The 461,373-nt window shown below is 44.2% G+C and carries 395 protein-coding genes, 9 tRNA genes and 2 pseudogenes (2 of these 406 running past the window's edge); 260 read left to right on the top strand and 146 right to left on the bottom strand.

Translation table 11 applies throughout. The annotated features are described in order from the left end of the window. On the top strand, positions 1-70 hold the 3' end of the coding sequence (locus FNC98_RS11010) for a hypothetical protein (RefSeq protein ID WP_143581288.1). Its footprint begins 614 nt before the window's first position; the window shows 70 of its 684 coding nt (coding positions 615-684); its start codon lies beyond the left edge, outside the window; its stop codon occupies positions 68-70. Positions 71-100: 30 nt separating this feature from the next. Here the strand turns inward: FNC98_RS11010 and FNC98_RS11005 are convergent, their stop codons facing one another. From FNC98_RS11005 to epd, 5 genes are all read right to left on the bottom strand, one after another. Beyond that, positions 101-1,036 carry a LysR family transcriptional regulator gene (locus tag FNC98_RS11005; protein WP_143581287.1) on the bottom strand — a complete coding sequence of 312 codons (936 nt, stop codon included), beginning with the start codon at positions 1,034-1,036 and terminating at the stop codon, positions 101-103. Positions 1,037-1,067: 31 nt separating this feature from the next. After that, on the bottom strand, positions 1,068-1,967 hold the full coding sequence (locus FNC98_RS11000; RefSeq protein WP_143581286.1) for a YdiY family protein: 900 nt from the start codon (positions 1,965-1,967) through the stop codon (positions 1,068-1,070). 144 nt (positions 1,968-2,111) lie between these two features. Further along, positions 2,112-3,176: a class II fructose-bisphosphate aldolase gene (gene fba / locus FNC98_RS10995; RefSeq protein ID WP_143581285.1), complete on the bottom strand. Its 1,065-nt coding sequence runs from the start codon at positions 3,174-3,176 to the stop codon at positions 2,112-2,114. 69 nt (positions 3,177-3,245) lie between these two features. Further along, on the bottom strand, positions 3,246-4,430 hold the full coding sequence (locus FNC98_RS10990; RefSeq protein ID WP_143581284.1) for a phosphoglycerate kinase: 1,185 nt from the start codon (positions 4,428-4,430) through the stop codon (positions 3,246-3,248). A 64-nt stretch (positions 4,431-4,494) separates the two neighbouring features. Further along, positions 4,495-5,511, bottom strand: coding sequence for an erythrose-4-phosphate dehydrogenase (gene epd, locus FNC98_RS10985; RefSeq protein WP_143581283.1), 1,017 nt, complete (start codon positions 5,509-5,511; stop codon positions 4,495-4,497). 396 nt (positions 5,512-5,907) lie between these two features. Here epd and FNC98_RS10980 point away from each other — a divergent pair, with 396 nt between their 5' ends. Further along, complete coding sequence (locus FNC98_RS10980; RefSeq protein ID WP_143581282.1) at positions 5,908-6,828, top strand: 2-hydroxyacid dehydrogenase; 921 nt, start codon at positions 5,908-5,910, stop codon at positions 6,826-6,828. Positions 6,829-7,711: 883 nt separating this feature from the next. After that, complete coding sequence (locus FNC98_RS10975; RefSeq protein ID WP_143581281.1) at positions 7,712-8,605, top strand: hypothetical protein; 894 nt, start codon at positions 7,712-7,714, stop codon at positions 8,603-8,605. A 317-nt stretch (positions 8,606-8,922) separates the two neighbouring features. On the opposite strand, the gene FNC98_RS10970 is transcribed toward FNC98_RS10975, so the two are convergent. Beyond that, on the bottom strand, positions 8,923-9,111 hold the full coding sequence (locus tag FNC98_RS10970; RefSeq protein WP_143581280.1) for a hypothetical protein: 189 nt from the start codon (positions 9,109-9,111) through the stop codon (positions 8,923-8,925). Between the two features lie 363 nt (positions 9,112-9,474). On the opposite strand from FNC98_RS10970, the gene FNC98_RS10965 reads away from it, so the two are divergent. After that, entirely contained in the window at positions 9,475-10,011 is a 537-nt protein-coding gene (locus tag FNC98_RS10965) for a hypothetical protein (RefSeq protein ID WP_143581279.1), read from the top strand. Between the two features lies 1 nt (position 10,012). Further along, positions 10,013-10,441: a hypothetical protein gene (locus tag FNC98_RS10960; RefSeq protein ID WP_143581278.1), complete on the top strand. Its 429-nt coding sequence runs from the start codon at positions 10,013-10,015 to the stop codon at positions 10,439-10,441. On the opposite strand, the gene FNC98_RS10955 is transcribed toward FNC98_RS10960, so the two are convergent. The 5 genes from FNC98_RS10955 to FNC98_RS10935 form a co-directional block, all read right to left on the bottom strand. Then, complete coding sequence (locus FNC98_RS10955) at positions 10,415-10,993, bottom strand: inovirus-type Gp2 protein (RefSeq protein ID WP_143581277.1); 579 nt, start codon at positions 10,991-10,993, stop codon at positions 10,415-10,417. The two genes, FNC98_RS10960 and FNC98_RS10955, sit on opposite strands and share 27 nt — an antisense overlap. 600 nt (positions 10,994-11,593) lie before the next feature. After that, on the bottom strand, positions 11,594-11,860 hold the full coding sequence (locus tag FNC98_RS10950; RefSeq protein ID WP_143581276.1) for a helix-turn-helix transcriptional regulator: 267 nt from the start codon (positions 11,858-11,860) through the stop codon (positions 11,594-11,596). Positions 11,861-11,940: 80 nt separating this feature from the next. Further along, positions 11,941-12,636 carry a hypothetical protein gene (locus tag FNC98_RS10945; protein WP_143581275.1) on the bottom strand — a complete coding sequence of 232 codons (696 nt, stop codon included), beginning with the start codon at positions 12,634-12,636 and terminating at the stop codon, positions 11,941-11,943. Then, a complete protein-coding gene (locus tag FNC98_RS10940) occupies positions 12,629-13,846 on the bottom strand; it encodes an integrase domain-containing protein (RefSeq protein WP_143581274.1) in 1,218 nt (405 codons plus the stop codon). Before FNC98_RS10940 ends, FNC98_RS10945 begins: the two co-directional genes overlap by 8 nt. A gap of 164 nt (positions 13,847-14,010) precedes the next feature. Then, positions 14,011-14,085, bottom strand: a tRNA-Arg gene (locus tag FNC98_RS10935). Between the two features lie 524 nt (positions 14,086-14,609). Between FNC98_RS10935 and FNC98_RS10930 the strand changes: the two genes are divergently transcribed. The 4 genes from FNC98_RS10930 to FNC98_RS10915 all read left to right on the top strand — a co-directional run bounded on the left by FNC98_RS10930 (position 14,610) and on the right by FNC98_RS10915 (position 18,794). Continuing rightward, a complete protein-coding gene (locus tag FNC98_RS10930; RefSeq protein WP_143581273.1) occupies positions 14,610-15,272 on the top strand; it encodes a flagellar hook assembly protein FlgD in 663 nt (220 codons plus the stop codon). 154 nt (positions 15,273-15,426) lie between these two features. Further along, positions 15,427-16,548, top strand: a complete 1,122-nt coding sequence (locus tag FNC98_RS10925; RefSeq protein ID WP_143581272.1) for a sensor histidine kinase — start codon at positions 15,427-15,429, stop codon at positions 16,546-16,548. 13 nt (positions 16,549-16,561) lie between these two features. Beyond that, positions 16,562-17,902 carry a sigma-54-dependent transcriptional regulator gene (locus tag FNC98_RS10920; protein WP_143581271.1) on the top strand — a complete coding sequence of 447 codons (1,341 nt, stop codon included), beginning with the start codon at positions 16,562-16,564 and terminating at the stop codon, positions 17,900-17,902. Positions 17,903-18,026: 124 nt separating this feature from the next. Beyond that, the gene (locus tag FNC98_RS10915; protein WP_143581270.1) at positions 18,027-18,794 is read left to right on the top strand and encodes a VacJ family lipoprotein; all 768 of its coding nucleotides are present in this window, start codon (positions 18,027-18,029) and stop codon (positions 18,792-18,794) included. 49 nt (positions 18,795-18,843) lie between these two features. Here FNC98_RS10915 and FNC98_RS10910 read toward each other — a convergent pair whose 3' ends face one another. Further along, a complete protein-coding gene (locus FNC98_RS10910; RefSeq protein WP_143581269.1) occupies positions 18,844-19,158 on the bottom strand; it encodes a DUF6170 family protein in 315 nt (104 codons plus the stop codon). 317 nt (positions 19,159-19,475) lie between these two features. Between FNC98_RS10910 and ribE the strand changes: the two genes are divergently transcribed. From ribE to FNC98_RS10890, 4 genes are read left to right on the top strand one after another with little or no spacing between them, the layout of a single operon-like run. Continuing rightward, on the top strand, positions 19,476-19,940 hold the full coding sequence (ribE, locus tag FNC98_RS10905) for a 6,7-dimethyl-8-ribityllumazine synthase (protein WP_143581268.1): 465 nt from the start codon (positions 19,476-19,478) through the stop codon (positions 19,938-19,940). Positions 19,941-19,951: 11 nt separating this feature from the next. Further along, complete coding sequence (nusB, locus tag FNC98_RS10900) at positions 19,952-20,359, top strand: transcription antitermination factor NusB (RefSeq protein WP_143581267.1); 408 nt, start codon at positions 19,952-19,954, stop codon at positions 20,357-20,359. 15 nt (positions 20,360-20,374) lie between these two features. Continuing rightward, entirely contained in the window at positions 20,375-21,334 is a 960-nt protein-coding gene (gene thiL / locus FNC98_RS10895) for a thiamine-phosphate kinase (protein ID WP_143581266.1), read from the top strand. Positions 21,335-21,336: 2 nt separating this feature from the next. Then, entirely contained in the window at positions 21,337-21,816 is a 480-nt protein-coding gene (locus FNC98_RS10890; RefSeq protein WP_143581265.1) for a phosphatidylglycerophosphatase A, read from the top strand. Positions 21,817-22,140: 324 nt separating this feature from the next. Here FNC98_RS10890 and FNC98_RS10885 read toward each other — a convergent pair whose 3' ends face one another. Next, positions 22,141-23,604: a peptide MFS transporter gene (locus FNC98_RS10885; RefSeq protein ID WP_143581264.1), complete on the bottom strand. Its 1,464-nt coding sequence runs from the start codon at positions 23,602-23,604 to the stop codon at positions 22,141-22,143. A gap of 757 nt (positions 23,605-24,361) precedes the next feature. Between FNC98_RS10885 and wecA the strand changes: the two genes are divergently transcribed. The 15 genes from wecA to galE all read left to right on the top strand — a co-directional run bounded on the left by wecA (position 24,362) and on the right by galE (position 40,104). Next, entirely contained in the window at positions 24,362-25,453 is a 1,092-nt protein-coding gene (wecA, locus tag FNC98_RS10880) for a UDP-N-acetylglucosamine--undecaprenyl-phosphate N-acetylglucosaminephosphotransferase (RefSeq protein ID WP_143581263.1), read from the top strand. A gap of 414 nt (positions 25,454-25,867) precedes the next feature. Continuing rightward, positions 25,868-26,869 (top strand): polysaccharide biosynthesis/export family protein, encoded by a 1,002-nt coding sequence (locus tag FNC98_RS10875; RefSeq protein ID WP_185967942.1) that lies wholly within the window; start codon positions 25,868-25,870, stop codon positions 26,867-26,869. Further along, complete coding sequence (locus tag FNC98_RS10870) at positions 26,862-27,647, top strand: ABC transporter permease (protein ID WP_143581261.1); 786 nt, start codon at positions 26,862-26,864, stop codon at positions 27,645-27,647. The genes FNC98_RS10875 and FNC98_RS10870 overlap by 8 nt, the downstream gene beginning before the upstream one ends. After that, positions 27,644-28,297 carry an ABC transporter ATP-binding protein gene (locus tag FNC98_RS10865; RefSeq protein ID WP_143581260.1) on the top strand — a complete coding sequence of 218 codons (654 nt, stop codon included), beginning with the start codon at positions 27,644-27,646 and terminating at the stop codon, positions 28,295-28,297. The genes FNC98_RS10870 and FNC98_RS10865 overlap by 4 nt, the downstream gene beginning before the upstream one ends. Next, positions 28,297-29,727, top strand: coding sequence for a hypothetical protein (locus FNC98_RS10860; RefSeq protein WP_143581259.1), 1,431 nt, complete (start codon positions 28,297-28,299; stop codon positions 29,725-29,727). The genes FNC98_RS10865 and FNC98_RS10860 overlap by 1 nt, the downstream gene beginning before the upstream one ends. A 101-nt stretch (positions 29,728-29,828) precedes the next feature. Then, positions 29,829-30,977 (top strand): hypothetical protein, encoded by a 1,149-nt coding sequence (locus tag FNC98_RS10855; protein ID WP_143581258.1) that lies wholly within the window; start codon positions 29,829-29,831, stop codon positions 30,975-30,977. Next, entirely contained in the window at positions 30,977-31,756 is a 780-nt protein-coding gene (locus FNC98_RS10850; RefSeq protein WP_143581257.1) for a hypothetical protein, read from the top strand. Before FNC98_RS10855 ends, FNC98_RS10850 begins: the two co-directional genes overlap by 1 nt. Before the next feature lie 11 nt (positions 31,757-31,767). Continuing rightward, positions 31,768-32,790 carry a glycosyltransferase family 2 protein gene (locus FNC98_RS10845; protein WP_143581256.1) on the top strand — a complete coding sequence of 341 codons (1,023 nt, stop codon included), beginning with the start codon at positions 31,768-31,770 and terminating at the stop codon, positions 32,788-32,790. After that, complete coding sequence (locus tag FNC98_RS10840) at positions 32,790-34,325, top strand: beta-1,6-N-acetylglucosaminyltransferase (protein WP_143581255.1); 1,536 nt, start codon at positions 32,790-32,792, stop codon at positions 34,323-34,325. Before FNC98_RS10845 ends, FNC98_RS10840 begins: the two co-directional genes overlap by 1 nt. 37 nt (positions 34,326-34,362) lie before the next feature. Then, positions 34,363-35,505 (top strand): glycosyltransferase family 2 protein, encoded by a 1,143-nt coding sequence (locus FNC98_RS10835; protein WP_143581254.1) that lies wholly within the window; start codon positions 34,363-34,365, stop codon positions 35,503-35,505. After that, positions 35,498-36,439, top strand: a complete 942-nt coding sequence (locus FNC98_RS10830) for a glycosyltransferase family 2 protein (RefSeq protein WP_143581253.1) — start codon at positions 35,498-35,500, stop codon at positions 36,437-36,439. The genes FNC98_RS10835 and FNC98_RS10830 overlap by 8 nt, the downstream gene beginning before the upstream one ends. A gap of 11 nt (positions 36,440-36,450) precedes the next feature. Continuing rightward, positions 36,451-37,260, top strand: a complete 810-nt coding sequence (locus FNC98_RS10825) for a glycosyltransferase family A protein (RefSeq protein WP_143581252.1) — start codon at positions 36,451-36,453, stop codon at positions 37,258-37,260. A gap of 86 nt (positions 37,261-37,346) precedes the next feature. Next, on the top strand, positions 37,347-38,075 hold the full coding sequence (locus FNC98_RS10820; protein WP_260680347.1) for a glycosyltransferase: 729 nt from the start codon (positions 37,347-37,349) through the stop codon (positions 38,073-38,075). A gap of 41 nt (positions 38,076-38,116) precedes the next feature. Then, entirely contained in the window at positions 38,117-39,073 is a 957-nt protein-coding gene (locus tag FNC98_RS10815) for a DHH family phosphoesterase (RefSeq protein ID WP_143581250.1), read from the top strand. Positions 39,074-39,093: 20 nt separating this feature from the next. Further along, a complete protein-coding gene (gene galE, locus FNC98_RS10810; RefSeq protein ID WP_143581249.1) occupies positions 39,094-40,104 on the top strand; it encodes a UDP-glucose 4-epimerase GalE in 1,011 nt (336 codons plus the stop codon). A gap of 73 nt (positions 40,105-40,177) precedes the next feature. Here galE and putP read toward each other — a convergent pair whose 3' ends face one another. The 9 genes from putP to FNC98_RS10765 form a co-directional block, all read right to left on the bottom strand. Further along, entirely contained in the window at positions 40,178-41,644 is a 1,467-nt protein-coding gene (gene putP, locus FNC98_RS10805; RefSeq protein WP_143581248.1) for a sodium/proline symporter PutP, read from the bottom strand. Between the two features lie 156 nt (positions 41,645-41,800). Continuing rightward, positions 41,801-42,514 carry a DUF3379 family protein gene (locus FNC98_RS10800; RefSeq protein ID WP_143581247.1) on the bottom strand — a complete coding sequence of 238 codons (714 nt, stop codon included), beginning with the start codon at positions 42,512-42,514 and terminating at the stop codon, positions 41,801-41,803. Further along, on the bottom strand, positions 42,507-43,073 hold the full coding sequence (locus FNC98_RS10795; RefSeq protein ID WP_185968111.1) for a sigma-70 family RNA polymerase sigma factor: 567 nt from the start codon (positions 43,071-43,073) through the stop codon (positions 42,507-42,509). Before FNC98_RS10795 ends, FNC98_RS10800 begins: the two co-directional genes overlap by 8 nt. A 163-nt stretch (positions 43,074-43,236) precedes the next feature. Further along, positions 43,237-44,880, bottom strand: a complete 1,644-nt coding sequence (locus FNC98_RS10790) for a BatD family protein (protein ID WP_143581245.1) — start codon at positions 44,878-44,880, stop codon at positions 43,237-43,239. Beyond that, positions 44,874-46,808, bottom strand: coding sequence for a vWA domain-containing protein (locus FNC98_RS10785; RefSeq protein ID WP_143581244.1), 1,935 nt, complete (start codon positions 46,806-46,808; stop codon positions 44,874-44,876). Before FNC98_RS10785 ends, FNC98_RS10790 begins: the two co-directional genes overlap by 7 nt. Next, complete coding sequence (locus FNC98_RS10780; protein ID WP_143581243.1) at positions 46,798-47,817, bottom strand: vWA domain-containing protein; 1,020 nt, start codon at positions 47,815-47,817, stop codon at positions 46,798-46,800. Before FNC98_RS10780 ends, FNC98_RS10785 begins: the two co-directional genes overlap by 11 nt. Then, positions 47,814-48,302 (bottom strand): DUF4381 domain-containing protein, encoded by a 489-nt coding sequence (locus tag FNC98_RS10775; RefSeq protein ID WP_185967941.1) that lies wholly within the window; start codon positions 48,300-48,302, stop codon positions 47,814-47,816. Before FNC98_RS10775 ends, FNC98_RS10780 begins: the two co-directional genes overlap by 4 nt. Continuing rightward, positions 48,290-49,276, bottom strand: coding sequence for a DUF58 domain-containing protein (locus FNC98_RS10770; protein WP_143581241.1), 987 nt, complete (start codon positions 49,274-49,276; stop codon positions 48,290-48,292). Before FNC98_RS10770 ends, FNC98_RS10775 begins: the two co-directional genes overlap by 13 nt. An 18-nt stretch (positions 49,277-49,294) precedes the next feature. Continuing rightward, positions 49,295-50,251 carry an AAA family ATPase gene (locus tag FNC98_RS10765; protein WP_143581240.1) on the bottom strand — a complete coding sequence of 319 codons (957 nt, stop codon included), beginning with the start codon at positions 50,249-50,251 and terminating at the stop codon, positions 49,295-49,297. Positions 50,252-50,444: 193 nt separating this feature from the next. Between FNC98_RS10765 and fadI the strand changes: the two genes are divergently transcribed. Then, positions 50,445-51,755, top strand: coding sequence for an acetyl-CoA C-acyltransferase FadI (gene fadI / locus FNC98_RS10760; RefSeq protein WP_143581239.1), 1,311 nt, complete (start codon positions 50,445-50,447; stop codon positions 51,753-51,755). A 5-nt stretch (positions 51,756-51,760) separates the two neighbouring features. Then, entirely contained in the window at positions 51,761-53,887 is a 2,127-nt protein-coding gene (fadJ, locus tag FNC98_RS10755) for a fatty acid oxidation complex subunit alpha FadJ (RefSeq protein WP_143581238.1), read from the top strand. Positions 53,888-54,661: 774 nt separating this feature from the next. On the opposite strand, the gene FNC98_RS10745 is transcribed toward fadJ, so the two are convergent. The 4 genes from FNC98_RS10745 to FNC98_RS10730 form a co-directional block, all read right to left on the bottom strand. Then, a complete protein-coding gene (locus FNC98_RS10745; protein WP_143581236.1) occupies positions 54,662-55,171 on the bottom strand; it encodes a hypothetical protein in 510 nt (169 codons plus the stop codon). Between the two features lie 178 nt (positions 55,172-55,349). Further along, positions 55,350-59,900, bottom strand: coding sequence for an EAL domain-containing protein (locus tag FNC98_RS10740; RefSeq protein ID WP_143581235.1), 4,551 nt, complete (start codon positions 59,898-59,900; stop codon positions 55,350-55,352). Positions 59,901-60,065: 165 nt separating this feature from the next. Then, positions 60,066-62,828, bottom strand: coding sequence for an insulinase family protein (locus FNC98_RS10735; RefSeq protein WP_185967940.1), 2,763 nt, complete (start codon positions 62,826-62,828; stop codon positions 60,066-60,068). Between the two features lie 152 nt (positions 62,829-62,980). Continuing rightward, on the bottom strand, positions 62,981-63,844 hold the full coding sequence (locus FNC98_RS10730) for a universal stress protein (RefSeq protein WP_143581233.1): 864 nt from the start codon (positions 63,842-63,844) through the stop codon (positions 62,981-62,983). Between the two features lie 348 nt (positions 63,845-64,192). Between FNC98_RS10730 and FNC98_RS10725 the strand changes: the two genes are divergently transcribed. Both FNC98_RS10725 and galU read left to right on the top strand, forming a co-directional pair. Continuing rightward, the gene (locus FNC98_RS10725; RefSeq protein ID WP_143581232.1) at positions 64,193-65,275 is read left to right on the top strand and encodes an NAD-dependent epimerase; all 1,083 of its coding nucleotides are present in this window, start codon (positions 64,193-64,195) and stop codon (positions 65,273-65,275) included. Positions 65,276-65,354: 79 nt separating this feature from the next. Beyond that, positions 65,355-66,266, top strand: coding sequence for a UTP--glucose-1-phosphate uridylyltransferase GalU (galU, locus tag FNC98_RS10720; RefSeq protein ID WP_143581231.1), 912 nt, complete (start codon positions 65,355-65,357; stop codon positions 66,264-66,266). 352 nt (positions 66,267-66,618) lie between these two features. Here galU and FNC98_RS10715 read toward each other — a convergent pair whose 3' ends face one another. From FNC98_RS10715 to FNC98_RS10680, 8 genes are all read right to left on the bottom strand, one after another. Then, positions 66,619-67,560 (bottom strand): alpha/beta fold hydrolase, encoded by a 942-nt coding sequence (locus FNC98_RS10715; protein ID WP_185967939.1) that lies wholly within the window; start codon positions 67,558-67,560, stop codon positions 66,619-66,621. Next, positions 67,550-68,407, bottom strand: a complete 858-nt coding sequence (locus tag FNC98_RS10710; RefSeq protein WP_143581229.1) for a D-amino acid aminotransferase — start codon at positions 68,405-68,407, stop codon at positions 67,550-67,552. The genes FNC98_RS10715 and FNC98_RS10710 overlap by 11 nt, the downstream gene beginning before the upstream one ends. Before the next feature lie 13 nt (positions 68,408-68,420). Further along, on the bottom strand, positions 68,421-69,278 hold the full coding sequence (locus tag FNC98_RS10705; RefSeq protein ID WP_260680346.1) for a DUF4392 domain-containing protein: 858 nt from the start codon (positions 69,276-69,278) through the stop codon (positions 68,421-68,423). Then, on the bottom strand, positions 69,278-70,222 hold the full coding sequence (locus FNC98_RS10700; protein WP_143581228.1) for a biotin-dependent carboxyltransferase family protein: 945 nt from the start codon (positions 70,220-70,222) through the stop codon (positions 69,278-69,280). The genes FNC98_RS10705 and FNC98_RS10700 overlap by 1 nt, the downstream gene beginning before the upstream one ends. Further along, the gene (gene pxpB / locus FNC98_RS10695; protein ID WP_143581227.1) at positions 70,222-70,977 is read right to left on the bottom strand and encodes a 5-oxoprolinase subunit PxpB; all 756 of its coding nucleotides are present in this window, start codon (positions 70,975-70,977) and stop codon (positions 70,222-70,224) included. Before pxpB ends, FNC98_RS10700 begins: the two co-directional genes overlap by 1 nt. Beyond that, positions 70,968-71,693 (bottom strand): 5-oxoprolinase subunit PxpA, encoded by a 726-nt coding sequence (locus tag FNC98_RS10690; RefSeq protein ID WP_143581226.1) that lies wholly within the window; start codon positions 71,691-71,693, stop codon positions 70,968-70,970. Before FNC98_RS10690 ends, pxpB begins: the two co-directional genes overlap by 10 nt. Positions 71,694-71,708: 15 nt before the next feature. Next, entirely contained in the window at positions 71,709-72,524 is an 816-nt protein-coding gene (locus tag FNC98_RS10685; RefSeq protein ID WP_143581225.1) for a putative hydro-lyase, read from the bottom strand. A 156-nt stretch (positions 72,525-72,680) separates the two neighbouring features. Continuing rightward, positions 72,681-73,202, bottom strand: a complete 522-nt coding sequence (locus tag FNC98_RS10680; RefSeq protein ID WP_143581224.1) for a gamma carbonic anhydrase family protein — start codon at positions 73,200-73,202, stop codon at positions 72,681-72,683. 122 nt (positions 73,203-73,324) lie between these two features. On the opposite strand from FNC98_RS10680, the gene FNC98_RS10675 reads away from it, so the two are divergent. The 4 genes from FNC98_RS10675 to rsuA all read left to right on the top strand — a co-directional run bounded on the left by FNC98_RS10675 (position 73,325) and on the right by rsuA (position 75,604). Continuing rightward, positions 73,325-73,630 carry a PilZ domain-containing protein gene (locus tag FNC98_RS10675; protein WP_143581223.1) on the top strand — a complete coding sequence of 102 codons (306 nt, stop codon included), beginning with the start codon at positions 73,325-73,327 and terminating at the stop codon, positions 73,628-73,630. Positions 73,631-73,690: 60 nt separating this feature from the next. Then, a complete protein-coding gene (locus FNC98_RS10670) occupies positions 73,691-74,359 on the top strand; it encodes an AAA family ATPase (RefSeq protein ID WP_143581222.1) in 669 nt (222 codons plus the stop codon). Continuing rightward, positions 74,346-74,699, top strand: coding sequence for a ribbon-helix-helix domain-containing protein (locus tag FNC98_RS10665; protein WP_143581221.1), 354 nt, complete (start codon positions 74,346-74,348; stop codon positions 74,697-74,699). The genes FNC98_RS10670 and FNC98_RS10665 overlap by 14 nt, the downstream gene beginning before the upstream one ends. Before the next feature lie 209 nt (positions 74,700-74,908). Then, positions 74,909-75,604 carry a 16S rRNA pseudouridine(516) synthase RsuA gene (rsuA, locus tag FNC98_RS10660; RefSeq protein ID WP_143581220.1) on the top strand — a complete coding sequence of 232 codons (696 nt, stop codon included), beginning with the start codon at positions 74,909-74,911 and terminating at the stop codon, positions 75,602-75,604. Between the two features lie 20 nt (positions 75,605-75,624). Here the strand turns inward: rsuA and FNC98_RS10655 are convergent, their stop codons facing one another. The 5 genes from FNC98_RS10655 to mfd form a co-directional block, all read right to left on the bottom strand. Continuing rightward, positions 75,625-77,730: a TonB-dependent receptor gene (locus FNC98_RS10655; protein ID WP_143581219.1), complete on the bottom strand. Its 2,106-nt coding sequence runs from the start codon at positions 77,728-77,730 to the stop codon at positions 75,625-75,627. Between the two features lie 79 nt (positions 77,731-77,809). Further along, complete coding sequence (locus FNC98_RS10650; protein ID WP_143581218.1) at positions 77,810-78,100, bottom strand: DUF1244 domain-containing protein; 291 nt, start codon at positions 78,098-78,100, stop codon at positions 77,810-77,812. A gap of 35 nt (positions 78,101-78,135) precedes the next feature. Continuing rightward, positions 78,136-78,687 carry a cob(I)yrinic acid a,c-diamide adenosyltransferase gene (locus tag FNC98_RS10645; RefSeq protein WP_143581217.1) on the bottom strand — a complete coding sequence of 184 codons (552 nt, stop codon included), beginning with the start codon at positions 78,685-78,687 and terminating at the stop codon, positions 78,136-78,138. Between the two features lie 68 nt (positions 78,688-78,755). Further along, entirely contained in the window at positions 78,756-79,997 is a 1,242-nt protein-coding gene (locus tag FNC98_RS10640; RefSeq protein ID WP_143581216.1) for a CsiV family protein, read from the bottom strand. Between the two features lie 11 nt (positions 79,998-80,008). After that, positions 80,009-83,497: a transcription-repair coupling factor gene (gene mfd, locus FNC98_RS10635; RefSeq protein ID WP_143581215.1), complete on the bottom strand. Its 3,489-nt coding sequence runs from the start codon at positions 83,495-83,497 to the stop codon at positions 80,009-80,011. Between the two features lie 244 nt (positions 83,498-83,741). Here mfd and FNC98_RS10630 point away from each other — a divergent pair, with 244 nt between their 5' ends. The 3 genes from FNC98_RS10630 to lolE are packed head-to-tail and all read left to right on the top strand — an operon-like array spanning position 83,742 to position 86,912. Next, positions 83,742-84,977: a lipoprotein-releasing ABC transporter permease subunit gene (locus FNC98_RS10630; protein WP_143581214.1), complete on the top strand. Its 1,236-nt coding sequence runs from the start codon at positions 83,742-83,744 to the stop codon at positions 84,975-84,977. Beyond that, a complete protein-coding gene (lolD, locus tag FNC98_RS10625) occupies positions 84,970-85,659 on the top strand; it encodes a lipoprotein-releasing ABC transporter ATP-binding protein LolD (RefSeq protein ID WP_143581213.1) in 690 nt (229 codons plus the stop codon). The genes FNC98_RS10630 and lolD overlap by 8 nt, the downstream gene beginning before the upstream one ends. Positions 85,660-85,661: 2 nt before the next feature. Next, entirely contained in the window at positions 85,662-86,912 is a 1,251-nt protein-coding gene (lolE, locus tag FNC98_RS10620; RefSeq protein WP_143581212.1) for a lipoprotein-releasing ABC transporter permease subunit LolE, read from the top strand. A 104-nt stretch (positions 86,913-87,016) separates the two neighbouring features. Here lolE and FNC98_RS10615 read toward each other — a convergent pair whose 3' ends face one another. Further along, positions 87,017-87,535: a DUF2062 domain-containing protein gene (locus FNC98_RS10615; RefSeq protein ID WP_143581211.1), complete on the bottom strand. Its 519-nt coding sequence runs from the start codon at positions 87,533-87,535 to the stop codon at positions 87,017-87,019. A gap of 62 nt (positions 87,536-87,597) precedes the next feature. Here FNC98_RS10615 and FNC98_RS10610 point away from each other — a divergent pair, with 62 nt between their 5' ends. The 7 genes from FNC98_RS10610 (at position 87,598) to FNC98_RS16970 (ending at position 94,297) form a co-directional block, all read left to right on the top strand. Next, on the top strand, positions 87,598-90,009 hold the full coding sequence (locus FNC98_RS10610; protein WP_185967938.1) for a DNA internalization-related competence protein ComEC/Rec2: 2,412 nt from the start codon (positions 87,598-87,600) through the stop codon (positions 90,007-90,009). Between the two features lie 52 nt (positions 90,010-90,061). Continuing rightward, a complete protein-coding gene (msbA, locus tag FNC98_RS10605) occupies positions 90,062-91,831 on the top strand; it encodes a lipid A export permease/ATP-binding protein MsbA (RefSeq protein ID WP_143581209.1) in 1,770 nt (589 codons plus the stop codon). A gap of 48 nt (positions 91,832-91,879) precedes the next feature. Next, positions 91,880-92,875 carry a tetraacyldisaccharide 4'-kinase gene (lpxK, locus tag FNC98_RS10600; protein ID WP_143581208.1) on the top strand — a complete coding sequence of 332 codons (996 nt, stop codon included), beginning with the start codon at positions 91,880-91,882 and terminating at the stop codon, positions 92,873-92,875. Continuing rightward, positions 92,875-93,054, top strand: a complete 180-nt coding sequence (locus FNC98_RS10595) for a Trm112 family protein (protein ID WP_143581207.1) — start codon at positions 92,875-92,877, stop codon at positions 93,052-93,054. Before lpxK ends, FNC98_RS10595 begins: the two co-directional genes overlap by 1 nt. 9 nt (positions 93,055-93,063) lie before the next feature. Then, the gene (gene kdsB / locus FNC98_RS10590) at positions 93,064-93,834 is read left to right on the top strand and encodes a 3-deoxy-manno-octulosonate cytidylyltransferase (protein ID WP_143581206.1); all 771 of its coding nucleotides are present in this window, start codon (positions 93,064-93,066) and stop codon (positions 93,832-93,834) included. 143 nt (positions 93,835-93,977) lie between these two features. After that, on the top strand, positions 93,978-94,163 hold the full coding sequence (locus tag FNC98_RS16975) for a hypothetical protein (RefSeq protein ID WP_260680345.1): 186 nt from the start codon (positions 93,978-93,980) through the stop codon (positions 94,161-94,163). 5 nt (positions 94,164-94,168) lie between these two features. Next, on the top strand, positions 94,169-94,297 hold the full coding sequence (locus FNC98_RS16970; RefSeq protein ID WP_260680344.1) for a hypothetical protein: 129 nt from the start codon (positions 94,169-94,171) through the stop codon (positions 94,295-94,297). Positions 94,298-94,320: 23 nt separating this feature from the next. Here the strand turns inward: FNC98_RS16970 and FNC98_RS10580 are convergent, their stop codons facing one another. From FNC98_RS10580 to map, 4 genes are read right to left on the bottom strand one after another with little or no spacing between them, the layout of a single operon-like run. After that, a complete protein-coding gene (locus tag FNC98_RS10580; protein WP_143581205.1) occupies positions 94,321-94,749 on the bottom strand; it encodes a hypothetical protein in 429 nt (142 codons plus the stop codon). A 56-nt stretch (positions 94,750-94,805) separates the two neighbouring features. Beyond that, positions 94,806-95,630, bottom strand: coding sequence for a 2,3,4,5-tetrahydropyridine-2,6-dicarboxylate N-succinyltransferase (gene dapD / locus FNC98_RS10575; RefSeq protein WP_143581204.1), 825 nt, complete (start codon positions 95,628-95,630; stop codon positions 94,806-94,808). Between the two features lie 10 nt (positions 95,631-95,640). Beyond that, the gene (glnD, locus tag FNC98_RS10570) at positions 95,641-98,289 is read right to left on the bottom strand and encodes a [protein-PII] uridylyltransferase (RefSeq protein ID WP_260680343.1); all 2,649 of its coding nucleotides are present in this window, start codon (positions 98,287-98,289) and stop codon (positions 95,641-95,643) included. 53 nt (positions 98,290-98,342) lie between these two features. Continuing rightward, positions 98,343-99,188 (bottom strand): type I methionyl aminopeptidase, encoded by an 846-nt coding sequence (map, locus tag FNC98_RS10565; RefSeq protein ID WP_143581203.1) that lies wholly within the window; start codon positions 99,186-99,188, stop codon positions 98,343-98,345. 462 nt (positions 99,189-99,650) lie between these two features. Here map and rpsB point away from each other — a divergent pair, with 462 nt between their 5' ends. The 27 genes from rpsB (at position 99,651) to rlmM (ending at position 128,545) form a co-directional block, all read left to right on the top strand. Further along, positions 99,651-100,379: a 30S ribosomal protein S2 gene (rpsB, locus tag FNC98_RS10560; RefSeq protein ID WP_143581202.1), complete on the top strand. Its 729-nt coding sequence runs from the start codon at positions 99,651-99,653 to the stop codon at positions 100,377-100,379. An 80-nt stretch (positions 100,380-100,459) separates the two neighbouring features. Further along, positions 100,460-101,299: a translation elongation factor Ts gene (gene tsf, locus FNC98_RS10555; protein ID WP_143581201.1), complete on the top strand. Its 840-nt coding sequence runs from the start codon at positions 100,460-100,462 to the stop codon at positions 101,297-101,299. A 139-nt stretch (positions 101,300-101,438) separates the two neighbouring features. Further along, a complete protein-coding gene (pyrH, locus tag FNC98_RS10550; RefSeq protein ID WP_143581200.1) occupies positions 101,439-102,179 on the top strand; it encodes a UMP kinase in 741 nt (246 codons plus the stop codon). A gap of 39 nt (positions 102,180-102,218) precedes the next feature. Then, positions 102,219-102,776: a ribosome recycling factor gene (frr, locus tag FNC98_RS10545; RefSeq protein ID WP_143581199.1), complete on the top strand. Its 558-nt coding sequence runs from the start codon at positions 102,219-102,221 to the stop codon at positions 102,774-102,776. A gap of 130 nt (positions 102,777-102,906) precedes the next feature. Beyond that, on the top strand, positions 102,907-103,626 hold the full coding sequence (gene uppS, locus FNC98_RS10540) for a polyprenyl diphosphate synthase (RefSeq protein ID WP_143581198.1): 720 nt from the start codon (positions 102,907-102,909) through the stop codon (positions 103,624-103,626). Positions 103,627-103,678: 52 nt separating this feature from the next. Further along, the gene (locus FNC98_RS10535) at positions 103,679-104,557 is read left to right on the top strand and encodes a phosphatidate cytidylyltransferase (protein WP_143581197.1); all 879 of its coding nucleotides are present in this window, start codon (positions 103,679-103,681) and stop codon (positions 104,555-104,557) included. A gap of 6 nt (positions 104,558-104,563) precedes the next feature. Further along, positions 104,564-105,787, top strand: a complete 1,224-nt coding sequence (gene ispC / locus FNC98_RS10530) for a 1-deoxy-D-xylulose-5-phosphate reductoisomerase (protein ID WP_143581196.1) — start codon at positions 104,564-104,566, stop codon at positions 105,785-105,787. Beyond that, entirely contained in the window at positions 105,780-107,144 is a 1,365-nt protein-coding gene (rseP, locus tag FNC98_RS10525; protein ID WP_143581195.1) for a sigma E protease regulator RseP, read from the top strand. The genes ispC and rseP overlap by 8 nt, the downstream gene beginning before the upstream one ends. A 24-nt stretch (positions 107,145-107,168) precedes the next feature. Next, positions 107,169-109,631, top strand: coding sequence for an outer membrane protein assembly factor BamA (gene bamA, locus FNC98_RS10520; protein WP_143581194.1), 2,463 nt, complete (start codon positions 107,169-107,171; stop codon positions 109,629-109,631). 51 nt (positions 109,632-109,682) lie between these two features. Next, positions 109,683-110,201: an OmpH family outer membrane protein gene (locus tag FNC98_RS10515; RefSeq protein WP_260680342.1), complete on the top strand. Its 519-nt coding sequence runs from the start codon at positions 109,683-109,685 to the stop codon at positions 110,199-110,201. 10 nt (positions 110,202-110,211) lie between these two features. After that, positions 110,212-111,252, top strand: a complete 1,041-nt coding sequence (gene lpxD / locus FNC98_RS10510) for a UDP-3-O-(3-hydroxymyristoyl)glucosamine N-acyltransferase (RefSeq protein ID WP_143581193.1) — start codon at positions 110,212-110,214, stop codon at positions 111,250-111,252. 15 nt (positions 111,253-111,267) lie between these two features. Further along, on the top strand, positions 111,268-111,720 hold the full coding sequence (gene fabZ / locus FNC98_RS10505; RefSeq protein ID WP_143581192.1) for a 3-hydroxyacyl-ACP dehydratase FabZ: 453 nt from the start codon (positions 111,268-111,270) through the stop codon (positions 111,718-111,720). A 3-nt stretch (positions 111,721-111,723) separates the two neighbouring features. Beyond that, positions 111,724-112,494 (top strand): acyl-ACP--UDP-N-acetylglucosamine O-acyltransferase, encoded by a 771-nt coding sequence (lpxA, locus tag FNC98_RS10500; RefSeq protein WP_143581191.1) that lies wholly within the window; start codon positions 111,724-111,726, stop codon positions 112,492-112,494. A 3-nt stretch (positions 112,495-112,497) separates the two neighbouring features. Beyond that, the gene (gene lpxB / locus FNC98_RS10495; protein WP_143581190.1) at positions 112,498-113,646 is read left to right on the top strand and encodes a lipid-A-disaccharide synthase; all 1,149 of its coding nucleotides are present in this window, start codon (positions 112,498-112,500) and stop codon (positions 113,644-113,646) included. A 30-nt stretch (positions 113,647-113,676) separates the two neighbouring features. Then, positions 113,677-114,279, top strand: coding sequence for a ribonuclease HII (rnhB, locus tag FNC98_RS10490; protein ID WP_185967937.1), 603 nt, complete (start codon positions 113,677-113,679; stop codon positions 114,277-114,279). An 8-nt stretch (positions 114,280-114,287) separates the two neighbouring features. Next, positions 114,288-117,773 carry a DNA polymerase III subunit alpha gene (gene dnaE, locus FNC98_RS10485; RefSeq protein ID WP_143581188.1) on the top strand — a complete coding sequence of 1,162 codons (3,486 nt, stop codon included), beginning with the start codon at positions 114,288-114,290 and terminating at the stop codon, positions 117,771-117,773. Between the two features lie 41 nt (positions 117,774-117,814). Beyond that, positions 117,815-118,771 carry an acetyl-CoA carboxylase carboxyl transferase subunit alpha gene (gene accA, locus FNC98_RS10480; protein ID WP_143581187.1) on the top strand — a complete coding sequence of 319 codons (957 nt, stop codon included), beginning with the start codon at positions 117,815-117,817 and terminating at the stop codon, positions 118,769-118,771. Positions 118,772-118,876: 105 nt separating this feature from the next. Continuing rightward, positions 118,877-120,292, top strand: coding sequence for a tRNA lysidine(34) synthetase TilS (gene tilS, locus FNC98_RS10475; protein WP_143581186.1), 1,416 nt, complete (start codon positions 118,877-118,879; stop codon positions 120,290-120,292). 53 nt (positions 120,293-120,345) lie between these two features. Further along, complete coding sequence (locus FNC98_RS10470) at positions 120,346-121,521, top strand: dicarboxylate/amino acid:cation symporter (protein WP_143581185.1); 1,176 nt, start codon at positions 120,346-120,348, stop codon at positions 121,519-121,521. 424 nt (positions 121,522-121,945) lie between these two features. Then, on the top strand, positions 121,946-122,317 hold the full coding sequence (locus FNC98_RS10465; protein WP_143581184.1) for a SirB2 family protein: 372 nt from the start codon (positions 121,946-121,948) through the stop codon (positions 122,315-122,317). 60 nt (positions 122,318-122,377) lie between these two features. After that, positions 122,378-123,178, top strand: a complete 801-nt coding sequence (locus FNC98_RS10460) for a tetratricopeptide repeat protein (protein ID WP_143581183.1) — start codon at positions 122,378-122,380, stop codon at positions 123,176-123,178. A gap of 67 nt (positions 123,179-123,245) precedes the next feature. Next, complete coding sequence (locus FNC98_RS10455; RefSeq protein WP_143581182.1) at positions 123,246-124,490, top strand: DUF819 domain-containing protein; 1,245 nt, start codon at positions 123,246-123,248, stop codon at positions 124,488-124,490. Between the two features lie 12 nt (positions 124,491-124,502). After that, complete coding sequence (kdsA, locus tag FNC98_RS10450) at positions 124,503-125,345, top strand: 3-deoxy-8-phosphooctulonate synthase (protein ID WP_143581181.1); 843 nt, start codon at positions 124,503-124,505, stop codon at positions 125,343-125,345. Positions 125,346-125,473: 128 nt separating this feature from the next. Further along, a complete protein-coding gene (locus FNC98_RS10445; protein ID WP_143581180.1) occupies positions 125,474-126,400 on the top strand; it encodes a transcriptional regulator GcvA in 927 nt (308 codons plus the stop codon). Further along, the gene (locus FNC98_RS10440) at positions 126,400-127,068 is read left to right on the top strand and encodes an alpha/beta family hydrolase (RefSeq protein WP_260680341.1); all 669 of its coding nucleotides are present in this window, start codon (positions 126,400-126,402) and stop codon (positions 127,066-127,068) included. Before FNC98_RS10445 ends, FNC98_RS10440 begins: the two co-directional genes overlap by 1 nt. A 2-nt stretch (positions 127,069-127,070) precedes the next feature. Beyond that, the gene (locus FNC98_RS10435; protein ID WP_143581179.1) at positions 127,071-127,460 is read left to right on the top strand and encodes a DUF423 domain-containing protein; all 390 of its coding nucleotides are present in this window, start codon (positions 127,071-127,073) and stop codon (positions 127,458-127,460) included. Beyond that, entirely contained in the window at positions 127,457-128,545 is a 1,089-nt protein-coding gene (rlmM, locus tag FNC98_RS10430; RefSeq protein WP_143581178.1) for a 23S rRNA (cytidine(2498)-2'-O)-methyltransferase RlmM, read from the top strand. Before FNC98_RS10435 ends, rlmM begins: the two co-directional genes overlap by 4 nt. Positions 128,546-128,672: 127 nt before the next feature. On the opposite strand, the gene FNC98_RS10425 is transcribed toward rlmM, so the two are convergent. The 6 genes from FNC98_RS10425 to queF form a co-directional block, all read right to left on the bottom strand. Beyond that, positions 128,673-129,539 (bottom strand): alpha/beta hydrolase, encoded by an 867-nt coding sequence (locus tag FNC98_RS10425; protein ID WP_143581177.1) that lies wholly within the window; start codon positions 129,537-129,539, stop codon positions 128,673-128,675. Positions 129,540-129,643: 104 nt separating this feature from the next. Next, entirely contained in the window at positions 129,644-130,651 is a 1,008-nt protein-coding gene (locus FNC98_RS10420) for an isocitrate dehydrogenase (protein ID WP_143581176.1), read from the bottom strand. 211 nt (positions 130,652-130,862) lie between these two features. Beyond that, positions 130,863-131,243 (bottom strand): DUF3192 domain-containing protein, encoded by a 381-nt coding sequence (locus tag FNC98_RS10415; RefSeq protein WP_143581175.1) that lies wholly within the window; start codon positions 131,241-131,243, stop codon positions 130,863-130,865. A 60-nt stretch (positions 131,244-131,303) separates the two neighbouring features. Then, positions 131,304-132,125, bottom strand: coding sequence for a flap endonuclease Xni (xni, locus tag FNC98_RS10410; RefSeq protein ID WP_143581174.1), 822 nt, complete (start codon positions 132,123-132,125; stop codon positions 131,304-131,306). Between the two features lie 3 nt (positions 132,126-132,128). After that, positions 132,129-133,487: a nucleotide 5'-monophosphate nucleosidase PpnN gene (ppnN, locus tag FNC98_RS10405; protein ID WP_143581173.1), complete on the bottom strand. Its 1,359-nt coding sequence runs from the start codon at positions 133,485-133,487 to the stop codon at positions 132,129-132,131. A gap of 113 nt (positions 133,488-133,600) precedes the next feature. Beyond that, positions 133,601-134,452, bottom strand: coding sequence for an NADPH-dependent 7-cyano-7-deazaguanine reductase QueF (queF, locus tag FNC98_RS10400; protein WP_143581172.1), 852 nt, complete (start codon positions 134,450-134,452; stop codon positions 133,601-133,603). A gap of 115 nt (positions 134,453-134,567) precedes the next feature. Between queF and syd the strand changes: the two genes are divergently transcribed. Beyond that, positions 134,568-135,140 (top strand): SecY-interacting protein, encoded by a 573-nt coding sequence (gene syd / locus FNC98_RS10395; RefSeq protein ID WP_143581171.1) that lies wholly within the window; start codon positions 134,568-134,570, stop codon positions 135,138-135,140. On the opposite strand, the gene FNC98_RS10390 is transcribed toward syd, so the two are convergent. Continuing rightward, entirely contained in the window at positions 135,133-135,459 is a 327-nt protein-coding gene (locus FNC98_RS10390; protein WP_143581170.1) for a hypothetical protein, read from the bottom strand. The genes syd and FNC98_RS10390 overlap by 8 nt on opposite strands. A 321-nt stretch (positions 135,460-135,780) precedes the next feature. Here FNC98_RS10390 and FNC98_RS10385 point away from each other — a divergent pair, with 321 nt between their 5' ends. Further along, positions 135,781-136,155 carry a DUF3192 domain-containing protein gene (locus tag FNC98_RS10385; RefSeq protein ID WP_143581169.1) on the top strand — a complete coding sequence of 125 codons (375 nt, stop codon included), beginning with the start codon at positions 135,781-135,783 and terminating at the stop codon, positions 136,153-136,155. 35 nt (positions 136,156-136,190) lie between these two features. On the opposite strand, the gene FNC98_RS10380 is transcribed toward FNC98_RS10385, so the two are convergent. After that, positions 136,191-136,421: a DUF2789 domain-containing protein gene (locus tag FNC98_RS10380; protein WP_143581168.1), complete on the bottom strand. Its 231-nt coding sequence runs from the start codon at positions 136,419-136,421 to the stop codon at positions 136,191-136,193. A gap of 279 nt (positions 136,422-136,700) precedes the next feature. Here FNC98_RS10380 and FNC98_RS10375 point away from each other — a divergent pair, with 279 nt between their 5' ends. Beyond that, positions 136,701-137,342 (top strand): GNAT family N-acetyltransferase, encoded by a 642-nt coding sequence (locus tag FNC98_RS10375; RefSeq protein WP_143581167.1) that lies wholly within the window; start codon positions 136,701-136,703, stop codon positions 137,340-137,342. Between the two features lie 17 nt (positions 137,343-137,359). Continuing rightward, positions 137,360-137,674 (top strand): DUF962 domain-containing protein, encoded by a 315-nt coding sequence (locus FNC98_RS10370; protein WP_143581166.1) that lies wholly within the window; start codon positions 137,360-137,362, stop codon positions 137,672-137,674. A gap of 125 nt (positions 137,675-137,799) precedes the next feature. Here FNC98_RS10370 and FNC98_RS10365 read toward each other — a convergent pair whose 3' ends face one another. Beyond that, positions 137,800-138,660 (bottom strand): sulfotransferase domain-containing protein, encoded by an 861-nt coding sequence (locus FNC98_RS10365; protein WP_143581165.1) that lies wholly within the window; start codon positions 138,658-138,660, stop codon positions 137,800-137,802. Between the two features lie 129 nt (positions 138,661-138,789). Between FNC98_RS10365 and FNC98_RS10360 the strand changes: the two genes are divergently transcribed. Continuing rightward, entirely contained in the window at positions 138,790-139,620 is an 831-nt protein-coding gene (locus tag FNC98_RS10360; protein ID WP_143581164.1) for a formyl transferase, read from the top strand. 1 nt (position 139,621) lies between these two features. After that, positions 139,622-140,080 (top strand): methyltransferase family protein, encoded by a 459-nt coding sequence (locus tag FNC98_RS10355; RefSeq protein WP_143581163.1) that lies wholly within the window; start codon positions 139,622-139,624, stop codon positions 140,078-140,080. A gap of 117 nt (positions 140,081-140,197) precedes the next feature. On the opposite strand, the gene FNC98_RS10350 is transcribed toward FNC98_RS10355, so the two are convergent. The 4 genes from FNC98_RS10350 to FNC98_RS10335 form a co-directional block, all read right to left on the bottom strand. Further along, on the bottom strand, positions 140,198-143,071 hold the full coding sequence (locus FNC98_RS10350; protein ID WP_313904102.1) for a TonB-dependent receptor domain-containing protein: 2,874 nt from the start codon (positions 143,069-143,071) through the stop codon (positions 140,198-140,200). A gap of 403 nt (positions 143,072-143,474) precedes the next feature. After that, positions 143,475-145,691: a transglutaminase domain-containing protein gene (locus tag FNC98_RS10345; protein ID WP_221932880.1), complete on the bottom strand. Its 2,217-nt coding sequence runs from the start codon at positions 145,689-145,691 to the stop codon at positions 143,475-143,477. A 21-nt stretch (positions 145,692-145,712) separates the two neighbouring features. Beyond that, on the bottom strand, positions 145,713-146,804 hold the full coding sequence (locus tag FNC98_RS10340) for a dipeptide epimerase (RefSeq protein ID WP_143581162.1): 1,092 nt from the start codon (positions 146,802-146,804) through the stop codon (positions 145,713-145,715). Position 146,805: 1 nt separating this feature from the next. Continuing rightward, positions 146,806-148,233 carry an SH3 domain-containing protein gene (locus FNC98_RS10335; protein ID WP_143581161.1) on the bottom strand — a complete coding sequence of 476 codons (1,428 nt, stop codon included), beginning with the start codon at positions 148,231-148,233 and terminating at the stop codon, positions 146,806-146,808. Between the two features lie 558 nt (positions 148,234-148,791). Here FNC98_RS10335 and FNC98_RS10330 point away from each other — a divergent pair. Together FNC98_RS10330 and FNC98_RS10325 are read left to right on the top strand one after the other, a co-directional pair. Next, complete coding sequence (locus FNC98_RS10330) at positions 148,792-150,138, top strand: Na+/H+ antiporter NhaC family protein (RefSeq protein ID WP_144035530.1); 1,347 nt, start codon at positions 148,792-148,794, stop codon at positions 150,136-150,138. 3 nt (positions 150,139-150,141) lie between these two features. Further along, complete coding sequence (locus FNC98_RS10325) at positions 150,142-150,840, top strand: M15 family metallopeptidase (RefSeq protein WP_143581160.1); 699 nt, start codon at positions 150,142-150,144, stop codon at positions 150,838-150,840. Between the two features lie 20 nt (positions 150,841-150,860). On the opposite strand, the gene FNC98_RS10320 is transcribed toward FNC98_RS10325, so the two are convergent. Beyond that, positions 150,861-151,469: a transposase gene (locus FNC98_RS10320; RefSeq protein ID WP_143581159.1), complete on the bottom strand. Its 609-nt coding sequence runs from the start codon at positions 151,467-151,469 to the stop codon at positions 150,861-150,863. Between the two features lie 831 nt (positions 151,470-152,300). Between FNC98_RS10320 and FNC98_RS10315 the strand changes: the two genes are divergently transcribed. The 7 genes from FNC98_RS10315 to FNC98_RS10285 all read left to right on the top strand — a co-directional run bounded on the left by FNC98_RS10315 (position 152,301) and on the right by FNC98_RS10285 (position 160,092). Beyond that, positions 152,301-152,633, top strand: coding sequence for a hypothetical protein (locus FNC98_RS10315; RefSeq protein WP_143581158.1), 333 nt, complete (start codon positions 152,301-152,303; stop codon positions 152,631-152,633). Between the two features lie 394 nt (positions 152,634-153,027). Then, positions 153,028-154,356, top strand: coding sequence for a ferric reductase-like transmembrane domain-containing protein (locus FNC98_RS10310; RefSeq protein ID WP_143581157.1), 1,329 nt, complete (start codon positions 153,028-153,030; stop codon positions 154,354-154,356). Positions 154,357-154,911: 555 nt separating this feature from the next. Then, positions 154,912-155,301 carry a response regulator gene (locus FNC98_RS10305; RefSeq protein WP_143581156.1) on the top strand — a complete coding sequence of 130 codons (390 nt, stop codon included), beginning with the start codon at positions 154,912-154,914 and terminating at the stop codon, positions 155,299-155,301. A gap of 99 nt (positions 155,302-155,400) precedes the next feature. Beyond that, positions 155,401-155,946, top strand: a complete 546-nt coding sequence (gene apt, locus FNC98_RS10300) for an adenine phosphoribosyltransferase (RefSeq protein ID WP_143581155.1) — start codon at positions 155,401-155,403, stop codon at positions 155,944-155,946. A gap of 8 nt (positions 155,947-155,954) precedes the next feature. Continuing rightward, positions 155,955-158,396 carry a DNA polymerase III subunit gamma/tau gene (gene dnaX, locus FNC98_RS10295; RefSeq protein WP_143581154.1) on the top strand — a complete coding sequence of 814 codons (2,442 nt, stop codon included), beginning with the start codon at positions 155,955-155,957 and terminating at the stop codon, positions 158,394-158,396. A 128-nt stretch (positions 158,397-158,524) separates the two neighbouring features. Further along, positions 158,525-158,851 (top strand): YbaB/EbfC family nucleoid-associated protein, encoded by a 327-nt coding sequence (locus tag FNC98_RS10290; RefSeq protein ID WP_143581153.1) that lies wholly within the window; start codon positions 158,525-158,527, stop codon positions 158,849-158,851. 266 nt (positions 158,852-159,117) lie between these two features. Further along, a complete protein-coding gene (locus FNC98_RS10285) occupies positions 159,118-160,092 on the top strand; it encodes a hypothetical protein (RefSeq protein WP_143581152.1) in 975 nt (324 codons plus the stop codon). Here the strand turns inward: FNC98_RS10285 and FNC98_RS10280 are convergent. The 4 genes from FNC98_RS10280 to FNC98_RS10265 are packed head-to-tail and all read right to left on the bottom strand — an operon-like array spanning position 160,048 to position 163,303. Then, positions 160,048-161,328: a sensor histidine kinase KdpD gene (locus FNC98_RS10280; protein ID WP_185967936.1), complete on the bottom strand. Its 1,281-nt coding sequence runs from the start codon at positions 161,326-161,328 to the stop codon at positions 160,048-160,050. The two genes, FNC98_RS10285 and FNC98_RS10280, sit on opposite strands and share 45 nt — an antisense overlap. Before the next feature lie 8 nt (positions 161,329-161,336). Then, positions 161,337-162,035 carry a response regulator transcription factor gene (locus FNC98_RS10275; RefSeq protein ID WP_143581150.1) on the bottom strand — a complete coding sequence of 233 codons (699 nt, stop codon included), beginning with the start codon at positions 162,033-162,035 and terminating at the stop codon, positions 161,337-161,339. Further along, positions 162,036-162,407 (bottom strand): DUF3019 domain-containing protein, encoded by a 372-nt coding sequence (locus tag FNC98_RS10270; RefSeq protein ID WP_143581149.1) that lies wholly within the window; start codon positions 162,405-162,407, stop codon positions 162,036-162,038. Continuing rightward, positions 162,407-163,303 carry a MipA/OmpV family protein gene (locus tag FNC98_RS10265; RefSeq protein ID WP_143581148.1) on the bottom strand — a complete coding sequence of 299 codons (897 nt, stop codon included), beginning with the start codon at positions 163,301-163,303 and terminating at the stop codon, positions 162,407-162,409. Before FNC98_RS10265 ends, FNC98_RS10270 begins: the two co-directional genes overlap by 1 nt. 268 nt (positions 163,304-163,571) lie before the next feature. On the opposite strand from FNC98_RS10265, the gene FNC98_RS10260 reads away from it, so the two are divergent. The 3 genes from FNC98_RS10260 to FNC98_RS10250 all read left to right on the top strand — a co-directional run bounded on the left by FNC98_RS10260 (position 163,572) and on the right by FNC98_RS10250 (position 171,668). Beyond that, a complete protein-coding gene (locus tag FNC98_RS10260; RefSeq protein ID WP_185967935.1) occupies positions 163,572-168,575 on the top strand; it encodes a S8 family serine peptidase in 5,004 nt (1,667 codons plus the stop codon). 185 nt (positions 168,576-168,760) lie between these two features. Further along, positions 168,761-170,953: a multiheme c-type cytochrome gene (locus tag FNC98_RS10255; RefSeq protein WP_143581145.1), complete on the top strand. Its 2,193-nt coding sequence runs from the start codon at positions 168,761-168,763 to the stop codon at positions 170,951-170,953. Between the two features lie 127 nt (positions 170,954-171,080). Beyond that, positions 171,081-171,668 carry a hypothetical protein gene (locus tag FNC98_RS10250; protein WP_143581144.1) on the top strand — a complete coding sequence of 196 codons (588 nt, stop codon included), beginning with the start codon at positions 171,081-171,083 and terminating at the stop codon, positions 171,666-171,668. A 550-nt stretch (positions 171,669-172,218) separates the two neighbouring features. Here the strand turns inward: FNC98_RS10250 and FNC98_RS10245 are convergent. After that, positions 172,219-172,638: a hypothetical protein gene (locus FNC98_RS10245; RefSeq protein WP_143581143.1), complete on the bottom strand. Its 420-nt coding sequence runs from the start codon at positions 172,636-172,638 to the stop codon at positions 172,219-172,221. A 576-nt stretch (positions 172,639-173,214) separates the two neighbouring features. Between FNC98_RS10245 and FNC98_RS10240 the strand changes: the two genes are divergently transcribed. From FNC98_RS10240 to FNC98_RS10225, 4 genes and pseudogenes are all read left to right on the top strand, one after another. Beyond that, positions 173,215-173,988, top strand: a complete 774-nt coding sequence (locus FNC98_RS10240; protein ID WP_143581142.1) for an IclR family transcriptional regulator — start codon at positions 173,215-173,217, stop codon at positions 173,986-173,988. A 137-nt stretch (positions 173,989-174,125) separates the two neighbouring features. Then, positions 174,126-174,392: pseudogene (locus tag FNC98_RS10235) on the top strand (glycoside hydrolase family 2); the annotation flags it as partial. 93 nt (positions 174,393-174,485) lie between these two features. Further along, on the top strand, positions 174,486-175,214 hold the full coding sequence (locus FNC98_RS10230; RefSeq protein ID WP_143581139.1) for a ThuA domain-containing protein: 729 nt from the start codon (positions 174,486-174,488) through the stop codon (positions 175,212-175,214). 246 nt (positions 175,215-175,460) lie between these two features. Next, positions 175,461-175,997: a protein tyrosine phosphatase family protein gene (locus FNC98_RS10225; RefSeq protein ID WP_143581138.1), complete on the top strand. Its 537-nt coding sequence runs from the start codon at positions 175,461-175,463 to the stop codon at positions 175,995-175,997. Between the two features lie 2 nt (positions 175,998-175,999). On the opposite strand, the gene FNC98_RS10220 is transcribed toward FNC98_RS10225, so the two are convergent. From FNC98_RS10220 to trmB, 4 genes are all read right to left on the bottom strand, one after another. Beyond that, positions 176,000-176,491: a hypothetical protein gene (locus FNC98_RS10220; protein ID WP_143581136.1), complete on the bottom strand. Its 492-nt coding sequence runs from the start codon at positions 176,489-176,491 to the stop codon at positions 176,000-176,002. Positions 176,492-177,348: 857 nt separating this feature from the next. After that, complete coding sequence (locus tag FNC98_RS10215) at positions 177,349-177,936, bottom strand: xanthine phosphoribosyltransferase (RefSeq protein WP_143581135.1); 588 nt, start codon at positions 177,934-177,936, stop codon at positions 177,349-177,351. A 226-nt stretch (positions 177,937-178,162) separates the two neighbouring features. After that, on the bottom strand, positions 178,163-179,755 hold the full coding sequence (locus FNC98_RS10210; RefSeq protein WP_143581134.1) for a Na/Pi cotransporter family protein: 1,593 nt from the start codon (positions 179,753-179,755) through the stop codon (positions 178,163-178,165). A 457-nt stretch (positions 179,756-180,212) separates the two neighbouring features. After that, positions 180,213-180,941, bottom strand: coding sequence for a tRNA (guanosine(46)-N7)-methyltransferase TrmB (gene trmB / locus FNC98_RS10205; protein ID WP_143581132.1), 729 nt, complete (start codon positions 180,939-180,941; stop codon positions 180,213-180,215). Positions 180,942-181,148: 207 nt separating this feature from the next. On the opposite strand from trmB, the gene mutY reads away from it, so the two are divergent. From mutY to FNC98_RS10185, 4 genes are all read left to right on the top strand, one after another. Beyond that, positions 181,149-182,198 (top strand): A/G-specific adenine glycosylase, encoded by a 1,050-nt coding sequence (gene mutY, locus FNC98_RS10200; protein WP_260680340.1) that lies wholly within the window; start codon positions 181,149-181,151, stop codon positions 182,196-182,198. Next, on the top strand, positions 182,198-182,467 hold the full coding sequence (locus FNC98_RS10195; RefSeq protein ID WP_143581130.1) for an oxidative damage protection protein: 270 nt from the start codon (positions 182,198-182,200) through the stop codon (positions 182,465-182,467). The genes mutY and FNC98_RS10195 overlap by 1 nt, the downstream gene beginning before the upstream one ends. Before the next feature lie 274 nt (positions 182,468-182,741). Next, positions 182,742-182,817, top strand: a tRNA-Phe gene (locus FNC98_RS10190). Between the two features lie 349 nt (positions 182,818-183,166). Next, positions 183,167-183,242, top strand: a tRNA-Thr gene (locus FNC98_RS10185). A gap of 236 nt (positions 183,243-183,478) precedes the next feature. Here the strand turns inward: FNC98_RS10185 and FNC98_RS10180 are convergent. Then, on the bottom strand, positions 183,479-183,781 hold the full coding sequence (locus FNC98_RS10180) for a DUF3301 domain-containing protein (protein ID WP_143581129.1): 303 nt from the start codon (positions 183,779-183,781) through the stop codon (positions 183,479-183,481). Between the two features lie 5 nt (positions 183,782-183,786). After that, positions 183,787-184,863 carry a DUF3549 family protein gene (locus tag FNC98_RS10175; protein ID WP_143581127.1) on the bottom strand — a complete coding sequence of 359 codons (1,077 nt, stop codon included), beginning with the start codon at positions 184,861-184,863 and terminating at the stop codon, positions 183,787-183,789. A gap of 122 nt (positions 184,864-184,985) precedes the next feature. On the opposite strand from FNC98_RS10175, the gene FNC98_RS10170 reads away from it, so the two are divergent. Next, positions 184,986-185,351 carry a YqcC family protein gene (locus FNC98_RS10170; RefSeq protein ID WP_143581124.1) on the top strand — a complete coding sequence of 122 codons (366 nt, stop codon included), beginning with the start codon at positions 184,986-184,988 and terminating at the stop codon, positions 185,349-185,351. After that, a complete protein-coding gene (truC, locus tag FNC98_RS10165; RefSeq protein ID WP_143581122.1) occupies positions 185,348-186,157 on the top strand; it encodes a tRNA pseudouridine(65) synthase TruC in 810 nt (269 codons plus the stop codon). Before FNC98_RS10170 ends, truC begins: the two co-directional genes overlap by 4 nt. Before the next feature lie 5 nt (positions 186,158-186,162). On the opposite strand, the gene FNC98_RS10160 is transcribed toward truC, so the two are convergent. Further along, positions 186,163-186,549 carry a hypothetical protein gene (locus tag FNC98_RS10160; RefSeq protein WP_143581121.1) on the bottom strand — a complete coding sequence of 129 codons (387 nt, stop codon included), beginning with the start codon at positions 186,547-186,549 and terminating at the stop codon, positions 186,163-186,165. Positions 186,550-187,032: 483 nt separating this feature from the next. Between FNC98_RS10160 and FNC98_RS10155 the strand changes: the two genes are divergently transcribed. Continuing rightward, entirely contained in the window at positions 187,033-187,242 is a 210-nt protein-coding gene (locus tag FNC98_RS10155) for a cold-shock protein (protein WP_143581120.1), read from the top strand. A 519-nt stretch (positions 187,243-187,761) separates the two neighbouring features. Here the strand turns inward: FNC98_RS10155 and FNC98_RS10150 are convergent. Then, the gene (locus tag FNC98_RS10150) at positions 187,762-188,172 is read right to left on the bottom strand and encodes a hypothetical protein (protein WP_143581119.1); all 411 of its coding nucleotides are present in this window, start codon (positions 188,170-188,172) and stop codon (positions 187,762-187,764) included. A gap of 263 nt (positions 188,173-188,435) precedes the next feature. Here FNC98_RS10150 and FNC98_RS10145 point away from each other — a divergent pair, with 263 nt between their 5' ends. Further along, entirely contained in the window at positions 188,436-190,091 is a 1,656-nt protein-coding gene (locus FNC98_RS10145; protein WP_143581118.1) for an AMP-binding protein, read from the top strand. A 13-nt stretch (positions 190,092-190,104) separates the two neighbouring features. Here FNC98_RS10145 and FNC98_RS10140 read toward each other — a convergent pair whose 3' ends face one another. From FNC98_RS10140 to lolB, 11 genes are all read right to left on the bottom strand, one after another. After that, complete coding sequence (locus FNC98_RS10140; RefSeq protein ID WP_260680339.1) at positions 190,105-191,163, bottom strand: HupE/UreJ family protein; 1,059 nt, start codon at positions 191,161-191,163, stop codon at positions 190,105-190,107. Beyond that, positions 191,160-192,017 (bottom strand): peptidyl-prolyl cis-trans isomerase, encoded by an 858-nt coding sequence (locus tag FNC98_RS10135; protein ID WP_185967932.1) that lies wholly within the window; start codon positions 192,015-192,017, stop codon positions 191,160-191,162. Before FNC98_RS10135 ends, FNC98_RS10140 begins: the two co-directional genes overlap by 4 nt. Positions 192,018-192,142: 125 nt before the next feature. After that, positions 192,143-193,972 carry a DUF3604 domain-containing protein gene (locus FNC98_RS10130; protein WP_143581116.1) on the bottom strand — a complete coding sequence of 610 codons (1,830 nt, stop codon included), beginning with the start codon at positions 193,970-193,972 and terminating at the stop codon, positions 192,143-192,145. A gap of 303 nt (positions 193,973-194,275) precedes the next feature. Further along, positions 194,276-196,417: a TonB-dependent receptor gene (locus tag FNC98_RS10125; RefSeq protein ID WP_260680338.1), complete on the bottom strand. Its 2,142-nt coding sequence runs from the start codon at positions 196,415-196,417 to the stop codon at positions 194,276-194,278. A 239-nt stretch (positions 196,418-196,656) separates the two neighbouring features. Then, positions 196,657-197,748 (bottom strand): redox-regulated ATPase YchF, encoded by a 1,092-nt coding sequence (gene ychF / locus FNC98_RS10120; protein ID WP_143581115.1) that lies wholly within the window; start codon positions 197,746-197,748, stop codon positions 196,657-196,659. Positions 197,749-197,767: 19 nt separating this feature from the next. Beyond that, the gene (gene pth / locus FNC98_RS10115) at positions 197,768-198,361 is read right to left on the bottom strand and encodes an aminoacyl-tRNA hydrolase (RefSeq protein WP_143581114.1); all 594 of its coding nucleotides are present in this window, start codon (positions 198,359-198,361) and stop codon (positions 197,768-197,770) included. Between the two features lie 16 nt (positions 198,362-198,377). After that, positions 198,378-199,010 (bottom strand): 50S ribosomal protein L25/general stress protein Ctc, encoded by a 633-nt coding sequence (locus FNC98_RS10110; protein WP_185967931.1) that lies wholly within the window; start codon positions 199,008-199,010, stop codon positions 198,378-198,380. 236 nt (positions 199,011-199,246) lie between these two features. Next, positions 199,247-200,194, bottom strand: coding sequence for a ribose-phosphate pyrophosphokinase (locus tag FNC98_RS10105; protein WP_143581112.1), 948 nt, complete (start codon positions 200,192-200,194; stop codon positions 199,247-199,249). A 138-nt stretch (positions 200,195-200,332) separates the two neighbouring features. Next, positions 200,333-200,407: transfer RNA gene (locus FNC98_RS10100), tRNA-Gln, on the bottom strand. 8 nt (positions 200,408-200,415) lie between these two features. Beyond that, positions 200,416-201,300, bottom strand: a complete 885-nt coding sequence (ispE, locus tag FNC98_RS10095) for a 4-(cytidine 5'-diphospho)-2-C-methyl-D-erythritol kinase (protein ID WP_143581111.1) — start codon at positions 201,298-201,300, stop codon at positions 200,416-200,418. Positions 201,301-201,325: 25 nt separating this feature from the next. Then, complete coding sequence (lolB, locus tag FNC98_RS10090; protein ID WP_185967930.1) at positions 201,326-202,027, bottom strand: lipoprotein insertase outer membrane protein LolB; 702 nt, start codon at positions 202,025-202,027, stop codon at positions 201,326-201,328. Between the two features lie 219 nt (positions 202,028-202,246). Between lolB and hemA the strand changes: the two genes are divergently transcribed. Genes hemA through prmC form a run of 3 tightly spaced genes read left to right on the top strand, consistent with a single transcriptional unit; the run spans position 202,247 to position 205,544 of the window. Further along, positions 202,247-203,518 carry a glutamyl-tRNA reductase gene (gene hemA, locus FNC98_RS10085; protein WP_143581109.1) on the top strand — a complete coding sequence of 424 codons (1,272 nt, stop codon included), beginning with the start codon at positions 202,247-202,249 and terminating at the stop codon, positions 203,516-203,518. Positions 203,519-203,544: 26 nt separating this feature from the next. Continuing rightward, positions 203,545-204,633, top strand: coding sequence for a peptide chain release factor 1 (gene prfA, locus FNC98_RS10080; RefSeq protein WP_143581108.1), 1,089 nt, complete (start codon positions 203,545-203,547; stop codon positions 204,631-204,633). A 17-nt stretch (positions 204,634-204,650) separates the two neighbouring features. Beyond that, positions 204,651-205,544 (top strand): peptide chain release factor N(5)-glutamine methyltransferase, encoded by an 894-nt coding sequence (gene prmC, locus FNC98_RS10075; protein ID WP_313904100.1) that lies wholly within the window; start codon positions 204,651-204,653, stop codon positions 205,542-205,544. A gap of 79 nt (positions 205,545-205,623) precedes the next feature. On the opposite strand, the gene FNC98_RS10070 is transcribed toward prmC, so the two are convergent. Next, complete coding sequence (locus FNC98_RS10070; protein ID WP_143581107.1) at positions 205,624-206,367, bottom strand: YciK family oxidoreductase; 744 nt, start codon at positions 206,365-206,367, stop codon at positions 205,624-205,626. A gap of 287 nt (positions 206,368-206,654) precedes the next feature. Between FNC98_RS10070 and FNC98_RS10065 the strand changes: the two genes are divergently transcribed. The 4 genes from FNC98_RS10065 to FNC98_RS10050 all read left to right on the top strand — a co-directional run bounded on the left by FNC98_RS10065 (position 206,655) and on the right by FNC98_RS10050 (position 211,196). After that, the gene (locus FNC98_RS10065; protein WP_185967929.1) at positions 206,655-209,027 is read left to right on the top strand and encodes a VolA/Pla-1 family phospholipase; all 2,373 of its coding nucleotides are present in this window, start codon (positions 206,655-206,657) and stop codon (positions 209,025-209,027) included. Between the two features lie 129 nt (positions 209,028-209,156). Continuing rightward, complete coding sequence (gene sohB / locus FNC98_RS10060; protein ID WP_143581105.1) at positions 209,157-210,194, top strand: protease SohB; 1,038 nt, start codon at positions 209,157-209,159, stop codon at positions 210,192-210,194. A gap of 82 nt (positions 210,195-210,276) precedes the next feature. Continuing rightward, complete coding sequence (locus FNC98_RS17095) at positions 210,277-210,498, top strand: hypothetical protein (protein WP_143581104.1); 222 nt, start codon at positions 210,277-210,279, stop codon at positions 210,496-210,498. Positions 210,499-210,716: 218 nt separating this feature from the next. Then, positions 210,717-211,196, top strand: coding sequence for a thiopurine S-methyltransferase (locus FNC98_RS10050; protein WP_143581103.1), 480 nt, complete (start codon positions 210,717-210,719; stop codon positions 211,194-211,196). A 268-nt stretch (positions 211,197-211,464) separates the two neighbouring features. On the opposite strand, the gene FNC98_RS10045 is transcribed toward FNC98_RS10050, so the two are convergent. Further along, a complete protein-coding gene (locus FNC98_RS10045; protein ID WP_143581102.1) occupies positions 211,465-212,814 on the bottom strand; it encodes a dicarboxylate/amino acid:cation symporter in 1,350 nt (449 codons plus the stop codon). 182 nt (positions 212,815-212,996) lie between these two features. On the opposite strand from FNC98_RS10045, the gene FNC98_RS10040 reads away from it, so the two are divergent. The 3 genes from FNC98_RS10040 to cysB all read left to right on the top strand — a co-directional run bounded on the left by FNC98_RS10040 (position 212,997) and on the right by cysB (position 219,890). Next, the gene (locus FNC98_RS10040) at positions 212,997-215,366 is read left to right on the top strand and encodes a hypothetical protein (protein WP_143581101.1); all 2,370 of its coding nucleotides are present in this window, start codon (positions 212,997-212,999) and stop codon (positions 215,364-215,366) included. A gap of 689 nt (positions 215,367-216,055) precedes the next feature. Further along, a complete protein-coding gene (topA, locus tag FNC98_RS10035; protein ID WP_143581100.1) occupies positions 216,056-218,716 on the top strand; it encodes a type I DNA topoisomerase in 2,661 nt (886 codons plus the stop codon). A gap of 199 nt (positions 218,717-218,915) precedes the next feature. Then, a complete protein-coding gene (gene cysB, locus FNC98_RS10030; RefSeq protein ID WP_143581099.1) occupies positions 218,916-219,890 on the top strand; it encodes an HTH-type transcriptional regulator CysB in 975 nt (324 codons plus the stop codon). A gap of 395 nt (positions 219,891-220,285) precedes the next feature. Here cysB and FNC98_RS10025 read toward each other — a convergent pair whose 3' ends face one another. The 3 genes from FNC98_RS10025 to pabB all read right to left on the bottom strand — a co-directional run bounded on the left by FNC98_RS10025 (position 220,286) and on the right by pabB (position 223,736). After that, a complete protein-coding gene (locus FNC98_RS10025) occupies positions 220,286-221,662 on the bottom strand; it encodes an L-serine ammonia-lyase (RefSeq protein WP_143581098.1) in 1,377 nt (458 codons plus the stop codon). A gap of 110 nt (positions 221,663-221,772) precedes the next feature. Then, positions 221,773-222,342, bottom strand: coding sequence for a CoA pyrophosphatase (locus FNC98_RS10020; RefSeq protein WP_143581097.1), 570 nt, complete (start codon positions 222,340-222,342; stop codon positions 221,773-221,775). A 20-nt stretch (positions 222,343-222,362) separates the two neighbouring features. Beyond that, entirely contained in the window at positions 222,363-223,736 is a 1,374-nt protein-coding gene (gene pabB / locus FNC98_RS10015; RefSeq protein WP_143581096.1) for an aminodeoxychorismate synthase component I, read from the bottom strand. Between the two features lie 311 nt (positions 223,737-224,047). On the opposite strand from pabB, the gene FNC98_RS10010 reads away from it, so the two are divergent. Next, positions 224,048-225,577 carry a fumarate hydratase gene (locus FNC98_RS10010; protein ID WP_143581095.1) on the top strand — a complete coding sequence of 510 codons (1,530 nt, stop codon included), beginning with the start codon at positions 224,048-224,050 and terminating at the stop codon, positions 225,575-225,577. Positions 225,578-225,733: 156 nt separating this feature from the next. Next, the gene (locus FNC98_RS10005) at positions 225,734-227,827 is read left to right on the top strand and encodes a prolyl oligopeptidase family serine peptidase (RefSeq protein WP_143581094.1); all 2,094 of its coding nucleotides are present in this window, start codon (positions 225,734-225,736) and stop codon (positions 227,825-227,827) included. A gap of 615 nt (positions 227,828-228,442) precedes the next feature. Here the strand turns inward: FNC98_RS10005 and FNC98_RS10000 are convergent. Further along, on the bottom strand, positions 228,443-229,141 hold the full coding sequence (locus FNC98_RS10000) for a hypothetical protein (protein ID WP_143581093.1): 699 nt from the start codon (positions 229,139-229,141) through the stop codon (positions 228,443-228,445). A 298-nt stretch (positions 229,142-229,439) separates the two neighbouring features. On the opposite strand from FNC98_RS10000, the gene FNC98_RS09995 reads away from it, so the two are divergent. Continuing rightward, on the top strand, positions 229,440-229,595 hold the full coding sequence (locus FNC98_RS09995) for a hypothetical protein (RefSeq protein WP_185967928.1): 156 nt from the start codon (positions 229,440-229,442) through the stop codon (positions 229,593-229,595). Positions 229,596-229,704: 109 nt separating this feature from the next. On the opposite strand, the gene FNC98_RS09990 is transcribed toward FNC98_RS09995, so the two are convergent. After that, positions 229,705-230,463 carry a hypothetical protein gene (locus FNC98_RS09990; protein WP_143581092.1) on the bottom strand — a complete coding sequence of 253 codons (759 nt, stop codon included), beginning with the start codon at positions 230,461-230,463 and terminating at the stop codon, positions 229,705-229,707. Between the two features lie 241 nt (positions 230,464-230,704). On the opposite strand from FNC98_RS09990, the gene FNC98_RS09985 reads away from it, so the two are divergent. The 18 genes and pseudogenes from FNC98_RS09985 to FNC98_RS09900 all read left to right on the top strand — a co-directional run bounded on the left by FNC98_RS09985 (position 230,705) and on the right by FNC98_RS09900 (position 257,377). Further along, positions 230,705-231,394, top strand: coding sequence for a hypothetical protein (locus FNC98_RS09985; protein ID WP_143581091.1), 690 nt, complete (start codon positions 230,705-230,707; stop codon positions 231,392-231,394). A 111-nt stretch (positions 231,395-231,505) separates the two neighbouring features. Next, positions 231,506-232,708, top strand: a complete 1,203-nt coding sequence (locus FNC98_RS09980; protein WP_143581090.1) for an exonuclease SbcCD subunit D — start codon at positions 231,506-231,508, stop codon at positions 232,706-232,708. After that, positions 232,705-235,785, top strand: a complete 3,081-nt coding sequence (locus FNC98_RS09975) for an AAA family ATPase (RefSeq protein WP_143581089.1) — start codon at positions 232,705-232,707, stop codon at positions 235,783-235,785. The genes FNC98_RS09980 and FNC98_RS09975 overlap by 4 nt, the downstream gene beginning before the upstream one ends. Positions 235,786-235,801: 16 nt before the next feature. Beyond that, on the top strand, positions 235,802-236,095 hold the full coding sequence (locus tag FNC98_RS09970) for a hypothetical protein (RefSeq protein WP_143581088.1): 294 nt from the start codon (positions 235,802-235,804) through the stop codon (positions 236,093-236,095). A 211-nt stretch (positions 236,096-236,306) separates the two neighbouring features. Then, positions 236,307-236,555, top strand: a pseudogene (locus FNC98_RS09965) (N-acetyltransferase family protein); the annotation flags it as partial. A gap of 398 nt (positions 236,556-236,953) precedes the next feature. Further along, positions 236,954-238,804, top strand: coding sequence for a DUF3300 domain-containing protein (locus FNC98_RS09960; RefSeq protein WP_185967927.1), 1,851 nt, complete (start codon positions 236,954-236,956; stop codon positions 238,802-238,804). Positions 238,805-238,837: 33 nt separating this feature from the next. Next, positions 238,838-239,272, top strand: coding sequence for a DUF3293 domain-containing protein (locus FNC98_RS09955; protein ID WP_143581086.1), 435 nt, complete (start codon positions 238,838-238,840; stop codon positions 239,270-239,272). 181 nt (positions 239,273-239,453) lie between these two features. Further along, positions 239,454-244,187, top strand: coding sequence for an alpha-2-macroglobulin family protein (locus FNC98_RS09950; protein ID WP_143581085.1), 4,734 nt, complete (start codon positions 239,454-239,456; stop codon positions 244,185-244,187). A gap of 23 nt (positions 244,188-244,210) precedes the next feature. Continuing rightward, on the top strand, positions 244,211-246,502 hold the full coding sequence (gene pbpC, locus FNC98_RS09945) for a penicillin-binding protein 1C (protein WP_143581084.1): 2,292 nt from the start codon (positions 244,211-244,213) through the stop codon (positions 246,500-246,502). A gap of 506 nt (positions 246,503-247,008) precedes the next feature. Then, positions 247,009-248,007 carry an AraC family transcriptional regulator gene (locus tag FNC98_RS09940; RefSeq protein WP_143581083.1) on the top strand — a complete coding sequence of 333 codons (999 nt, stop codon included), beginning with the start codon at positions 247,009-247,011 and terminating at the stop codon, positions 248,005-248,007. A 189-nt stretch (positions 248,008-248,196) separates the two neighbouring features. Further along, positions 248,197-249,114 carry a bile acid:sodium symporter family protein gene (locus FNC98_RS09935; RefSeq protein ID WP_143581082.1) on the top strand — a complete coding sequence of 306 codons (918 nt, stop codon included), beginning with the start codon at positions 248,197-248,199 and terminating at the stop codon, positions 249,112-249,114. Next, positions 249,114-250,073, top strand: coding sequence for an NAD-dependent epimerase/dehydratase family protein (locus tag FNC98_RS09930; RefSeq protein ID WP_143581081.1), 960 nt, complete (start codon positions 249,114-249,116; stop codon positions 250,071-250,073). The genes FNC98_RS09935 and FNC98_RS09930 overlap by 1 nt, the downstream gene beginning before the upstream one ends. A 3-nt stretch (positions 250,074-250,076) precedes the next feature. Next, positions 250,077-251,948, top strand: coding sequence for a hypothetical protein (locus tag FNC98_RS09925; protein WP_185967926.1), 1,872 nt, complete (start codon positions 250,077-250,079; stop codon positions 251,946-251,948). Continuing rightward, complete coding sequence (locus FNC98_RS09920; protein ID WP_143581080.1) at positions 251,941-253,233, top strand: MFS transporter; 1,293 nt, start codon at positions 251,941-251,943, stop codon at positions 253,231-253,233. The genes FNC98_RS09925 and FNC98_RS09920 overlap by 8 nt, the downstream gene beginning before the upstream one ends. After that, positions 253,214-254,011 (top strand): SDR family oxidoreductase, encoded by a 798-nt coding sequence (locus tag FNC98_RS09915; protein ID WP_185967925.1) that lies wholly within the window; start codon positions 253,214-253,216, stop codon positions 254,009-254,011. The genes FNC98_RS09920 and FNC98_RS09915 overlap by 20 nt, the downstream gene beginning before the upstream one ends. Positions 254,012-254,095: 84 nt before the next feature. Further along, entirely contained in the window at positions 254,096-254,362 is a 267-nt protein-coding gene (locus FNC98_RS09910; RefSeq protein WP_143581078.1) for a hypothetical protein, read from the top strand. A 99-nt stretch (positions 254,363-254,461) separates the two neighbouring features. Continuing rightward, positions 254,462-254,917: a DUF4174 domain-containing protein gene (locus FNC98_RS09905; protein WP_143581077.1), complete on the top strand. Its 456-nt coding sequence runs from the start codon at positions 254,462-254,464 to the stop codon at positions 254,915-254,917. A 54-nt stretch (positions 254,918-254,971) separates the two neighbouring features. Next, positions 254,972-257,377, top strand: a complete 2,406-nt coding sequence (locus tag FNC98_RS09900) for a patatin-like phospholipase family protein (RefSeq protein WP_143581076.1) — start codon at positions 254,972-254,974, stop codon at positions 257,375-257,377. A gap of 60 nt (positions 257,378-257,437) precedes the next feature. Here FNC98_RS09900 and FNC98_RS09895 read toward each other — a convergent pair whose 3' ends face one another. After that, positions 257,438-257,872, bottom strand: coding sequence for a hypothetical protein (locus FNC98_RS09895; RefSeq protein WP_221932877.1), 435 nt, complete (start codon positions 257,870-257,872; stop codon positions 257,438-257,440). Positions 257,873-258,142: 270 nt separating this feature from the next. On the opposite strand from FNC98_RS09895, the gene FNC98_RS09890 reads away from it, so the two are divergent. From FNC98_RS09890 to FNC98_RS09835, 12 genes are all read left to right on the top strand, one after another. Then, positions 258,143-258,841, top strand: a complete 699-nt coding sequence (locus tag FNC98_RS09890) for a spondin domain-containing protein (RefSeq protein ID WP_409574549.1) — start codon at positions 258,143-258,145, stop codon at positions 258,839-258,841. A 9-nt stretch (positions 258,842-258,850) separates the two neighbouring features. Then, positions 258,851-259,576 carry a spondin domain-containing protein gene (locus tag FNC98_RS09885; RefSeq protein WP_143581074.1) on the top strand — a complete coding sequence of 242 codons (726 nt, stop codon included), beginning with the start codon at positions 258,851-258,853 and terminating at the stop codon, positions 259,574-259,576. A gap of 77 nt (positions 259,577-259,653) precedes the next feature. Then, positions 259,654-260,403, top strand: a complete 750-nt coding sequence (locus FNC98_RS09880) for a response regulator transcription factor (protein WP_143581073.1) — start codon at positions 259,654-259,656, stop codon at positions 260,401-260,403. Positions 260,404-260,442: 39 nt separating this feature from the next. Continuing rightward, complete coding sequence (locus FNC98_RS09875; RefSeq protein ID WP_143581072.1) at positions 260,443-261,915, top strand: sensor histidine kinase; 1,473 nt, start codon at positions 260,443-260,445, stop codon at positions 261,913-261,915. A gap of 50 nt (positions 261,916-261,965) precedes the next feature. Continuing rightward, the gene (locus FNC98_RS09870; RefSeq protein WP_143581071.1) at positions 261,966-262,589 is read left to right on the top strand and encodes a PolC-type DNA polymerase III; all 624 of its coding nucleotides are present in this window, start codon (positions 261,966-261,968) and stop codon (positions 262,587-262,589) included. 283 nt (positions 262,590-262,872) lie between these two features. Next, positions 262,873-263,853 (top strand): DUF4382 domain-containing protein, encoded by a 981-nt coding sequence (locus tag FNC98_RS09865; protein WP_143581070.1) that lies wholly within the window; start codon positions 262,873-262,875, stop codon positions 263,851-263,853. A 558-nt stretch (positions 263,854-264,411) separates the two neighbouring features. Beyond that, entirely contained in the window at positions 264,412-265,215 is an 804-nt protein-coding gene (locus FNC98_RS09860) for a class D beta-lactamase (RefSeq protein WP_185967924.1), read from the top strand. A gap of 221 nt (positions 265,216-265,436) precedes the next feature. Continuing rightward, a complete protein-coding gene (locus FNC98_RS09855) occupies positions 265,437-269,120 on the top strand; it encodes an ATP-binding protein (protein WP_143581068.1) in 3,684 nt (1,227 codons plus the stop codon). Next, the gene (locus tag FNC98_RS09850; protein ID WP_143581067.1) at positions 269,117-269,752 is read left to right on the top strand and encodes a condensin complex protein MksE; all 636 of its coding nucleotides are present in this window, start codon (positions 269,117-269,119) and stop codon (positions 269,750-269,752) included. The genes FNC98_RS09855 and FNC98_RS09850 overlap by 4 nt, the downstream gene beginning before the upstream one ends. Beyond that, positions 269,749-270,969 carry a phosphoenolpyruvate carboxylase gene (locus tag FNC98_RS09845; RefSeq protein WP_143581066.1) on the top strand — a complete coding sequence of 407 codons (1,221 nt, stop codon included), beginning with the start codon at positions 269,749-269,751 and terminating at the stop codon, positions 270,967-270,969. Before FNC98_RS09850 ends, FNC98_RS09845 begins: the two co-directional genes overlap by 4 nt. Before the next feature lie 2 nt (positions 270,970-270,971). Continuing rightward, a complete protein-coding gene (locus FNC98_RS09840; RefSeq protein ID WP_143581065.1) occupies positions 270,972-271,442 on the top strand; it encodes an HNH endonuclease in 471 nt (156 codons plus the stop codon). A gap of 457 nt (positions 271,443-271,899) precedes the next feature. After that, positions 271,900-272,256, top strand: a complete 357-nt coding sequence (locus FNC98_RS09835) for a hypothetical protein (protein WP_143581064.1) — start codon at positions 271,900-271,902, stop codon at positions 272,254-272,256. Between the two features lie 97 nt (positions 272,257-272,353). Here the strand turns inward: FNC98_RS09835 and FNC98_RS09830 are convergent, their stop codons facing one another. Then, complete coding sequence (locus FNC98_RS09830; protein ID WP_143581063.1) at positions 272,354-272,623, bottom strand: CBU_0592 family membrane protein; 270 nt, start codon at positions 272,621-272,623, stop codon at positions 272,354-272,356. Positions 272,624-272,941: 318 nt separating this feature from the next. Between FNC98_RS09830 and FNC98_RS09825 the strand changes: the two genes are divergently transcribed. Then, positions 272,942-274,879 (top strand): S9 family peptidase, encoded by a 1,938-nt coding sequence (locus tag FNC98_RS09825; RefSeq protein WP_143581062.1) that lies wholly within the window; start codon positions 272,942-272,944, stop codon positions 274,877-274,879. A 122-nt stretch (positions 274,880-275,001) separates the two neighbouring features. On the opposite strand, the gene FNC98_RS09820 is transcribed toward FNC98_RS09825, so the two are convergent. The 3 genes from FNC98_RS09820 to FNC98_RS09810 all read right to left on the bottom strand — a co-directional run bounded on the left by FNC98_RS09820 (position 275,002) and on the right by FNC98_RS09810 (position 280,022). Beyond that, positions 275,002-277,086, bottom strand: coding sequence for a M13 family metallopeptidase (locus FNC98_RS09820; protein WP_143581061.1), 2,085 nt, complete (start codon positions 277,084-277,086; stop codon positions 275,002-275,004). 176 nt (positions 277,087-277,262) lie between these two features. Beyond that, on the bottom strand, positions 277,263-278,990 hold the full coding sequence (locus FNC98_RS09815; protein ID WP_143581060.1) for a CRTAC1 family protein: 1,728 nt from the start codon (positions 278,988-278,990) through the stop codon (positions 277,263-277,265). 306 nt (positions 278,991-279,296) lie between these two features. Then, entirely contained in the window at positions 279,297-280,022 is a 726-nt protein-coding gene (locus tag FNC98_RS09810; RefSeq protein ID WP_143581059.1) for an SIR2 family NAD-dependent protein deacylase, read from the bottom strand. A gap of 431 nt (positions 280,023-280,453) precedes the next feature. Between FNC98_RS09810 and FNC98_RS09805 the strand changes: the two genes are divergently transcribed. The 7 genes from FNC98_RS09805 to FNC98_RS09775 all read left to right on the top strand — a co-directional run bounded on the left by FNC98_RS09805 (position 280,454) and on the right by FNC98_RS09775 (position 287,601). Beyond that, complete coding sequence (locus FNC98_RS09805; protein WP_143581058.1) at positions 280,454-281,026, top strand: tRNA-(ms[2]io[6]A)-hydroxylase; 573 nt, start codon at positions 280,454-280,456, stop codon at positions 281,024-281,026. A 23-nt stretch (positions 281,027-281,049) separates the two neighbouring features. Continuing rightward, positions 281,050-282,276, top strand: a complete 1,227-nt coding sequence (locus tag FNC98_RS09800) for a hypothetical protein (RefSeq protein WP_143581057.1) — start codon at positions 281,050-281,052, stop codon at positions 282,274-282,276. Positions 282,277-282,717: 441 nt separating this feature from the next. Further along, entirely contained in the window at positions 282,718-282,930 is a 213-nt protein-coding gene (locus FNC98_RS09795; protein ID WP_143581056.1) for a hypothetical protein, read from the top strand. Between the two features lie 114 nt (positions 282,931-283,044). Then, on the top strand, positions 283,045-284,028 hold the full coding sequence (locus tag FNC98_RS09790; protein ID WP_143581055.1) for a glucosaminidase domain-containing protein: 984 nt from the start codon (positions 283,045-283,047) through the stop codon (positions 284,026-284,028). Positions 284,029-284,161: 133 nt separating this feature from the next. Continuing rightward, a complete protein-coding gene (locus tag FNC98_RS09785; RefSeq protein ID WP_143581054.1) occupies positions 284,162-284,593 on the top strand; it encodes a DoxX family protein in 432 nt (143 codons plus the stop codon). A 47-nt stretch (positions 284,594-284,640) separates the two neighbouring features. Next, a complete protein-coding gene (locus FNC98_RS09780; RefSeq protein ID WP_143581053.1) occupies positions 284,641-285,633 on the top strand; it encodes a glutathione S-transferase family protein in 993 nt (330 codons plus the stop codon). Between the two features lie 81 nt (positions 285,634-285,714). After that, positions 285,715-287,601 carry a DUF3604 domain-containing protein gene (locus FNC98_RS09775; RefSeq protein ID WP_143581052.1) on the top strand — a complete coding sequence of 629 codons (1,887 nt, stop codon included), beginning with the start codon at positions 285,715-285,717 and terminating at the stop codon, positions 287,599-287,601. Between the two features lie 93 nt (positions 287,602-287,694). Here the strand turns inward: FNC98_RS09775 and FNC98_RS09770 are convergent, their stop codons facing one another. Both FNC98_RS09770 and FNC98_RS09765 read right to left on the bottom strand, forming a co-directional pair. After that, complete coding sequence (locus tag FNC98_RS09770) at positions 287,695-288,351, bottom strand: 3-oxoacid CoA-transferase subunit B (RefSeq protein ID WP_143581051.1); 657 nt, start codon at positions 288,349-288,351, stop codon at positions 287,695-287,697. A 2-nt stretch (positions 288,352-288,353) separates the two neighbouring features. Continuing rightward, positions 288,354-289,076, bottom strand: coding sequence for a CoA transferase subunit A (locus FNC98_RS09765; protein WP_143581050.1), 723 nt, complete (start codon positions 289,074-289,076; stop codon positions 288,354-288,356). Between the two features lie 765 nt (positions 289,077-289,841). On the opposite strand from FNC98_RS09765, the gene FNC98_RS09760 reads away from it, so the two are divergent. Further along, positions 289,842-290,990, top strand: coding sequence for an acyl-CoA dehydrogenase family protein (locus tag FNC98_RS09760; RefSeq protein ID WP_143581049.1), 1,149 nt, complete (start codon positions 289,842-289,844; stop codon positions 290,988-290,990). 24 nt (positions 290,991-291,014) lie between these two features. Next, on the top strand, positions 291,015-291,497 hold the full coding sequence (locus FNC98_RS09755) for a GNAT family N-acetyltransferase (RefSeq protein WP_143581048.1): 483 nt from the start codon (positions 291,015-291,017) through the stop codon (positions 291,495-291,497). Positions 291,498-291,595: 98 nt separating this feature from the next. On the opposite strand, the gene FNC98_RS17090 is transcribed toward FNC98_RS09755, so the two are convergent. The 3 genes from FNC98_RS17090 to FNC98_RS09740 all read right to left on the bottom strand — a co-directional run bounded on the left by FNC98_RS17090 (position 291,596) and on the right by FNC98_RS09740 (position 293,135). Continuing rightward, positions 291,596-291,715: a DUF1272 domain-containing protein gene (locus tag FNC98_RS17090; RefSeq protein WP_144035525.1), complete on the bottom strand. Its 120-nt coding sequence runs from the start codon at positions 291,713-291,715 to the stop codon at positions 291,596-291,598. 398 nt (positions 291,716-292,113) lie between these two features. Then, on the bottom strand, positions 292,114-292,545 hold the full coding sequence (locus tag FNC98_RS09745) for an RNA-binding S4 domain-containing protein (RefSeq protein WP_260680337.1): 432 nt from the start codon (positions 292,543-292,545) through the stop codon (positions 292,114-292,116). 227 nt (positions 292,546-292,772) lie between these two features. Further along, a complete protein-coding gene (locus FNC98_RS09740; protein ID WP_185967923.1) occupies positions 292,773-293,135 on the bottom strand; it encodes a DUF3718 domain-containing protein in 363 nt (120 codons plus the stop codon). A 513-nt stretch (positions 293,136-293,648) separates the two neighbouring features. Here FNC98_RS09740 and FNC98_RS09735 point away from each other — a divergent pair. From FNC98_RS09735 to FNC98_RS09710, 6 genes are all read left to right on the top strand, one after another. Continuing rightward, a tRNA-Val gene (locus tag FNC98_RS09735) sits at positions 293,649-293,724 on the top strand. Between the two features lie 33 nt (positions 293,725-293,757). Next, positions 293,758-293,833: transfer RNA gene (locus FNC98_RS09730), tRNA-Val, on the top strand. Between the two features lie 43 nt (positions 293,834-293,876). After that, a tRNA-Val gene (locus FNC98_RS09725) sits at positions 293,877-293,952 on the top strand. 107 nt (positions 293,953-294,059) lie between these two features. Continuing rightward, positions 294,060-294,135: transfer RNA gene (locus FNC98_RS09720), tRNA-Val, on the top strand. 1,660 nt (positions 294,136-295,795) lie between these two features. Further along, positions 295,796-297,205, top strand: a complete 1,410-nt coding sequence (gene gltX / locus FNC98_RS09715; RefSeq protein ID WP_143581045.1) for a glutamate--tRNA ligase — start codon at positions 295,796-295,798, stop codon at positions 297,203-297,205. A gap of 102 nt (positions 297,206-297,307) precedes the next feature. Continuing rightward, positions 297,308-298,636: a DEAD/DEAH box helicase gene (locus FNC98_RS09710; RefSeq protein ID WP_143581044.1), complete on the top strand. Its 1,329-nt coding sequence runs from the start codon at positions 297,308-297,310 to the stop codon at positions 298,634-298,636. 116 nt (positions 298,637-298,752) lie between these two features. Here FNC98_RS09710 and hpf read toward each other — a convergent pair whose 3' ends face one another. From hpf to FNC98_RS09690, 4 genes are all read right to left on the bottom strand, one after another. Beyond that, a complete protein-coding gene (gene hpf / locus FNC98_RS09705) occupies positions 298,753-299,091 on the bottom strand; it encodes a ribosome hibernation-promoting factor, HPF/YfiA family (protein ID WP_143581043.1) in 339 nt (112 codons plus the stop codon). A 126-nt stretch (positions 299,092-299,217) separates the two neighbouring features. Next, positions 299,218-299,637 (bottom strand): DUF1801 domain-containing protein, encoded by a 420-nt coding sequence (locus FNC98_RS09700; RefSeq protein ID WP_143581042.1) that lies wholly within the window; start codon positions 299,635-299,637, stop codon positions 299,218-299,220. Positions 299,638-299,808: 171 nt separating this feature from the next. After that, positions 299,809-301,398 (bottom strand): ABC-F family ATPase, encoded by a 1,590-nt coding sequence (locus tag FNC98_RS09695; RefSeq protein ID WP_143581041.1) that lies wholly within the window; start codon positions 301,396-301,398, stop codon positions 299,809-299,811. Positions 301,399-301,554: 156 nt separating this feature from the next. Beyond that, positions 301,555-301,968: a VOC family protein gene (locus FNC98_RS09690; RefSeq protein ID WP_143581040.1), complete on the bottom strand. Its 414-nt coding sequence runs from the start codon at positions 301,966-301,968 to the stop codon at positions 301,555-301,557. A 337-nt stretch (positions 301,969-302,305) separates the two neighbouring features. On the opposite strand from FNC98_RS09690, the gene FNC98_RS09685 reads away from it, so the two are divergent. The 6 genes from FNC98_RS09685 (at position 302,306) to greA (ending at position 309,944) form a co-directional block, all read left to right on the top strand. Then, positions 302,306-303,142, top strand: a complete 837-nt coding sequence (locus FNC98_RS09685; RefSeq protein WP_143581039.1) for a M48 family metallopeptidase — start codon at positions 302,306-302,308, stop codon at positions 303,140-303,142. Between the two features lie 125 nt (positions 303,143-303,267). Next, positions 303,268-303,888 carry an FKBP-type peptidyl-prolyl cis-trans isomerase gene (locus FNC98_RS09680; RefSeq protein WP_143581038.1) on the top strand — a complete coding sequence of 207 codons (621 nt, stop codon included), beginning with the start codon at positions 303,268-303,270 and terminating at the stop codon, positions 303,886-303,888. Positions 303,889-304,064: 176 nt separating this feature from the next. Further along, the gene (gene dapB, locus FNC98_RS09675) at positions 304,065-304,868 is read left to right on the top strand and encodes a 4-hydroxy-tetrahydrodipicolinate reductase (protein ID WP_143581037.1); all 804 of its coding nucleotides are present in this window, start codon (positions 304,065-304,067) and stop codon (positions 304,866-304,868) included. Between the two features lie 215 nt (positions 304,869-305,083). Continuing rightward, complete coding sequence (gene carA, locus FNC98_RS09670; protein ID WP_143581036.1) at positions 305,084-306,217, top strand: glutamine-hydrolyzing carbamoyl-phosphate synthase small subunit; 1,134 nt, start codon at positions 305,084-305,086, stop codon at positions 306,215-306,217. Positions 306,218-306,249: 32 nt separating this feature from the next. Beyond that, the gene (gene carB, locus FNC98_RS09665) at positions 306,250-309,468 is read left to right on the top strand and encodes a carbamoyl-phosphate synthase large subunit (RefSeq protein ID WP_143581035.1); all 3,219 of its coding nucleotides are present in this window, start codon (positions 306,250-306,252) and stop codon (positions 309,466-309,468) included. Then, positions 309,468-309,944, top strand: a complete 477-nt coding sequence (greA, locus tag FNC98_RS09660; RefSeq protein WP_143581034.1) for a transcription elongation factor GreA — start codon at positions 309,468-309,470, stop codon at positions 309,942-309,944. The genes carB and greA overlap by 1 nt, the downstream gene beginning before the upstream one ends. A gap of 57 nt (positions 309,945-310,001) precedes the next feature. Here the strand turns inward: greA and FNC98_RS09655 are convergent, their stop codons facing one another. Together FNC98_RS09655 and yhbY are read right to left on the bottom strand one after the other, a co-directional pair. Continuing rightward, positions 310,002-310,859: an acetoacetate decarboxylase family protein gene (locus FNC98_RS09655; protein WP_143581033.1), complete on the bottom strand. Its 858-nt coding sequence runs from the start codon at positions 310,857-310,859 to the stop codon at positions 310,002-310,004. A 162-nt stretch (positions 310,860-311,021) separates the two neighbouring features. Next, positions 311,022-311,318 carry a ribosome assembly RNA-binding protein YhbY gene (gene yhbY, locus FNC98_RS09650; protein ID WP_143581032.1) on the bottom strand — a complete coding sequence of 99 codons (297 nt, stop codon included), beginning with the start codon at positions 311,316-311,318 and terminating at the stop codon, positions 311,022-311,024. A gap of 82 nt (positions 311,319-311,400) precedes the next feature. Here yhbY and rlmE point away from each other — a divergent pair, with 82 nt between their 5' ends. The 18 genes from rlmE (at position 311,401) to FNC98_RS09560 (ending at position 335,513) form a co-directional block, all read left to right on the top strand. Then, a complete protein-coding gene (gene rlmE / locus FNC98_RS09645; RefSeq protein ID WP_143581031.1) occupies positions 311,401-312,039 on the top strand; it encodes a 23S rRNA (uridine(2552)-2'-O)-methyltransferase RlmE in 639 nt (212 codons plus the stop codon). A 66-nt stretch (positions 312,040-312,105) separates the two neighbouring features. Continuing rightward, complete coding sequence (ftsH, locus tag FNC98_RS09640; RefSeq protein ID WP_143581030.1) at positions 312,106-314,022, top strand: ATP-dependent zinc metalloprotease FtsH; 1,917 nt, start codon at positions 312,106-312,108, stop codon at positions 314,020-314,022. A gap of 446 nt (positions 314,023-314,468) precedes the next feature. After that, positions 314,469-315,311 carry a dihydropteroate synthase gene (gene folP / locus FNC98_RS09635; protein WP_143581029.1) on the top strand — a complete coding sequence of 281 codons (843 nt, stop codon included), beginning with the start codon at positions 314,469-314,471 and terminating at the stop codon, positions 315,309-315,311. Next, positions 315,312-316,646 carry a phosphoglucosamine mutase gene (glmM, locus tag FNC98_RS09630; protein ID WP_143581028.1) on the top strand — a complete coding sequence of 445 codons (1,335 nt, stop codon included), beginning with the start codon at positions 315,312-315,314 and terminating at the stop codon, positions 316,644-316,646. It abuts the gene before it with no gap. A gap of 137 nt (positions 316,647-316,783) precedes the next feature. Next, positions 316,784-317,533 (top strand): triose-phosphate isomerase, encoded by a 750-nt coding sequence (gene tpiA / locus FNC98_RS09625; protein WP_143581027.1) that lies wholly within the window; start codon positions 316,784-316,786, stop codon positions 317,531-317,533. An 11-nt stretch (positions 317,534-317,544) separates the two neighbouring features. Further along, the gene (secG, locus tag FNC98_RS09620; protein WP_143581026.1) at positions 317,545-317,892 is read left to right on the top strand and encodes a preprotein translocase subunit SecG; all 348 of its coding nucleotides are present in this window, start codon (positions 317,545-317,547) and stop codon (positions 317,890-317,892) included. Between the two features lie 10 nt (positions 317,893-317,902). Then, positions 317,903-317,989: transfer RNA gene (locus FNC98_RS09615), tRNA-Leu, on the top strand. Between the two features lie 166 nt (positions 317,990-318,155). After that, complete coding sequence (locus tag FNC98_RS09610; protein WP_143581025.1) at positions 318,156-319,415, top strand: integrase domain-containing protein; 1,260 nt, start codon at positions 318,156-318,158, stop codon at positions 319,413-319,415. 47 nt (positions 319,416-319,462) lie between these two features. Then, positions 319,463-320,401 carry a hypothetical protein gene (locus FNC98_RS09605; RefSeq protein WP_143581024.1) on the top strand — a complete coding sequence of 313 codons (939 nt, stop codon included), beginning with the start codon at positions 319,463-319,465 and terminating at the stop codon, positions 320,399-320,401. A gap of 129 nt (positions 320,402-320,530) precedes the next feature. Next, entirely contained in the window at positions 320,531-320,740 is a 210-nt protein-coding gene (locus FNC98_RS09600) for an AlpA family transcriptional regulator (protein ID WP_143581023.1), read from the top strand. Then, positions 320,733-321,212 (top strand): helix-turn-helix domain-containing protein, encoded by a 480-nt coding sequence (locus tag FNC98_RS09595; protein WP_221932875.1) that lies wholly within the window; start codon positions 320,733-320,735, stop codon positions 321,210-321,212. Before FNC98_RS09600 ends, FNC98_RS09595 begins: the two co-directional genes overlap by 8 nt. Positions 321,213-321,215: 3 nt before the next feature. Further along, positions 321,216-322,325 carry a tyrosine-type recombinase/integrase gene (locus FNC98_RS09590; RefSeq protein ID WP_143581021.1) on the top strand — a complete coding sequence of 370 codons (1,110 nt, stop codon included), beginning with the start codon at positions 321,216-321,218 and terminating at the stop codon, positions 322,323-322,325. Positions 322,326-322,461: 136 nt separating this feature from the next. Next, positions 322,462-323,007 carry a recombinase family protein gene (locus FNC98_RS09585; protein ID WP_143581020.1) on the top strand — a complete coding sequence of 182 codons (546 nt, stop codon included), beginning with the start codon at positions 322,462-322,464 and terminating at the stop codon, positions 323,005-323,007. Positions 323,008-323,668: 661 nt separating this feature from the next. After that, positions 323,669-331,099, top strand: coding sequence for a polymorphic toxin type 50 domain-containing protein (locus FNC98_RS09580; RefSeq protein WP_143581019.1), 7,431 nt, complete (start codon positions 323,669-323,671; stop codon positions 331,097-331,099). Beyond that, entirely contained in the window at positions 331,096-331,395 is a 300-nt protein-coding gene (locus FNC98_RS09575) for a hypothetical protein (RefSeq protein ID WP_143581018.1), read from the top strand. Before FNC98_RS09580 ends, FNC98_RS09575 begins: the two co-directional genes overlap by 4 nt. Before the next feature lie 288 nt (positions 331,396-331,683). Continuing rightward, on the top strand, positions 331,684-332,568 hold the full coding sequence (locus tag FNC98_RS09570; protein WP_143581017.1) for an RHS repeat-associated core domain-containing protein: 885 nt from the start codon (positions 331,684-331,686) through the stop codon (positions 332,566-332,568). A gap of 23 nt (positions 332,569-332,591) precedes the next feature. After that, positions 332,592-332,987: a hypothetical protein gene (locus FNC98_RS09565; protein WP_143581016.1), complete on the top strand. Its 396-nt coding sequence runs from the start codon at positions 332,592-332,594 to the stop codon at positions 332,985-332,987. A 1,485-nt stretch (positions 332,988-334,472) separates the two neighbouring features. Next, positions 334,473-335,513 carry an IS481 family transposase gene (locus FNC98_RS09560; RefSeq protein WP_143581015.1) on the top strand — a complete coding sequence of 347 codons (1,041 nt, stop codon included), beginning with the start codon at positions 334,473-334,475 and terminating at the stop codon, positions 335,511-335,513. A gap of 130 nt (positions 335,514-335,643) precedes the next feature. Here FNC98_RS09560 and FNC98_RS09555 read toward each other — a convergent pair whose 3' ends face one another. Both FNC98_RS09555 and FNC98_RS16955 read right to left on the bottom strand, forming a co-directional pair. After that, positions 335,644-335,988, bottom strand: coding sequence for a hypothetical protein (locus tag FNC98_RS09555; RefSeq protein WP_143581014.1), 345 nt, complete (start codon positions 335,986-335,988; stop codon positions 335,644-335,646). Continuing rightward, positions 335,988-336,932, bottom strand: a complete 945-nt coding sequence (locus FNC98_RS16955) for an RHS repeat-associated core domain-containing protein (RefSeq protein WP_260680335.1) — start codon at positions 336,930-336,932, stop codon at positions 335,988-335,990. The genes FNC98_RS09555 and FNC98_RS16955 overlap by 1 nt, the downstream gene beginning before the upstream one ends. Positions 336,933-337,058: 126 nt before the next feature. On the opposite strand from FNC98_RS16955, the gene FNC98_RS09545 reads away from it, so the two are divergent. From FNC98_RS09545 to gdhA, 3 genes are all read left to right on the top strand, one after another. Beyond that, positions 337,059-337,592, top strand: coding sequence for a hypothetical protein (locus FNC98_RS09545; RefSeq protein ID WP_143581013.1), 534 nt, complete (start codon positions 337,059-337,061; stop codon positions 337,590-337,592). Beyond that, a complete protein-coding gene (locus FNC98_RS09540) occupies positions 337,582-338,523 on the top strand; it encodes a tyrosine-type recombinase/integrase (RefSeq protein ID WP_143581012.1) in 942 nt (313 codons plus the stop codon). Before FNC98_RS09545 ends, FNC98_RS09540 begins: the two co-directional genes overlap by 11 nt. Positions 338,524-339,595: 1,072 nt before the next feature. Next, positions 339,596-340,915, top strand: coding sequence for an NADP-specific glutamate dehydrogenase (gdhA, locus tag FNC98_RS09535; RefSeq protein ID WP_143581011.1), 1,320 nt, complete (start codon positions 339,596-339,598; stop codon positions 340,913-340,915). Between the two features lie 155 nt (positions 340,916-341,070). On the opposite strand, the gene FNC98_RS09530 is transcribed toward gdhA, so the two are convergent. The 6 genes from FNC98_RS09530 to rimK all read right to left on the bottom strand — a co-directional run bounded on the left by FNC98_RS09530 (position 341,071) and on the right by rimK (position 346,447). Further along, positions 341,071-341,358 (bottom strand): encapsulin-associated ferritin-like protein, encoded by a 288-nt coding sequence (locus FNC98_RS09530; RefSeq protein ID WP_143581010.1) that lies wholly within the window; start codon positions 341,356-341,358, stop codon positions 341,071-341,073. Positions 341,359-341,435: 77 nt separating this feature from the next. Beyond that, positions 341,436-342,815 carry a Na+/H+ antiporter NhaA gene (gene nhaA, locus FNC98_RS09525; protein ID WP_143581009.1) on the bottom strand — a complete coding sequence of 460 codons (1,380 nt, stop codon included), beginning with the start codon at positions 342,813-342,815 and terminating at the stop codon, positions 341,436-341,438. Positions 342,816-343,198: 383 nt separating this feature from the next. Further along, positions 343,199-344,056, bottom strand: coding sequence for a mechanosensitive ion channel family protein (locus FNC98_RS09520; RefSeq protein ID WP_143581008.1), 858 nt, complete (start codon positions 344,054-344,056; stop codon positions 343,199-343,201). Between the two features lie 10 nt (positions 344,057-344,066). Then, the gene (locus tag FNC98_RS09515; protein ID WP_143581007.1) at positions 344,067-344,507 is read right to left on the bottom strand and encodes an ATP-dependent zinc protease; all 441 of its coding nucleotides are present in this window, start codon (positions 344,505-344,507) and stop codon (positions 344,067-344,069) included. After that, on the bottom strand, positions 344,507-345,541 hold the full coding sequence (locus FNC98_RS09510) for a succinylglutamate desuccinylase/aspartoacylase family protein (protein ID WP_143581006.1): 1,035 nt from the start codon (positions 345,539-345,541) through the stop codon (positions 344,507-344,509). The genes FNC98_RS09515 and FNC98_RS09510 overlap by 1 nt, the downstream gene beginning before the upstream one ends. After that, on the bottom strand, positions 345,542-346,447 hold the full coding sequence (rimK, locus tag FNC98_RS09505) for a 30S ribosomal protein S6--L-glutamate ligase (RefSeq protein ID WP_143581005.1): 906 nt from the start codon (positions 346,445-346,447) through the stop codon (positions 345,542-345,544). 106 nt (positions 346,448-346,553) lie between these two features. Between rimK and FNC98_RS09500 the strand changes: the two genes are divergently transcribed. Further along, the gene (locus FNC98_RS09500) at positions 346,554-347,396 is read left to right on the top strand and encodes a LysR family transcriptional regulator (RefSeq protein ID WP_143581004.1); all 843 of its coding nucleotides are present in this window, start codon (positions 346,554-346,556) and stop codon (positions 347,394-347,396) included. Positions 347,397-347,460: 64 nt separating this feature from the next. On the opposite strand, the gene FNC98_RS09495 is transcribed toward FNC98_RS09500, so the two are convergent. Both FNC98_RS09495 and FNC98_RS09490 read right to left on the bottom strand, forming a co-directional pair. Further along, entirely contained in the window at positions 347,461-348,414 is a 954-nt protein-coding gene (locus FNC98_RS09495; protein WP_143581003.1) for a zinc transporter ZntB, read from the bottom strand. A gap of 61 nt (positions 348,415-348,475) precedes the next feature. Beyond that, positions 348,476-349,645, bottom strand: coding sequence for a flavohemoglobin expression-modulating QEGLA motif protein (locus FNC98_RS09490; protein ID WP_221932874.1), 1,170 nt, complete (start codon positions 349,643-349,645; stop codon positions 348,476-348,478). 269 nt (positions 349,646-349,914) lie between these two features. On the opposite strand from FNC98_RS09490, the gene FNC98_RS09485 reads away from it, so the two are divergent. Continuing rightward, positions 349,915-351,468 (top strand): AbgT family transporter, encoded by a 1,554-nt coding sequence (locus FNC98_RS09485; protein WP_143581002.1) that lies wholly within the window; start codon positions 349,915-349,917, stop codon positions 351,466-351,468. 126 nt (positions 351,469-351,594) lie between these two features. After that, positions 351,595-351,867 (top strand): DUF4242 domain-containing protein, encoded by a 273-nt coding sequence (locus FNC98_RS09480; RefSeq protein ID WP_143581001.1) that lies wholly within the window; start codon positions 351,595-351,597, stop codon positions 351,865-351,867. Positions 351,868-352,002: 135 nt separating this feature from the next. Here the strand turns inward: FNC98_RS09480 and FNC98_RS09475 are convergent, their stop codons facing one another. From FNC98_RS09475 to FNC98_RS09465, 3 genes are all read right to left on the bottom strand, one after another. Then, the gene (locus tag FNC98_RS09475) at positions 352,003-352,791 is read right to left on the bottom strand and encodes a hypothetical protein (RefSeq protein WP_143581000.1); all 789 of its coding nucleotides are present in this window, start codon (positions 352,789-352,791) and stop codon (positions 352,003-352,005) included. A gap of 237 nt (positions 352,792-353,028) precedes the next feature. Continuing rightward, on the bottom strand, positions 353,029-353,610 hold the full coding sequence (locus FNC98_RS09470; RefSeq protein ID WP_143580999.1) for a HutD family protein: 582 nt from the start codon (positions 353,608-353,610) through the stop codon (positions 353,029-353,031). Between the two features lie 196 nt (positions 353,611-353,806). After that, complete coding sequence (locus FNC98_RS09465) at positions 353,807-354,103, bottom strand: helix-turn-helix transcriptional regulator (protein WP_260680333.1); 297 nt, start codon at positions 354,101-354,103, stop codon at positions 353,807-353,809. Positions 354,104-354,299: 196 nt separating this feature from the next. Here FNC98_RS09465 and FNC98_RS09460 point away from each other — a divergent pair, with 196 nt between their 5' ends. Genes FNC98_RS09460 through FNC98_RS09445 form a run of 4 tightly spaced genes read left to right on the top strand, consistent with a single transcriptional unit; the run spans position 354,300 to position 359,326 of the window. Next, on the top strand, positions 354,300-356,822 hold the full coding sequence (locus FNC98_RS09460; RefSeq protein ID WP_221932873.1) for an efflux RND transporter permease subunit: 2,523 nt from the start codon (positions 354,300-354,302) through the stop codon (positions 356,820-356,822). A gap of 57 nt (positions 356,823-356,879) precedes the next feature. Beyond that, positions 356,880-357,671 carry an outer membrane lipoprotein-sorting protein gene (locus FNC98_RS09455; RefSeq protein ID WP_143580997.1) on the top strand — a complete coding sequence of 264 codons (792 nt, stop codon included), beginning with the start codon at positions 356,880-356,882 and terminating at the stop codon, positions 357,669-357,671. Between the two features lie 9 nt (positions 357,672-357,680). Beyond that, positions 357,681-359,093: a hypothetical protein gene (locus FNC98_RS09450; RefSeq protein ID WP_143580996.1), complete on the top strand. Its 1,413-nt coding sequence runs from the start codon at positions 357,681-357,683 to the stop codon at positions 359,091-359,093. A gap of 20 nt (positions 359,094-359,113) precedes the next feature. Next, positions 359,114-359,326, top strand: a complete 213-nt coding sequence (locus tag FNC98_RS09445; RefSeq protein ID WP_143580995.1) for a DUF2892 domain-containing protein — start codon at positions 359,114-359,116, stop codon at positions 359,324-359,326. A gap of 94 nt (positions 359,327-359,420) precedes the next feature. Here FNC98_RS09445 and FNC98_RS09440 read toward each other — a convergent pair whose 3' ends face one another. After that, complete coding sequence (locus FNC98_RS09440) at positions 359,421-360,050, bottom strand: hypothetical protein (protein WP_143580994.1); 630 nt, start codon at positions 360,048-360,050, stop codon at positions 359,421-359,423. A gap of 506 nt (positions 360,051-360,556) precedes the next feature. Between FNC98_RS09440 and FNC98_RS09435 the strand changes: the two genes are divergently transcribed. From FNC98_RS09435 to FNC98_RS09355, 17 genes are all read left to right on the top strand, one after another. After that, positions 360,557-361,951 (top strand): NfeD family protein, encoded by a 1,395-nt coding sequence (locus FNC98_RS09435; protein WP_260680332.1) that lies wholly within the window; start codon positions 360,557-360,559, stop codon positions 361,949-361,951. A 4-nt stretch (positions 361,952-361,955) separates the two neighbouring features. Further along, positions 361,956-362,726, top strand: a complete 771-nt coding sequence (locus FNC98_RS09430; protein ID WP_143580993.1) for a slipin family protein — start codon at positions 361,956-361,958, stop codon at positions 362,724-362,726. Between the two features lie 145 nt (positions 362,727-362,871). Further along, positions 362,872-364,245: an MFS transporter gene (locus FNC98_RS09425; RefSeq protein ID WP_143580992.1), complete on the top strand. Its 1,374-nt coding sequence runs from the start codon at positions 362,872-362,874 to the stop codon at positions 364,243-364,245. Next, the gene (locus FNC98_RS09420; protein ID WP_143580991.1) at positions 364,232-367,324 is read left to right on the top strand and encodes a gluconokinase, GntK/IdnK-type; all 3,093 of its coding nucleotides are present in this window, start codon (positions 364,232-364,234) and stop codon (positions 367,322-367,324) included. The genes FNC98_RS09425 and FNC98_RS09420 overlap by 14 nt, the downstream gene beginning before the upstream one ends. A 101-nt stretch (positions 367,325-367,425) precedes the next feature. Beyond that, complete coding sequence (locus FNC98_RS09415; protein ID WP_409574580.1) at positions 367,426-368,175, top strand: sugar-binding protein; 750 nt, start codon at positions 367,426-367,428, stop codon at positions 368,173-368,175. A 601-nt stretch (positions 368,176-368,776) separates the two neighbouring features. Then, the gene (rimP, locus tag FNC98_RS09410; protein WP_143580989.1) at positions 368,777-369,232 is read left to right on the top strand and encodes a ribosome maturation factor RimP; all 456 of its coding nucleotides are present in this window, start codon (positions 368,777-368,779) and stop codon (positions 369,230-369,232) included. Between the two features lie 30 nt (positions 369,233-369,262). Then, the gene (gene nusA / locus FNC98_RS09405) at positions 369,263-370,759 is read left to right on the top strand and encodes a transcription termination factor NusA (protein ID WP_143580988.1); all 1,497 of its coding nucleotides are present in this window, start codon (positions 369,263-369,265) and stop codon (positions 370,757-370,759) included. A gap of 26 nt (positions 370,760-370,785) precedes the next feature. Further along, positions 370,786-373,440: a translation initiation factor IF-2 gene (gene infB / locus FNC98_RS09400; RefSeq protein ID WP_143580987.1), complete on the top strand. Its 2,655-nt coding sequence runs from the start codon at positions 370,786-370,788 to the stop codon at positions 373,438-373,440. 111 nt (positions 373,441-373,551) lie between these two features. After that, positions 373,552-373,968, top strand: a complete 417-nt coding sequence (gene rbfA / locus FNC98_RS09395) for a 30S ribosome-binding factor RbfA (RefSeq protein WP_143580986.1) — start codon at positions 373,552-373,554, stop codon at positions 373,966-373,968. 3 nt (positions 373,969-373,971) lie between these two features. Continuing rightward, positions 373,972-374,922 carry a tRNA pseudouridine(55) synthase TruB gene (truB, locus tag FNC98_RS09390; protein ID WP_143580985.1) on the top strand — a complete coding sequence of 317 codons (951 nt, stop codon included), beginning with the start codon at positions 373,972-373,974 and terminating at the stop codon, positions 374,920-374,922. A 124-nt stretch (positions 374,923-375,046) separates the two neighbouring features. Continuing rightward, entirely contained in the window at positions 375,047-375,316 is a 270-nt protein-coding gene (gene rpsO / locus FNC98_RS09385) for a 30S ribosomal protein S15 (RefSeq protein WP_143580984.1), read from the top strand. A 232-nt stretch (positions 375,317-375,548) separates the two neighbouring features. After that, the gene (locus tag FNC98_RS09380) at positions 375,549-375,875 is read left to right on the top strand and encodes a hypothetical protein (protein ID WP_143580983.1); all 327 of its coding nucleotides are present in this window, start codon (positions 375,549-375,551) and stop codon (positions 375,873-375,875) included. Between the two features lie 60 nt (positions 375,876-375,935). After that, the gene (locus FNC98_RS09375) at positions 375,936-376,850 is read left to right on the top strand and encodes a dienelactone hydrolase family protein (RefSeq protein WP_143580982.1); all 915 of its coding nucleotides are present in this window, start codon (positions 375,936-375,938) and stop codon (positions 376,848-376,850) included. Positions 376,851-377,345: 495 nt separating this feature from the next. Then, entirely contained in the window at positions 377,346-379,466 is a 2,121-nt protein-coding gene (gene pnp / locus FNC98_RS09370; protein WP_221932872.1) for a polyribonucleotide nucleotidyltransferase, read from the top strand. Positions 379,467-379,564: 98 nt separating this feature from the next. Then, positions 379,565-380,488: a lipoprotein NlpI gene (nlpI, locus tag FNC98_RS09365; RefSeq protein WP_260680331.1), complete on the top strand. Its 924-nt coding sequence runs from the start codon at positions 379,565-379,567 to the stop codon at positions 380,486-380,488. A 96-nt stretch (positions 380,489-380,584) separates the two neighbouring features. After that, complete coding sequence (locus FNC98_RS09360; protein WP_143580980.1) at positions 380,585-381,394, top strand: hypothetical protein; 810 nt, start codon at positions 380,585-380,587, stop codon at positions 381,392-381,394. 89 nt (positions 381,395-381,483) lie between these two features. Beyond that, on the top strand, positions 381,484-382,002 hold the full coding sequence (locus tag FNC98_RS09355) for a hypothetical protein (protein ID WP_143580979.1): 519 nt from the start codon (positions 381,484-381,486) through the stop codon (positions 382,000-382,002). 22 nt (positions 382,003-382,024) lie between these two features. Here the strand turns inward: FNC98_RS09355 and FNC98_RS09350 are convergent, their stop codons facing one another. Continuing rightward, the gene (locus FNC98_RS09350) at positions 382,025-382,294 is read right to left on the bottom strand and encodes a hypothetical protein (protein WP_143580978.1); all 270 of its coding nucleotides are present in this window, start codon (positions 382,292-382,294) and stop codon (positions 382,025-382,027) included. A 157-nt stretch (positions 382,295-382,451) separates the two neighbouring features. Between FNC98_RS09350 and FNC98_RS09345 the strand changes: the two genes are divergently transcribed. Genes FNC98_RS09345 through FNC98_RS09335 form a run of 3 tightly spaced genes read left to right on the top strand, consistent with a single transcriptional unit; the run spans position 382,452 to position 385,252 of the window. Further along, on the top strand, positions 382,452-384,140 hold the full coding sequence (locus tag FNC98_RS09345) for a SufS family cysteine desulfurase (protein WP_143580977.1): 1,689 nt from the start codon (positions 382,452-382,454) through the stop codon (positions 384,138-384,140). Between the two features lie 19 nt (positions 384,141-384,159). Then, the gene (locus FNC98_RS09340; RefSeq protein ID WP_143580976.1) at positions 384,160-384,864 is read left to right on the top strand and encodes an aspartate/glutamate racemase family protein; all 705 of its coding nucleotides are present in this window, start codon (positions 384,160-384,162) and stop codon (positions 384,862-384,864) included. Positions 384,865-384,874: 10 nt separating this feature from the next. Next, complete coding sequence (locus tag FNC98_RS09335; protein ID WP_185967922.1) at positions 384,875-385,252, top strand: VOC family protein; 378 nt, start codon at positions 384,875-384,877, stop codon at positions 385,250-385,252. A 32-nt stretch (positions 385,253-385,284) separates the two neighbouring features. On the opposite strand, the gene FNC98_RS09330 is transcribed toward FNC98_RS09335, so the two are convergent. Continuing rightward, on the bottom strand, positions 385,285-386,214 hold the full coding sequence (locus FNC98_RS09330; protein WP_143580974.1) for an META domain-containing protein: 930 nt from the start codon (positions 386,212-386,214) through the stop codon (positions 385,285-385,287). 174 nt (positions 386,215-386,388) lie between these two features. Between FNC98_RS09330 and FNC98_RS09325 the strand changes: the two genes are divergently transcribed. The 5 genes from FNC98_RS09325 to FNC98_RS16805 all read left to right on the top strand — a co-directional run bounded on the left by FNC98_RS09325 (position 386,389) and on the right by FNC98_RS16805 (position 389,546). Next, on the top strand, positions 386,389-387,210 hold the full coding sequence (locus tag FNC98_RS09325; RefSeq protein WP_143580973.1) for an ABC transporter permease subunit: 822 nt from the start codon (positions 386,389-386,391) through the stop codon (positions 387,208-387,210). Between the two features lie 12 nt (positions 387,211-387,222). Next, a complete protein-coding gene (locus FNC98_RS09320; protein WP_143580972.1) occupies positions 387,223-388,176 on the top strand; it encodes an ABC transporter ATP-binding protein in 954 nt (317 codons plus the stop codon). A gap of 10 nt (positions 388,177-388,186) precedes the next feature. After that, positions 388,187-388,681, top strand: a complete 495-nt coding sequence (locus tag FNC98_RS09315) for a hypothetical protein (protein WP_143580971.1) — start codon at positions 388,187-388,189, stop codon at positions 388,679-388,681. A gap of 179 nt (positions 388,682-388,860) precedes the next feature. Beyond that, on the top strand, positions 388,861-389,403 hold the full coding sequence (locus FNC98_RS09310) for a protocatechuate 3,4-dioxygenase (RefSeq protein ID WP_143580970.1): 543 nt from the start codon (positions 388,861-388,863) through the stop codon (positions 389,401-389,403). Next, complete coding sequence (locus FNC98_RS16805; protein ID WP_185967921.1) at positions 389,400-389,546, top strand: hypothetical protein; 147 nt, start codon at positions 389,400-389,402, stop codon at positions 389,544-389,546. Before FNC98_RS09310 ends, FNC98_RS16805 begins: the two co-directional genes overlap by 4 nt. Positions 389,547-389,576: 30 nt before the next feature. Here the strand turns inward: FNC98_RS16805 and tcdA are convergent, their stop codons facing one another. The 5 genes from tcdA to FNC98_RS09290 form a co-directional block, all read right to left on the bottom strand. Then, positions 389,577-390,380: a tRNA cyclic N6-threonylcarbamoyladenosine(37) synthase TcdA gene (gene tcdA, locus FNC98_RS09305; protein WP_143580969.1), complete on the bottom strand. Its 804-nt coding sequence runs from the start codon at positions 390,378-390,380 to the stop codon at positions 389,577-389,579. Between the two features lie 380 nt (positions 390,381-390,760). Further along, positions 390,761-391,849: a hybrid sensor histidine kinase/response regulator gene (locus tag FNC98_RS09300; RefSeq protein ID WP_143580968.1), complete on the bottom strand. Its 1,089-nt coding sequence runs from the start codon at positions 391,847-391,849 to the stop codon at positions 390,761-390,763. 993 nt (positions 391,850-392,842) lie between these two features. Then, positions 392,843-392,983 carry a hypothetical protein gene (locus FNC98_RS16800; RefSeq protein ID WP_185967920.1) on the bottom strand — a complete coding sequence of 47 codons (141 nt, stop codon included), beginning with the start codon at positions 392,981-392,983 and terminating at the stop codon, positions 392,843-392,845. 283 nt (positions 392,984-393,266) lie between these two features. After that, positions 393,267-393,509, bottom strand: a complete 243-nt coding sequence (locus FNC98_RS09295; RefSeq protein ID WP_143580967.1) for a hypothetical protein — start codon at positions 393,507-393,509, stop codon at positions 393,267-393,269. A gap of 220 nt (positions 393,510-393,729) precedes the next feature. Next, complete coding sequence (locus tag FNC98_RS09290) at positions 393,730-395,019, bottom strand: citrate synthase (RefSeq protein ID WP_143580966.1); 1,290 nt, start codon at positions 395,017-395,019, stop codon at positions 393,730-393,732. Positions 395,020-395,503: 484 nt separating this feature from the next. Here FNC98_RS09290 and sdhC point away from each other — a divergent pair, with 484 nt between their 5' ends. From sdhC to sucD, 8 genes are all read left to right on the top strand, one after another. Beyond that, a complete protein-coding gene (sdhC, locus tag FNC98_RS09285; protein ID WP_143580965.1) occupies positions 395,504-395,878 on the top strand; it encodes a succinate dehydrogenase, cytochrome b556 subunit in 375 nt (124 codons plus the stop codon). Continuing rightward, a complete protein-coding gene (gene sdhD, locus FNC98_RS09280; protein ID WP_143580964.1) occupies positions 395,872-396,219 on the top strand; it encodes a succinate dehydrogenase, hydrophobic membrane anchor protein in 348 nt (115 codons plus the stop codon). The genes sdhC and sdhD overlap by 7 nt, the downstream gene beginning before the upstream one ends. Next, positions 396,220-397,986 carry a succinate dehydrogenase flavoprotein subunit gene (gene sdhA / locus FNC98_RS09275; RefSeq protein ID WP_143580963.1) on the top strand — a complete coding sequence of 589 codons (1,767 nt, stop codon included), beginning with the start codon at positions 396,220-396,222 and terminating at the stop codon, positions 397,984-397,986. Between the two features lie 13 nt (positions 397,987-397,999). Further along, positions 398,000-398,710 carry a succinate dehydrogenase iron-sulfur subunit gene (locus FNC98_RS09270; RefSeq protein WP_136736403.1) on the top strand — a complete coding sequence of 237 codons (711 nt, stop codon included), beginning with the start codon at positions 398,000-398,002 and terminating at the stop codon, positions 398,708-398,710. Positions 398,711-398,791: 81 nt separating this feature from the next. Next, the gene (locus FNC98_RS09265) at positions 398,792-401,590 is read left to right on the top strand and encodes a 2-oxoglutarate dehydrogenase E1 component (RefSeq protein ID WP_143580962.1); all 2,799 of its coding nucleotides are present in this window, start codon (positions 398,792-398,794) and stop codon (positions 401,588-401,590) included. 34 nt (positions 401,591-401,624) lie between these two features. Next, the gene (gene odhB, locus FNC98_RS09260; protein WP_143580961.1) at positions 401,625-403,151 is read left to right on the top strand and encodes a 2-oxoglutarate dehydrogenase complex dihydrolipoyllysine-residue succinyltransferase; all 1,527 of its coding nucleotides are present in this window, start codon (positions 401,625-401,627) and stop codon (positions 403,149-403,151) included. Between the two features lie 134 nt (positions 403,152-403,285). Beyond that, positions 403,286-404,452 carry an ADP-forming succinate--CoA ligase subunit beta gene (gene sucC, locus FNC98_RS09255; RefSeq protein ID WP_143580960.1) on the top strand — a complete coding sequence of 389 codons (1,167 nt, stop codon included), beginning with the start codon at positions 403,286-403,288 and terminating at the stop codon, positions 404,450-404,452. Continuing rightward, a complete protein-coding gene (gene sucD, locus FNC98_RS09250) occupies positions 404,452-405,324 on the top strand; it encodes a succinate--CoA ligase subunit alpha (protein ID WP_143580959.1) in 873 nt (290 codons plus the stop codon). Before sucC ends, sucD begins: the two co-directional genes overlap by 1 nt. A 1,183-nt stretch (positions 405,325-406,507) precedes the next feature. On the opposite strand, the gene FNC98_RS09245 is transcribed toward sucD, so the two are convergent. Continuing rightward, a complete protein-coding gene (locus tag FNC98_RS09245) occupies positions 406,508-407,503 on the bottom strand; it encodes a D-cysteine desulfhydrase (protein WP_185967919.1) in 996 nt (331 codons plus the stop codon). A 296-nt stretch (positions 407,504-407,799) separates the two neighbouring features. Between FNC98_RS09245 and FNC98_RS09240 the strand changes: the two genes are divergently transcribed. From FNC98_RS09240 to FNC98_RS09220, 5 genes are all read left to right on the top strand, one after another. Beyond that, complete coding sequence (locus FNC98_RS09240) at positions 407,800-408,153, top strand: hypothetical protein (protein ID WP_143580958.1); 354 nt, start codon at positions 407,800-407,802, stop codon at positions 408,151-408,153. A gap of 231 nt (positions 408,154-408,384) precedes the next feature. Further along, positions 408,385-408,609, top strand: a complete 225-nt coding sequence (locus FNC98_RS09235; RefSeq protein ID WP_143580957.1) for a hypothetical protein — start codon at positions 408,385-408,387, stop codon at positions 408,607-408,609. Between the two features lie 12 nt (positions 408,610-408,621). Further along, positions 408,622-409,056 (top strand): MotA/TolQ/ExbB proton channel family protein, encoded by a 435-nt coding sequence (locus FNC98_RS09230; RefSeq protein WP_143580956.1) that lies wholly within the window; start codon positions 408,622-408,624, stop codon positions 409,054-409,056. A 491-nt stretch (positions 409,057-409,547) separates the two neighbouring features. Further along, positions 409,548-410,942 carry a cyanophycinase gene (locus FNC98_RS09225; protein ID WP_143580955.1) on the top strand — a complete coding sequence of 465 codons (1,395 nt, stop codon included), beginning with the start codon at positions 409,548-409,550 and terminating at the stop codon, positions 410,940-410,942. A gap of 194 nt (positions 410,943-411,136) precedes the next feature. Then, positions 411,137-411,577 carry an SRPBCC family protein gene (locus FNC98_RS09220; RefSeq protein ID WP_143580954.1) on the top strand — a complete coding sequence of 147 codons (441 nt, stop codon included), beginning with the start codon at positions 411,137-411,139 and terminating at the stop codon, positions 411,575-411,577. Positions 411,578-411,690: 113 nt separating this feature from the next. Here the strand turns inward: FNC98_RS09220 and FNC98_RS09215 are convergent, their stop codons facing one another. Together FNC98_RS09215 and fadE are read right to left on the bottom strand one after the other, a co-directional pair. Beyond that, the gene (locus FNC98_RS09215; RefSeq protein ID WP_143580953.1) at positions 411,691-412,065 is read right to left on the bottom strand and encodes a hypothetical protein; all 375 of its coding nucleotides are present in this window, start codon (positions 412,063-412,065) and stop codon (positions 411,691-411,693) included. A gap of 151 nt (positions 412,066-412,216) precedes the next feature. Next, entirely contained in the window at positions 412,217-414,685 is a 2,469-nt protein-coding gene (fadE, locus tag FNC98_RS09210; protein WP_143580952.1) for an acyl-CoA dehydrogenase FadE, read from the bottom strand. A 186-nt stretch (positions 414,686-414,871) separates the two neighbouring features. Here fadE and FNC98_RS09205 point away from each other — a divergent pair, with 186 nt between their 5' ends. Both FNC98_RS09205 and FNC98_RS09200 read left to right on the top strand, forming a co-directional pair. Continuing rightward, positions 414,872-415,657, top strand: coding sequence for a class II glutamine amidotransferase (locus FNC98_RS09205; protein WP_143580951.1), 786 nt, complete (start codon positions 414,872-414,874; stop codon positions 415,655-415,657). A 127-nt stretch (positions 415,658-415,784) separates the two neighbouring features. Continuing rightward, positions 415,785-419,225: a hypothetical protein gene (locus tag FNC98_RS09200; protein WP_143580950.1), complete on the top strand. Its 3,441-nt coding sequence runs from the start codon at positions 415,785-415,787 to the stop codon at positions 419,223-419,225. A gap of 25 nt (positions 419,226-419,250) precedes the next feature. Here FNC98_RS09200 and FNC98_RS09195 read toward each other — a convergent pair whose 3' ends face one another. From FNC98_RS09195 to purM, 3 genes are all read right to left on the bottom strand, one after another. Then, positions 419,251-420,057, bottom strand: a complete 807-nt coding sequence (locus FNC98_RS09195) for a DUF3108 domain-containing protein (RefSeq protein ID WP_143580949.1) — start codon at positions 420,055-420,057, stop codon at positions 419,251-419,253. A 106-nt stretch (positions 420,058-420,163) separates the two neighbouring features. Beyond that, on the bottom strand, positions 420,164-420,814 hold the full coding sequence (purN, locus tag FNC98_RS09190) for a phosphoribosylglycinamide formyltransferase (protein WP_143580948.1): 651 nt from the start codon (positions 420,812-420,814) through the stop codon (positions 420,164-420,166). After that, complete coding sequence (purM, locus tag FNC98_RS09185; RefSeq protein WP_143580947.1) at positions 420,815-421,855, bottom strand: phosphoribosylformylglycinamidine cyclo-ligase; 1,041 nt, start codon at positions 421,853-421,855, stop codon at positions 420,815-420,817. It lies immediately after the preceding gene. A 350-nt stretch (positions 421,856-422,205) separates the two neighbouring features. Between purM and FNC98_RS09180 the strand changes: the two genes are divergently transcribed. Next, on the top strand, positions 422,206-423,300 hold the full coding sequence (locus tag FNC98_RS09180; RefSeq protein ID WP_143580946.1) for a DUF2066 domain-containing protein: 1,095 nt from the start codon (positions 422,206-422,208) through the stop codon (positions 423,298-423,300). Further along, positions 423,300-424,004 carry a DnaA regulatory inactivator Hda gene (gene hda / locus FNC98_RS09175; RefSeq protein WP_143580945.1) on the top strand — a complete coding sequence of 235 codons (705 nt, stop codon included), beginning with the start codon at positions 423,300-423,302 and terminating at the stop codon, positions 424,002-424,004. The genes FNC98_RS09180 and hda overlap by 1 nt, the downstream gene beginning before the upstream one ends. A 1,102-nt stretch (positions 424,005-425,106) precedes the next feature. Here hda and FNC98_RS09170 read toward each other — a convergent pair. The 4 genes from FNC98_RS09170 to FNC98_RS09155 are packed head-to-tail and all read right to left on the bottom strand — an operon-like array spanning position 425,107 to position 429,314. Next, entirely contained in the window at positions 425,107-427,011 is a 1,905-nt protein-coding gene (locus FNC98_RS09170; RefSeq protein WP_143580944.1) for a hypothetical protein, read from the bottom strand. A 13-nt stretch (positions 427,012-427,024) separates the two neighbouring features. Continuing rightward, positions 427,025-427,426, bottom strand: a complete 402-nt coding sequence (locus tag FNC98_RS09165) for a DUF2069 domain-containing protein (protein ID WP_143580943.1) — start codon at positions 427,424-427,426, stop codon at positions 427,025-427,027. 13 nt (positions 427,427-427,439) lie between these two features. Beyond that, on the bottom strand, positions 427,440-427,793 hold the full coding sequence (gene arsC, locus FNC98_RS09160; protein ID WP_143580942.1) for an arsenate reductase (glutaredoxin): 354 nt from the start codon (positions 427,791-427,793) through the stop codon (positions 427,440-427,442). A gap of 54 nt (positions 427,794-427,847) precedes the next feature. Continuing rightward, entirely contained in the window at positions 427,848-429,314 is a 1,467-nt protein-coding gene (locus FNC98_RS09155; RefSeq protein WP_143580941.1) for a M48 family metalloprotease, read from the bottom strand. 248 nt (positions 429,315-429,562) lie between these two features. Here FNC98_RS09155 and FNC98_RS09150 point away from each other — a divergent pair, with 248 nt between their 5' ends. Continuing rightward, a complete protein-coding gene (locus FNC98_RS09150) occupies positions 429,563-429,802 on the top strand; it encodes a sulfurtransferase TusA family protein (protein WP_143580940.1) in 240 nt (79 codons plus the stop codon). After that, positions 429,795-430,868 carry an AI-2E family transporter gene (locus FNC98_RS09145; RefSeq protein WP_143580939.1) on the top strand — a complete coding sequence of 358 codons (1,074 nt, stop codon included), beginning with the start codon at positions 429,795-429,797 and terminating at the stop codon, positions 430,866-430,868. Before FNC98_RS09150 ends, FNC98_RS09145 begins: the two co-directional genes overlap by 8 nt. A 69-nt stretch (positions 430,869-430,937) precedes the next feature. Here FNC98_RS09145 and bcp read toward each other — a convergent pair whose 3' ends face one another. Together bcp and FNC98_RS09135 are read right to left on the bottom strand one after the other, a co-directional pair. Continuing rightward, entirely contained in the window at positions 430,938-431,408 is a 471-nt protein-coding gene (gene bcp, locus FNC98_RS09140; RefSeq protein ID WP_143580938.1) for a thioredoxin-dependent thiol peroxidase, read from the bottom strand. Positions 431,409-431,439: 31 nt separating this feature from the next. Then, entirely contained in the window at positions 431,440-431,952 is a 513-nt protein-coding gene (locus FNC98_RS09135; RefSeq protein WP_143580937.1) for a glycine cleavage system protein R, read from the bottom strand. Between the two features lie 425 nt (positions 431,953-432,377). Here FNC98_RS09135 and bamC point away from each other — a divergent pair, with 425 nt between their 5' ends. After that, the gene (bamC, locus tag FNC98_RS09130; protein ID WP_143580936.1) at positions 432,378-433,439 is read left to right on the top strand and encodes an outer membrane protein assembly factor BamC; all 1,062 of its coding nucleotides are present in this window, start codon (positions 432,378-432,380) and stop codon (positions 433,437-433,439) included. Positions 433,440-433,519: 80 nt separating this feature from the next. Here bamC and FNC98_RS09125 read toward each other — a convergent pair whose 3' ends face one another. The 4 genes from FNC98_RS09125 to FNC98_RS09110 are packed head-to-tail and all read right to left on the bottom strand — an operon-like array spanning position 433,520 to position 435,886. After that, positions 433,520-433,702, bottom strand: a complete 183-nt coding sequence (locus tag FNC98_RS09125) for a DUF2897 family protein (RefSeq protein ID WP_143580935.1) — start codon at positions 433,700-433,702, stop codon at positions 433,520-433,522. Between the two features lie 31 nt (positions 433,703-433,733). After that, a complete protein-coding gene (locus FNC98_RS09120; protein WP_143580934.1) occupies positions 433,734-434,396 on the bottom strand; it encodes a M15 family metallopeptidase in 663 nt (220 codons plus the stop codon). Position 434,397: 1 nt separating this feature from the next. Next, complete coding sequence (dapE, locus tag FNC98_RS09115; protein WP_143580933.1) at positions 434,398-435,537, bottom strand: succinyl-diaminopimelate desuccinylase; 1,140 nt, start codon at positions 435,535-435,537, stop codon at positions 434,398-434,400. Further along, positions 435,530-435,886 (bottom strand): ArsC family reductase, encoded by a 357-nt coding sequence (locus FNC98_RS09110; protein ID WP_143580932.1) that lies wholly within the window; start codon positions 435,884-435,886, stop codon positions 435,530-435,532. The genes dapE and FNC98_RS09110 overlap by 8 nt, the downstream gene beginning before the upstream one ends. Before the next feature lie 239 nt (positions 435,887-436,125). Here FNC98_RS09110 and FNC98_RS09105 point away from each other — a divergent pair, with 239 nt between their 5' ends. Further along, positions 436,126-437,136, top strand: coding sequence for a hypothetical protein (locus FNC98_RS09105; RefSeq protein WP_143580931.1), 1,011 nt, complete (start codon positions 436,126-436,128; stop codon positions 437,134-437,136). Here the strand turns inward: FNC98_RS09105 and FNC98_RS09100 are convergent. Further along, positions 437,133-437,519: an ACT domain-containing protein gene (locus FNC98_RS09100; RefSeq protein WP_143580930.1), complete on the bottom strand. Its 387-nt coding sequence runs from the start codon at positions 437,517-437,519 to the stop codon at positions 437,133-437,135. The two genes, FNC98_RS09105 and FNC98_RS09100, sit on opposite strands and share 4 nt — an antisense overlap. Positions 437,520-437,942: 423 nt before the next feature. Between FNC98_RS09100 and yfbV the strand changes: the two genes are divergently transcribed. Then, on the top strand, positions 437,943-438,380 hold the full coding sequence (gene yfbV / locus FNC98_RS09095; protein WP_143580929.1) for a terminus macrodomain insulation protein YfbV: 438 nt from the start codon (positions 437,943-437,945) through the stop codon (positions 438,378-438,380). 48 nt (positions 438,381-438,428) lie between these two features. Here yfbV and rlmA read toward each other — a convergent pair whose 3' ends face one another. Together rlmA and xthA are read right to left on the bottom strand one after the other, a co-directional pair. Next, positions 438,429-439,247 carry a 23S rRNA (guanine(745)-N(1))-methyltransferase gene (gene rlmA, locus FNC98_RS09090; RefSeq protein WP_144035519.1) on the bottom strand — a complete coding sequence of 273 codons (819 nt, stop codon included), beginning with the start codon at positions 439,245-439,247 and terminating at the stop codon, positions 438,429-438,431. A 17-nt stretch (positions 439,248-439,264) separates the two neighbouring features. Continuing rightward, on the bottom strand, positions 439,265-440,074 hold the full coding sequence (gene xthA, locus FNC98_RS09085; protein ID WP_143580928.1) for an exodeoxyribonuclease III: 810 nt from the start codon (positions 440,072-440,074) through the stop codon (positions 439,265-439,267). Positions 440,075-440,324: 250 nt separating this feature from the next. Between xthA and FNC98_RS09080 the strand changes: the two genes are divergently transcribed. From FNC98_RS09080 to FNC98_RS09010, 15 genes are all read left to right on the top strand, one after another. Then, positions 440,325-441,953: a TldD/PmbA family protein gene (locus FNC98_RS09080; RefSeq protein WP_143580927.1), complete on the top strand. Its 1,629-nt coding sequence runs from the start codon at positions 440,325-440,327 to the stop codon at positions 441,951-441,953. A gap of 39 nt (positions 441,954-441,992) precedes the next feature. Next, positions 441,993-443,327 (top strand): TldD/PmbA family protein, encoded by a 1,335-nt coding sequence (locus tag FNC98_RS09075; protein ID WP_143580926.1) that lies wholly within the window; start codon positions 441,993-441,995, stop codon positions 443,325-443,327. Between the two features lie 112 nt (positions 443,328-443,439). Continuing rightward, entirely contained in the window at positions 443,440-444,096 is a 657-nt protein-coding gene (locus tag FNC98_RS09070) for a DUF4159 domain-containing protein (RefSeq protein ID WP_260680655.1), read from the top strand. A gap of 42 nt (positions 444,097-444,138) precedes the next feature. Further along, the gene (locus FNC98_RS09065) at positions 444,139-445,167 is read left to right on the top strand and encodes an AAA family ATPase (RefSeq protein ID WP_260680330.1); all 1,029 of its coding nucleotides are present in this window, start codon (positions 444,139-444,141) and stop codon (positions 445,165-445,167) included. Between the two features lie 18 nt (positions 445,168-445,185). After that, complete coding sequence (locus FNC98_RS09060; RefSeq protein ID WP_143580924.1) at positions 445,186-446,082, top strand: DUF58 domain-containing protein; 897 nt, start codon at positions 445,186-445,188, stop codon at positions 446,080-446,082. A gap of 6 nt (positions 446,083-446,088) precedes the next feature. Continuing rightward, positions 446,089-447,813, top strand: coding sequence for a BatA domain-containing protein (locus tag FNC98_RS09055; RefSeq protein WP_143580923.1), 1,725 nt, complete (start codon positions 446,089-446,091; stop codon positions 447,811-447,813). Beyond that, on the top strand, positions 447,800-450,418 hold the full coding sequence (locus FNC98_RS09050; protein ID WP_143580922.1) for a hypothetical protein: 2,619 nt from the start codon (positions 447,800-447,802) through the stop codon (positions 450,416-450,418). The genes FNC98_RS09055 and FNC98_RS09050 overlap by 14 nt, the downstream gene beginning before the upstream one ends. Then, positions 450,418-452,667: a hypothetical protein gene (locus tag FNC98_RS09045; protein WP_143580921.1), complete on the top strand. Its 2,250-nt coding sequence runs from the start codon at positions 450,418-450,420 to the stop codon at positions 452,665-452,667. Before FNC98_RS09050 ends, FNC98_RS09045 begins: the two co-directional genes overlap by 1 nt. A 98-nt stretch (positions 452,668-452,765) precedes the next feature. After that, entirely contained in the window at positions 452,766-453,482 is a 717-nt protein-coding gene (locus FNC98_RS09040) for a winged helix-turn-helix domain-containing protein (RefSeq protein ID WP_143580920.1), read from the top strand. A 3-nt stretch (positions 453,483-453,485) separates the two neighbouring features. Continuing rightward, entirely contained in the window at positions 453,486-454,802 is a 1,317-nt protein-coding gene (locus tag FNC98_RS09035; RefSeq protein ID WP_143580919.1) for an ATP-binding protein, read from the top strand. After that, positions 454,802-455,713 (top strand): lipid kinase YegS, encoded by a 912-nt coding sequence (gene yegS / locus FNC98_RS09030; RefSeq protein WP_185967917.1) that lies wholly within the window; start codon positions 454,802-454,804, stop codon positions 455,711-455,713. The genes FNC98_RS09035 and yegS overlap by 1 nt, the downstream gene beginning before the upstream one ends. A gap of 331 nt (positions 455,714-456,044) precedes the next feature. Beyond that, positions 456,045-456,995, top strand: coding sequence for an HlyD family secretion protein (locus tag FNC98_RS09025; protein WP_143580917.1), 951 nt, complete (start codon positions 456,045-456,047; stop codon positions 456,993-456,995). Beyond that, positions 456,992-457,939: an ATP-binding cassette domain-containing protein gene (locus tag FNC98_RS09020; protein WP_143580916.1), complete on the top strand. Its 948-nt coding sequence runs from the start codon at positions 456,992-456,994 to the stop codon at positions 457,937-457,939. Before FNC98_RS09025 ends, FNC98_RS09020 begins: the two co-directional genes overlap by 4 nt. After that, a complete protein-coding gene (locus FNC98_RS09015; protein WP_143580915.1) occupies positions 457,936-459,081 on the top strand; it encodes an ABC transporter permease in 1,146 nt (381 codons plus the stop codon). Before FNC98_RS09020 ends, FNC98_RS09015 begins: the two co-directional genes overlap by 4 nt. A 182-nt stretch (positions 459,082-459,263) precedes the next feature. After that, the gene (locus FNC98_RS09010; RefSeq protein WP_143580914.1) at positions 459,264-459,716 is read left to right on the top strand and encodes a hypothetical protein; all 453 of its coding nucleotides are present in this window, start codon (positions 459,264-459,266) and stop codon (positions 459,714-459,716) included. A 31-nt stretch (positions 459,717-459,747) separates the two neighbouring features. On the opposite strand, the gene FNC98_RS09005 is transcribed toward FNC98_RS09010, so the two are convergent. Beyond that, entirely contained in the window at positions 459,748-460,230 is a 483-nt protein-coding gene (locus tag FNC98_RS09005; RefSeq protein WP_143580913.1) for a YchJ family protein, read from the bottom strand. A 432-nt stretch (positions 460,231-460,662) separates the two neighbouring features. Between FNC98_RS09005 and FNC98_RS09000 the strand changes: the two genes are divergently transcribed. Beyond that, positions 460,663-461,151 carry a nuclear transport factor 2 family protein gene (locus FNC98_RS09000; protein WP_143580912.1) on the top strand — a complete coding sequence of 163 codons (489 nt, stop codon included), beginning with the start codon at positions 460,663-460,665 and terminating at the stop codon, positions 461,149-461,151. After that, positions 461,141-461,373 carry the 5' portion of an antibiotic biosynthesis monooxygenase family protein gene (locus FNC98_RS08995; RefSeq protein ID WP_143580911.1) on the top strand. 88 nt of this gene lie beyond the right edge of the window, so only the first 233 of its 321 coding nucleotides appear in the window; its start codon is at positions 461,141-461,143; the stop codon falls past the right edge of the window. The genes FNC98_RS09000 and FNC98_RS08995 overlap by 11 nt, the downstream gene beginning before the upstream one ends.

Below are 461,373 nucleotides of genomic sequence, written 5' to 3'. Positions count from 1 at the left end.
TCCGGAGCCGGGCAGTTTGTTCTTACTGGCCTGTGGAATAATATTGACCCTGAAACGTCGCTGGTTATAACGCGATTACATAAAACATTATTGTTTGTAGTTAAACTAGCTTTGCGGCTTCGATCACCTGTTGTCGAAGCCAGATGTGGCTGGGCTCATGATGAATTAATGGGCTCCAGATCATTTTAATCTCAATATCGGGGATAGCAAAGGGCGGCTTTTCTACTCTGTAATTTGGTCGATGAGCATAGATATTTGCGGCCTTACTAGGTAAGGTAGCAACCAAGTTGTCGTCGTGCGCAAGTTGCATGGCAACCTGATAGTTGCGGGTGAATAATTTTATATCGCGCTTTTGATCAATGCTCGCCAAAGCTTCGTCTACCCAACCAAGTTTTTGAACATCCTTTGGGTTCATGCCAACGCCAACACCGAATCCAGTTTTCGAAACCCAGACATGTTTGGCCCGCAGGTAACCTTCTAGTGTCAAAGGATTAGGCAGTGGGTTGTCACTATGGGTGAGGCAGGAAAAACTGTCTTGCCACAGCACTTTCTGGTGAAACGATTGTGGCAATTTCTCGAAGTGGTTAATGGCCATATCAATTTTTCCATTTTCAACATCGACAAAATCGACGTCGCTAGGGGTCATGATATCCAGAGTGATGCCCGGTGCTTGTTCATTAACTAATCGCAACAGAGGTGGAAGTAGCGTTGAAGCGGCATAATCGCTTGCCATGATTCGGAATAATCGATGGCTGGCTTGCGGGTTGAAGCTATCCACTTTTTGCAGGGCATCGGTTAAATCATGAAGGATTTTTTTTAATTTCGGAGCCAGCTTACGAGCTTTTTCGGTTGGCTGCATACCATCAGAGGTTCTTACCAATACCGGATCATGTAACAACAATCGTAGTCTTTTCAGGTTACTACTCATTGCCGGCTGGGTAATATTCAATTGCGCGGCTGCACGACTGACGTTTTTTTCACGTAAAAGCACGTCAAACGCTACGAGTAGATTGAGATCAATATTCGCTAGATTCATAGCTCTACCTTACTCGTAGGATGAGGAATTATTAAATACTGTATACCAGAGTCAGTGAGGTTTCAGTACGGGTTTTCTGAATGTTTCCTGTTACCTTACTGTTGTAGTCGACGGTAAAGGCAAATTTCAATGCCAGTGCATCCACTAGTTGTGTACTGAAAGCACTGATCGATTTGTATTTGCTACTTTCACCACTTTTGGGAGCAATTTCGGCACTAACAATTTGTTTAAACTGGATCGATTCGAATACCCGGGTTTCATAGGTAGCAGCGGTACGAACGATAAACGCTTTCTGGGTTTTGCTATCTCCTGGTTCTGGAGTGTTGAGCTCATCAATCTTATAACCCGGACCTATCTCAGCGTCGAAATAGGAAATGTCATCTTCGAACCAACGGCGACCCCAACCAGCAGCAACTGAACTTTGATATTCGTAACCATTAAACCTGTCATCTTCATATGAAGCGAAGCCAAACCCGTAGTTCTTACCACCTCTTTCGAAGGTGTAGTTACTTTGAATGGTCGAAGTCCATTTCTGATCTGTGGTTTCGTAATCGGATTCGTTGGTTTCTGAATCTTGCTGTTCGGTTTTGCGAATAAACAAATCAAGACGAACATTGGTACGTAGCTTGCCTCGTTCGTGATCTAAGTCTAGCCCTGTTTTTGCAAATGCTGAGTTACGAGAATCGGTTTTGAAAAATGCGCCGATCTCAAAAGCACCTGAATAAGATGAAGGGATGTTATTACACTCGGGAAGGGCAATATATTTTTCCGGTGGAATTTCATCGGTAAAGTTGTAGCAGGTGGGCTCTTTCTCATCATACAATGCGCGAACAAGTGCCTCATTTGCCTCAGAAATATCCTCTGCCTCCTGGGCAGCTAGCAATGGAAAAGAGAAGGCACAAAGGCCAACAAAGGTTATTATTCTGTTCATAGCCTTAACTGATGGTGTTGCATCAGCCTTGTTATTATTAGTGGGTTATGGGGCATTATACTGAAAAAAAAGGGGCCGTTGTCAATTAATTGACAACGACCCCGAGTTATTTTTAGCGAATATTGGTCAGAAGTTAATGTTTACTTACTTAACCAGAGCTTTCAGTTGCCCCTGGGCATATTTGACAGCCATATCATCGAGTGAAATTGGCTTAATCTTATCTGCCTGACCGGCGGTGTTAAACGCTTCATAACGAGCTTTACAGATTTCGTACATCGCCTGAGTACTTACCGTCAGGTATTTACGAGGATCGAATTCTGCCGGATTCTCTGCAAGAAAACGACGGATAGCGCCAGTGGAGGCAAGGCGTAAATCGGTATCGATATTTACCTTGCGTACACCGTTTTTGATACCTTCCTGAATTTGCTCAACCGGAACACCGTAAGTTTCAGGAATCGCACCACCAAATTCGTTAATTACCGCTAACCAGTCTTGAGGAACCGACGAGGAACCATGCATAACCAGGTGAGTGTTAGGGATGCGACGGTTTATTTCTTTAATTCGGTCGATCGCCAGAATGTCGCCTGTAGGCGGGCGAGTAAACTTATAGGCACCGTGTGAGGTACCACAGGCAATCGCTAATGCATCCACTTGCGTTTTGGCAACAAAGTCAGCCGCTTCTTCTGGGTCCGTCAGCAACTGATCGTGGCTTAAAACACCCTCGGCGCCAACACCGTCTTCTTCTCCAGCCATGCCAGTTTCTAAGGAACCAAGACAACCTAATTCACCTTCAACACTTACGCCACAGGCATGAGCCATAGCGACCGTTTCCTGAGTTACACGAAGGTTATATTCATAACTGGAAGGCGTTTTTCCATCATCCATCAGGGAACCGTCCATCATCACTGAAGAAAAGCCCAGTTGTATTGAACGCTGACAAACCGCTGGAGAAGTACCGTGATCCTGGTGCATAACCACTGGGATCTCTGGAAACTCTTCGATTGCCGCTTGAATTAAGTGACGAAGGAATGGGGCACCTGCGTATTTACGAGCACCTGCAGATGCTTGCAATATTGCCGGGCTGTTGGTGTCTTTTGCGGCCATCATGATGGCGCGAACCTGCTCCAGGTTGTTGACGTTAAACGCGGGGATACCGTAATCATGCTCAGCCGCATGATCCAGCATTTGCCGCATTGAAATTAAAGGCATTGAAATTCTCCTGCAATAATAAAGGGCGGCCAGACCGCCAGTAGTTTTTCTTTTGTTTTCGCCGCGCTGTTATTGTTGTTGTGATGCGCGTTCTTCAAGGATGGCAACTGCGGGTAACTTCTTACCTTCCAGGAATTCTAGAAAGGCACCACCACCGGTTGAAATATATGAAACTTTATCGGCGATACCATATTTGTCGACGGCAGCTAATGTGTCACCACCACCGGCTATGGAAAATGCCTTAGAGTTTGCGATTGCTTTGGCGACAACTTCAGTGCCGTTACCAAATTGATCAAATTCAAAAACGCCAACAGGACCATTCCAGACAATCGTGCCTGCATTTTCCAGGATGTTAGCTAAAGTATTGGCCGAATCCGGGCCAATATCAAAAATCATATCTTCGTTGTTTACATCAGAAACTGATTTGGTAATGGCAGTTGCTGATTCTGAGAATTCATTACCAACAACAACATCAGTTGGAATAGGAATATCACCGCCGGCTTGCTGTGCGGCATTTGATAAGCGTTTTGCTTCATCGATTAAGTCTTCTTCATATAACGACTTACCTACGCCATGGCCCTGTGAGGCAATGAAGGTGTTGGCGATACCGCCACCAACGATTAACTGATCAACGATACCTGACAACGAGTCAAGAACGGTTAGTTTTGTCGATACTTTAGAACCACCGACGATCGCTACCATCGGGCGGGCTGGGTTATCTAATGCCTGACTTAACGCCGATAATTCGTTAGCCAGAAGAGGACCTGCACACGCAACTGGTGCATATTCAGCGACACCGTATGTGCTGGCCTGCGCTCGGTGAGCCGTGCCGAAAGCATCCATGACAAATACATCACATAAGGCGGCTAACTGTTTGGCCAACTCTGGGGAGTTTTTCTTTTCGCCGCTATTAAAGCGTACATTTTCAAACAAAAGGACTTCATTATCCTGTTGTTCCACACCATTTAGATAATCGGAGATCAAACGCACCGGAGTGCCTAGAGCATCTTGCAGATATTCAGCAACGGGTTGCATTGAAAACTGTGCATCATACTCGCCTTCGACAGGACGGCCTAAGTGAGACATCACCATGACTTTTGCGCCTTTTTCAAGGGCTAGCTTTATTGTCGGCAGAGCGGCCTTTAATCGGGCATCGGAAGTAATTTGACCATCTTTGATCGGTACATTTAAATCTTCGCGGATCAATACCCGCTGGTTTGCTAAGTCAAGTTCAGTCATTTTGATGACAGACATGATTTTTCTCCATTAAGCTACAAATTTTGAAAGTACCGCTGACCAATCAAAAGATTTCACAGGATTAATCGGCAGTGTTGAATATCGCGAATGTGGTATCCAGCATTCGATTCGCAAACCCCCATTCGTTGTCACACCAAACCAGTAATTTAACCAATCGATTGTGACTTACACGGGTTTGATTGCCGTCGATGATGCAGGAATGAGGGTCATGATTGAAGTCCGATGACACCAAGGGTTCCGTGGTAAAACTCAGGATACCCTGCAATTTTCCGTGCTGAGCTTCTGACAATGCCTTATTTACCTTTTCGATATCTACATCTGTGGTTAAGGTCACGCTCAAATCCATGGCGGTAACATTAACCGTGGGTACACGCACTGCGATGGCTTCGAATCGGCCAGCAAATTTTGGCAAGATTCTTTCAATTCCTGCGGCCAACTTAGTATTGACGGGAATTATCGACTGGCTGGCGGCACGGGCAAGGCGCAAATCATCGTGGTAAGCATCGATAACCTGTTGGTCGTGCATCGATGAGTGGATGGTTGTTATGGTTCCTTTTTGAACGCCGAAGATATCGTCAAGCACCTGAATAACCGGAATAATACAGTTAGTGGTACAAGAGCCATTAGAGATAATCTGATCTTCACCAGTCAGGGTATCGTGGTTAATCCCATAGATAATGGTTTTATCGACATCATTATATGCAGGTTGGGAATAAAGAACCTTTTTGGCGCCCTGTTCAATGTGTTTTAGCGCTTCATGTTTGCCCTGATAAATACCCGTACAATCAAGCACAATGTCGACGTCTAGTTCACCCCATGGCAAGGATGAAATATCGGGTTGATGGATTAGGGCAATTGCGTCAGAGCCAACATTGAGGTATCCATGGGAAAGAGACACGTCATAGCCGAAGCGTCCGTGATTGGTATCGTATTTTAGTAGGTGGGCAATGCCTTCCGGTTTTGCCAGCTCGTTAATGGCGACAATGCGAAATTGGCCATTACGGCCCGATTCATATAAAGCCCGTAATATTGAACGTCCGATACGGCCGAAGCCATTGATAGCAATTTTTATTGTCATAATTTAAAGGCCTTGAAAAGACCTTTCGAGTTAAGAATGAAAACTTTATCTATTGGTGCTGCGATAGCATCCATGCAAATATTGATGAACTATAGACGAGCAAAATAATAATGCCTATTATCGCAACCAACTCTGACATTTAGATTTTAAATTCAGAGCCATTTGAAAAACCGGGGTATTTTCCCTTACCTTGGGGTCTGGTGCAATGAAATAATGTAGATTTTTTTCATCTATCCCTGACAGTTCTCGATATAGAGTCTCTGGTTAGTCCAGATTCTTTACGGGTTGGCTCAGGCTATTTAAGGGATATCAGTAAGTTAACTGGTTTTGTAGTTAATTTTGAAAGTTTTCGTTTTTTATGTGTAAGTAAAGGTGTTCGACCCGAGAGGAGGGTAAGTGGCTATAGCATTAATTATTCAGGGGCGAGATGTTGAAGCGCTCCGGTTGGGGTTGAGTCAGTGCTTGCCAGCAACAGACATAAGGATTTGGCCTGAACTTGGCGAACTTCAGGATATTGAATTTGTTGTCGCCTGGAAGTGTCCGGAAAACTTACTTTCGAAGTTACCAAACCTCAAGGCTGTTTGCTCTTTAGGGGCAGGTGTGGATGGATTGTTGGGGCTATCCGACTTACCGGATGTACCATTATGTCGAATTGTTGAAGATGATTTAGCCAGGCAGATGAGTGACTATGTCCTGGCACAGATTCTTAACTATCAATACCAATTTAATACTTACCAACAACAGCAATTTAATTGCTACTGGCAGGAGCAGGAAAGTGTAGCTGTTGAGCGGGTTTTGATTCTTGGGGTAGGCGAATTAGGGCACCGCGTGGCTAGGGATCTGTTAGCTCACGGCTATCAGGTAGAAGGCTGGAGTAGAACGCCCAAATCTAACAGGGACTATCCATGCTTTGCTGGTGAGAATGCTATGCTGCAATGCGTTACTCGTGCTGATTGTGTTGTCAGTTTGTTGCCGGCAACAAAAGCAACCAATGATTTGTTTGCTGCCGAGTTTTTCGCGGCAATGAAAAAACATGCGGTTTTTATCAATGTCGGGCGTGGAAATACGGTGGTAGAGAAAGATTTAATAACAGCGCTTGAAGCTGGGATAATTGGCGGTGCGTGTCTTGATGTATTTAAAACCGAACCGCTACCTCATGACCATCCATTTTGGCGAACTGATAAGCTGATTGTCACTCCTCATATTGCCGCGGTTACTAAGCAGGAAAATATCGTTGAGCAAATTGTCTGTCATTATGAAAATATCGCTAAAAACCAACCGCTTAAGTTTGTTGTCGATAAAGAAAAGGGCTACTAATATCGATGAAAATTTAATTGTTAAAAAGTGTAACTAGTAGAAAAAATTATTTTTGCAAACTTTTTTTGCAGTTTTATGACAATTGGCCTTGTATCCCATAGTTAAAAGCGATAAATTGAACGGGCTAATAAATAATTTATCGACTTTTGAAGGCAACAGATTATGAACAAATCGTCTTTAAGGGAAGTCAAGCTGAGTACTGTGTTTATCGCAGTATTGGTACTAGGGGTTTCTGCAATGTTTACCTCTTCGAATGCCTCTCAGAATACGGAAGTTAACCTTGTAACAGAACAACAATAAGAAATTTTAGTTAATTTCTCTGAACCTCGCTTTGCGAGGTTTTTTTTATACAGGGATGTATTTATCCTCCCGTACCATGGATGGTAGCAAGGGAGGGTTTGCACGAAGGCATCAACAATAAAGGGTTTGCACTTATACACTCCTGCTCTGTGGATAATAGCAAGGAAGGGGATGCACATGGTTTTACGTAAACCAAAAATCCACCAAAGCCTGGCTCGTACAGAGAAATAGTTAAATTAATTCGCTCTTAACATCAGAACGATAGAAACTTGATACCGGATGGCGTCCCCTACAGGAATCGTATTTATTCTTTAACTATTTGATTTGATTTGTTTTTGTGTGGGCGTGGGGTTGGTTGGTGTATCTAAAGGTGTACCTAACTGCGTTTAATGGGGTCGCAAATCAGTGTTAGGTTTTCTTTTTTATAGCGTCTAGATAACTCTTTTATAGCGTGCGGAAACACCCTTTTTAGTGGGGAATAATACCCTACTATGATTTTCAAATAATTAAAAGCGGATTGAATTGGCTTTCTACCTTCCTTAATATAGATTCGCATTTAACCAAAATTATCAAAGGAATATTAATGAATAAAGCATGGAAGAAATTCGTCCCCTCATTAAGTTGTCTGTTAACCCTGTTCGCCTGTGGTTCGGGCGGTGAGGCTAAAAAAGAATCTCCTGTTGTTGAACCTCCCGTTACCTCAACTCCTGAACCGGAAACAGTGCCAATTTATGGCTATTACCAGCTGGAAACTGAAAATCCGTCTCAGAATCGCTATTTGCTTTTGTCTGAGACTGAATCATATATCTGGGATGTTGCTAAGCAAGAGCCTTCACCAAGTGAATTGATGTGTAAAACTGGAGAAACTTTAGAGCACTTTTCTGAACAAACAACTAGGCAAACTTTGAATTTCAATTGTGTTGGAGAAAACTTCTCTTTATTAGATTTAGTAATAGAACTGGAGAATTCCAAAGTTACTTTTGAATTAAATCAGTCAGTAGTAGTCGATGGCATTACGTATCAAAAGCTGGCGGTTGAGAAAGACTTGTCAGAATTAACAGGGTTCGCTGAAGAATCTTTGTTTGATGCGCCGTCTGGTTATTATCTTAATGAAGTCAGGGATGATATTAATACGTCGAGGTATATGTATGCCAAACCTAGCAACCTTTTATTCGAAGTAAGTATTTATACACGCAACTGGGAAGATGATGGGGCATGTGTAGGTAGTGAACAATATGTATTGGAGGATTTTTCAGTAGTTGAGGATGGCGGGTATAAGCAAAAGGCTTTAATACCTTTCTCACTAACAACTAAAAGACTTGATCAAAGCGGACTCTGCGATGGAAAAACTTTGCCATTGCCATCGACACAAGAGCCAATTAATTTCACTTCATTTAGCCTAAATGACGATAGTTACGTAATTATCGCGGAACAACAAGATTTTATTACGATAGGTAAGGTCTCGCTTACTGAGTAAGGTCTCTAGTGGCCTATTGAGTCGCTTTACGCAACCCATGTAGGCCACTATACCCATTTCTTTGAAGCATTCGAAATAAACTCTTTCTAGTCCATTTATTGCCTGTACTGGAATAAACCCTGCTTTCATTCAATAAATCAATCATGAATTGATACGATTTAGGATGCCAGTATCCCAACATCGCTTCAATAATCATATTGATAACTTTCTTGTTATGTGCCGCTTGTTCAATTCGTCTCAAAATCAACCCCTTATGCCATTTAAAGCTATTATCTCAACTTTTCAGTAAGAAGGGGAGCGCTAAGCAATTAAACCGCTTAAATTGAATTTAGAAGCTGTCTGTTGTTTTCTGCTGTGATCGGATGGTGTATCCAATGTTCATCAAACAGGTGGTTATTGAACAATAAGCTATCAATCTCTTCTAGTGCCCTTAAATCTGACAATGAAAGTTGACTGGTTAGTTGTTTGGCTAATAGCTGGATGTAGTCCTTTTCTATGATTAACATTCCTTGTTACTTTATGGTTATCTAATCAAAATGATTGGAATTAGCAAAAATATCCATTAATTTAACTTGAAATAATTTTGACTATATAACAAGGAAGTTGAATATGTTCTCCACAATATTGTCTTTTTTTAAAAGCACAAATAATCCTAAAAACAGCAAATCACCAAAAAATGCTCAACGCTCGGGCACTAAAAAGCTCAAGGGTTTGTCTTCTTCCGAATTACTGAAGGAAGCTGCTCAATTAAAAAAGAAAAAAAGATAGAAGAAGCTATCGAAGTACTTGAGGTTGCGCTGGATTCATCAACAGAAGATTCTGAATTACTTTTCATTAAGGACTATTTGCGCCTGCCGATGTATCTACAGTTGGCAGGGCGTTCTGATGAGGGTTGGGTAAAGTTAAACAATTTAGAATTTGAATTTAGCGACGTTTTTTCGCAAGTGGATATAGCAAATCAACAAAGAGTTTTCTTACAAAAAGAAAAGAACTTTCGGAAAGCGTTGGTTTTTTCACTTTGGACAATTTGTAAAGAAGTCCAACGCGATCTTGATAATTGTGGGCATTCCAATGATATGGCCGACTTTTTAAGTGATGAAGGGATTGATTTTGGCAATTCTAATGTCCCAGTGTCGACCACGAGAAATGGAACTGAAAATTTTGATTCTGCTTACAATATATTTCAAGAAAGAATATTAGAAAGAAGCACAGTAACAGGTTTGGAAAAACTGCTGTTAAGAGATGTAAAAAAAGCCAAGATCGAACACGCTCTAACCGTTATATCAACTAACTTATGTCATTACATTAGGTCTAGCCAACAATATAAACTTAACGAAGTTAGAGATCTTTTAGAACAATCGATTAATGAAAGTTCAATTAGCAACCCAGTAAGTGAAACCGTATAGCATGAACGATTTGGATAGGCTGGCACTAGAGTTTTTTAAACTATTTTCAAGTTACGAAGCTTGGATGAAAGAAAATGGATATGTTTCCGAGGGAAGATGGCAAACAATTCGACTGGATTGGCAACGAACTATTGATGAAAAGCTCTGTCATATCTTTGCTATAGCTGAAGCAGAAATAGGTGAGTCGATAGCAATATTGATCCACCGCTCTCCGAAAAAGCAAGTTATTGTAAATAGAGTAATCAAATGGGAAGAAGTTACTTACGAATCAATCGATGCTAGAAATTTATTTGACTCTATAAGAAGAGTACGAAATAACTTATTTCATGGTGGGAAATACGCTGGGGAATGGAGGCGCCCTGATAGGGTTCGAGAGTTGCTGGCAAGCAGTGTTGAGGTTCTTTCATACTTTCAGCGAGGTCTGAGGTAACAGCTTGCTAGTACCATAGTTCTTAGTTTGTTTTGCTTTGTACCCTTTGCCTCTCGCTTTAGCTAAGTAAGATAAGCGCCATATTGCGGCCTGAATCGATTCATAATCGCCTCTTTTGATATTGTAATAGCAGTTGTCGGGAATAAACGCTGACGTGTCTATTTGGCTTGCTATAGCAAGTATTTTCTTGATTAGTTCTTGAGGGTAATTGATTTTGTGACCATTTAGGAAAAGGGCGAAATGATAATGCTGATTTTTGGCTGTTTCTAACTCTCTAGCCCAAGCATAGCCAACACGTTTCAATTCATATTTTCTCTTCAACCACTTTTTCAATCTTCGCAAAAAGACTTCAATTATTTTATTGTCATCGGTGTATTTGTATAACCGGAGATCAAATCTCAATACGTGGACTTTGCTATGGTGCGTCAGCATTACATCAAGCTGGTAAATCATCGAAACCAGCATAGGCTTGAATAGGCCAGACTTTTGGGAGTTAACCCACCAGGTCTTTCCATTGATTGTTAATGCTTTGTCTTTGGTTATGTATGTCATAGAAAGCGAGAGGATATTAATAAATACCTAGCCGAGAGTGAATAACCGCTAACCTTCCATAACCGACGCTACATCGACTCTTTAATGATGAACACTGTAGATTCTAGGGTCATAAACCTAAATATAGAGTCCAGTAAAAGTCAGGTGCTGATAAATGTCACTTTCAGGGTTCGTGGTTACTAACCTTGCTGGCGTATACAAGTCGCCAATAAAAGTTATAATGAAATGACTAGGGGCGGGTCGCCAAACTTCACCCCTAGTGCTTACAGGTTAGCCGCTAAGACTTATTTCTTGGCGGCTTTCTTTTTCCAATATTCGGCTCTGTGCTTAAACGACATGAAGCAGACGTCAACCAAATACTTAGGGGTTTCACCAGAAAAGGGACACCTAACTTGCCTATGTTCAACAATAAAGTTAATACCTTTTTTCTTTAAGTGAGAGATGATTGAGTGAAGGTTCCCTATGCCAATGTAGCGAGCATTTCGTGTATTAAACTTGTATCCATCGACTAGAACCCTCTCAACATACTCTGTTTGTTTTTCAAAGGACTTGGGAGTCGGTAGGCCTAACTCCGCACACTTGTCGGCGAAAATCATTGTCTTAAGCATCGTGATATCCTCCAAGCTTTGTACGGCTAGCTTCTTGCTTACGTATAAGTGAGCGAATTTCTTCATTGCTAAAGCCGTTTGCCATAGCTATTAATACTTCTTGGATTTCATGCTCGATGAAGCCGACCGCACGAAAACCCAAAGATATAGGTTTTGGTATAAGGCCCTCCTTTATTCTGTTGTAAATTGTTGATTTTGAGAGGCCGGTAAGAGCTATGACCTCATTGCGTCGAATGATTTTTGAAAATGTTTTGCTCATTGCTTAATCCTCCTTACTGGTTAGCAATGAGTGTTATTGTCCTCTGATGTTTTGGCATTAACGACCGTACATGCCAAAGTTTATTTGTTTTTTATTTTGGCGTACTTTTTGTCTAGAGTTCTGGGCGCAATTTCTTTACCGAAAGCTTTTGAACAAAATTTTGTGGTCAACTCCCACCTTTTCTGAGCGGTGTATTTGATTTCAGTGTCAGGATTTATTTTGTTTTCCTCAAAGTACCTAAAGCATTCCTGAAGCTCATGCTCTGTTAGCTTGGCGGGCTTCTTGAAGTTTTTTGAAGTATGCGTACCTTTGTTTAAGGTCGGCTCAAGAGTTGATATTAAAAAGTTAGAATAACTTTGTACCAACCTAAGTGCTTGAGTGGTAGCATTTTCATGTTTACCTTGCCTCAACGAATCTCTACAACAATGAATTTCAAATAAACACAATCCCGCCTGCCTCGCACCTATAATATGTTGGTATTTATTACGCAGTTGGAGAGAAAGGGTTATATCGTCTCCTGGGTTTTCTACCCATTCGGTAGGTATATTTTTCTCAGAACAAAATTCAAAAACTTTAGATTTGAATTGATCTAGCCAAGCGTCAGGATCATAAGTCTCATTTATTTCATTTATGGCTTGTTTAGTTTCGCGCGAAGTAGGGTCTAACTTTTTCTGTTCATGTAGGAATATAGACTTGTTTTTATAGCCGCTTCCATATCTATTTCTCGTCACAGTAATATCTTGATCGCTTTTAATTGAAAGCTTTCTTTTATCCATTAGCAGCGCACTCCAGTGAGCAAGAGTTACTTATGTGTGACGACCACCACTTCATCAACTGGCGTCTTCTTTCAATATATTCAGCTCGGTTGTATGCCTTGCGAACTTGATTCTTGTCTTGGTGTGCGAGTGCGGATTCTATTAAATCTGAATCAAATCCTTGTTCATTTAATATGGTGCTGGCGAGAGACCTTAAACCATGGGAGACTAGCCTTCCTTTAAACCCCATACGCTTCAAAGCCATATTCGCAGTTTCTGAATTTGTCGGCTTTCTAGGGTTTCCATGAGAAGGAAATATATGCTCTCTATGGCCGCTGATGGGCTTTAACCTTTCAAGTAGAAATAAGGTTTCATCGGTTAACGGAACAATATGCTCTTTCTTCATTTTCATTCTTTCGGCAGGTATCATCCAAAGCTTCTTGTTAAAATCAATTTCTTCCCACCTTGCGCCAGCAGCTTCACTAGGGCGACTCATGGTATGTAATTGCCACTCTATTAAACATCGAGTAACTATTTTTATGCTGGCGTAGCTAATGGCCTTCATTAGTTCGGGAAGCTCTTTGGGCTTTAAAGTTGGGTGGTGCTTCACCACTGGACTGTCAAATGCGGCTTTTATTCCTGTTAAGGGGTTGGCGTGTAGGTATCCCACATTAACCGCATAGTTCATTACTTCGTTCAGGCGTTGACATAGTCGCCTTGCTAATTCCGCACTAGATTTCGCCTGAACGGGTTTGATCGTTTCTATTGTTTTTGGAGCGGTTATTTTAGTAATTGGGTATTCACCGAGATCTGTAAGTATATGAGTCTCGATGGAGTTCCAGATTCTGGTAGCAGTAATAGGTGATACTTTTTTCTTTTTAACTTCAAACCATTCTTTAGCGACAGCACGCAAAGTGGTTAATAGGGCGTTTCTTTGAGATGCTTTTTCACTATCCCTATGTTCTTTTGGGTCAATATCCTGGGCTAGTAGCTCCTTGGCGGTCTGCCGCTTTTTTCTCGCTTCAGCTAGTGAGAGAGAAGGGTATTTGCCAAAGCTGATATTTGCTCGCTTGCGAGTGTAAGGGCGATAATAGTTGAATACCCAAAGTTTACTCCCTGTTGGTTTAACTCTCAGCAAAAGGCCTTCGCCATCAAATAAACAATATTCTTTTTCTTTGGATTTGGCGCTCTTTATCTCTGAATCTGTCAGGGGGGTTGTGATTTTTGCCATTTAGGTACACTGGTTTGCTTTTGTTGTTTCGGTGTATCTATAAATGTACTATAAAACTTGTCCGGCAAAAAGCGTTCTTGGCTTTTTTTGGAATATGAATATATTGTTTTTATTGGGTTTCGCTTGGTTTTCGGATGTTTGTAAAACCTTACTGAGCGTCAGGATGGCGTCCCCTACAGGAATCGAACCTGTATCTAAGACTTAGGAGGTCCTTGTTTTATCCATTAAACTAAGGGGACTCAACTATTGAATATATCAAAAAAAACAAAGGTGTAAATATATCCAGAGCAGCATGCAATGGTATATGGATTTCAACCCCTTTAGCTTTTATACCTCTCTCGCAATTTAATTCATCGTTTCATCTAATTTAAATCTTCAATGATTGTTCTAAGAATGATTGCTATCGATCCTCAATAAATTAGAGCGGCAAAAACGAGCGGCAGATTATTGCCGCTTGCTAATAGTTTGCTGTTATCTAGAGGTTTGAACCAACATTTTTGTCTTGTTTTGCATTAGTCCGCCAAGCCCGCACTTAGAGTATTTGTTTGATAATTGCTCGGTTTGGCGGTTTAGTGAGCTTTTGGAAGGTGGTTTGTCGCTATTTGGTTGTTTTTGGCACGTAAATTGTATGAAAAGTGCCGGTGGTTTTGATTTTAATCATTGTCAGTGATTGCCGGTCAACATGATGGCTTTTGAGTGGATAACAAGACATTAAATCATAACCGTTTTTAATCAATAACATGACAAGGCAGGATGCCAATAGATGGCGAGAATTGAACCTTCATACATTACATCGTTTACCCAGGTTGTCAGAATCGATGACCTGTTGGCACGTGTATTACCTTCTCCAAGAATAGAAGTAGAAGATGATCCTCTGGATCTAAAATCCGGCGTCGCCCAGATGCTGGCAGACACAGGTGGGCGCTTAAATGAAGTGCGCGGCTTGTCGGGTTCTGTTGCCGGATTAGGCGGGAAGAGATTTTCTTCATCCAATATGGCCTTGCAAGCCAGTGCCCTGATAGGACGATCGTTATTGGTCAAGCAGCACATCGTTGAACTCGAAAACGCCAAAGAAGTACAAGGCCACATCGAATTGCCATCGAAAGGGCGACACGTGTTGGTGTACGTGCAAAGTAAGCAGGGAGAAATTGTAAAGATTATTCCTTTGGGGGATATGCCAAAGGGCAATGCTTTTTTCCGTTGGCAGGGAGACAATCGACATGGGATGCCGGTAGCACCTGGTACCTACCGATTTATCGTTTCCGCGATATTAGGCTCTGGATTAGCATCTTTGCCTGTGAGTACCTTCTTAAAAATAGTCCGTGTTGCAACCGAACCTGAACAACAACAGCTAGAATTAGTACTCGAGAACGGCGCCAGAATTTCTTACTCACCAGGCTTATTGTTACTTGAAGAGAACGTCTAACTAAATCACCTAAAAATATATTTCTTTTGCTGCTGATATATTTACCCTATCATTGTAGGCTCAGTGCTGCGTAAAGCGATTTGAGTTTGCATCTGTTTGCATGAACTTTTATTCTTGAATCGTAAGATAATAATAAAGATAAGCAGGGGTACCTATGTCTGGTGCGAAGCCGGATTTACAGCAAGCCAATGGCCAACTAGATTCAACGAGCGTGAACACGGATAATACAGACCCTCTCGGTTCCGTGGATTTATCCGCGCTTTTGCTTGAATCAAATCAACTAAACCAATTGTTCGATATTATGCCTGCTGGCGTAGTGATCATTGACGGCGATGGTAAAGTGGTTAAGGCCAATAAAGCAGCCCTTGAATTGTTAAATTGTGAATTGGTAGCACGTAGCTGGATAGATGTTATTGCTACCGTATTTCAACCACGGGCAGACGATGGTCACGAAGTCTCGTTAAAAGACGGCCGTCGGGTAAAATTAGATATATCTTCATTTGACTCCCAGTCGGGACAACTTATTCAAATCACTGATCTGACTGAAACACGTGTTCTTCAGGAAAAAATTAGCCAAATGCAGCGACTGTCTTCACTCGGCAGAATGGTTTCCACGCTGGCGCATCAAATCCGCACACCACTATCATCGGCGATGCTGTATTGCGCGAACCTGAAATCGTCGAATATCACTCCAGCAAAACAGTCATTGTTTCAGGAAAAGTTACACGCCCGACTGCAAGAGTTGGAGCAACAGGTCAATGACATGCTTTTATATGCCAAGAGCGGCGGTAAGCAAGTTGTTGAAGTTGTTGAAGTGACCACCATAGTTGATGAAGCGATTGCTGGCGTAGAAGTTCAGCTCGAAGAAGCTGATGCCACCTGTGATATTCACTATGCGCCGCATCATGGAGAGCCATTAAAGATACTCGCCAATAAAAGTGCCCTGGAAGGAGCGCTACAAAACCTGGTTCAAAATGCCTTAGAAGTGATTGATGATGAACCACATATCGATATTCATATCGAAGCCCAGGGAGATTGGATTTTGCTGCGGGTGAAAGATAATGGCGATGGTATTGTTAGTGAAGATAGAGAAAAGATATTTGAGCCATTTTACACCTCAAAAATGCAGGGCACAGGCTTGGGGCTGGCGGTTGTTAAATCCGTAGCCAAGGCTCACCACGGTGATGTAGAGCTTAGCGCTAGTGAGCAGGGCGGTGCCGAATTTTGTCTGAAACTTCCTCAATTTAAGACAGAGCACGAACAAATAGAAAAGTAATTAAGGTAAGGAAATGACACAGAATCTGGTGTTAGTGGTAGAAGATGATCCCGGCCTGAGAGAGGCGGTTGTTGATACCCTAATGTTGTCCGATTATCTCTGCATTGAAGCCGATAGTGGTGAAGCTGCACTGCTTATGCTGAAGCAGCATAAAGTGGATATTGTGGTTACAGATGTTCAGATGGGCGGCATGTCTGGATTAGACTTATTGCGCAGCATAAAATTAAATTATCCCGAACTCCCTGTCCTCATAATGACCGCATATGCCACCATTGATGATGCGGTGCAGGCTATGAAGGATGGCGCCTGCAACTATATGGCCAAACCTTTCGCGCCAGAGGTATTGGTTAATTTGATTAGCCAGTATCTGCCGGTTCACCAACAATCAAAAGATCAACCGGTGGCTGAAGATGATAAAAGTGTAAAACTGTTATCTCTGGCAAGAAAAGTCGCGGCTTCTGACGCTTCGGTTATGGTATTGGGACCCAGTGGCTCAGGTAAAGAAGTACTATCACAATATATTCATAATCAGTCTGGCCGTTCTGAACAGCCTTTCATCGCCATTAATTGTGCCGCGATCCCAGAGAATATGCTTGAAGCTACCTTATTTGGCTATGAAAAAGGTGCCTTCACTGGGGCGGTTAACGCCTGCCCGGGTAAGTTTGAACAGGCGCAAAATGGTACCATTTTGCTTGATGAAATTACCGAGATGGATTTAGCTCTGCAGGCGAAGATTCTTCGGGTAATTCAGGAGCGCCAGGTAGAGCGTCTCGGTAGCAGGAAAACCATTAGCCTCGATGTTCGTGTTATTGCCACCTCAAACCGGGATTTAAAACAAGCGGTGAGTGAAGGGGTTTTTCGCGAGGATTTATATTACCGACTCAATGTTTTTCCTCTGACGTGGCCACCTCTATTCGAGCGCCCCAACGATATCATTCCTTTAACGGAACACCTGTTAGCGAAATATCATCCCCAGGAGCCGGTCGAAATCTCTGATTCGGCTCGACATAAGTTACTCGGGTACAATTGGCCCGGGAATGTCAGGGAACTGGATAATATCGTCCAGCGAGCCTTGATTTTAAATCAGGACAATATCATCAGAGCCGATGATTTGATGATCGAAGATCTGAGTGTCAATGACTCCTTCGAGGCCGGATTAATCGCCAATGATCTGCATCAGGCACCGAAAGCGGATTTAGAATCCGGGCTTAAACAACAGGAATTTCAAATAATCCTTGATGCTCTGGAAACCTGTAATGGTTCTCGCAAAGATGTCGCTGAGCGCTTGGGTGTCAGTGCTCGTACCTTACGTTATAAGCTGGCGAAAATGCGTGAGCATGGTATTGAGTTCTAACTCTTATCGTAATCGTTGACGTTTAATTTTGTAAGTTTTTTGCCGGAACTACTATCTAGCTAATCAAGAAGCGGGTTATAATTCGCCCCTAATAGAGTTTTTGTATGTATTTCAGGCGACTAGGATGAACTTCTCCTCATTACCTTTTTCCAGATTTATTGTCGTTATTGTTGCACTGGGTCTAAGTGCCTGTTCAACGACCAATTCTCAAGACGACGAGTATTCCGATCCTTTGGAGCCGGTCAACCGTGCAATATGGACGTTTAACTGGGATTATGCCGATAAATACGTGCTAAAACCCGCATCTCAGACATATGTCACCTATGTTCCGCAACCGATGCGCACCGGCGTCTACAATGCTGTCCTTAATATTAACGAGCCGTTTAGCGCCGTAAACAGTCTATTGCAGTTAAAAGTTAATCGAGCGGCTCAGACAACCGGTCGTTTTGTTCTCAACTCCACCATAGGCTTATTTGGTTTGTTTGACGTTGCTCAGTATGCAGGCTTAACCAGACAAGAAGAGCAGTTTGGTGAGGTACTCGGATATTACGGGGTTGAAGATGGACCGTTCCTGATGTTACCTCTGTTCGGACCAAGCTCGGTTCGCGATGGCACTGGGGACATCGTCGACAGCCTGTATTGGCCTATGGCGGTAATCGATTTTTGGCCAAACGTCGCTCGTTATATGATTATTGGCCTCGAGACTCGGGCGCAGCTCGAAGAGCAGGAAGTCCTGTTAGAAGATTCAGCGGATCCATATGAGTTTGTAAAACAGGTTTATTTCCAGAATATTACGTTCCGGTTATATGACGGCAACCCGCCTTTGGTTATTGACGAAGAAGAAGAAGCCGAACTGGATGAAGATCTGGAAGACTTGTTAGAAGAGTTTTAGAAATACTGGTGCCCTGCATTCAGTCGGGCCCATCTTTCATCCACTCACGTTATTCGTCTTCCTGCTGGCGTTTGAAATCTCTGATGGCTTTATCAATATACTGGTTTGCAAAGTATAAAGAGAAGGGCCTCAATACGATAAAATATCCCACCATGACAAATACCAAGGGCAAAATAAACATCCACGAATCTACCTTTGCTAGCATCATGAAAGGAGGGATCAGGATGGCAAGCTTGATCAGGTTAAGAACGAATTTTTGAGTCGGTTTAATCTTATTGCCAGCAATCTCGATGATTTGCTGGCGCTCGTGTAAATTAAACTCACTTAACGATTCAATTTGATGACTAGAAAAATAGAATTTCATAAGAACAATTAATCTTTATAGGTTGTCCGACCGACCACTGTGATTGCGTTTAGCTTGCCTTTTAACCAGTTTCGTTCATTTGCAACTGACATCATCATTAAAAAGCCAACATACTCAGTGCTTTGAGCTAGACTTTGGGTTGTTTCAGTATTGAAAAAGAAGGCCATTCTAGCAAATAAACCTGAGCTTTACTAAACGAGACAGCAATTTCATCCTCAATAACAGCTTTATTTCCGGGTATGCAAACAAATCGATACCTAATTGACAAAGCTTTTGCTAAAATTGCCGACAATTTTTTTACAGACAGGTTGATAAAAATGAACGTAATTGAAGGATCTTTTGCAGCGCAGGGTAAAAAATTCGCTATTGTTGTATCTCGCTTTAACAGTTTTATTGTTGAAAGCTTACTAGAAGGTGCTATTGATGCGTTGAAGCGTCAGGGTCAGGTAAATGATGATGACATTACCGTTGTTCGTGTACCTGGTGCTTACGAACTTCCGGTAGCCGCAAAACGTTTAGCGAAAAAAGGCGATTTTGATGCCATTATTGCCATCGGTGCTGTGATTCGTGGTGGTACACCACACTTCGATTTCGTTGCCGGCGAATGTAACAAAGGACTGGCTCAGGTAGCGATGGAATTCGATACTCCTGTAGCGTTTGGCGTTATCACCACAGATTCCATTGAGCAAGCCATCGAACGTGCTGGTACCAAAGCTGGTAATAAAGGCGCGGAAGCAGCCTTGAGCGCTATCGAAATGGTTAACGTTCTTGAACAACTATAGGCGGTACATTAGTGAAACCATCTCCACGACGTAAAGCCAGAGAGATTGCCGTACAGGCAGTATACTCCTGGCAGCTGACCAACAACGATATCAGTGAAATCGAAGCTAACTTTCTTGCCGATAATGCTAAACGTCGCTTAGATACCGACTATTTTTCTGCATTATTGCGCGGTGTAGCTGCGAACGTTTCTGAAATTGATGAAGCGATTCGACCTCATGTGGATCGTCCATTGGAAGATATCGACCATGTTGAAAAAGCCATTTTACGCGTAGCCGTATATGAATTAAGCCAGGGTGACGTGCCTTATAAGGTCGTGATCAATGAAGCGATTGAGCTGGCCAAGGCATTTGCTGCCGATGACAGCCATAAGTTCGTTAATGGTGTTTTAGATAAAGCGGTTAAAACCATCAGAGCATAAGGCAACTCTTATTCCATGAAAGAGTTTGAAGTAATTAAGGAATTCTTTACGGCTCAGCCTGTGAATCGTAAAGATGTAGCCATGGGGATCGGTGACGACTGTGCGCTGATCCAGGCTAACGACAACAAATATATTGCCATCACGACCGATACTCTGGTCAGTGGTGTGCATTTCCCAGACGATACCCCGGCGCGAGCTATTGGCCATAAAGCGGTTGCGGTAAATCTTAGCGATCTAGCCGCCATGGGTGCTGAACCCTGCTGGATCAGTGTCGCGGTTACCTTGCCTAAGGTTGATACCGAATGGTTGGCTGAATTTACGGCGGGTATGTTTGAGTTAACCGAATATTTTAATGTGCAGTTGATTGGTGGTGATACCACCAGTGGACCTCTGAGTATTACCATAACAGCGCAGGGAACCGTTCCTAAAGGTAAAGCATTATGCCGCAGCAGCGCTGCGAATGGCGATTGGGTGTATGTTACCGGGGAAGTGGGTGAGGCCGGATTAGCCTTACAAGCCATTCGAGAGCAGGTCTCGTTGTCGCCTCGGGAGTTTCAACATGCGATGGATGCGCTTAACTATCCCAAGCCGCAAGTGTTAGCCGGACAAATCATACGAGAGTATGCTTCTGCGGCGATTGATATCTCCGATGGTGTATTGGCGGATTTAACCCACCTATGCAAAGCGTCAGGCCTTGGCGTTAACCTGGATGTTAAGGATATTCCTATTGCTCCGGTCTTAGTCGACCGTCTTGGCGATGAGGGTGCTGCTCGCTTGGCGTTGACGGCTGGTGATGACTATCAACTGATCTTTACGGTATCTGATACTAACAGAGTGGCCTTAGAAACTGAGCTTAAGCATGCCAATATTAAGATTTCCTGTATTGGCCAAATGAACACCTCTCAGGAAATTAATATTACTCGCGGCAAAGATCCTTTGTCATTTTCAGAGTCTGGCTTCGAGCATTTCAGTTAATTATGTCCACCCAACCTTTGCCGGCACATCGCCTGTTTAAACTCTCCAATCCCATTCATCTCCTGGCGGTGGGCTTTGGCTCTGGCCTTGCCCCAAAAGCCCCGGGTACCTTTGGTACAGCGGTCGCAGTGCCTTTGTTTTTACTTTGCGCACAGTTACCGCTGAGCTATTTAATCGGTTTGACGATAATTATGGCACTAGCGGGTATTTATATTTGCGATAAAGCTGCAAAAGATGCCGGTGTTCATGACCATGGCGCTATCGTCTGGGATGAGATCGTTGGTTTTTTTATCTGCATGCTAGGTATTAGTGTCAATTGGATGACATTGCTTGTCGGCTTCATTCTGTTTCGTTTTTTCGACATCGTAAAACCCTGGCCTATCAGGCTTATTGATAGGAAAGTCCGTGGTGGCTTTGGTATTATGCTTGATGATGTCATTGCTGGCTTGATGGCGTTATTGATAATGCATTTAATTTTCTAACAGCAAATAATGATTGCAAGGGGCTATATCGGCCCTTTTATTTTTCTTCTCTGAACGCTTTTAATACCCTACCTCATACTATTCACTACGCTACCTGTCCCTAAGTTACTGTGCTTGTTTTTCTTCCACCGTTACAGCGAGCATCAGCCCTCTTGGAAAGGGGTATGTAATTTGACGTGTTGAAAGCTAACGTTTGGGTAACGCCTTATCAGAAGGCGAGACGGGGGCTTAGTGAATAGAGTTAACAGTGATGGCTTTAAGGATCAATGGAACTCAATAAAAAAGGCAGCCGTAGCTGCCTTTTATCATCAGTAAACTGAACGACTATTCTCTATCGTCTGCAATTTTCAACTCTTCTTCCACTTTTTCAGTGAAAGATTGCGGTTGTGAGTCTTCCGCACCATGCATCCAATCAACCAACTTATCACTGATAAACCACAAGATAATACCCGCGACGAATGCCATGATAGCTACCCCGGCGAATGCTTGTAGTGGACCTGTTTCACCAACCATCTGGCCAACCCAGGCAGCAAGGTAGTTACCCACACCTGAGAAGAAGAACCACATACCCATCAATAGTGATGTGTATTTAAGTGGTGCTAGTTTTGTCACCATAGATAATCCAATTGGTGATAAACAAAGTTCACCCATAGTGTGGAAAAGGTAAGCCAGCACCAGCCAGATCACATGGGCTTTTGCGGTGTCAGAGCCACCAATTTGTAAAGCAGCCATCACCATTGAGATGAAGCCGAGTCCCAGGAAGAACATCCCCAGGGCGAATTTTCTTGGCGAATTTGGTTCCGCATCTCCCATCTTAAGCCAGGTAGCGGCGAAGATAGGGGCAAGTATGATTACGAAAATTGGGTTAACGGTTTGCAACCAGGAAGCTGGCATTTCCCAACCAAAGAACACAAGGTCAGTTTTGTATTTAGCAAACAGGTTCATCGAGCCCGCAGCTTGCTCAAAACCCAACCAGAAAATGATGGTAAAGAAGCTCATGATCAGAACAACTTTCACGCGGTCACGCTCTTCAGGTGTAAGTGGCTTTTTCGAAGCTTCAGTTGAACCTTTATTTTGTTTTGCAGATGGCTCGACACCAACGTTACCAAGATATTTGTTAGACAGGGCAAGTTGTAACAAAACACCAAGCAACATACCAACACCAGCGGTTAGGAAACCATATTGGTAATTGATTTTTTCACCAATGGTACCTACTACCAGATAACCAAGGATAGACCCTAAGTTGATGCCCATATAGAAAATGGTGAATGCCGCATCACGGCGCTTGTCGCCTTCATCATATAGGTCGCCAACCATGGTGGAAATATTTGGCTTGAAAAAACCATTACCGATGATCAGGAAAGTAAGGCCAATCCAGAGAAAGGTAACTTCCATACCTTCGATCATTGCGTGCGGTGTACCTAGCGCAAATTGGCCAAGCATCATACTGATACCACCGACAATGATAGATTTACGCTGACCCCAAACATTATCGGCCATCCAACCACCGATAACCGGCGTTACGTATACGAAGAAGGCGTATATACCGAGGATTCCAAGAGCTTTAGACTGGATTGCGGTATTGAATAACTTTTCCGCATTGTCCGCATTTGGATCGATACCAAAATACGCCATATCCCAGCCAAAACTGCTGGCAAAGGCTACGAGGTATAGAACAAAAATACCACGCATCCCATAGTAGCTCATACGTTCCCACATCTCTGTACCAAACAGAAGGAACAAGCCTTTCGGATGACCTAATAAGGTATCCGTTTTTACATTAGACATCAAAACTTCCTTAAATTGCTGAATACCAATTCCACTAAGTGTTTTCCCACTCAGTGAGAATTTAAAGGCTTTTAGGCAAGGCTTTGATGGCGGAGAATGGTCTCTCCATTGTCAAAATCAATAACGCAGTATAACGCCTTTAAAACTCACCCGTAGGGAGTTTATCAGAAGCCCATTTCCGGCCCTATATTTCATTAATATAGAATGGCTATATCAATGAAATCTATGTTGTAACTGAACCTCTGCCCTAACTCTGAGTTGCGCAAAAATTTAATGGAATTGCTATGAGTTTATTTTTTTGCCATTCGTTTATACCTATCGCCCCTGCTAAATGCAAGATGTTCTGTTTTTATGCAGTTTACTTGGACAATTATTCACCGTAAATTCAGCCCCAAGTATAGAGCCTTACTGGCATTGAGGCAGTGTAATTGCGTCAATAATCCTGCGGCTTAAATTCGTCTGGTTGTTTTGTGTATAAAGAAAAGTCTGCGTAATGTTGATAACACTATGTTTATTCGAGAGTTGATCGATAGGTTGCTAATCTGATTGCCGCTTTGCTTAGAAAAAAGTCAGGCAATTTTTTTCTAATTTGTGGTTTGTTGAATATACTGAAGCGAGTTATGCAAAAAATTTGTTCAGATGTTAGCGATAGATGGAGCTTGCTTGGAGCTAGTTTCTGTCCATTTTGAATCCATCGTTAATACCCGGTGAGTGATCAGGACGCAGTCATCAGGTTAAAGAAGTTTGAGCGACATTTATGCCTGAGTGGTTGACCGTTAGTTTTCAGGTCCTGACATCATTTATCATTGCATTCGCTGCAATCAAGGTGCTGAATCCTGTTGCACAGGATATCGGCTTGGTTGACAGACCCAGCGCCCGTAAACTTCATCAGGGTAACATTCCTCTTATCGGTGGTTTGTCGGTCTTCACTGCGGTACTCTTCGCGGCCGTGATTTGGTTACCCAATACTCAAGAGCTTCGTCTGTACCTGATAGCATCGGCGATGACGGTGTTTATTGGTGTGCTCGATGATAAATATGACTTGAGTGTCAGAATTCGCTTGGTGGGGCAGGTCATTATTGCCAGCCTGATGATTTACGGTGTCGGTGCTTATATTAGCAACCTGGGCGATCTATTTTATCTCGGCGATATCGATATTGGCTGGCTCGGCATTCCATTTACCTACTTCGTAATCATTGTTGCTATCAATGCTTTTAACATGATTGATGGTATTGATGGTTTGATTGGTGCACTCAGTATCAACACCTTTACTGCCATCGCCATTCTGTTTTTGCTATCTGATCAGAGTAACTATCTGAGTGTAGCGTTGATCATGGCAACCGCGCTGCTGCCTTTTTTACTATTCAATTTAAAACTCGGTCGACACATGCAGTCGAAAATTTTTATGGGCGACTCGGGGAGTATGTTTATTGGTTTGAGTGTCGTGTGGTTGCTGGCATGTGGTACTCAAGGAGATGATAAGGCATTTAGTCCGGCCACTGCGCTGTGGTTAACCGCGTTACCACTGATGGATATGCTTTCCATTGTCATTCGACGCTTAAGACAGGGGTTGTCACCACTAAAACCGGACCGTGACCATATCCATCATATATTGATGCGACTGGGTAATAGCCCCCGTAAAACGTTAGCTATCATTACCGCAGCAGCAGTCTTCATGTCGATGATAGGTATCGCTGGAGAATTTCTGCAAATACCTCAAAGTATTATGTTTGCTCTGTTTATCGCTATTTTTGCGGCTTATCACTGGGCCCTGACAGATACCCTGGTGTTAAAACAGTTTTTACGCGACCCGCAACAGGACAAACCTCAATATCATGAGGAAATTTAACTCGAATTATCACAGAGCGTATTGACCGTTGCTAGCGGAACTTTGTTCAATAGAAGCCATTTATTGTAAAGTTATTGAAATCAACAGCACGGTAAATAAAACCTTGCTCAAAAAATTTTGTCTGGAACCATTTTCACTTCAACCCGAAGTGTGAGGTACATAGAAGTATTTTAAATATCGCAAACAATTCGCTGCAAAATTGACTTCGAAAGATCAACACGCTCTAGATGAACTAAAATAGAAAGTTAACTTGATATAAAAATCATAATTTCTAATAGGTTAATGTTGGCGAGCTACCAAAAATACCAAATCAGCGGTCACCACTTCATTTACTTGCTCAAAGGTAGAGTCCTTTGCAGGCTGGGTAATCTCAGGCTGTTTATTGTTAACTCCCTATTTATTTTGTCTTTTACTATGCCATTTACGGTGCAGGGTTCGACAGTTTGGAATGGTGCGTCATCATCGCCTGCGGTGGTTACAGAATTGGCAACAGAGGATGAATTCAGAAACTATCGGCAACGCACTTTCATCAACAGTCCGAAATTATCTGATACCGAGTTAGTTTTACCTTTCGGATATACCTTATTTCATCGTCAAAATGAGATTGAATCAAACTCCGCCATTCAGGAGCAGTATATTCTTCGCAGAGGTGATGTAATCAGTATTTGGATATGGGGAGCATTCGAGTATCAGCAACAACATAAAGTCGATTCCCAGGGACAAATTTTTATTGAGCAATTAGGGCCGGTGAAGGTGGCAGGTGTTTCCGTGGCGGATCTGAGCGGTTACCTGAAAACAAAGCTGAGTAAAGTTTACCATCGTGGTGTCGAAATCTATGCAAACCTGCAATCCGTAGCACCAATACCCTTGTTGGTGAGCGGCTACGTTAATGCGCCAGGTCAATATTTAGGCTCCAGTGGCGATGGACTCTTGTATTACCTGAGCCGCGCCAGGGGTATCGATATTCGTCAGGGTAGCTTCAGAAACATCCAGATACAGCGTTCGGGTAAAGTCATCGCCAGTATTGATTTATATCCCTTCCTTAAAACCGGAACTTTGCCAGATATACCATTAAAAGATTTTGATGTGATTTTTGTGCCGCAATCAAAAATAAAAGTTACCGCAATATTGCCGGGCAAATTACCATTAACCTATGAATTGCTTCGCCAGCCCTATACAGGCGGCGAGTTGCTGTCCCTGCTTAACGTTCCAAAGTACATTGTGCAGGTAAAACTAACCACCCAATCGTCATCCGGTACCGTCGAGCAAACCTATTCGCTGGAAGAATTTAATACCTTGACCCTTAAAGATGGAGATAATGTCAGGCTTTCGTCGAAAATGCAGACCTCACTAAGTAAAGCTGCCGAGCCTGTAACGCCATCAACCCCTCTCATTGCGGAGCGCAACGATGGCTGAGGTTAAAACACGCAGCACCTACCAAATCTGGTTAGATGTTGTATTCGCCATTTTTATCCGCGAAATTCGCAGCAAATTTGATGATAAAGTGGGGATTAGCTGGGCGGTTATTCAGCCTGTGTCTTTTATCTTTATTCTGTCATTCATTCGTGGTCGGATGGATGGTGGATTGACCCATACTATGCCCACATTTATGTTCATGATGTATGGCATGTTAATGATTCAGTTATTCCTGTCGACGTTATCATCAACGGCAAATTCGATACATCGAAATAAAGCCTTATTTTCTTTTCGTCAGGTACAGCCCCTAAGTGCCGTTGTTGCCAATGCCCTATTTGAAATCCTCGTAAAAGCGGCAGTGATATTTGTGCTTTGGCTGGCGGTATATTTCTTAGGGATAGAAATGCGCCTCGACGACCCATTAACGGTATTGCTGATGTTATTCAATGTCTGGATGATCGCCACCAGTCTCGGATTAATCATGGCGCTGGCGAAAGAGTTCATCGTTGAAGTCGACAAAATTCGCAACCTGATAACGAGACCGATGTTTTTTATTTCCGGGGTGTTCTTCAGCCTCAAAGATATATCAGAACAATATTGGCCTTTCTTAAACTGGAACCCATTATTGCACTGTATTGAATTATCCCGCCAGGCGGCATACACAGGTTATCAGGCAGAAGGGGTTTCCCTAACCTACGTAAACTTAACGACCCTGATATTGGTGTTTTCCGCACTTATTTTCTATCAACTCAGTTGGCGACAGGTGGTAAGCCGATGATTGAATTAGCCAACGTCAGTAAATATTACCCATCGAAGCTGGGGCGTCAGTATGTGTTTAATAATCTCAGCTTTACCATACCTGGGGGTCATAACATTGCATTACTGGGCAAAAATGGTGCCGGTAAATCTACGTTATTTCGCCTGTTGGCGGGAAGCGAGTACCCAAACCAGGGGCTGATCAGAACCTCTTATAATATTTCCTGGCCCGTAGCTTTAGCAACTGGCGTGCATCCGAAGATGACAGGACGTGAGAACACAAGGTTTATTGGTCGGGTTAATGGCGTTGAGGATTTACAGCGTTACGAAGAAAAAGTGAAGCGATTTGCTGAGCTTAGGCAAAAGTATGATCTACCGGTCAGAACTTACTCTTCAGGGATGCGCTCGCGCCTGGCTTTTGCCTGTTGTATCGCCATTGATTTTGATATTTACCTGATAGATGAAGCCATATCGGTTGGCGATCCAAAATTTCGGCGAAAAACCAAAGAGGCGTTATTACACAAGAGCAAAACGTCCAACGTCATCATGGTAAGTCACGAGTTAGAAGACGTCAGACTATTTTGTGATAGTGCAATATTGATCCATCAAGGCAAACTCAGTTTCTATAATGATCTTGAACAAGCCATTGATATTTATGAGGCGAATTACTAATGAGCCAAGAAGATATTGACAAATTAGAAGAGCGATTCAATGAGCTGGAAGCAAGTTGCTCTGAAGAGGAGTGGCAAGATGCGGATTTTCTGCGCGAGAAAGCCCTGGAGCTTGAAGAAAGCGACCTTGAACTTGCTTATCGGATCATGCAACGAGCTCATAATATTCGTCCCAGTGGTTGGCTCATAAAGTCCAAGTTGAAAGAATACCGAGAAGGTCTGTTGGAAGCGGGCTCGCCGATATTGATTTTATCCTCAGATGCATTGACCGCGAGTGATGAATTTGAGAGTTCTCTTGAAGAGCCGGTTTCCAGGGAACCGATGACCTTATATCAACGACTGAATTATTTTCTAAAACAGCCAATTACAGTATTTGTTGTTTTACCCTGGATTTTGATCGCCGTTTATTTTCTAGCCTGGGCTAGTCCAAGATTCGAGAGCCATGCTCAGGTAATTATCAGAAAACCGAATGTGCAAAGTGGCGAAGAGGGATCTTCGCCTTTGTTGGGTAATCGTCCGGGAAGCGCAGCTTCAGATACCCAACTTATCAGCGCATTTATTCTCTCCCGTGACATGTTAAACCATTTACAAAGTGAATTATCTCTATTTGAGCATTACACCTCAGATAAACGAGATGCAATTTCCAGACTTTCCTCAAGTGCCAGTAATGATGAGTTTCTTGCTTACTATCAAGGCCACATCGTTGTTGACGTGGATGAAACTTCATCGGTAGTCAGTATAAAAACCCAGGCATATAGCGGCGCTTATGCACAACATCTCAACCAGAAAATTATCGCTAAATCAGAGGATTACATTAATAGCATTGGTCAGTCCCTTGCCCGGAAACGGCTGACTTTTATTGAAGCGGAGCATCGACTAATTGAAGATAGATTGCGCAAGGCAAAAACCGATTTACTCAGGTTTCAGCAAAAATATCGGTTATTCGACCCACAGCAGGAAGCCCAGGCGGTACAGCAGATCTCTTTCAAGTTGGAAGAAGTGTTATCAGACAAGAAAACACAACTGTTAGCACTGCAGGAATATATGCAGGACTCTTCTCCGAAAATTCGCTCGTTGCAGCGAGAAATCAGCGCTTTAGAAAAACAATTAATGACAGAGAAGCAACGATTAATCTCGCAAAAAGGGCAACAGGATATTTCCTTCGGGGAGGTATTGGCACGATATTCAGCGTTTCAGATCAAAGTTGATTTGGCCATGCAGGCCTATACTTCTTCGCTGGTGTCTCTAGAAAGATCACGGATAGAAGCGTATCGGCAATTGCAATATATGGTCGTTGTTGAAAGTCCAACATTGCCGGAAGATAACAGTTATCCCAATAAACTTTATAATTTATCACTCTCTGCGGTGGTACTTATCATGTTGTTTGGTATAGGAAAAATTTTAATTGCTACGGTTAGGGAACTGGCGTAGCGGGTTCAGTTAAGCGAACAAGCGGATTTTTGCTAAGCTGATTAATATGGTGTGCCGATCGGGTATTACGGCCTGAACAAAAGTTTTGGTATAGCAGCTCGATGATAAATACCTTATACATTCATGCGGGATCCCATAAAACGGGATCCACGTCGATTCAACGTTTCCTCCGTATCAATCAGGATGCCCTTCACGATGATGGCATTGCCGTACCTGGATTAAAAGGGGTACTTAAGCCCACCGCCGATTTAACTGACTATGGTCTGTTTCCTAAAGCTTTTGAAAGCCTGTCCAGAGTTCGACAACCCATCGCCGTCATTTCAAGAGAAAACTTTTCCTGGGTCGATAGCATCGAAAAGCTGATGGAGCTACGCGATGTGTTATATAAACACGCCCATAAAGTGAAAGTGATCTTTTATCTGCGTCGACAGGACAGTCTGGCAATTTCGCAGAAACAGGAAGGCACCAAATGGTTTGATTGTTCGGTTGCTTATGGTCATGAACCAACCGCCTTGCCAAGCGAACTATCAGAGGTTGCAAGAAGGTACCTGGATTTCGAAGCAAAGATTTCCATGTGGGCAAAAGTTTTCGCCAAAGACAATATGATCATAAGGGTATTTGAGCCGCAGCATCTTGTCGAATGTGACGTCGTTAAAGACTTTTGCCATGTCTTAGGCTTAGAACCCGATTATTACCAGTTCCCGGAAAAAGCCAATGAATCATTAGGACGCATAAGCCAGTTATTTTTACATCAAAGTCACCCAGAATTTAAAGATGGTTCGATTGAGCGGCATCGATTAATCAGAGCGATTCGCGACTTTGATAGACGACAGGGAAGCGACGATAAGTTACTCCCTGACCGTCAACAGGCGCAAGATTTTTACCAGCAGTTCAAGGCGGCTAATAGGCGCTTGAATCAGGATTACAACCTTACCGACTCCGAACATTTATTCAACGATGACTTTTCCCAGTATCCTGATATTGGTAATGGCCGTGATTTGACATTAAGTGAAGTTAACCATGTCTACGCGGATTTATTTGCCGATTTTAGCTTTGTCGAACCTGATGAAGATCAGCAATGGAAACGTAAACAAAGCGCTCAGTTGCGTGATATCGCATTGAGTCTGCCGGTTGATTGCCGCGATCAAAAAATCCAGCTTCTGACTCTGGCGTTACAGTTAAATCCAAATGGTCATTTTATTCGTCAGCAATTATCTCAGCTCACAGCACAGACAATGGTGGAACAATAATGTTTTCAAATCTATTCAAACCCCAAATTGTTCAATGTGATGAAATTGAGCTTTTTGTGATTTTCGGTGCGATGCGTTCGGGGTCGAACTTATTGCAGGAAAAACTCAATTATTTTGATGATTTGTTGTGTTTAGGCGAGTTATACAACCCATCATTTGTCGGTGTTGACCGACCACATATTAATAAGTTCTCGTATGCCGGTTATGGGCGCAATGATCCAGATTCAAGAAAAAAGCGACAGCAGGACCCATTCTTGCTGATTCAGAAAGTGCAGGAACAGGCAAAGAAAGAAGGAAAAATTCCTGGATTTCGCTTGTTCGATGGTCATAACAAAGATGTGCGGCGGGTTTTACTCAACAATCCGAGGGTGCGAAAAGTCTTGCTGCAAAGAAACTTGGTAGATTCGTTTATTTCTCTGGAGCTTGCCAGGGAGTCGGGACAATGGGTAAAGCGTGATGAAAAGGCGCCTAAAGTTACCCAGGTACATTTTGATATTGATGAGTTTGAGCAATATGTTGCCAAAACACAGCGCTATTTTAGTGCCGTCAAACAGCGCTTAGATGAAACCAATCAACCTTATAAATTGATTGATTATCAGGACGTTTTGGATGATCAGAGTGTCGAGGATATTGCCCGGTTTGTCGGCTCGAAGCAGTCCATGCAACAACAACAGACAACGCTACGAAAACAAAACAAGGGCAGTATCGAGGACAAGGTCATCAATTTTGACCAGGTAAAGGATTATTTAAACAGCTTTAATAAATCCGCACTCGGTTAACAGGAGAGTCCATGCATCCTTTGCTGAATCAGTTATTGCGCCCCTGGCGTATGGTAAAACATGGTAGCCAACTGCTTTATTACTCAGTGATCGCCAGTCGGTTTTCGAGACAACTGGAGCTGGTTCAGGATAATACCGGAAACATAAAAAGCCAGGATATTTTGCTGTTTTGCACACTTCGCAATGAAGCGCACCGGATGGAATATTTCCTCGAATACTACCGGAACCTGGGTATCAATCATTTTATCTTTGTTGATAACGACTCAGATGATGGTTTTCGTTATTGGATTAAAGATCAATCCGATGTCAGTGTTTTTTTCACTCGCCACTCCTATAAAGACTCAAACTTTGGCATGCATTGGTTAAATTATCTGTTGCGCAGGTACGGCTCTGACCATTGGTGCATGACCTGCGATCCCGATGAATTCCTGGTATACCCCAAAATCGAAGACTTAAGCCTGCGGCAATTGTGTCAGTACCTTGATCAAACGCATCGCCCAAGTCTCTATACCAATATGATTGATATGTATGGCAAAGGCGCTCTCAAAGAATGTATTTACAAACCCGGTACCGATCCGTTGAGCAGTCACCCATATTTTGATCGCTGCGGTTATTTTTACCATGAAAATAAGGCCTACACCTCGTTATGGGTTCAGGGCGGTGTGCGCTTACGTACCCTGTTTAAAGAAAACCCGGTGCAGGCGCCAGCGCTCAATAAGACACCTTTGATTAAATGGCGATGGTATTACGCGTATGTTTCTTCAATGCATATGGCAATCCCACGAAAACTCAATAAAGGTTATCAGCAGGGGGTTACCGGAGCCTTGTTGCACTTTAAATTCATTGCCGATTTTGAAGAAAAAATCGTCGAAGAAATAGAGCGTCAGGAGCACTACGGTGATTCTCTTGAATACCATAAGTACCAGGATTTCCTGAAAAGCTCGATGCATTATGAACCACAAATGTCAGTGAAGTATCAAGGCTGGCAACAGTTGCAGCAGTTGGGGTTGTTAGTTAACCAGGAGTTAATTTAATGCGCCTGGCCTACGCAATACTCGCTCATGAACCGTTCGCGCAAATAAAACCTTTGCTCGAATGTCTGACGGCGAACGGCGATATCATCGTGTTACATTATGATAAGGCCACCGAGCACTGTCACGATATAGAGCTTATCACTCGCCACTTTCCTGAAATTATCATTGCCGATCGCGTCGAGGTGGAGTGGGGCGAATCATCCATCGTTATCGCCACCCTAAATTGCTTAAAAGCTTTGGCGAAAAGTGAAAAGTATCCAGATTATCTGACCTTATTAAGCGGAAGTTGTTTCCCGGTAAAACCCAGTCAAGCATTAAAGGTGTTCCTCGAGAAATCGCCAGAAACTCAGTACATAGAAGCCGTTAATGTCGAACATCACCGCTGGATCACTGAAGGCATTCAACAGCAACGTTGGCAACTGCCACACTATGTTAACTGGCGCAAACATCCGAAGTTATTCTCGTTGTCGATAAAAGTACTGTCATTGTTCGGGGTAAAGCGGCGATTCCCGATAAACTTTCCGGTTCATATGGGATCTCAATGGTGGACGTTAAGTTGGGGAATGATCGAGAAAATTCTTAAGCTGTGTGAACAGAAACCGCAATTGGTCGAGTTTTTAAATCATACCTGGATACCGGATGAATTTTTCTTTCAGACCCTGGTTGCCTATCTTATCGATGATAAATCGCATATCAAACCGCCATTAATGAACTACCAGTTCAATTGCAAAGGGATCCCCAAGATATTTTCTTTCAGTGATATTAATACGTTGAATTCGCTACCAGAAAATAAATTTTTTAGCCGTAAAATCCAAACCAATGACAGTAAATTTGTCTCACTATTGAGCCGTGTATACTTAAATGATACGAAACTTCCTGCGGAGGTAAAAATAATCAATAAGTCGAACTTACCGGATAATCTCAGGTGGTATAAACGCAGTCGCTTGTTTAGCGAGAATCTTGACGATTTGCCGGTTCCTTGTTCAATCATTATCTGGCATGCGGGAAACCCGCGGTGTGCGCAAACGTTGGCCGGTGAGATAAAAGCTAATTTTCCCGGATCCGGGGTGTACGGCAATGTGTTCGCCCCCGACAGCATTGATTATGGCACCGAAGCACCTCTTTTGGGTTACCAGATCGGGGACACACGTTTGCGAGACTATGATCGAATGGAATTCATCCAGCAGCTGTGTCTGAAGCACCCTCTGGGGGTGGTGTTCTTTTACCGGTTTAGTCCTCAGGATGAACTGTTAAAGATGCTTAGTAGCGCTCGGCAGGTGCAAATGCTGGAGGTGTTCGACATGGCGCAATGTGATGTCTCAGATCTGAATTTATTGATGGCTGAACAAGAGGAAAGCCGCTGGAAAAACAAAAAGGTACCGCAATTTGCCATTAATGATACCGCGCAATTGCTGGATGCAATATCGGTGCATCAGCATAACTCGCCGTTTCATCAAACACTGTCAGACAATAATTCAACAGGCGAATTAATCAGTAACTCGCCAATTGATGGCAATGTAAAACAATCACCCTGAAAAACATCATGTTATTGCGCTGAGGATTGATAACCCAATGCTTACACAGTTAAAAAGCTGGTTGTATGCTCCGGTTGTGTTGGTAGAGCAAATACGAGCTCGAAAAGCCGCCTCAGAGCACTATCAGCAATTAGACCTGGTTCAGGACAATCTTGATGCAATCGAGAAAAACGATATTCTCCTGTTTGCAACATTATTCAACGAAGCACACTTATTACCCTCGTTTCTAAAACACTATCGAAGCCTGGGTGTTAATCATTTTATTTTTATTGACAATAACTCCAGCGATCAGGGAACGGCGTTGGTGACTATGGATAACGATGTTAGTGTTTTTCATACAAAAGCCAGTTACAAGCAGGCAAATTTTGGTATGCATTGGGTTAACGGCTTGTTGCAGCACTACGGCTGCGAACACTGGTGCCTGACTTGCGATTTAGATGAACACCTGATTATCGGCGAACAAAGGGGAGGAGATGATTCATTTGAAAAACAAATCAGCCCTCTTGAAAGTCTCTGTAAGCGATTGGAGACTGAGCCACAAAAGGCGCTTTACGCCATGATGTTGGATATGTACCCTCGTCAATCCGACAATAATTTTGAAGGAAAAAAATATCCCCCAGAAAACGACCTTAAGGTAACGACTCCCTACTTTGATAAGTCTGGCTATCAATATCGCTTCAATAACAAGTATTTATCTCAGATGATAAGAGGAGGGGTTCGCCAACGCCTTTTTTATTCTGAACAACCCAACCAGGCTCCTGCATTACAGAAAATCCCCTTAGTGAAATGGCAATCCAGCTATGCTTACCTTTCTTCAATGCATACCTTAAGTCCACGACGTTTAAATCTGTGTTACCAGCAAAATGAAACCGCGGCTTTACTGCATTACAAATTTGCGCCGGGATTTGAGGTAAAAGTGCAACAGGAAGAAACCAGGCGTCAGCACTATGATAATTCCAGTGAATATAACCGTTATCAGCAAATGCAAAATCCTCAGGTATTGTTTGATGATGCGATTTCTCTATCCTTTAGTGGTGCGGAGCAACTTATCGGGCTTGGCCTGATTAAATCCCGGAACGATAGTTATCAGGGCAGTGACTTTAAGGAAAACCCAAGTGCTGGCAAGGATGCGGTAATAAAAACCGAAAACACCAAGACAAAGGTGATGAGGAATGGCTGACGTGGGATCTGCTTTTGAAAAATCACCGAAAATAAGCGTCGTGATGCCGGTATTTAATGGTGGGAAGTTTTTATCTGAAGCGGTTAATAGCGTTTTACAGCAATCCTATCGAGATTTTGAATTGCTGATAATTAATGACGGCTCAACGGATAGCAGTGCCAGGATTCTATCGGACTTTGCCAGCAAAGATAGTCGGGTAACAGTATTCAACCGCGAAAATCATGGCTTGATCGCTACCCTAAATTTTGCCATTGCACGGTGTAACGGAGAGTTTGTTGCCCGCATGGATGCAGATGATGTTTGCGAACCTGAGCGGTTAGCCAGACAAGTTGAGTTTTTTTCGAAGAACCCAAACGTGGCAGTTCTGGGAACCGGTTACTCTTACATTAACCAGGATGGAGATACCCAGGGTCATAGAAATATCCAGACTGATGATAGTAATATTCGCGCCGCTTTTTTCTTTGGTAACCCATTGGCACACCCTTCAATTATGTTCAATCTACAACAAATGCCCCCTGGCTGGCAGTACGATAATGCCTTTGAAGGTGCTGAAGATCTTGCCCTTTGGCTTGCATTAAGTTCACAGGTTAAATTTGCAAACCTTGCCGAGCCTTTGCTGGCATATCGCTTAACTGGTCAGTCGCTGTCAGACAAGAAAAGCCGGTTGCAGCGGCAAAGTGCCTGCAACGCTATCTATCTTCATAGTTACCTTAAAAAATACAAGTCTGGTATGCGGATCTGCGATGCCATTTACAATCGACGTGGCGGGCTTGCCGATTATCCAAAGTTTGTCTGGGGTTGTATACAACTAAATATCACCAATATGTTTGGCGGCGATACTCCGGCTTTGGCGTTATTAAAACGAACCCTGATAGCCCAGGTAACTTTCTTTAAATCGCCGCTAAGGCAACAACAGACAACAACCGGTATTTAAGGAAGGCCATCTTGAATAACCTTGTGCAGCAACAGCCGATATTAACCCTTGGTTTTTCAACCATGAAAGGGCGGAGTCAGGACATGATTGCACTTTTGCTCGAATTGGGGACGTTCGAACAGATAGAAATACTTGTCGTTATGCAAGGAGGAGAAGAGCCGCTTCCTCCTGCTCTTAACCACGTTAAGCTGATTGTTGATACAAAAATGGGAATTAGCCACAGCCGCAACCAAGTGATTACCAATAGCGCTGGATGCTTTATCTGGTTCTTAGATGATGATGTTTGGTTAGATAGAAACGACATTGAAAATTTACTGGCTAAGTTGTGTAAACCAGATTGCCCAGAAGTGTTGCGGGTGCAAATTGGTTGTATTGAAAACCATAGCAAGCGTTACAAAGCGTACGGCAACAATCATCAGTTGAGTCGATTGCAGCTGCTGCAGGTGAGCTCGATTGAGGTCATCGTCAATCGTGCTTTCATTTTAAAATATCAGATCAGATTTAATGAAAATTTTGGTTTAGGTACGGCGCTGCCGGCGACCGAGGAAGTCAATTTCTTACTCGATATCTACAGATACCAGGGGGTGGTGGTTAATCTCCCGAAAGTGTTTGTTTACCATAGTTGCTGCGAACAGGGCAGAATACTGGCAAACGAGGGGATCTTTCTGGCTCGTGGCGCTACGGCATCAAGGTTTGGCACCCTGGGATTGGCAATCATCTTTCGTTGGGCATGTCGTTATTTCATAAGATATAGGCAATTAAGTTATGTGAAGAGCCTGATCCAGGGCTATTATCAAGGGTACAGTGCGTTTACGGATTAATTCAAAAGGCGATAGCGGAAGTTGCTTAATGATAGGTTAATGAAGTTATCGAGATGGCCGAGAAATTTGATAAAGTTTCCATTATAATGTCGACCTTTAATTCACTGGCTTATGTTGGTGAGGCGATAGAAAGTGTGTTGTCACAGTCATACCCAAATTGGGAGCTGTTGATAACCGATGATGCGTCTACGGATAATACCTGGCAGTTGCTTTCGTTTTATGAGCAACGTTATAACAACATCCACATATTTAAAAATGAAAAAAACCTCGGAGCGGCGCGTTCTCGTAATTACGGTATAGAACGGGCGACGGGTCGATATCTGGCATTTTTGGATGCCGATGATAGCTGGCAAGCCAATAAGCTCTCTGAGCAGGTATCGTTTATGAAACGAAATCAGGTACCTGTGTCATGTACCAGTTATCAGGTGGTTGATGAACAAGGTAAAAACTTAGGCTTAGTTGACCGTTTACCACAGGGCGCGATTAGTTACGATGACCTGTTAAAAAAACGGGTAACGTTTGGTTGCTCTACCGTTATTGTTGATAAGAACAGAACGGGATATTTTATGATGCCAGACTTACGCACTGGCCAGGATTATGCAACCTGGTTAGGTATATTGAGACGGGTAGGGTATGCGCAACATTACCCTCAGCCATTGACCAATTACCGAATTACTCCTGGCTCTATTTCGCGTAATAAAGTGCGTAAAGCACAGCGTCAATGGCAAATTTATCGCCAACAGGAAAAGCTGGGGCTGGCGCGTTCAATGATTTGTTTTATCAATTATGCCTACCGGGCAACGTTTCGAAGATAACCGATACGTAGATTTAAAAGTTAAAAAAGGGAATAATAATAATGCATTATGATGTATTCAATGGTGATGCTGATGGGATTCTGGCGCTGTTACAATTGCGCCTTGCGGAGCCAAAACAATCTATTCTTATCACCGGTGTTAAACGTGACATCTCTTTGTTAAAGCAAGTCGAGACTGACAAAGCCTCTTCAGTTACTGTGCTGGATGTATCGATGGAGAAGAACATCGACGCTTTACCAGCATTGCTCGATAAGCAAGTACCAGTATTTTATGTTGACCATCACCGCGCCGGTGAGATTCCAGAAAGTCCTCACCTGACATCAATGATCAACACCTCTCCAGAGGTATGTACCAGTCTGCTGGTTAATGACCATTTACGAGGCAAATATCATCTGTGGGCGATTGCGGCAGCGTTTGGTGATAACCTAAAAGCGACAGCAAAGCGTCATGCCGAGATGCTGGGTTTATCGGCCACTCTTACTGAACAACTCGAGCAGTTGGGCGTATACATTAACTACAATGGTTATGGTCGCAGCACCGAAGATCTGCATTTCCACCCAGCCGAGTTGTTTAAACAATTACTGGCTTTTGAAAGTCCGGAACCATTATTTTCCGACAACGATTCGTTATTTTATCAACTGCAAGACGCTTACAATGAAGATATGAGCAAAGCCTCATCGGCAGACGTGTTGTTTGATGCGCCACACTGTAAGGTGGTTTGCCTGGAAGATGCGCCTTGGTCGAGAAGAGTCAGTGGTGTTTTTGGTAACGACCTGGCTAATCAGTCACCAGATAAAGCCCATGCCGTTTTCACAAAAAATGTCGATGATAGTTATACAATTTCAGTTAGAGCTCCGTTGAATAATAAGCAGGGCGCCGATGAAATCTGTATTCAGTTTCCAACCGGTGGTGGTCGCGCCGGAGCCGCAGGTGTCAATGCACTGCCTGCGTCGCAATTAGAGCAGTTTATTCAGGTTTTTTCAGATTACTATAAATAAAATTTCAAGAAGGAAGGGAAATGAGCTTATTAATTACAGGTGGCACCGGTTATATCGGTAGCCATACCGTTGTCGAGTTAATAAAAGCAGATAAAGAAGTGGTTATCGTTGATAACCTCAGCAATTCATCGACGTTAGTGCTCGACAGAATTGAACAGATCACCGGTGTAAAACCAACGTTCATTAAGGCCGATATCTGTGATGAGGCGGCGATGCGCCAAGTGTTCACCGATCATAATATTGACGGTGTCATTCACTTTGCTGGCCTGAAAGCGGTTGGTGAATCCAACGAAATCCCTCTTTCTTATTATCAGAATAATGTTGCAGGTACTTTGGTTTTGCTGCAAGTCATGGCTGAGTTTGATGTTAAGAACATGGTATTTAGCTCGTCTGCAACCGTATATGGTGAGCACAATGTTTCGCCATTACTGGAAACCATGCCGACTTCTGCAACCAATCCATATGGTCAAACCAAGCTTATGATCGAACATATCCTGTTTGATTTAGCGAAAAGCGATCCTGCCTGGTCGATTATCTCGCTTCGCTATTTTAATCCTATCGGTGCCCATGAAAGTGGTCTGATTGGCGAAAATCCAAATGGCATTCCGAATAATTTATTGCCATACGTAGCTCAGGTAGCGGTAGGGCGCTTGCAGCAGCTTCAGGTATTTGGTGATGACTATGATACGGTCGATGGAACTGGTGTTCGCGATTACATTCACGTTGTCGATCTGGCCCTTGGTCATTTAAAAGCGGTCGATGCGCTGGCTCAAAACCCGGGTTGTACGGCAATTAACTTAGGGACCGGAAATGGCACCTCAGTACTGCAGATTGTTGAACAGTTTAAAGCCATTTCTGGCGTAGACATTCCGTATCAAATCGTGGCTCGACGCCCGGGTGACATTGCTACCGTATTTGCCAACGCCAACCTTGCTGCTGAGAAGCTGCAGTGGCAGGCAGAGCGCGGTTTAAAAGAGATGATTCAGGATACCTGGAACTGGCAGTCAAAGAACCCGAATGGTTTCGAATAATTCTGATTGAAAACTCAATTGTAAGAGAGTAAAAAAGGGGCCTTAGCCCCTTTTTAGTTACCGGCGATTGCCGTTAAGACTGGTTCAGTTTATTGAACGTTTGCGTCTCTGGTAAATTATCCTGATAAGTTAGCTTAGAAACCACAAACCCTGCCAACAGAGCCAGAAGGAATCCTGGGATCATTTCATATAAGGCGAATATACCACCTAAATGTTTCATTTCTCCCCAAACGATGACCACGAGTGCACCTGTGATGATTGAAGCCATCGCCCCAAAGCGAGTGTAATGCTGCCAATATAATGCCAGGATTATGGTTGGTCCAAAGGCGCTACCAAATCCAGCCCAGGCATAGCTAACCAGACCAAGAACCGTGCTTTGCGGATTCAATGCAATCAAGGTGGCAAGAATGGCTATGGCCAGAAGCGAAAATCTGGTTAACCAAACCAGCTGATTTTCAGTTGCGGTTTTTTTACTGTATTTCTTGTAAAAGTCTTCAACGATTACCGAAGAGCAAACAATTAACTGTGAATCTATGGTACTCATTATCGCTGATAGGATAGCCGCGATGATGACGCCGGCAACCCAGGGGTTTAAGATCGCTTTGGCAAGAAAAATAAATACGGTCTCGCTGTTTTCCAGCGGCGAATCGGCATAATAAGCAATACCGACTAATCCTACCGCAAGGGCGCCAATCAGGGATAAAATCATCCATACCATGGCGATATTTCGTGAAGCAGGAATATCATCAACACTGCGGATTGCCATAAAACGAGAAAGGATATGAGGTTGACCGAAATAACCCAGTCCCCAGGCCATCAATGAGATAAACCCAATCCAGGAAAAGTTAGTAAACAACTCGGCATATTGTGGATTGACGGATGTCAGTATTTGTTCGGTCTGCTGCCAGCCACCAAGCTCCTGAATCGCCACGATGGGCAGGATAATCAGCGCCAGTAACATCAAACAACCCTGGAAAAAGTCGGTCCAGCTAACCGCCAGGAAACCACCCAAAAAAGTATAAGAGACAATAATCACGGCGCCAATGATTAGTGCTTGCAGGTAGTCCAGAGCGAACACTTTCTCAAATAAGATCGCACCACCAACCAGACCGGATGATACGTAAAAGGTAAAAAAGATTAAAATGGTAATGGCCGACGCCAGGCGCAAAATGCCGGACTTGTCTTCGAATCGGTTTTCAAAAAACTCTGGAATAGTCAGGGAGTTACCAGCTTTCTCAGTAAAGCCTCGAAGTCTGGGGGCGACAATGATCCAGTTAAAAAATGCACCAATAACTAAGCCAACACCTATCCATATTTCGCCAATACCGGACAGGTAAATAGCACCGGGAAGACCCAGTAATAACCAGCCACTCATGTCTGAGGCACCGACGCTTAATGCGGTAACTGCAGGGCCGAGTTGTCTGCCACCAAGGATATAGTCGCTAAGTGTATTGGTGGCTTTATAGGCGAAAAAGCCAATAAGTAAGGTTGTGAGCAGGTAACCGATAAAGGTTACTATTAGTGGGAGTTCCAATGTCATAGTTGTAATTGTAGTGTCGGAATAATGCTTTGCATCCTAACAAGTTATTTTATACCAATCCATACTAATTAGGATAGAACGACAATTGCAAACGTTATAAAAAAGCCCAGAGGCTTGCGCGTCTGGACTGATGTTTGATCCGGGGTTGCATTCTCGCTAGATTGACCACTCAATCGTTTCGTCGATTTTCTGTTGCCACTGCTCGAGCGATTCACGCTTATCGCCAAGAATGATCACTTCGCCTTGACGGTATTCCTGAGTCAACCCCTGAACTTGATTGTCCGCAAACTGTCTTGAAGAAGCCAAGTGCTGGACTTTCGGGATCACGAACACAGTGATGTTGTCGTACTTGCCTTCTAACACTAGGTGCACACTGTCCATGCCATCGAAGTAACAGTCTTTAACGGCAATGATTTTACCGATATCACTGCTGAACCTAGCGTTTACATCCTGCATCTTATCGTTCAGTGACGTCAATGTGAGTTTGCCATCAGCATGGTTATCAAACTTACCGTCTTCGTGATAATAGTGCGCTAGAGAGTAGTCGGCTACCGACGTATAAACGGGTGACGCGTTGAAATAGTTAACGCCAAGTCCCACTGCAAAAGCCACAGAAGCTGCAACAGCCAAATGCCAGCGACGTTGTTTACTCTCGCGACGGTGACTATCCAGGGTTTGACGCAAAATCAGGTTATTTGCCAGATTCTCAGGAACATCAACATTTAACGCACTATCGATGCGCGAGTCTAGCTGTTGGATTTCTTCGTAAAACCGAGCATTAGCCGGATTGTCTGCGGTACTCTTTTTAATATCAGCGCCATTGTCTTTTGGATTGGCATAGAGTCGACGCCGGAATTCTAATTCATCCATTACTTCGCCCCTTAATAGATTGTTCGGATTCAATTGCTTCTTTCAATTGATTTCTGGCACGGAATAACCGTGTCATTACCGTATTTTTATTTAGATTCAGCATGTTTGCTATCTCTTCACCGCTAAAACCGCCAATTACCTGTAGCACTAAAGGCTCTCGGTAGTCGGCAGGTAGTTTCGCAATTTTCTCTCGTAACCAATGATCTTCCAGTTGTTGTTCAGTAGTGGTACTGATGTGGTCAACAATACTGGGTTCTTCGTATTCGGACATATCCAGTTGTTTACGTTCGAATCGACGAGCATTTTCGCGTCGGAGAATTGTGATTAACCAAGACTTCGCGGCCTTCTCATCTTTCAACGAATCGAGGGCTCGCCAAGCCCGCAGGAAGGTTTCCTGAACCAGGTCTTCAGCCACATGCTGGTCGTGTACTAACCAAAAAGCATACCGGTACAGATCTGCGTGTAACGCATTTACCAGCGCTTCGTATCTTACTTGTTTACTCGCCATATCGTTAGAGACCTGAGGGTTAGCAGATTTCTTTCGAAAATTTTTCTGGATCATATGGTTAACACACTTTTTACATTCTATTAACGTAGGGAGTGTCAGCTAAAAACGCTAGTCTGACAGTAAGCATTACGTTACCAATGGCCTTTTTGATCTGCTTTTTAATTTCACTGTAAAAGATGCAAAGCAGGACTCACAAGACTGTCGAATGCCAAAATTAAGGATTCATCTGCATTTGTACTTTTACTTCTGGTTGTTTGCTATTTAACGACATCAGTTTTTGATACAAGGCTTTACCATCCCAGGAGGTATTTTGATTGCCGAAATAACAAGCCTGGAGCTCAGAAATCAATCTTTCCAGCTCATCGTCATTAAAGCTGTCAATGACCTGGCTAAGACTGGATATTGACGGTTCATTATTGGTTTGTGCTGCCCATTGAGGCAAAAGGGTTAGCACCAGTTGGCCGTCATTTTTCTTGCAAGCGGCGAGTAATTGCAAGTAGCTTGTGCTTGCAGCGCTATTAAATACCGATTTTGGATTACGGGACAGCTGCTTCAGAAATCCCCGCTGATAAAGCGAAGTTGCTAACCAGGCCAGGCTAGTTAAAATCCAACCCGCAAGGAAGAGCCATTGCAGGTTACTGCTTTTTTCGATAACAACGGGTGTTGCTGGCAGGTTGTCCTGACTTTCAGTCATTGGCGTTGCAACTGCTCCCTCGATGCTAAACGTGCGTTGTGGCAAGCTGGCATATTCGACGCGATTGGTTTTTGTATTCCACCAAGGGATCTGCACCTCAGGAATGGTATAGATACCAGGTTTACTGGGTACGATGGCGAAATCCTGAACCTTTTGCGAGATTAATAAACCGGCTTGCACATTCGATTGTGATTGTTGTTGGTCAGGGTATATCTTTATGCCGTCAGGGGTTTTGAAATTGATTTGCGGTAATTGTTCCTCAGATAGAGCTGCCGCGGTGATGGTAACGCGACGAGTAATCGGCTCTCCGAGGGGAAAACTATCAAGTTGGGGCCATTCATCTTCTATGGTAAGGATTTCACTGGGAAGCCAATCATCACCGACAAATTCAGCAGGCTTAGCTTTTACTTCGATATCGATGTCTTTACCTTCGACCCTGACTGGTTTTCCCTGATCAAAATTTGAAAATAGGGCACGGCGCTGACCAGATATTATCTCGCCTGCGAAAATAGGCGTATGCAGGGTAAAGTCGCCGCTGGTATTTGGTTTGACCGAATAGGAGCGTTCTATCGTTCGGTAACGAATACCGTTAATGATTTCCATCGACTCCTTGTCGTCACCGATTTGCTTGATCTCGGCACCAGTCATTTGTGGCTCGGTAAGGCTACCGGTTTTTAGCTCCTGTGCCAGGTGCAGCTTTACCTTTAAGGTAAATTGCTGTTGCACGTAAACTCGGGTATCGGAGACCTTGGTACTGATAAAAACATCTTGATTTTTTTTCGCGCGACTATCGTTAGCAGCGAGAATTTCCACTTCAATCGGCTTAGAGCTAGCCCCCTCAATGGTAAAGGCCGGGATGGTGTATTTTCCTGGCTTTTGCGGGACCAATACCGTTGTCCAACGAGTCATTCGCGTGGTTTTAAAGTTAACCATACTGGTTTGACTGCTCACTGACGTACGGCCAACGATGAAGTCTTTGTCTAAGGGCGAGGGATCAAAAGCGCTCGCATCCATGGAATCATTGGCAATTACCGTTAATACCAGAGATTCGTTAACCGTAGCCGGATTTTTATCGATACTGGCGGTTAAAGAATCAAGCGCCCAGCTGCTATGACAAACCAGCGTTAACAGGCTTAAGCTAAGTGTTAATAATCGTTTTACCACTTTTCTGTTACTCCAATACTACTTCGATTTTGGCGACGTTTACGGTATTCGAGTCGCATCTTGTTTCTAAGCAATAAATTCGGGTCATCGGTAACCTTTTTTAAAATCTGTTGATGTTTTTGTTGCTGTTCCAACTCTTGCTCAGTTAACTGTGCCTGAGATTCCTTCGCTTGCCCAGGCTCCTCAGATTTATCCTGTTGCTGGTCTTGCTCTGTCTGATTTGCACCCTGAGCTTCTTGTTCTCGTTGCTCAGAGTCAGGGTCTTCTTCACTTTGTTGCTGGTTTGGTGAATTTTGTTGATCCTGATTTTGTTGATCCTGATTTTGCTGTTGCTGGTCCTGGTCCTGTTGATTCTGGTCCTGTTGGTCCTGACTCTGCTGGTCCTGTTGGTCCTGATTCTGCTGGTCCTGGTTTTGTTGATCCTGGTTTTGTTGATCCGGGTTTGACTGATCTTGATTTTGTTGCTCTGAGTTTTGCTGGTTTTGGTTCTGTTGGTCCTGATTCTGTTGATCTTGGTTTTGCTGATTCTGATCTTGATTCTGATCTTGGTTTTGTTGTTCCTGTTGTTGCATCAACTGTTCAACAAGGGCTTTGTTCGCTAGCGCATCCTGGTGCTCCGGTTGCTGCGCCAGTACCTCATCGTAAGCGGTAATGGCATCTTCAAATCGTTGTAACTGGGCTAAAGTGTTGCCGCGGTTGTACACCGCATCGGTTCCTTCGAGAGCATTGAAAGCCTCTAAGGCCTGCTCATATTCTCCCGCTTTGTAAAGCGCAGAAGCTTTCCAGTTGGGTTGCTGAAATTGTTCGGCGGCACCTGAAAAGTCTTTTTCAGAAAATTTATCCTGCGCCTGCTGGTCGCTTCGTTTCCAAAGATCATCCCAAATTGAAGCCTGAACTGGCTCTGAGATGCATAAAGATGTGGTGAGTACTAACGGTACTGCCAATAATACGCCTTTGCGGCAATACAATAATAATACTGGTAAAGCGATTAGCAGTAGATAGGGCCCGAATTCCTGCCATTGGTCGCCCTGCATCTGCTGCTCCTGTTTTTCTGCAGCCGTTAAAACCCGATCATTATTGGCGAGGCGACTGATATCTTCATCATCATTCCGAATGGACTGGAAAATGCCGTCATTACGCTCACTAATTCCTGCGAGAAGGCGGGCGTTAAGTTTCGGGATAACGATATTACCACCGCGGTCCCGCATTAACTCACCATTTTCCAATGTGATGGGCGCCCCCTGTTCGGTGCCAATACCAAGAATATTGATACTATGCTCATTGTCCCGGCTAAATTCGTTAATGTCTTGCAGGTCGTCCCCGTCAATACCGTCGGTTAGCCAGTAAATATCGCCTTTGTTGTATCCTGCATTGGCCAACATGTCATTGGCCAAAATGAGAGCAGGGTAGGGGTTTGAGCCTAATTCCGGCATAATTTGCGGCGTTAGCGACGGAAGTAACAAGCGGATGTTGTTAATATCTTCGGTCAGCGGGCTGATAACAAATGCATCACCCGCATAAGCGATAAGGGCGACATCACCGTCTGACAATTTTTCGAGCAAATCGAGGGCTTTGAATCGGGCTCGGGTAAGGCGGTTGGGTTTAGTGTCGGTTGCCAACATGGAAAACGACATATCCATGACAATTACCGATGCTTTGTCAGTTTGATAAACCGGTTGGGGAAGCTTTTTCCAGGTCGGTCCGGCCATGGCGACGATCAACAGGCTACCAAGAACAACGATTGGCAATAAAGCTAATGGCTTGGCCTCACCATTCGTGGATAACAATACTTTATTTAAATGTTTTGGTACAACCCGCTGCCAGGCCGAGTTTGCAACTTTGAGCTTTTTAAGTTGCCATATCACGTACAGCAGTGCGAAAAATGCCAGTAACCACAAAGGGCGAAGGAAATGAAAGTTATCTAACATTATTAGCTCCTCGTGGTTGGCGGACTGCCTGATACAAAGCACTGAGTGTTGGCAGCAGACACAGTCCGATGATGATGATCATAATAAGCGCTAATGGGTAATAAAATAATGCGGTAAGAGGGCGCATTTGTTGCTGCTCTTGTTCTACCGGTTCAAGCTGGTCCAGCATCTGATAAATTCGACTCATTGACGCGCTATCGGTGGCACGAAAGTAGCTACCATCGGTTTGTTTGGCGATATGTTGTAAGCTGCCCTCGTCGAGATCTCTGGAAGGATTGACCTTACGGTTACCAAACAAGGAGCGCTCCATCATCACTTCCGCGCCTATGCCAATGGTGTAAATGGTTACATCATTGGCGACAGCTACTTCCAGAGCCTGATCTGGAGTCACTTTTCCGGATGTATTCTGCCCATCGGTTAGTAATACTAATACCCGATTCGAGTCTTCCTTGTTTAAAAAACGTTTTACTGACAAGGCAATAGCATCGCCGATAGCGGTTTTCTGCCCCACAAGGCCAATAACCGCCTCATCTAGCATTTGCTTAACGGTTTGTCGGTCATAGGTCATAGGTGTTTGCATATAGGCATCGTCAGCGAACAAGATCAGTCCAAGTCGATCACCCTGGCGGCGTTCAATAAAGTCACCAAGCAGAGTTTTGAGCATCTCCAGACGATTTATTTGCCGGCCATTGAGCTCCATATCTTCAATTTGCATACTGCCGGATAAATCAACGGCGATCATCATCTCTCGGCTTTCGCTTGCTATCGGCACTGGCTCGCCAAGCCATTGAGGACGAGTCAATGCCAGTACGAATAAACACCATAGGCTGATAAATATCGGTAGCGGCAGGTTACGGTTATTCGCCATGTAGTTACCACTGCGGACCTCCGGCAGAGTAAAGGGGACTTTTAACGCCGAGTTTGTCTGTGCCCGAGGTGGCAGAAGCTTAGCGATAATAAAAGGCAATGGCAGGCAAAGCGCTAACCACGGCCAGGCGAAGGTGATCATTGTTCACCTCCTTTTAAGTCATTGTTATTGTTGTTTGTTAAATCGGCATGCTGACAAAAAAGTATCGCTGCTTTGTGAATTTCAGGCGCATAGATATCGTGATCATTTTTGCGATAGTGTTCGACGATGGCATTTTGTGCCAGCACTCGGAATTTTGGCTGGATCTCGGTTGGAAGCTGTTTTAAAAAGAAGCGTAACAGGGATTCACCGTGTAAACTTGCCACCTTTTCTCGCTGAAAATAGTGCAGGCATACCCATTTTAACGTGGTTAATGACTGCTCACTACTGAGAGAGTCTGATGCCAACAAATAAGCAAGGCCCTGGCGCTTAACCTGCCAAAAACGTCTTTGCTTCAGATACCTTTGAGTGGCGTAAGCAATGGCCACGAGAATACAAATAATTAATATCCACCAACCTGGGGCCAGAGGCCAAATTGGGATAGCTTCAGGTAAATGGATATCCTTTAATTGCGCTAAGGGATCCAAGATACTACTCCTGATTTCAACTGTTGTTCTAAACTTTCTCCGGCTGAGAATGATATAAACCGGGCTCCTGCTTTGCGAAATAATGCCTGTAACTGGGAGATTCTTTTGTCAGCCTGCGACTGGTATCTGTGTGCAGTTTTCTTGTCACCCAATGTCAGTTGTAACTCATCCTCGCCATTGGTCAGAGCGACCGACGTTTTCTGATGAAAATCCGGCAGTTTCAATTCCATTGGATCGTGGATGTGACAAATGACCAGTTCACAATGTTGGCTGATCTGATTCAATGGCTTGATCGCCCGGCTGTCAAAATGATAACCATCGGTGATCAGGTATATCAGTGCTCCGGGTTTAGCTATTTGTTTCAAACGCAGGCAATTATCGTAAAAATATTGATTGTCGGTGTTCTCTGTCGATTGCAGCTGGTGTAATTCTTCCAGCGCGTGAAGATAGTGTAAAACCCCTTTCTGACGGCTTTTCGGTTTCAATTCCATATGACTGGTTTGATTAAATACCAAACCGCCTAAGCGGTCGCCGCGTTTGCTCGCATGCCAGGATAACAGCGCGGCAACGTGGGCCGCCTGAATCGACTTAAATAATAACCGAGAGCCAAAATACATGGAATTACCAAGATCGGTGGCAATAAGTACTGGTCGTTCAACTTCTTCACGAAATAGCTTGGTATGGGTCTTTCCTGTGCGCGCAGTTACTCGCCAGTCAATAGCCCTGATGTCGTCACCATTTTGATAATGACGGACTTCGTCGAATTCCATACCGCGGCCTTTGGTGCGCGCCAGATAGTTGCCGGCTAACTGACCATGGAGCGCTTTTGTGGGCGCTAAATCGATTAATGATACTTTGCCCTGATAATAGAGCAGCTCATTAATCGACAAGTGCACGCCATCACTGGCTAAAGCGGCCAGTTGCTGCTCGATATCGGCATGGTTAATGGAATCGTCTATCTTGTTAAACCACATGAGTTAGTAACTCCCAGGTTAACCGACAGCCACTAGGTTTAAGATGTGATCCAGTACTTTGTTGGTGCTAATGCCTTCCGCTTCGGCCTGGTACGTCAGCAAGAGACGATGTCTCAGGACGTTATGAAATACCGCCTGAATATCTTCCGGGCTGACAAAGTCGCGACCATTTAACCAGGCACGGGCACGGGCGCAACGATCTAAAGCGATAGTTGCACGAGGGCTGGCTCCATAGGCAAGCCAGTTAGCTAATTGTGCGTCGTACTTCTCTGGTTGGCGAGTGGCCATAATCAAATCAACGATGTATTGCTCTAATACCGGGGCTAAATAGATCTCCATTACTTCGCGACGAGCCGCGAATATGGTCTCCTGGGCAATAATGGTATTGGGTTCGGACTTTTGTTTAAGAGCCTCACCTCTGTTTAGGCGCAGGATATCCAGTTCACTGGCGGCATCAGGATAATCGATCTCCAAATGCATCAGGAATCGGTCTAGCTGGGCTTCAGGCAATGGATACGTACCTTCCTGCTCTAATGGATTTTGAGTTGCCATAACGAGAAAAAGGTCGGGCAATTGATAAGTGGTTTTACCTACCGTTACCTGTCCTTCAGCCATGGCTTCTAATAGAGCGGACTGGACCTTAGCCGGAGCACGGTTGATCTCGTCGGCGAGTATAAGGTTTTGGAACAGGGGACCTTGCTGAAACACAAAGCTGCCATCTTCTGGGCGATAGATATCGGTACCCGTCAAGTCGGCAGGTAATAAATCCGGAGTAAACTGGATACGATGGAACTCGGCATCAAGACCCTGAGCAAGGGCATTAACGGCGCGGGTTTTTGCGAGTCCCGGAGGACCTTCAACAATGAGATGACCATCTGCAAGCAGGGCTATCAGTAAGTTTTCAACGAGTTCTCGTTGGCCAATAATTTGTTCACTAAGATGTTCTTTTAAAGAGGAAAAGTATTCAACTGTCATAATAATAATTATTTTCCTGAACCTTGAAGTACCACGGCCTCAGCGCAAGTGTCTGGCTGGCGTGAAATGTTTCTATACTTAATTAACTGAATATATGGCTACAGGTATTTCGAAATCAAGACTTTTCATTTTTTTATTTAATAGATAGAATCAATTTATGATCAGGTCAGACCTCTTTGAATAAGGAATTATAATGACATCAATGCAAAGCCTGAAAACAGCAGGCGGAGACCGCGTCGCGATTGTCGCGGGTCTAAGAACGCCATTTGCAAAACAGGCAACCGCCTTTCATGGCGTTCCTGCCGTAGACCTAGGCAAGATGGTAGTAAACGAACTTATTGCTAAAAATGATTTGGATCCCGCGCTTGTTGAGCAATTGGTATTTGGTCAGGTAGTACAAATGCCTGAGGCACCAAATATTGCCCGTGAAATCGTACTTGGTACGCAAATGCAGGTAAATACCGATGCATACAGTGTATCGAGAGCCTGTGCTACCAGTTTTCAATCTACAGTAAATGTCGCTGAATCTATCCTGGTAGGTAATATTGATGTTGGTATTGCTGGCGGTGCGGATTCGACGTCGGTAAATCCAATTGGTGTTTCCAAAAAGTTTGCTCGCACGCTTCTTGATTTATCAAAGGCGAAAACCTTTTCGCAGCGAATGAAATTAATCTCCGGTCTGAAATTTAAAGATATTTTACCGGTACCTCCGGCGGTTGCCGAGTATTCGACAGGCTTGTCGATGGGACAGACGGCAGAACAAATGGCCAAGACCCATGAAATCAGTCGCCAGGCTCAGGATGAATTGGCACACCGCTCGCACACATTGGCCTCTAAGACCTGGGCGTCAGGCGTACTTGCCGATGAAGTCATGGCAGCGCACCCTGAACCTTTTAAAACCTTTATCGATAAAGATAACTGTTTCCGCGATAACTCTGAACTTTCAGGCTATGCGCGTTTACGCCCGGTGTTTGATCGCAAACACGGCTCGGTAACTGCTGCTAACTCTACGCCTTTAACTGACGGTGCCGCAGCGGTATTGCTGATGCGTGAAAGCCGCGCTAAAGAACTGGGTTATGACATTCTCGGGTTTATCCGCTCTTATGCGTTTACGGCAATAGATGTCTGGGAAGATATGCTAATGGGACCATCCTACGCAACACCTCTTGCTCTTAAACGTGCCGGGCTGACGCTTGCGGATTTAGACCTTATCGAGATGCATGAAGCGTTCGCAGCGCAGGCACTTGCCAATATGAAGATGTTCGGCAGCACTAAGTTTGCCCAGGAAAAGCTTGGGCAGGACAAAGCCATCGGTGAAATCGATATGGATAAGTTTAACGTTCTTGGTGGCTCTTTGGCCTATGGTCATCCGTTCGCCGCAACTGGCGCACGATTGATTACCCAAACCTTAAACGAGCTGAAACGTCGTGGCGGAGGTCTTGGTCTGACTACCGCCTGTGCGGCCGGTGGTTTAGGCGCCGCTATGATTCTGGAAGTGGAGTAATAACAATGGAAAATAATTCAACATTTACCCTAGAGCGCCAGGATAACGGCATAGCGTTTTTGAAAATGGACGTGGTCGGGGAGACCATGAATACATTGCGCGCCGAATTTGCCGATGAATTCTCCACCGTCCTTGAAAAAATTAAAAGTGATAATTCGATTAAAGGATTGGTGGTATACAGTGGCAAGGATAATTCCTTTATTGCTGGTGCAGACATCACTATGCTTGACGCCTGTGATACTGCAGAGCAGGCGACAGAAATTGCCGCTCAGGGGCAGGCAATCTTTGATCAGATTGAAGCACTATCCATCCCGGTAATCGCCGCCATTCATGGACCGTGCCTTGGTGGCGGTCTGGAGTTAGCGATGGCGTGTCATCAACGGGTCTGTAGTGATGACAACAAAACCGTTCTAGGTTTACCGGAAGTGCAACTTGGTTTGTTACCAGGTAGTGGCGGTACTCAACGCCTGCCAGCAATCGTTGGCTTGCAAAAAGCTTTAGATATGATGCTAACGGGGAAGCACCTGCGTCCGAAACAGGCGTTGAAAGCCGGTCTTGTCAGCGATATGGTGCCTCGTTCTGTCCTGTTGAAAGTGGCAGAAGAGTTAGCACTAAGTGGCAAGAAAGCGAAAAAGCGTAAAGCGCCATTTGTCGAAAAAGCCCTGGACTCAAATCCATGGGGTCGTAAATTAGTATTCGATCAGGCGACAAAAACGGTATTGTCTAAAACCAAAGGCAATTACCCAGCACCATTAAAAATTATTGATGCGATTCGCGTTGGTATTGAAAAGGGCCGTGCCAAAGGTTTGGCTCGTGAAGCCGAGCATTTTGGTCGTTTGGTTAAAACCAATGAATCAAAGCAGCTACGTAATCTGTTTTTCGCAACTACGGAAATGAAGAAAGAAACAGGCGTTGACGGCGTTGAACCAGCGGATGTAAATCACGTTGGCGTGCTAGGCGGCGGCTTAATGGGTGGTGGTATCGCTTATGTAACGGTAAATAATGCCAAGTTGCCAGTGCGTATAAAGGATATCAATCATACCGGTATCAGCAATGCGCTGAAGTACAGCTTTGACCTATTAAACAAGAAAGTTAAACGCCGCTTTATCAAGAAAAGTGTAATGCAAAAACAGCTGAACATGGTCAGCGGTTCTACCGATTACAGCGGTTTCAAACAAGCCGATGTTATTATTGAAGCGGTATTTGAAGATTTGGCGTTAAAACAGCAAATGGTTGCGGATATTGAAGCAAACTGCAAACCAGGGGTAATTTTCGCCTCAAATACATCATCATTACCGATTGGTCAGATTGCTGCCAATGCCAAGGCGCCGGAAAATGTCATTGGTCTGCATTACTTCTCGCCAGTGGATAAAATGCCGTTGGCTGAAATTATTGCCCACGATAAAACTTCTGATGAAACTATCTCAACCACTGTGGCGCTTGCTAAAAAACAAGGCAAGACACCAATTGTTGTGAAAGATAAAGCTGGTTTTTACGTTAACCGGATCCTCGCGCCCTATGTAAATGAAGCGGCGAATATCCTGTTATCCGGTGAGCCGATTGAAAAGATTGATCGCGCTTTAGTTAATTTTGGCTTCCCGGTCGGGCCTATCAAACTTCTTGATGAGGTTGGTATTGATATTGGCGCCAAGATCAGCCCAATCTTAGAAGCAGAGCTTGGCGAACGATTCCGCGCGCCAGAAGCTTTCAATAAACTAATTGATGACAACCGTAAGGGTAAGAAAACCAAAAAAGGTTTTTATCTTTATACCGGTAAAAAATCAAAGCAAGGCAAGGCGGTTGATGAGCAGGTGTATAGCCTGTTGAATGTGACGCCACAAGCTAAGTTTTCTGAACAGGAAATTAGCGAACGTTGTGTTTTGTTGATGGTTAACGAAGCCGTACGCTGTCTTGATGAAGGAATTATTCGCAATTGTCGTGATGGTGATATTGGTACCATTTTTGGTATCGGCTTCCCGCCATTCCTTGGCGGTCCATTCCGATATCTGGACAGCTTAGGGGCGAAAACTGTGGTTGAAAAACTTAATCAGTTCCAGAGCCAGTATGGTGAGCATTTTGCGCCGTGTGAAGCATTAGTCGCTATGGCAGATAATGATAAGACTTGTTATTAAATCAGGGCTTATTTAAGGGCGGAAATTAATTGCCGCCCGGTAAATACCAAGGGGCAAATGTTTGCCCCTTTTTTATTGGAGCAATTCTGGGCACTTTGGCCAGATGTTCAGTGAGCGGTCATCGAAGGATGTAATTATCGAACCTTTCCTTTAATAAGTTGCCACCTTTATATAGCGAAAAGTTACATTCTTTAACCAAATGTTAATAGTCCCGGCTGGTTGTTTTTGCTACAATTCAGCCCTCTTTTCAAAGGTGTTTCCAGTTTAGATATTAAAGGTGCGTTAAATGGTCCTCATGCTAATTGTTGTGTCACTACTAAGCGGATTGTTTTTTATTGTCAGGCAATCAAGTCAGGCTTAGGTTATAAGCGTTGGACTACTGCTGGCTTGATATTTGGCCCATTAGTCTGGCCAATGTTTAATATGGAAAAGCGACTGGTTGTATATCGACAGCACGGAACCTTTTACAGTTTGATCTACGTGTAACCCTGTATTCCAGGGCACACGCATCTCTATGCTTAGTCTTTTTTCAGCTTAATTCTCTGGTTATGACCACCAGTGATTCGCTGACATTTCCATCATTTCAATATTAGCCACGGTTGGCTTGCGTGAACTTGGGTTAAAAATCGATTTAATCATGTTAATCATGGCTCTACTCCTTATGACCACCAGTGGTTAGCTGGCATTTCCTTGATCTCAATTCCGGTAATAGCTTTTTTTGTTTGGCTTTTGTTGCTAAGTAGTGTTTTGATTTTAGCGATCATGGCCGTTTCCTCAGGCTTTAATGCGAATGCGAGTGTTAACTGTAGGCTTGATGCGAATACGAGTGTTAACTGTAGGCTTGATGCGAATACGAGTGTTAACTGTAGGCTTGATGCGAATACGAGTGTTAACTGTAGGCTTGATGCGAATACGAGTGTTAACTGTAGGCTTGATGCGAATACGAGTGTTAACTGTAGGCTTGATGCGAATACGAGTGTTTACCGTAGGCTTGATGCGAATACGAGTGTTTACCGTAGGCTTGATGCGAATACGAGTGTTAACTGTAGGCTTGATGCGAATACGAGTGTTAACTGTAGGCTTGATGCGAATACGAGTGTTTACCGTAGGCTTGATGCGAATACGAGTGTTTACCGTAGGCTTGATGCGAATACGAGTGTTAACTGTAGGCTTGATGCGAATACGGGTATTAACGGTATTTTTTGGAGTAAATACTTCCTGGTTTTCGATTGCAGGTAGAGTAGCCGCAGAGATAACTGCAGATAAAAGTAGTGAGCTAAGCATAGTAATTCCTAATTATTATTTTTAATAAATTTAAACTGCTCGAAATAATGCTAAAGCTGTGCCAACTTTTTAAATTTGTTGAAAAAACTTAAGTTTTATCTGATTTTTATGAAAAAATTTCAGAAAACAAAAAAGCGAGGCTAGAAGCCTCGCTTTTTTCTCTGAAATGAATCTTTTATTACTCAGTAGAGTAGGGGGTCGATTCCCGGGTGATAATGTGTGATAACAGATAGCGACTAAAATCTTCCTCAGATAGAGGTTTAGAATATAAATAACCCTGCAGCTGTTCACATTGTTTGGATTTTAAATAATCGAGCTGGTTTTGGTTTTCTACACCCTCGGCGACCACATCCAAGCCAAGGTTATGGGCGATGGTAATGATGGTTGCTACCATGTTTTTACCTTGCTCAGAAGCTTCAATGTCATCAACAAAGGCTTTGTCGATTTTAAGCGTATTCAGCGGGAACTTCTTCAGATAGGCGAGCGAAGAATAACCGGTGCCGAAATCATCAAGTGACAGGCTAATGCCCATGCTTCGCAAACGATGCATGGTATCAATCGCTTCCTGCGGCGAATTCATGACTGTGCCCTCGGTTATTTCTAACTCCAGATACTGAGCTGGCAAACGTGTTTCTGCCAGAATTGACTCAATCATCTTAACCAGGTTTGGCTGTCTGAATTGCACTGCGGAGAGATTCACCGCAATTCTGCCATTGAAAATGCCCTTATCAACCCATACTTTTGTCGCATGGCAGGCTTTTCGTAAAACGTTTTCGCCAATTTCGATGATTTGTCCGGTTTCTTCGGAAATCGGAATAAAGATATCTGGGCGAATAATGCCTTTGGCGCCGGCTTCAAATCTTACCAAAGCTTCCATACCGCTAACTTTACCGGTAGTGATATTGATCTTCGGTTGATAGAACACACTGAACAGATCTTCTTTTAAGCCGTGACGAATTAAGTTTTCCACTTGTAAACGTTTAACCGCCTGAGTGTTCATTGAATCATTAAAGAATTGATAGCAATCGCCGCCTTTGTCTTTCGCGTGATACATAGCCGTATCGGCATTCTTCAGCAATTCATGGGAATTCTTACCATCTTCCGGGAATAAGGCGATACCGATACTACAGGAAAGGGCAATTTCCTGGTTACGGATATTATATGGCTCGGCCACCGCCTTTAAGATTTCATCGGCAATGGTGGTGATTTCGTGTAGATCGTTGGTACCTTCGATGATTAAACTGAATTCATCTCCGCCTAATCGATAACAGGTATCTTTAAGGTTACCCACGGTTGCAATGCGTTCGGTAACTTTACACAGCAATACATCACCAATCTGATGACCTAATGAGTCATTGATTTTCTTAAAGTTGTCCAAATCAAACACAAGTAAAGCATGAACCGTATCCTGATTAACAAGAATGGTGTGGTTAGTCTGGAAGTAAGAACGATTTGGCAAACCGGTAAGGGTATCGGTATTGGCAAGTTTACGCAGTTCTTTTTCGGTTTCTTTACGTTTGGTAATGTCCGAGAACACGCCAACATAGTGCGTGATCTTCTGGTTTTCATCACGGATAACATCCATGGTGATATCAACAAGATAACGCTGCCCATTTAAGCGTTTGCTCTCGATTTCTCCCTGCCAGGAACCGTGATGAATCAGATTCTTTTTGAGGTTTTGCAAGAAACTGTGAGGGTACGATTTAAATTCTAACGGACTGCCGATTGCTTCTGAACGGGTTTGACCTGTAATTCGCTGGAAAGAAGGGTTACAGTCGACAGTGTTAAAGTCTTCATCATAAACCACAACCGCGTCGGAAATATTGGCAATACATTTTGCAAATAATTTCAGGCTTTCTTCGGTTTGTTTGATTTTAGAAATATCTTTAATCGTTCCCGTCATACGTGAAGGGGCATTATTGATATCTCTTTCGACCACTTTTCCTCGGTCTAATACCCAGGTCCATTTACCTTGATTATTTTTAACCCTGTAAGCAGCTTCAAAATGGTCGGTTTTTTCCATGAAGTGATCGTCAAGCGCCTGGTTAACACGGTTCGAATCCTGAGGATGAATGTTACCTTTATTGGACGCACCTTGTTTATTTCGCTGTCCATCCTGAGGGAAGTCAAGGATGCCCCAGATATTAGAGCGGAACATCTGACCGGTTTTAATGTTCCAGTCCCACATCTCATCACCAGAACCCCATAGGGCAAGCTTTAAGCGCTCTTCACTTTCTTTAATCTGGTAATTAACTAATTGCTTTTGCTGAGCCTGGCGATAGAAATAGAGCATTATCGACACCAGGATAAAGCCATAAGCCATCCAGGCCCAGGAGGTTAACCACCATGGCGGCAAAATGTTTACGGTCAATGTTGGAGAGCTTTTGTACTCTTGAGAATTAGAGCTGAATGCCTGGACATGGAACTCATAGCTACCCGGATTTAATTTGGTATACGTAGCCCTTTTGTTGGTGGAGTCGGTGTATACCCAAGCATCATCGATGCCTTCCATCTTGTAGCGGTATTTAACGGCACTTGAGAAGGTCGCATTCGGTGAAACAAATTCAAGGCTAAATGGTGATTGTCCATATTTTAAGGTGATGTCCTTAGATAGATATAATTGCTTATTGTTTGTTTGCTGATCAGGCGTGTTCAAAACATTTTGTAAATCGACCCTTTCATTGGCAATCAGTAAATGCATATTTCTTGGTGAATTAACCACTTCAGATTCTAACTTAATGTTGTATGGGAAAAAGCTATTAAAGCCATTCACACCGCCGAAATAAAATTTATTATCTGTGGCTTTTAAGTAGGAGAATGAAAAGAACTCATCAGCTTGCACACCTTGGTTGACATTAAAGTTTTCGGCTTTTTGAACGATCGGATTTAGACTCGATATTCCTTTGTTGGTACTTACCCAGGCTTTTCCGTTTTCGTCTATCAACATACCCGCTACTTTATTACTGGCAAGGCCATTAGCTTCGGTGAAATAGGTATATTGGTCAGTAGCCTTGTTTAAAGCCGCCACACCTTTGTCATCAAAGCCGAACCAGTAGTAGTCTGCCGATTCCTGAATCACTGTAATTGAGTCATCCAGGAAAAGATTGTTCTTCGGCAGTTTTAATGGTTGAAACTCTTTTTTATCGATATCAAAAAGAAAGATTTCCTGTTGTGAGGTATAGGTCCAGATATTGGCATTTTCGTCCACGTTAATCGCATACAAGTCATTCATTTTATCGGATGCTAGGGAAAAGCTTTGTAAACGTTTTTCCTGTGGCGAATATTTGAATAGCTTGGAAGCCGAAGAGCCAAACCAAAAAGCGCCTTTGGTGTAAATGTAATCAAGTCTGCCGTGCTGTTCTGTATAACCTTGCAGCCAATTCTCATGAACATTTAATTCAGAGGTATCGATGTTAAAGCTTAATAATCTTTCGCTGTTGGTAATTATCCAAAGGATATTAGCGTCTGCGTGAATTGAGGATATGGTTTCTTCTAAGTCAATATCCAACTTCTCAACAATCGTTGAGTTAACGGACTGAAAGTAAATGCCATTACTTTCAGAAGCGATCCAAATTTTGCCATCCGGCGTTTCGGTAAAAGCTTTGATATTTTTCTTATCGTTATAACTACCTGATAAATGGTGGGTGAATAATGATGATATAGAGTTATATCGACTCACTCCATCGTAGTAAGTTGCTAACCACAAGGAATTGGAGTTGTCTTTAAATATGGTAAAGATAAAGTCTTTGGTTACTTCATTTGTATTGAAAGCTGCAGACTCGAGAAAATAGATACGCTCATCTACTAAGTCCAGCTCCAGTAAACCAGCCTCTGTGCCAAGCCATAAAAACCGGTCATCGACTTGATGAATGCTACGCACTCGATTATTCCCAGGCTCCTGGGTGAAGTTCTGAGGCAAATAGTGCGCGGCGACGGTGATATCTTCATCGATTGCAAAAATACCGTTTTCTGTTGCCAGCCAGATCTTCTGGTTCAGCTCACTAATTTCCAGAATCGACTGAGCATCAATGTTTAATTTCCAGACATTTTTACCATTGGCCGGAGATACGAAATCTAAATCCTTGTTCATTACGAACAAACCGTTTTCGTATGTGCCTAACCAGTAATTACCTTTACTATCCTGGAAAATGCTTTTAATGGCTTTAACAACACTACTGTAACTTTTGAAATTAATAACGGTAAAATCTTCAGTGCTTTCGTTGTATTTATGTAATCCTGAGGCCGTCGATACCCAGAGGTTATTAGCTCTGTCCTCGTAAATGCTCCATATCGTGTTGTCGCGAAGAGAGTTGGCGTTGCCTTTTTCGTGGAAAAAATTGTCAAAGCGATTGTTATCTGCGTCATAACGGCTTAAGCCGTTGTCGGTGCCCACCCAAAGCACATTATTGCTGTCAACAAACACATTGCGAACAATATTATTAGCTAAGGAGAAGGGGTCGTCAGAGTGGTATTTAAAATGGGTAAATTCATATCCATCATAACGATTTAGACCATATTGGGTGGCCATCCAAATAAAGCCATCCTGATCCTGAGCTAAGGACATAACGGTACTTTGAGATAATCCCTGTTCTACCGAGATTTGTTGGAATTTAAGAGGCGGCTGTTCGGAATAGGCAACAACACTCAGACACAAGCCAAGAAACAGAATAAGGCGCTGGAGAAACGGCACATGCCTAGCATGCATTTTGTTATTGTTAGTAAAGTGCACAGGTAAACCCTAAAAGTTACAACTTAGTTATTAGTAACATTACATTAACCAAGGGATTTGTTATTGCTCGAATAAATTATTCAAGTTTTTTTTGACGTCAAAAATCATCTTAAAACAATTAGCGATCAATTTAAAGTTATGTGCACGTTGTTAAAGATTAACTCGTTAATATTTCAGTGAATAATGGTTGTGAAAGGACTTAATATTGGTGAACACCTGAGCAGGTGCTGAATCGCCCGCCGACGTGGTTCCCTTTTTATTGGTGGTAAGGATAACTGGCTGTAAACCTTTATCAGATGTTAATTGGTTATCAATAAAGTCGATCACCTGCTGTTTGTGCAGTTGTGAGACTTCCTTCTTTAAGATGCTGCGATTATTAAATTCGTAATCATGGTTGGTAATACTATGCCAGAATCGTTGACTTCGTATTCTCGGGCTAGTGTCTTTGGCATCTAATTGGTTGATGATGCCCTGCTGTATTTTGTCCCAGTTCTCCATTTCAGTATGGGTGGAAAAGCGTTGTAAAAAGGCAAATATTTCCTCCGCTAAAATTTCTGCGCTTATGTTCGGAGATTGCACAAAAAACGCGATTCCCGGGAAGCGATTCATCGGCATGTAATTTACACCGACAAGATAACCGAGTTGTCGGACCGTTCTCAGTTGATGAAAAAACATCGGAGCGATCATTTGACTGGTCAAAATTGCCAGTGCTTTACTTTGAAAATCATTAGATGGCATCGGAAAGTAAACTACGCAGGCGTTTTCATCTTCGGCAATGTCAATTACGAACCTTGCAGGAGCGGCGGAATTAAAATCGATGATTTCGGGATGTACCAGAGCGGTTGCCTTCATCGCGCCTCCTAAGTGGTTTTGAATTTTATCCGCCATATTTATGGCTTCTTTCTTAGGCCAGTTACCATATGCGAAAGCTTCAACGCTAAGTTGCGAAAATAAGATTGAGCAAAATTCGCGAAATTCATCAAAACCTGCGTCCTGCATTGCATCTGCTAGCTCTAATGCGTGCGGACTGTAGGGTTTAAATAGGGCATTGAGAAGACTAAATAACTGTGAAACAGGTTTACCTTTGGTCACATCACGCCAATTACTAATCAGCTGTTTTTTAAATAATTGAAAACGCTCGAGCGGTAAAGAGTGGTCACAAACCGCGTGCAGTAAGTTATCCAGCAACAAAGGCTGCTTCTCACTGATCCCGGAAATTTGTATGGTAATGCCACCTTGGTGAGAATAGACCTGGTAGTGGATACCCGCGAGCTCTGCCTGATAGTTCTGCTCTTGTACCGATTCACTAAATAACTCTACAAATAATCGTGTCATCGCAATCTGTTTTACCGATGCTATGGTGTAGGGAGATTCAAGGCTAACGAACACCTGTCCTTTTGGAGAGCGGAAGGTTTTATCTTGCTTAAACCAAAAATTAAATCCGGTACGCTGACGAACCTTCTCGGGGGTTGCTGTAGATTCACCCGAATAGATTGTCGGCTTTTCAACGATAAATGGATTGGCTTTGGGAAGTGTTAACTCATGGTAAACCTCGGCTTGTTGCCAACGCTGAAGTTTAAGAGGCGGGATTTGTTGCATTTGATACGGAGTCTGATACCAGCGACTGACGCGATCGGTATTTACTGATTTACGAATTTCCATCACCCGCATATTTTCGGCGGTAAAGTAGGCTAGAAATTTACGCAATAAATCGGGTTTAAACGCCTTTATTTTATAATCGCCATAAATATAATCCTGCTCCGGATAATGTTGCATATTAATGGCGAGCTGATTGACGTTTTCCAGAGGTTTACTGTTTTCTTTATAGTTAAAAGCGAATTCAGTGAGCGCTCTCTTTTCATTGAAATATAATTCCTGAATACCATCCTCGGTTAACATTCTTAGATATGAAAAAAGCAAGTCGATAATCTCTGTCTGGTGTTGCTCACCTTTTTCTGTAAGGGATATGCTGATATTAAAGTCTTTAAAATTGGAACCATTAACGCCACCACCTGAGGTTAAACTCATTGCCCACTGGCGTTTTTTGAGCAAGGAAAGAATGCTACCTGGCCCCTCGTGTCCAAGCAAATAGCTGAGATAGCTCACAGGTTTGTATTGATAGTAGGTATCGAGACCGGGTAAGGCAAAAGTAATGACCAGTTTTCTCTGAGATGTTTGTGGCGGTATAGCGAGTTGTATTGCAAGATTCTCAGGTAGATAAAGCGGTTGTATGATGGCTGGCTTTTCTTTAGGGCCAGATTTTATCTGATTAAATTCTTTACTTACTTGTTGCTGAACTTCACTAACAGCTAATGATGATTCAATCGCCAGTGTCATTCTGGGAGCGCAATAATAGTTATCAAAAAAGTCTTGTAGAACCTGACGCAAACTGCGTCCGGGTGCATCATTCAACGTTTCCAGGTTGCCAACAGAAAATTTACTGAAAGGATGCAGAGGGTTTACCGTCTCCTTCTGGACGTCATATATTCGCCGGGTATCTTCCTTGAGTTTCATTTGAAATTCGGCGTCAACATTATTTCGCTCGCTATTAATATGTTCGGCTTTGAGCAATGGCTCCGAAAAAAAACGACTAAACCTGGTTAAAGCCTGATAAAAAAACGGTTGCTCAATATCGAAGTAAAAGCAGGTATGCTCGGTTCCGGTCCAGGCATTATTGCTACCATTGTGTTGACTAATAAAGCTTTGGTATTCGCCGCTATCTGGGTAACTTTTAGTGCCGAGAAATAGCATATGTTCGAGAAAGTGAGCTAACCCCTGAGTATCATCCGGGTCATCAAAATGTCCTGCGTTTACTACCATGGAAGCTGCAGCGCGCTCGGTCTCTTTGTTCTCGACGATAACCACACGCAGACCGTTATCCAGAATTAGAGAATGATATTGCCTGGGGTCGTTAGGACTGGTCTTCAAAGGGTTCTCCGAACTCGATTTTACCTTATCACCGGTGGTGCAAGTGATATCGCTCAATGTTCAATAATATAGCTGATAAATAGCGAAGAGGTTTGCAGCGAAAGGGGCGAACAAGGTGATCCTTCATCTTGCTCTTTAGGTTGCTCTCTAGTTTAAGGTTTTAAGGTCAGGACGTTGGTTTTGAGTAAACTAAGAATTTCTTCGGCGGTATTGCCAAGCAATTTCCCGGTAATGCCTTTACGACCTATGGTGCCGACAACGACAAGCCCTGCCTGTAACTTAGCGGCAGTACTGGGAATGACTTTTTCTGGTTTCCCCGCTTTGATGTGAAAGTTTTCCGGTTCTATACCGTAAGTAATGGCGAGGGTATCTATTTTCTGTTGTATTTCTTCTCTGGCGTTGTCCTCTATTTCATCAAGGAACTGAACCCCGAAATCTCTTAGTACGTCGGATACCACAGGGGTGTAACAAACGTGCAAAGGAGCATCAAACACCGCTGCTAGATATTTGCTTGTGGCCAGAATTTTCTCATTAAGATGCTGTTTTTCTGGTTGTTCAGTTTGCAAGTCAACCGCAGCAAGAATACCGCTGCGTCGACGCCATTTATTTTCCGCAACAATAAGCACGGGAGCTGGACACTCTCGAATTAAGTGCCAATCTGTCGGGGTGTAAAACATGGTTTCGGAGCGGTGGCCGGTCTTGAGTACCATCGCCGGCTGATGTTTTTGCGCATAATCATTGACCCAGTGATGTAAGTGTTTTTCCCACACGATTTCACAGGTGTAAGGTATTTCATCGCTTAACAGCGATTCTAATTGTTGTTCGGCTTTTTCCTGCAAGCGAGCAATTAGTGAAGACTTCAGGGCGCTGCCTCGACTTCCCATGCCCCTCAGGTTCTCGTAATAAAAGTAAACAATGTGCAAGGTTATGCCGTCAGCAATGGATAGTCTTTTTGCCTGCTCAATTGCGGTTGTTGTTTTGAAATTGGGATCGGCGATCACCAGAACATTACGCATCAAATTCTCCAGACATTTGCTAGTGCTAATTTTAAGGATAATATTTTTCGAAAAATTTGCTTTGATTTAGATCAGTGATTTTCTTTAAAAATTAATAAGTAAGCTGCTCTTTTAAAGGGGGCAATCAAAGGCTGAGCTTGTTAATTTACCGGCAAAATTAAATTTTAGTTTTTTCTCCATGTTTTGTTATCTCGACTATATTTTGATGAGACGGCATCAAAAGACTAAATCACTTGTTAGTTATGTTTGTCGTTTGGAAGATTCAAGATAACTAGAGGTTTTGTGTCGGAGCAGGAAGTTTATCTGCACATAATCTTGCATAAGTAACGCTCAAAATAGGGACGAATTATGAAATACTTGGTTACTGGCGCCGCAGGGTTTATTGGTCATTTTGTTGCCACTCGCTTGTGTGAACAGGGGCATGAGGTGATAGGCTTGGACAACCTCAATGATTACTACGACGTAAACCTAAAATTATCCCGTCTTAAGAAACTACAGCGATTCTCGCAAAAACATCAGCAAGATACTTTAGTTGCCGGTTCTGATATCGTATCCCAGTCCAATTCTGCGGACGGTCAGTTTCGGTTTGTGAAGCTGGATTTGGAAGATCGTGAAGCGATTGCTGAATTGTTCGCGACAGAGAAATTTCAGCGTGTCATTCATCTTGCTGCCCAGGCTGGTGTTCGCTATTCGATTGATAACCCGATGGCTTATGCCGATGCCAATTTAATCGGTCATTTGGCTATCCTTGAAGGCTGCCGTCACAATGACGTTGAGCATCTTGTTTACGCTTCATCAAGCTCAGTATATGGCTTGAACAAACAAACACCGTTTGCAACCGCCGATAGTGTTGATCACCCAGTATCTTTATATGCAGCTACCAAAAAGGCTAATGAGTTGATGTCGCATTGTTACTCCCATTTATACAATGTGCCCACAACTGGCTTACGCTTTTTTACCGTTTACGGCCCATGGGGACGACCTGATATGGCGTTGTTTAAGTTTACCAAAGCCATGTTAGAAGGTAAGCCAATTGATGTTTATAACTACGGCGATATGAGCCGAGATTTTACTTACATTGATGATATTGTTGAGGGTATAATGCGCGTTCAAAATCATATTCCAATGATTGATTCAGGCTGGTCAGTAGAGTCGGGCTCAGCGGCGACAAGCTCGGCACCATATCGTGTGTTTAACATAGGTAATGGGAATCCGGTTAAGTTGATGGACTTTATCAAAGCACTGGAACAATCATTAGCAATCGAAGCAAAGAAAAACCTGTTGCCGATGCAACCAGGAGATGTTCAGAAAACCTTTGCTGAGGTCAATGATTTATACTCAGTTACCGGCTACCGCCCTCAAACGTCAGTCAATGAAGGGGTCGCAAATTTCGTTCGCTGGTACAAGGAATATTACCAACACGTGAATTAATTTAATCTGTGAATGTCATGAAACAGACTTAATTCCGTGATAAAAAGTAATCAGAAAGAAAAATAATTAAGGATGTACTATGTCTGTAAACGCAGGAAAAAGTATTCGTAAAGCGGTTATTCCTGTCGCGGGGTTGGGAACAAGGATGCTACCAGCTACCAAAGCTATTCCCAAAGAAATGTTACCTGTGGTTGATAAGCCTCTGATTCAATACATTGTCAATGAATGTATTGCCGCAGGAATTAAAGAAATTGTGCTTGTTACCCATTCTTCGAAAAATGCCATTGAAAACCACTTCGACAAGTCTTTCGAATTAGAAACCTCTCTTGAGAAGCGCGTAAAGCGTAAGCTTCTTGATGAAATTCAGGCAATTTGTCCGAAAGATGTGACCATCATGCATGTGCGTCAAGGCGAAGCTAAAGGCTTGGGGCACGCGGTTTTGAAAGCCTTACCTATTGTTGGTGAAGAACCATTTGCGGTGGTTCTGCCGGATGTATTGATTGATGACAGTACGTCTAATCCGAAAACGGAAAACCTGGCAGCAATGCTAAACCGTTATGAAGAAACGGGTAATAGCCAGATTATGGTAGAGCCAGTGCCAATGGAAAAAGTAAGTTCCTATGGTGTGGTTGATTGCAATGGCCATGATTTGCTTGAAGGCGATTCCGCGCCAATGACCGCCATCGTTGAAAAACCAGCCGTTGAAGATGCACCTTCGAATTTGGCCGTAGTGGGGCGCTATGTTTTATCAAAAGATATCTGGCATTTACTCGAGTTCACACCGCCGGGTGCTGGCGATGAAATTCAGTTAACGGATGCGATTGCTAGCTTGATGAAATTGGAAACAGTGGAGGCATTCCACATGACAGGTAAATCTCACGACTGTGGCTCGAAAATGGGCTATATGAAAGCCAATGTTGAGTATGGATTGCGTCATCCTGAACTAGCCGACGGCTTTAAAGAATATCTGCAATCAATAGTTTGCAAGTAATCTGAGCAACGCAATAAGCAATAAGCGAAAATCTAAAAGCCCTGAACTGAGTTTCAGGGCTTTTTTTACAGTTCACAAATGTAAGGCAAAGAACAGGCAGGGATTTAATTCCCGTCTTTCAGAGTAATACCAATCCCATTAAATTATTGCTCACTCAGTGAGAATTTAAAGGCCTTTAGACAAGGCTTTGATTGCAGAGAATGGTTATTCCATTGTCAAAATCAGTAACGCAGGATAAACGCCTTTAAAACTCACCCGTAGGGAGTTAGTGAGAGGCCCATTTACTGCCCTATATTTCATTAATATAGAATGACTATATCAATAAAATCTATGTTGTAACTGAACCTCGGCCCTAACTCTGAGTTGTGCACAAACTTAATGGGATTGGTATAATGCCAAGTGTCTGATATATTAGGAATAGATGTTTTAGAAATTGCTCAGGCGCTTCGGTATGGGGGTAGTGGCCAGTGTTTGCCATAGCTATCACAGTGTTCTCAGGTTTTATCGTTCGATAGCCCTGGATCATCAATTTACCGCTAATAGGATCATCTTCTCCGGCTATCAACCCTACCGGCACTGAGGTTGCCGCCAGGCCTCCCTCCCATCGGGCACGGTTCTGCTTTCGCTCTTTCATGTATTTTATCAATTTAGGAAATACCCGCTTGCCACGGTGAATATTGAGCAATTGCCAGTACTGCTCAGCCTGCGATTCTGGCATGGGTTTGGTCATAATTTTATCCATGGAGCGCTTGAAAAGTCGGAAATTGATTAGCGGTGTGATAAATTTACCAAGGCCTGATGCCAGCAGTTTTTGGATCAGTAAAGGTTGGTGGAATTCTGCAAATATCCCACCATTAGTAAGTACCAGTGATTGAACCTGCCCCTGTTTTTGCAAGCGAACCAATAATTCTATAGCCACTGTGTCACCAAAATCATGGGAAAGCAGGTGAAAATGTTTGATGTTAAGGTGCTCGAGTAATGCCTGGGTAATATCTGCCTGTTGAAATATTGAGTATTTCATCAGTGGTTTGTCACTCATTCCAAAACCGAGGAAATCTAATGTGACCACACGAAAGTGCTGGGTCAGAATTGGCCAGATAGCGGCATAATCCCAGCTACAGGTGGGGAAACCATGAAGCAGTACCAGAACCGGCTTCGCCGTCTTAAGATCTTTGTTATCGTTACGGATTTGATTGCTATCGCGGTAAAAAATTTGCAGGTCAGCATAGTTAAAGTACTGACCTTCTTTATACCAGTTGTCTGCCAGTAGGTAGTGATGGTTACTAATAGTCAAACTGATGCTCACTGAATAGTTTCTGGGCGATTTGCCAGACATCTCCCACTTGCCCATTACCGACTGGTTTGCCATCGATGGCAACAACCGGAGCTACTTGTTTTGTTGAACTGGTTATCCAGACTTCATCGGCATCATCAACTTCCTGTCTACTGACTGGCCTCTCTTTTACGGTTAATGATGAGTAGTTTTTTAATACATCTAATAAAATGAAACGAGTAATTCCCGGTAGTAACTGATTGTCCAACGGCGGTGTTATCACGCAATCGTCGCTTATGACAAATGCATTACAGGCTGCGGCCTCGGTAAGCATATCGTCATTATTGAAAAGCAACACTTCATCAAAGCCTTGTTTGTAACCGGCTTGAAAATGCATGACATTACCCAGTAGTGCTGTTGATTTGATATGGCATCGCTGCCAGCGAAGATCTGACAAGGTTTTGACCTTAAATGCTTTCGCTTTGTTCTTATCTGCCACAGGTGCTGGTGGAATTTCAAACGTATAGGCAAATACCGTCGGTGTGACATCTTCAGGGTAGGCATGGTAGCGAACCGGGCTGGTACCCCGTGAAACATGCAAATACACGCCTAGATTACCATTGCCATTTTTACGGACTAATTGGGCGCAGATATCACGCCATTTATCGACATCATAGTCCAGGTGTATTTCCACTTCGGCTAATCCTTGGTTCAGTCTTTCGATGTGGGGCTTAAAGCCAACGAACTGACCACCATAGCTAGGGATCACTTCATAGATGCCATCGCCAAATAAAAAGCCTCGATCCATCGGCGAAATACGAGCATGTTTAGCTGGCATGTATTCACCGTTTAGATATACCCAATTCATAGTCTGTTTTACCTTAATTCGCTGAGGAAGTGTGGCTCTCGCTCAGTACTTGCAATTGTTTAATAATGTCTACGCCAGCGCTAAAGCACAAGCTGTCTTCGGTTAACTGATTTTTACGGGTTACCCCATCAACACTGCCATTTGCCGATAAAAAGCTTATGGTTGCTTCGATATCAATCTCGGCCAGTAAATCTTGTTGGTACCAAATCCCAAGAAAGGTGATAAGGCCATAAGCTGCCCAGTTAGATACATCCGCAATGAGCAGTTCATCGCATTTTGTCACTGATGGAATGATATCCAGTGTTGCAATATGTTCGGCAATATTGCCCATGCCGATTTCATTTCCACCATCTCCAATTGCGATAGTGGGGCAATCCGCCAGAGCAATGAAATCGTCAAAACGTGCACAACGATGAGAGATATCTTCACCACGCATATTCCGGTAGGTATTGTCTGCGGTTAATCCAGGTCTCTCAATGGCAATGATTAACTCTGGTTGCAGCGTATCCACCACTCCTTGAATTTGTTTTTCCCGGCCTTTTCCTAATGGAATTTGTGCACATTGATAACGCTGGTGTAGGGCCTGGTAAAGTGGATTTCCGCATACCAATATCACGTTTTTCCCTAAGGCGAATAAGCAGGTGTACAATGCTAAGGCACCAATCGGGCCATCGGTTTCAAAGGTGTCAGAAACCGGAAAACCTGTGGCAATCACTATGTTGCCCTGGCACTGTTCAATACGTTTCGCCGCGCGCAGGTAATAGCCGGGCGTTAGAAATCTCTGTGCAAACTGCATTTGCCTCAGGTTTCGTTGTACCAGCAAAGATTCGATTGTCTGGCTTAACTGCAGCTCGCATTCGTCGTATTTCACTAAGCCACCGCCGTTTTAATAAATTCAACCTGTCTAAAACGAGATTGCGCCAGGTACAATTCGTTGTGAGCATTTTCAATATTGATGGGCTCGAATCGAACCTTTGCACCTTGTTGACATTGGCTTAATTGATAAGCATCAAGTGAAAATACTGAGCCGATTTTCGGGTAACCGCCAATGGTTTGTCGATCGTTCAATAGCACGATAGGCTGACCATCTGCTGGTATTTGCACTGCTCCAAAGGCAATGCCTTCGCTTAGCATGGCTTGCTGCGGAAACTTAATTGCCGGGCCCTGTAATCGGTAACCCATTCTGTCCCACTGACTGGAAACCTGATATTCGCTGCTAAAGAACCGTTGCCGTTGTTGGGGACTGAACTGCGAATATTGATAACCGGTAATTAACCTCAAGGTTAATGAATCCGAATAATGGGGGATGGCTTCCTCGGGCAAGGTATTGCGATAAGTGCATATCGAAGAAACGACAGGGAGAAAATCTCCTTTTTGCAGAGCCTTACCGTGTAAGCCACCGATTTTTTCCCTAACCACAGTCGCACAACTGCCAAACTGTTCTTTGATGGCAAATCCACCTTTGACTGACAAGTAGGCCTTTATGCCGTTGCGGCTAAAACCGATTTCAATGCAATCACCTTTATTAACCGGATGGCTTTGCCAATTACCGACGACTTCACCATTAATCTTGGTTTCTACGGCTGCACCGGTAATGGCTATGTTGGTTTGACAACTACTATGGAGCTTGACGCCGCCATAGGTAATTTCAACAGCTGCACAGCCCCTTGGGTTTTCAAGTAATCGATTTCCCCAATAAAACGCCATACGATCCGCTGGACCGCCAGTTGTCAGACCAAGATTTGCTTTACCAATACGACCAGCATCCTCAATAAGCGAGTGCATACCTGGATGTTCGACATAAAAACCCGACATTATAGCTGTCCCCCCAGAGCCAGAAACTGCTTCTTGCTGATGGCTTTAAACCTTACTTTGTCACCAACCGCAACGGGAATGGCCGGGTCGTTATCCGGAGAAAACATTTCTGTCGGGCAGCGGCCGATGATATTCCATCCACCGGGCGATGTTTGTGGGTATATTGCCGTTTGTTTATCGGCAATGGCTACCGAACCTTTAGCTACGGCCTTTCTGGGGGTAGCAAGTCTTGGCATGGCAATGGTGTCATTAACTTCCCCCAAGTAAGCAAATCCTGGCGCAAAGCCTATGGTATAGACGTAATAATCCTGCTGCAGATGCAATTGGATAACTTCATCGGTGGTAATCCCTGCATGGGATGCAATGCGCTCGAGATCGGGACCAACACTAGTATCATAATAAACCGGTAGGGTAATGGTTCGCGTCGATTGGGTATCTTCAAGGTTGAGGTCGATCAGAATTTTCTCAACTTGACTTTTGATATGAAAATGATCGGTTTGCCAGGAGTCATAGGTGATCAGTAATGACGCGTAAGAGGGCACCATATCGAGAATAATCGATTGCAGGGCTGATTTTAACTTCGCTTGGGCTTGATTTATTGCCATGCACAGCGCTGGTGTTACCGTTACCGCTTGTTGCGGACAGGTTTTACCAAAATAAACAATTAAAGAATTCTCTGAAGCCACCTCCAGGTAAAACGGTACCCCAGGTTCGTCAGATTTTATCTGCACATCGGATTCTGGTTTCACTGACATAGCGCTTTAATTTCCTTAACCAAAGCGACGGACTCATGGTTGTCACCATGAACGCATAAGGTGTCAGCTTTAAGGGAGAGTGGGGTTCCGGCATTGGTGATAACTTGTCCTTGGTTGACAAGCAGGGTTACCTGTTCCATGACTTGTTGTTTGTTGAGAATCGCCCCTTGTTCTGTTCTCGGTGTTAATCGCCCTTCAGGCGTGTACCGCCTGTCGGCGAAGGCTTCAAAAATTAACTCAACGGAATATTGTTCAGCAATTTTTTGATAATTGGCTGCATCGGCGGTAGCCAGAATCATTAACTTTAACGGTCGGTAAAACTGATGAATACTTTTTACGACCGCGGTAAATACTTCAGGTTTGGCCATCATGTCGTTGTACAGGGCTCCGTGCGGTTTGACATAGTGCACCATGGCACCCTGTGATTGCGCCATGCCATCGATGGCAGCAATTTGATAGTGCATCAGATTGATAATTTCCCGTTCACTATGTTTAATCGAGCGACGCCCGAAACCATGAAGATCCTGATAAGAAGGGTGGGCGCCGATCAAAACATTGTGCTCAATGGCGAGAGATAACGTTTTTTGCAACGTATCCGGGTCAGATGCATGGAAGCCGCAGGCGATATTCGCCATATCAATGTGCGGCATCACCTCTTCATCCAATCCCATTTTCCAGGCGGCAAAACTTTCACCTAAATCACAGTTTAATTTCATCAACGTATCCTTTTACTACAATACCGATAAATGACTATTGCGAATGTCGGTAATTAACATGCTTCCCGGACTGTGAGTGATACTGATTGCCGGTTTTGCGTTTTTGATAGCAATCTGCGGGGTTACTCCGCAGGCCCAAAACACCGGTACTTCGCCCGGTTTGATGGTTACCCGGTCGCCAAAATCCGGTTTATCGATATCTGCAATGCCAATCTCATTAGGGTCGCCAAAATGCACAGGAGCACCATGGACGCTGGGAAACCGGCTACAGATCTGAATTGCCCGGATGGCATCAGCGCTCTTCATTGGACGCATACTCACGACCATGTTGCCGTTAAACCTTCCAGCGCTTTTACAGGCAATACTGGTGTTATACATGGGGACATTAACCCCTTCAGAGATGTTGCGGATTTCAATACCGTCATCAATCAGAGCTTCTTCAAAAGAAAACGAACAGCCGAGTAGAAAACTAACGAAATTATCTTGCCAGATGTCAGCAATGTTAGTGGTTGCAGTATTAAATTCCCCGTCTAAGAATACTTTGTAGTTGGGAACATCACTGCGAATGTCGATATCGTCGCCAGCGCCACGAATGATTGGATTTCCCGGACTGTCAGATATTGCCACTAGCGGGCAGGGCTTTGGATTTTGCTGGCAGAATAATAAAAAGTCTGCGGCAAGATGTTGTTCAAGAATCACCAGGTTGCATTGCACAAAGCCCTTCGCAAATCCTGAGGTATGTGACCGATATTCGCCTTTTCGTATTGCCTGCCTTATTTCTGCAGGGCTCGATGTCGCGTCAAAGCTAGAACTGATAAGTGATTCTGACATAGGGTAAAAGTCGTATGTGGGCTATTGGCTAACTCTATATTTTAAAGAAGCTTTTCGCAAATTATGCTGATAGCGCAAAATATATCAGAATATTTTATTTGTTTAAAAGTAAATATTAGAATAATTTATCTTTTAAGATGGTTTTCGTTTTACCCGTCAGCTAATTTCAACCAGCCCTTGATTGTAACGTTTGGCATTATTGACGTAGTGCAGGGCTCCTGCCTTTATTTGTTGCTGCTGCTCTTCACTCAAAGTCTTGACGACTTTTGCTGGCGATCCAAGAACCAAAGAGCCATCCGGAATAATCATATTTTCGGTCACCAAAGCATTGGCACCAATTAAACAACCTTTTCCTATTTTTGCGCCATTGAGGACGACGGCGTTAATTCCGATCAGGCTGCCATCGCCGATATCACAACCGTGGAGCATGACTTTATGGCCTACGGTAACGTGTTTGCCAATGGTTAAAGGCATGCCTGGGTCAACATGAAGTACGCTGCCATCTTGAATATTACTTCCCGTCCCTATGCTTATCCTGTCATTATCGGCGCGGATCACCACATTAAACCAGACCGAGGCGTCTGTCTCCAACTGGGCCTGACCAATTACTGTTGCTGATTCGGCGATAAAACATGACGCTGCAATTTGCGGTATATAGTCATCAAGTTGATATATCATCGGTTATTCCTTAATTCTATTTTCTTGGTTAAAGCTTAGTTTTAGCATGTCAGGGGATGTTTGTAATTCAATTGTTAATTTTGTTATATTGACGTTACCTGATTTAGATAAAAGGAATAAAAATGTCTAACTCTGAGCAAAATGTTTCAGAACGCCGTCAATATTTCCGTATTGATATGGAATATGAAACCGTCGACTTGTTATGGCGCGATGAAGAAGGCCAAGCCCACAAAGTAAAATCCGTTTGTTTAGATTTTTCCCGTGGTGGGCTTCGCATCGAACATGAATTTGCCATTGCGGTTGATACTCAAGTCAGTATTTGTTTTCAGGCAGAACACCCTGAAAGTCAGACACTTGTCGCCAGAGTTGTGCGTTGTATCGAGTTAACGGGTAAGCGTTTCTCGATTGGCCTGCAAATGGTTGACTAACCCTCTATTTTTTAGCCCCCACTAAAAATATATTCTCTCAATAACAAGGAATTTAAACTCATGATTGTTCTGATTGGTGGTGAAAAGGGCGGCAGCGGTAAAAGCTGTCTGGCTCAAAATATAGGTGTTTATCTAGCCAAAGAAAAAAATGCCAGTGTATTGATCGCCGATTGCGATCCTCAAAGAACGACGTCTGATTGGATTCAGGCACGTAATAATGATCCGGATCTTGTCACAATTAACTGTATCCAGCTCTACGGTAAAATTCGTAACGATCTGTTGAGCCTGAATGAGCACTATGATTATGTTATCGTTGATTGTGGTGGTCAGGATAACCTGGCGCTACGTGCGGCAATGTCGGTAGCAGAGCATGTACTGATCCCATTGCGCCCTAAGCGTCGTGATATTAAAACGGCACCTCACATGGAAGACATGCTGAGCACCTGTAAAATGGTGAACCCGAAAATGATTGCATCGTTTGTTATTACTCAATGTCCATCATTGCCGAACCAGGCTGGACGCATTATCGAAGCTAAAGAAGTCTGTGCATCTTACGGTATTAATGTACTTGATTCAGTAACTTACGCCCGAAATATTTATGATGATTCAGAAGAAAAGGGCACCTCCGTATTTGAAGCGGAACCCAAAGGCAAAGCAGCGGAGGAAATTCGTGCCATTGCTAATGAGTTCTTATCTATCGAACAGGAATTAAGCTATGAGTTTGGCTGATCTGAAAAAGCAGGAAAAACCTAAGTCAAGAATGAGTTTTAGTGTCGACGATTTCATCGAAGATGCCAACAATTATGCTCAGGGGAAACCGCAAATTGTCAGCGCTGAAGCCAGCCAGCAGGCAGAGCTGTTTAGAAAACAGTTCGCCGAGGATAATCATTGTGAAGCGGGCAAGCCATTCAAGCATGCTACGTTTACCTTAAGTGACCACGCGATACAGCAATTAAATGAGTTATCTGAACAAACTCATATTCCCAAATCGCGTTTGCTTCGAATTATGGTAAACGACTTCTTTTATCATGAAAATCCGAACAAACTGTTCCTGTCTGACATTAAATAAGCGGCAGTATCTGCTTTAGTGTTAGCAAACAGGGTAAACAACTGGTGTTGTTCACCCTGTTGCTCTTCCAGTCGATTTTCCGAATCCCATTCCTAGGTAATTATTTGTTGCGCATCTTGATTTGTGCGGCCTCTGTATCGAGACTGTGCTAGAATCTCACCTATTTTTAAAACCCATCTACATGGACCATCCTGTCTACCTGGTAAGATATGCGCTTAGATAAATTCATTTGCCGATGCACCGAATTAACTCGCTCAGAAGCAAAAAAACTTCTCAAACAAGGAGAAGTAAGGGTTTCTGGAGAAGTTATCAAAGATCCCGGGTTTCAGGTTTACCCTGAATCTGAAGTGACATTATTTGATAATCGCCTTAGTTTTGAACAGGCGCGTTATTATATGCTTTACAAACCTCAGGATTGTATCTGCTCTAATATTGACGAGTTATATCCTTCGGTTTTGCATTTTCTTGACGTCGATAGGGCCTTTGACCTGCACATTGCTGGCAGGTTAGATGCCGATACTACCGGCTTAATTCTGATCACCGATGATGGCCAATGGTCACACCAAATTACCTCACCAAAGAAATCCTGTGATAAACGCTATCGGGTGCAAACGTCGAAAGATATTCCTGAATCAGCAATCCAGGCGTTTGCTGCAGGCGTGCAATTGCAAAATGAAAGTAAGCTTACCCGACCTGCGACGTTGCAAATATTAGCGCCAAGAGAGGCGTTGTTAACGATCAGTGAAGGAAAGTACCATCAGGTTAAGCGTATGTTTGCTGCTATCGGCAATCGGGTCGTTGGTCTGCACCGTGAACAAATAGGCGATATTGAATTAGATGCGGAGTTAGAGCCAGGACAATGGCGGCCACTAACCGGAGCTGAGATAGCCTCGGTTAATGCCTAAAGCGTAAAGCTTAGTGAGAACTAGAGAGCGTAACTAACACTCACGAAAAAGCGTCTGCCAAGTCCTGGGAAATATCGGTCTTGGGTAAACGCTGTGTAGTCAGCGCGTTCAGCGTAGTCGCGATCGAACAGGTTTAGTGCTTTTAAGCTAAGTTGCCATTTATCGCTCAATTGCGCTTGATAGTAACCATCGACCAAAACATGCCCCCCATAGCGATGCAAATTATCAATATCGGTGTAGTAATCGCCCATATGACTAACGCCCAGGCCCATATAGAGAGCATCGGAAGGTTGATAGTGTAATCGCCAACGGCCAAATTGTCGCGGTGCACTGTCGATATCGTTGCCGTCAATCTCACTAGCAACACCTTGCGGGTTATTGGTGTAGGTATGGCGGGCAAAGGTATATTCTAACTGACTTTCAATGGTATCCGTCAGACGGTAAGACCAGCTTACCTCAAAGCCTTTGTGCTCGGTTTCACCGCCATTTCGGGTAAATTGTTCGTTATCGCGAAAAATCACGTCTTGTTTGTCGTAGACATAACCGGACAAATCAAACTGATGTTGCTGCCAATCGCCGCGCCAGGATAATTCAACGCCCTGAATTTGCTCGGAATCAAGGTCGCTAATCAGCTGGTCGCGCTGTAATCGATACAGTTCCGTAACCTGAGGCGGGCGAAATCCTTTCGAGGCTCTGAATAACCATTGTTGCTGGTCATTAATCTGATAGATGATGCCAAGGTTGGCAGAAATATCAGTAAATGAATTTTCCGAATCTTCAGGGCGGGTGTAACGGCAACCGCCAAATCCGCAGGTGTTACCCGATTCATCGACACGACCACTATTCATTCGATTGTCATAATCATAGCGAGAGTACTCGATTCGTGCGCCGGCATTCAGTAGCCAACGCTGGCCAAGGTTTTTTTGCAGTTGCACGAATGCACCGCTGTTAACCGTATCTACCTGAAAATCATACTGTTTACCATCCGGGATGGTTGCCATCAAAAATGCCGAGCCTTGAGTTGGTGCGAACTGTTCCTGCACTAACTCGATATCGGCGATATCCAAATCGACGCCATAGGTCAAATTGCCCAGTATTTCGTTTTGCCATTGGTTTTGCCACTGCGTACCGACACTCACATGCTCATTGGTTTCCAGAGGTTTGCCCGGCAAAAAATGCATTAAAAATTCCATGTTAGATACGCGGGCGTATGGGCTTAATAGACCAAAATTAGCGAGCTGATACTGCTGGCTGAATCGGGCGGCGAAAATATCTCGATACGCTTCTGGATTTGGATTGCTGCGAGCAACGCTTTCGTCTTTGTAACTGTCTTTGCCGGTAATGTACCCAGCGGTATTTTGATTGAGATTTACCAGGGTCAGTAGGCTGTTATTCACAGCAAACTCTTTATTGCTTGTCGAATCGGCCTGATAGGAAAGACTGAATTTTTGCATGTCGACCTGAGAATCATCCCGATACCCATCTTCGTGAAACAAGGTGGTGGTCGATGACCAGTTTTCGCCGGCAGTTTTTAATCCAAGTCGACCATAGCCATATGCCCCTAACTGCAGCGACAACAAAGGTGTCTGGTTAACGCTGGCAGGGTTGATTACATTAATGGCGCCATGCACGGCATTACTGCCATAAAATCCATTACCAGGGCCTTTTTGTACTTCAATGAGTTCAGCCTGCTCGTGATGAGCTTCAATCAAGCCGTTAACGTTACAAAAGCTGGCAGGACGCAACGGGATATTGTTTTCTAATAATAATATTGCGCCACAGGCGCCGCTGCCGGTAAGTACTGGCGAGCGGATTGCTGATAAGTATTCCTGGCCGCTGCCGCGGTCGAGGTTTACACCGGCAATGCCGTTTAATACCTGCTGCACGTGAGCAATGTTTTCCCGTGCTATCGTGTCTTCATCAATACGGCCAACGGTGACATCATTGCTACCGACTGTGCTCACATTGCGCCCAGGGGTAACGACTATGGTATCTAACAACTTATCGGGATAAACCTCGTTGTCATTTTGTTCGTTGGTATTGTTTTGCTGCGCGTAGCCATAGGTTGAAATCAGCGCAACAGATAGGGCGGTTAAAGAAGCCTTGTACATTATTTTTATTGTCATGGTTTGTTGGAAAATACGGGAATAAAGGCCCTGATACGAGAAATATAGAGTTTCTGATCAGGGCATTTGTAATGGCAGCTTATTTAGAATTCTGTAATGCTGCGAATTTTGCTTTTTGTTCTTCCGTTGCTGGCAGCTGATGCTTGTCTTTCCATTCTTCGTAAGGCATGCCATAAACGGCCTGGCGTGCATCGTCTATATCCATTTCAACACCAAGCTCTTTTGCCTCGGCAACCATCCACTTGGAAAAGCAATTGCGGCAAAAGCCAGCAAGATTCATTAACTCAATATTTTGCACATCTTTGCGATTATCTAAATGTGCCAGTAAACGTCTGAATACTGCGGCTTGAATTTCTGTCGTTTTATCCATGATTAAACCTGTTATGTCTGAGTCGTGTAGGTCGCTCAGGTTGCGTGCGCAATCGTGTTATCACATACACCCTGGCGTTGGTTAATTCGTCTTGCCAGTACCAGAAAATAGTCGGACAAGCGGTTCAAATAAGCAAGGATCGCTGGCTCAAGATTGGATTGTCTGTGCAGGGCGACGGCGAAGCGTTCGGCTCTGCGGCTGATTGCCCGGCACACATGAGCATGGGCGGCAGTTTTATCACCACCGGGTAAAATTGCCCCTTGTTGTTCTGGCAGTAAGGCCAGCTTACCATCAATCCATTGTTCTAATTGCCGGGTATGGCTATCATCAAGCAAACTGTCGCCAGAAATGCTCATACCGATATCAAATAGCTGGCGCTGTATGGTTGCTACCTCACCAAGAGCCGGTGAATCCAGCGTTAATTTCGCCTTTAGCAGGCCCAGATATGCATTGAGCTCCTCAATCGTGCCGAGAAACTCAATAGCGGTATCGTCTTTGGCGACATTGGCTTTTGCATCGGTGGGTAATTTGGTTAACCCGGTATCGCCGTTGCCCGTATACAATGAATGTTTAACTGCATTATTCATCGCGTTCTTAACTCCCCATAGTTTTAACGATGTCAGTCTCTTATTGGACCGTTAATCGTTTGTTTGTTTTACTCCGGAGCGATTTCCTGTTCTGGTTTTAGCTCTGGTTCAGGCCTCTCATAGCGCCTTATCTGCACTAGCATGCCCATAAAAGGGTGGTCAAAATAATGCAGCTCGCCGGAAATAACCCGTCGATTTTGTTTGAAAGGTATTGATGTAACAATATTGTCGACCGAGGCCGTTTGCGTTTTTTGCGCGGCTTTTATGGTTTCTTCTTCAAGCGGTCGATAAACGTTAAACTCACTATTGATGAAAAGGTAGTGATTCAAGTGGACTTTGAAAAAGCCGTCAATAAACCAGTCTTGATCAGGGGTGGCGATAATTTGCGATAATTTTTCGGCTTTGACCTGCTGGTTAACCTGTTCCTGCTGCTCGGTTAACGTTGCCAGAATAGGCTGGACATCAATTTCATCGCCAGAGGCTTCTAATTGGGTGATGATGCGCTGCAAATTTGCCTGAATTTGTGCTTCGTCGTCTAATCCGGTTTCCACCTGCTCGACCTTCTCGGCGAGTAACAGCTCATTCAGGGTTTGTGCCTGTTCAGGGTATTGAAAATTAATGTTCTGACCGGCTTTTAATTTAACCGGAATCGCTTCTTCCTCGCTCAATACCGGTTGTCGCCAACCAAGGTGTAATAATGGGCGAAAATGCTTTGAACGAGCCAGACTTCGGTAGATGTGCGCCAGTTGCAGTGAATTTTGATTTAACAGGTAAGGCTCGGTGGCGTCGGGATATTCATGGCCACTAAAGTGTTCGGGAATATACGCAAGCTCGGTAATATCGCCTTGGGTAAGTTCATCAAACAATTTTGGCGGTTGAGCTGGTTTGCAGCCAAGTTCGATATCTACGTGTGGTAACGATTCCTCGACTAAGGTATCCCCTGATACGGCATAATTTAAGTAAGCCTTGTCACTGGCTCGGGCCATGTCCGTTTTCGAATAAGCGCACTCAGGCAAAGCATGCTGAAAATTCTTTAGTTCGTATAAATAGGGTTCAATTAATTCAATACTTTTGCCCTGGTAAGGAGAAACGATATTGGTATCGAATTGCTCACTACTCAGGTATTGGTTTTGAAGCTGCTGCACCAGAATCACTTCAATTTCAAACCAGCGTTGTTGCACTTCCTCGGGTTCAGCTGCTACGGGTAAAGCAAGTATGGAACCGGCAATGGTTGTTAAGCCCAGAGCTGAGCTTAGCCTTAATTTATTGAACATAAAGCGGATGCTAGAGGTTGTTTTTATTCGTGTCATATTACTTCCAATCACGCGGCACTGGCACTAAAGTCCGTCAATAGTTGTTGTACCAATTGAAAACGGGCTTTACTGTCTTCAGTGTCTTTCACAAATTTTAATTTATTGGCGCCATCCATTTTAAACACGGTTGGTTGTTTTTGGATAAGCCCAATTATGACCATAGGATCGATTTGCGTGTGTTCGGCAAATTCCAGTGAACCACCTTTGGGGCCCGCATCGATTCGGGTAATGCCTATAGTTTCTGCTTTTAAACGCAGTTTGGCAATATGAAATATGTTTTTTGCGCTTTGCGGTAACAAACCGAAACGATCGATCAGCTCAACCTGGATATCATCGAGCTCAGCATCGCTATCGCAACTGGCAATACGTTTGTAAAAAGACAAGCGGGTACTTACGTCGAAAATGTAATCGTCTGGCAGTAAGGCTGGTAACTTAAGATCCACCTCGGTTTGCTTGGCGTTTAAATCTTCCAGTGATGGTTGCTTACCATTTTTAAGGGCTTTGATTGCCTGATCCAACATTTCCATGTAGAGGGTAAAACCGACGCTGGCCATTTGTCCGCTCTGATCTTCACCCAGTAGCTCACCAGCACCGCGAATTTCCAAATCATGGGTCGCTAAGGCAAAACCAGCACCCAAATCCTCTAAGGATGCGATTGCTTCTAAGCGCTTATGCGCATCTTTAGTCATCCGTTTCGGGTGAGGGGTTAATAAGTACGCATAAGCCTGATGGTGCGAACGTCCCACCCGGCCACGCAGCTGATGTAATTGCGCCAAGCCTAAATGATCGGCTCTGTCCATGATAATCGTATTGGCGGTCGGTACGTCGATACCCGTCTCAATAATGGTGGTACAGACCAGTACATTGAAGCGTTGGTGATAGAAATCACTCATTATGCGCTCCAGTTCCCGCTCTCGCATTTGTCCATGGGCGGTAACGATTTTCGCTTCCGGTACCAGCTCCTGTATCTCATGGGCCGTTTTATCTATCGTCTGCACATTGTTATGAAGAAAATATACCTGACCACCACGAAGAATTTCTCGCAAAATGGATTCTCTTATTAAGGCTTCATCTCGCTGGCGGACAAAGGTCTTCACCGCCAATCGCTTTGCCGGCGCCGTTGCGATTATTGACAGGTCACGCATACCGCCCATGGCCATGTTCAGGGTCCTTGGAATTGGTGTCGCGGTCAGGGTTAAAATATCAACATTGGCGCGCAGCTTCTTGATTTTCTCTTTTTGCTTAACCCCAAACCTATGTTCTTCATCAACAATAAGCAGGCCTAAATCGTTAAATTTAATATCGTCTGATAACAATTTATGGGTACCAATTAAAATATCTATCTTACCGGCTTTGATGTTTTCGATAATTTGCTTTTGCTGTTTTGGCGTTTTAAAACGCGATAGCACTTCAATATTGATTGGCCAGTTGGCAAATCTGTCGCGAAAATTCTCATAGTGTTGTTGGGCCAGAAGGGTAGTTGGTACTAACACAACCACTTGTTTGTTGTCGTTGGCAGCCACGAACGCGGCGCGCATTGCTACCTCGGTTTTACCAAAGCCAACATCACCACAAACCAGGCGATCCATAGGTTTATCGTCAAGCATATCGGCAACGACGCTATGAATGGCCTGTTGCTGATCGTCCGTTTCTTCAAACCCAAAACTCTCGCTAAAATTCAGATACTCTTGTTTATCGCGTTTAAATGCATAACCTTCCGAGCTTTCCCGTTTTGCGTAAATGTCGAGCAGCTCCGCGGCAACGTCGCGAACTTTTTCCGCAGCTTTTTTCTTGGCTTTATTCCACGCATCATTGCCCAGACGATGCAGTGGCGTGTTTTCACTATCGCTACCACTGTATCGGGAAATCAGGTGTAACGATGCTACAGGCACATATAATTTTGCGTCATTGGCGTAAGCCAGAACTAAAAACTCGGTACTGATACCCGCATTTTCGATGGTTTGTAAGCCTTGATAACGACCGATACCATGCTCAATATGAACCACAGGTTGCCCTTGAGTGAGCTCAGTCAGGTTTTTAAAAATGGCTTCGCTATTAGTTTCCTGGCTTTTGTTGCGGCGGCGGCTTTGACGGACCCTGTCGGTGAATAAATCATCTTCACAAATGATCACCCAGGGCTGTTTGTTATCTTCAATGATAAAGCCGTTGGCAAGGCCATTTACGGTGACGGTAATGGCGTCTTTGCCGATGAATGCCTGATGAATGCTATCAACAACGGTAGGTTTAATGTTTTCCCGGGCAAGTAACTCGATAAGGGTTTCACGGCGACCCTGGCTTTCGGCAATAAATACAATATTGGCTTTGCGCTCACGCTGCTCACTAATGAGCTGGGTGAGCCTTTGTAAAGGGTGTTTGAGCTGATGATTGACGGCGACGTCCTGAAGCGCCGTTAGATTAAACAGACAATCGGCTGCAGATGCTTCATCGCTATTACTTTTACAAACAATTCTCGGATAAGTTTTGATATGAGAAAACAGCTCTTCTACCGGAACAAATACCTGATTTGGCGTTAATAACGGGCGCAGAGGATCATATCGTCGGTCTTCATAACGATACTGAATGTCTAACCAGAATTGTTGCAGATTTTCCTGTACGTTGCCGTGTAATACAACCTGCAGGGGGGTTGGTAAGTAGTCGAACAGGGTTTCTGTGGTTTGAAAAAATAGCGGCAGATAATATTCAATACCGGCGGGCATAATACCTTTGCTGACCTGGTGGTAAATAGAATCCTTTTCATTATTCCCTTTTAGAATATCGCGATATTGCTGGCGAAACAGGTTAATGGTTTCCTGATCCGATGGAAATTCATGGGCAGGCAATAATTCGATTTTGTCTAGTCGGTCACCACTGCGCTGGGTGTCAGGGTCAAATACCCGGATACTATCAATTTCATCATCAAAGAAATCAAGACGATAGGGAAGCTGACTGCCCATTGGGTAGAGATCAAGAATCGCCCCACGAGCAGAAAATTCGCCATGCTCCATTACCTGATCGACAGAACGATAACCACAGGATTCCAGTTCCTGTCGCAACTGATGCATGTCTTTTTGCTGGTTGTTTTCAATCAGAAGGCTATTGGCTTCCAGGTATTGTCTTGGTGCCAGGCGATGACTCAGGGTATGCGCTGGCACAATAACCAGGCCTTTATCCATTCTTGGTAGCCGATACAAGGTTGCCAGACGTTGCGAGATAATATCCTGATGCGGTGAAAAACTGTCATAAGGTAAGGTTTCCCAATCCGGAAACAAACAGATTTTAAGGGCATCGTCGTTAATGGATTGCAACTCGTGTTCAAGCTTTAATGCCGAAGCGGTGTCCTCACAAACGACTAAAAAAACCTGTTTGGCATTGCGGGCAGCCTGATAAATCGCCAGCGAATCACTACTTCCGGGGAGTGGTTTCCATATTTTTTTATCGGCCTTAGTTTTGTTCGATTTAGCCAGTATCGGTTTAAATATGCTGCAATCTTGGGTCATGATACCTTCTGTGTCGGTTGCCACGCTGGATAAATGGATGAATACGTATTTGAAGAGTGCGTGGATTTGCAAGTACTCTTTGCTGCTCAGATTGTAATTAGATCTCAATGGGATGCAAGTTTACGCAGAGCATTTTGCCTAGCGTTGCAAAGATTTTTATTTTACTTAATGACAGGGTTGTCGCTTGTACTTATGGCAACGACCTTTTATCATCAGTTCAATTCTCGCAAATTTATAAATATAAATGTTTCAACCGGTTAGTCTGTTTATTGGCCTGCGGTATTCTCGCAGCCAAAATCGTTCTGGATTTGTATCCTTTATTACCTTTTTTTCTATTGCCGGCATTTTGTTGGGGGTTACCGCGCTCATTACTGTTGTCTCAGTGATGAATGGCTTTGAGGGACAGCTTAAAGAGCGTATTCTCGGCCTGGTGCCGCATGCGGTTGTCAGCTCTGAAAAACCAATTAGTGACTGGCGGCAGATTTCCCAAATCCTGCAAGCACAAGAACATATCAGTAAAGCCACCCCCTATGTGGAGAGTGAATCTTTAGTGCAATCGGCTAGTCAGTTGAGTGGTGTATTGATGCAGGGAGTATTTCCTGAGTACGAATTACCAGACTCTATCATCGAGAAAAATATGCAGTTTGGTAGCATGACCGAGCTGGTGGCTGGCAAATATAATATTGTTATGGGAGCTTCTCTGGCAAGAGAACTTGATGTTCGCATTGGCGACAAAGTTCGTCTGCTGCTGCCAACCAAAACTATCTTCACACCAATGGGGCGGGTGCCGGTGCAGCGCACCTTTACGCTTGCGGGTATTTTCTACCTGGGCTCTCAGGTCGACAATCAGATGGTATTGATCAATGGCCAGGATGCGGCGCGGCTGCTGCGACGTTCCGAAGACGGGGTTAACAACATTCGCTTGTATCTTAATGATGCATTTATGGCGAAACAGGTGGTCAGTCAGTTGCAATTGCAACCAGCAATGCAGGAATTTCAATTCTCCACCTGGGATAAGACCCAGGGCAATTTGTTCGCGGCAGTCAAGGTCGAAAAGAATATGATGTGGCTGATGCTTTCTCTCATTATCGCGGTTGCGGCATTCAATATCGTTTCTGCCCTGGTAATGGTAGTCATTGATAAGCAGGGAGAGATTGGTATTTTGCAGACCCTGGGAATGTCACCGGACGGGGTGTTAAAAATATTTATGACCCAGGGCATGGTTAATGGTATTTGGGGCACCTTACTCGGCAGTATCGCTGGTGTTTTGGTGACGTTAAACCTCAATAGTATTTTGTCGTTATTTGGTGTCAATATTTTGGGTTCAGGATTCGTGATGCAACAATTACCGGTCGAACTTCGTTTCGAACAGGTGTTAGTTATCTTGGTCTCCGCGTTATTAATGAGTTTTCTGGCGACATTGTACCCGGCATACCGGGCATCCAAGACTCAGCCAGCAGAGGTATTAAGGAATGAGTAAGGTTTTACATTGTCAGGGACTGGTGAAAAAGTACCAACAGGGCCCGCAGACAACCGAAGTACTCAAAGGGTTAGATTTGAGCGTCGAGCAAGGCGAGCTTGTTGCTGTGGTTGGCAGCTCTGGTTGCGGTAAAAGTACGTTTTTGCATCTGGCTGGCGCGCTAGATACGCCAACTTCGGGTCAGGTAACCATTGATGGCGTTGACATCTATCAGCTATCGGCAAAAAAACGCGCTCGTTTTCGCAATGAAAAAATAGGTTTTATTTACCAGTTCCATCATTTGATGATGGAGTTTAGTGCCGTTGAAAATGTTGCCATGCCGTTATTGATCCGTGGCGATTCCCCAAAAAAGGCAAAGCAACAAGCCGAAGTGATGCTTGAAAAAGTTGGATTATCACATCGTTTAAGTCATCGGCCATCGCAATTGTCCGGTGGTGAACGCCAACGGGTGGCCATCGCCAGGGCTCTGGTTACCAAGCCATCCCTGGTCCTTGCCGATGAACCGACCGGTAATCTTGATTTTGACACTGCTGAGCAAATCTTTACTTTGATTCGCAAACTCAACGAATCGGAAGGAACTTCATTTGTTGTCGTTACCCATGATTTGACCCTGGCATCAAGAATGGACAGGCAGATGAATTTGGATCATGGCCAACTTGTCGCCATGGCAGATGCGGAGTAAACATGTTTAGACCACTTAGCATGTTTTTAGGTCTGCGGTACGTTCGAACCCGCCATGGACAGGGGTTTTCCTCATTTATTTCGGCATCCTCAACGTTAGGTATAGCGTTAGGGGTGATGGTGCTGATTATTGTGTTATCGGCCATGAATGGCTTTGAAAGAGAACTTGCGAAACGCCTGTTGTCGGTGATCCCCCATGGAGAATTCATTAGTGTCCTTGACCCGGTAGATAACTGGCAACAGGAAATGGCGATTGTCGACGAACACAAAGACGTTGTCGCATCTGCACCGGTTATTAAGATAACTGGCATGTTGCAAAAGGGCGATCGTATTAAAGCCCTGGAAGTTCGGGCGGTTGACATTGAACGTGAAACCAGGGTTTCCGATATCGCCGATTTTGTGAGTCAGGGCAATTGGCAACAACTTGCCGGGCAATCTCTGGTAATTGGCCAGGGAATTGCCAACAAGCTCGGGGTTGGCGTTGGTGATACCGTACAGCTGTTGATGCCAAGAGTGAGCGAAGGCCAGGGACTTAGTGGCCGCTTTTTAGCGCCGATCAAGAAAAACATGGTGATAGCCGGTATCTTTGACTTCGGTGGCACGATTGATGATTCGATGGCATTTATGCCGTTATCGACGGGTGCTGACTTTCTTGGTCTGGGTGATAAAGTCCATGGCATTCGGATTAAAGTCGACGACGTGTTCCGCGCGCCAATGGTGGTTTCGCAAATCGGTCAACGCCTCAATATCTATGTTTACATGCATGACTGGACGCGAACTCAAGGGCACCTTTTCAATGACATCCAATTAGTACGCACGGTGATGTTTGTGGTTATGCTGTTGGTCATCGCGGTTGCCAGCTTTAATATTGTTTCCAGCCTAATCATGGCGGTAAACGAAAAAAAAGGTGACATTGCGATTCTGAAAACCATGGGGGCCGAGCCGCAAACCATCATGCTGGCGTTTGTTTACCAGGGGTTAGTGAATGGAGTACTGGGATGTGCGTTAGGTGGCAGTATTGGTATCCTGTTATCTCAGCACCTGACAACCATTGTTCGCCAACTTGAACAATGGTTTGGGATAAGTTTCCTCTCCGGAGACATCTACTTTATCGACTTTTTACCGACGCAGTTACAGTCCTCTGATGTTGTAACGACCATTACAGCGGCGTTAATTCTCAGCCTGATGGCGACCTTATATCCGGCCTGGAGAGCAACCAAGGTTGAGCCTGCTCAGGTACTTGGACAAGTCTGATGTTATTGATTTAAGGTGTGTTAACGCTGGCACACCTTGGAGATAAAAACCACGCCCCAGCGTTCCAAACCACTAGAATCGCAGCCTCAAACAAAGGCTATGCTTTAACCGCGATGACGTTGCTGACGGCTGCGCCAGTTACGGGAAACGTTGAGCTTCCACAATGTGCTGATACCGATATAACCTAAAGTTGAAAAGAATACGGCACAGACAAGACAACCCAATAAAAAAGGCGCCCAAACGGCGGCCAGACTTTCACTGATCCAAGTCCAGCTTAACTGAAAACTAAAATCCTGTTGCGGGACGTTAAGTAATATTGTGCCAAGCTTATAGCAGCCATAAAAAATTGGTGGGATGGTTATCGGATTGCTGAGCCAGACTAAAGCTGCGGACAGGGGTAAGTTTGCATGCAACCAAATCGCAGCGCCCGCTGCTAATAACATTTGAAACGGCACGGGAACAAAGGCCATAAATAAACCAATGGCAAATGCTTTCGTTACGGAACGGCGATTCAAATGCCAGAGGTTTCCGTCATGTAAAAGGTCTCCGAAGACCTGTAAATGTTTGTGGCTTTTCAGAGTCTGATGATCTGGTAGCCAGCGTTTTATCAATTTTTTGGGCATACAACTTATTAAATAAGGACGACTTTAGTTAACTCAACAATTTTTTCAGGATGACTTTCACTATGGAACGGTGGCTGCTCTCATTTATCCTCGGAGCCATATTGTCGCTATTTTTGCCGACAGTACCAGAACTATTTTTAATTATTATTGTATTTATCACCGGGGCAATCACCCTTTTCGCCAATAAACTTCGAAATTTAAGTGGCTTGTTGTTAGGCGCAGGTTTTATCTGGTGGTGCGCTCATCATCACTTCGACGCTCTTAATATTAACGAGTTAACCCCCTCTGAAGTTTACCTTAAACCTGTTTCTGTTAAGGGTTCTATCATCTCACTGGTCAATAATGATGATATCGACAAGCGAATAACCCTGAAAATTTTATCGGTTTCGGGCCGGAGATTAAGTAAACCACTAAAGGTTAGATTAACCTGGTATAAAGCGCCCATTGACTTGTCCAACGGTGATAATCTTGATGTGCGGGTTCGTCTTAAGCCTAGCCAAAGTCTTGCTAATCCGGGCAGTTTTTCTTACCAAAGATGGTTGTTAAGCCGGGAAATTATTGCCAAGGGTTATATCAGTAATAACGATAACCCAAACCCACTCGTACAACCCAGCCCAACGATATCTCAGCGAATGCTTGATACACTCAAAACTCTGATACCTGATTCAGAGGTAAAACCATTGATGCTGGCGCTGACGCTAGGATATCGGCAGGAGTTCACTTCCCAACACTGGCAGGTTTTGCAAAATACCGGCACCGCACATTTAATGGCGATATCCGGATTGCACCTGGGTATTATCGCGGCTTTAGGATATTGGTTAGGTAGGGGAGCATTGATGTTATGTCCGGCTCACTGGTTTTATCGCTATCCTCTTTGGTTATTGCCAATCGTTACTAGCTGCGGTTTTGCTTTTGGTTATGCATTTATTTCCTCTTTTTCAACACCTACTCTCAGAGCCTTGATTATGGTGTTGCTATTTTGGTTGTTACGGATAGTTCATGGTCGGATGCATTTGCTACTCTGGTTTGCACTTGGTCTGGCACTGGTGATATTGGTTCGACCGTTTGCCCTGATCTCGTCTTCATTCTGGCTGTCGTTTCTGGCACTGCTGAGCATCCTTATCCTGATATTCTGGGGGAACTTTAAAGATGGCAAAGGAATTACCCAGAAACTTTGGTTGTTTATTAAACTGCAACTTTTTCTGTCGCTATTTTTATTGCCCATCAACCTATTATTGTTCGGGCAATCTTCTGTGTTGCCCTGGGCCGCTAATATCTGGATTTTGCCTTGGTTTAGTGCACTGTTGATGCCAATGTTGCTGTTAATGACCTTATTGAGTCTGTGGTTGCCAGCAACCAGTGCCTGGCTCGCGGATATCTGTCGTTGGCAGCTGGAGATTATCTGGCAACAGCTGCTGTGGCTCAATGAACTTGAATTTTCCCTGATTACAATATCCTCAATCACTTTAATGGTAGTTTTGAATATCGCGGTATGGGTTATTGCTCAACTTGTGCGCGTCACCCCGGCGGGTAAAGTGGTTCTTGGGAGCCTGTTAGCCTTGAATATACTCGCAGGCCTGGTAGTTTCAATAACCAATAAACCTGCAACCATAGATGTATCTAATTTGCCATGGAGTATCAGTGTTCTTGATGTCGGCCATGGATTAAGTGTGGTACTAGAGCGGGGCAATAAGGCATTGGTATATGACACCGGAGCCAGTTACGGCAAGGATCTGAGTATCGCCCAGTCGATCATTCATCCTTATTTGCGTCGCAGGTTTGTAAAAACGCCCGAGTACTTGTTTGTTAGCCATAGCGACAATGATCATGCTGGCGGATTGCCTTACGTTTTAGAACATCTGAAACCCACATGGGTTGTCGCCAATATTAACTCAGATGATTATCGAGATTGGCAAACGACAGCCGGTCACCTTGTAAACCCTCTGCAATCTTGTACCTCTAACCAAACCTGGAATTGGCAAGGGTTAACGATTAAAGCCTTATGGCCAATAGAGCCCAACTGGCAGGAAAATGAGGATTCCTGCGTTTTACTGGTTTCCGACGCAAAGCATCAATTATTGTTGACCGGAGATATCCCAGCATCGGTTGAAAAACGACTACTCGAAGACATATCGGCAACGAAAATCGATATATTAATCGTCCCGCACCATGGCTCTAAGTCATCCTCGTCTGCTGAATTTATCGAGTCCATTCAGCCAAAGCATGCGATTTTTAGCGCCGCTTACTTGAATCGCTGGAATATGCCCTCAGATACAGTGACGTCAAGGTACCAAAAAGTTGGTGCCAAACTATACAACACTGCAGATTCAGGGATGATCAGGCTCACCATTGGAGATACTGGGATCCATGCTGAGAAATATCGAACGGATATGGCGCCATTCTGGTTTTACAATCAGTTTGCTACACTTGCTGAGGATCAAACTAGCATCAAGCCGATGCCAAAGAGTTGGTAGATCAAGCAATTATCGTTAGAATAGCGCAGTATCGTTTTACTTGAGAGTGTAAATGCAAGCTACAAAGTCGTTAGAAGGAAAAGCCACAGAGAAGAGTCGTACCTGGCCCAATTTCCGTCGTTTATTTACCTACACCCGTGGCCTGAGAGCGGGGTTGCTGGTTTCTATTATTGGTATGCTTGGTTATGCGGGCATCGACACCCTGTTTTTTTCCCAGCTAAAGCCGCTTATTGATGAGGGCTTAACGCAATCCAATCCAAATATTTTAAAATATGCGCCAGTCTTTGTGCTGGTGGCATTTCTGTTTCGCGGTATTTTTCACTTTATTGGTACCTACTGCCTGGCCTGGGTCGGGAATCATGTGGTAATGAAACTGCGTCAGGAGTTATTTGAACATATCCTGGCAATGCCGGTTTCGTTTCACGATAAAGAGTCAACGGGTGCCCTTATTTCGAAATTAACCTACGACACCGAGCAGGTATTAAATACCACCTCAAAGGCGGTACTCACCCTGGTTCGGGAAGGCGCCTTTGTCCTCGGATTACTTGGTTTAATGTTTTATTACTCCTGGCAGTTATCATCAATTTTCCTGCTGATCACGCCGGTGATTTCGGTGATCGTTGTGGTTGTTTCGAAACGATTCCGGGCGGTGAGTAAACACATTCAGCAAGCGATGGGGGAAGTCACCGGCGCTGCAGAACAAAGTTTCAATGGTCATAAGGTTGTCGTAACCTTCGATGGCCAGACTCGAGAAAATGAACGCTTCGCAAAAATCAATAATCAAAATCGATTGCAAAGAATGAAAATGGTAGCAGCCAAAGCTATCAGTGTGCCGGTGATCCAGATTATTGCCTCATTTGCACTGGCATTCGTTTTATACATCGCCAGTATGGACAATATGATAGAAAACCTGACACCGGGTATTTTTACCACCGTGGTAACGTCAATGATCATGTTACTGAGACCTTTGAAGCTACTTACCACGGTTAATAGTGAGTTTCAAAAAGGCATGGCTGCCTGTACCAGTATTTTCGATGTTTTGGATCAACCGATAGAATCAGATACCGGAACGTTAGACCTGAAACGCAGCCGCGGCGATATCGAGTTTAAGCAGGTTAACTTTGCTTATGAAGGCACTGAAACCAATGCGTTAGATAACGTCAGCTTTAATGTTCCGCCGGGAACCACAACCGCGCTGGTTGGCCGTTCTGGTTCTGGAAAGTCGACGATTAGCTCCTTGCTGTTACGTTTTTATAATGCCAAATCTGGCGAAGTATTAATCGATGGCGAAAATATCGAAGATTATCGATTAAAACCACTGCGTAAGCAATTTGCTTATGTTTCGCAGCAGGTTGTGCTTTTTAACGATACGTTAGCGAACAATATTGCTTATGGTCGTCCCCAAGCCAGTGAACAGGAAATTATCGAAGCGGCTAAGCATGCCCATGTGCTTGAGTTCGCAGAAGACTTACCTGATGGTTTGCAAACGGTTATCGGGGAGAATGGTTCAATGCTAAGTGGTGGCCAGCGCCAGCGCGTGGCCATTGCCAGAGCGTTATTGTGTGACGCGCCAATTTTGATACTTGATGAGGCTACCAGTGCGCTGGATACGGAATCTGAACGTCATATCCAGGATGCATTGAAATTTCTACAGCAAAATCGTACCTGTATCGTCATTGCTCACAGATTATCCACCATAGAAAATGCCGACAACATCTTAGTTATGGAAAAAGGCAAATTAATTGAGCAGGGCGATCATCAGCAGCTATTGGCCAAAGAAGGCGCATATGCACAGCTGCATAAGTTTCAGTTTGGTGAGTAATGATTGATTAATGGCTGGGCAAACTAGCGTCAGGGGATGGGCTAACACATGCGATTGATTGAACAAGCTTGGTATCAGCAACATTGGCTTAAATGGATGTTGCTGCCGTTATCGCTATTGTTTTGGTTGCTCTCTTCGTTGCGAAAGTGGGCGTTTCGCCTGGGGTTGAAAAAGCAATTTAAGGTTTCCGTGCCGGTTATCATTGTCGGTAATATCGGTGTCGGTGGTAATGGCAAAACACCGGTGGTTATCTACCTGGTAAAATTACTACAACGACTAAATATTAACGTTGGGGTGACATCAAGAGGTTACGGCGGTAAGGCTGATAATTACCCTTTAACACTGGATAATGGCACGAGCGCTCAGCAGGCTGGCGATGAGCCGGTATTGATTTTTCAACGCTGTAATGTACCTGTGGTGGTTGGCCCTGACAGAGTCAAAAATTGTCAGCAACTCATTGAACTTGGTTGCCAGGTTATTATCAGTGATGATGGTTTGCAACATTATCGACTGCAACGAGATATGGAAATCGTTATCATCGATGGTCAGCGCCGGTTTGGTAATGGCTGGCTATTACCTGCAGGTCCGTTAAGGGAGCTTCCTTCACGTCTCAACAATGTCGATGTGGTGATTTGCAATGGCGGTCAGGCAAAGACAGGGGAGATGAGCCTGACATTATCGCCTGGCGCTTTAGTTCACATCAAATCGGGTACAAGTCTACCGTTAGAACAGTTCGTATCTAGTCACTCATCACAGGCGCAGGCGCTTGCCGGGATCGGTAATCCGCAGCGATTTTTCAACACCCTTACCGACCTGAATTTATCTCTGAGCAAGCAAGTCGAATTCGTTGATCATCATCAATTTTCTGCCGAAGATTTTCAGCAGTTCGATGACCAGCAGCCTTTACTGATGACCGAAAAAGATGCGGTAAAATGTCGTAATATATGTCCTGACAATGCTTGGTATTTGCCAGTAGATGGCGTATTGTCTGAGGCAGACGAGCAACACCTGCTACAACTAATCAACACAAGAGTACTTAACTAATGGCTTTTGATACAAAACTTATCGATATTCTGGCTTGCCCGATTTGCAAAGGCAAACTGGCATATGACAAAGAAAATCTGGAACTGATCTGTAAATTTGATCGCCTGGCGTACCCGATAGAAAAAGATATTCCGGTATTACTGGAAAATCAGGCTCGTAAGCTGGCATCAGAAGAATAAGAGGCAAATATGGGATTTACCGTAGTTATTCCAGCTCGATTTAATTCAAGTCGTTTGCCCGGAAAAGTTCTTGCTGATATAAATGGCAAGCCAATGATTGAGTGGGTTGTAGAGAAAGCTTTGGCGTCTGGCGCCAGTCGGGTCATTGTTGCCACCGACAATCAACAGGTAATGGATGCAATGGCAAGCTTACCCATAGAGGTTTGCGAGACCCGTTCGGACCATCAATCGGGTACTGAAAGACTGGCGGAAGTGGTCGAAAAATATCAGTTCAGCGACGATGAAATCATTGTTAATGTCCAAGGTGATGAACCTTTCATCCCGAGTGAAAATATTGCCCAGGTAGCGAATAATCTTGCTCAACAGTCTTTGGCGAGAATGGCAACCTTGGCGGTGGATATAAAGTCGTCTGACGAGGTGTTTAATCCGAATGTGGTAAAAGTGATTTGTGATAAAGAAGGCTATGCGCTTTATTTTTCTCGCTCCAGCATTCCATTTGACCGAGATGAGTTCTCGGCTAGCAATAGTGATGCGCGAAAACTTCGTTGCGACTATTTACGTCATATTGGCATTTATGCTTATCGTGCAGGGTTTATCAAAGACTACGTTTCCTGGCCGACCAGTGAGCTGGAAACCATTGAAGCCCTCGAGCAACTCAGGGTGCTTTATCAAGGTGAAAAAATTCATGTCGAAGTGGCAAAAAGCCATTTGCCGGTTGAAGGTGTCGATACGCCTGAAGATCTCGAAAAAGCCCGCGCATACGCCCGTCAGCTCCCCTGATCACGCTAATCTGCACCGTTCTGCCAATGGATGGTGCACTCTATCTTTTAATTTCCTTTTGTCCAACTCTCTAATTTGAGTGGTGATTTGTAATCCTGACTCCAACTGGTATGGTAAAGCTAGTTTAGTTGTGAGGATCGATTATGGAAAAACTATTCTTGGGCATCAGTGGCCACGTGGTGTGTTTAAACAAAAACCAGGGTGAGGAGCTTTGGAAAACCAAAATCAAAAGCTCTACCATCACTAATGTCGATAATTTGCCTATTCTGGCGGTCATTTATTTTGTCTGGATCCCGCCAATGGCGAGGTGCTGTGGGAGAACCCATTAAAAGGATTGGGGTACGGTACTTGTATCATCGCTTCAGAACATCAAAGCGCGGCGGTGATATCGCATCAGGTAGCTTCGCAACAGGCAAGTTCTGCTGGCGTTGCTGCGGTAGGTGCAGCTGGCGCTTCCAGTTAATCACCGATAAATGCGATACCGGTTTATTTTTGGTGATGGAAATCCAACGCAGAGAATAATTGCTGGCGTTGTTTTGCTGAAAATACCTGATAACCAAAAACGATGTTGTCCTGATTTTTTATCTTTAAGGTTATTTGGTAATTGGGAAACTTGGAAATCTTGTAACCATCGAAATCTGACCAGGCAATTTGCCTCTTTAACTGGTAATCGTGATACTCAAAACCATTTGCAGTGAAAACAATTTTTTTCGAAGGTTCTGGGTAGACAAACCATAAATACAAAGTCGTGAATACGGTGAGACACAGAGTTATCGTCAAAGAATGCCAGATGTCTATCTGCTCTGTCGTAAATGTCAAGAAGATTAGCGAAAAGAGAATAAACCAGCCAAAATCCAATAGCATTTGGGAGAATCGGGACAGTATATTTTGTCGTCGTGATTGAATGATTTCCATATTCAATATCCTTGATTCACGCCAGCTACCACGATATAACTGGCGTGATCATAAAATTACTCTACCGAGCGAAGTAATTCATTGATGCCGGTTTTTGCCAGTGTTTTTGCATCCACTTTCTTAACGATAATGGCAGCATATAACTGACAGGTGCCACAGCTTGAAGGCAATGTACCCGGTACAACAACCGAACCTGCAGGTACGCGACCATAGTGGACTTCACCGGTTTCACGATCAAAGATTTTCGTCGATTGACCGATGAAAACGCCCATAGAAATAACCGAGCCTTCTTCAACGATAACGCCTTCAACGATTTCCGAACGTGCACCGATAAAACAGTTGTCTTCGATAATGGTTGGGCCGGCCTGAAGTGGTTCTAATACACCACCAATACCAACACCACCGGAAAGGTGAACGTTTTTGCCGATCTGTGCACAAGAACCTACCGTTGCCCAGGTATCAACCATGCAGCCGTCATCGACGAACGCGCCAATGTTAACAAAAGAAGGCATAACTACTACGTTCTTACCGATAAAACTACCGGTACGGACACTAGCGCCAGGTACGACACGAACACCATCTCTATTAAAGTCGGCACGGCCATAACCTTCATATTTCAGTGGGACTTTGTCGAAATAGGTGCTTTCGCCAGCGTGCATCACTTCATTATCATTAATGCGGAATGATAATAGTACGGCTTTTTTCAACCATTGATTGACAACCCACTCACCGTTTATTTTTTCGGCTACACGGGCATGGCCTTTGTTCAGTAAATCCAAAGCCGCCAAAATTGAATTTTTGACTTCTGGGTCGACACTGCTTGGGCTGATGTTGGCTCTATCCTCAAAAGCCTGCTCAATAATTTGTTGGATCTCTTTCATCGATGTTTTCCTACTTATATTCGACGTTAGCTAAAGGTTGATTGGTTCGACACAACTGCGCTTCGAGCAGAGCCTGCTGCTCTTCGCTTAAGGCGCAATTATCGGCCGTAGAAATTAAAAACATATCTTCCGCGCGTTCACCGAAGGTGGTAATTTTCGCAGAATGTATGGCCAGTTCCTGCTCCTGGAAAACTTTACCAATTTCAGCGAGTAGTCCAGGGCGATCCAGGGCAACCAGTTCCATGGCGGTCACCTTGGTATTGTTATGCGGAATAAAGCTTACCTGAGTCGGGATCTCAAATTGCTTAAATTTGTGCGGCACCGGCTGTGGCACTATCGTAACCGGTTGATCCGAAGACAGCCAGTGTATTAATGAGTCTTTGATATCCTGCATATGATAATCGTCTTTCAGGGCATGGCCTTTGTGGTCAAGCACCACGAAAGTATTCAAGGTGTAACCATCTTTGCTGGTCAGGATTTTTGCATCATGAATCGACAGTTTTTTGGAACCTAAAACGGCAACAATGGTGGCAAATATATTGGCCTTGTCTTTGGTATAAACGAAAACCTCTGTGCCTCCTCGATAGGGCTGAGGGCTTACCAAGACTAAAGGTGACGACCTGTCATGGGCAAACACGGCTTTTGAATGCCAGCGGATTTGCTGTGGGCTATAGCGCAGAAAATAATCCGGCTTAAACTGTTTCCAAACCGGCTTAATCAGGTCTTTACTGATGTCATCCTGGTTTAATAACAACAGTGCATGTTGCTGGTTTTCTTTGATTTGTGCGCGATATTCGACGGGTTTTTCAAGACCACGGCGCAAGGCGCGTTTGGTGGAAAAATATAACTCTTCGAGCAAATTGCCTTTCCAGTTATTCCACAAACTTTCGTTGGTGGCGCGCATATCGGCAACTGTCAGGCAGTAAAGATAATCGAGATGCGCCTCATCGCGAACAATTTCACCAAATTCACGAATAACATTAGGATCGGAAATGTCGCGGCGCTGAGCGGTCACCGACATGAGCAGGTGGTATTTGACCAACCAGGAAATCATCTTGGTATCGTGTTTGGTCAGGCCATGCATTTCACCAAAAGTTAATGCGTCAACGGCGCCTAATTCACTATGGCTGCCGCCTCGGCCTTTGGCGATGTCGTGGAATATGCCGGCAAGATACAATAATTCTGGTTTACGAATGCGCTGGACGATTTTACTGCATAACGGAAATTCGTGATTGTGCTCAGGCAGTGAAAATCGGTATAGGTTTTTGATTAATCGATAACTATGTTCATCGACGGAATAAGCGTGGAACAAGTCAAACTGCATCTGGCCAACAATGTTTTGCCATTCCGGCAGATAATTGGCGAGGATTTCGTGATGATGCATGAGATTAAACGCGCGACCCAAACCTCTGGGGTGGCGCATCAATGCCATAAACAAACGGCGACATTCAGCATAATCAATCAGTTCTGAAATTAGTCGCCGGCGCGAGTTACGCAGTAATCGGATGGTATCGGAATGGATACCCTTAACCTGAGGGTTATCGGCGATAACCAAAAAGATCTTCAACATCATTTCCGGGCGCACAAATGCCCGGGAGTTTTTCACCTGTATCAGATTACCAATCATCATGAAGTCTTTATCAATATCGACTTCAGGTTGCTTTTCATCGTGATTTAACATGGCCTGCTGAAAATGCTGCAGCAACATTTCATTAAGCTCAGAAACGTAGTTGATGACCCGGAAGAAACGCTTCATCATCCGTTCAATGGCTTTCTTACCATCTTCACCAAACCCCATTAATCGCGCCACATCGCCCTGATAGTCAAACAACAAACGATTTTCGCTGCGACCGGCAATAATGTGTAGGGCAAAGCGCATCCGCCATAGATAATCCTGACATTCCATTAATTCATAAAATTCATTAAGGGTCAGGTAATCGTGTTGTACCAACTCGTAAAGACTGTCTTCGTGAAAATGGCGTTTCGCTACCCAGGAAATATTCTGAATGTCGCGAAGGCCACCCGGGTTTGCCTTAAGGTTTGGTTCCAGCGTGTAGGCGGCGCCTTTATATTGTTGGTGACGTTTTATCTGTTCATCACGTTTGGCGATAAAAAACTTTTCCGAAGGCCAGAATTTCTTTACCCAAAGTTGTGGCCATAATTCTTCTGCTAGCGCCTGATTACCGCAAATAAGCCGGGATTCAAGCAAGTTGGTGGCGATAGTGACATCCGTGCTGGCAAGCTTAATACATTCTTTAACACTTCGTACACTGTGACCAACGTCGAGGCGGATATCCCAAAGCTGGGTGATAAAGGCACCAATGTATTCTTCAAGTTCTTTGCTGATTTTTTTCTGAGTTAAGATCAGGATATCAACATCAGAGAAAGGGTGTAATTCGCCGCGGCCATATCCGCCAACCGCCATCAGCGCAATTTGATGTTCATCCAGGTGTTGTTGGCACCAGATTTTGTTGAGTACCCGATCCACGTATTCGGCACGGGCATGCACCAGGTCGGTAATTTCGTTATCGGCGAATGCATCCGCCAGCCATTGGTAAAATTCGTCGTTCTGCAGATGAAAATCCTGAAGTTCCATCACAGGTGCTGCCAGCGATAAGCGCTCTTGAAATCGCTGGGGTAAAATACTTTGTTCAACCACGGTACAAATACTTCCTTATCGACTGGCAGAAATACGCAGATTTTTATTGTTGTTTAATTAACTAGGACTCTCGGCAGGTCTTTTTCTTCGCTGCGATGGGTAAGGATCTCGCAGCCATTCTTGGTAACCAGGATGGTGTGTTCCCATTGTGCTGAGTTTTTACCATCGACAGTATAAGCTGTCCAGCCGTCATCTTTATCGAGGACGGTACCACCTTTACCAAGGTTTATCATCGGCTCAATGGTGAAGATCATGCCTTCTTTCATCACTCGGGCATCGCCGTTTTTGTAATGCAAGATTTGTGGCTCTTCGTGAAATACGGTACCAATGCCGTGACCACAGAAATCTTTAACGATGCCGAAACGGCCAGCTTTTTTGATGTGTTTTTGAATGGTGGCGCCGATTTCATTGAATTTTGCGCCTGGCTTAACCTTGCGAATCGCCTGATACAGACTTTCCTGAGTGATGCGACAAAGACGACGATTCTCTGGGGTTACATTGCCAATAAGAAACATTTTCGAGGTGTCGCCATGATAATAGGTTTTCTCATCTTCCGGCGTGTCGGCGCTATCGAAAGAAATTTTGCAGGTAATATCGATGTTGATGATGTCGCCATCCTGCAGGGTTTGCTCAGACGGGATACCGTGGCAAACAACATGGTTTACCGACGTACAAATAGACTTTGGAAATCCACCTTCACCATTAGCATCAGCGCCATAATTCAATGGTGCTGAAAGAGCATTGTTTTCTGCGGTGTACTGGGCGCAAATGCTATCCAGTTCATCGGTTGTTACCCCGGCTTTTACATGGGCTTCAATCATTTCTAAAACGCTCGCCGCTAATTTCCCGGCGGTGCGCATATGCTCGATGTCACTTTGGCTTTTAATGACAATACTCATTCGATTCCTCAAAGATTTGAAATAAATGGTCTGCAATAGATAGTCGAGACCTGACGTATAGAGCCGAAATAATAACCTAAAATAAGGGCTTATGCCACACAGAGACGAGTTACACTGGGGATTATTTGAGTAATTACGTCATAACTTATTAGCAGATTTTTGCCTACCACAAGTGAGAAAGTATTTTGTTGTTCGCAAAAGTGGTAGTTGTGTTGTTGATAACCTTGGTGAAAATAAAAGTTTTTCTCGCTATCGCTTTATTTTTGAACGTTTAAATGGTATAAAGCACCGCCCGTGAAAAAGCCATCGGCGAAATCATGGGTTCGCGTTCAATTATTGAACATATTAATTATTTAAAAACTCACATACATCGGCAAACGTATTCCGGGGTGCTGCCCTGACTTTTCAGTCGCAGTCGGTAATACGGGATGTATGGACGCTTAACCCCAAGAGGATTAAAAAATGCCAAACGTATCTATGCGCGATATGCTTAAGGCCGGCGTACACTTCGGTCACAAAACTCGTTACTGGAACCCGAAAATGAAGTCTTACATTTTTGGTGCACGTGACAAAGTTCATATCATCAACCTTGAGCAAACTGTTCCAATGTTCAACGACGCTCTAGCTTTCTTATCAGGTGTTTCATCTAAGAAAGGTAAAGTTCTTTTCGTTGGTACTAAACGCGCGGCAAGCGATGCTGTTAAAGAAGCAGCGCTAAAATGTGATCAATTCTACGTAAATCACCGCTGGTTAGGTGGTATGTTGACTAACTGGAAAACGGTTCGTCAATCTATCAAACGTTTGAAAGATCTTGAAACTCAAAGCACTGACGGTACTTTTGATGCTTTAACCAAAAAAGAAGCATTAATGCGTACTCGTGAAATGGAAAAGCTTGAGAAAAGCCTTGGTGGTATCAAAAACATGGGTGGCCTTCCAGACGCTATCTTCGTTATCGATGCTGACCATGAGCACATTGCAATCAAAGAAGCGAACAACTTAGGTATCCCAGTAATTTCTGTTGTTGATACTAACTCAAACCCAGATGGCATTGATTACATCATCCCAGGTAACGATGATGCGATCCGTGCAGTTAGCTTATACCTAGATTCAGCGGCTAACGCTGTAATCGAAGGTCGTGAGACTAACATCGCTGTGCAAGCAGAAAAAGATGGTTTTGTTGAAGCTGAATAATTCCATTATTTAGCGAAATGTATCTCGGCTGGCTGGTTCCCAGTCAGCCACAATTAATACTTATTTTGAGGAATTAACTCATGGCAATTACTGCTGCATTAGTTAAAGAATTACGTGATCGCACTGGCGCTGGCATGATGGATTGTAAGAAAGCCCTTCAGGAAGTGGATGGCGATATGGAGCTTGCAATCGAAAACATGCGTAAGTCTGGTCAGGCAAAAGCTGCTAAAAAGGCCGGTAACATCGCTGCTGAAGGTCAAATCATCATTAAAGATGGTACTTTGGTTGAAGTTAACTGTCAGACTGACTTCGTTGCTAAAGATGACAACTTCCTTGCGTTCGCAAACAAAGTAGCTGACGCTGCTGCTGCTTCTAAGCCTTCTATCGAAGAGCTACAGGCACAGTTTGAAGAAGAGCGTGTTGCTCTTGTTGCTAAAATTGGCGAAAACATCAACGTACGTCGTGTTGCTTACGTTGAAGGCGCTAACCTTGCTTCTTACAAGCACGGTGCAAAAATTGGTGTTGTAGTTGCAGGTGAAGGTGATGCAGAGTCACTTAAGCACGTAGCAATGCACGTTGCTGCTTCTAAGCCAGATTACATCAACCCTGAAGATGTACCTGCTGACGTAGTAGAGAAAGAAAAAGCTATTCAAATCGATATCGCGATGAACGAAGGCAAGCCTGCTGAAATCGCTGAGAAAATGGTTACTGGCCGTATGAAGAAGTTCACAGGTGAAATTTCTTTGACTGGTCAAGCTTTCATCATGGAACCAAAGCGTACTGTTGGTGACGTGTTAAAAGAGAAAGGCGTAACAGTTTCTAACTTTGTTCGTTTAGAAGTTGGTGAAGGTATCGAGAAGAAAGAAGAAGATTTCGCAGCTGAAGTTGAAGCGCAAATCGCTGCAGCTAAAGGCGAATAATCACCTACAGGCAAACTGCGTTGCAGTTTGTGGTGTTATTTTCTTTTAGGACTTTTTAAAGTCACATAAACGTATTAAAATAGCCGCGGTCAGAAATGTCCGTGGCTATTTTTTTACAACCTCAAGGAATGTTTATTTTATGAGCACCAATCCAAAACCAACATACCGTCGAATCTTACTCAAATTAAGTGGTGAAGCCCTGATGGGGGATGAGGGGTTTGGTATTGACCCAAAAATTCTCGACCGTATGGCTCATGAAATCAAAGAACTTATCGAAATGGGGGTTCAGGTAGGCCTGGTCATTGGTGGTGGCAACCTGTTTCGTGGTAAAGGTCTGGCTGAAGCCGGCATGAACCGAGTGGTTGGTGACCAGATGGGCATGCTGGCAACCGTGATGAATGGCCTGGCCATGCGTGATGCGCTTCATCGTGCATTCGTTAACGCTCGCTTAATGTCTGCAATTGATTTAACCGGTGTTTGTGATAGCTACAACTGGGCTGAAGCCATTAGCTTACTAAAATCCGGACGCGTTGTTATTTTCTCCGCAGGTACCGGTAACCCGTTCTTCACAACCGATTCCGCAGCTTGTTTGCGCGGCATTGAAATTGAGGCTGATGCGGTATTTAAAGGTACTAAGGTTGACGGTATCTACTCTGACGACCCGGTGAAAAATCCGGAAGCACAATTATACTCCCAACTATCCTATTCGGAAGTTTTGGATAAAGAATTAAAAGTAATGGATTTGGCGGCGTTTACGCTTGCCCGAGACCATTCAATGCCGATTCGCGTATTCAATATGAATCGAGAAGGCGCGTTAAAATCTATTATTCTTGGTGGTGACCAGGGTACGGTTATCGACCACGTTGAGAATTTGAATTAAACTCCTGTTAACACACAGGTTTACAGAAGGAAGAATATTTTGATTAACGAGATCAAACAAGATGCAAGAACCCGCATGGGAAAAAGCATTGACGCGTTAAAAACTAACCTGAATAAAATCCGTACCGGTCGCGCCCACGCGTCATTACTCGATAACATCACTGTTGAGTACTACGGCATGGACACGCCATTAAATCAGGTAGGTAATATTTCAACGCCAGACGCTCGCACAATCGCAGTTACAGTTTTCGATAAGGGCATGATCGGTGCCGTTGAAAAAGCTATCATGGCATCTGATTTGGGCTTAAACCCATCTTCGCAAGGCACGCTTATCCGCATTCCATTGCCACCGCTTACTGAAGAGCGCCGTCGCGATCTGGTAAAAGTCGTTGGTGGTGAAATCGAAAGTGGTAAAATTGCCATTCGTAATATTCGTCGTGACGCTAATTCAGACATTAAAAGCCTGAACAAAGAAAAAGAAATCAGTGATGATGAAGCACGCCAGAGTGAAGATGAAATTCAGAAAATTACTGATGAATTTATCAAGCAGTGCGATACGCTGGCTGCTGAAAAAGAAAAAGAATTGATGGAAATCTAAGGAATTCCAGAAACGACACGCCGTAATTTCTATCAGCAATGACACATCTGCGTGCTTTGCTTGGTATGTGTTACGGCATTTTTATATGATGTTAATTCATATTGATTTAATTGTGATTTAAAGGAATATCATGTCTGTACCGCAACATGTTGCGATTATCATGGATGGCAATGGGCGATGGGCCCAACAGCGCGGCAAAGGACGTGTAGCTGGCCATAGAGCGGGCGTGGAGACAGTTCGCTCTTCGGTTGTTACTGCCAGAGAGCTGGGCATAAAAGCACTGACTTTGTTTGCGTTCAGCAGTGAAAACTGGAAGCGACCGCAAGAAGAAGTGAGCGTGTTGATGGATTTGTTCATGTTTGTACTGACACGGGAAGTGAAGCGCTTGCATAAGAACAATATCCGTTTTCAGCTGATAGGCGATAAACACCGCTTTTCTGAAAAATTACAGGAAAAAATCACAGAGGCCGAGCATCTAACTAGAAATAATGACGCTATGGTATTGTCCATTGCTGCCAACTACGGTGGTCGATGGGATATTGCCCAAGCCTGTCAAAAAATCGCTCAACAGGCCGTGAATGGTGAGGTAAAACTCACCGATATAAACGAGCAGATGCTCGATAATCACATACAGTTGTCCAATCTGCCAGAGCTGGATTTGCTGATAAGAACCGGTGGTGATTACCGGATCAGCAACTTTTTATTGTGGCAAGCCGCATATGCCGAGTTCTTCTTTACCGAAAAACTATGGCCTGAGTTTGATGCGGATGCATTTAAAGAAGCTTTGCAGGCCTTTACTCATCGGGAAAGACGATTTGGTCAAACCGGCGAGCAGGTTAGGGGCATCTAGATAAGAACGACATTAACTTGTCGCTTATCCACTTTTTTAAAAGGAATAACGTTTGTTAAAACAACGTATTATTACTGCTGTTATTTTGGCGCCCCTTGCCATTGCAGCGATATTTTATCTTAGTCTGCCCTGGTTAGCGGCAGCGCTTTTAGGGGTAATGGCGATTGGTGCCTGGGAATGGGGACCATTAATGGGTTTTGATAACAAGCGCCGTCGGATAGCCTTTGTTGCCGGGATAACCGCTGCAATACTGGCTGTGTGGTACGTATTACCGCCAGCGCAAATCTGGCTGGCTGCTGATTCAGGCCAAACAACCTTGAACCCTATCGCAACGGCAGTGTTATCTATTGCTTCCATCTGGTGGTTATTTACCATTCTGTTAATCTTTAATTATCCCAATTTTTCAAATTTCTGGGCCAATCATCGTAGCGTCCGAGGCGTATTCGGGCTGTTTATTCTGGTTCCTACCTGGTTGGCATTTCTGGTATTGAGAAGTGCTGATTACCAGGCTGATGAGTTTCATGGTACTCGTCTGTTATTGCTGTTATTCGTACTCGTATGGAGTGCCGATATCGGCGCTTATTTCGCCGGTAAGCGTTTTGGTAAGCGCAAACTTATGCCGAATGTCAGTCCCGGTAAAACCCTTGAAGGTTTCTTTGGTGGTAATGTCAGTGCCGCTCTTGCCATGGTGGTCATGGGGCTTATTTTTGAGTGGCAGACTCAACAAATATTGATGGCGGTAGCACTGGCATTGTTAATCAGCACGGTTTCGGTATTGGGAGACTTAACTGAGAGTATGTTGAAACGTCAGGCTGGGGTGAAGGACAGTGGCTCTATTTTACCAGGCCATGGTGGCATTCTCGATCGTATTGATAGTCTGACGGCAACGGCTCCGGTATTCGCGCTTTGTTATGTCTTATTCGGCTGGTAAATAACCATGAATGAGCAACAAAGCCTGTGTATTTTAGGTTCAACCGGGTCAATCGGGCAAAGCACCTTAGATGTGGTTCGCCGCCATCCGCAAAAATACTGTATTCAATCACTTAGTGCTAATCAACGCGATGACATTATGCTTGAGCAATGTCGCGAGTTCGCACCAAAACGTGTGGTTATGGTATGTGCTCAAGCCGCTCAAAGGTTACGAGCCAAACTTGTCCAACAACAACTTGCTAACATAGACGTTCTTAGTGGTGAACAGGCATTAAAAACCATTGCCTCGGAACCGGATTCTACGGTTGTGATGGCAGCGATTGTTGGTGCCAGTGGCCTGTTACCGACACTTTCGGCGATCAAGGCCAATAAAAAAGTATTGCTTGCCAATAAAGAAGCTCTGGTTTGTTCCGGTCAAATATTTATTGATGCATTGCGACAGTCTCAAGCGCAGTTATTGCCAATCGACAGCGAACACAACGCCATTTTTCAGTGTTTGCCTGCGGCGATGCAATCGGACACCACAGCCTCTTCTATCTCAGAACATGGGGTAAAGAAAATTTTATTAACCGGTTCTGGTGGACCATTTCGGACGTTACCGATGGAACAGTTAACATCGGTAACCCCAGATCAAGCTTGTGCTCATCCAAACTGGGATATGGGACGAAAAATTTCAGTAGATTCGGCGACTATGATGAACAAAGGCCTGGAATTTATCGAAGCTAAATGGCTGTTTAACCTTGATGTCGGAGACATCCAGGTAGTATTGCATCCACAAAGTACCATTCATTCTATGGTTCAGTATAAAGATGGCTCGGTGTTAGCCCAACTCGGGAATCCCGATATGCGAACACCAATCGCTCATGCTTTGGCATATCCGGAACGCATTGATGCGGGTGTTAAAAATTTCGATTTTTTCAGTTGTCAGTCATTTGACTTTGCCGCACCTGACGGGCAACGATACCCTAATTTGCTGCTCGCTATTGAAGCTTGTAAGCTCGGGCAGGGGGCTTGCACTGCGCTTAATGCCGCCAATGAAGTGGCCGTGGCCGCCTTCTTGGATGAACACATTAAATTTACCGATATCGCTGTGGTTAACGAAAAAGTAATGAATCATTTTCGTGACCAGTCGATTACCACCCTCGATGACGTCGAGCTAGTGGATAACAAGGCACGGGAATTCGCCCAAACTATGGTGGTAACAATGACGGAAGGTACGTTGCATGTTTGAGTTTTTTTGGAATCTCGCCTCATTTATCGTTGCTCTGGGCTTATTAGTTACCGTTCATGAGTACGGTCACTTTTGGGTTGCCAGACGTTGCAATGTAAAAGTAGAGCGATTCTCCGTAGGCTTTGGCAAAACACTATTTAAAACTTACGATAAACATGGAACCGAATTTGTCATCGCATTAATCCCGCTTGGCGGTTACGTGAAAATGCTTGATGAGCGAGTTGATGAAGTCGCCAAGGAAGATTTACCCTATGCGTTTAACCGTAAAAGTGTCTTACAGCGCATCGCTATTGTTTCCGCCGGCCCGTTAGCTAACTTTATCTTCGCAATATTCGCATTTTATTGTCTATTACTGATTGGCAAAACTGATATCAAGCCGGTTATTGGTAATATCCAACCAGCGAGTATTGCCAGTCAAACCGCGATGAATTCTGGGCAGGAAATTGTCGCTGTGAACGGCGAAAAAACTGAGACCTGGCAGCAAATCCAGATGGCGTTGCTAGGTTCAATTGGTGAAGAGCAGGTGACTATTTCGACCCGTGACGAAAACAGTTCATTGGTTAACAAATTCGAGCTTGATACATCCGGTTTAAAGTACGAACCAAGCAAAATTTCGGCGATGGAAACTCTGGGGATAGAGCCATACCGTCCTAAAGTATTAACCCAAATCGCCGTTGTTACTGAAAACGGTGCCGCTGCACAGGCGGGCTTGTTACCCGGTGATCATATTCAGTCAATTGATGGCATTGATGTTAAAGATCAATGGCAATCTTTAGTCAATGAAGTAGAGCGCCGCCCAGGAGAAACTGCACAATTGACAATACTTCGTGACGGCCAATTGCAACAAATTACGATTACTCCGGGAACCAAAGAAACGGATGATGGTCGTAAGTTAGGGTTTATCGGGGTTTCTCCCAGAGGCGAACCTTGGCCAGAGAAATATGTAATTAACATCCAATACGGTCCGTTAGAGGCAATTGGCATGGCCATCGATGAAACCTGGAAGTTAATCAGTTTAAGTTTTAAGACTATTGGTAACCTGATTACCGGAGAAGTAAGTGTCAGCAATTTAAGTGGACCGATAGGAATTGCTCAGGGCGCAGGAGCCCATGCGAGCATCGGGATTGCTTATTTTCTAGGCTTTTTGGCTTTAATTAGCGTTAATTTAGGAATAATTAACCTTTTACCGCTACCAATACTTGATGGCGGCCACTTACTCTATTATGTTATAGAGCTTTTCAGCGGCAAACCGGTTCCTGAGAAGGTTCAGGAGATTGGTTTCAAGTTCGGAGCACTGGTTCTCTTGATGTTAATGAGTGTTGCACTCTTTAATGATTTCGCCCGGCTTGGACAATAGTTAGTAAATAAGTTGACAGATCGTATGATAATAAGAAAACTCGCCTTGGCAGTATTGTTAGGCAGCATTGGTTGTAATGTTCAGGCAGCTGATGAATTTGTAGTAGAAGACATTCAGATTAAAGGACTGCAACGGGTAGCGCTGGGAGCCGCATTAACTCACCTGCCGATTAGTGTAGGCGATGAGTTATCCGAATTCAGAATTTCACAATCCATTAAGTCACTATATGCGTCAGGTCATTTCCACGAGATAAGCGTATTCAGAGATGGCAACGCCATTATCTATCGTGTGAAAGAACGCGAGACGATATCTGGCATTACCTTTGAAGGTAATGATGATATTAAAGATGAACAACTTCAGGAAAGTCTCGATAACAGCGGTATTCGCGTTGGTGAAACCCTGGATCGTTCGGTATTGACCAATATCGAAGCCGGTCTTGAAGATTTTTATCACAGCGTTGGTAAATACAACGCGAAAGTAAGCACTGAAATCACCCATTTACCTCGAAATCGTATCAATCTTGTTTTTGATTTTGAAGAAGGTGATGCCGCGGCGATTGAGCAAATCAATATTGTTGGTAATGAATTATTTACCGACGCCCAGCTGCTAGAAAAAATTGAGCTGACCTATGATTCCCCTTGGTGGAACTTCATGGCGCAGGACAGATACCAGAAGCAAACCCTGCAAGGGGACATGGAAACCATTGAGAGTTATTATCTCGATCGTGGTTACCTGCGTTTTAACGTAGACTCAACTCAGGTATCGATGAGCCCGAACAAAGAGGGCGTTTACATTACCCTGAACGTAACCGAAGGTGAGCAATACACGGTTAGTGAAGTTGAATTTGTCGGCGATATGGCCGGTTATGAAGATACCATTAAACGCATTACTCCGTTACGTCCTGAACAACTATATTCCGGTGCTGAAGTTACCTATAGTGAAGAATTAATTTCTAACTTCCTCGGCCGTTTTGGTTATGCCTACCCGGAAGTAAAAACCATCCCAGAAATTAACGACGAAGATAAAACTGTTAAATTGGTGGTTTCCGTCGACCCAGGTAAACGTGTTTACGTAAACCGTATCAACTTCTCCGGTAACGATGTGACGTCAGAGACGGTTTTACGTCGTGAGATGCGTCAGATGGAAGGTTCCTGGTTGTCTAACTCATGGGTTGAATCTTCAAAAATGCGAATCCAGCGTTTGCCATATTTTGAGACCGTTGAGTTTGAAACAACACCAGTTCCAGGTGAAGAAGATTTAGTCGACGTTGATTTCACCGTCAAAGAGCAACCATCTGGTTCCTTTACCGCGGGTATTGGTTATGGTTCTTACTCAGGTTTGAGCTTGAATGCCGGTATTCAGCAAAATAACTTCTTAGGTACGGGTAACCGCTTAGGTTTCCAAATCAATACCAACCGTTACGCCCGCAATGCCAATATTTCCTACACCGACCCCTATTTCACTATTGATGGGATCTCATTAGGTGGAAATATTTTCTATTCCGAATTCGATGCAGGTTCTGCAAACCTTGTTAACTACAACCAGACCTCATACGGTACGGGTGTTAACTTTGGTTTCCCAATTAACGAATACGTACGATTGAACTTTGGTGCAGCATACAAAAGCAGTCAGATCTCTAGTCTGCAACAATACGAGCAGATTGAAGACTTCTACAGCATTTTCCGTGACCCGGATGATCCGGATGCGAAGTTAACGTTTGAGACGTTTGACTTAAACGGTACCATTTCACGTATTACCTTAAACCGCGGTACCTTCCCAACGGCCGGTTCGAGCATGTCTCTTTCGGGTAAGGTTACAACACCAAATTCCGATATTCAGTATTTTAAAGGGAAGTTTGATTCGAAATTCTATTTCCCGCTAAGTCGAGATCACAGCTGGACCTTCCTGACGCGTTTAGAAGCGGGTTACGGTAACGGCTATGGTGACATCAATGGCAATGATTACCTGTTACCATTTTGGGAAAACTTCCGCGCCGGCGGTTCTGACACCATGCGTGGTTTTGAGAACAACACCGTTGGTCCTCGTGCGATTTTCCGAAGCTCGTCAACGGTTCCTGGCTTACCGGGTGAAAATGAAATCCTTGGTCCGGATTCCGATACTATTATTATCGATAACCGCCGCAGTGTGGGTGGTAATGCAACGCTAATTGGTAGCGCGGAATTAATCTTCCCGACACCTTTCCTTGATGAAAGTTATGCAAACAGCGTTCGTACCAGTATTTTCGTTGATGTCGGTAACGTATGGGATACTGAGTTCGAATTATCCGATTATGAAGAGTTGGATCCGTTTTATTTTAATCAAATTGATGATTACTCAGATCCAACACGTTTTCGCGCGTCAACGGGTCTTTCGGTACAGTGGTTATCACCAATGGGGCCGATGATATTTAACTTTGCCAAGCGATTAAAGTCTCAAGAAGGTGATGATCATCAATTCTTTAGCTTTAATATTGGTAAAACATTTTAGTTTCAGGCAGGATAGGCTGATCAACATACAACAAGAACTAGGAGAAGTAAGTTGAACAAATTAATTAAATCTTTGGCATTTACTGCCGCTGCATCGACGATGTTATTTTCCGGTGCTTCTATGGCAGCGGATCAGAAAATCGGCACAGTAAATGTTCAGAAGGTGATTTCGCAATTGCCACAAATGGCTACGATTCAGCAAACCATCACCGCAGAATTCAAAGAGCCGATGGATGCGCTTAAAAAGCTTGAAGGCGATATCAAGTATAACCTTGAGAAGCGTAAGCGTGATGAAGCGATCATGAGCAAAAAAGAAATTGAAGAGCTGGACGGTAAGATTGAAGAGCTGACTAAAGAATACCAAGCGAAAGCCGCGCCACTTCAGCAATCTCTTAAGCGCCGTGAGCAAGAAGAACAACAGAAGATTCTGCAACTTGTGAAAACTGCCGTTGATAGCGTTGCTGATGCGGAAGGTTACGACTTGATTTTACAAAACTCGGCGATCGTTTTTGCTAAGCCAGAGCTTGATATTTCAGCTAAAGTTGTAGAACAAGCGTCAAAATCTAACTAAGAGCTGATTAATGATTACATTAGCGGAGCTGGCCGCCAAGCTAGGCGGCACCGTAAAGGGCGACGGTAATTGTGTCATCCATAAATTGGCTGCCTTAGAAGAGGCCGGGAAAGGCGATATCGCCTTTCTGGCTAACTCCAAATACCGACAACATTTACAGTCCAGTCAGGCATCTGTCGTTATCTTAAGCGAAGAAGATGCATCTTTTTGTCCCACCAACGCATTGATATTGGAAAATCCTTATTTAGGTTTTGCTAAGGTCGCGCAGCTTTTAGATACCACGCCAAACCCTAGCGAGGGTATTGCTGATAGTGCTGTTATCGCAGATGATGCCAAACTCGGCAACAATGTCAGCATTGGTGCCAATACCGTGATCGAATCTGGCGTTGTGCTAGGTGATGACGTAATTATCGGTGCCAATTGTTTTATTGGAAAGTGTGCTAAAATTGCCGCCAGAAGCAAATTATGGTCAAACATCAGTGTTTATCATGATGTGGTCATCGGTGAAGATTGCCTGGTTCAGGCAAATACAACCATAGGTTCTGACGGATTTGGCTATGCCAATGACAAAGGCCGATGGGAGAAAATTCCCCAACTGGGCTCGGTAGTCATCGGGAATTCGGTGGAGATCGGAGCCTGTACCACCATCGATCGTGGCGCCTTAAAAGATACGATTATTGGTAATAACTGCATTATTGATAATCAGGTACAGATTGCCCATAACGTGCATGTTGGTGAAGGTACTGCGATTGCCGGTTGTGCGGTTATTGCTGGTAGCACCACGATCGGTAAATATTGCGTTCTTGCTGGACAGACGGGAATTAATGGTCATATCACCATTGCCGATGGATGTGTTTTTACCGGACGTTCCATGGTAGCCAAATCGATCGAAAAAGCAGGGACTTATTCATCGGGTATGCCTGCGGTTGAAAATCGCGAATGGCGTCGAACCACCGCAAGATTGCGTCAATTAGACGACATGTACAAGCGATTAAGTAGATTAGAAAAACAGTTATCCAGTGCAAACCATAACGTAAAGGATAACGACTAAACAGAGGGATAGGTTTTGGAAATTAGCAAAAATGTCATAGATATCGAAGAAATAAAGGCGCTCATTCCGCATAGGTATCCATTTTTGTTGGTGGATCGGGTTCTTGATTTTGAACCGGGTAAGTCCATTCATGCCATCAAAAATGTTACGGTGAATGAGCCTGTATTTACGGGACATTTCCCAGGTTATTCGATTTTTCCAGGGGTATTAATCCTTGAAGCACTGGCTCAGGCCAGTGGTATTCTTGGTTTTAAAAGCGTGGAAAACCGCGCTGACGGCGAAATGTTTTTATTCGCTTCCATTGATAATGCGAAATTCAAACGTCCGGTTCATCCGGGGGATACCTTGCATTTGCATATTGAATTTCTCAAGGACAGACGAGGCATGTGGAAGTTTTATGGTGAAGCCAAAGTCGACGGGAAAGTCGTCTGTAGTGCGGACCTGATGTGTGCAAGAAGAGAGATGTAGTTAGTGATTCATCCACAAGCTATTATTGAGCCCGGAGCTCAACTTGGCAACAATGTTTCCGTAGGTCCCTGGACTTACATTGGTAATGATGTAGAAATTGGCGACGATTGCGTTATTGGCTCACATGTCGTCATTAAAGGTCCGACGAAAATCGGCAAAGGTAATCGCATTTTTCAGTTCGGTTCCATTGGCGAAGAATGTCAGGACAAAAAATACGCTGGTGAAGATACCCGTTTGATCATTGGTGACAATAATGTGTTTCGCGAATGTGTAACCATTCACCGCGGCACTATCCAGGATAATTCCCTGACTCAGATTGGCAGCAATAATTTATTTATGGCCTATGCCCATGTTGCTCACGATTGTATGATTGGAGATAACTGTATCTTTGCCAACAATGCCACCCTTGCCGGCCACGTCCATGTTGGTGACTGGGTGATTTTCGGTGGCATGTCCGGTGCTCATCAATTCTGTCATATTGGCTCGCATGCATTTATCGCCGGTGGTGCTATTGTTCTCAAAGATACCCCACCATTTGTCATGGCTTCTGGTTATCCAGTATCGCCGTTTGGGTTAAATACTGAAGGCCTTAAGCGCCGCGGTTTCGAGAAATCCGATATTCTGGCGATCCGTCGAGCTTACAAAGAAGTTTACCGTAAAGGGCAAACTCTGGCGGAAGCGATGCCAGCGCTCAACGAGCTTGCAAAAGAATCTGAGCATGTTCAATCTTTTGTTGATTTCATCAACAATTCTTCCCGTGGAATCATCCGCTAACCTATGACTGAATCCAATCCAAAAACCTTTGCCATCGTCGTTGGTGAGCACTCAGGGGATACTCTGGGTGCAGGGTTGGTTGCGGTATTAAAAGAACGCTATCCCGATGCTGAGTTTGTCGGGATTGGTGGACCGAAAATGCTGAAACAGGGGTTTAACAGTTTATTCGCGATGGAAGAGCTGGCGGTCATGGGCCTTGTAGAAGTGCTTGGTCGATTACGACGTTTAATGCACGTGCGCAAGTCTCTGGTTGGTTATTTCAGCGATAATCGCCCGGATGTATTTATCGGTATTGATGCCCCGGATTTCAATCTTGGATTGGAACAACGGTTAAAAAATAAAGGTATTAAAACTGTCCATTATGTCAGCCCGAGTGTCTGGGCCTGGCGGGAAAAACGTATTTTTAAAATCGATAAAGCTACCGATATGGTGTTAGCTTTGCTACCGTTTGAAAAGCAGTTCTATGACAAACACCAGGTAGCCTGCACGTTTGTCGGGCATCCTCTGGCTGATGACATTCCTATGCACAGCGACAAAACCGAGGCGAGAAATCAGCTCGGTTTAGATACTGAGGCTAAATATCTGGCGATTATGCCAGGTTCTCGTGGCGGTGAATTACAACGACTGCTACCGGATTTTTTTGCCACCGCTAAATTATTACAATCCACGCATCCTGATTTAAAGTTTGTTGCGCCTTTAATTAACGATCTTAGATTAGAGCAGTTTCAGCAAATAAAAGCAGAACATGCACCGGATCTCGAAGTCGCTACCATTGTTAATCAAACCCAGCAGGTGATGGCGGCCAGTGACTGTTTGTTAACAGCCTCTGGCACGGTTACTTTGGAAGGTGCCTTGGTAAAAAGACCTATGGTAGTTGCATATAAATTTCAGCAACTGACTTATTGGATTGGTCGACAACTGGTGAAACTTAAGTGGTTTTCTCTGCCTAATTTGCTGGCCAACAAAGCTCTGTTACCTGAATTATTGCAAAGTGAAGTCACACCTGAGAATCTGGCCAAGGAAGTTGAACCTTTGTTGTATCACGATCAACAGGCGCTAATCGACGAGTTTACGCAAATTCATCAGACCTTAAAGCAAGATGCCAGTGCTCGCGCCGCAGACGCGGTAGAGTTGGTGTTAAACCAGAAGTAATCCGCTAAACAGATAACAACAGAAGTCATTATGGAACCGTATATTCTTCCTGATGTGGCATTAATAGCCGGTGTAGATGAGGTAGGGCGAGGCCCACTTGTTGGCGCTGTCGTGACCGCCGCAGTCATTCTCGATCCAAATAATCCGATTGCAGGATTAATGGACTCAAAAAAGCTATCGGAAAAAAAACGCAAGGCGCTGGCTGAACAGATAAAAGAACATGCTCTGGCATGGTGTATTGGTCGTTGTGAAGCCTGGGAAATTGATCAGTTAAATATTCTTCAGGCGACCATGGTTGCTATGCAACGAGCGGTTCATGGTTTGAGTGTACAACCAGAATTCGTTGTTGTTGATGGTAATCGCTGTCCGGAATTACCGGTGCCGAGTGATAGTGTAGTCAAAGGTGATGCCCGGGTTGCGGCAATTAGCGCAGCATCTATTATTGCCAAAGTAGCTCGTGATCAGGAAATGCATGAACTACACGAGCAGTACCCTCATTACGGATTTGCCAATCATAAAGGTTACCCGACCAAAGCCCATTTGCAAATTATCCAGGAATATGGCGTACTGGACAATTATCGAAAATCATTTAAACCTGTAGCCGAAATTATCGCCCGCAATTCAGCAGAGTAAGGAATATTATGGCCGAGCCGAAGTTTGTACATTTAAGAGTCCACAGTGACTTTTCAATGTCCGATGGTTTGAATAAGGTTAAACCTATTATTGCCGCTGCCAGCGAGCAGAAAATGGCGGCCATAGCCCTTACTGATCAAACCAATCTATGTGGTTTGGTAAAATACTATGGTGCTGCGCATGGGGCCGGAATAAAGCCGATCATTGGCTGTGATTTTTGGGTAAAAAGCGAAGAGTTCGAAGACGAACTATTCCGACTGGTGTTAATCGCGATGAATAATACCGGCTATAAAAACCTTACCGAATTAATTTCTAAAGCGTATCTGCAAGGTCATATACAGGGCAAAGCAATTCTTGATAAGACCTGGCTCGTTGAACATGCCGACGGGTTGATTATCCTCTCCGGTGGTCGAGAGGGGGATATTGGTAAAGCCCTGTTAAAAGGGAATCAGGAACTGGTAGATACCTGTCTGGCATTTTACCAGCAACATTTTGCCGATCGTTTTTATCTGGAACTTATACGCACTACTCGCGAGCAGGAAGAAAACTATCTGCACATGGCCGTGGCCCTTGCCGCTGATCGCCAGGTGCCAGTGGTTGCTACCAATGAAGTGGTGTTTTTAAAGCCTGAAGATTTTGATGCCCATGAAATTCGGGTCGCGATTCATGATGGCTTTACCCTCGAAGATAAACGCCGTCCTAAACGTTATTCTAAAGAACAATACCTGCGCTCAGAAGCGGAAATGCAGGAATTATTTGCTGATATCCCTGAGGCCCTGGCCAATAGTGTCGAAATCGCCAAACGCTGTAACGTAACCGTGCGTTTAGGGGAGTATTTCTTACCGGACTTCCCAACGGAAGGCATGCACATTAATGATTACCTGATCAAGGTATCCGAAGACGGCCTGCAGGAGCGACTGGAATTCCTGTTCGATGTTAATTCGCCGGATTTTGCTGAAAAACGAAAAGAATATGATGAGCGTCTGAAAATTGAATTAGACGTTATCAACAACATGGGCTTCCCTGGGTATTTCCTTATCGTTATGGAATTTATCCAATGGTCCAAAGATAACAACATTCCGGTTGGCCCCGGGCGTGGTTCTGGTGCCGGTTCCCTGGTTGCCTATGCGTTAAAAATCACCGACCTGGATCCGCTGGAATTTGACCTGCTATTCGAGCGATTCCTGAACCCGGAACGTATCTCGATGCCGGATTTCGACGTTGATTTCTGTATGGACCGTCGTGATGAAGTTATCGATCACGTTGCGGATTTGTATGGGCGCGACGCGGTATCACAGATTATTACTTTTGGTACCATGGCCGCGAAAGCGGTAATCCGCGATGTTGGCCGGGTGCTTGGCCACCCATACGGTTTTGTCGATAGAATTTCCAAATTAATCCCTGGCGATCCGGGCATGACCTTGGCCAAAGCCTTTGAAGTGGAGCCGCGATTACCGGAAATTTACCAGCAGGACACCGAAGTTAAAGATCTGATTGATATGTGTCGGATCTTAGAAGGTACCACCCGAAATGCCGGTAAGCATGCCGGTGGTGTTGTAATATCGCCAACGGTAATTACCGATTTCGCGCCTTTGTATTGTGATGATGAAGGTAATAACCCGGTAACCCAGTTTGACAAGAACGACGTTGAAGAAGCAGGACTGGTTAAATTCGACTTCTTGGGTCTTAGAACTCTGACCATTTTGCAATGGGCCATTGAAATGGCCGATGAGAAATTATTGAAGGTCGGCAAAGAACCGATAGATATTGCCGCTATCCCCCTTGATGACGCGAAAAGCTATGATGTGTTGTTAAAGGCGGAAACCACCGCGGTATTCCAGCTTGAATCCCGTGGTATGAAGGATTTGATTAAGCGATTAAAACCCGATTGCTTTGAGGATATGATCGCTCTGGTAGCCCTGTTCCGACCGGGGCCATTGCAATCAGGCATGGTAGATAACTTTATCGACCGTAAGCTCGGACGAGAGGAAATATCGTATCCAGATGCCACCTGGCAGCATGAGTGGCTACAACCGATTCTAGAACCAACCTACGGCATTATCCTGTATCAGGAGCAGGTAATGCAGATTGCCCAGGTCCTTGCTGGTTATACCCTTGGTGGCGCTGACATGCTGCGTCGAGCCATGGGTAAGAAAAAGCCAGAAGAGATGGCCAAACAGCGTGGTGGTTTTAAAGAAGGTGCGGAAAAGCTTGGTGTAGACGGCGAGCTGGCGATGAAAATTTTCGATCTGGTAGAGAAATTTGCCGGTTACGGGTTTAACAAATCGCACTCCGCAGCTTACGCATTAGTTTCTTATCAAACGCTGTGGATGAAAGCACATCATCCGGCGCCATTTATGGCGGCAGTAATGTCAGCCGATATGGATAACACCGATAAAATCGTAACCCTGGTGGATGAATGCGCCAATATGGGGCTCGATTTGCTGCCGCCGGATGTTAATTCTGGTTTGTACAAATTTACCGTCAATAATGATGATCAAATTGTTTATGGTATCGGCGCCATAAAAGGCGTGGGCGAAGGCCCGATTGAAGCGATTATCGAAGCCCGGGAGCAGGGTGGGCCATTTAAGGATCTATTTGATTTCTGTGCCCGTCTCGATTTGAAAAAAATCAACAAACGTGTGCTTGAACGTCTTATTAAAGCCGGCGCTATGGATAACCTTGGGCCACATCGAGCGGCCATGTTTGAAAGCCTTAGCGAAGCAATTAAAGCCGCTGACCAGCATGCAAAAGCGCAGGCTTTGGGTCAGGAAGATTTATTCGGACTTATCAATGTTGAAGAGGAAGATACCCGTCAGTCGTTTAAAGAAGTGCCACGTTGGGCCGAAGATGTCTGGCTTGATGGCGAGCGGGAAACCCTTGGTTTATATCTGACCGGACATCCGATTGACCGATATCTGGCAGAAATTAAGCACTACAGCACTGGCCGTTTGGTAAATCTGCAACCAGCAGGTAAAGATCGAGTTCAGACTGCTGTAGGACTGGTAATCGGAGTCAGGGTGTTAGTGAATAAAAAGGGCCGTCGCTGGGCTCTGGTTACCCTTGATGATAAAAGTGCACGTATCGATGTTCGTCTGTTTCCTGACGATTTTGAGCGTTATCAGGATATCCTGGTAAAAGATGCTATTTTAGTCTGTAGTGGACAGGTCAGCTTTGATGATTACTCCGGTGGTATTACAATGACCGGTCGAGAGATCATGAGTATTGCCCAAGCGCGAGAAAATTATATAAAATCTCTTGATATACAATTGCATCGCACCCAAATCGGCGATAACTTTGTTACCGATTTTCATCGGGTACTGGAACCCTATAAAGAAGGGACCTGCCCGGTTCGAGTGTTTTATCAGCGACCAGAAGCCAGCGCGACTATTGAATTAGGAACGCAATGGCGGGTAACCCCCAGCGATGCTTTAGTACACGAATTAGGATTATTACTGGGCGCGGAAAACGTCGCCATGGCATTTAAAGAATAAGTCGTCGGGCCTTGGCCCGCATATATGATTAGGTAACCAATATGTCACTCAACTTTTTAGATTTTGAGCAACCCATTGCCGATTTAGAAGCAAAAATAGAAGAACTGCAATTGGTCAATCAAGGCCAGGACCTTGATTTGGATTTGGAAGAACAAATCGCTCAGCTGCGCAATAAAAGTGAAGAGTTAACTAAAAAAGTATTTTCTGATCTGGACCCATGGCAGGTATCTCGTATCGCTCGCCATCCTGGCCGTCCATACACCACAGATTACATCAAACGTATTTTCACCGATTTTGACGAATTGGCAGGTGATCGAGCTTATGCCGATGATGCTGCTATTGTTGCTGGTACTGCCCGTCTTGATGGCCGCCCAGTGATGGTGATCGGCCACCAGAAAGGTCGTGATACCACAGAAAAAGTACGTCGTAACTTTGCGATGCCACGCCCGGAAGGCTATCGTAAAGCCTTGCGTTTAATGGAAATGGCTGAGCGTTTCAATATGCCAATCATTACCTTTATTGACACTCCTGGCGCATATCCAGGTATCGGCGCTGAAGAGCGCGGTCAGAGTGAAGCCATTGCCCGAAACCTGAAAGTGATGTCTCGCCTGACCGTACCAATCGTTTGCACGGTCATTGGTGAAGGTGGTTCTGGTGGCGCATTAGCGATTGGCGTTGGTGACAAAGTCAATATGCTTCAGTATTCCACTTACTCGGTTATTTCCCCAGAAGGTTGTGCGTCTATCCTTTGGAAGACTGCTGAGAAAGCGGCAACCGCGGCGGAAGCCATGGGGGTAACCGCCGATCGCATCAAAGATTTAGAACTGATTGATAACATTATCGATGAGCCATTAGGTGGCGCTCATCGTGATTTCGATTTAATGGCTTCTAATCTGAAACAAGCGATTAAGGCCGACCTTGCGTCTTTAGATGAGCAGGAAAAAGACGAGTTGGTTGAAAACCGTTATCAGCGTCTTATGACCTATGGTTATTGTTAGTTAACAAATAACCTGTTGAAGTGATTTAAAATGTCCCAGATAGGGACATTTTTTGTTTGAGCAGGTATTATTTGAAAACTATCCCTAATTGATTGTTCTCAATTGATGAAACACTCCCAAAGCAGCCCGGTTTTTGATGCATTGTTAACGTTTTTGGCAAAGCCAGAACTGGCGCAAAAAACATTAGTGGTTGCCTACAGCGGTGGTCTTGACTCCCAGGTGCTATTGCACGCCCTGTCGATGCTGAAATCGAGCAATAAAATTAGCGCGGATATACGCGCCATCCATATCCATCATGGTTTGAGCGACAATGCTGATAGCTGGCAATCGTTTACCGGTGAGCAATGTGCAAAGCTCGACATTCCCTACCAGGCGATAAAAGTGGATTTAAGTGTTCAAGCGGGCGGTGGTATTGAGGAAAAAGCTCGTAATGCCCGCTATCAGGCGTTTGCTGAAAATACTGGAGTCCAGGATATTATTGTTACCGCCCATCATCAGGATGATCAGACCGAAACCTTCATGTTGGCGCTCAAACGGGGCGCCGGTGTATTGGGATTAGCAGCGATGCAAACGCTTCGCGATATGCCTGGCGTTGGATTACTTGGTCGGCCGTTATTAGGTATTAACCGCGAGCAACTGCAAACTTTTGCCGAGCAACACGGGTTAGAATGGGTTGAGGACGAATCGAATCAGGATACCCGGTTTGATAGAAACTTTTTAAGGCAGCAAGTGTTGCCGCTTTTGCAAAAGCGTTGGCCGTCTTTCAGCGCGAGTGTGAATAAATCGGCAGCGTTGATGGGGCAAACTCAGCAGTTGTTAGAAGAATTAGCGCAACTGGATCTCGGCGGCACGCAATTACACCAACCTATCCCTCTGGAAACCTTTAACCAATTAGCTGAGCATCGTCAGCTTAATGCCTTGAGGTATCGATTTAAGCAATTGCAATTGCGAATGCCGGAGCAGAAACCCTTATTGGAAGCTTTGCAGCAGCTGAGAATTGCCGCAGCCGATAAAAACCCTGAGATCAAATGTGCCGATGCTGTATTGAGGCGCTATCAACAAAAACTCTACATCACCCGGGATTATCAGGACATTCAGGACTGGTCCGCCACCATTGATGATTTAAGTACCCTAAGCTGTAACGCTTTGTGCATTGAGTTGCCCGATAATGCCGGAAAATTAGCGTTGCAGGAAGTGGTTATGAACGACATGATCGATGGCGAGAATCAAACACAGCCAGATGTTAACAATCAGCTTATTGTAGTGGCTGATTCATCGACGATAACTCTGAGCTGTCATCATCAAAACCCGGTCTGCAAGCCAGAGGGGCGTTCGAAAAGTCGAGCGCTGAAGAAGGTTTTGCAAGAGCGCAGTATCGCGCCCTGGATGCGACGCCGGCTGGTTTTTATCTACGTGGACAATATATTTGCCGGGGTAGTTGGACACTTTATCTGTGAAGACTTTACCTTGGCAGCAAACTTAGCGCACAATAAGCGCGTGATTAATATCAAACAAGAATAATACACACCGTTTCGTCTGGCAATTCCAGAGTTAAGGTGTCAAATGGAGTCTTTATGAACTTAATTTTGAAACTTATTGCGGGTATTGCTGCCGGCTTCGTTATCGGCATGTTTGCCCCAGAAGCGATCACTCGTACGTTACTAACGATCCAGACGTTAATCGGTCAGCTGATCACGTTTACCATTCCATTGATTATCCTGTTCTATATCGCCAGTGGCATCGCGACCCTGCCTCAGGGCTCGACCCGACTGCTAGGTAAAACCGTTGGTCTTGCCTATGGTTCAACCATAACCGCCGGTATTTTGGCATTTCTGGTAGCCAGCTCGTTATTGCCGGGTTTAATGGAAGGTTCAAAAATTTCCGCAATCGCAGAAGGCGAAGGGTTAAAATCGTTTATTGAGTTCAGTATCCCACCAATGTTCTCAGTAATGACGGCATTAGCCCTGGCCTTTGTGTTTGGCTTAGGTATCAGCGCCACCAATGCTAAGAACTTACGCGCGAATTTGATAGAAGGCCGTGACATTATCGAAATGTTGCTGGTCAAAGTGATTATTCCATTACTACCGGTATACATTGCCGGTGTATTTGCCGAAATGACAGTGGCGGGTACGGTATTCGCAACCTTAAAGACATTTGCTGTTGTGTTGGTTATGGCACTTGTTATGCACTGGTTGTGGATCACTACCATTTATGTGGTTAGTGGTTTAGCACTTGGTCGCTCACCATTAACCCTGCTTAAAAACATGCTGCCGGCTTACTTTACCGCTTTGGGTACTATGTCTAGCGCAGCAACCATTCCGGTATCACTAAATTGTTCAAAAGAAAACGGCGTCGATGAAGGCGTGGTTAATTTTACCATTCCATTGTGTGCGTCGATTCATTTAAGTGGCTCCACCATTACCATCGTAACCTGTGCAACGGCGGTTATGTTGCTAACGGAATCTTTAACCGTTCCAAGTCTTATGGGCATGATCCCATTTATTCTGGTGCTAGGCATTACTATGATTGCCGCTCCCGGTGCTCCAGGTGGCGCAGTAATGGCAGCCTTAGGCCTGTTAGCGAGCATGTTAGGCTTTAACGAAGCGGCGCTTGGTTTAATGATTGCTTTGTATCTGGCTCAGGATAGCTTCGGTACCGCCTGTAACGTTACTGGTGACGGTGTTATTGCCCTTTGGGTGAATCGTTTTGCTGGTGAAGAAGGTTTAACGGTTGCACAAGATAAAGAATAGTTAGCTTAGCCTAACCACAGGCCCAACTGGATCTGGATTGGATCTAAGTTGTCTGCAAGCCATGGTTTTATTCTCAATTAATGTGGATAAATCATGGTTTTTTTTTGCGCAAAAAGTTAATCACACAAACTGTGGATAACATTGTGCATTAGCTTGTGAGAGATGAATTCATCGCAGGAAAACAGGCTGTTTAGAGGGTTGGTTAAATTCTGCGCACTGAAAATCAATTGCATTTTCACTGACCGAAAGCTGATTAATTGTTAATTAGCTTATCGTCTTTTAAATACCGCGAAAATCATAGATCCTGTGGAGATTCCCCGGCGATCTTTGGCGGTTTATCAAGCTTTAGTGAGATAACTTAACTGATGGCAAGCAATGCCTTTTGTGCTATGCTACGCGCTAAATTTTTTGAAGCTGGAATAATATGGAACTGGTCAAAAGCGCACACTTTACTTTCGCAACGCTAAGCATCCTGATGTTTAGCTATCGTTTTGTATTGTTGATGCGAAAACCTGCACAGCTTGATAAAAAATGGTTGAAAGTATTTCCCCATGTGATCGACACCTTTTTGTTGCTAACCGGCGTTTATTTGATGGTTTCTTTTTCATTCTATCCAACCGAACACGATTGGATGCTGGAAAAGTTGCTGGCGCTTGTCGCGTATATTTTTACCGGGTTTTACACCTTGAAATGGGCCCGTACTGATGCAATGAAGTATCTCGGATATTTAGGGGCGCTAGGCTGGTTTATTCTAATCATCAAATTAGCCATAACCCATCAAACCATGTTTCTGTAACCCACCAGCATATTGAAGTGGGATACGCCAACCTATTGTGATGTACCAGTTGTAGATGTAATGAAAGAATTATTAATTTCCGAATTAATGACGGAAAAGGTGAATTTGCTGGATAGTCTGTGTTTGTTGGAACAAGAAATATTTAACCAGCAACCGCAGCAGATGGATCAGGTAAGACAAATGACTGATTCGCTGATTTCGCAGTTGACCAACATTGAAGAGCCGTTAGAACAGGCCGAAAAAGTTCTCGATGTATTGTTCGTAGAAAAGTTGATGACAGATACGCCAAAATCCTCATACGGAGTGGCGAATCATCGGCTGGATTATGGTCTGGATTTCCTTAACATGGCGCCAACGTTAAAAGTGATGGTGTTGTTGCATGTTATTCGCGAGACCGGCCTGAATGTCGATGTGGTGTTCGTGCCCGATGAGATGATGATCCGCATTACCTGTGATGACACCTATGCGGTGATTTTCGATTGTATCAGTGGTGAGCCGATTAACTGGCAGGAATTGGATCAGAGGTTGAATCAGGTTAGCCCGAATGATGCCCAGCTTCCCCTAAAAGGGGTTGAGGACAACAAGTTAATCAGTCAATATCTGACCTCGCTTAAAAATGCACTGATCCGTGAACAACAGTTTAGTCAGGCACTGACCTGTGTGGATATTTTACTGGCGCTGACCCCGGATGATCCCTATGAGCGACGCGATCGCGGATTTTTATTGCAGCAAATGGATTGCTATAAAGTCGCTTTTGACGACTATCGCTATTTTGTTGAGCGCTGTCCGCAAGACCCGGCTGCAAAGATTTTACAAATGCAATTAGACATGTTCGCGCAAACCGAAACGGTTTTGCACTAGTTTGGCGGCATGAATCTCAAGCCTTAAATGTGCTTGAGTAGAGAAAAAGAAATAACCAGGAGAAGTTATGGAAAATACGGCTTTGATCACCAACGATGCCACCATATTGGGCATTCTGGCCCTTATGCTGGGGGCAGTATTCTATACGGCGAATAGCCCTAAGCCCGGTTGGCAAAAATTTTATGCGGTAGTACCAGCGGTATTGCTGTGTTATTTCTTACCATCATTGTTAAATACGTTTGGCATTATTGACGCTAAAGAGTCGAACCTTTATTACGTCACGTCACGCTTTTTGTTGCCGACTTGTTTAGTGTTACTAACCCTGAGTGTTGATTTAAAAGCTATCGCTGGTTTGGGCTGGCGCGCGCCGTTCATGTTTGCTATTGGCACGGTAGGAATCGTTGTTGGCGGACCGGTAGCATTAATGTTAGTTGGTGCCATAAACCCTGATTTACTCGGTGGCCAAGGTCCGGATGCGGTATGGCGTGGCCTAACAACGGTTGCCGGTTCCTGGATCGGTGGCGGTGCTAACCAGGCGGCAATGAAAGAAATTTATGGTGTAGGCGATGATATCTTTTCAGCAATGATCACCGTTGATGTGATTGTTGCCAATCTTTGGATGGCGGTATTACTGATCATGTCTGCTAATGCCAAACAGCTCGATGCTAAAGCCGGAGCTGATACCCGTGCTATCGCCGAACTGCAGGAAAAAGTTGAGAGTTTTCAGGAAAAGCACACTAAGGTTCCTGCGTTGCCAGATGTGATGGTGATTCTAGCGGTTGGTCTTGGGGTAACCGGTTTTGCACATTTATTTGCTGATACCGTAACGCCATTTTTTGTTGAAAATTATCCCGACCTGGACCGATTGAGCTTCCACAGCAAATTCTTCTGGATGATTGTTTTTGCAACTTCCGTAGGTATCGCCTTGTCGTTTACTAAAGCCAGAAACCTCGAAGGGGTTGGTGCGTCGAAAGTCGGTTCAGCCATGTTGTATCTGTTGATTGCTTCAATTGGTATGAAAATGGATGTCACCATGATCACGGAAGCACCATGGTATTTTGCTGTCGGTGCAGTATGGATGCTAATCCATGCGTTATTGATGCTTTTAGTCGCTCGTTTAATCAAAGCGCCACTATTCTTTATGGCAGTAGGAAGCCAGGCAAACGTTGGTGGTGCGGCATCGGCACCAATTGTAGCATCGGCATTCCACCCATCATTAGCCCCTGTTGGCGTGTTGCTGGCGGTTCTGGGTTACACTGTAGGTACCTTTGCAGCCTGGCTGTGTGGTCAAATCCTGCAAACTATCGGTTAACTAGAGGTTTTTATGAGTCAGCAGACAATATCTGTCGCCAATTTAGAAGTCGCCAATGACAAGCCGTTTGTACTGTTTGGTGGTATGAATGTATTGGAATCACGAGACCTGGCAATGCAAATTGCCGAGCGCTATGTAGAAGTGACGACTGAGCTGGGTATTCCTTACGTATTTAAAGCCTCGTTCGACAAAGCCAATCGCTCGTCAATCAATTCTTATCGTGGTCCGGGCATGGATGAAGGTCTGAAAATCTTTGAAGAGATCAAAAATACCTTCAATATTCCGGTTATCACCGATGTCCACGAACCTTATCAGGCGCAACCTGTAGCGGAAGTGGTTGACGTGATTCAGTTACCGGCATTTTTGGCCCGGCAAACGGATTTGGTTATTGCGATGGCAAAAACCGATGCGGTGATTAATGTCAAGAAGCCGCAATTTTTGGCCGCCCATGAAATGCGTCATATCATCAAGAAGTTTTCCGAAGCCGGTAACGAAAAGGTTATTCTTTGTGAACGTGGTAGCTGCTATGGCTACAACAACCTGGTTGTTGATATGCTGGCAATGGATGAAATGAAAACCATGGCACCGGTTATTTTTGATGCCACCCACGCTTTACAAAAGCCTGGTGGACGTTCAGATTCTGCTGACGGTCGTCGTGCTCAGGCAGCACAACTTGCTCGTTCAGGTATGGCGCTCGGTATTGCAGGATTGTTTATTGAAGCCCATCCGGATCCGGATAATGCCAAATGCGATGGTCCATGTGCCTTGCCATTACACGCATTGAAACCTTATCTTGAGCAGATGCAGGCGGTTGATCAGTTAGTGAAATCTTTTCCAAAATTGATCACCGACTAATACAATCGTTGAGACGATTTGTGAGAAGCCGGCTAGATGCCGGCTTTTTTATGGGAAGTTCTTGTTGTAGCCTATTGGCAAGTAAGAGGATATAATTTTTCTTATATATTCATTAGAATTTCTAATCGATGGCGATACGTCTTCCCCCATTAAATGCATTAAAGGCCTTTGAAGCTTCAGCCAGGCACTTAAGTTTTACTAAGGCAGCTGATGAGCTGTTTGTCACTCAGGCAGCGGTTTCTCACCAAATTAAATCGTTAGAAAATCATCTCGGCATTAAACTGTTTATGCGCAAGAATCGGGCATTGTTGTTGACCGAGGAAGGGCAAAGTTATTATCTGGATATCAAAGACATATTTTCCTCATTGCAGGACGCTACACAGCGATTACTGGCGAGAAATTCAAAAGGGGCGATCAACGTTAGCATTCATACCAGTCTTGCCATTCAGTGGCTGGTTCCCAGGCTCAGTGATTTTAATCGTTTGTATCCGGATATTGATGTCAGGATCAGTGCAGATGACCGGGATGATGGTACGCTCACCGAAGATGTTGATATTGCGTTTTACTACGGGCGAGGCAACTGGCCTGGGATAATCGCCGATAAAATGATGACCGAATACCTGCAGCCGCTATGCTCGCCAACGCTACTCAATGATCTCAGCAAAGAAGGACAACTCGCTTCAATCAAAGACTTGTGCAGGCAAACCTTACTGCACGATACCTCTCGGCGTGATTGGAAACGTTTTTTCAAAAACATCTCACTAACCTCCCAAAACCTCGATTCAGGACCCATATTTTCCCATTCGGCACTGGTATTGCAGGCAGCGATACATGGTCAGGGAATTGCTCTGGGTAATAACTTGCTGGCAAAACCTGAAATAGAAGCTGGACGCTTAATTGCGCCGTTTTCGGAAATTCTGGTCAATAAAGACGCGTTTTATATTGTTTGTCGCTCGCCCCTGCAAGAGGGCGGGCGCATTGCTCAGTTTCGCGAATGGGTATTAGCCAGCGTCGCCGAAGAAGAACAAGCCATCGACGAGGATAAGATAAATTGATGTTTAATTTTTCTGAAATAGAAAGTTTCGACAGTGATAGCATCACCTTTGATAAAGCCGTAGGCAAACAAATCGCTACGTTGATTTTTGCCCATGGCGCTGGAGCCGATAAGGACAGTGAGTTTATTCGTAAGGTGATTGCGTTGTTAAACACCGGCGGTATCAATGTATTGAGCTTTAACTTTCCTTACATGCAACAACGTAAACTCGACGGCAAACGCCGCCCACCCAATCGCATGCCAGCTCTGCAGGAATCATTCACGTCGATGATTAGCGCCTATCAGGGCGATTTACCACTGATTATCGGTGGCAAATCGATGGGCTCAAGGGTTGCGATGACGCTGATTGGTAATGACAAAGTCAGTGGCGGCTACTGTTTCGGCTATCCTTTTCATCCTCAAAAACAGCCTGAGAAATTAAGGCTTGAGCCTCTACAGCAAAATGACAAAGCGGTTTTAATATTACAGGGTGACCGTGATGCACTTGGCAGTCAGGAGGAAGTAAACAGCTATGAGCTTGGTAAATCTGTAGAAGTAAAGTTTTACGTCGATGGCGATCATGATTTAAAGCCACGAGTAAAATCTGGTTATACCCATCAACAGCACATTGAACAAAGCTGTCATGATTTAATCGATTTTATCGAATCGCTAAGCACCGGGAATAATTAACGATGGCGAGACTCTTTCTTGGCTTTGCAGGGCTTAATGGTGCGCTATGGTTAATACTAAGTGCCTACATAGTGCATGGTATGGCAGATTTATCGACAAAAGACATTAGCTCATTGGCGATCGCCAGTGGCTTTGCATTGATCCACAGTTTGTTTTTGATGCAGCTAGGTCTGAATATTGGTTCAAGCGACGAAGAGGGGCGATTAAAACTGCCCAAAGCGGCTGGGTTATTGCTTATTTTCGGGATTTTGTTGTTTTGTTTTATTATTTTGTTCAAAGTCCTGTGGCCGGCAAGTATAATTGCCGCCCTGTCGCCATTGACACCCTTTGGCGGCATGGCGTTGATCAGCGCCTGGTTATTAATTGCTCTGCAAGGTTTTTATAGAAAATGACAGCTATCGTACTTTATTGCCGCCCGGGTTTTGAAAAAGAATGTGCCGCAGAAATCCAGGAAAAAGCCGCCTGGAATGAGGTGTACGGATTTATCAAACTCAAGAAAAATCAGGGGCTGGTAGAATTTCATCTCTACGATGCTGAGCAGGGCGATACTTTGCTGCAAAAGTTGCCATTAAAGCGTCTGATTTTTGCCCGCCAATGGTTTCTGACTTTAGGCGAGATCATTGACCTACCAGACTATCAGCGCGTAGAAGCCATAAGCGACGCCCTTGGCGATGAATTTCGTTACGAAGAGCTTAGGGTTGAAAACCTCGATACCAATGATGGTAAAGCGCTAAGTAAATTTACCCGTAAATTGTCGGTACCATTAAGACAAGCGTTAAGAAAATCTGGCGTTTTGGCACCGAAAGAGAGTGATGAATATGTCCAGGGCGCCGCAGTCTTGCATGCACTGTTTTACAGTGGTCAGCAAGTGCAATTGGGCTATTCATACGCCACGAATACCTCTCCACACCCGATGGGGATCCCAAGGTTAAAATTTCCAAATGCAGCACCGAGTCGTTCCACCTTAAAGCTTGATGAAGCGTTTTTACACTTCATCCCCAAAGCCGAAAGAGAAGAGCGCCTGACCTCAGGCTTAAATGCTACGGATTTAGGTTCAGCCCCTGGTGGTTGGACATATCAACTGGTGCGTCGTGGGATGATGGTTAAAGCGATTGATAATGGCCCTATGGCCGATTCGTTAATGGAAACCGGCCAGGTGAAGCACTACCAGCAGGATGGCTTTAAATTCCGCCCCAGTAAGAAAAACAATTACTGGCTGGTTTGTGACATGATTGAAAACCCAATCAAGGTTGCACGGTTAATGGCGAGCTGGGTAATTGATGGTGATTGCAAAGAAGCGATTTTTAACCTTAAGTTAATGCCCGGTAAAGGCCGCTACCAGCAGGTAGAAAAAGGTCTTAAGATCATCAAAGACATGCTTAGCGAACATGAAATCTGGTACGAAATGTATGCCAAGCATTTGTATTACGACCGTGAAGAAGTGACCGTGCATATTCGTGCTCTGGGCAAGCGATAAGCGCAGCGCTGCAGGTGGAAGGTGGAAGTGGAAGGAAAGCCACTTACTACCCGATAGATCCCTCTGGTATCATGGAGTCTTTGCTACAAACACCTTGGCAGCCTAAGCAGTTAGGATTTAACCGTCACTATTGCTCGATCGTTTCGAGTTCATATAACCAAATAATCGCCTCGGCAAATTCGCTGCGCCAAAATCCTTCGTTATGTTGGCCGGCTTTAACAACTTTCGCATGTACTTTTGAAGAGTCAGGTAGCGATGTTCGCAATAGCGCTGCCATTTTCTCCACATTCGGTACCATGCTTTCTCCTTCCTGACCGCCGACCAACAAATAGATTTGGCTGTTGTTGACTTTAGCGGCATGCTTTTGAGTATACGTCCATACCTTGTCGCTATACCAGTAAGAGGGCGAAAACAGGCCGGCCCGGGAAAAGGTATCCGGGTAGGTCAACATTGCATAGTGACTGATAAACGCACCCAGTGAGCTGCCAATGATAGCGGTGCTAGCTTTATCGCTGTTGGTACGGTAATGCCGGTCAATATAGGGTTTGACGGTCGAAACCAGGTCTGCTACAAACTTTTCCCCTTCGCCGTTACCATATTTTTCATGGGTCCAGGGACTGTATTCATTGATACGGTACTCAGGGTGATTATCGATGCCAACGACTATGATTTCTAATCCCCTGGTTTTTGCCAAGTTATCCAGGGTCTCATCGATACCCCATTCACCGGCGTATGAAGTGTCGTCGGCAAATAGATTTTGGGCATCGTGCATATATAGAACCTGATAGCGTTTAGCAGAATGGTGATATGACGGTGGCAGGTAGACTCTTAAGGTTCGGCTTCTGTCCAGGGATGGCAATATCACCGCATTTTGTTCAATAACCACATTGGCGTGAGCGGCCGCAGCTAAAATCGGATTTGGCAAGCATAGCCAGATAAACAGGGGAGCAAGTAAGGCTTTCAGATTCATAGATAACAACGTATTGTTTTGCATTGGATTATAGAACCGGAACTGATAAATCAAAAGGTCGGAACCGTGAATTTTATCAATAAAAAAAAGCGACCGGAGTCGCTTTTTTATCGAATGTTTTTACTTTCTTACAAACGCTCTAGTACCGCATCAGTAAAGTCAGTAGTACCGTGCTCACCGCCTAAGTCGCGAGTTGTACGGTCACCTGATTCGATAACTTCCTTAACCGCGTTACGGATGTTAGCGGCTTTGTCATTCATACCTAAGTACTCAAGCATCTGGATAGAAGCAAGGATAACAGAGCTTGGGTTTGCTAAGTTTTTACCCGCGATGTCCGGAGCACTACCGTGTACCGCTTCGAAGATTGCACAATCACTACCGATGTTCGCACCTGGAGCCATACCCAGACCACCCACAAGACCTGCACAAAGGTCAGAGATGATGTCACCGAAAAGGTTAGTGGTTACGATTACGTCGAATTGCTCAGGGTTCATTACCAGCTGCATACAACAGTTATCGACGATCATTTCCGCAGACTCGATATCCGGGTAACGCTCACCAACTTCACGAGCAACTTTCAGGAAAAGACCTGACGTTGACTTAAGGATGTTTGCTTTGTGAACCGCTGTAACTTTCTTACGGCCTTCTTTGCGAGCAGTCTCGTATGCGAACGTTACGATGCGCTCAGCGCCTTCGCGAGTGATCTGGCTCATTGCTTCTGCCACTGAACCGTCTTCAGATACGGTCTGACCTAAACCTGAGTACATACCTTCAGTATTTTCACGGATGGTCAGGATATCGATATTTTCGTAACGAGCACGAGTACCTTTGAAAGATAAAACTGGACGCAGGTTAGCGTACAGTTTGAATTGCTTGCGCAAGGTAACGTTGATAGAGGTAAAACCTTCGCCAACAGGAGTTGTCAGAGGGCCTTTTAAGGTGATTTTGTTTTTTTCGATTAGTTTTAAGGTTTCTTCAGGAACCAACTCACCGTGTTTTTCCAACGCCGCTAAACCGGCATCAGCAAACTCATATTCGAAATCACAACCTGCTTTATCTAGCACTTTTAAACATGAATCAATGATACTTGGACCGATACCGTCACCAGGGATGACCGTGATAGTTTGTTTAGTCATGGAAATAGCCTTAACAATAAAAAATGTACAAATACTGCCTGTTAAAGTATTACAAAAAGATGGAAAAAATTTTGAAAAACTTCACCAGAAATTTTAATGGCGGCTTTATACCACGACTGGTCAGATGATTCCAGTTTTATGCTTGTAAATAGGACTATTTTCGTAAGTTTCCTACAAAAACAGCCCGGACGTGGATAATTGAAGGAGGGGGTTAAAGTTCTTTGTAGTCCTGATAAGCGCTCTCGCCAATGCCGATAAGCACGCCATCTTTGAACAACAGGGCAGTACATTCATCCTGAGTAGTGATACCGTCACTGTGTCGGTGTTGTGTTCGATAAAACATCACCTGGTAATTATTTACGGTAACTTTCTTCGCTTCGGTTAGATCTGGATTACCTAATTCTTCTAAAATTTTATCTACGGACGTGCCATCTAACGTTAATTTAGCAATATACTGACGGTTGTATCCCTCACGATCATCCCAGCTCATGTCCTGAGGCTTGTCGTCTTCATGAAAATGTAAAACAGCTGCCGCGAATACCCCATATAAAACGACGGCAATTAAGATTCTCAAGGCGATGGTTTTGTTCATTGATTGAGTCCGGATTATGTTCGCTAATAAATTTGCTAATTTAACAGAATTTCCTATGGATTAAACAGCCTGTTGATCAATTTGTTTGTTCAGGCGTATGTCTTTGAGGTTAAAGCCCAGCGGAATGTCTTTTTTCAGAGTTAAAAGTTCCTGATAAAGCTGCATTTGCGGCTTATACTCCTGAAGTTTCTTGGCCAGCGTCTGTTTCAGATCCTGAGCATCAAGCACGCCCTTTAATGAATGATATTGCTGCAGTAACTGTGCTGCGGTAATTTGTCCTATACCAGGCACCCCTGGGATCTTGTTAGTCGAATCGCCGCTCAATGTCCAGAGGTCGATAAGCTGGGTGGATTTTACCTGAAACTTGTTCTGAACATAACTTTCGTCGAGCACTCGTTGATTAAAGTAATCAAATACCCGGATATGATCACATAATAACGGCAGAAAACCTTTATCGGTTGAGATAATGGTCACGTCCTGAGCCCTTAACGCCACTTTAATCGCCAGTGTTGCAATTAAATCATCTGCTTCGTCATCATCAGATATTAACGAGTCTACCTGCAATTCTAAAAGCGCATCCTGAATCGCCGTTAAGCTTGCTTGCAGATGCTCGGGCATTTTCTTCCGGCCTTTCTTGTAATCCGGGTAGAGTTCATAACGCCAACAAGGATTCTGGCTATCAAAAACCGCGAGAATATGGGTAGGTTGCTGAGTGTGGAGAATTTTACCGACAGCCTGAACCGTATGCACTATGGTATTATGAACGATTTGCTGTTTGGTGGTATCTGACAACGTGTCCATGTAGTGAAACGGGCGCTCCTGCACCGCGTACACTCGACGGATCAAATTCATCGCATCAATTAAAACTATATGTGCTGGCATGGTTTATTCGTTATCAGAGACTATTTCATAGCAGGGGACATAGTTTGTTCCCGGCAATTTCATTCGTTGTTGCTTTACAAACGATGATAACAGGTTATCCATATCTGTCATAATTTCTTTGTTACCAGATATTTGGTACGGCCCTTTTTCGCGAATATGTTTAACCCAGTCAGGTTTTACATTGCCAGCAACAATCCCGGAAAATATCCGCCTTAAGTTTGCCGCCAGCTCGCCAACCGGCATATCTTTTTCGATTTTCAGCGCCGCCATATTGTCATGCGTAGGCTCGAATGGTTGCTGAAATTCTTCTTCGATAAAAAGCGACCAGTTGTAGTGATAGGCGTCACCAACGGCTTTGCGGTAATTGATAACCGAAGCGATTTTACTTTGTAGATATTGGGCGACTTCCCGTTCGTCATCGATAATGATGGTGTATAAAGACTGTGCCTGAGGACCCAGGTTATTGCCAATAAAGGTGTCCAGGTCGCGAAAATACTGTTCGCTTTGTTTCGGCCCGGTTAACACTATCGGCAGTTTTTGCTGGCGATTGGCTGGGCTTAACATGATGCCAAGGATGTAAAGTAACTCTTCGGCCGTTCCGGCGCCACCGGGGAAGATTATTAACCCATGACTTAAGCGCACAAAAGCTTCAAGCCGCTTTTCTATGTCTGGCATAATCACCAGTTCATTAACGATTGGGTTGGGTGGTTCGGCAGCAATAATGCTCGGTTCCGTCAGGCCAATATATCTGCCTTGATAATTTCGCTGTTTGGCATGACCAAAGGTAGCGCCCTTCATCGGTCCTTTCATTGCGCCGGGTCCACAACCTGTGCATATATTGATACCGCGAAGGCCAAGCTGGTAACCCACCTCTTTGGTGTATTTGTATTCGATATCATTGATTGAGTGGCCACCCCAGCAAGTGATGAGATTTGGCTCAGCATCCGGTTTAATGACATTGGCGTTACGAATAATATCAAACACAATATGGGTGGCGAGATTACTCGATAGTGGCGGTGGCATGCACATATAGCGATTTGAGATGAATAAAATATCCCGCAACACTGCTGACAGCTGCTCGGCAATACCGCGAATAATTTTGCCATCGACGAAGGCATGTTTTGGGGGATTTATAAGATTGAGTTTTACCCCGCGTTCACGCTTTAACACTTCAATATCAAAATTTTCGTAGCGGCGATAAATGGCCTCAGCATCATCGGTGTCACTACCAACGTTGAGCACCGCTAACGAGCAGTTTCGGTAAAGTTGGTATAGTTCGCTGTTGGCGGTTTGTTGTAACTGGTCTACTTCAAGGGGCGAGAGCAGGCGCATCTCGCCGACGGGATTCAAATCATACTGCATACTAACCTCAATTTTGTTCTTTTTGTTTAACGCAAGCCCTTAACCTGAGTGTAGAACAGATTTAAACGTAATGTATGAGAATCCTTGTAACTTATTATTACAATTAGATATTTTTATTGGCGTATGGTTCTCAAATCCGGCGCAGGGGACGCGTTTGTCGAGCGATATGGGTTGATATCCAAGCCACCTCGCCTGGTGTACCTGGCATAAACGGTCAACTCTTGACACTGACAAAATTCCATTAAATCAACAAAGATGCGTTCCACGCATTGCTCGTGAAATTCATTATGCTGTCTGAAAGATATCAGGTATCGCAATAACTTTTGCTGATCAATTTTGCCGCCACGATAGTCGATATACAGGCTTGCCCAGTCCGGTTGGTTGGTTATCAGGCAATTGGATTTTAACAAATGGCTCACCAACTGTTCTGAAACGATCTCATCCTTGTTTGCTGCGCCTTCGAGCAGTTCACGGTCAAACTGGTAATTAGTAATTTCAATATCCTGATCATCAATGCGTTGATAGCTCTGCTGGCTGGCAATTTGCAAAGCCGGACAATGCTCGACGTCAAACAGGTTTACGATAGCCTGGCCATCACAGACAAGGGAAAGATCCTGACCAAGCTTTTCTTTTACCATATCCCAGCTTGAGAAACGGGTTTGATTAAAGCTATTTAAGTACAACTTAAAGGATTTGGATTCGACGATGTTGGTGCTGGTACAAGGAAAGCGAAATTCCGCAACTGCGACCTGGGGTAAGCCTTTAGCGTTTAGCCAGGACAGTTCAAACCCATACCAGACGTCTTCACCCAGAAATGGCAGGTTTACCTGATCAATGGCTAGTGAATCTCGATTTAAGCTTCGTGGTACGCCTTGAAGAAGGCTCGCATCATAGTCGCTTTTATATTCGGTTTCCTTACCCAGCAATAAGGCTTTTAATTCATCAGCGTTCTGGTAATTGCTCATAGGGTTTTAAATTTCACTCAACTGCTCGCTATAATAGGCGCTAATCATAGCAATTTTTTAGCTCTGAAGGTACTTTCGATACTCTTGAGAGCCCCAACAAGATGAGAATTTATTGATGGCAATTGAATTTACGCCAACGCAAGTCAGTTTGCAGCAGTTATTGAATCGATTTATCCAACAGTATCAGGATACACATGGCGATTTCCCTAAGGTTGAACACGACCAGCAATGGCCGTCAGATGCCGAGATGGATCAGGTTAAAGATGGTCAGCTTACGCGTTGGCAGCCGCATATTGTTGAGCAGCCGATTTCCTTTGCTAACGTTGAGAAAGCCCTGGATATGGAGTTGCACCCGAGTATTAAGGAATATTTCGCATTGGCATATAGCGACAGCATTGAGGCCGAGAGCGAACATGGAAAACTGTCGTTATTGTTTGCCTGGAATGAAGACGATTTTGAACGCCTGCAACAAAATATAATTGGCCACGTACTAATGAAACGTCGCCTGCGTCAACCAACCAGTATCTTTTTCGCGATTACTGACGAAGAGGATATTAACCTGGTAATAGATAATGATGATGGCAGCGTTTGGGTGGAACCCGTTGGATTGAAAGGCAGTAAAAAACTTGCAGACTCGTTATCGGAATTTCTCGATAGCCTGAGCCTGCGTTTACAACAAACTACTTAGCTTTCAGCTCGGCAATTATGTTTTTCAGCTCATCTATTTCCACTTTCATCGTCGCGACTTGTTGCCGTAACGAGGTTACTTGCTGATTAAGGGTTGCTATATCCGCCGATGCATTTGTGTCGGCCGGCGCTGCTGTTTCCGCCGGTTGTTCTGCTTTGGTTTCGCCAAGGGCCGGGTTTTTCTGCCATTGTTGTAATCCTTTGATGATAGCGGTAAGGGGCATCGAAACGGATAACTGACTCTTGATTAATGCAACACTCGGGGTTTTTCCTTGTTGTTTTAATTGATGGGCGATTTGATAGATTTCTTGCTGGCTCATTGGCAAACTGACCTTAATTGCTGAAATTTGCGACAAAGATTGGAAATTTTGCTAAATAATAGCGAAAGTCGCTAACGATGTCATGACGAGAATTAATGGAAATATTTATTTTCGATAAAAATCAACGAGTTATTGTTTTGGCAGGTTAATTGCTACCACTAAACTTGTAATTTGATTCTGGTCAATTTTCCTTAAATTGGGTGAAATAGCTGGAATAATACATTTGACAGGTATTGATCAGAACATTCTGCTCTGGCTCTATGCCTACAGGGAATTTACGTAAGCGAGACAGCTTGCATTTTAATTTAGAAAGGTAGAACAATGAAGAAAACGCTTGTTGCATTATTAGTTATGGCGCCACTGGCAACCACATTAACCGGTTGCGTAATTGCAGTTGATGGTAAAGGCGAATGGGATGCAAACACTATGCATTCTAGCCATGATACGGCTTATGAAAACCGTAAAAAGCTAGCGGAGCTGGAAGCTGAGATGAGCTTTGCAGACGTGAAAAAGAAAATGGGTGTGCCGGACTTCAATGAAACTTACGAAAAAAATGGTGAGAAGATCCAGGTACTTTACTACCGTACTAACCGCAAACATGCCGACAGCATGACCACCAAAGATGAGTGCACGCCTCTTATCTTCAAAGAAAACGTACTGGTAAGCTGGGGTGACAAAGCGCTAGCGCAAATTTAACTATCTGAACAGTGCTCGCTGCATTGCGAGCACTATTATCGCAGCATACTGTCTAAAACATCGACGATCTCACACCAATCGGAATCTTCGCTGATTGATTCCTCAAGAAAACTAGCCTGTGCAGGCGACCAAAAATTCGCTTGTTCTAATCGAATTTCCGAAGCCAGTCCTTTGTGTTGTTCAATAAACTGGTTAATGCTGTCTGGCTGATTATCTAAGCCCAATTGTGCAAACAATCCCTGCAGATTGTGATTCGACAGATCCATCCTAAGCCTCGCGACGTTGTGAAATGAACAGTACTCATTATAGATGGCTTACACCAATTCCAGGAACAAAAAGCACGGTAGTTTGCTAGTTCTCAGCATAAACCAATGTTATTGGTAATCCGCAATATCGAGTACATAATGTAACCAGTTGGTTTGACTATATTTAATTTTCCTTGATAAGGTGGATAGCAAGTCACCGGGAAAATACCAGGGCCTGCTTGCTCTTCACACGTCAGTGAAAATGCTTAGGTGGGCCCGTAATATAAGAGTGTAACTGTTATGAATGACGTAAAAGTAGCCACAGATAATGATATCCGAGCATCCTATTTGCCGGCGAGCGAGTTAAAAGTTGCCGCCTCGCTGTTGTTTCAGGCCTATCAGGATGATCCGATTTTTATGGATATCTTCGATGCCGACGACAGTGGTTATGAGCAACGTCTCAGGGCCGCAATTCGTGAAGAATTGGCAGCATTCTGGCAAGCGAAACAACCGATTTTAGGATTATATCTGGGTGAAGCTCTGGTTGGTGTCGCTTGTATCAACAGTCCGGGCCGAGGTCTTGGCAGTGATCGTTTTTGGCACTGGCGATTAAAAATGATGCTAAGCGCAGGCTATTTCAATACCCGGCAAATGATTGAAAAAGAGCAAATCATCGTCGATTCTGTACCGCTAGAGCAGTTCCATATGTTATCGTTTATCGCCATCCATCCATTGCATCAGCAACATGGGTTCGGTCACTATCTGGTGGCAGCGGTCAATACCGTGCTGGAGGACAGTCCGGAAAGTGAAGGTGTCGCGATTTATGTTACCAGTGATAAATACCGGGAATTTTTTAAAGAGTGTGATTATCAGGTGGTAAAGGAGGTTACCGTTGGTAAAGTAACCGGTCCTTTAATGATTCACTACCGCAATAAACGTTAATCAAGAAGTAGAACAAGATGACAGAGAAAAAATATCAGACGTTTCGAGAGTTTTATCCTTTCTATTTATCGCAACACCAGGATCCCGTGTGTCGGGCGCTACACTATATTGGTAGTCTTCTGGTCATTGCTTTAGTCATTTACATCATTGTCTCAGGTAAGGCTCTGTATTTGATTGCACTACCGGTACTTGGCTATGGTTTTGCCTGGGTGGGTCACTTTTTCTTTGAGAAAAACAGACCCGCAACCTTCATTTATCCGTGGTACAGCTTTCTCGGTGATTGGGTGATGTTGGCAGAGTTCTTAACCCGAAAGAAGTTAATCAATCGATAGTTGCTAACAAATACCTTGCTAGTGGTATTCAGCCTTTTTCAGGTTTTCGGGAAAAAAAGCGTACCACGCTCGCTTCCCGGCTTGCTGTTAGCGCCGTTGGCCGGCGCTTTCTTAACAATACCTCATCACCAATTAAATGCCTTTCCGGAAAACTCGTAAAAAGACTGATTTCTGTGGTTGAAATATTCCTGTAGATAGTTGTTAACATCCGGTGCGTCGTTAACTTTGAACTTAGGCAGCTTAAAGGTTTTGGTATCGACGACAAAATTATCAATCCCGAGGAACTGATAGATTTCGCTAAAGACTTTTTCCGGATTCTGGCAAAACTCTTCAATGCCCACTAGCAAGATTTTGTCACGGCCAAATAATTCCATGTAACGTGAGATTTGTTCTTTATAGTGACCGCGAGATTTGTAGGTGGCGTGAAGGAAAGTCCCGCTTTTGTAGTCTTTATTTTTCATCGTCCAGGCCAGACGTTTCTCTTCGATTTGCAAGGCATTGATCATTGGGAGATATTCATGATTCTGCCGTTTTGCGTCGTTATATTGGTGAATGGCACGCTGTACCGGGTCGCGCAGAACAAAAATGATTTTTACGTCTGGGATCAGGTCATGTAAGCGTTTTGCGGCTAACGGATGAAAACTGTAAAACGTTGACGCTTCGAATGCCAAATGGCCGGGCGCAAGTTCTTTGCGTTTGGGAAAATGGGCGCGGTACCATGACTCACCATTGAGGAAGTTATCTCGGTTTCTTGCTAGGCCACCGTCGAAATAATGGATTTGTGATTGAAACGTACCATGCAGTTTAGGGTGTTGATTGATAAGCTTTACCAGACTGGCTGTACCCGAATATCTGGCCCCGAGGATAAGGAAGTTTGGCAATACACGTTGTCGCGCCGTTAGAAGTCGATATTTGAATCGTATTTGTTTGTGCTTGCGATTAAACAGCCTGGCAAACCTGCTCTCAATGGCTGGCTCTATGTTCATGGTTGTTACTTGTGCTCTAATTATTATTCCCTTTGTTTCCAGTGTAGTTTAAATTTGGCTAAGTATGCAGCCTCGGTAGCGCTTTCGTTGAATAACGTGCACGGCGAGCGACATAAAAGGAATGACGACTTGAATATAACCATTTTAGCTAACCGTGATTTACCCGCTAACTTCGCGTTAAACCTGTTATTGCCGCAATTACAGCAACATAATGTGACCGTATTTTTGTCCCAACAGGTAGGTAAAGCCGACGATCATCAAGGGCTAATAAGCGAACTGTCTCACTTCGAATCTTCGATTGTTCTGCCGCTTATTGATGAAAAGGCTCTTGATAGCCAACTGTCCCGGCATACTGGCTTCAAAGGCTTTGTGCATCTGGAGCAGCATACCAGTGGACCTATTACCTTTCTCAATCATATTAATAGCCCAGCTGGCCTTGAAACTTTGGCCAATTCTCACCCGGACCTGATTATCAGTATTCGCTTTGGCAGGATATTACAGTCAGAGGCGATTCAGATCCCAAAATATGGGGTAATAAATTTACACTCTGGGTTATTGCCTCAATATCGTGGCGTCATGGCGACGTTCTGGGCAATGCTCAATGAAGAAAAAACCATTGGCACAACCTTGCACACCATTGATGACGCTGGCATTGATACCGGCAGAATTATTTCTACCGCGACTCTGGATATTGACCCCGAAAAATCTTATCTGTGGCACGTCCTTCATCTTTATCAAAGTGCGCCTGAGCAAATTTTAAATTATATAAACGCCTTAATAGAAAAATCACCGCTGCCAAAAATGGTTCAGTCAGGGGAGGGGAATTATTTTGGCTTTCCCGACGCTTCGGCGTTGAAAGATTTTGATGACAGGGGACTTAAAATCTACGATCACCATGAATTGGCAGAGTTTCTGTCGAGGTATTACCAGGTTACCATTGCCGATAAGGAGGCCAACTAATATGCGGTCATTAGAATTGAAAATACCTCCCTTGCTGTTATTGCTTGGTTTTATTGGCCTCGGTTGGGTATTGCGCAATCCGGCATATCCGCAACTGGGTTTTACTCCTCAAAACATTGTGGCGTTTATCGCTGTCACCCTGGGGTTTGTGGTTATCGGGTTTGGGGTTCTGGGATTTCGTCGCCAGCACACCACCGTTGATCCCAGGTTTCCTGAACAAACGTCAACACTTGTGGTTAGTGGTATATACAAATATTCCCGCAACCCTATGTATCTGGGCTTTAGTCTGATATTAACTGGTTGGAGCTTATTGCTTTTTTCGATATACACCGCAATCTTGGTTCCGGTTTTTATGGTTTACCTGACGCAGTGGCAAATTAAGCCAGAGGAGCGTTTATTGGAAGGAAAGTTTAAGCGGGACTATGTCGACTATAAGGCCAGTGTCAGGCGCTGGATTTGATGGTTGATTAAACGCAGAAGCAGGGCGCTTCCAGACCTTGATGTCGATTTTCCGATGCTGGTAAGTCAGACATAAAAAAGCGGCTTAGATAAGCCGCTTTTTATTCAACTCAACACATTAGAAAGTGTAGGTTGCATGAAGTGTGTAAGCCCGGCCACGAGGGTCTGCTACACGCGGGTCAAAGGCTGCACCTGGCGAGAAGTCATTCTGGTGAGCCGTAAATGGTGGCTCTTCGTCAAGAATGTTCTTAATACCAAAGGTGATACCGATGTTGTCCCAACCTGTGTACTGAACACTGGTGTTATATACCGTGTAACTATCAACTTCCGGATCCCAGTTTGGCGGATCGATTTCACCAGATTCAATACCCGGTGGTACTTCATCTTCGTAACTGTCACGGAATACCTGAGTTAAGTTTACGGTGAAATCTTCAATGGTGTAGTTGAACGCCAAGGTGTGTTTCCAGCGAAGCGGGATGTTACCACGAGAATGAGTACCTACCAGATTGTCACTAAACGGTGCGTTATCTAGCAGTTTCTTCTTATCTTCAATCAGGTAACTTCCGTTGAAGTTAACAGAAAGCTCACCAGGGCCGATATCAGCAGTGTACTTAGCACCAACTTCAACACCGCTGGTATTACGCTCACCGGCATTTACATAACGTTGGTCAATTGATACTAACTCTCCAGAGCTATCACGAATGAAGTTGTCGGTGAATACATCATAGTTTTCAACCAAATCATCGCGACCAGGAACCTGGATGGTACCTTCGATGATGATTTCCCACCAGTCGACGTTCATGCTGAACTCATCGGTAGGTGCCCAGACAAAACCTAAGCTGCTTTGCTCGGATTCTTCCGGACCTAGATCTGGCTTACCACCAAATAGGATGGTAGGTTGAATCGGCTGACAGTTTGGATCATCAATGTCGACGATACCACCTGGACACACTGCCGGGTCAGCAAAGTCGAGACCTGTATACGGCTCTTCAGTGATACCATTGAACAGCTGGTTAAAGGAAGGTACTCGGAAACCTGTGCTGTAGGCACCACGGAATAACACGCTATCGTGTGGCTTCCAGGTGAAACCGTATTTAGGATTCGTTGTACCACCAAAACCTGAGTAATCATCGTGACGTAACGCCAGGTTCAATTCAAATGATTCAACAACCGGGATCAAGGCTTCGACAAATACCGCCTGGATGGTGCGATGCACGTTATCTAACGCGTTGGCATCATCAAAAGGCGCGCCATAAATGTCTGGGCGAGTTTCTGCCGTACGGCGATCACCGTTGAATTTATATTCTTCACGGCGGATATCAACACCGGCAGCAACATAAATGGAATCACCACCTAAACCAAGTTCAAAACCCGTGTCACCGGTAATTGACGCATCAAACTGAGTCATTACGGTTTCACCACCGAACAGCACTACGCCCCGAGCAGATGCGGCTTCAATTGCTGCCATACCTTCGGGAGTTTGCGATTCGCCTGGTAATAAGAATGGGCTTACTAAGCCAGTACCGATAGCTTGTGCCAACATCTCGGTGTAGTGGTAACCGCCACCTAATTCAGATTCCGCTTCGTTAGAAGAGCGAGATAATCCGACTTTGTAATCCCAGTCATCCCATGAACCATCAAGACCTAACTGCAATTTATAGGCTTTGGTTGTGGTTTCGATTTCACGAGGACCACAATCCATACAACGCCAACGGTAAGCGATAGGAGCGCCTATGTTTAGTTGTTCAGCGCCGTAGTAACCAGATAGAGCATCGACGATATAGTCATAGGAAGCACCAGTGCTTGGATACCAGCCACCACCAAAGGTTTCCCAGTCACCATTACCAATTGACCAAGGGGTAATTTGGTTAGGTTCGAATAGTTTCTTACTGGTGACTTCTGAACCAATAAATTCCACAAAACCTTCCAGGTCTTCGGTAATTTTTAACGTACCACGAGTAACCAAATCGATACTTTCAACAGGTTGTTGTAGTACAGATGCACGTGGGTAATCCCAGGCACAACTTACGGTTTCGTTGGCGCGGTTCCACAACGCACCCGTATCGACATCTGTGTTTGGAAACGCATCACAACCAGGTTGACCAGGTAGCGCCAAAACGTTTAATACGCTGTTTTCTAAACCGGTTTCCGGGTTAATCAGACCACCACCAATAAGGTTGTAGTGGCTACTGGTTGGATCGTTTGGACTGCTCCAGCGATCATTGATTGAGGCAAATGGTGCACCACGGGTATCCGGAGACAAACCTCGGTCAGGCTGGAATGTGTTGGTAAAGTCACGATCGTCGCCGTTTAAGATTTTCACATCTTTATAAGACGCTGTGGCCATTACGTTAAAGCCATCATCGTTCAGATCACCGAAACCACCGACGAAAGTAAAACGATAAATATCGCCGCCGCCTTCTTCAGTAACGTCTGCAAGAGCGCCTAGCTCTGCACCTTGATAATTCTTTTTAAGAATAAAGTTAATAACACCACCGATCGCATCGGTACCATAAACTGCCGATGCACCGTCTCGAAGGACTTCAACGCGTTCAATGGCGGCAAATGGAATGGAGTTAAGATCAACGGAGCGACCTTTCAAACCATGGGTTGCAACACGGCGGCCGTTAAGTAGTACCAAGGTAGAACTTGCACCTTGCTGCCTTAAGTTAGCGCTGGACGCACCGTTATTACCACGTTCTTCACCACCGACGATACCGGCGTTACTCGCTAAATTATCGTTAGAGTTTGAGGCGATGTTCATTTGTAATAATAATTGATCCGCGGACGTGATACCGGCTGCATCAATCTCAGCTTTGCTGATTACGGTTACGGGTAAATCACCCTCAAGGTTAGTACGCTTGATACTCGAACCCGTGACTTCAATGCGCTCTATTTGTTCACCATCGGTCGCTTCTGCTTCTTCTTGAGCAAGAGCATGCGAAGACATACCAGATAGAGCGAGAACCATTGCTATCTTATTAAGTTGCACTGTGCTTTCTCCTGTTGTTGTTATTTTTAGCGAGTGATTCGCAACAGCATTAGGTCGAAGCTGCTCGAAATTTCGCCTGGTATTAAATTACCATATTTTTACGCTATGTAAATAATTTATTAACATTTATATTGAGTGCTGGGAATAATTTATGTCAATTTAATTTTCTTCATCTATGCAGTTGTTTGTTTCAACAGGTTACAAGCGATATCTCAGCAATATTCCGACAATAACTAACCTGTTAAGGATGTGGCTTTCTATGCGAAGCAGACAAAATATCAGATTGAGTTGAGTAAAGTAGTAGATATGTACAGGAGACTGAGGAAGTCACGTCTCAGAACTATTGATGGTTATAAATAAAGCGGCAGGTGCCGCTTTATCGAATGCATAAATGATTTGATTATTAATTAATTTCAGGCAGTTGCCATTGAGTTTTCAAAGACTGATATTGGTCTTTAGTCAAGGTCACCATCAATGGGTTTTTATCTTTATCTAACCAGGCTAAGAGTTTATCCATCGCCGCTTCTTCCATCGCGGTACATCCTGCCGTAGGGCTATTGTCCGAACGCCATAAATGCAGAAAGATACAACTTCCGCCGCCGGCGATATTGTCCGGATTGTGATGGACAAAAATCCCTTTCTTATACACCTTATCGTTTTTATGGATATCGCGACGCATCGGCTCGGAGTTACCTTCAAGGGCTTTTTCGCCAACCACCTGAGTGTCAGCTATCTGGTTATACAGTGGCGAGCTGGCAACATCCATACAAAAATGGGTAGCAGACATGGGTTCATAGTTTAAGCCCGTCGGTAAATCAGGCAGATAGCCAAATGCCGTGCCCAGTTCAAAAATCCCTGCAGGTGCTTTGCCATCGCCTTCTTGTTTTTGTTGCCCGGGTTGCACTGGGTGCAAACCTTTACCCCAGGCGATACCAGTTCTGCCTACAACAATGCTATTGCGGATATCGGTTTGCTGCCAGGTGATGTTTTGATTATTGTCAGTTTTCTTGTCGAACCCGACTAGCTCGCCCTGAATCGCATCTTCATCTTCAGTGACAACCAACACAAGCTGTTCGCTATCCAGTGCTTTTACTGAAAAGTTCTCGCTATCAACGGCTTTCTCGGGCGATTCCTGTGGCTCAAGTTCCGAGGAGATATCCTGCCATTGCATATCATAACTCCACTTGTCGAAGTACAGGTTACCACCTTGCCATTCCACTTCACCACGCTGCGAATCAACGGTTTCTGAACGGAAATGCTCTTTAGCGGGCTCAAATTCGCGCGAATAGTCGTCATTGAAGATCAATCGATAGGAATCGATGCCACTTAGGTAGAACCACTTTTCTGCCGGATTTGCGCTATCCAATACTCCATGAGTTACATCCATTGGCACCCAGCCATATGGGGCAAAATAGACCATACCCCAATCGTGCATGGTATCAAACGAGGTTGGCGAAAACTCCCAACCGGACTGCCATCTCGCCGGAATGCCGTTGTAACGCAGTAAAGTGATAAGCAACATGGTTTGCTGGCCACAATCGGCGTGACCTGCGGTCATTGCATATTCACTGATATTTGGAATGGTTGAATATTCGATCGCCGTTGCCCAGGGAATATTATCGACATAAGTAAACAGTTTTTGAGCAATTTTGTAAGGGTTAGTTTCCTCGCCCACGATACGTTTTGACAGGGCCTGAATTTCTGGCGTAAATACCACATGAGGCGGTCTTTGCTGCAGGAACTCTTTTAATTCTGAATCTGGCATTACCGGTGTTACTTTTTCCGGGTCAATCTTAACGCCGATACCATAGGTATCGAACTCATACTCCACCCAAAATTCGGTTGCGGTGTCTTTGACCGCCTGAGTTTCAAAATAAATGGTACGTTGCAGTGTATCCTCACCGGCAATCTGATGAACTTTCGGATTGGAATTTACATAGCGAATGTTTTCCTGGCGACCTTCGATTTCCCGGGGGTAGGGGATCCAGACTTTTAAAGTTTCACCGTCTGGAACCGCATTGGCATCAACGGTCAGGTTGTAGCGAATCTTAAAACGCTTTTGTTCCACCTGACGATGTTCTTCAGTGATTTTCGCAACGATGTCTTTGTGATGCTGATTTAACGCATACAGCGGTGCTCTGTCGGTAAATGGTTGGTAGCCTTTACGACGCGCCAACGCGTCTTCATCCAATTGAAACAGGTTATACCCGGCACTGCGAAAATACTTGGTTTTACCATCGATTATACGATTTTCAAGTAGCCCCTTGGCTTCCCAATCGGCTAACTCCTGATCAGTAACCGGACCAATGTGCTTTTCAATATAGTTTCGAATATCGACTAAATCGGCACTAAAATCCCGCTCGATTCGCTGCATCCGCTCAAGCTCGAAAGCCAGCTGTTGTCGTTGCTTATCTGACAGCTTTGATTGCTCGAGCAATTTTTCGATGTTGGCACGGGCTTGTTGGAATTTTCCTTCTTTGATCAGCTGTTGTTGATCGCTTACCTGGGAAGATTGTTGGGTCACTTCAGGTTTTGGCGCACTATCGCAAGCGGTAAGCTGCAATAACGCACTAAAAGCGGTGAATAGCATAACGGATTTTATATTTCTGCACTGCTGCATGGGAATGTCTTTGCTCCTTAACTACAGGTACGTTAATGATGGAATGGATTCAATTCCAAGGCCTGGAGATTGATTGAGTTTGATGTCGGCACGGTGAAATTGGACACCGCCGATAACCGGGTTAATTTGGCACAACGTCGCGGCATCTAAATCGATTTTGTCGATGGTCTGATATCGAGAAGCGGCGACATGGGCAGCGGCAGCGACGCCAATACTGCTTTCCAGCATACACCCCATCATACAGGGTGAACGGTAAACACTCGCCATATCAGCAATTGTCAGCGCTTTTGAAATGCCACCGGCTTTCATCAATTTGATATTGACGATATCACAACCTTGCTGTTGCATTAAGGCAACCGATTGCGCGAGTGAAAATGCACTTTCATCGGCCATAATCGCCGTATCCAGTTGCTCGGTACAGGTCTTCAGGCCAGCAATATCGTTTGCTGCAACGGGTTGCTCAACAAGTTCAAAGTCGATACCAGCCTGGTTCATCGCTTTTATCGCTTTAATACATTGTTTGGCATTCCAGCCCTGATTGGCATCAAGGCGCAGGGAAATATCTTTGCCCACAGCCTGGGAAATGGCGGAAATTCTTTCAATATCTAGTTGCAGATCTTTACCGACTTTTAGTTTTAAGGTGTCATAGCCTTGGCTGACAGCTTTTTTCGCGTCGCTAACCATCTCGGCCGGGGAGTTAACGCTGATCGTAATATCGGTCTTTAATGTATCGACACCGCCGCCAAGCGCCTGATATAAGGGCAAGCCCAGACTTTGTGCCCACAAGTCATAGATGGCAATTTCCATTGCCGCTTTGGCGGAACTATTGTGAAGCATGGCGCTATCGATGAAGCGACAAATATCGTTAAGGTCAGCGATATTCATCCCCGCAATGCGTGGCCAGATAAAATCGTTAATGGCGGCAATAATCGACGCATGGGTATCTCCGGTGATAACCGCGGTTGCTGGTGCTGAGCCATAGCCTGTCATGCCATTATCCAGAGTAAGCTCTACCACGACATCATCAACATGGTCGACAGTTCTCAAGGCCGTTTTAAACGGGGTAACCAGAGGGACCCTTAATCTGGCCAGGCGTATTTGGGACAATTTCATATCAGCGAATTCGTTTTATGTTGTAAAGAGATTTGATATAGCCTTTGAACGGCAGTAACGGGGTTACTGAAACGCCATTCAAAATGCCGGTAACTTGGTTGCCTTTATCGTCGACATAGCCGAGGCCATAGACATCGTGGATAATAAACGGCTTACCCTGGTCGTAACCTAAGAACATCGCAACATGGCCTGGTAAGTATAAAAGATCGCCCACTTGCAGGTTTTCCAAATCGGCAAGCTTCTGAGCAGGTTTGACGGATTTAGCAAAGCGGATATTTTCTCCATATACATCTTTGCCCTGTTGACCAGAATTACGTGGCATTAAAATGCCAAAAGTTTTATAAATTTCGCCGACAAAGCCAGTACAATCGCGACCATTGTAGTCATGCCCCCAACCATACCTCTCTCCAAGAAACTTAAATGCCTGGTTGATTACGTTTTCCTGAGTAAACGGTAAATAACCGATATTTACATCGGCTTTTCGTGGGATAAGTGTTGGTTCGAGCTTCAAGTTGCCATCGGCATTTCTTGTTGGTAGCAAGACGATATGGCCGGTGTATGGATTATGACCATGTAATTGATATTTACCATAATCACTGTGGCTGATTAAAGGCAGGGATACGCCCATATCAAGTTGCACTTCAGAGGTTTGCGGCATGCTGGGATTAAACGTGGTGAATACTTTGTCACCGGTGACGACCAGACGATTTTTGTCGGCAATGAAATCCTCGACCTGAGTACGTTCGGCAAAGGCAATATCTTTGTTCTGAACCCAGGCTCGGTAATTGTAGCTGCGGACAAAATGCCACTCACCGTCTGTTGATGTGTGGACAACCGCCAACGGTTCACCAGGAAATGCACCGGTTTCCTGAAAACGATCGAGATCCAAATCCATCTTTGCGTTAAATACCCGATCGAGCGTCGGGTAGGTGCGAAGGCTGGTACGCTTTACCACAATCGCAAAACGAACATCCTGATACCCTTTAAGAGAATCGAGGTTCATGCGCTTTTCGTAATCCTGATAATCCTGTTCTGACAGCTTTTTACCGTCTGCATAAAAACGTTCTGAACTGGCAGGCTTGCTGATCGCACGAATGAATTTAGCTATGGTATCCGCTGCCAGTTTATCAGGAAACGTTAGCGGCTTTTTCAGATAGGTGCCACGACTAAATTGCTGTTCATTGAACGCCTGGATCTGCTTGGAGTCCATCAACACGGCGCTGGCGTTTTTGCCATTTTGGGCAACGAGAGACTGTTGCCAGTACTCAGCCATCAGTTTTGCTTCATCAACATGAATGATATTGCTAGTAAAACCTGTCGATTTTGCCTGTACCGGGTTATTGATGAGGATAGTCAGGCAGACAAGCGATATCAGGGCACAAAAATTGTTGGTTATTTGGCTTAATGATTGTCCAGAAAAAAAGGTCATACGGATCCTGCTCTTTGTTGTTCTTATACATCCGCATCAGCGCTGTGCTGAGCCGATGAATTTGCGACGTTAAACGGGAATATTAATCGATGTATCGCCGACCAAGCCGGTCATTTTTGGCAATCCGCGGCGCTACTCATATATTCACTTTACATCATAGTCGGATGTTTTTTTATCGCTTTTAGTTGAATTGCCAAAAGTTGGTAGAGAATGTTAATGCACCGCTGCTGTCACGTTGCTATCTCAATATAAGTCGCTTTCTATGATTTAAGAATAATACTTTCTTGTTGCAAAATGCAATAGTAATAAATTATTCTCTACGGGTGAGGTGACCCTAATTTTTACCCAGGCCGAAGTGGAATTGGATAAAAGTATTTGTGGTAAGTTATTGCCAAGGATATCATTGGCAAATTGTCCCGGTGATTCGAATACAAAGTCTGAAAAGTCGATGTTCGACTAGGGTTGCTGGCTAAATTAATAACAAGTAATAACAAAAACGATTCAGGAGAAGTTGTGTCAGATTGGATTTCGGTGCTACCACCGCTAGTCGCCATTGTTATGGTGCTTTGGAAAAAAGAAGTAATTCTGGCATTACTGATGGCCATTGGCTGTTCAGAGTTGCTGATGTTGGTTTCGCAATCTGAGACCAGTGAGTCGTTACTAACCTTTGGCATCGCCTCTATCGAGCGCGCCGTTGAAGTGTTTCAATCGGAAGGTAATACCCGAATACTGGTGTTTTCGCTGCTTGTGGGGGCTTTATTAGCCTTTATGCGCGAATCTGGAGGGGTGACGGCAACGGTAAACTTTCTGATCCGCAAAGGCGTTAGTGGCAGTGCCAGACGCTCTCGTTTCCTGGCCTTCTTTACCGGTGTGGTCATTTTTATCGAATCGAACCTGAGCGTGTTAATGGCGGGGATTATCTCCCGCGGCCTGTTTGATAAATTTGAAATGAGTCGTGCTCGACTGGCCTACATCATTGACTCAACCTCAGCACCTATCTGTATTCTATTATTGATGAACGGTTGGGGAGCCTATGTATTAGGTTTACTGGGAACCTATGAATTAAATGAATCCTTAGTTGGCATCCTGATTGCGACGATACCGTTAAATTTTTATGCGCTTATTACGCTGGCGATAGTGGTATATACCTGTTGGACCGACAAGACCCACGGCCCATTGAAACAAGCCGAACTTGATCAACAGCGTACCCACAAACACTTAGATTTAGATGTTGAACCATCAAAACCTTCCTTTATGCTGGTGCCGTTACTGACCATGTCTTTTTCAATGGTGTTCTTTATGTTCTTTACCGGCGGCGGTGATTTCACCCAAGGGTCAGGGTCTAAATCCGTTTTGTATGCAACATCTCTGGCGTGTATCGTCGCCTATGTAATGATGGTTGGTTCGAAGCGTTTCAAACATGTGGAAATGACTAAGATTGGCTTTAATGGTATGTCAGAATTATTACCTCTGGTTTGCATAGTTCTGTTTTCTCTGGCACTTGGCGCAAGTCTTAAGGAGTTAGGAACCGGCGCCTTTATTTCTGGTCTGGTTGCTGAAAACTTACCATTATTCCTGGTCCCGGCGATGTTATTCATTGCGGGTGGACTGATGTCCTTTACTACGGGTACGTCATGGGGAACATTTGCGTTATTGATCCCAATTGGCATGCCACTAGTGATCAATTTGGATTTACCTGCACCTTTGTTACTTGCGGCAATTCTTGGTGGCGGCGTATTTGGTGATCACTGTTCACCCATCTCCGATACCACCGCGGTTAGTGCGGTAGCCTCTGGTTGTGACTTACTTGAACACGTGCGAACCCAGTTACCCTATGCCTTATTTGCCGGTGGTTTAACCGTAGCGGCATATATCGTAACCGGCCTGGTCGTAATTGGAGCTTAATAGATGCGTCGATGGAGCAAAACAAAACTGGTCGCCGGCTTACTTTGGGTAGTTGCAGCAACGACTCAGGCGCAACAAGCAGGTAAAGAAAATTTCGTCGATATCAAAACCAGGGTCAACAATGTCGAATACGATATTCGATATTTTGGTAGCAATAATTTTGTTGGTGATAAAGTCGATGGTTACCTGGCCAGTAAGTGTTATATCCACAAAGATGCCATTGCCGCCGTGCAGGCGATGGCAGCAGAGCTGGAACAACAAGGCCTTAAGCTTAAGTTATTTGATTGCTACCGCCCGGAAAAGGCGGTAGCCCATTTTATGCGCTGGGCGCAGGATTTAACGGACACCAAAACCAAGGCAGAATATTATCCTAACCTCCCGAAATCGGCATTGGTTGGCCCTTATATCGCTGAGCGCTCCGGTCACAGTCGTGGTTTCACCATGGATGTTACCTTGCTAAAGAAAGATACCAATGGACAATATCAAGAGCTAGATATGGGATCGGCATTTGATATGTTTGACCCTGTCTCCAATACCGATAACCCGAGTATTAGTGCTCAACAACGAGCCAATCGTATGATATTGAAAAACATCATGCATAAACATGGTTTTGCTGCCTACGACATGGAGTGGTGGCATTTTACCTATGCAGGTATGAGCGCAAAACAAAAGCAGCAGTATTATAATTTTGACGTCAAATAACGGTTTGCCGGCGTTAACATTTAAGTTCTGACCATCGGTGGCCGATCACTTAGCAGGGGCATCAGCCCATGACGGGTTCTCGGCACTATGGTTTTCTTGGATTGCAACATTTTGTGGTTTTTCACCGAACCTAGAAACTTATCATCTCCTATTGCCTGGTTTCTCGCCAAATTTGCCAAAATTAACGTATTAATGCAGGACACAGACAAATCCGATGCAGCTGACGTTTTTGCTTCACTAAATTGCCTTGGCAGAACCGGCGTTGATATAAAGTCATTTACGGCGTCAATATAGATACCATCCTGTATCGGGCTGGCTTTATGTCGGCCTTGCCATAATGATCCTGTGCGCAGATATTTGTCATTAATATAGCGACCATAAATGCTACAGGTATTCTGTAAAACCTTAGGCAGGCTGTGGCTGTTTGTCCCATTCAAAAGCAAGAAGAACTGATTGTTAAATAGTTTTTGTTGCAGTAATTTAGCCTGGTGTTGAGCACAGCTATCGAGCAATAACTGAGAGAAAAAGTCATAGTCCTCGTTTTCAAAAAAGCAGGGTTGGAAGTTATGACCAAATTGAAAAATCAGATAGGGGGTATTGGCAAAGTAATTACGTGATTTTCTGGGCATGAGATTTCCTTATCTTTGTCTGAGAATCTGAGCTGAAGGGTGATGCAGGAAAAGAGTCATAAGAGGCAATAATTATCGATTAATAAGAAAACCAAGGGTTTTCTTCCGGCATCCTTGCCAATAATTACTAAAGCACCTCTTAATCCTCCCTGAATAACAAGCATGCAATTCCATATGCATAGCGTCCTGCTATTTACGACATCTCACCATCCTTGAGAGCGGCCATCCTGGCCTATAACCCTTTGTTATATATTAACGAAAACAGTCAGTTATCAAGATGTTCCGAGTAATTAACAAAAAGTTACATTTTCACTTTAGTTTCTAAAATGTGAACATACAAAATGAAAATGCCTGAAAAATATTCACGCGACGAATCAGCTAACTCTTTTACTGGCTTTATCGCGTTAAGTGCTTGAAAATTATAATTTAAATTAGGTTTCGAGTTTCTCGGTTGATGTCAGTTTTACCTTTTGTATCCGGAGCAATAGTTAGTGACTTATCAACAAGGTCCGGCAGTGGCGTAGCTTTTGATTGCTCATTCCTTCCATTAATTCGCCAAAGATAATTGTTACTTTAACGTTTATTTCTTGATAATTTGCTGATCTAATGAAATTATTTAAGAACACCAGTGGTCTTAATCAACACCATTTGGGTGGGGTTTTTGCTCTTTCGAGGTTGCTGCGTTTAACCCTCATCTTGCTAAGGTAAGGGGAGAAAATTAAACGGCTATTGCTTGGTGAATCACCTATCATTAGCAAACCGATTAGCCTCGAGAGAATAACAACCCAACATTTCTAATTGGTTACGTTACAATAACTTAGGAAGATAGATATGAAATCGTTTAAGCAATATTTAGTTACTGCGCTGTTGGGTGCATTTGTACTTGGTTTTCTAGCAAGCGCTCCAGCCAAAGCGGAATCTAACCCATTTGTGGCACAGGATGTGGCTTTCTCTGCTGACTTTGATGCAGGTGAGAAAGAGAAAGGCAAGTGCGGCGAAGGTAAATGCGGCGAAGGCAAAAAAGGCAAGTGTGGCGAAGGTAAAAAAGAGAAATGCGGCGAAGGCAAATGCGGCGAGGGTAAAAAAGGCAAGTGTGGCGAAGGTAAATGCGGCGAAGGCAAAAAGAAAGAAAGCAAATGTGGTGAAGGTAAGTGTGGCGAATAATCGCTAGCTTCTTTCCAGTTTGTTAAAAAAAACCCTGGCTTGCCAGGGTTTTTTTTTTGCACATGGATGTGCTTAGTCGAGATATTGCCATCCATGATATCTCGATATTCAATACGTCCTTGTATCTTGTCGAGATATAACCATCCATGATATCTCGACATATCGTAAATCCCTTTACTAATCCTCCCGAACCATGGATGGTAGCAAGGGAGGGTTATTAAGTTCTCGCTAGTCTCACACCTCACATGATTTAAGCCCTGTGCGCGAGCAATCGATGATTCGTTTGCAGTACCAAGATTCTGTCCTACTATTAATCCCATCAAACCGGTACGGGTTGGTTTTATCAATTGCAGTTGTCAGGGAATTGACCGTATTAGTTGTTCTGGTGAGTCCCATGACAAGAATCAAAACCGTTTTCTGGCTAAGCCTGATACTAGTGGTTGGCTTGTGGGTCAGTGCCGAACAAATCTTTGCCGCGACCTACGACTTTTTCCCATTCAGAAAATCTATGATTTATTTCACCGGCGTTGTCGCTGTTTTCGCCATGGGATTCGGTATGTTATTGGCGTTGCGTCCGGCGTTCCTTTCACGCTACCTTGGCGGCCTAGACAAATCTTATCGATTGCATAAATGGTTAGGCATCTGTGCCCTGGTCTTTTCCATTGCCCATTATCTGTGGATCAAGGTTCCCCATTGGTTAATTGACGCCGGGGTTATGGTTAAACCCGATAAACCACCAAAGCCAGAAGCGAGTTCGGAAATCGAACAACTGTTTCGGGACTGGCATGGCCTTGCGGAAACGTTAGGGGAGTGGGGCTTTTACCTGGTTGTTATTTTAATTTTGATAGCACTGATAAAATGGTTTCCTTATCGAGTGTTTTTCAATACCCACCGTTTGCTGGCCGTATTGTTTTTAGTTCTGGTCTTTCATTCCGTTGTGCTGATGAAATTCGATTACTGGCAAACACCCTTGGCCTGGGTCGTTAGTGTGTTGATGACGATTGGTGCAGTCGCCGCATTATTCTCACTAGTTAGAAAAATCGGTAATCGTCGCACTGTCGTTGGGGTGGTGGAATCCGTCGATTACCATCACGATAATAAAGTTCTTGCGGTTGAGGTTCTTTTAAAAGATCGTTGGCCAGGGCATCAGGCTGGTCAGTTTGCATTTGTGCAATTTGACGACAAGGAAGGGCACCATCCCTTTACCATCAGCTCATCCTGGCAAGAAGACGGTAAATTACACTTTAATATTAAAGGCCTTGGTGATTACACCAGGGTATTACCAGAGCGCTTACGTAAAGGTGATTTAGCAACTATCGAAGGACCTTACGGTCAATTTACTTTTAAATCTCAGGCAAAGCGGCAAATCTGGATTGGCGCTGGCATTGGTATTACCCCGTTCATGGCGCGTATGGCGGATCTCGAACAACTCAGTGATGGTAAAGATATTGACCTGTTTTACTGCACCCGAATGCCAGATAAAGATTTCATTGATAAGATTCATGTTCTCGCCGATAAAGCCAATATTAACTTGTATGTTGTCGATGAAAATACCGATGGACTATTGAGCCTCGAAGACATTCAGCAACAAGTCGGTAATTTAAGTGATAGTGATTTCTGGTTCTGTGGACCTGGTCCTTTTGCAAAATCCCTGCAAAAATCGCTTAATCGCAATAAGGTGAAACTTCACGGTTTTCATCAGGAGCTATTTCAGCTTCGTTAAGCGTTAAATTCAATCAGTTACCCTGTGGCTTTGTCATTTTCCCAACCTATGAATTTCCTTGGGCGCTATGTCCTTGCCATACTTTAATCCTTGCAATATTGTCAGAAAGGAATATTTCTAGGCTAAAGCAATTAAATTAACTTAAAGCTTTAAATAACTTAGTTTTTGTCTATCTTTCTCATGCTTATCGCATAGCAAATTACTTGTGTACATTCATGTTGCATTTTTTAACATTTTTTTTACCTGACAATTCATGCTGTTAGCTTGTTTTTTGAATGATTTGCTGTCGATAATTGAACAAATGAGAAATTGATGAAAAAATGACTATTAAATAGACGAATCTTCAGGTATGATGCCCGCCGTTTTGATTAATGCGGAGCAGTAATTGCAATGTCTCACGATAATTCATTTAAAGAAAGTTCTTCTAAACGTCACTTGTTTTATGCTTTGGTGGCGTTATTTGGTATGCCGTTATTACCTATGCTAATGGGTTGGTTCACTTACCTTTAATAAAAACAATTCCACCTGCTTAATTTCATTAATTGGGGAAGCGCAATGGCCGAAAAAATCTTATTGGTCGAGGACAATAAGTCCGTTCAGGCTCAGTTAAAAGAGCTGTTAGAACAACAAGGACACCAGGTTGTTACTGCATGTAATGGTCTGGACGGGTACAACAAAGCGTTAGCCGAGAGCTTTGATCTGTGTATTGTTGACCACTTGATGCCGCTTATGGATGGCCCGCAACTTTTAAAAAACCTGAAAGGAATGGAAAATAATGCGCCTGGTGCCGTATTATTTCTGAGCACTCAGGATCCAAAAATGGTAAATAGCCTGGCAGAAGTTAAACTTGCCGATGCCTATTTATCAAAGCCTATTGAAAAGAATGCATTTTTAACAACCATGAGTGAGTTGTTGGAATCTGCAGACTGGGCTGCAGCAGGATAATATCAAACCGCACTTATCGGTGCGGATTGCTAATCCCTACTATAAATATCCGTCGTTTTCGATTATCCTGTTAGCAAATTACATTTATCATTGCTAATCATGACAGAAAGCGACATTTCCTATCTTAAAAATGTTATTCATGACGTGCCGGATTACCCAATCCCTGGCATTATGTTCCGCGATATCACCGGCATTTTAGATGATGCTAAGGCCTTTCAACTTTGTATTGATACTCTCAAAAAACGTTATCAGGACAAAGGCATAACCAAGGTTGTTGGTACCGAAGCCCGAGGCTTTTTATTTGGTGCACCGTTAGCTTTAGAGCTGGGTGTTGGTTTTGTCCCCGTTCGTAAACCCGGCAAATTACCCCGAGCGACTCATTCGCAAACCTATGATTTGGAATATGGTCAGGACACATTGGAAATTCATCAGGATGCGCTTACCGAAGATGATGTTGTGTTGATGGTTGATGACTTACTGGCTACCGGTGGTACCATTGAAGCGACCACCCACCTTATCCGAGCGATAGGAGCGTCGGTGTCGCACGCGGCATTTGTTATTGGTTTGCCGGGATTGAAAGGTCACGAAAGACTACATGCGTTAAATGTTGACGTGTTTTCCATGGTTGAATACGAAGGCGAATAAATCACATCATGAGTTATCAGGTTCTTGCAAGAAAATGGCGTCCTAAAAACTTCCAGGAATTAATGGGACAGGAGCACGTCGTAACTGTGTTGGTGAATGCATTGACGCAACAACGTCTGCATCATGCCTACTTGTTTACCGGTACTCGCGGGGTGGGTAAAACTACGATTGCGCGAATCTTTGCGAAGAGCCTGAACTGTGAACAGGGGATTACTGCCACGCCTTGTGGAACCTGTGATGCCTGTGTTGATATCGATGCCGGACGGTTTGTTGATTTACTGGAAATCGACGCCGCATCGCGCACCAAAGTTGATGATACCCGCGAAATTCTTGATAACGTTCAATATGCACCAAGCCGGGGTCGCTACAAGGTTTATCTGATTGACGAAGTGCATATGCTGTCAAAAAGCAGTTTTAATGCATTGTTGAAAACCCTGGAAGAACCCCCGGAACATGTGAAGTTTATTCTTGCCACCACAGATCCGCAAAAGCTTCCGGTTACGGTTTTGTCCCGTTGTCTGCAGTTCCATTTAAAGGCGTTAACGCCAAAACAAATCGAAACTAAATTAACCGAAATCCTCAATGCCGAGGAGGTTACCTTCGAAGACGGAACTTTAGGTCTGTTGTCGAAAGCCGCCCGCGGCAGTATGCGTGATTGCTTAAGCTTAACGGATCAGGCGATTGCCCAGGGGCAAGGACATCTCACCACAAGTAATTTGCAACAGATGTTAGGCGGTGTTGACCAGAACTGGGTGTATAAAATCTTAATTGCTTTGGTTAAGCAAGATTCTGAAGGGTTAATGAAGCTAACCCAAACCATCGCCAGTTATGCCCCGAATTATCAGCGTTTGCTGGCAGAATTATTGCAGTTGCTGCATCAGATTGCGATGTGGCAATTGTTGCCAGAGTCCGTGGATGTTGATAAACAGCGCCATAATTTACTGGAAAAATTCTCGCGAGCGATGAGCCCGGAAGATGTGCAGCTGTACTACCAGATTGTTTTAAACGGCCGCAAAGATTTACCGTTTGGTTATGATGAGCAGGCGGGTTTTGACATGGTTGTGCTGCGAATGTTGGCATTTAAGCCAACCCAAAGGCAATCATTGAAAGAGCAGAGTTTGGCCTCGGATAAAACAACCGCACAAATTGCTGAATTGGCAGATATTGAATTAGGCCCTGATGCAAAGCCTGATGACGCTGAGGCACCTGTTGAAGCTTTAGATTCCGTACACAACCCGTCTGAGCAAGCTCAAGCGGAGCCAGTTCAAGCACATCAAGATCCAGAGGAAAAGCAAGAGTCAGACCTAGAGCCGAAAGAGCAACCAGTGGCGACCCAGCCAGCTGTGCCGGAAACCGTTTCTCAACCGGTTATTGAGCAACCTGTTATGGAGCAGCCTGTAATGCAACCTGAACCGCAAGTGCAGGTCGAGCCGACCACTGTGGTTCCTCAAACGTCACCAGTGGCTGCCCAGGCTGATAAAGAGCCGAAGATGCTGGATATCGAACAGCAAGGTTTGGAAGCTCAGGCCAGAGATGAAGGCTTATGGCCGCAGCAGCCTCCAATTGCGGATGTAGCAAGCGATAATCAACCTCAAAATCATAGCGCAGCAGCGCCTGAAGAGCCGCAACCGCAATCCGATATGGTGGCAACGGCCGATAATGAAGAAGCGGTTTCAGAAACGTCCGTGCCCGTTATGGAAACCATTGCACCAGAAGCTCCTGCCAACTCAGGTGGCAATCAGGTAGATAGCGTTTTAGCTACAAGGAATATGTTGCGGAGCCGTAAAAAGCTCGTGGAGGGTAGGGCAAAAAAGCCCCAGACCGTTCCGGTAGCTAATACCCCTGCAGCGCAAGCGGCACAATCTATTGCCGAGCAAAACAATGAGCAGGTTTCACAAATCGAAGCCGATATTCCCGCGCGCCAGCTCGTTGAGCGAGCCAAACAACCCGTTCCGGAAAATGTTGAACCACAGATTCAGGCTGAGCCTGAAGATCGCATCGTTAATATCGATGCAGAGAATGGTTTTACCCCTGATCTTATCGACCCTACACAAATTCGCGATGCCAGTCAGATTGACTTGTGGGCCAATATGATTGATGCCATGGGACTTGGCGGCAGATTACGTCAATTAGCGCTAAATGCGATTCTTGGTGATAACACCAGTGACCAACAATTACATTTGATTTTAGATAGTGAGTTTGCGCACCTGCAAAGTCAGGCGGCTATCGATCATTTAACCAAGTGTTACTCGATGCTTAAGCAGCAACCTGCGGAATTGATTATTGATATTCAGGAAAATGTCGCGGATACACCACTGTCGATACAGCTGCAAATTAATGACAGCAGACTGCAATATGCGCAACAAGTGATTGGCGATGATGAGTTTATTCGCCAGTTACAACAAGAGTTTCAGGCCCAGGTGGCAATGAGTAGTATCCAGGCGCTGTAAACTACATACAAAATACCTAATCAGGTTTATTCTGGTATACTGGTTGCGTTTTGTTTTTTTGCCTCAATATAAATTTCAGAGGCTAAAGGCTGACTCGATTCAGCCCAACTAATTTTGGAGAATCCAGTATGATTAAAGGTGGCATGGGCAACTTGATGAAACAAGCCCAGCAAATGCAGGCCAAAATGGCGAAGGCTCAAGAAGAGATCGCTAATATGGAAGTTACCGGTGAAGCCGGTGCCGGCATGGTTAAAGTAACCATGACAGGTAACCATAATGTTCGTCGTGTTGAAATCGATGAAAGCATGATGGAAGACGACAAAGAAATGGTTGAAGACTTAGTAGCCGCCGCGTTTAATGACGCCGTGCGTCGCGTTGAAGAAACCACCAAAGATAAGATGGGCGCTTTGACCGGCGGCATGCAAATGCCTCCTGGTATGAAAATGCCATTCTAAATTGAACTCTTTAAAAATAGCGCTATTTACTTCTTGGCGGACATTGATCCGCCAAGAACATGGTTAATCAACCGCTCTTGCAAACCCACTTCAAAATAAACAACTATCCTAAATTTCTCGATATTTTTTAAATATGTCATACCCTTATATTTAGACCTGAGGATGAAACCTGCCAATCGACGTAAGTGCAACCTATAAACGAATACCTTTACAGTAAAAAATGGTCTGCCCAAAACTATTGTGCTTCTAAAAATAAGAGTGACACTATGCGCATAGAACAAATGTCTAATTTGAAGCGATTCGGCTTCAATGTCTTTAAAAGCTTGCTTGGCCATTATGGTTTCGCCCAGCAGCGCTCGCATTTCAAATTTCTGTTTACCAGTAGCAACGGTTTATTTTTGTTTGATCACGGCAGAATTCATAAACTGCTATCCGGTAACTATTTTGGCGTAACTCAACTTCCCGATGGCAGATATCTGGCCATTACGTATGTGCAAAATGGCACTAAGGATGAACGTAGTCTGGCATTAACGTTTGCTTTGCAGGGAAATAGAGCGACTGAGCAAAAATCCTTTCAGTTTATTAGCCCTGAAGGGGAAGTGAAAGTTCCAGTTCGGGTGCATCAGATCGTTTGTTTTAATAACAAACTTTGGGTTACCAATACGCGGCAAAATATTGTCTGGCGTTGCACGCTCGAAGGACGCATAGAAAAAGAGTTTATCTATTCACAACGCTTTGATTATCAACTGGGTAATTCCTCTACCGATTTTGTTCGTAAAACCGCTCGTAATAGCCCCGATTATCACCATTTCAATTCCATTTATATCGACAATAACTACTTGTATTTGCTTGCCCATAATTCCGCCGGCGCAGATAAAAGTCAGAACAGTTTTTATTTAAAACTCGATCACGATTTTAATGTCTTAGGGCGCACCAATGATGTCGGTAAGGCCTGTCATAATCTGGTGCCTTGTGAGCAGGGTTTTTATATTTGTGATTCGGCAAACGGACAGCTGGTACATCCGGAATTACCCAATATCCAACTGGGTTATTTTCTCAGGGGTTTAACCGTAATTGATAATCACCTTATCGCTGGCGGAACCATTTCCAGTGCTGATCCGGCATTACGTGGTAAAGGCGATAGTCGTTTGTTTTTCATTCCGGTTGGAAATGCCTTTCCAACATTCTCCCTGTCTTTAGGACGCACCGGAGATCTTCACGATATTCTCGCCATCCCATAAAGAGTAGTTATTGTCACTAACTGCGCCTGGAAGTCGAAATACCACTTTCAGGCCCTTCAGTGCCTGCGATTGCTCAATAATCAAATTACCCTGATGCCACTCACAAATGACCTTGGCAAATGCCAGCCCCAGCCCATAGCCATTACCCAGATCTGTAACGTCTTTACCACGAACATAGGCCTGAGTGACTTCTTTACAAGCACTATCACTTAACCCATTACCATCATCCTCGACGGTAATAACTAAGTCAGAATTGCTTACCTTTGCTTGCACCCGAATCTCGCTTTTGGCATAGATCAAGGCATTGGCAATGACGTTCTGCACTGCGCGCCTGAGGAAGTTTTCGTCAAATTGCCATGGCATTGAACAAGCGCTAACGAAATCGATGGGTTTGTCGTTTCCTATACGCATTTTACTGACCAGACTTGCGAGCATGGCATTTACATCATGAATTTGAATATTGAGATTCTCGTACTCCTCTTCGAGTTTGGAAAATTCAATAAACTCGTGGGTGAGCAAGTCTATCTCATCAATATCCTGTTGGATCGACGACTTCATTTCCGAGAAATTGTTTTGATTCATCACTTCCAGGCAAAAGTCGATGCGGGTTACCGGGGTGCGAATATCATGAGACAAGGTACTGGCAAGAAATCGCTGCAACGACATGTACCGCAACAGCTGACTAGCCATTTGGTTAAAGCTCTGCGCCACAGGGTAAACGCTTGATGAAGGCTTGATAATGACGGGGTTGAATTGCTTTTGCTTGCTAAACAGTTTGCTGGCCTGATTCAGTTGTTCCAAATCTCGGAACATCGGCCACACCCAAATAAACAAAAAGGCAGCAAAGCTGAGATAAAAAAGGATTACTATCGGCTCAATGGCATCATCTTGTGCCTGACTTTGAAAGGGCCCCATCTCCAAAACCAGATTTTCGTCTGAGTCATCGAGCCGGTAGTAATAAATCTCTGTACCATCTTTAAGGGAGACCACATCGCCCGACATTAACTTTCGGGTCATATCGTCTGGCCAATGCAAATTATTAACCTGCAGCAGATTAACGATCAGACCTTGAGTATTTGCTTCTATCGATGGCGAGACCTTGGCAAATACTTGTTGCACATCAATTTGATGGGCTTTAGATTGTGGTGATAATTGATAAAGCTTATCGGTGATAATGGCGACCAGGAACAAGGTCACAAATATCAGTAGAAACAACTTGATGAATTGTAAGCGCATAACCGTTTCTACCGCTCCGCAAACAAATAGCCTTTGCGCCATACGGTCTTGATTTCGTACGGGTTATTTTCTATTTGATTGAATTTTTTACGAATGCGACTCACGCGACCATCAATGATTCGATCCTGGCCATCGTATTCCCGCCCCACGGCTTTTTGAAACAATTGTTCGCGATTTAGAGTTTGATTACGGTTACTTATCAGGATCCACAATAAATCAAACTCTTCCGTGGCCAACATCAGTTTCTTATCGCATACCTGTATGCTTCTGGCGCTATTGTCTATGGTTAATTGCGGTAGCTGTACCCGCTGGGTATTTGTGTTTGAGTGGCGACTAACTGCACGAAGCAGGGCGTTAATCTTAGCCAGTAATATCGCAGGCCGGACGGGTTTGGCGATATAGGCATCGGCACCCAGATCTAAGCCTGAGATATGATCCAAATCTTCGGTTTTTGCGGTAAGAAACACGAACACACCATCGAAAGACTGGCGACATCGTCGACAGATATCAAAACCATTCAGGCCCGGTAAATTGATGTCGCATACAATCACATCGTATTTAGTTAACTCGGGCTGCGCTAAGAAACATTCTGCGGTTTCGAAATGACTCACCTGAAAACCATTATTGCTAAAAAATGTAGAGATTAATGCCGCCAGTTTGACATCATCTTCTATCAGGCAAAGCTGAGGTTGGGTTTTGATAGTCATCTACAATATGCTCCAGGCGTGACGTTTGCGCTTTCTCAGTGCATTATTTGGCACCATAACTTTTAAGGTGAACTGCTGAATTTGTAAGCCAGTTTTGCTGTCGACAACCATCAGCTGTTCGCTTTTGTTGTATTGCAATTGGATGGTGACTTGTCCGGACGTAGCGCCGTTATGACAATACAGATTGCTACTGTCACTTTCTTTAATCAGGCAGAAAGATGTGGGGTGTTCAAATTTCCAGGTTAGCGATATTGGCAGTTCACAGGTAAGTTGGGTGGTAACGCAATGCGTGGGCGACAGGTATACCGGATTGGCTTGTGCATTGCCAGCACAAGACAGCAGGGGAAGACTCAGGTACCACCAGGGTTTCATTAAAATTGCCCCCCGAAATGCCAGCTAACCCCAATAAAATAATAGTGGGTAGAGTTGTCTCCTACCAGCGGACTGAGAACGATTTGTTCGCTTAAATCCTGATACTGGTAGCGTCCAATAAGCGCAAATTTTTCGTAAAAGGGATAATTGAAATTTAACTCGTATTTTATGTTCCATCCCGCATCTGCCCGATAAGCAGGACTCCGGTAGCTTAACTCGCCATTTTCGACACCATAGTAATAATCATTTAGTGCCCGGCTTCGATATTGCGCACCCGTGCTGAGTTGATAGGTTAAGTCGCCAAACTGATTTTGATAGGCCAAGCCCAACCCGAGTTTCTGACCGTGATGCACTGCGGTGATATCGGTAAGTAAGTCAAAGCTTAATCGCCAGTTAGCATTTGGATAAAAATCAACGCCAACGCCACCCAGATATGACAAGGAGCGATCAATCTCTGCCGATTCTTGTTCTTCCTCAGGTAGTGGGAGTGGAAATAGTCCGGCACTGCCCGTGGTACTTAAAAACGCATCCAGTTTGTTGTTCTGAAAATAAATCCCGTCGGGATTTAACTCACCTTTGATATCAATCGACCAGAACTCATCTTCGATCAAGGTATAACCGGTCGTGGTATTTTCAATGTAGAACTTGTCGGCATAGACATAGAAAGAGGGGAGGAAAGCTATATGTCGTTCTTTGCCGTTTTGAAGAGGGCTGGAATATTTGCCGTAACCTAATGCTGCGCCCACTGCCCAACTGTTGCGTGCGACACAATCTCCTTCACACGCAATTAGCTCCTGCACCTCGGAAGATTCAGAAGTTTTTGGGTCGGATTGTTGAGCTGCAACTGCACTGGCCGACATTAGAGCGGCGAATATACAGGCTCGGGAATACTTCATTATTGTTAACTGCTTGTTATCGTTTTTTTGATACTGGGTTATTAGCGCATACGACAGTGGATACTAACCCTGTATATACCGTATTTAAAGGTTTGTGTACAATTTTGCACAATTTTTATTGCGACAATTTTAGACAGTTTTCTGTACACAATTTTGCACAATAATTGACGGGTATTTGCGCAGTAATGGTGTTTAACATGAGTGGTCCACCAGTAAGGGTGGGTCGAACAATCATAACAAAAAAATGATAACAATCATGGAGAACACGATGAAACTAAAATCTATCTCCCTGTGCATAGCCAGCGCTTGCTATGCCTTAGGAGTTGGGGCTGCTACATTGGCAGAGCCTTCATCAACAACACTAAGTAGTGGCAGTTTAAAACAACTGCCATTTAGCAAAGCGGAGCTCGAGCAAATGCAACAGCGCCGTGAGCAAAGCCGTACGCAAAACAACGTGTTAAAGCGTGCAGACAATGTTAACCAACATATTACCCGTGCCAATAGTGCCGAAAAGTTCAGTCCGGAAGATGGGCTTGAAGGTACCCATACCTACATCGTTCGTATGAAAGAAGCACCGGTTACTCAATATCATGGTGGCGTCCAGGGATTAAACGCGACGGCTTTGTCAAACACCAGCAATCAGGGCGTTCAGGGGAAATTTAACCTATTCGCGGGTGCTGGAAACAAGACAGATATCAATGCCTACCAAAATTATCTGAAAAACAAACAAAATCAGTTTATTGATAATTTAAGCTCTCTTGGGATGGCGATTGAGGCGAGAAAACAGTTTACCGTTGCCATCAATGGTTTCTCGGTAGAGCTAAACCAGCAACAGGCAAGAGAGTTGTCGCGTTTACCTCAGGTCACTGCCGTAACTCGTTCAACCTTACATGAGCTGCACACCGATATCGGTCCACAACTCATCGGTGCAGAGCAAGTGTGGCAATCGGCCGGTGAGGGCGCGCCAGCTATGCAAGGTGAAGGATTGATCGTTGGTGTCCTTGATACCGGTATCAATACTGATCACCCATCTTTTGCGGCCATTGGCGGCGATGGCTATCAACATATTAACCCGTTTGGTGACGGCAACTATGTTGGTGATTGTGGCAAAGACGAATTTGCCAGTCTTTGTAACGATAAGCTAATTGGTGTTCGCAGCTATGATGTCATTACTGATGTCTATAACGCCCCGGAATTTCAGGCACCGGATCATCCTGAGTGGATGGAAGGCGTACAAATTCGCCCGAAAAACGGTGAAGATTACAACGGTCATGGTACTCACACTGCCAGTACGGCTGCTGGTAACATCCTTCATGATGTTCCTTATGTAGTGCCGCAATTAGGTGACGGCGACGGTATCGACACTGGTTTGAATATGGGCACCATTTCTGGTGTTGCACCCCATGCAAACATCATCTCTTATCAGGTGTGTTATCCGGGTAATGCGGGCGATGCCTATGCCGGTTGTCCAACGGAAGCATTATTAGCGGGTATCGAAGATGCCATTGCTGATGGTGTTGACGTTATCAACTTCTCCATTGGTGGTAGTGAGCAGTTCCCTTGGGAAAACCCCGTTGAACTTGCTTTCCTATCTGCCCAGGAAGCGGGCATTGTCGTTGCCGCATCCGCAGGTAATAGCGGTACCGATGGTTTCCATGAATACATGTCTTCTGCAGATCATACGTCACCTTGGTTATTAACCGTTGGCGCAACAACTACTGGACGTACTATCGATATTACCGGTAAATCTTTAGGCACTTTTAGTGGCGGTGATACTCCGGCACCAGGTATGTTTGAAGGTAAAGGTATCTCTGGTGAATTTAGCGGTGAGATCGTATTAGCGGCAAACTATGGTGATGAGCTATGTCTTGAGCCTTTTGCAGCAGATACTTTTACCGAAAATCAAATCGTTGTTTGTAAGCGCGGTGATATTGCCCGTGTTGCTAAAGCTGACAATGTTGCAGCCGGTGGCGCTGGTGGTTTTGTTCTATACAACACTCAATATGGTGAATCATTAAATAATGACGTTTACTCAATTCCAGGTGTTCATATTAGCAGCGATGCCCAGTGGTCATTGATCCCTTGGTTACAATCCGGTAGCGGTCACATGGCTACCATTACTGCCAGTGAGATAAACCGCAATGTGAATCCAGAAAATGCCGATATGCTGGCAAATTTCTCGTCACGCGGACCGAGCCGAACCAACCCAGAGCATTTGATTCCGTCAATTTCTGCCCCTGGTGTTGATATTTACGCCGGTGCTGCCGATGAACATCCGTTCTCAGCAGTAAACTTATCGAGTAAATATGCGGTTTATAGCGGAACATCAATGGCATCACCACATATCAGTGGTGCAGCAGCGCTTATCCGTCAGGTAAATCCAGACTGGACAGCGACGCAAATTCAGTCGGCTATCATGATGACTGCTAACCGCAACGTTCGTTACGATTCAGGTTGGCCAAATGGTATTACCGAAGCTGGTATTTATCGTGCGGGTTCCGGTCGAGTTGATGTCGCATCAGCAGCGTCTGCGGGTCTTATCATGGACGAAACCTCAGAAAACTTCATGCTTGCTAACCCACAAAACGGTGGTGATGTAAAAGCATTGAACATGCCTGAGCTGGTTAACTTTAACTGTAAAGGCAGCTGTAGCTGGGTTCGTACTTTCGAGGCTACCCATGATGGTAGCTGGACCGTTGAGCCGAAAACCGGTGAATACTCGGTTCAGTTGACTTCATACCCTTCAAGCTTTTCACTGAAAAAAGGCCAGAAACAATCGGTTGTCTTTGAAGCGAAAATTCTGGATGCCCAATCTGCGATTGGTAACTCTGAAGTAGAAGTACATGGTAGCGTGGTTATCAAAGAGGATAACCAACAAAGTGCCGATAGCTATATGCCGGTAGCGTTGAAATACAATCACGGTACTTTACCTGAAAACATCACCATGTCGGCACATCGTAATAATGATGTATACACGTTACGCGGCCTGACAAGTGCAAACTTCAAAGATCTGAATATTACTAGCTATAAAGAGCAAAAAGCGAACCTGATGAGTTTTACTTTACCTCAGGCGCAAGAGTATGTTTCACCGTTTATCAGTGGCAATCTTGATGAATCTACCTACACGCACTGGGTTGATGTACCAGCAGGTAGCAAGCGTCTGATTGCCGAGGTGATCAGCTCTGATGATTCTACTGCAATCGAAGATTACATTCGTGGTGATCTAGATATCATCGTTGGTATCGATGCCAATGGCGATAACATGGTGCAAATGGATGAGGAAGCAATTTGTATTTCATTAAGCGATTTACGAAATGATTTCTGTAACATCAATAATCCGGATGGCGGTAAATATTGGGTCGTCTTCCACAACTGGAAAAAGTGGTGGGATGCCTCTCAGCCGATTCCTGTAGACACATACACAGTAGCTACTGCGGTCGTTGGTAATGATTTATCCGACAGCATCCAGGTAACTGGTCCGCAAAGCTATGATGGAGCATCTTCATTCGAATTAGACGTAGAATGGAATATGGACATGATGTCCGGCGATATCTATTACGGTGCAATGGAGCTAGGCTCTGATGGCAATAATATGGCCGACCTTGGCCTTATCCCTTATCGTTTAAATCGTGAAAAAGACGACACTCAAATCCAAACCAGTCAAACTATGGCTGCTGGCGGCGATGTTGTTGATGTCACCATTAACGTGATGGAAAACACCACAGGTAGTGATCGTAACTTTACCTTGACCACGGCATTGCCAGAAGGCATGAGCCTGGTTGCTGATTCGGTACAATTGCATAACTCTGGCGAAGAGCAGCTAATGGTTGATGGTCGTACGATTGTTGTTAGCGGTGTACAAGCCGATACATCAAACGTTGCCCCGGAATACCTGGTCACTACAAACTTGCAGGATGCCATGTGTCGTACTCCATCATTCGGTTTACCGAATCATGACGGTGGTTACATCGACTTACAAACCGCTGTTGGCTTTACGCCGGATTGGGGTGGCGTCTGGAATGAAAACCTATCCGTACCATTTGCTTGGTTATGGGGCGGCAATCCAACGTACTCCTTGTATCACAACTACGAGTATCAGTCTTATCCGCAGTTTACTATGAGTCCAATGGGTTACCTGCAGTTCGATGATCTGCCGTTATTCTTCCCATTCCACTTGCCATTCCCTATGGGAAGCTTCCCGGATGCGATGATTGCGCCTCTTTGGAAAGGTGAGTTCTTTGGACAAGCGTTTGGTACACCATATGAGCCAAACCTTTGGGATAGCGACTTAAACTCAGGTATTACCTTTGCTTACACTGAAGACCAGACCGTGATTGTTGAGTGGGATAATGTCCGTTCACAATCGTCATACTGGGATTGGATTTTGCAGGAAAACATTGTTGAGAATAATACCGATCGCTATGACTTCGAGGTTATTTTCAACTTAGGTCCATACCAGTTTGGTAAAGGTCAATATGAAGTGATCATGGCCTACGATAACCTCAACTTTGCAGGTCAAACCCTTGGTACCGTTGGTATCCATGGTTTCTCAGGCATCCAGACGACCTTTGGTCCACTGGAAGGTTATTCCGGTACTCAGTACGCGTATGACAATATCGATGAGAAACTGTCGGACGGTCTGGTACTTTGTTATGACTATGTTGGTCCGCAAATGAGTCAGTTTAAGGTGACTTTACAAGCTCGCGTTGATGAAGATGCGGCAGGTAAAGACCTGAACATTACCACGACTAGCGACGTTGAAGGTATCGCGACAGTTGAAGTTCAACAGGCAATTACCGTTAATGGTAACCTGACCATGGGTGTTTACCCTGACTTGACGGTTAACGAAAATGAATCGTTAGACGACTTGGTGATCTCCTATGCAGATGCTGATAATCGCAGCAATATCGTTACCGTGAACGGTGACAACGTTACGGCGGAAGTTCATAGCCATAAACCTGGTGGTACCTTCTCACTAATGCCAGAAGCAAACTTCCATGGTGAAACCATGGTAACTGTGATGGTTGCAGATGCGTCAAACCCAAGCGATATGGCAAGCGCAAGCTTCATGTTAACGGTTCTGTCTGATGGCATCGAATATGGTTGTACAGATTCGAATGCTAACAACTTCGATGAAAATGCGACGGACGATGACGGCAGCTGTATCTATCCAGAAGAAGAGAAGAAAGAGAAGAAAAAATCAGGTGGTGCTTTAGCGTGGCTCACCCTGCTTATGCTTCCTCTTGCACTAAGAAGACGTTCTTTACGATAATCGGTTAAATCAAAGACACTTCATTTAAGTTAAAATCCCGCTTCGGCGGGATTTTTTTTAACCGTAATACCGCGAAACCATAGGGCAATTTTAATAAACTGTGGTTTAATGAAGTACTTAACGTTTGGCCCGGGCGCTATGTCTGAATCACAACATTTGTCAGAATTATCCAGATAAAAACAATAATGAAGTTTTCCACGTATCTAATCAGTTTCTTACTTTTCTTTATCTCTATCTGTTTCTCTACCGGTGTCGCTCAGGCTAAATCTGCTGCGCCTGAGCAATGCACGAATTGCCATCAACAACAGGTTTCCGCCTGGCAGCAATCGGATCATGCCAAGGCCATGGCTGAAGCGAGTGATAAAACGGTATTAGGAAATTTTAATGGCGTAAGCGTTGAGCACTTCACCCAAACAGCTAAATTTTATCGTCAACAAAACAAGTTTTTAATGTCGTTAAAACATGGAGATAAGTCGGTAGAATATGAAGCAAAATTTGTCTTTGGGCATTATCCGTTGCAGCAATATCTAATCGAGGCTGAAGGTGGTCGTTTGCAGGTATTCCCATTTGCCTGGGATAGCCGCAGCAGTGAAGAGGGTGGTCAACGTTGGTATCCGATATACGCAGATGAAGATATAAAACCGGCGGATCGTTTGCATTGGCAGCAGCCAATGCAGAACTGGAATGGCATGTGCGCCGACTGCCACTCCGACGGCTTAAAGCGCAACTACGATGCAGCTAAAAACACTTTCTCTAGCCATTACGACAACATTAATGTTGGCTGTCAGTCTTGTCATGGCAACATGGAAGATCATCAATCACAGGGGGCAGATCCTTATTCTGCTCTTGTGGAAGCACCATCAGCTACCCGCTCAAACCAGGATATTGGCCAATGGTTGAGAATGGCTGGCGAAGATGTTGCCAGCTGGAAAGGTGAAAAACGCGACAATACCTTTATGGATTCTTGTTTTGCCTGTCACTCATTGCGCTCACCTCTGACCGATGGCATTGAACCGGGTACCGCATTTTTAGATCAGTTTTCACCGAGTATGCTGGCGCATCCGTTGTATTACAGTGATGGGCAAATTAAAGAAGAGGTGTATGTTTACGGCTCTTTCCTACAGAGCAAAATGTTCAACGCCGGGGTAAATTGCCTTGATTGTCACGACAAACATACGATGAAGATCAAGGTGGAAGGCAATGGCCTGTGCTTACAATGTCATAGCGCCGAAAAATACCAGCAAACCAAGCATACGGGACATCCGTTGGAGCAAGAAGGCGGCCAATGTGTTGACTGTCATATGCCAGAAACCACCTACATGGGCGTTGATGACAGGCGCGATCACAGTTTTAAAATCCCACGTCCTGATTTAAGTACTCGCATTGCCAGCCCTAATGCTTGTACCAAATGCCATGAAGACAAGTCCAATAGCTGGGCGAGTAGTGAGCTTCGTAAACTCCATGGTAAGCCAAGAACACTGAGCGTGGACGAGCAAAATTACCTGAATTTACAACACGGCAACCCGATAACCTTGCAACAACACCTTAGTGTTATCAATAGCGATGCTCTGAACGAAATACATCGCGCCAGTGCGCTGCGCTTACTTGCAAATAGCACCGAATCGATAAATGAATCCATGGCCAAAACCTGGATTCAATCCGAAGAACCACTAATTCGCCTTGCAATGGCGCATGTCGGCTTTTTGTTGCCAGCAGAGCAGCAGCAAGGTTTATATATGAGCCTTCTTGATGACGAGTATAAAGCGGTGAGAGTGGCTGCTGCCCAGCAGTTGATGAATCTTGGCGTACAGTTTTCGCCATCTTTAGCCAATGGCATTAAAGAGCTATTTGAGAGCAATGAGCTTAACCGTTGGCGAGGCGAGGGTGGTTTGAATCAGAGTATGTTGCATGTGGCGTTAGGAGAATATAACAAAGCCCAACAGGCGCTAGAACAGGCCATTATAGCTGACCCATATTTTGATCCTGCCTATGTCAATCTGGCGGATTTATACCGCGGATTAAATCAACTGGATAAAGAGCTTGAAACCTATCAGGCAGGTCTCAAGGCGGTGCCAAAATCTGCAATGCTGCACTATGGCTATGGCATGCACCTGGTTCGCGCTGGTGATAAGAAAACCGCGCTGCAATCTTTTGCCAAAGCGGCACAATTAGATATCGAAAACGTCCAGTATGTTTATGTATATCTTTTGAGCCTGGATAGTGTTGGCAATACCCGCGAGGCCCTGAATCGATTAAAACAGATCCTGCCAAGATATAACGACAATCCACAACTGGTCCGGTTGGGCTTAAACTTTTCACAAAAGCTTCAGGATATTAACTCCTATCAGTTCTTTATGTCGAAGCAGGGGCGTTACTAGGGGGAGTTGAGTTTTCAAGTTGGGAGTAAAACGCTGTCTCAACTTTTAAGCTAGCTGGATTTACCCATGAATTCACAATAGAAAATCACGCTTTTTTTTGAGGCGGCGGAATAATAAGGAAATAAAAATGACCAGGCTATTAGTTCTTTGCTTCGCATTTATTTCGGTAAATGTAATTGCCATCGATGTACCTGAAACAATTAATATCAAAGGATCTTTTCAGTTTGATATGCTCGATTCGTCAGGAAATCTGATGCTTGGTAACTATATCGAATCGGCTTCGGATATAACCTCAGCATCGGTTTGTCATTTATCCGTTTCTGCCTACGATGATTATTATTTTACTTACCCAGTTGATATAACACTGCAGAAAGACGGTGATATTTTGATCCCTTCTATTGCGCTGAAGGCCCTATACATTGATGAGAATAGTAATTACCGCATCAAGGACGTTAAAAATGTAAATTACAAGGTTGCTGATCTAGAGGTTAATGAATCAAATTGGGAAAAGTTAATCATCAAGAAAAACACTATTTTGTTTGATAAAACGGTTGAGCAAGGTTTGCTTGCTTATCACCATTTGACCTTAGGGCAACCTCTGCGCGTGGAATTAATCAAAGAAGAAAAGCCTTACTCTGTAACAATTGACGTCGCACCCTTATCTCAGAAAACGGCTAGATTAGCTCGAAAATGTTTAGAGCTTGTCGATTTGTAGAGAATAGAGCGAGATTTGGTTGATGGCTCAGAAGAGCGAGTTTGAGTCATTGAACCTTCCGCTATCTCCATAATGTCCACCGTCATCCCGCACTTGATGCGGGATCTCCTATCGCATGCTGTGATCCTATTTATTTCAACTTTTTAGCTTAAGAACTGAGTAAACAAGTCTCAGTAAAACGAAGGGAGGTCCCGTGTCGGAGCACGGGAAGACGGAGTAAATAAATGGAATAGCGTATGACTCTAGCTGGCACAATCGGCTGATTCAAGGTTGGCCAAGATTCCCTGTAGCATCAGGGAATGACTCAAGGTTGTTGCTTTTAATTCGGAGCGATGTTTTGTGTCGCATTTTCGGAACAGCGTGTGCTCTAAGCTGATGACATCAGCGTGCCAGGAGTGACATTTTATGTCGCGTGCTAGGAACAATCTTTGATTGTGTTCTAGCAGTGACGTTTATGTCACATGCTCGAAACTATCTCTGATTGTGTGCTTTATGTCACGTGCTAGGAGTATCGCTCGCGATACGTGCTCAGGGAGTTTCTACTCCTTGCTTAATCCTTTCCAGAAAGCAGGTTATCGAGCTTCTTCAGCTTATCTTTTAATTCATCTTCCGAGCCTTTAAGCTCTTTTTCCAGCCACTTTTCGCCTTTCTCAAGATTTTTTTCAATAGACTCTTTGGAAGCATCAATACCGCCTTCAAAATCGACTTGTGATAAATCAATTTGCTCTTCAAATGCCTGTTGCGCGGATTCGACTTTTTCCTCGAACTTAGCTTTTGACTCTTCAATCTTCTTTGCAACCCTTTCTTCAGCTTCCTGAATCGACTGCTCTAACTGGGCTTTTCTATCTTCGATGTCTTGTTCAAAGCTGGAAGAGTAGTCTGCTTGTTCGGTGGTTTGGGTATCAGCTTTTTGTGGTTCGCTGCAGGCGAAAAGGAAAAGGCTTAATGAAAGGGGAAACAAAAGTCTCATAAAGTGGCTCTCGTGTTAGATTAGGTATTGTTATGAGCGCCTACCTTAAAACATATTCGTAAAAAGAAAAAGAGCTGTTTAGTACCAGCCCTGTATCAAAATGTTAAATCAACTAATCCCAGTGCGGCTTATAGATTTTTTACATGTAGAAACTTACGTCGGTTTAATCGTTTTAGCCGTGTTAAAGCCATACTCTCATATGTTCGATAATCCACGCCAAGCAAGCTTGGCCTATAGACTTTTATGCAAAACGTAATTCCTAGTTAAGTTGATTTTTTGAACTGTTTATCTGCCAAATTAAGCGCAAAATATGGTTGGCATATCCGCATTTAAATTTTTAACTCCACTAGTTTTTGTTCGTAATAGCCTTTTAAAAGGTGCTAAATCTTGCAACGTATATGGAAAATATGTTCACTTAGAGCATTAGGAAGGGTTTATATATAACAACAAGTAATTAAGTGTGATTAGAGTTTGTAAACCGATAATCGACATTCTCTGTAAAATTATTACAATGAGCCCTTAACTGAGTAATTCACAGATAAATTTTTGACTTCAGTCGTCAAATAAGGGAAGCCCATGGTAGCCACTAATAAGAAATATTCAGCGCCAGCTCTGGAAAAAGGGTTGGATATCTTGGAACTACTATCTAAAGATTTAACGCCAATTACTGTCTCAGGGATAGCGGAAAAACTCAGTCGTTCGAATGCAGAGATATACCGAATGATATTGGTATTAGAACAGCGTGGTTATATCGAAAAAGATGGTGAAAGTGAAGGGTATCGTATAACACGAAAAATATTGCAGCTGGCGACAGAACAAGAGCCCATCAAGGATATTCTAGAGTTTGCATCCCCCATAATTCGTCAGCTTGCGGATAAAACCAGCATGTCTTGTCACATATCTGTCCAATCACACGAGCAAATTGTTGTCCTTAATCGCGCAGAACCAGCTGCTAACATGAGTTATTCGGTTCGAGTCGGTTTTCGCTGCCCATTAATTTGCTCTGCAGAAGGGCAATTGTTCTTCGCCTATCAAAGTGACTCGCAAAAAGAGGAAATGTTGGCGCAGCTATCCAACTTGCACGAAAAGGAAGACGTCAGTAAATTTTTAAGAGAGTGTAAAAAGGCGAGCAAACAGGGATATGTGAAGGTGCAAAGCTCATTTATGAAGGGCGTCACAGATATTTCTTTCCCTATTCTAGACGGGAATTTCATCGTCGCATCGATAACTATACCTTTCGTTCAGCGCTTACCAGAAAGTCTTTCCATTGATAGGGTTACAGAAGAATTACGGAAGGCTGCTGATGATATCTCTAAAGCGATCAGTTTTGGTTTCGTTCGACAGTTTTAGGCATCAAACATTAGTCATTGAGGTAAATCTTTTTCAGTTCTTGATAGTCAGTTGATTGCAGGAGTAATGCATGTCAAAGCACAACCTGAGCAACGTATAAGTGTTAAACAAAAGCCCGTTGATATGATGTTGCCTATTTAGTGCCCCTGGTTGTCGATAGTGCCGGCAATCCGGTTCGTCATCAAGAATATCAGTTGAGTTATGCCTTCGAAGGTGATATCAAGTTACTGGGTGTGGACAATGGTGCGTCGGATAATGTTCAACGACATCAAAGTGATACGTTGCAAACCAGCCAGGGTAGAGCACTGGCAATCGTACAAAGTAACCTCAATGCTGGCGACGTGAAAGTGATGGTCAGTGGCGATGGTCTAACGCCTATTGAACAAACAATAACAATTCAATAAATGGAATCTTATAATGAAAGCTGTTGTCGTTTTCTTACTATGCTTGACCGCCTTTACGGGACTTAGTGGCTGTCAGTCGAATCAAACTGATGTATCGAAAGGAAGTACAGACGGTGCCAAAAAGAGAATAAGAAAGAAATTGGTGCGACAACGGCAGCGCCAGCGCGCATCCTGGTATTCACTAAAACCCAGGGTTTTAGACACCAGTCTATAGGCGACGGCCAACAAGCGTTATTAAAACTTGGTGAAAAAAATAACTGGCAAGTTGCTTTTTCCGAAGACTCCAGGGCGTTTTCTCCTGAAAACCTTGGTCGTTACGCCGTGGTGGTATTTCTAAATACCACCGGTGACGTCCTCAATGAAGAGCAGCAATCTGCGTTTCAATCGTATATTGAAACCGGCGGCGGTTTTGTTGGCGTTCACTCTGCCAGTGATACCGAACATGGTTGGCTCTGGTATAGCCAATTAGTAGGCGCTTATTTTAAAAACCATCCAAAAGTGCAGTCGGCAACTCTAATTGTTGAAAAGGATGATACGGCTGCAACCAGTCATCTGGGAGATACCTGGGTGCATTCGGACGAGTGGTATAACTTTAATCGTAATCCAAGAGATAATGTTGAAGTCTTATTATCACTGGATGAGTCCAGCTATGATCCCGGGAATGGTGCCATGGGCGATCATCCAATTGCCTGGCAACGAGAGATGGGACAAGGCCGGACGTTTTATACTGGCTTAGGCCACACTATAGCAACGTATACAAATCCACTATTTCTTGAGCACCTAACCGGCGGGATCCGCTGGGCAGCGGGCATGGAAGATTAACGTTATAAATCTAGGGCAAAATCAATTATACGAAGTCTAAATTTAGTATAACTAATTGGGTAAGTTGGATTTCTTGATGGCTCTTCCCCTTTTGGGTATTCCTAAATCTCGCGATTGAAAGTCGGCAGAGATGAGCTGTGCTAATTATGTATTCTAATATTAAGCGGTATGAGTTTTATAACAACCTCTCCCGTTAACTTGCTGTAATTAATGAATTTTTAAATAGACCTCTTTGGGGTAAGTACGATGAAAGCTTTAAACCTCACACTATTGGTATTTTTCATATTTTTTTGTCGAGTACCGACAGCGTTCGCTGACGATGCAGACTTGCAGACAGCGCTATCTGAATTAAAAAATTATCAGGTAAACAACGAGAAAATGGTGAGCTCTGGTTTACCAAACGAAGCTCAGTTTGAAGTGTTAAAGGCTCTAGGGGTCACCAAAGTGATTGATTTGATCCCAGGGGATCGCACTGAAGAACAAGCATTTATGGCCAAGCTGGAACTCATCTACCACAATATTCCGGTCATTTGGGAAAACCCAAGGTTGGCAGATTTCGAGCAATATGTTGCTGTGATGCAGGAGCAAAAGGGGAGTGAGGGAATCACTCTGACCCATTGCAAACTGAACTGGCGCGGGGCGGTGTTTACATACCTTTATCGTGTCACTCAATTGGGTGAACCGGATGAAACCGCTAAGCGGGATTTATTGGCTATCTGGAAACCCGATGAAACCTGGCAGAGATTTATTGATGATGTGAAGCAGCAATATTCGGTAAATTAAATTTATTCTTTAAGTTGGCCGAATTCCAGTTCCGGGTGCAGTAAAATCGTCTGGAACAGGGTGACTTCTTGCTCTTCTTCCACTTCCAGAACCAGAATGTGTTTACCGGACTCTAACTCGTGTGTCAGACGTTGTCTGTTTAAGGTCAGGGAGTCTTTTCCGTCACTTGCACTCAATACCGTGGTCAAGGCGACAAAAACGATAATAATGGCGATTAGGGGTATCCAGCCGGCATCGGTATTAGTGAGACCAAGAACATAGCCAAGATATAACAAGAAGGCGGCAATGATATACCAAAAAATGGTATGGATTTCAGAGCGATATAAGTTTACGAACCAATAAAACCCGGTAGGGAAATAATCCTTTAACTGCTTTAGGCCCGGTTGGTCACTTAAAATTCGAAACTGTGGCGGCAAAAATCCTTTCTGCTCTAATTCTAATGAGAACAAATGTAAATGAGATAGGTTGTCGCTGATGCAAAAGTGTCTTTTCATTATTCTATTCCGACTAGCTTCAGGCGACAGACAAGCAGCCGATTTGTTGGATTTATTAATGGGTTCGGATGAAAGCCTAAAGCGTTAACATCTAGTCTAGTGCTGAATTTTCCGAAGTGCATAAAAAAAGGGGCGAAAAACGCCCCTTATATTCAAACTTAAGCATCCTGCTGCTTATGAGTTCTGTTTAAGCCATTAATGACGACTTGGTGAACTAGTGTCCTTTCATCCAATACTTCTGTTATTTTTGGTTTAAACCCGCTCAATGGATTACTTGTTCTTGTTAGGAGTCGAAACAATCAACGATTGATTCATCCATCCTTTAGCGAGCATTATTTTTAAGCTTGCGCTTAAAAAAGAATGATTGCTTCCCTGCCGGCTCGTCCTGAACCTCTCTGTCATCCTGACGATTTAATTATTGACCTGAGCCGTTCAGAAAAATAGCGATTATTTTCACTTTTTCCGCCGTCATTAAATTGTAATAAAACGACGATGTCGGGAAATACACTGAATTTAAAGGGCTGTGAGGAATTGCATGTAATCAGGAGGTGAGTAATTGCAGTGGATATCTTACTTGTTTGTGAGATATGTCTTACAAACTGATGGGATCATGGCTTAAAGGCCGGGATAGTGTGGATATTGCCATTAAGAATGAGATTCTCAGCCAATAAAGGTTAATAGGGAATAATTAGCGTCACTGTATTTGACGTGCTGAAAATTTGGATAGAGAAAATCGACATAGACAGGCATGTCTTGTTTAAACAACGCCGTAAAATGATGCTAGTGCTGCGGTATCTCGATGACTACTTAGGTTGCAATAGATATAACCCGTTAAGCCACCAATATTTAATTCCCACTCAGGACCGTAAACTTGCTTCTGAAACAAACTCAATCCCATTTTTCAGGCTTGCCAGTCTGGCCAGTGATAAAACATCAATGTCGGCGTCATCGAGGATTTTTCTACCCGGCTGAAATGACTTTTCGAGCAGAAAAGCGCAACCTGCTAACCGCGCATTGGCTTGTTTCAATATATCTATCACACCATTTACGGCATTACCAAAAGCAAGAACATCATCGACAAACAGTACTTTTTCGTCTGGGTGAATATGGCTGGCAAAGCAGCTAAGCTCGTACTCCGCTGCTTTAGTGAAGCTGTAGACTTTACTGATTAGCATATCGTCTGGGTCGAGGATGCTCCGCTGTTTTTTCATGACCACTAAAGGAACATGCAAGATGACGGACACCAGCATCGAAATAGCAATCCCACCACTTTCAATAGTGACAATTCGATCGATGTGTTTATCACTATAATATTTTGCTATTTTCTGTGCGCATTTCGCCATTAGGTTGCTATCAATTTGCCTGGTAATAAAACTACTGACATCAATAGCCGAATTGTTGACTACGATGCCATCTTTTAAGATACGTTCTTGAAAAATTTTCACGTCTGCTCCTTAGTTGTCGGATTACGCACAAATGCTGACGTAAGATAAAAACATAGGGTGAGAATTCTCATTACAAACCAATATTGGGTAATGTTGATAACTGGACTAATGACGGGGAAAGGATTCGTCGTGAAAAGAGCAAGAAGAATACCGAAGCGCAATCTTCAGGCTTTTTTGCCCATCAAGGTTGTCCCCCATCCGCAGTGCCAGAATAACCTTTAAATCGTCATACTTTTAACCTGTTTTCCGCCGAAAGTTGACTCATCCTCTCAGAGATTCGATGAAGATGATAGCATACTCGAGTGAGCCATCGGATCGCCTCCAGATACTCTGTCCCCTGCACAATGTTGAGTTGGCCCGAGCCTATATTTTCGGCCGTTTCCTCCCTTAACGTTAGCTGTAATTTCGCAACATGGGTTGACAGGCTTAATGTTTCTTCAGTGACGACTTTCCAGGTCACAGACTTTTTATTGTTAATGCAATCTCGCAGCTTATCGATACAGGTTATTAAATTAAGTCGTACAGCGGCAAGACCTCGCCAATTACTGGCAGTAACCGCGCGTTTGGCGTCCTCTTCACAGCGTTCATGAAGTCTTTGCTGGTGATCAATGATATGTATGGAATTTATTAACTGAGTCCATAGTTGTGTATTGGCCGGCGTAAGGTGGATTTCATCGATAAAACGGTGACATTCATCCAAACTGTTTTGCAATTGACTTAGAGAAATATTCGCAGGGCTCTGTTTTAATTGACTTTCCAGAACATCAAGCAACGCGGTTTGGTGGGACTTAAGTGATTTTTCAACAGCAATTAATGATACATCCGGACTGGCAAGTAACGCCCTGTCCAAAAAGCGATTGTGTGCATGCGGCTCACTCGGTATGAGTTTTTTCATGAACATGGCAAATTTTTGCGTAAATGGCAGAATAATGATCACCCCCAATAGATTAAATCCAGAGTGAAAAGCCACTAATGCCAGTTCCGGCTCATCGATTAACAATGCTGGAAACCAAAGGCTAGTGATATCGATAAAGGGCGTAATTAAAAAAAATGCCATTGTTGCCGTCAATAGGTTGTAAATCACATGGGAAAAGCCAGTTCTTTTCGCATTGACTGACCCGCCAATCGTCGCTAATGCGGCGGTTGCCGTTGTACCTATGTCCATCCCTATCGCCAACGCAGCAGCTTGCTCAAACACAATTAAATCTGCATTAAGAGCGGTTAACGTCGCAGCGATGCCTGCACTAGACGATTGGGTGACTATCGTAAAAAGGATGCCAAATGCGATAAGTTGCAGGCGACTGGACCAACTGTCACCGGGAAATTGATCAAATGTTAGTACGTCCTGCATCTGCGCCATGCCTTCTTGCATGTGGCCGATACCTAAAAATACCAGAGCAAAGCCGGCAATGACTAATCCTAACTGGGCCAGCTTTTTGTGAGACATGAGATTAAGAAGGGCGCCGGCAAAGAGCAATGGATAAACTAACGAACCGATTTTAAATTTAAATCCAAATAATGCGACTAACCAGCCGGTAATCGTGGTTCCAAGGTTGGCACCGATAATTATTCCTAAGCTACTGGTGAAGCTAATGATTTCTGCGGAGACAAAACTGACCGCGGCTATGGTTGTGGCAGAAGAAGACTGTAATAGTGCCGTACAAAAAGCACCAAAAGTCACGGCACTTAACGGCGAGCTTGTTAAGTCGGATAAAATTCTTTTAATCTGGTGACCAGCAATAGCCTTAAGAGCACGGGTCATAATCGCCATGCCGAGTAAAAAAAGCCCTAAGCCTCCAAGCGTGGTAAGTATCTCCATAAACTTAAAGATAACTCATTGTTTATTTGCGGTTTAGCAGTTAATAAAGGTTAGTTCAAATTAACGGCTTGTTGGATCAATGCTTAGCGATTTATTTTGAGTATTAAAGAGGGGGCTTAAATACCAGGGCGTTTTAATTTATTGACTTTAAATTGCCACATACTCGATATATCAAGCGTAATGGTTTGGAAAGCGGCTATGCAAAAAATATTAGCTGTTTTAATCGAACAACGGCGATAAAACCCCGTGTTCTTGAGTTGTGGGTAGTTCCTTGAGCTGCGCTGAATCGCAGTTTATCAAGGGCGATTAGGCTGAGTGGGATCGTGTAACTGGCTGTTGTTGCATCTTGGGGATTTGACGTTTTAGGTTAAAGACAGCTCTAAGCCTGTTATTCTCAGCTATGTTCATAAATTGCGAGAACCGCAAGGGAAATCTTACGGTTCTGAAGTTGAGAACGTTAGCTAATGCGTTTGAATTGTAAATCCCACACACCGTGGCCTAGCTTTTGTCCGCGGTTTTCAAACTTGGTCAATGGACGATTGTCAGGGCGAGGCACGTAGTCATTGGTCGTAGACAGGTTTTCAAAATGTTCAGCTTGGCGCATATCATCTAACATACACTCTGCATAGTTTTCCCAGTCGGTCGCCATATGAAACACACCATCCATTTTCAGTATTTGACGAATGCTTTCAATAAATTCCGGCTTTACGATACGACGTTTATGGTGACGGGCTTTGTGCCAGGGGTCAGGGAAAAACAATTGTACCGTATTGATAGATTGCTTTGGAATACAATCAGCAAGGATTTCGATAGCATCGTGCTCGTACACTTTTAAATTATTCACACCTTCGGCTTCGGCAAGCGCCAGGCAAGCACCAACGCCAGGGCGGTGTACTTCGATACCGATAAAGTTACGCTCGGGCGCGGCTTTGGCCATTTCAACCAAAGATTTACCCATACCAAAACCGATTTCCAGGGTGATCGGGTTGGTGTTACCAAACTCTTTTGCCATGTCCAGCATGCCATTGCTGTGGTCTAGTCCCATGGTGTCCCACAAAGTATCAAGTGCTTTTGCCTGACCCTTGGTTAAACGGCCTTCGCGTTTTACAAAGCTGCGAACTTTGCGGATGTACTTGCCTTCCGCTTCGGCCTGTTCTTTGGTTTTGTGGGTTCTGTCGTTACTCATCAAATGCACTCAGTTGATTGGTTGAATGATATTAGGCTTCACCTGAAAGATATGTTCGGAATGCTTCTCGAAGCCGTAATTCAGGCGCCGCGTATTATCTTCGTTTTACCTTAAAAACTCAAGTTTAGCAGGGCTAAGGTGTTGCTTCAGGCTTGGCGATAACCACGGATGTGGGTACAATGTCGCAAAAACAAATTCTTCATATATATGTCGTTTAGTTCACTCGTCTTGTCCTGGTTCGCCGAACAGGGCCGCAAACATTTCCCCTGGCAGCAAAATAAAACGCCTTACCGGGTGTGGATTTCTGAAATCATGCTGCAGCAAACCCAGGTCACCACCGTTATTCCTTACTACCAACGATTTATGGAATCCTTTCCGACGGTTGTTGATTTAGCCAATGCTGATGAGGACACGGTACTTCACCATTGGACTGGCCTGGGTTATTACGCCAGAGCCAGAAATCTACATAAAACCGCGAAAATTATTCGTGATGAATACAATGGTGAGTTCCCAGAAGATATTGAATCGGTTATCGCGTTGCCTGGTATTGGGCGCTCAACCGCAGGTGCGGTTTTGTCATTGTCGTTAAATCAATCGCACCCGATATTGGATGGCAATGTTAAACGAGTGCTAGCGCGATATTTTGCCGAACCTGGCTATCCCGGCCAAAGTAAGTTTGAAAAGGCGCTTTGGGCTTATAGTGAAGAGTTGACCCCTAAAGACGGAGCGGCGGATTACAACCAGGCAATGATGGATATTGGCGCCACGGTTTGTACCCGGGGAAAACCCACCTGTGAGTTATGCCCGGTTGCTTTAAATTGTAAAGCGCAACGAAGCGGTACTACGGACCAATACCCAGGTAAAAAGCCGAAAAAGGAAAAACCGGTTAAGCGCACTTTTATGTTGATGTTTACCGATGGTGAGCAGGTATTAATGTATAAGCGTCCGCAATCGGGTATTTGGGGCGGTTTGTGGAGCTTTTACGAAGCCGAAAGTGAAGAGCAAATCGAATCCGTTGCCACTGAGCTGGGGTTTGCTTTGCACGGCACTGAAATGCTTGATGGGTTTCGCCACACCTTTAGTCACTTTCATCTGGATATTGTCCCGGTTAAATTGCAAATCGAAGCGCAACCGACAATTATTAATGATCACCAGCCGCAGCTTTGGTACCATCTGCAACACGGTGCCGATATAGGGCTGGCCGCATCCAGTAAAACCTTATTAGCCAAATTAACAACCAGTAAAGAGAGTAAATAATGGGTCGTACGGTATTTTGCCAACACTTACAAAAAGAAGATGACGGTTTGGATTTTCAGTTTTATCCGGGAGAAGTGGGTAAACGTATCTTTGATAATATCGGTAAGACCGCCTGGGCACTTTGGCAGAAAAAACAAACCATGTTGATCAATGAGCACAAGCTTTCGATGATGAATGCCGAAGATCGTAAGTTTCTCGAAGAGACTATGGTGGCATTCCTGTTTGAAGGTAAAGAGCCGAAAATTGAAGGTTTTACCCCACAAAAGTAAATTCATTGTGAATTTCTGTTTATTAATAGCGCAGCTTGCTCTTTAATTAGCCGAACAGAAAAATTAGTGAAAAAAGGGGTTGACGGGGCGCACGAAAAAACGTTTAATAGCGCCCGTCCTCAAGGACAACAGGGGATTGCCCTTTAAATATTTGCCCAGATAGCTCAGTTGGGTGAGACAAGCGCTTTATATGAATCACTGATTCATGCGCCGTCGAACGAAACGGATTTATTCGTTTCCGGAATGAGCAGGGGATTGCCCTTTAAACATATTTGCCCAGATAGCTCAGTCGGTAGAGCAGGGGATTGAAAATCCCCGTGTCGGTGGTTCGATTCCGCCTCTGGGCACCATTTTACTATGTATGATGCCAGAGCCTCATCGAACAAGTTAGATTAATGAAATACTTCCATGTATTTCACCTAAAGGCAGCGAAGCTGTTTCTAATTTGTTCCGGACAAATTAGTCCGCCTCTGGGCACCATTTTAATATGTATGATGCCAGAGCCTCATCGAACAAGTTAGATTAATGAAATACTTCCATGTATTTCACCTAAAGGCAGCGAAGCTGTTTCTAATTTGTTCCGGACAAATTAGTCCGCCTCTGGGCACCATTTTAAAAAAGTGATTGTTTTCTAAAGTTAGTTAACAGTGGCTTGGTGCCAAGATAAAAGTTAACCTTTTATCGCACACAGTTTTGTGTGCCGACTTAGCTCAGTTGGTAGAGCAACTGACTTGTAATCAGTAGGTCGCCAGTTCGACTCCGGCAGTCGGCACCATTCATAAGAAAAGCCCAGCGCATGCTGGGCTTTTTTGCTTTCCGACTGCCGGAGTATCTCCGGCACGACTCCACGGATGGAGGAGGTAGAGTGAAGCATGACGCCCGAACCGAGTCGGCACCATTTATAAAGAAAGCCCAGCATACGCTGGGCTTTTTTGTCTTTGAAGCTTTTGGCTAGCAACCCTAGATTTTGAGTGCTCGAAACAACCTCGATGATGGAGTATCAGCGCAGTCTTAAGAAATGCTATACGGCGGCAGTTCCACTTTTTCTAATCGGTTACCGCGCATTTGCAAGGTACCCGTATAGCTGGAGGTGGTATCACCAGAAAACTCGAACTCAAACAAACTAACCAGGTGCAGTCCTTGTCGTTTATTTAGTGCCCAGCTCGATGAAGTCCGGGCAATGGATATAAATTGCAGGCCTTGTTGCGAACAATGTCTTTTAGCATATTGTCTGGCGGTTTCTGCGACTTTTCGTAGGAAAAACAAATACCAGATAATCAAAAATCCAATTAAACCAACGTAAATTTCAGTCATTAATTCTATCCCTGTTTTGGTGTTTGTCCCTGCATGGTGGTAAATAGCTCGCCAATTGCCTTTTCGAGAGCCGGAGTTCTGTCTTTTGCACGAATGACTTGCAGCAATACCGGGCGAATCATTGGTAAGGCGACCAAATCCTGAAATAGGGCGAAAAACGTTTGCTGATCAATAAACTCGACCACGGCCTCAAGGAATTTCTGCATACGAGAATAATCGGCCAACGCCATCCATCCTCGACCTGAAATTGCGACAAATATTTCTAATTTCTGACAACGGTTGTCACTAATTAATGTATCTGCCAATTCCAGAAATAATGGGTTTAACGCATTACCACTCATAGCTCTGACAATAGCGCTAAGATAATTGCTATCCGGCGAATCTTTTTCTAACTCAGATTTTGCCATTTGCGCTAATACCTCATTTAGGACCACCGGCAATTGCTGGTTTTCCAACGCTACACTCAGCGGCGTAAATACCTGCTCAGGCAGATGAGGAAGGGCATTGGCCAGAATGTCGGCATTGGCACCTTTATTAGTACCTTCGTTAATTCTTGCGGCAAAATCACACAAGCCCTGGACGCCAATTCCTTGCCAATTATCCCAGCCAAGCTCACCTGTGAAATACAAATGACAATGCTCGAAATATTGCGAAGCCGGCTGTTTGAATTCGAATTTAAGAGTCGAATTTAATGCCGCTAACTTATATTGAGATGGGGTGAAATTGTATGGGTTGGCTTTTAACAATTCTTCCTGTTTTTCCGTGGGATCGACAGTCAGGTCGTTACCAAGTGCTTCGATAATGATCGCAATAAAATGATTTCGCGCTGCCTGATTCAACAGCCCACGCTCGTCTAACGGTAATTTGATAAACCAGATATAAGGCGTTTCCGGACGTTTTTGCCAGAACACTACCGCCAAATGCGCGTGCCCTTGCAGCGGCGAAGGGTAAGGCATCATCGCCTGTTCAATGCGTTCAAAATTGGTTTTAGAAATCTTTTCGACTTTACGACCAAGATCAAAAACGCGGTAGCTGCTATTTGATAATTGCAGTAATTCGGACAGGGTATCAATTTGCGACATAAAAGAGGGTGTTACTTACCAATGAATTGGCAGCGATTATAGCAATTCCGATTGTTCAGTACACCTGTAAATCGGTGTTGCAGGCAGGTATAATTGCGACGCTTTTCAAAAATGAGATTCTCATGAATAAATCACAACAACTGAAAGACCTATTAGTGGCTCTGCAAAGCGAGCTGGAAGTCCTTGCTCTGTGGCAAACTGAGTTACCTTCAGCCGCACAACTGGCATCTACGCAACCGTTTTGTGTCGATACGCTCAGATTTGAGCAATGGCTACAGTTTATTTTTATTCCAAGAATTTCAGCGATGATGGATGCGAAACAGCCATTACCCAGCCAGATCAGTCTGTGCCCGATGGCCGAAGAATCCTTCAAAAGTCACGGTGAGAAAGCAGCAAAGCTGATTAATACCATTGCTGATATCGACGAGCTTTTATCTGGGCAGCGTCATCAAACCTTGTTCGTACAGCCTCAGGAATTTAGATTATGAGTGCTAATTCCGCCGATGTGAATGATGTTCAGGGTGACTTAAAGGGCGAAGTTGAGGTTGAAGAGCCGGCACCGGTATTGGATATCCTTTATCAAGATGAGTATCTGGTGGCGGTAAACAAACCATCTGGATTGTTTGTCCATCGTTCATATCTTGATCGTCATGAAAAGTATTTTGCCTTGCAACTGGTTCGCGATCAGGTAGGCCAGTATGTTTATCCTTTGCATCGCCTCGACAGGCCAACTTCCGGAGTTTTGTTATTTGCATTAACTCAGGATGTAGCGCGGTTAATGGGCGAGCAATTTACGGAAAATCGCATTCAGAAAACCTATCTGTCGATGTGTCGAGGCTTTACCCCGGATAGCGGTGAAATTGATTATCCATTAAAGGAAAAACTGGATAAGCTCGGAGATAAATATGTTAGTGAAGATAAACCCGCTCAGGAAGCGGTCAGCCATTTTCAGACATTAGCTCAGGCAAGTTTGCCAATCCCTGTTGGCAAGTTCCCTACGGTTCGTTATTCCTTGGTAAAGCTCAAACCAAAAACCGGCAGACGCCATCAGTTACGTCGTCATATGGCGCATTTACGTCATCCTATGCTTGGTGATATCAATTATGGTGACAACAAACAAAATCCTTTTTTTGGCGAGCATTTTGGCTTTCGACGTTTGATGCTGCACGCCTGGCAACTGGATTTTCAACATCCGATAACTGATAAGAAAGTAAATATCCGGGCACCATTGGATTCCCAGTGGCAACAGGTAATGCAATCCCTGCAATGGCAAAACCCGGATTCAAACGTTTAACAGCATCAGAAGGGGGGTAATCCACCTTCGTTAATAAGCCCCTGGCGCTTCAGCTCGGCGGTAATCGATGCATTGGTGCGCTCGAACTTACTGGCTAGGTCTTTCACCGACAAACCCTGTCGAAACTGCTCCGCCAGATTTTGTTTTAATGCTGGTGTCCAGGGCATGCCGCAATTCATTGGCAACCCCTTATCAATATTTTTCTGTTTGATTTGCTCCGGAGTCAAGCGAACACGTTTTGTTTGGTCATTGATAAAATCAACGCAGCTAAAAAGGTCGCGAATAATTTCCGGATGATTGTAAGGTGAATCTTTGGCAAACGCCTGCTTTGATATCGGGTCTACGCCCCGGGCAAGGCTGGCCAGGGTTTGCAGCGGTTTTTGAATATCCATATTCCTGTCTCCTGATTGTAAGTGGATAGGCAACGCCAAAAACCAGTCTCAGGCATTGCTTGATCCAAGTGTAGTGTAAATCGCGAAAAGCAGGCTTAATGGTAGGTGAGGGCAGTGTTTTCCTAGAGTTGCGAACTTTTTGGACCAATTCGGCCTACATTCAACCCTGCTAATCAGGAAAGCATGAATTTGTTTGAAAAAACAATCTGTAACACTTTTTATATAAGCCATAGTTATATGAAATAACTACGAGAGCTGAATAAAATCAATAATTTCACAAAAGATTCATGTTTGCATGCCTTGTGTACCTGATCAAAAGCTGTATACTGTTCGGGCAAGCTTGAAAATGCTATACGTTTTATCTCGATTTACCGTTCTAAGTAGTACAAACATCTCGACATATTAACAGATACATCGCAAAAGCTAGGAAGCTCCTAAGATGGAGCCAGTAACATTAATTTTTAAAAGTTTAGGAAATATACTATGTCTGATGTTCGCACAGGTTCAGTGAAATGGTTTAACGACGATAAAGGTTTTGGCTTTATCCAACAAGCTGAAGGTCCGGATGTTTTCGTTCACTTCCGTGCTATCCAGGGTACTGGTCGTAAGACTTTAGTTGAAGGCCAACAGGTTGAGTTTGAAGTTGTTCAAGGTCAAAAAGGTCCTCAAGCTGAAAACGTTAAAGCACTTTAAGTTTTAACTAACAGATTCGTAAAAAAGGCAGCTCAGGCTGCCTTTTTTGTTGCCTGCAGAAAATATCCGAGCCAAGCGTCAACACAGTCCATTCTATAAATAGCTTTATGCGGTTTTCTCTATCTATATATTTGTAACGCAGGATTGAACCTGCATCACCTCGATTCAGATGCTGTTTTCACCGAGTTTTCAACCCCAGGCGCCAAAACTTGAGCGTCTCGCGCCTTTATACCAATCACACTAAGTTTGTGCACAACTCAGAGTTAGGGCAGAGGTGCAGTCACAACATAGATTTTATTGATATAGTCATTCTATATATGAAATATAGAGCAGTAAATGGGCCTCTCACTAACTCCCTCCGGGTGAGTTTTAAAGGCCTTTATCCTGCGTTACTGATTTTGACAATGGAACTACCATTCTCTGCAATCAAAGCCTTGTCTAAAAGCCTTTAAATTCTCACTGAGTGAGCAATAATTTAATGTGATTGGTATTATTTGAATGAGTTTAGCAATCCAGATATCAAGCCCGATTTCGAACGGCAAGATATAAACCGGACAATGCTGCACCTGTTAAGAAACCTACAGGAGAGTAGAGTAGGGTCGCGCCGTAAACAAACATTACCCAGTAAAATCCGGCGATGGTCACGCTTTCGGCACCTTGAATAAACAAAAATTGAGTGTAGATCACGTAAATAATCAGAAACACATTGGCGAGAAAACATCCTATGAAACCGGATTGCCAGATAAATTCTTTGTTTTTGCCCGGTTTTTTATAAAGTAGCGCCAGGTAATTACTTGCCGCTAAAGGAATGATAGTAAGCACTGCTGAATAAGCAGCATCGAGGAAGTTAGGGTCTCGATAGGTAAAGCTTATCAACAAGATAACACATAGGATTTGGGTGCTGCGGGTGCAAAGGTCGGCCAGGGTCATGAAATACGAGATACATTAAAAAGAGTGCGACTCTCTCAAACTTAGCAGCAAGATGCAATTAATAAAGCCATCACCACCATAAATACCGATTCTACCGCGTCTTAACAATAACCTTTTCCTGTTGCCTTGCATGGGCATGTACTCCCAGTTTTCCAACGATGAGGTGCGCCAGACGCAATCATCCTCATCTTCTCTTGTCTAAGACCATGATTTAACGGTAATGTGTTTATATAATTAAAAAAATTTCACTTAAAGGAATGCCAATGGCTTATCAATCCTCCCTGCATCGGTTTTTACAGCATGCGCAGCAGCAACCGAATAAAACGTTTTTAAATCAACCGGTCGCGGGCAATTGGCAACAATACAGTTTTAACGATGTTGAACAGCAGGCTCGTAAAATGGCTGCAGCGATGCAAAGTCAGGGTCTGGCTGCGGGAGACCGGGTTGGCATTATTTCGAAAAACTGCGCCCATTGGTTTATCGCTGATTTGGCCATTATGATGGCTGGCATGGTTTCGGTACCTATCTATGCGACAGCAGGTGAGAAAACCATAGGCTATGTGATTGACCACAGTGACATGAAAGCCTTGTTTGTTGGTCGGCTTGATGATTATCAGCCACTTGAAAATGTTCTAAGTGCTGAACTTGTGACTATTTCTATGCCTTATCCCGATGTCAGTGGTTTTTCTGGCCCTAATAATCAGGTATGGGATGAGCTGATTCGTGCCAATGAACCTCTGCAAGATATCGCATCGCCTGAGCTTACCGACACCATGACCATTTGTTACACCTCAGGAACAACCGGTAACCCTAAAGGTGTGGTCATTACCTTTAAGAATATTGCGTCCGCCGCTCAAGGTGCCGTTGATATTATTGGCATTGGCAATGCCGGACCACAACGTGTGGTATCGTACTTGCCGTTGGCGCATATTACTGAGCGCGGTCTGATTGAAGGTATCGCCTACGAGTTACCCTTGGAAGTATTCTTTATCGACAACCTAGATACCTTTATTGATGACGTGCAACACGCTCGTCCAACCTTCTTCTTGTCTGTGCCAAGACTGTGGGTGAAATTCCAGGCGCAAATCCTCAAAGCCATGCCGCAGAAAAAGCTTAGCCTGTTATTGTCCCTGCCAATACTGGGCAATATTGTCGCCAAGAAAATTCGTACCAAGCTGGGATTGGATCAGGTTCAGGTATTTGGCTGCGGTTCAGCGCCGGTCTCAGAAGAGTTGTTACGTTGGTATCAAAAATTAGGTATGAATATCGGCGAAGGGTGGGGGATGACCGAAACCTCAGGCTTGTCCTGCGGTAATTTACCCTTTGATGAAAATCGCATCGGTACCATTGGCAAAGCGTTACCATGCGTTGAAATGAAGCTTTCTGAAGCCCAGGAAATCATGATCCGCGGAGATGCGGTTTTCGAGGACTACTATCTTGATCCGGAAAATACAGAGCAGGCCTTTACTGATGGTTGGTTCCATACTGGCGATAAGGGTGAATTGACAGCGGACGGTGATTTTAAAATTATCGGCCGAATTAAAGAGCAGTTTAAAACCGCCAAAGGCAAATATGTGGTGCCAGTACCGATTGAACGTTTATTGCTTAGCAATAGCGCGCTTGAGCAGGCCTGTGTCATCGGTTCAGGCATGAAGCAACCGATTGGTTTAGTGGTTCTCAGTGAAAATGCGCCGCAGGCACAAGCCGAGCAAACTGCTTTGCTAGAGCAATTGTTGTCGGAAGTTAATGGTCAGTTGGAAAGCCATCAGCGCCTGGATTATCTGCTGGTTTGTCAGCATTCCTGGAAACCTGAGAATGAGTTGTTAACGCCGACGCTAAAATTAAAGCGCAACGAAATTGAGCAGTATTATCTGGAAAAGCTACCAGAAACACCTCAACAAAAAATCATTTTCGAATAAAGAAAAGCCTTGCTTAAAATTGGGCCAGACGCTGCCAGAACCAAAAAGCAGCCAATGGCCCAATAAGATAAGCGGCGATAAGATAGTAATTTCTAACCGCTAAAACTTCCTCCACAGTAGAGCCAGCTGGTTTGTTTGTGGCAATTTTCTTACCTATCCAGACAAGTGCGAACAGTGCTGCGATAAACAATAATTGTCCCACTTCGATGCCGAGATTAAAGAACAGTAAGCTTATCAACCTGTCATTCTCAGGTAACCCAATGTCAGCCAGTACTGATGCAAATCCAAAGCCATGCAGCAAGCCGAAACTAATGGCAACAATGGCCGGGTAGCGCCAGGTGAGGGTGGTATTTTTTTCTCTTGTTAACTCGACGGCCAAAAACATGATAGACAGGGCAATGATAGCCTCAATGGGAAGGATGTTTACGCGAATAACATCAAGGCTTGCCAGCCCTAAGGTGACGGAATGGGCCAGGGTAAAACCTGTGATTGTCCAAAACAGCTTTTTCCAGCCTCTGGCAAAGAAAACCAGACAGCCGATAAATAGCAGGTGATCGATACCGAGCCAGATATGTTTAACGCCCAAGGTTCCATAGGCCAGCCAGGTCTTATCGGAAACATTGTCGTTAAATAACCCAAAGGATTGTTGTTCCGGTCCAAGAAGAATGGTTCGTTTTTCCTTATCGAGCAACTGCACGTCGATTAGCGTGCTTACCGATGGGTTGGCGATAGGATAGATAACGGAAAACTGGTGATCAGCAGTGAGCCCTTGGCAACGAATTGATACCTGCTTTATCCCAACCTGAATGGAGGATGATTTTGCAACGTTTGGTGTACAGACATCTGGTATTTGTATTTTCGGTTGATTATCCCAGGTAATGCTTAATGGGGTTCGCCAGGTAAGGGTATAGGTATTTGCCTCTTCCTGAATAATCTTTATATACAGCGGGCGCGATTCATGGGCAAAAGCCGGGTTACCTGTGCTAAACCAAAGTATCGAGATCACCAGCAAAAGCGAGCAAAATTGTTTGAAATATAACATCAGCTGCGCAATGTTTGTAAAGATTTTCACAGGTCGAGTTTAACCTCGTATTGCGCCACAACATCATTTAGAGATTGTTGTTTTTGTTGTTGCTGAATGTCGCGTAAATAGTCTTCTGCAACCTTATCTTTCACTTCGGTAAATTCCGGATACTTCGCTGGCTGGCGGTTATATACCTTTACCACGTGCCAGCCATAAGGTGATTCGAACGGGCCTTGCCATACAGCTTCATTGATTGTGGTTTGGGTAAACAATTGCTCTGCAAATGCATCCCCGAAGTGACTACTAATCAAAGATTGAGGGCGCTCGGCGTAATGACGGTTATAGAGAAATAAGTCTTGTTTGACAGCGGTTAAACCGGCATCACCATTGTTTAAATGATCCAGAGCTTGCAGCGCCCGTTGCTGCGCCGGTAATGAAACATCGGTGTTTTGGTGGGAGAAAAATTGATGGGAAAAGGTGATGTAATCCGGTTGCAGGTAGTTTTTCTGATTGCCATTGAAATAGTTGATGAGTACCTGTTCATCCTCGGGTAATGCTGGTGCTTCAAAGTTTTCGGAAATATATTCTACTTTTTGAATCAGGCGTTTTTTGATGATGTAATCATTTTTGTCCAGGTTCAGTGCTAATGCCTGGCGATACAAAGCTTCTTCACGCACATACTCATCAATTAAGCGTTGCAATTGGTCATCTGGAAGGTTGGCCAGGTTTTGTTCAGCCTGATTGGCATTGAAGGCCTGGTAGCGATACTGCATAAAAGTAAGCAGGTTACCTTTGTCGATAACAATGGTTTCGGAGTCATCTTCGCTAAACGCTGAGTAGGCCCAGTAAATGAGGCCTCCCAGTAACAGAAAATGGAATAGGGGTTCACGAAGTAGTCTCACTATCATCTGCCTTATTATTGTCTCGATGAATTCCAGGCCGGACCATGGTTTTGTCTATGTGTCCAGCAAGTGTGTGTGTCGTGCTTACAGCTTAAATAGCGATTACGTTAATTTAAATTTAGCGGTTATTCCGGGGTGTACCATATAGGCGAACTGTAAGCCCGTTCCTGAATAACCGCATCGTATTCCTCCGGGTGTTCTTTGCCCAGCGCGATAGAGTCATACAAGGTATGGCGCGGTGTTGGGATTTGTAGAACCCGGACATAGTAAAAAGCCCGCTCTTTAGGGTCGAAGTCTTTATCTTCCCAAACCGCCGTTAGTTGTTCGGTGCCAATATCATTGGTATACAAGCCAGTTTCCATATCGACCGTGTTACCCACCGCATCGATGCTGCCATCACTAGCCATTTTCCGGTCACCTGACCAGACAATGTTATACACCTTTTCCTGGGCTTTACCGGAGTCATCAACCCAGCCTTTTACCACCTGTACCCGATCAAGGTTGGCATCGACTGGATCTTTTACCGCTTGAATCAATAATTGCGGTTTGTCGCGCTTACCTGCTGGCGGTAAATCACTGCCCATGGGTACGCCTTTGTCATAGCCGATATTGGCAAGGTCGGCGGATTCTGCATCTTTGTCTTTAAACTCATACCCTGCAAAAACGCGAAGTTTTATGCGCGGCCCTGAGGTGCCATAAACTTCTTTACGTTTAAACGCATCAACAATGGCTTCACGGGTATTTTCTTTGGCCCAGACTGCAGCCAAGCCAGACGCTGACATATCCCAACCGGTAACACCGGGGGCACCTTCTAAATCCTTACCTTCAGGCTTTGAATCTAAGGAAAATTTACCCCAGAAGTTATCTTCTTCGGCACTGGCAAGGCCGGTATGGGCATCGGTTGAACCTACCACTCCGGCTTTGTATGGGTTAACACCAACTTTCTGCTCGATTTCCATTCCTCGCATTAAAGCGGTTCTCACATAATTGGCGGCTTCATCCATTTCGCCATGATCTTCTTCTTCGCCATCACCGGTTTTAATCAAATGCTCATAGGTTTCAAAATCGGCAAATTCATCGCCAGGAGATAACGTGCCTTTGGTTTCTGAATCGCCTTTGATTTGGGTAATTTCAATAACAGGCTCCCAGCGCATCCGGGTTTTCGCATATTCGGCCGTAATGGCATTGCCGTCACTGTCGACGTTCTGGAACATCAGACCGTTGGAGATATTCGAGCCATGGGGAATGGCAACGAAATTAGCGCCGGTTTCCTCAGCGGTTTTTTCCAGCCAATTCCATAAATCTTCGGGGCGATCACTTTCAAAGGCGCTGTATGGGGTAAATTGTCCTGCGACATCGCCGCCTTCAGGCATAAACACCACACGGTGGAGGTTGGCACCGTTTGGCAATGAACTCCATTCCCAGCCGATTAACGTAGTGAATTTTCCCGGTTCATTATGTTTTTCCGCAGCTTCGTATATCTGCTTCCAGACCGTATCCCTAACTCGCTGGCTGTGCAGCTCTTTATTTGGTTTCGATGCATTTACATCACCAATGAGCTCGAAGAAAACATCCGTGCCTTTACCGTTTTTGATCATTTCAATGTAGCGCGCACCGGTTTTGGTATTGGCCAGCTCCTCATCGCCATCCCAGAGCATCTTAGGTACTCCGGCATATTCGGCATGATCGGTAACGGCGAGAAAATCTAATGGCGTATGCAAGCGAACTTTTGCCCGGGTATCGTCTGACATTACGGGCATGCCCTTGGCAAAGCGATAGGCGGTATCCGGATCTACGTTGGTGTTTTTATTCACATACGCATCAGGGGATAAGTTGGTATGTAAATGGGTGTCGCCCCAGAGCAATACGGTGGGCCCATCTTGAGTTTCATCGGCTAAGGTATGCATCGATGTGGACAATGCGAGCAGGGCGAGGGTGGAAGTCAGTTTTTTCATAACGCACCAGATATTCAGTGGTTAAGTCGCGTAATCCTAAGAGCAACGTTTATCCCCATCATCCGGACTTTGGGAATCATAGATTTACCGCAAATTTTGTCAGTAATGGTGAAATTCACCGTTTATTAAAAAGTAATGCAACTGGCTGATTTTTCCAGTTTTCGGCTTAATTAAGTATTACGATTCTGGAGGGGCTGGGATTGATTTATAAACTATAAATTTGATCTGATTTTTAATAATTCACCCTTTTGCAGAATCTTTAAGATGACATGTATTGGAGTTCAATAGCCAAACGCAACGTTTCTACCATCTTAATTCAAGTGTTAGTCGCAGCGCTCTTGGCTCGATAGGGTGAAAATGGATATCTTCAACGCCATCGGTTTCCGACGCTAATCTTGATTCGTAGAAGTAGTCTATATCATGGTAATTGCTGTCTGCCAGATTCAATATATCGAGTGTTGCTCGCCAATCAGATCGTTGATAGCCGAGACGAAGATTAACAATGCTGGTTGCGTCCGATGTAACGGAGTCATCTTCTATCAGCGGGCGTTTACCGAAATATCGATACCGAAGGCTTGCAAACCAGGTATCGTTAAAATCGAGGTTCAGACCTGCTTGCACTACATCACGTACAGTGCCCGGGATACGATTGCCTTCAGGTTCATCACCCTGAAATTTGGCGTCCGTATTGGCATATTCAATGTCGACACTAACTATCTCGTTAAATTGATAGTATGCGGCTAACTCAATACCTATGCGTTCAGAAGGGCGGGAGGCTTCGGTATTACCGGCATCACCAACAAACAATAATTCACTATCAAGCTTTAAAGACCACAGTGCCGCTGACACATTCCATGTATTAGCGCTGAATCCTCGAATGCCAAATTCATAACCGGTCGAGCGAACCAATGGATCAACCCGGTCGGCGTCCTCCCCAGTTAATGGGTCTATGGTAATCGTCGTTCCCCTGGCATCGTTCGAATGAAACCCTTGCCCGGCTGACACATAAGCCTCCCAGGAATCATTAATCCAATAAACCAGATTACCTTTCAGTGACAGTAAATCATCATCAGCTTTTCCAGAGTTGTCGTTGAGATCTATACCAAAGCGATTGATACCTGCCAGATTATCTACATCAAAATCCAGGCTGTCGTAACGAGCGCCAATAACCGTGCTGATGCGGTCGCTCCATTCGATGCGATTTTCCCAATATGCGCTAATACTATGCTGAGTTACTTCATCGCTGCGGGTGACACCAAGGCGCTGGCGTTGCCGGGTTTGATAAAGACTTACTTCCTGAATGTCATCGACCCGAAACTCGAATCCTAAGCGATTATTCATTGCCATCTTAGCGAAGGAAGAGGCCAGTGAATATTGCAAATGGCCACCGTAGATATTGCGATTATCCACCTGTTCAAATTGATCGCCGTTTTGCTCATCATCGAGAAAATAGGTGAAATTGGACCAAAGATTTAACTGATAATCGATGACATAGGCTGAGGCTTGCCATGAGTCACTGTTAAAAGTTGCATTGATGCTGTAGCGACTCGATTCGCCACCAACATACTTATCAATGGAACCAAATTCACTGAGCAAACCTTGCGCAACCGCTCGTGATGGAATTTGGTCGGCACTGTTCCAGGCATTGTCATAGCCCATAACGGCAACACTGAACTGACCTTGTTCAACAGGTCGAGTATGTTTTAGTAGCAGGTTGGTTTTTCCCACATCTTCGTTTATATCATCCCAGGGTCCATCGTAGTGTTGACGCTCTGCAGCGAAAAGGGTACTGCCACCAACAAATTGTGCATCCATCATCAATAAGGCCCGTTGAAAGCCGTTTTCACCAAGACCGATACTGAGCAGATCATTTTCAAGACGCTCAGAGGTTTCGATAGCGACGCCTCCAGCACCACTAAAATCACCGATATCAGCATAGTAGGAACCTTTTCGATAACGCATTTTACCGACGGCTTCGGGGATCAGAAAGCTGAGGTCGGTATAACCCTGTCCATGCCCATGGCTGCGCATATTAACGGGCATGCCATCAACATAGGTGGCAAAATCGGTACCATGATCAAGGTTAAAGCCGCGAAGAAAATATTGATTCGCCTTACCACTGCCACTGTGTTGAGTAACGACCATACCGGGAATGAATTCCAATATCTCGCCAGTTCTGGAAATCGGTCTGATGCTAATTTCTGACTGTCCGATAACGCCCTCTGATGCGGAAAGGGCACCACCAATCAAATTCACCTGATTACCCTCAACAACGATTGTTTCCAGAGCCTTGCTTTCAAGAGCGCTGTTTTCGAGAGCAGCGGTTTCGATAGTAGCGGATTCAACCGCATTAGCTTCGCCTACATCTTCCTGGGCCAAGACCTGATTGGCGTAGATGGGTAACAATAGGCAGGTAAGTATTCGAAACATATCGTCCTTGATCATCAATATGTGCTAGGAGAATTAGATAAAAAGCTAATGTATTTATGTGCTTAGCTAAAACGATAGCACAGATTTAAAATTTACCATTCTTTCAGGAAGGAAAATGTTCAGGGAGTTTCGAGATTGGATCGAATAGGGAAAGGTTGGTGGTGCAGCGAATTTAACCGCTTGGTTTAATTTACAGATTAACGTTGAGATACAAAAAAGCGCCTTGTCGGCGCTTTTTCTAACAGTAATATGCTTTATACGTTAAAGCGGAAGTGAACGACATCGCCATCTTTAACGCGATAGTCTTTACCTTCCAGGCGCCATTTACCCGCTTCTTTTGCGCCGGCTTCGCCATTACATTCAACGTAGTCGTCGTAACCAACAACCTCAGCGCGGATAAAGCCTTTTTCAAAGTCAGTGTGAATAACACCGGCAGCTTGTGGCGCTGTAGCGTCAACTTTTACCGTCCAGGCACGCACTTCTTTAACACCTGCGGTGAAGTAGGTCTGAAGATGAAGTAAGCTATAACCCGAGTTAATTACTCGGTTAAGACCTGGCTCGGTTAAGCCCATTTCTGCCATGAATTCAACGCGGTCTTCTTCGTCCATCTCAGCCAATTCGCCTTCGATTTCCGCACAAACCGGAACCACAACCGCATCTTCTTTCTCGGCGATTTCGCGAACCTGATCAAGATAAGGATTGTTCTCAAAACCATCGTCATTAACGTTGGCAATGTACATGGTTGGTTTTGCAGTTAAGAAGTTAAGGTATTGAACGGCCGCTTTTTCTTCTTTGCTCAATTCTAATGAACGGATCATTTCACCCTGTTCAACGTGAGCAAGAATTTTTTCCAGTACCGGGATTTCAAACTTAGCGTCTTTATCACCGCCTTTCGCACGCTTTGCCTGGCGTTGAATCGCACGCTCAGCGGTTTCCATGTCGGCAAGGGCTAGTTCGGTATTGATAACATCAATATCTTCAGCAGGGTTTACTTTACCCGCTACGTGCACGATGTTGTCGTTTTCAAAACAACGAACTACGTGTCCAATTGCATCGGTTTCACGAATGTTAGCCAGGAACTTGTTACCCAGACCTTCACCTTTCGATGCACCGGCAACTAAACCGGCGATGTCCACGAACTCCATGGTGGTGGCAATAACACGCTCTGGACTCACGATTTCTGCAAGTTTGTCCAGACGAGGATCTGGAACCGGAACCACACCTGTGTTTGGTTCAATAGTACAAAACGGAAAGTTCGCAGCTTCGATGCCCGCTTTGGTTAGTGCGTTAAACAGGGTAGATTTACCGACGTTTGGTAATCCGACAATACCGCATTTAAATCCCATGATAAGTTCCTGTAGATAATCAGTTTGTTGCTTTGAACGTATGAAGTCGGTTCTGCGCTTTTTTCAAATCCAGCTCTTGCCAGATAGAAAAACAACGGCTGGCTTCGTCCACAGCCTGGTCTAACAGACCTTGTTCGCTTTGTGGAGCTTTGCCCAAAACAAAACCGGTAACCCGGTCTCTGTGGCCCGGATGACCAATGCCAATCCGTAACCGATAAAAATCTTTATTGTTCGCCATACGCGCAATAATATCGCGCAAGCCATTATGGCCGCCGTGTCCGCCACCTTTCTTAATTTTTACCACGCCAGGATCTAAGTCCAGTTCATCGTGCGCAACCAATATCTCTTCCACGGGAATTTTGAAAAAATTAGCCAGAGACGCGACGGATTGACCGCTACGATTCATAAATGTGGTTGGGATTAACAGGTGCACCAATTGATTGGCGATCATACCTTTGCCGTAAAGGCCAAAGTATTTAGTGTTCGGGGACAGGGTGATGTTGTGCATGCGGGCGAGTTCTTCGACGAACCAGACACCAGCATTATGGCGAGTCTTTGCGTATTCGGGGCCTGGATTACCCAGGCCCACAACCAATTGAATATTAGTCGTCAAGGAGATTCCTCAGCGATTATTCTTCAGTGGTTTCTTCGCTGTCTGCTTCTTCATCAGCAGCACCATTGTCATCGCTGCCGCCTTTAGGAGCGCTAGCAGTAACAACAGCCTGATCGTGGTCTTCACCTTTAGCCAACTCAACAGAAGTCACGCCTTTAGGAAGAGCGATGTCTGATAAGTGGATAGTTTGACCGATCTCAAGATCTTTGATGTCTACTTCGATGAACTCAGGAAGGTCAGCTGGTAAACAAGATACTTCGATTTCGTTTGCAGAGTGAGCGATTACCGCGCCAGTCTTAGCAGCAATTTCTTCGTTTAGGAAGTGAATTGGAACTAGAGTCTGAAGTTCTTTCTTGGCATCAACACGTAGGAAATCCATGTGCATGATTTGTGGCTTGAACGGGTGACGTTGCATGTCTTTGATTACAACTTCAACAGCTTCTTTACCAATGTTTAAAGTAAGAACGTGAGAGTAAAACGCTTCTTCTTCCTGTGCACGGAAAACTTTGTTGTGCGCAAGAGTGATAGATACTGGCTCTTGGCCTGCACCGTAAACGATAGCTGGAACTTTGTTCGCATGACGTAGGCGGCGGCTCGCACCTTTCCCCAGGTCAGTACGTACTTCAGCATCTAATGTGAATAAATCCATAGTAATGTACTCAATTTAAAGTAAAACTTAATTATTTTTCGCGACCAAAAAATAATCTCTAAACCCTTCGAAGAGGGATCTTTTTAACGCTGAGAACAACCCATTGCTAAAAAGGCGCGGCATAATAACACTTTGTTAAGTATTTTCACACCCTTAAAAATTAAAAAGTGCACGATTGTGCACTTTTTTCTGGCAATACTAAGCAAGCCGTCGAAATTAACGATTACTTACTTTGTTTAGGCTTTAAACATCGCCGAGATTGACTCTTCGTTACTTACGCGGCGAATGGCTTCCGAAAGCATGCCGGCAAGGCTTAACTGGCGAACTTTATCCAGTTTTTGAATCTCAGGTTTTAATGGAATAGAGTCGGTAACGATCATTTCATCAATTTCTGAATTAGCGATATTGTCAGCCGCATTACCCGATAGGATTGGGTGAGTAGCATAAGCAAATACGCGACGAGCGCCATGCTCTTTAAGGGCTGCAGCGGCTTTACATAAGGTACCACCGGTATCAATCATGTCATCAACGATGATACAGTCACGACCTTCAACGTCACCAATAATGTGCATGACCTGAGACACGTTGGCTTTTGGACGACGTTTATCAATGATGGCTAAGTCTGTGTCATCAAGAAGCTTAGCAACGGCGCGGGCACGAACGACACCACCGATATCCGGAGAAACCACAACTGGGTTTTCCAAATCTTTATTCAGCATATCTTCAAGCAGGATCGGTGAACCAAATACGTTATCTACTGGTACATCGAAGAAGCCCTGAATCTGTTCCGCGTGTAAATCAACGGTAAGAACACGGTCTACACCAACGCTGGAAAGGAAATCGGCAACCACTTTAGCGGTAATAGGAACACGGGCACTACGAACACGACGATCCTGACGAGCATAACCGAAGTAAGGCATTACAGCGGTGATACGGCCAGCGGAAGCTCGACGTAAGGCGTCAACCATTACGATAAGTTCCATCAAGTTGTTGTTGGTAGGGGCACAAGTAGATTGGATAATAAACACGTCCGCGCCACGAACGTTCTCGGTAATTTCAACGCTGATTTCGCCATCACTGAAACTGCCAACTTTTGCATCACCCAATCCGATATAAAGGCGATCTGCAATTTTCTTAGCCAGTTCAGGGGTGGCATTACCCGCAAAGATCTTCATGTCAGGCACTGTCTGTTCCTCAGAAACTTAGACATCATTAATGTTAGTACATTAAAATCAAGTTTTAATGTGGTATCACACCCAAGTAATTTTGAAAACAAAATTACCCGATGCGGTTATTTATCCAGACGCTATGTCTGGTAAATTTGGCTGGGGTACGAGGATTTGAACCTCGGAATGACGGGATCAAAACCCGCTGCCTTACCGCTTGGCTATACCCCAAAAATTCTCTACGTTACCCGTTCCAATTCAGCCAGAACCGGTGAACGATTTAACCCTTTGGCAATAAAAGACTGCACATTTTCGGGCAGTTTCGACTGTACCTGTTGTGCATCTTCCAAAGAGGTAAAATTGGAAAAAATACAACCACCTGTACCGGTCAGTCGAGACGGGGCGTATTCTAACAATCTCGTGATTAAGTTGGCAACCTCAGGATACAGGTTCGAAACTAAATTTTCGCAATCGTTGTGACAGGCCTGTAAATCCAGATTGACTCTATGTTGTTCACTCAGCTTTGCGGTATTTCTCGGTAAATCCGGATGCTGAAAAATCGTTGCCGTAGAAATATGACAAGAAGGTACAGTGATTAAAAACACCGGGCAATCGATATCCACCGGAGTAATAATTTCTCCTACACCTTCGGCAAACGCAGTATGTCCATGGATAAATATTGGTACATCGGCACCTAAGGCAAGGCCTATATCGGCAAGGGTTTGGGTATCGAGATTAAGTTTCCAGATTTTGTTTAATGCCAATAACGTTGTTGCTGCATTGGACGAACCACCGCCGAGGCCGCCGCCCATCGGCAGCTGCTTATCTAAGGTAATGTCCACACCTAAAGACGGTATGTCGATTAATTGCTTTTCGGCAAAACCTCTTAGGGCAATCGCGGCTTTGTAAATCAGATTTGATGTGAGTGGCACGCCTGGAATGTCAGGGGTCAGCGTAATGCTGTTATCGTCTCTTTTTGAAAAGCTAAGAGTATCTCCGTAATCTATGAACTGAAATACCGATTCCAGCTCATGATAGCCGTCAGAACGACGGTTGGTGATATGCAAAAAACGATTTATTTTTGCCGGGGAAGAAAATGAATAAGTCTTTATTTTTGAGTTCATTGTCATCGTTAACGTTAATCAGCTTTTACTGAAAGAAGCTGGAGCGCTCTAACGTCCAGTCGGAAATTGCCAGTTTGATGGTCAACTGACCATGTTTTAGGGTGAGCTTGCTTGGCATATAGTGCTCATCCACTTTCTCAAAAGCCTGATAGTCGATTTGCCAAAGCTCATTGCCTCTTCGGGCTTGGATACGAGCCGGAAGGCCGTTTTCGGAATTGAAGAATAACGCGTCTTGAGGCTGGGCTTTAATACCTTTGATCCAAAAAGTTAAATCTTCAACCGGCAGCTCGATACCCGAAATACCCGCCAGTAGTGCTTGTAAATTTGGCCCCGTGTAGCGTTTACCATCGATTTTTAATTCGTAACCATCGTCAATGGAATTCAGGTTAAGAATGTTGACGCCCAAAAAGGTGGTGAGATTCAATTTCACTGTGTCAGGTTCGTGGCGCCAGTATATATTGGCACTTTTACGCTCTGAGCCTTGCATAAACGCCATTTTGCCTTTTACCAGCCATTTATCGATATCCTGCATTTGTTCCTGACGCAGTTTTTGCGCAGCAACGCTTTGCGGTTCTGGTGGGCCACTGAACAGGGCACAGGCGCTTAAGGTGAAAGATAACAGCGCGGCTTGCGCAATAAGACGTCCTTGCTTTGCGCTTAGCAAAGAAGAGCGCAAAGAGTAGCGTAAAGAGGAACATAATGAGGACGGTGCCAGTGGGCGAGTCATAAAATAGTCGATTTCTGTAAAAGTGTGTATCAATAGTGGCCTATATTGCACCACATTTGTCAGGGTACTTTCAATCATCCGTTTAATTTCGTAAAATTAGCAACATTGAATGTTGTTGCGGTAATTGGTTGAAATCCAACCAGAGCCTGATATTGAATGATGTCAGCGAACGCGACACGGTAAACCTATTCTCGTTAACTAGACTGAAGCTACCAATATATGCCCATTTTTGCCGTTGGAATAAATCACAAAACAGCCCCTGTGTCTGTGCGTGAAAAAATAGCATTCAGTCCGGATAATCTTGCCCAGGCGCTGCAGGAGATGATTGGCGAATTGTCCTGCAAAGAAGCCGCTATCCTATCTACCTGTAACCGAACCGAGCTTTACTTTGTTCAGGACCAAAACGTCAATGAGGTGAAACAGCAGGTTACCCACTGGCTAGAACAATACCACCAGGTACCAGCGAGCATTATTTCTCCAACGTTATATTGGCATCACGACCAACAAGCGGTAAATCATATGATGCGTGTGGCCTGTGGCCTGGATTCGTTAATCCTGGGTGAGCCGCAAATTCTTGGACAAATGAAACAAGCTTACTCGCAGGCAAAAGCTGCGGGTTCGATGAAAATCATCATGGATCGTTTGTTTCAACGCACCTTCGGTGTTGCTAAGCAGGTCCGTACTGAAACGGAAATCGGCGCTAGTGCCGTATCCGTAGCATTCGCTGCAGTAAATCTTGCCAAACATATCTTTGGTCAGTTGCAAAAGACCAAAGTGCTATTAATCGGTGCAGGGGAAACCATCGAGCTGGTTGCCCGTCATTTGTACGATAACCAGGTTGGTAAAATCACGGTTGCTAACCGTACCGTGGCCCGCGCTGAGCAGATGGCGAAAAGCGTTGGCGCCGATGTTATAACTTTGGCGCAAATTCCGGAACACATTGGCGATGCCGATATTGTTATCTCATCAACGGGTTCAACCTTGCCGATTATTGGTAAAGGTATGATTGAAAAAGCCCTTGAGCGCCGTCGCCGTCGCCCAATCTTTATGGTGGATATCGCCGTTCCCAGGGATATCGAAGAGCAGGTTGCCGAGCTTGAGGATGTGTTCTTATATACGGTGGATGATTTACAAGGCATCGTCGCTCAGAATCTGGAAAACCGTCGCAAAGCGGCAGAGCAGGCGGAAACCATTGTTGGTAGTCAAAGTGATGATTTTATGGCTTGGTTAAGAGGGTTGAATACTCAGGATGCGGTAATCGCCTATCGTCAACAATGCATGGAGCGCCGTGATGCGTTGCTGGAAAAAGCAAAGCTGCAGCTGGCAAACAATAAAGACCCAGAACAGGTAATGCAGGAACTTGCTACCAAACTGACTAATAATTTAATGCACGCGCCGACGCGGGCAATTCAGAATGCTGCCCAGGGTGGCGAGCTGGATAAAATAATCTATCTTCACGATGTCTTTGATTTAGATAAAAAAGACTCTTAAATAACAAATTTGTGAATCCAAACTACATGAAACAATCTGTCTATCAAAAACTGGAAGTTCTGGTTGAACGCTTTGAAGAAGTTCAGGCCTTGTTGTCTGATCCGGACGTTATCTCGGATCAGGAAAAATTCCGTGCTTTATCTAAAGAGTTCTCGCAGTTAGAGGAAGTAACCAAAGTCTTTAACGATTTCAAACAGGCTCAGGATAATTTCGAAATGGCTCAGGAGATGCTAAAGGACGACGATCCGGATATGCGTGAAATGGCCCAGGAAGAATTCAAAGAAGCTAAAGAAGCCATTGAAAACCTGACCGAGCAATTACAAATCCTGTTACTGCCAAAAGATCCAAATGATGATAACAACTGTTTCGTTGAAATCCGCGCTGGTGCCGGTGGTGATGAGGCCGCGATTTTTGCCGGAGACTTGTACCGTATGTACACCCGTTATGCAGAAAAGCAGGGCTGGTCGACGGAAATTTTGAATATGAATGAAGGTGAGCACGGCGGCTATAAAGAAGTGATCGTGAAGTTCAACGGCGACAGCGTTTATGGGCAAATGAAATTTGAAAGCGGTGGTCACCGGGTGCAACGGGTTCCTGAAACCGAATCTCAGGGGCGTGTGCATACCTCAGCCTGTACTGTGGTGGTAATGCCGGAGATTCCGGAAGCCGAAGCGATTGAGATTAATAAAGCCGACTTGAAGGTGGATACCTTCCGCGCCTCTGGTGCCGGTGGTCAGCACGTTAACAAAACCGACTCTGCCATTCGTATTACTCACATTCCAACGGGTATCGTTGTCGAGTGTCAGGACCAACGTTCACAGCATAAGAACCGCGCTCAGGCAATGTCAGTGCTTCAGGCGCGTTTGCAACAGGCTGAAGATGAAAAACGTCGCAGTGAAGAGGAATCTTCCCGTCGTAACTTAGTAGCTAGTGGCGACCGTTCAGAGCGTATTCGTACCTATAACTATCCGCAGGGCCGAATGACGGATCACCGTATCAACCTTACCTTGTATCGCTTAAATGAAGTGATTGAAGGTAACCTGCAACTGGTATTAGAGCCTATCATGCAGGAAAACCAGGCGGATCAGTTAGCCGCACTTGCTGAACAAAACTAAACGGCTTTAGCAACCTTGTGAGCGCATTTCTAAAACAATTCGCTGACGCCTATCCTGCGTCAGCGTCTATTGCTCAACTTCTTAACTTCTCGCAGCAATATCTCATTTCCCAGCAGGTAAGCGATAGTGCAAAACTGGATTGCCAGTTATTGCTTGCGCATGCATTAGAAGTAAAACCAGGTTATCTGGTTACCTGGCCGGAAAAGCTGATCAGCGATTCACAGTTAAATCAATTTAGTGCCTTGATTGAACGCCGTGCTCAAGGTGAGCCAGTCGCCTTTATCCTCGGCGTTCAGGAATTCTGGTCACTACCTTTTAAAGTATCCCCCTGCACATTAATTCCAAGGCCGGATACCGAAGTGTTGGTAGAAACCGTGCTATCGGACTTTGAGAATGCGGCAGGTGTACGCATGCTGGATTTGGGTACCGGAACCGGCGCTATTGCACTTGCCATTGCCCATGAAAAGCCTAAGTGGACTATTGAGGCGGTCGATTTTAATCAAGCTGCGGTCGAACTGGCGAAATCTAATGCCGAATCGTTGAATTTGTCTCACGTTAATATTGGCCAAAGCGATTGGTTCTCTAACGTTGAAAAAGGCCAGGGATTTGAGCTAATTGTTTCTAACCCGCCTTATATTGCACCGGGCGATCCGCATTTAAGCGAAGGTGATATTCGCTTTGAGCCAGACTCGGCTTTAGTTGCCGATGAACAAGGGTTTAAAGATATTCGACATATTATTTCCACCAGTCGTGATTATCTGGCACCTGGTGGTTCTTTGTATATAGAACACGGGTTTGATCAGCAAGCGCAGATCCAGGCGATATATAAAGAGTTTGGTTACTCTGATGTTGAAACAGTACGGGATTACGGTGGTCAGCCAAGAATGACCAAAGGCAGATACCACGGCTAGCAGACGTTATAAACACAAAATGACGGATACAAAAAAGGCGCTGATATCAAAACAGCGCCTTTTTCTTTAGTTCAAAAAGTTACTTGGGCTGTGCGTCGATACGCTGGCCATTCACGTCTTTACTATCATCGCTCATCAGATAAACATAAGCTGGCATAATGTCTTCTACCGTCGCAATTTTGGTTTTATCTTCGGCTGGAAATGCCGTCTGACGCATCTTGGTATCGGTAGCACCTGGGTTAATGGCATTACAGCGAATGCTGCTATCGTCATACTCATCGGCGATTACCTGCATCATACCTTCGGTAGCAAACTTAGAAATGCTATAAGGCCCCCAATATGCCCGGCCTTTATTACCTACGCCTGAGGTAGTGAATAACAGCGAGCTTGACGCTGATTTTTGCAGGGCAGGGATCAGCGCTTGTGCCAGATAAAACTGCGCATTAAGGTTAACCTGCATCACATCATCCCAGATTTGCTTAGCGATATTTGCAAATGGTGTTAACTCGCCAAGAATTGAAGCGTTTAACAGAGCACCATCTAATTTGCCGAACTGGTCGATTATCGTGTTTGCCATATCCTGATAGTTTTGCTGTGTCGCACCCTTCATATCTAGCGGCACAATCGCTGGTTCCGGGTGACCCGCAGCAACAATCTCGTCATACACTTGTTCAAGTTTGGCCACGGTGCGGCCAAGTAGAATGACAGTGGCTCCGTATTTTGCGTAGTGAATGGATGCTTGTTTGCCGATACCATCACCCGCTCCGGTAACTAAAATGGTCTTATTGGCTAAACATTGCTCACTCGGTTGATAATCAAACATAAGAATATAGATATAGAAAACTGATAGGGGTATTCTACCTAGGCTAACTTTGGCTTTCGAGAATTTATTAATAATTTATAAAAGAAAAGCCGGTTTTGCTTTATTTTCTGCAAAAAAACGCTAGATTAGATAGCCATCTTGAGCTAAGTTAGAAAAAACTAACTGGTCTAACTAGTTATGTTCGTTCGTTTTTAATAACAGAAATGATGAACGGACACTTATACAACAACAATGATGTAAAGCAGAACAAAAGAAATAAAGACTTTACTGGCTTTTGGGGAGAATACATGAAAAAGCTCTTACTATGTCTGGCGGTTACCAGCGCCTTGGGCCTAAGTGGATGTGATTCTGAATCCATTGACGACGTTATCAATGATAATCCGGACCAGGCACTTACTCCGTCTTCAACGGTAGCCTTTGATCCTTCTAACGGGGTACTTTCTTTCCCCAACAATATCCTGTTTGCTGGCACAATGGATGGTACCTTGAACCTTCCCGTTGAAGACCCAACTAACTTATCTGATCCTTTAGTTGCAGCAAACGCCCTTGACGGTTGGTCTACTAACCAACCTTTCATTCAGTCATTTAATTTTGCCGAAGGCGTAGGCCTTGACCCGGTTGCTATTTTTGCCAGCGATGCGGTAAGCCTCTATGAAGTTGCGGCCGGCGGCGATGCCGAGTGTCCAGACTTTACCCGTGGCCTTGCTTGTGCACCGCGCGCCAAATTAGTAATGGGCGAAGATTTTATTGTTCAACCTGCTGGTAATGATCTAGCAATCGTGCCTCTTAAGCCTTTTAAAGCCAAGACAACTTATGTTCTGGCTCTCACGGATCGCCTGCTTGATACCGAAGGTATGTCAATTCAGCCTTCCTCGACTTACGAGTTATTACGTGTTGATATTTCTACACCACTAGCTGATCCTTCGCAGTTGGCTCTTCAGGCACAAATCAACAGCTTTGAAGACATCGTTGAAGGTTATGGTATCCAGCGCGATAGCATTACTTACACAGCAGCTTTCACTACCCAATCTATCGAAGATTCGGTAATGGTAACCAAAGAGTTACTCGCTGCCTCATTAAACCCGGCTACTCAGTTATTCCCAACGCCAGCCGTTGCGGTACAAAATACGGGTTTAACTGCAGCTCAGGCGTTAGGTCTGGCAGCTGATCCACAATTAGGGCCGTTGTTCTCAACCGCTAAGTTATATATGGGCCAGGTAACTCTACCTTATTACTTAGGTACTGGTTTAGAGTCGACCACTAAGCCATGGACTGCAATGTGTGATTCAGGTGCCGTTCTTGCGGCAATTGACCCATCTATCCTTCCGATGGAACCCGTATCGGCAACCGACGGTGCATGTATGCAGTTTGGTCTTCGTGATTTACCAGAATTTGGCTTAGACCCAGAGCGTAACATCACTAAGTTCAATCCAATTCCAAAGGTTATGGAGCTGCAAAATGTAGAAGTTCAAATGACCATTCCTGATCCAGCTGTTGCTAATGCGGTTCGTCCTTTACTTGGTTTTGAAGGCACCATTGCTGAGCCAGAAAATGGTTGGCCGGTAGTTATCCTGCAACACGGTATCACAGGTAATAAAGGCCAGATGCTGGCAATCTCTGGTATCTTATCAGCTGCAGGCTATGCAACGGTTGCAATCGATCACCCTCTACATGCTAGCCGTGGTGTTGATTTAACTGGCGATGGCAACAATGAGATTGATGCATCAACTAACCCGTTTGCCTACATGAACATTGCAAACCTGTTGAATGCTCGTGATAACTTACGTCAAAGTACAACGGATCTTATGGCGCTTCGCTTAGGCCTTAACTTTGCACAAGGTGCGAACATCGATGCTTCACAGACGCATTTCATCGGAGCATCTTTAGGTGGTATCGTTGGTTTGAACTTTATGGCAACAACCAATACGTCATTTAATACCGGTAGTGCTGAGCAGGATGCGGTCCTAAATTCTATGTTTGCGGTTAAAGCAAGTACGCTTTCTACGCCAGGCGGCGGTATTCCTAACTTCTTGCTTGAATCAGCAGCATTTGAAGATATTATCAAGGCTAATCTGGCATACAGTGCATCGCCTGAATTTAAGGCATTTGCAGACGCTACCTTAGGTGACGCAGCTGCTGACCCAGTTCAGCTAGCCTCTATTTGGCAGCCGTTTGTTGACGCGCTAACGCCAGCGCAGCAGGGCGCATTGAATTCTACTTTCTCAATGTTCGCGTTCGCTGCTCAATCTATCCTTGATGCTGGTGACCCGCTTAACTATGCGAAAATGGCAAGTGCAAACATGTCGCCAATTCACCTAATTGAAGTTGTTGGTAACGGCATGGACAACCTTCCGGATCAGGTTATCCCTAACACGGTTTCTGTGCATCCTTTAGCAGGTTCATCGCCGCTGATTGACACGATTGGTTTGCCAGTGGTTAGCCAGACTTCAGTTTCTGTAGATGGTATGCCTATCTCAGGCGCGGTTAAATTTGTATACGGGCATCACGGTTCACTACTTTCTCCATCTCCGACAGAAGGTTCTCCAAGCGCTGAATTCAGTGCTCGTGCAACCCAGGAAATGCAGAATCAGGCAGTGACTTACTTCCTGACCGGTGCAACTGTTATTCCTGTAACGGATACCGAAGTGGTCCTACAGTAATCGTTACTTACATTAAATTTTGTAAAAAGGAGGCTTAGCCTCCTTTTTTAATTTTAATGTTTCCCCATAATGAGATAACATCGAAATAATTATATTGATGTCTATCTAGCAATTCCCAGGAGAAAGAAATTGGAATTTCTTTATGAATATGGCTTGTTCTTCGCCAAGGTTATGACGTTTGTCATTGCAATTATCGCGATTATCGCCACCGCAGCAGGTGTCGCACAAAAACAAAAAGGACGTAAAGGCGAATTAGAATTAACCGATTTGACCCAACAGTTCAAAGACGTTGAAGAAGAACTTACCAACCATTTGCTAGATAAAGATGAGCTGAAGGCTCGTCACAAAGAGCAGAAGAAACAGGAAAAGGCCGAGCAAAAGGCCAAGAAAGACGACAAGTCCGAGCCTGAGAGCAAATCACGTTTATTCGTACTTGATTTTAAAGGCAGCATTGATGCCCGTGAAGTTGAAGGCTTGCGTGAAGAAGTTACTGCCGTGTTATCGGTTGCCACTGAACAAGACGAAGTTTTAGTTCGCCTTGAAAGTGGCGGTGGTATGGTTCACGGTTACGGCCTGGCATCTTCACAATTGGATCGTATTCGTCAAAATCAGATTCCGTTAACCGTTGCCGTTGATAAGGTAGCTGCCAGTGGTGGTTATATGATGGCATGTGTGGCTGATAAAATTATCTCTGCGCCGTTTGCAATTTTAGGTTCAATTGGTGTTCTAGCTCAGGTTCCCAACTTCAATAAACTATTGAAAAAGAACGATATTGAGTTTGAACAACTGACTGCTGGCGAATACAAGCGCACATTAACCATGTTCGGTGAGAATACCGATAAAGGTCGCGCTAAGTTTGTTGAAGAGCTGGAAGAGACTCACGATTTATTTAAGCAGTTTGTATCAGAGCACCGTCCTTCTCTGGATATCGATAAAGTTGCGACTGGTGAGCACTGGTTTGGCTTAAAGGCGAAAGAGTTAGGCTTGGTTGATGATATCAAAACCAGTGATGACTATTTGATGGCATCGGCAAAAGACAAGTCGGTGTTGGCGGTTAAATATTCCGTGAAGAAGGGCTTGGCTGAGAAGTTAGGCAAAGCGGCGTCAATATCTATTGAAAATGTTTTTATCAAGCTTTGGCAAAATAATCGTATTTTTCCAAGCTAAACTAAAATCGCTTAAAGCTTAAAAATACCGACGATACGTCGGTATTTTTGTATCTAAAACATAATATTTTGGAGTTAACACCATGGAGAAAGAGTTCTGGCAGCAATGCTGGGAAAATGATCATATCGGCTGGCATCAAGACGACATTCATCCGTGGTTAGCAGACTTACTACCATCAATCAGTCAAGCCGAGAATTGCCATATGCTTGTTCCTCTGTGCGGGAAGAGCATGGATATGCTTTACCTGGCGCAATTTGGCAGGGTTATACCAATCCCACTAAGTTTGTGCACAACTCAGAGTTAGGGCAGAGGTTCAGTTACAATATAGATTTTATTGATATAGTCATTCTATATTAATGAAATATAGGGCAGTAAATGGGCCTCACACTAACTCCCTACGGGTGAGTTTTAAAGGCATTTATTCTGCGTTATTGATTTTGACAATGGAATAACCATTCTCTGCAATCAAAGCCTTGTCTAAAAGCCTTTAAATTCTCACTGAGTGAGCAATAATTTAATGGGATTGGTATTACTGGTGTCGAGCTAAGCGAATTAGCCTGTGAACAGTTTTATCAGGAAAATAACCTTGAGGTATCGAAAGTGAAAACAGAGCAGGGGAGTTTGTATATTTCACCCAATCCACCTGTGAGTATCTATCAGGGGGATTTTTTCGCCGTTGAGCCTGAATTCACCGGTTCGATTGATTTCATTTATGACCGAGCCGCCCTTATCGCATTACCCGAAGCAATGCGTAAACGCTATGTTGAGCATTTAAAAAGGTTTATGGCTAACGGTACCAGAGTATTGTTATTTACTCTGGAATATCCACAACAAGAGCTACAAGGGCCTCCTTTTAGTGTGAGCAAGAGTGAGATCGAAGAATTGTTTGTCGATTTTCAAATTAACCAGCGCAAACAACGAGATTTAATCGGGAATAAATTCGCCAGACGTTCACTTAGTGTCAGTAGTTTGGTTGAAACGGCTTATTTGATAACTGCGTAGCACCCTAAATTGGAGATTTAGTTTCTAGCACACGAAATCAAAGATTTAGTTTCTAGCACACGAAATCAAAGATTTAGTTTCTAGCACACGATTGAAAATCGTTCCTAGCATGCAATCAAAGATTGCGCCTAGCCTCTAGCCTCTAGCCTTTAGCCGCTAGGAATGCAATGTGCTAGGAATGCAATGTGCTAGGAATGCAATGTGCTAGGAGTGCAACGTGCTTGCTAAAAAAAGCCCGCGGTCAATATAACGGCGGGCTTTCACTTAACTACTTATCTTTGAGATGATGAAAATCGACTTCATCTTCACTCTCTTGCACTTGGGTATCCGCATAAAAGACTTTCTCATCAAACTGGCCTTCAGATTTACCGACAATTACGGTAACCATTGAATCACCGGTGACGTTAACCGCAGTGCGGGCCATATCCAATAAACGATCGATACCAATAATCAGGGCGATACCTTCAACAGGCAAGCCAACCTGGGCAAGTACCATAGCGAGCATGATCATACCAACACCTGGTACACCGGCGGTGCCGATAGAAGCCAGAGTTGCCGTCAGGATTACCATCAGGAAATCCGTGATAGACAAGTCGATATTAAACACCTGAGCAATAAATACGGTTGCAACACCTTGCATAATGGCGGTGCCGTCCATATTTAATGTGGCCCCTAGAGGTACCGTGAATGATGCAATTGAGTTATCCACACCCATTTTTTTCGTCGTAGTATTTAACGTTGAAGGAATGGTTGCATTCGAGCTTGAAGTACTGAATGCAAATAGGGCAGTGGTTTCCATTTTCTTGATAAAAGTGACTGGATTCAACCCGGTCAGCAATTTCAATATCACCGGGTAAGTTACTAATCCATGGATAGCCAGCACAACTAACACCAAGCCAAAATATTTGGCTAAGCCCCAGATTGCTGAGATATCCAGGTCACTAAACAGTTTCACCATCAGGCAGAATACACCATAAGGCGCAAGATTCATCAAAATAATGACTAGTCGCATGACGACTTCATTCATGTCCTGAAAAAGGTTGGCGATACGCTGACCCGCATCACCAGCAAGTGCTACCGCAATACCGAACAACACCGCAAACACGATGACTTGTAACATGTTTCCTTCGGCAAACGCATTAAACGGGTTACTTGGGAACATATTAATGATGACCTGAGCTAACGAAGGAGCCTCTTTGGCAGCGTAAGTGGTTTCCGCAGTCATGTTGAAATCAGCACCTGGCTGGACAATAAGCGCAGCCATAATAGCTAATGAAATTGCAATGGCGGTGGTCATCAAGTACAAGCCAATAGCGCGGCCACCAATTCTTCCGAGTTTACTGGTATCGTTTAATGAAGTTACGCCACAAACTAATGATACAAATACCAGCGGCACAACCAGCATTTTTAAACTGGTGATAAATATCTGACCACCAACGTGGAAGATACCATCAACGAAAAAACCGCGAATGGAAAAGTCGAAGAAACCAAAGGGAATGAGAAGATCGCCATCTTCACCAAGGCTCAATAAGTATTTGAATACAAATCCCAGAGCGATACCTGAAATCATACCAATCACAATGCGAGTGGTCAGGCTTTGTGCAAATTGTTTATCCATAAAATTGTCTGTTTTTGAGGCGGGACGCCTTTTTTAGTTAGTGATCGCTATTGTTAACCATTTGGCAAAACACTGCCACTGAAATTTTTATGCCATGAAATGTAATCAAGTGTAACGCTTTTGTAAATAATCGGTTAATATGTGCGCCGCTAATAAAAACATGTTCAGGGAGAACGCTTTATATGAAGCTGTTTCAGCAAATTTTTTTCCTCTTATCTTTTACGCTATTAACCGCCTGTGGTGGCGATCCGTTGGGTGAAGGGGAGTCCTCTAATTCGTCTTCGGGTAGTGGCACCAGTACGGGGGGCGGATCATCCGGTGGCCCCGAAGAGAGTGATCTAACCTTTTCTCTATCAATCGATAACACCTCTATTTCTGCAGCTAATCCTGCCGTTGTAACTGCTACCGTTTTACAAAATGGAGATGCATTATCCGGGATTGTTGTAACTTTTAGCTCGGACCTCGGTGAGTTTGATGTCGAATCCGGAACCGCACTTACTAACAGTGATGGTATTGCCACCATAGGTTTGACTGCAGGTTCTGTTGCCGGTGCTTCAACCGTTCAGGCGAGCTTTGAGTTTGACGGCAGCAGTTATGACGATTCAATTGGTTTTGAAACGGCGGGTGATCAGGTTTCAAAAATAGTATTAGATCTTTCTGTTGTTGAACCTAATTCCACCAATGAAATTAATGTTATAAATACCAATTCCCCCGGCCAGATAGTTGCCAATGTAATCGGCGTTTCTGAACCTGTCATCGTATCTTTCAAAACCGATATCGGAGTCATTCCGGTAACGACCGCAATTACTGACGAAAACAATCAGGCGATTGTCGATATTTATGCCGGAGATAAGCTGGGAGCGGGGACTATCACGGCCTCTCTTAACACTGGCGAGCAAGGTCAGCAACTTATTGTCGTTGGCGCTACCAATCTATATATGGGGTCCGAAAATATTGATGTGAGCGTCGACCCTATGGTCGGAGTTGGTCAAGCACAATTGAGTATTGATCCTGCTGACCTCGACGCTGGTGCAACGATGAGTGTATCGGTGAAAATTGTCGATGAAAACAATGTGGTATATAGCCAGCCATTGGAAGTTAACTTCTCTTCGGATTGCAGCTCTTCAGGTGTGGCGCTGCTTAGCACGCCAGTAACAACTATTCATGGCGTTGCTACCAGCACTTATAGGGCTGATGGTTGTATTGGACCTGATACGATTATCGTTTCCGCTGATGTAGGCGGCGTAAGCCTTTCTGCGACGGCTGTTGTCAATGTCAAACCAGCGACAACTCATAGCATAGAGTTCATTTCGGCAAATCCTGAAAATGTATCTCTCAAGGGGGTTGGCGGAACTGAATTCTCTATTGTTAAATTTAAAGTTCTCGATATTAACGGTAATCCAGTACAAGGTGAAACGGTAAATTTCGCACTGAATACTGATGTTGGAGGAATAAATCTAGATCCTCTTGAAGCGAAAACTGATGCTCAAGGATTCGTACAAACCATCGTTAATGCGGGTAACATAGCAACAACAGTTCGGGTGACTGCATCTGTAGTAGATGCAAACATTAGCACCCAATCTAATTTGTTGGTTATTTCGACAGGTATTCCTGATCAGGACAGTGTCTCGATATCTTCGGAGAAATTTAACCTTGAAGGATGGAACCATGACGGCGAGGAAACAGCAATCACTGTGAGACTTGCTGACGCATTTAACAATCCTGTTCCAGATGGTACGGCAGTATCGTTCACCGCTGAAGGTGGAAGTATCGAACCGTCATGTACAACGGCTAAAGGGGCGTGTTCAGTTACCTTTACGTCGCAGAATCCGCGTCCAGATGATGGACGTATTAGTGTATTAGCGACTGCGATTGGTGAAGAATCGTTTGTTGACCTGAATGGTAACGGACGATACGACAATGATTCGGAAACGGCAGCGGAAGTTGTAAAGTTTAATGAAGAACTGGGTCGACGAGATATCGGTGAAGCGTTCCTTGATTTTGATGAGAATGGTGTTTACAACAGTTCAGCGAATGATGTGTTTATCGACTTCGACCTTAGTGGCGATTATACCCCGGGTGATGGCACTTACACAGGAAGCTTATGCGACTTTCCACAGGACAACCTTACTTGTTCTCATGCCCGCTCTCTTAACGTCAGGGGAAGTTTAGTTCTGGTTATGTCAAGTTCGGCAGTTGAATTCAGAACTATTAGGGTAAAAGATCAGTTCGTTGCAAGTGGCATCGATGATCCAAAGATAACGTTAACGGGTAAAGAAGTTGGAAATTTGACTGTCCAGATTTTTGACGAAAACCAGCAACAATTACCTGTCGGTACCAAAGTCAAATTTGCGGTAACCGAGGGGTCGATTCTGACTGAAGATGAGTTCACCTGGCCGAACAGCAACAGTACTGAACTGCGTGAATTTTCGGTCGAAATTCAGGGGGATGATGTTGCAGAAGACGTTAATGGCATCATAACTATTACCGTTACAACCCCGAAACAAAAACTATCAACGTACGATATTCCGATTACCATACTGTCTGAATAACCCAAATTATCGTTGATAAAATAGAAACCAATCGCTTTTTATTTGATTGGTTTCTTTGTTTGCGGAATTATACCAATCGCATTAAATTATTGCTCACTCAGTGAGAATTTAAAGGCTTTTAGACAAGGCTTTGATTGCAGAGAATGGTTACTCCATTGTCAAAATCAGTAACGCAGGATAAACGCCTTTAAAACTCACCCGTAGGGAGTTTACCAGAGGCTCATTTACGGCCCTATATTGCATTAATATAGAATGACTATATCAATAAAATCTATGTTGTAAATGAACCTCTGCCCTAACTCTGAGTTGTGCACAAACTTAATGTGATTGGTATTACCCTTTGGCTCAAAAAAACACCAATCGAAAGAATAAGTTAAAAAACTTCTTTTCCCTTACCGCTATCTTTGATTATGATGGCTGATCAATAGCCATCCAGATGGTGAAATTGCTATTTTTGTGCTGACCTCCTTTGATATAAGAACGAAATATTTGCTTGTCAGTGGCAAAAATTACATATATACCTAATAGCAATTCGCAATTTGAAAAAATAATTTAACGTTGAAACAATATATTAGGCCGTCACCCCTTTAAAAGCTCGTTGGGTGATCTTATATAGGCGTTATTCGTTACATATAGCAGGCAGTCAAAAAAACTGCGCAATGGGCCTGTCCACAGGAAAGTAAGAATTTATGGCAAAGTCTCTGGTCATAGTCGAGTCACCAGCGAAAGCAAAGACAATCAATAAATATCTAGGTAAGGATTTCATCGTTAAATCCAGTGTCGGCCACGTGCGCGACTTGCCCACCAGTGGAAGCGGCAAAAAAGCACCAACCAAATCACCGGCAGAAGTACGCAAAATGACGCCGGAGCAAAAAGCCATATATAAAGCGAAACGCGATAAAGTCGCACTGTTTAATCGAATGGGGATTAACCCAGAAAAAGATTGGGCGGCGAAATATGAAGTATTGCCTGGCAAAGAAAAAGTCGTAAACGAATTAAAAACTTTGGCCGATAAAGCCGATATGGTCTATCTCGCAACGGATTTGGATCGCGAGGGAGAAGCGATCGCCTGGCATTTAAAAGAGATCATTGGTGGCGATGACGATAAGTTCCGCCGCGTTGTTTTTAACGAGATTACACAATCGGCCATTCAGGAAGCGTTTAAGCAACCTGGCGAGCTGAATATGAATGGCGTAAATGCGCAACAGGCGCGGCGTTTTCTCGACCGTGTTGTAGGCTTTATGGTCAGCCCCTTGCTCTGGAAAAAAATCGCCCGCGGGTTATCAGCAGGGCGTGTACAGTCGGTGGCCGTTAAACTAGTCGTTGAGCGCGAGCGGGAGATCAAGGCGTTCGTTCCAGAAGAGTTCTGGGAAGTGCATGCGGATACCTTAACTGAGGCGCAGCAAGCGCTGCAGCTGCAGGTAACTCACCAGGACGGTAAAGCGTTTAAGCCAGTTAATGAAGCTCAGACGAATGCCGCATTGAGCGTTCTACAAAACGCCAGCTACCAGGTGAGTAAGCGTGAAGACAAACCTTCGAAGAGCTCACCTTCTGCACCATTTATTACTTCAACGTTGCAACAGGCGGCAAGCACACGCCTTGGTTTTGGCGTAAAACGTACAATGGGTCTTGCACAACGCTTATATGAAGCGGGTCACATTACTTATATGCGTACCGACTCAACCAACCTATCAAAAGATGCGGTTGATAGTTGTCGTCAGTACATCACCGATAATTTCGGTGCTAATTACCTACCGGAAAAACCGAAAGCCTACGGTGCCAAAGCTAATGCCCAAGAAGCGCACGAAGCGATTCGCCCTTCAAATGTTAAGGTTGAGTCTGCATTCCTGAATGATATGGAAGCGGATGCCCGTAGACTTTATGACTTAATCTGGCGTCAGTTTGTTGCCTGTCAAATGACAGCGGCTCGTTATGATGTATCGACAATCACGGTTTCAGCTGCAAACTTTGATTTAAAAGCCAAAGGACGTGTTATGCGTTTTGACGGTTGGACCAAAGTTCACGCGCATTTATCGAAAAGTGACAAAGATACGCATTTGCCTGATTTACAGGTTGGCGAACCGATTACCTTAAAGCATCTTGAACCAAGCCAGCATTTTACCAAACCTCCGGCACGTTTCGGTGAAGCTTCATTAGTTAAAGAGCTGGAAAAGCGCAGCATTGGTCGTCCATCGACCTATGCGTCAATCATTTCTACCATTCAGGATCGCGGATATGTGCGTCTTGAAGGTAAGCGATTCCATGCTGAGAAAATGGGTGAAATCGTTACTGATAGTTTATCCGGAAGCTTTGAAGATCTGATGAGTTATGACTTCACTGCGAAAATGGAAGATAGACTTGATGATATCGCTCACGATAAAGCCTACTGGAAACAGGTTCTGAGCCAGTTCTATGAGAACTTTACTGAACAGTTAGGAAAAGCAGATAAAACTGTCGAAGACGGCGGTATGCAACCTAATGAGCCAGTACTGACCGATATTGATTGTCCAAATTGCGGCCGTAAAATGGCAATTCGCACGGCATCAACAGGTGTGTTCTTAGGTTGTAGTGGCTATAACCTGCCACCAAAAGAGCGTTGTACCCAGACTATGAACCTGACTCCAGGTGAAGAAGCTGAAAACGTCATTGGTGAAGATCGTGAAACCGAAGCGTTAATGGCAATGCGTCGCTGTAAGAAATGCGGCACTGCCATGGATAGCTACCTGATTGACGAAAAACGCAAACTTCATGTTTGTGGTAACAACCCGACTTGTGATGGCTTTGAGGTTGAGAAGGGCGAGTTCAAGATTAAAGGTTATGATGGTCCGCTGATCGAATGTGACCGTTGTGGTTCTGATATGGAACTGAAAAATGGTCGTTTTGGTAAGTACTTTGATTGTACTAACAGCGATTGTAAAAACACCCGTAAATTGCTGAAGAATGGTGAAGTGGCGCCACCAAAAGAAGATCCGGTAGATTTACCTGAGCTTCGTTGTGAGAAATCCGATGCCTTCTTCAAGCTTCGTGATGGTGCGGCTGGGATATTCTTAGCAGCAAGTACTTTCCCGAAATCACGGGAAACGCGAGCACCGTTAGTGGCTGAGCTGGCGCGTTTCAGAGACAGAATTTCTCCGAAATTCTATTATCTGGCTGACGCACCACAGCAAGACCCAGACGGTAACCCATCAGTCGTTCGTTTCTCACGTAAAACCAAAGAGCAATACGTGATGACAGAACTGGATGGCAAGGCTACCGGCTGGATCGCTAAGTTTGTTGATGGCCAATGGGTCGAAGAGCAAACCAAGAAAAAAACCGCGAAAAAACCGGCTAAGAAAGCTGCGAAAAAATAACTCACAAAAAACCGCCTGACAGGCGGTTTTTTTTCATCTTTATTTAGCCACAGTATCTATACCTGCATTAAACTTTGCAAAAACATAGGATTAGTTTTCCATAAACAATGGTCGGACCCTATTTGCTCGATTTCCGGGTTGAATATGCACCACTATTCATATATGCTTTTCGTTATAAAAAACGCAGTGCTTATTCCATATGAAACTACAACAGCTAAAATACATTGTCGAAGTTCTGAACAATAACCTTAATGTATCGGCCACCGCCGAATCGCTTTTTACGTCACAGCCAGGTATTTCCAAGCAGGTAAGAATGCTGGAAGATGAGTTGGGCGTACAGATTTTTGGTCGCAGTGGTAAGCACCTGACCCACGTCACTCAAGCGGGTCAGGAAATCATTAAGATATCCGCCGATATTCTTTCCAAAGTTGAAGGCATCAAATCCGTTGCCCGTGAATACACCCAACCTGACGAGGGGCGCTTACGTATCGCAACGACTCATACTCAGGCCCGTTATGCATTACCAGACGTGATCCAGGGATTCGTGAAAAAGTTTGATAAAGTGTCATTGCACATGTATCAGGGGACACCGGCACAAATCAGTGATGCCGCGGCCAAAGGCGAAGCGGATTTTGCTATCGCAACCGAATCTTTGCATCTGTACAACGACTTAATTATGTTGCCTTGTTATCACTGGAATCGCAGCATCATTGTTCGTAAAGATCATCCATTGGCGAAAGTTAGCAAACTGACTATCGAAGATGTTGCAGCCCATCCATTGGTGACTTATGTGTTTGGTTTTACCGGCCGCTCAGTATTGGATAAGGCCTTCCAAAGTGCGGATTTAGAGCCGAAAATCGTATTTACAGCCACCGATGCCGATGTGATTAAAACCTATGTCCGTCTGGGCGTTGGTATTGGCGTTATCGCGACCATGGCAATCGATCCGGTTCAGGATAAAGATTTAGTGGTTATCGATGCTTCGCACCTATTTGAACCAAGTACCACCAAGATCGGCTTCAGACGCGGTACTTTCTTAAGAACTTATATGTTTGATTTCATCGAGCGTTTTGCGCCACATTTAAACAAAGATGTGGTTACTAAAGCGATGCTGTTGAAGAACAATGATGAGATTGAAGCTTTCTTGAGTGATGTGACGTTACCGATGCGGTAATGTCACCACTGGAGTGCACAGAATTCAGATTACAGACGGCAGAAGGCAGAAATTGGGTTAGCTAAAAACGCCCTTACTTCCACCTTCCACTTCCCACCTTAAAATCGAGTGATTATACCAATCACACTGAGTTTGTGCACAACTCAGAGTTAGGGCAAAGGTTCAGTTACAACAAAGATTTCATTGATATAGTCATTCTATATTACTGAAATATTGGGCCGTAAATGGGCCTCTGATAAACTCCCCACGGGTGAGTTTTAAAGGCGTTTATCCTGCATTCCTGATTTTGGCTTATTTTTACAATAGAGCGATCAATCTCTGCAATCAAAGCCTTGCCTGAAAGCCTTTAAATTCTCACTGAGTGAGCAGTAATTTAATGTGATTGGTATATTAGATTAACACTCGATTATGTTAACCGCTAAGCCACCCCGAGACGTCTCTTTGTACTTGGTCTTCATATCATTACCCGTTTCCCACATGGTTTTGATTACCTTGTCCAGAGAAACCTTTTGATTGCCAGTGCCTCGCATTGCCAGACGAGAAGCATTAATTGCTTTCACCGCGCCCATGGCATTGCGTTCGATACACGGCACCTGAACCAGGCCACCAACAGGATCACAGGTTAGGCCAAGATTGTGCTCCATGCCGATTTCTGCGGCATTCTCTACCTGTCTCGGATTACCGCCAATTATTTCTGTCAAAGCACCGGCCGCCATTGAGCAGGCAACGCCAACTTCACCCTGACAACCAACTTCCGCACCGGAAATCGAGGCATTGGTTTTATATAAAATTCCAATTGCTGCAGCGGTAAGTAAGTAGCGAATACAATCGTCTTCGGATAACGGTTTTACAAATTTATCGTAATAGCAAAGCACTGCCGGCAGGATACCAGCAGCGCCATTGGTAGGAGCGGTGACTACCTGAGAGCCAGCGGCGTTTTCTTCGTTAACCGCAAGGGCAAATAAGTTTACCCAGTCCATTGCCTGCAGCGGATCGGCATTCTTTTCTACCGATAACGAGCGAAACAGGCTCGGGGCGCGACGCACGACCTTGAGACCACCGGGCAATATGCCCTCGGTGCTCATTCCGCGCTCTACACAATCGGCCATTGCCTGCCAGATTTTCAGTAGTTCATCACGGATAAAACGCTCGTCATTCAGGCATTTTTCATTCGCCATCATAATCGAGCTGATACTAAGGCCTGTTTCCTGGCACAGTGTAAGAAGTTCATCGGCACTGGTAAAACGATAAGGACGCTCTACGTTCAGGTGTAGAGATAAGGCTTTATTTTTCTCCTTTTCAAAATCGCAATCTTCAACGATAAAACCACCGCCGATGGAATAGTAGGTTTTTTCCAGGATCACCTTGTCATTAGCATAGGCATAAATGGTCATCGCATTGGCATGAGCCGGCAGGGTTTTCTTGCGATGATAAATAATGGATTCATTTTTTGGGAAATCGATAAAGTGCTCGTTGTTAAGGTGCACTTTTTCGGTATTGACCGTAGTTTCCAGAATCTGGTCAATAACGCTGACATTAATCGTTTCCGGCGCTTCCCCGTGAAGGCCAAGGATCACGGCTTTGCCGGTGCCGTGACCAATACCTGTCTGGCCTAGAGAACCAAACAGTTCAACCTTGACGCGTTCAACTTTAGTAAATAGATCCTGTTCAAGCAGGGCATCGATAAATCGGTTTGCTGCACGCATTGGGCCGACCGTATGAGAACTGGAAGGACCAATACCGATTGAAAACATATCAAATACACTAATCATAGATAAACCTGAATTATTGTTTGTTGTAAGGGATGTTATTTGAATTATGTTCGGATTCTAGCGTAAAAATAGATAGAAACCCAGCTACTTTAGAGCTCGGCAGAACAAAATTATTTGAGGTGTTTTACCAAATCTTTGATGATCGCAGCCGTCGCTCCCCAGATATTATATGTCATGTAGGGCATAAAATAGATTTTGTGGGTCATCCCGCGGCGGGATACTTTGACTCGAAGGTGATTACTTTCGTCAAGAAAGTGAGACAAAGGCACTGAAAATACTTCTGCAACTTCATTGTCATCAATGATGAAAGGGTAATGGGGTGGAATAAAACCAATAATCGGGGTAATCAGGTAACCGGTAATGGTGTGATACTGGCGCAACTGGCCAAGGATCTCGACATCGTCCTGAATAATGCCAATTTCTTCATGAGATTCTCTTAAAGCGGTGTCGACAACACTGATATCGCTTTCTTCGCACTTTCCCCCGGGAAAGCTTACCTGGCCCGGATGGTGATATAGGTGGTCGGCACGGCGTGTAAGAATTACCTCAAGACCGGCTTCAGTTTCCTGTAGCGGGATCAGGACACTGGCATTTTTCAATGTGCCAGGGTATCGAAACTCCTGACAACTGGAATCAAGTGAAGCTAATGAAAAGCGTTGAATAAATTCCGATTTCTTCACGTCAATGATTTCCAATCCTTTTACAATTTCTCCAACACTGGCAGTATTTTATTCACTTTGTCGAACGTTTCCTGATATTCACTGTCGACTTGAGAATCTGCGACGACACCGCCACCTGCCCAGCAATAGAGAGTTTGTTCGTTGGCTATCAGAGTGCGAATGGTAATGCTGGTGTCCATTTTTCCGCACGCCGAAACGTAGCCGATAGAACCACAATAAACACTGCGCCGATTAGGTTCAAGCTCTTCAATGATTTCCATGGCGCGAATTTTCGGTGCACCGGTAATTGAACCACCGGGAAAACAGCCACGTAGCAGATCCATAGCACTGTTATCTTCAGCCAGTTCACCGACTACCGTACTCACTAAATGATGCACCGCTGGGAAGCTTTCAATGGCGAATAGCTTCGGTACTTTTACCGAACCGGGCACGCAGTTTTTACTGATATCATTGCGAAGCAAATCGACTATCATCAGGTTTTCCGCCTGATCTTTACTGGCGTGTTTTAACTCACTCGCGAGTTTCTCATCACTTTCAGTGGTTTTGCCTCGTGGCCTGGTGCCTTTTATCGGCTTAGTTTGCACCTTGCTATCTTGAAGTTGCAAAAAACGCTCCGGCGAAACACTGAGTATGCAGCCTTGCGGCAATCGGATGAACGCCGAAAAAGGCGCAAGGTTGCTTTCGCGAAGGGCGAGGTAGGCTTGATATTCGCTGCCTTTGTATTCTGCCTCGAATCGCTGGGTCAGATTTATCTGGTAACAATCGCCGCTTAGCAAGTATTCCTGCACCCTGGCAAACTTATCCCGATACTGCTGTGCATTCATATTCGCCTGCCAGCTCGAGGTTAGCTTAAACCCGTCTTGTTGTTCGACTGCTGGCAAATCTGGGAAGTATTGCGATTCTAGTTCCGCAAGATTATCGTCCTGACTGACCAGAGTGTAAGTTTTCAACGCCCGATCAAAGATAAGCGCATGGCGATAAATGCCAACTGCCATATCCGGTAAATCGATGTCACGTTTACTTGTCGCTGGCAGACGCTCAAAGTAGCGTCCTAAATCGTAACTGAAATAGCCAAGCACACCGCCAGAGAATGGAAGTTCTGACTCGTTTACAACGCTCTCACAATGGCTTTTCAAATAGTGGTCAACGAGTGTTAGTGGATCGGCAACCGAATATTGAACGTGTTCTGTGATTTTGTCGTGAACTTTGGTTTTACCTTGTGACGTCTCTAAAGTGATCACCGGTTCGATGGCAACAATATCGAAGCGACTGTCGACATGGTTTGTTGAATTAGAATCCAGCCAAATTGCATAGGGCAGGTGTTGCAATCTGGCAAATAACGTTTCGATTGCCAGCTGGCTTTTGTCAGTTAATGTTTTGGTAAATATCGACATCCGGGCTCAGTCAGATCGTGAAATATGGTGCTAACGAGGACAAATTTTTACTAAGTCTATCAAACTCCAACGGCTAACGAGTAATTCTGTTCAGAATTTGTGTCGCCGCTTGAAAGTGAGTCGAAGGTACTAGGTAATTTTCTGTAGTTTGTCTGGCTCATAATGATTTGGCGATGTATCATACGGGCAATCTTAAAAAATTCAATATAACTCAGAGAAATCATTGGCTAATCTTAATATCAAATGCACTGGTTTTTCAGTGGAGTTGATTGAACCTTAGTTCAATGAAAGTGAGAAACGACGAGAAGATTATGACTATCATTAAGCAACAGGATTTTATTGATAGCATTGAAGATGCTTTACAATATATCTCTTTCTACCACCCGTTAGATTTCATCCAGGCACTTGAAACTGCCTATCACAAAGAACAAAGCCAGGCGGCGAAAGACGCCATCGCGCAAATTCTTATCAATTCCCGTATGTCAGCAGAAGGCCATCGTCCAATCTGTCAGGATACCGGTATTGTTACCTGCTTTGTAAAAGTGGGTATGGATGTAAAGTGGGATAATACCAACCTTACGGTTCAGCAAATGGTAGATGAGGGTACTCGTCGTGCCTATAATAACCCGGATAACCCATTACGTGCATCGATTGTCGCTGACCCTGCTGGTGCTCGTAAAAACACCAAAGACAACACCCCAGCGGTTGTTCATATTGATTTGGTAGCGGGCTCCCAGGTTGAAGTTATGATTGCCGCAAAAGGCGGCGGCAGTGAAAACAAAACCAAAATGGTGATGTTAAATCCAAGTGATTCAATCGCTGACTGGGTTGTGAAAACCTTGCCAACTATGGGCGCGGGCTGGTGTCCACCGGGCATGCTAGGTATAGGTATTGGTGGTACCGCCGAAAAAGCCGGTGTTCTTGCGAAAGAAAGTTTAATGGATCCGGTAGATATTCAGGAATTGATTGATCGCGGTCCACAAAATGCCGAAGAAGAATTACGTTTAGAGATTTATGAGCGTGCCAATAAACTAGGTATTGGTGCTCAGGGTCTGGGCGGCTTAACTACTGTGGTTGACGTAAAAATCAAATCGGTACCAACCCATGCTGCATCTAAGCCTGTGGTTATGATCCCTAACTGTGCGGCGACTCGTCACGTACATTTCCATTTGGATGGTTCTGGTCCTGCCGTACTTACGCCTCCTAAGCTTGAAGAATGGCCGCAAGTTACCTGGGAAGTTGGTGATAACGTTCGTCGTGTAAATGTGGATAACCTGACTAAAACCGATATTGCCGAGTGGAAAACCGGTGAAACCGTATTGTTATCCGGTAAAATCCTTACCGGTCGTGACGCTGCTCACAAACGCATTCAGCAGCTGTTGGAATCTGGCGAAGGTCTTCCTGAAGGCGTTGATTTTACCAATAAGTTTATCTACTACGTGGGTCCTGTAGATGCGGTAGGTGATGAAGTAGTAGGTCCTGCGGGCCCGACTACAGCAACCCGTATGGATAAATTTACTGAGATGATGCTAGCTGATACTGGTTTGCTAGGGACTATCGGTAAAGCCGAGCGCGGTCCTGCAACCGTAGAGAGCATCAAAAACCACAAGTCGGTTTACCTGATGGCAGTTGGTGGTGCAGCTTACTTGGTATCGAAAGCAATCAAGAAATCTCGCGTAGTAGCCTTTGAAGAGCTGGGTATGGAAGCCATTTACGAATTTGAAGTGGAAGATATGCCAGTAACCGTAGCGGTAGATAGCTCTGGTGAATCTGCTCACGTGACCGGTCCTGCAATCTGGCAGGCGAAAATTGAAGAGTTGGACGAAAAGCTCAAAGCTTAATTTCGCTGCTATTATAAGCTTTCAATTACTGTGTTTTTTAAGCGCTCCTTGATGTTAAATCTCGGAGCGTTTTATTTTTAAGCGCTTTTATTTTTACGCGGTTTTATGGTTGAATACTCCGGTTATAACAAACTGTGAAAAAGCAGGAATCAATAAATGAATTCATTTTCAAAAATAACTTTAGGTACCATTGCCAGCGTTGCATTTGCTACGGTACCGGCACTTGCTGAACAGGCACAAGCGAATTCTGATGCAAATACGGGCAATGTTGCCTCGCAATCGGAAACGCTAACGGTTGAGCACCTGAATAACTTTCGCCAGCTATATGATGTGAAAGTATCTCCAGATGGCGGCGCTTTGGTATACGGCATAAAAAATGGCCAGGAAAAAGGCGCCAATCATTTATATCTGCGAGATTTATCTACTGAGAAGGTAAGTCAGCTAACCTCGAATAAAGCTTCTGAACATACAGTGCAATGGGCCAGCGACAGCAAAGGTATCTATTTCCTTTCCTCCCGCTCTGGTTCATCCCAGGTATGGTTTCTGTCTTTAGGTGGCGGAGAAGCGAAGCAATTAACGGATTTTCCAATGGATGTTGGTGGCTACAAAATGGCCGCCGATGGCAAAACCATGGCACTGGCATTTGATGTAAAACCCGGATGTGAAACCCTGCAATGTTCCGTTGAGGCAAAGCAACAATTAGCGGCGCAAAAGCACAATACCCGAGCCTATGATCAGTTAATGGTTCGTCATTGGGATCACTGGCTTGATACCTTTAATACCCATCTTTTTGTAGCGACGTTACCGGAAACAGGAAAGTTAACTGACGCGACGGATTTGATGCCTGAGTGGAATGCCGATATCGCTGGCATGTCCCAGGTGAGTTTTCATCCGGATGGCACTAAGCTGGCTTTTTCTGCGAAATCTCCAGATCGTGATCATGCCTGGACGACTAACTGGGATATCTTTGAAGTAGATTTGGCGACTAACGCCATGACCAATATCACCGAAGATAATAAGGCCTGGGATGCATTGCCGCATTATTCCAGCGATGGTCGTTACTTAGCCTGGAAGGCGATGAAAACCGAAGTTTATGAGTCGGATAAATTTAGTCTGAAAGTGAAAGACTTGCGCTCCAGCAAAGTCCAGGACGTGGCGCCATTATGGGATCGTTCAATCAGCGATTTCCATTTCAGTGACGATAACCGCTCGGTTATCGCATTGGCTCAGGATGTTGGCCAAAAAAGCATTTTCTCTATCAGCCTGCAATTTGGCGAAGTCACTCCGGTTTATCAAAATGGTTATGCTGGAGATGTAACCAGCGCTGGTAAAGCCATTTACTTTACTCGCCATACCTTAGACACGCCTGCGGATATCTACACCATCAATAAAGACGGTTATGGCTTTAAACAGCTAACGGATATCAACAAAGACACCATGGCTAAGTTGCAAATGGGCGAGTTCAAACAGTTTAGTTTTCCTGGCTGGAATGACGAAAAAGTGTATGGCTACTGGTTAAAGCCGGCTAACTTTGAAGAAGGTAAGAAATACCCAATCGCATTTTTAGTACACGGCGGCCCACAAGGTAGCTTTGGTAACATGTTCCATTACCGCTGGAATGCGCAACTTTGGGCGGCGCAAGGCTACGGTGTGGTAATGATCGACTTCCACGGTTCAACTGGCTACGGACAGAAATTTACCGATTCCATCAGCGGCGACTGGGGTGGTAAACCGTTAGAAGACTTGCAAAAAGGTTTTGCTTATATCACCGAGAAGGAAACCTGGCTGGACGGCGACAATGCCTGTGCCCTGGGTGCCTCTTACGGTGGTTACATGATGAACTGGTTTATGGGCAAATGGTCAGATGGTTTTAACTGTATTGTTAACCACGCTGGTCTTTTCGATATGAAGAGTTTTTATTATTCAACCGAAGAGCTGTGGTTCCCAGAGCATGATTTTTCGGGCCCTTACTACGAGTTCGCAGAGAACTACGATAAGTTTGACCCGTCCCGATTTGTTGATAACTGGAAAATGCCAATGCTGGTGATTCAGGGCGAGCTGGATTACCGTGTGCCTTATGCACAAAGCCTTGGTGCGTTTACCACGTTACAGCGCAAAGGTATCGACTCGCGTCTGGTGATGTTCCCGGACGAAGATCACCATATCCGCAAACCAGATAACCTGAAGGAATGGTATCGTGAAGTGTTTGCCTGGATGGAAAAGTACTTGAAAGGGCAAAACGCGGAGTAATGATTAAAGGGGAGCTCAGTGTTCCCCTTTTTTATGGTGGAAGGTGGAAGGTGGAAGAAAAAGCCGAGCACCAGATATCCTTGCAGTCATTTCCTGCTCCGACAGGAAATCAAAGCCGTGCGTTCTTAGATCTCCATTTTCATGGAGATGACGGGTTATTGAAACGTGAAAACCTATCCAACGTCATTTCCTGCTACGACAGGAAATCACAGCAATGTGCTTTTAGATCTCCATTTACATGGAGATGACGAGCTATTGAATAGTCATCAGCCAACTAACGTCATTTCCTGCTTCGACAGGAAATCACAGCAATGTGCTCTTAGATCTCCATTTACACGGAGATGACGAGCAATTGAATAGTCATCAATCAACTAACGTCATTTCCTGCTACGACAGGAAATCACAGCCATGCGTTCTTAGATCTCCATTTTCATGGAGATGACGGGTTATTGAAACGTGAAAACCTATCCAACGTCATTTCCTGCTACGACAGGAAATCACAGCAATGTGCTTTTAGATCTCCATTTACATGGAGATGACGAGCTATTGAATAGTCATCAGCCAACTAACGTCATTTCCTGCTTCGACAGGAAATCAAAGATGCGGTTCATTTCCCTACTGAAAGTCTTTCGTTTCCAGATAAACGGGTGCGCTGAGACCACAATCTTTCAGGGCTAATTCAATGGTTTGATGTTCAAGATCTTTGGGCGCTGTGCACTCAAGCGAGCTTGCACCGGAACTATTGGTTAAATTCTTATTCACCAACACGCCCAAAGCATCAAAACCAGGTTGTCGGTCAATTTTATGAACGTACAAACTCTCTTTACTATTAATCGGGGTTATATTAACAGTCATGCCAGATTCCGAACGATTGGCACCCACGGGGTGATTTAACACCTGCTTGTCTAACGTTAAGGTTGTCGATAGCAACTTTTTACCATCGCGCTCAAAGTGCCCCTGATAAATATCGGCTTTAACCGCAAATGCTTCACCATCAATCATTCGCGTTAAATCAAAAGGCTCGGGTACAACAGTTACCATCTGTTTAGTAGCCAACATCGAAGTCACATTCTGTTTAATTTCTTCGGGTAAGCCGATTGAATAGACAATTTGGTGGTTGTGAGGTGCACGGTACAAAGGCAGATGATTGGCGTAAAGGTTCTGTTCACTATCGATAAGTAACACCATGCCGTGAATACCCATCAGGTTATGCTGTTGGTGAGCGTCTGCATTTGCAGAGGCAGGTTGGAGCATTGAAGCGCTGGTTAGAAGAATTGCCATTAATCCGGACAAGGCATATTGGGTATTGAACATGGTGAACCTTAAATTAATCGTTATTTGTTCATTATCGGTAAATCGCTACACACACGCGGGTAAAAACTTAAAAATCGCCAATAATGCAAATGTTAATTGAAACCGCAATGTGAAATTAAAGGATTAAATTGTACGTGAATAGCTAGCGAGTCACCATGAAATGCGCCAATACATGTTCATTTTGGTGTAAACATTTATATCGGAAAGCTAAATGTCAGATATTCAAAATCCGCTTCTAAAATCCTAAGTGAAGGGCATAAGCGTTTTGCTGATGTCGCTGAGTTTGCTCTTTCTCCTCATGAATAACACCTTAGCTGATGAGTCCAAAGCGGCGGGTAAGTGGATTGATTTGAGCCATGAATTTTCTGAGGACACCTTATATTGGCCCACCGCGGAAAAGTTTAAGAAAGATACGGTATTTCACGGTCAGAAAACCGGCGACAATTTCATGTGACTCGTTATCTTTGGGGCTGGCTTCCGGTTGCTCGATTTGGTGGCGCAATCTCTTCTCGAGGTACAATAACCCTGAGGTCTATCCTCAATCATTACCTGAAACTTTCTAATTAACCGCTTACCTGTTTCAAGGCCCGCTTAAAATCTTTCTGAAGATGAGGTTTCAGCTGTTTACGCACTGGCTTGGTGTCCAAATTGTTGCGTGCACAATGCAGTGCCAATGCGTATACGGTCTGTTGTTCCGTCAACATGTTCTGACGATTAGCCGAAGGACTATAGCAACTGCCACATCCCCCTCTAAACTGATAAGCCGTATTTGCCATCATTACCCCAAAGCCGAGGTAACAGGCGAGTAAATCAATGGCCTGATTTCTAAATTCATTACCACCAGGCGGAATATCATTGGTTTGACTGAGCAATAAGGCCGCAAACCCCTGGGCAAAATTAGCAATCATTGCCTGTGGATGATTGATTTGCTGTTCCTGATACGGCCAAATCATGGGCTGAGCACCTTGCATGGAAAAGTCGCTGTTAACCACATTGATATTGGAGCCGCGAAAACCATCGGGAAAGCTAAGTTTGGGCAGCGCATTGATTGCAGGAGCAGGGTTAAGGCTTGCTGGTTTCAGGACAACAGGCCAGTTCGACATACCCGCATATTCAGAAGTTTTTACAAATATTGCCTGAGCCATTTCATCTACGCTACCAACCCTACCCGGATAATACTCGTTGGTAGGCAGGATACAGCGGGCTTTTAACTCCGGATCCACACTAACAAAGTGCTTTTCCAACCAGACATAGGTCTCGTCTATCCAGGCTTTGCTGTGTTTATCAATAAGTGGGGAAGTTTTAAATAGGTTCGATAACATGACTAAACCGACAAATCTTTTTTACGGATTTTAAAGCAACCATTTGAAAAGAACAGCCCGTCTCGCAAGTTTTACATCCAAAAGTGACCCGTAACTGCCTGATAGGTCGCAAAATACTTTACGAAGCATTACGTAAGTTGCTTTGTGGTAACTATAAGCTACTGAATAGGTGATCATTTTTAAAATTGGTTCGCTGTTTGCTTTTTCCGTATCGGTTTAAACAAATACAGTAGAACTAATTATGCGTTTTCTTGCGGTTATTACCTTTCTAGTGTGTAGTTTTTCATTTAATAGTTATGCAGAAATCATAAGAGTCGAATTTATCGGCTATATCGACCAGGTAGAATATGAAGCAAATCTGGTTTTCAGTGAGGGTGACTCTTTCAGTGGTTATATGATAATCGATACGGAGGCTACTGATGTGGAAGAGCACCCAGAAAGAGTATCATTGGAAGGGATCTACTTTGAATTCTTGGTTAATGGTTATACGTTTACCGTTGCACCATTTTATTACAGGCCGAGTATGATTGAAGTTAGGGGGGAATACAGAAAAAGACTTATTGGCGAAGCTTGGTCCGGAGGAAACCCAGAGACTGAATTTACAGGCGAGTTTTTAGGTTACGAATTTAACTTTATGATGTTGGACTTTACTTATTATCGAGGTGAAGCGGGTGAGTTGGATATACCACTGTTCAGTGAAGAATTTTTTTACAATTTAAGTCAGATACGAACTAGCTATTTTGCACTGGATTTCGATAACTTAGAGTCTGGCGGGTACTCATTTTTTGTCGGAAAAATCGTTGCGATGGGGCTACCCTCAGTTTCATCTTCTTCCTCAGATGTTTCTGAACCCAAATCTTTAACACTTTTGCTGTTATTTACCACTGGCTTAATCAGCGCTAGACGTTTGAACAAAAGTCGCATGAACTAAGATAAATAAACATTTATTGCCTAAACACCAAGGAAGGTTATAGGTCATTTCAAACATTGTGATAGACTGACAAAATACGAAACGCCACAAGGTTAGCAACAAGGGATTGGCATGCGATTTTTGCATACATCAGACTGGCACATAGGTCGACTTTTCCAAAATATTTCTCTTCTTGAAGATCAGCAATTTGTACTTTCCCAGATAAAAGAACTTGCGATATCCCACAAGGTTGATGCCATTATCGTCGCTGGTGACATCTTTGACCGCTCGGTACCTCCTGCTCAGGCCGTTGATGTTCTCGACAGATTTCTGGTGGATCTGCAACAACATAATATTCCGGTGATTATGATCAGCGGCAATCACGATAGTGCAAAACGATTACGGTTTGGCGCTCGTCAAATGCGCCTGGCAAACCTGCATATTCTTGCGGATTTACAACAGGCTTCTGAGCCTGTCATTATTGAAGGGCAAAGTGGCGACAGCGTCGCTTTTTACGGATTGCCATACCATGATCCCGTCGAGGTTCGAGAAGCATTTGCTAAGCAAATTACTGAGCAATATGGCGAGGACAAGATTCTTAGAAGTTATGATGACGCGCATACGTTCATGGCAGAACAAATCCTCAAGAACCATCAACAGCATCACTCAAGCATGCCATCGGTGTTGATTAGTCATTGTTTTATTGATGGCGCCAGTGAATCAGATTCCGAGCGTCCGTTGGCCATTGGTGGTGCGGATAGAGTCTCCTGGCAACCTTTAAAAGATTTCGATTATGTTGCTCTTGGTCATTTGCATGGGCCGCAGTATAAAGGCGCGGAACATATCCGTTATTCGGGTTCACCGTTAAAATATTCGTTTTCAGAACACAAACAAAATAAATCCGTAACTTTGGTCGAACTTACTCAGGGAAAACCCGCTCAAATCACCTTGTTGCCATTGCAGGCAAGGCACAACCTCAGAGTCTTGGAAGGGGAGTTGCAAGACTTATTGACCAGCGGCAAGAATGATCCAGATTTTGATGATTATCTGCTAGTTCGATTAACCGACAAAAAGAGTTTATTGGAACCATTGGCAAGGCTCCGCAAAGTATACCCCAACGTTTTACAGATGGAGCGAAGGCAGTTTTCTGAATTTTATCAAGCAAACAATAAGGATGATGAGCCAGGCGCACACGGGGATCTGAAAAAAGACGAGCTTCAGGTGTTTACCGAGTTTTTCTCTCAGGTTACTGACAACGAGCTAACGGATAGTCAACAGCAAATATTAAAAGATGCCGTTGAACAGGCCAAAGCCATCACGGAGGGGCGCGAATGAAGTTTTTAACCCTTTCGGTGCAGGCATTTGGTCCATTTGCCGATAAACAGGTGATTGATTTTCAAAAGCTTGGTGACGCGCCACTGTTTTTAATTGATGGTCCAACCGGGGCAGGTAAGTCCTCAATCTTGCACGCTATTTGTTTTGCATTGTACGGTGAAACCACGGATGAAGCGCGTAAGGACTTTGCGGTACGCTCGGATAACGCTAATGATGACATACTTACTCAGGTGGAACTGACCTTCACCATTCGTGATAAGCGTTATCGAATTACTCGTACACCAACGCAATTGCGTCCCGCCAAGCGTGGTGATGGCTTTACCGAAGAAAAAGCTAGCGCTCATTTTTGTCAGTTCCTGGATGATGGCACTGAAGTCACGCTGGTCGCGAAAAAGAAAAAAGATGCCGACGACATGATCCGCGAAATTATCGGTTTAACCGTCGACCAATTTCGTCAGGTCATGGTATTGCCACAGGGCAAATTCCGAGAATTACTGTTGGCCAAATCGGATGCTCGGCAATCGATTCTATCAACCTTATTCCAAACTCAGATTTATCAAAAAATCGAACAAATTCTCAAAGACAAAGCAGCCTTAATCAAAGGGGATTATGAACAGCTGCAGGAGATGATTAATCAGGCGTTGCAGGAAGCCGAGGTTCAGGAAATATCTCAGCTTAAGAGTCGAGAAGAACAGCAGATACAAAAATTAGCCGAGTTAACTGCAAGCAAACAGCAACTGGAAACACAGCGCCAACAAGCCATTGTCGCATATCAGGAAGGGAAAAAACTGGCCGAGGATTTTTCTGAGCATACCCGATTACAACACTCTCAGGCGGAACATCTGCAGCGACAGCAGGAGATGGCGCTGCAGGCCAATAAGTTGCAACTCTCTGAGCAAGCGGCTCGAATTGAACCAGGCTTTAAGGTCTTGCAGGCTCAGCAAGCAGATATCAAACAACTGCAAACGCAGATTACCGAGACTGAGCAGCTAGAAGCGCAAACGGTTGAAAATTTGCAGCGCTCGGAACAGCAGTTACAAGCCGCCCAGCAACAGCATCAGCAACGCCAGCCCTTGTTAGATCAACAGCAAAAGCTGGTGATTTTCCAGGAAACCCTGGCGGGCTTTGATGTCATCAAGCAGGAATGTCAGCAAAAATCAGCAGCAGAGCAAAGCGCCAGACAGAACATCGAACAAGCCAAGGCTAAAATTGAAGAATACTCAGGCCGAGTGAAAAAAGGTGAAGCGTTAATTCAGTCTCTGCAACTCAATGTCGATAAAATGCCGGCGGCGATAGAACACCAGGCAATGCTTGAGCAACAAATCACCGCGAGTCGACAGTTACAGCAGTTAATCGACAAGCAGCAGTCCCTGAATCAAGAGTTTGGCCAACGCCAAACCCTGGTAAAACAATCTCAAGTCCTTCTTGAGACAGAAAATAAAACCTTGATGACCATTGAGTTTCAATGGCACAGCTCGCAGGCGGCGATTCTTGCTGCGCAACTTAATCCGGGCGATGCCTGCCCGGTTTGTGGCTCCAAAGAACATCCGGCACCGGCGCGATTAGATGCCGCGTCTGGTAGTCAGGTTGTCAATAAATCGATGATCGATGAACAGCGTGCCCGCCGTGATGAAAAACAGCAAGGGCTGCAAAACGCTCAAGTAGATTTGGCAAAAATTGAACAGGAGCTAAACGTTTGTCAGGCGCAGCAACAACAGCTCATTGATTCACAAAAGCAGACGCAGGGTAACGGGATTTTACCTCTAGAGGAATTAGAACAAACGCTGGCGCAGCATCGTCAAATAATCAATGGCCTTAAACAAGATCAGCAACAACTGATCAAGGCTGGCGAAAAGTTGCGGGCGATGCAGACAGAATTGCAGCGGTTAATGGCCAATCTACAGGAACTTGAACAAGCATTGCCAGCGCTTGCTGCCGACAGTGCAACCGCTGCGATGAAACTTGCGGATGCGGAAAAAGGCTTACCAGAACAATATCGCGACAAATCGATATTGGACAAAGCGGTTAATGATAACCAACAATCATTAGCGAAATTAGATAGTCAGCTTGCGGAAGCTCAGCAAAATTTCCAGAAAGTCTCTCAGGATTTAAGTGCAATCGGCAGTAAAAAAACAACCCAACTGCAACATGCTGAGCAAATGCAGCAAAAACTGCAGCAACTGGAAACGCAATGGCAGGAACAGTTAACCGCGAGTCATTTTGACGATCAAAATGCCTTCCTGGCAGCGTGTATTGATGAGTTTAGTCTGCGTCGATTACAGCAAGATGTGAGTGAATATCAGCAAAGAGCGAAAACGCTGGCGGATAACTTAAGCTTGCTGGCCGAGCGATTAAAGGAAAAATCGGCTCCCGATTTATCGGCGTTGCAGGCAAACCTGGATAATACCGATCACCAATATCAGATCCACGAAAAGGAAGTGAATCAGGCATCAATTGCCGTCGCTAATTCGACCAATATTCTAAAACGAATTGCTGAATATCAGTCTCGACAGGAACAGCATCGAGAGGATTATGAAGTGATAGGCACGTTGGCAAATGCGGCCAGCGGTAAAGGCAAAGTTAGAGTCTCTCTGGAGCGTTTTGTGCTGGCGGATATTCTTGATAACGTGCTATCAATTGCCAGCCAGCGTTTGCATATTATGAGCAAAGGTCAGTACCGATTGGTGCGACAGGCTGAAGCGCAGCAAAAGCGTAATGTTACTGCTGGGTTAGATTTAGCCGTTGATGATGCGCACACAGGCAAAGTTCGCCCGGTGGCGACTTTATCCGGTGGTGAATCTTTCATGGCGTCTTTGGCTTTAGCTCTTGCGCTCTCAGAAGTTGTACAGCAACGCTCCGGCGGTATCGAATTGGATACCTTGTTTATCGATGAAGGGTTCGGCAGTTTAGATCATGAGTCTTTGCAATTGGCGATTAATACCTTAATCGATTTACAGTCCACCGGCCGCACCATAGGGGTTATCTCCCATGTAAATGAGCTCAAAGAGCAGATGGCGCAGCGTATTGATGTACGCAATGATGGTGGTGGCAGCAAGATTTCTTTGTCAAATATGTAATATAAGGTTGTTGAGTATGGTTGTCAGAGAAGCGACAGTACAGGATTTTGATAGTATCTGGGGCTTTATGCAGGATATTGTTGCGCGCGGCGATACCTATGCGTACTCAAGGGATATGGACAAACAAAGCGCTTATACGGTGTGGATGGAACAACCTGCGAAAACCTTTGTGGCGATAGAAAACAATATCATTCTTGGTAGCTATTATATTAAAACTAATACCAATCACATTAAGTTTGTGCACAACTCAGAGTTAGGGCCGAGGTTCAGTTACAACATAGATTTTATTGATATAGTCATTCTATATTAATGAAATATAGGGTAGTAAATGGGCCTCTCACTAACTCCCTCCGGGTGAGTTTTAAAGGCGTTTATCCTGCGTTACTAATTTTGACAATGGAATAACCATTCTCTGCAATCAAAGCCTTGTCTAAAAGCCTTTAAATTCTCACTGAGTGAGCAATAATTTAATGTGATTGGTATAATAGGCAGGCCCAGGTAGTCATGTTTGCAATTGCGGCTACATGGTGGCAACTGCCGCTCGAGGTAAAGGCCTGGCCACGAAAATGTGCGAACACTCGCAAAACATCGCGGTTGAGATGGGTTATAAAGCCATGCAATTTAATTTTGTTGCCAGTTCTAACCAAGTTGCGGTTCGCCTCTGGCAACGCTTAGGTTGTAACATTACCGGTAGACTACCGAAAGCCTTTAACCATCCAGAGCAGGGCTATGTCGATGCGTTTGTCATGTATAAATGGTTGAATAGCTAGCCTAATAAGTAGATTGTTGAAAATAAGATTCATCAGTCCCAATAAAGTTCAGCTAATCCGTCATTCCGGATTTTATTCCGGAATCTCGTTTCTCCTCACAAACCCCGATTTTTACGGCATTTCAAAGCAGAAACCTACACGATTTAAAAATATGTGACGATTGTTTTCGTAGACAGAGTCAGATCTTTCACGTATAAACAGTAAAATAACTATAAAAAATTGCTGCGTTTTCAGTGCTCTGCAATTACCTTTGCAATAGTAATTGTGTGCTAAATGAAACTATTTGCTGTATCACGAGGTCAAACCCAAATAAATGGATGCTAAGATTCCCTTTAATTGGTTTGGGTTATACTGAAAGATACCGACCCAGCAGCAAGATCTTCGCTAAGAGGTGGTTTATGAATCGTTTAACTCAAGTACTTGCGCTCGTCTGTCTGACTAGCTCTGCTTCTGCCGCCTTGGCACAGCAGCCAACAAATACTGCCAGGCAAATTACCAAACCTGAAGAAGCTCAGGCCAAAGCGCCAGAAAAACCTTCTCAAGCGACACAAGCTGAACAAGTATTCAGCGAAGCCGAATTACAGCAAATGCTGGCACCTATCGCTCTCTATCCTGATAGTCTGTTAACCCATATCCTCATTGCTTCAACCTATCCTTTGGAAGTAGTGCAAGCTAATCGCTGGCGTCAGAAAAATGATAAGCTGACAACCAATGAAGCGATGAAGGCGGCGGAAAATGAAGATTGGGATCCGAGTGTAAAAGCGCTGATTGCCTTCCCTGAAGTATTGAAACGTATCAGCGATGATCTCGACTGGTTACAGGATCTCGGCGATGCATTTTTAGATGATGAGCAGCGATTGCTGGCAAGCATTCAGGCATTGCGCAAGCAGGCGGATGAAGCCGGTAGTCTCGAAAATCTCGACAAAGTTGACGTATACAAAGAAGACAATGTCATTGTCATCCAATCACCTGAACCTGAAGTTATTTACGTACCATATTACGACACCCGTGTCGTTTACGGTAACTGGCGCTGGGGTTACTACCCTCCGGTTTACTGGGATTGGCGCTGGCACCATAATCACAATCATTTTGCCCATTTTGGCTATTACACCTGGTTACCAGGGGTGAGTATTTCCTTTAACTATCACTTTAACTCGTTTTACTGGCCGGGCTATCACGTTCGTGTTTATAACGATTACCGTTATAAGCCTTATCATTATCGCAATAAGTATTATCCTGGCCGAAAATACCACCACAACAAGCCGTATTACGCGACCAAGATCAAAAAAGACCTGGGTCAGGAATGGAAACACGATCCGAAACATCGTAAAGGCGTGGGATACCGCACCGATTATGCCAAGAAAAAGTATCATTCAAACCGCGAAGCCTACATTAGAACGCCAAGCAACGATATGCGCACTATGGGGTATGTTGGTGGCGAGCAGGGAGTTGGCCGCAAAGAATTGATTCGTCAACAACACGAGCAATTGCAGCGTGAGGTTCAGGCCCAAGCCCAGATCCGTGACACCGGAAACAACAATGTCGTTACTCCCGCGAGCAATCAACTTTCGACGAAACTGGATGCCCGAGATCAAAGCGTAGCGAAACGTCCGGTAAACAAAGAATTGATTCAAAGTTATCAGCAGCGTTTTGAACAACAACGCCGTGATTTGAATACATCGCGCAGCCAGCAAAATAGCCAGGCTCTTTCGACCCGCACGGCAACGCAGCAGATTAATCGCTCGGATAATCAGCTAAGCCAGCAAATTCGAAATAACGAGCGCTATCAGCGCTTCCAGGAAAAGCTGTCCAATACCTCTGGAGATTACAATCAACTTCGTCAGCAACGTCGGGTTACAGGCAATGCAACCACACCGGTGCAACAGCCTAATCGTCGCTCGCTATCTAGCGATATCGCCGATTCTAGAGATTCGGCGACGTCCAGACGATTTTCGGAATCTGCACGTTCTTATTCCAATCGAAGTGTAACTCAGCCAACGATGAGAACTCGCAGCAGCGTTAGTTCTACTCCAACCGTAAGTTCAGCACCCACCGTAAGATCGACGCCAACGGTGAGGTCAACACCGACGGTAAGAAGCACACCTTCAGTGCGCACTACGCCATCGGTTACCAGCTCACCAAGTGTGAGAACCGTGCCTACCCGCACTCAACCATCAAGTACCATGCGTGCACCAACACGCAGTGCTACTCGATCAGCACCACCTTCAACCAGACAAAAGAATCATTAAATTATACTTGAGTACAGGTATCCGTTAATCAGCATGAGTAAGCAATTGTCGCCACAGCTTATGAAGATTTATCAGGATACCTTGTATCAGGTCACGATAAATAACGAAACGTTCCCCATAGAGCTTGGCGAGTCTGAAGGGGCATTGCACCTTTGGTTGCAACAACAAGGCGTTTACGCAGCAGCCCTTATCAGTGCTTACAACCCTTACAGTGAAAAGCTGAGTGAAGAAGAGAATCTTAAAGCTGACAATAACTTACAAAGCGAGCTGAAAGAGACGGGCTATCAATTTCATTGCGGACAGGGACAAAGTCCTTCTGGAGATTGGATTGAGCCAAGTGTATTGGTGTTAAATATCGATCGTCGCAATGCCTGCTTATTGGCGCAGAAATACCGACAAAATGCCTTTGTCTTTCTATTTTCTACACCCTCGCATACCTTGTCAGAAATCGTCGTCAGTGAAGAATAGCTCGCACTGGATTAAAGCATGGTAACTAGTTTTTGGCTGTAGCTCTTATTAAACGTTGTCATAATTGATCATAATCTTTCTGTAAAAGGTCAGGATTTTTCCGCAGTTTCCTGATAGATTTATTTATTGAAAAACAGTTATTTACCTTTACGTACCGACGTTTAAATACAGGGTTTACCGCATGCGGATTCTTATCCAATCTCTGATTTTACTTACGCTTACTCTTTTATCTTCTAAGGTTTTCGCCGTTCAGGTCGACTACATTGGCCACTATTTGCATAAGGACAAACCCGCATTAATTATTCAGTTTTCCGAGTCTGTCGCTTCCATAGACCGACCATTTCAAATTAAAGTCTTCCACATTGAAGGGAAGGAGCAGGAAACTGAGATTTCCCAGCACAATCAGCTACTAAAAAATAAACTCTCAGTAATTAACTCTCAGGTAAAAGTGGGTAGTCGTTATCGTGTTGAAGTGTTTGATGTTGGCGCAACTACGCCATTTGAGACTAAATCTGTAACCATTCCTGAGGTCAGTGCCGATGTTACCGTATTAGGGCGTGGTCCGGTTATTCCGGCTAACGGTCCAAGAACCATTCCTTTATCGGTGGTGAATCTGGAAACGGTGGCGGTGGAAGTGATGAAAGTTACTGAGCCGGCGTCGTTTATGCAAAAAATCTTCTACAGCCGCAATATTTCTTCGTATCAGATCCAACGTGTCAGTAAGTACCTTAAAACGGTAACCACATTAGACTATCAATTACCGAAATTGCCCATCAATAAAAGTCAGCCTCTGGATATCAAACTGCCAGATAGTTTGACGCCGGGCTGGTATTTGCTGGCGGTAAAAGGTGGTGGTCAGTTCGACTATGACAGTACCGAGTTTATTCAGGTGCTGTTAACGGATATTGGTGTGCAGGCGAAGGTGTTTGACCAACAACTTGCCGTTCATGCCACTCATTATTCTGAAAAATCATTTACGCAAAATGCCGAGGTTTATGTCTACCAGCCAAAGTCTGGAAAGACACGGCTAGGCTCGCTTAAAAATGGCTTTGGTCAATTTGCTTATAAAGTCCAGGGCAATGAAATACTGCTTATTGAAGCGGCTGACAATACCGGTTGGTTGCCACTGAAAGAAATGCCATTAGATTTATCAGATTTTGACGTTACCGGTAATCAGTATCAGGATTTACAGGCATTTTTATATTCCAACCGTGACCTGTTTAAACCGGGGGAATCTTTACCTTTAAATATTTTACTTCGGGACCAGGATGGCACGCTGGCTGAACAGCATCAACTTTATGTGGAGTTTGTGCAACCAGACGGGAAAGTAATCGCCAATCGTTGGTTAGACGCTGCTAATGGTGGATATTTCCGCATGGAATATGGCATTCCGGTAAGCGCTGCGCTCGGTAAATGGCATGCGCGAGTCAAGGTAAATTCCGGCTCAAAAAATGCCATTGCACAATTACCGTTCGTGGTTTCTGAGTTCGTCCCGGAACGGATGGATTTGATCGTTGATACTGGCGATATTAGCCTGAAGGCTCAGCCGGCGGTGAAGATTGATTATCAGGGGCGTTATCTGTTTGGCGCCCCGACCAGCGGCAATAAACTGAAAATCTCGCCTTATTATCAGTCATTACATCATTTAAAAGGTCCGTATCAGGATTATTATGTTGGCACGCCATTTACCGTATATCCGTCACGGGACCTACCAAAATTCAAAGACATTAAACTCGATGAAGAGGGTAAGGCGAGCATTGATTATCCGTTACTGGCCACCGATAAATTGCAATCTCCGGTAACCGTAAACCTTGCTAATGAACTATTTGAGCAAGGGGGCGCAACTATCACCCGTCGTCAAAAATTCACTTATTGGAAAAACGAAGCACTAACGGCAATTAAAGGGCCCGCGGAAATTAATGCGCATCAACAGATTGCTTTTGATATCGCGGTATTGTCCACAGATGGGCAAAAACTGTTGTCGGGTGATATCGAGTATCGTTTAGAGCGAAATCGCGGCGGTTATTATTGGACCTATGAAGAATCATCGGGCTGGCGCATGCATCGTGATAACGAATGGCGCCCAGTGAGTATGGATAAAGTTTCAGTGAAAAAAGGCGCCAGTAAAACCATTTATTTGCCAGTTGAATACGGTAACTATCGACTGGTTACCTGGCAATCCGGCGGTACTAAAACCACTTACGCATTTAATGCCCGGTGGCAGGGCGCTGGCCAGCAGAAACCGGCAAAACCCGATCAATTAGGTTTACGCCTTGATAAAACCGATTATCAGGCCGGTGAAACCATTGCTCTGCAGCTGCAAACGCCGGTGGCAGGGAAATTATTGCTAACCTTAGAGTCGGATCAGGTCGAGTGGCACATGCAACAGCAAGTTGCTGCTGGTGAGGTAACCTTAAATGTGCCGCTTGCAGAAGATATAAAACGCCATGATCTGTATATAACGGCGACACTGGTTGCCCATAACAATAATGAATCATCGTCCCCTCGTCGATTGTTTGCTATTGCACCGGTATTGTTAGAACGTGGCGACCGTCAGCTCAACATTCAGGTGAAGCATGACGAGGTATTGTTGCCTCTGAAAAAAGCTTCTCTGACGATTGATACACAGGGACTTAGTGGCGATTCAGCCTGGGTTACGGTGTCTTTAGTTGATAAGGGCATTATTAACTTATCGGGTTTTGAAGCGGAAAATCCATTTGATTATTTCTTTAACCAAAAACGCTATGGCGGCGATGTCATTGATTTGTATTCCCGCTTTTACCAACAGCGTCCGGATTCCTTTATACAGCATCGATATGGTGGCGATGCTCAGGCGGCTTTTAATAAGCGCCCTGATCAATTAGTGGAAGCAAAATCCATTACTCTGATGACCCAGGCGATTCCACTTGATGGCAATGGCAGCAGTGAAATCAGCGTCGATATCCCCGATTACAATGGCGAAGCGCAACTGGTTGCCACAGTATTTAGTGCTAATTCATACGGCCAGCAAATCCAGGATGTAACAATTCGAGCACCAATCGTTGCGGAATTGGCGATACCAAGATTTTTAACCCCAGGGGATGAATCTCAGGCGATGCTGGAAGTGTTTAACCAAACTGATACACAGCAACAAATCTCGCTCTCCATTGTATTACCTGAGCAATTGCAAAGCTCAACCGATACGTCGAAGAGTGTTACTCTTGATGATGGGGAACGCACCACATTGCCGCTGTCGTTCAAGGTCGGCTCTGGCATAGAATTCGCTCGCATTGGTATTGATATCGAAAGTGATGCCTCAAGTTTCAGTCGCAGTTGGACTGTCCCGGTTCGAGACGGTATGCCGCTGCTATCGAAAAAACATACTCTGACTTTAGATGCAGGTGATTCGATAACACTACAAGATGAATACTGGCAAGGTATCGATATAAATGGGGCAAACCCAGGCATGGTGGCCATTTCATCAAATGCTTTGTTAGACCCAATGCCTTACACCGAACACCTGTTTTCTTATCCTTATGGGTGTGCGGAACAAACCACGTCAAAAGCCATGCCTTGGTTGATAGATAACCCGGATCTTGAGCAGCACAAGCAGAATAAACTGCAGCACAGCAGCGAGAAGGAATTACTGGAAATCGCCATTGCTCGCTTAAGTGGCATGCAAAAATCCACCGGCGGATTTTCACTCTGGAACAAACAGGGCAAAGAAGATGCATGGATCAGCGTTTATGTGACTGACTTTTTATTACAGGCAGAGCAGAAGTATCCAAATATTGTGCCTAAGCAAATGCTCAATCGTGCTACCAATCGCATAAAGACCCTAAGATACCGCCAACAACAGCCGGCGCAATATTATGCTTATTGGTTGTTAGCGCAAACCAATCAAATTGAATATGGCAATTTGCGTAAGTTGCAGGAACGTTTGGCGCCAGGCCCTCTAGCAAGTGCTTATCTGGGGGCGGCGTTAATGTTAAAAGGCGATGTTCAGGCCGGTCAGAGATTGATTCTGGATAGTCGCGAGACACCGCGCACCAATCAATATGCCTATGGTTATGATTACGGCTCCTATCTTCGAGATTACGCTCGAATCGCCGTTGTCATCAGTCAGTTGAGCGAGCACATCAAGTTATCGAACGAGCTTATATCGCTTCGCAACGATTTAGTTGAGAAGGTTAAAAAAGATCTGAATCGTCGACGCTATCTGAGCACGCAGGAACAAATTGCTTTGGTTGAGCTGGGGTCGATGCTAAATCGTGATAACCAGACGTCTTATCAATTTGATTATGCAAGTTCGAAAGGACAAGATGCTTATGAGCAAGGCGTTCCAGAACACGGAACTCCGGAACAAGGAGCAAGCCGACAAGGGATCAGCCGGGTTTCTTTGGTCGCCGACAGCGTATTGAAAAATACCAATGATTTTCCATTGTACGTGGAGATCCTGGCGCGCGGGCCAGCATCGGATAAAAGCGATTACCAATCCACTATCCCTTACAGTTCCATGGGCAAACAATATCTTCGCGAAAATGGCGATTCCTATGAAGGCGAGCCGTTATCCGTTGGTGAAAAGCTCATTGTGGTTATTGATGTACAGAGCAATGAAAAAATCGAACAAGGTTTGTTGGTGGATTTTCTGCCTACCGGTTTTGTACTGGAAAACCCCATGTTCACCAATGCTAACGAAGTGCTCAGAAATGCCGGTATCGCTGCCAATACGTTGTTGCATGAAGAGTTTCGCAACGACAGGTACGTAGCAGCCGTTGATATTGGTTACAGCATCAACTACAAATTTGCCTATGTACTGCGTGCGGAAACACCTTCAACAAGCAAAGCCAGACCAACTTTGATTGAGGACATGTACCAACCGGAAAGGCTATTATTCATAGAGCCGCCGGTGAAAGGTTTTGAGATTAAGCCTTAAGTTTTGAAAGCAAAGTTATTCAAATGAAACGTTTAAAAATGATGGGTGATAAGGGCAAGACTTTGAGTTCATCATTGAAACTATCTGTCGCCGAGATATTGGCTGCTGTAACCGCTAAAACAACAGAACGCGAAAAAACATCTGGTTTTATTTGGACGCGAAAGCGCAAGTGGTTGTTGTTTGCAGCGAGCAGCGTGTTCGCATCCTGGTTGCTTTTTCACGGGTTAAATTGGGCATTTCCTTTAAACGTTGTAGAAAGGCCGACCGGGGTCGTTGTCCGTGCAGATGACGGCACGCCACTTCGCCAGTTCACCGATGAACAAGGTTTTTATCGCTACCATCTGGGTATCGAAAGCGTCTCGCCTTTTTATGTAAAAGCCTTACTGGCCTATGAAGATAAGTATTTTTATCAGCACCCTGGGGTGAACCCCATATCTCTTGTTCGCGCCATTGGTCAGCAATTGTATTACGGTCGCGTCGTTTCCGGTGGCTCGACATTAACCATGCAAGTGGCGCGATTATTCCATCCTTATGAGCGCAGTTATTGGGGCAAGTTAGAACAAATCTTCCGAGCTTTGCAGCTTGAATCACAGTTCAGTAAAGATGAAATCCTCGGGCTTTATTTACGTCATGCCCCGATGGGCGGGAATATAGAAGGGGTCGAGGCTGCGAGTTGGCGCTACTTTGGCAAAAGTGCAAAAGACTTAACCGTTAATGAGGCTGCACTGTTAGTGGTGTTGCCGCAACGTCCCAGCCAATATCGCCCGGACAGGTTTCCTGTAGTGGCACAGCAGGCGAGAAACAAGGTGCTTAATCGATTGCATCAGCAGCAATTGATTGCCAGCAACGAGTTACCTTTCTACCTGAACGAAGCTTTGTCTGGTGAACTTCAACCTGCGGCTAAGATGGCGCCGTTGTTAAGTCGTCGGCTAAAAAGTCAGGTAACAAATAGTCAATCGTCCGAGAGTACATTTGCGGATATCCCCACGTTTATCTCCCATCAACTGCAATCGGATGTGGAATCAGTTGTTGCCCGTCATGTCGAGGTATTACCCGACAAGTTATCGATGGCAGTGATGGTGATGGAAAACGCCTCAGGCAAGGTAAAGGCCTATAAAGGCTCTGCGGAGTTTTTCAATGAACAAAGGGCGGGGCACGTGGATATGCCTATGGCGATCCGCTCCCCGGGCAGTACTTTAAAGCCATTTATCTACGCCCTTGGTCTGGAGCAAGGCGTGGTACATTCCAAAAGTCTGTTAAGCGATGTTCCGCAGTCGTTTTCCGGCTACAAGCCGGAGAATTTTGACCAGCGCTTTGATGGTGCGGTGGCGATGGATATGGCGTTAAAGCTCAGTAAAAACGTGCCCGTGGTAGCGGTACTCGATAAAGTAACACCGCAAGCCTTCGTCGAAAGCGTGGAATCTGCCGACATTAAATTGTATCGCCATAATCCCAATTTAAGTATTGCACTTGGTGGCGTTGGTATTTCCATGGAGCAATTGCTGGCAATGTATTCGGCCCTTGGGCGTGGCGGGGAAATGATATTTCCTCGCTATCAGCCCGGGGATAAGAAACGTACGGCGAGGCTACTGTCACCGGAAAGTAGTTGGATCATTGCCAATGTTTTAGCTGAAATTCCTCCACCGGATCGTTTTAACGCCGCATTTAATCGAAAAATTGCCTGGAAAACAGGCACCAGTTACGGCTTTCGTGATGCCTGGGCAATAGGTACCAGCTTTGAATATACGGTTGCCGTTTGGGTAGGGCGGCCTGATGGCTCACCTTTTGTCGGCCAGACTGGTGCTAATCAGGCTGCCCCTTTGTTGTTTGATGTTTTTGATCAGCTTGGCAAAGAGCAAGAGCAATGGCAACAGCCAGATAAGGTTCAGCAGCAATCCATTTGTTGGCCAAGCGGCTTGGCTGCATCCTTGGTAACAGATGAGCATTGCAAGTCATTACACAATGCCTATACCATCAATGGCTTGACGCCGGTAACCATCAAAAAACAGCAAAATCTACAGAACCTGCACCAATGGCCAGAGGTTTTACAACACTGGATGAGCCTGCAACGTGAGCAAAGCGACAACCAGGCTACGCCTCTAAAAATTATCTTCCCTAAAGACAACGCCCATTTGTTCTTAGCCAATGGCCAAACCTTGTTACCGAAGGCGAATTTGCAGGATGTAACTTGGTATTTGAATGATAAACCAGTTGCGGGTTCCAGAATTAGCAAAGACAAACTGCCGCAGGGCAAGAACATGATAACTGCATGCTTGAATCAGAAATGCGATTCCGTTTCTGTGTTTATTATGTAATTAATTCCTACGGGGTCAGAGTCAATTACCACTTTATCAATACTAATAATATTAGGGCGTTATATTGAATTGGCTAATGACTGTGTCCCCAATTTTGATAGCTTAAAGGGATAGTCTTGTAGCAACCTAATCACATGAAAAGATATCGACATTGTTAGCCTTTCTTTGGCTTTTTACTCGATCGTACTAGACCATTAAATTATCAATTGTGAGGGGCAGAGTTGTTAGTTTATGTTCATTAACTTATTAAAAATCCGTTATTGTGTATTTTGTAATTGTCTCTGACTCCACGGAAGTAACCGAAGTAATGGTGACAATGTGCAGACGATATTAATCGGTTGTGCGAATCAGGTTATCTCGTTGTAATTAATAGGGGTTACACTATTTGCGGATAATATCGGTGGTAACGATTAGTTTATATGTCGGATTCATATATAGTTAGCGAGTGAGTTCCATGAAAATAGCGATTAGTGTTGTAAAAGCAACGAATTATAATACCCCTGTTTATGATTAAAGTATCATCCCATTCCATCAGAGCTCTGGTGGTGTATTTATCTCATCTTGGTGTGCCACTGCGCCAGAGTCTGGACCTGGTTGGTTTGGATAAAGCCTCGCTTTTTAATGAACATTCATTGTTATCAACGGACGTATTAGAGTCTTTGTATGAGCACGCGGAAAAGACGCTGGGTATCAAGGACTTGGGTTTTAATTTTGGCCAAACCATAGAGCCGGATCGCTGGAGTACTCTCGGTTACATTGCTTACACGGCACCAACGCTAAAGCGCGCATTGGAGCAGCAATATAAGTTTCAGTCATTGGTTGGAAACTTAGGCTCGCCAATGATAAAAGAGCAGGGCGAACAAATTCTCATTAATTGGGTGCCAGCATATGCCTGCTCTCACCATACGGTTGAAGAAATTATCACTGGCTGGGTGGCATTATCGCGTAAGTTATCTGCGGCGCCAGTAATGCCCACTAAAGTGTTCTTTGCCCATGCCTGCACCGGTGATGAGCGGGTTTATGAGCAATATTTCCAGTGTCCGGTATTGTTTTCTCAGGATGTTAACGGTGTTCTGGTTGATGCTGAATTGCTGGATGTGCCTTTAATTAAGCATGAACCGCAATTGCATGAGCTGTTGTGTCAGCATGCGGAGCAACAGCTGGCTAGCTTTACCGAAGCGGTGCCGATTGAAGTGATGAGTCAATATATGATCAATCGCTTATCGGTTGAGGTGCCGGATATCGAAGAAATTGCCGAGCTGATGAATTTAAGTGTGCGTACCCTGCAACGAAAACTCTCCGATGCCGGTACCAGCTACAGTCAATTGCTGGATAATCTGCGTAAAAAGATGGCCATGGATTACCTGCAAATGGAGCACTATTCGCTAATGTATATTGCCGAAATGACAGGTTTTTCCGAGCAAAGTGCGTTTCAACGGGCGTTTAAACGCTGGACCGGGATGACACCGTTGCAATATCGAAAATCCAAAGAGGTCAGATCTTGAATTTCGCAGCAAGTGCGTAATTCAAGATCTGACCCCAATTGACGCTATTTTATCCAATCGATTATTTCTTCAACACGGTTTGTACCCAACACGCCACCGAGGCTTTTTTGATGGCGTAAAAAGTCATTATTTTTAAAATTCAAAAAGGTAGACTAGGCAAACAATAAAAAAAACGACAAGAATAATAATATGGAAATAGGTCCTGTATTTTACGACTCCAGTGCGCAATGGATATTGAACCTGGTGCTGGCCAGTATGATATTTGGCCTGGCGCTTGATATACACTGGCGAGACTTTAAACGGGTAATAACCATGCCCAAGGCCGTTATTTCTGGCCTGGGCGCCCAGTTCCTTCTCTTGCCAGCTCTGACTTGCGCATTCACCTTGCTGGTGGATTTACCACCCGGCATTGAATTAGGCATGATGCTTGTCGCCTCCTGTCCAGGAGGCGCTATTTCCAATTTTGTCACTCATTTAAGTGGCGGTAATACCGCGTTGTCCATTTCACTCACCGCGGCCGCAAGTGCCACTGCGGTTGTGATGATGCCACTCAACTTTATGTTTTGGTCGCAATTTAACGAACCGGCGATGACCATTATGCAGGCCATCGATGTCGACTCTGAGCAGCTATTTAAAACTCTGGTGCTGATTTTAGCCATACCACTTACCGCCGGTTTATTAGTTCGCGCGAAGTTCGAAAATGTAGCTAAAACCCTTCATAAAATATTAAAGAACACCAGCTTATTGGCATTAATCGCTTTTATCTTGATTGCGGTTAGCAAGAACCACGAAGCCTTCTTACAGCACCTTTGGTTCTTATTGTTAATCGTTTTTGTTCATAATGGCATGGCATTTTTCATTGGCTATTTAAGTGCCAGAAGCGCGGGCCTTGAGGTTCGCGATCAAAAAGCCGTGACCATAGAAGTCGGCATGCAAAATGCGTCACTGGCTATTGCCATTGTGTTTACACAGTTTGGCGGTCAGCCAGGCATGGCGCTAATTTGTGCCTTTTGGGGAACCTGGCATATCGTTGCCGGTTTAATCGTTGCCTTGATATTTAAACAACAAAAATCGGATCAGGCATTGCCGATCAGGGGAGAACAATAATGAAAATACTGATTACCGGTGCCGCGGGTTGCCTGGGCCGACGTTTGGTTCAGTCTTTACAGGATTGCGAAAACACACAAGTGTTTGCGACTGACATTAAACCTGAACTCGGCATCGACATTGATAGCGAAAAATACTCGTCACTTCACTACAAAGCCCTGGATGTCTGCAAGCCTGAATTTTACCAATGGGTAGAAGAAGTAAAGCCAGATGTCATTGTCCATCTTGCGTCTATTTTGCAAATATCGAAAGCCATGCCTCGGGAAAAGGCCTATGAAATCGATGTGCTGGCAACCAAAAAACTCGTCGATTTAGCAGCGCAAATTGATTGTAAAAAATTCATCGTTACTACCTCCGGCGCCTCATTCGGCTACTGGCCAGAGAACACCGGCTGGCTGAGTGAAGACCACCCGAAAAAAGGTAATCAGGATTATTTCTACAGCGCCCATAAGGCGGAAATTGAAGGAATCATGGAAGATGCCAATAAGACTTACCCAAATCTGAAACAGGTAATTCTGCGCCCGGGCACAATTTTAGGGCCGAATTTCGATGGTCCGATTGTGAACTTGTTTCAGCAGAAAATGATCACCGGTGTTGCCGGCTACCCTGGACCCTTTGTATTTATCTGGTCGGAAGATGTCGTGGCCTATATTCACGAAGCCATGTTTACCGATGTGGAAGGCGACTACAATCTAGCCGGAGATGGCGCCGTTTCGATGGCGCAAATAGCGAAAACTCTGAAAAAACCTTATCTGCCTCTGCCTTCCTGGTTAATCGAAGGGGCATTGAGCATTTTAAAACCTCTGGGCCTTACTCAATATGGGCCTGAGCAGGTGAAGTTTGTTAAATATCGTCCGGTACTGGCCAACGATAAATTAAAAAGAACCTTCACCCATCAACCTAGTTATACCTCCCAGCAAGCGCTGGAGCAGTTTCTTGCATTACAAAAGGACGTTTAAGTTATGAAGTTTTCACTAAAAACCGCCGCGAGTCAGGTAATAGCTGCGTTAGTTGTGACGTCGACCGCACAAGCGGCAACTGTTGTTGTTACAGATGAGAACAAGCAGCCGATGCCGCAGGTTATGGTAATGCAGACACCGGTTGAGGGCTTTGTACTGGATAAATCGGATATGGGTTATCCGCCAGAGCGTCGCCTGAATCGTTCGAACACGGTTCATACCCGATTTACTGACGATAACGGCAAGGTGGAATTTTCTACATACGAAGATGAAAAAGTCCGTATTCGTATCCGTCGCCCCAACTATCATGATGTAACGATTGAAGCCAATGGTAATGAAGATCTGCAGTTAACGATGAAGCCGATCACCGATCCATTGCAGCTTGCTGAATCAAAACCCGCCAATACCTGGTTATCAGCCCTGGATTTAGGTGACGAAGATTTGAAAAAGCATTACGTGATGCAATGCGGTTTTTGTCATCAACAGGGTTCTCATTTTTTCAGACGCCCTCGCGATGAAGAAAGCTGGAATGAAATTATTTACCGTATGGTCGGCTATGGCGCCCGGGTTCACGATGAAGCACAAGAACAGTTACCACCAATTTTAAGCGCCGAATATAAGCGCTTGTTTGAAAACCCAGAGCTGATCCCTGATGGCACGCCATGGGCGAAATCCTTAACCGAGGATAAAATCACCGAATGGCCGATTGGCGATGCCTTCTCGCAAATGCACGATTTGTTATATCACTCAAATGGTTACGTCTATGTCGGTGATAATCTGCAGGATCGTTTATACGAGATAAATCCGGAAAATGGCGAATATACGGTTTACAAGATGAAACGCGCTGAAGGAGATAAGCACGGCGGCCTGATGGGCAATCGGTTAAGCTCGTTCCCGAAACATGAAACCTTTGCCGGTATCCATTCCTTTGCGGAATCAAAGCAAGACGGCAATATCTTTATCACTACTTCCTATCAGCAGCGCCTGGTGGAATTTGATGTAACCAGTAAAGAATTTATCATCCATGAAATGGATGATGGCTATTATCCGCATACGGTGCGTATCGATGCCCAGGACAGAGTCTGGTTTACCATGGCGTTATCAAATCAAATTGCCATGTTTGACAGAAAGAGCAAAGAGTTCCAGATGTTCGATTTGCCGGCCCGTAACTTTGGTGAAGGCCTGACCGTAAGCTTTATGGGAGCAATCCTAAAGCTCATGGATTGGGGATTACCGTTAGCGAACTGGTTCTCCATTGATGAACAATCATCGGGCGTACCTCTGCCTTATGGTATTGATATTACCCCTAATGGCGATGTCTGGTTCGCCCGTTTGCACGCGGATTCTATCGGTAAGATAGACGGTGAGACATTAGAAGTCACGGTTTACGATACGCCGTTTACCGGACCGCGTCGTTTGCGTAGTGACTCGAAAGGCAACCTGTGGATTGCCGCATTCCCAGAATCGATGATCGTGAAATTCGACCCGATTACCGAGACCTTCGAAAACGTTGAAATTCCAGTGTATCCACTTGGCAGTGAGACGCCTTATTCATTAAACGTCGATCGCAGTCGTGATATCGTCTGGATCAACGGTAATACCTCGGATGCACTGTATCGATATGATATCGATTCTCAGCAATGGCATCATTATCCGATGCCAAAACGCGTCACTTTTACCCGTGATGTCGAGATTGCTCCGAATGGCGATGTGTTTACCACCAACTCTAGCTTTCCAAGCTGGCATATCGAAGATGGTCAGCCAACCCTGATTCGTCTGCAACCTCAGTATCAGGATATTGAAGGTCAGAGTGAATCTATCGAGGCTGATGATACTGAGTCCAGCGAAGGCTTAGAAGCCGATCGCCATGAATAAGCTACCAGGATTTCTACTATCGTGCTTGCTGGCATTTATTGCCGGACACGTGGTTAATTACAGCATTATTTTTCTCGCCATTGACTGGTTTGACTCGCCAATGCTCGCGGGCATTGGCTACGGTTTATGCTTTGGCCCACCGGTGATATTAGGCTGGTTTGCAGGGGTGTATTGCGATAGGTATTCGCCTCGCCGGGTGATTCTTATTGCTCAAAATTCATTTCTGATCAGCCTTGCATTGCTTTATGTTGCCCTTGATAGCACGCCAACTATGCAAATTGGCCTGTTGCTGAGTGCGGCGTTTTTTGCCGGGGTTGGCTGGTCGTTTGTCTCTCCCGCCAGATTTGCCGCTTTGCCTGGTTTTATCGCGGAAGACAAATTAACGGGTGGTACTATAGCCTTAAACCTGATGGTCATGAGCGGATTTGGTATCGCGCCTATGGTAGTGAAAAACCTGCAGGTTTCTTTTGGTTATGAAGGCGTATTTGTTGCCGGCGCCATTATGTTTGTCGTCTCGTCATTATTGTTGGCATTGCTGAGATACCATCCAGAATCGAGTGTTATCAAACAGAGAATGGAAGCAGACACCAAACCTCAGCAGGCGCGAAATGCTGAGCAACAAACGTCGATTTGGCAGCAGGTTGTTGAAGGCTGGCAGGTCATTTTCCGCCCCGGCATAGTTAAGCCGTTATTATTGTTGTCGATGATCACCTATTTGCTAATGGGACCGATGCAGGTGTTATTGCCGGTAATTGCCGAAAAACAGCTGTTTTTAAGTGAAAAAGCACAGGGGACTTACTTATCTCTAGTGGCATTTTCACTCATTATCGGTGGCCTGATAAGTTTAGTGACCCGAAATGCCGGCAAGCTGGGGTTACAACTAAACCTTTGTATCCTGATAGCGGCAGCCGGTTTAGGTTCGCTGGCAATTGTCACCAATCTGGCATTATCGGTGATAGTTCTTTTAACATCGGGCATCGCTGGGGGTATTGCCATTAGTTTGATTGTCGCTGGCCTTAATCAGATGTGTGAACCTGCTTATCGCGGCAGAGTCATGGCCTGTTACACCATTATTGGTCAAGTAATTCCGGCACTCAGCGGCGTCGTATTTGGCGCGCTAGCTCAGGCTTTTGATGCCAAATTGTCATTAATGCTTGCTGGTGGATTAATCGTTAGTTTAATTGTCATCGCCTTGTTGCGATTAAAAGATGTGATCAAGCTTGAGAGCTTCGAGCAACAAGATGCACAAAAAGAGGGTTTTGAGCATGCATCCCTATCAAAATAAGGTCGTTGTGATCACTGGTGGCAGTGGCGGGATTGGCCAGGAGCTTTGTAAGCAGCTTATCGGGCAGGGCGCTCAGGTAGCATGTCTGGATTTGACAACCGACAATGCGTTGCAGCATGAAAATGCCTTAAATATTGCCGTCGATATTACCGATTATAGCCAGTTAGAAAACGCGATTGAGCAGATTATCGAACGTTTCCAACGTATCGATGTGCTGATCAACAACGCTGGCATCACTCATATGAGCCGGTTTACCGATTCCAGTAAGGAACTCGCCGATAAAATCATGGCGGTAAATTACACGGCGGCGGTTGATATTACCCGACTATGTTTAGAGCAACTTATTACCAATAAAGGCCAGATTATTGCTATGTCCAGTGTTGCTGGATTTGCGCCTTTATATGGTCGGTCGTTATATGCTGGCAGTAAACACGCAATGGAAGGTTTTTTCTATTCTCTCGGTAGCGAATTGAAAGATAAAGGTGTCAGCGTTAGTGTGATTTGTCCGTCGTTTGTGCGCTCTCGCCCTGAACTCAAAGCCCAGGTTAATGCGGGTGTTTCATCGCCTGGTGCATTGAAGAAAAACACCAATGGCGAACAGATATCGCCTCAGGTTGCCGCAAGCAGAATCTTAGCGGCCGGCCATAACGGCAAACGCACCCTGTATCTAGGCAAGGTTGCGAATGTTGCTCGATGGTTGTTTGCCTTGGTACCGGCAACCTATTTAAAAATCATGACCAAAGGCGCCAAGGACGAATTTAACTCATATCCAAAATAAGCGGGGTCAGATCTTGAATTTCGTACTCGGTGCAAAATTCAAGATCTGACCGCGTTCATTAACTAGTTTTTCATTGGAGCAGTTATGACCTGTGGCAATTGTGGTAGCCCATTAAAAAAGAAAAAGCGTAAGGTAAAATCCGGCCTATTCGGTTTTGCCTCGATGCTGGAGCTAATTGCTGTGTTGTGCGCAGGCTATGCCATGGTGTACCAACCAGCAATGCCAATACAATTTTTGCTAATCACGTCTGGTATCGTGTTGGCTTTTGTTGGTCAGTTGATGATGTTCAGAAAAATCCATTTGTGGCATTGTAAAAACTGCAAATCCGAACAAGAGATATCTCGCACCTAATTATTTAATTTATTTCACAATTTATTGAGCTCTGGCCTATGCTTTAGGTATCAAATACACAGGTTTTCATGGACGTTAACCACTTTTCAGGATAGTTCGATGAAAACAATAAACCTCGTTGTATCCATACCGCTAATCAGTGCCTTACTGGTTCTGTCATTGATGCCGATTGCAATTTTAAAAGCCGAAGAACTTAACGATATCTCTGAGCTGCAATGGCAATCGAGAATCTTGCTAATGCAAGGCTCTGATAAAGCCAAACAATCCTTTGCCGAAAAATTAGAAAGTGACGCAAAACAGTTGAGTGAGCGTCATATCTACTGGTTTATTTTTCAGGACGAGGAAGTCGAAAGCAATTATCCCGGAGAAATATCCGACAATTTCCGAAATTCAATCAAAGCTGAATATTTTGGCAATACTGGCGAAGGGGATGTGATCATTTTAATTGGTAAGGATGGTCTTCCGAAATTATTCACCAGTGAGTTGGATTTAAAGCAGCTCTATGAAACGGTTGATGCTATGCCGATGAGACAGCAGGAAATGCAACGCCAGTAGCCTGTCGGATCCAGCCTTACCAACAGTGCCTGAACAATAATAAATGACAGGCCAATGACCATTAACTTTCGAAAAGTGTCGTTGTATTTAACTAAGTTTTTTTTGCTTCTGAGTTTTTTCAGCGGCGGCATTTTTGCGCAGGTGCCAAAGGTAGAATTGCTTGAACCTTCGAATTCACCAAATCGCCCATCGCAAGAATATTTTGTGGCGGTAAAAGGCGGCGTCAGCCTTGGTAGTTATGAATCCGGGCTGAATTGGTATTTGGTTGAACATATTAACAGTCAGCCTAATGAAACTCTGGTGTCCTTTTCCGGAGCCTCCGCCGGTAGTATCAACAGTGTGTTGTCGGCAATAAAGATCTGCTCCAATATCAACGAAGAACTGCACTCAAATCTACTGCGCTCCAGCTGGAACATTGATATCAGCAATCTCAACCGGCGCAACAACGAAGGTTCTTTGTTTAATCGCGAGAGTATCTTTTTAAAAGTGGTGGAAGACCTGTCGAAATACATTCTCGATCCTTCTGAATTTGATATCAGCCGCAGTCAATTATCGCGCCAGTATCCGGACGACCTTGCTGTGAATCCCGACAGCGATGAAGGTGATGGGGATTGCAGCATTATCACCACCATGTCGGTTACTTTGATGTACCCATATCAGGAAAAGATTAAAAATTCCGATCAGACCACCGGTTATCAACGTTTTGTGATCCCTGTCAAAGTGATCACAGTGAATGGCAAGATTGCCTTTAAAAATGTTTATTTGAATCAATTTGAAGCAGCATTACCTGAACTATTGCCTGATTACTTTATTTCTTTACCAGAAACGCCATCAGGCTTTATCAATCCGGATATCGTTTTTGAAGCGTTAAAAGCATCAAGCTCATTTCCGGTAGCATTTGCGCCGGTTGAACTGCCGTTTTGTATTAGCAAGAAACTCGACAACCAGACCTGTACATCTGATTACGCAACCACCTCACTGTTTAGTGATGGTGGCTTGTTCGATAATGCGCCGATTGGCGTTTCGGTTGATATTCATGAAATGTACCTCGGACAAAAGCAATCTGCAGACATAAAGCCGCCGCTTGTTGCCCAGCGGCGCATCATATTTATTCATCCTGACAATCTTCGTAATGAACATCCCATGACAGAAGAGGCATTCTCAATGTCATCCACCGGCAATATTCAACAGCCGGACCGGGTAGGGCTTTGGGATTACCTGTTATATCTTGGCAATTCTTTCGATACTGCAACCAGCGCAAACTATCGAAAGACCCTAGAAAAGATCCATGGTGACGAAGATAAATACCATTTTCGAATCAGTAGTCGTTATCACAATTTACTTGCAGATTTCCACGCGCACTTTGGCGCTTTTTATTCTGCCCACTTTCGGGTTCATGATTACCTCACCGGCGTATATGACGGTGCCTACATGATGAGTGCCTATGCCTGTGAAAATCTCAGTGGTGATAACAATCAGGCTTGTATCCAGCAGCAAATGATTGACCGGGTTAAGACGCTTACCAAAGATAAGCACCATAATGTATCCCGTGATGAATTAACCACTGATGAATTGAAAGATCTTGATAACCAAATCTATGAGCTGGACTTTCTTAAGTATCTCTATAACACCGAGTTTCAGGCGTCGATGCCTTTAACTAACGACTACTATCAAAATACCTATATCGCCTTGTCCCAGGCGTTTTATACCTTCTCGGGAAGAGATTCCGAACCTCTTACCTTTAATAATTACATGAACAACCTTAAAGGTCTGGCGACAAAGCAGTTTAAATCAAAATCGTTGCAGGAAGAGCTGTTTATCGACTATCCAAGGTGGGCGGCAGAGCACTTTAAAGTGAGTTATGACAATTTGATCGCCATGCAGGAACAAGCCTCAGATTGTTATAACTGTGAGTTCCGGATTGAAAACAAAACATTGCTTACCATATTGCGTATTTCTGAGCCGATTAAAGATTCCTGGATAGATTATTCGAAAACCGGTACCTGGCCGTTGAATAATGGCCTTTGGGATTGTTGTTCAGGAACGCTGCGGTTTGGCTTTGGAGCTTTGGAGAAGAGCTTGCTGCTGTCGGCGGTGGGCAGGATCGATAGTCCATTTGAAAAAATAACCTTCGATGGCGCCCTAACTTTTAATTATCTCGAAGCTGATTTTGAACATGATGACTATTTTAGCGTCGCGGTGGGCGGCAGTTATCACACCGGTTCGCTATTTGTGCCTGTAGTCTCAACCGGGTATGAGTACTCCTTTCCTGGCCGCAGCGTTTATAAAGATCCTCTCAATGCTTTGTATGTTTCAACGGGGCTAATAAACGAATTAATCACTATGCGTGCCGTAGTCAGACTCGATGAAATCGAAGACTTTGGTGAAATACAGACTCGGGATAAAGTGCAGATCCAGGCGCAGTTTGATCTTATGCAATTGATTGAAATGATTTTTTAGTAAGCTGCGCGGTTGGCGTCGACAGTATTTTGTCAACGCAAGCCGCACAACCGATATGAGTTACTGTGACAGTTGACTGATTTTGGCGCTATCCATGTGCTGTTCAAAGTTAGCAATAGCATTGGAGACGTTGCTATTTGTCATCAACTCTCGCATCGCTACCTGGCCGACTAATCGAAACGCATTTCCCATGCCAGTGCTGTTTGAGCTTTTCAACACGGCGCTCGCTTGTTCAGGGCAATCTTTGGTGAGCAGTCGGGTTAATAGGTTACCGATATATTGATCCGTTTCATCACGATTTTCTTGAGTAACTCTGGAGTAAACTTCGATTTCAGGGTGCGCGGACATTGCGAAGAATATCCATTGGGCAAGTTTTTTACGCTCCTTGCCATTTAGCGAGTCAACCATGCAGCTTGCAAGCTGATCGGATTGAGTATTGGCAAAAGACGGGGCTAGAAAAGTAGACATTAATACCAGCAGTAATATTTTTTTCATTGTTTTGGTTCAATCAATAATAAAGTCATAAAGGCCTATCTTAATTAAACGTTAAAGGCGGTACAAGAGTGGCGAGGCGTGGTGAAAAAATGTCTAAAGAAAAGTTATTAACTCTAAAAAGAACGGCGTATTTGAGGTTTAATTTCATAACATTTGCAACCGTTAAATTGTGATAATTTTGTTATTGAATCGTGAGGGATCTGGCTACTTTTTTCACCATACTTGGTTTGAATATTTTTACGGGGATACCCCGACCTGATGAGGAAAATAATGATGAAAATGAAATTAATGGCGGCTGTGGCATCCCTTGCGGTAACTGGCAATGCCTGGTCACAAGATTTACAAATCAAAATCACTAACCTAACGCAAGGTACCTATTTCACCCCTTTTATTATTGCTGCTCATACATCCGATGCAGTGATGTTTCGCGTTGGTCAATCAGCATCTCCTGAACTACAGGCAATCGCTGAAGGTGGCGACATTTCGGCGATGGGCACACTACTAACCAGCGTGAGTGCCGATTTAGTAGAAAACCCTGCAGGTGGTTTATTGGCACCAGGCGCGTATTTTGAAACCACACTTACCAATTTGGAGGGTAATGATTACCTTTCATTCGCTTCCATGGTGTTACCAACCAATGATGGTTTTGTTGGTTTAGACAGCTGGATGATCCCAACCGAACCAGGTACTTATACCTTCAACCTAAATGCATACGATGCAGGTACTGAGGCCAACGATGAAATCGTTAATGGCGCAGGCGCTCCGGGTGAACCAGGTATCCCTGCAGCTCCTGGTATGGACGCGGGCATTGGTGGTACAGGTGTAACTTCTACCGAAGATAACACCATGATTCACGTTCACCGTGGCAACCTGGGTGATGATGATTTATCGGGTGGTAAGAGTGATTTAGATAACACCGTACATCGCTGGTTAAATCCAGTAGCCCGAGTAACCATCGTTGTAAACTAGGAGGCTAGCATGAAAACTTATCAAAACCTTACCCTTAAAGGGTTTGGCAAAGCCATTGCAGCATCCTGCTTACTGATTCTGGTAAGTGCCTGTCATGATGACGATGATGATAATAGCTTAATGCCACCACCTGAACCGATGCAATATCGCTATCAGGTTGATGTAACTAATCTAACCAATGCTCAGCCGATGTCACCATTTGCGGTGGTGCTTCACAATGAAGGCATGCTCTGGAATATCGGTGAGAGCGCAAATGACGCGATTGAGAACCTCGCAGAGAGTGGTGACAACTCTCAGGTTCTTGATTTAAGTGTGGTGCTGGCAGGTAATTCAGGCGCAGACATCCTGATGCCAGGTACTAGCGAAAGTATTGAAGTTATGATCACAGATACTGCACCAATGTACCTGAGTGCGGCGACCATGCTGGTTAATACCAATGACGCATTTACTGGAATTAATGCGCTGGATATCAGTCAGTTGGCTGCCAACGAAAGTATTTCCATGGTTATGGGTTCTTATGATGCGGGGACGGAAAAAAACAGTGAACTCGCTGAAACAATTCCAGGCCCTGCAGCAGGTGGGGAAGGTTACAATGCCGAGCGAGATGATGTCGACTTTGTCAGTGCTCATCCTGGCGTGGTATCCATGGACGATGGCTTGACGCAGTCGGTATTAACGCAGGCACATCGCTTTGACAATCCGACCATTCGCGTAACCATTACTCGCATCGAGTGATAGCCGACGGATAACGAGCGGACTGGTTTTGGCCAGCCGTTCGTTTTGTTTGGCTTTTCGATGTAAAGGGGAAGCCAATGACAAAAATACTGGTGGTGGAAGACGATCGGGATATTGCCCGATTGATAAAAGTGCAGTTGCAGGAACTCGCCTTTGAGGTATATCTGGGCTTCGATGGCAAATCCGGATTACAAATAGCCCAGTCTCAATCTTTTGATTTAATCATTCTTGATGTCATGCTTGGCGAGGTATCCGGGCTGGACATCTGTCGTCAGATTCGGGAACAAAGGCCTGAACAGGCTATTTTGATGTTAACCTCACGCAGCTCGGAAACGGACCGGGTATTGGGGTTAGAGCTCGGCGCCGATGACTACATGACCAAACCGTTTAGTGTGAGAGAGCTACAGGCGAGGGTAAGAAGCTTACTTCGACGGGTGAATCTGATTAAAGCCGCCCATCAGGCCAAGGCGATGGCAAGTGCAACTCAGCAAGAGTCGACGCAACAATCCACTCAGCCTGTGATTATTATCGGCCACTTGGAAATTGATCAGAATAGTCATCAAATTCGCATCCATGGTCAAACTTTGCAACTGACATCGACGGAATACGATTTATTGCGTTTCCTCGCGTCTCACCCAGGACAGGTGTTTTCCCGCTCCGAGTTATTGAGCTCAGTTTGGGGTTATCACCACAGTGGTTACGAACACACGGTTAACTCCCATATTAACCGATTACGCAACAAGCTTGAGGCGGATGTCTCGCAACCGAAAATCGTCCAGACCGTCTGGGGCGTGGGATACAAATTTAACGAACTCGGTGTTCATTAATCATTTAGCAAATGGACTTTGGGTAATGCGGGATCGCTAATGAAACTATCGTTATATCAGCGTCTGTCTTTTAGTTTGATTGCATTGTTTGTGGTAATCGCCCTCGGCTTTTACGTCTGGAGCGATAAGTTACAAACGCAGATGCGATTTGAAGCGCAACAACGATTACATTTGTCTTTAGCGGCTAATTTGGCCAGAGATAATCCACTCTTGCAACAAGGCGAATATGACTATAAAGCCCTGCAAAACCTGTTTCATACCCTAATGGTATTGGGGCCAGCATTTGAATTTTACTTTGTGGATCCTGACGGCAATATTCTGACTCACTCTGCTGATGAGTCGCGCATTCGCCGCAAAAGCATTGATGTTTTACCGATTAACCTTTTAACCCGCAATCAGGCAGCGTTGCCAATTTTCGGTGACGATCCCCGGCATCCGAATCGCCAAAAAATCTTCTCCGCCGCACCGGTATTCAGGGGCGCTGATTTGCAAGGATACCTGTACGTGATTGTCGCTGGCGAGCGTTATGAAACCATATTGAATCAAACCCATACTAGTCGGGAAATGCTGGTGTATCTGGTATTTCTTGGCATTGCTTTGACAATGCTGTTACTACTGATGCTGGGATTATTCCGCTACTTTACCTATCCCATGCGTCGCCTTGCCCGGGAAATGAAATCGTTTCGCGATTCTGGTTTCGAACTGGACAAACAATCGATGTACCCCTGGCCTGAAAATGATAACAACGAAGTTAATCAACTGGGCTTTTTGTTTAACCAGATGGTTGCCAAGATAAATCGTCAATTTGAAGCCTTGAATGAAAATGATAAAACGCGCAGAGAGCTGATTACCCATATCTCCCATGATTTACGAACCCCGTTGGCGAATATGCAGGGCTATATTGAGACTTTGAGTTTGCGAGATTCATTGTCGGAGGAACAGCAAAAGAGCTTTTTAAATACCGCATTAACGAACGCTCGCCAGCTTAATTGCCTGGTGGATCAATTATTTGAGCTGGCGCATTTAGAAGCCGGTCAGGTGTCGGTAACTCTTGAATATTTTAACCTTACCGAATTGCTATACGATGTGGCGGAGAAATTCCGTTTGTCAGCAAAAAAACATGGTGTAGATATTGTTGTCGCGCCAGAGCAGGGGCATTTCCCTGTACATTGCGACATTGCCAAAATCGAACGGGTGCTCAGTAATCTCATCGAGAATGCGCTGCGCCATACTGCTGAAGGTGGAGAAATTCAGCTTGGCATTGAAGAAATTGACGCTCAGCACCTGCAGCTATCGGTATCCGATAATGGCACAGGTATTCGCCAGGAAGAACTGTCTTATATTTTTGATGCCAGATACCGGGCTAGCAATGCATCGGAAGATTGTAAAAAGCACAATGGTTTGGGCTTAACAATATGCAAACGACTGCTGGAAATCCTCAAAACCGATATTCGCGTCTCCAGTGAATTAGGGCAAGGAACACGTTTCTTTTTCAATTTACGCCGAGCTTAGGTAAGCTGTAGTCCTGAGCGTGTAGTCAGTATTGAAAAGAAGTGGAATTAATGACGGATATTTTTGCCGATGATCTGGTTGTACTGGATTTCGAGACCACAGGATTGTCGCCCGATAATGGCGACAGAGCCATCGAAATCGGTGCGGTGCGACTGAGAAAAGGCCAGCCTGTAGAAACCTTTCAGGCGCTAATGAACCCTGGGCGTCGGGTAAATAGTTTTATCGAGCAATACACAGGTATCACCAATACCATGCTCGCTGATGCGGCACCGAACGGCGAAGTGATGGAAGCGTTCTGGCAATTCCTCGGGGATGATAATCTGCTGGCTCACAATGCATCGTTTGATAAAAAGTTTCTCGACAGTGAATTCTCACTAATCAATCGAGACTACCGTGGGCAGTTTGCCTGCAGCCTGTTAACCTCAAGACGGGTATTTAGTGAAGCCCCAAATCACCGCCTTGGCACTTTAGTTTCCTACAAAAACCTCAATGAATCTGGCGATTTTCACCGTGCGTTATTCGATGCACAAATGACCGCCAAGCTTTGGGTTTCATTGTTAGAGGAAGTCAGGACCAACCTTGCCATTGATGATATCGACTTTGATTTAATGCAATGCATCAGCAAGGCTTCAAAACGCGACTGGCAACTCAAAGCGAGAAGATTCCTCTCGTAACCGATGCTGAAATATTATAAATAACTTAACAAATGCAATTCGTTTGCTGGTTATTTAAGCAGACTGTTCGACTTAGAATCAACGTACAAATAGTCACATAAAAGTTTTTGACATCAACAGAAGATGTCATTTAAAGTGAACTAATCTTGCCCCGAAAGTTTCTCTGCTTGCATGGTTTGTTATCGCTCAAGATACCATACTGGTGAACAGAAGATGTGCAATTACGTTACCCGAGCTAAACCAATCAACTTGCGGTAACGGTAGAATAATAAAAGGCAAAACTATGTTTTTCTCTAAAACCAAAATCGCCCTGGCCGTAGCACTTTCGGCTTCTTTATCTTTAGCTGGTTGTGGCAGCGACTCTGATGACCCTGCTACGTTTTCTCTAGCGATCAGTGATGCACCGGTAAATGGTGTTAGCAATGTTACCTTGTGTTTTAACCGCGTAGAGTTAAACGGTGAAGGTGGCAAAACAGAATTTATCGTTGGTGAACATCCGGAAATGATTAACGCTAACAGCGTTTGTCCAGATGCGGTGAATAGCGTTGGTATCAATTTACTCGATTACACCGGTGATGATGCGCTTACTTTGATTAATAACATTGAAATCGAAGCGGGCAAGTATAATCAAATGCGCTTTGTTTTAAGTGAAGGCTCGTTTGCAATTAAAGATGCCGTGTACGATGAAGTTGGCAATGAAATCTCTCCAGAGCAGAAAATTGATGTTGTTGTTCCATCTAACGAGTTAAAACTAGATGGTTTTACCGTAGCGCAGGGCGGTAATGTAAGCTTCACGTTAGAATTTGATCTTCGTAAAGGCATGACAGATCCTGTTGGCCAGGATAACTACTTTGTTAAACCTCGTGGTGTTCGTTTAGTTGATAACAATGAAATTGGTCACTTAGAAGGTACGGTTGCAGAGCTTGGTTACGATTGTACGCAAACGCCACCTGAAGACACATCACTGCCAGCGGCAAGTGTTTATATTTATAACGGCGCAGACCAAACTGAATTGGGCGACAACACCGCAAACGATGTTGAAGGTGAAACTCAGCCACTTGCCAGTGCAGGCGTATTTTACAATGAAGACACTAGCATGTATGAATACGAGATTGGTTTCTTATTAGCTGGCGATTACACCTTAGCGTTAAGTTGTGACACTGTAGACGATCCAGAGATGGATGACGAGCTAACGTTTGTTGAACAGCGAAACGTATCAATTATGGTTGATGAAACAACGGTTGCGGATTTTGCCGGCAACTAATCTCCCTTAGCGATATCTTTTAAAGGCCGCGAGGTACACCCTCACGGCCTTTTTTTTATGGCCAAATTTAATGAAGGTCAGAGTCAATTAAGAAAAATAAATTGCTAATGGTTTTATATGGTTAGGTGCCAAATACATCAAATTTGATCATGGGAACTTTAATGGTTGCTGTTGATAAGGAGTAGTGTCGATTATATGGGTACATAGTCAACGACTTAAAGTGGTTAACGCATTGATTTTTATGGGGTTGAAGTTTTGGAAGTTGACTCTTATTCGATGAAATGTTCTATCAAATATACCCGTACCGCGTCCTGCTCTCCGGGCATACGTACCTCCATGTAATAAAAAATAAGCGCCCAATGGGCGCTATAAACTTTAAGGAAGAAAACTATGAAAAGTTAACGGTGATAATAATAATCAAATTGGCGTTGCATTGCCGTTAACCAAATGTAATTTTCGCTTAAAAATTGTACAGTTCGGCTGGTTACAGGCGTTTATAACCATTTATCGGCGCGAGTTTTGATGTTAACTTGTTGTAAAAAACGATACAAATCATCTATGCGCAAATTTATTTCTCTTAGCTTTACCCTAGCCAGCACAATAATTATCAGCTTTGCTATTTCCCAATCCGCGTTTGCCACATCGATAGATACTTGCGGGCAATCCTGCACTATGTTGGTCGTTACCGACGACAACCAATCGATTCTCGAGCACAATCCTGAGCGGGCAGAGAAGCGATTAACACCATTCTCCACGTTTAAAATTCCGAATACCTTAATTGCCTTAGATACTGGCGTGGTTAGCAGCCTGCAACAAAAGCTTACCTTTGATCAAAAAGACTATCCAATTCAAAGCTGGTGGCCGGAAACCTGGTACAAAGAACCCTTGGTTATCCGTGATGCCTTCCAAAATTCTGCGGTGCCCATTTATCAGGAAATTGCCACCAAAATATCGGCGCCAGTAATGAAAAATTATTTGCAGCAGTTTGCTTATGGTAATCAAGATATATCCTCAGGTATTGATACCTTTTGGTTAAACGAAAGCATTACCATTAGCGCCAAAGAACAAATCGAGTTTTTGCAAAAGTTACAACGCCAGAAGCTTGGACTAGCGGATGATACCTACAAGAAATTCAAGGACATCATGTTGGTAGAACAAACACCTGAATATCAGCTTTATGCCAAAACTGGTGGTGGTCAGCTTGAGAAAGGCAAAGCTTTGGGATGGTATGTGGGTTATGTGGTAAAAGGGAATAAGGTTTTTTACTTTGCTTTTAATATGGATGCGAAAACCTTCGCCGATGTGCAAAAGGTGAGAGTGGAAACGGTTCGCACTGAATTGAAAGAGTTAGGGATTATTTAACAAGGTTGAAACTTGATAAAAACAAGTTTGTTCAAGCTTCGAACAATCAAACTCAATCGATGATAATGGCCCGACAAATAGCGTTGAATCCCACGTAAACAACCGATACACTAGCTGTTAGCGCTAAATTCAACACCGTTTGCGAAACTGCCGGTTTTGGAATAATTTCACTGCAGTTTTCCCTCAAAACTGACAGCTAATAACAGGGACCTTTCATTCGTATGTCTGGATTACAACGAATCATTCTGATCGATACTCACCTTCCGGGTATGGTCGAGCTTAAAGTCGATGGCCACACTAATATTTGTGGTACCAACGCCTCCGGTAAAACAACATTACAAAGGCTTTTACCGGTTTTCTTTGGTGAGTCGCCAAATAAAGTGGTACCTGCAACCCGGGATAATTTCCAGACCTGGTACCTGCCGCGCGAGTCCAGTTTTATCATATACGAATACCAGCGGGTTGATGGCACCACCTGTATGGCGGTACTTACCTCGTCAGTTACTGGTGTGGTTTATCGATTTATCGACAAAGAGTTTGTAGTTGACGACTTTATCGCCGATGACATGGCTGGCAAACGCTCTATTGCAATCAATGAAGTTGTTAAGGCCGCTAAGCGTCAGGGTAACAACGTGACCAAAGGACTAAATACCAAAGAGTTTCGTGCGGTAATTCAAAATGATCGAGCGATGATGAACGCGACCGCTTCAAAACGTGATCTCGTCAATGCGGCCAGGTTATTTAGCTTGTGTGAAAGCGATGCGAAGCTACGCCATATCGAAAAGTTAATAAAAGCCGTCCACTCTAAAGAAGGGAAAATGGAAACCATTAAGGCGATGATCGCCGCCATTTTAGAAGAAGATGGTGTACAAACTCCAACCAGCAAAATTTCTAAAACTCAGGTAGAAGATTGGATTAAAGAATGTTCGTTGATTCAGCAATTTGACGAACTTATGCCGCAATATGAAAAGCTGCAAAAGATTAATTCTCAGTTAGAGCAAACCGAACAACGATTAGCGCAACTGAAACTATCGCTGTCTAATGACTATTCGATGTTGGCAGAGTCTGTTGTCAAGGCGGAAAATGATCAACAAATATACAAATCGAAAATAACCGAACTCAAACAGGATTTTGAGCAGCAACGTGACAACCTGAATCGCGATATTTCCCAAGCAAAAGCGGAAATCGATACCAATGAAAAGCATCTTGATAACATCGAAGATGAATTCAATACCTGGCAAGACAAAGATATCGAACGGTATAAATTAAACCTTGATAAGGTCAGTGCCTGGCAGTCTCAATTGCAGTCGATGAGCGAACAGCATGCTTTGTTAACTGAAGAGCATCAGGATATTGAAGCTGCTTATCACAAACGCCTGGCAGAACTGGAAAAGAAACAGGGCAGAGAGCTGAACCAGTTAGGACAACAAAAAGATGCGGTTGTGGCTGAATTGCGGGAAAAGCAAAAGCAAGAATCTGCGGCGTTACAGGCTCTGCTTAGTCAGCAGGAACAGCGCTTAAAGCTTCTGTTAGAAGATTTTGATACCCAGATCCAAAAGGGGCGATTAACGCTGCAAACCCTGAAAACGCAAATCGAGCACAGTGGGCCAACGGCTGAAGAACAACAACAAATGGCGCTGGCAGAAGCGGCTATAGAGCAGGCTCAACTTGAAGAGGACAGTTTGCGAGCTAAGATGCAGCAGGCTCAGGAAGAACTGCAGCAATGTAAATATCAACAAATTGCGTTGAATGAGAAGTTAAATAAAGCCCGAGCAAAAGAAAAACTCGCTGAGCAGACCGTGGCTCAAATCGACGCCTGGTTAAATCCTCAGGACAATACCCTTTTACAGTTTTTGCGAAATGAACATCCTGGCTGGGAGCAACACATTGGTAAGTTGCTGGCGCCTGAATTGTTGTCACGGTCGGATTTGTCGCCGGTAATAGCGGATAGCGTTGCAACTCAAAATTCGATGTTCGGGGTGTTGTTAGATACCAGTGTCATCGCGGAAAGTGATATTGCGCAATCTCAAGCGGCTTTGGAAAAACAGTTACAAGCAGCTAATGAAGAATTGCAACAATATCAACAACAGCGCTTAGCCATAGCTGCAGAATTGCAAGGGCTCAATGAGAGCACAAAAGCCAGAGAACAGGATGTTATTACCTTACAATCGAAATGCCAGTTTATCCAGCAGGACAGAATTCGCGCTCAGGAAGATAAACAACAACTGAAAAGTGAACAAAAACAAGCGTTGCAGGAACGCAAACAACATATTCAAAAGGCGCTAAAATCCGAGCAAACAGCGTTAGAAAAACTTGAGCTAAACAAGCAAAACGCCCTTGAAGAACACAAGGATGTCTGCCATCAAGAAAAAATGGAGCACGAGCTACATTGGCAGCAATTGATTGGTGATAGTGAACAACAACTGAACAGCATCAACGAGCAAATCGGTCTGTGCAACCAGCAGTTAAAAGAAGGCCTTAAATCGGTAAAAGCCTGGTATCAGAATGAGCTTGAAAAGCGTGACGTTGATGTTGATTTGATTGCCAAGCTCAAACAGGACATTGCGCAATTGAAAGATGATATTGAGTTAACCAATAAACATCGTGACAGTGTACGGGAATATGACCGATGGTACGATGTTGTATTTACCAAGAAAAAGAGTACGCATTTACAACAGCTGTCAAAAGCTAAGGAACTGCTTGCCGCGGCGCAACGCAATTTGGAGAACAGCCAGTCGGCCTATAAGCAACAAAAAGGGCAACTGAATGAACAACTGCAACAGCTAGAAAAGGCGCTTAATGAACAGCGTGAATTGGTAACCAATATTAATAGCCTGAAACAGCAGTTTGCTTTGCTGAAACTTCCAACAGCAGTGGACGTTGCTGATACTGCAAGCGCGAATGCCAGAGTCAGTGAAGGTCAGGATCTACTCGTACGCCATCGCAAGGCGGTAGCCGATGTCGATGAATATGTGCACTACTTTGATAATGCCATTGCACAAAAGTCGGGGATTAGTCTGACGGAAGCCTGGGAGCGGGCTCGTAACGATTGTCAGGTTGAAAATGAGCAGGGATTGTCGAAATTAGACTGTCGGAAAATGGTTAAAGAACTGGATATTCTGCTCAATGTGATGGTGCCTCAGCACCTGGAAGGGGTTCGCAATAATGGTCTGAACTTCGGCAATGATTTGACTCAGTATTACAATATTCTTGCTGATATCGACAAGCGCATTTCATCGCAATCGAAGCGAATTTCCAGAGAAGTCGATCAAGAACTATTTCTTGATGGGGTGAGTGATTCTAGCGTTAAAATCCGCTCTAAAGTGAGTGAGTTTGACTTCTGGCCTACGTTATTGCGTTTTAATAAACTGCATAAAGACTGGCTAAACGATGACAATGAATCGTTACCGAATGAAGAATATATGCTAACCATTCGCGAAGTATTAGATGTCCTTGGCCGAGGAACAATGAGCAGTGGTGTAGGACATTTACTGGATATTGAACTACATCTTAAAGAAGGAAGTTCAAACCTTGTGATCCGTACCGATAGACAATTAAACGAGTCGTCCAGTCACGGTATGGCCTACCTGATCCTTTGTAAGTTCCTGTTGGCATTTACCCGATTACTACGAGGTCATTCTAAGGCCACCATCCATTGGCCGATTGACGAAATTGGTACTCTGGCGAATAAAAACGTCAAGAAAATATTTGATGCCTGTAAGGCCAACAATATTTCGGTTTTAGGGGCGTTTCCAAACCCCGAGTCGGATGTGCTGCACTTTTTTGAAAATCGCTATCTGATTGATAAAAATGCCAGCAAGCAGAAACTTCGCATGGTACAGCCAAAAGTGAACTCCATCTCAGCACGCCTTAAGCAAAAACAACAGCAGGAGATGAGTGCATGATGTCTTTAAAAGGAAGAGTGCTGGAAGTTCTGCTAAGCGGCGGTTTCATCTGTAAAACCAGTGACGAACTTGCATTTCAGTATCTGAAAAACCACGAACATTTTGCGGAAATTGAGCGTCAGCTCAATACCATGAATCGTACTCTAGCGACGGCCAATGATGGTAACTTGTACTTTAGTGCTTACCAAGTTATCGATACTGAAGAGCGTAAGCAGTTGTCGACACAATTTCGAGATATTGCTAATTCGTTATTGCCCTTGGCTGAATGGCTAGTGCTGGTTCAGGAAGCAAGAGGAGATAATGCGCCTTTAACCGAAGGTTCGGTGATTCGTGTCACCGAATTACAGACCGTTATCGAAGATACACCGGCATTTGTTGAACAACTGGCAAAAATTGCCCGATACAGCCTGTTTAACTCAACAAGCTCCGCGGTTGACTCGCAACTGAAACAAATTTTTAAACGATTGGTGGAAACGGGGTATCTGTTACGCCCCAACCCGGAAAACCAAATCTATTTAGCAACGGGAAAAATTGATTATTTGTTTGACGTGATCCGATTTATTGATGAATCGGAAAAGCTTGGACTTGAGCAACAGGCAGAGCTGGCCATCAAGCAAGGAGATCTGCTTTGAGTAGTCAGTTAGAACGCGCTGGTTTTAATCTGCTTCGGGCACTATCAAAGCACGCTGACATTATTATGCAGGCCTATTTATCTGGGCATGTTAATGATCTTGAATATGACCCCAATATTATCGAAAAGCTCATTGAACTGGGTGTGTTATGGCGCCCGGAACCCGGGGAAGACCTTAGGCTGCGTTCCACCGTTCGTGCATTATTGGAGAACAGCTTAAGGGATGAGAGAAATCGTCAGCTGGATACCAATATTGGCTCAAAGCTGGCGGCGATCAAAACGGTGACAAACCATTTTAAGGAAAGTATGCATCACAAGGCCTACGGCGATGCAGAGGTTTACCTGGAGGATTTGTCAGAGCAGGTTTATACACTGGTGGATAGTTTAAAATCCAGCGTCCGTAATCTGTGGCGTCGCATTCACAACGAGTTCGGCTATGTCGCCTCAATCAGTGCCAAAATTCGTGAGAATGAACTCGCTCAAAGTCAGCTTACGCAAATGCGTCAACAACTGGAAATGTTTCAGTTTGACGAGTTAACCCACCTTGCCGGCAATTCTCGGGAATTGAGGCGGTTGCTGGTTGTGCAATTGCAACGCAGCCATAGCGAAATAAGTCAGGAATTAAGCCTGGCTCAGGCAAAACTGATTGACCTACTTGGCAAATTCAGAGAGTACCTACATCGCTCACAACTGCTTAAAGGTTTTGTTCTGTATCAGCAACAAAAGCCTGACTATAGGGTTAAAGACTACAGTGAACAGGCGAAAATTCCTGTACTGTTTAATCAGGCGAAAGCGATCATTAAACCGGCCAGTATTGATGTGAATAATCTCGAGCATGAACTGGTTTACGTGGAGCTCGTTTCTCAATTAAAACAAATTCGACATAATCAATCATTGAATGAAAAACTGCGTAAAGGGCAGGAATTTTCGCTAGAAGATATCGAATCTATCGATATTGAATCCGATGGTTTGAAGGAAGCCGTAGAAAGTTACTTTTGTCAGGTTATCGACTCTGGCCAGTTACTGTCTGCATTGGAATATCATCAACAACAATCGCTTGAATATGATCCTGAGGTATGGGTTTACGGCGTGATTAACGGCTTTGGTGGTTTAAACCAGGATGAGCAAGAGTTTTTTGAACTCGACCCTATCGGTCATGCTCACCCTAAGTTTGACGGTAACTTTATTATTGAAGACGTTGAGTTGGGGTTGCGTTAACTATGTTTCGAACGGTTTTTCACTCAATTGATGGCAACAAAGTTAAAAACTATAAAAGCCTAAATCGAGCTTATAAAGCTATTTTTGAGTGGTTTGGAAACCATGGTAAGGACCGCTCGGCACATGTATTGCTTAGTGGTCCAGAGATAGGAACTGAAACTTATCGGGCTCAACATGAAGTGCCATATAAGCCAAAGGTCAAAACCCGTAAGCTGAATCACGGTATGTGGGTAAAGGTTCGGGCAGAAGTATTAAAAAGAGATAATTATCTGTGTGTCAGGTGCGGCAATGGACCTCAAAAAAATTCAAAGCGCGCTGTTGAAGTTCATCATAAAATAAGCGTTGAAGAAATTAACCGCTCCGTTGAATTAACTTATTTACTTTATGCACCGAGTAATTTAGAAACGCTATGTGATTTGTGCCACTTGGATGAGACAATCAAACAAAACACGAGTCGTAATTCGCCTGACTAAGGCTGTTATGTATTACGTATGTTTGCCAAGCAATAACTCAAAGAAAATACTATGCACCTCTAGAAAGAATTTAATTCATTAAATCAATCGGTTAGGATTCTTTATCAATAAATCTTTAGCGAAGCATAGAGGGAATTTTGGGAAAAATGGTTTTAGTGTTGGCCGTTACAGTAATGTGTATTATACCAATCCCATTAAGTTTGTGCACAACTCAGAGTTAGAGCAGAGGTTCAGTTACAACATAGATTTCGTTGATATAGTCATTCTATATTAATGAAATATAGGGCAGTAAATGGGCCTCTCACTAACTCCCTCCGGGTGAGTTTTAAAGGCATTTATCCTGCGTTACTGATTTTGACAATGGAATAACCATTCTCTGCAATCAAAGTCTTGTCTAAAAGCCTTTAAATTCTCACTGAGTGAGCAATAATTTAATGGGATTGGTATTATCAGCTTTTTGTTTGGTACCGCATTTAATTCTATCGATATCGGCAATAAAACCATCGCTCATTTCAATAAATTAACCGAACTAGCGTTAGACAGAGAGTCTGAAACACGAAATTTAGTTGCCTTGTATAAATTGTCTGTTGATGAACCCAAACAGCTCCCTAAGACCCTAAAATGGCTAATCTTATTAAACTATGAATCGGGTCAAAGGTGTATTGGCGAATACTGTGATCAATTCAACTTTGATACTGAAAGCCCTAAAACCAATGCTGTTGTTGTGGATTTTCTCGATCAATATCCCGATGAAAAATGTAGCCGTCTTGATGAGCAAGAACGGGTAGCCTGTAACTTGGAAAAGCTGCCCTGATTGGAAATACAGACTCGCATATAAACCTGAAAAGTGTGCACCCAATCCACTCTCTGAATAACTCAATATAGCGATTAGGAGCTTATACCCCCAGCGCTTATTGTTCAGCCACAACTAAACGTTGTCTCTGATGATATTTATATATCCCGACTAATGACGCCATGATCCAGAATATTTCAATGACAAAGCTAGCCAAGTTGAAATTAATAGAAAGGCTTATCAGCAATAGTATTGCGCCGACCAGATTCAGTAAATTGTACTTCAACCCTTTAGGGTTAATCTTTTCTAGTTGGATCAGGAAAAAAGCTAAAACCACAGAGGCCGTGCCAAGCATACCGATAATGTCGGCAATAAGAGATATAGACATAAAGTTACCGTTATAAGTTAAATAGTTAACCCTAGGAGTTAGTTAAATAAAACTGGCGCGGTTCCTTGGAGACTTGCCCAAATCAACGAAGTGACTTTCCTTCTGGCAGGAACTGAATTCTATCCTATTTTCGTGAAGGTTTAAAAGGGAAACACGATTATTGCCAAGATTTGATCCCTCGTTAATTGCGCAAATGCCTGCCCCTTGTTTTCCAACAAGTTTTCGCGCTATGTTAGTGCTATTGAGCAAAATTTCACCGAGTTTTTCAGGCTCAGCAGTAGAAAAACTGACGATAAACCAATTATTAAAGGGAATGATATGTCTATCAAAACCGGTGTACTCAGCGTAGCTGCGATGCTAATGCTGGCCGCATGTGGCAAGGCTCCTGAAACATCAGAAACCGATGCCCCGGCAGGGGCGGAAACAAAGGCTGAAGTCAAAATCTTCACCGCTGAAGAATTCTTTGCAACCACCACAGTCTTTGGCTCTTCAATCAACCATGACGGCACGGCTGTGCTGGTTTCTAACGATGCCACGGGTGTTTTCAACGCTTATCGCTATCCGCTGGATGGCTCAGAACCAGAGCAGTTAACCAAATCTGATAAAGATACGGTTTATGGTATTAGCTGGTTTCCAGAAGATAACCGTTTTATCTATACCGCTGACCAGGGCGGCAACGAATTAAATCACTTATACGTTCGCGAGTTAGATGGCAGTGTTAAGGATTTAACGCCTGGTGATAACTTAAAAGCTGGGTTTTTAGGTTGGAATGACAATGGCGATTTCTACGCGTTTAGTAATGAGCGTGATCCGAAAGCCTTCGACGTATATCGTTATTCTTCAAAAGATTACCAGCGTGAATTGGTATTTCAGAATGATGATTTACTGTCTGTAGGCGATGTATCTCGCGATGGTCGCTGGTTAAGCCTGACTAAAGCCGTTTCTGGGGCAGATTCAGATTTGTATCTGATTGATCTGAGTGCTGAAGAAGCATCACCGATTCACATCACGCCGCATGAAGGCAACATCGAATACTTCAGCTACGGTTTTACACCGGATTCTAGCAAACTGATTTTTGGCACTGATGAGCACAGTGAATTTAGCCAGGCCTGGGCGTATGACCTTGAATCTGGCGAGTCGGAACTCTTCTATGAGACCAACTGGGATGTGAGCTTTGTTTACTTCTCCAAAGACGGCAAATACACCGTAATTGGGGTTAACGATGATGCCCAAACCAAGTTAACTATCTTAGATAGTAAGACCAAAGAAAGCGTGCAATTGCCTGAGCTACCGCCGGGTGATTTAGCGGGCGTTAACTTCTCTAACGATTCCATCAAAATGGTGTTTTATATCAATGCTGATAACTCGCCATCAAACCTATATACCCATACCTTAGGTAGCGACAAAATCGTCAAACTCACCGATACCTTAAACCCGGCGATGACGCCGGAAGATTTGGTGATGAGTGAAGTGGTGCGGTTTAGCAGCTTTGATGGTCTAGAAATCCCCGGTCTTTTATACAAACCGCTGCAGGCGAGTGCCGATAACAAGGTACCCGCTCTGGTTTGGGTTCACGGTGGTCCTGGTGGTCAGTCACGTAAAGGCTATCGCGCCGCGATCCAGCATCTAGTTAATAACGGTTATGCCATTTTTGCGGTAAATAATCGTGGCTCTTCCGGTTATGGTAAAACCTTTTATCATCTCGATGACAAGCAACATGGGGAAGGGGATTTGCAGGATATCGTATACGGTAAAAAGCACCTGCAGACTCTGGATTGGGTCGATGGTACTCGTATTGGTATTATCGGCGGTAGCTATGGCGGCTATATGACCATGGCAGGTATGGCGTTTACCGATGAGTTTGAAGTTGGCATTAATATCTTTGGTGTTACTAACTGGGTGCGCACGTTAAATAGCATTCCCCCTTGGTGGGAAGCGTTTAAAAAAGCCCTTTATGATGAAATGGGCGATCCGGCGACCGATGCCGAGCGTCATCGTCGTATCTCACCGTTATTCCACGCAGAGAACATTAAAAAGCCAGTGTTAGTTGTACAGGGAGCAAATGATCCTCGTGTGCTTCAGGTAGAAAGTGATGAAATGGTTGCTGCAATTGAAGCTAACAACGTACCAGTGGAATACGTTCTGTTTGAAGATGAAGGCCATGGATTTAGAAAGAAAGCGAATCGTATTACGGCATCTAATGCGTACGTAAGATTCCTTGACCGATATCTGAAAAATTCAGCAAACCAGCTTTAATTTTTAGACTTTGAATAAAAAGGGTCAGCGCTAAGCTGACCCTTTTTTTGTCCGAAAATGGGGGCAGAGCATGAATGTTGCAGGAAACTGCATGACTCAAGATCTGACCCCAAGTTTTTCAATTACCAGATACGAACACGCTCTTCAGGCTTAAGGTAAAGCTTGTCACCTTCCTGAACATTAAACGCTTCATACCAGGCATCGTGGTTTCTAGGTGCTAGTGAACGGTAGCGACCCGGCGCGTGAGTACCGGCACGAAGCTGGTTCAGCATGCTTTGCTCGGTGCGCTTTTCTTTCCAAACCTGAGCCCAGGCCAGGAAGAAACGTTGATCACCTGTAAGACCGTCGATAATTGGCGCTTCTTCACCATTCAGGCTTAGTTTATATGCATGGTAAGCCATTGCCAGGCCACCAACATCACCGATGTTTTCGCCTAAGCTGTTACGGCCATTTACAAAGTTACCTTCAATTGGCTCGTACTGGCTATATTGCTCAGCCAGTTTATCGGCTTTGGCTTCAAATGCGGCGCGATCCGATTCGGTCCACCAGTTACGCTGGATACCGTTAGCATCAGATTTTGAACCCTGATCGTCAAAACCATGACCCATCTCGTGACCAATTACGGCACCAATACCACCATAGTTAACGGCTGGATCGGCATTTGGATCGAAAAATGGTGGTTGTAAAATTGCCGCAGGGAACACAATCTCATTGAAGGACGCATTGTAGTAGGCGTTAACGCGTTGTGGCGTCATGCCCCAACGATTGCGGTCAGTCTTCTGTAATTCTTTAGATGCACTGTCTGCACGGAAGAATTCACGCAGGTTTGTCACATTACCCATTAAATCGTTATTGCTCAGCTCAACGCCGTCAAAAGACTGCCATACATCCGGATAACCGATTTTAGGAACGAATGCTGCGAGTTTTGCACGGGCATTAACTTTGGTTTCGTCTCCCATCCAATCCAGGTTGTCGATGCGTTGACCAAGGGCGGTGCGAAGATTTTCAACCAGCTCAGACATCTGCTCTTTGGAAGATTCTGGGAAATGACGGTCTACGTAAACTTTACCAATCGCAAAGCCAAGGGATGTTGTACCAGACATTTGGCTGATAGCACGCTTCCAGCGATCGCGAGGCTGTTGCTGACCACTCAAATGGGTTCCATAAAACGCAAAGTTAGTGTTATAAATGTCTTCAGATAATAGTGAGGCATTGCCGCTAATGGCGTGGTAAGTCAGATAATCTTTCCATACCGCTAAATCTTCATTGTTAATTAGCTCAATCATCGCCTTGATAGGCTCAGGTTGGCTTACGTTTAGGTGTGGAACCTGATAACCCGTTTCAGCAAAGTAAACATCCCAGTTAAAGCCAGGATACTCTTTGGCTAATTCTGAACGTTCGATTTGGTTTAGGGTTAAGTCGCGGTTACGACGTTTTTCTCGTGGCCAGTGGCCTTCGGCAATCTTCGTTTCCAGAGCAAGAATCGCTTCAGCGCGCTCCGCTGCGTTGTCTGTGCCGGCAAACGCAAGCATTTCAGCAATGTGCGCGACATAAGCCTGACGAGTTTTTTCGAAACGCTCAGATTCTTCCAGATAGTAAGAACGATCCGGTAGGCCTAAACCACTGGCGCCTACAGACATTTGATACTCATTTGGATCAAGGCGATTAAACCACATACCACCACCGATAGGTGCGCTTACGCCATTTAGCCAGGACTTACCAAACACTTTGGTAAGTTGGTCGGTATTCTCAATAGCAGAGATATCGTTAAGCAGAGGCTCGATAGGCTTGATACCCAGAGCATTAAGGGTTTCGACATCCATGAACGAGTTGTAGAAATCAGCAATTAACTGTTCTTCAGCGTTCAGGTCTTCGCGAGCGGCGATATCATCGATCATGGCTTTTACCTGATCGTCACTGCGCTCTGCTAACAGAGAGAATGCGCCGTAACGGGTTTTATCCGCTGGCATTTCAAAATTGTCGTACCAGGTACCGCTGGCATACATAAAGAAATCATCACCTGGTTTAACGCTCTCGTTACGAGCGCTAAGGTCGATACCAAAATTGCCTAGTTCGGCTTTCCCTTGCTGTGCAGTTACTTCCTGCGCTTCCGGTTTCTCTTGTGTTTGTTGTTCTTTTTCAGCGGGCTGACCACAACCTGCTAAAAACACTGCGGCCAAAGCCGATGCAATTAACGTCTTTCTCATGATTTGTTCTCGTTTTACTGCGGGTGAAATCCGCCCTTAGTTATTATCGCTTTAGAATATCCTTCATTGGGAATCGTGTACAGTCCACCGTAAAAGATTGGTTTTTCATACGTGAGGACCCGGTGTAAAGATTTGTGCAAATAAAAAGTTTTTAGACCGGGTATTTGCTTAACGGATTAAGGACGCGCCTGTTGAGATTTAGCGCCGGCTTTAAAGGTAGCGGCCTGATAACCGCCTTCTATTTGGCCATCGTAGTGTAGGGTATAGGTTTGGTTTGCTCCCAGGCCATCAAAGCGGGTGCGTTTGTTATCCGGATAGCTGATTTCAATGTTTACCTGCTCGGCGCTGCCGATATGAAAGGTGATCGGCTCACCATTCCAACGGGCTTTGGCTAGCAGGGTTGTTTTCTTATTTTCCTCGGCGTCACTCAAATACAGTTTGATGATAGAGCCCGCGGCATAGATATTGGGAATTTTGTATCTGGGGTAAATAGTCAGACGATTACCGGACATTTTACTTTCGTTAATGAATATCGATAACCGGGTTTTGCTCTCGGTATTGTTACCGCCGAGAACTAAGTCGCTGTCGCCGTCATTATCGATATCGGTAATGTATACCGGATTTGCGCTCCAGGATTTGCTAAATAGTACCCGGGTGAATTCGCCGTTGCCGAGATTTTCATAAACTTCGGTAATTTTTAATCTCGGGTTGTTCATTACAAAATCGGGATCGGAGTCGCCATCAAAATCCACTGGGTAGGCTCTGAGAAGGTAAGGGGCGCGCTTCTTGAAAAACGCATCCATGGCAGTCGCCTGATATTTAAAACCCGTCAATGAGTTGAGATACCAGCCACTTTTACTGTTGCCAATAACCAATAAATCAGGGAGGTTGTCGCCGTTAATATCACCGTAATAAATGGGCACCGCATCTTCTGGTAACCCTAATTTATCGTTGGCGCCAACGTATTGGCCTTTATCGTTTTGCAGCAGATAATGCCCAATTTTGTCTCCGCCATAGCTCGCAGAGCCAGCGATGATCAAATCGCCCAAGCCGTCGAAGTTAAGATCAATCAGACTCGGACTCTGTCCTTCCTGGTGGGTTGGGAAATATTGATAATATTTGGCGCGGAAAAAGCGATTCTTCTTGCGCATCGCTTTATGTTTCTCGGTAAGGTTTTGGTATTTCTCTTCTAGTCCGGGAGGTTCGGTGATGCTAATTGGCTGATCACGGCTAAACGACTTTGTCTGGGGATGGTAGAACCACACGCCTTTTAAGCCGCCATCGAGATCCAGATAACCATCAAAGTTAATATCGACAATATCAATGGGTTTAGACAAAGGTCGTAGAGTGAAACCCTGTCCTCGGGAGAGAAATCCTTCGCCTTGTTGATTGAACAGGTATTCGGGTTTGCTTTCGTCGGACAGACCGGCGATATCCAGCCAGCCATCGCCGTCAAAATCAAAAAACTTAGGTTTGTCATCGGCACCGGGAAGAAACGGTAAGTTTTTGGATAGTTGTTTTAAATCGATGAAGGTGAGCTTATTGGTTTCCTGTAATTGGTTCACCAGGATCTTACCGCCTGGTTTACCGTGGTGCGATAAATATAGGTCGATATCGCCGTCATTGTCATAATCAAAACCATTCACACCCCAGGGCCACCAACCGTGGGATTGAAACTCGCCACCTTGACGTTGTTTTTCACTGTCGTGCCAGTTTTGAATGATTGCCCGGGTTTGATTGGCTTGGTCGTCGGCGAGCTCAAAGCGTAGATTGCCAGATTGATTCACATTCAATGCCGCCATTATCGGATAGGCTTTCGAATACAATCGATCGGAAAAAGTGAACAGGGTAATGGCAATACAGCCGATACCTGCGGTTGCAACTAGCTTTGTGAACAGTTTCATAGGCTCTTGTTATTTTTACTTTGGGCTAAATTGAGCATAGCAAAGGCTCGGGGATTTGCTACGCAACCAGGATAATTGCGGGATTGAGAGAAACGCAGGTGTTAGAAAAAACAAACCCCGCATGGCGCAGGGTTAAAATCTAGTATTTTAGGGAGAAAACTTATGAAAAGTTAACGGTGATAATCATACCTTTGGGGTTAAATAAAAGCTGTTTTCACCCTGTAAAACTTGCCACCAAAAGTGTATTAACTGGCAATGGCTTGTCATTGATTGCGACAAAATGTAATGGCTGATAATTAACTGTAATTATCTTTGTTTTATGTAATCGCTGGCCTTCATTTTGAAATAGGAAACATGCTGGTAAGGGATCTCCACCGGGTTGGGATCGACAATTTCAATAGGGATGCGATTATGAACTGCAGCGCGCAATGCCATCTGGGTAATATTGACGCTAAATGAGGTTCCCATAAACACCATACGTTCGGCATCCTGCATTCGTTGTTGCGCCTCGCCTATGCGATACAAATCCGTGTAAAACTCATCAAATAGCAATACAAAGGGTTTAAAGGAATGGTCCAGCTCTGGTGTTTTACTCAATGGATTGATGTTAAATATATCAAGCAAGGATTCCTGCAGGTTATCGGCATCGACATCCTCCCAGGGGGTCATAAATTTATCTACGACCGGGCCTTGCTCATGAAATAAGGTCATTTGATCTAAGCGACCATGAATAGCGATGTAATCCTTGTTGCCAGCTTTACCATCGAGACCGTCAATATTTTGGGTGATCAGATTTTTATCGGCCAACCAGTGATGCACGTCGTTGGGACCGTGGTGGCGGTAGGTTGCAAAGCGGTGATAATACCAGGATAGAAATTCCACTGGATTTGCGTGATACATGGCACGGGTTGCCATCTCTTGGGGCGTGTAGTTTTCGCTACCTATGGTCCAGAAACCATCTTCGCCGCGAAACGTCGGAATGCCACTTTCACTGCTGACACCAGCGCCGGTGATGTATAAGGTATTATCCATCTTTAACTTCAATTAACGGTTGATAACGGGAAAACTACCCAAAAAATCAAGCTTTGGCAAATCGGTAAATGGTTAGAGGTCAATAGGAACGAAACTTTTGATTGTTGAATTGAACATGGGCGGGATAATCTTCCACTTTCCACCTTCCACCTTCCACCTTCCACCTCAAATAAGCTCCATGCATTTTCGGTATACCGTTCATCCATGAACATAACCTTCCACCGAAAATAAGCTCCTCGATAACTGCTCCTGCGTTATTCTACCCACATACATCCCTGTATTAGTGCATTTTCGGCATACCGATCATCCCTGAACATAACCTTCTTCTCCTGATCTGTCTTTTCTGTTACGGCCTATGGCGCATGCAGTGCAGACACTATAGAATAGGCGAAATTTTTGAATCTCCATTTTTAATAGTAATAAAGCAATCCATGTTTGAATTAAAATACCAGACTCCACCAGAATGGGCGCGGGTAGCCCTGGAAGATTTTGACGCGTTTTTGCAGGACCACGCTGCTGCTGAGAAAAAAGCATCTGGCATGGCTATGTCCATGTTGTCACATTATCCAGATCGCAAGAATCTGGTCCGGGCGATGACGGATCTGGCGATTGAAGAGATGATCCACTTCAAGCAAGTATTAAAGCTATTACAGAAACGCGATGTGATTCTGGGTAATGATCAAAAAGACCCTTATATTAATGAAATCCGTACCTTGTTCCGCCGTGGCTCCGATGTGTTTTTCCTGGACAGGTTGCTGGTAGCTGGCGTTATCGAGGCTCGAGGTCATGAACGTTTTTCATTAATTGCTGAAGCGTTACCTGCGGGTAAGGAAAAGGATTTTTACGTAGCTATCGCAAAATCTGAAGAAAAGCATAAAAATCTATTTGTCGAATTAGCGCTTGAGTACTTTGATGAACAAACCGTTTATACCCGCCTTGAAGAGGTGTTGGATTTTGAAGCGGAAATTTGTGCTAAATTGCCATTTAGAGCAGCATTGCACTAAATTAATCGAGGCAGGGGATTCTATTGGGTGAGAACAAATCGTTTCGCAAATATCTGGATAATTTTGCGGAAGTAGAAGTTACATCGCTTAAAAGTTTCCCCACGCATCTGCAATTCTCTCATGTGGTGGTGCTTCCCGCCTACAAAGAGCGAGCGGACTTTTTCCATCGCTTTTGCGCTCTTGCAGAACAAACATCAAGTTCATTATTGATCTCGATTATCAATCAACCCGATACTGACACCAAGATCAAGCCGCAACAGGCATTGTTTTCCGAGCTAGAATCGGCGGCTGAAATGCTTTGGCAGTGTGACAATCTGACCTTGTTCATGTTGGATGCTGGCGGCTACGTATTAGTTGTCGATAGATTCACAACACCGATTCCAGCAAAGCAGGGGGTAGGTTTAGCTCGCAAAATTGGTGCCGATTTAGCTTGTCAGTTAATGGCAGCAGGGCAAATTAAATCGCCTTGGATCTGCAGCACCGATGCCGATGCCCATTTACCCGACAATTACTTTTCTGCTTTGCCACAATCACGCAAGGGTATTAGCGCTTTAGTATTTGATTTTTATCATCAAAGTGCGGAATCGGATGCGAATGTTGCGGAAGATGCTGCCAGTCGATTATATGAAAAATCGATGCGTTATTACGTAGCAGGTTTAACCTATGCTGGCAGTCCTTATAACTTCTTTACCATTGGTAGCATTCTCGCGTTCTCCGGGGATGATTATGTTAAAGCCAGAGGTTTTCCCAAGCGCTCGGCGGGGGAGGACTTTTATCTTCTTAATAAATTGGCCAAGCTTGGAAAGATAAAAAATGAGCAAAGTGTGCAAATAAAAATCGATGCCCGAGTATCAGATAGAGTGCCTTTTGGAACCGGTCCCGCGGTACAAAAAATCATCGAGCTTAGCGCGCAGAAACAAGACTACCAATATTATCGACCGCAAGTGTTTGTTGAATTGAAACAAGTCTTAGAGGCCCTAGCTGGCAGTGAAGGTGACTTAACGGCATTAACCGTCGCGATTGAAAACCTGAGCACAGAGTGCCGAAGTGCACTGAACGATATCGGTTTTATCAGCTTTATCGAAAAACAACAGCTTCAATCGGTGTCCATGGAGCAAAGCCGTAAACAACTTCTCGTCTGGTTCGATGCGTTTAAAACATTAAAGTTTATTCATGCCGTTCGGGATCATGGCCTAACTGATATCCCGTTACAGCAAGCGTTAGATAATCCTTACTTTCAAACACCCTAGCGGGCTTATACTTCCGCCGAAAATTGCTCCTCGATAACTGCTCCTCGATAACTGCTCCTGCGTTATTCTACCCACATACATCCCTGTATTAGTGCGTTATTCTACCCACATACATCCCTGAATTAGTGCATTTTCGGCATACCGTTCATCCATGATCATAACCTCCCACCTGCGAAGCATACCTCACCTCAAAAGAGATAACTTCAGCTTCTGACAAAGATTCCCTGTAGTATCAGGGAATGACTCAAGTGTTTTTGCTTTTTCTCCCACCTTCCACCTTCCACCGAAAATATGCTCCCTGCATTTTGGGCATACCGATCGTCCATGATCATAACTTCCTCCTGCCCCAATTAATCATATTTGGTCTGCAGATGGTCAGGATCCCTGGCGGTAAATTCGCTACGTTAGGGCTATTGCAATTGCTAAATGTAGGGAGAGTTAATGGCAATCAGGACGTCTTATATTCCCAATCAGGAACGTCGCCACTGGCTGGAAAAATACGATGACAGCCAGGTGATCCAACAAGCAAAAGCCGGGAATTTGCTGTTTATCGAAGAGCTGTTTAAAAGAGCCAGGCGATTAGAGTTTGAAGGGGATTTGATGATGGCGTGCCAGCTATATCGGCAGGGATATCAGTACTTTAATCTGGAGTGATGTCTTATTGAAGGTGGAAGTGGAAGGGGGCGATCAATTTCGACTGCGAAAAGTAGAATTTAAAATAGCGTCTATACTCAATAAAAAACTAACGTTTTATTGAGATAATAACAAATGCATGGATCACGCTATTTCTCCCCTTTATTAGGGCGCTTTACGTCTTCTTTCATTTCTCTGCTTGTAGTATTTACTTTTTGTGCAGCGAAAGCGCAGGCTAGTGCTCAATTAACTCCTTTACAACAACGTGCAGACGCCATTTCTGAGCGTATTGCCTCCCCAAATGCTGTTAGTATCGAAGCGGCGAGTCTCGACGAGTTGTTTGCCCTTTACGAATTACTTAACTATCACCCGGTAGACTGGCACAGAAACGAGCAGGCGGTACCAAGAATTACCTTTGCGAAACTATCCCCATCCTGGGTTAGTGATACCCGAAAACTTCCAGTTAGTGTCAAAAAGTCATTGTTCTTTAAATTAATGATGCCACTTATCCTGATGTCTAATGAAGCAATTTTGCAGGAACGACAACAGGCTGAGTCTCGCTCACTCAACGACCCTAAATTAGTCGAAATGGCATTGAAATATGAGGTAATTGGCTCGTCCCGTGCTGAAATTACCGAAGCACAACGACAACGGCTTCTATCCCGTGTTGATATTATTCCTCCTTCATTAGCACTGGCGCAAGCGGCTGAGGAGAGTGGCTGGGCTACCTCACGATTCACCCTGGAAGGACATGCGTACTTTGGGCAATGGGACTATTCCGGTAATGGCATGGTGCCCAAACAGCAACGCAAAGAGCTTGGCAACTATGGCCTGGCGCGCTTCTCGTCACCGCTGGAATCTGTGCAGGGCTATATGTTGAATCTCAATACGGTCTCTGCTTATAACGAATTTCGTGCGCTGCGCCGTCAATTAAGAGATACCGATCAAGCCATAACAGGTCTTGAGTTGGTGGATACATTGACTGAGTATTCAGAGCGCGGTGAAGCTTACACGCGCAGTATCCGTGGTTTGATTTCCTACAATGAACTGCACTATTTCGATAATGCGTATTTGGCAAATATGCCAGTTGCATTTGTGATTGCCCAGGTAGGCAGATAAGAAAAATGGTCTTTATATTCTACTTTATAGAATTTAAGGGCCGAATATATCTAATTTAAGTTCTAATTATTTCATATAAAGTTACTTCTAACGATTCGAAATGAATTGAAGATAAATTTTAAGGAGAACTTTTATGAATACCACCACCATCGAAAATCACACTGTTTCATCTAAACCTGACGCCACTATATTCAACATTGCCGCACCTGCCGGGCGTGTGCTGCTTGCTCTGATGTTTTTAATGGCGGGCCTGAATAAAATTGGTCAGTATCAGGGAACTCAAGCCTATATGGAAAGCGCAGGTGTGCCCGGATTAATCTTACCTATCGTTATCGCCGTAGAGGTGATTGGGGCATTAATGCTGATAGTCGGTTTTAAAACCAGAATTGCCGCTTTGGCGCTTTTCGGGTTTACGCTGGTTGCAAATGTTTTATTTCACGCAAACTTTGCAGATCAAATGCAAATGCTAATGTTTATGAAAAATACATCGGTAATGGGCGGACTGTTGATGGTATTTGCCTTAGGGGCTGGCGCTTATTCTCTGGATAACCGTAATAAGCAGTAATCGCGAATTATTCTTAACGATAGATATCATTTTCAAAGGAGTTTAACATGGGATTATTAGTAGATGGCCAATGGCATGATCAATGGTACGACACCAAGGCCACTGGCGGTAAATTTGAACGCAAAGAATCGTCGTTTCGAAGTTGGATCACCGCCGATGGTGAAGCAGGCCCAAATGGCGAAAAGGGCTTTAAGGCAGAAGCGAATCGCTATCATCTTTATGTATCGCTTGCTTGCCCCTGGGCCCATAGGACCCTGATTTTCCGAAAGCTAAAGGGCCTTGAAGAGATGATTTCAGTGTCAGTAGTGCATTATCTGATGAAAGAGAATGGCTGGACCTTTGCGCCTCAGGAAGATAAAGATAATCCGGACTGGGTATCTGCAAACGACGATCTTTTCGAAAATTCTTTTTTACATCAGGTTTATACCCAGGCAGATTCAAACTACACCGGCCGGGTAACTGTGCCAGTGCTATGGGATAAGAAGACCAATACCATCGTTTCCAATGAGTCTTCTGAAATTATCCGTATGTTAAATAGCTCGTTTGATCACTTGGGAGCTAAACCCTGGGATTTTTATCCTGAATCATTGCGAGAAGAAATCGATACCATTAATGATTTTGTTTATCCGAACATTAACAATGGCGTATATCGCGCTGGATTTGCCACGACTCAACAAGCCTATGAAGAAGCAGTTGTGGAATTGTTTAGCGCCCTGGATAGTCTGGAAAAGCGACTTGCCAAGCAGCGCTATCTGGTCGGAGATTCGATAACCGAAGCGGATTGGCGTTTATTTACCACCTTAGTGCGTTTTGACGCGGTTTACGTGGGCCATTTTAAATGCAATTTGCACCGAATTGCCGATTACCCAAATATTTCAGGTTATTTGCGAGAACTGTATCAAGTACCCGGTGTCGCTGAGACAGTAAACATGACCCATATCAAGCACCATTATTACGAGAGTCACGATATGATTAACCCAACTGGTGTGGTACCTAAAGGGCCAATACTGGATTTTACGAGTCCCCATAATCGCGGCTAGTTTACCTAAGGTGTTGAATTACGCCATTTTGTAGGGGTCTTCTATACTAGTTGAATCTACCGCTGACATTCCGGAGCTTCGATGAGTAAATTAGCCCCCATTTCCTTGGCCATTGCTGCCGCATTAGCGATAACGGCATGTGGTCAAAAGTCTGAACCAGAGCCATCCGCAACCGATAATTCCACCACTGAAACCGCGGCAGCGCCAGTTGCCAGCAGTACCAGCGATGACAGCTCAATGGCATCGTCTGATAAGCAAGCCTACTTCGGCAATTTGCATATTCATACCTCCTGGTCATTTGATGGTTATACCAACGGTAGTCCTACGTCTCCGGAGGATGCTTATCGCTGGGCAAAAGGAGAGGCGATTCCTGCCACCAAAGAAGGTGGGATGATGAAAATTAAAAAGCCTCTGGATTGGTATGCGGTGTCTGATCATGCCGAGTACATGGGGGTATTTAAGAACATGGAAGATCCCGATAGCCCTTTCAGTAAGTTGGATATTGCCAAAGAAATCACCTCAGAAGATTCAGCGGTAGCATTTAAAGCCTTTGCGAAAATTCTTGATGATATGAATAAAGGCAAGTCCGATCCGCAGCTAAGCGACCCGGAAATGGCGAAATCTATGTGGCAGGAAATCATCGATATTGCCGAGCAACACAACGAACCCGGAAGTTTCACCACATTTGCCGCATTTGAATGGACGTCTGCGCCGAATAACCGCAACCTGCATCGGGTGGTGATCTTCAATGGCAGCGAGGGCATTCCGGAAATGCCTTTTTCAACGCTGGATTCCAACAAACCTGAGGATCTATGGAAATACATGAATACCGCCAGAGACAGTGGCGCTGAATTGCTGGCTGTGCCCCATAATGGTAACGCCAGTGACGGCATGATGTTTGAGTTAACCGACTCTTATGGTAATGAAATCACTAAAGAATATTCTGAAAACCGAATCAAGAATGAGCCGGTCTATGAGATTTCGCAGATAAAAGGTACCTCAGAAACCCACCCAGATTTGTCGCCCAATGATGAATTCGCGGACTTCGAGCTTTGGGATTACACCTTGTCGGCAATTACTGAACGTCCGACAAAACGTCAGGGCAGCTATTTGAGGCAGGCCTATTTAGACGGTATCCGCATGGAAATGAACGACCAGGGTAACCCATTTAAATATGGCGTAATTGGTGATTCAGACACCCATAACTCGGCGGCATCGGTGGAAGAAGATAACTATACCGGTAAATTTGCCGGCGAGTTTAATAAAGAGCACAGACTCAAAGGGATCCCGGGTTACGAGGAAGCCTCGAAACAGCAAATTCGTGAATTTAGCTCTGGTGGTCTGGCTGGTGTCTGGGCCGAAGAAAATACTCGGGATGCCATTTTTAATGCCATGGCGCGTAAGGAAACCTTCGGTACCTCAGGTACCCGAATGCAGGTACGTGTGTTCGCATCCTTTGAATACGACGACAATATCCTCGATAGCGAAGACTGGGTAAACATGGCCTATGATAAGGGCGTCCCGATGGGCAGCGAACTCTCAGGTGCGTCAGACAATTCACCGGTGCTGATTATTCAGGCGATGAAAGAAGCGGATGGTGCTAATCTGGACAGAGCCCAGGTGATCAAGGGCTGGGTGGATAGCGAAGGCAATGCCCAGGAAAAAATCTTTGATGTGGCATTATCTGATGATCGCACCGACGGTTCTGAAATGCTGGAGTCAACGGTTGATTTAAAAACCGGCAAATATACCAATGATATTGGTGCCAGCTCTTTCCTTGTGACCTGGAAAGACCCGGAATTTGACCCGGCACAACATGCATTTTATTACGTGCGAGTGCTTGAGATCCCAACACCGCGTTGGTCAACGCTTGATGCCATCGCACTAGGGCAGGAAATCAGAGACGATTTACCAGCGACCATACAGGAAAGAGCCTGGAGCAGTCCAATCTGGTATAGCGCCGAGTAAGCTATCAATCCATTTTATTTGAAATAAAAAACGGCTTAGGGATTATCCTTAGCCGTTTTCTTTTTTAAGTTTTCTAGTATTAATATTTCGGTATTAAAACTGCATTTCCGGAATGTCGCCTTCCACCACTAGCTCACCTTCGGTTAGCTTAATGATCTCTTCAACGCTAACACCTGGTGCTCGCTCTAGCAGGTGAAATTTACCTTCTTTAATTTCGATGAAGGCCAAATCCGTCAGCACTTTTTTGATACAGCCTTTGCCGGTTAACGGCAGGGAACACTTGTTCAATAGCTTGGATACACCGTGCTTAGAGGCATGGGTCATAGTCACAATGATATTGTCTGCACCGGCTACCAAATCCATGGCACCGCCCATGCCTTTGATTAGTTTTCCTGGGATCATGTAAGAGGCGATATTACCTTCTACATCCACTTCGAATGCACCTAGAACCGTTAAATCAACGTGACCACCGCGGATCATGGCAAAGGATTCGGCGCTGTCAAAAAGGGAGGCACCTGCGGTCATGGTGACGGTTTGCTTACCGGCATTGATAAGGTCGGCATCAACTTCGTCTTCGGTCGGAAATCGGCCCATACCTAACAAACCATTTTCTGATTGCAACATCACTTCGATACCCTCAGGCACATAGTTTGCAACCAAAGTTGGAATACCAATACCTAAGTTAACGTAGTAACCGTCTTTTAATTCCTGAGCGACACGCTGTGCAATTTGTTCTCTGGATAAGGCCATGATTATGCTCCTTGCTCGTTGGTTTGACTTGCACGAACCGTGCGTTGCTCAATGATTTTCTCAAAGTCACCTTTGATCAAACGATCAACGTAAATACCGCTTAAATGGATTTCATCGGGATCCAGCTCTCCTGGCTCGACGATTTCTTCCACTTCAACCACGGTAATTTTTCCGGCTGTAGCTGCCAATGGGTTAAAGTTACGGGCGGTTTTACGGAATACCAGATTGCCGTAAGTGTCGGCTTTGTAGGCTTTAACCAGTGCGAAGTCGCCAGTTACCGACTCTTCTAGGATGTACTGCTTGCCATTGAATTCACGAACTTCTTTGCCTTCTGCAACCGGCGTTCCATAACCTGTAGCGGTATAAAACGCTGGGATACCAGCGCCACCAGCGCGCATTTTTTCTGCTAATGTGCCTTGTGGAGTAAGTTCGACTTCCAGCTCGCCACTCATCATTTGTTGTTCAAAGTTATCGTTCTCACCAACATAAGAAGCGACCATTTTCTTAATTTGCTTGTCAAACAACAAAATGCCTAAGCCGTGCTCTGTGGTACCACAGTTATTGGATACAACGGTTAAGCCTGTGGTGCCCATGCGCTTAATTTCTTTGATAAGATTTTCCGGATTGCCACACAGACCAAAGCCACCAACGATTAGCGTCATGTTATCTTCCAGGCCAGCAAGCGCTTCCTGGTAAGAATTCACGACCTTATTAAAACCTGCCATAAGAACTCCTGTTTCCCCCAATGATTTGGGTGTCATTATTTGGGTGTAGTTATTTGGGATGTTAATGTAATTTTCTTTATTGGTTCAACGATCCCGAAGATTTGCTGTCGATAATGGAGCAAAGGCCAGGGGAACTCAATGAAAAGCTTGGCGACCGCTCAATCGTTGCCTGGTTTCCCGGAAAAGTTTGTTTACAAGGAAAGAAGGTGGGAGGTGGGGGGTGGAAGAGGGAGGTTATGTTCATGGATGAACGGTATGCCGAAAATGCATGTCGTTACAGGGAAGTAACTTATTAGAGCAATGCATGGAGCAATTGCCGAGAGATTATTTGAGGTGGAAGGTGGAGGGTGGGAGGTGGAAGTGGCGCGACATCTTGAATATCGGCTTCGATCTTACCTGACATCGGTTGTCGCGATGTCTGTCACCCTAAAGATGCGCTTTCTGCATCGTTTGTCACCCTAGCGCCGCGTTGTTTGCGGCGATTGTCAGCCTAACGATGTGCTGTTTGCATCGTTTGTCACCCTAGCGCCGCGTTGTTTGCATCGTTTGTCACCGAAAATTGCTCCTGCATTTTCGGCATATAGGCCTTCCATGGCCAAAACCCTGCTGATGCGCAAAGCTCTCGCATTAGCTTCTCCGCATCAGCACATCGTTTGTTCAGTTTTAAATACACTACACACAACTTCGTGTCCGCGGCTTAATGGAGTCTATGATTAATCAGGTGTAAGGTTTGGCCATCAAAATTATGAGAGAAGGTAGTAGGTTATGAATATTTGCCTGACTGAAGAACAACAAATGATCCAGGATATGGCGAAAAAGTTCGCGGAATCTGAACTCGCGCCGGTGGCGGCGCAGCTTGACGCCAAATCGGATGAAGCTTTATTTAACAGCAATCTTGCGAAATTAGCAGAGCTTGGTTTTATGGGCCTGAATATCGATGGTCAATATGGTGGCGTTGAAGCCGGAACCGTAGCATTTTCTTTGGCCATTACAGAGCTGGCAAAAGCCTGTGCTTCCACTGCCGTTACTACCTCGGTAACCAATATGGTCGCGGAAGTGATTCAGGCCGTAGGCAATGAAGAGCAAAAGCAAACCTACCTGCCGAAGATCTGTTCAGGTGAATTTCTGGCAGGCGGTTTTTGTTTAACTGAGCCGTCGGCGGGGTCTGATCCGGCAGGCATGAAAACCACAGCCGTAAAAGACGGTGATGATTATGTGCTAAATGGCAGTAAGATTTATATCACCAGTGGTTCTATTGCCGGTGTTTTTGTAGTGTGGGCGGTAACCGATACCTCAGCAGCAAAAGGCAAGGGCATTTCCTGCTTTTTGGTAGACACCAATACACCAGGCCTTAACATCAGCAAAGCCGAAGAAAAAATGGGGCAAAAAGCCTCGCCAACGAATGAGGTTCATTTCGAAAACTGTCGGGTTCCGGCAGCCAATATGTTGGGTAAAGAAAACAAAGGCTATGCGATTGCAGTATCAGAACTTGCCGGTGGCCGCATCGGCATCGGTTCTTTGGCATTAGGTGTTGGATTAGCAGCACTGGATTACGCCAAAGATTTCATTCAGGAGCGCAAACAGTTTGATCAACCGCTTGCTAAATTCCAGGGATTACAATGGATGCTGGCGGACCGATATACCGAGATGGAAGCGGCGAAAATGTTGTTGATGCAGGCGGCAAGTTTAAAAGAGCAGGGCAAAAGCTTTGCCACACAAGCGTCTATGGCAAAGTTATTTGCTAGCGAAAAAGCCAATAAAGCCTGTTATGATGCCCTGCAAATGTTAGGTGGCGCTGGCTACATCAAAGAATATCCATTAGAGCGCATGGCAAGGGATGTTCGCATTACCTCAATTTATGAAGGTACCAGCGAAATTCAAAGGCTGATCATTGCCCGTGACCTGTTAAGTTAATTCAACATCAGAAAAGGAATTACCATGTCCGTAGAGATTATCGTTGCTGATTATACCAACCCGAAACATGGACAGGATCTGATCATGTTGCTCAACGCATATGCAGAAGATCCGATGGGCGGTAACGAACCAATTTCAGATTATGTTCGCGAAAACCTTTGTGCCAAGCTTGCTGAACAAGCTTCGGCATTAACCTTGCTTGCCTATGTGGACGGTCAACCGGCCGGCATTGCTAATTGTATGTTTGGATTTTCTACCTTCAAAGCCAAGCCGTTATTAAATGTCCACGACATGGCGGTGTTGCCTGAGTTTCGTGGGCGTAAAATTAGTCATTTGTTATTAACCGAAGCGGAACGCATCGCCAAAGATAAAGGCTGCTGTAAATTGACGCTGGAAGTATTGCAGGGTAATGAAGTGGCTAAACAAAGTTATTTGAAATTTGGCTTTGCCGGATATGAGCTAAACCCGCAACTTGGTTGCGCGGAGTTTTGGGAAAAAGCGCTTTAACACTCTAACCCGTTTTAGCAGCAATCTGGCCAAAGAACCTGAGTTGTTTGGCCATCTCTAAAATTGATTAACTTTATATCTTTAGTTATCGCAAAAGATTACTGGCTGGCGTTGGTTTGACGGGTAGGGCGAAGAACCAGTTCGCCGTTACAGTTTGGACAGATAAAATTCATTGTCGCCGAGCATTCCTTACAGAATGTGCATTCATACGAGCAAATGTAATACCAATCACATTAAGTTTGTGCACAACTCAGAGTTAGGGCCGAGGTTCATTTGCAACATAGATTTTATTGATATAGCCATTCTATATTAATGAAATATAGGGCAGGAAATGGGCCTCTCACTAACTCCCTACGGGTGAGTTTTAAAGGCGTTTGGACTACGTTACTTATTTTGGCTCATTTTGAGAGCGGAATAACCATTCTCTGCAATCAAAGCCTTGTCTAAAAGCCTTTAAATTCTCACTGAGTGAGCAATAATTTGATGGGGTTGGTATAAGCCACCGCAGTGGGTTCGGTTTTAGCCTGGCAGGATTCGCACTCGGTTTTCATTTCTAGCATGATTTCACACCTGATGGCTTACTTGAAGTGGTTACTGAACAATCTACCCCAATTTGCTAAAAAGATATAGAACGTCGACCTGAGCGTGAACCTTTATCCGACGGTTTGTCGGATTTACCTTTAGACGAAGAACGCTTGCTCTTTGCTTTATTGTTTATGCCTTTGTTTTTCTGCGACTTTTCGCCTGTAGCGGACGGGCGTGCCTCAACCGGTTTAGGTTTCGGCTTTAACTGAGGTGGTGCATCGACCAAACGAATCTGCATAAATTCGCCATTAAATTCAACCAAATCGCCTTGATAGATCTTCTTGCGCTTTTGTTGACAAAGCTCACCGTTTACACCGACATATCCATCAGCAATAAGCATTTTGGCTTCACCGCCTCCACCAACCAGGTTGGCAATTTTCAGCAGCTTGTATAGCTCTAGTGGCTCAGCATATACATCAATGGTAGTGATATCGCTCTCGTCCAGTTCGATAAAGTCTGACAACTTGATTCCTTGCATACATAGTGTAGTAAACCTCAAGTTTATCACAGCGACCCTAGTAATCGAAGGCAATCGAAGTAATGGCATTCTGCCAACAGAAATCGAAAACGTCTTAATGAACCTAGAAGCTAAAGAGGGCGCACCCCTTGGGAGTAGGGGTGCTATTATCGAATACCGGGGGAGTATAATCGATAATAATTCAGTGTCGTGTCTGCTATGAACTTGTTAGCTTATTCAGGAGCGTCGTCGAAGGTTACTTCATAAATAACGCGGTCATTGGCTGCCAAATCTATGATACTGGCACCGTCAAGTTTTTCATTCATATAATCGGCAGTTTTCATCGCACCGCGATTAGACGCAAATGTAATTACGTCTTCGCCATTACATACCAAACCCAGAGCAGCTGTTTTGGCGTCCAGGCGATAGCTTTTCAGCGTTGAACGCAATTTCATAGTGCTGTTAGACATAGCTGCTTTACAGGTATCAACCAATGCAGTTTCCATGTAAGTGTTGTAAGCACCTTGTGCATTTACGCCAAAAGCAGTTAGCGAAGCGATAAGACCAGTTGTTGCGATTACTTTTAAAGTTTTCATGGTTCTCTTCCTTAGTTGCTTTACACACATCACGTTGTAAAGAATTTGTTAATTGGTAACACCTATATAGATGGCACAAGAACGTAAATTAGTTGCTAATGGTTTTTGACTGGATGTAACAAGTTATTACAATGAAATATCTCGTGCTCTAAATTGTAAATTGGCGCAACATGCTGTAACTGCTGGTTTTTTGACCAATACGGTTGGTGGGGTATAGGGGGGAATATAAATACTCTTTTACATTCACCCATACTTAATTACGACTTTTTTCGTTTGCAGGCTAAATAAATTGGCATTTAAGTGCAGGTATTCCGTTAACAAAGGCGTGGTATTTCGATATTCATCGGCTAATCTGAGGTCGGGTTTTGAACGAATTCGGCATACTTTGCACTTATTCGAACAATAGAAAATCGAATTGCTGTAAATTTCGGCAAACAAACGCATTTTCCGAAATTATTTAAACTTTGTGTTGACAGCTTTTTGCCGATCCCTATAATACGCAACCACACAGACGGACGGTTAGCTCAGTTGGGAGAGCACCGCCCTTACAAGGCGGGGGTCACTGGTTCGAGCCCAGTACCGTCCACCATGATTTCATGGTCTGTTTGTGAATGTCTTAAATGGACGGTTAGCTCAGTTGGGAGAGCACCGCCCTTACAAGGCGGGGGTCACTGGTTCGAGCCCAGTACCGTCCACCATTTAAGCATTCAATCTTAAGAGTCTTCTTAAGGTATTCTCCCTGGACGGTTAGCTCAGTTGGGAGAGCACCGCCCTTACAAGGCGGGGGTCACTGGTTCGAGCCCAGTACCGTCCACCATTCTCATTTCTAATGAGAGTATTCAGATGGCAGACAACAGCATTCAGAAACCTGTACTCTGCAGTCTTATAAAATTTGGATTTTCTAAATTTTATGCGTTTCTCCCTGGACGGTTAGCTCAGTTGGGAGAGCACCGCCCTTACAAGGCGGGGGTCACTGGTTCGAGCCCAGTACCGTCCACCATTCTCATTTTTAATGAGAGAATTCAGATAGCAGACAACAGTATTCAGAAAGCCGATCCGAGTTCAGTACAGTCCATCATTATTGTAAGTCCAATACTTTCACTCGAAGCGATGTTTTCTATCGCGTCCTCGAAATAATCTTTGATTATGTACCCGAAGTGACGTTTTTTGTCACGTTCTCGAAACAACCTCTGGTTGTGTACTTTCAATAAGAAAAGTTAGTAGGGAGAGCACCGCCCGCACTTAACAACCCACGCCGAATCACTGGTTCGAGCCCAGTACCGTCCACCATTCTCATTTTTAATGAGAGAATTCAGATGGCAGACAACAGTATTCAGAAAGTTGATCCGCGCCCAGTTCCATCCTCCAGTATATTAAGTCCAAAATTTTCACTCGAAGCGATGTTTTCTATCGCGTACTCGAAATAATCTTTGATTATGTACCCGAAGTGACGTTTTTTGTCACGTTCTCGGAACAACCTTCGGTTGTGTACCCTTATTAAGAAAATCAATTGGAAGAGCACCGCCCGCAATTAACAACCCGCGCCGAATCACTGGTTCGAGCCCAGTACCGTTCACCATACATAGATCATCGAAGACAAGAGCCACAAGTCACCAGCTCCTATGCTCTTTTTGCATTATTCTCGTTAATTGTTAATTGACGTAGTTAGATTGACTTTCGATTACTAGCCAGTAAATTAGATAGGTAACATGGCGGTCACTGATGTCCGCTGAGAGCGATAATCAGCCGCAATCAAGGAAGGATTTGAATAAGCAATGTATCAATATTTAGCAATAGTGACTGGACTAACATCCTTAGTTTTACAGCTTGTTATTTTTTTTGATGTGAGCAAATACGAAAAGCATATTTCAGAGAATATTTTTGAAGGAGTGTTTTTCAAAGTAAAAGAAGGACATACAAAGAAAGTTTTGCTTTTCTATTATTACCCGAAAAGCTGGCTAGATGTTAACACTCCGCGCATAAAAGCAATGCTCCTTATTAACTGCATTGCTGCATATTCATTTGTAATATTACTCTTATTTTTTAATTAAAGTGTACGGCAGCTATTGGCACACTAGAGACATTCGGCTCTAGCCAAGATTCCCTGTAGTATCTGGGAATGACACTTGGGTTTTTGCTTTTTACTCGAAGCGACGTTTTTTGTCGCGTACCCGGAACAATCTTTGATTGTGTACCCGAAGTGACGCTTTACGTCACATACTCGGAGTATCGTTTACGATACGTACTCAGGGAGTTTTAACTCCCGCTTGTGGCACTTCAGAGACATTCGGCCCTAGCTAAGATTCCCTGTAGTATCAGGGAATGACTCGAGGGTTTTTGCTTTTTACTCGAAGCGACGTTTTGAGTCGCGGGTACAGAATTTCGGTTCCAGACAAATTCTGCATACCAACGTCCATGTCGGTAACCCGGAACAATCTTCGATTGTGTACTCGAAGTGACGTTTTCTGACACGTACATGGAACAATCTCTGATTGTGTACCCGCAGCAACGCTTGCAGTTGCGTTAATGTGAAATTTAACTCCCTGGCAAATTTCACATTTTAACTACTCACTTCCTCTGCTAAAATATGCCGCAAATTTTTCCGTGTTTTTCTGCCGCAGCAATATGTTAGGGGCAGAGACTTTGTTAGTGAGATAAATATGACTTTAACAACCCGTTTTGCACCAAGCCCAACTGGTTACTTGCACGTTGGTGGTGCCCGTACAGCCCTATATAGCTGGTTATTTGCCAAAAAGAATGGCGGTGATTTTGTGCTTAGGATTGAAGATACGGATTTAGAACGTTCAACTCAGGCATCGGTTGATGCGATTATGGACGGTATGAACTGGTTGAACCTTGACTGGAACTTAGGTCCATATTTTCAAACTAAGCGCTTTGATCGCTACAAAGAAGTGATTCAACAGTTAATCGATAACGGCCAGGCCTATCGTTGTTACTGTACCCCGGAAGAAGTTGAAGCCATGCGTGAAGAACAGCGCGCTAAAGGTGAAAAGCCGCGTTATAACGGCATGTGGCGTGATCGCACCGATTACCCTGAAGACAAGCCTTACGTAATCCGTTTTAAAAACCCATTAGATGGCTCGGTTATCATTGAAGACCTGGTAAAAGGTAATATCGAAATCTCTAACCAGGAGCTGGATGATTTGATCATTGCCCGTTCTGATGGTTCTCCAACCTATAACCTAACGGTTGTGGTTGACGACTGGGATATGAAAATTACCCATGTTATCCGCGGTGATGACCACGTTAACAACACGCCTCGTCAAATTAACATTCTAAATGCCCTTGGCGCGCCACTGCCGAAATACGCTCATATCCCGATGATTCTGGGTGATGATGGTAAGCGTTTATCCAAGCGTCACGGCGCCGTTGGGGTAATGCAGTATCGTGATGACGGTTACCTGCCAGAAGCCCTGCTTAACTATTTAGTACGCCTTGGCTGGTCCCATGGCGATCAGGAAATCTTCTCTCGTGAAGAGATGATTGAGCTGTTTGACTTATCAGGTTGTAACCGAGCGCCGTCTGCGTTCAATACCGAAAAGCTGATTTGGGTAAACCAGCACTACATGAAGTCGTTGGATCCAGAATACGTTGCCAGCCACCTACAATGGCACATGAACGAGCAGGGCATTAACACCGACAATGGTCCGGCTCTTTCGGACGTTGTTAAGGTTCAGGCAGATCGTGTGAAAACTCTGAAAGAAATGGCGCAAATCAGCCGTTATTTCTATGAAGAGTATCAGGAATTTGACGAGAAAGCGGCGAAGAAGCACCTTCGCGGTGTGGCTAAAGAGCCACTTGAGCTTGTTAAGGCCAAGCTTGCAGCCATTAGTGATTGGACACCTGAGAATATTCAGGCGGCAATTAATGGCACAGCAGAAGAGCTTGAAGTGGGCATGGGTAAAGTGGGTATGCCATTGCGTGTAGCTTCTACTGGTGGTGGTAATTCTCCATCATTGGATGTAACCCTGGCATTGCTTGAGCCTGCACAAGTGCAAACTCGCATTGAAAAGGCGATTGCCTTTATTGATGCAAGAGCTCAGCAGTAAGCCTACACTCTTAAATAGTATAATAATGATAACGCACGACCTGTTTCATGCCTCGTGCGTTAGTTTTAATGAAAACACTCTTAGTGTAAGGAATATAGATTTTTGCAATTTGATCAATTTAATCTGGATAACCGATTAGTCAAAGCCATTGACCATTTGGGCTTTGAAAAGGCATCGGACATTCAACAACAGGCGATACCTGCGGCAATGGCAGGTAATGACCTTATCGCTTCCTCAAAAACCGGTTCTGGTAAAACCCTGGCGTTCTTGTTGCCAGCGTTACACCGTTTAATTCGCCAAAGAGCGTTGGCAAAACGTGATCCGCGCGTGGTCATCCTGACGCCAACCCGGGAATTAGCAAAGCAGGTATTTAGCCAACTGCGTTTGGTTAGCTCCGGCACTCAGTTTAAATCGGTATTAATTCTTGGCGGCGAGAATTTTAATGATCAAGTGAAAGTCTTATCCCGTGAACCGCATATTATTGTGGCAACGCCAGGTCGCTTAGCCGACCACCTCGATCAGGGGCATTTTTACTTACACGGCTTAGAACTGCTTATTCTTGATGAAGCAGACCGTATGCTGGATTTAGGCTTTGCCGACCAACTAAAACGCATTCATCAGGCAGCTGATCACCGCAAACGTCAAACATTGATGTTCTCGGCAACCATGGATCACCAACAAGTTGAAGACTTTGCTCTGGATTTGCTAAATAAACCGAAGCGAATTGCCGTTGGCGAAATCACCTCTGAGCACAAAGACATCCATCAGCGCTTTGTGTTAAGTGATCATCTTGATCATAAAGAAGCACTGCTAAACCATTTGCTTGCCAATGAATCCTTCCAGCAGATGATTATCTTCACTGCAACCCGCGCGGATACCGAGCGTCTGGCGGTATTTTTGCAGGAACAAGGTATTGAATCATTGGCCTTAAGTGGTGATTTAAAACAAGCGGATCGCAATCGCATTATGGAGCAGTTTGCGAAAGGGCAGGCGAAGGTTCTGGTAACCACGGATCTGGCTTCTCGCGGTCTGGATTTGGTTAATGTTTCCCATGTCATCAATTTTGATTTACCCAAGCATCCGGAAGAATACGTACATCGTATCGGCCGTACCGGTCGTGCGGGCGAGAAGGGTGATGCTATCTCGTTTATCGGCCCTAAAGATTGGCAGAGTTACTTAAATATTCAGGCGTTTTTACAACAGACGATTGAATTTAGCGTTATCGAAGGTTTTGAAGCAAAGTTTAAAGGCGTGAAGCCAAAACCAAAACGCAAACCGGATCAGAAAGGTCATGACGCCAAACCTGTGCAGAAAAAGGCAGCGAAGCCTAAGGCGAAACCGAAGAAACGGATATTCCATGAAGCCGAAGATATTGGCGATATGCCGGTTATGCGCCGCAAACCTGGCGAGTATACGGAAGATTCGGAATAAAAACGAAAGATTGCAGACGGCAGACAGCAGAATTCAGAGTTAAGAGCATTGCTTTATTCCAGATAATAAAAAAGAGCATCAATGTGATGCTCTTTTTTTTCTGGTTAAATTAAGCGTTAGTGGGTTTGCGCGACGAGTTCTTGTTCCTGAACCTCAAACTTATCGTGCAGATTCGCATTGATCACCCCTTTGCGATGGGCAAGGGCAGATTCAAGCTTTTTGACGGAATTGCCAATTGCTTTATACATATCATCGGCAACGGCAGTAATGGAAACTTTCACATTTTCGTACAGAGTAGTGACTTCGATTTTTTGGATGTTTTTTTCAACCTTTAAAATGATATCCAGAGACATAAGGCTGGGAAAGTGGTTACCGACTTTAGCGTATTTGCTATGAATGACATCGGCGATAGCCTCGGTTACTTCTACATGATGGCCTGAAATATTTATTTTCATACAGCTCTCCTTTTTTCGAGTCTTCATAATAAGCATGGGGACGATGATTCGACCTTACAAGCTTAGATAGGGTAAAAATTTATAATTAGTGAGAGTTAGTGGTTTTCCTCTTTGTTAGCTTTTGATTTATAAAGGATATTTTTCTGCCATATCCTGATAACTTTTTTCAATTAACTGCTTTAAAACCTCAATATCGATATCGGCTAATTTATTAATGTAGAGACAGGATTTTCCTGTTTTGTGCTTTCCTAATTTCGCCAGTAAATCCTGGTAAGGTTGAAAGCCGAGAATAATATAAATCGCGATATTTTGTTTTCGAGGCGAAAAGCCGGTCCTTAGAAAGTCTCCTTCACGTCCTGAATCATAGCGGTAATGATATTGACCGAAGCCTATGATGGAAGTTCCCCAAAGTTGAGGTTTTTGTTTGGTGATGGCTGCAAAAAGTTGTAGTAGTTGCTCGCTGTCCTGGCGTTTTACCGAATGTTCGATAGCAGCGATAAAGGTATCGGGATTAAGGTCTGTTAACTGGGTTTTGTTTTCGCTCATCAACCACCTTAATGTTTCTTTCGAGTTAATTTCAGCTTACTCCCATTTAAGATATGTTGACAAGTGTTTATGAAATATATTTTCTAACCCTCTGATTTAAATTATAAATGTTGATTTAAAACAAAAAAGGAGTCTTTACGACTCCTTTTTATTATCAATTATTGCTATTGATTAGTTATCCTGGCTGGCCAGATATTCTTCATAACCACCGGCAAAATCTACATAGTGATCGCCTTTAAGCTCAAGCACGCGAGTTGCCAGAGAAGATACAAATTCACGGTCGTGACTGACGAAAATTAATGTGCCTTCGTATTTTTCCAGAGCGATGTTTAACGATTCGATCGATTCCATATCCATATGGTTGGTCGGCTCGTCCATTACCAGAATGTTTGGTTTTTGCATCATCATTTTGCCGAAAAGCATACGACCTTGTTCGCCACCGGAAAGTACTTTTACCGACTTATTGATATCGTCTTGTGAGAATAATAGGCGACCTAAGAATCCACGCACTACCTGTTCATCATCGCCTGGGTTCTTCCATTGACTCATCCAGTCAAATAACGTCATATCCTGCTCGAACAGCTCGGCGTGATCCTGAGCATAATAAGCAATATTGGAATTTTCAGACCATTTAACTTCACCTACTTCTGGCTGCAGCTCATCCATTAGGGTGCGCAGGAAGGTGGTTTTACCAATGCCGTTTTCGCCGATGACCGCAATCTTTTCGCCAACTTCTGCCATTAGGTTAATGTCTTTGAAAATAATGTCTGCATCGAAAGACTTACTCAGGTTTTCAATTTCAATGGCATTACGGAATAGTTTCTTTTCCTGCTCAAAGCGGATAAATGGATTCACACGAGATGAAGCCTTAACTTCATCCAGTTGAATCTTATCGATTTGCTTAGCACGGGAGGTTGCCTGTTTTGCTTTCGAGGCATTGGCTGAGAAACGACGCACGAATTCCTGAAGTTCAGAAATTTGCGCTTTCTTCTTGGCATTATCCGCCATTAGACGAGCTCGTGCTTGAGTCGCTGCAAGCATGTACTCATCGTAATTACCCGGATAAACGCGCAACTCGCCGTAATCCAAGTCCGCCATGTGAGTACAAACACTGTTTAAGAAGTGACGATCGTGAGAAATAATAATCATGGTTGAATTTCTTTCATTAAGAATCTCTTCTAACCATTGGATAGTATGAATGTCCAGGTTGTTGGTAGGCTCGTCCAGTAACAGAATATCTGGGTCTGAGAACAGTGCCTGTGCCAGTAACACACGAAGTTTCCAACCGGGAGCAATTTCGCTCATCGGGCCAAAGTGTTGGTCAATTGGAATACCTACACCCATTAATAACTCACCGGCACGACTTTCTGCGGTATAACCGTCCATCTCCGCAAATTGGGTTTCTAAATCGGCAACCTTCATGCCATCCTCTTCACTCATTTCCGGTAAAGAATAGATACGATCACGTTCTTCTTTTATCGCCCAAAGCTCAGTATGACCCATGATCACGGTATCGATTACCGAATATTCTTCAAACGCAAACTGGTCCTGTCGAAGTTTACCGACACGCTCATTGACATCAACGGAGACATTACCGGCACTGGGTTCTAAATCACCACCAAGTATCTTCATGAATGTTGATTTGCCGCAACCGTTAGCGCCGATAAGGCCGTAGCGATTACCGCCACCAAATTTTACGGAGATGTTTTCAAAAAGTGGTTTCGCACCAAATTGCATGGTGATGTTAGCTGTGGTGATCAATGCACGAATCCTGAGGTTAGAGCCAAAAAATTGCGCGCATTATAAAGCAAAGCCGTTGATATAGGAATGGCGTTAACAAAGGTGTTAAGGATAGTCTCGGGCTAAGGTAACAAGGCCGCGCCTGAACGCGGCCAGAAAAACCATAATGATAGGATTTTAAAGTGGTGCTGGTTTCATGGTTTTGATCTCAATAGTGTTACCTAGCGGATCTTTGATATATACCGACTCGCCAAACCCTTGCGCACCGTAGTTATCGTGAATGTCGGAGCATTCAACACCATGGTCGGCAAACCAGGTTAGCAACTGGTCATCGATGGTTTCGTTAACGGTCAGGCAAAAATGGTCTACATTTCGGGATGCGTTGCCATTGGGCTCTTTCACCTGATTTTTTGAGTCTGGGCCGGTGAGTAGATCTATGATAGAAAAACCCGCGCGTAATTGGGTTAAGTGAAATTCTGGTTCCTGGCGTTCAACCACGCAACCGAGTACCTGACAATAAAAATTCAGCATTTCCTGCGGTGATTGCTGGGCGTTGAGGACGATATGATCGATATGTTGAGGTGTCAGCATATTCTTATTCCTTTATCCTTAATGAGCCGTTCAGTGGTATCGGATATCAATACCTAGAGAATCCTTTGCTCTGATAATTGAAAACAATTTTCTTGCTCGGGTGTTCAAGTATAGGCAAGGATCAGCAATCTTCCATAAAACACCCTCTGCTTTAACCAGTATAGCTCCTTTAACAGCAGTGCAGTTTCCATTGGGTATTTGTGGCATCAGGGTTTTGTAGTGAATACCGCGAGAGTGCAGTAGATGATAAAAGAGGCGATTTATCGCTTGGCGAATCCAAATCAGAGTTTTACAATAACTTAACAACCATCATGGCCAGCAAAGGACAAACACCGGAATGTTACTTCAATCCAAAAAAACACTTGCACTAACCTTGTTTATTGCCGCTTTCATCACGGCATGTAGCACATCGCCTACAGGCCGACGTCAGCTATTGATGCATTCTCCCGATGAATTAAATCAGATGGGCGCTCGCTCATTCGATGAAATGAAAAAACAGGAGACGATTTCAACGGATCCTGCGGTTAACAAGTTTGTTCAGTGTGTTGCCGATGCAATCACCGTAAATGTTGACTCCAGCGTCCATCAGGGCACCTGGGAAGTGGTGGTGTTTGACTCAGATATGGTCAATGCCTTTGCCTTGCCTGGCGGCAAAATTGGTGTTTATACCGGTATTTTGCAAGTTACCGATAATGCCGGTCAGCTGGCCGCGATTGTTGGCCATGAAGTAGGGCATGTTATTGCCCAGCACTCAAACGAGCGATTAAGTTCAGATCAAATCAGTAAAATTGGTCTGGCGGTTGCAGGTACCGGGTTGGCGCTTAGTGACGTAGATAATAAAGCGCTGATCATGGCGGGTATGGGTATTGGCGTGCAATACGGTATCTTAATGCCCTATGGTCGTACCCATGAAACCGAAGCGGATATCATTGGTCAGGACTTAATGGCAAAATCTGGCTTCGATCCGAAAGAGTCCGTGGCACTATGGCGCAATATGGCCAAAGCTGGTGGTGGTGAACCACCAGAGTGGTTATCGACTCACCCATCGAATCAAACTCGAATCGACAATCTTAGCAAGCATCTGCAAACGTCAGAACCTATGTATGCCTCGGCATCGGTTCGCCCGCAATGTCCGAAGCCAAAAATCCCAACACCGAAGAAGTCGAAACAATAATATATTTAATCACCTTTTGATCTGACCTTTTGCCATATTACCTTATATTTCTTTAGTAAAAGGTCTGTTGAGATAAGTGAGGATATGCTAAGCTTGCCGGCGAATTTTTTATAGAAGAACCTATCATGTCAGAAAATAAATTTGAGTCTATTGAACAACGTGTTAGCTACGGTGTTGGTCGTCAACTTGGTGATCAGTTACGTAACAACCCGTTTAAAGAATTTGACGTAGCAGCAGTACAAGCGGGTATTGCTGATGCTTTAGCCGGTGCTGCGAGTGCAGTAAGCCAGGAAGATTTGCAAGAAGCTTTCACTGTTGTTTCTCAGAAACTTCAGGAGCAGGAAGCGGCGGCAGCCAAAGAAGCAGCTGCAGCTGGTGAAGCTTACCTTGCAGAAAACGCTAAGCGTGACGAAGTAAGCGTAACTGAGTCTGGTCTTCAGTTTGAAATCCTTGTTGAAGGTAACGGTGACAAGCCAAGCGCTGACAGCACAGTTCGTACCCATTACCACGGTACTTTCCCTGATGGTAAAGTATTCGACAGCTCTTACGATCGCGGTCAACCTGCAGAATTCCCAGTTAACGGCGTAATCGCTGGTTGGACTGAAGCACTACAAATGATGCCTGTTGGTTCAAAGTGGCGTTTACACGTACCATACAACCTAGCTTATGGTGAGCGTGGTTCTCAAGGTGCTATCCCTCCATATGCAACCTTAGTGTTCGATGTGGAACTGCTGGATATCCTTTAATATTGAAAAAGCCGGGTTTTCCCGGCTTTTTTGTATTTAGTGAAAGGCAAATAAATTCAGAAGACTATTTGCCCCGGCTTGAGCGATATAAGTTTGAGCCTGATTACGGTAACTACGGCAATAAATAGAATTTTGATAGCGGCACGTTAAGCCGCAGATTTAAACAAGGATTATCAATGACCATTAACGTCGCGATTTTAGGTTGTGCTGGCCGCATGGGACAGAACCTGTTAAGGGCTGCTATCGAAGCAGAAGATATTACATTGATTGGTGGTACGGTTCGCCAAAACTCCAGCCTGATTGGTGTCGATGCCGGTGAACTATGTGGCATGAGTAAAGTCGGCGCGCCAATCGTATCTTCCATGGATGAATTAAAAGCGGCCGATGTGTTTATTGATTTTACCGCGCCAGGGGCAACATTAAGCCATATCGACTGGTGTGCCAGTAATGGCAAAGCATTGCTAATTGGCACCACAGGATTTGATGCTGAAGAAGAGCAGCGTATTCGCAACTGGGGCGAGAAGATCCCGGTAGTACTGGCACCAAATACCAGCGTTGGTGTGAATTTATTGTTTAAGTTATTGCAAATTACCGCTCAGGCAATTGGCGACTATACTGATATAGAAATTTTTGAGGCTCATCATCGCTTCAAAAAAGATGCTCCATCAGGCACCGCAGTTAAGATGGGGCAGGTCATCGCCGATACCTTAGGTCGTGATTTAAATGAATGTGCGGTATATGGACGAGAAGGTATCAGCGAAGAACGAAAAGCCGATACCATAGGCTTTGCAACTGTAAGAGCTGGCGATATCGTCGGCGAGCATACGGCATTTTTTGCAGATTTAGGAGAGCGATTAGAGATCTCTCACAAAGCAACGTCGCGAATGACTTTCGCATTAGGCGCGATGCGCGCTGCACGTTGGTTAAGCAGTGCTAAAAATGGTTTTTATGACATGCAAGATGTACTTGGATTGAAATAGATAATTGTTGTTTTTGACGGTTTAGATAAGTTTTTCAGCTGAAACTGCCAATTAGTTTTAATTTGTTATAGACGGATTGCTCTGTAACGCGTAAAATGCGCGGAATTTGCCAAAAATTAGCTTTTGGCATTAAATCCGCTCAATAATTGTTAAATCTGCTTGGGAAAGCACAGTATTTAACAGTTATAGACTATTTCTTCACTATGGAGGTTAAATTGACTAAATCTGCCATCTTGGTGCTGGAAGACGGCACTATTTTTAAGGGCACTGCAATTGGTGCGACTGGGGCAGCCGTTGGCGAGGTTGTATTTAATACGGCTATGACAGGCTATCAAGAAATTCTTACTGATCCATCCTACGCTGAACAAATAGTCACTTTGACTTATCCACATATTGGCAACACTGGTACGAATAAAGAAGACGAAGAGTCTGCCGATATATGGGCAAAAGGTCTGGTGATTCGTGACTTACCTTTGCTAGCAAGCAATTTCCGTAACGAACAAACCTTATCTGAGTACCTGGTTGCCAATAACATTCTTGGTATTGCCGACATCGATACTCGTAAGCTTACCCGAATCCTTCGTGAAAAAGGCGCGCAAAACGGCTGTATTATGGCTGGCGACGACCTGGATTTGGAAAAAGCGCAAACGCTTGCCAATGACTTCCCAGGCCTGAAAGGTATGGATCTGGCGAAAGTTGTATCAACCAAAGAGCAATACACCTGGTCTGAAGGTAGCTGGCAGCTTGGCAAAGGCCATGTAAGCCCTGAAGAGTTTCCTCACCACGTTGTTGCCTACGACTTTGGTGCTAAACGCAACATCCTGCGTATGCTAGTTGACCGCGGTTGTAAATTAACCGTAGTACCAGCGCAAACGCCAGCGTCAGAAGTATTAGCAATGAACCCAGATGGTATCTTCCTTTCTAATGGCCCGGGTGACCCAGAGCCATGTGATTACGCCATCTCAGCCATTAAATCTTTCCTGGAAACCGACATTCCGGTTTTCGGTATCTGTCTTGGTCACCAGCTTTTAGGTCTGGCTTCAGGCGCCAACACAGTAAAAATGAAATTTGGTCACCATGGTGCTAACCACCCGGTTAAAGACATGGGCCGCGACGTGGTTATGATCACTTCGCAAAACCACGGTTTCGCCGTAGATGAAGAGACATTACCTGCAAACCTTGAAGCGACTCACAAGTCACTATTCGATGGTTCATTGCAAGGTATCCACCGCACTGATAAGCCGGCATTTAGCTTCCAGGGTCACCCTGAAGCAAGCCCGGGCCCACATGATGCGGCACCATTGTTCGATCACTTCATCGAATTAATTAACGAATACAAAGCCAAATAAGCGCTAGCTAACTGAATAGATAGAGTAGAAACATGCCAAAACGTACTGACATAAAAAGTATTCTTATTTTAGGGGCAGGTCCAATTGTTATTGGTCAAGCCTGTGAATTTGACTATTCGGGAGCTCAGGCTTGTAAAGCGCTGAAAGAAGAGGGTTATCGAGTTATTCTTGTTAACTCTAACCCAGCGACCATCATGACCGACCCGAACATGGCCGATGCAACTTACATTGAGCCAATTCACTGGGAAGTGGTTCGTCGTATTATCGAAAAAGAGCGTCCAGATGCGGTACTACCTACTATGGGTGGTCAGACTGCATTGAACTGTGCACTAGAACTTGAATCAAACGGCGTACTTGAAGAGTTTGATGTTGAGATGATTGGTGCAACGGCTGACGCCATTGATAAAGCGGAAAACCGTGAACGTTTCGACCAGGCAATGAAAAACATTGGTTTAGAATGTCCACGTGCTGAAATCGTTCACTCGATGGAAGAAGCGAAAGAAACCGCTAAGCGTATCGGTTTCCCTTGTATTATTCGCCCTTCGTTTACTATGGGTGGTACTGGTGGCGGTATCGCATACAACCAGGAAGAATTCGAAACAATCTGTACTCGTGGTTTAGATTTATCACCGACTAACGAGCTACTTATTGATGAATCGCTTATCGGTTGGAAAGAATACGAGATGGAAGTTGTTCGTGACAAAAACGACAACTGTATCATCATCTGTTCCATTGAAAACTTTGACCCTATGGGTATTCACACGGGTGACTCAATCACTGTTGCACCAGCACAGACTCTGACTGACAAAGAATATCAAATCATGCGTAATGCCTCGTTGGCAGTACTGCGTGAAATCGGTGTTGAAACCGGTGGTTCAAACGTACAGTTTGGTGTTAACCCGAAAGATGGCCGTATGGTTATCATCGAGATGAACCCTCGTGTATCTCGCTCTTCAGCATTGGCTTCGAAAGCAACAGGTTTCCCAATTGCGAAAGTTGCTGCCAAACTTGCTATCGGTTACACCCTTGACGAATTAAGTAACGATATCACCGGTGGTGCAACTCCAGCATCATTCGAACCATCTATCGATTACGTTGTGACCAAGATCCCACGCTTTAACTTTGAGAAATTCGTAGGTGCTGAAGATCGCCTTACTACGCAGATGAAATCTGTAGGTGAGGTAATGGCGATTGGTCGTAACCAGCAAGAATCTATGCAAAAGGCACTTCGTGGTCTTGAGGTAGGCGCTCACGGTTTTGATCCAATTGTTGATGTGACTAAGCCGGGTGCCAAAACCAAAATCATGCACGAGCTTCAGGAAGCCGGTGCAGAACGTATCTGGTACATCGCTGATGCCTTCCGATTAGGTCTGAGCGTTGAAGATGTATTTAAAGCCACGAAAATTGATCGTTGGTTCCTGGTACAGATTGAAGATATCGTTTTACACGAGCAAAAAGTTGTTGATGGCGGTATGACTGCTCTTAACGACGAATACCTGCGCCTATTGAAGCGTAAAGGTTTTGCTGATATTCGCCTGGCTGAGCTAATCGGTGTTTCTGAAGCAGAAATCCGTAAGAAGCGTCACAATGCGAAAATCTTCCCGGTATACAAGCGTGTTGATACCTGTGCGGCAGAATTTAGCTCTGATACAGCTTACATGTACTCTGCATACGATGAGGAGTGTGAAGCTAACCCGTCAGATAAAGACAAAATCATCATTTTAGGTGGTGGTCCTAACCGTATCGGTCAGGGTATCGAATTCGACTACTGTTGTGTACACGCAGCGTTAGCGCTTCGTGAAGATGGTTATGAAACCATTATGGTTAACTGTAATCCAGAAACGGTATCTACCGACTACGACACCTCAGATCGCCTGTACTTCGAACCAGTAACGTTCGAGGACGTGTTAGAGATTGTTCGTGTTGAAAAACCGAAAGGCGTTATCGTTCAATACGGTGGTCAAACACCTTTGAAACTAGCACGTGCGCTTGAAGCGGCTGGTGTACCAATTATCGGTACTTCTCCAGATGCCATCGACCGTGCTGAAGACCGTGAACGTTTCCAGCAGGCGGTTGACCGTCTCGATTTGCTACAACCAGAAAACGCTACGGTAACCTCGTTAGAAGAAGCGGTAGCGAAAGCTAACGACATCGGCTTCCCAATGGTTGTTCGCCCATCTTATGTACTCGGTGGTCGTGCAATGGAAATCGTATATGACGAGCAGGACTTACGTCGTTATATGACTGACGCGGTAAGCGTATCTAACGAAGCGCCAGTGCTTCTTGACCGTTTCCTTGATGATGCTATCGAAGTGGATATCGATGCGATGTGTGACGGTAAGAACGTGGTTATCGGCGGTATCATGCAGCATATCGAACAAGCCGGTGTTCACTCAGGTGACTCTGCCTGTTCATTACCGGCTTACAGCTTGAGCCAGGAAATTCAGGACGTGATGCGTGAGCAGGTAACGAAACTTGCCTTTGAGCTTGGTGTAATCGGTCTGATGAATACTCAGTTCGCGGTTAAAGATAACAAGGTTTATCTAATTGAAGTAAACCCGCGTGCTGCACGTACTGTTCCATTTGTATCAAAAGCTACCGGTGTACCTCTAGCGAAAATCGCTGCACGGGTAATGTCTGGTAAGACGTTAGATGAGCAGGGCGTTACCAAAGAAACGATTCCGCCATTCTTCTCAGTGAAAGAAGTGGTTATTCCATTCAACAAGTTCCACGGTGTTGACCCGCTTGTTGGTCCGGAAATGCGCTCTACTGGTGAGGTAATGGGTGTTGGTGATACGTTTGAAGAAGCGTACGCAAAAGCCAACCTTGGTGCTGGTGTAACGGTTCCAAAAACCGGTCGTGCATTGATTTCTGTTCGTGACAGCGACAAGACTCGTGTTGTAGAACTTGCCAAACAGTTAATCGACTTAGGTTACAAGCTGGATGCAACTCACGGTACTGCCGTTGTTCTTGGCGAAGCTGACGTGCCAGTTCGTTTGGTTAACAAGGTACATGAAGGTCGTCCGCACATTCTTGATAGAATCAAGAATGGTGAGTACAGCTACATTATTAACACCACTGAAGGTCGTAAAGCCATCGAAGATTCAAAACAGCTTCGTGGCGGTGCATTACGTTATAAAGTTAATTATACTACGACGTTAAACGCAGCCTTTGCCGCTTGTATGGCGCACTCGGCTGACGACCGCAACAAAGTAACATCTATTCAAGAATTACATAAAAGGTGTCAATAATGAATACGTATCCGATGACGATTCAAGGGGCTGATGCGCTTCGTGATGAGCTAAATCATTTGAAATCTGTACGTCGCCCGGAAATCGTGGCGGCCATTGCTGAAGCTCGTGAACACGGTGACTTGAAAGAGAACGCCGAGTACCATGCAGCCCGCGAAGAGCAGGGTTTTTGTGAAGGCCGTATTCAGGAAATCGAAGGTAAGCTGGGCAATGCGCAAATTATCGATATCACCAAAATCCCAAACACTCACAAAGTAATTTTCGGTGTAACGGTAACCTTGTTAAACATCGATACCGACGAAGAGGTGACTTACCAAATCGTTGGCGATGATGAAGCAGATATCAAGCAAAACCGTATCAGCGTAAGTTCACCAATCGCTCGTGCCCTTATCGGCAAAGAAGTGGATAGTGAAGTGGAAGTTACAACACCTGGTGGTCAGGTCGAGTACGAAATTATTGCTGTCGAGCACAAATAGTATTCGATAACTATTAAAAGAAAGGCGCCTAAACGGCGCCTTTCTTCTTATCTTTTTTTACTTCGGCAAATCAAAACAGGCATTCATACTCGGCGTGTAACGAGTCTGGAATGGCACTGGGTCAATCTTCAGATTTTTTAACTTATCGGCGTATTTACCATTGCCTAGCTCGAGTGCCTCCTTATTATCTTCAACCTTATTGTTCCATAAACGATTCATCGTTTTGTTCACATTAAATGTGCCATTAAAACAGGTTTGGCTGGTTAGCAATTGATCATTTAATACCGAATACAGGTTGGATTGCACATCAAAAGTTTGCGCTGTACCAGAGGTTGGTACGCTTAAACGGAAATACTCATTTCCTTTTGCATCGGTGGCGATCGTGGTGCTCGTAGCGTTTTCAACCTGAATATCGATATCATCGACGACTTTCGGTAACCCCCAGATCTTACGGCCGCGAATCTGATTTTCCAGGCTGGTCACTGGCATATGAAAAACATGATAACCAAATTTTGGAAATTTCTTCTCCATCAGCAATGGCAGAAGTGGCGGGTTAAATGTTGGCGAAACCTGAATGGGAATGGTCATCGCGATTTCATTGTATGGTGCAACGCCTAACACCTTTTTGTACTCATAACAGGAGAAGGTGACAATAGCGCGACCACCTGGCATTTTCACTGGTACCATGTCCGGATGTGGCAACAAGGCTTTCGCCGCTGCAAAATCACACAAGAAAATACCAATGGCACAACTGACATCGCCGTATAGAGTCGGGAACAGATAATCTTTGGCGATATCGTCATTTAGCTGCAACGGCGCTGGTGCGGTTCTTAGTTTAAATCGTGTAAAGTACTTATCGCTAAAATCTTTGGAATTATCCAGTAACTCTGGGGATATGTTGTTGTTTGCTTTCATAATGGCGTCTGTTTCATACTTTTATTCTGTGGCATCGAGTATAAGAGCCGAGGATTTTTCAGCCTATAGTAAAAATTGCCTAACCTTTATAAATAAAAAAGGGCAATAAAAAACGCACCTCTGCAAAAACAGGGTGCGTTTTCGAGAATTAGACAAGATTGCTTACAATTTTGGAATCGCGATTTTTTTCTCTTCAGACTGGCGATACAGAACTAAAGTTTTACCTATGGTCTGTACTTTCACTGCCTCTGTTTCACGGATGATTGCTTCGATAATCAACTGCTTGATTTCTCTGTCATCCGTAGGAATTTTCACCTTAATTAGCTCGTGGTGATTCAACGCATAATCAATTTCAGCGATAACCGCTTCGGTTAATCCATTGCTGCCTAAAAGCACTACCGGCTTCAGCGAATGAGCCAGGCCTTTAAGGTATTGAATTTGTTTTTTATTTAGATTCATTAAAAAATTTCATGGTGGTTACTTGAATTCCCTATATTTTAACGCCATCTTGTCAGTAATACTAATTTATCTATGCATTTAAATGAGTAAAAGTAAGAAAGGAAAATTAAGCTCCAGCTCGAATCGCTGGATGCAGGAACACTTTGACGATGAATACGTGAAAAAGGCGCAGAAACTGGGCTTGCGCTCCCGTGCGGTATTTAAAATTGAAGAGATTAATCAAAAAGATAAATTGATCAAACCAGGGATGACAGTCGTTGATTTAGGTGCTGCACCCGGCGGTTGGTCAGAATACGCGGCTAAGGTAGTAGGGGATAATGGCCAGGTAGTTGCCTGTGACATTTTACCCATGGACCCTTTGGTCGGTGTCGATTTTCTGCAAGGCGACTTTCGTGAAGATGCAGTGCTGGACGCCCTGTTAAACCGAATCGATGGCCGTAACGTAGATACAGTTATGTCAGATATGGCGCCAAACTTTAGCGGTAACGAGGCCACTGATCAGGCGCGGAGTATGTATTTGGTAGAATTGGCACTTGATATGTGTAATCAAGTGTTGAAACGAAACGGCAGTTTTGTGGTCAAAGTATTTCAGGGTGAAGGCTTTGACCAGTTTGTGAAGGACGTCAGGCAAGTATTTACCACGGTAAAAACCCGTAAACCTGACTCTTCTCGTCCACGTTCCCGTGAAGTTTATATAGTAGCTACTGGATACAAACTGTAGTAAAGTTAACTATTAGTAACATCGCCCTGTATTTTATTTATCCTATTTTTCTAAGAGGCCATCAAATTGAGCGATATGGTAAAAAACCTTATTTTGTGGTTAGTGATAGCCATAGTGTTAATGTCTGTATTCCAGAGCTTCACACCAAGCAACGGCACTGACACTAAGCTAGATTACACAACCTTTATCAATGAAGTCACCCAAGGACAGGTTCGAGACGTCAAAATTGAAAGCAATGGCGTTATCACCGGAACCAAGCGTTCAGGGGACACTTTCACCACGTTAATTCCGACTCAGTATGACGACGGGTTGCTCGATGATCTAATCAGCAACAACGTTAAAGTGGAAGGGGTTCCGCCTGAAGAGCCAAGCCTTCTTGCCAGTATATTCATTAACTGGTTCCCTATGCTTCTTCTTGTCGGTATCTGGATTTTCTTCATGCGACAGATGCAAGGCGGCGGCGGTAAAGGTGCTATGTCGTTTGGTAAGAGTAAGGCTCGCCTGCTAAGCGACGACCAAATTAAGACTACATTTGCAGATGTTGCCGGTTGTGACGAAGCCAAAGAAGAAGTTGCAGAGCTTGTCGATTATCTTCGTGACCCGTCAAAATTCCAGAAACTTGGTGGTCGTATTCCATCTGGTATTCTTATGGTTGGTCAGCCAGGTACGGGTAAAACCTTACTTGCAAAAGCCATTGCCGGTGAAGCAAAAGTACCATTTTTCAGTATCTCTGGTTCAGATTTCGTAGAAATGTTCGTGGGTGTTGGTGCATCTCGTGTTCGCGACATGTTCGATCAGGCCAAGAAATCTGCTCCTTGTATTATTTTCATCGATGAGATCGATGCCGTTGGTCGTCAGCGTGGTGCAGGCCTGGGTGGTGGTCACGATGAGCGAGAGCAAACCCTGAACCAAATGTTAGTTGAAATGGACGGTTTTGAAGGTAACGAAGGAGTAATCGTTATCGCTGCAACTAACCGCCCGGATGTATTGGACCCGGCGTTATTGCGTCCTGGTCGTTTCGACCGTCAGGTTACCGTTGGCTTGCCAGATATTCGTGGTCGTGAGCAAATCCTTAAAGTACACATGCGTAAAGTGCCTCTTGGCGATGACGTTGATGCAGCGGTAATTGCTCGCGGTACTCCAGGCTTCTCAGGTGCAGACCTTGCAAACCTTGTGAACGAAGCGGCATTGTTTGCTGCGCGCACCAGCCGTCGCTTGGTATCTATGGTGGAATTTGATAAAGCCAAAGACAAGATCATGATGGGTGCAGAGCGCCGTTCTATGGTAATGAGCGAGTCTGAGAAAGAAATGACTGCTTATCACGAAGCAGGGCACGCGATCGTTGGTCGTATGGTTCCTGAACATGATCCGGTGTACAAAGTAAGTATCATACCTCGTGGTCGTGCCTTAGGTGTGACTATGTATCTACCAGAGCAGGATCGCGTGAGCCACTCGAAAATGCATTTAGAGAGTATGATTTCCAGCTTGTACGGTGGTCGTATCGCCGAAGAAATCATCTACGGTGCCGAGAAGGTATCAACCGGTGCATCGAACGATATCGAACGTGCCACAGAGATTGCCCGCAAGATGGTTACCCAATGGGGTCTGTCTGACAAGATGGGGCCAATGCTTTATGCCGATGAAGAAGGCGAAGTATTCCTGGGCCGCACTGCAGCGAAATCTAAGCATATGTCTGATGACACCGCCAAAGATATCGATGAAGAAGTTCGCGCGTTTATCGAGCGCAACTACAAACGTGCTGAAGATATCCTGAAAAACAATATGGACATCCTTCACGCGATGAAAGATGCATTGATGAAGTATGAAACCATTGATGCCGGGCAAATTGATGACTTAATGGCACGCACAACCGTTCGTGCACCGAAAGGTTATGGTGACGAAAATAGCTCTGGCAAGCCACCAAGTGGTTCTGCAAACGCTACAGTAGACGTTAATAAGCCAGATGATATTCCGGCTAACTAGCCAATAAACACCATTATAAAGCCTCTGCAATTGCAGGGGCTTTTTTATACATGGATGTATTTATCCTCACGAGCCATGGATGGTGTTAGTGAGGGTTTTTGCACATGGACGTGCTTATCCTCCTGCACCATGGATGGTAGCAAGGGAGGGTATTGCTTTATGGATGTATTTAGTCGATATATTGTCATCCCTGATATATCGACATATCGTAAATCCCTTTACTAATCCTCCCGTACTATGGACGGTAGCAAGGGAGGGTTATTAAATGGCCATTAATTTTTAAAGAAATTACTGAGCACTTTCAATCGACCCGGTAACAGATATTTTTACCTTAATTAGCCGTCTTGGCTTTATAAATAAGTGATATCGACTTAAAATTGTCGTTAGGAAATTAAGAAGTTTGAGCTAGTTAGAACAAATGCATCAGACGCGATTATAAATTGGACATGACAGTCAATACTCTTACCTTCAAAAATCAAATATTAGATTTATCAGTTCCTCGTATCATGGGTATCTTAAATGTAACCCCGGATTCTTTTTCCGACGGCGGAAAGTTTACCAGTCTGGATATTGCTCTTGAGCAAGCCGAGCAAATGATTAAAGACGGCGCCAGTATTATCGATATAGGCGGCGAGTCAACACGCCCGGGCGCGGCCGAGGTTTCTCTGCAAGACGAGCTAGACCGAGTCATTCCGGTCATCGAAGCCATAAAACAACGTTTTGATACCTTAGTGTCTATTGATACCAGTAAAGCTCAAGTAATGGAGGTTGCTGTTGCCAATGGCGCTGATCTGATTAATGATGTGAGAGCGCTGCAAAATACAGGTTGTGTGCAAGTCGCCGCCAAAGCTCAGATTCCCGTGTGTTTAATGCACATGCAAGGGTTACCAAGGACGATGCAGGACAATCCGCAGTACGATGATGTGGTTGAGGATGTAAAACAGTTTTTTGTTGAACGCATTGCTGCCTGTGAACAGGCGGGCATAGAAAGAAACAATATCATTCTTGACCCGGGTTTTGGGTTTGGCAAAACCCTTGAACAAAACTATCAACTGCTGGCCAACCAGAAACAATTATTAGATTTAGGTTTACCAATACTGGCGGGTATCTCTCGCAAGTCGATGATTGGTCATTTACTGAATCGGGAAGTCGAAGAGCGATTGGCTGGAAGTCTTTCGGCTGCTGTTATCGCCGCCATAAATGGCGCAGGAATAATCCGCGTTCACGATGTCAAAGAAACCGTGGACGCTATAAAGGTTTTAAATGCAACTCAAAGGGAGAGTCGTTAAGTGAGTTCTAGAAAATATTTCGGTACCGATGGGGTACGCGGTTTAGTGGGTAAAGCCCCAATCTCTCCGGAATTTGTGATGAAATTAGGTTGGGCTGCGGGTAAAGTACTTGCTACCAGTGGCACCCAAAAAGTACTAATTGGTAAAGATACGCGAATTTCTGGTTATATGCTGGAATCGGCATTGGAAGCGGGTTTTAGTGCTGCCGGTATCGATATTGGTTTAATGGGACCAATGCCAACACCCGCCGTAGCCTATTTAACCAAAACCTTCCGTGCAGAAGCCGGTATTGTTATTAGCGCTTCCCATAACCCATACTACGATAATGGCATTAAATTCTTTTCAAATGACGGTGAGAAGCTGCCGGATGATATTGAACTTGCCATTGAAAAAATGATTGATGAACCTATGGATTGTGTGGAATCTGCAAAACTGGGTAAGGCGGTTCGTATAAACGATGCGGCTGGCCGCTACATCGAGTTTTGTAAAAGTAATTTTCCAACACCACTATCTCTTAAGGGACTGAAAATTGTCGTCGATTGTGCCAATGGTGCAACCTATCACATTGCGCCAAACGTATTCAGAGAATTGGGTGCAACAGTAATTGAATATGCTACCAAGCCTGATGGCATTAATATTAACGACGAATGCGGTGCAACGTCTATGGCGAATATCAGCCAACTGGTTATGGACGAAAGCGCTGATTTAGGTATCGCTCTTGATGGTGATGGCGATCGTTTAATGATGGTTGATCACATGGGTAATGTTGTCGATGGTGATGAGCTTATCTTTATCATCGCCAAAGCGGCTCAACAACGCGGTCAACTGGAAGGCGGCGTAGTTGGCACCTTGATGAGTAACATAGGGCTGGAACTGGCTCTTAAGCAATTAGATATTCCATTTGAGCGTGCCAAAGTTGGCGACCGTTATGTAATGGAAAAGCTCAAAGCTAACGGATGGCAACTTGGTGCCGAAAACTCCGGACATATCATTAATCTAAATTGTACCTCCACGGGTGATGGTATTGTTGCCGCGTTGAACGTGCTGCAGGCAATTCAGGAATCCGGTAACAACCTTTTCACGCTGCGTCAGGGGATGCAAAAACTACCTCAGGTTTTAGTTAATGTTCGTTTTGTTGAAGGTAGCGATCCGTTATCTGATACAGCGGTTCAACAACAGGTAAAAGTAGTTGAGCAGGAACTGGCCGGTCGCGGTCGTGTTTTACTTCGTAAATCTGGAACGGAACCTTTGGTAAGAGTCATGGTTGAAGGGCCTGAAAAAGAGGAAGTTCTATCTCTGGCTGAATCTATTGCCGATAGAGTACGCGCTGTTTAACCAGCGCTATTGTTCCTGATATTACGGATGTAAACAAATTGTTTGTCTTTTGAGCAAATAAACGGCTAAGTGATTTATTCGCTTGTATCTTGATTACAGGTTCGTTAATATCTCGCCACTTAATTAGGGAAGCGATTATGCACAGAAAAACCATTGTTGCCGCTAACTGGAAAATGAACGGGGACGTTTCGTTAATTAACGAAATGACCGATGCGTTAAACACCATTAGCATTAGTGAAAACCAACAGGTCATTATCTGTCCGCCAGCTCCTTATTTAGGCGCATTAACTCAAGCGAACACAAACGCTCGAGTTGCAGTAGGTGCGCAAAATATCAATGAGCAGTTAAAGGGCGCATTGACGGGTGAAGTTTCAGCTTTAATGCTGAAAGATTTGTCGGTACAATACGTCATTGTTGGCCATTCTGAGCGTCGCAGCTTATTCGCTGAAACCTCAGGTTTGGTGGCTGACAAAGCTAAGCAAGCCTTAGCGCAAGGGCTTACGCCAATCGTTTGTATTGGTGAGAGCGAAGACGAGCGCGAGCAAGGGCAAACTGAACAAGTTTTGTCTGAGCAGTTGGCGCCGGTATTATCTGCTTTAGATAATGACGAATTAACTGATGTTGTTTTCGCCTATGAGCCAGTTTGGGCGATAGGAACCGGAAAAACAGCATCTGCTGAGATGGCTCAGCAAACGCATCGCTTTATTCGCGAATTTATCGCTGCCACAGATTCTGACGCAGCAGATAAGGTTGCGATTTTGTATGGTGGCAGTGTAAACGCTGGTAATTACCAGGAATTATTTGCCCAACCGGATATTGACGGTGGCCTGATTGGCGGTGCGAGTTTAAAAGTAGAAGAGTTTAAGACAATCTGCCTGGCAGAATAAAGGATTCATTCATGTTATACGAGATTTTGATCGTTGTTTATTTAATTGTTGCGTTGATCTTGATTGGTTTTATTTTAATCCAACAAGGTAAGGGTGCCGATATGGGTGCATCATTCGGCGCAGGCTCATCAGCGACCATCTTTGGTTCAAGTGGTTCAGGCAACTTTATGACAAAAACGACTGCAATTCTTGCAACAACGTTTTTCATTATCAGCCTGTTCTTAGGTAACCTGACAGCTCAAGCTACTAAGAAAGGTGATGAGTGGAATAACTTAGGTTCTGGCGAGCAAACACAGAGCATCGAACCAACGGATATTCCTACTGGCGACGACAACGACGAGTCTGACGTTCCAAACTAATCCAATTCCTGCGGATGTGCTGGAATTGGTAGACAGGCAGCGTTGAGGTCGCTGTGCTCGAAAGGGCGTGAGGGTTCAAGTCCCTCCATCCGCACCATCACATGGTTCTAAGAGAACCGAAAAGAGCCGAAAATCTTATTATTAACAAGGGTTTTCGGTTTTTTTATGTCCTAAGAGATTTCACAGGATTTGTTGAAATCTGAGAATTAATGCGGTAGTTTATGCGGTAGCGATTGTTCATTATTTAAGCTGCTACCGCATTAATGTCTAAAAAGCTATTGCCACTGGATACAACTCAAATCCGAAGAGCTAAGCCTCAAAGCAAATCTTACAAGCTACGGGATGGCAGAGGTCTGGCTATTAAGATAATGCCCACCGGCAGTAAACAATGGATTTTTGAGTACACAAAACCTGCAACAGGTAAACGCTCGACCATGGGGTTAGGCGTGTTCCCAGACATTTCACTCAAGCAAGCGCGAGACATGCGACAAGAGGCCAGGAAACTTCTTGGCGAAGGTATCGACCCGGTAGAGCAAAAAGCTGAAGATAAAAGGCTTGCTCTGCTGGCTAACAGTCAAACTTTAAAGAATGTTGCGGCTGAATGGTTCGAACTAAAGAAAACCCGAGTTGCCGATACAACTTCAGCCGGTATATGGCGTAACTTTAATAACCATCTGTTTCCTAAGCTTGGACACAGGCCTATTACGAAGCTGGCCGCTCCGGAAGTTATTAGCGTTTTAAAGCCTCTGGCAGCACGCGGCACATTAGAAACCCTGAGTAAAGTTATAGGTCATCTTAACGAAGTAATGATCTATGGGGTAAACACCGGATACATAGATCACAATTGCCTATCGGGCATTGGTGCAGCGTTTCAACCTCCTAAATCCAAAAACCTACCCGCGCTTAAGCCTGAAGAACTTCCCGAGTTTATGAAGGCTTTAAGCTATGCCAGCATCAAAATTGTTACTCGCTTGCTTATCGAGTGGCAACTACACACCATGGTCAGGCCTAGCGAAGCAGCAGGGACTAGGTGGGATGAAATCGATTTCGATAAAAAGCAATGGCACATACCGGCTGAACGCATGAAAACTAGCCGGGACCATGTGGTTCCCTTGTCTCCCCAGGCTCTGGAAATTCTGTCTATGATTAAATCGATTAGCGGACACCGCGAACATGTTTTTCCTTCTGACAGAAAGCCTACTGAACCTTGTAATGCGCAAACCGCAAATATGGCCATAAAGCGGATGGGCTTCAAGGGGCGGCTTGTGGCTCATGGTTTACGCTCTATTGCCAGTACGACTCTGAATGAGTGTGGACATGATCCTGAAGTGATTGAGGCAGCATTGGCACATGTAGACGGGAATGAAGTACGCCGGGCATACAATAGAGCAGACTATCTGGAAAGAAGACGTGTCTTGATGAATTGGTGGTCCAATTACATTGAAGAAGCAGCAACGGGTAAGAAACTAAATGACAAGAATATTCGTCCTATTATGCAGCAGATATCAATGAAGCGAGAGTAATCAATAGCCAGCTACTTGCTACGTTAGAATGGAACAGGGAATTTAAAATGAGTAAGGTATCACTGAGCAGGGATTGGTTGACGCTTAGCGAAGCCGCTAGGGTATTGTCTAGTGAGCTAGGCGAAGAAGTCACGGAATCGGATTTACTTCGACTTTCAATAGAAAAAAAGCTTGAAATGTCAGTTTTTCTGGTTAATCACGCTCATGCACGGCTTGGAAAGATTATAAGTACAAATGATGTTGATTTTTCCAAGGTCGAATCTCCTTTGTTTTCCGTCAAGGATATAGATGATTATTCCTTGTTACCTTCGGATGACTACATATACATTGGTAACGAAAGCTGGATTTTCCTAGGAGTTGAGGTAAACACGATTTCTGGTTTATGGCAGCTCTCTAATCTAGGTGCTGAGTCTTTAGACCTTGAAGATGCATTCCAGGCAATCATCGGTGGACCAGAAATAACGCTAAGTTGCCTAGACGGTGTATTGCTTCAACAAGGAGACCAATATGCTCAATTACAAAAGTGGAACAGAGAATTAGATGGAGAACTAGTCTCTGACGCCATTGGGAAATCAGGGCAGGGACAGCATGGTATTGAATCAGGCCTCTTAACAAGCGCTAATGGCCATTTAGAATCGGTCGAGGCTGTTGAAGACCCTAGACCATTACCGATGAATTACACGTCTTCAGGGCGGCTTTTTGACCACGATTACCATTTTGCGATTCGAACTGAGGTTATACAGGCTTACGTTGATAGCCTGAAGGGGATAGATAAGCAAAAATCGGATGTTTCTCCTATTAAGGACACATCTTTCTTTAAACTCATAGGGGCCCTTATGAACAATCAAGGGATTGATCCTACAGCCCCTGGCATTTCCGGTTTCCTTGAAGAGTTGTGCAAGTTAAATGGCCACTCACTTAGTGATGACACTATTCGAAAAATCTGTAAGAAAGCCCAACCATACACATCTTTCAGAAACAATTAACCAGCAAAATCCAAGCCAGAATTCTAATTAAATTCCTATTAGGCGAGTAGTATTCCTATTAGGAATTAATAACTTCAATTCCTAGTTTTACATGCTTAATCTGTGGCCATATTCCAAGGAGGAATCACTATGGCTCATAAGATTTTAAGACTCCCCGAAGTTATCCAAAAAACGGGGTTATCGAGAAGCAGTATTTATTTACGGATCAACAACGGTGAATTTCCAAAAAGTATCTCTTTAGGCGGCCGCGGACGGGCTGTAGGCTGGGTTGAATCTGATATTGATAATTGGGTAGCCGATTGCATTGAGAGAAGCCAGGGGGACGATGGCAATGCCTAAGCGATTAAACCCCAACAGGATAAAAAAGTATCGTTCTTATACGATCCAGGAAGCCGCGTATACGTTGGATATCCATAAGAATACTGTTGCTCGTTGGATCAAATATGATGGGCTTCCTATCGTCGACAATAAGCGCCCGTATTTGATTCGCGGCACCGACTTGAAAACTTTTATTCGAAACAGAAATACCGAGCACAAGAAACCTTGTGGTCTTGGCGAGTTCTTTTGCTGCAAATGTCGGCAGTCTAGATCTTCATCTCAAGTTTTTGTTGAAGTTTACCCAACTGATAATAGAACCGGCGTTATCACAGGTTTTTGTAACGTCTGTTCAACTAAGGCGAATAAGTTCATTAATCAACAGCAATTTAAGCAACTCAAGTCAAAACTTGGCTCAATTTTACCGATGGGTGAAATACACATAGACGGGGGGGCTGATCCTCGCGTTAATGGTGCTTTCAAGGATGGAGAATGAAACATGAAAAATTATCACTCAAAAAACATTAGAACCACTAAGGATTATTTGGATTTCCTTCAGCATGCAAAAGGGCAAAATGAAGCTTCATTAGATAGTGTTGTTGCAGCCATAGCTCGCTTTGAGCGGTACACAAACTATAAAGGCTTTGAAAGGTTTCATTTCCAACAAGCAATAGGCTTTAAGAGGCATTTAGAGCAGCAGTTGAACCCAAAGACAGGCAAGCTATTAAGCAAAGCTACGATAAATAGCCAGTTGCGGCATTTGAAGCGTTTCTTCCAGTGGCTTTCCCGTGAACCCGGTTACAAGTCCCGGATAGACTACCGTGATGCGGAATATTTCAATCTATCTGAGAAATCTACCCGTATCGCCAATGCCAGACGGGAGAAGCCGGTACCGTCGTTGCAACAGATAACACATTTGCTTGAATCCATGCCAATCAATACGGGTATTGAAAAGAGGAATAGGGCACTATTAGCTTTAACGATATTAACGGGAGCGCGCGATAGTGCTATCGCTTCCCTAAAGCTTAAACATATTGACTTGAACGCTAGGAAGCTTACACAAGATGCTAGGGAAGTAAAAACCAAGTACAGTAAGTCATTTAACACTTACTTTTTCCCAGTGGATGACCTCGCTGTCGAAATTTTAAGCGACTGGGTGCAGTACTTGACTGATGAACTCCTTTTTGGACCGGATGACCCATTATTTCCCAAATCTCTGGTTACTCCTAACAAGCACCATCGTTTTGAAGCCGTAGGTCTTTCAAGAGAGCATTGGAAAACAGCCGGACCGATCAGAGATATTTTTAAAACAGCTTTTACAAATGTAAACCTGCCTTATTTCAACCCTCATAGCTTTCGAAATACGTTGGTTCTATTAGGTGAACAAGTTTGTAAGACTCCAGAAGAGTTTAAAGCTTGGAGTCAAAATTTAGGTCATAGCAAGGTTTTAACCTCCTTTAGCAGCTACGGTACGGTTCCAGATTATAGACAGTCTGAGATTATGAGTTGCCTATCCCCTAACACTGGAGAATCGGAGAGCGAACAGGATATGGCAGATGTGTTAGAAAGGATGGCGTCAAAATTAAGAAGTAAAGGTGGTTCAAGCTAGGAAATGTGTAAATCAAACGACCGTTTCTTTTACACGTTTGTTGTCGGTAACTAATTAACTTTTTTTACTTGCTGGTGTGTAAATAAACTCGTAAAGTTATCTATGTAAAGTAAACGTACGTTTGTTTGAGGTGGGTATGAAACTAGGTTATGCGAGAGTCAGTACGGATGAACAATCTGACAATGCGCAGATCGATGCGTTGGAGGTCGCTGGGTGCAAGCGAATCTACCGCGAAAAATATAGTGGTAAGTTAAAATCCAGGCCTGAGCTTGAACGAATGCTTGATGCGCTCCGTTCTGGCGATATTGTAGTAGTGCAGCGACTCGATAGGCTAGGTCGTAGCGTTAAAGACTTAATCGAGCTAATTGAAAGCTTTAAACAGAAAGAAGTTCAGTTTATTAGCTTAAATGAAAGTATCGACACAACCACGGCTTCTGGCGAGCTTATTTTTCATATGATCAGTGCAATCGCTCAATTTGAACGCAGATTGATAGTTGAGAGAACCAACGCAGGTTTGGCGGCAGCAAGAGCCAGAGGGAGAAAAGGGGGCCGAAAACCCAAACTTAGTCAGAAAGACATAAAACAAGCCAAAGCAATGCTACTAGATCCTTTGGTTACTAAATCAGAGGTGGCTGAGCATTTTGGTGTAAGCCGACCAACCTTGAACAAGGCTTTGTCATAAGACAGATCTGCTCATTTTAAGCTAATTTTTACGATTACTACCGCGTTCTGTATAACCATTTTGTTCTGTAAGTTCAACCGATGGACGCAATACACTGCTTAAATCGCTCAACGAGTGTTTCATATTCTAGTGTATTACTCGGTTTTTCAAATAATTTTAAATTTATCCAAAGCAGACGTTCGACAAATTAAGAACTATCCCGACAACGGGGTTTATTTACAAACCTAATCTTGGCCGATTTTTCACGGCTGTACTCATATTCAGGCGCCTAAAAGTACTTAAATCACAAGCTTTATCCATACGTACTGAATTACACAGAATAGAGTGACTATGCTTTTTAGACGTTAGGGAAATTCACAAATAAAATGGGAATATCACTGCTCAAATTGGAATCATCCTCTTAAAGGTTGTGACAGGGGAGGATAGCCGGTAGCTCGTTAATTGGTCATATTGATCAGGGATCGTTAAAAGGTAGATGAACTTTAAGGGCAAAATAACACCTACTCATTTTGTATTTAAAACTAGAAATTATTTGAAAAATGTTACAATTATGTTTAAAACTTGTACTGATGTACAAATAATATATTAATTCAGAGCAATATTAAGCCATAAAAAGCTCGATTAATAGACTGGATTTCACTATTTATTACAAGGAACTGTTGTGCGAAGTTTTAAGTATTTGCTTCTTTTGCTTTCTGTTATATCTATTTCGGCTATCTCAGTCGAACAACATAAAGAAAATAAACCATTAAAAGCCGCTGATTTTTATTACCATAAACAATTCAAACGGGATGAATCAAAAAATGAAACCAGGGAGAAGTTTCAGTTTGATATTTCTCATCTGGAAAAAATATCTAAAGAAAACCTCCCTAAGAGCGTAAAACTAAAAAATAACCTGCCTGTTTACCTGCTTCCGGTAAATGCTAAGTCATTGGCTCAAATAAATCAGGAACTGAATATCCTTGGGGTAGGGAAAGTATACAATGAGTACGCTTCAACAGGAGGCGGTTCCACTCCGGAGCCTCCTATTTTGCCAACGGAACTATATGTCCAATATGACCCTCAAGTAAGCATGGGACTTACGGTCACATGGGAACAAGGCGTTTCACTTGAGTATGCCTTGAAAATGCGTGTTGATGGCTCACCGGTATATTCAAATCCAGTGTTAGAAACAGGAAACCCAGAAGATGTCTATTTTGGCTTGGGTGCAGGCTTTAGCATTGAACCGGCATTATCAGGTTATTATGAGTTTGAACTTGAGGTTTGGCAGGATGGCCAGCCAATTCACGGTCTAGTATCGGATCCTTTTTTAGCGATACCTTATCCTCCACTGGGGCTGCCGCCGTCGGACCCTTTCCCTCTAGTCCCGTCCACGTCATATTTGGTTGACCCAACGCCTCAAGCACCAATTAGCGGTGACGAACATCAAGTGAATGCTGATGTAGTTTTAGATTGGGGTAGTTACCAGGGCTTTTATTATGGGTTGCAACCAGATGCGACCTACTTTGAGTTGAGATATCAACTCGATGGGGGCGGTTTTAATGCGTGGGAGAATATTGGTTATGTAAGCTGGTTGCCTCTAGATGAATTAGCTGCTGGGATTTATGATTTCGAGTTAAGAGCTTGTAATGATAACGGGTGTTCGTTGCCCGAAAGCTTATTCGGATGGGAAGTTCTAAGCCCTTCATTTGATATAATGTCGGTCGAAGACGCATTAATCCAACCATTATCCGACAGCGCGCTCTCTGATTCCGAATCCATCGCAACGCTTCAGGGTGAAGTAACTATAGATGGGGGGCTTTTTAACTATTCGATTCCCTTGCAAGTTCCTATTGGCAGGAGAAACCTTGCGCCATCAGTGGCCTTGAATTATTCAAGCCAGAACGGAAATGGTATCGCAGGTAAAGGCTGGTCAATATCTGCTGGAGAGAGTGTATCTAGATGTGGGCATATCTTTGGTCTTGATGGAGATACCTTAAACGTCAGATGGTCGACGGCCGATAAGCTTTGTTTGAATGGACAAAGGCTGATTCGCACAGGCGGTAGTTCGTATGGTAGCAATGGAGCGGTGTATAAAACCGAAAAAGATAGTGGAGTCATTGTTACCCAACTAGGCGGCGGGATTAATGATACTGCCACCTACTTTGAAATTGTTAATAAGTCAGGCTTGAAAAAACTCTTTGGTTTCACCAATGAGTCTCGTTACTCTCCAGAATGGACGACTAAAACACTCCACTGGAAACTGTTTAAAGTTTCAGATCTATTCGACAACAACATTATTTATTATTACGACACGTTAGATAATACCCATGTATTGGACGAAATAAGATATACCGGGAGCGGAGCTACGCCGGGTAATCGGCAAATTAAGTTCAGTTATTCGGATACTTTCGAGCGTCTTAGTTATTTGTATGGTAAGAAAATTACTTCTAACAAGAAACTTAAATCTGTCAATCTATATTCACCGACAAATGAAAAGCATTATGTCTTGAACTACAAAGCTTCGAATAGTGAATTGTTAGAATCGGTATCTCTTTGCGCGAATTCAAATTGCCAGGACAAGATAGCCCAAACGACATTCGGGTGGTCAGAACAGGCGTTCGGAATTAATAAACGTTCGCATGTATTGAGCTATATCTCGGATCCTGCAAGTGACGTTTTGATGGAAGCACCGGCCGAAGTTACCGCTGATCTTGATGGTGATGGAACGCCAGATTTACAAAATAGATACAACTACTTTTTGAGTTCACAAGACTACATGTCAAGCTCAAGAGCAGCTTTAGTTGATGCTCATCCAGGTGTTGATCCAAGCAATAACACCGGCTTAAACAAAATGAACGGTTACTTGGATTTTGACGGCGACGGTAAATCTGAAATTGTTTATCTCAACGATAATAATACATGGAATATTACTTGGTTGGATGACACCAATACAATCATCGAAACCAATATCGACGGAACCTGTAAGTTTGATCCCTATCTCTGGGAAGATCTTATGGATGAACCCGTTGCTGTTAAACATAATTTAAAACGTGATTGCCAAAGTTTTATTGCAGACGTCAACGGTGATGGGCACAAGGATATTGTTTCTGCAACGCGCCAAGTTACCCAAGGCCCATCTACCTATAAAATATACGAGAGAAACAAAGATGCCCAAGGTCAATCATTACCAGGCTTTTCTTACTATGCAACAGTAACAGGATGGAAAAATGGCGGTATTGCAGATATCAATGGTGATGGTAAAACCGATTTATATAATGCAGATGAAAGCTCCTGGATAGATATTAAAGCAGGTACAGGTTCAGTCACTCATGATTTGACATCAGATGATTCAGTTTACGGTGTTCGCGAGAAGAAAACTATCTGGCTTGATTTAAATGGTGACGGTCTACAAGATTTCCTTGTCTTGAAACCTGTTGGCAGCGGGCAAACTTTGGTTCAAAACTGGCATGCGGTTATGAACCAAGGCGGTGGTTATTTTACATCTCCTATTGACACTGGTGTTCAAGAACAACTAGGCCGAATTGAAGGCAGTTATCTAACCCCATATACCGATGAAAGCAGCATGTCAGGTTTTGTGCGGGTATTCGATTATGATCAAGATGGTCAAATGGATTTACTAGTGCCAGGAAATATAAGAAACCCATATATTTGTACCGATGCTTCTAAGAACCAACCGTGCGATATCACTGCTGAAGATAGTGGTAAAGTGATCCCATATTATCAATATGACGTGTACAGCTGGGACGTCTTACAAACCAATAATGACGGCACATCGTTTGTTCTTATCGAAGATATTGGCATAGAGGCTGCTTTAAGTACCTTGAGCTTGCTAGATTACAATCGAGATGGCCACACCGACTTCTTCACAAGCATTGGTTATGAGCATCAATACTCCTCGACGCCTAATTCTGGGTATATTTATGAATCCACTGCATCACCAGAAGTTCGACTGTATCAACGTGTTACCCACGACAACGATCTGATTACATCCATTTCTGACAGACACGGAATCGCTTCCAAGATAGTATACAAAACATTGAGTGATGATCACGAAGATGAACGTCCAATATATACTCATGGCCATGAAGGGATGACAGATTCTCGTTACGCGAGATTTGGCTCCGACATGAAAGTCGTCAGTAAAATGGAAGCGCGAAACGGAGTAGGAGGGTTTAATGCCACTGAATACAGTTATGACGAGGCAATTCTTCATAAGCAGGGGCGTGGTTTCCAGGGTTTTAGGTATATCGTCGCTAAAGATCTGGCAGCTGATAAAACAACTGTTTCAGGGTTTATGCAAAGGTTTCCATTTACGGGAATGGTGTCCTCTACGTCAACTTGGCAGTCATCGGTATATGAAAATGAAGTGCAGGATGAATTCAATGCGGCGTCAAGCTCTGGGACACCAGATGAAGAGCGATATAAATCACCTTCATTAATTTTTGATGAAGCTGCCGACACGGCTGGTTCGTACAATTATTTATCGTATTCGAGAAGTAAAGATCCAGTTGAATATTGGGACCAAAGTTGTTCGTCAGAAATCAAGGCTCCTCGCTTTACTAACCATAGGGTTAAAACCAGAACGATTGATGGAGCATGGATAGGTGAGGTGATCACCAACGATTTCGAATACAATTGTGATGGTGACCTGCTGAAGAAAACCGTAACGACCAACGATGTTACCGCTAAGCATATTCAAAAAATCGAAAACAGCTATTCAGTTTGTACGGCAGATAGCAACTTTAATCAATTAGACTGGGCTAAAACTACGGTAAGTGCGACACCTAAAGCGCTAAGCACTTGGGAGGGACCTGCATCTGGAGAAAGCTGGAAAAAACAAGACTTTAATCAGTACCAAGGGTGTGCTCTACCTTTAACAACTCATAATACGGCCAGCAATTCCTCGTTAACGTTAACGACCCAGTCAACTCTTGATGATTATGGCAACATAAAAAGAACAACGATGTCATCTTCAGGCCCAGGAGAATCAATTCAGGGTAACCGCTGGAAAGAATCGTCATATCACTCAGATGGTTACTTTGTTAATGCTTCTTATAACAGTCAATGGGGTATGGGGGTTGCAGAAAGTGAGTTGGTAGCGGTTGATGATTATACCGGGCAGCCATTAGTGACTAGAGACGTTAATGGACTGGAAGCGCATGTCGTGCTTGATCAGTATGGACAGATAAGTTCATCGTCAACGCAAAAAGCCGGTGTGGAAATAACGCCAGCTGTGTATATGGCGTATCAAGTTTGTGAAGGCTCAGACAATTGTCCAACTAATGCGGTTACGATTATCACTAAAGTCCAGGACGGAGCTCCAACACAAAAATCCTATCTTGACGTCAATGGCAATACCGTGCAAACCAAATCTAAAGTACTTGGGGGGCATTGGTCTTATACCTCGAAATCTTATAATGCATTGGGTCAATTAACATCGGAATCTTTACCGCACTTTTATGGCGATAACCCCGGAATGACTTATTACTCAAAATTCGATGTAAAAGGGCGTCCAACGAAAAAAGTTGTTGATCAATATCCACTTGGCTACACCACTGACTATGACTATCGTGGTGCAGTCACAGTTATTAATGTAGCTCCCGATTACGTTCCGGTTGGAGGAGTCAGTAGTTTCACCGTGCAGCGCACGTATAATCTATCGAATCAACTTGTTCGCACCACCGATGCCGATAATGGTCGTACTCACTTTGCTTACGATGGGTTCGGGAATCCTATTGTAATTGAAGATGCGAAAGGGAATTCAATTCAGGCTACATACAATGGTTTTGGACATAAGCTGAGTGTTGATGACCCCAACATGGGCTTGTGGAGTTACCGATACAATGCTCTTGGAGAGCTGAGAAAACAGACAGACGCCAATGAGGTAGACACAATCTTAAATTACGATAACTTGGGTCGGATCACGTCGAAAATTATTGGCAATGAAACCCAAACATGGCAATTTGACAGCCAATATAAAGGGTTATTGCACAAAGATTTTAGTAGTGTTTCCGGAAACAACGTTTATGAAAGAAGCTTTACTTACGATACATATGGCCGGATAAATTCTCAGACTCTGGATATCGACGAACGCTCGATGACCATGGCGTTAGCGTACGATGGCTATTACGGAAGATTAAAAGCACAGCAGTTCCCGGACGGTCGGACTGTTGCATTTAACTATGATGAATTTGGCTATCCTACTAAGGATGTAGATCCAACGAGTAATAACCACCCGTTCATCGAACGGAAAGTCATGAACGCATTTGGTAACATCACCGAGCAGGTCTTTGGCAACGGGTTAACACAATATTTTAATTACATTTTGACGTCGGGCTTAACCCAATCGATTTGTACAGGAACAAGTGCAAATTGCCAAAGTTCGAGTTCGGCGCAGTATCAGTCGTATGATAGCTATGATGCTTTTGGCAATATCCTTACAAGGGAAGATGTCTCCGGAGGTCGACAGGAGGATTATCGCTATGATCAATTACATCGTGTGATCGCCAACTCCGTTACATTCGATGGCACCTCGTTACCACCAATATCATACGATTATGACGAAGTTGGTAATCTACTGAAAAAATCAGACTATGGCTTGAGTTACAGCTATGGTAACAGCGCTAAATCCGCAGGTGGCAATGCAGGTAGCAATGCGGTTCGAGCAATTACCTTAACTAAAGGTGGTAGCGCAACGTTAACTTACGACGAAAACGGCAATATGTTAACGAATAGCGACGGAGATCTTTCAGTTTCCTATAACCATGCGATGAAGCCAACGGAAATTAGTCGAAACGGCAGCAAATTAGATTTCACTTACGACGCCAATGATTTTCGAGTCAAGCAGGTCAGAACAGGCACAGATGGAAGCGATTCGACCATATATTACTTTGATAAATTCTATGAGTTAGAAATTATTGATTCAGGGGAGACGATTCATCGAAGCTTTCTTGGCACTCATACGTTGTTTTCAAGTAAGCGAGATGAAGCGTCAATTCAGCATTTAAGTGCTGATCGACTTGGTTCGATCAACGTGATCACTGATGGAACACGCTCTATTACTGACGTAAGTATGGGAAATTTGGTTTTACAACATAGATTCAATGGCTTGTTTGGTGAATCGTATACATTGGATAACGGAGCCAAGATACTGAAACTCTCGGATTTCTACGGCACTACTCGTTCATTTACTGGTCATGAGGAACTTACTTCGGTCGCGATTATTCATATGAACGGGCGGGTGTATGATTATAACCTTGGTCGGTTTATGTCGGTCGATCCGTTTATTTACCACGTCGGAAATACCCAAGCTATAAACTCGTACAGCTATATAATGAATAACCCACTTTCGGGTACAGATCCTACGGGCTACATTGCTTTTATACCGGTTATTGTTTGGGCAGTTAATGCATATGCGGCCTACGAGACTGCAAGTGCGGCAGCCGATGCGGTTCAAAGTTATAAAAATGGTGAGATTTCTGGATCGGACGTCGCTACGACAGTTGCCGCTAGTGCTATAGAAAATACTGTTTTAAAGAAAGTCAAAGTTGCGAAAGAGGGTATACAAAAGGCTCGCCAGGCATTTAAAGGTGATAAAGCTGATTCTAACGTCCAAAATTCCGTCAATAAATCAAATACTGATGGTGGCACTAAAACAGCCAATGGAGCTAGTAATGCTGATGGTGGTACCAAGACGACCAATGGAGCAGAAAATACTCCGGATGTTAAAAGGTCTAAACAAGAAACTACGAATATCGAAACCCCATCTAGTGTAAACTCTAAACCTATACATGAGGGGAAACAAGGTAAGCATCAACCCGGACACAATAACTTCGAAGAGGGTAAAAGCGAACTGACTCATGATAACCCTCAAAAGTTAGTTGATGAACATTCAGGTAAAGGACAACAGGTTGGAAACAAAACAGTTGGTGAAGCAGGCTCAAAGGAGAGAGTCAATTTTGGTGAGAACATTGGTAATCACGTAGATCAAACTACTGGCGATAAAAAACCAACAACTGTTGGTATCATTCATCATTCTAAAAAAGATGTTCACATAGTTCCTGCTAAACCAGAGGATATTGATAAATGAGTACAGTTAAAAATTTAAGGGCACCTGTTTTGCTCTCTATTCAACGGGCGCTGCTAGGGGCAATAACTGAAAACGTGAGAGCAATAACATGCGGCTGGGATGAAAGTACTATACATTTGAAATGTATTTATTATGGAGAACCTAGCGAAGAAGAACTAGATGATCTTAGTTGCGTGGAAACTGAGGTAATTTCTGATTTTCCAGAACATGAGGTTGAGGCAAAACCACTGGTTTTGGAAAACGGGCAAAGCATAAACTCTGAGATTCTTAGTGTTTGGGTTTATAGAAGAAAGTAGATTCTCAAGCAGCCACAGTTAAGTAAGATGTTAATTTGCACTTAAAACTGATCCACAATTTGCATTGAAAACTGATCCGCCTCATTTGCCAGGCTTCCGCTGAAAAGTTGCCAGTGAGCTTGACAATAACTTACACGGAAATAAGGCGGATTAACTTCAAGGCTTAACTCATATGGTTATGAGATGGTGGCATCGTTTATCTGATGGTGTCTGAGCAGGTCACGATTTAACATACAAATAATCCACTTCAAGCACGTAAATTTTACGAGTTAGTTCGCGCAAGTTCATATGAACGGGCGGGTGTATGATTATAACCTTGGGCGTTTTATGTCAGTTGATCCATTTGTCGCTTTTATGGGAAATAGCCAAGCTATCAACCCATACAGCTATGGAATGAATAATCCGCTCAGCGGAACTGACCCGACAGGATACACTTGGGAGTATGGATATAGGCCACCTCAAGGATTTAATTCTGTTGCCGCTTTCGGCGCTTATCTAGAGCTACATCATGGAAGTGAGAGCGAGCAAGCTCAATGGAGAGATTCTATGGACCCCGCGTTGGTCTCAATGGGAGACGACATTAATGTGGGAGTGGATGCTGCAGTTACACTTGTAACCACAGGCAGTTTAGTCGCAGTCCAAGAGGTTTTATCCAAAAGGTCAATTAGGAAAAGAAATGGAAGTAATAATCAGGCATCGACTAAAACAGATAATACCGCTGATATTGGTAGTCAAGCTTCTAAGAACTCAAATCAAGATATGGTGGATAATATAGTTGAAAAACGAAGAGCAACTGAAGCTCCAGGCGATGCTACTTTCGCGCAAGGCAGAGATGGTGATGGAAACTTAACTAAAATAAGGCAGAGTAACCCTGGAGATACCAGCACTAATCGTGGTCATGCTGAGAAAAAAGTCTTAGCCGACTTAGAGGGCAAACCTAAGCCACACACCATCGCAGTTGATCAAACACCGTGTTCAAGTTGTACGGGTGATTTGTCGAGCGCAAATGTCGATAAAGTTATAGTGCCGCAACAGCCAGGTAAGCCTGAAGGCGCTTCGCCAAAATCAGCGGCTATAGCGGCGGCTAGTCGTGGTAAAGTGGTAATTCCTAAAGTCGTGCAAGTAAGTGGTCGAATTGAAAGCAATAGACTACGCGATCTGGAAAAACAATAGTAAAATTTTATAGGTGATTTTTGATGTCAATATTTTTGGACTTGGATAAAGGTAGTTTGCTTGGGGTCAGGATTGGCGAAAAAGCCGATGAAATTAGTATTTCACTGGAAGATAAAAATAAAGGTTATTCTATTGCAGTTATCAATGGGACAGTTGAATCCATTTTCGTTTCAATTCTCGAGGGATATTCGGGTTTTAGAAGTTTTGCCGGAGAAATAAAATTCAAGGAAAGTAAAATTTATATACAGACTTCAGTTTCCCCAAATGAATTGAAAGAAGCTTTTGGTTCACCTGCTGCTGAATGGGAAGACGGAGTAGAGAAATGCCTAGAATATACTACTCAGAAAAATCACGTCGAGTTTGTATGGGGTGTTGAAGATCGTTTGCATTTGAAATACGTTGCAATAGAAAGAAGTTAATTGAAAGTGGTGTGAGCGGGGGCATACATTCGCTTAGCTTTTTCATTGAGAAACGGTTTAATGAAGTAACATTGCACTAAATAGAGAATCTAGAATTCTCAAGGCAACGAAGTCGGTCTGCTACCAGGCCTTCATCCTCGAAAAGCTCAACCAATTGGTTGAGCTTTTTTGTGTCCAGAGATTTCAAGTTAAATGAGATTTTTGCAATTTAAATGAGCGTGGGTTCTTCGTAATTGAGATCACATTGCAATTTGGAGGCGGATCTACAACTGTAAATTCTTATCGAACTGCAACTCAATCTTATTTAACCTGAAATGGATCTCATTTAATCTGATTATTGGAAGCAGTTTAAATTGAAGGAGGGGAGCTAATTTATTATTTAGTCTGAAAACACTATACCTCAACTCATTGAAAATTAGAATAATGATGTTTTTACAACGCGTATCATTAATACGGTTAATTTGGGCGCAGTAGCTTTAAGCGTATCAGCTAATAAAAATAAAATTGTAAATGTTTAGAAACGAATATTCATATGAAAACAATTCCTAATAACAAACTTAAATAAAAATTTTTTAAAAACACCAGGCCTTGATGGTCAATGTATTTGGAGGAATATTCATAGCGACATTTTAAAAGCTCTTTTTATAAAGAGGCGCTTCATCTTCAAAAAAATAGCAAGCACATGTAAATATTACCTTTTTCTGGTGGTTGAGTTTTTAAAATGGACATTTTCGTGGGTTTTAAAAGTATTGGTCAATAATATGGTCAACATCATAGAGAAAGCTTTTTAAAACTTTTAGTATAAAAACTCCAAATCTAGCTCGTTGATATAGATGAGCTTTCTCACTTTTTCTCTCATTGAATTCGCGCATATTTCAGCTTAACTAACACTGTCGTTTGGGCAACGCGGTGAAAAAATGAAAACTTATGATTGGTAGAGGGAGCAAGTCTTCCATGTATTTGGGAAATACTACGCTGGCTAATTTTAGTAAGTCGTTTGGCGGCGACTCCTAAAGTTTATTTTAGCGTTGTACTTTGTCGGCTTAACGATGAAGCATCCTCATATTACGCTACTTTTCCAGTTTTAAGGCGGATATATGAATGCAACTCCTGCTCAAGTAGTAAAGAACATCTTGTTACGTTTCTATCACGAAGATACGAGTATCGCAATGAGACTTTGAGCAAAGAACAGTGGTTTTATAAGGAGGCAACGTGCTTGAATTAGATCGGAGACTGGAGCTTGAATTCTTAACATCTGATTGAATCTCAAACCTCTAAACACAAAAAAGCCCAACCTATTGGTTGAGCTAGTACAGTTGAGCTTTTTTGTCAATGTGAACGGTTCAGGGCCAGAACCCGTTAATTCCCAATTATTGAAGTGAATTAGTTCCGACTAGATCTGACATATCTTCTTGAAAAGTAGAGAGTTACCCGTTTTGATAAAAGGTGTCGAATCTTTAATTCAAAACAAAAGAGGTAACTCTCATGTTATATACTAACAACCCAATCATTAAACACAAAGCTGGCTTATTAAATTTAGCGGAAGAGCTCGGTAATGTGTCGAAAGCCTGCAAAGTGATGGGCGTATCACGAGATACGTTTTATCGCTATCAAGAGCTCGTTGAAGATGGTGGTATTGATGCCTTAATCAACCAAAGCCGCCGTGAACCTAATCTGAAGAATCGAGTCGATGCGAGCACCGAGCAAGCGGTCCTTGATTACGCCATTGAGCAACCAGCTCACGGACAACATCGAACCAGCAATGAATTGCGCAAGAACGGTGTATTTATCTCAGGCAACGGAGTTCGCTCAGTATGGCTTCGGCACAACCTGGAAAACTTCAAGAAACGCTTAAAAGCGCCCGAAGAGAAAGTCGCCAGCGAAGGCATCATCCTTTCTGATGCACAGGTTGCTGCGTTGGAAAAGAAAAAGCATGACGATGAGGCCTGTGGCGAAATAGAAACGGCACATCCAGGCTATCTCGGCTCTCAAGATACGTTCTATGTTGGCAACCTGAAAGGTGTTGGCCGGATATATCAGCAGACCTTTGTGGATACCTTTAGCAAAACGGCGTTTGCCAAGCTCTATACCACCAAAACGCCCATCACAGCGGCCGATATTCTCAATGATAAGGTACTGCCATTCTTCCAGGATAATGAGCTTCCAATGCTGCGTATTCTCACTGATCGCGGGACGGAGTATTGCGGTAAAGTTGAGAAACACGATTACCAGCTCTACCTGGCTATTAATGATATCGATCATACAAAAACCAAGGCGATGTCACCCCAGACGAACGGTATCTGCGAACGCTTCCACAAAACGATTCTGAACGAATTCTATCAAGTCACATTCCGGAAAAAGCTCTACAGCAGCTTAGAGGAATTGCAAAAAGATCTGGACGATTGGATGGATTACTACAACACTGAACGGACGCATCAAGGAAAAATGTGCTGTGGCAGAACGCCAATGGAAACGCTTAAGGATGGCAAACAGATTTGGGCGGAAAAGAATTTAGCTCAAATCTAAACTGACAGATACCTTGTCTAAAATGGGTAACTGTCAGATCAGGTCTGAGCTAGTACACATAATAAGACCAACTTAGGCGGATCACTTTTCAATGCAAATCGTGGATCAGTTTTAAGTGCAAATTAACAATTCATAACCTTTCAAATTCCATAAGCTCCACTGGAATGTCTAAAGAACCTATTTCTAGCTGCTTTTTTATATGCTCTAAATGCTTTTGTGCTTCCGATATAGTTATATTGTCAGTAACCGAATCAAAATTATGTGTTATCGCATCAAAGTAATGCTCTACAAACACCATTAGAGTCCTAAGTTCGTTATCTCGTAGCATTATTTTTTCATCTTCTGGTTCAAGTATTTCACTAAGCAGAATACTTGGAGCAATATTGTCAAAGTCTCTACGTTTAAGACTTTCCTGAGATTCTTTAATAACTTGAATTAAAGCATTGATAAATTTTTTTCTATCGCTGATTGGCATTAAAACCTCTTATATATTTTTTCATACCACTTCCAGGATGGTTTCACTTGAAACGGGCGATGCAGCCCTATGCCTCCTGGCCCTCTTCTATGATAATGAGGTAACTTTCTTCCTTTTGTGAATTGAGGCATACCTTTTGCCCCTTTACCACCTGCAGGCAACCTGTGAAAATCAAACCTAGGTTTAGAACCATACCCACCACCCGCGCTTATAGTCCAACCTTCAGTCTCCCCATTTGAGCCACGCAATTTTTTAAGGCGGGGCATATGCTTTCCAAACTTATAAAGATTAGCCCCGAACGCTAGCCCGGGAATAGGAACTACAACTAAGGCGGCGTCCATTGCAGCATCGCCCGTGATTTGTAAGTAAGTCCCTTCTCCACCAACTGAATCAAGAAGTTCACGCTCACGCATGCGCTCCCATCGAGTATCTAAAAATGCGGTTTCACCAAAATTGTTTGTGTCCACTCCTATTGCCGAGTATTCAGCATCTAGTTTATCTGTATTAATCGCCTCAACGGAGTCTAAAGCACTATTGGCAGCGGTTGAAAATTGCTTATTTGCTGAATTACCGGAATATTTTGCCGTTTTACCTTGCGAACCTATATCCAATGTTGAGAACTTGCCTGCTAAATGATTCACCCCTGTCGAGAGCGCAGCCCCCACTTCGGCTCCATTTCTAAAGTTGACATCTTTGACAACAGCCGTTTCAGTCTTAGTTGAACCATCTTTCATAGTGACTTTGACTTCAACTTTCATATCACCACAAGATTTAATTCGTGTTCCAGTTGCTGCGGCGCAATATCCTGTGGGATCAGTTCCGCTCAAAGGATTATTCATAATGTATGAATAAGGATTAACTGATTGGCTATCTCCGGGGCTCTGAATAAACGGGTCAACTGACAAAAAACGACCGATGTTATAGTCATACACCCGCCCGTTCATATGACTTAACCTAATCAAAATAGGTAACCTTATGAGTTTTAATAAACTTTACGTAGTTCGACCTAAACGCACAGTTACCAGATTAACTGATACTAATCGGTGATTCCACGTTACATAGGAGGACATATGAATCACCTTAATTGTTTACCCATAAAAATTGGCGCAATGTCAGATACCCGGGTAATTATTTCTTGCGTTAATTACAATCATGAAACTTTGCTCATATCGAATTTTCAAGAGCAGATTGTCGACCAACTTGTTGATCACTATCACACGAGGTTAATGGAAAATAAAGCTGCAATTAGTAAGCTTCTTAATTTTGGGATAGGTATTCCAGATATCAAAAAGCTCAAGATTGGCTTGTGTGACAGAAAGTTAAACAGAGTGGTTGCATGTAGTCGTTGTGCTGAGGGGGCGTCAATAAGAGGAATACTTGAAGTTCACGGTTTAATCAAACCATCCGGCCATGAAGAGCTTCGAGGCTGTGTTACTTTGCCTTTATATGATGAAAATGGTTTGGTTTTGGGCATTTATGGGCGTCGAATGGCCCAATATATTCGAAGGGAGGGGAGGCGACATATTCTTTGGCTTGCCACTCAGGACGCCATAAACAAGCTGAATTTTCCGGCTAAGATTGTGGAGCTTCATTATGACGAATAAACCTCTAACCAAGCATTTTAATAATTGTTTGGAATATTACTTAGATATCTTGTTCGGCAAAGGCTACAGTCAGGCAACTATCGATCTCAAACAACAAATACTGGAAATGTTTTTCGAATGGTTAAAACAGCAATCAATAGTTGATTTGGAACTAGTCGATACAACAGTGTTAGACGCCTATCTTGGACATTTGAGAAGCCATCGCAAAAAGATGTCAAATTTGCCTTTAGCTCAAACAACGATACGAACTCGCGCAACGACGGTCAAAGTATTTTTGCAAGGGTTATATGCCAGAGGAATTATTCACTCGAACGCCTATGATAAATTTGAACTGCCAAAATCTGGTAAAGCATTGCCCAAATCGATACTGAGTGTTCGCGACATACTAGCTATTTTGCAACAAGTGCCAACGCATACGATGAAAGGAATTCGTGATAGAGCTATCATTGAGTGTTTTTATGCGTCCGCCATTCGCAGGTGTGAATTAATTAATCTTCAGCTGGAAGATTTCGATGTCACCGCAGAACAAATACGAATAGTAAACGGGAAGGGAGGTCAAGATCGCTTTGTTCCCATCGGGCAATCTGCCATTGTATGGATGCGTAAATATATCAGAGATTCCAGACCTTGCTTTGCACATATTTCTTCAGGAAAAAGTTTATTTTTGACAGACAGTGGCAATAAATTTTTACCCAAGAGCATGTCAGGATTAATGAGCAAGTATATTAAACGGGCCAATTTAAACAAGTATGGCTCCTGCCATCAGTACCGTCATGCTGCAGCAACGCACATGATGGATAACGATGCCGATATACGCTATGTGCAGGAGTTTTTGGGTCACTCCAGCATCTCAACTACACAGGTTTATGTTCACGTTAGTAAAGCTAAATTACAGCGGGTTTATAAAAAATCTCATCCAAGAGCCACTTAATAAAGCAATTGAAAGGTAGCTGCTTTTCAGCACTACCTTTGCCAATAACTTTGAAATGACATAATCGTAAACAACCTTTGGATATAAAGTGAGCTATCATATATTCTCAACTACTGGCACTCACTTGATGCACTCAAGTAAATTAGAGTTTTATAGATTGGTACAATTTCCCAATGATTTTTGACCGCGAGAACACATAAAATTTAAGTGGTAATAAGGGCCTAAATCGTGGCGGTTCAGTTCTCGAAATGGCCGAATTCTGATGAAGTTTTTATGTGAGTTTTTGGTGTTTTTGTCTTGGATCTATCCCTTATATTACAAGTGCTTATATGCCAGATTCAAGTCCCTCCATCCGCACCATCACAAGGTTCTAAGAGAACCGAAAAAAGCCGAAAATCCTATTATTAACAAGGGTTTTCGGTTTTTTTATGTCCTAAGACATTTCACTGGATTTGTTGAGATCTGAGAATTAATGCGGTAGCGATTGTTCATTATACCAATCCCATTAAATTATTGCTCACTCTAAGGGGGTTTATCAGAGGCCCATTTACGGCCCTATATTTCATTAATATAGAATGACTATATCAATAAAATCTATGTTGTAACTGAACCTCGGCCCTAACTCTGAGTTGTGCACAAACTTAGTGTGATTGGTATAAACACAAACTCTTGGTATTGGCTTCGTCCAGCACTTTGATTAAGTCAAAATGTTGGTGCCAGAACCACAAACTGGCTCATTTTCGAATATAACTTTGCTGTCTTTTCGCTCAATTCTACTAGTAAGTTATCATCTTCTGTTTTTAGACAGCGCGTCGATGAGGAAAACGCTAAAAGGGCTCTGTAAAAAGCTAATCCGCCTAGACGGGATATTCCTATAAGAGGACCAGAGTTTTCCATCGTTTCAAATCACCTTCCATAGCTCATTGTAAATCAACGATAGACCCTTTTTTTTTTATGGTTAAACCATCGTTGTTCTGAATATTGATGCTGAACTTTGTTTTACCGAGTTACGTTTAACGAATACCTGATAAACTTGTTAATCGCTCATTATTGAATTCCCTGGAGGTCAAAAATGAAGTCCGCGTATACAAAAACCATTACCGAAAGATTATCCGACTTATATCAAGAGCAGAAAGAATACCTACAAGCCATCGATGAATTGGTTGTATACAGTGAATTAGATTCTGCCTTGAGAGAGAGCTTTGAAGCGGAAAACGTTTTGGAACGACTGTTGGTTCCCGACCGGGTGATTAGTTTCAACGTTACCTGGGTTGACGATAGTGATAAGGTTCATGTTAATCAGGGATGGCGTGTTCAACACTCTAATTTGATAGGGCCATATAAAGGCGGCCTGCGTTTTCATCCGAGCGTTAACGAGTCGGTACTGAAATTCCTCGCATTGGAACAAACCTTCAAAAATGCACTCACCGGTTTACCCATAGGAGGGGCTAAAGGCGGTTCAAATTTTGACCCTAAAGGAAGGTCACAGCGGGAAGTGATGCGATTTTGCCAGGCATTTATGGACGAGTTGTTTCGCCACATTGGACCAAACACCGATGTACCTGCAGGTGACATCAATGTCGGGACGCGTGAAATTGGCTATTTATTTGGGCGTTTTCGTCGCTTACAGAATCAATTTACCGGAGCAATTACTGGCAAGGACGTAGATTTTGGCGGGAGCCACGCGAGGATTGAATCTACAGGCTTCGGGGTGATATTTTTTGCGCAGCGTGCGCTGGAAACACATCAATCGAATCTGGAAAATAAAACGATTTGTATTTCTGGGGCGGGTAATGTTGCTTTGCACGCCGCGCAAAAAGCGATCGACAACAAAGCCATCGTTATTTCTCTGTCAAACAGCAAGGGGTGCTTGTTTGCTCAACAGGGGTTATCAGCCTCAGAGGTGGATGCTCTTATCAAAGATCAAAATACAGTAAATCTAGAGGAATACGCTGAAAAAATTGGCGCTAAATGGCTGGATGGCGATAAACCCTGGGAGCTAGAGTGTGAGATCGCGATACCATGTGCTACTCAAAACGAATTATCAGAAAGTGATGCCAAGCAGCTGATTTCCAATGGAGTGAGATGGGTATTTGAGGGCGCTAACATGCCCTGCGAAGCTAAGGCGATAACGCGATTTCGGGAAAATAACGTGATGTTTGCGCCCGCGAAAGCGGTCAACGCAGGTGGTGTTGCCGTATCATTGTTTGAAATGGGACAAAACGCGTCATTCAACCCCGAAACCTTTAAAGCGATGGAGGAACGCCTTCGTCAGACCATGTATGATATTCACGATAATTGCATGTCTGTCAAATCCGATGATTATCTGATTGGCGCTAACAGTTTCGCACTGAAGAAATTGGTTCAGGCAACGCTTCAGCAGGGGATCTGACAGCACTAATCAATGTCTAACGCAGTTCGCTGCGGCTAGTAGGAATTCATTCACTTGAACGAAACAAAAGGAGGCGCTTTAGCTTCTAAAACGCCTTAGGCTAATTGCTCGACTGCAGCGCCTCTTGTTCAAGGTTACTGGGCTAATGGAAACCTTTAATCGTGCGATATTTTGTCACTGCTGAATAAATAATCTTTCAGCTCTTTATCGAACGTAGGATCTTTTCGTCGGATCCATTCCAACATCATTGCTGCATGCTCTTTCTCTTCGTCCCTGTTATGAATCAGGATTTTTTTAAGCTCCTGATCTTTGCAGGCATCGACGCGTTGATTGTACCAGTCGACAGCTTCTAGCTCTTCCATTAAAGAGACAATGGCGCGATGCATGTCTTTGGTCTCATCCGATAAATCGTTAATGGGTTCATGATATCCTTCGTTTGCCATGAAATTCTCCTAATTTAGAGGGTTAAAGTGTAGGAATGCCTGAAGCATTCTCGGCAATTTGTGGTGCTGTAATGGCGCTAAATATTGTCAAAGACCGGACGGTTTTCATCTTCCTGCCTGCCTTTGAACTTTGCTGATACGTAGAGCAAAGTCGCACCTAGGAATGCGGCAACAATAGAGCCGGTCATGATTGACATCTTCGCAACAGTCAAGGTTTCAGGTTGATGCTCAAACGCCAATGTAGCGATAAATGTTGACATAGTAAAACCAATACCTGCGATAAATGACATGCCCAGAACGTGAGTCAACTGAACATTACCCGGTAGTTCACCAAATCGTAAGCGTAGGGCAAGATAGCAGGCCCCGCCAATACCGAGAAATTTTCCAAGCACCAGGCCAAAGATAATGCCCAGTCCCACTGGCGTCGAAACACTTTGTTGCAGTGCGTCAAAATTCAATGGGATGCCTGCATTGGTTAATGCGAACAACGGAACAATTAACAATGCAACAGGGAGCTCTAAAGCATCTTCCCAGCGTCTCAGGGGAGTACTGGCGAGATCTGCGGCTACACGAATCTTCGTGACTTTTTCGTGGTCGCTTCGATTGCTCAATACATCAATATTGTTTTCGTCCACCTGAATATCCTCGATAACATCTTTTGCTTCCGTCAATACTTTTTCTGGATTACTTTGTGGACGCGCGGGAATTGTTAGTGCAATTAAAACACCTGCAAGTGTGGCGTGGATACCTGATTTCAGCATGAGAAACCAGATAATGAGGCCAATTAAAATATAAAATATGGGTTGTCGCACCCCTGCAGCATTTGCTACCAACAATAAGAGTGCCCCGGAAATTGCTCCTGCAAAGTACGCAAGCGACAGTTGCTCGGTATAGAACAATGCGATAACCATAAGTGCGCCGATATCATCGACAATTGCAAGACCCACGATAAACGCCAATAACCCGTTAGGGATGTGTTTTCTCAGTAACATAAGGACACCAAGAGCAAACGCTGTATCCGTTGCCATTGGGATACCCCAGCCTGCAATAGAGTCTTGTGACCAGTTAAAACCTGCATAAAATAACGCGGGAAAAATCATGCCGCCCAAAGCACAGGCCACCAGCATTTTCCGGCTTTTCGGATCAGCCAATTCTCCAGCGATAAACTCTCGTTTTATCTCTAACCCCAACATGAAGAAAAATATTACCATCAAGCCGTCATTCATGATGTGCTTGACTGTCGTCTGTATGTAGTGTTCGCCGATAAAAAAGCCGATCTGTTGATGAATTAATTGCTGATAACTAATGGCATAATCGGAATTGGCCCACCAAAGTGCGATGATGGTTGCCATGAGCAGGAAAAAGCTTGCCGTTGACTGAGCTTTTATGAAGTTGGAAAAGGGTTTGTGTATGTTGTTAAAGTGTTTTTCTAAAGGGGTACTTGACGTATCCGACATAAAAATTTTGGTCCTCTGCTTTTGCTATTAATAATGGTATATGGGCAAAACATGTAAATTCAATGGTTCTAATCGAAGAGTTTTTCTCTACGAGCTTTAGGTTTAAATAGTTCAGTTGTTTGACTTGCCAATTAATCTATATCCCGTTTGTCTGCAAAAAGTGAGTCTATTTTCCGTAATCACAGAGCAGTCTTTTGCGCGTTCAAGCAATGTGTTGGATGCAGGAAACAGGTGCGGAAAATTGAGAAACTACCCGCGATAACAATGTAAGCCTGTGATTGTGATTAAATGTGCTTGGGCTAATGTCATACAGTTGCGGGGTTGAGTTTCATTTTCCGTCAAAAGGGTATCTACCAATATGGTGATTTTGATATGTTGTAGATTTATCCCCGCTCAATTTTTAATGCGCCATCGATGTGAATATCTCGTTGTGGATAAGCAATGACGATATTGTCGGCTTTGAATGTTTTATCAATATGATAACGTATCTCGCTTGATACGCCCCTCAGGCCGCCATCTACTGAAGAATTTATCCAGAAAAACACTTCGAAAATAAGCGCGTTGTCGCCAAAATCCTGAAAAAATACCGCTGGTGGTGGCGTTTCCAGAACGTTTTCATTGGCTTTTGTAGCCTCAAGCATTAAATGCGTGACTTTTTCACAATCGCTGCCATATTGCACACCAATTCTTACCGTACCCCGGATCAAGCGATCCCGCAGAGTCCAGTTGACCACGGTATTTTCAAGAAGTTTACTGTTCGGAATAAGTAAGTGAACACCATCGGTCCTGCGCACCCGGGTAGAGCGAGTATTTATCTCTTCAACCACGCCTTTAACCCCTTCGACCTCCAGGAAATCGCCAATTCGAATTGGCTTTTCACCAATCAATATCCAGCCACTGATAAAGTTGTTAATGATGTTCTGGGCACCAAAACCAAAACCAATTGCAATGGCACCAGATAGAAAAGCAAAGGCGGCAATGGGCACGTTTAACATCGACAATGTTGTCATAAATACAACAGCAATAGCGGATATGAAAATTACCCGCTGGGTTAACTGTATGGTATTTGGATCCGTTTCCCGGGCGATTAAACGATTGGAAACCGACTTTAAAATGAGTCTGATAAACCAGTAGCTAAAGCCTATCCAAACTGGGATCGCGAGTACTTCTGAGATAGTCAGGGGATCATCATTGAATGTCAGCAAAGTGTAATTTAAAAACGCGTTAACGTAGTCCAACATGATTATTCCTTTATCTTGAATTTTCGTTATTACTGGCGATAAAAGCGCGCGACGGGTCAATATAAAATTGTTCCCCGAGTGCCTGGCGGCCAATAAGCATCAGATAGGTCATATCCGAACGGTTTGTCAAGGTAATTTCTATCGGCCAAGAGTGCTCGCCTAACACGGCTTTTGTTTGTATCACAAAACGTTGTTCACTGGTGCCGTTCGATGACTTAACCTGGCGGATATCATGAACTAACGCCTGGCAGTGAATAATGTTATCGATATCGTAAAACTCCGGGTGTAAATCAAATTCGATTGCTGGCTTACCGGATATTTTAACTTTCTTTATATTATCAACATGTAAGGAAGATGTCTGCGCGCCTGAGTCGACGCGCGCAGTTAATTGACTGATACCCAGTTCCGGCAGTCCTATTTCTTCAAGGCGACCAATGATGGTTTTAGCCATTACTGTAATACCTCGGTAATGGGTTTATCGTCATGGAAGTCTTCGGCAACCGACTCGATATGCTCAGCAACAACATCTTCATCCTCTTTAAAGTAAGCAATGTGATACATAGCTTCTCCTTCCTGTACTAACGGAATATTCTGCTTACCTATTATCACACCACTGCGGTTAGCGGGGACGGAACCGAGTAGCTCGCCATATGGACTGCCGATCTGCGCCAGGGTATCGCCTTTATTGACACTATCGCCAAGGTCGAACTTATGTGTCGCTATGCCACTGACACTAGCTCGAACCCAACCACTATCGTAGGCAACGAAGGGCATGCGTGACGATTTTTTGCTTCGTCCTTTCGGGATCATTTGCAAATGCCGCAGTACATTGATGATGCCTTTCAATCCGATGCGAATCGATAACTCGTCAAACCTAAGTGCTTCTCCCGCCTCGTATAGTAAAACTTTGGTTTCCATTGAGCCCGCGGCCTCCCGCAAAGAGCCATCGCGAAGATTAGCATGCAATGCAACTGGCGCCGCAAAAACCTCGGCTAGCTGTTTGGTTTGCTCATCACTTAAATCAGCGCGGATTTGCGGCAAGTTAGAGCGATGAATGGCGCCAGTGTGCAGATCAATTCCGTAATCACATTGACTGACAATCTCTTTTAAAAAGGTGTTGGCAACACGGGCTGCCAATGAGCCTTTTGATGAGCCAGGAAAGCTTCGATTAAGATCCCGTCTGTCCGGCATGTAGCGACTCTGGTTGACGACGCCATACACATTTACCATAGGCACCGCGATAACGGTGCCACTATTTACTTTAAAGCTTTTTAGATTCACCAGACGACGAATAATTTCAATACCATTTAATTCGTCGCCATGTACTGCTGCACTAATAAATACCACAGGGCCTGAACGCTTACCACGAACGATATACACGGGCAGATCAACTTCCGCATCTGTGTACAACCTGGCAACAGGTAACGCGAGTTTTTTGCTTTCACCGGGCAGGATTGTATGTCCGCCGATCACAAACTCTTTCATTTATCCTTTTCCTCGAGTGCGATTACTGTTTTTACTGGCATTCTTTTCAATAAACTCAATGATTTTTCCAGCCACATCCATTTCGGTTGCCGATTCAATCCCCTCAAGACCCGGTGATGAATTAACCTCCATAACCATTGGTCCGGAATGGGAGCGAAGCAAATCGACACCACACACGTTAAGGCCCATGGCTTTGGCAGCATTTACCGCGGTTTCACGCTCTTCTTTGCTCAGTTTTACTATCTCAGCAGTGCCACCTCGGTGCAGGTTCGAGCGAAATTCACCCTCAATACCCTGGCGCTTCATTGCCGCGACGACTCTGCCGCCAACGACCAGACAACGAATGTCAGCACCACCGGCTTCTTTAATAAACTCCTGCACCAGAATATTGGCTTTGAGATCCATAAATGCTTCGATAATACTTTCCGCGGCCTTTGCCGTATCGGCAAGTACCACACCGATACCTTGGGTACCTTCCAATAACTTAATCACTAACGGTGCACCACCAACGTTTTTGATCAAATCTTTAATATTGTCAGACTTGCTGGCAAAACCTGTACGCGGCAAACCAATGCCTTTTCTGGATAACAGTTGTAATGAGCGTAACTTGTCGCGAGAGCGACTGATAGCCACGGATTCATTCACGTTAAACGTACCCATCATTTCAAACTGTCTGGCAACTGCGGTTCCGTAAAACGTAATCGACGCACCAATACGAGGGATGATGGCGTCATACCGCGGTAACTCTTCACCGTGGTAACGAACGGTAGGGCGACTGCTGGTTATATCCATGTAGCAATGCAAGGTGTTAATAACATCGACCTCATGGCCTCTGGCGCGACCGGCCTCAACCATACGTTTGGTTGAGTAAGAATTTGGCTCTCTTGATAAAATTGCGATTTTCATTTTTCTTTCCTGAAAGTAATTTTTGGTAAATGTAGTGAGAAAATGATGAAAGATAAAACTAAATAAACTATCATGTTTGATAAAAAATATTTATCAATAAAAGCTAATGAAAATAGAACTCCTGTCTACATTTCTGGAAGTGAGCCGCACTTTGCATGTCAGAGTGGCCGCTGAAAATTTATTTCTTACCCAGGCAGCGGTTAGCGCCCGCATCAAGCAACTTGAAGAAGAGTTAGGCGTGCAGTTATTTGATCGCTCCCATAAACGTCTGAAATTAACTCCCGAGGGGCATCGACTAGGTCGCCATGCCAATGAAATGTTAACGCTTTGGCAAAAAACGAAATTGGATGTGGGTATTGCGCAAAGTAATTCTACCCAGCTTTTTGTCGGTTCGATGACCTCAATCTGGGATATTGTTTTACAGGACTGGCTGCAGAAAATTCATCGAAACCTCGATGATGTGTGCTTATACACCCATACATACTCGGCGCCAGAGCTTCGTAAACAAATCCAAACCCGGCTTATCGATATCGCATTTTTATTTGAACCGCCATACAGCGAAGAAGTGATCACTGAAAAGGTTGCGACCGTACCCCTGCATCTTGTCTCAACGTCAGAAAACTCGGATATAAATGCTCTCGAAAATTTCATTACGGTGGACTACGGAGAGTCAGTTAACGCGCAATTTCAGCGATTCTTTGATGATCAAATTACCCCCTGGCATCATATGAGCCAACCGAAAATGGCGCTTAACTTCATTCTCGAAGCCGGTGGTTGTGCATTTTTGCCTCGACAGCTTTGCTTTGAACATTTGCGCAAGAAAAAATTATTTATGGTTGAAAATAGTCCGACATTTGAGCGGGAAGTATTTGCCGCCTTTTTGGCCAAAAACCAAAAGCTTGCGACCATTGAGGATGCATTGCAGGTTTTCCCATACATCAGAAGTTAATAAATAAATTTTATTAATGACCGGGTTTTTGATAATTACTATTTATCGATCGCTGAAAGTTGACCTATAACCAGCGATTTTTTCTCAAAATTAATGTTAATAACGCAGTGATAACACATAAAAAACCGGTGACCAGATAAAATGCATCGGGGTTGTCAGCTCCGGGCATACCACCGACATTGATACCCAACAGCCCGGTCAAGAAGCCCAGCGGTAGAAAGATTGCCGCAACAATTGATAATACATACATGCGGTTATTCATTGTCTGGCCGAGATTAACATTGATCTCTTCCTGCAATACGTTCGCTCGTTCTTTACATAAATCCAGCTCTTCAATGTAAAGTTGTAAGTGGTTAAGGGCTTCGCGGATTTCAATTTTCTGCTCGGCGCTGATAAATTTATTCTTATCGCCTATCAAGGTCATCAGAGCGTCACGCTGCGGTCCAAGATAGCGTCTGATAGCAATGATTTGTCGACGCAAATTTGCTAACTCTGATTGGTTTGTTGAATGCTTGCTGTCAATAACCAATTCTTCCAGGCAAGACAGAGATTCTTCGATAAAGTGTACGGTATCGGCGATTTTGTCATTGAGATTAACAATGAGATCGATAAGCCAGGAGGAGGGGGTTTTCGGGCCTGTTTTGTTGTGGATCGCATGAGCAATTTCTTCCAGAGATAACAAACGCCGCCTGCCGGTTGAAATGATAAAGTCGCGACGAAAATATATTCGTATTGATACCATATCCTCTGGATTGGAATCTTTAGCCAGATTAATACCGCGCAGGGACAGCAACACCCCATCATCGAAAACCTGAGCCCGAGGGCGGGTTTCCTCTGACAACAGGGCGTCAATAATTACCGAATCGAGTTCAAATTCCTCGAGATGTTCTTTATTGCTCTGGTGTTGGTAATTTAAGTGCAGCCAACGGTCGCGAAATAACAACTCTTTCGGTAAGTCATCTTGGACTGATTGCTTTTTTAAATCAAAATCATATTCTTTGATAGCTTCCGTATTCATTGACCATATCCCTGAATTAATTCACTTACACTGTACGACAGTATCTCAAGTCACTCTAAGACTATTTTATCGCTTGAGCAATGAATTTTAACACCGGGTCTGTGGGAACAGGTCTTCGAATCGCTGGACTAATATGTTTTGGTGCAATTAAATAACCTTGTTCAATGAGTTTGTTAACGACTTGCAGGTGCTCAAACGACACCTTACCACAAAGCAGGTTGTGAATTTTCAGCTTGCTCTGATAGGCTTCCAGGATCTGCTGGAACCCTTTTAGATACAGGTAATCTTTGGTAAAACCACCGCCTCGATACACTCGTGATGAGATTGCGAATGCGCTGGCAGGGCTAGCTCCGTGCTGATCAACCAGTAAGCTAAATGTACGTTTAAAATCTTTTTCGATGATCATCGAATTTACGGCAATCACCCGAAGCGCCAGCATCCTAAATCTGTCGAGCGTCATAAAACCTGACAGGTATTCACAAAGTAGGGCCAGACCTTCTTGCGTCGTGGTATTAACGGGAGAGCCTAATAATAAAATTTTCAACGGCTGTGACTGAGCATTGAGTGTGGTTGCCAGATGTACGCCAAGTTCATGGTGTGCCAGGGCTCTTAATTGCGGTTTGCTGACTTTTGCCTGAGTGTTTATTTTCACGGTATCACCAGAAACCAGAGCATTGGCAATCATGCTATCTTCTAACGTTAGCGTCAGTGGGTAATTGTTTGCTGCCGCAAAGCTTTCGAAATATTTCTTAATCTCATTTGCACCCACAAGGTCGGTTTGGGCTTGCGGCTCTTGAGCGGTGATATGCAGCAGATATTCTGCATTGCGAATATCCCTTGCAGACGGTTCGCCGTAGTAACGCAATGAATCATAGAGGAACTTTTCGGTACCGATATGCCTGAACTGGTCAAGCTTATCGACATAGGACTGGATAACTTCACTGTATAAGCGATAGAGCTCCTTACTTTTAATCGTCTCTACCGGTAAGTTGAAAAGCTCCCGCTTTTTCGAAAACAGATTCAGGTTAGTTTTTTCGTAAGAAAATTTTGGATTCGCTTTGCCATGGCCATCGAAAAATGCTTGTTTTTCATGTTGATAGTTCTGAGGAGCAATTGCCGACAAAATATCAATGCCCTTTACACTCTCATATAGGGTCTCATCGAGTTCTCGTAATGTCGGTGGAATCACTGTCTTTTTGTTCATCGGTAATTGACTCAAGTTTGTTTTCACCAATATTCTGCAAGTTAACTGAATGTACAAGCGGATTTACTTTAAATACAGCAAATTGTAATTGTCGCTAAGACAAATAATTATTGAATTGTTGGTATGAAACATCCGATTCACTTACCAGGGTTGTTTAAGAGAAGTTTCAGACATGCTTTTTACTCTGCTTTTAGTGCCATTGAGCAAAGTGTGATTCTCAGATACTATGGCTTTTTCATCTCATATCAATCTTCAATGCGGATTGGTTTAAACAAAAACAATAAAAAGGTGTAATCATGAGTGAAGCTCAAGCAACAATAGAGCGACCATCTCTGGTTCAGAGATTTCTTGATAAAGTCGAAGTCGTTGGTAACAAATTACCGGATCCTGCGGCTCTGTTTATTTCCTTGCTGGCCATTGTCTGGGTGCTGTCATGGGCGTTAGCTGGTGTTGATTTTAACGCCGTAGATCCGCGCAATGGCGAAGCCCTGATGGTGAAAAACCAGTTAAGTGGTGATGCCTTAGCGGCGTTCTTTTCATCCATGGTAACCAATTTCTCCCATTTCCATCCGGTAGGCGTGGTTTTGGTGGCGATGCTAGGTATTGGTGTTGCCGAATATAGCGGCTTTATCAATGCCGGTCTTCGCGCCATCATGGCCAAAACCGCGACCTGGTTACTAACGCCTATGGTTATCCTTGTTGGTATTGTCAGCCACTCTGCGATTGATGCTGGTTATGTTCTGGTTATTCCTCTAGGTGGGGTTATCTTCTATGCCGCCGGTCGGCACCCATTAGCCGGTATTGCAGCGGCGTTTGCCGGTGTATCTGGCGGTTTTTCAGCGAACTTCGTGCCATCGGCACTGGATCCCATGCTGCAGGGGATTTCCCAGGCGGGCGCGCAAATTCTTGATCCAAACGTGGTGTTAAACCCATTAAATAACTATTACTTTACAACGGCCTCTGCGCTCGTTGTTACTGCTTTAGGCTGGTTTATTACCGATAAAATCGTTGAACCAAAACTTGCCAAAAATGAGTTAGATGGCGATTTGTCTGATTTACCAACCATGGAGCCTTTAGAAGATAAAGAGCGAAAAGCACTGCGTTGGGCCATGGTTTCCGTTGTTCTCGGTTTGGGCATTCTGTTTGCTACGGCTTATCCTGCCGATTCATCTTGGCGAGCAGACGATGGCACGTTAACCGCCTTTGCTGCGCCTTTGATGAAATCTATCGTACCGTTAATCTTCTTGTTATTTTTGATCCCAGGTTTGGTATACGGCATTGTCATTGGCAAAATAACAACGTCGAAAGAATTTATAGAAGGCATGTCAAAAGCCATGTCAAGCATGGGTTACTATCTGGTTATCATGTTCTTTATCGCCCAGTTTATCTACGCTTTTGGTCAATCTAACCTGGGTGTTTTGCTGGCGGTAAAAGGCGCTGCCTTCTTAAAAGAAATGGCACTACCTGCGGGTATTACCATTACTGGCATTATCATTTTAACCGGTTTTATTAATCTGTTTGTCGGTTCCGCATCGGCAAAATGGGCTTTACTGGCACCAATATTCATTCCGATGCTGATGCAGTTAGGTATCTCACCGGATTTAGCGCAGGCGGCGTATCGCATCGGTGATTCCAGTACCAATATCATTACGCCGTTAATGCCATACTTTCCACTTGTCGTGGTATTTTGTCAGCGTTATGTGACCAATGCCGGCATCGGTACTTTGACAGCGATGATGCTGCCTTTCTCGTTAAGCTTTCTGGTTGTATGGACGCTGTTCTTGATGGCCTATTGGGGGCTTGGGTTTCCTTTAGGTTTACAGGCCTCCTATGAGTATTTACCTAACTAAACTCCATCAATGATAACGCCGCTAGTTATAGCGGCGTTTTTTTATCCAGTTTTTTGGCGATATTTAAATTTGCTGACTAAATTTAGTTGTAGATTAAATATGACTATGAATTTATTGGAGAATATCATGCCAAAATACGTTATCGAACGGGAAATTCCTGGTGCCGGGAATTTGTCGACAAGCGATTTACAGGGGATTTCGCAAAAGTCCTGCAGTGTATTACAGAATATGGGCCCACAAATCCAATGGGTACAAAGTTATGTGACTGGTGATAAGGTTTATTGTGTATACATTGCCGACAATGAAGACTTGATCAAGCAGCACGCAGAGCAGGGCGGTTTCCCAGCCAATTCGATATCCGAAGTAAGAACCATTATTGACCCGACGACTTCTGAATAAGTTTATCCTGTAGCCGGAAAATTTATCACACAGCATAGTTGCAATTTTACAAACTATGCTGTGTGCTTATAGCAATTCCATGAAGTCTTTGTTGAGCTCATCTTCAGGGTAGAGATCATTCGACCGTTTAAGCTATCACCTAAACTTTCTTTGACCAAAGCAACAGATGCTAGCTATCAACAGCAGCGCGACTGATGCCGGCTCTGGTATTGGCGTGTCATTATTTCGGGTTCGTTGTACATCTTTTACCAGCATGAATGAAAAAGGAATTGAGTAGTCATCGATTTCCTCTGCATAATAATCTTCGGATATAAAAACCGGTGCTGTGTAGGCAAATAGATGGTAATAAAAGTCATCATATTGCCACTCAGGATATTCGGGGTTGTCATAACCAGGGTCAAAATTATTTAGGCTTAGATCAAATGCAAGATATTCCAGGTTTCGACGGGAAATAAAAAATGTATGGGCGAATGGTTCATCGTTGACATCTAACAGACCGATTCTCGATTGAAATGTTGGCCAAACTGCACCGTTTTTGCTATCAGAATAAACGAAAGTACAGGACACTTCGGGAATACATACAAATGGAAATTCGCGACTGGTGTCGGTTTCATACCTGTTGGTGTACATAAAAGCGAAAATTCGCTTTGTTTCACTTAAAGTTGGCATTCGCCAACCCTGCGCGGTCAGGCCGCCGTCTAACAAAGCCTGTAGCTCATTTCTATCCAGATTCAGTAGTTCTGAAGCATCCATCCAGATCAGTTTGTAGCGGGGAAAACTTAACGTAAACGCTTTATTATCGCCGGCTTCGAATGCGTCTGCTTCAATCAGTTCAGCGTGTGATAGAGGCGGCAGTAACAGCAAAACGAAGGTAATCAGAAGGTTAATAGTCGTGCTAAAAGGTTTGGGGATGAGTCGGTTCATAATGGTTCTCTGTACTAATAAAAAATTAAATACAATGAACAACAAGGGACTTATTTGGCAACCCCCCTTACAAATCACCAGTATTTACTAAGCAATTCGTATTCCAAGTTGTATTTTCATACATATCAATAAGTTAAAAACACACTGATTTGTAGCGTAAAGTATTCTGACGCTTTTTAACTGGCACCACAAACCCATTATTCGGGCCAGATCAAAATACATACAGCTTATAGACTATTAACTATTTTCCGTTAAGCCAAGAACAATGAAGTTCGCTCCTGAAACGGTAAGCGTTTCGCCTTTAGTACCAGTAATTTTTAATAAGTGCCTGGGTTGCAGCTCTGGCATTTCGGTCTCTGTGCCAATGCTGACCTCAAGTGGGTCGCTCAAGCCATAAATAAAGTGGATATCAGCAACGTTTTCTTCGATACTGCTTGGTTCTGAGTAGGTGGCAACGTCAGCTGTATATGCACCCGTTGCGGTAATTAAATTGAAATCGGTAATTGCTTCGTCATGCAATGTCGCTACAGTTTTACTGGCACCATCAAAGGTGGCAAATGCCAGGTACTGATTAAGATTGTCTATCTGCTTGTCGTCATGAGTCAGGGTTAATCCATTACCTTTAATCAGGATCAAGTTTCTCTGGTACCCAGAAAAGTCTGAAAACGGCCCATTTTCCGTTACTTCGGCCATGCTTAATCGCCAGTCAAATTTATCTAAGGTTGCGCCATCATTGATGGCGATTTCCAGGGTCGAACCTTTACCGTTTTTCCAGGGCACGGTTTTAAACATTGATGGTGAGATAATCGTGTACGGCATGGTTGCCTTCAGGTTGCGCTTTACTTAGGGGGCTAATAATAAATAGGTTTGCTTGTTTGCGCCAGCTTAATAAAGCTAAGGAACTTTCGGGGGGGGGGGGGAATCACATTCGGGAAAACTTCAGTAATGCTAACGCGATGTGCGGGCGGTCGGATATCATTGCTTTTATGCGGCTAGGTCATACAGCGGTAGCTGCTTACTCTTCGCTAGGGCAAAACTCATCCTGCAGGATATGAATGATTTTTATCACCACCGGATTGGCGATGTGATAATACACACTCAGCCCGTCTTTTTCGCAATCCACCAGGTTATCCGAACGTAATTTTGCCAAATGCTGTGACAATGCCGATTGGCTGATATCGATACGCTCATTAATTTGCCCAACGGTGAGTTTGTTCTCGATCAGGCTACATAAAATCATCAATCGAACTTCATTTCCAATAAGCTTTAACAGGTTAGCGGCCTGACGAGCATTGTCGGCGATATTATTCATTTCCATCAGCTAGGCAACACATATAAAAATTTCGTTTACTTTACATTAGACAATTCGAATATAGAAGTATATATTAGAAAAATCTACATTAGTTAATTCTAATCTTATTAATAACAAGTCAGACTAATTGCTGGTGATGAGTAACGCTATTTAGCGGCATTACAATCTTGGCAACGTTGAATACAAGAGAAAAAACGTGAATTACGCAAATTTATTATCCTGGTCTTTAGGTAAACCCAAAATCGTTTATGGCGTCGTTATCCTATTGGTTACGCTAACCCTGGCAATGTTCCCACGATTGCAAATCGACACCGATCCGGAAAACATGCTAAGTAGCGATGCGCCGGCACGGGTGTTTCATAATGACATCAAGACAAAGTTTGTAATGCACGACATGGTTGTCGTTGGGGTCGTTAGCAGCGACAGTATCTATCAGGCGCAGCACTTGCAGACTCTGAATCAGTTGTCGCAATTTATCCTGCAATTTGAGGACGTGATCTCTAACGATTACCTGGCCCTTGATGTGGTCGATAATATTACTCAGGAATTCGATGCACAGGGTAACAATACCGGTATTAGATTTTCGTATTTGATGAAAATTGCCCCAACAACCACTGAGGGGGCGGCATCACTCGAAGCCGCAGTAAAGCGTTTACCAATGTTGGAAAACACCCTGGTGTCTGGCGATGATAAGGCGGCAGCCATTTATATCCCGCTGACTTCGAAGGACAAAAGTTATAGCGTTGCCACGCAGATTCGCGAATTTGCCGATACTCTGGATACCAGTCTTGAGATTCACATTACTGGTTTGCCAATCGCAGAAGATCAGTTTGGTTATGAAATGTTTGTGCAAATGGGGGTTGCAGCACCGCTCGCGGGCCTCGCTATTTTCCTGTTGCTCTGGTACTTTTTTAGAAATTTCCCCCTGATTGTGGCGCCTATGATAGTCGCTATGGCCACCGTGATTATTATCATGGGGTCGCTAATCGGTATGGGCTTCACCGTTCACATTATGTCTTCGATGATTGCCATCTTCCTGATGCCAATTGCGGTGGTTGACTCGGTGCATATTTTATCCGAATTTGCCGATCGTTATAAAAAAGGCGAAGACGTTAACTCGGTTCTTACCCAGGTTATGAAGCATTTGTACAAGCCGATGTTGTTCACCTCATTAACCTCAGCGGTCGGTTTTTTCTCGTTACTGCTTACGCCAATTCCACCGGTAAAAATATTTGGTGCATTTATTGGATCAGGGATTTTATTGGCGTTTGCGTTAACCGTGATATTCATTCCAGTGTACATATCAAGAATGTCACCGGCAGCGATTGAAAACCTGCATGATGCGGTAACTCGCCTGGAGCAAAAGGGCATATTGTCAAAAGTACTGGTTGCCTTAGGCGCCCATGCCCAACAACAGGCCAAGTTGATTATTCCTGCGTTCCTGCTGGTACTTGGGCTGAGCATCGTCGGTATCAGTAAGATAGTAATCAATGACAATCCAGTGAACTGGTTTAAACAAGATCATCAAATCCGTGTTGCTGATAAAGTCCTCAATGAACATTTTGCCGGTACCTATGATGCCTGGCTGGTATTTGATTCTGCAGCAAACAATCAACAACAAATACAGAAATCTCTGCATACCAACATACAGGACATGCAAAAACAGGGTCTGGATGTCAGTGAAATCGAAGCCCACTTGCGCGACAAAGGTATTGATCAGGAATTAGTGGTTTTACTTGATGATTTAAGTTTCAGCGTTGACAGTGAGTACAGCGAATCGGTTGATACCATGCTGCAGTTGGTTGAGCGCGAGCTTAACGAGCGTAAGGTATTTATGCAGCCAGAGATGCTTGACTGGCTTAGCAATTTGCAGGCGGCGCTTATTGATTCTGGCATGGTTGGTAAAGTTAACTCGATCACCGATATCGTTAAAACCGTAAATCGGGAATTACATTCCGGAGACGAAGCGGATTTTGCCATTCCCGAATCCGCAAATGGGGTTGCGCAAACTCTGTTGCAATATCAATCATCGCACCGTCCACAGGATTTATGGCATTTCGTTGATACCGATTATCAGTCTGCATTGTTATGGCTGCAAATGACTAGTGGTGATAACCAGCATATGAATGCGGTGGTCACCTGGGTTGAAGATTACATGGCCAGTAATCCTGCGCCAATTGCCATTGAAGCCGATTGGGCTGGCAAATCCTATTTGAATGTAGTCTGGCAGGATCTGATGGTGAGCGGCATGTTGGATAGTTTGCTATCAAGTTTTGTAATCGTATTTTTGATGATGGTGCTGCTGTTTCGTTCTCTCAAATATGGCTTCTTGGCGATGTTACCACTGACATTTACCATCACCATGATTTATGGCCTGATCGGCTGGATGGGCAAAGCCTATGACATGCCAATTGCGGTGCTGAGCGCGTTAACCCTGGGCTTGTCGATTGATTTTGCTATCCACTTCTTGCAGCGGTTGCGCGAACTGCGCACAGAGCTAGGTTCGATGTCGTTGGCTCTTACCCAAATGTGCCAGGAACCAAGCCGCGCCATTTCCCGAAATGCGATTGTTATCGCAATCGGTTTTACCCCATTATTACTGTCGCCTTTAGTGCCCTATATTACGGTGGGATTTTTCCTGGCCAGCATTATGGTGGTATCAGCGCTGGTTACCCTGGTATTGCTACCGGCATTACTGATTTTGACAGATAAGTCTTAAAGCCTGTCACAGGTGGGCTTAGACAGAAAAACAGGCACTGAGGAGAGAGGATTTACTATGAACACAATAATTAAAGGCTTGATTGCCTGCACTACCATGCTGATTGCGGCTGCGGCAGTTGCCGAGCAGCGAAGCGCGGAAGACATCATTCGCAATGCGAATCTGGCATCTTACTATGCCGGCGATGATGGCAGGGCAGAAGCACGCATGCTGATTGTTGATCAGAATGGCAATAAACAAATGCGCCAGTTTAATATTTTGCGCAAGGATGTCGCCGATCATGGTCAGCAAAACATGTTGGTGATATTTTCCCGGCCAACTGACGTGAAAGGCACAGTATTTCGCGTGGAAAAGCATGTTGAACAGGATGATAACCGCTGGCTGTACCTGCCGGCACTGGATTTGGTAAAGCGTATCTCGGCATCCGATAAGCGCACCTCTTTTGTTGGTTCGCATTTTTATTACGAAGATGTATCTGGCCGTAACCCCAAGGAAGATACTTTCGAGTTGCAATCAACTAGCGATGATAGTTATCAAATCAAAGGCACGCCAAAAAATCCTGATTCGGTTGAATTTGCTTATTATCAGGCCAGCATTGATAGGTCGACCTTTTTACCGATGCAGGTGATTTATTTTAACGAAAAAGACCAACCGATGCGCAAGATGACGGTGTTGAAAACCGAGGACATTCAGGGACACACCACGGTGATGCACTCAAAGATTGAACAAGTAAGTGACGGTTCATACACAGAGATGCAATTTCGTAATGTCAGTTATGATTTAGGTCTTCCAGACAGTGTCTTTAGTGAGCGCAGTTTGCGTACACCGCTAGCGAAATGGTTGAACTAGGACCTGGTGATGAATAAACGTCGACGGGTAAAGCTAAGTCGTACCGTGCCTGGTTCGGTTAAAGGGCTTCGATACCGGGTAATAAATCGGGCAATGACATGGGCAGTAATCAGCTTAATGTTGCCACAGACGGTTAACGCGACTGAAGTTGCGCCTGTGGCGTCGCAACTTCAGCAATCTGCTCAGGATGAAAGCGACCCGCAAGATCTCTGGGGCGATGATGACTGGGGTGATGAACAAGAAAAAGCATCTCCCTGGCTGTTTTCTGGCTTTGTTGAAGCGGGGTTGGGAGCGTTCACTCAGCATAATGTGACTGACAAACAACAGTCACTGGCTGAATTAAGAGGGCGTGGTGAGGTTAGTTATCAGAGCGAGGGCTATGTTGTTACCGCCAAAGGCGATTTGCTGGCCGACGGTGTAACGGAACAATTGGAATTTGATGCCCGGGAGTTAAACCTGGCTTTTAGCCCTCTACAGAATACCGATGTGATATTAGGTCGTCAGGTGATCACTTGGGGTACCGGCGATTATCTGTTCCTGAACGATTTGTTTGCCAAAGACTGGCAGTCGTTTTTCGCCGGGCGAGACGATGCTTATTTAAAAGCGCCGAATGATAGTGTGCGGGTAATGCAGTATGTGAAAAATATCACCTTTGATTTGGTTTACTCGTCTGAGTTTACACCGGACAATTTTATCACTGGTGAACGCTTTTCGTTTTATTCACCGCAGGCAATGACCATCGTTGCGCCAGAGCGTTTTCCACTGCTGGAAAATTATGGTGAGCAATATGCAGTGCGTGTAGCAACCAGTTTCAAGGGCATTGAGTACGCACTTTATGGCTCGAAAGGTTACTGGACCACACCAACCGGGATTTCTATTGAGGGTGATAATGCCGGCCTAGCGTACTTCCCTGAACTTCACACCTATGGCGCAAGTATTCGAACACCATTTGCCAGCGGCCTGTTCAACAGTGAAATTGCGGTTTACAACAGTATCGAAGATAGTCGAGGTGATAATCCATTCATTGCCAATGACCAGGTTCGTTTGTTGTTTGGCTATGAGCAGGAGCTGGTTAAAGGTTTAACCGGTGCGGTGCAGTTTTATCTGGAACACACGGATAATTATGATGAATATGTGGTTAATTCACTGTCGCCTGAAACCCTGGTCGAGGAAAATCGTCAGGTATTGACGCTGCGATTAACACATCTGTCAAAGCGCCAGACATTGACCAGTAGTGTGTTTGTATTTTATTCCCCAACCGATCAGGACGGTTATCTTAAACCGTCAATGACTTATCGCTATAATGATAACTGGACTTTAGCGGCAGGTGCCAACGTCTTTTGGGGAGAGCAGGATTATTCGTTTTTCGGGCAGCAACAGGATAATACTAATCTGTGGTTGCGGCTCCGATTTAATTATTAGCGTCATCAAAGGAGTATATTATGACTGTTGAAAGAGCTGTATTTCGTTTTGCTGGATTTATGGTATTGCTATCCCTGGCATTAACCCATTTCGTCCATCCTAACTTTTTCTGGTTTACCGTGTTTATCGGTGCCAACTTATTACAATTTTCATTCACCGGGTTTTGCCCGGCAGCTACGGTATTTAAGAAACTCGGGTTAAAAACCGAAGCCCAATGCGCGTCACAGGAATAATTGGCAGTTCATATTTTAAGACACGCCAAAGATGGAGACAGGTTTGTATTGCCATCTGTCTCCGCTTGCCTAAAGAAGAGTTTCAGCCTGAGCCTTAAGGGGCCAAACTTCTGCTTCCTTCCAGGGTATAGCCGGAAAATGCAAATTGACAAGTATCGACGCTTTCGGCAAAGAAGTTAAAATAAATGGTAGTGCCTGCATCGGGGTAAAAGCGCACGTTAACCGTCTGTCCAGCAGCACGACCTTGTTGCAGGTTAGACAAATCCTCTCCCGGGAATACGTATTCAGCATTTACACCATTTGTGGTCAAAGAAACATATAGTCTTGGGTTTTGACCCGAAATATAGTCCTGGCCGCTAAAACTTATCATTTCAATAACCAGGCCAGCTGGAGCCGCTGTACCCCAAGTGCATGCTCGGACGCTGGCCTCACCGGATCCTCTTTTTTGATATGGCCTGCGAATGACATTACTATCGGTAAGTCCACCGGAACCCGAACTATCTGATATCACTCGAACATCAATTGGATCGTTGGAAATATTGACATTGAGAGGTTGCGAGCTGTTTTCTACTGCAACGGTTCCCGACTCTACTGTCACTGGCACAGCTTCTTCAGTGGAATTAGTCACTTCTACCTCTTTGCTTTTATCGTCTTTGGCGATAGCACTGCAGCAGGCGAGTACATAAAGTGCACCAAAAATAATTTTTGCTGCTGAAAGTTTCATTTATTGTCTCCTGAACAGGTGGTAAAAATATTAATCAACAATCGGGTGATATGAATGGCTTAATTCTTTGGAGGCTTTGATTGGCGTTTATCATATTATTCGATTGCTTATTCGGAGAATTGAGCAATATTGGTGCCAGATATTTTCTATATGAAAATCAGTTAGATGTGGTTGGTTTCTACGAGGTATGTAAAACACTCGGACAATCAGCGAATTCAAGAAGTATATTAAAAACGACTGTTGCAACGACTCGGACATCATTGCATGCATTGTTAGAGCAAAAATTAAACTCTTAAAATATGTTGTCGGCTGTATCTCCTATGTTTGGCAAACTAATTGTTTTTCCCAGTTGCTCTAATTTTTGGCCCTTCGATGACAAATATCTGAATGAGGGGAGCACTAACCAAGTTACAATTAATAAGCACTACTTCTTTCCGCACACTAAATATCCGCAGTTGGTGTTGGAAATCCTGAAACCTGAAACCTGTGCGTTAACTATACTTATAATGAAAACGCTCTGGGATCTGAAAATGACGGGCAAGTGGTTGATTATCATGTGGTTGCTTTTGTTTTCGCCGGCTCTTGCCGAACGCGATAGCGGAGCAGGGCGTGCAGGACAATCATCACCAGAGCCAATTGTTCCGGTGCTTAATATTCAGGGTGCTATTGGCCCCGCGGTTGGCGACTACCTTGTAGAAGAAATCCAAAAGGCAAACCGCAATCCTAATGTTACTTTTTTGATCATTACCCTGGACACCCCAGGAGGTTTGGTCTCCAGTCTACGAAATATAAATCAGAGCATTCTGGATTTTCAGAAACCCATTGCATGTCTTGTTTATCCCCAGGGGGCCCGGGCAGCGAGTGCCGGTACTTACATTCTCTACGCCTGTCACCTGGCGGCAATGGCACCGGCAACCACGTTAGGTGCGGCGACGCCGGTCAATCTTGGCCCCCAACCCGGTGGTAATGATCAGGACAAACAACAGGGTAACAATGCCTCGGCGATGGAAAAGAAAGTACTTAATGATGCCGTGGCATATATTCGTTCCCTGGCGCAGTTACGAGGTCGTAATGCTGAATGGGCAGAACTTGCAGTTACCGAGGCTGCAACTCTTACCGCTAAAGAGGCGCTTGAGAAAAACGTGATCAATGCACTGGCGGATTCACCCGAGGATTTACTGGGCAAAATTAAAGAAAATCCGACGATGCTCAGCGGGTTTGAATTAACGGCGGAAAGTGAATCGCGGTTGCAGCTTAGTGAACTGCAGGCGGTTGACCCCGATTGGCGACACCAGTTTATCGCCGCGATTACCAATCCCAATGTGGCCTATATTTTATTGCTAATTGGTATTTATGGTCTGATCTTAGAATTTTACAGCCCGGGTATCGGTATTGCGGGAATTACTGGTGCAATTTCCCTGCTACTGGCCATGTATGCCCTGCAAATGTTACCCCTGAGCTATTCCGGATTTGGCTTGTTGATCATTGGCATTGGGCTATTAGTAGCCGAGGCCATGGTGCCCAGTTTTGGCGTGTTAGGTATCGGTGGGTTAGTTGCCTTCGTATTAGGTTCGATATTTTTAATCGATACAGAGCAAGTGGAGTTTCAAGTGTCATTACCAATTATCGCCGCCGTGGCGTTTGTATCGGTGCTATTTCTGGTGTTCTGCTTAAGCTTTCTCTGGCGTAAACGCAATGCGCCTGTGGTAAGTGGTCAGGAAGAAATGATCGGCGCTGCGGTTGCGGTTGTTGAGGATTTTGACGACGAAGGCATGGTGCTATTCAGCGGTGAACAATGGCACGCAAAAACCAACACTCCGGTTAAAAAAGGCCAGTATGTTCAGATTATTGCAATCAAGGGTCTGACGCTGACCGTCAGACCGGTGGAAAAAGAAGGGTAGTTTTATGGACGCAATTTATTCGAGCGAACAACTATTTACTGCTGTGGTAGTGATATTACTACTCGGTATCTTGTATGCGGCGTTTAAGATCTTGCGCGAATACGAGCGAGGCGTGATTTTTTTACTGGGTCGTTTTTACAAGGTCAAAGGCCCTGGATTGATCATCATTATCCCGTTTATTCAGCAAATGGTCCGGGTTGATCTGCGCACTGTGGTGATGGATGTTCCTAGCCAGGATGTTATCAGCCGCGATAATGTTTCGGTGCGGGTGAATGCGGTGCTGTATTGTCGGGTGATCGATCCGCAAAAAGCCATCATTAATGTTGAAGACTATCTGCAGGCAACCTCACAGCTGGCACAAACCACCTTGCGCTCGGTGTTGGGACAGCATGAGCTCGACGAAATGCTGGCAAATCGAGAGATGCTTAATACCGATATCCAGGAAATTCTCGATGCCCGCACCGATGGTTGGGGGATTAAAGTTTCCAATGTTGAAATCAAACATGTTGATTTAAACGAAAGTATGATCCGCGCCATCGCCAAGCAAGCCGAAGCAGAACGAACCCGACGTGCCAAAGTGATTCATGCTTCCGGGGAAATGGAAGCTTCAGACAAATTAGTCACGGCGGCGGAAAAGTTAGCTGCAGAGCCCAATGCCATTTTATTGCGTTACTTACAAACGCTGACGGAAATTGCCGGGGAAAAAAATTCCACCATTCTGTTTCCATTACCAATGGATTTACTGCAAGGGCTGTTGGATAAAAATAAAAAATAAGCAGAGTCTTAAAAAAGACCTGTCAATTACGGTGTTTTAGACCTGAGCATATAAACTCGCTATAGCTTTTGCTGGACAGAAGCATTAAATTGAGGTCAACTGGGTTAAAAAATAACCAGATCGGGCTTCAGGGGAGAAAGCCTTTATGTCTCAGGATTCTTCAAAACCGCTTTCGCTCAAGGAATGTGTAGGGTACGCCTGTGGGGATGTCGCCAGTAATTTTTATTGGCGGGTCTTCGATGTGTTTTTATTTATCTTTTATACCGATGTATTTGGCCTACCCGCAGCAGCCGTCGGTACCATGATGCTGGTTACCCGGATTGTTGATGCGTTTTCTGACCCACTGATGGGGGCAATAAGTGACCGTACGCAAACCCGATTTGGTAAGTTCAGACCCTATTTATTGTGGGGGATAATTCCGTTAATTGCTGCTGGTGTCTTAACCTTCACCGTCCCTGAAACCAATGATTCCGGCAAATTGGTGTGGGCTTACGGTACTTATATTTTTATGATGCTTGCCTACACTTTCATCAATGTGCCTTACGGAGCACTTTTAGGCGTTATCACCTCGGATTCTCAACAACGCACAAAACTTACCAGCTTTCGCTTTATCGGTGCTTTTACCGGCGGTTCCTTGGTAGCATACTTCACGCCAGAACTGGTCAATATATTGGGTGATGGCGATGAAAAACTTGGCTGGCAACTGACCATGTTTATATACGGGATTATTGCTGCAGGGTTATTTATCATCAGCTTTTTATCCACCAAAGAGCGCATCATTTCACTCAACACGCAGCCGGTTACGGTTAAGCAGGATATTCAGGATCTATTGCACAACAAGCCTTGGGTTGTGCTGTTTTTATTGGCCTTAATTATCATGATGACCATCACACTTCGGGGCAGTTCTGGTACGTTTTATTTTAAATATTACGTTGGCAGAGAGGATCTTATCGGTCAGTTTACTCTGGTTTATATGATCGCTCTGGCAATAGGTGCAGCGATAACTCCGTTCCTCACCCGGTTATTAGATAAACGCCAGTTACTTTTATTGCTGATGGCTTTAGTCGTGCTGTTTTCCACCTTGTTTTACTTTATTCCAAGGGAAAACTTGTTACTTATCTTTGGGTTACAATTTTTGATTGGTTTATGCCTGGGACCAAAATCACCGCTGGTATTTTCGATGTACGCCGATACCGCGGATTTTTCCGAATGGAAATATGGCAGAAGAGCCACAGCTATGATATTTTCTGCGGCAGCGTTCTCGCAAAAATTAGGCGGGGCACTTGCCGGTGGTGTTATGGGTTGGTTATTGGGCTCATTGGGCTACCAGGCAAACCAGCAACAAAGTGCAGGATCGGAACTGGGTATCGTGCTTTTGATGAGCTTATTACCCGCTGCTTTTGCCTTGCTGTCCGTATTGGTTATTTACTTTTATCCGTTAAATGCCAATACCTTACAATCTATCCAACAGGATTTGACGTTAAAACGAAAGGAATTATTGAATCATGGGTCAAGATAGACACCTGAGCTATCACCTGGATGGTGACAAGCATCAATTACACCTAACGTCCCCCACACGAATTCCTGGTGCCAGCGGTTATCTGTATAACCACAGCACCTTTTTACATATTAACTGTCGCGGATTTGCCAATGCCGTGGTAATGCAGCCTGAGCCGGGAAGTTATTCTCGATCGCCAGTGTTGGAAGCGACGACATTCATGCAGCCGGAAACTCAGTATTTTTCCCATTCTCCTGGCCGTTTTTTCTATATCAAAGACGAAGCGAGCGGTGATTTATTTTCATTGCCCTATGAACCGGTTCGTCAGAAACAAGCCAAATTTAAGTTTACTGTAGGCGTGGATTGCATTGAGTGGCATGTTGAGCATTTAGATTTAAAATGCCATTTAGAAGTCACTTTAGACGGTGAACTTGCGGTCGAAGTATGGCAGCTATCGATTGAAGATCTTTCAGGAAAGGCACGGAAATTAAGCGTCTATCCCGCTTTTAGTGTCGGATACCGGTCGTGGATGAACCAATCCGCAGACTTTGATAGCAACTTGAACGCTATCGTTGCCAAAGCCATTGCGCCTTATCAGCAGCTCAAAGATTATGAGAAAAGCAAAGCCGCGTCTAAGCGATGCTTTATGACCAGCAATCAGACCCCAACGAGTTGGTGTGCAAGCCTCAGCGGTTTTGAGGGTGAGGGTGGTTTGCATAATCCGGATGCGGTTGCAGCCGAAACTCTGGGTAATATATCTGGCAATTACGAGAGCATTATTGCCGCGCAGCAGTTTCAGATAGAACTTGATGCCAAAGGTAAGCATCAATTAGCCATTCTGTTCGGGCAGGTCGATGATGATAATTACGATACGCAAATTGCTGATATCAGGCAGATATACTTTGCTGATGAGTTAAGTATTGAAAAGCAGGTCAAAGACAATCGCCGTTGTGCGCGGGTTGCTAACAATCCACTGATCACGGCAACGGGTAATCAAGATTTCGACCAGTTTGTGTCAACCTGGCTACCAAAGCAGTTGGATTTCCATGGACAATTACAGCGGTTAACCACAGATCCACAAACCCGAAATTTTTTGCAGGATTTAATCGGCGCGAGTTTTCTCGATAAAAAACTTGCCCGACAACGATTCATCCTTGCCTTATCTCAGCAAAAGCGTGATGGCGCGTTACCTGACGGCATTTTGCTAAACGTCAGCGCCGAGCTGAAATATATTAATCAGGTTCCCCATCAGGATATCAATGTGTGGTTGCCAATATGTTTAAAAGCGTATTTGGACGAACATAATGATTATCAGTTACTGGAACAGAAAGTCGGCTTTAGTGATAGCGATATTGCAGTTCCTGTAATCGAGCACCTGATCCTTGCCGCAGACAATCTGCAAAGGAATCTCGACAAGCGCAATCTGGCGTTGATTGGACAGGGAGATTGGTGCGATCCAATGAATATGGCTGGCCATCAAGGCAAAGGCATATCAACCTGGTTATCTCTGGCGACTTCTTACGCGCTGCAGGTGACAGCAGAGTTAATCGCGAAAACCCATCCAGAAAAAGCCGAGTCGTTTGAGCAGGTCGCTGAGACGATCAATGACGCTGTGAATAAGTATTGTTGGGATGGTAACTGGTACAGTCGCGGGATTACTGATGCCGGTAAACCTTTTGGTGTCAGTGCTGATGAAGAAGGCAAGATATACCTTAATCCGCAATCCTGGGCCTGGCTCGCCGGAGCTGCAGATAAGGATCGATTTACCGATTCTCAACAAGCTATCGAGTCTCATTTAGCCACGGCCCATGGGACTATGATGCTGGCGCCAGCTTATACCAAAATGCGAGAAGACATCGGCCGCCTGACTCAGAAATTTCCGGGCAGTGCGGAAAATGGATCGGTTTACAACCATGCCAGTATTTTCCATATTTACGCGTTATATCAGAAAAATCAGGCAGATAAAGCTTTCGACGGTTTGATGCAGATGATCACCGGTCAAAACGATGTTGAAGTTCGTGGGCAGTTGGGCAACTTTATTCCCAATTACTATCGAGGAACGGTGAAAAACCTGGAGCAGTATGCCGGGCGGTCAAGTCAGTTGGTTAATACGGGTACGGTCGCCTGGTATTACCGATGTGTAATGGAAGAGCTTTTTGGTTTAAAGGGCCACCCAGAAGGGTTGCAGATAGAACCGAAACTTCCAAGTCATTGGGGGAATGCTTCTGTTATTCGCCAATTCCGTGGTGCAACAATAAGAGTTGATTACCACCAGGAAAGCGCTAATAAACCGATGCAACTTACTCTGGACGGAAAAGAGATTAGTGGCAATGTCCTGAAAGGCTTGCAGCCGGATACAGAATATCATTTGAAGGTAAATGTTTATCTCCCGATTGAAAAGGAGGAAGTTGAAGCTGTCAAGGCCCCTGAAGCCGATGCAACAGTAAAACCAACAACAGCCGTATCGGCCGCACCTGAAAGTATTGAGGTTAAATCCGTTAAATCCGTTAAACCGGATAGCACTAAGGTTTCCGTTCATTTGTCGGAAAAACAGTCCATTGCTTTAAATAAATATTCACCGATTGATCCAGAATTACCTAATCTATTCATTTTGATGGGCGTTAGTGGTTCAGGTAAGTCAACACTGGCAGCGGAGTTTTCAACTCATTATGGTTACAAATTTATTGACGCAGATAGTTTCCATACGCCAGAAGCCAAGAAAATGATGTCGGAAGCGATACCATTAACCGATGAAATTCGAGAGCCCTGGATTGAATCGATACAGAGTTATTTGCGCTCACAGGCGCGACGGAAACGAAATTGTGTACTGGCTTATTCAGGGCTACGAAAATTGCAGCGTCAATCGTTTGAAGAACTACCATTTAATGTCAGGGCGGTATTCCTGAAAGTTGATAAAGATGTGTTGCAAAAACGTCTGGTTCAAAGAAAACAACACTTCTTTTCGGAAAAATTATTGATGAGCCAATTTCAGGACTTTGAAAAAATTAAGGCTTCAGAGCCTATCGTAGTAATTGATGGCAATCAATCGTTACAGGAAATGGTTGAACAGATTAATTTTGTTATGCATAGAGAGGTTTAAAAGTGAACCAGCAAGGCCCTCATAGTTACTTCCAGCGATTAGGACATAGAGCAAAAACCGTATGTTTGCTGTTAACGGGGTGCTTAGCGACAAACTCAGCTTTGGCAGAGCCACAATCTAGTACAAGTGTGGATAGTGAGAAATCGACTTTGGCTGTGCCGAGGGCAAACAGTCATATTATTATTGATGGAAACAGCAGCGATAAAGCTTGGCAGCAGGGAAATTGGCAGTTGTTGAATCATGTCTGGGTTGGTGACAAGCCGAGTAGGGAGGATTTTTCCGGACGCTATAAACTGGTATGGCAATCTGATGCTTTGTATTTGATGGCTGAGATTGTTGATGATGTTTTATTTGATCAACATCCAAATCCTTTGCATCGCTATTGGGATGATGACGCTTTAGAGATTTTTATTGATGAAGATGCATCTGGTGGCGATCATACTCATAATTTCAATGCCTTCGCTTATCATGTGGCATTAGATAACCAGTCTGCGGATATGGGGCCGAGAGAACGAGATGATAAAAACAACTTCTTGTTGTTGAATCATCATGTTGAATCGGTTTGGCGCCGCAGCACTGATGAACCATACAAAATGATTTGGGAAGCCAGAATCCTGATTTTCGATGACAGCTATGACTATAAGAACCCGAATAACAGCCATCCTAAAACCTTAACGGTGGGCAAGAAAATGGGATTCATGCTGGCATATTGTGATAACGATGGTTCTCAACATCGTGAACACTTTATCGGCTCACATCCAATAACGCCTGTGGATGGTGACATGAACCAGGGATACAAGAACGCCAGTGTATTTGCCGAGATCACCTTGTTGAAAGGGGATAATGAATAAGGCGGGTAAAAATACTGACGCATTTTCACGTTATCAGAGGTAAGCTTCGCTGGTGGAGAAAACACTAACTATACGTGTTTTAGGTGACAAGCTGGCGCTGGTGGAAGGAGCGGCTTTGAGCCTTAAAAACGAAGTTTCCATATTGGTATCGAATAACTCTTTTTTGCGCATTGATTGCACCCCTCAGGGATTCGGTGATGGAAACTGCTCTGTGTTCTGCGAGTGATAGGCTTGCCACGTTCTGTGCACTGTCGGCTGTCCGCTCGATACTTACTAAGCTGCGGACGAATATAGATTTCTTATTGCGATCTTGGCCAACAGCCTTTATAATTTGCCGCAGCTTTGCCGTAAACTGATATCTGACTGTGACTCTAAGCAGATATACTGCTGGTTTTCGGGACTGAATTAGCTCGCTAATTCAGTGACACAAAGGGTTCAGTATAAAGCCCCGTGTAGATTGGGGCTTTTTCGTTTTTATTGTTTGTCAATGTTTGCCGTAATTGTGTGATGGCGATGACCGACAGGTGTAACGATAAAACGATTCAGCTTGTGGTGTTATTTACTGGGCTTTAAGCCCTTTTTTTGTTTTTGGAGAAAGTGATTGAGCAATTTTGAACAAAAACTGACTGAAATGTTACGACCTTCGGTAGAGATGACCGGAATGGAGCTATTGGGTATTGAATACGTTAGCGCCGGTAACCATTCAGTGTTGCGTTTGTACATCGATCATGAAAACGGGATCACCGTTGATGATTGCGCGGAAGTAAGCCGTCAGGTAAGCGCAGTCCTGGACGTAGAGGATCCAATTAGTACCGAATATAACCTGGAAGTGTCTTCTCCGGGAGTTGACCGTCCATTGTTTGAAAAAGCCCATTACGAAGAAGTAGTAGGTGAAACTGTTGATGTAAAACTTGGTATGCCATTAAACGGTCGCCGCAAGTTCAAGGGTAGCCTTGAAGCGGTTGAAGGTGACAACCTGATCGTTGAGGTTGATGGCGAAAGTTATGAATTGCCGATTGCCAATGTGGCGAAGGCGAACTTAATTGCCAAGATTTAGTTTTATAAAGAATAAGAGAGGCTAGTTAGGATGAGTAAGGAAATATTACTGGTTGTCGATGCGGTTTCTAATGAAAAAGCACTACCGCGTGAGAGTATTTTTAAAGCAATGGAAACTGCTTTGGAAACGGCGACTAAGAAAAAGTATGAAGGCGATATTGAAGTTCGTGTAAGCATCGACCGTAAAAGCGGTGATTTTGACACCTTCCGTCGCTGGTTAGTCGTGGAAGATTCCGAAAATGGTTTGGAAAACCCTTACGCTGAAATTGGTTTAGCGGCAGCTCAGGTTGAAAGTGAAGATATGCAACTAGGTGATTACGTAGAAGATCAGATTGAGTCAATCAAATTTGACCGTATCACCACCCAAACTGCAAAACAGGTAATCGTACAAAAAGTGCGTGAAGCGGAACGTGCCAAGGTTGTTGAAGAATATCAGGACCAGCTAGGCGATATCATTACAGGTGTAGTGAAAAAGGCAAATCGTGAGAGTGTGATCCTTGATTTAGGCAATAACGCCGAAGCGGTGATCTTCCGTGATGAAATGTTACCTCGCGAAGTGTTCCGTCCAGGTGATCGTGTTCGTGGCTTGTTGTATGAAATCAAGCCTGAAGCCCGTGGCGCGCAATTATTTGTTAGCCGTGCTAAGCCAGAAATGCTTATCGAGCTGTTCCGTGTTGAAGTGCCGGAAATTGGTGAAGAGATGCTGGAAATCAAAGGTGCTGCCCGCGATCCGGGTTCACGCGCCAAGATTGCTGTGAAATCTAACGACAAGCGTATTGACCCGGTTGGTGCGTGTGTTGGTATGCGCGGTTCTCGTGTCCAGGCTGTTTCTGGCGAGTTAGCCGGTGAGCGTGTTGATATCGTGTTATTCGACGATAACCCAGCGCAGTTTGTTATCAATGCAATGGCACCAGCGGAAGTTGCATCTATCATCGTTGATGAAGATGCCAACGCCATGGATATCGCTGTTGAAGAAGGCAACCTGGCAATGGCGATTGGTAAGAGCGGTCAGAACATTCGTTTAGCAAGCCAGTTAACTGGCTGGGAACTAAACGTAATGACGGTTGATGACATGAACGCGAAGCACCAGGCTGAAAACGACAAGGTAATTACTTTGTTCACTGAGAAGCTGGACATCGATGATGATTTTGCCACCATGTTGGTAGAAGAAGGTTTCTCAACCTTAGAAGAAATTGCCTATGTTCCGGTAAGTGAATTACTGGAAATTAATGGTTTAGACGAAGATATTGTTGAAGAGTTGCGAGAGCGTGCTAAAGGCGCACTTACCACTGCGGCTCTTGCTTCTGAGGAAAGTCTTGAAGGTGCAGAGCCTGCAGAAGACTTATTAAACCTTGAAGGTATGGAACGTCATCTGGCATTTGTATTAGCCAGTCGCGGCGTGATCACCCTGGAAGATCTAGCAGAGCAGGGTGTGGATGAAATTTCCGATATCGAAGAGCTAAGTGAAGAAAAAGCGGCAGAGTTTATCATGGCTGCGCGTAACATTTGCTGGTTCAACGAAGAATAAGAACTGGCAAGGAGAAAAGATTAGATATGACAGATGTAACCGTAACACAACTTGCTAAAGATATAGGCACTGATGAAGCGAAATTGCTACAGCAGTTAGCCGATGCTGGCATCAAAAAAGCGGCCAGTGAAAGTGTTACCGAGCAGGAAAAAGAAACCTTGCTTGAGCACTTAAAGAAACAGCACGGTGACACTTCGAGCGGCAAACCTTCTCGGATGACGCTGAACCGTAAGACCAAATCTACCATCACCACAGGTTCTGGTAGCAAGGCTAAGCAGGTTCAGGTTGAAGTACGTAAGAAGCGCACTTATGTGAAAGCCAGCGATTTAGAGCTTAAAGCACAGGCCGAAGCAGAAGCAAAAGCAAAAGCCGAAGCGGAAGCTCAGGCACAAGCTGAAGCCGAAGCGAAAGCCAAAGCTGAAGCCGAAGCAAGGGCAAAAGCTGAAGCAGAGGCAAAAGCCAAGGCGGAAGCAAAAGCAAAAGCCGATGCAGAAGCCAAAGCTCGAGCGAAAGCTGCTGCAGATGCTAAAGCTAAAGAGCCTGTTGTTGAGAAGCAGGAAAACGAAGAAGAGAAACGTATTCGTTTAGCCCAGGAACAAGAAGCCAAGGCAAAAGCTGAAGAAGAAGCGAAAAAAGCAGCGGAAGCTGCTGCTAAGCTTGCGGAAGAAAACGAAGCTCGCTGGAAAGAGCAGGAAGCTGAACGTAAGCGTCGTGAACAGGAAGTGGTTCATGTTACCTCGTCAGTGTATGCACAAGAAGCGGAAGATACCGTTGACCGTGAAGATGAGGGTGGCGGACGCCGTCGTCGTAAGAAGAAGCCAGCGAAAGACCAGGGTGCTAAAGGTCGTCACGGTAAAGGTCGCAGCAAGGGTACTTTGAGTGCACCAACTTCTCTACAACACGGTTTCCAAAAACCGGCGAAAGCGGTTGAGCGTGAAATTCGCATCGGTGAGACCATTTCTGTTGCTGAACTTGCTGACAAAATGGCAATTAAAGGCGCTGAAGTTGTTAAGGCGATGTTCAAAATGGGGGCGATGGCAACCATTAACCAGGTAATCGACCAGGAAACAGCACAACTTGTTGTTGAAGAAATGGGTCATAAAGCGGTTCTTGTTAAAGAGAATGCCCTGGAAGAAGCGGTTCTTACTGACCGCGGTGCTGAAGGTGAATCTGTAAGCCGTGCACCAGTTGTTACCATCATGGGTCACGTTGACCATGGTAAAACCTCGTTACTTGATTACATTCGTGAAGCGAAAGTTGCGGCTGGCGAAGCCGGTGGTATTACACAGCACATTGGCGCTTACCATGTAGAAACTGGCCATGGCATGATCACTTTCCTTGATACCCCGGGTCACGCAGCGTTTACGTCAATGCGTTCTCGTGGTGCGAAAGCAACCGATATCGTAATCATTGTTGTTGCTGCCGATGATGGTGTTATGCCTCAGACAATCGAAGCGATTCAGCACGCCCGTGCTGCTGAAGTACCGATTATCATCGCTGTTAACAAAATGGATAAAGAAACTGCAGATCCAGATCGTGTTAAGAATGAATTATCACAGCACGACGTAATCCCAGAAGATTGGGGTGGTGATGTTCAGTTCGTTCACGTATCAGCGAAATCTGGTATGGGTATCGACGAATTGCTTGATGCGGTACTTCTACAATCTGAAGTACTAGAGCTAACTGCGGTTGTTGATAAGATGGCAAATGGTGTTGTTATCGAATCAAAACTTGATAAAGGTCGTGGTCCGGTTGCTACTGTACTCGTACAGGAAGGTACCTTGAAACAAGGTGATATCGTTCTTTGTGGTCTAGAGTACGGCCGTGTTCGTGCAATGCGCGATGAGCTTGGTCGTTCAATTACAGAAGCTGGTCCTTCAATCCCGGTAGAGATTTTAGGTCTGAGTGGTGTACCACAATCAGGTGACGAAGCAACGGTTGTTAAAGACGAGCGTAAAGCCCGTGAAGTTGCGCTTTATCGTCAAGGTAAGTTCCGTGATGTGAAACTTGCCCGTCAGCAAAAAGCTAAGCTTGAAAACATGTTTACCGATATGGCTGAAGGCGATATCTCCGAAGTTAACGTGGTATTGAAATCTGACGTACAAGGTTCATTGGAAGCGATTTCTGACTCATTAGTGAAGCTTTCTACCGATGAAGTTAAAGTGAAAATCGTTGGTTCTGGTGTTGGTGGTATCACTGAGACTGATGCATCACTAGCAGCGGCATCTAACGCTATCGTTGTTGGTTTCAACGTTCGTGCTGATGCTTCAGCTCGTAAAGTGATTGAAGCTGAGAACCTTGATTTACGTTATTACAGCGTTATTTATCAGCTAATCGATGAAGTTAAACAAGCCATGAGCGGTTTGTTAGCACCTGAGTTCAAGCAGGAAATCATCGGTATTGCGGACGTACGTGACGTATTTAAATCACCGAAAATCGGTGCGATTGCCGGTTGTATGGTTACCGAAGGTATCGTTAAGCGTAGCGCGCCTATCCGCGTACTTCGTGAAAACGTAGTAATCTACGAAGGTGAGCTAGAATCACTTCGTCGCTTTAAAGATGACGTTCAGGAAGTTCGTAAAGATACGGAATGTGGTATCGGTGTTAAGAACTATAATGACGTTAAAGTGGGTGACCAAATCGAGGTATTCGAGACGGTTGAAGTTAAGCGTACCCTGTAATTCAGGTCCCACGATAGATTAAATAAAATGGGGGCTTAGCTCCCATTTTTTATATGAAATTCTCCGCAATAGGTCTTTTAACCTCAAGGCGGAAAAGTAATGGAGATTCTCATGGCAAGAGAATATGCCCGAACTGATCGGGTAGCCCAACAAATTCAAAAAGAAGTTGCGATGATATTGCAACGGGAAATTAAAGATCCACGTCTTTCGATGATGACGGTATCTGCTGTAGAAGTGACTCGTGACCTGGCTTATGCCAAGGTATTCGTGACCTTCTTTGACGATGAGCCGGAAAAAATTGCCGCTGCAATGAAGGTTTTGGAAGAAGCATCCGGTTATGTTCGCTCACTTCTTGCGAAGCGTTTACGTGCTCGTATTATGCCTAACCTTAGATTTGAATATGACAAGTCATTGGTAGAAGGTGTGCGAATGAGCACCCTGGTAGATCAGGCTGTATCTGAAGATAAACGTCGTGCTGGTGATAATGGCCAGAATGATGATGAGCAAACTGCGGATAATCAGGATTAATTAATGGCAAGACGGAGAAAAGGTCGTCAGGTCGATGGTGTGTTGTTACTCGACAAACCTTACGAAATGTCATCGAATCATGCCCTGCAGGCTGCGAAACGTATTTATTTTGCTAACAAAGCCGGTCATACCGGCGCACTGGACCCACTAGCTACTGGTATGCTGCCAATCTGTTTTGGTGAAGCGACTAAGTTTTCCCAGTTTCTGTTAGACACGGACAAAACCTATATCGTTACCGCAAAACTTGGGATCCGCACCACCACGTCTGATGCCGATGGTGATGTCGTTTCTGAAAAACCAGTCGACGTTTGTGAAGAGCAGTTAGCGCAAGCGTTAGATTTTTTTCGAGGTACCACTAAGCAAGTACCTTCCATGTACTCGGCGCTGAAATACAAAGGCCAGCCTTTATATAAATACGCTCGAGAAGGTATTGAAGTGGAGCGAGAAGCGCGGGATATCACCGTGTTTCGTCTTGATGTACTTCGCTTTGAAGGCGATGAAGTCGACATGGAAATTCATGTTTCTAAAGGCACCTATATTCGTACCATTGTTGATGATTTAGGGGAGCGCCTTGGCTGTGGTGCTCATGTAAGCATGCTTCGCCGGGTGTCCGTGGGTCAATATCCACGCGATAAAATGGTAACGCTTGAGCAATTAGAACAATTGCTGGCCAAGGCGAAAGAAGCGGATGAAAGTCCGGCGAAATATCTTGAACCGTTGCTATTGCCTATGGATACTGCGGTTGCGGATTTGCCTGTAGCGAATGTCGATGCAGACCTTGCGGTTTATCTTCGCCATGGTAACCCGGTGTTGGTTCCAGGCCTTTCTGAGCAGGGTTTAATGCGCATTGTGATTGAGCCAGAAAGCAAATTTATCGGTGTCGGCCAGTTAAACGATGATGGCTTACTTGCTCCGAAACGTTTGGTGGTTGATCACCAGGCAGATACTGAATAAACAGTCTTTGCAACGGATTGCTATAAATTACTTGCACTGGCGGTGAATCTTGTTAGAATACCGCCTCTTTTGTCGGTCAGTCTGAATTAGTGATCGGTCTGACTTAGTTTATTTGGAGTTTATTATGTCGCTAACGGCACAAAAAAAAGCTGAAATCGTTAAAGAATATGCACAATCTGAAGGTGATACTGGTTCACCTGAAGTACAAGTTGCTTTATTAACTACACAAATCAACCACCTTCAAGGTCACTTTAAAGAGCACATCCACGATCACCACTCACGTCGTGGTCTACTTCGCATGGTTAGCCAGCGTCGTAAGCTTCTTGACTACCTTAAAGGTAAAGACGTAGCTCGCTACAGCGACCTAATCAAGCGTTTAGGTTTACGTCGCTAAGATTAAGTTCTCAGAACTTTCCAAAAGGCCGCATTCGCGGCCTTTTGTTTTTTATCAAGGGGTCAGAGTTGTTGAAATATCAACGACTCTGACCCCTTGGTCTTTCAAGCCCTTTCTCTCTATCTTATAAGCCAGGAAACCGTTTAGTCGCGATAGGCAAAGCTGCGATATCGTTGAACTCCTTGGTTACTCGTGCAATAGTAAGTCAATAAAAATCAAATGGATTTTCAAAATGTCTCGCTTATTTAAGAACGCGGTCATTGGTGCATTTGTTGGCGCATTAATCTTTTTCAGTTGTGCAACCGTATTTCTGATGCTGGCATTTGATAAGGATATCCTGTCACCAGAAAAGATACTTTCGTTCTCTGCTTCTGTGGCCTGGGTCGGCGCTTTTTGTGGCGCATTTTACCAAGCGATTATAAAGCCAGGTTTTTCCCATCCCGACTCCAAAAAACAGGGAAAGGGTGGTAGTGGCAATAATGAAACCTCTGGCACTACGGGAGGAGGTTATGACTCCGGGAGCTACGGAGGTGGTTGCGGCGGAGGCGGTGGTGATTAATCAGAACACTGCATAATAAACAAATAACAACACCATATAACAACACATTCGGGTAATAATATGAATAATGAAAATAAACCTGCAATAGAAAATTTACAGCATAAAATTCCTCAGGAAGCCTTTGATTGGTACGACGAATATGCCCATGGGCTTATTGACCGTCGCACATTTTTAACCCGTTTATCGGGCTTGGCTATCGCCGGTTTAACCATGAGTGTTCTGACATCTTCGTTATTACCGAATTACGCTAAAGCCGAGCAAGTTTCCTTCAACGATCCTGATATCAAAGCAACCTATCAGAAATTCCCGTCACCAAAAGGTCATGGGGAAGGGCAAGGCTATCTGGTGACGCCAACAAATATTGAAGGCAAAGCACCTGTGGTATTGGTTATCCATGAGAACCGTGGCTTAAACCCTTATGTAAAAGACGTAGCTCGCCGTTTGGCGCAAGCCGGTTTTATTGCCCTGGCACCCGATGCGCTATTTCCACTCGGCGGATATCCGGGAAACGATGATGAAGGCCGGAGCATGCAACGTTCGATGGATAGAGCGAAAATCGAGCAGGACTTTATTGCCGCAGCCGATTTTTTAAAGAATCATGAATTGGGCAATGGCAAATTAGGCGCGGTAGGTTTTTGTTTTGGCGGTTATATCGTCAATATGTTGGCAGCGACAATAGGCGACTCGCTAAATGCTGGTGTTCCATATTACGGTACTCCGGCCTTAAAAGAGCTGCGAAAAAATATTAAAGCACCATTGCAGATCCAATTAGCGGAACTGGATAAGCGGGTTAATGCCAGCTGGCCAGAATATGAAGAGGATCTGAAATCCATCGATGCAGAATACACCATGCATATGTACAAAGGTGCGAATCACGGTTTTCATAACGACTCTACCTCACGCTATGACGAGAAAGCCGCAGAACTCTCCTGGCAGCGCACGCTCGACTTTTTCAACAAGCATTTAAGTGCATAACTAATCGTTAGTAAAAATGGGGGCAGAAAGGAAGTTCTGACCCCATTTTTACTAAATCCTACAATACAACCACAAACCTGTTGCAATTATACCAATCACATTAAATTATTGCTCACTCAGTGAGAATTTAAAGGCTTTTAGACAAGGCTTTGATTGCAGAGAATGGTTATTCCGCTCTCAAAATTAGCCAAAATCAGTAACGCAGGATAAACGCCTTTAAAACTCACCCGAAGGGAGTTAGTGAGAGTCCCATTTACTGCCCTATATTTCATTAATATAGAATGACTATATCAATAAAATCTATGTTGTAACTGAACCTCGGCCCTAACTCTGAGTTGTGCACAAACTTAGTGTGATTGGTATTAACCAAATCGACTTTAAACCTTCATTTTCTTTTGCTGGCTTTCACGATTTAAGTGCGTATAATTAGCCTCGAATTAATATATGAAAATACATACCTAATACCAGATGGTATTAAAAGATAAGGAAAAGAAAGTGACTCCGATTACTAAAACATTTGAATTCGGACAGCATAAAGTAACTCTTGAAACTGGAGTTATTGCTCGTCAAGCAACCGCCGCTGTCATGGCAAGCATGGATGATACGAGCGTACTAGTATCAGTTGTTGGTAAAAAAGAAGCCGTTCCTGGCCAGGATTTTTTCCCACTAACTGTTAATTACCAAGAAAAAACTTATGCCGCGGGTAAAATCCCAGGCGGTTTCTTCAAGCGTGAAGGTCGTCCTTCTGAAGAAGAAACACTTACCGCACGATTAATCGATCGCCCAATCCGCCCTCTATTCCCGGAAGGTTTCACAAACGAAGTACAAGTGATTATCACGGTTGTTTCTGCTAACCCAGAAATCGCCCCTGATATCATCTCATTGTTAGGTACTTCTGCGGCTCTTGCTATCTCTGGCATTCCGTTCAGTGGTCCTATCGGTGCGGCTCGCGTTGGTTACATCAACGACAAATACGTATTAAACCCACTTCAGGCTGAGCTTGCTGAAAGTAAACTTGACCTTGTAGTTGCTGGTACTGAATCTGCCGTACTTATGGTTGAATCAGAAGCTGAAGTACTATCTGAAGAAGTGATGCTAGGCGCGGTTGTATATGGCCACGAAGAGTCGCAAAAAGCGATAAACGCGATTAAAGAATTTGCCGCTGAAGTAAACACTCCTGCATGGGAATGGGAAGCGCCAGCGAAGAACGAAGCACTTGTTGCGAAAATCGCTGAATTAGCGACTGCTGATATTACAGAAGCGTACCAAATCACTGAAAAAGCCAAGCGTTATGAAACTATCGGCGAAATCAAATCTAAGGTTATCGAGCAGTTAAATGCCGGTCTTGGCGAAGATGAAACTTTAGATGAAGGCGAAGCAAAAGACCTTATTCACGATCTAGAGAAGAAGATCGTTCGTGAACGTATCACCTCTGGTGCTCCTCGTATCGATGGTCGTGATCCGGAAATGATCCGTGCTCTGGACGTAATGACAGGTGTACTTCCACGTACTCACGGTTCTGCAGTGTTCACCCGTGGTGAAACTCAGGCGCTAGTTACAGCTACCTTAGGTACGCAGCGTGATGCTCAGCGTGTTGAAACCATCCTTGGCGAGAAGACTGACAACTTCATGTTGCACTACAACTTCCCTCCATACTGTGTTGGCGAGACAGGTTTTATCGGTTCTCCTAAGCGTCGTGAAATCGGTCACGGTCGTTTGGCGAAGCGTGGTATCCTGGCTGTTATGCCTACTATCGAAGAATTCCCGTATTCGGTTCGTGTCGTATCGGAAATCACTGAATCAAATGGTTCTTCTTCAATGGCATCTGTATGTGGTACATCTCTGGCCCTTATGGATGCTGGTGTTCCAATTAAAGATTCTGTTGCTGGTATCGCAATGGGTCTGGTTAAAGAAGGCGACAACCACGTTGTACTTTCTGACATCTTAGGTGATGAAGATCACTTGGGTGACATGGACTTTAAAGTTGCTGGTACATCTAATGGTATCACTGCATTGCAGATGGATATCAAGATTGAAGGTATCACCAAAGAAATCATGCAAACGGCTCTTAACCAGGCCAAAGGTGCACGTATCCATATCCTTAGCGTAATGGACGAAGCGATTAACTCACACCGTGACGATATCTCTCAGTTTGCACCACGCATTCACACCATGAAGATCAACTCTGACAAGATCCGTGACGTTATCGGTAAAGGTGGCGCAACTATCCGTCAACTTACTGAAGAAACCGGCACTACGATTGAAATCGAAGACGACGGTACGGTTAAGATTGCAGCTACTGACGGTAAGCAGGCAGAAGATGCAATTAACCGCATTAAAGCTCTAACCGCTGAAATCGAAGTGGGTTCTATCTACACCGGTAAAGTTGTTCGTATCGTTGATTTCGGTGCGTTTGTTAATGTACTTCCAGGTAAAGATGGTCTTGTTCACATCTCTCAGATCTCTGAAGAGCGTGTAAACAACGTGACTGACTTCCTAAGTGAAGGCCAGGAAGTAACCGTTAAAGTTCTTGAAGTAGACCGTCAGGGTCGTGTTCGTCTGAGCATGAAAGAAGCGGTTGAAAAGTCTGAAGAAGCACAAGCTTCAGAAGAGTAACATAACAAACAATTAATTTTGTTAGAAAAAGGGAGCTGTTTAGCTCCCTTTTTTATATAATGTAATGATTATGTTAAAAGTGTTGGGTTAGGTAAATTTTGAATCTTTTTTCTCGTCGCTCAGTAGCTTCGGTTCTATGCTTGCTGCTAGCCATGTCACAAGGTTGTACAACGACGTCAGGTTCTTCGCAGGGAATCTCTAATCTGGTTATTGCCGAACCCATGCCGATTAATCCACAAAGTGAATTAGCGTTAGCTCGACTTTCGGAAATTATTCAGCGTGTTGAAGTTACCGAAGAGCAACGGGCAAAACTGTTTTATGACAGAGGCGTTATTTTCGACAGTGTCGGCTTACGGTCTTTAGCAAGTTTTGATTTCCAGCGAGCCTTACGTTTACAACCTGATCTCGTCGATGCCTATAACTTTATGGGGATTCACCACACGCAGCGTCAGGAATTCAATCTCGCCTATGAAGCTTTCGATTCCGCTATCGAACTTGAGCCACAGCATCAATATGCCTATCTCAATCGAGGCATAGCCCTGTACTATGGCGGCCGCCCGGAAATGGCGGTAGCTGACATCCAAAAATTTCAATTACAGGAACAATTCGACCCATACCGCATGGTCTGGCTTTACCTTGTGGAATATGAAATCGATCCTGAACTTGCGAAAAAGAACCTACAGGACAATTACGATAGCTTGCCCCATAACAGCTGGGCGAATAACATTTTACGCTTGTTTTTGGGCGGTATGAGTGAAGCAGAGTTTATCGATGAATTAACCATAGGTGTAACCAGCAATAAAGAATTAACCGACCGCCTGTGTGAAGGATATTTCTATTTGGGTAAATACAACCAAATCCTGGAATTACCGAATAATTCGGCAAACTATTTTAAACTGGCTCTGGGGACCAACGTGTACGAGTTTATTGAGCATAGATACGCGAAACTCGAGTTAGATTTATTGAATGTAAGCCTGGCTGAACCAGAGGATAGGGCGGAGCAACTTCCTGCTGAGGAATAAGGTTCCAGAGCAATAGGGCAGTGACTTTGGTGTTTACTGTCCTGATGCGTATCTGATAGGCTTGAAACGGTAAAAAAATTTGTCGAGCCACCAGATTTGAAAGTCTTTCTGTCCATCATCTGCAGCATCTTGATTGCCACCCTTGTGGTGGTGTTAAATCCTTGGTTGCTTAATAAACCGGTAGACCTCGCCTTAACGCAATTTCCCAATCAACCTCAATTACGTGATATCGGTGTAAAATTAGACCGTCCAATCGCACTTAAAGCCCGGTTTTATGAACTAGAACCAGGTTCAAAGCCCTGGCTAAAACTCGGGCGAAAGCTAGCTCCTGAGTTCGCTGATGTGTCATTTACTTTATCTCAACACTTTATCAGGACAAACAAACAACATCAGGCAAACTTGTGGTTACAAAAGGCCATTAAACTTGGCTATGGACCTGCCGTTTATGCTCAGGCGTTGGCGTTAATAGATAACAAAGAGTATGAACAAGCTGAAACTCTTATTGAACAGTTGCGAGAACAGCCTGAATTCTATTGGGAGATTCGTCTGCGCCTGGCGCTGGCGCAAGAGAATGGTCGGGATGTCTTAGAAGCATATAAACAGCTATCAAAACAAAATTCCAATCACCCTATAATTAATCAAGTGCAGCGATTTGCAATAATTCAGTATTGGCAAAGCACGGTCAATTCCGCATCCGTTATCACTAACAAAAATATTGAAAGCGATTCGAGGGGGAGTCGTTTAGCCGCAGGAAAACAAGTCTGTAATACCAGCGTTGGATTTTACGCAGGGGATCTTGAAGCATTGCAACGCGCTGAATTACTTATCGACGAGGTAAGACAACAAGTTTTTTTGATAATGAATTTTGTTTTTCAAAGCCACAATACATTCCAGAAACAAAACTAGGGTGTCGGGTTCATGAATCAGCAAGAATTGTTTGTCAGCCACAACAAATCATCGCAACCATCGAGGCTGAGCGAAACGATTATATTGGTGTGATTACTGACAAAGGCAATGCAAATGTAAACCATGGCATCTTGTATTTAGACGGTGCTGATGATGCGGCGATTCTCAAACATGAACTGATGCATTTGATTGGTTTTATTGATGAGTATCCGTTACCTGCTAATCATCAGGTGTGTCAGGTAAATGAATTAACAGCGGTAGCAAAGAATATTGTCGTCGATAGCCTGCCAAGGACTTTTTTCAGCAGTGAGCAACAGGCACGAGCTTTGGTGCTTGCAAAGCTTCCCTGGGGCTCGTTAATCAAGAACACCACGCCGATAACGAAGATAGAGGCGGGTAAGCGGGTATTGGGCACGCCAGAGGCATTTTCCGATGAGGTAGGGGTGTTTGCCTCTCAAACCTGCGATAAGCAAAATCGCATGAGTTACAAACCGCAACAAGCTTGGGGCTTGCTACGTTACAACAGTCTGCAACTATCTGAAGTGTATCAAAGAATTCATGCACTCAATCCGGGACGCTTTGCCATGCAAAGACCTCCAGTCATTTAGAGCTACAAATCCTGATAACGAATTAGTCGTTGATAACGTATTTCTCGCCGACCAGATCGGAATCGATCCTGTCGGAGATGTCGGTTACCACCGATACGGAATCCGCAGGCTTTGCTTCGTTACTTAAAGTCGCAGGCTGAGTCAGTCGGACTTTGGCAACAGGCCACATGGATTTACCACGTTTATTTAGTGGTATGAGGTTATCCTTAGACAACCGATTCCCTGTGCTAGCATTGTTTGAATCACTGATTTGTGTGGTTTTATTTTGATTGAACCAGGAAAAAATCGTCATTGTTATGTCTCTAGCTTGTTTACACTATTAGTTATAGACCTGTATCGGGCTTTTTGCTGATTAATGTGTAAAAAATCCTGATTAGTTGCCAAGAAAATTGATCTTCTTGGGGTATAATTTGCAACCAAGTAAAAAACTGGGTTTTTAATGTATCAATATGAGTGATTTTTCTCTGCCAGAATTCCGTCAACAATTTCCTATCCTTCAGGAGCTTATCCATGGCAAATCGCTTATTTACTTTGACAATGCAGCCACGACACAAAAACCATTGCCGGTGTTACAAGCGGTTACGACACAACTCAAGTTAACTAACGCAAATGTTCATCGCGGTGCCCATCATTTAAGTGCGAAAGCGACGACTTTATATGAAACCGCCCGGGAAAAAGTCGCTGCTTTTATCAAGGCTCCCAGTAAAGAACAAATCATCTGGACTAAAGGCACAACAGAGGCGATTAATTTACTTTCTTCCTCGTTAGCATCGGGAATTCTTCCAGGAGATGAAATCGCAATATCTGTGGCAGAGCACCACGCCAATATCGTCCCCTGGCAGCAATTGGCTCTTCGAAAAAAAGCTAAGTTAGTCGTTCTTCCGATCGATGAGCAGGGCCGAATCGATGAAGATAAAGCGCTGTCGATGATTAATGAAAAAACTAAGTTACTTTGCATTAATCACGCATCCAACGTACTTGGTAAGCTAAATCCTGTCGAGCTGTTATTCAGTAAGGCTAAACAGGTAAATGCATTGACCGTATTGGATGCCGCGCAAACCATTGCCCATGTGCCAATCGATGTTCAGCGATTAGATTTGGACTTTATGGTGTTCTCTGCCCATAAAATGTTTGGTCCTGCAGGTTTAGGCGTACTTTATGGGCGCAAATCTCTGCTAGAGTCGATGCCGCCCTATCAATACGGTGGTGAAATGATCAAACATGTTAGCTTTGAACGCACCGAATTTAACGAACTACCCCATAAGTTTGAAGCGGGAACGCCAAATATCACCGGGGTTATTGCGATGGCTGCCTGTATTGATTTTTTGCAATCTAAAGCGTACCAACAAAGCCTGAAATTTGAGAAAAAACTTGTGGAATACGCCTGGCAACAACTCAATACTATCGAAGATATTCAATGGTTAGTGAAGGGCTGTCCAGATTTACCTATCTTTAGTTTTACTTTGGCATCGGAGCACCATCAGGATCTGGCCGCTTTCCTTGATTCACAAGGTGTTGCGGTTCGAAGTGGTCATCACTGTGCAATGCCGCTAATGCAATACTTTAACATTCCAGGCTCGGTCCGTATATCTTTGGCGCCATACAATACGTTTGAAGAAGTAGACTTTGTCTCCGAGGCTATTCGTCAATTTATCGCCGGAGAAAGCAGTGCGGATGAATTTTCTGAAGAACTTGCCAATGCTCTTGCCATTAGTGGCAGTGAACTCACCGAGAACAAAAGTTGGCAGGATATCAAAGCAAAATTTGCAGCGGCTAAAGGCTGGGATGCCAAACATCGTGAAATCATGCTGCTCGGCAAAGCGTTACCGCGAATGGCGAAGTCTGAGCGCAGTGAGCAAACATTAATTGCAGGTTGTGAGAGCGAAGCCTGGTTAAAGGTTGAAAATCATCAGCAGGGCACACTAACCTTTATTGCCGATAGTGATGCCAGAGTTATTCGCGGGTTATTAAACATTATCCTTACCTTAGTAAATGGGCAGAAATCAGAACAGATACTGAATCTTGATTTTGAACCTGTATTTGAAGAGCTTGGGCTGATGCAGCATCTGAGTCCATCAAGGGGGAATGGCTTGTTGGCAATCGTAAAACGCATTAAACAATTGGCTGCGAAGTCATAATCAGGAAAGGATGTTTTTTATGAAAACCATCGGTTTGATTGGCGGTATGAGCTGGGAATCAACTCGCAGCTACTATGAAAATATCAATCGCTTAGTGAATCAGAAGCTAGGCGGGTTTCACAGCGCTAAAATTGTCATGGTCAGTGTTGATTTTGCTGAGATTGAAGCATTGCAACAAAGTGGTGATTGGCAAACAGCAGGCCAGTTATTAGCCAATTGTGCCAAACAGCTAGAGGCGGCCGGTGCCGAGGTGTTTTTGATCTGCACCAACACCATGCATTTGGTAGCGGAGCAGGTTGAGGCTGCGGTTTCGATTCCTATGCTCCATATTGCCGATGTAACTGGCGAATACTTGCAGCAGCTAAGCCACAAAAAATCGGGGCTGTTGGGCACACGATTTACCATGGAACAGGATTTTTATAAGCAACGCATACAGGATAAGTTCTCCATTGCAATGCTGATACCCGATAATGAAGACAGACAAAGTGTCCATGACATTATTTATCAGGAATTGGTGCAAGGAGAGATCAACAGCGATTCTCGAGAGGTTTACCTGGCGATTATCGACAAGCTTGCCGCCCAGGGCGCACAATCTGTTGTTTTAGGTTGTACTGAAATTGGTTTATTAGTGAAACAGACGGATACGGAGCTTCCTTTGCTCGATACCGCTGCGTTGCATTGTCAGGCCGCTGTTGATTATGCTTTAAGCTCAAAAAGCAAATAGGAAGATAAACGTGACGAAAATTAAAAAAATTGGTCAAATAGCCATAGCGGTTTCAGATCTAAAAACTTCACTTAGTTTCTATGTTGGCATTCTAGGTTTAGAGCTGTTGTTTGAAGTGCCACCGAAAATGGCATTTTTACAAGCCGGAGATACAAGGTTGATGGTTACGGAATTGCAGGGAAATGAGCAGGATCATAAAACATCGACAGTTTACTATCAGGTTGACGATATCGATGCGTATTGGCATGAATTGAGTATGCATGACGTTACAATTGAGCAGGCACCGCAACTGACGGCGAAAATGCCAGATCATGAACTCTGGCTGGGGTTTGTCAGAGATCCAGACGGAAACTTGCTATCGATTATGGCAGAAAAGCCTCTGAGCTAATCCGCCGTTCTAAAAACCTTAGGCCATTATCCCTAGTCAGAATTATCCGGAGCCTGAGGTTTTTCTTCATACCTTAGTAACTCATTTTTGTTTTCATCCAGCAATAGCAGTTGCTGTTCATCGCGTTGGTAATATCTGACCTTTTGTAGGGTATCCAGATATTTTTGTTCCATATTCATAATATTTTCCGGGCAAGCCATGCGAGTTGATATCAACCCCCCAAGACTCAGCCTAAAGCCGTCCACCTGATATGACCCATTAAATAGATTACACCCAGAATTACCGCCAATACGTTGCTCACTGTCATCAATGGTCAGATTGCTTTGAGCTTCACTCACTTTGATAGTGGTTTTATTACCAAGCATTTCGACCAATAGCCATTGCGAGCTGTTTAGTGGCAAATTGCTTAGTTTAGAGGCATCTTTGCCAACGACAGCAGCCCCCAGAGGTTCGCTATCGGTTCCATTATTTTCATTGTTTTCGGGAATAGGCTCTGGTGCAGAAACGGCCTGAACCATTACCCGAACAGGTTTGCCATCTTCAGAAAATGCCGGTGTTGACTGCATATTGATAAACCGCAGACGCTCACCTTCCATCACTCTTACGCGAAGGGTATATCGGCCCTGTTCCTGAAGTCGGTTGTCATCATATTCCAACTCGAAAGGCCAGGGTGGCATACCCGGGTTATTCAATGATGTACTGGCGATTACCGTAGCCGCTACATCCATTTTTGCCGTGTCCTCTAAGTAAATTTCTACATTAATATCATCGGCAAGGATAATTCTTTCCCGATACCAAATTTCCCCGCGTAATGTCCGCATTGCCTGGGGGGCTGCTTCGGTTTTTATTTCATCTTCAGCAGGTGCACCATTGGATTCTGGTGAAGGTGCCGGTTTGCAGCCGCTGATAAAAGCGCTCAAGACCAGTGCGGAGATAAGAAAACGGCAGGAATTAACAATCATCGGTTTGTGCCTTGTAGCTAGAGAAAACCCCTTAAGTTTAATACCAATCTACCTGCCGGAAAATGCTCGGGCGACAATTTATTTAAAAGTGAGGTTTTTAGGCCATATTGAAATGAAACAGCTATTTACAAATCAAGGCTTAACAGTGGCCACTGCATCTTCTATGATGGCAATATGAAAGTTTATGATTTAAATCGAATTTTGCATGTCTGCATACATGAGTGGCGGCGTGTTTTCGTTACCGGCTCGGGTCGACTTACGCTGCTTACCTTCTTTGGTGCCTGGGTATTGCTGTTCCATTATCCGATAAGAACAGCGATTGATTTGATATCCAACACCGGTGATGCCGCGATCATGCGGGGTATTCTTGGCGATTTGGGGTTTCAACAATTACTTCAATGGCCGGTTGCTGAACTGTCAGTGTTCTGGTTTGCCGCTATGGTACTGCTGCCATTTACCTGCGTATTGTTATCCAGCGATCAATTTGCCAGTGATCGGCAGCGAGGTACGGTAAAGTTTTATCTGATGCGTACCCGACGGTCTGAATTCTTAATCGGTCGTTTTCTCGGTTATGCAACATTTTTTACTGCGCTGGTTTTTGCACTCGTCGTTATTACCCTGACATACAGCACGTTGCGCGAGCCGGATTCTTTAACAGCAGCAATTGACCAGGGGGTAGACACCTTTATTTTCCTGGTACTATGGCTATTGCCTTTCATTGCTTTGACCAACTTTCTCAATGTCCTTATGCCTTCCGGCAAAAAGGTTATTCTGGTACTGATACTCATGTATATGGTACTGCCGCTTATTGATTATCTATTCGCTTCCAAACTACAGATAAATCTCAATACATCATGGTTGTTACCAGGTCTAGGAATTTTCGCTACTATGGGGGATCAGGGACCAGCGCTGGAGAAACTCGGCCAGCCCCTGTATTTGGTTGGGGTCTATATTCTAGCGTCGTTAATCTGTTTTCGAATTCGTTCTTTAAGCTGAGGATAAGTGGTGATGGATACGGTACTGAGTTTAAAAAACGTTTCTAAGGCCTACGGCGCCCATAAAGTGCTGGATAATGTCAGTGTCGATATTACAGCGGGAGAGCCGGTAGCTCTGGTTGGCGCCAATGGCGCCGGTAAAACTACCATGTTTTCGATTATCTGTGGCTTTTTGAAGGCAGATAGTGGTGAGGTTAATGTATTGGGGCAGGCCGTCTCAAGTTATCGGCATTTGTCCCGTTTATCTGCATTGATTCAGGACGCAGAGTTCGATCCGGATTTTTCTATTGAACGACAGTTAATTCTTTATGCTAAATTGCAAGGAATGGCGGGCAAAAAGGCACGTATGGATGTTAGTCGGGTTTTAGAGCTAACCGGCCTTGAAGGTTATGCAAAGCAAAAAAGTCAGGTTCTTTCCCATGGGATGAAAAAGCGTTTGGCGATCGCTCAAGGCTTACTGGGCTCTCCAGAGGTGATTCTTCTCGATGAACCGACTGCAGGTTTAGATCCTGATTACGCCAGACAAATCTCTAACATACTCGTTGATATCAAAGAGCTTGCGACACTGATTATCAGCTCCCATCAGTTGGAGCAGTTGCAGCGAATATGCCCACGAGTGATGTTCTTAAGAGATGGCAATATCAAGCTATCAGAGAATTTTAATCAACCTGCTGAAAATCGATCTGTCAGTGGTGCGGTGAAAATTGCTACTAGCGACAATGTACTGACGCTGACACTGCGTTGCTCTGATCAAATTCCGGGGTTAATCAATAAAATAAAAGCATTGCCCGCGGTGCAAGATGTGGATGCCACCCAAAGACACGAGTTCCAGATTATGTATCGAGGCGGCTCTGAACCTTATCAGCTGGAACAGGCGTTATTGGCGTTATTTGCGCAAAATCACTGGCATTATGAGCAATTGATAAATGGGGTAACGCTGGAAAATCAGTGGTTTTCTCAGGAATAAAATTAATTCGATGAAAGTCATAATAAAACTTCTAGTCTGTTTTTGGTTCATTCCTGCAGTGGCAAGTGCTGGGGATATGGCGTCCGGTGATACTCGATATTCCACAGATTTCTCCAACGAATTTAAAAAGCATCAACTTACAAAGGCGGATAAAGACTGGGTTGAGTCTCTTATTAATGCATTTTCATATTCGGGCAAGGTTGTTCACTTTGTTAGAACCGATCTCATCCTCTACAAACGAGGAGAAGCGGTAGCCGGAAGGATTTACCAATCGTTGGAATATCCTGACCTGTATTATATTGCCGAGGGGGACGTATTGTTTGATCTTAACCAAGGCACGATGACATCACCGGGTACGGGAGGATTCTCAATGCATTCGCCGTCATCCAAGGATTTTATCGTGAGTCTGAACTTTCAAAAGGGCGTTCCATTTTCTTATTTTTCTCACTTTAATATCGGTTACAACAAGGTTTGGTGGTGGGCCGATGAGGTCACACGAATCTAAGGTTTGCCCCCAATCGTTTGTGTTCTCTGCGCTCTTGTTCTAAACCTATAATACCAATCCCATTAAATGATTGCTCACTCAGTGATAATTTAAAGGCTTTTAAGCAAGGCTTTGATTGCAGAGAATGGTCATTCCATTGTCAAAATCATATAAGCCTGTATTTAGTGGAGTTAGCAGTTATGACTCTGAAGCGACCTTCCTGGCTTCGCCGCCGTTTCTTAAAACTCAGCGCTCTTGGCGCCACGAGTTTGTTATTTGCTGCGCACACGCGCTCTGCAGAAAACAGTAATTTCAATCCAACCCCGGAGCAAACCGAGGGGCCATTTTTTCCAAATTCTAGTCAAAAGGACATGGACCTGGACTTAACCTATATCCAGGGACACGATAAAAGAGCTGAAGGGCAGTTTATTAAAGTGTCTGGCAGAATTGTCGATCAATATGGGGTGCCGGTAAAACAAGCGTTAATTGATGTCTGGCAGGCCAATAGTTTTGGTAAGTATCATCATGAACGGGATTTACGCCGAGTGAAAGTTGATGAGAATTTCCAGGGATGGGGCACCGTGCAAACCGATGACAATGGCTTTTATCACTTTCGCTCTGTCAAACCGGGGCCTTATCCTGCAGATGGTAAATGGATGCGACCGCCACACATTCATTTTAAAGTGGCCAAACGTGGTTATCGGGAGCTGACCACACAAATGTATTTTCTGAGGAACCGTTGAATCAGCGAGATTTATTGTTGCTTGAATTAAGTGAGCAAGAGCAAAAACAACTGATTGTCGATTTTAAAGCGGATAAACAACGCCGGTTTTTAAATGGCAATTTTGATATCGTGCTAAGTAAAATTAGTGAGCAAAGTACCTGAATTATTATTCAGGGATTTGCTTAAAAAGGCTTAAGCAGATTCAGCGAGTTTACGAGCTTTCGCGTTTAAAAACTTATCGATAGCTTTACTTACCGCAAAGAATGCAAAGCTTGCCGTTACATGGGTGATAGCACCAAAACCGCTGCGGCAATCTAATCGCATCGAATCGGCGTTATCCGGTTTTGCCAAACACACTTCCCCTTCGTTATCCGGGTAGGTCAATTGCTCGGTTGAAAATACCGCGTCTATGCCAAACTTACGCTTAGTATTCCGGGAGAAATTATACTGGCGGCGCAATTGATTTTTCACTTTTGCCAACAGTGGATCCTGATAAGTTTTGCTTAAGTCACTGATACAAATCTGGGTCGGATCTAGCTGCCCACCAGCGCCACCTATGGTGATTAACGGGATCTTATGTCGTTTACAATAAGCGATCAGGGCGCTTTTAACCTGAACCGAGTCGATGGCATCGATAACGTAATCAAGACCAGGATGCAGAAGTTCAGACAGGTTTTCCATGGTAATGAAGTCTTCAACTTCATTGACGTTACAATCAGGGTTGATTTGACGAACTCGCTCGGCCATGGTTTCCACTTTACTTTCACCAACGGTGTCCGTTAATGCGTGGATCTGACGGTTGATATTGGTCGTACAGATATCATCTAGATCGATCAGCGTGAGGGTGCCAATACCGGTTCTAGCTAGTGATTCAACCGCCCACGAGCCAACACCACCGATACCGATGACACAAAAGTGAGCATTTTGAATATGTTGAAACGCGCTTTTGCCATAAAGGCGTTCGATTCCGCCAAAGCGCAATTGTGTATCTGACATGTTATTTTCACGGTCGAGTTAAAATCGCCGGCATTATACCAATTCCATTGAGTTTTTGCACAACTCAGAGTTAGGGCAGAGGTTCAGTTACAACATAGATTTTATTGATATAGTCATTCTATATTAATGAAATATAGGGCAGTAAATGGGCCTCTGATAAACTCCCTCTGGGTGAGTTTTAAAGGCGTTTATCCTGCGTTATTGATTCTGGCTGATTTCGAAAATGATCCAACCGTTCTCTACAATTAAAGCATTGCCTAAAAGCCTTTAAATTCTCACTGAGTGGGAAATCACTTAGTGGACTTGGTATTACACCAATTGCAACTTCAAGGCTCAATAACGGAAACACTCTAATAACAAATATGAAAGGGGACTAGGGGTTAGTATTTTGGCAATTCAACGACAAATCGCGTTTTTTGATTGTCGATAACATCAAAATGGATTCGACCATTTTGCGCTTCGGTCATCAATTTCGCAGAATAGGCACCGAGCCCTGAACCCCTGACAAGGTTGGATGTGGCGTACTTCTCAAAAATGGTATCTCGCAAATCTTCAGGGATCGCGCCCTGATTTTCGATACGGATACTTACCATTTCTTCCTGTTCTGTTACTTCAATGTTGATGGTCTGATTATCCGGCGAAGCCTCTACAGCATTTTTGAGTAGATTATTGACGATAGATAAACACAACAGCTCCTCTGCCAGAGCGTATAAATCGTCTTGCTTTTGGATAAGTTTGATGGTGATATTTTTCGGCTTGGACAGGTAACGGACAGATTTGATGGCGCGGTTGATAGTGTGCTTTAAATCCACCATATCCGGATCCAGCGGGTAAGTACCATTTTCTATCTTAAAGATATCCAAAGAGTTATTGATCATGTTGAGTAAATTGGTAACCGATTCCTCAATGGAATTGGAGACGCTCTTGTCATCAATCTTATTTAATTCGAACAAGATAACACCTAACGGACCTTTTAAATCATGATGGGTCAAACGTTCGATATCCTCACGTAACCTGGCATTCTCTTCTAAAGTTGTGACCTGACTTTTTAAAAGCTTTCTAGTTTGATGCAGTTGCACATGGGTTTTGACCCGAGCCGAGAGCACATCGGGCTGCAATGGTTTGGTGATGTAATCAACTGCGCCGAGTTTGAAACCCTGGGTAATATCCTCGACCTGAGATTTTGCAGTGAGAAAAATGATTGGAATATCGGCAGTGGTTTGATCATTTTTAAGCTGACGGCACAGCTCAAAGCCATTGATATTAGGCATCATGATATCGAGTAATATCAGGTCAATATTGCTATCGGCCTTAATTATCTTTAAGGCTGTTGTTGCATTGGTTGCGGCTTTTATCCGGTAATCCGGGCGCAGGACGCTAGAGGCCAGATCAATATTGCCCGGCTCGTCGTCGACAATCAGGATAACTGGCACAGCTACATGGCTATCAGGTTTTTTATCACCATTCACTAATGCATTCTGCTCAAAAGGTTGATTCGATATAAGTTTAGCTTAATAACCAAAACACAATAAAGCGATAAATAACAGCTGTTTGATCTATAAAAGTCATCGAATCAGATGGTCTGTTCAAGGCTTTTCTCTATTATTTATTACCAATAAAACGGCTTAATAAACGTTTGCTGAATAATCATTCATCAATTGTTGAGCTGTTTGACTAAGAAAGTTTGAGATTATTTCGAAATACCGTCGAAAAATTTTGTCGAGTTTTACTAAAAATGTCGCACGACATGACTCTTTTTGACAAGTTATTGTCCAATAAATGGTGATTTTCCCAAGAAAATTAACGGAGGAGGAGGAAAATATAGGGCTTTACTGTATGTTTCTTATACGAAAAATCCACAGGCTAGTTGTTTAAATTCTAACCACAGAGAGATAAAGAGAGAATTTCCGTCATTTTTAGCTGAATTTTGGTTAATTCGCACCTTTCGCCGTTAAGGCATGCACCGGAAACAGGATAAAAATATACTCCATCTATCGATGTATCCTATGGCGATAGTAGTTAAAAGCTGCAAGATTCTGAATAGAATCAGGAGAGTTTCGTTCTTTTAGATTCCGGATCGGAGTCCGGAATGACGTTGAGCGTTCGGATTCGGCTGTTAGCATGGTAATAACGTTTGGCATACCAGAGTCGTCCGGTATCTCTCGGAATGGAATTGCATTGAAAACTAAGATTTCGGCTCTTGGACCGAATGACGATTGGCGGCTTAATTTACGCCTCTTTCAGTTAAATTCACCTTTGAATTTACCCAAATTTACCGAATCCAACCCGAATAATTAGTACTAGAAACCTTTTGATATCGACTTTTTGGCAAAAACTAGCTCGATTTTGACGCCTACTTTTATCGAAATGCCAACGTACAAACAGAAGGACCACCGAGATTTGTCTCACAGTGTCGCCGGCCATCCCTGGCCAAACCTTTCAAACAACATCATCAACTCCCGTCATTTCCAGCCACGACTGGAAATCAGAGCCTTGGCAAAGTCGAAGATCTCCTTTTTCAAGGAGATGACGTTGTTAGGGTCTTTTTCGTTATTCGAATGGGTACTTGGCTTTTCATCCATGTCCTTGTGCATTTTCGGCATATAGGCCATCCCTGCCAAAACCGAAAATTGCTCCTCGATAACTTCTCCTCGATAACTGCTCCTCGATAACTGCTCCTGCGTTATTCTAACTACATACATCCTTGTATTAGTGCGTTATTCTAGCTACATACATCCTTGTATTAGTGCGTTATTCTAACTACATACCTCCATGTATTAGTGCATTTCGGCATATAGGCCATCCCTGGCAAAACCGAAAATTGCTCCTCGATAACTGCTCCTCGATAACTACTCCTGCGTTATTCTAGCTACATACATCCTTGTATTAGTGCGTTATTCTAACTACATACCTCCATGTATTAGTGCATTTCGGCATATAGGCCATCCCTGCCAAAACCGAAAATTGCTCCTGCATTTTCGGCATATAGGCCATCCCTGCCAAAACCGAAAATTGCTCCTGCATTTTCGGCATATAGGCCATCCCTGGCAAAACCGAAAATTGCTCCTGCATTTTCGGCATATAGGCCATCCCTGGCAAAACCGAAAATTGCTCCTGCATTTTCGGCATATAGGCCATCCCTGGCCAAATCCTTCAAAACGCGTTCTGTTTTGACTCCACCCTCAAAGCGTTTGCTGCTTTGACTCCACCCTCAAAGCGTTTGCTGCTTTGACTCCACCCTCAAAGCGTTTTCTGTTTTGACTCCACCTTTAAAACGCCTTCTGTTTTGACTCCTCCAAAAACAAAAAAGGCAACCCGAAGGCTGCCTTTTTGAAAAAACTGCGTTTGATTACTTGTGCGAATCAAGCGGGGTGAATTCTTTGTTCAATTCACCAGTGTAGTTCTGACGAGGACGACCAATTTTCTGACCTGGTTGAGTCAGCATTTCGTCCCAGTGTGAACACCAGCCAACAGTACGTGATAATGCGAAGATCACAGTGAACATGCTGGTTGGAATACCGATAGCTTTTAGAATGATACCTGAGTAGAAGTCTACGTTCGGGTAAAGTTTCTTCTCAATGAAGTACGGGTCTTCAAGCGCTACTTTTTCAAGCGCCATCGCTACGTCTAATAGTGGATCTTCTACACCTAGCTCGTTAAGAACTTCGTGACAGGTTTCACGCATTACGGTTGCGCGAGGGTCGAAGTTCTTGTAAACACGGTGACCGAAGCCCATTAGACGGAATGGGTCGTTCTTGTCTTTCGCACGAGCGACGAACTCATCTACGCGAGAAACATCACCGATTTTTTCAAGCATGTTCAGACATGCTTCGTTAGCACCACCGTGAGCTGGCCCCCACAAAGATGCAACACCAGCCGCGATACAGGCATACGGGTTAGCACCAGAAGAACCCGCTAAACGTACAGTCGACGTTGAAGCATTTTGTTCGTGGTCAGCGTGAAGGATGAAGATACGGTCCATAGCGCGAGCTAAGGTTGGGCTGACTTTGTACTCTTCAGCAGGAACAGAGAACATCATGTGTAAGAAGTTTTCTGCGTAAGATAAATCATTACGAGGATAAACGAACGGCTGACCGATGCTGTACTTATAAGCCATAGCAGCAATGGTTGGCATCTTAGCAACTAACCGATGTGCACAACGCAAGCGCTTGGCGCGATCAGCAATATCAAGGTCGTCGTGATAGAAAGAGGATAGGGCGCCTACAACACCACAAAGCATTGCCATTGGGTGAGCGTCAGGGCGGAATCCCTGGAAGAAGTGTGCTAACTGCTCATGAACCATGGTGTGGTTGGTGATGATGTTAACGAAATCGTTGTACTCTTCCTGGCTGGGGGCTTTGCCGTTTAACAGGATATAACAAACTTCCAGATAGTCGGCTTTCTTTGCCAAATCGTCGATAGCGTAACCGCGGTGTTGAAGAACACCTTTAGCGCCATCGATGAAAGTGATTTCAGATTCACAGGAGGCAGTTGCTAAAAAGCCAGGATCGTAGGTGAAATAGCCTTTGCTTCCCAGAGTACGGATGTCGATAACGTCATTACCTGCGGTTCCAGAAAGAATTGGTAACTCCGCAATCTCTTTACCATCGACGCTCAGAGTGGCTTTAGATTCAGCCATAAAAATATCCTCTAAATTTTAGTTAGATTTTTAATTTTCCGAATTTGACTAGTTTGGGTTAATACGAAATCGGCGTTTCGTAAGTTTAGCTCCAACCCAAATTTTTAATCATAAAAATCCAAGACAAATGATTAATTAGTCAGTTTTTACGAATGCAAAATTGCCGATATTCTACTCTAAGTTTATGGGTAAATGTCAAACTTATTGTGTAGTACTTTCGTATTTAAACCGTTATTTTTTAAAATATTGGAGTTTTTACCCTAAATTTGGCGGAAAAGTAGACAGAAGCTAATAAAAAACCTCATAAAATTGTAATTCAATATAGACCTATATATAATTCGTGCGGATCTGTTTCCGGGGAAATTTCAGGGGAGTTGGAATTTGTTTTGAAACAGGAAAAAATAACAAACTTGGTTATTTAAAATGGCTTACCATTTTAAATAGAAATACAACTAGCTGGACTATTAGTTTTTAGGCAAGAACTGTGAAAAAACAACGACCTGTAAATCTTGATTTAACGACAATCAAGTTTCCAGCCGCTGCAAAAGCATCAATCTTGCACCGTATTAGCGGTGTGATGATGTTTTTCGCTGTTGGTATCTTAATTTGGGCCCTTTCGGTTTCTCTTTCCTCAGCTGAAGGTTTTGCAACCATCGAGTCACTCCTGCAAGGCTTCTTCTTTAAATTCATCATCTGGGGCATTGTCTCAGCATTAATCTACCACCTAGTAGGCGGTATCCGTCATTTGATTATGGATATGGGCCACCTGGAAGAAAAAGGCTCAGGCCAAACCAGCGGTAACGTAGTAATCGCTATCTGGCTTCTATTATCAGTCGTTGCAGGAGTATGGTTATGGTAAACAATGTAGCAACTTTAGGTCGCAGCGGTGTTCATGACTTCATCCTGATCCGCGCAAGCGCCATCATTCTTGCCTTGTATAGCTTATTCATGCTGGGCTACTTCATCATCACTGATGATGTCACTTACGAATCCTGGACAGCGTTATTCGCTTGTCTACCTATGAAGATATTCACCATTCTGGCGGTGTTAGCCGTATTGTTCCACGCCTGGATCGGTATCTGGCAGGTTTTGACCGACTACGTGAAAAACACAGCGTTACGTGGTCTTCTTCAATTTATTTTTACCATCACGCTATTTGTATACGTAGCGGCGGTTTTCTTAACAGTGTGGGGTGTGTAAGTGAGCGTACCAGTTCGTGAGTTTGATGCCATTGTAATTGGCGCCGGTGGTGCGGGTATGCGCGCCGCATTAGCAATTTCAGAGTCAGGCCAGTCATGTGCTCTGATTTCTAAAGTATTCCCAACTCGTTCCCACACCGTATCTGCACAGGGTGGTATTACCGTAGCTTTAGGTAACGCCCACGAAGATAACTGGGAATATCACATGTACGATACCGTTAAAGGTTCTGATTTTATCGGTGACCAGGACGCTATCGAATATATGTGTAAAACTGGTCCGGAAGCGATTATCGAACTAGAGAACATGGGTCTGCCATTCTCTCGGTTCGAAAACGGTAAAGTTTACCAACGTCCTTTCGGTGGTCAGTCTAAGAATTTTGGTGGCGAGCAGGCAGCTCGTACCGCAGCAGCCGCTGACCGTACCGGTCACGCCTTGTTGCACTGCTTATATCAGCAGAACGTTAAAAACAAAACCAACGTATTCTCTGAGTGGTATGCACTAGATCTAGTGAAAAACTCAGACGGCAACGTTGTTGGTTGTACCGCCGTTGATATCGAAACCGGCGAAGTGGTTTACTTCAAAGCCCGTGCAACCGTATTAGCCACTGGTGGTGCAGGTCGTATTTTCGCATCAACTACCAATGCTCACATTAACACTGGTGACGGTGTTGGTATGTCTCTGCGTGCGGGTATCCAGATGCAGGACATGGAAATGTGGCAGTTCCACCCAACCGGTATCGCAGGTGCGGGTGTACTGGTAACGGAAGGTTGTCGTGGTGAAGGTGGTTACCTTCTAAACAAAGACGGCGAGCGCTTCATGGAACGTTATGCACCTAACGCCAAAGACCTTGCCGGTCGTGACGTTGTTGCTCGTTCAATGATGACTGAAATCCGTGAAGGTCGTGGTTGTGACGGTCCTTGGGGGCCACACATTAAGCTTAAGCTTGATCACCTTGGTCGTGAAACCCTTAACCAACGTCTTCCTGGCGTATGTGACTTGTCAAAGACATTTGCACACGTTGATCCAGCAGAAGAGCCAATCCCTGTTATTCCTACCTGTCACTATCAGATGGGTGGTGTACCTTGTAACGTTAACGGTCAGGCTATCAACATTGATGCTAGCGGCAACGAAACTATCGTTGAAGGTCTATTCGCGGTTGGTGAAATCGCTTGTGTATCGGTACACGGTGCTAACCGTCTGGGTGGTAACTCACTACTTGATTTGGTTGTATTTGGTCGTGCTGCAGGTAACTTCCTTGGTGAATACCTACGCGACACGCAAAACGGTACAGATGCTTCAGCATCTGACTTAGAGCAGTCTCTAAGCCGTTACAATCGTTGGGAAGGTAGCGACAAGGGTGAAGACCCAGTTCAAATTAAGAAAGATTTACAACAGTGCATGCAGCTTAACTTCTCGGTATTCCGTGAAGGTGAAGCAATGGCACAGGGTATGAAAGAGCTTGCTGAAATCCGTGAACGTCTGAAGCATGCACGTCTTGATGACAAATCTTCAGAGTTCAATACTCAGCGTATCGAATGTCTAGAGCTAGACAACTTGATGGAAACGGCTTTCTGTACAGCAAAAGCTGCGAATTTCCGAACCGAGTCTCGTGGCGCCCATGCTCGTCAGGACTTCACTGAGCGTGATGACGAGAACTGGTTATGTCACAGTATTTATACCCCTGAAACGGAAGAGATGAGTAAGCGGTCTGTTAATATGACACCTGTGCATCGTGAAGCCTTCCCACCAAAAGTAAGAACATACTAAGGAGCAGAAAAGGATGAAACAAACGTTTTCGATTTACCGCTACAACCCTGATGTAGATAATGCTCCGTATATGAAGGACTACGAGTTAGAGATCCCTGAAGGCTCTGACATGATGGTTCTTGATGCATTGATTCTGTTAAAGGAACAGGATCCGTCTCTTTCTTTCCGTCGTTCATGCCGTGAAGGTGTTTGCGGTAGTGACGGTTTAAACATGAATGGTAAGAATGGTCTTGCTTGTATTACGCCACTTTCCGAAGTGAAAGCGAACAAGATCGTACTGCGTCCTCTTCCTGGTTTGCCGGTAGTCCGTGATTTGATTATCGACATGACTCAGTTCTACAACCAGTACGAGAAAATCAAACCGTATCTTATCAATGATGGCAAAAGTCAACCGACTCGTGAGCATCTGCAATCGATCGAAGATCGTGAAAAGCTGGATGGTTTATACGAGTGTATTCTTTGTGCTTGTTGTTCAACGTCTTGTCCTTCGTTCTGGTGGAACCCGGACAAGTTTATCGGCCCTGCAGGATTGTTACACGCTTATCGTTTTCTTATCGATAGCCGTGATACTGCAACGGATGAACGTTTGGACGACTTACAGGATGCCTACAGCGTTTTCCGTTGTCACGGCATCATGAATTGTGTTGACGTATGTCCGAAAGGTTTGAATCCAACCAAAGCCATTGGTTCGATCAAATCCATGTTATTACAAAGAGCGGTTTAATGAAGCTGGCCGGGCATTTGCGAAGTCCGGCATCTTGATTATTCTTTTATTTTGTTGCTTTAGCCCGAAAAGGAACAGGCAATGCCCGAAGGTGTAATGAAGGCTTGGTTAGAGTCTTCCCATTTAAGCGGAAATAACGCCGCTTATATAGAAGAGCTATACGAATCCTATTTAGAAAACGCTCATTCTGTCTCTGATGAGTGGCGCAAAATTTTTGACGAATTACCGGCCCTGGATGGGGTTAAGGTAGAGACTAATCATGCGGTTATTCGCGACCAGTTTCGTGAATTGGCCAAACTCGGACCTCAAAAGGTTGTAAGCGCTCCAGCTGACACCAAACAGGTTCGTGTTCTGCAATTAATTAACGCCTATCGTTTCCGTGGTCACCAAAATGCCAATCTAGACCCATTGGGTTTGTGGCAGCGCACACGCGTTCGTGACCTGGAATTATCTCACCACGAGTTATCTAAGTCTGAATACGACAATGAGTTTAACGTTGGATCACTGGCTGTAGGCCAGGAAGCGATGAAGCTTGGCGACATCCACGAAACCCTTGAAAAGACTTATTGTGGTTCGATTGGTGCAGAGTACATGCACATTACGTCGACGCGTGAGAAACGTTGGATTCAACAACGTCTTGAGTCGGTGCAGTCAAAAGCAAATTACACCGCTGAGCAGCAAACAGAGATCTTAAAAGATCTAATTGCCGCTGACGGTCTGGAAAAATACCTGGGCGCTAAATTCCCGGGTGCTAAGCGCTTCTCCCTTGAAGGCGGCGACAGCTTAATTCCAATGTTAAAAGCCCTAATCACCCGCGCTGGTGAACACGGCACCAAAGAAGTTGTATTAGGTATGGCTCACCGTGGCCGCCTGAACGTTTTGGTTAACGTGATGGGTAAAAACCCTAGCAAACTATTTGACGAATTCGCCGGGAAAATCGATGTTATCGGTTCTGGTGATGTGAAATACCACCAGGGTTACTCTTCAGATTTCATTACTCCGGGCGGTAATGTTCACCTGGCACTAGCCTTTAACCCATCTCACCTTGAAATCGTAAACCCGGTAGTTATGGGTTCTGTGCGTGCTCGTCTTGACCGTCGTGATTGCGATAAAGGCGACTTAGTACTGCCAATCACTATCCACGGTGATAGTGCGATTGCAGGCCAGGGTGTGGTTCAGGAGACATTTAACATGTCTCAGGCTCGGGCTTACAAAGTTGGCGGTACTATCCGTATCGTTGTTAACAACCAGGTTGGTTTTACAACGTCTAATCCGGAAGATACCCGTTCAACAGAATACTGTACTGACATTGCGAAAATGGTTCAGGCGCCAATCTTCCATGTTAATGGTGATGATCCTGAAGCCGTAGTTCTTGCAACGCAAATCGCTCTGGATTTCCGTAACAAGTTCAAGCGCGATGTGGTAATTGATTTGGTATGTTACCGTCGTCACGGTCATAACGAAGCGGATGAGCCAAATGCAACTCAGCCGTTGATGTACCAGAAAATCAAAAAGCACAAGACACCTCGTCAGTTATTTGCCGACAAGATGATTGCTGAAAATCGTCTGACCGAAAGCAAAAACAAAGAGATGGTAGATTACTACCGCAAGTTATTGGATGAAGGTCAGTGTACGGTTGAACAGTGGCGTCCAATGACTGAGCACAGCGTAGACTGGACACCATACCTTGGCCACGACTGGGATGATGAATATGACCACAAAGTCGATATTGATCATTTAAAAGCCTTGGCGAAGAGCATTTCCAGCTACCCAAGCGAGACCAAGTTGCAGTCCCGTGTTAAAAAGATTTACGACGATCGCGTGAAAATGGCCAATGGTGAGAAGCTTCTTGACTGGGGCTTTGCGGAAAACCTGGCTTACGCAATGATTGTTGATGGCGGCGAGCGCGTTCGTATTACCGGTCAGGATTCTGGTCGTGGTACTTTCTTCCACCGTCACTCAGTACTTCACAACCAGGATGATGCCAGCACCTATCTGCCATTGCAGAACATTAGTGAAGGTCAGGGCCCGTTTGAGGTTTATGACTCGGTACTTTCTGAAGTTGCGGTACTGGCATTTGAATACGGTTATACCACCGCAGAGCCAAGTGGCCTGACTATCTGGGAAGCCCAGTTTGGTGATTTCGCTAACGGTGCGCAAGTGGTATTTGACCAGTTCTTATCTTCTGGTGAACAGAAGTGGGGCCGTTTATGTGGTCTGACTATCTTGCTTCCTCATGGTTATGAAGGGCAGGGACCAGAGCACTCTTCCGCTCGTTTAGAGCGTTTCTTGCAACTTTGTGCTGATCACAATATGCAGGTTTGTGTGCCATCAACGCCTGCTCAGGTGTTTAATATGCTGCGCCGTCAGGTTGTACGTCCTATGCGTCGTCCTCTGATTGTGATGTCACCGAAATCATTACTACGTCATCCTCTTGCGGTTTCTTCTTTAGAAGATCTGGCAACCGGTATTTACCAAAACGTTATCGGTGAAGTGGATGAATTAGACAAAAAGGCAGTCGAACGCATCGTGATGTGTAGCGGTAAGGTTTACTACGAATTGCTTGATCAACGTCGCAAGCAAGAGTTAAACAAGGTCGCTATTGTCCGTATTGAACAACTTTATCCGTTCCCGGAAGAAGAGTTGAAGGCGATCATTGCCGAATATCCAAACGTTAAAGATTTCGTCTGGTGTCAGGAAGAGCCGCAAAACCAGGGTGCTTGGTATTGCAGTCAGCACCACTTCAGGAATTCGATTCCAGAAGGTGCCACTCTAACTTACGCCGGCAGAAAAGCTTCCGCCGCTCCTGCTGTAGGCTACATGTCATTGCACGTGAAAGAACAGCAGGCATTGGTTAACGATGCGCTAACGATAAAATAAGCCAGTTAAAGAATTGTGAGTAAGGAATAAATTAATGACAACTGAAATTAAGGTTCCCGTTTTACCAGAGTCAGTAGCCGATGCAAGTGTTGCGACCTGGCAAGTAGAAGTGGGTGAATCCGTAAGTCGTGATCAGGTATTAGTAGAAATCGAAACCGATAAAGTTGTGTTGGAAGTACCAGCACCAGCTGACGGTGTGGTTACTGAAATTCTTGAGCAGGAAGGCGCAACCGTTCTTGGTGAGCAATTACTGGCGATTTTATCTGAAGGTAACAGCAAAGCTGCTCCAGCCAAAGAAGAAGCCAAGGAAGAAGCAAGCGCTGAAGCCCCTGCGAAAGCTGAAGCTCCAGCTGCTGCAACGGCATCTGGCAAAGTAATCGATATTAAGGTTCCCGTTCTTCCTGAGTCTGTTGCTGATGCAACTATCTCTACCTGGCATGTTGCTGAAGGTGAAGCGGTAAGTCGTGATCAGAACCTTGTTGATATCGAAACGGACAAAGTTGTTTTAGAAGTTGTTGCTGAAGAAGACGGCGTGATTGGTAAAATCATCCATGCTGAAGGCGACACGGTTTTAGGTGAGCAATTAATCGGTCAGCTAAACGCTGGTGCAACCTCTGCACCGGTAGCAGCTGCTGAAGAGTCAGCTGGCGCTGAAGCTTCTGGTGATGAAATTGCCAGCCCGTCTGTACGTCGTATGCTTACTGAGAACGGTTTAACTGCCGCTCAGGTTAAAGGTACTGGCAAAGGCGGTCGTATCTCTAAAGAAGACGTAGAAGCGCACCTTGCAAAAGCGAAAGCGCCTGCAGCTCCAGCTGCGAAAGAAGCTCCTGCAGCCGCGGCTCCAGTTGCAGTTCAGGGCGAGCGTAGCCAAAAACGTGTTCCTATGACACGTCTGCGTAAGACTATTGCTAACCGTCTTCTAGAGGCTAAGAATTCAACGGCGATGTTAACCACGTTCAACGAAGTTAACATGAAGCCAATCATGGATTTACGTAAGCAGTACAAAGACGTATTTGAAGAGCGCCACGGTGCGCGTTTAGGCTTCATGTCTTTCTACGTAAAAGCGGTAACTGAAGCGCTTAAGCGTTTCCCTTCTGTAAACGCATCAATTGATGGCGATGATATTGTGTATCACAACTTCTTCGACGTATCGATTGCTGTATCTACACCACGTGGTTTGGTAACGCCAGTATTGCGTGATGCAGACCAGCTAGGTATGGCTGGTATCGAGAAGGGCATTCGTGAACTGGCTATCAAAGGCCGCGATGGTAAATTAACCATGGACGAAATGCAGGGTGGTAACTTCACCATTACTAATGGTGGTGTATTTGGTTCATTGCTTTCTACACCTATCCTTAACCTTCCGCAAACTGCGATTCTTGGGATGCACAAAATCCAGGATCGTCCAATGGCGGTAAATGGTAAGGTAGAAATCCTGCCAATGATGTACCTGGCACTTTCTTATGATCATCGCCTAATCGATGGTAAAGAATCTGTTGGTTTCCTGGTAACCATTAAAGAGTTACTAGAAGATCCAACACGCCTATTGTTAGACATCTAATTTTTAACCAAAATTTGTTGGAAGATTCACTGTAAGGGACTGTTACTAGTGCCTTACAGTGTTTATAATTCGCAACGATTTTTTTACAGGCAGTTAACGCTGCTATTTTTCTATATTGATAATTGGAAAACACCATGAATTTGCATGAGTATCAAGCGAAGCAATTATTCGCAGAATATGGTTTACCAGTTTCAGAGGGCTTTGCTTGCGATACCCCTCAGGAAGCTGCTGAAGCTGCTGACAAAATCGGCGGCGATATGTGGGTGGTTAAAGCTCAGGTTCACGCTGGTGGCCGCGGTAAGGCTGGCGGTGTTAAGCTAGTAAAAACGAAAGACGAGATCAAAGAGTTCGCACAACACTGGTTAGGTAAGAACTTAGTTACTTATCAAACAGACGCTAACGGTCAGCCAGTTGCTAAGATCTTAGTTGAGAGCTGTACCGATATCGCTAACGAATTGTACTTAGGTGCAGTTGTAGACCGCGGTACTCGCCGTGTTGTATTCATGGCTTCTACCGAAGGTGGTGTTGATATCGAGACAGTTGCAGAAGAAACTCCGCACCTGATCCACAAAGCTGCTATCGATCCACTAGTTGGTCCTCAAGCATACCAGGCTCGTGAACTAGGCTTCAAACTAGGTCTTAACCCAGTACAAATGAAGCAGTTCGTTAAGATCTTCATGGGTCTTGGCAACATGTTCATCGACCACGATTTCGCATTACTTGAAATCAACCCTCTAGTTATCACCGAAGAAGGTAACCTTCACTGTCTAGACGGCAAAATCGGCGTAGATTCAAACGCGCTTTACCGTCAGCCTAAAATCCGCGGCATGCACGATCCTTCACAGGAAGACGAGCGTGAAGCACACGCAGCTCAGTGGGAACTGAACTACGTAGCACTAGACGGTAACGTTGGTTGTATGGTTAACGGTGCTGGTCTTGCGATGGGTACCATGGATATCGTGAACCTTCACGGTGGTAAGCCAGCAAACTTCCTGGATGTAGGTGGTGGCGCGACGAAAGAGCGTGTTGCAGAAGCATTCAAAATCATCTTGTCTGACGACAATGTAAAAGCAGTACTAGTAAACATCTTCGGTGGTATCGTTCGTTGTGACATGATCGCTGAAGGTATCATCGGTGCCGTTAAAGAAGTTGGCGTAAACGTTCCAGTAGTCGTTCGTTTAGAAGGTACTAACGCAGAAGCTGGTCGTGAAGTACTAGCAAACTCTAACGTTGACGTAATCGCAGCTGAGTCTTTAACTGACGCTGCTGAGAAAGTTGTTGCTGCTGCGGAGGGCAAATAATGTCTGTATTAATTAACAAAGATACCAAGGTAATCTGTCAGGGTTTCACTGGTGGTCAAGGTACTTTCCACTCCGAGCAAGCAATTGCCTACGGTACGCAAATGGTTGGTGGTGTATCTCCTGGTAAAGGCGGTCAAGAGCACTTAGGTCTTCCAGTATTCAACACGGTTCGTGAAGCCGTTGAAGCTACTGGTGCTACTGCAACAGTTATCTACGTTCCTGCACCTTTCTGTAAAGATGCAATCTTAGAAGCTATCGACGCTGGCATCGAACTAATCGTTACCATCACTGAAGGTATCCCTACGCTAGACATGCTTGACGTTAAAGTTAAGCTTGAAGAAACTGGCGTTCGCATGATTGGTCCTAACTGTCCAGGTGTTATCACTCCGGGCGAATGTAAGATTGGTATCATGCCAGGTCACATCCACAAGCCAGGTAAAGTTGGTATCGTATCTCGTTCAGGTACACTAACTTACGAAGCCGTTAAGCAAACGACAGATGCTGGTTTCGGTCAGTCTTCTTGTGTTGGTATCGGTGGTGACCCAATCCCAGGTACTAACTTCATCGACGTTTTAGAAATGTTCCAAAACGACGACCAGACAGAAGCTATCGTAATGATCGGTGAAATCGGTGGTACTGCAGAAGAAGAAGCTGCGGAATACATCAAAGCTAACGTGACCAAGCCAGTTGTTTCATACATCGCTGGTGTTACTGCTCCTCCGGGCAAGCGTATGGGTCACGCTGGTGCTATCATCGCTGGTGGTAAAGGTACTGCTGACGAGAAATTCGCGGCTCTTGAAGCTGCTGGTGTTAAAACCGTTCGTTCACTAGCTGACATCGGTAAAGCACTTAAAGAGAAAACTGGTTGGTAATCTACCGCTAAGTTTCTAAATAAACGCCTCGCTACTTCGGTACCGGGGCGTTTTTTTGCACATGGACGTGCTTATCCTCCCGTACCATGGATGGTAGCAAGGGAGGGTTTGCACATGGATGATGAGCTTTGTCGAGATATTACCATCCATGATATCTCGACATTCAATACGTCCATGTATCTTTCCTCCCGTACCATGGATGGTAGCAAGGGAGGGTTTGCACATGGATGATGAGCTTTGTCGAGATATTACCATCCATGATATCTCGACATTCAATACGTCCATGTATCTTGTCGAGATATTTTCATTCATGATATCTCGACATATTGTAAATCCCTTTACATATCCTGAACGTGCCAGGGATGGTGTTAGTCAGGGTCGTTATTGAGGTTTGAAGTTGTTTTGAAAAAAGTTATTTTAAGGAATACAGAAACAGGGAATGAAAACGTTGGCTTGTTTTTACCTATTAATTAAAACAAGTCATTAGTAACCACTGGTCATTTTTGTCACTATTTGTATTAGGGATAACGCAAACATGAATAACAAATCTCGTCGAATACTCTTCGCCACCGCGATAATACCAATCCCATTAAATTATTGCTCACTCAGTGAGAATTTAAAGGCGTTTAGACAAGGCTTTGATTGCAGAGAATGGTCACTCCATTGTCAAAATCAGTAACGCAGGATAAACGCCTTTAAAACTCACCCGTAGGGAGTTAGTGAGAGGCCCATTTACTGCCCTATATTTCATTAATATAGAATGACTATATCAATAAAATCTATGTTGTAAATGAACCTCGGCCCTAACTCTGAGTTGTGCACAAACTTAATGGGATTGGTATAAGCGTCATTTTGGTCGCTGTTTTCGCCTTTTTTGCTGATGAGGCACGCAAAGAGATTTATTTTCTCTGTGGTAATTTCAAACAAGGTGATAGTTATTCAAGGGTTATCAAACAATTGGATACCGCGAATTTATCTGGCTATCACGTTGAAACTTCTCAAACGGGTAAACGCGTTGTTCATAGTAGTATGCTTCATTTTCACATCATCTCTTGTGACATTAATTTCGATAATGTTGGGGTTGTTACTTCTGCTTCGTATAACTAAAACATAACTGGGATACAATGCATTAAGTAAGCGTTACCATTGAATGACGTTTGTAATCGATGGGTGACCCCATTTACTATTTGAATAAGTCCTTATAAGCAAATAGCCCAACACTGCCACCCGTATGTAAAAAGGCGACATTTTGTTCTGCTGAAAATTCGTTATTGTTGATCATGTCCAACATGCCAACCATGGCTTTTCCTGTGTAAACCGGGTCGAGCAAAATTGCTTCATGCCTCGCCAGGGTTTTTACAGCTTCAACCATAGCAGTGGTTGGGATCCCATAACCCTCGCCATAATACTGGTCTTTAATGTCAATGCGTTTTATTGCGGATTGTAAATCGAAACCAAGCGCTTCGCTCATGGGTTCTAACAAGTCGATGATTAATTCGCGTTGCGCAGTCTCAGGCTTACTCACGCATACCCCAATGACCCGAGTATCAGCACCTAAAAGCTCCATGCCGGCGATTAATCCGGCTTGGGTTCCGGCACTGCCAGTGGCATGAATGAGTGCATCCAATTTGATTTGCTGCTGCTTACATTGCTCCATTAACTCAAATGCGCATTCCACGTATCCACAGGCACCAATCGGATCAGAGCCGCCAACAGTGATAAAGTAGGGCACTTCGCCTTGCGCTTTGAGTTGTTCAACTAAGGCCAACGCGTATTCCAGACAATCCTTATCATCTGGCACAATATGGGGCTCAGTGCCCATAATGGTATCCAAGAGCATATTGCCACTTTGTAGGTAATCGTCACCACCAGTGCCGGGAACTTTCTCAAGGACCAGTGCACACTTTAGATTAAATTTATTGGCGGCTGCGACAGTTTGTCGGGCATGGTTTGATTGAATGCCGCCAATGGTGACTAATATCGTCGCGTTTTTCTTGAGTGCATCGGCAACCAGATATTCTAATTTACGGGTTTTGTTGCCGCCGGTAGCGAGGCCAGTGCAATCGTCCCGTTTGATAAATAGCTTAGCGCTATTGAGTGCCTTTGACAGGTTCAACATAGGCTCAAACGGTGTTGTGTTGCTCATTAGCGCCACTTTTTTAACATCTAAAGTTTTCATCAATTGCCTGTTTATCATCAAAAATTACTGAAATAATATACTAAGTTCTGCGATATATTAAATTCCATAAACGCAACTCCCAGTGCCAGCTTTGTCGATTTATGTTAACTGGCATTAGTACAGCGGTTGGGGGGATTCAATGTTTGCGGTAGAGGCGTGAGGTTAAAGATGCTAGTTTAGAGCGCAATGGATTTGAGAAAACGTTATTGATTAGCCTTAAGTTTTAAGTGGCTAACAACTGGGTATGATCATTTAATCGACGTGTATGTCAAAAGGAAATAATTGGATTTAACTTTATGAAATTTACAACAATAAAATTACTACTTCCCTTTGCCATTGTTATTTTGATTCTGACGGGATGTGATTTACAAAAGCAAGCGGATCAGCAATTTGGCGACCAACATTATAAAACTGCAATTTCTTTAATAGAGCTACACAAGCTCCGTTTTGGTGAATACCCTAACTCCCTCAGCGAATTAAAATATACCGGTGATTGGGATCAAATAGCGCTGCAATCAGTAAAATATAACAAGGTGAATGAAGGTTACACGTTGACGGTGATCAGAGGTTGGGTGGGAAAACCAGAATTGGATTACCCCGAGGAATTTTGGCAGGGTTTAGGAATTATTCTGCCTAAAAACACGGATTAATCTGCCAATTAATGGCTGACGTTCTCGTTTAACCCGAATCTTGACGGATAAGCGAGTGAGTACGCCACGATTGTACTCACGTATTTCTCTGTTGGACGAGTGATAACTCAACCGACAACGCTAATCAAATATATTTTTCCATGGATTTTAACGGGTTACTGTTGGATTTTTACCATTGGCAAGGTAGTCTGGTTATTACACAGCTTGTTGTCTGTTTGTAAAAGGAATTTTATGAAAAAACTATTACTCTGCGCATTTCTCTCACTTTCCCTTTCCGCGTGTACCTCAACTCAGGTTGCAGAAAACTCCTGTGTTTTCGTTAATGGTGCCTATGAATCCGCTGAAAGAAGTCAGTCGCAAGCCCGAGATGACGACAACAGTAAGCATATTATAAATGGATTGTTCGCTATGTTGTTTACCTCACTGTTTGATACCAGTCATCAATGCACTGAGTAGTAGAATAAAGTGATGAATCTGTATCACGCACCAGATAGTGAATTAGCAACCGCCGCAACCTCTTTGCCTAAACATGAAGTATTGGGAAAGGTATTATCCTGGGTCAGTGTTTTAATGCTGTTTTCGGCACTTGGCCTAATCGCTACGACGTTAGAAATAATTTCCTTGTATCAGTCTATTACTTTGTATGGCAAAGGCGATCCGAAAATCATGTCCAGCTCTATAAGTACTGCCTTAGTGCCGATGGTGATGGCCTTGATTCTAGCTTTGCCCGGATATATCGCCGCATTGGTAGCCATCTATGTTACCGACTACCGTTCAAAGGGGGTTTTCAGGTTTTGGGTTTTCTCGTCAGTAGTTTTATTAATATCGGTACCGGTAGGGGTTTTGTTTGGAGCCTTATTGGCGGTTGTCTTATTCATTAAACGGCACGAGTTTCGTAAATAGAAAAATAACAGGGACATTTGGCTTAGCCTAAAGTCTTCATTTCTTCCCCCCAAGAAATTTAAACATTCAAGGAAAATGGATAGCAAAATCTACAAGAATTAAAATCCTGTAGCAATATTCGAATGGTTGAAAAACGCTTTTGGAAACGCAAAACCGTCTAGTTTCGCTCACTGCGCTAACGGTACCTAATCGCCTAAGGTGTCGGTACGGATGAAAAAATTTCGCGCAAATATCAAAGCCAGGCTGTTAACCAAACTTTTACAATTCCCGTGACTGTGATACAACAGTATTGAACACTTCACTAATTAACTAGGAGAAATCAATGACTGTATGTGTTTTTGCTGCCCCTAGTGACCTACATGAATGTTCGTCCGAATACCATTTAAGCGAATGGTTCGACGAATAGCCACCTAACGTTTTTATCAAATCACACTCTCTCTGTGCCTGTTTTGGCGCGGGGTACTTTTTGATTTTTTGTTAGGTAACATCAAATGAATAATAAAAACAAAACGATTGTAACGTCACTACTTCTAACCCTGTTCTTTTCAACCTCAACCCTAGCTTGTACGCAAGCGGAATCTGAACCTAATGATTCCGAGTCTCAAGCAACGCCAATAACCTGTTCAGATACCACGATTGCCGGTAACAGCAGCCGCAATGATATTGACTGGTTTGAATTCACAACTGCAGATAACGGCACCGTGAGTGTAAGTTTGAATCACCATCGCAGTGATGATTTTGACTGGGCCTTGTATGGTGAGACCGGCGGCGCATTAATTGCCCGCGAAACCTCAAATATTCCCGAGCAGGGAAGCATTTCGGTTCCTGGGGGAAATTACTTTATTAAGGTGACCCGATATTCGGGCCGAGGTTGGTATGATTTAGATGTAAGCTTCCCTGAAGGCTCAACCCCTCCGCCACCGCCGAGCGAAGACTGTGGCTATGGTGATATACCATCGGCACCGGGCGCATTATCAAGTTGGTTAACCGGTAATGCAGGTGATGCCTGCGGCTCTCTTACTCAGGGCCAGGGTGCAACCTTGTTGATGGGCGGCGGCAGTGATGTCGATGCTGCATTTTCTAACCGGGTATTACCTCATATCAGTGCCGATATGGATGTGGTGATCATTCGTACCTCAGGTAGTGACGGCTACAACGACTATTTAAATGGTTTGCTAAATGCCGATTCGGTAAATACCTTGTTAGTTGATTCTCGCACGCTTGCTAATAGCGATTATGTAAATTGGGTGATAAAAAGCGCCGAATTTGTGTTTATTGCTGGCGGTGATCAGGCTGACTATCTGAATCAGTGGCAGGGCACCGAGCTTCAGAACTCGTTACAGCACGTTTATGATAAAGGCGGCGTTGTTGGCGGTACCTCTGCCGGTATGGCGCTGTTGGGCGGCACGGTTTACGATCCTGATGGCATTCTTGGCGCAATTTCTGATGAAGTGGTTACGGATTTTTGCCATGAGACGATTAACTTTAGCGGTGGAGTTTTTAACAACAGCTTGCTCGCTAATGTGGTAACCGACACCCACTTTGCCGAGCGTGATCGTATGGCTCGCTCTATCGTGTTCCTTGGTCATCAAAGTGCCAATGCTAAGGTGATTTCTGCCGATGAAAATACCTCATTATTCGTTAACAGTGATGGTGCAAGCCAGGTTGATGGTAGCGGTGCGGTATACGTATTTCGCGAAACAGCGAGTACCCAGAGAACCCAGTTAAGCTGTGGCTCACCGGTTATCTATGAAAATGTAGAGCGTATTAAATTAACGTCTGGAGATACGATTAACCTGAGTAACTGGCAACACAATGGCGCGGTTATTAACGTGTCAATTGATGGTCGTCAGAACAACTATTACACACCGACAAACCCTTACTAACTTGTGAGGCAACAGGAGCGTTCGTTAGATCGCTCCTTTATTTTTAGACTTTCCTCAACTTCCATAACTATCGTCTGGTGTTTCAAATATTACTTGCATCTGATCCGCTGATTAGCGAAGAGAGTTTCTGGTGATTCTTGCGCTTTAACAGGCCTCAATTATAGTTAAATCATACCCTTGAAAGGCTTAATGGAATGAAATACACCTTAGAAATTGATATCGCTCTACCTATCGATAGAGTTATCGAGTTATTCGATAACCCCCACAATCTAAAAAAATGGCAGCCGGATCTCATCAGCTTTGAAACCATTAGTGGTAAACCCGGAGAAGAGGGCACAGAATCGAGGTTACTTTATCGCATGGGCAATAAGGAAATTGCGATGACCGAAACCATTACCGTTAAGCACCTTCCTGAGCAATTCAGTGGCGTTTACGAAACCGATAATGTCTGGAATCTGGTTGATAATTCATTTATTTCAATTTCTGAAAACCAAACTCGCTGGGTAGTGAAGAATGAATTTAAGTGCAGTGGCTTTGTGAAATTAATGATGATGCTCATGCCGGGGATGTTTAAGAAACAATCGAACCGTTATATGGAGCAGTTTAAAGAGTTTGCGGAAACGCAGGTCGGTTAGAATAGACGGCAGACGACAGATGGCAGAAGGTAGACGTTATCTTAATTCTGAATTCTGTGCACTGCCATCTTGGATTGCAAAAAGGCGCTAATTTAGCGCCTTTGTTAGTGATTTTAAACTCCGTCAAAATCGATGGCATAAGCGGTAGCATGGCACCGCAATAGTGTTGTGCAGCTACCGTAATTGCTGAGTCTTTCGCAAGGGTCGAATACGATGGCGTTGCCGCCGAGCTCCTGGGCATCGGCTTTTAATTGTCTTTCCAGATGTTTAAACGACGGAGCAGGCTCAATTTTGTCGGTATGGCAGTATTCTTCGTTGAGAGATCCTAAGTATCTGTGGTTGTAACTCATCAATTCTTCGAAGCTGTATGTTTCAACCTTTCCTGCGCGAAATCCCGTTTCCACCCAATCTCCGGTGTTGCTGGAAATACGAACGTTGGAACAACCGGATAATAGTAAAATTAAGGCGAAAAGCTTTAAAGCGCGCATGTTGACTCTCTTTTGTTGTGATGAGTTACGAAAATCATAGTAACCAATTCAATTCTATAAAGAAAGTAATGTGCTAAGTTTCTTATTAAGGTTTTGATAAGACATAAAAAAAGGCGCTTTAAGCGCCTTTTTCATCTGAACCAAGCAGAAGTTAAGCTGCTTTAACGTCTTTCTTACCTTCTTTGATTTTAAGGTAACGTTCTTTGTCTACCACTAAATCAATTGGGTCAAAATCATCAACGTTAATGGTTTGTAGACGACCTTCTTCGGTGATACGAAGTTGTTGTGCTTCGGTATCATCAATCCAGCCATTCTCAAGCGCTTCTTCTGCTAACTTATCTAGGTTGATAAGAGGGATACGCTTACCAGCTTGCTTAGAGATCTTAGCGATGATCGCTTCGCTCTTAATCACGTTATCAAGAGTGAGTTCAAGCTTACCTAAGATGTTGCCATCTTCTTTATTCAGATACTGACCAGCACCTAGACGGTCACGGGCTGCACCTGGAGTTTGCATGATTTTCGCAATTTTGTGATCAAGCTTGTCTGAAGGCTTAGTTAAGTGACGACCAAACGGTAGTACCACTAAACGGAACAGGGCAGCGAATACTGGGTTAGGGAAGTTGCTGATCAACTCATCAATCGCTTGCTGAGTCTTGAACAGGCTATCTTCTACCGCCCACATCATTAGTGCTTCGTCTTCTTTTTGACGACCTTCATCGTTAAAACGTTTTAGAGTTGCTGATGCAAGGTACATGTAACTCAGGATGTCTCCAAGACGAGCTGAGATACGCTCACGACGTTTCAAATCACCACCTAGAGCGGCCATTGAAAAATCTGATAAGAACGCCATGTTTGAGCTAAAACGAGTTAGCAACTGATAATAACGTTTGGTTTTATCGTTGTACGGCGATTTCTTGAAGCGTGCACCGGTTAGTGAGAACCAGATTGAACGAACCATGTTAGAGATAGTAAATCCAATATGGCCAAATAGGGCTTTATCGAAATCGTCTAACGCTTTGTTGAAATCTGGGTTCGCTGCAGCTTCCATTTCTGCCAATACATAAGGATGACAGCGGATTGCACCTTGACCATAGATGATCATGTTACGGGTCAGGATGTTTGCACCTTCTACTGTGATAGCGATAGGCGCACCCTGGTAACCACGGCCAAGATAGTTATTTGGACCTAAACATACACCCTTACCACCGTGAATATCCATGGCATCAATGATACTGTCACGCATTTTCTCGGTTAGATGATATTTACAGATAGCTGAAATAACCGACGGTTTTTCACCTAAATCGATAGCACCGGTAGACATGGTTGTTACCGCATCCATCAGATAAGCATTCCCACCGATACGACCCATGGCTTCTTCAATACCTTCCATTTTACCGATAGGTAGTTTGAATTGGCGACGAATGTGTGCGTAAGCTCCGGTAGCCAAAGCGGCAGTTTTTACACCACCCGCTGAATTTGAAGGTAGGGTGATTGCACGACCAACCGACAAACACTCAACCAGCATACGCCAGCCTTGACCAGCCATTTCTTTACCACCAATGATGAAATCTAGTGGTACGAATACGTCGTTACCTTGAGTAGGACCATTCTGGAACGTCACGTTCAGTGGAAAGTGACGACGACCAGTGACCACTCCTTCGATATCGGTTGGGATCAATGCACAGGTAATGCCTAAATCTTCGGTATCACCGATTAGACCGTCTGGGTCGCGTAGTTTAAACGCCAGACCTAAAATGGTCGCAACTGGTGCCAGTGTTATGTAACGCTTGTTCCAGGTAAGGCGCATGCCCAACACCTCTTTACCTTCGAACTCGCCTTTACAAACAATCCCGTAATCTGGAATTGCACCGGCATCAGAACCTGCTTCCGGAGAAGTCAGGGCGAAACATGGAATTTCTTCACCATTAACAAGACGCGGCAAATAGTAGTCTTGCTGCTCTTTAGTACCATAGTGTTGTAACAACTCTCCCGGGCCTAACGAGTTTGGAACACCTACTGTACTTGAAAGTACCGCAGATACACTGGAAAGCTTTTGCAATACGCGAGACTGGGCGTAAGCGCTGAATTCTAAACCGCCGTATTGCTTTTTGATGATCATCGCGAAGAACTTGTTGTCCTTCAGGTACTGCCACACTTCAGGCGTAAGATCGGTGAGTTCATGAGTGGTTTCCCAGTCATCACACATGCGACAAACTTCTTCAACCGGACCGTCCAGAAACGCTTGTTCTTCAGCGCTCAGGCGAGGTTGCGGATAGTTGTGCATTTTCTGCCAATCAGGATCACCTTTGAACAGATCCGCTTCAAACCAGGTAGTACCGGCATTGATAGCTTCACGCTCAGTGGATGACATTTCCGGCATGATCTTGCGGAAAACTTTCAGGATTTTGCCACTGATAAGTTGTTTACGAATGCTGGCTACGTTTAACGGCACAGCCAACGCAGCGAAAATTACCCAACTCATTAAGCCGGTAACGTCAAAAATACTGCCTACTACTAACAGGACTGCATAACCCAATGTAAACATCCCAAGAGATGCACGGGTATAAGCAAGGTAGGTCGTGATAGCAGCAAAGGCTGCCCACCAAATGAGATACTCCACAATAGCTCCTTAACTTGTCTAGAGGTCTGACCACTCAGTTAAAGGATAATTATAAAACTTCAGGTTTTCAATGCTTATTTTAAGCTTCTTTGCAAAAATAAAGATAAAAGTGTAAATCGCATGTTTACAGTGTTAAATTTTTGCTTTGATTTATACCTGGATTATACGAGCAAAAGGTGTTTTTAGATGTGTGAATTATTGGCAATGAGTGCCAATGTACCAACCGATATTGTTTTTAGTTTTACCGGACTGATAGAGCGGGGCGGTAAGACTGGCCCCCATAAGGACGGTTGGGGAATAACCTTTTATGAAGGGAAAGGTTGCAGAACCTTTCGCGATCCTCTGCCAAGCGCAACTTCTCGAGTCGCCAAGTTAGTAAAAGATTATCCCATTAAAAGTGAAGCAGTGATTTGTCATATTCGTCAGGCGAATGTTGGCCGCGTATCGCTGGAAAACACTCATCCATTTGTGCGCCAGTTGTGGGGACGCAACATTACCTTTGCCCACAATGGTCAACTCAAAGACTATGAACAAGCCCTTGATACTTCCTGGCATGAAGCCGTCGGGGAGAGTGATAGCGAACAAATATTTTGCTTTATCCTCGAACAATTGATGAACAAGTTTGGTCGTGAGAAACCAGAAACGTTGATACTGTTCGAATTCCTAACCTCGCTTTGCAAGCAGATTAATCAATATGGTGTGTTTAATACCATTATGTCCGATGGCGAGTTCCTGTTTTGCTATTGCGATACCAATTTGCATTGGATAACGCGCCGTGCGCCGTTTGGCCCAGCGAAGTTAATTGACACTGAAATGCTGGTGGATTTTAAAGAGGAAACCACACCCGATGATGTGGTAACCATTATTGCCACACAACCGCTTACTAATGATGAGTCCTGGCACAAGATGGCCAAAGGCGAAGCCATATTGTTCAAGCACGGCGAGAGGATTAAACAACGCAACAAGGATTAGATAATTTTAGGAATCGTTGTAGTAATTAGTGACTATTTGGCCGAAAAGCTTATAAAAATTATGAGGTTATCAATACCTGCTGCTATATTGAAAAGTAATATTTCTTGACGCAGGGATCGCGATTTACATGACAGCTAAATTTCAAGCAATTAGCTTGGTCTTACGATATGTAGCAATGGTTCCAATATTTGTTCTCATCGGCTGTGGTGGCGGAGATGGTGGTGACAAGGTACGGCAAACCGGGAATAACATTTACACGCTACAAAAGCCAAACTATACCGGAGCCACTAATCTATTTGAAATTCCGCAGCAAGAAGCCTCCGAAATCATTCTCGACGTAACTTTATTCATCGATCTAATTCAAACCATTATCTATGGAGATTCAAAGTGGCAATTTTTTCTTCTTCCGATAGAGAATTCTGGCACTACCTCTGAGGACATTTTTTGTTCATCAGGAAACGTGGAAACGGCAGAAATCGTCAAGGGTGAACATTTGCAGGTAACGTATTCGGACTGTTTGATTGAAGGGGTAACTTTTGATGGTAGTGTCGATGTCCATGTCATTGAACTTTCTGCTGACGGCTACATTCTTGAAAAAGACGTCATTGTCGATTTAACCATTTTAGAGGGGACGAACCAAGAGTTATTGTCGATAAATGGTTATGTCAAAACTAGGAAGCAAGGTGTTGAGAACAAACTTACCTCTTCCGCGCAAATTTTAATCGCAAGTGCTGAACAACAATTTTATTTTGACGATTTCGTCATCAGCGAAGAAGAAAACTTTAATTTTACTAGCTTCGATGGTGACATATATTTTTCAGAATTTGGCTTAATCCGTATTAATACTTCTTCATTGGCTGATAGACATCAAACTATAAGTTTTCAGTCGAACAACCAATTTGATGTAAATATTTCTTTGCAAAAATCTATCTATTATCAGTATGACGATAATTTTGTTCCGGTTTACATTGATTTAGACAACATACCTAATAGTTTTTTTGATGAAATTAATGATCAGCCGGTAGCTATGATCCACGCAGCCAAAGCCAGCGGAGAGAGAGATACTGAATTTTTGCTGTCAACCCAAGGATCTTACGATCCCGATCTAGAACCAATCATCTATCGATGGTCATTATTGAGCAAACCTGATGATTCTTTAGCTTATTTGGAGGGTAACAATTCGGCTTCATTATTTGCAGACTTACCTGGAAATTATACTTTGCAATTAGAGGTCAGTGACAGTGTTGGAAACTCAGACGTTATTACTCAGGATTTTTATGTAAAGCAGGGCAGTCCCATACTTCGGATTAATACAATGCAAGAATACGCTTTTGTTGATGATCCGGTCGACTTCACGGTGACACCCATGAATGATATCTATGATGGTCCGATCCATTTTCGACTATCCTATGGACCACCCGGTATGCATATCTCCCCGGGAGGGCTGGTGACCTGGGAGGCTAATGTACCGGATTTCAGTCGTGATTTAACCGTCAATTTTGCAGTAGATGCATACAATCGAGATAAAACATCAACGATTGAGCAAGCCGTGACAGTTAAAAGCCTGCACCCCAATCAATATCATACTTTGTTACCTCCGATCCCTGGTTTTAGAGACTGGGGCGATAACAACTTTGCTTTTAAAATCGATTCTACCAAAGAGGCTGTGATTAGTGGTGATAGAGCTTTTCAGCTTTCCTTGGATGAAAATAACCACATTCAAGTTTCCTCGCCATTTCGGGCGATACCCGTACACTTTGAATACCGTGCAAGCGCGAAATTAACCGACGGGCTATATCACTTTTTTGTGTCTGATAACCCCGATTATATTGGTCAAACTCCTTATCAATTATGGCGGCTAAGCGAGGCTACGCAAGCTCTGGAATTAATCGGTTCTGCGAACTTTGACAACTGGGCGAAAATCGATTTCAAAGACGTTAACAGTGATGGCGCCATCGAATTGGTCGGCTATCGCGATAAAGCTTTTCAAACAGACCCTATTGTATATAGCACTTTTGACTTTAAAAAGTTATACGAGGTAACGAATGCCCCAGAGTATGGTGTAACACTATGTGATTTTGATGGCGATGGTATGGATGAATTTATTGCCCGACATGAAATTTATAGCTTTGATAAAGGGGAGACAATTGCAAGCACAGAGTTAACTATCGCAGTGTCTGTGCTGATAAATGGCTCTGAGAGTTGCCATGTGTTGGCTCATGGTTACGACGGGATCTTGGTGCTACTATCCTGGGAAAATGGTCAGGTTAAATATACGCCTTTAACTGAGGAAATAAAACTTCACCGGGATAGGCTTAGCGTTAATCTGGATAATCAATCAGATACGGAAATATTATTCTACGATTTTAATAAACACATCTGGATTTCTTTTAGTGTAAACATTGATGGAAGTGTTGATAAAACCATTGTAAAGGCACCAGTAAATATTAATACGGACCAGGTAATCAGTGCCTTTGATATCGACGGTGACGGCTTTGATGAGATATTGTTATATAAATTCACCACCGAATCTTACGACAATACCGGGACAGAAAACCTGATATCTGCGTATTCCATTGAAGGTGATCAAATGAGCATTGAGTATACAATGAAATCGTCTTTTCTTGATATGACAATGAACAATCATATATCTGATTTTAATGGAAGCGAGGTTTCTATATATCGAAATTACGATTTTAATGATGCGCGTATTGGAGAGTTTAGTAAAGGCCGTGAGAAGCTCACACGGACCTTAGCAGCACCGATATATGGGGCATCGCATGGTAAAATTATTGGCTCGCATGTAACTAACGGACAACATTTCTATTATGTGGAGTCAGGAACGAACGCTGAAAAATCAATAAACAAATACACGAATACTGGAGCCTTAATCTGGCGAACACAACCAATTGACCATTATTCCAGCCGTAATTTAATGGACTTTCAAGTGAAGATGGGAAATATGGTAGCTTTATCAAGATTGGGGATGTTACTAATAGATGATAAGAGCGGCAACATTATCCATGTCATAAACGAATACCATTTGCATCTAACCAAGGTAACCCCTAGCGTGTTTGATGCTCTTCTTATTACCAGCTTCCACCCTCCGGGCGTGCACACAATAGAAAATCAAGAATTTACCATGCTTTGGGATGCCAGCGATAATAACTGGGGATTGGAAAGTGATGATCTTGGTCAAATTGAATTCATACAATATGACAATGATGAACAGCTAGAGCTAGTAATTTATCCGCGGGTGAACGCAGGGGCTTTTGTCATTCTTGATTCATTAACCTGGAATTACGAGACATTACCGCCATTTCTTGATGCTACTACCTCAAATTTTCCGTCTGACTTTTTTGATTCAAAGTCGAGTTGTTTACCGAATGACACTCAATGCAGACATAAATTTATTGTTGGTAGCGACCCACGGTTAGTTGATAAGTTAACAGGCAAAACAATTTGGAAAGTGCCAATAAAGTTATACTCAGAGCCACGGTTTTACGTTCATCCCAATGGACACATCAGTACAGCCATTGGTGGGGTCGGTTTGTACATCTTTGACTAGCACCGCCCCCTAAACGTGCTGAAAATTAACGTCTATCGATAGGCGCTATGGCGTCGTCAGCTTCTTCTTCAGACTGTTCCAGGCTGACAAGTTCGGCCTGGACTTGTTGATAGCTGCCTTCGATTTGATGCAGTTTGACTAGAAGGTAATTCAGCTTTGGTGCAAACCAGGCGTAGGTGACTTTCTCGTCATTTTTTCGACGACGAAGCTTCACCGTATCAACTAATCCGTATGGCAGCATGAGTTCTTCTTCACCGACGTATTCAAATTCGTACTCGCGAATTTTTCCTGAGGTCGACAGGATGGGAAAACGGTAACGGTCAATGCCGTTAATTAAGTTAAAACGAGATTGTAAGTGAAAGCTGAGTTTGCTTTGTAACCCTTCAGGCCACTTTATATCGACGGTTTTCTCTTTTTTCAGATCCGTTGCCTGAGAATTTTCTTTATCAAACTGCCAGTGGTAATACTTATCTTTACCGGTACCTTCACGAATTGATTCATAGGTGAGCGGGATAACTCGGCCATCTTCAATTTTATTGGTGGTAATTTCTTTGCGCTTATCTTTGAGGATTAGCCATTTGATTTTGGTTTCGTAACTAAATTCTACGGAACCATCATCATGATTAACTAAAGCTCGTGTCGCTTTACCGACGATATCGCCACCATGGACAATATTATACTTGGCCACGAAGTCGGGAATGGTACTAACCATATCATTAGATTGATTCTCGGAAGCTTGCTGGGAATATGCAGAGAATGAAAGGAGCACGAGAGAAGACAGAAAACAAAAAATGGGCTTCGAACCACGAGTTTTGTTGGTCATTTGCGGCATAGGTGCTCCTTAACTATTGGTATTTGCTATTACGTTGGAAAATACCAATGAAAGGAAGTTCAATTTTTATTGAAACAAATCGGCTTAAGCTTTTAACTTAAAAACCTTATTCTTCATTGGCATAGCCATTTTCGGCAAGGGGCTTACCATCAAGGATGGCACAATTTTCAGCCATTGTTAAGCGCTCCTGGCAAAACCAATTCACAACCAGAGGATAAATGCGATGTTCCTGCTCATGAACCCGAGCGGCTAAATCCGATGCTTCATCACCTTCAAATACCGGAACTTTTGCCTGCAGAATAACCGGACCACCGTCCAGCTCTTCAGTAACAAAATGCACACTTACACCATGAGTTTTATCACCGGCATCAATCGCACGTTGATGGGTGTTAAGCCCTTGGTATTTAGGCAGCAGTGAAGGGTGGATGTTTAACAACTTGCCCAGATAATGTTGCACAAACTCTGGGGTTAGAATGCGCATAAAACCTGCCAGTACCACTAAATCGGGTTGGTAGGCATCAATGCACTTCATCAGGTTTTGATCGTAGGTTTCGCGGCTGGCAAACTCTTTGTGTGATAGCACTTCATTGGCGATGCCGGCATTTTCGGCGCGGGTTAAGCCATAAGCGTCAGCGATGTTAGAGATAACCCCAACAACATCGCCTTCGATTTGCTCAGCATTGCAGGCATCAATGATTGCCTGCAAGTTGCTGCCACTGCCCGAAATCAGAACGACAATTCGTTTGTTTCCGGACATTTATTTGATTACCACCTGCTCGTCACCTTCAGCAGCGTCGGCAATCGCACCGATGTGCCATGCATTTTCGCCCTGGGCTTTCAGGATTTCTAAGCTCTGCTCAAGCTTATCGGCAGGAACCGCTAAGATCATACCAACACCACAGTTGAAGGTGCGGTACATCTCATGCTCAGTGATGTTGCCTTTTTCCTGAAGCCAGTTGAATATTTCAGGCCACTGCCAGCTTGAACCATCGATAACAGCTTTGCTGCCGGCTGGTAATACGCGAGGAATATTTTCCCAGAAACCACCACCTGTGATGTGAGAAAGGGCATTTACTTTAACGTCTTTTAAAAGAGCAAGGGTAGATTTAACGTAAATCTTGGTCGGCTCAAGTAAGTGTTCAGCAATCGATTTGCCCGCTAGCAATTCGCTGGTATCCGTATTGTTTACTTCCAATACTTTACGAATCAGAGAGAATCCGTTTGAGTGAGGACCTGAAGAGGCAAGGGCGATTAACTGGTCGCCTGCGGCAACGTCTTCACCGGTAATCAGTTCAGACTTTTCCGCAACACCAACGCAGAAACCAGCGATATCGTAATCACCAGCGTGATACATACCTGGCATTTCCGCGGTTTCACCACCAACTAAAGCACAGCCAGATTGCACACAACCTTCAGCAATACCAGCAACAACATCAGAAGCAACGTCTACTTCCAATTTACCCGTTGCGTAATAATCAAGGAAGAACAGAGGCTCAGCACCTTGAACGAGCAAGTCGTTTACACACATAGCTACCAAATCGATACCTACGGTGTCGTGCTTTTTCAGGTCGATGGCAAGACGTAATTTCGTACCAACGCCGTCAGTACCTGAGATAAGAACCGGCTCTTTGTAGCCAGTCGGTAATTGACACACGGCGCCAAAGCCGCCCAAACCGCCCATCACTTCAGGACGTTGAGTACGTTTTACCGCACCTTTGATGTTTTCAACTAAGGCATTACCTGCATCGATATCAACACCGGCATCTTTATAGCTAAGAGATTGTTTCTGCTCGCTCACTTCGAACCCTTATTTAATGACTATTCAGTTGGGAAATTGATCTTTCTCGTCGTTTTTAACGGGATTTTCACTGAAAAAGTTAAGTCCACGTTGCTGCGCTTGTAAATCATTGATTGCAATTTTCGTCAAAGTTCATACTATGCAAGTATATCCATTCGCGAAATACGATGAATTTTGTCTAAATCGCCATCAGTTTGCAGTTAAAACAAACAACAAAGTTCAACAGCCCCCTGGTTACACTGGTAAAAATTGCGGTTATTCTACCAGTGCAGCGCCGTGGTTAAAATCTCTGTGAGAAAATATTTTCTTTTCTTGGTTAAATTCTTGGTCTTTATGATAATATTCGCCCTATGAAAATGATAAAAAATTTGTATAAGCGCGTTGCGGTAAGTCTTTTGCTAGTTGGCCTGAGTGCAGGTACCAGTCAAGCCGTTCAGGTTGATAATCTGTACCAGGGGCAAGTGAGTGTGCCTAGCCAATCTTCCCAATCCCGTAATGAAGCGGTACGTAGTGCCTTTCGTCAAGTTCTGGTTAAAATTGCTGGCAGTGAGTCCGTTGCCAATAATGCAACATTAATTTCTGCATTACGTCGTCCAAATAACTACCTCAGTCAATTCAGTTACACCCAGCAGGATCGTCAAGTATATCTTGTTGCCGATTTTGATCAGGATAAAGTCAATCTGTTGCTGCAAAAAGCACAGGTTGGGATCTGGGGTAAACATCGTCCTTTGATTACCGTTTGGTTAATCGAAGAAAATGGCAATCGCCGCTCGATTGTCGCTGACTCTTCTCCTGAACCTATGGTGGCAGCGTTTAAACGCCAGGCTTCCACTTACGGTCTGCCCGTTAACTTTCCATTGATGGACTTAACCGATGCGATGGAAGTATCCACCGGTGATGTGTGGGGCCGTTTCCAACGCCCACTAACCGAGGCGTCGAGTCGTTATAATTCCGAAGCCATTGCGGTCATTCGTCTGTCAGATTCTTCGCTCGTCGACAGACAGAGCCGTGAAGCTAACAGCGACGCTAAAGTACTCGACTGGACATTATTTGTTAATGGTGGACGCTCTTCAAAGCGCTACCAGGGAACTGACAAGGATGCTTTACTGGAAAATGCAGCCAGTGGTATCGCCCAGTCTTTGTATCAGCAAAACTCTTACAGTGTATCGGCCCAGGCGAATAACTCGACACAGATTGAAATTCTCAATGTTGACTCCATGTCTACGTTCAAAGAAGTGAAAGAGTTTTTGCAGAGCCTGACTCAGGTTTCCAGCGTGCAACTTGTCTCTGTTGAAGGGCAGAAAATGCTATTTAATTTGTCTTTGTTATCCAGTGAAGCCGCAATCAAACAGGCATTAAGGCTTGAAGGTAAGCTGGTTGAGGGCACTGATCCATTAGAACGTGACCAATCCGAGCAAGTCAGCCGGTTTATTTGGAAGGGTTAATGTCGAAATACAATCAGCTGCCGTTGGCAGTTCATTTACCAGACGATGAGACCTTTAAGAGTTTTTATTGTTCAGAGCAGCAATCATTGATCGCCAACCTTCAAGGTTTTATTGAAGGCAACAATCAAGGCACCAATGGTTTTTATCTGTTCGGACAAAACGGTGTTGGTAAATCCCATTTGTTACACGCAAGTTGTGCTTATGCAAGTCAGAAGGGCCTTAGCTCTGTTTGTTTGCCGTTGGCGGAACTGGTCGATATGTCGGTGGAAGTTCTCACCGATCTTGAACAAGTGGATTTGATCTGTCTTGATGATATGCAGCTGATTGCTAACTCAAATAGTTGGCAGCGAGCCATCTTTGATTTGTATAACCGGGTTATCGAAAACGACAAAAAAATTATTCTTAGCGGTAATGACAGTGCAGCACAATTGGGTATAGGCTTACCGGATTTACTGTCTCGAATCACCTGGGGCATGGTTGATCAGGCAAAGCCATTGAATGATGCTGAAAAAGCGAAAGCCTTAATCATGCGGGCAAAGCTTCGAGGTATTGATTTGAATGAGGAGACGGCTCGTTACCTGATCAACCGATTATCCCGTGATATGGCGTCTTTAATTGATAGCCTGGATACGCTTGATAAAGCTTCGATTCGTGAGCAGCGCAAGATTACCATCCCTTTTATTAAAAGCACGCTTTTGAAGTAATTCCTGACGAGAGATACCGGACGCCTCCGGTATGACGAAACAGGGTTGCCAGGCAAAAAATCGAATCCGCATTTTCAACGTCTTTCCGGTCTACGAACCGGACTCTGATCCTTCACGTCATTCCGGTCCACGAACCGGAATCTGATCCTTCACGTCATTCCGGTCTACGAACCGGAATCTGATCCTTCACGTCATTCCGGTCTACGAACCGGAATCTGATCCTTCACGTCAATCCGGTCTACGAACCGGAATCTAAGCCTTTAGCGTAATCAAATATCAAGAGATAACAGACGCCTGAGGTATGACGGAATGGTGGTTTTAGGCTAAGAAGGCCAAACCCGACGTTCAACGTCTTTCCGGCCACTAAACTTCAACTTAAGCTTCTTGCGTCATTCCGGTCCACGAACCGGACTCCAAATCCCTAGCGTCATTCAGGAGTATATAAACCGTCATTCCGGTCTACGAACCGGAATCTAAGCCTTTAGCGTAATCAAACATGAGAGATACCAGACGCCTCCGGTATGACGAAACAGGGTTGCCAGGCAAAAAATCGAATCCGCATTTTCAACGTCATTCCGGTCTACGAACCGGAATCTAAGCCTTTAGCGTAATCAAACATGAGAGATACCAGACGCCTGAGGTATGACGGAATGGTGGTTTTAGGCTAAGAAGGCCAAACCCGACGTTCAACGTCTTTCCGGCCACTAAACTTCAACTTAAGCTTCTTGCGTCATTCCGGTCCACGAACCGGACTCCAAATCCCTAGCGTCATTCAGGAGTATATAAACCGTCATTCCGGTCTACGAACCGGAATCTAAGCCTTTAGCGTAATCAAACATGAGAGATACCAGACGCCTCCGGTATGACGAAACAGGGTTGCCAGGCAAAAAATCGAATCCGCATTTTCAACGTCATTCCGGTCTACGAACCGGAATCTAAGCCTTTAGCGTAATCAAACATGAGAGATACCAGACGCCTGAGGTATGACGAAACTTCGTTTTTCTGCTTTCCGTTGCGTCATTACACTAATAGCATTCAAACATTATTACGAATACAAAAAAGGCCAGTAAAACTGGCCTTCTTTAAATCAATTTTCAAGCATCTATTGTTCCGGATCGGCACGAAGATGCGGCTCATAATTCTGGAACAGCACCGGCTGTTTGCTTCCAAAAGTCGAAAACGCTTCTGGACGACTTCTCAGTTGTTCGCCATTGGCAGGCGTCAACGCCAGGTTTTCTATCCACGATAGTCCCGGCGTCATCAACACCGGTGGTAATAAATCATCGGCGCGGTTGTTGATATCAAACTCAGGCAGTAGACGCTCGGTGACAAAAATGGCCCTTGGCAGAATATCATTGACCGCAACCCGGCCGCGTTGTCCCCAACTAACGATGTAGTCATTACCGGTAATGTTATCGCCTTGAGGCTGATTGGTTACCGCGGTATCGCGGCGCACACCGTAGCGCAGCGCCATCATGGTTTCTTCGAAAAGAATTGCTAAATCTTCTCTCGTTGTGGTGTAGTTGTAGAAATCATTAGCGAAATCATTTTTGTAAAATTCTGCCACATCCGCGGGCAAATACGCTCGTTGTGTAGCATTGGCCTGAGCACCGAGAAAGCGCACTTCGGCAAGGCCCAACATTTCCTGGCTCAGAAGAGGGTAAATATTATCAAGTCGATCGGATATCTCGCTATTTTGGTTGGCTGCATCGACAACCCGAGTTGAACTGGAAAACGATGACCAGTCTGCAGGACTGAGAAAATCATTAGCATGTCCCAATTCGTGATAGAGCAAATCAGCCAAATCGTACTTGATATCGAGCAGCGGCCGGTCTTCCCTGTCACCTGGGTTCACAAAAAAGCTCACGTATTCATTATCTTTAGTGTAGCGCCATGGCAACACGAACTGCAGGTCATTACCAAAGTCTGCCCTATAATCCGGTGCTTCGTTGATGGTATCGCGTTCATCGGCGGTCAACCAAAGGGAATTTGGATCGAGATATATGGCACCAGTTGCTGTCCAGTAGAAAGAGGGGCGAACGTCGTATGAGATTACGACGGCGGTGGTTGCTCTTAGGAGGTTTTTAAAATCGTTAAAGTTATCGTAGGCTTCGAGGTATTGTTTAAACCTGTCACCCATCCAGCGATGGGAGACCACAACCCTGTCCATAATGTCGTCAATCGTTGGATCTAAAGTGTCCTGAGCTAACAAAGGTAACTGCGAAAAACGACAGGAACTGGTTAGCTGGTTCGAATAAACACACTCAACCAGGTCATTGCTGTATGGGCTTAAACTGTTGTATGGGAATACTTTAGCTAGCGGTTCATCATCAAAGTAAGCGTTATTGGCGATGCCGGCAGTATTTTCTACCAATACCGAAACGGTATCAGTATAAACATTACCATTGTCTGGGTCGGTAACTTCAGCTTCTAATTCGATAACGGTATCTTGAGTCACCTGAGGGGCATTGAAAATTGCTACTCGTGAGCTCTCATTTCTACTATCAAAGCTTACGCTTGGTCCAGATATCTGACGCCAGCTAACATCTTGTCCATCAAATGCATCCGGTAAAAATGCCCTTAACGAAACACCGCCACCTTCAACCACACTGTGCCCTAATCTGGCGACTAATGTTGGGGTGTCAGATGTAGCGGAGAAGCTCACGTTATCCTGATAGGTTTGGCCATCGCTCTGGAAACTAACCTGAAACGCGTAATCACCTGCTTCGGGGACGGTGAATGCCAACACCTTGCCTTCGGTGTGAACTAAGGTAGCGTTGGCGCCGCTGGTTTGTTGCCAGCGAATATTCGATACGTCGTTTCTGTTCAGCACTAAAACTAGCTCAATCGCACTGCCTCGCGCAATAACTGTGTCATTCAATACTATGTTATCACCGGTGATCGGATCCTGTGGGATAAAGCCGTCACCATCGGAATCGCCACCACCGCCACAAGCGTAGAGCAGGGGAGCCGTGACACAAAGTAAAGCTGATCGAGAGAGTTTCATTGCTGCAATTACCTCAGTTATTCTTTTCTTTACGATTTTTCTTTAATCCTAGACCCAGTTCCTGGCCTTTATATTTCGAGTAATAGGTACCAGCAAAAAACATAAGGCTGGCTAATGCCAGTTCTATTGCTGCAAGCCAGCGTTCTTCAGGCGATACCCAAAGGGTGGTTAGTGAGTGCAGGAAATAAATCATGACAATGAAATTCGCCCAGGCGAAAGTATATGGATTGCCTTTCACTAACCCTGGTAGCGGAAACAAAAGGGGGATCACAAACATGGATACTGACAATAACGGTGACAAACCTTCACTCGGAGAAAGTACGATCAACCATAATGGCATAAAAACCAGCAGACCAAAGTAACCGGTCAGTGCCATGCGCTTTAACATTGGCGTTGAAAAAGTCTGTTTACTCATAATAGGTTCTAAATTACTGCTCAATTAAGGCCAATACATTTTCCGGAGGACGACCAATACAGGCTTTATCGCCATGAACGACAATCGGGCGCTCGATAAGCTTTGGAGCTTTTACCATGCCATCAAGCAAGGCGTCAGCGCTACTGTCTTTCGATAAACCCAGCTCTTTAAACTCAGCCTCTTTCGGACGCATCATCGCCAAAGGCTCTACATTGAGCAGTTGCCCTAACTCAATGAGCTGTTCTTTGTTTAAAGGAGTTTTTAAATACTCGACGATATTCACGTCAACGTTGGCATCTTCCAAAAGCTGCAGAGTCTGGCGGCTTTTGGAACATCTTGGGTTATGGTAAATCGTGTATTGACTCATAGTTTTCTCTTTCAATAATTTAACGAAGGGGATATCGCTTTCAGATCAGCCCACCTATAAACGTTTCAATTGGTTCTCACGTTCCTGAAACTGCACAATGCGAGCCTTAATGCGTTTTTTCATCAAAGACTGTTCGTCGGCATAATTGTAAGCGGTGTGTAATTCATCGATGGCCTTTGGATAAAGACCAAGTAACGCATAAACTTCAGCCTGGCTGGCATGCATTTGTGAAGGTTTATCCTGTTTGCGATAGGACTCGGTAAGCAAATCGTAAGCAATAAAATGACCAGGATTTAAAATCAGAAAATCCTGCAGCAAATTGGTGGCTAAATCATACTTCTCAGCGTAAATTGCACTATTGGCGTAGTTTAGCGTTACCACCTGGTTGTTCGGCTTAAGCTGGTTAAGCTTTTCCAGCATGGTAAGCGCATTATCGTACTTTTTCTGTTCCAAATAAGTGTCGGTTAACGCATCGACGAAGAACAGGTTATTCGGATGCTTTTCTAACAGTCCAGTCAAAAGTTCTTCGGCTTCCATGTATTGTTTGTCTGCAAAATACGATAACGCCAATCCATATTGAGCACCTTCAATACGTTGATATTTGTCTTTTTTCAGTTCCGCTGCAAAAGTTTTGATATTTCGCTTGGCATCGCCGCTGTATCTTGCTCTTAACCGGGCTTTCGCCAATTCAAAATCCAGACTGGCTGGTAGCAGACGACTTTGATACATCTGCGCCCGGTTACGGGAATCGGTGATACGAGAATCTGGTAACGGGTGAGTTAGTAGCATTGCCGGTGGTTTCGAAGTATAACGATATTTTGCCTGCATTTTTTTGAAGAAATCCGGCGCGCCATTTGGATCGAATCCACTATTGGCCAGGATAGACATGCCAACTCGGTCAGCTTCTTTCTCATTACTGCGGGTATAATTAATGCTCGCCTGCGCGCCTGCGGCATTTGCTGCGGAAAGCGCTGCCATGCCGACCTCAGGATTTACCAACGCCAGCAGCACCCCGGTAATCATACCGGCGATGCTCCAGGGCTGATTGCGCGATTGCGCCTCAAGTTTTCGAGCCAAATGACGTTGGGTAACGTGGGCAATCTCGTGCGCTAAAACCGATGCCAGTTCACTTTCGTTATCGGCCATGGTTAACAGGCCCGAATGCACACCGATATGTCCACCGAAAAAAGCAAAGGCGTTAATCTCTTTGTTATTGACTAAAAAGAAATCAAATTGGTAATTTACATCATCAGCATTTCTCACCAGTGAATTGCCTAAATGATTTATATATTCAATTAAAACAGGGTCCTGAATTAGCGGCATACTGGCCCGAACCTGGCGCATCATCGCATCACCAATATTTCGTTCTTTGTCCAGGGAAAGGGTAGAAACTGCAGACGTGCCGATTTCCGGCAACTGATTTTTATTGTCCTGAGCGAGTGAATTTCCAGCACCACTCAATGCCATTGCCATTAGGGCGCTGGCGATTAAAACTTTGGTCTTTTTATAGGTAATTTTCATTAATATCCTAACTACCACCATTACACCGATCAACAATCCTTAGAGCACTTGCAACTCGGATAGTTCAACGGGGGCAGACGAATTACACTAGCCATTGACCTGATATATTCGCTGATATGGCTAGAGATTACAATTATTGGACGAATAATTTCTCCGGCAGGGAAGCTGTGGTTTTATTCTCTGCAGCATATTGATAATATTGGCGTTTCAAAGGCAAATCAAATGATATACAGTGTCAGGAGGTTTGATTGTTAATCGCCTTAGAGCTCGACGCCAGAAAATGGAAATGTCCTCGCCCGTTGATCGAAACCAAGCTTTGCCTGCGACAGTTAACATCAGGGCAGAAAATGCGACTGTTGATAACTGATACCAGTTCGCAACGAGATATCCCGAAATGGCTATCCGCTACAGGTTTCGAATTTGCTATTACGCCTCAACAAACCGAGGTCATGGAAATAATCATTACAAAGAGAGAGCACGATGTTTAATTATATCGCCCAGTGGTATAAGGAAAAGTTCGCCGATCCTCATGCCGTAACCCTGTTTTTATTCATATCAATTTCTTTCGCGCTACTCTATTTCTTTTCTGATCTGTTAATGCCGATCATGGTGGCAATAGCGATCGCGTTTCTACTTGAACAACCGGTGCAACGGGTGATGAAAATCGGTATGAATCGGAATCAATCGGTATTACTGGTGATGCTGGTATTCTGTATTGTCGCTTTTACGGCCATATTCGGTTTAGTGCCTGTGCTTTGGCAACAGACAAGCAACCTGATTCAGGAAGTGCCGAATATGATCAGCAAGGGGAATAGCTATTTGATGACCCTGCCTGAGGAATATCCGGAAATTGTCACTGAATCGCAAATTGACACGTTAATTGGCTCAATGAAAGAAAAGCTGCTGCAGTGGGGACAAATTATCCTCGAAGCTTCGGTTAATTCGCTATCGAACATTGTCGCCTTGTTGATCTACCTGATCCTGGTACCAATAATGGTGTTTTTCTTCCTTAAGGATAAGGATGAAATGTTAGCCAACGCGATTCGTTTTTTACCCAAAGAACGTCGCTTAACGGCTCAGGTTGGTGCGGAAATGCATCAGCAAATTCACAATTATGTGCGCGGCAAAGTGCTAGAGATCATTATTATCGGTATCGCTGCAACGGTGATATTTGTACTACTCGGGTTGCGATACCCTGTGCTTCTTGGGTCTTTGGTCGGTTTGTCCGTATTAGTCCCTTATGTGGGCGCTGCGGTGGTAACCATTCCGGTTTGTCTGGTCGGCTTATTTCAATGGGGCTTTAGCGCTCAATTCGGTTATCTGCTGCTATGGTACGGCATTATTCAGGCGGTTGATGGCAATATCTTAGTACCTTTCTTGTTCTCTGAAGCGGTAAATCTGCACCCAGTGGCGATTATTATCGCGGTGATATTATTCGGAGGGTTATGGGGCTTTTGGGGCGTGTTTTTCGCTATTCCGCTGGCGACCCTGGTTAAAGCGGTGATCAACGCCTGGCCTTCAACGTCAGAATCTGATGACTTGGTGGTAGAATAAGCCAATCTAATTTAAATACAAAAAAACGCGTTAAGCATGCTCTGCTCAACGCGTTTTTATTACTTTTAATTACGCGTTCAAACTATCTAAAACCACCTGGTGGTGATCTTTGGTTTTGAATTTATCGAATAAGGTTTCGATATTGCCGTCAAGGCCAATTAAAAATGACAGGCGGTGAATACCGTCGTATTCACGACCCATAAACTTTTTCAGGCCCCAAACACCAAAGTCTTCCGCAACTTTATGGTCAACATCGGATAACAAGGTGAAGTTCAATTCGTCACGCTGACAGAACTTATCAAGTCGTTTCACTTCATCCGGACTGATTCCGAAAACCACGGTATCTAATTTATCAAACTCTGCTTTGTGGTTTCTAAGCTCTTGCGCTTGCACGGTGCAACCTGGTGTCATGGCTTTCGGGTAAAAGTATACCAATACCTTTTTCTTGCCGATGTAGTCGGCCAGAGATACTGGATTGTTATTTTGGTCGGGTAAGGTAAACAAAGGCGCTTTGTCGCCAACCTGTAATGGACTAACCATGTAATGTTCCTTAATTTAGGGCCTGTTAATGTCAGATGTGAAGCAACTTTCCAGAAATAGATAACTGTTCACATAAATGATTGAATTCGGGTTTGAGTGTTTCGAGACTGATCTCGTCACTGAGCTTAAATATCAGTTGTGAGGATATTTTCTCGGTTCGCTTGTCAGCTTTGGAACGAAGGGAAATTAAATCGAGATCACGGCGAGCAAAAAATTCGGTAACTTCTTTTAAAATTCCCGGAGCATCTTTACCGCTAAATTCTACGGTAACCTGATCGTCGCTTAGTTCCATACCCAAAGAATGAGTACGTTGGATGATGGTTAACAACTGCATCGAGTGGGCGAGTAGCGGCAGCCTGACTTCCAATTGATTAATTGCAGACTTAGTGCCAGATACCAACATGATAATAGAAAACTGGTCGCCAAAGATACCCATGCGACTGTCATCGATGTTACAGCCAAATTGCCATACCAGCTTCGTTAATTCACTGACGATGCCGGTTTTGTCTTTGCCAATGGCGGTGAACACCAGACTTTGTTTCATAAATCGTATAAGCAGCTTAACTCGTTAATAATTGGTAAACAGTATATCAACTAAGGTAGAAGATTGCTCCTGTGAAACGGATTATTGAACATTCTAAGTGTTTGTTCTTAAGACTATTGGCGGGACGAATGGATTGTTTAATCTTAGTTTTACAAGGATATCGTGACCTAAACCGCCGTAGGCTGAAATGCGAGGTGAGTTTTCAATTGGCAGGGGAACTATTTGTGTAGGAATACGTCAAATTTCAGCATTGAAGATAAGAATAAGACAGAGAAGGCTGTAATTATCCATTTTGTTGTTTTCTTAGGGCTTTCACTTACTGTGGTTTGTGGTAAAGTAAGCAGCCTATATCGATGATAGCTGATACCTATATATAACAAGCAAGAACAGCAAGTAATTGCAGGCTTTATTCATCAGGAGTTTTAATGAATCGCCGTACTTTTTATATTTCCCTACTGACCTTGGCAGTGAGTGCCTGTAGCACAGTAGAAACACGCAAGCAGGCAAAAGGCGAATTTGATTACGTCAATGAGGACGTACCGCAAGCGTTAATCGTGCCCGATAATCTTACCCAGCCAGCAAAAGAGTCTGAGTACAACGTACCTTCATTACAAGGGACTGCTGGCCCGGTAGGTAAAGAGCTGGACATTCGCGCTCCTTCTTTAGTGTTAGCCTTAGCATCTGGCAGCCGCGTTGATGAATTTGATAAATCGGCACAGATCTGGTTCGACAAAATTGATGATGACAGCGATTTACAAGAGGTTGTTGTCGGCGCCATAGAGAACTATCTTGCGGAAGAAGGTGTAGATTTAACCTCTAAGCAAGGTACTAAGTTAGAATCTGACTGGTTCCATCAGGAAACCAAAAGTGGCTTCTGGTTATGGGAAGATGTTGAAACTTCAGAGAGCTGGCGTTTTAAATATTCTCTGGTTACTAAGCCGCACGGTCGTAGCATTGGCTTAAATGTCGATTTGATTGACTACAAATCCGGTAACACCAGTAAAATCGATCCGATTGAGCAGCAACGTGTAGAAATGGCAATGATTAATGCCATCTCCGCGCAAATTGATTATGAATATCGCCTAAGCCTGAGAGATCAACGTCTGGCTCGTGCTAACCGTAAAGTCGTTTCGATGAGTTCAGATACAGATGGCAAGGCTGCATACCTGGTTGATTATCCGCAGCAGGAGTTCTGGGAATTATTGCCTGAGTTTTTCGAAAAGTATAACTTTTCAGTAACGGACCTCGACGAGTCTAAGTTTGTCTATATGGTGAGCTATGAGCGCAACGATCCAAGCCTTTGGGATGGCATCTGGGGTGAAGATGTTGGCGTAATTGAGTTAGAAGATGGTAGTTATGAATTCCATCTTGAGCGTCAAAATGGCAAAACACTGTTGACTATCTTCAACGACCAGCAGCAGGTGCTTAGTGAATCTGTGCTGGAAAACAACTTTGATATCATGTCCAGCGCTCTGACATTCGATTAATCATCATTGCAAAATCACCAAAAAAGCCGACTCAATAGTCGGCTTTTTTTATGGGAATTTTTGGATTTAGGGAGACCGATTTATTTGTCTCGAATCTCAGATTCTGCAGTTTTTTTCTTCTCTCCGGCGCGGGGCAGGGTTTCTTGCAAATCATTTAGACTTTTCTGGCGAATCGGATGGGCACTTTTTTGCAGCATCGATAGATTACCAATAATGATCGCCAGTCCAAGGACGATAATAACAACGATTAACCAGGTACTCATTCTATTCTCTGTATATTCGTAAATTTAATGTTCAAGCGGTTATTTTAACATACCTTGCAACTATCGAAGGTAATAACTTTGCAACGGTTTCAAATGCTGTTGTCGGTTTATTAGTCAAACACTGGTTGAGGACATCAATATCCATTTGTTGCTCGAACACTTCTGCCAAAGGGCGATAAGACAGATGCCAGGGCTCTGGCGCGATGCCTCCCTGGTATGTCTGATATGGGCGATAAAAATCAAACTGCTGACAATGGTTTTCAAGCCACTGATTTAACGGTGCCAAAGGTCCGCCGCGTTCATATTCCCAAGGTTCGAGCTGAAGTTTTTCGCCGGATAAAAGTTCGGGATCAAAGACGTCGATATCAGTGCCCCAGTGATGACGACTTGCTCCGGGCAGAGCAGAGTAGAGCAATATGGCATGAACCTGATCTTCAATTGCCAGGCTTTGCATATCCACCAGGCAATTATTGATATCAAGAACCGGGCGCTGACCATCAAGCTTGGCATTGAAAATACCTAACTGACGTTCATAAGAACGAAAAGCACTGACAATTTGCAGATTAAAGCCGTCCTTCGCCGCGGCTTGTTGCATCGCTTTAAAAGGCTCAACGACCTGTTTATGCAGGCCAATATGCTCCTGAATAAACTCGATGTGATCCTGAACCTGTCCAGTCAGCTGTTCCGGGGTCATATTATTTCGCCAATAAATTTACTAGCGTGTGATAGTACATGTCGGTTAGTTGCTCCAACGCGTCACATCTCACTTCTTCGTTAACTTTGTGGATGGTGGCGTTACATGGGCCTAGTTCAACCACTTGTGCACCGGTTGGTGCAATAAAGCGGCCGTCTGACGTACCACCGGCAGTAGATAGCGTAGTATCCAAGCCATTGGATGTTTTAATTGCTTTCGTCACCCCAGCTAACAGCTCACCTTCATCGGTCAAAAATGGTTTGCCATTGAAGGTCCATTTTATGTCGTAATCCAGTTGATGCTTATCTAAGGTTGCGGTAACTCTGTCAATAATTTGCTGGTCATTGATTTCAGTAGAGTAGCGCAGGTTGAAAATGGCATGTAGCTCGCCCGGAACAACATTGGTAGCGCCAGTACCGGAATTCAGATTTGATAACTGAAAACTGGTTGGTGGGAAGTAATCATTGCCATGGTCCCAAACCGTCTGACTTAATTCTGCAAGAGCAGGTGCTGCCTGATGAATTGGGTTTTTCACCAATTCAGGATAGGCTACGTGGCCTTGAACCCCATGAACGGTTAAATCGCCGGTAACTGAGCCGCGGCGGCCGTTTTTAACGATATCTCCAACTTCGTTGGTGCTTGATGGCTCACCAACGATACACCAGTCAATCTTTTCGTTACGGGCTTCAAGGGTATCAATAACCCGAGTTGTGCCGTTGATAAACGGGCCTTCTTCATCACTGGTAATCAGAAATGCAATCGAGCCTTTGTGATCTGGGTAGTCTTTTACAAAACGCTCAGTTGCAACCACCATCGCCGCCAAAGAGCCTTTCATATCCGCGGCCCCGCGACCATATAAAATACCATCCTTTATGGTTGGTTCAAATGGCGGTGTGTTCCACTTTTCCAGAGGGCCAGTCGGCACCACATCGGTGTGGCCAGCAAAACAGAAGACCGGCTTTTCTGTACCGCGGCGCGACCACATATTGATGGTATCTGCAAAGACCATAGATTCGTTTTCAAAACCTACGGCTGCGAGTCGGCTGCCCATTAATTCCTGGCAACCGGCGTCTTCAGGGGTGACAGATTCGCGGGAAATCAGATCACAGGCCAGTTCAATCACATCGGGTAGATTACTCATTGGCGAAAATATCCTGATACTGATCGGCTTTGAAGCCTAAGTGAAACTGACCGTCGGTTTTTAACAGAGGTCTTTTCAGTAAGGTGGGGTGCTCGACAAGCACGGCTGCACCAGCGCTGGTTTCAAGTTGAGCTTTAACGCCGTCTTCAAGTTGGCGAAATGTCGTGCTGCGTTTATTCAGTAATTTATCCCACTCATTACCTTCAACAAATTCGCGAATCAGTTCATCGCTAACACCATCTTTTCGTAAATCATGGAATTGGTAATCAATGCCGTTTTGCTCCAACCATTTTCGGGCTTTTTTCACGGTGTCACAATTGTGGATACCATAGACGACAGGTTGTTTCATAGTTCCTTACAGCTCTTGTTGTTTGATTTGACTGGCTTTATTAAACCATATTCTTGGTGGCTTCGCAGTAATAAGCTGTAGCAAATTTTCTTGTTCCTGATTTGTAGAAATGTCCATATTTTATACCTGAAGAATATTGTAACTTGCTGTTTATTAAGTTTTTATTGTTGCTGCTATTAAGTTTTTCGTAGTTTTATGGCCCCCAATGGACTGTGAACATGATGACATTAAGGAAAATAATGAAAACATTTAAACATGCTTTGGCGCCTGTCGCGCTATTATCCTCTTTGCCGCTAGCGATTTCGGCTAACGCAGAAGAATCTACTTCTTCCAGTTTTCAACATCAATTGAGTTATCACAATGTTAGTAGTGGGTTTAGCTCTCTCTTTGAATCTGATAACACTCAGGTGATTAACTACCGGTATTATTTTGATCAGGTCTCAACCGAAACGGTCCCCGTTGCTCTTGTTAATCAGTTAGCGAAGAAGAGTTACATCAATGGTTCATGGATGGACAAGCTGTCTGATAAATACTCCGGCTTATCAGGAGAATACATCATTGATGACAATTGGTTTATCGGGGGACAGCTTAGTTATTTTGACACCAAGGATCACTGGAACGGCCAAGAAGCTGGAGCGTTGAGCTATCGAATCAACGGCGGATATTATTTTGGCGATTACACCAAAATTAATGTAGCTGTAGATTATCTTGAAGATGACGATCGAAGTTCTGAAGCAGGCGCTGAAGGCGAATATTTACGCACAATTCTTCTTGCGCCAGGTGGACCTTATCGAGAACGCCTTAGAGGGCTTAGTGGTATCGCATCAAATTCTTTAAGCCTGGCCGATACTCTTTATTTCGAATCCGGCAAATCGAAATCCTATATTTATAGTGTCGAAGCGAGTCATTATTTAAAACTGAGTGAACAACAAGGTATTAACTTCTCGGGCATGTTCCGATATTACGATATTACTTCCCAATCTGTGGAGCGTGTATTCGGTGAGCTCGAGTTTAGTAGTTCCCACGATGAATTCGGCGTGTCAGCGGACTGGTTTATCACCCAACGCTGGCATCTTGGTGTAGGTTATCATACGATTGAAATTGGCGACTATGACCGATTTGAAGACTACCTGCTTCAAACCGGATATCACTATCAATTTAGCAACGGCATCTATTTAGGCGCGGATTACGTTTATGACATCGAACACAGTCATGAACTGATCTATTTAAACGTAGGCTGGCGTTTCTAGGGTTGGATCACCATGTAGCCGTCAGCACGCAAGGCGTTGATGGCTTGCTGCACTTTATCCTGCTTAATTAAAATGTAATCGGTATCGAAAGTTGATATTGCAAAAATACTGATTTGTTCAGCCGCAAGTACGCCGGATATATTTGACATAATACCGGTTAATGAAAAACCCAGCGGCCCTAACACTTCCAAAGCCCGCCAATCGTTCTCTACTTCCTGACTATCCAATGCCACCGTATTGGGAACGACAACCGATAGTTCTTCGTAAGTTTTGGCGATGAAAAATACGGAGGCAGAGAACACCTCGTTTGGGATAGGGGAGTCTTGTTCGAAACTGTGAATGCTGAACAATTCGTCCAGTAACTCTAGGGTTTGTTTTGTCATGATAATAAGCTAGGGCGCAACAATGCATTAATTGTTTCTGGATTGCAGAGGAAATGCAACTGAACTTTTTATTAACGGTTACGTACTTGTTAGTTGAGATGGTAATTATCCACATCTACTGTGGGTAGACTTGTGAACAAGCTATGGTATAACTCGTAAGCTGTTGGTTTAGTTGGTTTTATCCTGTTGATTGCAATTCGTACAAATGATTACAACTGTCATCTTCATTAGATTTATCCACAAAATCGTGAATAAATTCGGACGGTGACAAGGCTTTTCAGGCGAATTTATCTCGCTATCAACAGGTTAAGGTGCAACTATTTATCAACTTTATCTGTCATATCATGTACTATTAAAGGTAATGATGGGGGCCAACTCGGAGCCTCATCTTGATTTCCGACCGCAATTTTCAGTGAATGGGTGATGATGAATAGTAGCTTAATGCAGCAGCTCAAATTGGGAAATGAGTACGTGAATCTTTGGCCTCAAAGAGCCGAACTAGGACGCTATTTCTCTCAATATCAGGGGGTCGTGGCGACGCGATTTACCAAGAAGTATTGTTTGCCATTAGCAATCCTGGTGATGCTAATTCCCATTATGGCGTTTGGTAGCGAGTTTTTGAACACCACATCTGTTTACGCGTTATTTATCGCTTCATTGCCTGCGCAAGCCCTGTTGTTCATGGCGAAGCAATCGAAGCAATCACTACCTCCTTCTTTGGCTTCCTGGTACATGCAGGGTGTTGAGCGCATTCAGCAAAGTGCTACGAAAGAGCCAGCAGTGAAATTCAAGAAAGTGAAACCAAGTTTTATGGACTTGGCAAAATTATTGGATTATTCCTACAAAACGATGAAGCATTAAACCTTAGCGTTTCATCGTTGTTCTACTCACGCCCTGTTTTCCAAAACTTTACTCGGTTCGCTTGAACAAGCGGATGATAAAGTCTGTATCACAAATGAAAGTCGGATTGTTTTCTAACGACTGAGTCAGCGCCTCTGAGGTTTTAAAGGCAAATGGCGTCATCGATAACAAGTTAAATCTATCCTCCACAGGTTCCAAATCCATTTCATATGCAAGGTGATTTTCTTCAATAAGCTCAAAACCTGGCATCTGCACCATGGTTTCATCATGCTCCTGCGGGGTTCGGTAAATTAACGATTTCAACTGCCACAAATGTCGTTTTCCGGGAGATACCACCAGCAGATAACCGTCTTTCTTAATGACGCGATGAAACTCAGTTACTTTAATTGGCGCATATATCGAATAAGCCCAGTCAATACTCTCATCCTCGAAGGGGAGTTGGGCAACCGAACCCACACTAAAATGACAATCCTTGTATTTCTTGGCAGCGATACGAATGGCATTTTTGGCGATATCCATACCGTAAACCCGGGTTTTATCAGACTTATGAGCACTGGTGTAATAACCTTCGCCGCAACCGATATCAACAACATTACCGCTTTTATCTTGAGCATATTGTTGATAGCTGTTGATCAACTTATCCCGCAACGGCAGATAGTAATCTTTTTCCAAAAATGCCCGGCGCGCATTAACCATCTGTTTGTTATCACCAGGATCTTTAGAGTGTTTGAACTGCACGGGTAATAGATTGACATAACCCTCTTTGGCCATGTCAAAGCTATGATTGTTACTGCACTTGAAGGTTCTATCCTGCAGGTGCAGTGAGGTTTTGCACAGTGGACAAAGATACTCGGCGTCGGTTGGCATCACAGTCTTACTTCCAATTAGTTCTCGAATGTTGCCCAGATAGGCGCATGATCTGACGGTTTTTCAATGCCGCGCAGTTCATAATCGATATCTGACTCTACACATTTTGCTGCAAGAGCAGGCGTTGCTAACACAACATCAATACGCAGGCCTCGGTTATCGTCAAAACCACGGGAGCGATAATCGAACCATGAGTAACGCTCGGTTGCTTCTGGCGTTAGTTGACGGAAGGTATCGACAAACCCCCAGTCTAGCAGGGTAGCCAACCATTCTCTTTCTTCCGGTTGAAAGCTACATTTGCCGGTTTTTAACCAGCGCTTACGATTTACTTCGCCAATACCGATATCTAAATCTGTTGGTGAGATGTTGATATCACCCATCACCACGATTTGTTCTGAATTGTCATGGTTCTCATTTAAATGAGTCATCAAATCTTTGTAAAACTGGCGCTTGTAAGGAAATTTGGTTTCATGGCTAATGTTATCGCCTTGCGGAAAATAGCCATTCATCACAGTAACGTCGTTGCCATTATCATCTTCCGTGGTAACGGTGATCATCCGACGTTGTGATTCTTCGGTATCAGTAGCAAAGCCTTTCAGTACTTTTTTCGCCGGCTTTTTACAAAGCATGGCAACACCGTAGTGGGCTTTTTGGCCATGGAAGTAAACGTGATAGCCCATGGCTTCAACATCTGCCAATGGGAATGCTTCATCATGCACCTTGATTTCCTGCAGACCAATCACGTCTGGTTGGTGCTTATCGATGAGCGCCTGCAACTGATGTAAACGTGCTCGTAGCCCATTGATATTAAATGAAACAATTTTCATAAACTTATTTCCCTGAATGCTCATTTTAAAACTGGCGGCAATCATAGCACGGGGCCTGTCGCAACTAAAGAAGTGAGAAATGGCAAAGGATTTAAATTGTTACATTCAGTTACAATCTTGAAAAAATAGTATTAATGGCTGGTAACATTTTGCTATAAAGTATCAAGGCTAATCGACCTTTATAGTCAGGGTTTTGATCCCTCGACTGATTAAAAAGGTAACTAAAACAGATAGATCAGAGGAAGAATTGATGCAAAGACGTGACTTTATCAAGCTCGGCGGTGTCGGTATGGGGGCTCTAACCCTGCCACTGTCTGGCGTTGCGGTATCGGCAGAACAGCTTTTAGATAAACCCATGGATGTGGCTTACAAGAAAAAGTTAGCCGACATCGCACTAAATGCAGCGAAAGCCAAGGGTGCTACTTACGCTGATGCCCGTATTGGTCGTTATTTGAACCAATTTGTTACCACCAAAGAGCGTGTGGTTGATAACATTGTAAATACAGAGTCAGCCGGTATTGGTATTCGCGTCATCGCCAACGGTACCTGGGGCTTTGCATCAACTTCTAACATGACACCAGATAGCATTGCTAAAACCGCAGAACAAGCGGTTGCGGTTGCCATGGCAAACTCTAAGTTTCAGACCGCGCCTGTACAACTGGCACCGGTTAAAGGTGTTGGCGATGTAAGCTGGCAAACGCCTATCAAGAAAAATGCCTTTGAAGTACCAATCAAAGACAAAGTCGACTTATTACTCTCCGTAAATGACGCGGCGCTAACCAATGGCGCTAACTACATTACCTCGATTTTATTCCTGGTTAATGAGCAAAAATACTTTGCATCCACAGACGGTTCTTACATTGATCAGGATGTACATCGTTTATGGGCACCATTTTTTGCCACCGCTGTCGGTAAAAGTGGTTTTAAACAACGTGCGGCATTGGGTAACCCAGTGGGCATGGGTTTTGAATACCTTGACGGTCGCAAAGAAGACAAGATTGAAATTGCCGGTGCAGGTATTGGCTACAAGAACTCGTACGACATGGTTGAAGATGCTGCCGCCGCCGGTAAGCAGCTACAGGCTAAATTGAAAGCTAAATCGGTTGAACCAGGTAAATACGATCTGGTACTGGATCCGGCACACTTGATGTTAACCATTCATGAATCGGTTGGTCACCCGCTAGAGCTTGACCGAGTTCTTGGTTATGAGGCGAACTTTGCTGGTACCAGTTTCGCAACCTTAGATAAATGGCGCAGTGGTAAGTTCCAGTACGGTTCAGATATCGTTAACCTGTTTGCTGATAAAACTCAGGAAGGTTCGTTAGGTCATGTCGCCTATGATGATGAAGGGGTTAAAACCAAAGAGTGGGATCTGGTTAAAGATGGTGTCCTCGTAAACTATCAGGCAACCCGTGATCAGGTTCATATGATTGACCAAAAAGAATCACATGGCTGCTGTTATTCGCAAAGCTGGCGCGATGTCCAGTTCCAGCGTATGCCTAATGTTTCTTTAAAACCTAATGAAAAAGATCTTTCTGCAGATGACGTCATTAAAGACGTTGAGAATGGCATCTTTATTGCTGGTCGTGGCTCATTCTCCATTGACCAACAACGTTATAACTTCCAGTTCGGCGGTCAGTTATTCTTCGAAATTAAAGACGGTAAGATTACTGAGCAGATTGAAGACGTGGCGTATCAGTCAAATACTCAACAGTTCTGGAATTCCTGTGCCCAACTAGCCGGTAAGTCTGATTATCGTCTTGGTGGTTCATTCTTTGATGGTAAGGGACAACCGTCCCAGGTTAGTGCCGTATCCCACGGTTGCCCAACCACACGCTTTAATAACATCAATGTAATCAACACGGCCCGTAAGGTTTAACCTCGGCCCTGACGACGAACTACTGTAAGGAATATGTCCATGACAATTTTAACAGAACAAAAGGCAAAAGAATTGCTGACTAAAGTCATCGGGTTTTCAAAGGCCGATGAAATAGAATGTAACCTGAATGGTCAGGTTGGCGGTAACATCCGTTATGCCCGTAACACCGTATCCACGGCGGGTGAGCAAAGTGATTTGGTGCTTGCGGTACAGTCCTCTTTTGGTAAGCGTACTGGTGTAGCAACCATTAATGAATTCGATGATGCCTCGTTGCAGAAAGTGGTACAGCGCTCTGAAGAATTGGCAAAACTTGCTCCGGAAAACCCTGAGCATATGCCAGTATTTGGGAAGCAAAAGTACCTGGAATCAAAAACTTACTTTGATTCAACGGCAAATGTAACGCCAGCGGATCGTGCTCAGGCTGCCGATGATTCCATTCAACCTTCGAAGAAGAGTAAATTGGTATCTTCCGGCTTTTTGGAGGAGACGGTTGGCTTTGCTGCGATCATGAACAACAAAGGTCTGTTCGCTTATAACAAATCTTCAAACGTCGATTTCTCGGTAACCATTCGTACCGAAGATGGCAAAGGTTCTGGCTGGGCAACCCGTGATTATACCGATTACGCCTTGATGGATACCAAGAAAGCTTCAGAAATTGCCATTCAAAAAGCCATGGATTCGGTGGATGCAAAAGAGCTGGAGCCAGGTAAATACACGGTAATCTTAGAGCCAGCCGCGAGCGTTGGTTTGTTAGGCAATATGATGAACGCTTTCGATCAACGTAGTGCCGATGAAGGTCGAAGCTTCTTGAGCAATAAGCTGAAAGAAGGCGAGGAAGGGCCGAAGAATAAACTTGGTCAGAAAATGTTTGATGAGCGAGTAAATATCTATTCCGACCCTCAACACGAGATTGCGCCAACGGCACCATTTGCTGGTAATGGCCATGCATTACAACGCATGGACTGGGTAAAAGATGGCGTTATTGCCAATATGCCAAACTCTCCATTCTGGGCGAAGAAAAGTGGCAAGGACTATGTGCCTAGCCCTAATGGCTACATCATGGAAGGTGGTAACGAATCTCTTGAAGATATGATCAAAAATACCCGTCGCGGTATTTTAGTGACCCGTCTTTGGTACATTCGTCCGCTGGATCCGCAAACCTTGCTTTATACCGGTTTGACCCGTGACGGAACCTTCTATATTGAAAATGGTAAAATTAAGTATCCAATTAAGAACTTCCGTTTCAACGAAAGTCCGATTGTGATGCTAAACAACATCGAAGCGCTTGGTGAACCGCAGCGTATCAATGGCAGCATGGTGCCGCCAATGAAGATCCGCGACTTTACCTTCAGTAGCTTATCCGATGCCGTATAAGGTTTATTAATAAACCGACTAATTAGCGCCAGCATTTGCTGGCGCTTATGCCTGTTAAAGAGCAATGAATAAACGACAATTTCTGCTTTCTATTTCTTCCCTCGCGGCCTCAATGGCGTTGCCGAAAATCGCCTTTGCCCAAGCCAATGACGAAAAATACGATTTTTTCTTTACCCGCTTAAGCTATGAATCCGGAAATTGGGAAGTGGATGAGCGGATGCCCGCCAACATATTAAATTCGCTCATTGAATACACCAGTTTGCGGGTCGACTTGCGAGAGCGGGTTATTCCTTTGTCTGATCCGCAAATGTTGCAATCACCGTTCTGCTATTTGTCAGGACATCGACTGGTGCAGTTTACGCCACAGGAAGCGGATCACTTCAAACGTTATGTAGAGCAGGGTGGTTTTGTCTTTGTCGATGATTGTAATCATGACATCGACGGCATGTTTGCCCGTAGTTTTGAGCGCCAGATGGCCCAACTTTTTGGTGACGAAGCGCTACATAAAATCGCCAACGACCACCCCATATATTCGAGCTTTTTTGAATTTGACGGACCGCCAAGAACGTCAGTTGAACTCAATGGCTGGGGCGATGATCTGGTTCACAATTATTTAAAGGCAATCGTAATTAACGGCCGCATCGGTGTGTTGTATTCAAACAAAGATTTTGGTTGTGAATGGGATTACGATTTTCGCAATAAACGTTGGCTTAGAGTCGATAACACAAAGTTTGCCGTAAATATCGTTATGTACGCAATGACCGCGTAACTATCAATAACAAAGTTACAGCCAGAAGGTACAGGAACAAGAATGACTATAGAAACTGCGACATTGCCAGAAGATATGAATGAGCAGCAAATTCAACAGACTCTGGTGAAACTAGATGAACTTAAACAACAACTATCCAAGGTTATCGTTGGTCAGCATCAGGTTATTGACCAGGTGTTGATTGCGTTATTGGCGCAAGGCCACTGTTTGCTGGAAGGGGTTCCTGGTCTGGCTAAAACCTTATTGATTTCGACGCTCGCGAAAACCATGGATCTTGATTTTAACCGGGTGCAGTTTACCCCGGACTTAATGCCTTCAGACATAATCGGCACCGAGATCTTAGAAACCGATCATGCCAGTGGCGATCGTTTCTTTAAATTTCAACAAGGCCCGGTCTTCACGCAAATCCTGTTAGCCGATGAAATTAACCGTACCCCGCCAAAAACTCAATCAGCGTTGTTAGAAGCGATGCAGGAACGCAGTATCTCGTTTGCCGGTAAACACTATGAATTGCCAAAACCATTTTTCGTATTGGCTACACAAAACCCGGTAGAGCAGGCCGGTACCTACAGCTTACCCGAAGCTCAGTTAGACCGATTCTTGCTGTTTGTACGTGTTGCATATCCAAACTTCGATGAAGAGCTGGAAATTCTTAAACGTACAACTGGCAGTGTAAATGCCAATGTCGAGCCAGTTATCAGCCAACAGGATATCTTGTTACTTCAGGCCGTTACCCGAGCGGTCAATATTTCTGAACCTTTAATGTCTTACGCCGCCTCTTTAGTTCAGGGCTCGCGACCTCAATCTTCATCCATTTCCGAGGTTGAACAATATGTCAGCTGGGGCGCAGGACCTCGTGCGAGTCAGGCGCTGGTGTTATGCGCAAAAGCCCATGCTATTTTGCGTGGTGAGTTCTCGGTAACCATGCAGGATATTCAGGCTGTTGCCCGTCCTGTGTTAAGACACCGCCTGGTGTTGAACTTCCAGGCCGAAGCTCAGCGTATTAGTAGTGACGATATCATTCAGGTTCTATTGGATAATACCTCGCAGCCTGAAGCAGCATTGAGCTAGTGAAATAGCATCTGTTTTATGTCGGCATTATTAGATCCACAAATTCTTGCAAAACTTGGTGATTTACCATTAATCGCCAAACGCTTAGCCCATGGTTTTTTGCAAGGGCCACACATGAGCATGATGCGCGGCACCGGTGTCGAATTCAGTCAATATCGCGCTTATGAGCCCGGTGATGATCTCGCAAAATTGGACTGGAAGTTATTTGCCCGTTCCGACAAATACTTTATTCGTCAAGCTGAGCGGGAATCGGATATCAATATACAGTTTATCTGTGACAGCAGCGCTTCAATGTCGATATCCGCTGATGCGGGTGGCACTGACAACGGTATCCGTAAAATTGACTATGCCAGAATGCTGATTGCAACCCTTGCCTATCTTGCTCAGCATCAAGGCGATAGTGTTAGTCTGTCAGCCCGAAATTCAGTGACGCAACTCGATACCTCGATGCAAAACAGTCAGCGACACTTACAGCGTTTGATGATAGCGCTGGCTCAAATTGAATGTCAGGGCCTATTTCCCGGAGACATTCAACAGGATTTATCACGAATTCTCAGTGCCAATATGATCGTACTGGTCACGGATTTTAGTCAGCAAAGCGAAGAAATCGCCGATTTCATTGAAAGCCTGGCGGGTCAAAATCGTGAAGTGATCGTATTTCAGTTACAAAGCCAGCAACAACTCAACTTTGATTATCAGGGGCTGATACGGTTCGAAGACCCGGAAACAGGTCAACACAAGGTATTAAATGCTGAACAGATCAAAGCGGAAGTTTTAAGCCGTCAACAAACCTATTTGCATAATATTGAGCAACGCATGAGCCAACTCGGTATCCATGTTCACCCTTGCATTATTGAGCAGCCGTTAGATGAAACGTTACGGCAGTTTTTGCTTAACCGATTAAAACTGAGGTAGGGTGCTTTGGTTGCTTTCGAGTTATTCAATCTCTATTGGCCACAGCTTTTGTTGGGAATATTTGCCTTAGCTATACCTATTTGGATCCATTGGTTTACTCAGCAAAAACCCAAAACCCAGGCTTTTTCGCAACTAAACCTGTTGCCTGACACCAAACCTCTCGCCCGACAACATATTCAGTTGCAGGAAAAATGGTTGTTTGTACTCCGAAGCCTGCTGGTTTTTGTCACTGTGCTCTTGCTGGCGGGGATGTTTTTTAACGATTCAAAACCAAAATTTTTTCCAAAAGACGTTCATCTGTTGAGTGTTGATTACCTTCAGCAATCCAGTGCTGCCGACATAGAAACGCTGGCAGAGCAGATGCGAAACACACAGAGCATGGCTTTTTTATTGAACCCAGGCTTTAACAACATCTCTGAAACGTCGTTAAGGCAACTTGCCGAGGCTAAAACCAACAATGATGATAAAGCCTGGCTTGAGGATTATCGGCAACAAGCGAATATTGGCACTAATCATCCGGACGCTCATCCGGATAAATATCCTGCGAACCATTGGCAGGGGATAGTGAATTTCATTGAAGCGCTGCAAAGCCAGAAACAATACGCGGAGGTGGAAACGATAACCCTTTATGCGTCCCGGCAATTAGAATATTACCGACAGCAATTAGAGCCAGTTGATATCGCCGTGCAACTAAACTGGCAGTTTGTTGAACCTGCATCTGCAAAAGATAGTTTGGCGAGTTTAACGGCATCAACTGAAAAGCAAGTGGTGATCATTGCCGATGAAAGCAGGAACATCCATGCTCAGTTGCTGCGAGCCGCACTTGGTCAAATTGATAAAGCCGGTCTGGGAACGATCCAAGTTGAATTAATTGTGCCTTCACAATGGCAAGACTTGGTTGATAAAAGTGATGCCGTGAGCGGTATCATTTACTTGCCGGCTTTAGGCAAACAAGGCGCTGGCAATAACGATTCTATCTATGGGATTGTCGATTCGCTGGCCGACATTTTAGCGGATGATGGGTTTTTGCTTTTAGAAGATGCAATAGGCTCATCAACGCAAGCCAATACTATGTCGTTCACCGAGCTTAGCCTTGAACAACAGAAATCTCAGTTTACCGGTATGTTGCTTGAAGACGTGCAAGTTAAAAAGCGGTTAAGCGACGATGGTAACGGTTCGCTGTTCGATGAATATCAACAAATTAATCATTTTCAGCAAAATGTTTGGCAATTGGGCGAGACGACGCTTTTAAGAATTAGCGATGTTGCCCTCACTAAAACCAGCGAAGAGGGCGCAGGTGTATATCAGGACAGAATAAACCTTTGGCAATTCAATAGTCGTTTCCATCCTGAGTGGTCAGGTATTCTTGAGCAAAGACAATTGCCGCATCTACTTTATTTTTTGATGTTCAATCAACGCATTCAACAAAACTTTAACCAAAACTATTTACTACCAGAGCCTTGGTTTCAGCGGTTGAATCAGCCAGCCACCCTAGATAACAAGGCTGTTAATGCTGAATCGCAAGCGACAGAAGAGTTTGCCTCGTTAGCCACAGCGATTGCCAAGCAACAGACCCAACAATTGAATGCAAGCCAAAAATCTCAGTTTCAGTACTGGCAGGATATTCTCGCCTGGATGTTTGCGCTGCTGTTGATTTCAGAGCGGCTTTTCAGTGAATGGCGGGTGAGACGAAGCGTAAAACCGGAGGAGGCAAATTATGATGCCCTCTAGGTTTTTTGATTATTGGTTCGGCAAAGATCTCAGCGTCGACAGACTGCATCAGTTAAGCGATCTCAGCTTTGAGGATTGTGGTGAGATTGCATTTTTGCTTAGACGTTTTCGTCGCCAGCGTTTTTTTCTGGCTCTGGTTTCAGCGATATTACTCGCTTACGGCTGTTATCTGGCATTAGATGTAATCACCAATGTGATTGCAAGCAACGATAAACAGCAATGGTTTTTCGTTGCCAAACCGCTGTTATCCGCGGTTATCGGTTTATCGGCGTTGATATACCTGTTGCGACGCTCACGTTGGACAGAGATTTGTTTTGAAACCTGGCTCGATTATCTGGATAACAAATACGACAGCATGAATCACAGTGGTGACTTGCTCGCCCGACGCAGTGAAAGCTTAAATCCAATCGAGAAACTGCAAAAACAACGAACAAAACAGTTTGTCAGCGGCTTGTTAAACACCCATCAATTTCCTGTTTTACCTGAGGTATTTAACCACCCGAAGAAATCGCAATTTATTGCGCTGCTTGCTGGCGTTACCTTGTTCTCTGTGATTAATGTTTGGCGAACCTCAACATTGCTGGAAAGTAAGTTTGAGGCCGATGTGTCTCACATGCCTTCATCACAGGCGATGCCGTTAAATATTGACGAGTTAACGATTCAAATCGAAGCACCGGTTTATACCGGCATAGGCGGTTATGAAAGCCAAACACCAGCGGTGCAAATCATTGAGGGCTCAAGATTAACCTGGACGTTAACCCTTAATCAGGAAGTTAATGATGCCGTTATCGAATTCAGTGATGGCTCTGAGCTTGCCTTGATTGCCAAAGGCCAGGGCATTTATGAAGCGAGTAAGATTGTCAGCCAAACCCAGACTTACCGATTCAATTTTAAAAATCCTTCCAGTGAACTGTCAGATGAGACGAGTAACAATGTCATTACCGATTATCGCTATACCATAGAAGCTATCAACGATCGGCCGCCTGTTATTCGTGTCGAAACCCCTCAAAAAACCATAACTCAAGTGGACATGAACGCTGAGCCGACCTTGTCTTTAGAAGTTCAGATTTTTGATGATTTCGGATTGGAAAACGCCTATATCCTGGCCTCGATCGCCAAAGGCAGTGGCGAGGCGGTGAAATTCCGCGACTTGCAAATGGAGTTTGATAGCATTGCTTCCTTAACCACTGATAATGCGAACGTTAAAACTCAAACCGAAATCGCGTCCCAGACATTGGATTTTACCTGGCTCAATAATGAGCTTGCCGCTGGCAGTTTTAATCCAATGATGTCTATGCAAGCTGTTAGCGATACGGAAACGTCAAATCGGCAAATACCTCGCTATCAGCTTTTTAAACAATTTGATTTAACGGCGTTGGAAATGGAGCCAGGGGATGAGTTGTATTTTACCGTTGTGGCAACGGATAACCGCAGTCCCGATGGGTTAGAAAACCGTTCTCGAACCTACATCCTGCGTTGGTTGGATGAAGATAATGCCGTGGTTCTCGCCGATGGCATGGTGCTGGATATTTTGCCTGAGTATTTTAAAAGTCAGCGTCAGATCATTATCGAAACCAAGCAGTTAATTGCCGATACCCGGCTGTTAGCAAAAGCGGAATTTAATCATACATCCAAACAATTAGGCTTTGCCCAGGGCGATCTTAAAGTTAAATATGGACAATATCTGGGTGATGAATACGAAGGCTTTGATGAAGGAGGTAGTCATGACTCAGAGCATAGCGACCATGATGATCACGACGATCATGATCACCAATCCCAAAGCGGTGAAGCCGAAGCCATTGATTTAAGTGGTCCGGGTGTTGAACATGGAAATGAAGCGATTGATCACACCGATCATAGTCATGGTCATGGCCACGAAAGCTTTGATGATGGCGGCCTGCGAGCGGAGCAGGATTTATCTGGCGCCAAAGAGTTAATTAGTACCTTTGGTCATGCCCATGAAGGCGCTGACGTTGGCGTGTATAGCGCCCTTGATCCTAAAGCTTTAATGAAAATGGCGTTGTCGTTTATGTGGCAGGCGGAATTGGAATTGATGTTACATCGCCCAGATAAAGCCTTGCCCCATGAAGAGCAGGCTCTGGTGTATCTAACCCGTGCCCAAAAAGCCGATCGTATTTATGTGAAACGCCTGGGATTTGAACCGCCACCAGTAAGTGAAGAGCGTCGCTATCAGGGCGATTTATCAGACATTGAAGATATTAGCGAGCAGCAAGCGGTAGAAATTGATGAAGATGATTTAACGGTTATCTATCAGCAAATGCAGGCGGCAGCTTTGAATCAATGGAATGACGATATCGCCCGTTTGGTTAACCAAGTTCAACAAGTCTTCAATCAAAGATTAGAGCAACAGCCTGAACTTATACGCTTTGTTTCTATGAGTCAGAAATTGCAGGCCGAACAAAGCCTGATGGTGGATAGTTGTGAATCATGTTGGCAGGACATCAAACAAAAGCTTCATCGTATGTTACCAGAATCGGAAAAAAGCCTGTTTCAACGCCGAAGCTTTATATCGGCTGAGTTTTCGCTTGATACTCGAGCTCAAATAAGTGAAACAGATAATCAACAAGGAACAAAACAGCCCTAATGGATATGCGAATTCATTTAACAACAGCGCCAGAACAACAGTATGAGATTGTGTTGCAAAACTCACATTTCCTGCTGCTAGCGGTGCTGATTTTAGGATTTGCTATCAACATTTGGGGCATTATCCGGCAACGCCGACAACACTGGTTGAAAAAGTCCTGGCTGGTACTGCTAAATCTGCTGGTATTTGCTTTGGCGTTATTTTTATTGATGCCTGTTTATCAAGATTCAAGCGGATCTGAAACCGTTAATCATCTCTACACTTCGGGCGTAAACCCGACGCAGGTTAATGAATCCATAAGTTCGCACCCTAAGGATAATCATTGGTTGACCCAGGCGCTTATTGAACATTGGCATCGAGATACTGCTGCCAATTATTCTGTTGAGACTATTGCTCAAAGCAATCGCCTGCAATCTGGGCTCGTTAATGATTTGAGTAATTGGTACTGGCAAAATCAGACACTTGAAGAGTTAGTAGTCCATGGCCATGGATTTACCCAACAACAGTATCAACTGGCAAATATTGAAAACATTCAATACCGCCCAGCGGATTTATCGACGCCCGGGTTTCGCGATCTACAGTGGCGAAAGCAGGTGTATCTTGGCCAAAACTGGAGTTTGAGTGGCCAAATTCAAGGCAAACCATCGGCTTTGTATAATCTCGAGGTTACTGATCCAGGCGGCGAAATTATTGCTCAGGTTAAAGGTTTAAGAGCCAATCAAACATTTTCTACGCAATTACCTGCCGATGTAAGCGGCCATGCTTTGTATCAATTAAGTCTTTATCGAGGTGGCGCTATCGCAGCAAAACCGAAGCTGGGTGAAGATAGTGCTGGCCATGCAGAACACCAACATAAAGAGCCTCAGCATGATGAGCATCAACATGAAGGACATGAGCATACTGAGCATATCCATTTTGGACCGCTGAATCTTGATCACGACCACCAGCAACAACAGCAAGTTGTGGAACCTGAATCGATACAAGAAACGCCGTTGAGCAGTGAACAACTCGCGGTTTCAGTTATCGAAGCGCCTAAGATGACGGTATTGATGATGCAGTCTTCGCCATCTTTTGAGACTCGTCACTTAAAGAATCTTTTGCAACAACAAGAGCATGGCGTAATAACCAGAACCCGGATTAGTCAGGAAAGGTTTTTACTGCAGCATAGTAATCTCGAGCAGGGTTTTGCAGGGGCAGCAACACTATCCGCACAGACAAATCTTTTCGATGCAACAATACTGGCGAATGTTGATGTACTGCTAATCGATGGTCGCATGGTTGAGCAACTTGACATTGCTGAGCGGCAATCGTTACTTGCTGCAATTAAAGCAGGCCTGGGAGTGATTGTGTTGATGGATAATCAAGCCAGCCAAAACGCCTTGCAGCAATTGTCTGGGTTACAAATATTAAAGTCAGACAATCGTAATAAAAAGGTGAGTCCCAATGCCACTGAGTTATATTTTTCCTTAGCGGACGGCAGCCGATTGGCATTTTTAAATCATCAGGCTAATAGATTTGAGTTCGCTTCTGGTCAGAGCCAGATATTGATTGAAAACCCAGCCAGCGAACAGGTCGCGATGTTTGCCCAACAAGGCCAGGGACGAATTACTTTAACCAGTTTGACCAATGCCTATCAATGGCAACTTTCATCAAATCGACAGGACTTTCAGACTTACTGGCAGTATTTGATGCAAGTAAGCGCGCGGGTAAAGGTAACTTCAGAGTTCTTCCCGCAATCGGATGCTGAACTTTTGAGTATCTATGAGAACAATCTATTGTGTGTTTTGATCAACGATTCAACGGCGAACGGCAATAGCTCAGCAGTTGATCCTCAAGGTTACTCTCTTAAAACATTCAATGAAACCGGTGAAGGCCGGACAATTCCGTTAAGAAAAAAACAACCGCATCTGTCGCAATACTGCGGTGTAGATTTTCCTCAACAAACGGGGTGGCAACAATATACGCTTACCAATACCGATGAGACAGTTGCTGAACACTGGCGATACGTTTATCCGCAGTCTGGCTTCAGCGTTCATCGTGACTATCAAAAGCATCTGGCAAGTAAAAACCTTGATGTGACACAAGCGGTCATTAACAAAGATTCCAATTCAAAAGCCAAGGGTTCGGAAAATTATCAACCAATGAATAAATTCTGGATCTGGTTGGCACTGATCATAACCATGGGTTACCTCTGGTTTGAACGAAAGAAGTATTTAACAAAAGCCGCTGAAACCAGAATTTCCTACTAAACTAGTACCTTATCTCAATATATAAATTTACCTGGGCAATATGTCAGGGTTCAGGAATTAAAAAAGACCGTTAAAACATGCGGTTTTAGGAGAAAGGTATGTCAGAAAGTCCAGCCAGTTTAACGAAAATTCTGCTTGTCGAAGATGATCGCCAACTCTCAGATTTAATCAAAGATTTTCTGGTTGCCGAAGATTTCCACGTCAAACAGGAATTTCGCGGCGACACCGTAGAGAAAGTGGTGGAAACATTTTCCCCGGATCTAATCGTCTTAGATGTTATGTTGCCGGGTAAAGACGGCTTTTCCGTTTGCCGCGATCTACGCATGACCTATCAAAACCCTATCTTGATGTTAACCGCCAAAAGCACAGATTTTGATCAGGTACTTGGTTTGGAAATTGGTGCCGATGATTATGTAGCAAAACCTGTGGAACCAAGGGTATTGCTCGCCCGAATCCATGCGTTATTACGAAGAGGGCGGATGGCTCAGGGCGCTCAGGATAAAGGTGAGGTTACCTGCGGAAAACTGTATGTGAATAAGAACTCCCGTCAGGTCATTTTAGACGGGGAAAACATTGAATTAACGTCACAGGAATTTGACTTGCTCTGGCTACTTGCAAATCGTGCTGGCGAAGTTCAGAACCGGGATTACATATACAAAGCCGTTGTAGGACGTGAATACGATGGTATGGACAGAAGTGTTGATGTGCGCATCTCACGACTTCGAAAAAAACTCCACGACTCCAACGAAAGTCCATTTCGAATCAAAACGATTTGGGGACAGGGATATTTGTTTGTGGCTGATGCATGGGATTAATCCATGACGTTAGGTCGTTCCTTTTTTGCGCTTTACTGCCTGATTATTGTTGGATTAGGCGTCCTTAATTGGGTGCTCGATGAATTCTGGAGCATTCAGGTTGAGCAGGACGTAGAATCTTATACGGGTTACAAGACCGTGTTACGGGCCGTTGAAGAAGATCTTCTCGAGCAACCTGTCGATGAATGGGCCGGGATTGTTGAGCAGGCCTCTTTGCGATACGCCTTACCAATGAAAGTCGAAGACCGGGCGAACATTCATTTGATCGCACCGGATTCCAATCACATTGTCTTTGATAACATCAGTGTCTATTACGACGATAAACGCATCACCTTGTTTCATGTTATGGAACAGGAAGATAAGGTGCTGGTATTGGGACCTGTTAAATCGCCAACCCGACCCAGAACCGCAGCGATTATTCGCCTGTTTATTATTCTCACTCTCGGCTTAGTGTTATTTGTCTGGATCTGGCCAATTTCCCGGGATCTCAGCATGTTCGACCGGGCTTTGCAGCAATTTACCCAAGGCAACTTTAACGCCAAAGTTTTAAATACCCGATCATCGGTAATACGTCCGATGGCACAAACCTTTAATAAGATGGCTGGTCGCATTAATTCTCTGGTCACTTCTCACAAAGAACTCACCAATGCTGTTGCCCATGAACTGAGAACCCCGTTGGCGCGCAGCCGATTTTCCCTGGAAGTTTTAAAAGCCGCCCGAGAAGAAACCGATCGGGAAAAATACCTGGAAAATATCAGCAATGATGTCAACGAACTGGAAGTGTTGGTAAAAGAGATGCTGGTATATGCTTCCTTTGAAAACGAGCAACCTAACTTAAGCTTTTCGATGGGGAATCTTACCGAATTACTGCGCCATCAGGTGCATAGTGCTTCATTACATTTTGATGGTTCGATTCATTTAAAACCACCGCAATCTGAACTTCTTATCGAATACGATCCACACTTTTTAAATCGAGCGGTTTCTAATTTGATCGAAAATGCCGTTCGTTACACCAAAGACAAAGTGTTAGTTTCGGTCAGCGCCGATAACCAAATGTGCCAGATATGCGTAGAGGATAATGGCGATGGGGTAGAAGACGAATTTAAAAAAGTGATTTTTGATGCTTTCTCACGATTCGATGAAAGTCGTGGTAAAGATACCGGTGGGCTTGGGCTTGGCCTGGCCATCACTCGAAAAATCATGATCTGGCATCACGGCAATGCAACCATAGAAGATTCCAGTTTGGGTGGCGCAAAATTTATTCTTACCTGGCCTAGAAAACAACAAGGCCAATTGCAAACCTTTGGGGAGGAAATTTAGTGTCTGTACCTCCAAGGTTATTACTTAACGGCAAGAAATCTGGATTAGAATCGGTCCGAGACGCGATTGCTAAATGCCGGGAAGATGCGCAGTTGGATGTCAGAGTCACCTATGAAGGTGGTGATATTGCAAGGTTTGTCGAGGAAGCTGTGGCACAAGGCGTTACCCGCATTATTGCTGGTGGTGGTGATGGCACGGTCAATGAAACCACAGCCGCGTTGATGGCGCTTGATAAAGATCAGCGTCCGGAAATGGGCGTTTTCCCGTTAGGGACTGCCAATGATTTTGCGACCTCTGCAGGCATTGATGAAGACTTAACCAAGGCTTTGCAATTGGCAATGTCTGGCGATGTTTTTTGGGTCGATGTTGCCAAAGCTAATGAGCACTTTTTTATTAACGTTGCCAGTGGTGGCTTTGGTGCACAGGTTACCTCTACCACACCGGTAGCGTTAAAGAATTTTCTCGGTGGCGGTGCTTACACCTTATCTGGCCTCATCCAGGCGGTTAACTTTACACCGTTTCCCGGAACCATCGAGGTTGATGGCGAGGAAGAGGAAGTCAATGTTATTGTCGCTGCGGCTTGCAATGGTCGTCAGGCAGGAGGTGGTCAGCAACTGGCTCCACACGCCTTTATTAATGACGGGTTAATCGATGTCGTCGCAATAAGCGAATTTCCTCCCGAATCGGTATCGGATGTATTTAAAGAGTTGGTTGAGATCCAGGACAAGCCGGAAATGGATGGTAAGTTTGTGCGCCGTATGCAAACCAAAGGGGTTAAATGGTGTGCGAAAGAGACTATGCCGGTAAATCTTGATGGCGAACCAATCAACGAAAAGAACATAGAATTTAGGGTGTTAGCTGGCGAAATACCCATGGTTTTGCCAAGCAACTGCCCGTTATTAAAGTCTTAAACAACGACACTGTTATACCAATCCCATTAAGTTTGTGCACAACTCAGAGTTAGGGCCGAGGTTCATTTACAACATAGATTTTATTGATATAGTCATTCTATATTAATGAAATATAGGGCAGTAAATGGGCCTCTCACTAACTCCCTCCGGGTGAGTTTTAAAGGCATTTATCCTGCGTTACTGATTTTGGCTAATTTTGAGTTAATGGAATAACCATTCTCTGCAATCAAAGCCTTGTCTAAAAGCCTTTAAATTCTCACTGAGTGAGCAATAATTTAATGGGATTGGTATTAATCATACTCCCTCACGCACTGCCACATTGGAGACGTTAATGAGACAGATCCCAATCATCTCTATTATGCTAGTTATGTTGTGTCTGACAGGCTGTGATCAGCGCCAGACTAATGTTGCACTAGGAACCCTCGAGCGAGACCGTATTGCCCATACGGCAACCATTAATGAGGTGGTCACAGATTTACCTGTGGTGCAGGGCAGTACGGTACACAAAGGCCAGATCCTCGTTAAGCTGGATGATACCGCCCAAAAGGCTGAAGTAGCTCGGGCTCATGCCGATGTTGCTGAGGCGATGGCAAATCTTGATAAGCTTCGCAACGGCGCCCGCGAGGAGGAAGTTGCTGCAGCCAGTGCGAAAGTTGCTGGGAGCCGCGCGGCATTGGTAGATAGTCAGGCTAATTACAAACGAGCTGAAGAGCTGGCAGCTCAAAACCTAATGTCTAAAGCGAACTTATCAAGAGCGCTTGCTACCCGGGATTCCGACCAGGCAGCATTAGATTCCGCTGAAGAGGAATTACGTGAATTAACTAATGGTTCGCGTCCTGAAGATATTCAAATGGCAGAAGCTCACTTAGACGCTACTAAAGCCTCACTTGCAGCTCAGGAGAAAAAGTTAAAAGATTTAACCATTCGCGCTACCCGTAATGGCATTTTAGACAATCTGCCCTGGAATCTGGGAGAGCGGGTTACCACAGGAAGTCCTCTGGCCATTGTAATGGCTGGCGACGCACCCTATGCCAGAGTCTATGTGCCAGAACCCTATCGCATCAAAATATCCGTAGGCGATCAATTAAACGTGCATATTGACGGTTTGGATAAAGCCATTTCCGGAAAAGTGCGCTGGATATCCCATGAGCCCGCTTTTACCCCTTATTACGCGTTAAACCAGGATGAAAGAGCAAGGCTCATGTACTTGGCGGAGATCCAACTGAGCAATGAGCATAAAGATCTGGCCAGTGGTGTTCCCGTTCAGGTGGACCTGCCATGAGTGAAATCCGCAAGGATTCAAAGGAACTGGTCATTAAGGCCAGAGGCCTGGGTAAAGATTTCGGCTCGCTAAAGGCCATTCAAAATCTTGATTTAGATATCGAGCGCGGCAAGATTTACGGATTTTTGGGCCCCAATGGCTGTGGAAAAACCACGTCTATTAGAATGTTAACCGGCTTGTTGATCCCAACCTATGGGGAAGTTGATGTGCTTGGCCTTCAGCTTCCGGAAGAAGCAAATCGCCTTCGCTATCATATTGGTTATATGACTCAGGTATTTTCCATGTATCGGGATTTAACGGTGCTGGAAAATTTGAGCTTTATTGCCAAAGTTTATGGCATTCATGGTGCCAGACAAAAACAACGAATCGATGAGTTACTGGAGATATATAATCTTGATAGTCTCGCCAATCAATTTGCCGGCAGCATGAGTGGCGGCCAACGCCAGCGCATGGCTTTGGCTGCGGCGGTACTTCATAAACCAGACCTGTTATTTCTTGATGAGCCCACATCAGCGGTAGACCCAGAATCGAGAAGAGATTTTTGGGAGCAATTATTTGATTTAAGTGAGTCGGGAACCAGCATTCTGGTTTCGACCCATTATATGGATGAAGCGGAGCGTTGCCATGGCTTGGCAATATTAGAAGCAGGGATCAAACGAGCCGATGGTAGTCCGGAATCTCTGATGCAGGGGATGGATGCCAATGTTGTCGAAGTTGAAAGTACTCGGATACGGCAATTAAAAAATAAACTCCTGACAGTTGATGCCATTATCAGTGCGGCACAATTGGGGACCCGGTTAAGGGTGCTGATAGATAAATCTGTGGTAGATCCTACAACGTATCTGGCCGAGTATCTGACCAGCGATGAAGTTGCATCCCTGGCAAGCGTACGTCCAAGTCTTGAAGATGTGTTTGTTACCTGCACGGGTGAGGGACGGCAATGAATTTCCTGCATCGTATTCAGGCCATTTTTTATAAGGAATTGATGCAATTAAAACGTGATCGAATGACCTTTGGTATGGTCATTATGATCCCGTTAATTCAGTTACTGTTATTTGGTTTTGCCATCAATACCAATATTCGCCACATTCCCGTCGGTCTTGTCGATCAGAGCCAAACCGCGTTAAGCCGGATCCTGGTGCAAACCATTGGCGCAACCCAGGTTGTTGAATTTACCAACCGCTACGCTTCGGTTCAGGAAGCGGAGCATGCCATTGCCAGTCAGGAAGTCAGAGCGGTATTCATTATCCCTAAAGATGTGAGCCAACGTCTGGTGCGACATAACAGCGTTGGCTTAGGAACACCGCCATCAACGGATGAAGAAACATCGCGGCCCATCGCTCAATGGCTAACGGATGGTTCCGATACCATGGTGGCGGCGAGCATTAAAGGATTGCGGAATATGTCATTAGCGGAGCTGATGAGCAAACCAGCAAACCGAAGTACACCCACCTTTGAAGTCACCTTGTTGTATAACCCCGAACAGCGAACTGTAGTGAATATCGTTCCAGGGTTAGTCGCGGTTATCTTGACCATGACGATGATCATGTTTACCTCTGCCGCTATCGTACGCGAGAGAGAGCATGGTAATCTCGAGCTGTTGATAAACACGCCGTTAAAATCTATCGAGCTGATGATAGGGAAGATCATTCCCTATATATTTATCGGGTTAGTTCAGGTTACGCTTATTTTGAGTCTCGGCTATTTCATTTTTAATGTGCCCATGAATGGCAGTATGCTGGCGTTGGCGGGTATTACCCTGCTGTTCATCGCCGCTTCGTTAGTGCTTGGTCTGGTGATTTCAACAATTGCCAAGAATCAATTGCAATCAATGCAGATGACGGTATTTGTGCTGTTACCTTCGATATTGTTATCGGGATTTATGTTTCCCTATGAGGGGATGCCAAGAATTGCTCAGATCATTGCCGAAGCCTTGCCTGCAACGCACTTTATGCGGCTAATTCGTGGCGTGGTGTTAAGGGATGTTGAAGTGATGGAAATGACCTTCGATCTATATTGGCTTGCCGGTTTTACCATTCTTGGTTTAGCCATCGCAGCGCTAAGGTTTAAAAAACGACTCGACTAGTTGGTTTTGTTACATTTGACGGATTGTAAAGCGGCGGTAATTGCAGTAGCTTATACCAATCCCACTAAGTTTGTGCACAACTCAGAGTTAGGGCCGAGGTTCATTTACAACATAGAATTTATTGATATAGTCATTCTATATTAATGTGGTATTAGGATAATAAAAACAACGAGATAGCGCTAATGACAATCAAGTCCTTTCTAAAACAACTGGCGTTTTTGCTACTGGTTTTTCTGGTCGCAGCATCTTTCACCTCATTTAAAACTATCGCATCAAATACTCCCGATTCGCATTCATCATTACTAGGCACCTGGAGACTACTCGATGGCGAATACGTTAACGAGAAGGGTGAAATTAAGCGCTATGCCGATTTAAAAATGACCGCTTTGAAAGTGATAGACAAACGTCATTTCAGTTTTATCAGCATGGCTGATGGTAAGTTCTGGGCGTCAGGTGCTGGCACCTACAAAGTAGAACAGAACCGATATCAGGAAACGCTGAATTTAGCTTCCTTTACACAAAACCCGAATGAGCGTTATGTATTCACCTTCCGTATCGACGGTGATGTCTGGATCCTTGAGCGTTTTAATGAGCAGGGGGAAAGGGTCGAGCTTGAACGCTGGCAGCGTCAGTAGCCGACAATTTCTCTGTACCCGAGAAATGCATTTAGCTGCTTAGAAGCATGTGGCATTTTTTGAATTTTTTACCGCTGCCACACGGACAAGGATCGTTGCGTTTTAATTCAGGAAGTAGTTGGTGTTCTTTAACGTCACCGTCGAGGTAACGCCACTGACCATCTTCCATACAGAAACGAGAATTTTCCTGCATTAACCAACGTTTGCCCTGATGCAGATATTGAGCGCTAAATTCAACAAAATGAAAATCATCAGCACTGTAGTCAGTAGAAATTATCTCAAGTTTTAGCCAAATGGTTTGTTCAGCCCATTGTTGAATGTCCGCTTGTGAATTGTTGGCTCGTTCTCGTTGAGACCAGGTTTGCACCAGATAAGGTGCTAATTTTAGGGCATAGGCGCTATAACGAGAACGCATCAGCTGTTCAGCAGTTTCTGCAACGGCCTGTCCAAGGTGCAGAGGCTGGCAGCAATCGGCATAATTTCGGGTGGAACCGCAAGGACAGAATTGAGACATTAACATTACTTATACCAATCCCATTAAATTATTGCTCACTCAGTGAGAATTTAAAGGCGTTTAGACAAGGCTTTGATTGCAGAGAATGGTTATTCCGCTCTCAAAATTAGCCAAAATCAGTAACGTAGTCCAAATGCCTTTAAAACTCACCCGTAGGGAGTTAGTGAGAGGCCCATTTACTGCCCTATATTTCATTAATATAGAATGACTATATCAATAAAATCTATGTTGTAAATGAACCTCGGCCCTAACTCTGAGTTGTGCACAAACTTAATGGGATTGGTATTAATACAGATGGATATAGCGCACATTGTATCAGTATTGGCCTGATAAATGTTAGAACCTAGCAACATAACAACGCACCAATACAAAGACGCAACAACGCAACAAGGTTAGATAGAAAAACCATTGAACTTAATTGATGGAGTCATTATGAAACTCAACAAGTTGTTATTCGCAATCTTGTTTTTACAAATCCCTGCCATTGCATGTGCCAAGGGTAATGGAACACCGGATATCGATTTTTCGAAGCAGGTTAACCCAGCATTGGCGAAAGAGATTTATCAGCAGGATCAAGGCTTGTTTAGCGCCTTTAATGCGAAAAATGTTGAAGGCGTGCTTCACTATTTCAGTGAAGATCTTGAGTTTTATCACGATACTGGAGGCCTTAGTAATTACCAACAGAATGTCGTTAACACCGGCAATTTACTTAGCCGTGAAGACAGTCCAACCAGGCGTTTGATTAGTGACGACTTTGAAGTACATCCCATTAAAGGTTTTGGTGCGATTCAAACCGGTTCCCATCAGTTTTGTCATATAGAAAATGGTAAAAATGACTGTGGTACATTCAAGTTCTTACACATCTGGAAAAAGACAGAGCAGGGCTGGAAAATTACCCGCGTGGTGAGTTATGACCATTAAAACTGAGCAGGTTTATGCGGTAATATTTACCGCCACCATGAAGCAAGTAGATGACGAATACCTGCAAATGGCAAATCGTTTGCGGGATTTGGCTTTCGCGGAGTTTAGCTGTTTAGAGTTCAATGCCGTTACTGAGGGGGATAAAGAGGTAGCGATTTCCTATTGGCCATCAAAGCAACATATCCTCGATTGGAAACAACACCCATTACATAAAAAAGCTCA

This window comes from Thalassotalea sp. PS06 (genome assembly GCF_007197775.1).
In the GTDB taxonomy this organism is placed as follows: Bacteria; Pseudomonadota; Gammaproteobacteria; order Enterobacterales; family Alteromonadaceae; genus Thalassotalea_A.
The sequence above is the reverse complement of the archived record's forward strand: the minus strand, read 5'-3'. Positions and strand labels throughout refer to the sequence as shown.

What these genes read in the sequence shown, in the direction of transcription:
- FNC98_RS09005 (WP_143580913.1), bottom strand. Translation starts at nt 460,230, where the DNA reads ATGTCTCAATTCTGTCCTTGCGGTTCCACCCGAAATTATGCCGATTGC.
- FNC98_RS10025 (WP_143581098.1), bottom strand. Translation starts at nt 221,662, where the DNA reads ATGATTAGTGTATTTGATATGTTTTCAATCGGTATTGGTCCTTCCAGT.
- FNC98_RS09290 (WP_143580966.1), bottom strand. Translation starts at nt 395,019, where the DNA reads ATGGCTGAATCTAAAGCCACTCTGAGCGTCGATGGTAAAGAGATTGCG.
- FNC98_RS10680 (WP_143581224.1), bottom strand. Translation starts at nt 73,202, where the DNA reads ATGATATATCAACTTGATGACTATATACCGCAAATTGCAGCGTCATGT.
- FNC98_RS10195 (WP_143581130.1), top strand. Translation starts at nt 182,198, where the DNA reads ATGGGTCGTACGGTATTTTGCCAACACTTACAAAAAGAAGATGACGGT.
- FNC98_RS10265 (WP_143581148.1), bottom strand. Translation starts at nt 163,303, where the DNA reads ATGAAGTATTCCCGAGCCTGTATATTCGCCGCTCTAATGTCGGCCAGT.
- FNC98_RS10250 (WP_143581144.1), top strand. Translation starts at nt 171,081, where the DNA reads ATGACCAGGCTATTAGTTCTTTGCTTCGCATTTATTTCGGTAAATGTA.
- FNC98_RS11000 (WP_143581286.1), bottom strand. Translation starts at nt 1,967, where the DNA reads ATGAACAGAATAATAACCTTTGTTGGCCTTTGTGCCTTCTCTTTTCCA.
- FNC98_RS10595 (WP_143581207.1), top strand. Translation starts at nt 92,875, where the DNA reads ATGGCTTTTGATACAAAACTTATCGATATTCTGGCTTGCCCGATTTGC.
- FNC98_RS10580 (WP_143581205.1), bottom strand. Translation starts at nt 94,749, where the DNA reads ATGGAAATCATTCAATCACGACGACAAAATATACTGTCCCGATTCTCC.
- FNC98_RS09995 (WP_185967928.1), top strand. Translation starts at nt 229,440, where the DNA reads ATGAATAACACCTTAGCTGATGAGTCCAAAGCGGCGGGTAAGTGGATT.
- sucC (WP_143580960.1), top strand. Translation starts at nt 403,286, where the DNA reads ATGAATTTGCATGAGTATCAAGCGAAGCAATTATTCGCAGAATATGGT.
- FNC98_RS10885 (WP_143581264.1), bottom strand. Translation starts at nt 23,604, where the DNA reads ATGTCTAATGTAAAAACGGATACCTTATTAGGTCATCCGAAAGGCTTG.
- tpiA (WP_143581027.1), top strand. Translation starts at nt 316,784, where the DNA reads ATGCACAGAAAAACCATTGTTGCCGCTAACTGGAAAATGAACGGGGAC.
- FNC98_RS10945 (WP_143581275.1), bottom strand. Translation starts at nt 12,636, where the DNA reads ATGGATAAAAGAAAGCTTTCAATTAAAAGCGATCAAGATATTACTGTG.
- nusA (WP_143580988.1), top strand. Translation starts at nt 369,263, where the DNA reads ATGAGTAAGGAAATATTACTGGTTGTCGATGCGGTTTCTAATGAAAAA.
- FNC98_RS10865 (WP_143581260.1), top strand. Translation starts at nt 27,644, where the DNA reads ATGATTGAATTAGCCAACGTCAGTAAATATTACCCATCGAAGCTGGGG.
- FNC98_RS10160 (WP_143581121.1), bottom strand. Translation starts at nt 186,549, where the DNA reads ATGGATATTCAAAAACCGCTGCAAACCCTGGCCAGCCTTGCCCGGGGC.
- putP (WP_143581248.1), bottom strand. Translation starts at nt 41,644, where the DNA reads ATGACATTGGAACTCCCACTAATAGTAACCTTTATCGGTTACCTGCTC.
- lpxK (WP_143581208.1), top strand. Translation starts at nt 91,880, where the DNA reads ATGCGATTGATTGAACAAGCTTGGTATCAGCAACATTGGCTTAAATGG.
- FNC98_RS09220 (WP_143580954.1), top strand. Translation starts at nt 411,137, where the DNA reads ATGAAATACACCTTAGAAATTGATATCGCTCTACCTATCGATAGAGTT.
- FNC98_RS09295 (WP_143580967.1), bottom strand. Translation starts at nt 393,509, where the DNA reads ATGCCGAAAATGCAGGAGCAATTTTCGGTTTTGCCAGGGATGGCCTAT.
- FNC98_RS10245 (WP_143581143.1), bottom strand. Translation starts at nt 172,638, where the DNA reads ATGAGACTTTTGTTTCCCCTTTCATTAAGCCTTTTCCTTTTCGCCTGC.
- rlmA (WP_144035519.1), bottom strand. Translation starts at nt 439,247, where the DNA reads ATGCCAACCGACGCCGAGTATCTTTGTCCACTGTGCAAAACCTCACTG.
- FNC98_RS09925 (WP_185967926.1), top strand. Translation starts at nt 250,077, where the DNA reads ATGAAGTTTTCACTAAAAACCGCCGCGAGTCAGGTAATAGCTGCGTTA.
- FNC98_RS10420 (WP_143581176.1), bottom strand. Translation starts at nt 130,651, where the DNA reads ATGACTAAACAAACTATCACGGTCATCCCTGGTGACGGTATCGGTCCA.
- kdsA (WP_143581181.1), top strand. Translation starts at nt 124,503, where the DNA reads ATGAGTCAGCAGACAATATCTGTCGCCAATTTAGAAGTCGCCAATGAC.
- fadI (WP_143581239.1), top strand. Translation starts at nt 50,445, where the DNA reads ATGACATCAATGCAAAGCCTGAAAACAGCAGGCGGAGACCGCGTCGCG.
- FNC98_RS09840 (WP_143581065.1), top strand. Translation starts at nt 270,972, where the DNA reads ATGTTTCGAACGGTTTTTCACTCAATTGATGGCAACAAAGTTAAAAAC.
- FNC98_RS09170 (WP_143580944.1), bottom strand. Translation starts at nt 427,011, where the DNA reads ATGAAACTCTCTCGATCAGCTTTACTTTGTGTCACGGCTCCCCTGCTC.
- FNC98_RS10950 (WP_143581276.1), bottom strand. Translation starts at nt 11,860, where the DNA reads ATGAGCAAAACATTTTCAAAAATCATTCGACGCAATGAGGTCATAGCT.
- FNC98_RS09340 (WP_143580976.1), top strand. Translation starts at nt 384,160, where the DNA reads ATGAAAACCATCGGTTTGATTGGCGGTATGAGCTGGGAATCAACTCGC.
- FNC98_RS09595 (WP_221932875.1), top strand. Translation starts at nt 320,733, where the DNA reads ATGCCTAAGCGATTAAACCCCAACAGGATAAAAAAGTATCGTTCTTAT.
- FNC98_RS09950 (WP_143581085.1), top strand. Translation starts at nt 239,454, where the DNA reads ATGCGGATTCTTATCCAATCTCTGATTTTACTTACGCTTACTCTTTTA.
- sucD (WP_143580959.1), top strand. Translation starts at nt 404,452, where the DNA reads ATGTCTGTATTAATTAACAAAGATACCAAGGTAATCTGTCAGGGTTTC.
- FNC98_RS09815 (WP_143581060.1), bottom strand. Translation starts at nt 278,990, where the DNA reads ATGAAACTGTTCACAAAGCTAGTTGCAACCGCAGGTATCGGCTGTATT.
- FNC98_RS09040 (WP_143580920.1), top strand. Translation starts at nt 452,766, where the DNA reads ATGTCAGAAAGTCCAGCCAGTTTAACGAAAATTCTGCTTGTCGAAGAT.
- FNC98_RS09900 (WP_143581076.1), top strand. Translation starts at nt 254,972, where the DNA reads ATGACCATTAACTTTCGAAAAGTGTCGTTGTATTTAACTAAGTTTTTT.
- rpsB (WP_143581202.1), top strand. Translation starts at nt 99,651, where the DNA reads ATGCCAAACGTATCTATGCGCGATATGCTTAAGGCCGGCGTACACTTC.
- FNC98_RS10960 (WP_143581278.1), top strand. Translation starts at nt 10,013, where the DNA reads ATGAACGATTTGGATAGGCTGGCACTAGAGTTTTTTAAACTATTTTCA.
- FNC98_RS10275 (WP_143581150.1), bottom strand. Translation starts at nt 162,035, where the DNA reads ATGACTATCAAAACCCAACCTCAGCTTTGCCTGATAGAAGATGATGTC.
- ispC (WP_143581196.1), top strand. Translation starts at nt 104,564, where the DNA reads ATGAATGAGCAACAAAGCCTGTGTATTTTAGGTTCAACCGGGTCAATC.
- FNC98_RS10435 (WP_143581179.1), top strand. Translation starts at nt 127,071, where the DNA reads ATGGCGAGACTCTTTCTTGGCTTTGCAGGGCTTAATGGTGCGCTATGG.
- FNC98_RS09455 (WP_143580997.1), top strand. Translation starts at nt 356,880, where the DNA reads ATGAACACAATAATTAAAGGCTTGATTGCCTGCACTACCATGCTGATT.
- FNC98_RS09425 (WP_143580992.1), top strand. Translation starts at nt 362,872, where the DNA reads ATGTCTCAGGATTCTTCAAAACCGCTTTCGCTCAAGGAATGTGTAGGG.
- FNC98_RS10180 (WP_143581129.1), bottom strand. Translation starts at nt 183,781, where the DNA reads ATGACTGAAATTTACGTTGGTTTAATTGGATTTTTGATTATCTGGTAT.
- FNC98_RS10470 (WP_143581185.1), top strand. Translation starts at nt 120,346, where the DNA reads ATGAACTTAATTTTGAAACTTATTGCGGGTATTGCTGCCGGCTTCGTT.
- FNC98_RS10255 (WP_143581145.1), top strand. Translation starts at nt 168,761, where the DNA reads ATGAAGTTTTCCACGTATCTAATCAGTTTCTTACTTTTCTTTATCTCT.
- FNC98_RS09805 (WP_143581058.1), top strand. Translation starts at nt 280,454, where the DNA reads ATGTTTGAATTAAAATACCAGACTCCACCAGAATGGGCGCGGGTAGCC.
- yfbV (WP_143580929.1), top strand. Translation starts at nt 437,943, where the DNA reads ATGATGAATAGTAGCTTAATGCAGCAGCTCAAATTGGGAAATGAGTAC.
- FNC98_RS09820 (WP_143581061.1), bottom strand. Translation starts at nt 277,086, where the DNA reads ATGAGAAAGACGTTAATTGCATCGGCTTTGGCCGCAGTGTTTTTAGCA.
- FNC98_RS09465 (WP_260680333.1), bottom strand. Translation starts at nt 354,103, where the DNA reads ATGAATAATATCGCCGACAATGCTCGTCAGGCCGCTAACCTGTTAAAG.
- FNC98_RS10910 (WP_143581269.1), bottom strand. Translation starts at nt 19,158, where the DNA reads ATGAAATTCTATTTTTCTAGTCATCAAATTGAATCGTTAAGTGAGTTT.
- FNC98_RS10860 (WP_143581259.1), top strand. Translation starts at nt 28,297, where the DNA reads ATGAGCCAAGAAGATATTGACAAATTAGAAGAGCGATTCAATGAGCTG.
- thiL (WP_143581266.1), top strand. Translation starts at nt 20,375, where the DNA reads ATGAAAGAGTTTGAAGTAATTAAGGAATTCTTTACGGCTCAGCCTGTG.
- FNC98_RS09105 (WP_143580931.1), top strand. Translation starts at nt 436,126, where the DNA reads ATGAAAACATTTAAACATGCTTTGGCGCCTGTCGCGCTATTATCCTCT.
- FNC98_RS10315 (WP_143581158.1), top strand. Translation starts at nt 152,301, where the DNA reads ATGAAATCGTTTAAGCAATATTTAGTTACTGCGCTGTTGGGTGCATTT.
- arsC (WP_143580942.1), bottom strand. Translation starts at nt 427,793, where the DNA reads ATGAGTCAATACACGATTTACCATAACCCAAGATGTTCCAAAAGCCGC.
- FNC98_RS10640 (WP_143581216.1), bottom strand. Translation starts at nt 79,997, where the DNA reads ATGACACGAATAAAAACAACCTCTAGCATCCGCTTTATGTTCAATAAA.
- FNC98_RS10725 (WP_143581232.1), top strand. Translation starts at nt 64,193, where the DNA reads ATGAAATACTTGGTTACTGGCGCCGCAGGGTTTATTGGTCATTTTGTT.
- FNC98_RS09485 (WP_143581002.1), top strand. Translation starts at nt 349,915, where the DNA reads ATGAGTGAAGCTCAAGCAACAATAGAGCGACCATCTCTGGTTCAGAGA.
- purN (WP_143580948.1), bottom strand. Translation starts at nt 420,814, where the DNA reads ATGTCCGGAAACAAACGAATTGTCGTTCTGATTTCGGGCAGTGGCAGC.
- msbA (WP_143581209.1), top strand. Translation starts at nt 90,062, where the DNA reads ATGCAAGCTACAAAGTCGTTAGAAGGAAAAGCCACAGAGAAGAGTCGT.
- FNC98_RS09475 (WP_143581000.1), bottom strand. Translation starts at nt 352,791, where the DNA reads ATGAACCGACTCATCCCCAAACCTTTTAGCACGACTATTAACCTTCTG.
- FNC98_RS09225 (WP_143580955.1), top strand. Translation starts at nt 409,548, where the DNA reads ATGAATAATAAAAACAAAACGATTGTAACGTCACTACTTCTAACCCTG.
- FNC98_RS09380 (WP_143580983.1), top strand. Translation starts at nt 375,549, where the DNA reads ATGTCTCGCTTATTTAAGAACGCGGTCATTGGTGCATTTGTTGGCGCA.
- FNC98_RS10010 (WP_143581095.1), top strand. Translation starts at nt 224,048, where the DNA reads ATGACTATCATTAAGCAACAGGATTTTATTGATAGCATTGAAGATGCT.
- FNC98_RS09560 (WP_143581015.1), top strand. Translation starts at nt 334,473, where the DNA reads ATGTTATATACTAACAACCCAATCATTAAACACAAAGCTGGCTTATTA.
- ppnN (WP_143581173.1), bottom strand. Translation starts at nt 133,487, where the DNA reads ATGCAGTATGATTTGAATCCCGTCGGCGAGATGCGCCTGCTCTCGCCC.
- FNC98_RS10850 (WP_143581257.1), top strand. Translation starts at nt 30,977, where the DNA reads ATGTTTTCAAATCTATTCAAACCCCAAATTGTTCAATGTGATGAAATT.
- FNC98_RS10070 (WP_143581107.1), bottom strand. Translation starts at nt 206,367, where the DNA reads ATGTTTGATTATCAACCGAGTGAGCAATGTTTAGCCAATAAGACCATT.
- FNC98_RS10130 (WP_143581116.1), bottom strand. Translation starts at nt 193,972, where the DNA reads ATGAAAAAACTGACTTCCACCCTCGCCCTGCTCGCATTGTCCACATCG.
- FNC98_RS09875 (WP_143581072.1), top strand. Translation starts at nt 260,443, where the DNA reads ATGAAACTATCGTTATATCAGCGTCTGTCTTTTAGTTTGATTGCATTG.
- secG (WP_143581026.1), top strand. Translation starts at nt 317,545, where the DNA reads ATGTTATACGAGATTTTGATCGTTGTTTATTTAATTGTTGCGTTGATC.
- FNC98_RS09775 (WP_143581052.1), top strand. Translation starts at nt 285,715, where the DNA reads ATGAGTAAATTAGCCCCCATTTCCTTGGCCATTGCTGCCGCATTAGCG.
- nhaA (WP_143581009.1), bottom strand. Translation starts at nt 342,815, where the DNA reads ATGTCGGATACGTCAAGTACCCCTTTAGAAAAACACTTTAACAACATA.
- prfA (WP_143581108.1), top strand. Translation starts at nt 203,545, where the DNA reads ATGAAACAATCTGTCTATCAAAAACTGGAAGTTCTGGTTGAACGCTTT.
- FNC98_RS10955 (WP_143581277.1), bottom strand. Translation starts at nt 10,993, where the DNA reads ATGACATACATAACCAAAGACAAAGCATTAACAATCAATGGAAAGACC.
- trmB (WP_143581132.1), bottom strand. Translation starts at nt 180,941, where the DNA reads ATGAGTAACGACAGAACCCACAAAACCAAAGAACAGGCCGAAGCGGAA.
- syd (WP_143581171.1), top strand. Translation starts at nt 134,568, where the DNA reads ATGGCAATTGAATTTACGCCAACGCAAGTCAGTTTGCAGCAGTTATTG.
- tsf (WP_143581201.1), top strand. Translation starts at nt 100,460, where the DNA reads ATGGCAATTACTGCTGCATTAGTTAAAGAATTACGTGATCGCACTGGC.
- FNC98_RS09870 (WP_143581071.1), top strand. Translation starts at nt 261,966, where the DNA reads ATGACGGATATTTTTGCCGATGATCTGGTTGTACTGGATTTCGAGACC.
- FNC98_RS10930 (WP_143581273.1), top strand. Translation starts at nt 14,610, where the DNA reads ATGGCGAGAATTGAACCTTCATACATTACATCGTTTACCCAGGTTGTC.
- rsuA (WP_143581220.1), top strand. Translation starts at nt 74,909, where the DNA reads ATGCGCTTAGATAAATTCATTTGCCGATGCACCGAATTAACTCGCTCA.
- FNC98_RS16800 (WP_185967920.1), bottom strand. Translation starts at nt 392,983, where the DNA reads ATGCCGAAAATGCACAAGGACATGGATGAAAAGCCAAGTACCCATTCG.
- FNC98_RS10170 (WP_143581124.1), top strand. Translation starts at nt 184,986, where the DNA reads ATGAATAAATCACAACAACTGAAAGACCTATTAGTGGCTCTGCAAAGC.
- FNC98_RS10855 (WP_143581258.1), top strand. Translation starts at nt 29,829, where the DNA reads ATGATAAATACCTTATACATTCATGCGGGATCCCATAAAACGGGATCC.
- FNC98_RS09765 (WP_143581050.1), bottom strand. Translation starts at nt 289,076, where the DNA reads ATGGCAGGTTTTAATAAGGTCGTGAATTCTTACCAGGAAGCGCTTGCT.
- FNC98_RS09080 (WP_143580927.1), top strand. Translation starts at nt 440,325, where the DNA reads ATGCAAAGACGTGACTTTATCAAGCTCGGCGGTGTCGGTATGGGGGCT.
- FNC98_RS09555 (WP_143581014.1), bottom strand. Translation starts at nt 335,988, where the DNA reads ATGCCAATCAGCGATAGAAAAAAATTTATCAATGCTTTAATTCAAGTT.
- topA (WP_143581100.1), top strand. Translation starts at nt 216,056, where the DNA reads ATGGCAAAGTCTCTGGTCATAGTCGAGTCACCAGCGAAAGCAAAGACA.
- FNC98_RS09025 (WP_143580917.1), top strand. Translation starts at nt 456,045, where the DNA reads ATGAGACAGATCCCAATCATCTCTATTATGCTAGTTATGTTGTGTCTG.
- rlmM (WP_143581178.1), top strand. Translation starts at nt 127,457, where the DNA reads ATGACAGCTATCGTACTTTATTGCCGCCCGGGTTTTGAAAAAGAATGT.
- FNC98_RS10270 (WP_143581149.1), bottom strand. Translation starts at nt 162,407, where the DNA reads ATGAAACCCTGGTGGTACCTGAGTCTTCCCCTGCTGTCTTGTGCTGGC.
- FNC98_RS09785 (WP_143581054.1), top strand. Translation starts at nt 284,162, where the DNA reads ATGAATACCACCACCATCGAAAATCACACTGTTTCATCTAAACCTGAC.
- FNC98_RS10745 (WP_143581236.1), bottom strand. Translation starts at nt 55,171, where the DNA reads ATGCTTAGCTCACTACTTTTATCTGCAGTTATCTCTGCGGCTACTCTA.
- FNC98_RS10650 (WP_143581218.1), bottom strand. Translation starts at nt 78,100, where the DNA reads ATGGATAAAACGACAGAAATTCAAGCCGCAGTATTCAGACGTTTACTG.
- FNC98_RS10925 (WP_143581272.1), top strand. Translation starts at nt 15,427, where the DNA reads ATGTCTGGTGCGAAGCCGGATTTACAGCAAGCCAATGGCCAACTAGAT.
- FNC98_RS10730 (WP_143581233.1), bottom strand. Translation starts at nt 63,844, where the DNA reads ATGCGTAATGTTCTGGTGATCGCCGATCCCAATTTCAAAACAACAACC.
- FNC98_RS10645 (WP_143581217.1), bottom strand. Translation starts at nt 78,687, where the DNA reads ATGAATAATGCAGTTAAACATTCATTGTATACGGGCAACGGCGATACC.
- FNC98_RS10920 (WP_143581271.1), top strand. Translation starts at nt 16,562, where the DNA reads ATGACACAGAATCTGGTGTTAGTGGTAGAAGATGATCCCGGCCTGAGA.
- hda (WP_143580945.1), top strand. Translation starts at nt 423,300, where the DNA reads ATGTCGAAATACAATCAGCTGCCGTTGGCAGTTCATTTACCAGACGAT.
- FNC98_RS09930 (WP_143581081.1), top strand. Translation starts at nt 249,114, where the DNA reads ATGAAAATACTGATTACCGGTGCCGCGGGTTGCCTGGGCCGACGTTTG.
- FNC98_RS10785 (WP_143581244.1), bottom strand. Translation starts at nt 46,808, where the DNA reads ATGTTAGATAACTTTCATTTCCTTCGCCCTTTGTGGTTACTGGCATTT.
- FNC98_RS10440 (WP_260680341.1), top strand. Translation starts at nt 126,400, where the DNA reads ATGTTTAATTTTTCTGAAATAGAAAGTTTCGACAGTGATAGCATCACC.
- epd (WP_143581283.1), bottom strand. Translation starts at nt 5,511, where the DNA reads ATGACAATAAAAATTGCTATCAATGGCTTCGGCCGTATCGGACGTTCA.
- dnaE (WP_143581188.1), top strand. Translation starts at nt 114,288, where the DNA reads ATGGCCGAGCCGAAGTTTGTACATTTAAGAGTCCACAGTGACTTTTCA.
- FNC98_RS09830 (WP_143581063.1), bottom strand. Translation starts at nt 272,623, where the DNA reads ATGTCTATATCTCTTATTGCCGACATTATCGGTATGCTTGGCACGGCC.
- FNC98_RS09135 (WP_143580937.1), bottom strand. Translation starts at nt 431,952, where the DNA reads ATGAAACAAAGTCTGGTGTTCACCGCCATTGGCAAAGACAAAACCGGC.
- FNC98_RS17095 (WP_143581104.1), top strand. Translation starts at nt 210,277, where the DNA reads ATGGAGAAAGAGTTCTGGCAGCAATGCTGGGAAAATGATCATATCGGC.
- FNC98_RS10675 (WP_143581223.1), top strand. Translation starts at nt 73,325, where the DNA reads ATGTCTAACTCTGAGCAAAATGTTTCAGAACGCCGTCAATATTTCCGT.
- mutY (WP_260680340.1), top strand. Translation starts at nt 181,149, where the DNA reads ATGTCGTTTAGTTCACTCGTCTTGTCCTGGTTCGCCGAACAGGGCCGC.
- FNC98_RS09890 (WP_409574549.1), top strand. Translation starts at nt 258,143, where the DNA reads ATGATGAAAATGAAATTAATGGCGGCTGTGGCATCCCTTGCGGTAACT.
- FNC98_RS09180 (WP_143580946.1), top strand. Translation starts at nt 422,206, where the DNA reads ATGAAAATGATAAAAAATTTGTATAAGCGCGTTGCGGTAAGTCTTTTG.
- FNC98_RS10210 (WP_143581134.1), bottom strand. Translation starts at nt 179,755, where the DNA reads ATGGAGATACTTACCACGCTTGGAGGCTTAGGGCTTTTTTTACTCGGC.
- FNC98_RS09990 (WP_143581092.1), bottom strand. Translation starts at nt 230,463, where the DNA reads ATGTTATCGAACCTATTTAAAACTTCCCCACTTATTGATAAACACAGC.
- FNC98_RS09270 (WP_136736403.1), top strand. Translation starts at nt 398,000, where the DNA reads ATGAAACAAACGTTTTCGATTTACCGCTACAACCCTGATGTAGATAAT.
- bamA (WP_143581194.1), top strand. Translation starts at nt 107,169, where the DNA reads ATGATAATAAGAAAACTCGCCTTGGCAGTATTGTTAGGCAGCATTGGT.
- FNC98_RS10990 (WP_143581284.1), bottom strand. Translation starts at nt 4,430, where the DNA reads ATGTCTGTCATCAAAATGACTGAACTTGACTTAGCAAACCAGCGGGTA.
- FNC98_RS10345 (WP_221932880.1), bottom strand. Translation starts at nt 145,691, where the DNA reads ATGCAGCAGTGCAGAAATATAAAATCCGTTATGCTATTCACCGCTTTT.
- FNC98_RS10175 (WP_143581127.1), bottom strand. Translation starts at nt 184,863, where the DNA reads ATGTCGCAAATTGATACCCTGTCCGAATTACTGCAATTATCAAATAGC.
- FNC98_RS10040 (WP_143581101.1), top strand. Translation starts at nt 212,997, where the DNA reads ATGAAGCTGTTTCAGCAAATTTTTTTCCTCTTATCTTTTACGCTATTA.
- FNC98_RS10390 (WP_143581170.1), bottom strand. Translation starts at nt 135,459, where the DNA reads ATGAGCCAGCAAGAAATCTATCAAATCGCCCATCAATTAAAACAACAA.
- FNC98_RS09450 (WP_143580996.1), top strand. Translation starts at nt 357,681, where the DNA reads ATGAATAAACGTCGACGGGTAAAGCTAAGTCGTACCGTGCCTGGTTCG.
- FNC98_RS10685 (WP_143581225.1), bottom strand. Translation starts at nt 72,524, where the DNA reads ATGTCAGAATCACTTATCAGTTCTAGCTTTGACGCGACATCGAGCCCT.
- FNC98_RS09790 (WP_143581055.1), top strand. Translation starts at nt 283,045, where the DNA reads ATGCATGGATCACGCTATTTCTCCCCTTTATTAGGGCGCTTTACGTCT.
- rpsO (WP_143580984.1), top strand. Translation starts at nt 375,047, where the DNA reads ATGTCGCTAACGGCACAAAAAAAAGCTGAAATCGTTAAAGAATATGCA.
- FNC98_RS09905 (WP_143581077.1), top strand. Translation starts at nt 254,462, where the DNA reads ATGAAAACAATAAACCTCGTTGTATCCATACCGCTAATCAGTGCCTTA.
- FNC98_RS09500 (WP_143581004.1), top strand. Translation starts at nt 346,554, where the DNA reads ATGAAAATAGAACTCCTGTCTACATTTCTGGAAGTGAGCCGCACTTTG.
- FNC98_RS09935 (WP_143581082.1), top strand. Translation starts at nt 248,197, where the DNA reads ATGGAAATAGGTCCTGTATTTTACGACTCCAGTGCGCAATGGATATTG.
- gdhA (WP_143581011.1), top strand. Translation starts at nt 339,596, where the DNA reads ATGAAGTCCGCGTATACAAAAACCATTACCGAAAGATTATCCGACTTA.
- tcdA (WP_143580969.1), bottom strand. Translation starts at nt 390,380, where the DNA reads ATGTCAGATACACAATTGCGCTTTGGCGGAATCGAACGCCTTTATGGC.
- rnhB (WP_185967937.1), top strand. Translation starts at nt 113,677, where the DNA reads ATGGAACCGTATATTCTTCCTGATGTGGCATTAATAGCCGGTGTAGAT.
- FNC98_RS09245 (WP_185967919.1), bottom strand. Translation starts at nt 407,503, where the DNA reads ATGAAAACTTTAGATGTTAAAAAAGTGGCGCTAATGAGCAACACAACA.
- FNC98_RS10240 (WP_143581142.1), top strand. Translation starts at nt 173,215, where the DNA reads ATGGTAGCCACTAATAAGAAATATTCAGCGCCAGCTCTGGAAAAAGGG.
- FNC98_RS09495 (WP_143581003.1), bottom strand. Translation starts at nt 348,414, where the DNA reads ATGAATACGGAAGCTATCAAAGAATATGATTTTGATTTAAAAAAGCAA.
- FNC98_RS10065 (WP_185967929.1), top strand. Translation starts at nt 206,655, where the DNA reads ATGAAAAAGCTCTTACTATGTCTGGCGGTTACCAGCGCCTTGGGCCTA.
- FNC98_RS10915 (WP_143581270.1), top strand. Translation starts at nt 18,027, where the DNA reads ATGAACTTCTCCTCATTACCTTTTTCCAGATTTATTGTCGTTATTGTT.
- bcp (WP_143580938.1), bottom strand. Translation starts at nt 431,408, where the DNA reads ATGGTTAGTCCATTACAGGTTGGCGACAAAGCGCCTTTGTTTACCTTA.
- FNC98_RS09530 (WP_143581010.1), bottom strand. Translation starts at nt 341,358, where the DNA reads ATGGCAAACGAAGGATATCATGAACCCATTAACGATTTATCGGATGAG.
- infB (WP_143580987.1), top strand. Translation starts at nt 370,786, where the DNA reads ATGACAGATGTAACCGTAACACAACTTGCTAAAGATATAGGCACTGAT.
- FNC98_RS11005 (WP_143581287.1), bottom strand. Translation starts at nt 1,036, where the DNA reads ATGAATCTAGCGAATATTGATCTCAATCTACTCGTAGCGTTTGACGTG.
- FNC98_RS10890 (WP_143581265.1), top strand. Translation starts at nt 21,337, where the DNA reads ATGTCCACCCAACCTTTGCCGGCACATCGCCTGTTTAAACTCTCCAAT.
- FNC98_RS10355 (WP_143581163.1), top strand. Translation starts at nt 139,622, where the DNA reads ATGCGGTCATTAGAATTGAAAATACCTCCCTTGCTGTTATTGCTTGGT.
- FNC98_RS09860 (WP_185967924.1), top strand. Translation starts at nt 264,412, where the DNA reads ATGCGCAAATTTATTTCTCTTAGCTTTACCCTAGCCAGCACAATAATT.
- FNC98_RS10370 (WP_143581166.1), top strand. Translation starts at nt 137,360, where the DNA reads ATGACAGAGAAAAAATATCAGACGTTTCGAGAGTTTTATCCTTTCTAT.
- FNC98_RS10260 (WP_185967935.1), top strand. Translation starts at nt 163,572, where the DNA reads ATGAAACTAAAATCTATCTCCCTGTGCATAGCCAGCGCTTGCTATGCC.
- FNC98_RS10845 (WP_143581256.1), top strand. Translation starts at nt 31,768, where the DNA reads ATGCATCCTTTGCTGAATCAGTTATTGCGCCCCTGGCGTATGGTAAAA.
- FNC98_RS09685 (WP_143581039.1), top strand. Translation starts at nt 302,306, where the DNA reads ATGTTACTTCAATCCAAAAAAACACTTGCACTAACCTTGTTTATTGCC.
- FNC98_RS10155 (WP_143581120.1), top strand. Translation starts at nt 187,033, where the DNA reads ATGTCTGATGTTCGCACAGGTTCAGTGAAATGGTTTAACGACGATAAA.
- yhbY (WP_143581032.1), bottom strand. Translation starts at nt 311,318, where the DNA reads ATGAATCTAAATAAAAAACAAATTCAATACCTTAAAGGCCTGGCTCAT.
- FNC98_RS09020 (WP_143580916.1), top strand. Translation starts at nt 456,992, where the DNA reads ATGAGTGAAATCCGCAAGGATTCAAAGGAACTGGTCATTAAGGCCAGA.
- FNC98_RS09885 (WP_143581074.1), top strand. Translation starts at nt 258,851, where the DNA reads ATGAAAACTTATCAAAACCTTACCCTTAAAGGGTTTGGCAAAGCCATT.
- FNC98_RS09075 (WP_143580926.1), top strand. Translation starts at nt 441,993, where the DNA reads ATGACAATTTTAACAGAACAAAAGGCAAAAGAATTGCTGACTAAAGTC.
- FNC98_RS10830 (WP_143581253.1), top strand. Translation starts at nt 35,498, where the DNA reads ATGGCTGACGTGGGATCTGCTTTTGAAAAATCACCGAAAATAAGCGTC.
- pbpC (WP_143581084.1), top strand. Translation starts at nt 244,211, where the DNA reads ATGAAACGTTTAAAAATGATGGGTGATAAGGGCAAGACTTTGAGTTCA.
- FNC98_RS09600 (WP_143581023.1), top strand. Translation starts at nt 320,531, where the DNA reads ATGGCTCATAAGATTTTAAGACTCCCCGAAGTTATCCAAAAAACGGGG.
- FNC98_RS09200 (WP_143580950.1), top strand. Translation starts at nt 415,785, where the DNA reads ATGACAGCTAAATTTCAAGCAATTAGCTTGGTCTTACGATATGTAGCA.
- FNC98_RS10145 (WP_143581118.1), top strand. Translation starts at nt 188,436, where the DNA reads ATGGCTTATCAATCCTCCCTGCATCGGTTTTTACAGCATGCGCAGCAG.
- FNC98_RS10665 (WP_143581221.1), top strand. Translation starts at nt 74,346, where the DNA reads ATGAGTTTGGCTGATCTGAAAAAGCAGGAAAAACCTAAGTCAAGAATG.
- FNC98_RS10815 (WP_143581250.1), top strand. Translation starts at nt 38,117, where the DNA reads ATGCATTATGATGTATTCAATGGTGATGCTGATGGGATTCTGGCGCTG.
- pxpB (WP_143581227.1), bottom strand. Translation starts at nt 70,977, where the DNA reads ATGTCAGTGAAACCAGAATCCGATGTGCAGATAAAATCTGACGAACCT.
- FNC98_RS09035 (WP_143580919.1), top strand. Translation starts at nt 453,486, where the DNA reads ATGACGTTAGGTCGTTCCTTTTTTGCGCTTTACTGCCTGATTATTGTT.
- FNC98_RS09010 (WP_143580914.1), top strand. Translation starts at nt 459,264, where the DNA reads ATGACAATCAAGTCCTTTCTAAAACAACTGGCGTTTTTGCTACTGGTT.
- FNC98_RS09195 (WP_143580949.1), bottom strand. Translation starts at nt 420,057, where the DNA reads ATGCCGCAAATGACCAACAAAACTCGTGGTTCGAAGCCCATTTTTTGT.
- pabB (WP_143581096.1), bottom strand. Translation starts at nt 223,736, where the DNA reads ATGTCGATATTTACCAAAACATTAACTGACAAAAGCCAGCTGGCAATC.
- FNC98_RS09545 (WP_143581013.1), top strand. Translation starts at nt 337,059, where the DNA reads ATGAATCACCTTAATTGTTTACCCATAAAAATTGGCGCAATGTCAGAT.
- FNC98_RS10670 (WP_143581222.1), top strand. Translation starts at nt 73,691, where the DNA reads ATGATTGTTCTGATTGGTGGTGAAAAGGGCGGCAGCGGTAAAAGCTGT.
- queF (WP_143581172.1), bottom strand. Translation starts at nt 134,452, where the DNA reads ATGAGCAATTACCAGAACGCTGATGAATTAAAAGCCTTATTGCTGGGT.
- FNC98_RS10310 (WP_143581157.1), top strand. Translation starts at nt 153,028, where the DNA reads ATGACAAGAATCAAAACCGTTTTCTGGCTAAGCCTGATACTAGTGGTT.
- dapE (WP_143580933.1), bottom strand. Translation starts at nt 435,537, where the DNA reads ATGAGTAATCTACCCGATGTGATTGAACTGGCCTGTGATCTGATTTCC.
- FNC98_RS09265 (WP_143580962.1), top strand. Translation starts at nt 398,792, where the DNA reads ATGCCCGAAGGTGTAATGAAGGCTTGGTTAGAGTCTTCCCATTTAAGC.
- FNC98_RS09330 (WP_143580974.1), bottom strand. Translation starts at nt 386,214, where the DNA reads ATGATTGTTAATTCCTGCCGTTTTCTTATCTCCGCACTGGTCTTGAGC.
- FNC98_RS10835 (WP_143581254.1), top strand. Translation starts at nt 34,363, where the DNA reads ATGCTTACACAGTTAAAAAGCTGGTTGTATGCTCCGGTTGTGTTGGTA.
- sdhD (WP_143580964.1), top strand. Translation starts at nt 395,872, where the DNA reads ATGGTAAACAATGTAGCAACTTTAGGTCGCAGCGGTGTTCATGACTTC.
- hemA (WP_143581109.1), top strand. Translation starts at nt 202,247, where the DNA reads ATGCCCATTTTTGCCGTTGGAATAAATCACAAAACAGCCCCTGTGTCT.
- FNC98_RS10975 (WP_143581281.1), top strand. Translation starts at nt 7,712, where the DNA reads ATGAATAAAGCATGGAAGAAATTCGTCCCCTCATTAAGTTGTCTGTTA.
- FNC98_RS09520 (WP_143581008.1), bottom strand. Translation starts at nt 344,056, where the DNA reads ATGTTGGACTACGTTAACGCGTTTTTAAATTACACTTTGCTGACATTC.
- FNC98_RS09515 (WP_143581007.1), bottom strand. Translation starts at nt 344,507, where the DNA reads ATGGCTAAAACCATCATTGGTCGCCTTGAAGAAATAGGACTGCCGGAA.
- FNC98_RS10765 (WP_143581240.1), bottom strand. Translation starts at nt 50,251, where the DNA reads ATGACAGTTGAATACTTTTCCTCTTTAAAAGAACATCTTAGTGAACAA.
- FNC98_RS09575 (WP_143581018.1), top strand. Translation starts at nt 331,096, where the DNA reads ATGAGTACAGTTAAAAATTTAAGGGCACCTGTTTTGCTCTCTATTCAA.
- FNC98_RS10970 (WP_143581280.1), bottom strand. Translation starts at nt 9,111, where the DNA reads ATGTTAATCATAGAAAAGGACTACATCCAGCTATTAGCCAAACAACTA.
- FNC98_RS10125 (WP_260680338.1), bottom strand. Translation starts at nt 196,417, where the DNA reads ATGATCAAGGACGATATGTTTCGAATACTTACCTGCCTATTGTTACCC.
- FNC98_RS09155 (WP_143580941.1), bottom strand. Translation starts at nt 429,314, where the DNA reads ATGAAAATTACCTATAAAAAGACCAAAGTTTTAATCGCCAGCGCCCTA.
- FNC98_RS09065 (WP_260680330.1), top strand. Translation starts at nt 444,139, where the DNA reads ATGACTATAGAAACTGCGACATTGCCAGAAGATATGAATGAGCAGCAA.
- ychF (WP_143581115.1), bottom strand. Translation starts at nt 197,748, where the DNA reads ATGGGATTTAAATGCGGTATTGTCGGATTACCAAACGTCGGTAAATCT.
- FNC98_RS09125 (WP_143580935.1), bottom strand. Translation starts at nt 433,702, where the DNA reads ATGAGTACCTGGTTAATCGTTGTTATTATCGTCCTTGGACTGGCGATC.
- FNC98_RS10940 (WP_143581274.1), bottom strand. Translation starts at nt 13,846, where the DNA reads ATGGCAAAAATCACAACCCCCCTGACAGATTCAGAGATAAAGAGCGCC.
- FNC98_RS09205 (WP_143580951.1), top strand. Translation starts at nt 414,872, where the DNA reads ATGTGTGAATTATTGGCAATGAGTGCCAATGTACCAACCGATATTGTT.
- FNC98_RS09420 (WP_143580991.1), top strand. Translation starts at nt 364,232, where the DNA reads ATGGGTCAAGATAGACACCTGAGCTATCACCTGGATGGTGACAAGCAT.
- dapD (WP_143581204.1), bottom strand. Translation starts at nt 95,630, where the DNA reads ATGAAAGAGATCCAACAAATTATTGAGCAGGCTTTTGAGGATAGAGCC.
- FNC98_RS09680 (WP_143581038.1), top strand. Translation starts at nt 303,268, where the DNA reads ATGTCAGAAAATAAATTTGAGTCTATTGAACAACGTGTTAGCTACGGT.
- FNC98_RS10385 (WP_143581169.1), top strand. Translation starts at nt 135,781, where the DNA reads ATGAAGAAAACGCTTGTTGCATTATTAGTTATGGCGCCACTGGCAACC.
- FNC98_RS10415 (WP_143581175.1), bottom strand. Translation starts at nt 131,243, where the DNA reads ATGAACAAAACCATCGCCTTGAGAATCTTAATTGCCGTCGTTTTATAT.
- FNC98_RS09880 (WP_143581073.1), top strand. Translation starts at nt 259,654, where the DNA reads ATGACAAAAATACTGGTGGTGGAAGACGATCGGGATATTGCCCGATTG.
- FNC98_RS09605 (WP_143581024.1), top strand. Translation starts at nt 319,463, where the DNA reads ATGAGTAAGGTATCACTGAGCAGGGATTGGTTGACGCTTAGCGAAGCC.
- rimK (WP_143581005.1), bottom strand. Translation starts at nt 346,447, where the DNA reads ATGAAAATCGCAATTTTATCAAGAGAGCCAAATTCTTACTCAACCAAA.
- kdsB (WP_143581206.1), top strand. Translation starts at nt 93,064, where the DNA reads ATGGGATTTACCGTAGTTATTCCAGCTCGATTTAATTCAAGTCGTTTG.
- FNC98_RS10465 (WP_143581184.1), top strand. Translation starts at nt 121,946, where the DNA reads ATGGAACTGGTCAAAAGCGCACACTTTACTTTCGCAACGCTAAGCATC.
- FNC98_RS10220 (WP_143581136.1), bottom strand. Translation starts at nt 176,491, where the DNA reads ATGAAAAGACACTTTTGCATCAGCGACAACCTATCTCATTTACATTTG.
- FNC98_RS09070 (WP_260680655.1), top strand. Translation starts at nt 443,440, where the DNA reads ATGGCGTTGCCGAAAATCGCCTTTGCCCAAGCCAATGACGAAAAATAC.
- FNC98_RS09235 (WP_143580957.1), top strand. Translation starts at nt 408,385, where the DNA reads ATGAAAAAACTATTACTCTGCGCATTTCTCTCACTTTCCCTTTCCGCG.
- FNC98_RS16955 (WP_260680335.1), bottom strand. Translation starts at nt 336,932, where the DNA reads ATGAACGGGCGGGTGTATGACTATAACATCGGTCGTTTTTTGTCAGTT.
- FNC98_RS09440 (WP_143580994.1), bottom strand. Translation starts at nt 360,050, where the DNA reads ATGAAACTTTCAGCAGCAAAAATTATTTTTGGTGCACTTTATGTACTC.
- FNC98_RS09540 (WP_143581012.1), top strand. Translation starts at nt 337,582, where the DNA reads ATGACGAATAAACCTCTAACCAAGCATTTTAATAATTGTTTGGAATAT.
- FNC98_RS09325 (WP_143580973.1), top strand. Translation starts at nt 386,389, where the DNA reads ATGAAAGTTTATGATTTAAATCGAATTTTGCATGTCTGCATACATGAG.
- FNC98_RS10320 (WP_143581159.1), bottom strand. Translation starts at nt 151,469, where the DNA reads ATGCCCAGAAAATCACGTAATTACTTTGCCAATACCCCCTATCTGATT.
- FNC98_RS10375 (WP_143581167.1), top strand. Translation starts at nt 136,701, where the DNA reads ATGAATGACGTAAAAGTAGCCACAGATAATGATATCCGAGCATCCTAT.
- FNC98_RS09350 (WP_143580978.1), bottom strand. Translation starts at nt 382,294, where the DNA reads ATGACGATTTTTTCCTGGTTCAATCAAAATAAAACCACACAAATCAGT.
- mfd (WP_143581215.1), bottom strand. Translation starts at nt 83,497, where the DNA reads ATGACCCAAGATTGCAGCATATTTAAACCGATACTGGCTAAATCGAAC.
- dapB (WP_143581037.1), top strand. Translation starts at nt 304,065, where the DNA reads ATGACCATTAACGTCGCGATTTTAGGTTGTGCTGGCCGCATGGGACAG.
- FNC98_RS09940 (WP_143581083.1), top strand. Translation starts at nt 247,009, where the DNA reads ATGATTAAAGTATCATCCCATTCCATCAGAGCTCTGGTGGTGTATTTA.
- xni (WP_143581174.1), bottom strand. Translation starts at nt 132,125, where the DNA reads ATGCCAGCACATATAGTTTTAATTGATGCGATGAATTTGATCCGTCGA.
- wecA (WP_143581263.1), top strand. Translation starts at nt 24,362, where the DNA reads ATGCCTGAGTGGTTGACCGTTAGTTTTCAGGTCCTGACATCATTTATC.
- tilS (WP_143581186.1), top strand. Translation starts at nt 118,877, where the DNA reads ATGAAACACTCCCAAAGCAGCCCGGTTTTTGATGCATTGTTAACGTTT.
- FNC98_RS09570 (WP_143581017.1), top strand. Translation starts at nt 331,684, where the DNA reads ATGAACGGGCGGGTGTATGATTATAACCTTGGGCGTTTTATGTCAGTT.
- FNC98_RS09590 (WP_143581021.1), top strand. Translation starts at nt 321,216, where the DNA reads ATGAAAAATTATCACTCAAAAAACATTAGAACCACTAAGGATTATTTG.
- ispE (WP_143581111.1), bottom strand. Translation starts at nt 201,300, where the DNA reads ATGAACTCAAAAATAAAGACTTATTCATTTTCTTCCCCGGCAAAAATA.
- lolB (WP_185967930.1), bottom strand. Translation starts at nt 202,027, where the DNA reads ATGACTCGCCCACTGGCACCGTCCTCATTATGTTCCTCTTTACGCTAC.
- FNC98_RS10710 (WP_143581229.1), bottom strand. Translation starts at nt 68,407, where the DNA reads ATGAATTGGGTATATCTAAACGGTGAATACATGCCAGCTAAACATGCT.
- galU (WP_143581231.1), top strand. Translation starts at nt 65,355, where the DNA reads ATGTCTGTAAACGCAGGAAAAAGTATTCGTAAAGCGGTTATTCCTGTC.
- FNC98_RS09060 (WP_143580924.1), top strand. Translation starts at nt 445,186, where the DNA reads ATGTCGGCATTATTAGATCCACAAATTCTTGCAAAACTTGGTGATTTA.
- FNC98_RS09780 (WP_143581053.1), top strand. Translation starts at nt 284,641, where the DNA reads ATGGGATTATTAGTAGATGGCCAATGGCATGATCAATGGTACGACACC.
- FNC98_RS09470 (WP_143580999.1), bottom strand. Translation starts at nt 353,610, where the DNA reads ATGCCGTACACGATTATCTCACCATCAATGTTTAAAACCGTGCCCTGG.
- FNC98_RS09610 (WP_143581025.1), top strand. Translation starts at nt 318,156, where the DNA reads ATGTCTAAAAAGCTATTGCCACTGGATACAACTCAAATCCGAAGAGCT.
- FNC98_RS09445 (WP_143580995.1), top strand. Translation starts at nt 359,114, where the DNA reads ATGACTGTTGAAAGAGCTGTATTTCGTTTTGCTGGATTTATGGTATTG.
- FNC98_RS16975 (WP_260680345.1), top strand. Translation starts at nt 93,978, where the DNA reads ATGGAAAAACTATTCTTGGGCATCAGTGGCCACGTGGTGTGTTTAAAC.
- FNC98_RS10150 (WP_143581119.1), bottom strand. Translation starts at nt 188,172, where the DNA reads ATGACCCTGGCCGACCTTTGCACCCGCAGCACCCAAATCCTATGTGTT.
- FNC98_RS10330 (WP_144035530.1), top strand. Translation starts at nt 148,792, where the DNA reads ATGGTGCTTTGGAAAAAAGAAGTAATTCTGGCATTACTGATGGCCATT.
- FNC98_RS10285 (WP_143581152.1), top strand. Translation starts at nt 159,118, where the DNA reads ATGCGCATAGAACAAATGTCTAATTTGAAGCGATTCGGCTTCAATGTC.
- FNC98_RS09585 (WP_143581020.1), top strand. Translation starts at nt 322,462, where the DNA reads ATGAAACTAGGTTATGCGAGAGTCAGTACGGATGAACAATCTGACAAT.
- FNC98_RS10800 (WP_143581247.1), bottom strand. Translation starts at nt 42,514, where the DNA reads ATGGATGAATTAGAATTCCGGCGTCGACTCTATGCCAATCCAAAAGAC.
- FNC98_RS09760 (WP_143581049.1), top strand. Translation starts at nt 289,842, where the DNA reads ATGAATATTTGCCTGACTGAAGAACAACAAATGATCCAGGATATGGCG.
- FNC98_RS10780 (WP_143581243.1), bottom strand. Translation starts at nt 47,817, where the DNA reads ATGATCACCTTCGCCTGGCCGTGGTTAGCGCTTTGCCTGCCATTGCCT.
- FNC98_RS10700 (WP_143581228.1), bottom strand. Translation starts at nt 70,222, where the DNA reads ATGTCGGGTTTTTATGTCGAACATCCAGGTATGCACTCGCTTATTGAG.
- FNC98_RS09315 (WP_143580971.1), top strand. Translation starts at nt 388,187, where the DNA reads ATGAAAGTCATAATAAAACTTCTAGTCTGTTTTTGGTTCATTCCTGCA.
- FNC98_RS10875 (WP_185967942.1), top strand. Translation starts at nt 25,868, where the DNA reads ATGCCATTTACGGTGCAGGGTTCGACAGTTTGGAATGGTGCGTCATCA.
- FNC98_RS09165 (WP_143580943.1), bottom strand. Translation starts at nt 427,426, where the DNA reads ATGAGTAAACAGACTTTTTCAACGCCAATGTTAAAGCGCATGGCACTG.
- FNC98_RS10365 (WP_143581165.1), bottom strand. Translation starts at nt 138,660, where the DNA reads ATGAACATAGAGCCAGCCATTGAGAGCAGGTTTGCCAGGCTGTTTAAT.
- FNC98_RS09810 (WP_143581059.1), bottom strand. Translation starts at nt 280,022, where the DNA reads ATGGATAATACCTTATACATCACCGGCGCTGGTGTCAGCAGTGAAAGT.
- FNC98_RS10305 (WP_143581156.1), top strand. Translation starts at nt 154,912, where the DNA reads ATGGCCGAAAAAATCTTATTGGTCGAGGACAATAAGTCCGTTCAGGCT.
- greA (WP_143581034.1), top strand. Translation starts at nt 309,468, where the DNA reads ATGAATACGTATCCGATGACGATTCAAGGGGCTGATGCGCTTCGTGAT.
- FNC98_RS10225 (WP_143581138.1), top strand. Translation starts at nt 175,461, where the DNA reads ATGAAAGCTTTAAACCTCACACTATTGGTATTTTTCATATTTTTTTGT.
- rbfA (WP_143580986.1), top strand. Translation starts at nt 373,552, where the DNA reads ATGGCAAGAGAATATGCCCGAACTGATCGGGTAGCCCAACAAATTCAA.
- hpf (WP_143581043.1), bottom strand. Translation starts at nt 299,091, where the DNA reads ATGAAAATAAATATTTCAGGCCATCATGTAGAAGTAACCGAGGCTATC.
- FNC98_RS09975 (WP_143581089.1), top strand. Translation starts at nt 232,705, where the DNA reads ATGAAGTTTTTAACCCTTTCGGTGCAGGCATTTGGTCCATTTGCCGAT.
- lpxD (WP_143581193.1), top strand. Translation starts at nt 110,212, where the DNA reads ATGATTACATTAGCGGAGCTGGCCGCCAAGCTAGGCGGCACCGTAAAG.
- FNC98_RS09240 (WP_143580958.1), top strand. Translation starts at nt 407,800, where the DNA reads ATGAAATTTACAACAATAAAATTACTACTTCCCTTTGCCATTGTTATT.
- lpxB (WP_143581190.1), top strand. Translation starts at nt 112,498, where the DNA reads ATGACTGAATCCAATCCAAAAACCTTTGCCATCGTCGTTGGTGAGCAC.
- FNC98_RS10690 (WP_143581226.1), bottom strand. Translation starts at nt 71,693, where the DNA reads ATGAAATTAAACTGTGATTTAGGTGAAAGTTTTGCCGCCTGGAAAATG.
- FNC98_RS10610 (WP_185967938.1), top strand. Translation starts at nt 87,598, where the DNA reads ATGGAACGGTGGCTGCTCTCATTTATCCTCGGAGCCATATTGTCGCTA.
- fadJ (WP_143581238.1), top strand. Translation starts at nt 51,761, where the DNA reads ATGGAAAATAATTCAACATTTACCCTAGAGCGCCAGGATAACGGCATA.
- gltX (WP_143581045.1), top strand. Translation starts at nt 295,796, where the DNA reads ATGACTTTAACAACCCGTTTTGCACCAAGCCCAACTGGTTACTTGCAC.
- folP (WP_143581029.1), top strand. Translation starts at nt 314,469, where the DNA reads ATGACAGTCAATACTCTTACCTTCAAAAATCAAATATTAGATTTATCA.
- odhB (WP_143580961.1), top strand. Translation starts at nt 401,625, where the DNA reads ATGACAACTGAAATTAAGGTTCCCGTTTTACCAGAGTCAGTAGCCGAT.
- FNC98_RS10335 (WP_143581161.1), bottom strand. Translation starts at nt 148,233, where the DNA reads ATGACCTTTTTTTCTGGACAATCATTAAGCCAAATAACCAACAATTTT.
- FNC98_RS09655 (WP_143581033.1), bottom strand. Translation starts at nt 310,859, where the DNA reads ATGAAAGCAAACAACAACATATCCCCAGAGTTACTGGATAATTCCAAA.
- FNC98_RS10615 (WP_143581211.1), bottom strand. Translation starts at nt 87,535, where the DNA reads ATGCCCAAAAAATTGATAAAACGCTGGCTACCAGATCATCAGACTCTG.
- truB (WP_143580985.1), top strand. Translation starts at nt 373,972, where the DNA reads ATGGCAAGACGGAGAAAAGGTCGTCAGGTCGATGGTGTGTTGTTACTC.
- FNC98_RS10870 (WP_143581261.1), top strand. Translation starts at nt 26,862, where the DNA reads ATGGCTGAGGTTAAAACACGCAGCACCTACCAAATCTGGTTAGATGTT.
- rlmE (WP_143581031.1), top strand. Translation starts at nt 311,401, where the DNA reads ATGAGTAAAAGTAAGAAAGGAAAATTAAGCTCCAGCTCGAATCGCTGG.
- FNC98_RS09755 (WP_143581048.1), top strand. Translation starts at nt 291,015, where the DNA reads ATGTCCGTAGAGATTATCGTTGCTGATTATACCAACCCGAAACATGGA.
- FNC98_RS09000 (WP_143580912.1), top strand. Translation starts at nt 460,663, where the DNA reads ATGAAACTCAACAAGTTGTTATTCGCAATCTTGTTTTTACAAATCCCT.
- xthA (WP_143580928.1), bottom strand. Translation starts at nt 440,074, where the DNA reads ATGAAAATTGTTTCATTTAATATCAATGGGCTACGAGCACGTTTACAT.
- FNC98_RS10045 (WP_143581102.1), bottom strand. Translation starts at nt 212,814, where the DNA reads ATGGATAAACAATTTGCACAAAGCCTGACCACTCGCATTGTGATTGGT.
- fba (WP_143581285.1), bottom strand. Translation starts at nt 3,176, where the DNA reads ATGCCTTTAATTTCAATGCGGCAAATGCTGGATCATGCGGCTGAGCAT.
- FNC98_RS09980 (WP_143581090.1), top strand. Translation starts at nt 231,506, where the DNA reads ATGCGATTTTTGCATACATCAGACTGGCACATAGGTCGACTTTTCCAA.
- FNC98_RS10110 (WP_185967931.1), bottom strand. Translation starts at nt 199,010, where the DNA reads ATGGATTTATTCACATTAGATGCTGAAGTACGTACTGACCTGGGGAAA.
- FNC98_RS10425 (WP_143581177.1), bottom strand. Translation starts at nt 129,539, where the DNA reads ATGCAAAACAATACGTTGTTATCTATGAATCTGAAAGCCTTACTTGCT.
- FNC98_RS09345 (WP_143580977.1), top strand. Translation starts at nt 382,452, where the DNA reads ATGAGTGATTTTTCTCTGCCAGAATTCCGTCAACAATTTCCTATCCTT.
- FNC98_RS10325 (WP_143581160.1), top strand. Translation starts at nt 150,142, where the DNA reads ATGCGTCGATGGAGCAAAACAAAACTGGTCGCCGGCTTACTTTGGGTA.
- FNC98_RS10000 (WP_143581093.1), bottom strand. Translation starts at nt 229,141, where the DNA reads ATGTTCAATACCCAATATGCCTTGTCCGGATTAATGGCAATTCTTCTA.
- uppS (WP_143581198.1), top strand. Translation starts at nt 102,907, where the DNA reads ATGTCTGTACCGCAACATGTTGCGATTATCATGGATGGCAATGGGCGA.
- FNC98_RS09825 (WP_143581062.1), top strand. Translation starts at nt 272,942, where the DNA reads ATGTCTATCAAAACCGGTGTACTCAGCGTAGCTGCGATGCTAATGCTG.
- FNC98_RS09120 (WP_143580934.1), bottom strand. Translation starts at nt 434,396, where the DNA reads ATGACCCCGGAACAGCTGACTGGACAGGTTCAGGATCACATCGAGTTT.
- FNC98_RS10340 (WP_143581162.1), bottom strand. Translation starts at nt 146,804, where the DNA reads ATGAAATTGTCCCAAATACGCCTGGCCAGATTAAGGGTCCCTCTGGTT.
- FNC98_RS09015 (WP_143580915.1), top strand. Translation starts at nt 457,936, where the DNA reads ATGAATTTCCTGCATCGTATTCAGGCCATTTTTTATAAGGAATTGATG.
- apt (WP_143581155.1), top strand. Translation starts at nt 155,401, where the DNA reads ATGACAGAAAGCGACATTTCCTATCTTAAAAATGTTATTCATGACGTG.
- FNC98_RS09310 (WP_143580970.1), top strand. Translation starts at nt 388,861, where the DNA reads ATGACTCTGAAGCGACCTTCCTGGCTTCGCCGCCGTTTCTTAAAACTC.
- bamC (WP_143580936.1), top strand. Translation starts at nt 432,378, where the DNA reads ATGAATCGCCGTACTTTTTATATTTCCCTACTGACCTTGGCAGTGAGT.
- FNC98_RS09480 (WP_143581001.1), top strand. Translation starts at nt 351,595, where the DNA reads ATGCCAAAATACGTTATCGAACGGGAAATTCCTGGTGCCGGGAATTTG.
- FNC98_RS09795 (WP_143581056.1), top strand. Translation starts at nt 282,718, where the DNA reads ATGGCAATCAGGACGTCTTATATTCCCAATCAGGAACGTCGCCACTGG.
- FNC98_RS10770 (WP_143581241.1), bottom strand. Translation starts at nt 49,276, where the DNA reads ATGTGGTTTAACAAGATAGACGATTCCATTAACCATGCCGATATCGAG.
- FNC98_RS09920 (WP_143581080.1), top strand. Translation starts at nt 251,941, where the DNA reads ATGAATAAGCTACCAGGATTTCTACTATCGTGCTTGCTGGCATTTATT.
- FNC98_RS09970 (WP_143581088.1), top strand. Translation starts at nt 235,802, where the DNA reads ATGGTTGTCAGAGAAGCGACAGTACAGGATTTTGATAGTATCTGGGGC.
- FNC98_RS10445 (WP_143581180.1), top strand. Translation starts at nt 125,474, where the DNA reads ATGGCGATACGTCTTCCCCCATTAAATGCATTAAAGGCCTTTGAAGCT.
- rseP (WP_143581195.1), top strand. Translation starts at nt 105,780, where the DNA reads ATGTTTGAGTTTTTTTGGAATCTCGCCTCATTTATCGTTGCTCTGGGC.
- FNC98_RS09850 (WP_143581067.1), top strand. Translation starts at nt 269,117, where the DNA reads ATGATGTCTTTAAAAGGAAGAGTGCTGGAAGTTCTGCTAAGCGGCGGT.
- accA (WP_143581187.1), top strand. Translation starts at nt 117,815, where the DNA reads ATGTCACTCAACTTTTTAGATTTTGAGCAACCCATTGCCGATTTAGAA.
- FNC98_RS10820 (WP_260680347.1), top strand. Translation starts at nt 37,347, where the DNA reads ATGTCGACCTTTAATTCACTGGCTTATGTTGGTGAGGCGATAGAAAGT.
- FNC98_RS09770 (WP_143581051.1), bottom strand. Translation starts at nt 288,351, where the DNA reads ATGGCCTTATCCAGAGAACAAATTGCACAGCGTGTCGCTCAGGAATTA.
- lolD (WP_143581213.1), top strand. Translation starts at nt 84,970, where the DNA reads ATGAGTAAGGTTTTACATTGTCAGGGACTGGTGAAAAAGTACCAACAG.
- FNC98_RS09895 (WP_221932877.1), bottom strand. Translation starts at nt 257,872, where the DNA reads ATGAAAAAAATATTACTGCTGGTATTAATGTCTACTTTTCTAGCCCCG.
- FNC98_RS10630 (WP_143581214.1), top strand. Translation starts at nt 83,742, where the DNA reads ATGTTTCAACCGGTTAGTCTGTTTATTGGCCTGCGGTATTCTCGCAGC.
- FNC98_RS09985 (WP_143581091.1), top strand. Translation starts at nt 230,705, where the DNA reads ATGCGTTTTCTTGCGGTTATTACCTTTCTAGTGTGTAGTTTTTCATTT.
- truC (WP_143581122.1), top strand. Translation starts at nt 185,348, where the DNA reads ATGAGTGCTAATTCCGCCGATGTGAATGATGTTCAGGGTGACTTAAAG.
- carB (WP_143581035.1), top strand. Translation starts at nt 306,250, where the DNA reads ATGCCAAAACGTACTGACATAAAAAGTATTCTTATTTTAGGGGCAGGT.
- pyrH (WP_143581200.1), top strand. Translation starts at nt 101,439, where the DNA reads ATGAGCACCAATCCAAAACCAACATACCGTCGAATCTTACTCAAATTA.
- FNC98_RS10455 (WP_143581182.1), top strand. Translation starts at nt 123,246, where the DNA reads ATGGAAAATACGGCTTTGATCACCAACGATGCCACCATATTGGGCATT.
- dnaX (WP_143581154.1), top strand. Translation starts at nt 155,955, where the DNA reads ATGAGTTATCAGGTTCTTGCAAGAAAATGGCGTCCTAAAAACTTCCAG.
- FNC98_RS09700 (WP_143581042.1), bottom strand. Translation starts at nt 299,637, where the DNA reads ATGAGCGAAAACAAAACCCAGTTAACAGACCTTAATCCCGATACCTTT.
- FNC98_RS10280 (WP_185967936.1), bottom strand. Translation starts at nt 161,328, where the DNA reads ATGCGCTTACAATTCATCAAGTTGTTTCTACTGATATTTGTGACCTTG.
- FNC98_RS09690 (WP_143581040.1), bottom strand. Translation starts at nt 301,968, where the DNA reads ATGCTGACACCTCAACATATCGATCATATCGTCCTCAACGCCCAGCAA.
- FNC98_RS09435 (WP_260680332.1), top strand. Translation starts at nt 360,557, where the DNA reads ATGAAAACGCTCTGGGATCTGAAAATGACGGGCAAGTGGTTGATTATC.
- FNC98_RS10380 (WP_143581168.1), bottom strand. Translation starts at nt 136,421, where the DNA reads ATGGATCTGTCGAATCACAATCTGCAGGGATTGTTTGCACAATTGGGC.
- galE (WP_143581249.1), top strand. Translation starts at nt 39,094, where the DNA reads ATGAGCTTATTAATTACAGGTGGCACCGGTTATATCGGTAGCCATACC.
- lolE (WP_143581212.1), top strand. Translation starts at nt 85,662, where the DNA reads ATGTTTAGACCACTTAGCATGTTTTTAGGTCTGCGGTACGTTCGAACC.
- ribE (WP_143581268.1), top strand. Translation starts at nt 19,476, where the DNA reads ATGAACGTAATTGAAGGATCTTTTGCAGCGCAGGGTAAAAAATTCGCT.
- FNC98_RS09955 (WP_143581086.1), top strand. Translation starts at nt 238,838, where the DNA reads ATGAGTAAGCAATTGTCGCCACAGCTTATGAAGATTTATCAGGATACC.
- FNC98_RS09320 (WP_143580972.1), top strand. Translation starts at nt 387,223, where the DNA reads ATGGATACGGTACTGAGTTTAAAAAACGTTTCTAAGGCCTACGGCGCC.
- FNC98_RS09740 (WP_185967923.1), bottom strand. Translation starts at nt 293,135, where the DNA reads ATGAAAACTTTAAAAGTAATCGCAACAACTGGTCTTATCGCTTCGCTA.
- FNC98_RS10655 (WP_143581219.1), bottom strand. Translation starts at nt 77,730, where the DNA reads ATGACAATAAAAATAATGTACAAGGCTTCTTTAACCGCCCTATCTGTT.
- FNC98_RS10460 (WP_143581183.1), top strand. Translation starts at nt 122,378, where the DNA reads ATGAAAGAATTATTAATTTCCGAATTAATGACGGAAAAGGTGAATTTG.
- FNC98_RS09430 (WP_143580993.1), top strand. Translation starts at nt 361,956, where the DNA reads ATGGACGCAATTTATTCGAGCGAACAACTATTTACTGCTGTGGTAGTG.
- FNC98_RS09510 (WP_143581006.1), bottom strand. Translation starts at nt 345,541, where the DNA reads ATGAAAGAGTTTGTGATCGGCGGACATACAATCCTGCCCGGTGAAAGC.
- FNC98_RS09110 (WP_143580932.1), bottom strand. Translation starts at nt 435,886, where the DNA reads ATGAAACAACCTGTCGTCTATGGTATCCACAATTGTGACACCGTGAAA.
- FNC98_RS09045 (WP_143580921.1), top strand. Translation starts at nt 450,418, where the DNA reads ATGGATATGCGAATTCATTTAACAACAGCGCCAGAACAACAGTATGAG.
- FNC98_RS09565 (WP_143581016.1), top strand. Translation starts at nt 332,592, where the DNA reads ATGTCAATATTTTTGGACTTGGATAAAGGTAGTTTGCTTGGGGTCAGG.
- FNC98_RS09230 (WP_143580956.1), top strand. Translation starts at nt 408,622, where the DNA reads ATGAATCTGTATCACGCACCAGATAGTGAATTAGCAACCGCCGCAACC.
- cysB (WP_143581099.1), top strand. Translation starts at nt 218,916, where the DNA reads ATGAAACTACAACAGCTAAAATACATTGTCGAAGTTCTGAACAATAAC.
- FNC98_RS09865 (WP_143581070.1), top strand. Translation starts at nt 262,873, where the DNA reads ATGTTTTTCTCTAAAACCAAAATCGCCCTGGCCGTAGCACTTTCGGCT.
- FNC98_RS09145 (WP_143580939.1), top strand. Translation starts at nt 429,795, where the DNA reads ATGTTTAATTATATCGCCCAGTGGTATAAGGAAAAGTTCGCCGATCCT.
- FNC98_RS10840 (WP_143581255.1), top strand. Translation starts at nt 32,790, where the DNA reads ATGCGCCTGGCCTACGCAATACTCGCTCATGAACCGTTCGCGCAAATA.
- FNC98_RS09215 (WP_143580953.1), bottom strand. Translation starts at nt 412,065, where the DNA reads ATGCGCGCTTTAAAGCTTTTCGCCTTAATTTTACTATTATCCGGTTGT.
- FNC98_RS09855 (WP_143581068.1), top strand. Translation starts at nt 265,437, where the DNA reads ATGTCTGGATTACAACGAATCATTCTGATCGATACTCACCTTCCGGGT.
- map (WP_143581203.1), bottom strand. Translation starts at nt 99,188, where the DNA reads ATGAGTATTGTCATTAAAAGCCAAAGTGACATCGAGCATATGCGCACC.
- FNC98_RS09910 (WP_143581078.1), top strand. Translation starts at nt 254,096, where the DNA reads ATGACCTGTGGCAATTGTGGTAGCCCATTAAAAAAGAAAAAGCGTAAG.
- FNC98_RS09915 (WP_185967925.1), top strand. Translation starts at nt 253,214, where the DNA reads ATGCATCCCTATCAAAATAAGGTCGTTGTGATCACTGGTGGCAGTGGC.
- FNC98_RS10290 (WP_143581153.1), top strand. Translation starts at nt 158,525, where the DNA reads ATGATTAAAGGTGGCATGGGCAACTTGATGAAACAAGCCCAGCAAATG.
- FNC98_RS09960 (WP_185967927.1), top strand. Translation starts at nt 236,954, where the DNA reads ATGAATCGTTTAACTCAAGTACTTGCGCTCGTCTGTCTGACTAGCTCT.
- FNC98_RS09050 (WP_143580922.1), top strand. Translation starts at nt 447,800, where the DNA reads ATGATGCCCTCTAGGTTTTTTGATTATTGGTTCGGCAAAGATCTCAGC.
- FNC98_RS09100 (WP_143580930.1), bottom strand. Translation starts at nt 437,519, where the DNA reads ATGACAAAACAAACCCTAGAGTTACTGGACGAATTGTTCAGCATTCAC.
- FNC98_RS10005 (WP_143581094.1), top strand. Translation starts at nt 225,734, where the DNA reads ATGAATTCATTTTCAAAAATAACTTTAGGTACCATTGCCAGCGTTGCA.
- FNC98_RS09375 (WP_143580982.1), top strand. Translation starts at nt 375,936, where the DNA reads ATGAATAATGAAAATAAACCTGCAATAGAAAATTTACAGCATAAAATT.